Origin of the sequence: Mucilaginibacter sp. PPCGB 2223, assembly GCF_001705515.1 — a bacterium.
Lineage (GTDB): Bacteria > Bacteroidota > Bacteroidia > Sphingobacteriales > Sphingobacteriaceae > Mucilaginibacter.
In genome coordinates this window covers 1,038,086-1,499,458 of the sequence record NZ_MDJS01000001.1, presented here as the reverse complement: position 1 = coordinate 1,499,458, position 461,373 = coordinate 1,038,086, and the positions used below count along the sequence as shown (strand labels likewise).

The following is a 461,373-nucleotide window of genomic DNA, read 5'->3' as shown; positions in this document are numbered from 1 at the left end:
ATTTACCGAATCGTTATTTAAGTACGATAATGGGCACAATAGCATAGCCGAACTCAATAAGGCTATTGCCAGCAAGCAGCACCGTAATTACCATCTTAAAACTCAATTACCGGTGTATGTGACTTATCAGACATGTGAGGTAAAGGAGGGCGTTTTAGAAACTTATGATGATATTTATCACCTCGATGACCGGTTGGTTAAAGCTTTGTTTAAGGGGGCATTTACAGTACCGGCTTATCAATAGGTATATCGGCTTTTTTGACCGCAAGCAGATAGCCGGGTGATGAGGGTCATTTTTTAAAGGGTTATACATGAGGATATTTACTAAACAATCAAAACGCTATCCAAATGAAAAATATCCTTGTAATCAACGATCACAGCCATGAAGCTGAACATGCAGCCCGAATGGGGCTGCTGATCGCTCAAAACATCCAGGCCGATTTACTCGTGGCTAATTGCTTTACCTATACCGGGAAACTGATAGAGAAAACCGTTGCAGGCAGCCTTTACAAGGATACCGGATCTGAGCATTATGAAAATGACCTGCATGACGAATTAGATCGCATTAATCATTCTTTAACGGGCTTTAAACCGAAGATCAGTACCATCGATCTGCCTGGTGCAAGCGAGGGGGTGCTTGCTGGATATGCGATCAGGAACCAGGTTGATATGATCATCCGTGGTGTAATGCCCGGAGGCTCAACCTCGATGAGTAATATCAGCAGCGACAGTTTGTTAAAAAAGATCAATTGTCCATTGTTGCTTGTACCCTACGGCTGGCATATCAAAGACATACAGCGGTTATGCTACATTGCCGAACTTAGGTATTGCCGGCTCGATGTAGTAAGGTACCTGGCCCGTTTTGCGGCGCCCTGGCGGGCCGATGTATCTATTGCGCATTTGTGTGCCAGGGGCCTTGCCGAAATGGAAACGCAGTACGCCGAAAGCGTTTTCGAACGCGAGATACTTCAAAAGGTAAGCTACGCGCGTTTACTGTTTACACCGGTTAGTGAATGCGATGTCCGGCGGGCAGTCGATGTGTTCATCCACGGAATGGGCACGGATATGCTTGTACTGGTTAACCAGTGCTTCCATTTTCAGGATGTTCTGGGCGGTGCCTCTGCCGACAGCTTCCCGGCTCACCTTACGGTGCCGCTGCTTGTTTTTCCATAAACTTCCCGGGCAATGCTGAACGAATTTAAGCCCACACAACGCTTCTGGAATGCTCCGGTTGACGATGCGTTTCATTACCTGTCATCCGGAGCAGCCGGTTTAACCTCAGCCGAAGCAGCCCTAAGGTTAAAACGGTATGGCGCCAATTCGTTAACAGGTAAAAAAATGGCGTCTGGCCTTTTTTTATTTATATCGCAGTTTAAGAGCCCGATAACGCTGTTGTTGATTATAGCCAGTTTGCTTTCGGCTGGTTTGGGCGATATAACTGATGCTGCAATTATTATTGCTATCGTGCTGATCAGCAGTTTACTTGGCTTTTGGCAAGAATACCATGCTGCAAAAGCCGTTGCCGAACTGTTAAAAATGGTTCAATTACATTGCAGTGTTTTACGCGATGGGCAGGTTAAAGCACTTAGTGTAGAACAAGTAGTTCCCGGCGATATGATCTCTTTATCTGCGGGTGATATCATTCCGGCCGACTGTTTACTTGTGGAATCGCAGGAACTTTTTACCGATGAGGCCGTATTTACCGGAGAAACATTCCCGGTCGAAAAAAACGCAGGAATTGTTACTACTGAAGCGCCTCTGTCAAAACGGACCAATACGGTTTTTATGGGCTCGCATGTCATCAGCGGTAAGGCCAAAGCTCTGGCGATACATACGGGTGTCAACACAGAACTGGGGAAAATCTCGGCTGACCTTAAAAGAGCAATACCCGAAACTGATTTTGAAAAAGGAATAAGAAAATTTGGATACCTGCTGATGGAAATAACCCTGGTGCTGGTTATTATTATCTTTTCCATCAATGTATTATTACATAAACCTGTTTTAAATTCGTTGTTATTCTCACTGGCGTTGGCAGTTGGACTTACACCCCAGCTATTGCCTGCTATTATTAGTGTAAACCTTTCAACGGGCGCCAGGCGCATGGCTGCATTAAAAGTCATCGTTAAAAGGCTCTCGTCTATAGAAAACCTTGGCAGCATGAACATCTTGTGCTCTGACAAAACAGGTACGATAACTGAAGGAAAGATCGATCTTAAAGATACTACAGGTATTGCCGGCAACCATAGCGATAAAGTGTTTCAATACGCATGGTTAAATGCATCATTACAAACGGGCTACCGTAACCCAATCGACGATGCGATCTGTTCTGGTTATCAGCGTCGGTTGGTTAACTGCAGGGTATTGGCAGAAGTACCCTATGATTTTGTAAGGAAGCGGTTGTCTGTACTTGTTCAGGATGAGCAGGGGAGGATAGCCATCACCAAGGGCGCGTTGAGAAATGTGCTTTCTGTTTGCGACCGGGCCGAAACCGAAAACGGAAATATAGTTGATATAAAAAGCTACGAATCGCAGATCACAACCAGGTATGAAGCTTTTAGCAATAACGGGTTACGGACGATCGGCCTGGCATATAAGCCAATAACGGCCGCATCAAACTTTACACGCAGCGATGAAACCGGGATGATATTTTTAGGTTTTATAACCTTGTTCGATCCCCCGAAACCAAATATCGCCGAAACTATAGCGAAGCTCAATCAGCTTGGTGTAAAGCTAAAAATAATAACAGGCGACAACGCCCTCGTCGCAAAAAGCCTTGCTATACAGATAGGCTTTGATGAGCCACAAATATTGACAGGCGGGCAGATCAATAAAATGAGCAATGCCGCTCTATTGCATACAGCGCCGGGTATTCATGTTTTTGCCGAAGTTGAGCCCAATCAAAAAGAACGGATCATTAGTATTTTGAAACGCGCGGGCAATGTTGTAGGGTTTATGGGCGATGGCATAAACGATGCTCCAGCTCTGCACATAGCCGAAGTTGGTATTTCAGTAGATACAGCGGTTGATATTGCCAAAGAAGCTGCGGATATTGTTTTATTGAGTAAAGACCTCGAAGTGCTGGTTGATGGAATAGTTGAAGGCCGTAAAACCTTTACCAATACCATGAAATATATTTTTATGGCAACAAGCGCAAACTTTGGCAATATGTTCAGCATGGCCGGCGCATCGCTGTTTTTGCCATTTTTACCCCTGTTGCCTAAACAAATACTGTTAACAAACTTGCTGACCGACCTGCCGGAAATGGCCATAGCTGCCGACCGTGTAGATGCGATCAATATCCAAAGTCCGCAACGCTGGGATCTGCATTTTATCAAACGTTTTATGATGATCTTCGGCCTGTTAAGTTCGGTGTTCGATTACTTAACCTTTGGCGTATTGTTGCTTATACTGCGCGTAGATGAGAAAGAATTTCAAACCGGCTGGTTTATCGAGTCGGTTTTTTCTGCCACGCTTATTGTCTTAATTGTGCGTACACGGATGCCGTTCTACAAAAGCCTGCCCGGTAAATATCTTTTAATTTCAACGATAGGTGTTTTGATCATAGTTACGTTGCTGCCGTTTCTGCCTGTATCGGCCTGGTTTGGTTTTGCTGTTTTGCCACCGATGTATTACCTGTGGATGGGCGCCGTTATCGCTGCATATATGTTGTCAGCCGAAATGGCAAAACAATGGTTCTATCATCGTTTGAGACCTCACAGGTTAGCCGACCCGAAATAGCAATACTGGCACATCCCGTTTAAGTATTACAGCATCTATCCCAAGTTCGGTACGAATCTTTACCCGTAATGCTTCCTGGGCCCCCGGTTCGCCGTGTACCAGGTATACATTTGGCGGCGCGGGTTTAAAATCCTTTAACCATTTTAACAGTTCGGCCTGGTCGGCATGAGCCGAAAGATCGCCTATTTCCTTTACTTTGGCCCTAACCGGGTAGTACTGGCCATGAATCTTGATCTCGAACGCCTGGTTAAGCAAGGCTCTGCCGCGTGTACCCTCGGCCTGGTAGCCAATAATAATGATGGTATTTTTCTGGTCGGTAATGTAATGTTTCAGGTACTCCAATACGCGGCCGCCGGTAAGCATACCGCTCGCAGCCAGTATAATTTTATCGCCCTTCTGCTTGATGATCTTTTTTGTTCTCTCGTAATCCTGGTTAATGGTGATACCGCTAAACATTTGCCTGCATTCCTGTTCGCTGATCGTGGTCCAATCAGGATATTTCAACAAAGCTTTACTTGCAGAAGAAGCCATGGGGCTGTCTAAAAAAACCGGAAGAGGGGCAGGGATGTTCTTTTTTGATTTAAGCTGATAAAGGATGTGAACTACATCCTGGGCGCGGCCCACTGCAAAACACGGAATGAGTATATTACCACCACGGAATATGGTGTCGTTGATCAGATAAGCCATTTCTTGTCCGCTGTCAGTATGATCGTGAAGACGGTCGCCATAGGTCGATTCCATAAACACGATATCCGCTTGCTGCGGGTGCTGCGGCGCAGGCAGCAGCTCCGAATGATACCTGCCGATATCGCCCGAAAATAAAATGGTTTTATGGTAACAGGAAAGCCTGACCGAACATGCACCCAGAATATGACCGGCAGGATAAAATTGAAACGAGATGTTTGAGTTAAGGCTATATTCTTTGCCGATGGTAACGGTCTCGAAAAAATAGAGCGCGCTTTCCACATCGGCTGTAGTATAAAGAGGTTTTGCCGGATGGTGTTTGGAATAGCCGTGACGGTTTGCCCGGTCGGCGTCTTCTTCCTGTAATTTGGCGCTGTCCCGCAGGATGATCTCCGTCAGATCGCGTGTAGGTTCGCTCATGTATATTTTGCCGCGATAACCGTTTTTTACCAGTAGCGGGATATACCCGCAATGATCCAAATGTGCATGCGTCAGGATCAGGGCCCCGATAGTTGCCGGGTCGACAGGAAGGGTTTCCCAGTTTTTTTCGCGTAATGATTTAATCCCCTGGAACAGGCCGCAATCAATCAGGACGTTGAGTTCGGGTGTACACAATAAATGTTTTGACCCGGTAACGGTCTCAGCTCCGCCGAGCGATCGTATGTAAACAGCTTGTTTGTCTTCTATAATTCCCGAAGTTTCCATGTGAATTGATTTACGGCTGATGTTACCATAAAGGTAAATACAAAAAAGTACGATGATACCTGTGGCGAATCATCAATGAATGTGAGTATAGTCACTATTTTAATGTTAAGCCGCTCTTATGGCCTCGTTAAATTGTTGATGAGGGTCATTTATGGAGTTGTCCGTCGTCATGTGCCGATATGCTTTGATTGATCAATTTTACTGATAAATCAAAACGTTTACATGATGTCAACTTTAGTTAAATCAAAAACATCTCCGTCGTTAAGGTCGATGATGGAAGATTTCTGGAGCCCCGACAGGTTCTTTAGCAGGTCGTTCCCTGATACTTTTCTTAATGCTCCGTTTTTTAACCGTGAGTTTTTGCCGGCGGTTAATGTACGTGAAACCAAAAATCATTACGAACTCGAATTTGCGGTGCCGGGCTTTAAAAAGGATGATTTTAAGGTAGAAACCGAAAATGGTGTTTTAACTATTTCGGCCGAAACAAAAGATGAAGAAAACTATAAAAAAGAAGAGTACACCCGTCAGGAGTTTTCTTATGCTTCGTTTACGCGTACATTCAATTTGCCCGATGACGTAATTGAGGATAATATCAAAGCAAATTATCACAATGGTGTCCTCACACTCGAGTTGAAGAAATCGGGGAAACAGTTAACTGCTAAAAAGGCAATAAAGGTGGATTAGGTTACCACTATCAGGTGGTAAAAAGCGCATAGAAACTATGCGCTTTTTTTGTAACCAAACTCAGCCGGATATGTGATTCAAGTCATTTTTATGACATGGGATAACGCGGAACTTTAGTGTAGCAAATAATTATTAGAACGGCTTATCTGCTTATTCAAAAATAACATGGAAAGATTCATCAAAAGATTTAGCGAGATCAGCTTAGGCGATTTAGCTGAGGTTGGTGGTAAGAATGCCTCGTTGGGCGAAATGGTGGCCAGGCTATCATCAAAGGGGGTAAAAGTGCCACAGGGATTTGCTGTTACTGCCTGGGCTTTCCGCTTTTTTCTGTTTTACAATAAACTCGAGGCTCCTTTGCAACAGCTAATGACAAATTTGGATAAAACCGGTTTTTCAAATCTTACAGAAACCGGCCAAAAAGCACGGAAGCTAATAGCAGACGCAGAAATGCCGGCGGAGTTGCGGATGGCTATTACCGATGCTTACGATTATTTTTTTGATGTGGCGGAGCAACCCGTGGCTGTGCGGAGCAGCGCTACAGCCGAAGATCTTCCGGATGCGAGTTTTGCCGGTCAGCACGAATCGTATCTGAACATCTGCGGGCACCAGGCATTGCTCAAAGCAGTTCAGCAATGTTATGCTTCCTTATACACCGACCGGGCTATAAAATACCGCGAAGACAAAGGGTTTGATCATACTAAAGTTTATCTGTCGGTTGGCGTTCAGCAAATGGTACGTGCCGATAAGGGTTGTTCGGGCGTAGGGTTTACGTTAGAACCTGAATCAGGCTTTTGCAATGTGGTACACCTGGCTGGTGTTTGGGGCCTGGGCGAAAATATTGTTCAGGGCACTGTTACACCGGATGAATTTCTGGTTTTCAAACCCAGTTTAACAAAAAACTTAAAAGCCATCATTCAAAAAAATATCGGAACCAAAAGCAAAATGATGGTTTATAATGAGGTGGTCAATAGCGCCGCCGCAGTTGTAAACAAGGATACACCCTGGGAACTGCGCGAAAGATTTGTACTTGCAGATCATGAAATAGAACAGTTGGCAAAATGGGCTATGCTGATAGAAGATCACTATCATAAACCAATGGATTTTGAATGGGCAAAGGATGGCATAAACCATCAATTGTACATTATACAAGCCCGCCCCGAAACTGTACACAGTACAAAGAAAGCGGTTACTTACCGCGCATTTAATATTAAAGAACGAGGTAAACTTATTACTAAAGGAGAAGCTATCGGCAACATGATCACATCTGGTTTGGCCAGGGTGCTTAACTCGCCTGCCGAAGCAAGCAAGTTAAAGCCGGGTGATATATTGGTAACTGATACGACAAGCCCCGACTGGGACCCTATCCTGAAAAACGTAGCGGGGATTGTGACCAACAGGGGCGGCCGTACAAGCCATGCCGCCATTATAGCAAGGGAACTGGGCGCCGTTGCCATCGTCGGAACAGAAAACGGAACGGCCCTGATCAACGATGGCGACGAACTGACGCTAAGCTGTGCCGAAGGTAAAACCGGTTTTGTTTACCGTGGCAAGGTAGCCTGGTCCGAAACCGACATACCTGTTGGGCACATCAAACTGGCAGGGCATCCTAAACTACAGTTAATTGTTGGTGAGCCCGAAAAGGCTTTTCAGCTATCGTTTTTGCCTAACGATGGTGTTGGTTTGATGCGCCTGGAGTTCATCATCAGCAATTATGTGAAGACCCACCCCATGGCGCTTGTTAAATTCAAAGATGTTAAAGACGAACTGGACAGGCAAAAAATCGAAAATCTGACACGGCACTTTCCCAATAAAGAACAATATTTTATCGAAAAACTGTCGCAAGGGGTCGCTACAATTGCTGCGGCTTTTTATCCTAAAGAGGTTATTGTGCGGATGAGTGATTTTAAATCGAACGAATACGCAGATCTTTTGGGCGGGAGATATTTTGAACCGGAAGAAGAAAACCCGATGATCGGCTTCAGAGGTGCTTCTCGTTATTATCACGAACGTTATCGCGAAGGCTTCAGGTTGGAATGTGAGGCTATGAAAGTAGTGAGGGACGAGATGGGCCTGACCAATGTTAAACTGATGATTCCCTTTTGCCGTACCGTGGATGAGGGAAAAAAAGTAGTCGACCTGATGCGCCAATACGGCCTTGAGCAAGGTAAAAACGATCTGGAGATATTTGTTATGGCCGAAATTCCGGCTAACGTTTTATTAGCCGACGAGTTTGCAAAAGTGTTTGATGGCTTCTCTATTGGCTCGAATGATCTCACCCAGCTGACACTGGGTATCGACAGGGACTCGGCGTTGATAGCTGATCTGTTCGATGAGCAAAATGCAGCAAGCAAGCAGTTGATCTTGAGCATGATCAGTTCGGCGCGGCGGCTTCATAAAAAAGTTGGCTTGTGCGGTCAGGCTCCGAGCGATTCGGAAGAGTTTCTTAAGCTGCTTGTTGACGCGGGTATCGACAGCATATCGTTCAACGGGGATGCATTATTAAAGGGCATAGCTCATGTCAACGAATTTTCTAAGCATCATGATTTCGAAAAAGAGTTACCTGCGTTATAGTAAAAACAATCAATATGCACGGCTTTGCTACAAAAACAAGATTTTTTTTGAATGAAACAGGCAGCCTGTCCAGGTTCACGGCGCGCTTTTTTTCTGTCGGAGTTAAGCCGCGCTACGAGGTAAAAGAACTGCTGGCGCAATGTTATATTATAGGTTATAAATCGCTGCCGCTAATTGCCCTTACCGCTTTTATTATGGGTTTGGTACTTACCATGCAATTACGGCCCTCGCTGGTGGTTTATGGCGTAGAGTCGAAGTTGCCGATCATGATCGGTATTGCCATTGTCCGCGAGATCGGGCCCGTTATAACAGCCCTGATCTTTGCCGGAAAGATCGCCAGCAGTATCGGGGCAGAGCTGGGCTCGATGAAGGTAACCGAACAGATCGACGCCATGGAAGTGAGCGGCACCAATCCCTATAAATACCTGGTGGCTACCCGTGTAATGGCAGCAACGCTGATGTTGCCGGTATTAACTGTGCTGGGCGATGCGATATGTTTATTTGGTGCATATATCGGTGTTAACATGCATACGGTTACAAGCTATCGCCTGTTTATTGCACAGGTTTTTCAGGATCTCACATTCGGCGATTTTCTACCTGCTTTTATCAAAACTTTCTTTTTTGGTTTTGCAGTTGGCGCCATTGGCTGCTATAAGGGATATTATTCGAGTAAAGGGACACGGGGCGTAGGTAATTCCGCGAACGCGGCTGTGGTATTGGCATCGGTTATGATCTTTGTGATCGATCTGCTTGCAGTACAGATCACCGATCTGCTCGGATTAAATTAATAATGTGATGAAAGCCGCCGATATCACCGAAGATCAGGAAGATCTTAACCATGGCGAAGCTGATGTGAGGCCGGTTATTGTCATCGAGCATCTGTACAAAAAATTCGGTGACCTGGTGGTGCTCGACGACTTTAACCTGGTGGTGAAACGAGAGGAAAACGTGGTCGTGCTTGGCAAATCAGGTTCGGGTAAATCGGTACTCATCAAATGTATCATTGGTTTACTGAAGCCGGATAAGGGAAATATCCTGGTATTCGATCAAAACATCCCTTTGCTCGGGCATGATGACCTGGACCGGGTACGAACAAAGGTGGGTTTTTTGTTCCAGGGTAATGCACTGTACGATTCGATGACCGTGCGCGAGAACCTGGAGTTCCCGTTACGGCGGCATTGGATCGATTTTTCTCAACAAAAGGTAGATGAATTGGTAATGGAGGCGCTAAACAATGTGGGATTGCCGCACACGGTTGATATGATGCCTGCCGAACTATCGGGAGGTATGCTGAAGCGGGTAGCGCTGGCCCGTACGCTGATCCTCAAACCAGAGATCATCCTTTATGATGAACCTACCACTGGCCTCGACCCGGTTACGGCACGCGAGATAGATAACCTGATCATCAGGCTACAAAAAAAATACCATACCACATCGATTATCATCTCGCACGATATGAATTGTGTAAAAAATACGGCCGATAGGGTGGTGTTGCTTTCGGGAGGCAAATGTTATGCCCAAGGCACCTACCCTGATTTTGAAGCATCGGCAGATGAAAATATTAAACAATTTTTTGAATAATGAACAATGGCAAACGAAACAGGAAATAATACCAGGCTGGGTATATTTGTACTGGCCGGGCTGCTGGCGCTGATTATGGCGTTTTACATGATTGGCAAAAACAATAACCTTTTCGGAAGCAGTTTTGAACTACATACCCGCTTTCCGAATCTTAACGGCCTCATCGTAGGCAACAACGTATTGTTTGCAGGCATACAGGGTGGTACGGTTAAAAGCATCCGCCTCATCAGCGATACTTCGATCGAGGTGACGATGACCATCGATGATAAGGTACGCACATTTATCCATAAAAATGCACTGGCTGCCATCGGGACGGATGGCCTGATGGGCAACAAAGTGGTTAATATCTCGGCTGGGAAAGGGGCCAGCCCGCTCGTGGATAATGGCGATATGCTGGGTACACAAAAAATGGTCAGCACCGACGATATGCTGCAAACATTATCTACAACCAATAATAATATCGCTGTGATTTCTGCCGAGCTTAAAGCAACAGCGCTCCGTATCAATCAGAGTGCTGTATGGGATGTTTTAAACGACAGGAGCATCGGTAAGAGCCTTAAAACATCATTAAAAAACATTGCCAAAGCAACAGCCAACGCCAGCCAGATATCTCTGGCAATAAGCAACATGGTTACCCGGGCCGGGAACGGAAAAGGCGCACTTGGTGTGTTGCTTGCCGATACCGTGGCCGGGGGTGATTTAAAAAGTGCCATTGCCAAAATAAAAACCGCAGGCAATAACGCCGACCAGATGACCGCTAACCTCAACGCACTGGTATTAAAGATAGATAAAGATCTTACAGGTGGTAAAGGATCGCTAAATGCAATGCTTAAAGATTCGGTGATAGCTCAAAACCTCAAAAAAAGCATGGATAATATCCAGAAAGGGACAGATGCCTTTAACCAGGATATGGAAGCCCTGAAGCACAATTTTTTATTCAGTGGCTATTTTAAAAAACTGGAAAAGGAAAAGGCAAAACAACAAAATAAAAAAAATTAATTAACCACTTATAAAAACCGGTATGCCGGTAAGCGATATTCTGTCCGAACAAAATGTTACGTACTAAAAGCAGGCTGCGGATAACTGCAATTGTTATCCTGATCTTTACTGCTGTTCCGGCGCTTTACAGCGGCTGCCAGTTGACAAATTTCCGTACGGGCATAAGATGGGGCTAACATTGGATTAAATCAAGCGCTCGTATTTTCACAACTATTTATTCCTGAAGTTTTCTTATTTATGCTGAACGGGGTTTTGAGTTTGCTCACCTTGTTGGCAACGATCTTCAACGCAAAGCACTATGCCTTCTCATAGCAAGTCAAAGCTTAATGCTGGTACTTTGGATAAGCGTGTAACCATTGATGGTGAGCCTATGCTAACCTGCTTCACTTCGTAACGACTGGCAGAGGATTGGGGCTGATGTATTGCGGATAGGTATTGTCTGGAAAAAAAACTAACCGAACTAACCCGAACGTTTGCGGTAGTTCAGTATAGCCCAGCCATTAAAAAACAGGGCAAAACCAAACATAGCCAGTATCTGGAACTTAATATCGGTAAGACCGCTTCCCTTCAGCATCACCATCCGCATCACCTCGATAAAGTACGATACCGGGTTAAACCTGGTAATCAATTGTGCCCAGCCCGGCATACTTTCAATCGGGGTATACAGGCCGCTCAATAAATTAAATATCATGGTTACGAAAAACGACACCAGCATTGATTGCTGTTGGGTTTGCGCATAGGTTGATAACAAAAGCCCCAGGCCGAGAATTGCAAGTAGATATACAGTTGCAAAAATGTAAATAGTGATATAATGCCCTAAAGGTACTATACCATAAACCAGCCGGGCAATGGTAAGGCCCATGGTTAACACGGTAATAGCCAGCATCCAGAAGGGGATGAGCTTACCCAGGATAAACTCGTGCTTTTTTATCGGACTTACATTAATTTGCTCAATGGTGCCCATTTCTTTTTCGCGTACAATGTTGTTGGATGCAAAAGATGACCCTATCATAGTTACCAGCATAACCAATATGCCGGGCACCATAAACACCTTATAGTTCATATTAGGGTTATACCAATCAGATGAGGTGATCTGTATGACTGGCTGCGGGTTAAATCGTGGATATCCTGCCCACTGCATACGGATTTCCTGATTATAATCGCGGATGATGTTCTGTATATAAGCGCCGCCCAAACCGGCTTTAACCCCGTTGATGGCGTTAACAGCAACAAATAACGGAGCCTCGTTATCTTTTACCAACGCCTGTTCAAATTGCGGGGGTATTTCTAAGATCAGGTCGGCCTTATCCTGTTCTACAGCATGTAAGCCCTGGGTAAAAGAGGAGTTGTTATCCCTTAATCTGAAATAGCCCGATGCAATTATTTTGTTGATCAGCAGGCGCGAATATTGGCTGTGATCGTGGTCTACTACGCCGAGGTTGATATTTTTCACCTCGTAATCAGCTGCTAAGGGTAATACTAACAGTTGTATCATGGGCATAATGAACAATATGCGGATGATGGCCGGATCCCGGATGATCTGGCGTAGTTCTTTCTGCAGTAAAAACTTAAGTGTTCTCATGCCAGCCTGATCTTAAATTGATAAATACTGATACCAAGCAATGCTGCCGTCATCCCTATCAGGATGAGGGTTTCTTTCCAGATAGCAGCAAAGCCCAATCCTTTAATCATTACGGCTTTAATGATAACAAAATACCACTTGGCCGGTACTATGTTGGAGATGATCTGTAAAGGGAAAGGCATGTTTTCGATAGGGAACATAAAGCCGCTGAACAGCAGTGTAGGTAAAAACAAACTTAGCATAGCCATAAACATGGCCGCTTGTTGAGTGGTTGCGCTGTTGGATATGAGTATGCCAATAGATAACGAGGTAATAGTAAACAAAATACTTTCGGCTAACAGCAGCCAGACGCTGCCTGATATAGGTACATCAAGCGCATAAACACTGAGCAACAGTATGGTGATGATGTTAATGAAGGAAACGAACAGATAAGGTACCGTTTTAGCAATAATAATGCGGAAGGGCTTTAACGGCGAAACCAGGATAACCTCCATTGTACCCATTTCTTTTTCTTTTACGATAGCCATCGAGGTCATCATAGCACAAACCAGCATTAATACCAGGGCCATTACACCCGGAACGAAGTTATAAGCACCTTTTAGCTCCGGATTATAAAGCATTCTGACCTGGGTGCTGATAGTATAAGGTAGTTTCTGTTCATGATTTAAAGTTGCCTGGTAATCGGTAACTATCGTTGCAGCATAGTTGGTCAGGGTGTTTGCAGTGTTTGGATCAGATGCATCGGCTATGATTTGTATTTGTGCGCTGTTGGCGTGTAGCAGGTCGTGCCTGAAACCTGATGGAAAAACTATGGCCATCCTGATCTTGCCCTGTTTAAAAGTAGCTTCGATATCGTTGTATGAATACAGGTTTTTTACCAGATTAAAGTATCGGCTTGCTGCTATCTTATTTGCTATAGTGATACTTGCTTCATCATGCGCCTGATCGAGAATAGCGATATTTGAATTTTTAACTTCGTTGGTGAGGGCGAAGCCATAAAGGACGATCTGCACCACAGGCATCCAGATAAGGATAAACAACGTGCGCCTGTCGCGCCAGATGTGCAGCCATTCTTTTTTTACGAAGATTAAAAACTGTTTCACGCCTTTTACTCAATTAGTTATCCGTTCGCACCGCTTTTCGGGCCAGTTGTAAAAAAACTTCATCCATCGATGCCGCATTATGGGCTTTCATCAGGTTAAGGGGCGAATCGAGCGCGTCGATGCGGCCATCCACCATAACAGATACGCGGTTGCAATACTCGGCTTCGTCCATATAATGGGTCGTCACAAAAATGGTAATACCCCTGGCCGACGCTTCATAGATCAGGTTCCAGAATTCGCGACGGGCAACCGGGTCAACACCACCCGTTGGCTCGTCTAAAAAAACAATAGCGGGATCATGTACAATGGCGATCGAAAAAGCCAGCTTCTGTTTCCAGCCTAATGGTAACTCTTTCACCAGTATTTTTTCCTGGTGTTCCATATTGAGCTGATGGAGTAAAAGGTAGCTTTTCTCATCGATCTGCTTGTCGGTCAATCCATATATGCCACCGTAAAACCTGATATTTTCGCCCAGTGTCAGATCTTCGTACAGTGAAAACTTTTGGCTCATATAGCCGATGTTCTTCTTGATCAGTTCATTTTGCTTATAAACATCAAAGCCCGCCACCGTAGCCTGGCCCGATGAGGGCATTAAAAGGCCGCAAAGCATGCGCATGGCCGTAGTTTTACCGGCCCCGTTCGCACCCAGAAAACCAAATATTTCGCCCTTGTTTACGTCGAACGTAATATGATCGACGGCTGCAAAATCGCCGAATTTTTTGGTGAGCCCGTTTGCCGTTATTACCTTTTCCATAGCTATGCCTGCATTAGTTCCATAAAGCAATCTTCAATGCCCGGCTCAATCTGTTTCATCTCAAACTGCGTAAAGTGCCCCCGTACAGCAATGTTTTTAAGCAGTTCGCTATTATTTGCGGCTGGCTTAAAAACCACATGATGGTACTGCCCGAAAGGATAACAGCTCTCAATTGCCTCGCTGTTTTTCAACTCATTCATTAGCCTGAACATTTCGGTGGCCTTTATCGCCCAAATAGTTTTTTTAAATTGCGCTATAATGCCTTGGGTTGTATTAACAGATAATAGCCGACCCTTTTGCATCAGCGCTACCTTATCGCATAAACTTGCCTCATCCATATAGGCTGTGGATACCAGTATGGTAATGCCTTGTATTTTAAGGCGATGCAGCATCTCCCAAAATTCTTTGCGGGACACGGCATCCACACCGGTGGTAGGCTCATCCAAAAATAAAACCGACGGTTTGTGGATCAGCGCGCAGCAGAGTGCAAGTTTTTGCTTCATGCCGCCCGAAAGCTGTCCGGCTTTTCGTGCTTTAAAAGGTTCGATCTGTTGATATATCTCCTTAATCAAATCGTAGTTCTGAGCAATAGTAGTATCAAAAATGGCGGCGAAAAACTCCAGGTTCTCCTGTACCGACAGGTCCTGATATAACGAGAACCTGCCCGGCATATAACCAACCCGGTTGCGTATTTGCTTATAACCCTTAATTACATCAAATCCGTCGATGGTCGCAGTGCCGCTATCTGCCCGCAAAAGTGTCGTCAATACGCGGAACAGAGATGTTTTACCGGCGCCGTCTGGTCCGATAATACCAAAAATCTCGCCCCGGTCTACCGAGAATGAGATATCGTTCAGCGCCTCAACGACACCTTTTTTAATCCTGTATGTTTTAACGATATTTTCAACGGTTATGGCTTTCATATCCATTAAATTTGACTTCGCCATACATGCCTATCTTCAGGTAGCCATCGTTTTTAACGCGGATCTTTACAGCGTACACCAGATTCGCCCTTTCGTCTTTAGTTTGGATGGTTTTTGGTGTGAACTCGGCCTTATCGGATATCCAGGTAATTATACCGGTATAATTTTTATACGCAGATGAGCCATCATCAACCAACACCTTAACCTGCTGGTTGAGCTTAATAGCCGAAAGCTGGGTGCCGGTAATATACGCCCTGAGGGTAATAATGGAAACGTCGGCTATTTTGTACAATGCTTTAGCTGCCGACGTAATTTCGCCCGCCATTGCGTATTTGGTAAGTACAACCCCGCTAACAGGGTTTGTAATACTGGTGCGCTTTAACTGATCATCAATTTGTGCGACTGATTTTTTCAGCGGTTTGTACTCGCTCAAAATGGTGCTGTTTTGTGTTCCTGTTGCTGTTTGTTGCACTTTAATTTGTTGCCGTGCTACCACGATCTGTTTTTGCAATACATCAATCTGTGTATTGATATCATCTAATTGCTTGGTTGTGGCAGCATCTGCTTTCAGCAGCCGCTCAGTGCGTTTTTTTTCATATAATGCCTGGTTTAGCTGTATTTGCAGAACTGCGGCCTGATCCTGCAGCATTTTTATCTGTGGCCTTACATCCAGCGTGCGCTGGTGCAGGGCATCGATGTTGGCTTCAACCTGGGCTTTTTGTAATTGCAGGGGTACCGGGTCAATTATGCCCACTATTTCGTCTTTTTGCAAGGTACTGCCTTCTTCTAAGTTCAGCGATAATATTTTGCCCGGTACCTCTGCCGATACAATCACTTCATCAGCTTCAAAGGTGCCCGATGCATCAGACAGATGGTTGCCCGAATTACAGCCGCTTAACAATAGCGGGGCAATAAACAGGTATAATACTTTACGGATATTCATGACTATAGTTTTAATGATCGGTAGTAATGCCTGACGTGTTTTGATAGCTAAACTGGGCTTGTAACAACTGTATCCGGTGGAGTATAAAGCTTTGCCTTGCCTGGTCATCGGCATTTACCTGTGTAATGTAATCGTGTGCAGTTAGTACGCCGTTCTCCAACTGAGCGGCAGCGGCACCTTTTACCCGTTCGCGTAGCGAGATGATATCCCGGTCTTTTTCAATCAATTCATCATATTTCGAAATAGCCGCGCTTTGTTGTTTTAACTCCAGGGTGGTATTAAACAGAAAGGTTTCTTTTTGCACGTCAAGCCCCTGTATGCTGATAGAGAGCAGTTCCCTCTGATTTTTGTAAGTGTACAAGCTACCGAGATTCCAGCTGAACTTTAAACCACCCAGGTAATACCACGCAAAATTATTGTTCAAAAAATTGAGGCCCGGCCTACCGTAGCCGCCTTGGATAAAGAATCCAAACTTAGGCCGTAGCTGTACTTTGAGCGATTGTGCCTGCAAAGCATAGGTTAGCTTTTGATAATCGAGAGCCAGCAGCTCAGGCCGGTTTATCCCGGTGACCAATGCAGGCTTTCCGGGCTTTTCGATGATGGTATTTTCATCAATATTAATGCCCGTAAACTGCGCAAGCATGAGCAGAAATGCGCCTTTTGTACTTTTGAGTTCTGTCCGTGCCTGCTCAACCTGCAGCAATTGGGCCGAAAGCTCATCAACACTGCTTCGGTAGGCGGTACCATTTTTTACCAATGCAGTTGTTTTGTCAATCCCGTTTTCGATATCCTTTTTTAACAGTTCGTTTTGCCTGAGTTGTTCATTAATCAGTAAGACACCAAAAAACAGCTGGTTAACACGATCGTACAGGTTATAAAGTTCAGCTTCCAGGTTCTGGCACTGTATCATCTGGGTTGCCTGTGCCATTTGTTTTGTATTCTGTATCGCACCGCCGTCATAGATCAACTGATCTGCTTCCGCATATATTTTGTATTGATCTTTATTGTAAGATGGGAGCGAAAAGCCGGGTATGGGGATCGTTAGCGGGAAATTGGTAACTGTTGACTGGTAAGTCGCCTGCCCGCTGAACGACAAGGAGGGTAAGTAGCCTTTGGATGCATTAGCTACAGTGTATGCTGCGGTTTTATCAATCAGCCCATTCTGTTTTATGAGCGGATAGTTTAATCTTGCGCGTTGGTATGCATCCTCTATGCTTAAATGGGTTGGAGATTGCCCATATACTTTTTTGCCGAAGAGGACCATCAAAATCATCATAACCACGACGATAACAATGGTTATCGCCCGTGGAACCCATGGCGTTGTTGATCTTTCCATTTGCTGACGTTGCATGATCGCAGTTTTATACTGCAAAAAAACGAATCAACAAATTGCCTTGTACTGACCGCGGTCATCCCAGGGTGTGAGTTAGGTCACTCTTTATACATGCTGTATTCTGATTTACGCAAGCCTAATTATTTATAAATACCTATCCGCAATTCAGCAGGGGGTTAGGGTAGTTATCGCTTTGATCTTCAGCTACATTATCGAGGCACTGAAAGTCCTTTTCAATCAGTAAAAAAAGGTTGTTATCTATGCCTTCAAAACCAACTTTGTCTGTTGCATGCCATTCATCGGCCATGGTCCATGGTATAAAAAGAGTTATTTTACAACCTTCAAACTTTGCAGATAATCCTTGCACAGTATCTGCGCGCTGCAGCGAATAAATCAATGTTTGGTCGCCAAAGCAGGTGCGTTCTTCAATATAGCCATTTAATGTAAAGTTACTGACATCGGTTTTGGTTAATCTGTAACGTAAAGAATTTCCTTTGATGCGTATTTTCATTGTCTTTTTATCTTAAAAGTTGTTGTACTTCGCTGATTTAGTCCCTTGTTGTTAATATAATTCGAATATTTAGCCATTTTTTCGCTATTTTCAATTTAGACGTTGTTTTTTATGATGTTTTTTAGATTTAAAACATGTGGCGCGGTTTATTTTTAATAAAATGTTAATATTTTATGATTTAAATTATATGAAATAGCAAAAACTTACTGATTTTAACCTAAAAAACATGACTAAATTAATGAAATTATTTGATTTGTATTGATTTTTTATCTATAATTGCTATTGTAAATGGCTTTAGGTCGCAGTTGAGCTATTTTTAATAGAAGTGCTTTAACATTTAAAACTCTTGTATGTCAAAACCTACCGTTATTGTAGTTGGGAATGGCATGGTTGGTTATAAGTTTTGTGAGAAACTGGTCAGCCGTTCAGCCGATTTTAAAATCATCGTTTTTGGTGAGGAGCCCCGCAGAGCCTACGATCGTGTCCATCTGAGCGAATATTTTAGTGGCAGGTCTGCCGAAGATCTGTCTATGTCATCATCCTCCTGGTATGCCGAAAATGGCATTGAACTGCTGCTTGGTGACCCGGTGCAGGAAATAGACCGTGCCCATAAAACAGTACACTCTTCAAAGGGCATTACGCTAAAATATGATTACCTGGTGCTGGCTACGGGTTCGTCGGCTTTTGTACCTGATATTCCGGGAGTGGAGAAGGCAGGGGTATTTGTTTACCGTACTATTGAAGACCTTGAGCTGATTAAAGCTTATGCTGCTAACGCGAAAGTTGGCGCGGTGATGGGTGGCGGTCTGCTTGGGCTGGAAGCGGCAAAAGCAGTGCTCGATCTGGGGATACCAGAGGCGCATGTGATTGAATTTGCCCCGCGGTTGATGCCGCGGCAGATAGATTCGATGGGGAGCGCTATGCTGCAGTCGAAACTCAAATCGCTCGGTTTAAATATCCATTTGAACAAGAGCACCCAGTGTATCACTGGTGATCATCAAATCAGCGGCCTTAAATTTAATGATGAAAGTGTATTGCCGGTAGATATGCTGGTGATATCGGCGGGTATCCGCCCGCGCGACGAACTGGCGAAACTTGCTGGTTTGCAGATAGGTACCCGTGGCGGTATCCTGGTAAACTCAAAGATGCAAACCAGTGATGAAAGTATCTTCGCCATAGGCGAATGTGCTTTATTTGATGGGATGATCTACGGGCTTGTGGCTCCGGGTTATGAAATGGCCGATGTCGTGGTTTCGCATCTTGCTGAGGTTAATAAAGAATTTAACGGCTTCGACATGAGTACCAAGCTCAAGCTGATAGGCGTTGATGTGGCCAGTTTTGGCGATGCGTTTATAACCGAGCCCGATTGCCGCACTATTATTTTCGAAGACACGCACAAGGGTGTTTACAAGCGCATTAATATCAGTACCGACGGTAAATACCTGCTGGGCGGTATCTTAATTGGTGATGCGGAAGCGTATAATATGCTGCTGCAAACGGTGAATAATAAACTGGTGCTGCCGCCAAGTCCGGAGGATTTGTTGTTAGGCGCCCGTGGCGGCGATTCGGCCGATGCCGGTGCCGGAGTAATGGGTTTACCGGATGATGCGTTGATCTGCTCGTGCGAGGCAGTGACCAAAGGTGCCATATGCAATGCAGTTTGTGAACACGATATTACGACTGTAGACGCGATGAAAAAATGCACCAAGGCCGGAACTGGCTGCGGTGGCTGCGTGCCGATGGTTAAAGATCTGATCGTAGGTACGATGAAAGCCAATGGTCAGTACATTAAAAATGTGATTTGTGAGCATTTTGACCATTCGCGGCAGGAGTTGCTTGATCTGATCCGGATCAATAACATTAAACATTACGACGAAGTGCTCGATCATTACGGCCGTGGTGATGGTTGCGAAGTATGTAAACCGGTTGTAGCAAGTATACTTTCGGGTTTGTGGAACGATCTTATCGTAAAACAGGCGCCGATACAGGATAGTAACGACCGTTACCTGGCCAATATCCAAAAGGGTGGTACTTATTCGGTTGTGCCGCGTATACCGGGTGGCGAAATCACGCCCGATAAATTAATAGTGATAGGGCGGGTGGCAAAGAAGTATAACCTGTACACTAAAATCACCGGCGGTCAGCGCATCGATTTATTCGGCGCGCATGTGAGCGACCTGCCGCAGATATGGGAGGAGTTGATCGAGGCTGGTTTTGAAAGCGGGCACGCGTATGGTAAGTCGCTGCGTACGGTAAAAAGCTGTGTAGGTAGTACCTGGTGCAGATTTGGTTTGCACGATAGCGTGACCTTTGCGATAGAGGTTGAGAATAGGTATAAAGGTATCCGGTCGCCGCACAAGCTCAAAGGCGGGGTTAGTGGCTGTATCCGCGAATGCGCCGAAGCTCAGGCTAAAGACTTTGGCATTATAGCCACCGAAAAAGGCTGGAACTTATATGTGTGCGGTAACGGAGGTTCGAAACCGCAGCACGCACAGTTGCTTGCCGCCGATATTGATAAAGAAACCTGTATTAAATATCTCGATAGGTTTTTGATGTTCTATATCAAAACCGCCGACCCGCTAACCCGTACGGCCACCTGGCTCAACAAGATGGACGGGGGGATGAGCTACCTTAAAAATGTGATAATCAATGACAGTTTAGGTATCGGTGAACAACTGGAGGAGGATATCCAGGCTTTGATAGATACTTATCACTGTGAGTGGAAGGAGGTTGTTGAAAATCCTGAATTGCGTAAGCGATTTAACCACTTTGTAAACGCGCCCGACGAAAAAGATCCGCATGTGCAGTTTGAGCCTATGCGCGAACAGGTGCGCGCCCGCGAATGGTAGTTTAGTTTGTAAGTGCCCAAACCTGGTGAGGCCAGGTGATATGCTCCTGGTCTTCAAGGTTGGGTTATAAATTTTAAGAAATATGGAAACACTGATTGATATACAATGGCATATGGCATGTTATGCCGATGATATTCCGGAAAACGGAGGTGCGTGTGTTAAGTTGGGCAATGAGCAGATTGCGGTTTTTAATTTTGCCCGTCGCGGCGAGTGGTATGCCACACAAAATCTTTGCCCGCATAAACAGCAAATGGTGCTTGCCAGGGGTATGATAGGGAGCGCGGGCGATAACTGTGATCCGAAGGTGGCGTGCCCTTTTCATAAAAAAACTTTCTCGCTGTTAACCGGCGAGTGCCTCAGCGGCGACGATTATCAAATTAAAACCTACCCGGTTAAAGTTGAAGGTGGCAGGGTATTTATCGGGATCGCGTAATTCCCTCTTCTTAGGAGTCTTGATACCCTGGCGCCGCCCATCGGCGCCAGGGTATATAAAAAACAATACTTCTTGATCGATTTTCGTCTTTTTTTTTAAGAATTGTAGATTTTATGATCGATAAAATCGTATAATCATTAATTTTCTTTGTGTTTACCGCGTTTTTATCACCTTTTTTTCAAATGATTGACTAAAATTGACTGTTTCACGCGTTTTTAACATCGTTTTTGTAGCTTTTTTGTTATTTATCAATGAAAATAGATATGGTTTTGTGGGTATTTTTTTAATAAAATCATTTTTTACCATCAATTTTTGCTTTTTTAATTAATAAATTGTTAAAAAATCAATTTTAAAATGATTTATATCATATTAATTACTAAAAAATGTAAAAGTAATTGCAATTAAATGTTAATTCAGATATATTTATGGTAATTAATCGAGGTTAAAATTAAAAAAGGACATTATATGGATAAAAAAAGTTCGGGCTTTAACATCTAAACAAAAAAAGCCCCCGCCGGAGGTCGCATTCCGGGCGGGGGAAATAGTTCAAGTGCTTTAACAAACTCTAAAACTTAACTCAAATGTATAAAAATGTACTTAAACATTGCACGCTTTTTGCAATAATTGTATTTCTTGCTTGTTGTAGTTTTGTAACTCAAGCGCAAATTACCTTAACAGGCCAGCTGCGCACCCGCGCCGAAGACCGTAATGGTTATGCCAACCTGGTAGCTAACGACTCAAAAGATGGTGGCTTTATTTCACAACGTACCCGTTTAAATTTTGGTTATAAATGGGATAGGCTAACCTTTGGTGTCAGCGTACAGGATATCAGGGTGTGGGGAGGCGATGCATCTTCCATTTCAACAACTGATAACCGCTTATTTTTACACGAAGGCTGGGCTGAGCTTACCTTATTTAATAAGGCTGATACCACCATCGGCGCCAAGCTTTTTGATTTGATGACTCTGAAGATCGGCAGGCAGGAGTTGATCTATGATGACTCGCGCCTGATAGGAAACCTGGATTGGTTGCAACAGGCCCGTCATCACGACATGGCCTTACTGAAAACTATGCACCACGGCTGGCAGGTCGACCTCGGTTATGCCTTTAATCAAAATACCGATGCAGTTGGTGTAACCAACACCGATTACGTTCCCGGTAATATCCCTTTAACACTTAAAAACTCATTGGGCGTACTGGTTGCCGCTCCTGCCGGTTTGGTACCCCTGGCTGCCGGTGGCAGTGCTGCCAATAATAGCTCGAAGACTGGCACGCCGGTTTACGCTAATGCGCCAAGCACCAATGGTGCAACCCAGGATTATAAATCGTTCACCAGTTTATATATCAGTAAAAAATTCAATCAAACTAAATTCTCAGCGCTGTTTTTTAACGATAATTTCGGCAAATACCGCCTCGATTCGGCAGGCAGTGCAGCTACGGGCTATGTTTACGGGCGCAGGTTTGTACCCAGCGGAACAACCGATACTTACGACTATTCGTCGGTACACCGTTATACCTATGGTTTGATGGTTAACCATACTTTGGGTAATGCTTCCGATTTTGGAAAGTTTGCCTTGCAGGCCGCTTATTATCAGCAATCGGGTGTCGATCGTGATAACATAAGTTTAGACGCTTATCATTATACCGTTGCCTTAACCTATCAAAAAGGCAACTGGAGTTTTACGCCTGGTTATGATGTGTTGTCGGGTAATGATGCTGTTAACCCATCTGGAAAAGATAATCGTTTTGATCCATTATACGGTACACCGCATAAATTCTGGGGATACATGGATTATTTCTATGCAGGCAGCGGCTCGCCGGCCGGAGGTTTAAATAACCCCTATTTCAAGATCAAATATGCTACCAATACACTGTCGGTAGGATTGGATATCCACTCCTTCTCCTTAAATAAGGATATGAAAAAAGCTGATGGTACAGTGATCGATAAAAGCCTGGGCAAAGAGGGCGATCTGGTAATCAATTATACTATGAACAAATTCACCAACATCGAGTTTGGTTATTCGATAATGAAAGCTACCGATAGTATGCCATTTGCCAAAGGCCAGGCTACAACGGATGCTGTTGCGGCAACCTTTAATAAATCGGCTAATTGGGCGTACGTCATGTTCAAGTTTACGCCCGACTTTTTTTATAGCAAACCGGTAGCTATTAAACAATAATCAAACGTATTTAAAAGCAAGATCATGACTCAAAATATCAATCAAAAATCAAAATCCCTTTTAATATGCACGTTGTTGTTGGTGCTGGTTAATTCAATAGCAGGTGCTAACCCGCCAAAGCGTGTTGTAAAACTGGGTTTTATCCCGCTGACAGATTGCGCGCCTTTGGTTATAGCGAAGGAGATGGGCTTTTTTACCAAGTATGGCGTAGATGTGCAACTATCAAAAGAAGCATCGTGGGCAGTTGTTCGCGATAAAATTTTGAACGGTGAACTGGATGGCGCACATTGCCTCTTCTCAATGCCATTTTCGGTATATACGGGTATAGGCGGTAAGGCCGGTTCGGAAATGAGAATAGCTATGACGCTGAATAATAATGGCCAGGCTATCACCTTATCGAAGGATTTTTGCGGAATAGTCGGTTTTAAGGACCTGAAAAAAGTTGCCGGCGCCGTAAAAGAACTTAAGGCGCGTAAGGAAGTAACCTTCGCTATGACATTCCCGGGTGGTACGCACGATATCTGGTTGCGTAACTGGTTAGCCGCGGCCGGCGTTAATGCAAAATCGGTAGGTATCATCACTATTCCGCCCCCGCAGATGGTTGCCAACATGAAAGTTGATAACATGGAGGGTTTTTGCGTTGGCGAACCATGGAATGGTGTTGCCGCGACACAAGGCATTGGCTTTACACATATTGCCAGCCAGGATATCTGGAAAAATCACCCCGAAAAAGCACTGGTTGTAAATAAAGCTTTCTCCGAATCGGATAAGGAAGATCTGAAAAATGTGATGAAAGCGCTTATTGAAGCCTGTAAATGGCTGGATGTAATGAGCAACCGTAAAAAGGCAGCGCTGTTTTTGAGTCGCCCTAATTATGTAAACGCCCCGGTGCAGGTGATTGAAGCCAGGTTAATGGGATCGACAGAGATAGGCTGCGATTTAGGCGTACAGAAATATAAGGACGATTACATGTTGTTCTATAATAATGGTATGGTAAATACGCCAAAAGTATCGTACGGAATATGGTTTATGACGCAATATATGCGCTTTGGGATGCTGAGTACGGCGCCGAATTACCAGCAGATATCGCAGAAACTGATCATGAGTGACCTGTATGCCGAAGTTGCGAAAAGCATGGGCGTGCCTGTTCAGGAAGATATGAAGCCGTTTAAAACTAATCTGGAAACGATAACATTCGACCCGAATAACCCGGCAGCATACCTGGCAGGTGCAAAAAGATAGTTTAGTTAGTAAATGAGGTGATCAGGATATTGCCGGAGTAATTCCGGCAAGTCCTTTTCAAAGTAAAACGAATATTAAATTTTTCGATATGAAGGAATTATTTTCAACTAAATCGCTACTTGGGATACTGTATTTTGTTGCAGGTATGATCATACTTGGGGGTATTTGGGCATTGGTTTCAAAGCTTACCAAAAACGAGATCCCTAACCCACAGGCTACCTGGCTTGTGTTTAAAGAGGTAATGCACCAGCCTTTTCAAAATGATCCTGACTATAAAGGTGTTGGCACTAAATTGTTAAGTTCATTAACCAGGGTTGCCATAGGTTTTGGCCTGGGTAGTTTGGTTGCTATCCCGTTGGGTTTATTAATGGGCAGCAGCAAAATAGCCATGAAGATGGTCAACCCTATCGTGCAAATTTTAAAACCGGTATCGCCATTAGCCTGGTTTCCACTGGGTTTGGCCATATTTCAGGATTCGCCCAAGGCCAGCATCTTCATGATATTTATCTGCTCGGTATGGCCAACATTGATCAATGCGGCGTTCGGGGCATCGCATATCCCGCAGGATCATAAAAACGTGAGCAAAGCTTTTGGTTTCTCCACCTGGAAATATCTCACCAAAATATTACTGCCTTTCAGTTTGCCGCATATTATTACCGGTCTGCGCCTTTCGATAGGTGTTGCATGGATGGTTATTGTAGCCGGCGAAATGCTTTCGGGCGGCCAGGGCCTTGGCTATTTTGTATGGGAAGAGGGTTTTAATGGCGGCAATATCGCCAAGATACTCGTCGCAATTATTATTATCGGTTTAGTGGGGTCTTTATTAGATAAATGTTTTACCTGGTTGCAGCAGCGATTTTCGTACGCGGTTTAACCTATAAATATTTGATTTTATGAGTACAGTAACAATCAACACAGATCAGGACAATATCGGGGTGGTTGCCGACGAGCTTCTGAAACAAGCCGTTGCCGAAACCAGTATCGAAGTGAACAATGTAAGTGTAAGCTTTAAAACGCCCGGGGGCATTTACACCGCCATAAAAGATATTGATCTTACGGTGCAAAAAGGTGAGATCGTTTCGTTGATAGGGCATTCGGGTTGCGGCAAGTCGACATTGATGGGCGTTATCAGCGGGATGGTGAAGCCAACCCAGGGCGAAGTAATCGCCAATGGAAAGAAAGTAAACGCGCCCGGGCCCGACAGGGGTATCGTCTTTCAGAATTATTCCTTATTGCCCTGGCTCAGCGTTTATAAAAACATCTTCGTGGCTGTCGATTCGGCATTGAAAGATAAAACAACAGCCGAGAAAATGGCGCTGGTTGAAACTAACCTGAAAATGGTTAACTTATGGGAGCATAAAGACAAGCTGCCGGGTCAACTATCGGGCGGGATGAAGCAGCGCGTAGCTATTGCCCGTGCTTTTTCAATCAATCCGAAAATATTATTGCTCGATGAGCCTTTTGGCGCATTGGATGCCTTAACCAAAAGTACGATGCATGTAGAACTGTTAAAACTGTGGGTAATGGATAACCGCCAGAAAACCATCGTGATGGTTACCCATGATATTGAAGAAGCCATCTTCCTGTCGGACAGGGTAGTGGTGATGAACAACGGCCCGGCCGCGACCATCAAAGAAATTATAGACGTGCCTTTGGGCCGCCCGAGAAACAAAAAAGACATTGTACACGATCCGGCGTACATGAAGATTCACGATAAGCTGCTGAATTTACTGATCGATAAATTCTCAATTGCCGATATAACTATAGAACAATAAAAGCATATCTATGACTAATACAGCAAAACCATTAGATAAATTAAAGATATTCAGTTTATCGGGTATCCAGATGAAGACATTCCATATTACCTGGCTGATGTTTTTTGTCTGCTTTTTCGGTTGGTTCGGCCTTGCACCGCTGATGCCCACCATCCGCGTCGAATTAGGTTTAACCAAAGGCCAGGTAGGGAATATCATTATCGCTTCGGTGGCATCAACCATCATTGCGCGCCTTGTTATCGGTAAACTATGTGATGTTTGGGGGCCGCGTAAAACTGCGGTAAGGTTACTGATCGTAGGCTCGATACCTGTGTTCTGCGTTGGTTTGGCACATAGTTATACTACTTTTTTATTGTTCAGGTTGGCCATAGGCATCATAGGCGCCTCTTTTGTGATTACACAATACCATACATCACAAATGTTCGGGCCTAAAATAAAAGGTACAGCCAACGCGGTAACAGGTGGCTGGGGCAACCTCGGCGGGGGGGTAACCAACATGGTAATGCCTCTGATATTTGCTGCCATTGTAGGCTTGGGATTCACCAAGGGCGAGGCATGGCGTTATGCCATGATCGTGCCGGGTACGATCATGCTCATTATGGCCCTTATTTATTACAAGTATACTAAAGATACTCCCGCCGGGAACTTTGACGAGATAGGGCATTCAAAGCACGAAGCTAAAAAAACTGATTGGAGTGTATTAGCCGATTGGCGCGTATGGGCGCTTACTTTAGCCTATGCCTGCTGTTTTGGCATGGAACTGACGTTTGATAACGTGGCCTCGCTGCATTTTGTGGATAGTTTCCAATTAACGCAAAGCTCGGCAGGTTTTTGGGCGGGCGTGTTTGGTTTTATGAATATTTTCGCCCGCGCTTTAGGTGGAGTCGTGTCCGACAAAGTGGGCGATAAATTTGGTATGCGTGGCAAGGGTTTGCTTTTGGCGGGTGTGCTGTTGCTCGAAGGCATAGGCCTTATTGTATTTGCGCAGGCCGGTTCGCTTGCATTCGCTATTATATCCATGCTCACCTTTGCATTATTCCTGAAAATGTCAAACGGGGCTACCTATGGCATTGTGCCTTTTATTAATACCAAAAATGTTGGCCTGATAAGCGGCATTGTTGGTGCAGGTGGTAACCTTGGCGGGATGCTTTTTGGTTTCCTGTTTAAATCCAGCAATATTACTTATACACAGGCATTTACTTGTATCGGCTTTGCCGTGATTGCTGTTTCGGCAATTATCCTGTTAACCCGTTTTACCAAGGTTTTTAAGCACGGCGAAGAAATTTCGCAGGAGAGTCTGGCTGTTGCCGAAGTTGTTTAAAATAATTTGCATGTCGGGCAAGAACAAGTTAAATAATCAGTTAACCACAACCTGCTGCTATTGCGGCGTTGGTTGTGGTTTGCTGTTAAATAAAGGCAAGAATAACACGGTTACCCTGCAGGGTAACCCCGATCACCCGGTTAATAAAGGTATGCTGTGCAGCAAAGGTATGAACCTGCACCACACTGTAAACGACAGGAGCGACCGGCTGCTTTACCCGCAGATGCGGTATAATAAAAATATGCCCATGCAGCGCGTAAGCTGGGATGACGCTTTTACACGCACTGTAGCGGTTTTTAAAACATTTATCGATAAATACGGCCCCGACAGCGTAGCTATCTACGCCTCGGGGCAGTGCCTGACGGAGGAATATTACGTGCTTAACAAGCTGATGAAAGGCTTTATAGGCAGTAATAATATCGATACCAACTCGCGGTTGTGCATGAGCAGCGCCGTGGCTGCGTACAAACTGGCTTTGGGAGAAGATAGTGTGCCTATCTGTTACGATGACATTGAATTGGCTGATTGTTTTTATGTTACCGGCGCTAACCCGGCCTGGTGCCATCCCATTTTGTGGCGGCGCGTAGAGGCGCATAAACAAGCCAATCCCAACGCAAAGATCATAGTGGTCGATCCCCGTATGACGGATACCTGCTCCATAGCTGATCTTCATTTGCAGATAAACCCCGGAACGGATATCACCCTGAATCATGCCATTGGCAGGGCTATTATTGAAAATGGGGACATCGACCTCGATTTTATAAATAACCACGCCGAAGGCTTTGAGCAGTATAAAGAACTTGTTTTTAAAACAACTGTTGGGCAGGCATCCATGATTTGTGGTGTTGCCGAAGCTGATATCCGGCTGGCGGCACAGTACATCGGCAATGCCAAAGGTTTTATTTCGATGTGGACGATGGGGCTTAATCAGAGCGCTATCGGGGTGAACAAAAACCTGAGCCTGATCAACCTTAACCTCATAACCGGGCATATTGGTAAACCCGGATCAGGGCCTTTCTCGCTTACCGGCCAGCCCAATGCTATGGGCGGACGCGAGGTTGGAGGTTTAGCGAATCTGCTGCCAGCGCACCGCGAGCTGAAAAACCCAGCACACCGGCTCGAAGTGCAGCAGTTTTGGGGCGGCAAACCTATCGGCGAAAAGCCAGGGCTCACAGCCACCGAAATGTTCGAAGCCCTGAATGATGGCCGCCTAAAAGCTATTTGGATAGTGTGTACCAACCCGATGACGAGCCTGCCGAATGTGCGGCTGGCCGAAGAAGGTTTAAAGAAAGCCAAATTTGTTGTGGTACAGGATATCACCAACAAATCTGAAAGTTTGCAGTATGCCGACGTGATACTGCCCGGTGCAGCCTGGGCTGAGAAGGAGGGTACCATGACCAATTCCGAACGCCGCATCAGCTACCTCAATAAGATTATCGATGCACCCGGCGAGGCGATGCCCGATGCTGAAATCATCTGCCGTTTTGCACAAAAAATGGGTTACACCGGTTTTGATTTCGAAAACGCCGCTGCAATATATGCCGAACACGCCGCGCTTACTGCAGGTACTAATGCTGATGTGAGCGGTTTGAGCCACGATATTTTAAAACAGGTTAAAACCGCACAATGGCCGTATCCTAAACCGCCGGCAACTGAAAAGGCCATCGGTAAAAAGAAGGCGCTTAATAAACCGGTCGAATCACCACTGCCGTTATTTAAAGGTACGTCGCGTTTGTTTACCGATCATCAATTTTATACGCCATCGGCTAAAGCTATTATCCATGCGGTGCCCGACGATAACACCAGCGAACGGCCAACTGCCGATTACCCGTTTATACTCACCACGGGCCGCATCCGCGATCAATGGCATACCATGAGCAAAACCGGCAAGGTAAACAAGCTTAATCAACACATTAAACAAGCATTTTTAGAGATACACCCCGCCGATGCCCGCCGGTTAAATATTAGCGAGAGTGAGGTAACTGTAATCCGCTCAAAAAGGGGCGAAGTACGGGTTAAAGCTAAAATTAACGAGGGCATTAAGCAGGGTGTGGTGTTTATGCCCATGCATTGGGGCAAGATATTAGGTAACGATCTGAACCGCGCCAATAACCTGACCAGCGACCGGGTAGACCCTGTATCAAAAGAGCCCGACTTTAAATTTTGCGCGGTTAATATTCAGAAATACAAAAAGCCTTTTCAGCGTATCATAATTGTAGGAGCCGGGGCGGGAGCACATGGCTTTGTACGCTCGTACAGGGAAATCAATCCCGACGATGAGATCACGATCTTCAGCAAAGAAGACCTGCCGTTCTATAACCGTGTTATGCTGCCCGATTACATCAGCGGCGAGCAACGCTGGGAGCAACTGGTTAAAATGACGGATGAAGAGGAACCAGCCTTCAAAATAAACCTGCTGCGAGGCGTAAGCGTTGAAAAGGTAGATCGCAAAAATAAATTTGTGATCGATTCGCGGGGGATTAAAACCTATTACGATGTTTTGATCATGGCGACCGGCAGCCGTGCGGCAATACCTCGCAATGTACCGGCCTTGCCCGGCATATTCAGTATGCGAAGCCGCGCCGATGCCGACAACTTTAAGGCGCATATTTCGACAAATGCGCATGTAGTGATTGTTGGCGGTGGTTTACTGGGTTTAGAAATGGCGGCTTCATTGCGCGAGATCGGCGTGAGCATAACAGTGATCCAACGGACTTCACGTTTTTTAAACCGCCAACTGGATGCCTTAGGCAGCCAATTGCTGCATGAAGAAATGGTAGACCAGGGCTGCGATGTTTATTACGATGATGAGGTGCAGCTTTACTACGGTCGCAGCAAGCTAACCGGTATCGGTTTAAAAAGCGGTACACGCATCAATTGCGATGCCGTGATACTGGCTATAGGTACCACGCCGAACCTTGAATTGGCCAAAAATTGTGGGTTGGAGTGTAAACGCGGGGTCATTGTAAATAATTACCTCCAAACCAGCGACCCCGATATTTACGCCATTGGAGAGATCGCCGAGTTTGAAGGCACGCTTTACGGCATTACAGCCGCTGCTGAGCAGCAGGCCGAAGTTGTTGCGCGCTACTTAAACGGCGATATTGCCAGCTATTATAAAGGCAGCCTGTTTATGAACATTATTAAGATACACGGTTTTGATCTGTGCAGTATCGGCCTGTCTGAATGCCCCGATGATCAGGAGTACGAGGAGATTACATTTATAGATAAGGCCCAGCGTTATTATAAAAAATGTATTATCCATCGCGACAGGCTGGTGGGTACGATACTGATCGGCGATAAAAGCGAGTTCCAGGAGTTCAGGGAACTTATCGCCAACAAAACCGAACTGAGCGATAAGCGCATGCAACTATTGCGCAGCAACACTAAAGCTGAACCTGTAATTGGTAAGCTGGTTTGCAGCTGCAATAATGTCGGGCAGGGCAATATCGTCAATAAAATAGCCGAAGGCTGTACCGATTTCAAACAGCTGTGCACTTTAACAGGGGCCGGCATGGGTTGCGGTTCGTGCAGACCGGAAGTAAAAAGGTTGCTGGATGAAGCAACTGTGTTAGAAACGATAACTAATTAATACGATGCCGGATGAAGCACACTATCAAGATTAATTTACCGGGGGGTATTGTGCCGGCAGGCGAATTGCTGGATATTTTGATTGCTGTTCAAAACGCAGGTGTTAAAAATGTACGCTTTGGTAACCGGCAACAGTTATTGTTTGAGGTAGAGGCGGCAGAGTTGGAGGATGTAAAGAACGACCTGTTAATATCAGATATCGAGTATGAAACAGATCGCGAAGATCACCCCAATATTGTCAGCTCGTATGTTACCGAAGATATTATTTATAATGCGAGCTGGCTTAAGGAAGGGGTTTATAAGGATATCCTGGATCTGTTTGACTACACACCTCGCTTAAAAATAAACCTGGCCGATAACTCGCAGACCTTTATCCCGTTTTTTACAGGTAACCTGAACTTTATCTCGTCGGATGTAAGCAACTTCTGGTACCTGTATGTACGCTTTCCCAAAACCAATATCTTATACTGCTGGCCATCGCTTATCTATTCGGAAGATATACCTGGTATCAGCAAATTAATAGAAGGTGAGATACTGGGTAATCGCGGTTTGTTTTACGATAAGCCCGAAATCGACGGTGCTTTATTGCACACAAAAATTGGTCATAAGCATGGTTTCCTTCTTCAGGCGCTTGAATCTCCGTTGCTGCTGCCCGAATTTCATTTGCCTTTTTACGAGGGGTTTAACCGTTATGGCAATAGTAAACTGTGGCTCGGCATATATCGCCGCGGCGAATTGTTCCCGGTAGGGTTTTTAAAAGATATATGTAGCCTTTGTATCGAAACAAGGATAGGGCAGCTGTACACTACTCCATGGAAATCTATCGTAATAAAAGGTATCGAGCAGGCGGAGCGTACCGCCTGGGGAGTTATTTTGAACCGGCACCGCATCAATGTAAGGCATGCCGCCAACGAGCTGAACTGGCAGGTAGAAGAACTTTGCGACGAAGGTCTCGGGCTTAAACGCCAACTTGTGAAAGACTTTGAAGAGGCCGACATCCGTACTTACCGTTTATGCTTTGCTGTTAAGACTAAGCCTAAATCGGGTTTGTTTGGTTCGGTAATTATTAATAAACAGCGCACCGGCAAGGCAGGTGAGATTTTTGAAATAATGCACACCCGCGATTTTAACCCCAATTCGAAAGATTTTGTAATTTTTAAACGCGATATCTTAAAACAGGATATCAGTCCGAACTTAATTAAGCTTTGCGACCAATTTTACGAATTGCAAAATACCGAAGGTTCAAAAAGCAAAACTTCGGTAATAGAATCTGAAACCGAGGGCGGGGAGGCTACCGTTTATCAATGCAAAAATTGCCTGACGATATATGACGAAGACTATGGCGATGAATTAAACAATATAGCATCAGGTACAAGATTTGATGCTATCCCGTATTATCGATGTCCAACCTGTGATTCTCCGGGGCACGATTTTATTTTACAGACCAGGCCGTCGGCTTCTGCTTAATGTGACGGGTAAAATACTACCTGCGGCTCAGAATATTGTTTACCCCATAAATTGCCATTTCGAGCGATTTATCAAGGTTGTACGGATCATCAAAAGTAACCAGTATTCCATCTTTCACCATGCATGTTAGGTAGGTTACATATATTGGTACAGGCCTTTTTAATGTGAAATTTGTTTTTTTGTATCTGGATATTGTTTTTCGTAACAAATCTATCTTGTTTGCCGAGCCATCATTTTGTAATAATAGCACAGCAAGGTTTTCAGCATGTTCTACACGTATACAACCGTGGCTAAAGGTCCGTTTATCTGAAGCAAATAGCTGTTGTTCAGGAGTATCGTGCAGGTATATATCGTAAATATTATCAAACCTGAAAACTATGCTGCCGAGGGCATTGTCGCAACCGGCAGATTGCTGGATATGAAACGCTGACGGATGTTTTTTTATTTCGGTAAGATTAGCAACCGTTCCTGGCACATAGCCACCGTTTTTATTGTAAATTGTAAAGTGATTATTGGATAAATAAGCCGTGTCGGCCAGTGCTTTGGGCAACAGTTCTTTTACAAATATCTTTTGTGGCACCCGCCATTCGGGTGAGGTAGTAAAATACCTGATGGCACTTGATAGAGTAGGTGTCGGCGTTGCAGGTTTGCCAACTACAACTTTAAAAAGATAAGAAGTATCAGGTCGGTAATAGGTTAAGGTATACGATGGAATATTGATCTGTATATAAGTACTATCGTCCGGGCTATCCCAGCGCAGCCGTTCCATATCTACAGCCAGTCTGCGTACATCGGCCTCTGGCACCTCATAACAATCGTCGAGATATAAGCTTTTTAACAAATGTAGTTGCTCCTGCATATCTGCATAAAGTTTGTTTTGGGGCTGTACAGCTGCAATATCCGATATAAGGCTCTTATGATCAATAACTGTATTTAGGTATACGTCAGCCTGGAGGTTACCTTTTAGGCCATTGTCAATCTGTATGGTCAGATAATAAGGATTAAGCTTTCCGTAGTGCAGATAGTTCATAAAAGTGATTATTGCGTCGGTAAGCAATATATCGAAATGTGCCTTTTCGCTTACCGGGGTTTGCACTGCATCCATAATATTGTGCAACTTGCTGTAAAGCAATTCGGCCGGATGAAAATCGTTGTGCGATAAGCCGAATTGGAGTACGCAATCTATCATCAGCATAGCCTGCCATGCCCTGCCTGTTTCGTTCTGCGGGCCTATCCAGGCAGCGGCGAAGCCACGTTGTTCATAAAACCGTATTACTGAATGAGGGAAATATAACGACGATTCTGCTTGTCGGCCGGTCAGTTGAATTTGTATCTGACGTGTTAATGCGCTGTCTGTATCGTGGTTCTGCCTGTTTACCGTTGCACCTGCTGTCAGGGCCGTAAGCAAAAAAACTATGCTGATAACTGCTTTCATAATCTTTATACTGGTTAGCATAAAGTTGACAAATACAACGCAGCCAGATAATGACCTGTGTCATCCCGGGCGTTGACAGCGGGTACACTATCCACATTCCTGGTTTGTTGGCTCAAAAGCGGGGTGTGTCGTCGATAACCGCTCCATTTGGTGTACCGGGAAGGACAGGGTAAATGAGGTGCCTTTGTGCTGCATGCTTTCAAAAGTAATGCTGCCGTTCATCAGTTCGGCATAGCGTTTAACAATGTTTAAGCCAAGTCCGGTACCTTGAACCGTGCCCGTATTTTGTGCTCTGAAAAACGCCTCGAACAATTTATCGTGCTCGTCTTCGGGTATACCTATGCCATTATCTTTAACAGTTATATAGTAATTTTGCTGATCAACATCTGTTATAATGTCAATCTGGCCGTTTTCGTCAGAATATTTAATGGCGTTTGATAGAAGGTTGATCAGGCAATGCCGTAACAAGGTATTATCCAGGCAAATATTTGTACTGCCGCGTTTGTGGTGGTAGGATATTTTCTGACCATCTTTGATCTGCAACTGCATTTCCTCGATAACTTCGAGGCAAATCTCGTGCAGGTCAAAATTACTGTACGATGGCTTGAGCTTCCCGGCTTCTATACGTTCGACGGATAAAAAATCGTTTAGTATTGATGTCAGGTCGCCCACCGCAGCCTTGATTTTTTTTAAATGATTCAATATTTTTTGTTTGTCGAGTTTATCGTAGTAATGTTCGATTAGTGATGCAGAGAGCTGTATGCCGCTAAGTGGCGTCCTAAACTCATGCGACGCCATCGAAACAAAACGTGTTTTCAGCTGATTCACCTCCTTTTCCTTTTGAAGTGAGATGCTTACTTCATCTTTTGCCTGTTCGAGTGTTTGCACAATATTTTTCAAAAAAACAGTCCGCTCGTCTACAATGGCTTCCAGTTCGCTGTTATGTTTTTTTAAATCTGCTTCGGCCCGCTTTTCTTTGGTCAGATCGTGCACGAGGCCGGCATATAACGGTTTACCTTTGTATTTTGCCTCGCTTACCGCTAATCTTATCGGAAATATAGTGCCATCTTTTTTTACAGCTGTAACTTCGCGGCCCTTCCCAATAATTGCGGCCTTGCCGGTTATTTGATAGTGCGAAAGATAATGGTCATGCTGGTGCGCATCGGCCTTTTGCATCAGCATATTTATTTTTTGTCCGATGAGTTCATCCTCTGTATATCCAAAAAGGGTTGATACAGCTGGATTTACAAACATGATGATACCATGATGATCGATAACGATAACACTATCGACAACATTTTGTATAATGGCTTTTAACAAGGTAGCCTTGCTCATTGCTTTAAAGTTTAGGTAAGTAAAGCTATTTGTAGCAGGCCAAAAAAAAAATGATAGCGTGTGTTGTAAAATGTGATAATTATCAAACCGGCAAAATCTTCACGCAAAAGGAAAAGCAAAAGACCCATAAAACAGCAGCTTTTTTGGGCTTTATGAAGCGTTTTAAATAAAAAGTGATGTGGATCACTTTTTTACCTGAAAATAATTACTTTTTGAGTGATATACATTTCCAATATTTGTGATAACAATCATCAAACTGCTTATACTTATGGAAAACGCTGCCCTGTTGAAAGCAATTATTGAAAATGCAATAGATGGCATTATTACTATCGATGACAGGGGTAGGATAGAGTCTATTAATCCTGCAGCATGTAAACTTTTTCAATGCGAACCGGGTGAGGTAGTCGGGCAAAATGTGTCGGTTTTAATGCCGTCGCCAGACAGGGAGCAGCACGATCAATATATTGCAAGGTATCAGCACACCGGCGAACCGCATATCATTGGCAAGGGCCGCGAAGTAAAGGGGTTGCGTAAAGACGGAACTGTGTTCCCCTTCCGGCTTGGGGTTAGTGAAGTGCAGTATTCGGGCCGGAAGATATATACCGGTTTTATACACGATCTGACCCGCGAAAAAGAAGCCGAAGAAACATTAAAAGAGTACGCCCTGCATTTAGAAGAATTAGTTGAGCAGCGTACCCGGTCGTTAAAAAAATCGGTGCTGGAACTCGAAATAGCCAAAGAAGAAGTAAGCCTCTCTTTGGAAAAAGAAAAAGAGCTGGGCCAGTTAAAGAGCCGCTTTGTATCTATGGCGTCGCACGAGTTTCGCACACCATTGAGCGCGGTACAATTATCGGCATCGCTTATTGATAAATATGCTGCACCATTTGATAACGCTAACATTACCAAACATGTTATTAAAATAAAAAATGCGGTGAGTAACCTGACCACTATCCTGAATGATTTCCTTTCACTCGAAAAACTGGAAGCTGGTAAGGTTGAGCCAACCTTCGTCAACTTTGACCTGGTCAAACTGGCCGAAGAGATCACCGAAGAAATGCAGATGGTGGCCAAACAAAACCAGAGTATTATTTACCAGCACACCGGCACCCATAGTGTGATCAAGCTCGATCCTAACCTGCTTAAAAACTGTGTTATCAATTTAATAGGGAATGCAATCAAGTATTCGGGCGAAAACACGTTCATCGAATTCAATACCGAGATCAGCTCTTCAGACTGTATCATCACCATTAAAGATAATGGCATCGGCATACCTGAGACTGATCAAAAGCATTTGTTCGAAGCCTTTTTCAGGGCGCACAACACAGGTAACATACCCGGAACAGGGCTGGGCCTGAACATAGTTGCCCGTTATACAAACTTAATGAATGGCCGCATCGGCTTTAAAAGCGACATAAACCAGGGAACATTATTTACCATTTCATTTTCATTATCATGAGTAAAAAAGTACTGATTATTGAAGACAACAACGATATCCGCGAAAACGTGGTTGAGATACTGCAATTGGCAGGCTATGAGGTTTTTGAAGCCGGAGATGGTAAGAATGGCGTCGATATTGCGACAAAAAACCTGCCCGATATTATACTTTGCGATATTATGATGCCCGAACTGGACGGTTACGGCGTATTGTATATGCTCAATAAAAATCCCGAAACAGCAACCATACCGTTCATCTTTTTAACTGCAAAGGCCGAGCGGCTGGATCTGCGTAAAGGAATGGAAATGGGTGCCGATGATTATCTGACGAAGCCCTTCGACGACATGGACCTGTTAAACGCCATCGAAAGCCGTTTGAAAAAGAAAGAGGTTCAGCAGAAATATTACAGCCGCTCGCTGGATAGCCTGGGTACACTTATAGCAAAAAATAATGGCCTTGCCGAGCTTAAAAAAATAATACAGGAGCGTAAAAGCAGACAGTTTAAAAAGAACCAGGTGATTTATTACGAGGGTGATAGAGGTAATGGCCTGCATATAGTTTTAAGCGGCCGGGTAAAAACGGTTAAACTGGCCGAAGACGGACGCGAACTGATGACAGGTATTTATGGAAATGATAACTACCTGGGCATACATGCCATGCTGGCTAACGAGGCCTATAGTGATACGGCTACAGCTTTGGAAGACAGTATGCTGTGCCTTATACCGAAAGATGTGCTCGACCCGCTGCTAAATCATCATCCCGAGGTGGCACGCGAGTTTATCAAATTACTGGCAGCAGATATCCGCGAAAAGGAAGAGCAACTTTTACAATTGGCCTACAACTCGGTACGCAAGCGCATGGCCGAGGCCATTTTGCGCCTGCACAGGCAACAGGCTATCCCTACGGAGAACTTCCGCATAAGCCGGGAGGACCTTGCAGCCATGGCGGGTATGGCTACCGAGACGGTCAGCCGTACCCTGTCGGATTTTAAAGAAGAGGGGTTGATAGAGAAAAAAGGTAGTATCATTACCATACTTGATGAAAAACGCCTTATGCGTATGAAAAATTGACTTAGGTCACTTTTTTGGATGATGCAACTCATTCTGCAAGCCATCGATACGCGGTAATTTTGTTTAATAAATTATTGCGAATGAAAGCGGTAGCCTACAGTGTAAAAGCATACGAAAAAGAATATTTGGCCAGGGCCAATCGGAAAAAACACGATATAACATTAATATCCAACCCCTTAAGTGTAGAAACGGTTGCTTACGCAAAGGGAAAAGATGCTGTGATTGTTTTTACCGATGACGATGTATGGGCCCCTGTTATTGAAAAGCTGGCGTTGATGGGCATTCGGTTCATCGTAACACGTACTGCCGAAACGGATCATATAGACAGGAATGCCGCGTTACGGTTTGGCATTAAAATATCCAATGTGCCGGGCTACGCTGCAGGCGCCAGCCAGTTGCCCGAAGTTTTACAGCAAATAGCCGATCAAACCATTTCGAACCTCGATCTGTGGCAAAACAACAAATGCGTTGGCGACGCATGTGCGTGTGCGCGTAACTGCCGCACCAATGCCCCTAACATCTAATCATTCTAAAAGCATGACCATGTTACCGCATCAGCTGGCAGGCAAATATAACGTCGCTGCTCCGCGTTATACCAGCTATCCAACAATGCCCTACTGGCATGTTGATTCATTTGATATTAGCCAGTGGAAACAATCTGTCAGGCTGTCTTTCGACGAAACCAACACAACCGAAGGGATAAGCCTTTATCTGCATTTACCATTTTGCGAAAACCTTTGCACCTATTGCGGCTGTAACACCCGCATAACAAAAAACCATGGTGTTGAGGTTCCGTATATCAACGCTTTATTAAAAGAATGGCAAATGTATCTCGATGTATTTGAAGCCGTACCGATTATACGCGAGATCCACTTAGGTGGCGGCACGCCTACTTTTTTCAGCCCGGATAATTTAAGAATGCTCATAAACGGCATTCTCCAAAAAGCCAAAGTGCACCCGTCGGCTGCTTTTAGTTTTGAGGGGCATCCAGCTAATACCACTACCGAACATCTGCAAACCTTATACGATCTGGGCTTCAGGCGTGTAAGCATCGGTATACAGGATTTTGATCCCCAAGTCCGCTTTATCATCAACCGCGATCAGAGTTTCGAACAAGTTAGAGATGTAACCATAGCTGCCCGCCAAATAGGCTATACTTCTATAAACTACGATCTGATATATGGCCTTCCCCTGCAAACAACCGAAGGGCTGATCAATACCGTTCAACTGGTGGCACAATTGCGGCCAGATCGGATAGCGTTTTACAGCTATGCGCATGTGCCCTGGATTAAACCCGGGCAGCGGCGGTTTACCGAACAGGATTTGCCCGACGCACCACAAAAAGCTAAGCTATACGAGGTTGGCCGCAGCATGTTTGCAACCTACGGCTACGAAGAAATAGGTATGGATCATTTTGCTTTACCGCAGGATGAATTGAGCATCGCCCAAAAGAATGGCACACTGCACCGCAATTTTATGGGTTATACCACCCAGCAAACCCAATTGCTTATCGGGCTTGGGGTATCGGCCATCAGCGATTCGGGCTATGCCTTCGCACAAAATGTAAAGATGGTTGAAGCCTACCATGCTTATATTGATGATAACCAGCTGCCGGCATTTAAAGGCCACGTTTTAACAAAAGAAGATAGTGTTATCCGCAATCATATTTTTAATATTATGTGTAAAGGAGAAACAAAGTGGAACCTTTTTGCCGAACCCTGTATGGCATTAGTGCAGGCTGTTGAACGCCTTGAGCCTTTGGCAACAGACGGACTCGTCGAATTGCACTCCTCAGGTCTGAAAGTTACTCCACTTGGTAAACGATTCCTTCGGAACATCTGTATGGCGTTTGACGCAAGGCTCTGGAATGACAAACCTGCAACCCAGCAATTCAGCATGGCTATTTAAAGTAATGGAGGATTAGTCTTCTTCGCTTAGTACTAAAATCATTTTAAAACGGTTTCTTTCTGATCTTCCTGGTAGTAACTATCGGGCTTTTTGCATTCACCAGGTACGGTTCAGATGGATAAAAAAAGCTGTTAACGCATTCGCGTTAACAGCAACTAAATCAAACACACTATTTATTGTTAAAATTGGGGAAAGGAATTACAGCAGAAAAATAAGCAGCATAATTAAATGCGCCATAATACTGATAGCAAACAGGGTAAGGGTTGTGCGGATATTTGAACCACCCATACCTGCTATAAAGTTTATAAAAAATAATACCAGTGTAATGCCCAATACAAAAACAGGGGCGTTAAAATAATAGATGAGCAGCGCAGGCATTGGTAAAAATAATACGCCCTGCGATATAAGTGATATCATAAACCATAAGGTTTTGCGTGGCGCCTGGCTATCGGCAAGTGTGAGCCATTTGTTCCATAATGACAGGTGTTGCGCCTCGCTTGCTAAGTCGTTGCTCAATCGAACATTTGTAGTTAAAGTAGTCATGCTTAATACATTTTGATATAGCAAAAATGCGCAACAGATTGAACATAAGGCATGAGAAAGCGCACCGGATAAAATGACTTAAATCACTTTTTGAGAATTTTTCTGCATCCGGGCAGAAAAAGAAACGGTATGCAGCCTGAGCTGGATCACTGCAATAAAAAGAGACTTATAATATAAGTTAAGAAATATATTTACAACTAAACATTGGTTGTCGTTAATGTATTTCTAATTTAAAAAATGACCTATAATTAAAGTTGTGATTTTGTTTGATATTGTATTGTATAATCAAAATAATAATTACATTTAATAATATTAAATCACCGGAGTATAACCGGGTATTGCTCTACTTCATAACTGTTAATATGGCACAACGTAAAAGCCCCGGGGGGCATCGCGAAGAGCCTATGAAAAAACACATTGTCGGTAACGACATTCATTTCCGAAAACTGATTGAAAACAGTTATTCGGGGATAACATTGCTCGATGGGCACCTAAGAACAATTTATCACAGCCCGTCCGCCGAGCGTATCGCTGGTTGGGATAATGCCTCACAAGCCAGTGAAACAATAGATCAGTTGATCCACCGGTCCGATCAGGCGCTGGTAAAACAAGTTCTTCAGGACGTATTGTCGAACCCGGGGCTTCCGCAAACATGCACGTTTCGCTCCAGGCATTATCAGGGACATTATCTATGGCTTGAATGTACCTATACCAACATGCTTGCCGAAGACGGCGTAAACGCCATTGTTTGCAATTTTCACGACATCACCAGGCAAAAGGAAGCAGAGCTGTTATTGCAGCAAACCGTGAATGAGTTGTCGGCATATAAGTACGCCCTTGACGAATCGGCAATAGTAGCTATTACCGATCAAAAAGGTATTATCAATCATGTAAATAATAACTTTTGCAGGATTTCAAAATATGAGAGGCACGAGTTAACCGGGCAGGATCACCGCATCATTAATTCGGGTTACCACGATAAAGCATTCATCCGTAACATGTGGGCAACCATTGCTAACGGTAAAGTATGGAAAGGTGAGTTAAGAAACAAAGCGAAAGATGGAACCTATTATTGGGTAGATACGGCCATAGTGCCATTTCTGGATGAGCGCGGCAAACCATATCAATATGTAGCTATACGATCGGATATAACAGAACGCAAGTTAAACGAAGAAAAAATTGCCGCAAGTGAGCGTTTCTTTAAGGCCATTACCAACAACCTGCCGGCAATGATAACCTATTGGGATACTGATCAGCGATGTTTATTTGCCAATAAAAAGCTATTGGATTGGTTTGGCACATCGGCAGACAATATTCTGGGTATGCACAAAAAACAGCTGATGGATGCTGCAGAATATGAAAATTGCGAACCCCATATTCGCGCTGTTCTGCAAGGTAAGCCGCAAAGCTTTTACCGTTCGTTCCATAAGGGGGATGACGAAACTATTTATACCCATACCCAATATGTGCCCGATGTTCAAAATAACCTTGTGCAAGGCTTTTACTCGCTCATATGTGACTATACCGAAGTAAGGAAGGCTGAGATGAAAATAGCCGAGAAGAACAGGCAGATCGAAAACCTGCTCGAAAACATCACCGATGGTTTTATAGCTTTAGACAATAACCTGTGTTTTACCTATGGTAATAAACATATCGAACAGATATTCGGCGAGCAAGCGCAAAACATGATCGGGAAAAATATATGGCAGCTTTTTCCGGATATGGTAGGAACGCCAACCTGGAATGCCATACATGAGGCTCTTGAAGAAAAAAAATACATTTGTAATGAGGACTACTTTACGCCGCTTAGTTTATGGCACGAAAACAGGATATATCCATCGAACGAAGGTCTGTCTGTTTTTATCAGAGACATTACACAACGCAGAGAGGAAGAAAAACACCTGCGGCTGCTTGAATCGGTAATAACCAATACCACCGACGCGGTGTTGATTACCGAAGTATCGCCGCTTGACGAGCCAGGTCCGGGTATTATCTACGTCAACAATGCATTCACACGGATGACAGGATATACATCCGAAGAGATCCTTGAGAAAACCCCGCGCATCCTCCAGGGCCCTAAAACCGATAAACAGGAGCTAAAGCGTTTACGCAACGCATTGGAAAAGGCCGAGTCGTGCGAGGTAACTACGGTAAATTATAAAAAGAACGGTGAAGAGTTCTGGATCAACTTTTCGGTTAGCCCGGTGAAGGACGCGAGCGGGCAAAACACCCACTTTATAGCCATCGAGAAGGACATAACGCAGGCAAAAAACGAAGAACTGCAAAAGCTAAAATTAGCCGAAGAGATTGCGGAATCGTTAAAGGAAAAGAATACCGTTTTAGAAAGTATTGGCGATGCATTTTTTGCCGTCGACAAAAACTGGGTGGTAACTTACTGGAATAACATGGCCGAGAAAATATTAAAAACACCCAAGGAACAGATCGTAGATAAAAACCTATGGGATGCATTTTCGGCTGCGATAGGTTCAGAATCGTATATCAGATACCACGAAGCAATGCGCACCAATAAAAGCCGGCACTTTGAAGATTATTACCTGCCGCTTGATCAATGGTTCGAAGTAAGTGCCTATCCATCCGAGCATGGCTTATCGGTTTATTTTAAGGATATTACAGAGCGAAAAAAATCCGAATTGCAGTTGCAGATACTTAACAAGAACCTGCAGGATCAGAACGAAAAGCTAAAAGAGATATCGTGGATGCAATCGCACGTAATACGGGCCCCGCTCTCCCGAATTATGGGGCTGTTAACGCTGTTGCAGGATGGTGATGCGCATGAAAAGGATTTAACTCTTACCTTCCTGGTGCAATCGGCAAACGAGCTGGACGATGTGATCAGGAATATCGTTGATAAAATCATCGAATGCGAAATATACCGACGATGATTAACCGCAGGCGTTGGTAAGATGTGTTAACGGCGCACTTAAATATGGAATATTTATGCCTGCTGACCTTAGTATGAACCAGAAGCCGAGCAATACCATAAAGTAGGGTATGGCTTTATTTATCCGCCTGCGAAACACCGGACCAATATAGCCCGAACCTATGGTGGCCGCGAGCATTAACGGAAAGGTACCTGTCCCGAACCATAACATGTACTGCGCCGCGCCGATGGATGAGGCCGTATTAATTGCACCCGCAAGCGCTAAATAAACAAAACCGCAGGGCAGCAAACCATTGAGCATTCCTATGATCAGGTGCCCCGCTTTGTGCTGTAAAGCATGGGATAATAAACGATTGACAGGAGCAAAGAAAAAGGATGAAACACGGCTGCTGCCTATAGTAAGTTTCAACATGCGCGACAGGCCGGCAATGATGATCAACAACCCGCTGATGAAGCCAATAATTTGCTGAAGACCCAATACCCAAAGTTGCTTGCCAACCAGGCCGATCAACAATCCTAAAAATACATAACTTATAATGCGGCCAAGGTTGTATATAATCTTGTCGGCTAACACAAGCCACCAGCGTTCGGTTGAAACAGGGATAGCAAACGCCAGCGGGCCGCACATGCCGACGCAATGTATGCTGCCAAACAAGCCGATAAAAAAAGCGATTTGATTAGCGCTCATTTCAGATAAAATTTTTGCTGATACAGGTAAGCCTTGTTATTGCTTTTCCAATCGATAACTACTTGCCACTCACCATCAGGAATATTCTGCCGCGATAGTAAAAAAACGTCACCATTGGTATTGAACTCATATTCGCGATCCAGGTGTGCGTCGGATGGCCGTACAAATTTTACCACGCCTTTTGCCGGCACCGTAAAAGTGAGGGCCACAGCTTGTCGGTCGGCAGTTATAACCGGTCGGGCATTGTCTATTGTTACCTGCCGTTCTTTGTTAAAGTCGTTATTAAACGACAGACCTTTTTCATAGTATTGATGATCGTAGCCATCTTCGGGTACAGTAAACATGTAAATACCCATCCCGATGATAAAAAGCATGAAAGCGATCATGCCTCCGATAATTCCTTTTCCCCAGTTCATTTTTTTTTAATTTACAGGTCCGATAAATGCGGTGTTAACAGTCTCAATTAAACGATTGTCCATCCAAAGCTGCAGATGGATATCTGTTTTAGCAGTATGGATATTTGTTTGCGGCACCATCATAAAAAAAACAGCTTTCGCCGATAAGCCGCTGCCTATCGTTCCCGGAGCCTGTATATATTTTATTTTGATGGATGGGTCATCCGGTTTAATAGCGATGATATGTTTCCTGTCGGTTTTGTTAATGATATCGGCATTGTAAATATTGCTGATATAACCACCTTTTTGCTCCTGGTATAACAGTCCGGCGCTGCGCATTACGGTCATATCCATATCGGTACGGCTAAATACGAAGTAACTTAACACGCCCAATAAAACCACAATAACCGCAGTATAAGCCTTCATCCTCAAAGTGAAAGATAGTTTTTCGCCAACCCGTATCATATTTTCCGAATAAAAGCCGATCAGGTTGCGGGGCTTATGAATTTTATCCATTACCTGGTCGCAGGCGTCAATGCAAACAGTGCAGTTAATACATTCTATCTGGGTGCCTTTACGTATATCGATCCCGGTTGGGCAAACTGCCACACACAGGCCGCAGTCAACGCAATCGCCCCTGGGGTTTACCGGATCGGGTATGCGTTCAAGTTTGCCGCGGGGTTCGCCTCTCACATCGTTATAAGCAACAACCAGTGTGTGCTCATCTATCAATACGCTTTGTAATCTGCCATACGGGCAGATCACCGTACAAACCAGTTCGCGCACCTGGCTATATACCAGGTAAAACACGGCGGTAAATACCCAGATACTTAAAAAGCCCACCCAATGCATACTCACCGGCTCGGTAATTATCCTGATGAGGCCCTGGCTGCCAATGATATAAGCCAGAAAGGTATTGGCGATTAAAAAGGAAAGTACAATAAAAGCCAGGTGTTTGCCACCTTTTTTTACTATTTTTTCGTTGGTCCACGGGCTTGCATCAAGCTTTTTTCGTTTGTTGGCGTCACCTTCTATCCATATCTCAATCTTGCGGAAAACCATTTCCATAAAGATGGTTTGCGGGCATATCCAGCCGCAGAATATACGGCCAAACGCTATGGTAAATAATACCACGCACACCAAAAAGAACAGTGATGCCAGCATGAAAAGAAAAATGTCCTGGGGCCAGAAAACCTGGCCAAGCAGGACGAACTGGCGGTCCACAAAATTCAGCATCAACAATGGCTGACTATTGATGCGTAAGAACGGACCCGTAAAAAAGAAGATCAAATAAACATAGCTTAACCGGGCACGCCATTTATAATAGGTGCCTTTTTTTACTTGTGGATACATCCAACGCCGTTGGCCACTTTCTTTTGCGTTAAGCAATGCGTTCATGTTCGGGGTTATTTTGCGGCCAGTTTATTTGATTCTTCAGGTTCATTGATACCCTGCGGTTCTTTTGCACCCGCCGGGTGGCTGCCATGTAATGATTTTACGTAGTTGGCAACATCAGCTATGTCTTTCGGCGACAACTGTTTTTCCCAGGTCGGCATCCCTTTGGCCAGCACACCGTATTTGATAGTTTTAAACAGGTCGTTTATTTTATTGCCATGCAGCCAGTAATCGTCGGTAAGGTTAGGGCCAACATTGCCTTGAGCGTGGTCGCCGTGGCAGGGCGCGCATTTGCTTACAAATATGACCTGTCCTGCAGCAAGCACCGCCGGGTCTTTGGTTAGTTTAACTGTGTTTTCATCCACCTGGTTTGCCGCTTTGCTTAAGTATTCTTTTTTAGCGATCTCAGCCTGTGCAACTTCGGTTTTATATTCATCATACTGTAGCTGGCCTATTCCAAAAACGTGGTAAATCAGTAAATAACAGGCGGCAAAGGCAATAGTGGTGTAAAATAAACCCATAAACCAAGATGGGGTAGGGTTGTCCAGCTCTTGTATGCCGTCGTATTCATGTTCCATAATCAAATCTTTTTCCTGCGACAGCGGTTTTAACGAGAGCAGCTTATTCCAAACTTCCTCTTTTGATCGTTTAGCCTTTTTAGGCGGGTGTAGTTCGGCAGCTATTTGCTCTTCGGTATATCCCTGGCTTTTTAACGCAACCCTGGTCATCACCCTTACAGCGCGCAAAAGCACTAATAAAACCACCACGAATAGTAGCAGTGTAAAAAGTATGGCTCCATAGCCTATAACGTTCATTAAATTAGATGGAGCCTCATTGTCGTCGGCGGCCAACACCGGTTGCATAACCAGCAACAAGGGTGTCAGTATCAGTATTTTTTTCAGGTTCATGACGGTAATTATATTAATTGTGTGTTGTACTGCTCAAATTATCCTGCAAGGGCAAATCGCTCATGTGGTCGACATATTTTTTCTGCAAACGCAGCAGCACTATCGTAACTACAATGAAGAATACAAGAAATATGGCCAGCGAGAAAAGAAGGTAAACCTGGTTACCCTGTATATTTTCGGTGAATTGTTTAAACATGGCTTTAATTGTTGTTAGCTGTTTTTGAAGCTTTTATGTCGGTTCCGAGCCTTTGTAAATAAGCTATGATCGCAATGATTTCCTTGTTTTTCATCACTTTCATGTGGTTTTTAGCCAGGTCATCGGCGATGACCCCGGCTTGCTTATCCAAATCGCGATTGGCTGTTTTATCGTAACCAGCGGGGTATGGTACACCCAGTGTGCGCATTGCATTTATTTTAGCGGCGGTTAGCGAAGTATCCAATGTTTGCGAGATGAGCCAGTCGTAATTTGGCATGATACTGCCAGGCGACATTAACCGCGGATCCATCAGGTGGTTATAATGCCAGGCATTGCCGTACTTGCCGCCTTCGCGCGCCAGATCAGGCCCGGTGCGTTTCGAACCCCATAAAAACGGGTGATCGTAAACAAATTCGCCGGCTTTGCTATACTCACCATAGCGCTCCGTTTCAGAACGGAAAGGGCGGATAGTTTGCGAATGACAGTTGGAGCAGCCTTCGCGTATGTAAATGTCGCGCCCTTGTAACTCAAGCGGGGTATAAGGCTTAACGCTGGCAATAGTTGGTACATTTGATGAGATGGTCAGCGTAGGCATCAGCTCTATAAATGTGCCGATGAGTATCACCACCAGTGCTGCCAGCATCATTTTGATAGGCTTGCGCTCGAGCCTGCGGTGCCAGCTTAGTTCGGGCGTTATGGTGTGAACGGGTTCTAACGGCATAGCCTGTGCGGCCTCGTTGGCTACCAGCTTGCCTGCAAGCATAGTTTTTGCCAGGTTATACCCCATTACAATCACACCCAATAGATACAAGCTGCCGCCAACCGAACGCATCACGTGCATTGGGATGATGCGTAAAGTGGTTTCTAAAAAGCTCGAATATTTGAGTATACCTTCGGGTGTGAACTCTTTAAGCATTAAGCCTTGTGTAAAACCAGCCCAGTACATGGGGATGGCGTAAAACAGGATGCCCAGTGTGCCGATCCAGAAATGGAAGGATGCCAGTTTTTTAGAATACAATTCGGTTTTATAGATACGCGGTATCAGCCAGTATAGGATGGCAAAAGTTAAGAAACCGTTCCAGCCAAGAGCGCCAACGTGTACGTGTGCAATGATCCAGTCGGTAAAGTGGGCAATGGCGTTCACTTGTTTAAGCGAAAGCATGGGCCCTTCGAAGGTTGCCATACCGTAAGCGGTGAGGCCCACAACCATAAACTTAAGCACCACATCGTCGCGAACTTTATCCCAGGCACCGCGTAATGTCAGCAGACCGTTGATCATGCCACCCCAGCTTGGTGCAATAAGCATTACCGAAAATGCTACCCCCAGCGATTGTGCCCAGCCCGGCAATGTGGTATACAACAGGTGGTGCGGGCCGGCCCAGATATAGATAAATATCAGCGCCCAAAAGTGGAGTATACTAAGCTTGTACGAATAAATAGGCCTGTTTGCCATTTTAGGCAGGAAATAATACATCATGCCCAGGTATGGCGTGGTTAGAAAGAATGCAACGGCGTTGTGCCCGTACCACCACTGAACGAGGGCATCCTGAACGCCGGCATAAACCATATAGCTTTTAAATGCAGAAACAGGTAATTCGAATGAGTTTACAATATGTAATACCGCGATGGTTACAAACGTGGCAATGTAAAACCAGATGGCTACATACAAATGCCGCTCACGGCGTTTGAAGATCGTACCGAACATATTGATGCCGAATACTACCCATATCAGGGTAATGGCGATATCAATGGGCCATTCAAGCTCGGCATATTCATGAGAAGTAGTTAAACCGAGAGGTAAGGTTATTACCGCCGAAACAATAATGAGCTGCCAGCCCCAGAAGTGGATCTTGCTTAAAATATCGCTGAACATGCGCGCTTTAAGCAAGCGCTGAAGCGAATAATAAACGCCCATAAATATGGCGTTACCCACAAAGGCAAATATCACAGCATTGGTATGCAGCGGCCTGATGCGGCCGAACGTGGTATACTGGTTGCCCATATTGGCCGCAGGATGATATAGCTGAATGGCTACAATCAAGCCAACCAGCATGCCTATTATCCCCCAGATAACTGTGGCTATGCCAAAGTTGCGAACGATCTTGTTATCGTAGTAAAATTTTTCGGGTTGCATATATTGTATTGTTATGGTTGCAAAACTATTTGTGCGCTATCGGGCACGGAATGATATAAATTGGTTTTAAACATGATGGAAGTCACTTTTGAAGCTCATTATCATCCTCTTCGAGCAATATCCTTACGGAGGGAGTGTACAGATCATCGTTCTGCCCGCTGCGTTGTGCCCAGAAAAAAGCTGCTAAAAACACAAGTGCCAGCAAAACGCTGCACCCGATCAAAAAATAAATGATACTCATATTAACCTGCGTTTTTTTGCCATGAAATGTGTGGCGATGCTTGTGAATGAAATGATGGTTGCCGTACTGAGGGGCATTAAAATTGCCGCTATCAATGGCGAAAGATTGCCGGTTACAGCGTAACTTAACCCGATTAAATTGTAGGTAAGCGAAATCAAAAAAGATATGTGGATGATATTTACCGTATCTTTAGAAAACCTCAAAAATGAGGGTAGTTTATCAAATGATCTCCCATCCAGGATGGCATCGCTGCCGGGGGTGAAGTTGTTGACGTTATCGGTTACGGCCACACCCAGGTTGCTTTGTTTTAGTGCGCCCGAATCGTTGAGCCCGTCGCCAAACATCATTACGCAGCCTCCGCCGGTTTGCAGCTTGTCAATAAAGTCGAGCTTATCCTGCGGTGAGCTGTTGAAGAGCATTTTGTCTTCCACGGAGAAAAAGGATTTTAACCTGTTGCGTTCATAATCTTTGTCGCCCGATAAAAGGTAGGTATCGTAATCTTTTCCCAAACCTGGTAAAACATCAAGGCCGGGGCGGTACCGGTGTTCTAAAGCAAAATACCCTAAATACCGTTCGTTAATCATAAGGTGCACTTTGGTAACATCGCCGGCTTCGCCCGGCTGCCCAAAAACCAATTTGGAGTTGCCAATGCGCAGCTCATCACCGTCTATTGTTGCTAATATGCCCTTGCCCGGAATTTCGAGATAGGTTGACGTTTCGAGGCGTTTGGTTCCCTTTAATTCGCGGCACACCATCATGCTTAACGGGTGAGCCGAATTGATGCATGCGCTGTATACCAATTGCCTTTGCCTGTCGGTTAAAGCCAGTTCCTGTTTAATTTCGGTGTCATCGCTGGCGGTAATAGTCCCGGTTTTATCAAATACAAGGGTGTTAATGCCCGCCATCTGCTCAACTACAGCGGTATTTTTGAGATAGAAGAGGTTTTTATCGAAAATGCTTAACGCTGCCGACATGGTAAACGGCGTGCTCAATGCCAGTGCGCAGGGACAGGCCACTATTAATACCGCCGTAAACGCGGCAAAGCCGCGCCGGATATCGGAAGGCAGCCAGTATGACAACGATCCAAACGCAATAATGAGCAAAACAATGGTGAAATATTTGCTGACCTTTTGATTGAAGGTGCGCATCCGGTCATCCTGCTGCCGGGAAAATGCTTCGTTGTTCCACAGTTGTGTAAGATAGCTTTGCGAAACAGGTTTCACTACCTCCATCTCAAGAGCCTCACCGGTCTGACGGCCGCCTGCATATATAATTTCGCCCAAAACCTTGCCGACGGGCAGTGTTTCACCTGTCACGAAACTAAAATCAACCAGTGCGTTACCTTTAAGCAGTATAGCGTCAGCCGGGACTATTTCGTTATTGCGTATAATAATGCGATGCCCGACAGATAATTCGGATAACTTAACGGGCTTTTCGCCGTTTGGCGTGATGGTACTTACAGCAACCGGGAAAAACGAGCGGTAATCACGTTCGAACGACAGGTGGTGATAGGTTTTCTTTTGCACAAACTTACCTACAAGCAAAAAGAAAACAAGCCCGCAAAGTGTGTCGGCAAAGCCGGCGCCGGTATGGCTTGCTACTTCAAACAATGTCCTCAAAAACAAAACCGCGATGCCTAACGCAAGCGGGAAATCGATGTTCAATACCTTGTTACGCAGATTTTGCCATGCCGATTGAAAATATCCCCTGCCACTGTAAAAAACAACCGGCAGGGAAAACAGTACGTTAAGCCATCCAAAAAAGTGTTTGAAATTTTGCTCGTAAACCGACAATCCAAAATACTCGGGGAAGCTTAACAGCATCACGTTGCCAAAACAAAAACCTGCAACCGCTATTTTCTGTACCAGGTTATCTTTATTGGCATTGTTTTGATCCTTGATGATATCGTGTAAACTGATGAGCGGCTCATACCCGATATCGAATAATAACTCAACCAACTGCTGCAGGCTAAGTTTACGATGGTCGAACCGGATGCTCAACTGTTTTTTTAAAAAATCCACGCGGCAATAGTGGACGGCGGGGTTGATTTTATTCAATTGTTCGAGCAGCCAAAGGCACGAACTGCAGTGGATATGTGGAATGTAAAAGGTAACAATGCTTACATGGTCGTCGCTGTAATCGAGCAGTTCGCTAATAATGCCCGGTTCGCTCAGGTAATCAAAACGTTTATCGGTACGATTCCGTGTAGCGCCCGGATGATCGTTGTACTTGTAATAACTGCAAAGCTGGTTCGCAGATAAAACCTGGTAAACGCTTTTGCAACCGTGACAGCAAAACTGCTTGTCGTCAATTACATAATCGGTAGTCGTGCATTCGTCGCCGCAGTGGTAACAACAGGTTTTTTCGATGATTGCGCCTTGCTTCATTTCTTACTTTTTTTTGCGACCAAAAATCAGATTGAGCAGTGTGGAAAAGAATGACCGGAGACTTTTTAAAATGTGACGGTCGTCAATTTTTAAACGCAGACGTCTCGATAGTTTTGGCAAATACTTTTAAAATATGAGCCATACATTTCACATTCCCGTTTTAGGACTTGGTTATTCGGTAGATACGCCGCTAAAGGTGGCACGTTACGGCATCTCATCTGTAATGTCGATAGTCGACGATGAGTTAGTTGAGCGTATGCGCGAATATCATACCCGGGCAAATAATGACGAGTTTGTAGCAATCCCGAAGTCTGCTCCCGATAGCCGCGCCAGGCGCATCACTGCTTATCTTAATATGGTAAACAGGTATGTTAAGCGGCAGTTTGACGAATTGCAAAATCAGCAGTTTGCACCAGGGACAGACCTGTTAAAGTATTTTAACCTGCTGCCCGATGGTTCTCAACTGCGTCTGGGGTACGAATTAATGATGGAATATCCGGATAACGAACGCAAGCGCATTTTTCAAAATATATTGCGCAGCAGGATGACCATCGGCTCAATCGACGTAAATATTATGGCTAAAGTCGACAAGATGAACTTTGACGCTGCAGGCAACTACACCGGTAACGAAAATACCGATGCCTTAGCTGCCTTGCGCGGATTTGCCGAAAGCGAACTTGATTCATCCATCGTATTATCGGCGGGCATGAACCCTAAGCTTTACAGCTATATTGAAAATTTCGCCGATTTTTCCCCCGATACAAACGGCCATATCAAAAAACGGATCATCCTCAAGGTGAGTGATTTCCGGTCGGCATTGATACAGGCCAAATTCCTGGCCAAGAAAGGTTTGTGGGTTTCAGAGTTCCGTATCGAGTCGGGTTTGAACTGCGGCGGCCATGCTTTTGCCACAGAAGGTTATTTGCTTGGGCCGATACTGGAGGAGTTTAAGCAAAAGCGGCAGGAGATGCTTGATGAACTTTTTAACCTGTATCAACCCGTGTTAGCGGCCAGGCAGTTTACAATGGATAAAGCACCGCAGCAGCGCATCAGTGTACAAGGCGGTATAGGTACCGCAGACGAGAACAGCTTTTTAATGCGTAATTACCAGTTGGACGCAACTGGTTGGGGTAGCCCGTTTCTGTTAGTTCCGGAAGCTACCAATGTAGACGAAACTACACTGGTGCAACTTATCAATGCTACCGAAACGGATTACTATCTAAGCAATTCATCGCCCTTAGGCATTTTATTTAACAGCTTTAAACACAGCAGTATTGAGCAGCAACGCTTACAGCGTTTGGCAAAAAACAGGCCGGGTAGCCCATGCACAAAAAAATACCTCTGTACAAACACCGAGTTTACAGAGCAGCCCATTTGTACTGCCTCCAGGGAATATCAAAACTTAAAAATTAAACAATTGAATAACCTGGATCTGCCAAAGGACGAGCATGAGCAGCAATTTAACAGCATAACCGAGAAGATTTGCCTTTGCGAAGGTTTGTGTTCATCGGCTTATTTAAAGTACGAAATAAATAAGCCAAAGGAAAACGTTGCGGTGGCCGTATGTCCCGGCCCCAACCTGGCTTATTTTAGTAAAATCTATACGCTCGAAGAGATGGTAGGGCATATTTACGGAAAGGTTAATCTGCTCAATAACGTAGCCCGGCCGCATATTTTCATTAAAGAGCTGGAATTGTATATCGACTACCTGCAAAGTGATATACGCAGCCACATGAACGACCTGAACGAGAAAAAGAAGAAGTATTTTAACAAGTTTAAGGCCCAACTGCACGAAGGCATTAATTATTACAAGGACCGGTGCGCCGAATGGCTGCCTGCAGAAGCAGCCGGGCTTTTCAGGACATTCAGCGACGAACTCAACCGTATGGAAGGTAAGCTGCACAGTATATTGGCATTTGATTGACTTATTGTATGCTCTCACCGTCAGCAAGCGAATTTTATAATGCGGGGCTCAACACAGCCGAAAAGCTCAAGATGAGCGGACAAGTTTGCCGCCGGGCGGATGAACTGCCACCAATATTGCAACGTTACCTGGCTTTTTGCGGTATAACCGGAGATGAGTGTACACGCGAAGTGCAAATTGAGTGGAAAAATGCTATGCTAAAATTTTCGCCGCGGAGGCATTGGACCCACATCCGTTGTATACAAACCAATGTATTGCCTGAGCCTGTACGCCTGGTGTATATGAAAACGCTTTTGTGGAATTTTATCCCTTTTGATGCTGTTGACGAGTATATTAAAGGTACAGGCATAATGCTCATTAAGCTACTGAATCTATTTACTATTAGTAAAGCCGCAGGGCCCGAAATGGATAAAGCCGAATTGGTTACCATACTCGCAGAAACGATGCTTGTGCCAGCCTACGCATTGCAGTACTACATAAGCTGGGAAGTTGTCGATGATCTCTGCATAAAAGGTACCATCACACATAACCATATTACGGCCTCGGGTCTGTTTCATTTTGACGAAACCGGCTACCCGGTTTGCTTTGAAACAGAAGACCGGTATTATACTGCAAAAAATGGCAGTTACAGGCAGTATAAATGGAAAGCTTATTTAAAGTATTCCGGTAAGAAACATGCGCAGCAGTTTTCGGCAGTTTGGCAAATGCCGGGGGGCGATTACGAGTATTTTAAAGGGGAGATAGCCAAAGTGAGCTATGTGCCTTTTATTACATACGATACAAAAAAGGTCGGCGGTATACAATCGCTGCCCGCCTGAAAACCGCTGTTAACCAGTTATATAAACGTTGTCGGGTCACCAAAAATGGTGACCATGGTCACGGTTTATACTATCATTAATGAAGAGTTTTACGACAGTTAAACTAAACGGTAAAGACTATGAAAACGATAATGATAGCAACCGACTTTTCAGAAAACTCCATCCACGCAGCGCGTTACGGTTACGCGCTTGCACAACAGCTTCGTGCGGATGTGGTTCTTTGTAATGCTATGACCCTCCAGGCCGAACTACCACAAACCGGCTTTGTTGTCTGGCCATCCAATCAGTACGACATCATGATGGATGAAAGCGGGAAAGAACTGGAAAAGCTAAAAAACGAATTATACAAATTGAAAGCTGCCGGAGCATATACACCACATATATCCTGCGTTACACAGGGTGGTATGGCGGCCGAAGTTATAGAAGAAGTGGCTGCCGAATACAATGCAGATTTGATAATTACCGGAGCACATTCGCCAAATTTTGTGACCGAATTTGTGATCGGCGATCACACCAAAAGATTGGCAGATACCATTACAAAGCCTATGCTTACCATACCGGTAAATTTTAGTATTAAAGAGTTTAAACAGATAGCGCTGGCACTTGATCTGAATAATCCTGCCCAGGATCTGGCAATCACGTTGCAGGTGATTGCGCTGGCCAAAGCGTTGGACGCGAGGGTATTGCTTGCTCATATTTATGCTAACGGCGATATGAGCGCGGCTACCCGGCAAGCTTTGTACGATCAGTTAAATAACTTGGCACAAAAGGCCAATTATCATAAAATAGATACGATAGTGATTAAAGCCGAAAAGGTTAATACCGGCCTCGGCTGGCTATGCGAAAACAATAATATTCAGTTGTTGGCGATGAGCCATCACCTGCATGGTTTTTTCGATTCCATCATTCAGGTCAGCTATACCAAAAAAATGATCAGCCATATTTCAATTCCGTTAATGGTATTGCCGGTTGCAAATAAATAGAAATGTTAACCCTTAAAATAAAACGTTATGTTGATTATACCCCCAGACACTGAGCTTGAGTACGAGGTACAGGAGCTTTATATTTTGGCAAAGTACTGGCTAAACGATATTTCATTTGCCGAAGATGAATTGCGCTTTTTTAAAGATTTGCTTGTAAAATTTCATATAAATGCGCCGGAGGCCGGTTTAGGATCGCAATGGCAGCAATTTAACGAAAAAATAGCCGAACAGGAGCAAAACATAGCGAATCTCAAACTGGCTATCCCTAAATTTATAGCCTATTTAACCCCTTATGTCGGCGATCAGAAAAAGACCATGGACCTTAGCCTGCTCCAACGCTACAATGGTCTGGACGACGAGATAAAACAGTTACTTACAAGCGTTAAAATCACTAAAAGCGAATTGTTTGCTTGTGCCGAAAGCATACTTGAGCTGGGCAGGCAAAACGCCAAATAGTTTTAACATTTGAAACGCAATATCGAAATGGAAACGCTGGTTGTATTCACCGATTTTACGCTAAAGGCCGAAAACACAGCATTGTACGCCCTGGCTTTGGCGTCGCACATGAAAGCTGATATTGTACTTTGCCATGTGTTGCAGGCGGTAACGCCACAAAATAAATATGGTGAAGAGAACGAGAATGAGCGAACTGGTGCAGCCGAAGACATGGACGAACTGCTGCAACGATTGAGACGACGAGCTATGACGCTTGGCACCGACCGGTACAAACCCATGATAGCATGCTGCATAAAAACCGGAACTTTATCTTCGGCGTTGCGCAAAATTGCCGATACCGAAAACGTTTTAATGGCAGTATTGAGCGCACGCTGCACTGATAAATTAACTTCGTTATTGCTTGGGAGCAATACGCGCGAATTAATTGATCATGCTCAATATCCTGTTTTACTCATCCCGTACGAGGCCAGGTTTGATGGTTTTAAAAACCTGGTGTTTGCAACCGACTTGAGCGATGGCAGCGTATCCGCTTTGAACAGCTTATGCGACATGGCTAAGTATTTCGATTCCGAAATCATTATAACGCACATTAGCGATCGAGGCTTATTAGCTCATAACAATACCGTGTTGGAGAAATATTTCGACCGCGTTGACGCCGAAATCACCTATCCTAAAAAACGGTTCAAGATTATAAAAGACACCAATATATTACGTGGGCTTAAAACAATCCCTCAAAAACTGAACGCCGATATTTTGGCGATGGTGCACCGTAAACGCAATTACCTGCAACGGCTGTTTAACAAAAGCGTTTCGCACGCGATGGTCAATTACCCGGTCGGGCCGATGATTATCTTTCCGGCTGTGAATATTCGTGAACCGTTATTATTCTTCAGCAGCAATCCAACTCATGTATAATAAAAAGCCCCCGGTGAATTTTTCACCGGGGGCTTTTTATTGAAAATCAATGGATCCGATTCGTCCCGGGCGCTTAATTTAGTCGGGCAGCACCAATAATGGAGTAGCCTGTTTTTCCAGCATTTTAGTACTGTTGTCGGGTAACGGCATCCCATATAACTTGTGCTCGTGGTGTATCATTACGGTTAGGTCAGCTTCTACTTCGATAGCAAATCTTTCGAGTTGCTCGCTGACACTGCCGTTTGGTAACTGCTTGTAAGTCACATTCGGGTATTCAAATATCTGTTGAAAAAGATCGATGCATTGGTTTTGATCGAATTTGGCCGCGGCCCCGATGTGTGCAACTATAATATCGCTGTTATCAATTTTAGCCAGGTCGGTTAAGAATGCTACCGCCTTTGGATAAGCTTTCTTCAGATCGGATGAATAGATCACTGTATTTAACCCCTCGTAGCTTGCTTTATAGGGTACAAATAAAATCGGGCATTTAACTCCGGTTAAAACCGCATTGGTCTCGCCAAATACCAGGTAACTTAGCTCGGCATTGTTTTTTGCACCCATTACGATCAGATCGATCGCACGCTCATTTATCAGGTGATTAACATTAACCGTAAGATCGCCGAACTCGTTAAATATTTCGATCGCAGGTTTAAACTGGCCCGAAGGCTGGTGCTTGCCAAGCCGTGCAGCCAGGTTTGCCAGCTGCGCAAGGCTGTCTTTTTGTAATTCTTCCAGTTCCTCGTTACTTTCTGCATCTGTATGAACTCCGCTATAAACCGGCACATCGAGGGATTGATACAAAATAATGTTGGCGCCCGCCTTTTCGGCGAGTTTAAGGGCATATAAAGCAGCATTTTCGGCTTTATACGAAAGGTTCGTCAGTACAAGTATCTTTTTCATTTTAATATGATTTAATACCTTAAATATCGATACGTAATAAACCGGAACCAGTGATATTTATCACATACATTGCTGATATCCATCATCATACCCATTGACTTTTGTCATTTAACAGCTGCAATAAGCACCCTACTTTTGGGTATCATTAAAAACATAAAAAACAGACGGATATGAAAAATTTAAACAAATGGCGCATTGTTTCGGGCAGCATTCTCGCAGCAATAATCCTGACCGCAACAATCCAGGTTTCAAAAGCTCAAAACATTTATAAAGCCGTAAATGGTAAAGATTGCTTTATAAAAGTATTAGGATCATCCAACATTCACGACTGGACCATGATTTCGGCAACCAGCGATAGCCAGGGTGATTTTAAGTTCGATGGAGACCAATTAAAATCCATCAGTACGTTTACCTTATCGCTCGATGCAAAATCGCTTAAAAGCGAGCACGCATCAATGGACGAACGGACTTACAAATCAATTAAGGCCGAGCAGTTTCCGAAGATAGTTTTTAAGCTGGGTTCGGCAACAATTACCCCATCATCAAAAAACAAGTTTGCCATCAAGGCCAAAGGCGATTTAACCATCGCAGGCGTAACCCAAACCATTAACATGGATGTTACCGCCCTGGTGAATGCCGACAATACCATAACCTGTTCGGGCAGCCAAAAGCTTCAGTTACGCGACTACAAGATCGACCCGCCAAGCTTTATGCTGGGCGCTATGAAAGTAGCTAACGACCTGACCATTCAATTCAATATCAACTATAAAAAACAAAACCTTTTATCCAATAACTAACAACAATTAAAATCATGAAAACTAAAATTTTTACACTGCTTGGCTCTGTTGTAATTGTAGGGCTAAGTATACTGCCAACCGTGCTTAAAGCACAAGACGGGCAAATACAATATTTCCGCCCGAATGATAAACGAGGCATTAACGTATTTGAAACCTCAAAAGCCGATTCTGTAAAATTTACCGGTTTAAAAGTAAAAGTGGGTGGTGGTTTTACCATCAACTTTCAGGGCTTGCGGGCATCAAACACCGCGGTGCCGGTAACAAAAACAGTAGGTACTTCAACTGGTAATGTTAATAGCCTTACCCCGCTGATTGATGGTTTTAACCTGCCTATGGCTAACCTTAATTTTGATGTGCAACTGGCCGATGGCGTACGCTTAAACCTTACCTCATACCTCGCTTCGAGGCACCACGAAGAAACCTGGGTTAAAGGCGGTTACCTGCAAGTTGATAAGCTGCCGTTTTTACACAGCCAGTTTATTGATGGCATCATGAAAAACGTAACTTTTGTGATTGGCGAATACGACCTGGACTATGGCGACCAGCACTACCGCAGATCGGATGGCGGTAACACTATCTACAACCCCTTTGTCGAAAACTATGTGATGGACGAGTTTGCTACCGAACTGGGTATGCAGGCTTATTACAAATGCCCAAAAACCGGCTTGTTTGGCATGGTTGGTATTACCAATGGCGAACTTAACCCAACTACTATCGAGCCAACCAAAACCGACCCTGAAACCGGCGAATTGAATAAATATCCGCCAGCTTACTTAGGTAAACTGGGTTTTGACAAACAATTGACTACAGATCTGCGCTTAAGGATAACCGGCTCATTCTATTCGGTTAACAGTGCTAACAGCAGTACCTTGTTCGGCGGCGACCGTACCGGCTCAAACTATTATAACGTAATGTCGAACCCTGTTACAGCAGCCGGCACAACATTAACCCAGGCTATCGATTATAATGCTTTCTCAGGCAGGTTTAACCCTGGCTTTAGCGAAGAGAACCACAGCTTTATGGGTAACCTGTTTGTGAAATTCAAAGGACTTGAATTTTTCGGAACAGCAGAAACTGCCAAAGGCCGTACTATATCAGAGATCAATAACCGCGGAGCCCATCAATATGCAGGCGATCTGATCTATCGTTTCCCAGCTAAGACCGAAAACTTTTGGATAGGCTACCGTTATGATACCGTAACAGCTACCATTGTTGGTAACAGCACCGATGTTACTGTTAACCGTTCGGTAGGCTCTGCCGGTTGGTTCTTAACCAACAACATTATGCTGAGAGGCGAATATGTAAGCCAGGAATACAAAAACTTCGATTCGACCAATATTTTAAACGGAGGCAAGTTTAATGGTTTTATGATATCAGCAGCTATCGGCTTCTAAGGTCGAACTTTAATAAAGCAAAACCAATTGGTAACGGCCTTCTGAACAGATCATGAGGCCGTTACTTTTAATCCTTCTTTAAACAGAAGCAGCAGTTTAAGCAAATGAAAAAAGTTTTAACATCCGGCATATTTGCAGGCGTAGCACTATTTGTGATCAGTTATGGCAGCCTGTTTTTAGCTGTTAAGTTCTTTCCGTGGCTATTTGTCGAATATAACAGCCCACTATTTAACGCCACCGGCAGCAGGGATGTCCTTTTCTATCTGCACCCTTTTGTGATCAGCATGGCGCTATCGTGGTTTTGGGAGCGGTTTAAGAGCCTTTTTAAAGGGGCAATATTGCTGCGCGGGCTTGAGTTTGGACTGGTATATGCCATTATTGCTTTATTGCCTGTAATGTGGATATCGTTCAGTGCGCTGGATATTACCGTTTCGATAGTGGCAAGCTGGTTTATATATGGCCTGCTGCAGGCACTTATCGCCGGGATAATTTTCGCAAAGCTTAATCCATAAGCAACATGGCCATTATCAATTTACATGTCGTGATGATTTAAACCTCAATTAAGCACCATGTATACCAAACATCTGTTACCGCGATACTTTTTATTTGCATCTGCCATGATCATGTTGTGTGCTTATCTGCCCGGATCGGTAACCACCGAAACAAAAAAATGGGTGATAAACCAAAACAGCAGCCTTTGTGTTAACGGCAGTACAAATATCAACAAATTTGCGTGCGAGATACCCGATTACGACCAAACCGACACACTTACAATAGCCAGGGGCAGAAATGAGAAGGAGATAATACTTTCGGGATGTATTAACTTAAGGATACAAAGTTTTGATTGTCATAACGCTATTATGACGCACGACCTGCGGAGCACGTTAAAAGAAAAGCAGTTCCCCCGCTTGCGGATCAGTTTTTTAACACTTAGCGAGTTGCCTGAATTGTGCCCTAAACCGAAACCGATTACCGGTATGGTCAGCATCGAACTTGCAGGAGCGAGCAAGCGGTTCGAAATAAATTACCAGGCATCGGCTGATGCGCAAAAAAACATTCTGCTCGTAGGTTCGCGCGATGTTAACTTCTCCGATTTTAATCTGACCCCGCCGCGCAAACTGGGCGGTATGATCAGGACGAATGATAAACTCAATGTGCAATTCAGGCTACAGATAAAAGCATTGGACGTGCAATAAACAGAGTGATCAGCATCACTTTTTGTCGTGCATCGTATCATGCTGTACCTCACCGCCTATCAGTTACTTTGTTATACTAAAAACCATAACGATATGGAAACATTGACAAAAGCTCCGGCAGGAAAGGAAACGCTGTCCGGAATGTGCGAAGTTCCGCAAGGTATTTCGCTAAGAACCGATATCCCCCGAACAATGAAAGCGGCGGTAGTACGAGCATTTGGTGAGCCGCTCAAAATCGAGGAGGTACCGGTAAAAATGCCGAATAATAACCAGATACTGGTTAAAGTAATAGCCTGCGGTGTTTGCCACACCGATTTACATGCCGTTAACGGCGACTGGCCGGTTAAACCCGGCCTGCCGCTGATACCGGGGCATGAGGCAATAGGATATGTAGTGGCCAAAGGCTCGCTGGTTACGGGCGTTAGTGAGGGCGATATTGTAGGGGTACCGTGGCTGGCGAGTGCCTGCGGTTGCTGTGAATTTTGCATTACCGGCTGGGAAACACTTTGCGAAACACAGCAAAATGGCGGCTATAGTGTCGACGGCGGTTTTGCTGAATACGTGCTGGCCGATCCGCGGTACGTGGCCCATTTTCCGAAAGGGATAAATTTTACCGAGATGGCGCCTATTATCTGCGCCGGTGTAACGGTATACAAAGGATTAAAAGAAACCGAAGTTAAACCCGGCGAATGGGTTGCTATTTCTGGTATCGGCGGCCTGGGGCACCTGGCCATCCAATATGCTAAGGCTATGGGCATGCACGTGGCAGCAATTGATGTTGCCGATGATAAACTGGAACTGGCAACAAAACTCGGCGCCGAACTGACCGTGAACGCCAAAGAACAGGATCCGGGCGAATACCTGAAAAAGAAAACGGGTGGGATGCACGGCGTGCTGGTAACGGCAGTTTCGCCCATTGCTTTTCAGCAAGGGATTTCGGCACTGCGGCGTAAAGGTGTAATCGCGCTTAACGGGTTGCCAAAAGGCAGCTTCGATCTGCCTATATTTCAAACCGTACTTAACCGGTATACGGTTCGGGGTTCGATTGTAGGTACCCGCAAGGATATGCAGGAAGCCATTGCGTTTGCAGTAGAAGGCAAAGTAAAAGCTACCGTGAAGACTGCAAAGCTCGAAGAGATCAATCATGTATTTGATGAAATGAAAAGTGGCCTGATAGACGGGCGCATCGTGCTGCAAATAGCACAACCTTAATTGATTTGACACACCCGGGAAAGTGAAGATCAGGCCTTCCCGGGTTTATGAAAGATATAAGCCTAAACCAATGAACAGTGCCGAGATACAATTTTTGCAGGGACCACGGTCGCGCTTTAAAGAACTTAAGTTCACGTTGCAAACTACCATTGATTTGATTCGTGGGTTACGCGCGCTTCACTTTATTGGCCCCTGTGTTACTTTTTTTGGCTCGGCCAGGTTTAAAGAAGGTCATCCGTATTATGCGCTCACCCGCGAGGCGGCATCGTCAATAGCCAGGTTGGGATTCACTGTGATGACGGGAGGTGGGCCGGGACTAATGGAGGCAGCCAACCGCGGCGCCCGCGATGTGGGCGGGCGATCGGTTGGCTGTAACATTCAATTGCCCGTTGAGCAGGCGCCCAATCCGTATCTGGATAAGTGGGTCAATATGAATCACTTTTTTCTGCGGAAGGTGTTGCTGGTAAAATACTCGTTTGCGTTTATTGTACTGCCTGGCGGTTTCGGCACTATGGATGAATACTTTGAAGCGTTAACGCTTATCCAAACGCACAAGATAGCCGAGTTTCCGGTCATTATTTTAGGAAAAGAGTATCACCGGGAATTAATACAGCATATTGAGACAATGAAGGCGAACGGGGCTATAAATGCTCCTGATACTTCGCTGTTCCTCGTTACCGACGACATAACCGAGGCTGTGGCGCTTATTCAAGAAAAAAGTATAAAAAAATTCGGGTTAAAACCTCATAAAGCAATCAAACCATCCAAATGGTTATTTGAACACCACTAAAACCAAGCAACAAGATCCCATGATCGAAATCAACTACATATCAGCCGATGAGGCGCTAAAGGTTGTCCGTCCCGGAAACCGTGTTTTTATTCATGGCAGCGCAGCAACGCCTGCCCATCTGGTAAGCGCTTTGCAAAACCGTCATAACGAATTATACAACGTCGAACTGGTGAGTATAACAACATTAGGCGATGTGAATTTTGACAGGCCTGAGCACCGCAAATCGTTCTTCTTTAACTCATTATTTGTTTCGGCAGTAACGCGCAATGTGGCCAATAGTGAGGATGGCGATTATGTACCGATATTTTTAAGCGAGATACCGCAGCTTTTCCGTCGGAACATCCTGCCTATCGATGTTGCGCTTATACAGGTTTCGCCGCCCGATGCGCATGGATATTGCTCATTGGGTACATCGGTAGATATTGCGCGGGCCGCAGTTGATACCGCCAAATACATCATAGCGCAGGTGAACCCCCTGATGCCGCGGACGCATGGCGAAAGTTTTGTTCATATCAGTAAAATAAACGCCATGGTATGGCATAAATCCGAGTTACCCGAGGTTAACTATTCGGGCGAAAGCAATGCCATTATCGAGAAAATAGGCTACCACGTAGCATCGTTGGTTGAAAACGGCGCGACACTTCAATTAGGAATAGGCGGCATACCCGACCAGGTTTTGAAAAACCTCACCACGCACAAAAACCTCGGCTTGCACACCGAGATGTTTTCGGATGGAATTATCCCCCTTATCGAGCGGGGGATCATTGATAACAGCCTGAAGAAGCTCAACCGTGGCCGCTCTGTCACCTCGTTCATTACCGGTACACGTAAATTATACGATTTTGTTAATGACAACCCCGGTATAAGAGTGATGGATATAAGTTATGTGAACGATACCAGCATCATCCGCCAAAATCCCAAAGTTACTGCCATCAATAGCGCAATTGAGATCGACCTTACCGGGCAGGTGTGCTCAGATTCAATCGGCACTTACCAATATTCGGGGATAGGAGGGCAGATGGATTTTATACGCGGGGCATCATTGTCAGAAGGTGGCAAACCTATTATCGCTTTGCCGTCGCAAACAAATAAAGGCGTAAGCCGCATAACGCCGCTGTTAAAACAAGGGGCCGGCGTAGTTACCACCCGTGGCCACGTACACTGGGTAGTAACAGAATATGGCATGGTAGATCTGTTTGGCAAAAACTTAAAGCAACGAGCCCTGGCATTAATAGATCTGGCACACCCGGATCACCGCGAAAATCTGGAGCGCAGTTATTTTGACAGGTTTGAACATGCCTGAGTTACCTGGGCGCGCGAAATCATCGCAGCGTTAAAAAAGTATTGTTACAATAAAACGTTTGAGATTAGTGTAGGTTGAGGATACAGTGCATGTTTAAAAATGGCTGTAAAAAAGAAGGGCCGGCTTAAAGTGCGGCCCTTTCTTTTCAATCAAACTAAACACTACAGAACTATCGCTTTGTTAACCGCCGGAAAAATCAATAGCGGCAACGATGAATAACGTGCCATGCGTTGTACATGGCTATGGTTAAATAACCGGTCGAGCAGGTTATGCCTGCGATGTATCATTACAAACATTTCAAGTTCGCGTTGCTCTAAAAGCAAATTCAGGCCGGTATCAATATCGCCGGCCACTATGCCACGATAATAGATATTAGGATAATTAGCCTGGTTGGTCACAGTCGATAAAAAGTCTGAAACACTGTGCTGATCATCTTCCTGGAACACGTGCAGCAGCAATATTTCGGCATTAAAAGCGCGTGCCAAAGTTGCCAGTGAGCAAATAATATTGATATCGCCCATGCTGAAGTCGGTTGCAAAAGCAATCGTTTTGATGGGTTTAAATTTTGCATGAGGCGGTATCAGTAATAATGGCAGTTCGGCTTTTTCGATCATCTCGTGGCTGGTGCTCCCGGCCAGGAACCTGTTAATTTTGCTGGTATCCCACAAGCCCATAACTACCAGATTGATGTCATGATCTTTAGCTACCCTTTTTACCGTATCGGCAACATTACCCGCCAGGCAACTATAGCTGATTTGTGGTTGAAATACCGTGTCTTTCCGCTCTTCATTTCTAAATAAAAGGCGGTTGGCAAGTATTTTTAATTCCTGGTCTGCATCCCTTTTTAGCGTTGGGTACCCCTCAAGCGGCCAGGTAACCTGGGCAGCCATGTGCGTTTCTGTCGGTACTTTTATAGCATTGAGTAACTTGACCCCGGATTTTGTATACCGGGCGAGTTCTACAGCATACTTTGCGGCGTTTTCTGCTGCAGGTGAGAAATCAGTTGGTACCAGTATCGTTTTCATGGTCTGAATTATTGGTATAACTCAAAATTCCATATTAAAGAACTATGAATAGATGATGCTGGTCACTATTAAGGATGATCTTAGATTAATTTCTATGACTTGCTGTGGCTACCAGGTATGGCGTGGAGTACGGACGTTGTAACGGTTATTTAAAAGTATGCCCAACATAAGCTCGTGTGTCCCTTTGCTTACCGTATTAAAATCAGAAATAGCATAATCGTAAGCATAACCCACCGTAAATAAAGCAGTAATGTTAAGGCCGATACTTGCCGTAACCGCATCGTCCTTACGATAAGAACCACCCAGCCAGAACACGTCCCTGAAGGCGGTTTTTAAGTTAATATCGAGGTTGAGTGGCGTATTGGCAGCAGGGTTCACAACAACCGAGGGTAAAAATGTAATGTCGTCTGATGGATATAGTTTACAACCTGCCGTAACGAAGTACTGCGTTGTGCTTTTTAACTGCCCGTTTGAACTACTGCCACCGAAACTAAGATTTTGTGGAATAAGCTGCTGGGCCGATGCGCCTATAAAAAATCCAGGCCCGTATGCCCAAATACCTACCGCTGCATCGGGATTAAATTTGGTTTGGCCGTTTGGGCCGGCAACCGGGTCGATAGGGTTATTAAATATTAACTGGCCGGAGTTCAGGGTTGCTCCGTTAACGCCGGCTGAAACGCCTACAGCCAGGTTAAAACGATCGCCAAGCAACATGTGATAAGCATAGCCTGCATTAAAATGTGTTTGATTAAAAGCACCCGCTTTATCGCTGATGATGCTGATGCCGATGCCGCCGTGGCTAAGAGAAGCTTCGTAACTCTCCAGGTCGGCACGCCCAACGGGGTTATCTGTATTGCGGATGATCTGTCCGTAATCGCCCTGTGTAAAAAGACTGTTTAACGGAATGCTTGCGGTAACGTAACCTGTAGTTGGAGCACCTTGCAAACCTGTCCACTGGCTGCGATAACCTGTTTTAATATCCAGGTAGGTCTCTATCCCCGCAACGGCGGGGTTTATAAGCAGCTCGTTAAAAGTATACTGGGTGTACTGGGGCAGTTGCTGGGCTAATATTCTAACAGGAAGCAGTAGTAAAATGGTTAGTAAACGTTTATTCATCTACCTCACCAAATTAACTGATCCTGATATCGAGCTTGAGCTGTTTTTCAGATCGATAATATAAAAATATGCTCCTGAGGGTAATTCAGTATTTTTGAAACGGCCGTCCCATGATGATTGATAGCCTGTTGATGCAAAAACAACCTGGCCCGAGCGGTTAAAAATCTTAACAGAACAGTTTGGATATTTGCTTAAGAACGGAATTTCCCATCTGTCATTTATCCCATCATTATTGGGGCTAAAGGCATTAGGTATACTTTTTTCAGACAAGCCGCTGCCTGGTGCTTCGGCAGGTGTGGTAAACTGCAAAGTATTGCCATAAGTTATTCCGGTGCAATAATTAGCGCCAACGATGCGGAAATAATAAGTGGTCGAGGGTTGTAGTTTGTTAACAACGGCGGTAAAAGCGGTGTTGCCTAAAGATCCTGATAACGGTGTTGTACCTGTAGTCGGTTTTATAACTATAGAGTTCGACATATCCGAAAGAGTAGCCAATTCAAACACAACTGATGTAATTAACGCTCCGGCAGCATCAACCATGCCGTGTAAAGTTGCACCATCCGGGCTAATACCTGTTGCGGCATTGGTTACTACTTGTGGCAGCTTACAGGGTACACCATAACCACTTGCGGCTATCCAGGCAATACCCTTACCATTAGAGTGGCCATACCCGCCCATAACCGAATAAATACCATCGGCACTTAACGAAACCGAGTTACCCGCGTACGAGCCATTAGTAGCATCAGCGCCGGTTATTTGTGTAAAGGGTGTCCAGGTTGTATCGCTACGGGTGTAAACCCAACCTGCGCCGGTGGCGCTATTGTTGTTTAACCCGCCAAATAACAATACGGTGCCATCGGCATTAAGGCTAACCGAACAACCTTGTAAGGCTTTACCCACGGTATCGATCGATATCACTTTTTTGCCCATTTGTTTCCAGGTGTTGGCATTGGCCGTGGTATCGCGCTTATATATCCACACAGCTCCTGTTTGGGTATGATCGGTATAACCGCCTATGGCCGCTATGTTACCATCGGCACTTATGGCAACGGCATGGCCCTGGTTGGGGTGATTAACATAACCCGCGCCAACCAGCATGCTATCCTGCCGCAGCCAGGTATTGTTTTTACGCACAAATATCCATGCTGCACCAATGCCTACGCTATCGGTATGGCCGCCCATAATAAAAGTATTACCATCGGCGCTTAAGGAAACAGACTGATCTGCGGCTGTATCGGCTGCCGAACCCTTAGCAGTCAGCCTGGGGCCTTGCTGCGCCCACACGGTATCTTTACGGGTAAATACATAAGCCGCGCCGGCCCTACCGCTATCGGCCGGAGCTTCGGCTACAAGCGTATTGCCATCTGCGCTTAACGATACTGATGAGCCTAATCCTATAGGTGAAGTACCTGTAGCGGTTAATTTCAAACCTTGTTGTTTCCAAACGGTATCGGTACGTGTAAATACCCAAATGGCGCCATGCCCATGGTTATCGGCAGGGCCGCCAACAATTGCCGTGTTACCATCGGCACTGATAGCTACCGAGGTACCCTGGGCCGGCAAGCCGATTGTATCTTTGCCTACCAGTTTAGCTCCCTGCTGCTTACCACTATAAGTATATATCCAGGCAGCGCCGGTGTTGTTATGATCTTTAGGGCCGCCAACAATGGCGGTATAACCGGTTGAACTGAAAGCTACGCTGGTGCCTTGTGCCGCTGCGCCCGAAGTGTCTTTACCGATCAGTTTAGTTCCCTGTATGCCGCCCGGATTAGGAGTAACCACCAACATAAAGTTTGTAGCGCTGACGGCTTTACCGTGCGCGTTTACTATTGTAATATTGCCTGATTCGGCGCCCGGCATAACCATAGCTACCATTTTGAGGCCGGTATTTGATAATACTATAGCCGCTTTACCGCCGATTTTAACAGAGGTGGGGTTGCCCATATCGGTGCCGGTAATGGTTATCAAAGTTCCGGGAACACCAACATTAGGCAGGAACGAGGTAATAGTTATGGCCGAAACTTTTACAGAGAACAGTATAAGGATAGCTAAGCACAGGCTAATCCTGATCGATATGCGGTTCATAGTTAATTGTGATTGGTGAATAGCTGCTTAAATTTATAAAAATAAATAGGAATACTAAAATCTGCCTCAAATTTGGCAGGATGAGCAAAATTTAATACATGATATACGTGCTGTTTTTGCGATTAAAGCAAAATTGTATTTTAGCGTTATATCCTGTCCAAAGTAAATAATGCAATCGGGCGAACAATGAGCTTAATTATTTGTATAAATAGCGTACCTGCTGATCTAAACGGGGCAATAATAGTTATAACATGCCGAAAACCTTACCTCTTGCCAAACAAATAAAAGAATTACAGGAAAAGCTTGCGTGGTATGAGGAGCGTGAACTGGAGTTGAGGGAGCGTGAGGCGCGGCTGCAGATGGCTGTTGATGCCATTAAATTTGGCACCTGGGATTATCACCCCTTAACAGGTGAACTAAGCTGGTCTGACGAGTGTAAGAAAATTTACGGCTTTACCGGTGATACCGAGATCAATATGAAGGTATTCTCAGAGCATATCTATCCTGCAGACTATGATTTTGTAAATAATGAAATACAAAAAGCGATGGACCCGGCTGGAGAAGGTAACTATGATATCGCTTATCGGATTACCCGCTTTGATAATGCTGGTGTGAGATGGATAAGAGCCAAAGGAAAAGTGTATTTTAATGAAAAAAAGCAAGCAGAACGATTTATAGGCACGGTGACCGATATTACTGATACTAAAACCGCAGAAGAAAAGAATGCAAAGCTTGCCGCGATAGTCGATTCGTCGGACGATGCCATTGTGAGTAAGACACTGGAGGGGATAATCACCAGTTGGAACCAATCTGCCGAACGTACATTTGGTTATACCGCCGAAGAGATGATAGGACAGTCAATACTGAAGATCATTCCACCCGACAGGCATCATGAAGAGGTCGAGATATTATCAAAATTAAGAAGGGGTGAGCGGATGGAACATTTCGAAACCAGGCGGATGAAAAAAAATGGCGAACAACTGGACGTATCACTGACCATTTCGCCAATGCGCGATTCGCAGAATAATATTATCGGCCTTTCGAAGATAGCACGCGACATTACCGAAAAAAAACAGGAAGAAGTTCGCAAAAACGACTTTATAGCGATGGTTAGCCATGAGTTGAAAACCCCGCTTACGTCGCTGCGGTCATACATCCAGGTACTGCTTGTCAAGGCCGGAGATGATGAAGAACCTTTTAAGATAAACGCATTAAAACGAGCCGACATCCAGACCAAAAAAATGGCTGCCATGATACAGGATTTTTTGAACCTGGCCAAACTTGAGGAAGGTAAAATATCGCTGAACAAAACCCGGTTCGACTTGGATGAGCTCATAAAAGAGATCACCGACGACGCACAATATTTTACATCGGCGCACACCATTAAAACCGAAACACATCCGGGTGTAATAATCGAAGCTGACAGGGATAAAATAGGGCAGGTGCTTATGAACCTGGTGAGTAATGCTATCAAATATTCACCCAGGGGAGGGGAGATAATCGTCGGTTTTGAGCAGAAAGATAATAATGTTGAGATTTACGTTATCGATAACGGTGTGGGTATTAACCCTGTCGATCAGAAAAATCTCTTCAAACGGTTTTACAGAGTAAAGAACGAGGAGATCAGAACCATATCCGGTTTCGGCATCGGGCTTTACCTCGTTGCCGAAATAATGCGCTATCATAATAGCGAAATTAAGGTTAAAAGTGAGGAAGGGGTAGGTTCCCGATTTAGCTTTCAGCTACCCATAATCTGAGTCAGCTTCCATCAAGCACATTTCATCAAGTATTTCCGGCACTTCATGTAAAATAATTCGCCCATAGCCATAGTCTGTGTTTTTTAGCGGTGCAATTCAAAATTAATCACTTAAAAAAACAAAGCTATGGAAGACCACTTGCAACCTGAAGACCACGCAAAACCGGCAATTAACAATGACGGCATTGATCGTCGCGGATTTTTAGAATGTATGGCCTGGGCAGGTACCGGGGTAATCTGGATGATGTCGGGCGGTATCTTAAAATCATTCGGCATGAGCCAGATGATCGATCAATCGACCGGTGCGCTGAAAAAAGGCCTGGCAATACCCAAGTCTGATTTTACCTTTGCCCAGATAAGCGACAGCCACATCGGTTTTAACAAGGCGGCTAACCCCGATGTAGTGGGCACATTAAACGCCGCAATCTCGAAAATAAATAACATGCCGGTAGCACCATCGTTTGTGTTGCATACCGGCGATTTAACACACCTTGCCCAGGCCGATGAGTTTGATACCCTGGAGCAATCGTTGAAAAGTGTAAAAACCGAAAAGATATTTTATGTACCAGGCGAGCACGACGTTACCGATAACGGTAAACTGTACCTGGAGCGTTTTGGCAAAGGCACACAGGGCGATGGCTGGTACAGCTTCGATTCGCATGGTGTTCATTTTATCGGTTTAAATAACGTTACCAACCATGTTGACGGTGGTTTGGGTTATGTTGGCCCGGCGCAGCTAAAATGGCTCGAAGCCGATTTGAAACCCCTGTCGAACAGTACACCTGTTGTTGTATTCGCGCACATCCCGTTATGGGCCATTTACCCGCAATGGGGCTGGGGGACCGACGATAGCGCACAGGTACTGGCCTTGCTAAAACGTTTCGGTTCGGTATCGGTACTGAACGGCCACATCCACCAAACTATACAAAAAGTTGAAGGCAACATAACCTTCCACACCGCAAATTCGACGGCTTTCCCGCAACCGGCGCCAGGCTCGGCCCCGGCTCCCGGCCCGATGAAAGTGCCCGCCGAAAAACTACGCAGCTATTTAGGTTTAACCAGCGTAAATTATGTAGAACACGATCACACCCTGGCGATTACCGACTCACCATTAATTGAAGGCGATAAATGAGTTTTGTAATGAAAAAGATAATGATGCTGTTGCTGATCATCGGCGCAGCAAACGTGAGCCGGGCACAATACAAGCCGGCAGAGCAGGGCTCGACCCTGAAATTTACCATAAAAAATTTAGGATTTGGCGTGGATGGCAGTTTTACAGGTTTTGAGGGGGCGATTAATTTCAACCCCCAAAACCTCGCTGCCAGCAGTTTCGACGTAACGGTAGCCTCGGCTACCGTTAATACCGACAACAGCCTGCGCGATGAGCATTTAAAAGGCGATAGCTTTTTTGATGTAAAGACTTATCCCCGTATCAAACTGGCATCTACACAGATTACCAACATAAGGAGCGGTACCTACCTGTTTAACGGGCAACTCACTATTAAAGGGAAGGCAAAACCAATCAAGTTCCCGTTCGAGGCAACTCAAAGCGGCGACGGTTTTGTTTTTAAAGGTTCGTTTAAGATGAACCGGAAGGATTTTGGAGTTGGCGGCACAAGTACCGTATCCGATGAACTGGAAGTGTTTATTAATGTAACTGCTAAGAAAGCTTAATACGATTAAGATGAAGCTAAACAGAAAAGTTTGCGTTATTGGTGCTCTTGCTGCTATTGTAAGTATTACAACGGCAGCAACCATCAAGAAAACGGCAGACGATAAAAAGCCCGCCGATAAGCAGCTTTATACCAATTTAAAAGTGTTGCCGAAAGATATCAGCTCGCGCGACCTGCAAAGTATTATGGCCGATGATTTTGAAGACGGGATAGGGGTTAGCTGTGGATTTTGTCATGCTAATAACAAAGATGGGCATGGCCTGGATTTTGCCAGCGATGCGAAGCCAGAAAAGGAAATAGCGCGTACGATGATGCGTATGACACTCGACCTGAACAAAAGATGGCTGAAAAATAAACATCCGAAGCTGGGCGACACTGGCTTGGTGGTACAATGTACAACCTGCCACAAAGGCCAGCCCTTCCCCGATGGGGCCGAACCCAAATGATTATCATTATCTTTAGTGCGGATTTGACAAGTGTTTTTGAGAAGTAACAAATTAATATATCATCTTGGCTTTTGGCTGCTGGCCTATCTTTTCTGGATATTTATTTTCAGGAACGGCACGCTGGTATTTACCCATGCGCTTACGATACAGTTTTGCTACCTGATTTTTATAGCAGGTAATTATTATTACAATTCGCTGTTTACGGTACCCGCGTTACTCAACCGTAAAAAATACCTTGCTTTTGGGCTGTGTTTTTTAGCCGGTATTTTGGCAGGGGCAATGGCTCGGGTACCTGTATCTTTTCTGGTAAATAAATATCTTTTCAGGGTAGACGTCAGTCAGTTTAATTTTGTTAAGGTTTTTTCGGATTCGTTTGTCAATATCCTTTTTTGGGTTGTGCTGATATTAGTAACCAAACTCATCACCGAAAAGATAAGTTCGCAGCGGTATATCGAACAGATTGAGAAAGAAAATTCGGATAACGAACTTAATTTTCTAAGGGCGCAGTTCAACCCACATTTTTTGTTTAATTCTATTAATTCGATTTACGCCCATATCGATAAAACAAATAAACCGGCACGTGAGATGCTGCTCGTGTTTTCGGAAATGCTGCGCTACCAGCTTTACGAATGCAATGTTGAGCAGATAGAACTCGACCGCGAGATTAACTATATGCGTAACTATATTTCGTTACAGAAAGGCCGTATCGATGAAAGGATCAACGTGTCGTTCTGCGCCAATGAGGTAAGCGGCAATATGAAGGTTGCGCCCCTGATATTTATTAATTTTATCGAGAACGCGTTTAAGTACGTTGGCTTTAACGAAAGCCGCGAAAACAGTATCGATATTAGATTAAAGTTTGCCGATGGTAACCTGTATTTCAGGATATTTAATACAAAAGATTCGTTTATCAATCATTCCGAAAAGTCGTCGGGCCTGGGTATTGCCAATACCAGGCGCAGGCTTGAACTGCTTTATCCCGAAAAGCATATCTTAAAGATAACCGAAACTGAAAATGAGTATACGGTCGAATTAACCTTGCTGAAATTATGGTTTTAAACTGCGTAATAGTCGACGATGAGCCCATAGCCCGCAAGCTTTTGCAGGAGTATATTGAGGAAACCGATTTTTTGAATTTGGTCGGGATAGCTGAAAACCCGCTTAAAGCCATCAGCGTAATTAATAGCCAGCCAGTCGACCTGATTTTCCTGGATATCAATATGCCTAAGATGAACGGTATGGAGTTTTTACGTTCGTCGGCCAACCTGCCTATGGTGATTATGACCACTGCCTACGGCCAGTATGCCCTGGAAGGTTTTGAGATGGCCGTGGTAGATTACCTGGTGAAGCCTTTTTCGCTCGAACGTTTCATCAAAGCCGGCCAGAAGGCATTGGAGCTTAAAACACTCAAGCAAAAGAATATCCCGGCGGAGAAAGAAAAGCCTGACGACGAATACTTTTATGTGAAGTGCAATGGTAGAATAGAGCGCATAATGTATAACGAACTGCTATACGTGGAAGCCCTGGCTAATTACATAACACTTTACACCAACAACAATAAACTGGTGGTATACCTCACCATTAAAGGAATTTTAGAAAAACTGCCGCCGGAGAAATTTGTGCAGGTGCACAAAAGCTATATTGTGAACATCGATCGCATCAATACCATCGAAGGTAATGTGCTGCATTTGGGGTATAGCAAAATAACAGTAAGCCCCAACTACACCGATGAGGTAATGAAACGGATACTGAAGGGTAAGTTTATTAAGCGGCAATAATTATTGTTAATCGGCAACCTTTGTACGGTCTGGCTACAACCGGTTTGGCTTTTTGGTTTTATAAGTATATTAGCGCAAAATTAGGCCAATGCTTTTTAATAGTTTCGCTTTTATAATACTTGTATTAGTAACTTTTCTAATTTATTATCTTCCGTTTTTATCGAAATTTCAGATACAGATATTGATCATATCAAGTTTGATCTTTTACGCATACGGCCAGCCATACCTACTTGTATTACTTCTGCTCTCGGCGGCAATAAACATTGTTACAAGTTACCTGGTAGTTAACCAAGATAGAAAATACAGGCGTGTATATGCTACCCTGGGCGTTTGCATCAATGTGCTTATCCTTGTTTTTTTTAAGTATAGTCCGTTATTTGCCAAAACATTTTTTAATACCGCTACCGATCCCGGGAGATACCTTTTATTAATTCCGTTGCCAATAGGTATATCTTTCTATACCTTCGAAGGAATCAGTTTGTTGATCGATGTCTACTCAAATAAACATCACGATGTTTTAACGATAGACAAGTCATTCAAAAAGCATATTTACAAAACGCTGTTTTTTATTTCTTTTTTTCCTCACCTCATAGCAGGCCCCATTTTAAAGGCTTATGAGTTTTATCCTCAGATCGGCCCCAAGAAACTCACGGATATTGACTGGGCATATGTTTTTAAAAAACTCATCACAGGTTATTTTTTGAAAATGACAGTAGCTGATAACCTTTCGAATTTTACATTTTGGATGGAATATCCTTATTTTAAAACCTTATCCTCGGTCGAACTGATCGCTATGGTTTTTGGATACTCGTTTCAAATTTTTGCCGACTTTGCAGGGTACTCACTTATCGCGCTTGGTATTGCTAAAATGTTCGGGTATGACTTGATGGAGAACTTTAATTTTCCGTATATCTCTGCGTCGTTTTCGGATTTCTGGAGACGCTGGCATATTTCATTATCGACGTTTTTAAAGGAATATTTATATATACCTCTTGGCGGTAACAGAAGCGGAAAGGTACGGACCTATATTAATTTAATTATTACCATGACCCTGGGTGGATTATGGCATGGCGCTGCCTGGAGCTATGCCGTATGGGGCCTGTTTCATGGCGGCGCTCTGGCTGTTGAGCGTTTTTTTACAAGGGGCCGGAACGATACCGAACCTGGTATTTGGCAAAGTTTTTTAAAGCGGGTGGTTGTATTTTTGTTTGTAACCTTTGCGTGGATATTATTCAAACTGCCTTTTGCACATGTAATCGAATATTTTAGCTCAATCTTTGCAAACTATAAAGTCTCGATTACATTTAATAATCCTTTCCTGATCATCATTTATTCTTTACCTGTGATATTGTATCACTTATATTATTTAGGCAAATCAAATACAGCTATTGCCGGTTTCTTTACAAAATATCAATTTGTTGTATATGGACTTATGTTATTTATGATTATTGTGAATAGCGGCCCTTCGGGATCATTTATTTATTTTCAATTTTAAGTATATGATCAGGAAAAGCTTATTTGTAGCAGTGTTTTTGTTGGTCTTATATGATTGTTTCTTGATCGCAGAGAAAAAAATATGGAGATCGGAACAGTACCAGTATCAAGGCAATATTATTAAAGCAGACCGGTATATATACAGTCAGGCAATGCCCAGGGCCGTTATTATCGGAACCTCGCTTTCAGACAGAATAGTTCTGGATAGTATACCCGGTATTTATAATCTGGCAATGCCCGGCATGTCGATATTAGATGGGTGTGAGGTGCTCTTAAAAAGAGAAAAACTGCCGGAGGTGGTCTTTATCGAGACAAACCTCTTTTTTAAGAAAGAAAATGAAGGTTTTGTACAGTCTGTTAACTCTCCGGTCAGGCAATTTTTTAAGAAGAATATTTTAGCCATGCGGGATGAGAATCAGCCTGTAGGCCTGATAAGACATCTTATAAAAGGGAACGCGAAAAAAACGATTGTTTATCCCGCTGTACCGCCAAACGTATTTCGTGAATTGCTGCAAAGCCAGGAAAAGCAATTTGAAAACCCGGATAGCGCGTTGATCGACAGATCACTCGTCAGATTGAAACACTACATTCAAATAATGCACGAACACAAAAGCAGAGTGTGTTTTTTTGAAATGCCGGTGAATGAGAACCTCAAGTCATTGCCGCAGGCAGTAATAGTAAGAACCAAAATTAAGGAAAGCTTCCCGGGAGTTGCTTTTATCCCCCCGCCCGACATAAAATTTGAAACCATGGATGGGGTACACCTGGGGAACAGCGAGGCGAGCTTGTATACACATTACCTGAAAACCCATATTGATACCATAATAAACGGTCGCTGATTTTTTTCCGGGAACTGCGCAGAACGTGTTTAAAATCTAACCCGTGTTTGTTTTCACAATACCATTTGGTATATTTGTGTATGAGTAAAGGCTTGTCAAAATCAGAACGTACCCGGCAGTTTATTATCGAAACCACCGCAGATATCTTTAATACCAAGGGATATGTGGGCACTTCGATGTCTGACCTGACCACCGCCACCGGCCTTACAAAAGGCAGCATCTATGGCAATTTTGAAAACAAAGAAGAAGTAGCGATAGCGGCTTTTGATTATAACTTGGAAAAGTTGCGAAAGATCATTTTACAACGAATGACCAGTGCCTCAACCTACCACGACAAGCTAATGGTTTATGCCCAGGTATATCATAGTTTTAAACGCAGCCCGTTCCCGGAAGGCGGCTGCCCGATATTAAACACTGCAGTTGAGGCAGATGATACCAATAATCAGCTAAAAGACAGGGCGGCAAAGGCGGTTATCCGCTGGCAGAAAAGTATCATCAACCTGATACAGGGCGGCATTAATTCGGGCGAGTTCAGCAGTAATGTGGATGCCAATAATGTGGCGCTATCAATGATTGCGCTGATAGAGGGTGGCATCATGATCGCCCGGGTGACCAGCCAGCCAGCCAACCTCGACGAGGTGCTCAAAACCGTAAGCAAACTGATTGAAGGGTTAAAGGCCCACTGATTTTTTTGACATTTAAAATACCATTCGGTATAAATTATATTCTATTATTGTACCGGCAAATCCAGTGAGGTTTTAGAGATGAGATGAAGTAAATATGATTTGTTACAAATTAAAATATACCGATCGGTATAATAAATAACAATGCTATGAACTTTAAACAAAAACTACTCATTATTACGGTGATAAGCGCCGCCATAATGGAACTGATAGATACGTCTATCGTGAATGTGGCCCTGAGTTATATGAGCGGTAACCTGGGTTCGACACTGGAAGATACCGCCTGGGTAATCACCTCGTATGCCATAGCAAATGTCATCATCATACCCATGACAAGCTTTTTGACCAATATGCTGGGTCGCCGAAAGTATTATATCGGCTCGGTGATCCTGTTCATCGTATGTTCGCTGATGTGCGGGCAGGCCGGCTCGATATGGGTTTTGGTATTCTTCAGGTTTTTGCAGGGATTGGGCGGCGGGGCCCTGCTCTCGGTTTCGGCTGCTGTGGTTTACGAGCAGTTTCCGAAAGAGAAAGTAGGCATAGCCAGCGCACTGTTCGGTATCGGGGTATTTATCGGCCCAACCATCGGCCCAACCCTTGGCGGCTTTATCACCGAAAATTACTCCTGGCCGTGGATATTTTACATCAACGTACCTATCGGCATCCTGGCTGCGGTATCGTGCTACTTTTTGCTGCCGGAGTCGGCTACAAAAGTACAGATCAATAAGGTCGACTGGCCGGGTATCATCCTGCTCACTATAGGTATCGGCAGCCTGCAAACTGTGCTCGAGCGCGGCGAGACCGACGATTGGTTCTCGGCAGGCTATATCATCTTTTTAAGTGTGTTGGCCGGGCTTTCGCTGATCATGTTCATCATGTGGGAACTGCATATCCCCAATCCGGTTGTTAACCTGAGGGTATTGAAAAGTAAATCTCTGAGTGTAGCGGCAATATTAACCTTTGTTACCGGCAGCGGGATGTTCACCTCGATATTTTTAACCCCGGTAATCGCTCAGCGACTGCTTAATTTTACGCCTTCGCAAAGCGGCATGCTGCTGATGCCGGGGGCTATTCTGGCATTAGTAGCGCTGGTTATTTCGGGCAGGTTATTGCAAAAAGGCGTATCGCCCGTGCTGATAACGGCCATCGGCTTCTTATTTTTTATCTATTTTAACTTCAGCATGTCGGGTATGAGCTTCGATACCTCGGCAAGGACAATAAGTCTCACCCTGATCTTTCGTGCGGTTGGTATGGCCTTACTTACCGTGCCGCTAAGCACGTTAGCCGTATCGACGCTTCAGCAAAAAGATATGCCACAGGGTACCGCACTGAATAATATGATGCGGCAATTGGGCGGTTCGTTCGGCATATCCATCATCAATACCTATGCGGCAAGGCGTTTTGCTTCGCACCGTACCGATATGGTATCACATATCACAGCTGGTAACCAGCTTGTTACAGAGCGCCTCAATATTTACGCGGCAAACTTTCATCAAAGAGGGATGGAGTGGACGGACGCCCGCGAAAAAGCCATGAAGGTTATTGATGCGATCGTAGTTAAACAATCCACACTGTTGAGTTATCTCGATTCGTACCAGCTGATAGGGGCTTTCTTTGTGATTACGCTGCCTTTGTTGTTATTGGTAATCAAAAAACCGAAAGGGACCGGGCCTACGGTTGTAATTTCAGATCATTAAATAGAACAGTTTTGCAATGCAGCATAAAGTATCTATTTCATCTGGGCGTGCGCGTTGATATCCTGTATCTTGTCGTCGAGCTCTTTAGCTGCAGCCTCCAGCTTTAACAAGGTATCCTTATCGGCATGGTAGTCTTCGGCTTTGATAATGTTGATCAGGCCTAAAATGGAAGCCACGGGTTTACGCAATTCGTGCGACTGGATATAGGCAATATTATCGAGGGCGCTGTTTAGTGCCGCATTTTTGGCCTTAATGATCAGGTTGTGCCGGTGAATAACCCTCGACTGTAAAAGCAAGGCCACACAAAACCCGATAAATATCAACGAACCAATGATAATGTAGAGCATTTCGCGGTTCCTGATCCTGGCCGATTTATCGAGCATGGCAATTTCTTTATCTTTTTTTACAGTTTCGTATTTAATCTGCAGTTCACCAATCTGTTTGGTGTTCGATTGTACTTGTAACGAATCGTGCAAAACGCGCGAACGCGTATTATACGCTACTGCTTTTTTATAATCGCCTGCTGATACGGCACAATCAAACAGGTGCATATAAACCTCCATCTCGCGATAGGGCTCTTTGATTTTTTAGGATATCAGCAAAGCCGAATCCAGGTAGGCTATTCCCCTGGCATGGTTACCTTTATAAAACCAGGCCTGGCCAAGCCAGCTGTAGGCATAGGTTAACGAGCGTGGCTGATTATATTTATAAGCTAATGGCACTGCGCGGTTGCCATATTCGATAGCTTTATCGAAGTCTTTGTTATCTTTATAATACTGGGCAATGTTATCGTAGAATCTGATACGCATCCGCTCGTATTTGGGGTTGGCTTCGGCCATTTTCAGGGCCTGAAGTTGAAAGTCGAGACTTTTGTCGTCCAAATGTTTGTCGCTGGTAAGCCATACACTATGGGTAAACATGGCTTTAAGACCTAACAGTGCAATGATCTCGGAAGTATCTTTATTGCCTGTCGCTGCGTTTAAACCCTTATCGGCGGCAGCGAAGGCCATTTTATAATCAGTATTCTCCTTGTATAGGTTGGCCATCATTCCATAAAGCTCGGGTATAGCGCGGGTAACTTTCCATTTTTCTGCATCTGATAAAGCATCAACAGCGGTTGTCATAGCGGCTTTGTGGTCCGATCGCATCCACAGGTAATGCGCCCTGAACATTTTGGCGTATACCCGGGCCACTTTGTTTGATCCGGTACCCGAAAGTTGCCGGAGTTGTTCAATGACCGTTGGAATGGAATCGATATTGCCGTTTTCAAGATGTTCACCCTTTTCGATCAGCTGATCGATCTGCGCCGTACTAACAGGGGGATTAGTAGCCTGGTCTGATTGCCGGCAGGCGAGCAAGCCGAATAAGAGATATAGGGTGATTAATAAAAGTGACGGTTTTTTAGGGGCCACAGAAACAATGCTAACGGATAAGATAGATTGTTATAAATATACGATCTTTTTTTGGAAAACCGCATCGGTTTGTTTTAAAGCAAATTACGTTAATGTAAACACAAGATTACCATAACATTTTTGATACCCGTTGATCCTGGGTTTAATATGTGGCATTAATTTGGTTTATTTGTGGTTTACCCAATTAATATATGCGCTATATCAAATTTAATTCTCTTTTTCTGTTCCTGGCAGCAATTGTACTCCTTGAACAAAACACCAGGGCACAAACAACTACCGATTCTACCAGATATGATCATAAAGAAACCTTCGGCCCCATAACCTGGCCTCTTACCGGTACTGAAGTACGCTCGGCATCCGGACAACCAGGTCCGAAATATTGGCAAAACCGCGCTGATTACAAGATCAAAGCTACCTTGAACGAAACCACACAGGATACAACAATTACCGGCGAGGTGGTTATCAATTATACCAATAATAGTCCTGACAAGCTTGATTACCTGTGGCTGCAGTTAGATCAGAACCTGTTCAGCCCCGACTCGCGCGGCGCGGCCACCACACCGTTGGATGGCGACCGTTTCGACGTTAAAGGATTTAACCGTGGCGGTTATCATATAAAAACCGTTACCGTAACCTATAATGGCAAAAGCTACACCGTTGCCCCTGTAATTACCGATGCGCGTATGCAGGTGCGCTTAAATGCCCCGCTTGGTGCTAAAGGCGATAAGATAGAGGTTAAAGTAAACTACGATTTTTCGATACCGTTTTACGGTGCCGACCGTATGGGCCGAAAAAAATTCAAAAAAGGTTATGTTTACGAGATAGCCCAATGGTACCCGCGTATGTGCGTGTACGATGATGTAGAAGGCTGGAACACATTGCCATATATGGGCCTGGGTGAGTTTTACTGCGAATATGGCGATTTTGACTACTACATCACTACGCCGGCAGATATGATAGTCGTGGGATCGGGCGATTTGCAAAACCCCGCCGAAGTGTTGACAACAACCCAGGTAGCACGTTTAAAAGAAGCCCGTGAGAGCGATAAAACGGTAATGATCGTCAAGGAAGGCGAAGTGGGAGAAAAAGAAACCCGCCCGGCCGGAGCCGGTAACCTGACCTGGCATTTTAAGATGAGCAATAGCCGCGACGTATCGTGGGCGGCATCGAAGGCTTTTATCTGGGATGCTGCAAGGGTAAACTTCCCCTCGGGCCGTAAAGGCATAGCCATGTCGGCCTATCCCGCCGAAAGCGCGGGTAATGATTCGTGGGGCCGCTCGACCGAGTACCTGAAAAACAGCATGGAGATCTATTCAAAGGCTTACTACGAATATCCGTGGAACTCGGCGGTAAGTGTTGCCGGGGTGGCTCTGGGTATGGAGTACCCGGGTATTATCTTCTGCCTGAATAATTTAAAGAACGGCCGCCTTTGGGGCGATGTTACCCACGAGATAGGGCATAACTGGTTCCCGATGATCGTAGGTTCGAACGAGCGTAAATATATGTGGATGGATGAAGGATTCAACACTTTTATTAACCAGTATGCCACCGAAATGTTCAATAAAGGCGAATACTATAATGCTGCCACCAGGCCTGCAAAGGCTATGTCGCGTGCAATGCAGCGTATGGCCGATCCGCTGATGACACCGCCTGAGGCTATGGGCCTGCGCGATTATGGTTACTATTATAGCAAAACTTCGGTAGCGCTGGATATGCTGCGCAATGTGGTTTTGGGGCACGACAGGTTCGACTATGCCTTCCACAACTACATACAGCAATGGGCCATGAAACACCCAACACCATACGATTTTTTCAGGGCGATGAACAATGCTGCAGGCGAAGACCTGAACTGGCTGTGGAAAGGCTGGTTTTTTACCACCTGGAAGCTCGACCAGGCCATAACCAACGTTAGCTATGTGGATGGTAAACCCGAAAAGGGCGCGTTGATCACTGTGTTAAATAAAGAGAAGCTGGTAATGCCGGTTGATGTAAAAATCACCCAAAGCAACGGTAAAACCGAAATCATCCATTTACCGGTTGAGATATGGCAGCGCGGTGCCAGCTGGACGTTCAAATACCCGTCGACATCAACCATTGATGAGGTGATGCTGGACCCGGATAACCAGTTGCCCGATGTGGATCCGAAAAACAATACGTTTAAACCGGGCAAATAACCTGTTTAAAAGCAAAAAGAGCATTCCGGATATCCGGAATGCTCTTTTTGCATGGTTTAACCTAATAAAAAAATCAAGCCTTTGCGTATTCGAGCGAAGCATAATAACGCAAACTATCACACAGCTCCTCATCGGTGCAGATATTGTCGATAACACATTCGCCTATCCGGGCAAGCAGCGAGCAATTGATTTTGCCGTTTACATTCTTTTTATCCTTTTTCATAATGTTGTTGAGGAAAGGATAGCAGTTTTCGTGTATCTCGTATTTGCCGTAAAGGCTCAGCAAAAAGTCGGTAATAGCGTGCATCTGGTCAAGCGGCAAGCCTGCCTTCTGATGCGATAACCAGGTTTCGCATATCATACCGGCAACAACGGCTTCGCCATGGGTAAGCGGGTTTTCGTCGTTATCCAGTGAGTAGCTCTCGATAGCATGACCAATTGTATGGCCAAAGTTTAATATTTTACGCAAGCCGCGTTCGGTGGGATCGGCTATCACTACTTTATTCTTTATCTCGATCGAATCTTTGATGAGCTCGCTGGTCAGATTATCCAGGTCGCTGTGCTTTAGTTTGTCCCAGTAATCTGCATCGGCAATCAGACCATGTTTCAGCATCTCGGCCAGGCCCGATCTGATCTGCCTTTCGGGCAAGGTGCTTAAAAAGGCGTGCTCAATAAACACCGCCTTTGGCTGGGTAAACGTACCGATGATGTTTTTAAGATTGAAGATATCAATACCGGTTTTACCACCTACCGAAGCGTCGACCTGCGAGAGCAGAGTAGTGGGGATGTGTATAAAATCGATACCGCGTTTATAGGTCGAAGCGGCAAAACCACCCAGATCGGTAACCACGCCACCGCCTAAGTTAATGAGCAGGGCGTTACGGTCGGCTCCAAAATCGATCAGGTTTTTCCAGATACCTACGCAAAAATCTATGCTTTTGCTTTCCTCGCCTGCACTGATCTCAATCAGATCGAAATCAGCATTACGCATCAGGCGTTCCTGCAGATAAGGCAGGCAAAATTTGCCGGTATGCTCGTCGGTCAATACAAAAACACGGGTGTATTTACCCGCGCTGATGAACTCATCGAGTCCGTTGGCGATATAATCAAAATATATAGGGTAGCTAATACTGTCTAACTTATTCATGATGGGGTTACTGCACTGTAATTTTTTGGCCTCGGTATTCTACAACATCTCCTGCACGCACTTTAAGGCGTTTACGGGTATCAATCTCACCGTTGTACTTTACCTCACCTTCCATCACTGCTATCTGCGCCTCGCCGCCGGTGGCAACCAGGTGAGTAGCTTTCAATAACTGGATCAGGTGGATATAGTCTTCGGTTAGTTTGAACTGTATCATAGACTTGGCAAAAATAAACTATTCATCCAATAATGAGTTATAATTATGCGCATTTTATAAATTTGCACCATGCTGACCCATACCGACAATGCCCCCCGTGGGGGTAACGAACTTTCTTTTGAAAATACCGAAATCGCCTTTCGCCATACATCTAACTCAGGATTAAAACGTGCCTGGTGGCTGTTTAAGTTTATTAATATTAATTTTTTTGTCAAGGTTGGCCCGCCCATTACCAATTTTGCATTAAAACTTCATTTGCCTATCCAGGGCATTATCCGCGCAACTATCTTCAAACAGTTTTGCGGCGGCGAAACCATTGCCGAGTGCGGTGCCACGATCAAAAACCTGGCCGAAGGCGGCGTAGGTACGATATTGGATTATTCGGTAGAGGGTGAGGATGAAGAACATATTTTCGACGAGACCCGGGATGAGATCATCCGTACCATCGAACGCGCTAAAGGCGACCCGTCGATACCGCTTACTGTATTTAAAGTGACCGGGGTAGGACGTTTCGCTTTGTTGGAGAAACTTGATGCCAAACAGCAACTGGATACTACCGAGCAGCAAGAATGGGAAAAAGTACAAAACCGTGTATTGGCTATTTGCCAAAAGGCACATTCGCTGGACATACCGGTGATGATAGATGCTGAAGAAAGCTGGATACAGGATACCATCGATATGCTGGCGCTGGATATGATGCGTAACTTTAACCGCAACCGTACCATTGTATATAATACCTATCAGCTTTACCGTCACGATAAACTGGCCTCATTGAAACACGACCACACTTTGGCTAAAGCCGAAGGCTTTTATTTAGGCGCCAAGCTGGTACGCGGCGCTTATATGGAAAAAGAGCGTAAACGTGCTGCCGAACTAAATTACCCTTCGCCTATACAGCCCGACAAGGCTTCTGCCGATAAAGATTACAATAAGGCACTGAAGTTTTGTATCGATAATATCAATGAAATTGCCTTTGTGGCCGGTACGCACAACGAAGACAGCTGCCGGATTTTAACCGAACTTTTAGATGCCGCCAAACTCGATCACAACCACCCGCACGTATATTTTTCGCAGCTTTTGGGTATGAGCGATAACCTGAGCTTTAACCTGGCTAACTCGCGATACAACGTAGCTAAATATGTGCCTTACGGACCGGTAAAAGCGGTGCTGCCATACCTTTTCCGCCGCGCACAGGAAAATACCGCCATTGCCGGGCAAATGGGGCGCGAGTTGAGTTTGATTACCAAGGAGAAAAAGCGCAGAGGAATGTAGCCCCGGGACAGAGTATCTTTACTCGCCCCAAACGGTAATTATCAAATCCCTTTCGCCGCCATGGTCACGGTGCTCGCAGAGGTAAATACCCTGCCAGGTACCTAAGGCCAATCTTCCGTTACGAATGGGTATCATTACCGAACTGCCGAGCATAGCAGCTTTCAGGTGGGCCGGCATATCGTCGGGGCCTTCATCATCGTGGCGATAATCAGGGTCGTTTTCGGGAACCGTTTTATTGAAATACATTTCAAAATCCTGGCGTACGGTAGGGTCGGCATTTTCGTTGATGGCGAGTGATGCCGAGGTGTGCCGAATAAATACCTGGCACATTCCAACCCTGATCTGGCTGATCTGCGGCATGGCATATACCACTTCGGATGTAATGATATGAAAACCACGCCTGCGCTGGTTAAGTGTTAAGGTTTGCTGGTATATTTTCATAAAGCAAACGTAGCAGATTTAATGCCAATTAACGTTAAACAAAAACGTCGTTGCGAGCGGTAGCGATGCAATCTCTACTTAGGACATTCGATGCATTCAATCGGACCTTTATAGCGCAGGGATTACTTCGTTCCTCGCAATGACGCGCGGGATATTTTTCTTTAAAAATTCGAAATTGTAAATCCGAAATTCGAGATCAAACTTACGTTGTGTACCCTAATATCTTCAGCACCTGCTTGCTGTTCTGCTCCTCGCCAAAGACTTCGAAATTAAAAGTCTCATCGCGGTTGCGGCGGATGATGACATGCTTTGGCGATGGCAGTAAGCAGTGGTGAATACCGCCGTAACCGCTCAGTACTTCCTGGTAAGCGCCGGTGTGGAAAAAGGCCAGGTACTGCACTTTACGGGTTTTCGGCATAAATACGCTGTTCATATGCGCTTCCTGGTTATAGTAATCCTGCCCGTCGCAGGTAATGCCGCCAAGGTTTACACGCTCGTACTCGGCATCCCAGTTATTGATAGGCAGCAGGATGTATTTTTGGTTCAGCGCCCAAACATCGGGCAGGTTGGTGATGAACGAACCGTCCAGCATCAGCCAGCGTTCGCGGTCGTTCTGCTGTTTGCGGCCCAGTACTTTGTAGATGATGCCCGAAGCTTCGGCTACAGTATATTTACCAAACTCGGTGATGATATCCGGTTCCATCACCTCGTGCTCCGCGCAGATCTCTTTAATACGGCTCACAATCTCGTTCACCATGTATTCGTAGTCAAAATCAAATACCAGCGAATCCTTAAAAGGCATACCACCGCCGATATCCAAAGTATCCAGGTCGGGGTTGATCTTTTTCAGTTTGCAGTACAGGGTAACGTATTTTTCGAGCTCGTTCCAGTAGTAGGGCGTGTCTGAAATACCCGAATTGATAAAGAAGTGCAGCAGTTTCAGCTTAAAATTCGGGTTCGATTCGATCTTGTTGTAATAAAAATCGATGATGTCTTCCAAACGGATACCCAAACGCGAGGTGTAGAATTGCGAATCGGGCTGCTCTTCGGCCGCTATCCGGATGCCGAGGTTGCATGGTGTATCCATTTCAACTTCGTCATCGTAAATGTTGAACTCTTCCTTGTTGTCCAGCACCGGGATGATATTCTTAAACCCATCGTGCAGCATATCGATGATATACTGTTTGTACTGATAGGTTTTAAAGCCATTGCAGATCACGGTCATATCCTTGCTCAGCACGCCTTTTTTCTCGAGCGCGTCGATCATCGGCATATCAAATGCCGATGATGTTTCGAGGTGGATATCGTTTTTAAGCGCCTCCTCGACAATATGTTTAAAGTGTGAGCTTTTTGTGCAGTAACAGTATTTATAGCTGCCGCGATAGTTGTTTTTGATGATAGCCTGCTGGAACAGGATCTTGGCCTGCTGTATCTTTTTCGAAACGATAGGCAAGTAGGTGAAACGCAGCGGCGTGCCATACGTTTCAATCATTTCCATTAAGTTAAGGTCATGAAAATATAGTTCATCGTCATAAACCTCAAAACCCTCCTGCGGAAAACCCACGCTCAGGTCAATAAATTCCTGGTAACTCTGCATTTATCGATCAAATAAAATTTGCGCAAAAATGTAATTTTTAAATGGAAAAAATCCTAATTGTTGCGATAATTTTAATAGTTGAAATGTAATTTAATTGAGAGGGGTTGTCCATGGTCGATGGTCCATAGTCCATAGCCATTTCACTATGATAAAACTATGGTCTATGGACTGTCGACTATGGTCTGTTCACCATTCACTATTCACCACTCACCGCAAAGGCAGCCTCACCTCCGCAATCATACACCTCGCACTGCCGCCGCCGTTAGTCTCAATAGTATTTAGGTCAGCATAAACAAGTTTGCAATATTTTTCCAGGCGGGTTATTTGCTGCAATGTCAACGAGCGGTATGCACTGCCCGACATTACCAGCAAATGTTCGCCTTTGTCGTTTTCCAGCTCCAGCATATTGCCGGCAAACGCGTTCACCTGCGCCATGCTGATCCCGATAATTTCCTTGCCGGTGATGGTAAACGAATCGGTCAGTAATTCGCGCTCACCATCATCGGTAACCGAATCCAGGCAGATAACAACAAACTCTTCGCCCATGCACATCAAAACGTTGGTATGGTATATGGCTTTGCCCTGGCTGTCTGTAGCATGAAATTCTACGGCGCTATAGCCGCTTTCTTCACAAAACTCGGCTAAAACTTCACGGTCTGTTCGCGGTGAGATACAGGCATAAGCAATTTTATTCTGCCTGTCGAGTACCATGCTGCCGGTACCCTCCAAAAATTTTTGCTCACTTTCAAAGTGGCTGAGGTCTTCAATATTGCTGATAGCGAACTGATCCACCAAATCCCTTACGATATCTTCCCGGCGCTCCAACCTTCGGTTCTCGGCCTGCATGGGGTACAAAAATACCTGCCCGTTTTCGTGGAACGATACCCAGTTGTTCGGAAATATCGAATCGGGCGTATGCGGGGCGGGGGTATCTTCAACAACAATTACTTCAACACCGTTATCACGCAGGGCAGCAACCAGCGCATCAAACTCCTTTAAGGCTTTTTGCTGAACATTTTGCTGATCAAGCCCCTGTTGCTGGAAAGCATTGCTGCCTGCAGTTTGCTCATTAAAGCCAAATGCCACAGGACGAATCATTAAAACGGTCGATCTCATTGGTTTTTATAGGATATAATGATTGAAGTTACAAGATGTTCGGGCAATATAGCGCATGTTGATTTTTTTATTCATTTTTAGATCGTAAACCATTGATCGTATGAAGCGCCTTTTGCCCGATGATTCCTGGAAACCCAGCTGGTGGTACAGCTATCCGTACGACTTGATGGAAATTTACGGCGATACCCGCGAAAACCCGGGTTATGTTTATGCTTATCGTATGCGCCGCGATAGTACCATCAGCCTCATCAAAAGCATCGCCAAACCGGGCGATCATATTCTGGATGTAGCCGCCTCGCAGGGCAATTTTACGCTCACTCTTGCCGAACTGGGCTATAATGTAACCTGGAACGACATCCGCGAAGACCTGGCCGGATATGTTGAGCTAAAACGCGAAACCGGCAATATTACCTACCGCCCCGGTAATGCGTTCGACTTGAAGTTCGACCGGCTTTTTGACGTAGTGCTGGCTACCGAGATCATAGAGCACGTTGCCCACCCCGATGAATTTCTGGCTAAACTGGCAACATTGGTTAAGCCCGGTGGTTATGTGGTGATCTCCACGCCGCTTGGCTCGTACTTTAAGAACGACCTGCCCAAATTCAGCGATGTGGCCGACCCCAGCGTATTTGAATCAAAACAATTCGGCCCGCACTCCGAAGATCATATCTTTTTGCTTCATATGGATGAGATAGCCACACTGGCCAAAAAGGCGGGGCTGGAAGTGATGGGCATGAAATACAACACCAACTTTTTTACCGGCGGTTACAGTAAACTGCGCCCCATGCTCAAATGGATGCCAAAAACACTCATACTCGCCCTCGAACGCTTTACACAAGCATTACCTCAGTCAATCGGCAAACGCATCCACACCAACTTCGCCGTGCTTTTAAAAAAGCAATAATTTGATTTTCCATGGGTTATGGACAATTGACTATCGACTATCGACGTCGTCGCGCAGCACCGGCATGCTCATACAATGAAACCCGCCCCGCGCACGCGATAGTTCCGACGATGGCATCAATATCAGCGTATCCTGCATATCGCGCGGCAGCAATTCATCGCTTTCAAATTTTTCGAGCAAATCGCAAACCTTAACCGTTTTAAAGCCGTTTTGAACAAAAGCGTCGACGGTTTTATCGTTACGATCGTAACCCAAAACAACACCTTCTTTTAATGCCAGCAGGTTACAACTGTCGGTCCATTGCTCGCGCGCGTCGTAAGGGAATTTGTTATTGCCCGAGTAAATAAAGCGTGTAGGTTCGGTACTTTTCAAATCGTTCTGGCTGATATCGTCCAGCAACTCCTCCAAACTGGCAAAAAGCCTCGGTTCGTCAATCCGCCCTTTTTTAAACTGAACTATCTCCGGTTTATCTTTCGTTTTCCGGTCAGCAAAATAAGCTATCGGGTCGCTGTCTTTAATCGGCCTTTCGGCGATTGACAATGAGCCCAGCAGTACCCAAACGTTGCGCTTAACCTGGGTAAAGATGGTATCGATATGCATAAAATCGCGCTTATGCGGAATTTTAACAACCGTAACCTTATCTACCACGTTGTGCTCAAACAGCAACTTAATCGCAGCATTGGCGCCGATCGTCGATGTTCGCTCGCTGCAGCCTATCAGTACGTGATTGGGGCTTACCACCATTACATCACCGCCTTCAAGCGTGGTTTTCTCGCCGCTGTCTTCGCCGGGGCGCAAAAAGCTTTGCATGCTTTCGGGTATCTCCAGTATCCTGTCGCGGTAAGCAGCGAACAGCGGGTGATTAAATAAGATGTAACGCATCAGTAACGTTTCCCGGGCGCGTGCCTGTTTCGCCGGTTTATTGATCAGTATATGGTCGTTAATGGCAATGCCGATATCCCTCGAAAATATAAAGTTGGGGATAGGGGCGAAGATCATCTTATCCTGCCCCGTCATCGATCCTGAAATCAGCACCTTCGCTAATTCGATCGGGTTGGTATCTGTCAATATTTGCTGTAAGCCGTAGGTGCAATTTTCTATAGCACATACGGCAGCGGTCAGCTTTTCGCGGATACCTTGATCCTGTAAAATGTCTGACAGCAGCGACTGTATCTCGATCACTTTCGCGGATCCGTGGAAGTCAGGATTATCAGGCTTAAAAAAAGCACGGTCGTTTTCGTTCGATTCTATCTGCGCCAGTTTCCCCTTGATCTTTTCCGGGTCGAGGAAATACATCAGCACCTTCACATAATGGTCGTACTCGTTTTTGCGGACGGTATCCAGGTGCACGATGTCTTCAAAAAGCCAGTCCTGCGCCTTTGAGGGTACAACTTTACCCAGGCCGCTGTCGGGGCTGTGGATCAGTAAACAGCGCAGGTCGCCAATTTCCGAGCCTACGCCTACTTTAAAATCTTCTCTTGTTAACGTCATAAAAAAGGTAGTACGCAAAGCTATCGTTTATTTCCGAATTCGGATTTGAAATACCCGAAACAGAAAACAGAAGCTTCCGGCTTAGCGCTCAGCAGACATAGGTATTCTTCGGTATTTTAACGTGTTTTTTCGACATAAATGCCCTTTAAAGCCAATAATGCACTTTTTGTGTTTTTAACACCGATGAAACACATCGGTATGACATAGGTATTGCATCGGTGTACTGATGTCTTTTTTTTTGTGGTTAACTTGATGAACTGTTTTGGCCTAAAAACCGGCTGAGTGATATAAATATACAATTTTCTGCCTGGATAAACAAGGAAATGTTAAGTATTTAATGCGATCGGGTACACGATAGCGACGGGTAGTGCGACTCCTCTCTTGAGAGTGCCCGTCCCGGTTATTCGGGAGGTGCAGGGGCGTGTAACGCACGTATTCGGACTGTCCGACTACAAACTTCCCGACTATTTGATTAATTTTGCCCCCATGGATTTTATAGTTGATGCCGCCATCAGGGCCGTTAAAGCCCTATACAATACCGATATTAACGCTACTGATATTACCCTGCAACAAACCCGCAAGGAGTTTGAGGGCCAGGTTACCATTGTTACTTTTCCGTTCGTTAAGCTTTCGCGCAAATCGCCCGAACAAACCGGTACCGAGATAGGAGAGTTTTTATTGAACGAGTTAGCGGATGTATCCGCATTTAACGTCATCAAAGGTTTTTTGAATATCAGCATCAGCGACGAGTACTGGATTGGCCAACTATACAACCAGATAGCCCGGCCTGAATTTGGCGTATATCCTCCCAAAGACGAAAAGGTGATGGTAGAGTATTCTTCGCCAAACACCAATAAACCGCTGCACCTGGGGCATATCCGTAACAACCTGTTAGGTTATTCGGTTGCCGAGATACTAAAGGCTAACGGTTATGAGGTGATCAAAGCTAACCTGGTTAACGATCGTGGTATCCACATCTGCAAATCCATGCTGGCCTGGCAACTGTTTGGCAATGGCGAAACGCCGGAGTCGAGCGGGTTAAAAGGCGATCACCTTGTCGGGAAGTATTACGTGGTTTTTGATAAGGAATACAAAAAACAAATAGACGAACTAAAGGCCCTCGGGCAAACCGAAGAGGAAGCTAAAAAGAATGCGCCCTTAATTATACAGGCACAGCAAATGCTCGAACAATGGGAAGCAGGGGATGTGGCCGTGATCGATCTGTGGAAAACCATGAACAGCTGGGTGTACGCCGGTTTTGCCGAAACCTATAAAAAATTAGGGGTCGATTTTGATCAATATTACTATGAATCCGACACCTATCTGTTAGGTAAGGATATCATAGATGAAGGCCTTGCGAAGAGCGTTTTCTTTAAAAAGGAAGACGGTTCTGTCTGGATCGATCTCACCGCCGAGGGCCTCGATCAAAAACTGGTACTGCGCTCAAATGGTACCTCGGTTTACATTACGCAGGATGTGGGCACAGCCCAATTGAAATACAGCCAATACCACATGGATAAATCGATCTATGTAGTAGGTAATGAGCAGGACTATCATTTTAAGGTGTTGTTCCTCATCCTCAAAAAACTGGGCAAAAGCTGGGCGCCGGGCTTGTTCCATTTATCTTATGGTATGGTCGATCTGCCATCGGGTAAAATGAAGAGCCGCGAAGGTACCGTGGTTGACGCCGACGATTTGATGGAAGAGATGGAGCAAACCGCTAAAACCCATACCGAAGCCTTGGGCAAGGTGAACAGCTTTGGCGAAACCGAAAAGGAGCAGCTATATCATACCATTGGTATGGGCGCTTTAAAATACTTCCTGTTAAAGGTCGAACCTAAAAAACGTTTATTGTTCGATCCTGCCGAGTCGATCGATTTCCAGGGGCATACCGGGCCGTTCATTCAGTATACCCATGCCCGTATCCGATCGGTGCTCAACAAGGCAGGCTATACCAGTGGCGAAGCGTCGACAGATATTAAACAACTCGATGCGCTTGAGCGTGAATTGATCCTGGCTTTGAACCAATTCCCCGAAGCCATTATGCAGGCCGCCCGCGACTATAGCCCGGCGGTGATTGCCAACTATGTTTACGAACTGGCCAAAACCTACAATAAATTCTACCAGGATAAGGCCATCCTGAAAGATGAGGTTCCGGCAGATGTAAGACAATTCCGGCTAACCTTATCCGCGGCAGCCGCTAAAATCATCAAACGCAGTATGAGCCTGTTAGGCATCATGGTTCCCGAAAGGATGTGACTAAAAGTGTTTTCACAAAAAAGCCCCGCAATTTGCAGGGCTTTTTAATTTACCATGTTCAAGCTATCAGTGCTTGAGACTACAGACTAATTTATTGCCAGTGGCCGCGTACCCAAACATAGCCGCCCGGTGTTTCGCGCCAATGGCCCTCAACCCAAACACGGCTTCTTGGGCGTTCCCAGTGGCCGCGCATCCGTTCGTAATGATCGCCGCGCCATACCCATTCGCCTGATATCCATACGGCGCCTGGGTAAGGAGCCACAGGACGTTCGTAAACCGGTTCAACCGGGCGTTCACGAACAATGTATTCGCCGGCGCAACCGGCAAGCATGCTTGCCGAGGCCGCTATAATGATACATAATTTTGATATCGTTTTCATCGGTATATATATTAGTTATACAGATATGACAGATGAAAACCTCAAAAGTTTAAAAATTGCCTGTTGCGCTATTGCCGAAACTTGGAAGCTACCACCAGGTCTTTGCCGCCGGCGCTGTAATCGTAAAATCCGTTCCCGCTTTTAACGCCCTTATTACCGGCAGTTACCATGTTTACCAGCAACGGGCACGGGGCGTATTTAGGGTTGCCAAAACCATCGTATAATACATTCAATATAGCCAGGCAAACATCAAGGCCGATGAAATCTGCCAGTTGCAGCGGCCCCATAGGGTGCGCCATGCCCAACTTCATTACGGTATCTATTTCATGCACGCCGGCTACGTCTTCATACAAGCTGTATATGGCTTCGTTGATCATCGGCATTAAAATACGGTTGGCCACAAAGCCGGGATAATCGTTTACCTCAACGGGTATTTTATCTAATTGTTGTGTTAGCTGCATAATCGTTTGCGTAACCAGGTCGGTTGTAGCGTATCCGCGGATCACCTCTACCAGTTTCATTACCGGCACCGGGTTCATAAAATGCATGCCGATAACTTTATCCGGCCGTGCCGTTACCGAAGCTATTTTAGTAATCGATATAGACGATGTATTGGTAGCCAGAATAGTTTCGGCAGCACACAGCTCATCAAGCTGTTTAAAGATTTTCAATTTAAGGTCGATGTTTTCAGTTGCTGCTTCAACAACCAGATCGGCATGTTTAACAGCTTCTTCAATTTGAGTATAGGTAGTTATATTATTTAAAGTGTTTTGTTTGATTTGTTCGTCGATAACACCTTTTGATAACTGCCTGTCCAGGTTCTTTTCAATGACACTTAAGCCTTTTGCCAAAGCGTCGGGGTTAATGTCGACCATATTAACTTTAAAACCGTGTTGAGCAAAACTATGTGTAATGCCGTTGCCCATTGTGCCCGAGCCTATAACTGTAATGTTTCTCATATACCTACCTTATAATATGCTTCAAATATACATTTTACCTGCAAGCATTAAATATTACGCATTTTTGCAAATGCCGATTACAATTTTGATATTATAGTCTATAACCAAATATTATACTCGTCTTAATATACGGTTTTCGTGTCATAAGTTTGTCATTATCTAAATTTTCTTCAGGTTTGGAGGATGATTTTAAATGAATTTGTAATAAAGCTGCTATATAATTACTAATTTGCAACTAAATTTCTATTTACCCTTAATTCGATAAAACATGAAGAAAAATTTACTCTCTCTTCTGTTTTTAAGCTTATTTGCGCTCAGCGCATTTGCTCAAAGCAGAAAAATCACGGGTACAGTAATAGGCGCCGACGACGGTTTAGCCTTACCTGGCGTATCTGTAAAAGTTCAGGGCACTAATGTTGGCACTCAAACCAACGCTCAAGGCAGTTATACATTGACTGTGCCTCAAGGTGCTAAAGCATTGGTTTTTAGTTATATTGGTTACACAGCTAAAACTGTTGCTATTGGCAATCAGTCGGTAATCAATGTAAAGTTATCAACAGACAGTAAAGCACTGACAGAAGTAGTAGTTATTGGTTATGGTTCGGGCGTTCAACGAAAGGATGCCGTGGGCGATATTGCCAGCGTTGCTTCGAAAGATCTGGAAGATAAGCCTGTTGCAAACGTACTTGATGCGTTACAAGGCAGGGTTGCAGGTTTATCTGTTTTATCATCTTCGGGCGAGCCTTCGTCGACACCATCCATTAACATCCACGGTTTGGGATCAATTAGTTCAAGCAATACTCCGTTAATAGTGATGGACGGCGTACCTATTGATCCGGGAACGCTGATAAGTTTAAATCCGGATGATTTCGAATCGGTAACAGTATTAAAGGATGCGGCCTCAACATCCATATATGGTTCGCGTGCATCAAATGGTGTGTTGTATATAACCACCAAAAAGGGCTCGGTCGATAAACCTGCAAGTATTTCGGTTACAAGCGAGTATGGAATATCCCAGATAGCCAATACCGATTACTTCAATAATTTTATGAACACCGCGCAGTTTGCAGCATTTGAGGTTGCAACCGGTGTTCAAACCCAGGCACAGGTAAACGCTACTTTGGCAACTTATAATGCCGATACAAAATGGTACAAAGTGTATTTTAAAAACAATACCGGTACTTACTCAAATAATTTTTCAGTATCCGGTGGTAGTGGGAAAACCACCTATTTTGTATCGGCTGGTTACTTCAGGCAAGATGGTTTGGCTTATCGTTCGTTATTCAATCGTTATACCTTCCGTGCAAATATTGCTACGGAAGTTAACAAGTGGATGAAATTCGGTGTTAACATGGGTGGTGATTATGATGAAAGACAAACTAACCCATATGGCAGCAATAGCCTTAACCGGGGTTTATCCGTTTTGGCACAGCCATGGTATTCGCCGACAGGGCCGGATGGCAACAATTATAATTTTATCCCAGGTTTAGGTTTATACCACCCGCAATATCTTGCCAATAACATACAGGATAATAATAATAATATTCAATTCGATCCATCTGCTTATTTGCAGATCACCCCAATTAAAGGCTTAACCATTAAAACTCAATTAGGTTATGATGCTTTTGATTTCAGAGAAAGCGCAGTTAGGTTGCCATCGTATATTGGCTCGTTAAATAACGGTTCGGACCAGGAGTTTTTCACCAGGGGGGTATCAAAAACCTTTACTAATACTGCCGAGTATAAATTCAGTGTAAAATCTGATAACCACTTTACAGCCTTATTAGGACAGGAATATACTGACCAGACCAACGGTGCTTTTAACGGTATAACTACCGGACAAACAGACGACCGTTTATTGTTGCTGAGTACAGGTACCTTAAATAAAAACGCAAGTTCGTCTTCGAGTGAGTATTCATACTACTCATTATTCGCAAGAGCCGATTATGATTATAAAAGCCGTTATTTCTTAGAGGCCTCTATACGTAACGATAAATCATCAAAATTCGGGATTAACAATCAATCGGCAACCTTCTATTCGGTTGGCGCGACATGGAAAGCGAAGGAAGAAAACTTCCTGAAAAACGTTTCCTGGTTAAGCGACCTGACCGTTAGAGCCAGCACAGGTACAACAGGTAACTCGCTTTTTGGTAACAATTATTATCAACAATTGGCTACCGTATCAACTACTCCATACAATACCGGAACCGGTTTTGTATTGGCCGCTGCCGGTGATCCTGATTTAACCTGGGAAAAGCAACAAATGACTGATGTTGGGTTTAGTGCCACATTCTTTAACAGGATATATCTGGATGCATCGTTTTACTTAAGAAAAACTACCGCCATGTTGTTGCAGGTTCCTTATGCGTTTACAACAGGTTTTGCAAGTCAAGTACAAAATACAGGTGCTTTACAAAATAAGGGTGTCGATATCGACTTGAGTTTTGACCTGATTAACAGGGCAAATGCGCACAAGGCCTATGTTACACCGCATTTTATTGTAAACATGAATGCTCAAAAAATAACCGCTTTGTTCCAGGGGCGTAACTATTGGATCCCGGCGAATACTGGTACCATGTGGACCATAGGCCAGGCGATAACATACATTGAACCGGTTTGGGCGGGTGTTAACCCTACAACAGGTTTGCCACAGTGGTATCTTCCAGATCCTAATCCGGATAATGTAGTGAACAAAACTACAAATAACGGTGTGACAAACACTTTCAATACTACGCTGCAGCAAAATTTGGGCGTGCCAGTTACTGCATGGGCAAATGGTAGTTTTGGTTTATCTGCTGGTTATGAAGGTTTTAGTTTAGATGTATTGTTTAATTTTGTTAAGGGTAAGTATATCACTAATAACGACCAGTATTTCTCTCAAAACCCTACTCAGTTTACCGGTTATAACCAGGAAGTTACGGTTTTGGATTATTGGAAAAACCCAGGTGATGTTACTACTTTCCCGAAATATGGTCAACAATTTACCCAGTTCGATTCGAGGTTAATACAGGATGCGTCATTTATGAGGCTTAAAAACTTAACAATTGGCTATAGTATTCCAAAATCGGTACTTCAAAGAACAAAAGTTATCAAAGGCTTTACTGTATTTGCTACCGGTCGCGACCTGTTAACCTTTACAAAATACAAAGGCATTGATCCGGAAGTTAACTCTAACATTGGCTTAGGTAATAATCCAAACACCAAAAACTATAGTGTAGGTGTAAAAATCGGCCTGTGAGAAACGGTTAAATCTTAAAAAAATTAGACATGAAAAAAATTAATATATTCATTACTACAAGTTTAACGGCTTTGGCTGTATTGGCCTCGTGTAAAAAGCTTAACTTGTATCCAAGTAATGCCATTGAGATATCTCAATCTTTTAAAACTGTAAAAGATGCTACGACCTGGGATAATGGCGTATATGCTAAATTTAGAGGCGTACAATACGGCAGTTATTCTTTTTACACCGAAGTTCAGGCCGATGAGTTGAATGCTACATTAGACTATGGTAACCGCAACGGTGCTCCTGGAAGATGGGACGGAACCTTTACCGCAGATGATCAAACACTTGGCCCGCAATGGCAAAATTTTTATAATGCAATTGCCAATGTTAATGTTGCTATAAATGGGTATCCAACTATACCGGCAACCGCAGCCTCTGATATTGCCTCGATCAATCAATATCTGGGCGACGCCTACCTTGCCAGAGCATACTATTATCATCGTTTGATATTGCGTTGGGCAAAACCATACGAGCCGGCCACAGCTGCAACCGATTTAGGTGTGCCCCTGGTACTTACTTATGATATCAGCGCGCTACCTGCACGGGCAACCGTTAAAGCTGTTTATGATCAGATCATATCCGATATTACCAAAGCCGAAAACCTGTTGGCAGGTACTGCCGGAGCTCAAGGTTCAAAATACTTTACTATTGATGCGGCCCGTGCTTTAGAAGCGAGAGTTAGATTGAGCATGCAAGACTGGACAGGTGCCTATAATGCCGCTAATACATTGATTACCGGTGGTAAATATCCATTAATTACCAGCCAGGCCGCATTTAGTGCTTATTGGGCTACTGATGGTGTTCAGGAAACAATTATGCAAATGGCTGTTAATAGCTCCGAGTTGCCAAACGTTAACAATATATATTTAGGTTTAAGGGCAGCCGATCTTAAGTACGATCCGGACTTCGTTCCGTCGCAATGGGTAATTAATATGTACGCTTCTGCAGATATACGTAAAGCAGCATATTTTGCTCAATTGCCTGTTATAGTACAAGGCGTTAATTATCCTAATACATGGTTAGTTAACAAATATCCGGGTAACCCAATCTATTTCACTACGGCCATAACCAATTATGTCAATGTGCCAAAAGTGTTTCGTATAGCCGAAATGTACTTAATAGCCGCTGAAGCCGCTAAAAACGCTAATAACGAACCTAATGCCTTAATTGCGTTGAATGCGTTGCGTATTGCGCGCGGTTTAACTCCATCAGTAAGCACCGGAGCTGCACTGACACAAGACATTAGAGATGAAAGATTTCGAGAACTTGCTTTTGAAGGTTTCCGTTTAGACGATTTGAAACGTTGGCATTTGGGTTTCACACGCAATAGCCCGCAAAATGCAAATATGTTGACGCAAGGAAGCCAGTACTATACCTTAAGCGTTGCTGCTGATGCGGATAAATTTGTATGGGGAATTCCGACAAATGATATCGTTATCAACAAAAACCTTGTTCAAAATCCAGGTTGGTAATTATTAACCAGAGTTGTAATATAAACAAGAACGCCCCAGATTTTCCGGGGCGTTCTTGTTTATATTGCATAGGGGCAAATAAGATAAAAGCTATACCTGTATAGTTAACGTTTTTGCATAAATAGCTAAGTTGCTTTTATCTATAACAGCTATCCGAGGTATATTTATAAATTGCGCAACGCTTTGTTTCCTGATCACGTCTTCCGACCACCCGTCGCTATCGCCGTTAAAAATGATTGCTTTAATCGGGATGCCACGTTGTTTTAATGCTTCGGTTGATAATAAGGTGTGGTTAATGCTACCCAGATAATTTTGCGACACCAGTACAACCTCTGCATTTAATTGTTGGATCAGGTCGATCATTAGAAACCGGTCGTTCAACGGTACCATCAAACCACCAGCACCCTCAATTATCAACTGATTATCCGTTTCGGGAATAATGATCTTCTGCGGATCAATTTCAATTCCGTCTAATGCTGCCGATTTATGCGGCGAAAAGGGTTGTGTAAGCCTGTATGCTTCCGGGTGAAATCTTGACACTGGGTTCGATATCAGGCTTTTTACCAGTAAGGTATCGCTGTTGTCCAGGTCGCCCGATTGTACCGGCTTCCAGTAATCAGCCTTTAGTTTTTCGACTAAGATTGCCGATACGATAGTTTTACCAATGCCAGTGCCGATGCCGGTTATAAATATTGGTCGCTTAGCCATCTGTTTTTTGGTTTAATAAATTAGCAAGTGTAATTATTTCGTTATCCGTGTTGAAGGCATGCAGGCATATACGTAGCCTTTCGGAGCCGGCTGCTACTGTTGGACTCAAAATCGGCCTGATGTCAAAGCCCTCATCACGTATTAGTCCTGCTGCACTGGCTGTCTGCTTGTTACCACCGATAATTATACTTTGTATACCGCTCGTACTTTCAATTAAGCCTTGGGTATTAATATGGGTTTTAAACAGGGCGATATTATCTGCTAACTTCTTCCGTTCGGCCATCGATTGCTCAAGAAATGAGTAAGCAATCTTAACGCCGGCTAATTGTGCGAACGATGCGGCGGTAGTATAAATAAACGATCGGGCAAAGTTCACCAGGTAGTTATGCAGCAACTCGCTTCCCAAAACAATTGCCCCGTGGGCTCCTAAGGCTTTGCCGAAAGTGACTATGGTAGCAAATATCCGCTGTTGCAGGTTGAGCTGATGCACCAGGCCACGGTTAAATACCCCAACGGCATGTGCCTCATCGACAATCAGGCAGGCCTCATAACGCTCGGTTAACGCCAGTATCTCGGTCAGCGGCGCGCTATCACCATCCATCGAATAGATGCTTTCTACAGCCACGTAACAATTACCCCTGGCTTGTTTTAATTTGTCCTCGAGGCTGTCAAGATCGTTGTGCTTAAAGGTGTAACGGTTGGCATAACTCAAGCGCACACCATCAATGATACTGGCGTGTATCAGTTCGTCGGTTATCACCGTGTCACCCCGCCGGGGCAGACTCGAAAATAGGCCTAAATTAGCATCGTAACCCGAATTGAATATTAACCCTGCCTGTGCACCGTGAAACTGGGCTATTTGCTGTTCGAGTTTTTCGGCTAAAGCGGTATTGCCACTAAGCAGACGCGAACCGGTTGAACCATTAAAATGGGTATGCTGTTTGAGATATTGCGCTACGGCATTGCTGATTTCGGCAGATCGCGCAAAACCCAGGTAATCGTTCGAACAAAAATCTACCAGGCCGTTCTCTGGTTTCAGGCTGCGATAGGTATCATTCGTTTTCCGTTCGTCAATTTTGCTGCGGATATAAATTTCGGCTCTGGTCAACACAAATAAATTTGCGCTAAAATAATAAAAGCGGCTCAAGGCCGCTTTTATTTAACAATTAAATGTTGTTATTATTCTTGTGATGGAGGAGGGGGGGTGCCACCGCCGCCGCCTTGGCCACCGCCCATGCGGGCACGCATTTCTTCCTGCATTTTTTTGTAAGCAGCCTTTTGATCATCAGTTAACAAAGCCTGAATTTTTTCGTTAGCAGCTTGCATTAACGGACGCATTGCTTGCCTGTCGGCTCCCGCTTTCATTAAGCTATCTCTTTTTGCAGCTTGTTCTACATAAATAGCTGTAACTTTAGCTGTTTGGTCATCTGTCAATTTCAGTTGTGCTTGCAATTGTTTTGCCCTGTCGGCAGGCGCCATTTGCTGACGACCCTGAGCCTTGCTCAGAGATACTATGCTTACTACGAAGCAACATACCATCAATAGTTTTTTCATTGTCTTTAAGTTTTTTATTGTTTAAGATAAAGATAAAGCCATTTGGTTTAATAGTCAAACACGTAACTTAATTGTTGCTTTGCTCCATTTTTGATATCGAGCGCTGCATTTGCATCATCATAGCGGTTAAACTTTCCATGGTGGGTTCGGGTGCGGGTTGTGGTAATTGGGTGGATATATAGGCTTTTGCCTTCCATAGTTCCAATATGTCCTCGCCCGAAACTTCGTATGGTTCGTACACCGGGTTGTCGGATACCAGCTTCAGTTTTTTCTGATCTTTAAATTTATTGCCGATGCGTTTGTAAACCACGCCGTCGTTTTTGCTTACTACAACATAAGTTTCGGCATTTTTTACATCGGCCCAGTTCTCCACATATTCGGCTATGATAATCGAACCCGATGGCAAAGGCAGCATCGAATCGCCTTTGATCTCAAAAGCCCTGTAGGTGCCATTAGTAAACATAGGCAGGTTAAACTTAGGCAGCTTAGCCACGTACTCAGGGTCGGCATAACCGTTCATATAACCTGCGCTGGCCTTAACAGGCACCAGTTCAATATTCTCATTGTCGTCCCTGTCGACCGAAATACTTAATACCCGTAAATTGGCCGGGTTGCCTTTAGGTTTTGGGGCCCATTTTTCGTCAATTACCTCATTTATAAAATCATCAACAGTAACATCAAAAAATAATGCTATCTTTTTTAGCAAGTCGTACTTAGGCTCAGCACGCTCTTCTTCGTATGCACCCACCAGCGATCTTTTTATATCTATCTGATCTGCAAACTGTTGCTGTGTTAATCCCTTCTTTTTTCTAAGGAATTTAATATTTGATGAAATATTTGACATAAAATTTGGATTTACTAAAATTGTTAGTATTTTTATGCCAATAAAATTAGTAATTATTTTTCAATCCACAAATAAAAATTATGAACAGCTTCATTTATATCATTACCGACAGGAATCGTAACTGTTTACATACCGGCATGTGCACTGATTTACTAAAGACCTTAGACTTTTACAGCCAGATGCCGAACCTGTTTTTCGATAGCGCCCAGCAGTTAAACCGCCTGGTGTATTTTGAAGAATTTACTAATGAAGAGATGGCCATGCAACGTTTTAAAAGGGTAAGTACTTTTACCAGGGCCCAGAAAGAAAAAATGATCAGATCCGTTAATCCCGATTGGGTAGACCTGACCATTGGTTTACGTTTTGAAACAAACGCAGCAGCGCAGCAATTACAAAAACGGCGTGCTATCCGTCCGGGTATGATTAAACAGCGTAAGTACGTTATTTCTTAACAAATTTTAATGCACCCGAATTCATACAATACCTTTTACCTCCCCTGTTCGCAGGGCCATCATCAAATACATGGCCCAGGTGTAAGCCTGTGCTTCTCTCAATAACTTCGTCACGTTCGCCGTCGGCATCTTTTCTAATCTCTATCATATTAGGGTTTACCGGCTTAACAAAGCTTGGCCAGCCGGTACCGCTATCATACTTATCTTCCGATGTGAATAGTACGTCGCCAGTAGCTGCACTTACAAAAACGCCCTTTTCGTGCAAGTCGAAATACGCGTTTTTATATGGGGGCTCTGTACCTTGCTCAACCATGATATAGTATTGGTTGGGGGTTAATATTTTTTTCCATTCGGCAGCTGCTTTTGCTTTTGGACGTGATTTGGTTTGTGCATTGGTAAAATAAGTGCCAAAAATTACCAATAACACCAGTGTTGAAATGCTGAATACCTTTTTCATTTTGAATAAATGTTTTAATGATTTTTTAGCCCTAAAACAGAGCTTTTTGTAAACACATACGCAGTAAGCTATGGCCGCGGTTTGCCGGGGAACACACAATTACAAACAGATGATATTATTAATGAACGGCGAATGACAAGGGAGCATTGAGCACATCTACAAAACCGTTGCTTTGCTCAATATCAAACGCACTTACAATAGCCTGGTTACCATTCCCGTCGACCAAAACAATATTCCTGTCGGTATTGATCCTGGCGATGAGCACACTGCCTGATAAGGTAGCAATGCTGGTTTGCCCGTTCGCCTTAATTTGTTTTGCCAAATCTTTCGAGCTTAACCTGCCTTGCACAATATAGCTGTTAACCAGTTTGGTTAGATCGATGCTATGGGCAGGCTTCATCAGCGAATCGATAGCCCCGGCAGGTAGCTTTTTAAAGGCATCATCGGTAGGGGCAAAAACGGTATAGGTGCCGCCTTTTAAAGCTTCGGCTACGCCCGATGCTGTAAGCATTGATACAAATACGGTATAGTCCTTAGATTTTGAAAGGTTTTTAACCACATCGTTCCCGGCGCTCATGAATGTGCTGCCAACCATACGTGTTTTAGGGGCAGGCTGTTTCGCAGTTGTTTTCTTAGCGGTATCTGTCTGGGCAAACAGGTTAGCGGTAACCAGGCTTGCAGCCAATAGCACGATGATCTTTTTCATAATTTATATAACTACCAACCTGGTGTAAAGTTTAAACCAAATACGGGTTTGGCAACATCAGTACGGTTAAACGGATAAGCAAAATAAGGTTCGAGGATAAATGCGCCAAAAACATTAACCCTTAATGACAGACCTACGCTTGTAGCAGGTACACGCTCAAGCTTGCCGTTAATGATAGCCGGATTCGTTTTAAACAGTTCGATCTTATCGCCGCCGTTCCAGGCTAAGCCGGCATCATAAAATAAGTTCAGATCAGAGAAAAAGAATTTCGACTTGATCTGCGCCAGTTTCTCAGGTCCGGTAAAAGGCAGGCGTACTTCAAAATTGAATACAGCTATCCGGTTACCCGATAATTCGTCGATGGTAAAATTGTTGGTAGGCGATGAGGTGTTATTGTTATAAAAACTGTTAGGCTCGTAACCACGGATGTAGAACGGATAGCCCACATACAACGGATAAAGCTCATTGCTGCTGCCGATGCGGCCGTAACCAAAGAACCTTGCCGCAAAAGTTACCGGAGCCACGCGCACATATTTACGCAGATCGATAGTTGGGGCGAAGAACTTGTATGTTCCAAAATCGTACTCCAGGCCTAAACGATACCTGAAACCATTGAGGGGAGAGGTAATACCGAAGTACGAATTATCGCCTACAAAAGCGGTACTTAACTGGTACAGCGCGTACGAATTAAGATTGGTATAATAGCCTTGCGACGCTAATTGCTGGGTTTCCTGATCGTTAGGCACTTTCATGTGGCCGCTGTTCAGGTAATTGCCATTCAAGTCGTAATCGGTATAATAACGGTCGACACGGAAATAATTGTAAACAGCGCCCGTACCGAACTCAATACGGTGAACCCTTGAGAAAGGATATGAGGTGAACAGTTGTATACCATCCTGGAAATTACGGATAATATCCTGCTGCCCTTCAATGGCCTGTATAGTTTGGGTACTGTTTATCGGATAATTCGGGATCAATACTTCATTATAAAACCCGTATTGCTCGGGTATGTGCGATAGCGCCACGCCAAAGTTCCAGCGGCCTTTTTGACGGATGTAGGCCACCTGTGCGCCAAAATCGTAGATCTGCCCATTCACATTAGCTCCGGCAAATATTTGATTTTGACCCAGTATATCGCTGAAAACACCCTGTATACCGCTGGCCAACCCCGCCCCATACTGTGTGCTCGCACCAATACCTACGCCGCTGCTGGCAAGATAATCCAATTTAAACTGCGGGCGGTATTTTTCGCTTTCGATCGAGTCGATCGGGAATTTTTGATACGCCAGGTAGTTGTTCAGGTTCGAGTTGATCAGATCGACGCCAACTGATTTTGCCGGGGGCAATAAAGCTGCGTCAAAATTCAATTCCTGCGGATCAACAACCTTTGGTTTAAAATCGGATGATTTAGCATTATACAACGCATATTTTTGCGCCTTGTAGTAGGAGTAAACTATATCGTTATCATTAGATAAGCTCAATGCAGGCGAGAACTCGGTAATACCGCTGATGCCGGTGAACAGTTCGGTCATCTGCTCTACTTTGCCATCGGCCAGCGTATAGCGATACATGTTCCTGAAACCGTCGCGGTTTGAGAGGAAGTATATTTGTTTATCATCCGCCGAAAATTGCGGATTGAGGTTATTGGCGCCATTAAATACCATAATATCGGTTATTTTTTTGGTCGCCAGGTCCATAACCGCAAGGTTGAACGGAATGGTTTGCGCTAACGATTTATCGTAGGTGGTGCGGTCTGACGAGAATACCAGCGATTTGCCATCGTGCGAGAAACTTGGCTGGTAATCCGAATATTTATCATCGGTTAGTTGCGTTAATTCCCGATCGCTGAAGCTATACATATACAGATCGCTTTGGCCTTCAGACATGCCGCTGAATACAATTTTGTCACCATCAGGCGACCAGGTTACATAGCTAAACTGCTCGGCTTTCCCCATCGGTATTTCTGACAATACTTTACCATTGGCCACATTTACAACAACTAATTTGTTCCGTCCTCCGCTGAAAACGCTGAACGCGAACCGCTTGCTATCAGGCGACCAGGCACCTGCCGACTCGATAAAATTAAATTCGTCGATATGTGTGTTCGATATCTTACTCGTGAGCTTTCGCAGTATACGCCCCGTATGCGCATCCGCCAGGAACAGATCGATGCTGAACAGATCCTTCTCCGAAAGGAAAGCTACGTATTCACCGTCCGGACTGATGGCCGGGGCTACATTCATCTCCCCCGAATTTTTATAATCGATGATCTTATTACCGATAGGCACCTGTGCCGTATCTTTCAGAAAAGGTTTATAGGCTGCCTGGATAGAGTTTTTCCAGAGGCTGGATAGTGTCTTTTCATCATAGCCGAACGTTTTCCGGATACCATAGTCCAATCCAAAGCGGGCCGTGTTTTTAAAGAAAGGCACGATCACCGTATCACCATACGTCGACCCGATGAACGACCAGAACGCTTCGCCGTAGCGGTAAGGGAAGTATTTGTTGCTCTCGGTCAGGTCGCGGATGGTCGGGATATCTTTGGTGAGATAGGCATCGCGCATCCACATGGCCGTATATGCATCCTTTTTACCCAGCGAAAGGTATTCGGCCATACCTTCAATCATCCACAGGGGGATGTTGTTGATCTCGGCAAAGTTGGTGCTGTCGTTATCCAATAATGAGTGATATTGGAAAGCATGCACCATTTCGTGCCCGATAACGTGGCGCGTGGTCTGGTTATTCTCCATAAAAGGCATCACGATCCGGTTTTTTAAACCTTCGGTAACACCGCCCGTACCTACACCGATCTCGCCCTCGATAGCTGTGGTTTGTTGAAAATCGGGGTGATCGGCATAAATGATAATAGGATTTGGGCGCTTAAACGTATCGCGGAAAACCTGTTGGTGCAGGGTATACCATAGCTCTGTTTCCTGCGCGAAGCGTTTGATCAGGCTATCGTTTTTGATGTAGTAGTATATTTCGAAGTGCGGTGTGCGGAATACCTGGAAATCGAGGTTTTTGTAGCGTACTTTATTTTGACCGAAATACTGTGCATCGGCACGGTTAGATACTAAAAGCGCGGCTGCTGTGAAAATGAAAAAAGCCAAAGCAGCAGTATTTAATCGCGAAAGTAGGTATCGTTTACTCATATATAGATAGTTGTGAGCCATAATATGGCGTTAATATAACTAAATTTAACCTTTACATAACGGTTAAAACCTGTATTTATTTGTTTGGCAGAACATTTTCGGTCGGATTTTTCTGCTGCTCCGGCTCAAGTTTCAACAATGCAGTATCGAGCAAGGCACTGTCTGCCGATAAAGTATCTGTTTTAATATGTGGCGACGGGCAGTCATATTGCTTGGTGATCTTGGTCCATGGTTTCGGGAACAATCCCCAGGTGTAGCCTGAGGTAGGGTCGGCATAAACCTTTTCCATAAACCGGGCAAAAATTGGCAACGCCGTATGCGAACCCTCGCCGCTGTCGGTGGTGGTAAAGTGTACAGCGCGGTCATCGGCGCCCACCCAAACACCGGTCACCAGGTCTTTGGTGATCCCCATGTACCAGGCATCCACATATTTGGATGAGGTGCCGGTTTTACCGCCTATCTGGTTATCTTTTTTCCATAGACCAGGGTATTCCCATAAAGCTTGTGAGGTGCCGCCCGGTTCTTCCATACCTCCGCGGAACATATAAAGCATCAGCCAGGCTGTTTCGTCGCTGATCACCTTCTCACTTTTCAAGGTAAATTCCTGTAAGACATTTCCATCCTGGTCGGTTATTTTGGTTACGAGGATAGGATCGATTTTATTGCCTTTGTTGAGGAATGTGCTGTAGGCGCGTACCATCTCAAATACCGAAACGTCGTTAGTTCCTAATGAAACCGATGGGATAGATTTTAACGGACTTTCGATACCGCATTTATGTGCGTAGGCCACAACCTTATCCCAGCCAACCTTTTCGGTCAATTGTGCGGTTATTGAGTTGATAGACTTACCCATAGCCCATCGTAACGACATTTCCTGGTAGGAGAAGCTGAATGAGGCGTTTTTCGGCTCCCAAACCTCATCTTTACCGCCATCTTTAAATTTGATGGATACCGGCTGGTCTGTAAACTTATCGCATGGGCTAAAGCCGTTATCGAGCGCGGTGGCATAAGCAAAAGGCTTAAAGGTTGACCCTGCCTGGCGTTTGGCCTGGTTAACGTGATCGTAATTAAAATATTTATGATCGATGCCGCCAACCCACACTTTTATTTTACCGGTAGCAGGTTCGATGGTCATCATACCCGTATTAAGCATGCGGGCGTAGTACTGTATCGAGTCGAGAGACGAAAAAGTGGTATCCCTGTCGCCATGCCAGGTAAATACTTTCATCTTTTTCTGTTTACTCAAAAACCATCGGATCGAATCGATATTACCGTGGTATTTTTTATCCAAAGCCTTAAACACAGGCAGTTTGGCCGCAACTTTCATCGCATAATCAGGAATTTCGTTGCCATCAGGGTCGCGCCATGGGTTTTTCTTGCCCCATAGGTTGTTGAACCTGCTTTGCAGCATTTTCATCTTTTCGGCTACGGCTTCTTCGGCATATTGCTGCAGGCGAGAGTCGATGGTAGTGTAAATCTTCAAACCATCCTCATACAGGTCGTAACCGTTATCTGTGCACCATTTGGCCAGCCATTTTTCAACCGCCCGGCGGATGTACGAGTCGCCCTGCGATTCATCTTCCACATAGCTCAGGTCGAGGTTAAGCGGTTTAGCAGTGTACAGGTCGAGGTCGGCTTTGCTCAGGTAATTGTATTTATTCATCTGCTTCAAAACCGTGTTGCGCCTGTCTAACGATTTATCAGGATTTTTGATAGGGTTGTAAGTGTGCGTAGCCTTCAGCATGCCCACAAGTGTTGCTGCTTCGGCAGGGTTGAGCCCGAAAGGGTCTTTATTGAAATACTTACGCGATGCCGTTTTGATGCCGAATGAATTATTACCAAACGGAACAGTGTTGAGATATAGCGTGATGATTTCGTTTTTGGAGTAAACATGCTCAATTTTATAAGCGGTTATCCATTCTTTACATTTAAATACCACGGTACGCAGTAAGGGCACGTGGCTCAGCAACCCCTGCGATTTCTTTTTTCGGGTTTCGAACAGGTTTTTGGCCAGCTGCTGGGTGATGGTGCTTCCGCCACGGCGATCACCTTTGGCGGTTGACAGTACACTGGTAAAAAAGGAATAAAAATCGACCCCGTTATGTTTGTAAAACCGCTGATCTTCCGTAGCAACAAGTGCGTTAATAAGGTTTGGCGATATGTTTTTAAACTCGACCGGCGAACGGTTTTCTTTATAAAACTTGCCTAAAAGCTTACCATCCGAGTAGTATATTTCTGACGAAAGCGATAAGCTTGGACTTTTAATATCCTGCATGTCAGGCGAGTAGCCGAAGAGCCATAAAAAGTTAAGTTCTATAGCGCAGAAGAACAGGATCAGGAAATAAACGAATATGACAAAGTAACGTAAGAAACGGTTTTTTATACGTCTGAACATTGGGTAAAGATGTAAAATTACGGCGCTATTTCATAGCCCACAACAAAAATTAACATTATTGGTTTGTTTAACGATTATTAGGTTAATTTGGTACAAAGCTATTTTTTACGATGGAAAGTCTGGTTAAAAAGTTAAAAATTTCTACAGGTGGAAAGTTCGATCTTAAAGATCATCCCACAGATTATACAGGCGATTATAAAAAGGAAGATGCCGATGTTTTACTGAACGAGCTTAAAACCAAGATTGAAGTATTACAGAACGAGCTGTATGCCGAAAACAAACATTCGCTGCTGATCATTTTCCAGGCAATGGACGCGGCGGGCAAAGACAGCGCCATTGATCATACCATGAGCGGTTTAAACCCCCAGGGCTGCCAGGTTTACAGCTTTAAACAGCCCAGCACCGAAGAACTGGACCACGACTTTTTATGGCGGCATTACCTGGCCCTGCCCGAGCGCGGCCGCATCGGCATACACAACCGTTCGCATTACGAAAATGTGTTGGTATGTAAGGTTCATCCCGAGATTGTACTGCAGCAACGCATCCCGGGTATCGACCACATTAAGCAGCTTGATGATGCGTTTTGGGAGCAACGTTACGAAAGTATCCGTAATTTCGAAAAGCACCTGGCGTATAATGGTACGATCATCATTAAATTCTTTTTACATGTATCGAAAGAAGAACAAAAAAAGCGCTTTTTAAAACGTATCGACGACCCGGAAAAGAACTGGAAATTCTCTGCCGCGGATATCGCCGAAAGGCGATATTGGGACGAATATATGGATGCCTACAAAAAAGCCATTAATGCTACGGCTGATGATAAGGCACCCTGGTATATTATCCCGGCGGATAAAAAATGGTTTACCAGGATAGCCATATCCACCATCATGCTCAAAACCCTTGAAGATTTAAAGTTGAATTATCCGGTTTTGTCCAAAGATGAAAAAGCAAAGTTGCTGGATGCGGCAGAGAAGTTGAAAGGAGAGAAGTAGTGGTGCTCCTCTAAGCCTCATTGCGAGGAACGAAGCAATCTTTATGCTATGCAGGTCCGACTTGATGCATCGGTCATCCTATGTAGAGATTGCTTCACTATCGTTCGCAATGACGTTTTACCTAATTCACCGTTATCTCGTCTGCAAAAATGTAACTTGGCTCACCTTTACTTTCGTGCCACTCGGGCAGCGGGCCGTACTGATGCGCCACAACTTTAATGTACCGTGCTTTAGCATTTAGCTCAGCGCTGAAGGTTTGGGTTTTTACTTCCAGATCTTTGATGTCGATCTTGCTATTGACGGTTGCTGTTTTGGTGAAGTTTTTCCCGTCATCCGACGTATAGTAATCTACCGAGCGTGGGAACACGATCCATGCTCCGGTATCCTGAAGCGTTTCGATACTCACCTTTTTTACCGGCTTAACCGCGCCAAGATCTAACACAGCTTCCAGATCGTTACCCTGAAAACCCTGCCAGTGCCCAACGCGCCAGTTGGTAGTGCCGTAAAGGCCGTCGATCAATGCATCGTTACCGCCTGCTGTATAGTTGGGATGCGTTTTGCTTAGCGAGGTCATTTTTACTTCATCGCTCAAGCGGGTCATTTTTGTTTCGACTACAAAGCTTTGTTTATCACCTTTAATGCCGATGAATTTGATAGTTGTGGTTGCTGTTAAGGTAAAAGGTTTGCTGTAAAGCGTGGATAATGCGCCTGGGGTTGAGCCATCGAGCGTGTAATAGATTTTTACATCGCTCTCGTTGCAGCCGAACGATACAGTGGTTTGCCCTTTAAAAGTAGGTGCTTCGTAAATAGCGTAGGGGTTAGGCACGATCAGGTCGTCTTTGATGCGAGATACCGGTTTTTGCAGATCCTGCATAAATAATTTGTTAGGCAGGCGGCCGGTAAATACTTCCCAGTCGCCGCCGTTAGCGATGTCATCAAAAGTTAAATACAATTTATTGTAAGGCTTGCTGTTGAGGCTCATACCTTGCAAATAGAAGCTCGATGAGGAGTATCCCGAACCCGTGATGTTAAACTTTTTACCGTTTTCCAGGTTAATGGTGATCTTATCAAAACCAGGCAGGCCGATCAGGTAATCCGGTCCGCCGGGGGCGATGGTGTAAAAACCAAGTGCGCTCATGACGTACCATGCGCTCATTTGCCCGCAATCCTCGTTACCGGCGAGACCATCGGGTTTGGCGTGATACTGCTCACGCATGATCTTGTTCACATAAAACTGTGTCTTGTACGGATCGTCGGTAAAATCGAACAGGTAAGCCATGTGATGGCTTGGTTCGTTGCCGTGCGCGTACTGACCAATTAAACCCGTAATATCCGACTGTTCACGGCCGGTCAGCTTATCAGTAGTGGTAAATAATTCTTCCAGTTTAGCCTCAAATTTTTCCTTGCCGCCCATATGGTCGATCAAACCATCCACATCCTGCGGCACCAGGAATGAGTATTGCCACGAGTTGCCTTCGGTGTAATGGTTGTTCACATCAGTTGGTAAAAACGGCGCGAACCAGCCTCCGTTAACCCTTGCCCGCATAAAGCCGGTCTGGTTATCGTACAGGTTTTTCCAGTATTGGGCCCGTTTGATGAAATCCGAATAATCAAGCGGCTTGTTCATCATTTTGGCCATTTGGGCAACACACCAGTCGTCGATGGCATATTCCAATGTTTTAGATACCGATTCGTGTTCCTTATCGGCCAAAACTGCTCCATTTGCACGGTATGAATCCAATCCGTATTGATTACGGTTAACAGCGGCTTCCATCGCCGTAAGGGCTTCTTCGGCATTAAAATCGCGGATGCCTTTGGCGTAGGCATCCACAATTACCGGGATGGAGTGATTGCCTACCATACAATAGGTTTCGCTCGAAGCCAGCGGCCATATCGGCAGCAGGCCGCCCTGCTCGTACATGGCTAAAAAACTTTTGATGAAATCGCTGGTGCGTTTGCGGTTGATGATGGTTTGCAGCGGGTTTTCGGCGCGGTAGGTATCCCAAAGCGAGAAAACGGTGTAGTATTCAAAACCTTCGGCTTTGTGCACTTTTTTATCCAGCCCCCGGTATTGCCCGTCGACATCGCTGTAAACATTGGGCGCACAGGCGGCGTGGTACAACGATGTATAAAATATGGTTTGCTTGATGCGGGCGTAATCGATAGCCGGCTGACGGTTAGTACCCCGAGGCTGCCCATAACCGTAAGCGCCATAGTTATAACTCTGATCGTTTGCCGGAGGCTGCGGCAGGGCAGAGGCGCCGCCTTGTACGTCGATTTTCGCCAATTCCTTATTCCAGTCGGCTTTAGCGTTTTTGGCTACTTTCTTAAAGTCGAAGTCGGGCACCTCCTTATCCAGGTTGGCCAGCGCACCCCCGGTGCTTACCGATGATATACCTACTTTGGCAATCACCTCGCCGGGGTTATCAAACTGCAGGTACATCTTCACATTTTTGCCTTCAACCTTGGTTTGCCCGTCCTGCAAGGCATCGCTCAGCGCTATGCCGTAAGTTTTAAAAGGTTTGGAGAATTTGGCATAGAAATACACATACTGATCATCGGCCCATGATTTTGAGCGGCGGAAACCGCGTATCTCGTGGTCGTTCACCATTTCTATCCACGAATCGAGCACCCGGTCGCGGTATTGCAGGTCAATAATAATATTGGCCTGTTTGGCGCTTCCGGGGAAACTGTAACGGTGTACACCTACGCGTTTTGTTGCGGTAAGCTCAACATCCACATTGTATTTGTCCAGATGGGTGCGATAATAACCCGGCGAGGCCTGCTCGTTTTTCTTTTTGAAAGGCGAGCTGTAATCTTCTTTCTTCAGCTCGGGCTCGCCGGTGGTGGGCATAAAGAGCACGTCGCAGTAATCAGCAATGCCGGTGCCACTCAGGTGCGTATGCGAAAAACCATAAACCACAGTATCGGTATAGTGGTAACCCGAACAACCATCCCAACCGGTTAATCGTGTATCCGGACTGAGCTGCACCATCCCGAAAGGAACAACCGCGCCTGGGTAGGTATGGCCGTGCCCGCCTGTACCGATAAACGGATCGACAAGTTTAGTATAATCGCGGTTATTTTGTGCGTGTAAAGCCGTATTGCAGGCCAGTAAGGCAGATAGGATGAACAGAAAAGCCGGGTGTTTATATTTCATGGCATTATAAACGGAAAAATGTTGCCGTGAATATCGCAACAAAAAGTTAATTTATGGCAAGTGCTTCAAACCATACATCAGAAGGCGTGATATTTCGTGCAAAGGCACAAAGACGCAAAGGTTTAAGTAAACTCTTAGCGCCTCAGCGCCTTTGGGTGAGAAACTACTATTGATCTATTGCAAAATCATCCGCATCGGCCAGGAACGGCAATTGCCTGCGCACTTTGATCAGTTCCTCGGGGTTGATGGTGAAAGTGTACACATCTTCTTCATCGCGTTTGTAGTAAACTACGTTGCCGTTCGGATCGATGCACATGGAGTCGCCCGAGTGGTAAACCTCGTTGCCATCGTGACCAACACGGTTAACCGCGATAATGTAACACTGGTTCTCAACCGCCCTTGCCGGGATGAGTGTGCGCCAGTGCAGCGAGCGTTTTTCGGGCCAGTTGGCTACCACCAGCATCAGGTCGTAAGCGGTGTTTTTATTGCGCAGCCATACCGGGAAACGCAGGTCGTAGCAGATGATCGGGCAAATTTTCCAGCCTTTTAGTTCAACGATCAGGCGTTTGGTGCCCGCTGTATACGTTCTGTCTTCTTTTCCCAGGCCGAAAAGGTGGCGCTTGTCGTAGCATTCGTAACTACCGTCGGCACGCATCCAGATAAGCCGGTTGTAATATTTACCCTTTTCGCTGATGATCAGGCTGCCCGTTACTACGCAATCGTACTTTTGTGCCGTTTCGTGCATCCATTGCATGGTTTTACCATTCATTGTTTCGGATAGCGTTTCGGCATTCATGGTAAAACCTGTGTTAAACATTTCGGGTAAAATGATCAGGTCGGTTTTTTCGCGGATAGCTGATAAGCGCAGTGTGATGTTCTGCAGGTTTTTATCGATGTTCTCCCAAAACAGGTAACCCTGAAACACGGTTATTTTTAAGTTTTCCATAGTACGATAGTTAGGTACAACTATTCCATCGGCAAATACAATTATATTCTGAGCAGTTTTTCAACCGCGCGGTCTAATGTTTCCTGCTTTTTGGCGAAGCAGAAACGCAAAACATGATGATCGGTACCACGGGTATAAAACGCCGAAGCAGGTATCGATGCCACACCAAAATCTTTAGTTAATCTCAGGGAAAAGTCGGTATCTTTTTCGTCGCTGATGTTATGATATCTTACCGACTGGAAATAAGTTCCGGCGCAAGGTAGCAATTCAAATTTAGTTTGCGCTAATGCCGCGCGAAAATGATCGCGCTTTTGCTGGAAGAAATTCGGCAGGTCAAGGTACACGCTTTCATCTTTCAGATACTCGGCAATAGCGTATTGCATGGGCGAATTTACGCTGAACACCAAAAACTGGTGCACTTTCCGAAACTCGGCCATTAAAGCGGCAGGAGCCAGGCAATAGCCCATTTTCCAGCCCGTATTGTGAAAAAGCTTGCCGAACGAGGCCGCAATAAAGCTGCGTTCGCGCAGCTCTGCATAACGCGCCATGCTGCGGTGCTCGCCGCCGTCGAAAACCAAATGTTCGTATACTTCGTCGCTTAAAATCAATATATCCGAGCCTTTTACAATACTGCTTAATTCATCAATATCCTGTTGCTGTAAAACAGTGGCGGTTGGGTTGTGCGGCGAATTTAAAATAATCATCCGGGTTTTGTTGGTCACCAGCCTGCGCACCATATCCCAGGGTATACGGTAATCGGGCGGCGAAAGTTCCAGCGATTTGACCATACCGCCCATTACTTTAATGGCCGGAGCGTAGGCATCGTAAGCGGGTTCGAACACAATAACCTCGTCGTTAGGCTGTATAGCGGCACATATTGCAGTAAAAATGGCTTGTGTGCCACCGGCCGTAATAGTGATTTCGGTATCCGGGTTATAGCTTGCACCATACAATTTTTCGGTCTTGTTGCTGATCTGCTCGCGCAGGCTCATTAACCCGGCCATAGGGGCATACTGATTGTGCCCGTTCTTCATCGCTTTGGTTACCAGGTCGATCAGCACCGGCGAGCAATCGTAATCGGGAAAACCCTGCGAGAGGTTTATTGCGCCAACCTCGGCAGCCAGGGCACTCATAACGGTAAATATGCTGGTACCCGTTTGTGGAAGTTTAGAGGTAATACGTGTCATCACCGGCTAAAATAGGGAAATTTGGTATTAATTATTAATTAAGTTACCCACAGGAGGGCATTGGGGTAGTCTTGAGTCTTGAGTCCAGAGCCTTAAGTCTTTTTTTAACTCCAGACTATAGACTCACGACTCAGGACTAAATGAGGGCTTTGCCTCGGCCGGGTGTTCCGCTCATACTGCACATGGCCTTATCCACGGGCCGGTATCCGCTTCACCCCTAACGCAAACAATACATTAATGCCGTCTTGGCGCAAGCGGACGCTTGTGACCATTTTGTAAACTATCCATTCAGTACCACGCGCTATGCCCTTTGCGCCTAATTCCCTAAATTAGTACCCATGAAGATCAAATATTTACTGCTTTACGCCGCAAGCGCCTTAATATTAGCATCCTGCAATTCGAATGAAAAAAACAATGTACCTGTTATAGGTTTTGTTGATGCCTTTGAAGATGCCACCATAGCCCAGGCACGTACCGGTTTTACCGATGCTTTGAAACAGAACGGCTTCAGCGAAGATCAGCATAATGTAAAAATAGAATACCACAACGCGCAAGGTAGTATCCCTACGCTAACATTAATCGTAAACCAGTTCATCGGCGAAAAGGTTGATCTGCTGGCTACCTGTACTACCTTGTCAACCATTACCGCCATCCAGAAAACCAAAACTATCCCGGTATTTGCCATGGTGGCACCTACGCCGGCTTTGATGAAAGTTGCCGATGCGAACGGTAATGGCCCCACAAACTTGTTCGGCACGCAGGAAGACCTCAATTATATTGACACTTCATTTTCCATCATCCCTAAATTATTGAAACCCAAAAACGGTAAGCTGACCATTGGGATGATCTATAACCAGAGTGAGCCACAATCAGTTGACGCGATGAACCGTATTAAAGGGTTGTCGGATAAATTGAATGTTACCCTGGTAGCGCTGCCCGTTAATACCTCGGCCGATGCGCAGTTGGTAACCCAATCGCTGCTCAGCAAAAACATCGATGCTTTTTTCGCTAACCCCGATAATACAGTTTTTGCCTCATTTGAAACTATTGTGAAAAGCTGCAACCAGAAAAATGTACCTATTTTTACCAGCGAAGCGGGCCTGGTGCAGCGTGGCGCTGTAGCTGCCTTTGGGGCCGACATTTACCAGTGGGGTTATCAAACCGGGTTACAAGCAGCACAATATTTAAAAACGCACAAAACCGACGGTATTAAAGCCGAAATGGTGAAAATACGTAAGCGGGTTTATAACCCGGCGGTAGCAAAAAAATATGGTATTGCCATCCCTGCAAACTTTGAAGCGGTTAAGTAATGGATTTTTTGCTGACGGCGATTATACAAGGTTTGTGCTTCTCGGCAATAGCGCTGGGGATCTATATCTCGATGAAGATCTTCAACATCCCCGACATCACTACCGATGGGAGCTATACCCTTGGTGGTGTGGTAACAGCTATTACGCTTGCCCATTCCTTGTCGTTTTACATAGTATTGCCCTTGGTAATAGTTGCCGGTGCAATTGCAGGAGCGCTGACCGGGCTGATCCATACCAAACTCAAAGTCAACGCACTGCTGGCCGGTATCCTGGTGATGACGGCTTTATACTCGGTAAACCTGATCATCCTTGGCCGATCCAACTTGCCGCTCAATAGCGATCATACTTTATTTACCATTGGTTTGGTTAGCGATGCGAATCAGAACACACTGATCGTTCTTGTCATTTTTATTACCCTGTTAACCTTGCTTATCGGTTATCTGCTTAAAACTGATTTTGGACTGGCTATGCGTGCCACAGGCAACAGCGAATCAATGATCAGAGCTTTGGGCGTAAACACTGACCGTATGAAGATCGTCGGTCTTGCTATCGCAAATGCCTTAACTGCTACCGGCGGTTACCTCATCACCCAGTTTCAGGGCTATGCCGATATCAGTATGGGTATCGGTGTAGTGATATTTGGCCTGGGTTCGGTTATCATCGGCGAAACCCTGATCAATTGGTTTAGCATTACCTCTATTTGGGTAAGCCTCGTACTCGTATTATTGGGTGCAGTGCTGTTTCAGCTGGTATTGGCGCTTACATTAAGTTTGGGTGTAGACGCCAACCTGCTTAAACTGGTTACTTCGGTGTTTGTGCTGCTGATCGTTACGTTGCCACGGCTTAATTTATTAAAAGCGTCATGATCGAGCTCATATCTGTATATAAAACTTTTAATAAAGGCAAGCCTAACGAAGTATCGGCTTTAAATGGTGTTGACCTGCACATAACCCGAGGTGAGTTTGCGGTGATCGTAGGTTCTAATGGTTCAGGAAAATCAACACTACTGAATATTATTGCAGGCAGTATACAGCTTACCACTGGTACTGTTAGCCTCGACGGTGGAAATGTTAATAAATTGCCCGATTACCAGCGCAGCCGCTGGATAGCCCGTGTTTTCCAGAACCCTTTAAGCGGTACGGCACCCGATCTGAGCATATTGGATAACTTCCGCCTGGCAGCCCTTCGTACGCAAAAAAAAGGTTTGAGTATTGGTGTTAATAGCGCTTTTATACAGCAGGTTAAAGATAGAATAGCCATTTTGAACCTGGGCCTCGAAAATAAGGTAAATCAACCCATGGGTACGCTCTCGGGCGGCCAAAGGCAGGCGCTGACCTTGCTGATGAGCGTGATGGACGAGTGTAAAATATTACTGCTGGATGAACCTACTGCGGCTTTAGATCCACGTTCGGCAGATATTGTAATGAGGACAGCCGATGAGTTGATCAAAGATTTTAAACTGACTTCCATACTCATTACCCATAACCTTAAAGACGCTTTTACTTATGGTAACCGCATCATCCAAATGAGCGAGGGAAAGATCATCCGCGATGTGGATGCTAAGGCCAAATCGCAACTAAAACAAACTGATTTATTTGAATGGTTTGCCTGATGGCAGGGTTGTTGTATATCCCGGGATATGAAAACAGCAATAAACGATTATATCACCATAAATGATGCCTACCAGTTGGTAGAAGGCGCTAAAATTCGCGCAAAAAAATATCCGGAAGAACTTTTTGTTCTGGATCGTTACGATGCCAATAAACGAGGCTACCTGATCTATCCCTTTGATGAAGGTATGCAGTTTAGCGATTTTGGTGTAGTGGTAAGCGAAAACGAACTGATGTTCGATTACGAAATAGAGGCCAGGGCACTTAAGCAAAAGGCCGCTTAATTAGCGTGAGTTCAAGATAAATATAAAAACTTGTCATCGAAATGACATGAGGTAGTACGGACGTAACTTTAATTCGACACGATTTTAAACTCAGTACGGCGGTTTTGCTGCCGGCCGTCGTCGGTAGTATTAGGTGCAATGGGCTGGGTTTTGCCGTAGCCTTTATAAACCAAACGGGACGCCGCAATGTGTTGGGCGATAAGGTACTGATAGACCGCTTTTGCCCGGTTTTGCGACAAGACCTGGTTCAAGGCATCATTGCCCACATCATCGGTATGGCCGGATATTTCGATCACCACTTTGGGGTTGTCATTCAGGAATAAGATCAGTTTTTGTAGCTCTACCTTTGATTCGTCCCTGATATCGGATTTGTTGGTATCGAAAAATATATTCTTTAAAACTACTTTGTTCCCGGCTTCAATGGTTTGCAGCGGCACATCTATCTGAAACTGTTTTTTCTCGTCCTTGCCCGTCAGCGAAAAATTTTCAGAGTAAAACATATATCCGCCTTTGGAAATATTGAGCGCGTATTTTTTACCCGTAGTTAAGGTAGCCAAAAAGTGTCCGTTATCGCCTAAGGTATTCTGATAGACGGTTTTGTTGGTCTCGAGGTCGATTATCTCAACTATAGCCATAATAGGCTGCCGTGTTTTGGCATCTTTTACGTCGCCCTTAACAAAACTTACCACTTTGGGGCGCATGGCAAAAGGCATCTCGAACGAATAAATATCGTAGCCGCCGTAACCTTTCATATTGTTGGATGAAAAGTAGCCCAGGTCGCCGCGTGCGTTTAAGGTTAACCCACTGTCGTCGGCATAAGTATTTATAGGGTAACCCAGGTTCTCGGGTTTTTGCCATTTGCCGCCCTTATCGCGCCGGCTTACAAAAATATCCATATTGCCCATGCCAGGCCAGCCGTTTGACGAAAAGTACAAAGTATTATCGTCGGGATGGATAAACGGCGACTGTTCATCGTACGGTGTATTGACATTCGGGCCCAGGTTCTCGGGCTCGGTCCAGCCTTTGTCGGTCAGTGTCGATTTCCAGATATCGTAGCCACCAAAACCGCCTTTGCGATTACTTACAAAGTATAATGTCTTCCCATCCGAACTGATCGATGGCTGCGACTCCCATGCCCGCGAGTTTACCGGCGCTCCTAAGTTATAGGGCGGTTCCCAATCGTCGCCCGCCTTTTTGGTCACGTAAATATCGCATTGCCCCATACCTGTAGGACGGTCGCAACCTGTAAAAAATAAGTATTCGCCGTCTTGGGTAATGGTCTGTGCACCTTCGTTATAGTTGGGCGTGTTAATTTGATGGCTCAGGTATTGCGCTTTCGTCCATTTGCCGTTTTGTTTGGCGCTTTTGTAAAAATCTTCGTTATCGTTTATTTTCCGGGTAAAGATCAGCTCACTTTCGTCGGCTGTAACCACCGGCATATATTCGTCATCGGGGCTGTTAATTTCAGGGCCCATGTTATAAGGCTTAAAGTTTACGGGGTGTTGTAAAGCATCAAGCGCGAAAGCACAGTTGCTCAGCAGGTGGTCGACATATCTTTTGCGCTCCTGACTTATGCCTTCGTAATTTTCATACTTTAATAAATGAGTTTGCGCGTTGGTATAGTCGCCGATATTAATCTCTTCGCTGCCTAAGTTTGAATAGATGCCGCGGTTAAACTCGGGGTTAACGGCAATGACGGCCAGGTAATGAACTACAGCTTCTTTATGCTGTTTGGTGATCCGTAAAACGTCAGCTAACTGATTTTGGGCCTCTAAAAATTTCGGGTCGTATTCGACAGCCTTTTTTAATGCTGCTATAGCCTGGAAATAAAGCTGGTAATCGAGGTTTTGGCGGGCGTTCTGGTATTGCCTTATCGCATCTTTATTAGTGGTGGTATATTGCCTGTCCTGCGCCTGTAAAGCAAGCGGTAAGTACAAAATCAAAACGATTAACAGGCGCTTCATAGTTCGTTGTACTTAGGAATACGCCACAAGATACGTTTTATTATGGAATATTGAGGTATTTATGCGTTTGCAGCGATATTTCCCACTTCGGATTGTTCATCACATAGTCAACAATCTGCGGTGTTATTTCTTTCGACCGCGACCATTCGGGCTGTAAATAGAGCTTGCAACCGTTGGGCACCAGTTCTGCATGCTGCTCGGCCCATTCAAAATCCGATTTATTAAAAACGATTACCTTAAGCTCATTGGCAAAGGGCGCAACATCTTTACGCGGTGCCTTGAATTTTTTTGGCGACAGGCACACCCAATCCCACGATCCCGATAAGGGATACGCGCCTGATGTTTCGATAAAGGTTTTGATGCCGCGTTGCTGCAACTGCGCAGTCAGGTAATCCAGATTATAGATCAATGGTTCGCCGCCGGTAACAACTACAGCTTTGCCGGGGTGCCGAATGGCGTTTTCAACGATCTTATCCGTTGCAGTAAGCGGATGAACGGATGCATCCCAGCTTTCCTTTACATCGCACCAGTGGCAGCCCACATCGCAACCGCCCAAACGGATAAAATAGGCAGCTTTACCCGTGTTAAACCCCTCGCCCTGTATCGTATAAAATTCTTCCATTAAAGGAAGTAAAGTACCGTCTTCCGGAATCTGATTGATCATAATTATCCGGCAAAGATAAGCAATGAGCGGAAATCATTAAAAAACACTTAATTTTGTGTGAATAGGATTACAAAGGGTCGGAAAATATTAACCGGGCGCTTATGAAGAAACTTTACACAGTTATTTTCTTACTGCTTGTTTCCGGTCTGACATCCTGTGTCGACCTCGAAGAGAGTTACGTTTTTCATGCGGATGGCTCGTGTAACGTCGCTTTTAATTTCGATATGAGCACTGCTGTATCGGTATTGGCCAACCTGCTGCCCGATTCGGTAAAGCAATCGCCGCAATATGGAGAGGCAAAAGATACAACCGTAAACTTTTATAACGCCTTACCCGATACCACGCAAAAAAAGATGGACTCGGTCCAGGTGGTTATGGCCAAAAACAGCGACCTGGTTTTGATAATGAACCTCAAGCATAACCTGATGAAAGCCAGCATCCGTTATTCGGCCGATAATGCGCACGACCTGGATTATTATCTAAACCACTTATCGAAAATGACATCGCAGGGACATTTAAGCACGTTGATGCCGGTAAGCAAAAGTTTGAAAAAAGCCGATGGCAGTCAGTTTGTGCTGGGGCAGGATTATTATAATTATGAAATTGGCCCACACAGGTTTTATCGCATTATCGATAAAGCCAGGTTTAACAAATACATCAAAACCAACGAATCGGTATTCAATCTTTCGAAGGCTATGCTGATCGATATGCCGTATCGTATCACATTGACTTTTCCCGAACCGGTTACGCATGTAGATAACAGCCGGGCTGTATTATCGGCAGATAAAAAGACTGTTACCTTGCAAACCAACGTCGAAGACGCCTTTAAAAACCCCGAGATGATGAATTTTAAGATCGACTATTAAGTATCCGAATGAAGTGGTATAAGGTTCTTGATAATAACGGTTTGAAATATCCCTTTTTAATGAGGGCTAAAGCGGGCAATACTTCGGTTTGCCTGGTTGGTGCAGATAACGAAGTTTATGCCCTGGCCACCAAATGCCCGCATGCCGGCGCCGATATAAGCCAGGGCTGGTGTAAAGATGGGAAGCTGGTATGCCCGTACCACCGCTACAGTTACGATATCCAGACCGGCCGCGGCAGCCCCGGCCAGGGCGACTATATTAAAACCTATCCGGTTGAAATGCGCGAAGATGGGGTGTATGTGGGTGTGAAATCAATTTGGGACATTTTTGGGTAGCTTCCTCGCAATCACGCTTAGAAAGGGACTTTAATTACGGATACACTTCCTTATTGGCAGATGATAACGTATTTTTTAACAAACCAATAATAGTCATCAAACCAACACCTCCAGGTACCGGGGTTATCCATGATGCTTTAGGCGCCACGTTCTCAAAATCAACATCACCATATAGTTTGTAGCCCGATTTGGTTGTGGTCGAGGTTTCTCGGTTCATGCCTACGTCGACAATTACAGCGCCTTCTTTTACCATATCGGCAGTAATGAAATTCTTTTTACCGATGGCTACGATCAGGATATCGGCATCCAGTGTGAATTTTTTAATATCCGGTGTGCGGCTGTGGCAGATGGTAACCGTGCAATTACCCGGAGTAGTGTTGCGCGCCATCAAAATACTCATCGGCGAACCTACGATGTTACTGCGGCCAACCACCACGCAATGCTTACCTGCTGTTTCGATACCATATTCTTTCAGCATCAAAGTAATACCATAAGGCGTAGCCGGGATGAACGAGGGCAGGTTGCGCTGCATCCTGCCTAAATTTACCGGGTGAAAGCCATCCACATCCTTGCGGTGATCGATACGCTCGGTCACTTTTTCGGGGTCGATATGTTTGGGTAACGGCAGTTGTACAATGATGCCGTCGATATCAGCATCGGCGTTCAGTTCAGCAACTTTATTCAGCAGTTCCTCTTCGGTAACGTTGTCTTCATAACGAACCAGCGTCGATTTAAAACCAACTTTTTCGCAGTTTTTCATCTTGCTGGCCACATAGGTTTCACTGCCGCCGTCGTGGCCAACCAATACGGCTACTAAATGTGGTTTACGCCCCGTCTTAGCTAAATATCCGGCTGCCTGATCGGCTATTTCGCCTTTGAGTTTTTCTGATACGTATTTACCGTCGAGTAATTGCATGGAGCCCCCCAACCCCCTAAAGGGGGAGTTTTTGAAAATCTTATTTTATATTTTGCCTCTCTTGTTCCCCCTTTAGGGGGTTAGGGGGCTAATCCAGTTTCAAAACCGCCATAAACGCGCTTTGAGGTATCTCTACGTTACCTACCTGGCGCATGCGTTTTTTACCGGCTTTTTGTTTTTCCAATAGTTTACGCTTACGCGAGATATCACCGCCATAACATTTGGCCGTTACGTCTTTACGCATGGCTTTTACCGTTTCGCGGGCAATGATCTTGGCGCCGATGGATGCCTGTATAATGATCTCGAACTGCTGGCGCGGCAATAGCTCTTTAAGTTTCTCGCAGATCTTTTTACCAAAATCGTACGAGTTGCTGCGGTGTATTAATGATGATAAAGCATCTACCGGTTCGCTGTTCAGGCGGATGTCCAGTTTCACCAGGTCGCTCTGGCGGTAACCGATCTGATGGTAATCAAACGAAGCATAGCCCTTGGATATGGTTTTCAGCTTATCGTAAAAATCAAAAACGATCTCGCCCATAGGCATTTCGAAGATCAGCTCCACCCGGTCGGACGTTAAGTACGACTGGTTGATGATCATCCCGCGTTTTTGTATACAGAGCGACATTACCGGGCCAACAAACTCAGATTTGGTGATGATGGTTGCCTTGATAAAAGGTTCCTCCACAAAATCCAGCTTACTTGGGTCGGGCAGGTCGCTCGGGTTGTTTACCAGCAACTCTTCGCCTTTGGTAGTGTATGCTATGTACGATACGTTGGGCACGGTGGTGATCACCGTCATGTTAAACTCGCGCTCCAAACGCTCCTGGATGATCTCCATGTGCAGCATACCCAGGAACCCGCAACGGAAACCAAAGCCCAACGCAGCCGATGACTCTGGTTCGAAAACTAATGAAGCATCGTTCAGTTGCAGCTTGGCCATGCTTTCGCGAAGTTCTTCGTAGTCTTCGGTATCAACCGGGTAAATGCCGGCAAACACCATAGGTTTAACCTCTTCAAAACCCTGTATACCCTGGGCGCAAGGGCGGTCGACAGTTGTGATGGTATCGCCCACTTTTACCTCGCGTGCTTCTTTAATGCCAGAAATAATATAGCCCACATCGCCGGTTTTGATCACATCTTTCGGTAACTGGTTCAGTTTCAATGTGCCTACTTCATCGGCAATATATTGGCGTTCGGTGGCTACAAACTTTACTTTATCGCCTTTCCTGATCTCGCCGTTCACTACTTTAAAATATGCGATGATGCCGCGGAACGAGTTAAAAACCGAGTCGAAGATCAAAGCCTGCAGCGGTGCCTGCGGATCGCCGACAGGGGCGGGGACACGCTCTACAATGGCACGCAGAATATCATGCACTCCCAGGCCGGTTTTGCCGGATGCGGCTAAAATATCTTCGCGTTTGCAACCGATCAGGTCGACGATCTGATCCTTCACCTCTTCGGGCATAGCGCCGGGCAGGTCCATTTTGTTGAGTACCGGGATGATCTCCAGGTCGTTTTCCAGAGCCAGGTACAGGTTGGATATGGTTTGTGCCTGTATACCCTGCGATGCATCCACGATCAGCAAAGCACCCTCGCAGGCGGCGATGGAGCGCGAAACCTCGTAGCTAAAATCAACGTGGCCGGGCGTATCGATCAGATTTAATACATATTTCTCGCCATCGAGCACATAATCCATCTGTATGGCATGGCTTTTAATGGTGATACCGCGCTCGCGCTCCAGGTCCATATCGTCGAGCAACTGGGCCTGCGCTTCGCGCTGGGTAATGGTATTGGTATATTCAAGCAACCGGTCGGCAAGGGTACTTTTACCGTGGTCGATGTGTGCTATAATGCAAAAATTACGGATATGCTTCATTCAACCGCAAAAGTAGTTTTTTTAAGGGATAATTTGTAATCGGGATGGCGATTTAGGTAATTTGATATATGTTATTACCCGACAGATTTTTAACCTATCTGAAAGAATATCCGGATGGCGCTGATATTACTCATGTTTCCGCGGTAGGCGGTGGCAGTATCAACCGGGTATATTGTTTGAGTTCGGCTACAAACAAATACTTGCTTAAGCTAAACAGCCGGATTACTTTCCCGGAGATGTTTGCCTGTGAAGTATCTGGTTTGAGAACCATCGGCGATACAAATACGATAGCCGTTCCGGCAATTATAGCCTGTGATGATTTTGAAGATCAAAGTTTTTTACTGCTGGAATGGGTGGAAACCCGTCGTCCGACAAGAAAATCATCTGAAACTCTTGGCAGGCAACTGGCAGCCATGCACTGCTGCAGTTCAACTGATTTTGGCCTGGATGCCGATAATTACATGGGTTCGTTAATCCAATCCAATAAAAAGCATCCAACATGGAGCGAGTTTTTTATTCATGAGCGGTTAATGCCGATGGTGAAAATGGCAGTTGATAAAGGTTTGCTTAACGCGGGCGATCAGCAAAGTTTTGGGATACTTTATTCGCGCTTAAGCGGATTGTTTGATGAGGAACCTGCATCATTAACTCATGGCGACTTGTGGAGCGGTAATTATATCATCGGTGCGGATGAGAAACCACGCCTGATCGACCCGGCAATTGCCTATGGGCACCGGGAGTTTGATATGGCCATGACTACTTTGTTCGGTGGTTTTTCGCAGGAGTTTTACGGGGCTTATAACGAAGCACTTCCACTGGCTGAGGGTTGGGAGCAACGGCTTGATCTGTGGAATTTATACCCATTGCTGGTGCATTTGAATTTATTTGGCGCAGGGTATTTAGGACAGGTGAGGGATTGTTTACAGCAATATCTTTAATACCTCGGCCTCGCCGCGTAATCCAGATCAGTCAGATCCTTTACCGAACCGAAGCCAATAACATCTTTTATGACCTTGCCATCCGTCATCTCCACGGCGCGTACCAGTTTATCCTGCCCGAATTTGTCCTTAATCTGGTGCATGGCCTTGCGTGCCGTATCCTCCTTGCTGATATCTTCAAACAAACTATAGAGCACATTGCTGTTATCCACAAAATTGGTTACCCCTACGCGCATGCTGCTTATTTCGGTATTCATCACCGGGCCGGTTTTGGTCATTTCCTCAAAGCGGGCAATGCGCTTGCGTATCATCCGCATCAGGCTGATGGCGTCCTGCACGGCGGTATTTACTTTAAAGGCATCGTCAAAACGGGTACCATCGGTATATATGGCGGTAAAACCAATGGCTTTGCAATAAAACTTGTGGCGTACCATCCGTTTTTCGAGGGTAAGGCAAAGCGTCATAAAAAGCTGATCGATATAACCCGGGGTGTTGCGTTTCTCGGCAGATATTTGCCGCATGGCCTGCATGCCGCGGTAATCGTGCGATGCGATATTGGTTTCGATAAAATTGAGCCGGTAGTGCCAGTAAATGCCCTCGATGCTTTTAAAGATAGCTTTGAGCCTGTCGGGCGAGGTATGCCGCATATCATACGGCGTCTTTACCCCGCAGCGCTCCAGCCGGTAACACATATTGGCGCCGATGCCCGGCAAATCGCCCAGGCGCAGGGTTTTTAATACGTCATCAATATTGTGCTGATCGATCAGATATAAACCGCCGCGCTTTTTGCCCATCACCGAACCCAGTTTGGCGAGGAAAGCGTTGGGAGCTACCCCGATCGAGCATTCCAAAAAATCGCCCACTTTAGTTAAGATATCCCGTTTTATCTTTTTAGCAACCATCATCGGGTCGGGGTGAATGAGCTTGTAATTGTTGAGATTGATGATCGCCTCGTCAATACTTTTGGGCACCACATCCTCGCAATATTCTTTCAATACATTAATGATCTTGACATGATACTCGCGGTAACGGGTTGGGTTACTTTCGATGGGGATAAAATCGGGGCAGGCAGCCATTACATCGTTCAGCCGCCAGCCGGCTTTCAGGCCGCGCTCTTTAGCCTCTGTCGAAAGTGATATCACACACCCGTATTTACCGGTATACACGCAAACGCCACAAGGCCTGCCGCGCAGCCAGTAATTTACCTGCTGCTCGCAACGCGCAAAAAAGCTGTTCATATCCACAAACAGCACACGGGCTTCGGTACGTACCTCGATGGAGTTTTGATTCACGATTCAAAATTGCTAAAAATATTAGTATTTGCAAATTAAATCAGTGATTTTTTTGAAGGAGAATGACTGTCTGAAATTTAACTCAAACTTAAATATCGATTCCCTGTTGATTGGGATATGAACCGACTGCAGAAAAAGTTAGAGAGAATAGGCCGCGATCCTAAAATAACAGCCAAGGCTGTTGGCCTGCGCTATGTAAGCGATTCGTCGCCCGGATACACCCGTAAACCGGCTAAAAACGGTTTTAACTTTTATGACGCTGATGGTAAGATGGTAAGGAATAAAGAACTGATCGTGCGGTTCAAAAAGCTGGTGGTTCCACCGGCCTACACCGATATCTGGATATCGCCTTATGAAAACGGGCACCTGCAGTTTACAGGCAAGGATGCCGCCGGACGTAAGCAATACCGCTATCACGCTGACTGGAACCAGATACGTAACCAATCCAAATTTCACCATGTGCAGCTTTTTGCCAGTTATTTGCCGGCGATACGGGCGCAAGTAGCTAAAGACCTGCTGCGGCATAACCTGGATTATCAAAAGGTGCTGGCCCTCGTGGTTAAATTAATAGAGCTCACGGGCATCAGGGTGGGGAACGATGCTTATAAAAAATTATATGGCTCGTTCGGCCTCACCACATTGCAAAACCGGCACGTCAGGATCAGCGGATCGGGAATGAGCTTTGAGTTTCGGGGTAAGAAAGGCGTTTATCAAAAAATATCGCTGCAAAGCAAACGCCTTGCCAGGCTGGTTAAGCAATGTCGTGATATCCCCGGCAAGGAGCTTTTTCAGTATTATGATGCTGACGGCCACCGCTGTACCATCGGTTCGGGCGACGTGAATAATTACCTGAAGGAAATAACCGGGCAGGATTTTACCGCGAAAGATTTTCGCACATGGGCTGGTAGCGTAAGCGCTTTATATGCTTTTAAAAATGCGGGCGGCTTTGAAACGGCCGCAGAATGTAAACGAAAAATAATAAGCGTGCTGGATGAAGTTGCCGGCAACCTGGGCAATACCCGTACGGTTTGTAAAAAGTATTACGTGCACCCGGCCGTGATCAAAGCGTACGAAGACGGCATCCTGTTTAAATATATTGATGACCTGGATGCAGAGGACAATGAAAAAACAGTCGAGCTTAATCCCGCCGAAAAGACCTTGCTAAAGTTATTGGAACACCAGGAACTGGCTAAGGCAGGGTAGGATAGCGGATGTTGGACATCCGAAAAATAAAAAAAATAAATGAGATATCTTATTTATTTTTAGCGTGTTACAAGTATAAACTACAAAACAAGTAGACTTTTTTAAAATAAAATTTGCAATGATAATTTGTTGCTCTATATTTGTCGACAATTTCTATAGAGTATGTATAATTATAAAACAATCACAGTAACCAAAGCCCCAATGCAGAGCTTCGCTGCATGTTGTTGCTGCTGATCGCAACGCCGATACCATCCGATAATTATAATTAATCAGCAATCCATTTTACAACAAAACCTTATGAATTTTTTTACTAAAGCATTTAAAACAACCATATTGTTTCTGGCGCTGTTGCCGGCCTTTAGCTACGCCCAGCTAAACGGATCGTACATTTTAAGCGGGCAGGTTAATGATGATGCCGGTCACCCGCTGATAGGGAGTACGGTAAGCATTAAAGGCACTACCAACGGCACCTCGACCGATACCCTGGGCCGCTTTTCGTTAACCACCAACGCCAAATTGCCTTATACCCTAATTTTTACCGCCGTAGGCTTTAAGCCCCAGGAATTTTTGATCAAAAACGTTAATAGCGCGTTAAACATCCAGTTGGTGTCGCAATCGTTACTGATCAACGAGGTTGTGGTTACCGCATCCCGTAAGGAGGAAAAACTGTTACGCTCGCCGGTAGCGATAGAAAAACTGGATATCAAAGCTTTAAAGCAATCGCCCGGAGCAAGCTTTTACGATGCTTTGGAAAACGTAAAAGGTGTACAGATGACTACTACCAGCTTAACGCTGAAAGTGCCTAATACCCGCGGCTTTAACAGCCCGAATAACTTTAGGTTTATGCAGCTGGTTGATGGCGTAGATATGCAGTCGGCAACTTTAGGCGTACCGCTGGGTAACGCGATAGGGCCAACCGAGTTGGATATTGCCAGCGTTGAAATTACGCCCGGTGCCGCCGCCGCCCTTTACGGAACTAACGCTTTGAACGGCCTGGCCAACCTGATCACCAAAGACCCGTTTAAATACCAGGGCTTAAGCTTTTACCACCGTACGGGTGTTAACCATGTTGATGGTATCGGTATCAGACCAAGTGTGATTACTGAAGATGCCTTTAGATATGCCAAGGCATTTAATAACAAATTTGCATTCAAGATCAACGCCAGTTATATGCAAGGCGAAGATTGGCAATCGAACACGCAACTGGATCAAAATCCGGGTAACCTGAAAACTGCTAACCCTGCTTATCCTGAACTGACAGGCGCTGCGAATGCCGCTTACGATGGCTGGAACAAGTACGGGGATGATGCCCTGGCTGGAAGTAATACCGTGGTAATTAAAGGCATCACTGTAAATGGTGTTGCCCGGCCCAACCTGACCGTAGCCCGCACAGGTTATAACGAAGTCGACCTGGTTGACCCCAAAGTATCGAACCTGAAATTTGATGCTGCGCTGGCCTATAATCTTACACCAACCACACAGCTATCTTACAGCTACCGTATCGGCAGGATGGACGGTGTTTTTCAGCGCGGTAACAAAATTGCGTTAAACGGCGCTATCGTACAAAATCACAAGGTTGAACTGAAAGGTAAGGACTTTTTAGTCAGGGGATATGTGTCGCTCGAAAATACCGGCGATTCGTACAACGTAAAACCACTGGCCGATAATCTTGACCTGAACCATGCCAGCAATTCGGCGTGGGGCACATTATACAAAAATGCGCTTACTGCTTATGCCAATGCTAATGGTGGTTTAACATCGGCAAACCTGGTTGCGGCTACCCAGGCCGCGCGTACAGCCGCCGATGCGGGGCGTGTTGAACCCGGTACCCAGGCCTTTAACGATTTGAAAAATACCATTATCGGTATTAATAACTGGGATATTAAATCGAGCCTGATACCAAATGCCCCTGTAACCGGCGGCGCTGCATTGGTACAGCAAAGCCGTATGTATAACGGCGAAGCACAATGGGATTTGACCGATAAGGTTAAAGTGTTCGATCTGTTGGTGGGCGCCGATGCCAGGGTTTACCAGATCATCCCCGACGGTAATAACTTTGTTGACTTTAGCCGCCCGATTACCGAGCGCAACACCCCGTTGTCCGATGGCAGCTTTGGCAGCGATGTCTATTACAAAAAATTCGGCGGATTTGCCCAGATAACCAAAACCTTTTTTGATGAAAAACTAAAGCTGTTTGGCTCGGTACGGTTAGACTATAACCCGTACTTCGACCCCAAATTTACACCACGCCTGGCTGCTGTATACTCGGTTAACGAAGATCATAACTTTAGGTTTACGTTCCAGAACGGGTATCGTTTCCCGGCCTTGTTTGAGGCACTGTCGTATGTAAATAACGGCCGTGTTAAACGTGTGGGCAGTTTAGATTTTATTAACGATGGCCTGGGTTATTTAGGAAACAGTTATACCCAGGCTTCGGTAGCCACCTTTAATGCGGCTGTCAACGCCGCGCCGGGCAGCGCCAGCGGTACAGATGCTACCGCTTTAGCCAACCGTAACCTGTTACAGGTAGCCGATTTGCCAAGGGCCCGCCCTGAACAGATCACATCCTACGAAGTAGGTTACAAAGGTATTTTAGCTGATAATAAAGTATTTGTAGATATTGACGCCTATACCAATACCTATAACGGCTTTTTAGGCCAGATACAGGTTTATGTGCCCAATGGCGTAACAGTAGGCAGCGATGCCGCAGTATTGGCCATGCTGGATATTAACCGCGACCCTACAACAGCTACTGCCAATAATGCCGCCAGCCTGGGCCAGAGCCGTTACCGGGTATATACCAACGCCAAAAATACTTACCACAATTATGGTTCATCGGCAGGCATTAGTTATAATTTTTACAAACGCTATACCATATCAGGTAACGCGAGCTTTAACAAAATGAAAGGCCAGGATGCGGCTGATATTTTCGTGACGGGTTTTAATACCCCGGAATGGTCGGGCAACGTATCCTTCGGCAACCGCGAAGTGGTTAAAAATGTAGGCTTTAACATTGTGTACAAATGGCAACAGGCTTATCTGTGGGAAAGTCCGCTGGTTACCGGTACCGTACCGGCCATCAGTACGGTTGATGCGCAGGTTACATTTAAAGTACCGGTATACAACGCCACCTTTAAAGTTGGTGGTACCAATCTGTTCAATAAGCGCTATATACAATACGCAGGTGGCCCAACTATCGGCGGCCTGTACTATGCATCTGTTACACTCGACGGTTTGTTGAGTAAATAGGATATTTTGTTTAATTCATTTTTTTAATTGTTTAGTTGGGGCGGACGGGTGTGGTTACCCGTCCGCTTTTTTTGTCATTAGCTACATACCGATTGGTATTTGCATTATATTTGTACGGGAGTTAAGCCATTGGAAGCAAATACGGTAAATACGAGCGATTTTATTCTGCAACGGGTTGCCCCGATATTCAATAAGCAGGGATACGTGGGTACCAGCTTGTCTGATTTAACACAGGCTACCGGTTTAACCAAAGGCGCCATCTATTTTTATTTTAAAAACAAGGAAGACCTGGCTGTTAAAGCCTTTAAGTTTAACGTAAAGAAAGTGATAGCACCGCTTGCCGATGAATTGAACCTGGCAGATGGTGCTATTAACAAATTGAAGGTTTTGACGGATTACTATCGGGGGTATTACGATATCATTGCCCAAAGTGGCGGGTGCCCGATATTAAATGTAAGTACCGACGCCAATCATATCAACCCGGCTTTGTTTGATCTGGCAAAAAAGGTATCGAAACGGCTGGAAAATGACCTGATAGCTATTATCCAGACAGGAATAGATAACCGGGAAATTAAAGAGAATATTGATGCCTCAGCTTATGGGAAAAATATTTACGCGATGATAGACGGCAGCATTTTTATGGCGCTAACACATAACGATAGCATGTACATCAGCAATATGATGGACATGATAGATGAATTGATCACAGGTAAATTAATGAATTAAAATTTTTTACAACTCAACATACCGATTGGTATGTCAACTAAAAAACTTATGAAAAAAATATTAACCTCGGTAAGGAAAGTACGTTTCCAGGATTGCGATCCGTTTAACCATTTAAACAATGCAAAGTATATCGATTATTTTATCAATGCCCGCGAGGACCAGTTGCTGGAGAACTACGGTCTCGATATATTCGAAATAGCCAACAAGCAGGGGTTAAGCTGGGTAGTGGCCTCCAACCAGATCTGCTATTTAAAACCTGCGCTTACGATGGAAAGCGTTTTGATCGAGTCGCAGCTGATTGTGCATAGCCCAAAAAGCCTGATGGTTGAGATGCGCATGTGGGACGAGCAACAGACCGCCCTGAAAGCCATACTGTGGACTAATTTTATCCATGTCGACCTGAAGACCCAGCGGCCGGTAAATCATTCGCCGGAGTTTAGCCAGCTTTTTGCAGATATTGTATCGCCGATTGAGCAAAGTTCGTTTGATGAGCGGAAGATGTATTTGTTGAGGCAGAGGAAGGGGGAGAAATAATTATCTTTCGTCAGCCTTCGTGATTATTCTATACTTTTTCACCGAGGTGAATAGGTTTCACCATCTATAACTAAACAGACAAATTAATAATTTGCTCTATACATGCTATTTTCAGCCGAATAATAAGTGACGCCATTAATAATCACAGTATAAGGAGTTACACTATTATATGCGTTTTTAAAAGAGTTGATAATAACAGCTCCTGAATAATTGCTTAATAAAAGACAGGGCAATGGAGAATAGAAACCATATTGGCCCGGATTGTTTATATACATTTTGTTGTCTGTTAAAGTTACGTCACCAGCGATATCGTTGTTATAAACCCATATCTTATTCCCGGTCTTAAGGTCAAATTTTGTTAATCCCGAAGTTCCGGCGTTCACATACACGCCTGTCGTATCACCTATAAGTGGGCCATCATAACTCCCCGTTTGCCATACTAAAGAACCTGTAGTCTTATTGAAAGCAAATAAACTGTTAAGAGGACGATTTCCTGGGTAAATATAAAAATATATTGTATTGCCAATAATAAGCGGTTTACTCCGAGCTGAACCAATTTGCCCGCCAAAAGTATTAAACCATTTTACAGAACCTGTTTTTGAATCGAGAGCATATAAATCTGCGATAGGATCTGCACCAAAATTTTGGGTTGAGTAGTAATCCACGACATAAACTGTGCCATTATCCTCGGTGGACAGCCCAAAAACATGTCCATTACTGTAGCTCCATTTTTTCACACCAGTAAATGCGTCAAATGCAACTAAACTTTTTACACCATTATTATCAGTGGATATACCTAATAATATTCCATCGTTAACAGTATGTACATAAAAACCTGGAGTTATTGTCCATAATTGTGCTCCTGTTTTTGCATTATATACTTTAATATAATCTGGATATGCAGAATATACCATGCCATGATAATACAAGACGCCGGAACCCTGAATACCACCAGGTAATTGTTCCGGAGCTGTCCAAAAAACTGCTCCAGTATTGGTATGCAACGCGTATAAATAGCTCTTGCCATTAAAAGGATCATAGCCTTGTACAAATATTGTATCATTAGAAATAGCGGGGTATGAAGATACACCCATTCCTCTATTCCAAACGAGGGCGCCAGAAGTTGTATAACATGAAAATGTGTATTCATTGCTATTATAATACACCAAGCCGCTATTGCTACTAAGAATAAAATTAACGGTAGTTGTGCCTCCTTTGCTATCGATTGCGATAATTTGCCCTTTATAAGATTTGGTATCAACAATATTAATCACCTTATAAGTGGTATCGGTAAGATTCGACGATCGTATAATACTGTCGATTTTAACGGTATAACTAAGATTACCACCAGTTGCGATTTGCGGCTTAGTCCATTTGATGATAGCATAAGTATCTTCTCGGTCAACAATTGTAACAGTAAATAAACCAGGTGGGACGGGTGTACCGTTTGGCGTGGGAGGAGGTGTTTTTTTACAGGCTGTAAAAATTATACTCGCACAAATTATAAGAATTAAATGTTTGCTCATATTTACTGATGAGCCAATATAACTCTTTTATTTTGAATTATATTACTAATATCCTTTATGTGAAAAAAAGAGTATTCATAATATTAAAATCTCGACCCCAAATCACCCTTTGTCATCTCCTTTGCCGATTCCTCCACTTTCTTTTTCAGTTCTTCTTTGTAGGCGATCAGGTTTTTAACGATAGTTTCATCAGCGGTCGAGATGATCTGCGCGGCCAGGATGCCCGCGTTTTTAGCAGCATTTAAAGCTACGGTTGCCACCGGGATGCCGTTGGGCATTTGCAGGATGGAAAGGATAGAATCCCAGCCATCGATCGAATTGCTTGATTTTACAGGGACACCGATAACCGGTAAATGGGTTAACGAAGCCACCATGCCCGGTAAATGCGCCGCACCACCTGCACCGGCTATAATAACTTTGATGCCACGGCCTGCAGCCTCACGGGCGTAGGTAAACATACGGTCGGGTGTGCGGTGGGCCGAAACTACTGTTAGTTCGTATTCGACACCTAATTGCTTCAATATATCGGCGGCATCCTGCATAACAGGAAGATCCGATTTGCTGCCCATGATGATGGCTACTTTGGTCATTTTTTTATTTTTAGTCCGGAAGTCGGTAAGTCCGATAAGTCCGGAAGTATACTTAATCTATATAGGGAAAATCTTTCCGACTTCCGGTCTTCCGGACTTTCTGACTAACTGATAACCTTCAGCGTTTGCTGTACAAACCGTGCTTTTTCAATAGCCTTTTCCCTGTCTGCATCCACTATTGTCACATGTCCCATTTTTCGGAATGGCTTGGTTAAAGCCTTGCCATATAAATGTACATAAACGCCGCTGCATTTCAATATTTCTTCGAGGCCCTGGTATTGCGCCGGTCCTTCGTAGCCAGGTTCGCCCAGTAAGTTGATCATTACGGCATGGTTCAGTGTGCTGGTATCGCCCAAAGGCTGGTTAAATATCGCACGCAGGTGTTGCTCAAATTGCGAAACTACGTTACCCTCAATGCTTTGATGGCCGCTGTTATGCGGGCGCGGGGCAACTTCGTTCACCAGTATCTTGCCGTCTCTGGTTAAAAACATCTCCACAGCTAATAAGCCGACTATTTTTAAGCTTTCGGCTACCTTTTTAGCGATGTCTTCGGCTTCGTTCTGTATTTCGGCAGGAAGGGTAGAGGGCGATATTAAAAACTCCACCAGGTTTGCATGCGGGTTAAATTCCATCTCTACCACCGGGAAGGTACTTACCTCACCTTTGTCGTTACGGGCAACAATAACCGATATCTCTTTTTCAAAATCGACCATTTCTTCAATGATGCTTGGCTCGGTAAAGGCATTGGCTAATCCGGCTTCATCCTTTACTTTATAAACCCCCCGGCCGTCGTAACCATCGCGGCGCAGCTTTTGGATATATGGATAAGTAAACCCGCTTTCCGGTAATTCTTGTGCAGATGAGATGAGCCTGAAGGGTGCGGTCGGGATATCATTCTCTTTTAAAAACTGCTTTTGCAAACCTTTATCCTGTATCAGGCGGATAACCCTTGGTTGCGGATAAACCAAAACACCCTCGCGTTCCAACTGGTCGAGGGCATCCACATTCACTTTCTCAATCTCAATTGTAAGCAGGTCAACACGCTTACCAAAGTTGTAAACGGTTTCATAATCGCTAAGCGAACCGATTACAAACTCGTTGCACAGTTTGCGGCATGGCGCTTCGCGGTCGGGGTCGAGCACCTTGATGTTAACATTATAATTGATGGCTTGCTGGATGAACATACGGCCAAGCTGGCCGCCGCCTAAAATGCCCAGTTTAAGGTCTCCGTAAAACGCTTTCATTTTATAGTGCAAGTTTACGAAAAGTTTCAGAATGACTAAGCAATTTTGCGAACAGGGTTCGTAATAAGCTATTTAAGCCGTATATTTGCAGCGTTTTAACCGTAATACACACCTTCATGAAGACAAAAATAGCAGTAGCACAGGGCGATGGTATTGGCCCGGAAATTATGGACGCCGTACTTAAAATTTTTAATGCCAACGATGTACAACTGGAATACGAATTTGTTGAAATGGGGAAATCGCTTTTCGATGCAGGTCACTCAACCGGGATGACCGCTGCTGCAAAGGAAGCTATCGAAAAATACGGTATCCTGTTTAAAGGGCCAATGGAGACCCCAAAAGGTAAAGGTGTAAAAAGTATAAACGTAACTGCCCGCAAGGTTTGGAACACTTATGCCAACCAGCGCGATTTCCGCAGCCTGAACGGTGTAAATACCGTTTTCTCGAAAGCGGGTATCCCGATCAATATCACCATCATCCGCGAAAATATCGAAGATACTTACGGAGGCATCGAGCACTTGCTGACTTATGATGTTGCCGTAGGGCGCCGTATCATTACCCGCCCTGGTTCGGCGCAGGTTATCCGTTACGCTTTTGAGATGGCGCAGCGTAAAGGTTTAAAAAAGCTGGCCTGCGCGCACAAAGCCAATATCATGAAGCTGACCGACGGTATGTTTCTGGAAGTTTTCCAGGAGATAGCCAAAGAATACCCGGATATCGAAGCATCAGATATCATTGTTGACGACCTGTGTATGAAACTGGTTTCGAAACCCGAAATGTTCGAAGCCATTGTGCTGACCAACCTGCAGGGCGATATCGTATCCGACCTGTGCGCCGGTTTGGTAGGGGGCTTAGGCTTTGCGCCGTCAGCTAACATCGGTGATAATATCTCCATTTTTGAAGCCGTACACGGTACCGCGCCTGATATTGCAGGCAAGGGTATCGCCAACCCTACTGCTTTGTTGCTTTCGGGTATCGGCATGCTGCGTTTCTTAGGTTTTTCATCAAAAGCTGCACAAATTGAAAATGCCCTGTTGTATACTTTGGAACAAGGCGTACATACCGGCGATTTTGGTGATAAGAGCATCCCTGCATCAAACACCATGCAATTTGCCGACGCTATTATTGCCAACTTAGGTAAAGTACCGGCAAAGGGAGCTATTGAAGCTACCGCTGACGTGGAGATGAAAAGCCACGTGGCTCACTTGTCGAAAAATAAACTGACCATTACCAAAGGTATTGAAGAAGAAATGGTTGGTGTAGATATTTTTGTGGAGACCGGTGATATGCAACCGAACGAATTGGCTGCCATAGCCAAAAAGCAACTCACTTATAACGACAACTTCGACCTGGTGATGATATCCAACCGCGGCACCCAAGTTTGGCCCACCGGCTCGATCTATACCGAACTGGTGAACGAATACCGGGTGCGCTTTGAGAAGAAGGAAGGCAAGACAGTTACCCAAAGGGAGTTATTGCACATCGCTGCCGATTTTTCGCAGGACGCCAAAGTTTGCTCGGTTGAGTTTTTGATGAACTTTGGCGGTAAAAGAGGTTATACCCTGGCACAGGGGCAGTAACCAACATCCGGTTACACACAATGGCGTTTAATTTTAAGTGAAAAATATTTTCGCTTAATATGCTGTATTTGAGACTAAAGAGTTTTTTTATATCTTTAGAACGATGGTTGAGCAGAATCAGATTTTGGAAATACCCGGCTTATTTGGCAATAAAATAAGACGGCGCATTATTTTCGAAACAGAAGGTATTACCATCGAAAAACCCTTCAGCTTTGATTCATCCATTTTTATCCCTGCTGCAAACATAGCTGCAATCAGGCTGGGCGCAAAATGGATACGCGGCCTTTGGTTTGCTGTAGGCAAGAGATTCATCATCGAACTGAAGCTTAACGATAATACCGTTAGCAGGCTTAATTTAACCAGCTATTATAACCTGAAGGCGCAAACTTACGAAGAGGCCTGGACGGATACTATCAGCCACCTATATACCTTTTATTTTTCGGGGCAGTTTAATATGTACCTCGAACTGCTGCACATGCGCCAGCCATTCGAGATGCTGGGCGTAACTTTTCACGAAGACGGTATCAGCTGGGGGAAAAACGGTACTATACCATGGCGGCAGATAGCGCTTAGCAATTACCGCACCTACTTTGTTGTGCATCATAAACAAAACGTAAGGCTCAACAAAAGCTTTAATTTTTTAAACGACTGGAACGCCTACATCCTGCAGGCTATTATGAAATATGTGATCGAAGAGCATAAAAAAATGCTTAGCAGGTAATATTCATATTACAAACTTCTCCGGGTAAAACTTCTGTATATTTTAGCGTTAGCGATATCAAAATCGCATTATTAACGTTGCATCGATCTAAAAAACAAAGAATGAAAAAGTTATTATTTATGCTGTTTATTGTAACAGCCTCGGGAGGTTTATGTGCTCAAAAAAGTTTTGCTCAGGCCCCGGTACTTTTAAGCGGTATTAACGACGAGTCGGATTATTATAAATTTGCAGCGCTGGTGCGTTCGGCCGGTATAGAGGCCGATCTGAAAACCGCTGGTACTTATACTTCGCTCGCCCCGCACAATGTTCTGTTTCGCAACATGGCGCCCGAAAAGCTGGATAGTTTGCAAAACGACAAGGCAAAACTGGCCATGGTTTTAAAAGCGCATATCATCAAAGGGAAATTTACCAAAGCCGATATTATTAAAAAGCTCAGCCTGGGCAAAGGGAAGGCCACGCTCACAAACTTGTTGGGGCAGCCTTTGAAATTATCGCTTGGTGCCGATAAAGCCCTTGTGGTTACCGATATTAAAGGGAACAAAGCTAACTTCCTGAAATTCGACATTACGGATCCGCAGGGTGTTATCCACGGGATTGATAATGTGCTGATGATTGGGAAGTAAGCAAGAATATTTCTAGCTATAAGCCCGGTTTTTGTATAAAGCCGGGCTTTGCTTTTTAAATACTTTCGCCGGTTATTTTTTTTTGCAGTTCCAGGATACCGCCTATCAGCGCTTCCGGCCGGGGAGGGCAACCCTGTACATAAATATCTACAGGGATGATGCGATCGACGCCTTTTACCACATGATAGCCATGCTGCCAGTAGGGGCCGCCGCAGTTGGAACACGATCCCATCGAGATGACATATTTAGGCTCGGGCATTTGCTCATACAGGCGTTTGATGCGCTCGGCCATTTTAAAAGTAACCGTTCCGGCAATGATGATCACATCGGCCTGGCGTGCTGAGGGCCGCGGGAAAACGCCTAACCTGTCCAGGTCGTAAGTGGAAGCCATCGAGCCCATCATCTCTATCGCACAGCAGGCAATACCAAAACTTAAGGGCCACAGCGATGACAAACGCGCCCAGTTGAGCAGGTCGTCGAGTTTGGTAACGATCACGTCGCCACCCTGGTTCATGGTTTCGTTACTCATTGGCTGGTTTTTTAAATGCAGGTTTGAAACGTATAGCAGGTGTAGTAGCAGCGGCACCGGCAGTTTCCGGAGAAGTAGCAGTAACACTGGCAGTAGCAGCTGGGATTGAAGCCGGTTGGGCCGGTTCCAATGTAAAAGTTTTTACCTCGTAGGCTGCTTGCTGCTGGTTTACCTTATCGTACAATGATTTCGGTATAACGGTATCTACAGTAGGGGTTATGGGCCTGGCTTTTATCCAGTCGAGGTCACCTTTTGCCCAAACGTACACCAACCCTAAAATTAATATGCCGATAAAAACAAACATCTCGGCAAGGCTAAACCAGCCCCAAAGCGGTTCGGCTTTGATGATATCATGATTGCCAAATACCGTTGCCCATGGAAAAATAAACACCATTTCGACATCAAACAACAGGAAAATGAGTGCGATAACATAGAATTTAGGATTGAACTGCATCCACGAATTACTTTCCGGTTCTTCGCCGCACTCGTATGAGGTAAGTTTTTCGGGCGTAGGGTTATTGGGCGCAATCAGCTTTGATAAAAAGAAGGTGAACCCAACCAAAATAAAACCGGCAATTAAAAAGATCAATATCTTTCCAAATTCTGATATTTGCTCAACTTCGCCCATGGCTACAAAAATAACAAAACAATCGCAATTTGATGCCATTATTATAGGCGGCGGCGCCTGCGGGCTGATGTGTGCCGTACAAGCCGGCTTTTTAGGTAAACGTACGCTCATCCTCGAAAAAAACGACCGCCCCGGGGCCAAGATACTGATCAGCGGCGGCGGCAGATGTAATTACACCAATATGTACGCCACCGATCAGCAGTTTATCTCACAAAACCCGCATTTCTGCAAGTCGGCTTTTTCGCAGTGGAGCGTTGAGGATACCATCATCTTTTTCGAAACATACGGCATAGAAGGCCAGGAAAAAACGCTCGGCCAGCTCTTTCCGGTTAGCAATAAAGCTAAAGATGTGGTTGAGGTATTCACCAGCCTTTGCCTGGATATGGATCAGCCCATCTGGTGCGATGCCGATGTAAAAGCTGTTGAACAAACCGACGGCGGCTTTACTGTCAGATTTGAACGCTATGGCAGAGAAGAGCGGCTTTTTGCACCAAAAGTGGTGATGGCTGCCGGTGGCCTGCCCATCGCTAAAATGGGCGCCACCGATTTTGCCCTGCGTACAGCCCGTAACCTCGGCTTAAAAGTTACCGAAACGGCACCGGCGCTGGTGCCGCTGACCATTACCGGTAAAAACCAGGATTGGTACGAGGCCTTATCGGGCAACAGTATCTTCTGCCGGGTATCAAACGAAAAAAACAGCTTTGAAGAGAATATCCTGTTTACACACTGGGGCTTAAGCGGGCCGGCCATTTTGCAGATCTCCTCCTATTGGCGGCCAGGCGAAACTATCGAACTGGATATGCTGCCGCATGATAACATCCTCGACATTATTGAAACCGAGCGCCAAACCAATGGTAAACGCCCGTTGGCCGGTTTGCTGGCCAATTTGTACACCCGCAAGTTTGCCGATGCGCTGGCAAAATTTTTACCGATAGAGAAAAACCTGGCGTCACTCACCAAAACCGATATGGATGCGATCAATAATCTCATTCATCATTTTGTGGTTAAACCAGCGGGGGATAAGGGTTACGATAAAGCCGAAGTCATGCGCGGCGGGGTATCAACCGATGAGCTTTCGTCTAAAACCTTAGAATCAAAAAAAATACCCGGTTTGTTTTTCGGCGGCGAGTGTGTCGATGTTACCGGCTGGCTGGGCGGCTACAACTTTCAGTGGGCCTGGGCTTCGGGTTTTGTGATAGCACAAGGAATTTAGTCTGGAGTCAAGAAGAAAGACAAAAGATTGGATATTACAGCCACAGCTTTCCGCCGACTGAAGACTCCTGACCCAGGGCTCAAAACTTTCAGCAATCTCCGCCCGGTCCGCAAACCGGTCCGTCAATAGCAGTAGCGGCAGGCATTACCTCGTTCCAGGTTTGGTTTAAAGCTCCCAAAAACGTTTCGGTAGGTTGCGCGCCCGATACGGCATATTTATCCCCTAAAACAAAAAACGGTACGCCGCGGGCACCTATTTGTTGTGCCTCATAAATATCCTGCCGCACATCATCGGCATACTGGTCGCTTTCAAGCACTTGTTTTACCATGGCAGGATCGAGGCCGATCTGTTCACCCAAACCAATCAGCGTGGCCTGATCGGCGATATCTTTACCCTCTGTAAAATAAGCCCTGAATAATGCTTCTTCGGCAGCATCCTGTAAGCCGTATGTTTTGGCCAGGTGCGAAAAGCGGTGCGCATTGAATGAGTTGGCAATAACCGCCCGATCAAAATTGTATTCGAGGCCAAGCTCGGCAGCATTGGCAGTCATCTGCTCATGCAGCTGGATGGAACGCTCAAGGGAAAATCCTTTCCGCTCGGCTAAATATTCGTGGATATTTTTACCCGGCTCACTTTTCATCGTCGGGTCGAGCTGGAAACTCTTCCAAACCACCTCAATATTGTTTTTATGTTCGAATTGTTGCAAAGCGCCCTCAAAACGCCTTTTTCCGATGTAGCAGAACGGGCACATCACATCCGACCATATCTCAACCTTTAATTTATCTGTTTGCATTTTTTCTTTTTAGTTACAGGCACAACATTTGTAAAACTATCACCGTACAAAGGTAGTCAACGATTAAACACCAACTGATCAGGCTTTTTAAAATGACGCAACTATGAAATTGTTAAAAGGTTTAATCGCTGAAAAAATAAATTTTATAAACTATTAGGAAAATTGCTTTTACGCCTTATCTTTGTAACAGAATTGTTGCCCGATCCCCTGATGTCGGGCGTATTGATTAACTGATGTAATACTTATTTGTATGATTACTGCTCTCATTATTACCCGTATTGTAATTTATATCAAGGCTCAACGCGCAAAAAAACAGCAGGCATTAGCTGTAGCGTAACAATCACCAAGTCCCTTCTCTTAACTGATTTATTATATTGAACAAATAGCTGCACTCGTTGTAGCTTTTTTTATTGGTCGCCATCCTGCACGGTGTACAGCCAGGTTCGCTGATTGCCGATAGGCAGGTTAGCTACGTCGCCACGGTTCATTTGCCACCAGAAACGTAACCTTGGCTTATCGCGGTTACCGATCTCGTTCATCGATTCGGCATCGTACAGGCGGCCGTTAGCCATCACAAACTTTATCTTATCACTATTGTGGATATCTTCCAGCGGGTTCTCATTCAGCACGATCAAATCGGCCAGTTTGCCTACTTCAAGTGAACCAATCTCTTTATCCATTCCTAAATAGCTTGCACCGTTGATGGTTGCGCAGCGTATAGCCTGCATGGGCGACATACCGCCCTGCGTCAGCATCCATAGCTCCCAATGCGCACCTAAACCTTGCAATTGCCCGTGTGCGCCAAGGTTCACTTTAGTGCCGCCATCGGCAATTTGTTTTACCGCTTTTGATACCTCGATGTGGCCATAGTCGCCATATTCGGACGTGGTTCGCCTACGTGAGCGCGCATCAATAATGGATCTTGGCGTAAAGTTAAGCAGGTGCTCATTCTTCCAAACCTCAGTGCGGTCGTACCAGTAATTTTCGCCGAATTGTGTACCATAGCTTACAATCAAAGTAGGAGTATAGCCCGTTTTGCTGGCGTTCCAAAGCGATTTTACATCTTTATAAACCGGCACAACCGGAATGTTATGCTCAATACCGGTGTGCCCGTCCAGTATCATGTTCATGTTGGTGAAAAAGGTCGATCCGCCCTCAGGTACAACCTCCATACCCAGTTCGCGCGCAGCGGCAATAATTTGCTGGCGTTGTTCGCGGCGTGGCTGGTTATAGCTTTTTACCGAAAATGCGCCAACAGCCTTTAACCTGCGCAGGTTGGCGCGTGCATCGTCAAGGCTGTTGATCACCACTTTGAAATCGCCGTCTGCCCCGTACAGGATACTGCCCGTCGAGTAAATACGCGGCCCGGTCATGATGCCGGCCTTTACCATTTCGCTCTGGCTGAAAACCATCTCGGTATTGCTCGACGGATCGTGAGAGGTGGTTACGCCAAAGGCCAGGTTGGCAAAATAGTTCCAGTCCTGCTGCGGCGAAACGCCATCCGGGCTGGTATGCAAATGCGCGTGCACATCCACAATCCCCGGCATAATGGTTTTGCCGGCAGCATCGTAAACCTTCGCATCGGCCGGGATGGTCACCTCGGCGGCTTTACCCACGGCGGTTATTTTATTTTGCTCAATCACAATCGAACCATTCTCAATTACCTCATCGCCCTTCATGGTAATAATGCGGGCGTTCTTAAACGCTATTTTGCCTTGCGGCAGATCGGATTTCAGTTTCAGGCCTATATCAATGCCAACCGTATCAACCGGCGGTGTTTTGTCCGGGCCACCTTCAATAAAAGGGAAAGCGGTATGGATATCGCGGCTGAAGTATTTCGGTCCGAGCGTCCACATCAGGTGCTGGCTGTCTTTGGCCCAGTGCAGGTAAGTACCTGCGTCTCGCGTCAATTTGGTAAGTGGGATAGCTTTGTTCCCCGCCGAAAGATCCTGCGCGCTGCCGGTGCTAACCATCGGTGTCAGGTAACAATTGAACAGCTCGGTAAATGCCATCCATTTACCATCCGGGCTCGGCGCAAACTGTGTGGCGTAGGTCGAGGTATACAGGGTTTTCTGATTGGCGCCGCCCGCATCCATCACTTTAAAGGCTTTTTTATTACCTTCGGTACTTTGGTAATAGATCTTCGAATCGTCTGGCGAAAATTGCGGGTAAATGCCGTCGCTTTGTATAAATTGCGGTTTGCCGCCCGTTACCGGGATGGTATACATGCCCGGCATGTTTCCGAAAAAATAACCCAGCTCATCATTACCCTGGCCTTTTACATAGATCACTTTATCGCCCCTGTTCGAAAACTCAGGCATATAGTAAAAGCCTTTATCGGTAGTGAGGCGGGTAACCAGGTGCGTGCGCAGATCGATGATATTGACCGATCCTTTCAGTTCGTCGCTCCAATCGATATAGGTAAGCGAGTTGCCATCCGGGCTGAACGCAGGTTCGTACTCAAGGTCGGGTGTAGCGGTTATCCGGTGCGGTAAACTATCCGGGTGCAGGTATTTGGTATAAATGTAACCTGCGGCGTTAAATGCTATTCGTTTCCCGTCAGGTGAAGTGGTGAGCTGCCGGATCATCTTGACCGTAAATTCATCCTGGAAAACCTTCTGCGGGAAGTGCAGCGCATCGCTGATGGTTTGCGTGCCCGTCGCTTCAAAAGGCACTTCTTTAACGTTAAGGCTGTCGATCCCTAAGTTCCATATCTTGCCTTTGGCATAGAACACTACGTTTTTACTGTCGGGCGTAAAGGAAAAATTGGGGTACACCCCGAATATGGCCCAGGTTTCCTGCTGATCGTGCGACAGGTTATCATAAACCGGCCATTCTTCCTGCGTGGCCAGGTCTTTCAGGTACAGCACCGATTTCAGCCTTACCCGTTTTACAAAAGCCATCAGCTTGCCATCGGGCGAGAGCTGAGGGCGGCAGGCACCGCCGACTCCGGATGCCACGGTTTCGGTCTCACCGGTTTCGCGGTTAAGCCGGTTAATGGCATAAATTCCGCCGTTGGGATCCTTATTGTATTGAAAGTACGGGCCTGGCGTAACATCCTCGCTCCAGTAAATGTATTTACCGTCGGGCGAAGCCACGGGCTCGCCGGCATCCTGCTGGTCGTTTTTGCGTTTGGTGAGCTGCAGGCCGTCGCCGCCGTTTTTATTATAGAGCCACATTTCACCGGCGCCTAAACTGCGGAAACCGGTAAAATGTTTACGGGCAACCACATATTGCCCGTCGGGTGTCCAGCTGGCATTGTTCAGCAGGCGAAAAGTCTCGTGCGTCAATGCACGTTTGTTATTACCGTCGGCGTTCATCAGCCAGATGTTATCGGCGCCGTCGCGGTCGCTGGTATAGGATATCGTCTTCCCGTCCGGACTGTACCTCGGCTGCACCTCCCAGGCTTTGCCGCCCGCTAATAGCGTAGCTTTGCCGCCGGTAATCGGCATAGTATAAATATCGCCCAGCAGGTCGAATACGATGCTTTTACCGTCCGGACTAACATCCACATCCATCCAGGTACCCTCGTTGGTGGTAATGGTTATTTTTTTTGATGTGCCCGGAGGGTTCTCAACGTTCCATTTGGTTTGGGCATTAGTTGCAGATATGAAAAATAGGAGCAGGGCAATAAAAACTAATGATCTCATTGAGGGCAGTTTGATGCAGGCTAAATTAACGATTTGACAATGGTTATTAAACAACACATAGGTATTCTTCGGTATTTTTAACTTTCTTTTGACTATCTGTTGTCAATTTTATAATGTGCCAAGGGGGGAAATTGTAAGAAATTTTTCATCATTTTATTCAATCTTTCAAAACTCAATCATTAAACAATGGGGGGAAATTGTAAGAGATTTTTCAATGTTTTTGTCTTGGCTTTTCATTCTCGCATCTTGATTTCAATCCATACAATATACTTAAAAAAGCGCAATTTTGCAATAATTAAGGCTTTCATTTGCAGATTAAACTCCCCCTTCAAGGGGCTGGGGCGCCTTCCGCATTTTAATCACCTGCAAAAACTCACCATCGGGCATCGGTACGTTGTGTTGCTCGATAGCTTCATAACCCATCGCCCGGTAAAGCGGTTCGCCGGGCAGTGTCGATCCCAGCTCAAAACTGGTAAAGCCCTCACGTCTGGCAGCTTCCTCACAGATATTGATCATAGTACGACCTAAGCCGCGGCGTGCATACGCCGGGTGTACAAAAAAAGCACGGATGCGCGCCGCGTCTGTAGCCGGGTCGAGCAGCGGGTCGGCCTCTTCCTTAAACTGATCGCCACCGTATAATGTGTTGCGCTTACTCCATCCGCCACAGGCTGCAATGGTGTCGTCGGCAGTTAAAACATAATAAGTACCGTCGGCAATTAACTGGGTATCTACACCAAAAATATATTTGATGGAGCTTTCAACCTGCTGCGGGGTGTAGTAATCCTTACTCAACTCTTTTACTGATAAGGCGATCAGTTGATTAAGATAGGGTATATCGGCTAAGGTGGCGATGCGGCTTACTGGTATCATGGTCAAAGATATCATGAACAGGGATCATTAAAAAATTGCCCTCTGTAAGACATTAATCAAAATACCGCCCATAACGGGGCGGTATTTTGATATAAACTATAGCCTTATGCTTAAAAACAGTAAATAATAGATGTGGAAACACTTGCACGTATTTTTGCCCGTTCGTGCAACTGGGGAACTTACTACACAATCATTTTTTAAAGAAAGAAATGTTCGTGCATGTTCTGCTCAAGCAATTTTGCCCCAACCACGATAATCAATCCTATGATTACCATCACAAATACGGTCGACAATACGCTTTTAACGATTTGCTTGTTCGGGATTAACATTTTGCCCTCCTTTTTTTAAATTAGTATTGCAAATACAAAACCAATTTTCACTTTGTGGTTATCAAAACAACAGATTCTTTTTGCCGAATAAGTTTTTCGGGCCGTTTGGCATGGCTGCTGGTCATCCTGTTGTATATCCCTTTATGTGTCGGGGCGCAGGTAATCAGCGGGAAAGTATACCGTGCGGGTACCGATAGTATTATTGCACATGCCAGCATTTACCTGGGTGGTACGCTAACCGGCACCACCAGCGATAAAACCGGCGCATTCAGGCTGCAGGTGCTCGAAGGTAAGATACCGCTGATTGTAAGTTGTGTAGGTTATCAGTCGGCCGTGATCAATGAGTACAGCGCAGACAAGTTGCTTAAGGTGTATTTGAAACCCAAAGTAAACGAACTTAAAACCATTACCATTAACGTGAGCTCAAAATCGCGCGAGGCCATGGAGCGGATGTTCCTGCGCGAGTTTATAGGCACAACCCGTAATGCGGCATTGTGTACAATTATAAATATGGATGATATCGAGCTGAATTACAGCCGCAAAACGGGTACCTTAACAGCATCCTGCGATAAAGCCATCGAAATAGAAAATAAGCGCCTTGGTTATCATATCAGCTATTACCTGGATTATTTTAAGCAGCACGACGGTACTACCAGTTACGACGGGCACTTTGTTTTTAAAGATCAGGCTACCGACGCTAACCGCAAGATTGTAAAATATAACCGTGAAGATGCATACGCCGGATCTCGGATGCAATTTATCCGGTCACTGTGGAACAACACGCTCGGGGATGATGAGTTTGAAATTTATTTCCAGGACCAGTATCCGGTAAGCGTGGACAGCATTGTACATGCCGATCAGCAAGGTGCCAAATACATCTCCCTGCCTTATAAAATATCCATTATTTACAAAGGGGATAAACGCAGCCCAACCGACTTGTGGCAGACGCAAAAAAAATGCTATATCGATAAAAATGGCTATTGCGAAGACAAATTGCAATGGGTCGGCTTTATGGCTATACAACGGGTGGGCGATTTGCTTCCTTTTGAATATCGCCCGCCGGATGAATAAAAAAGGCAGCGGTTTAGCGCTGCCGGTAACTTATGCCCTGTGATGGTCGGCCCTCCAGTTTTTGATCGCTTTCTTAATTTCTTTGGGCGACAGGTTCTCGCTGGCTGCCCTTTCGGCCAGATCGATATATTCTTCATCAGATGCAAAACGCAGCGATATGATCTGGGCCATCGTCAGTCGTTTATCAATAGCTTTACCTGTTAATATATAATAGCGCAGGCTTTCTTCGGCGCGTATGGCGCGGTCCTGTGCCTTAAGCGGGAAACGGCGCAGGTACCAGTACATCAAACCGCAGCAAACATACAGCAGTACGATCATAGCGGCGCTTACAAAGCCTTTCACGTTCCAGTGGCGGGCCAGGTTGACTGCCGAAATAAGTAAGCCGGCAAATAACAAGAGGCCCAGCAAAAAATGGTAGCCTCTGACATAACGGGCATGATTAGCGTAATTTTGGGGTTCCATGGGATTGTTTTTTTACGCAATATACAATTACCTGTTCGTCAATTCCAATAAGTAATTTAAAGTTTATCAGCAGGTTAACCTTAATTTCACCGGGCGAAAGCAAATGTCACGAGAGTAAACAACAGGCCTGCCGCAATTCGATTTTAATTCGGATATTAAACCCCGCAAAAGCAGCCATCAGGCAATGACGATACAGGAAATACTCGAACATTACTGGAAACATAAGGAGTTCCGTCCTTTACAGGAAGAGATCATCCAGTCTGTTTTGATCGGCCGCGATACCCTGGCGCTGCTGCCGACAGGTGGCGGCAAATCGGTTTGTTTCCAGGTGCCCGCTTTAGCCAAAGAAGGTATTTGCCTGGTGATATCGCCGCTGATAGCCCTGATGAAAGACCAGGTTGAAAACCTGCATGCCAAAGGCATTAACGCTGTGTCTATTGTATCGGGTATGACCAAACGCGAGGTTGATGTAGCGCTCGACAATTGTATTTATAACGATGTGAAGTTTCTGTATCTCTCGCCCGAGCGGCTGTTATCCGAACTGGTTAAAGAACGCATCAGGCACATGCAGGTGAACCTGATAGCGGTCGACGAGGCGCATTGCATCTCGCAGTGGGGATATGACTTCCGCCCGCCGTACCTGCACCTGGCCGATCTGCGCGAGTTGCACCCTAATGTGCCTGTATTGGCTTTAACAGCAACAGCTACTGCCGACGTCGCCGAAGATATTCAGCAAAAGCTTGGCTTTAAGCAAAGTAACGTGTTCAGGCAGAGCTTTGAGCGCAAAAATATCAGTTATGTAGTACAGCACCAGGAAAACAAACTGCAAAAAATGCTCGATGTGATCAAGGGCGTTAAAGGCAGCGGCATAGTATATGTACGCAGCCGTAAAGAAACCGTCGGGATAGCGCAAATGCTTAACCAGCATGGTTACCCGGCCGATTTTTATCATGCCGGTCTTGAAGCGGGAGTGCGCTCGCTGAAGCAGGAGAACTGGAAGAACAATAAAACCCGCATCATTGTCGCCACCAACGCCTTCGGGATGGGTATCGATAAACCTGATGTGCGTTTTGTGATCCACCAGGATATCCCCGAAAGTTTGGAAGCCTATTACCAGGAAGCGGGCCGGGCCGGGCGCGACGGGCAAAAATCATACGCGGTATTGCTGTATAATTATGGCGACCGGTATAAGCTGGAGAAGAAATTCGAAATGAATTTCCCGGCTATCGATGAAATAAAAAAGGTTTATCACAGCCTTGGCAATTACTACCAACTGGCCTACGGAACGGGTGAAGGCGTAAGTTTTGACCTGGACATCGGCGATTTTTGCGCAACTTATAAGCTCGATCCCATCAAAACCCTCAACGCCCTGAAGTTTTTAGAGCGCAACGAATACGTATCTTTTACCGAAAGCGTGTTTTTACCATCGCGGTTCAGGTTTTTGGCCGATCATGAAGAGCTCTACAAATTCCAGATACAATACGCTGCCTGGGACGGCTTTGTCAAAACCATTTTACGCAGCTATGCCGGCGCTTTTGATAATTATGTCAGCATCCGCGAGTTCGACCTGGCCCGGCGCATGAACGCCAGTGTACAACAGGTTATTGAAGGTTTGCAGCAATTGCAAAAAATGGACGTGCTCAACTATATCCCGCAAACGGATAAACCACAAGTTACTTTTTTAAGTCAGCGCCTTGATATTAAAGATGTGGTGATCGACCGCGCGTATATCGAACAACGCAAGCAGGTATTCCGTCAGAAAATGGAAGCTGTGTTTTACTATGCCGAAGCGCCTAATTGCCGCAGCCGCATGCTGCTAAGTTACTTTGATGAGCACAATGCACATAAATGCGGTATATGTGATGTTTGCCTTGAAGAAAAGCGCCTGTTCAACATCAACAGCGTTACCGATAAGATCACCAGCGAAATAGCGCAGGCATTAGCCGGCGAACCACTTTCGTTAGACGAATTGATGCAGGCTGTAGCTACGGGTTCGGATAAAGAACGTATAGCCGTAATCCGCTTGTTGCTGGATGCAGGCAAGATCAAAACTGACGGGGAGAGGTATTATGTGTAGAGAAATAACGATATTTAGTAAACTTAAATTAAAATGGACCCAAACGAAAAAAGTATTATAGAAGTACCTGTGCTAACGTCTAAAATATATAGCGAAAAAGCAGTATGGACCGGTGTTTTTTTAGGCGGCCCATTAGTGGCAGGTTATTTTATTGCTGAAAATTATAAAAGTTTCGGCCAGAAGGATAAGGCAATATGGGCATGGGTAATTTCGGGCTCAATTACAGTGATGCTTTTTGTGGGGCTTTTCTTTGCGCCAGACATTGAAAAAGTTCCGCGGTATGTAATCCCTATAATTCTTAGTGGTATAGCTTATTGGATGACGCAATATTATCAGGGCAATCAAATAAAAGCACATGTAAATGCCGGTGGTGCAGTCTATAGTCGTTGGCGCGCAGCTTTGGTTGGCGTTATAGGTGTTGTAGTTACTCTTGCTATTTTATTTGGCGTGGCATTGTTTTTACCGGATTAATACTCGAATTATTAAGTGTTATTTGTAGGGTGTTGATAATGATGTGTTTATCTTTATACTATGAAAAAAGAATACATGCTGTACATCCGCAATAAAGGCGATGCAAAGAAAGCATTGTCGCCGGCCGATCATTTGGCTTTTGTTAAACAATGTGAGGTATACATTGGCGAATTGAAAGCAAATGATAATTTGATTGCTGCACAACCGATAGTACGCGAGGGAGTTACGATCAATAAAAGTGATAACGACTGGAATATTGCCGCCATCGATCCCGACCAGGAAGTGCAGGTGGGCTATTATCATTTAAAGGCCGATAGCCTGGAAGAAGCTATAGCTATCGCTAAAAGGAACCCCGAATTTGCGTTTGTGCCAAGTGCGAGTATCGAAGTCCGCCCGATAAAAATGAAGGAGGAGCAAACAGGTTTTGTATATCCAAAAGATGATAAATAAAATAGTAAGTGGTGAATTGTGAGTGGTGAGTAGTCAACGGTGAGTAACGAACGATGGCTATTGATCTTAACATCATTCACTACTCACAATTCACCACTCACTAAATCACTTCTTCTTGCCCGTCATCTCCACCTCCCGGTCCATTTCCAATATATCTACCGGCTGGCTGAAATCGCCTAACAGCCATTTGCAGAAATAATCGGCCTTTTGCCAGAAAAAATACTCCGTCATATCGCCGTAGGCATGGCGCTGCCCGGGCAGCAAAACAAAATCAAAACGTTTATTGGCTTTTATTAAAGCGTTAGCCATGCGGATGGTATTTGCCGGGTGCACGTTATTGTCGATATCCCCGGTCGAAAGCAGCAATCTGCCTTTCAGGTTTTTAGCCAGCTCTGGGTTCTTATCTATCGAGTACTGGAATGTCGTATCGCCTTTTGGTGTTACGATCTCTTTCACACCGTTATGTTTCTCGCTCCACCAGCGGTTGTACACAGCGTTATCGTGGTTGCCCGATTCGGAAACTGCAACCTTAAAAAAGTCGGGGTAAACCAGGATAGCTGCAGTGCTCATAAAACCGCCGCCCGAGTGGCCTGTAATGCCCACGCGGGTAATATCCATATAGGGATATTTGTCGCACAACTGCTCAACGGCGGCTTTTTTATCAGCCAGGCCGTAATCGCGCAGGTTACCATAGCCAAAGTTATGATACCATTTGGAGCGTTCGGGGTTACCGCCGCGGTTGCCCACGGTTACCACAATAAAGCCCAGTTGCGCCAGGCGGTCGGTATAATCAAAGCTGCGGGCGGCAAAGGCTTTGTTCACAGCTTCGGTCTGCGGGCCGGGGTATACGTATTCAATAACCGGGTATTTTTTGGCTGGATCAAAATCGTAGGGTTTATAAATAACCCCGTACAAATCGGTTATACCGTCGTCAGCCTTTACCTTAAATGGCTCCGGGAATTTGTAACCGGTAGCTATCAGCGCGGTCAGGTCGGTGGTTTCCAGATCCATCAGCTTGGTGCCGTTGGTGCTGTACAAAACAGATTTAGGCGCAGTATTCACCCGCGAATAGGTCTCCACAAAATATTGTTCGTCGTCGTTCACATTAACCGTATGGTCAAAATCGCCTGGGTCGAGTAATCTCATGCCGCTGCCATCCAGGTTAACGCGATACAAGTGTACGTAATAGGGGTTTTCATTAGCTTCGCGGCCCACGGCAGTAAAGTACAACACACGGTTCTTCTCATCTATTTTCACAATATCATCGCAATGGAATGGGCCGGAAGTGATCTGGTTTTTCAGATTGCCCTTATCATCGTACAAATAAAAGTGCCCCCAGCCGTCTCGTTCGCTCCATTCAACCAGTTCCTTGCCGCCATTTATCAGCCCCGGGCGGGTGATCTCCACGTAAGTGTTCATTCGTTCCTCAACCTGTACGGTTACCTTACCGGTGTTGATATCCACGCTGCATACATCGATCTTTTTCAGGTCGCGGCCGGTACGGTAAAAGAAAAATCTGTCTGCAGTGCCCAGCCACACGGTGGGCACAAACTCGTCGGTACGGTTCTTTTGCAGAATGGGCGCCTGCCAGGTGCTCAGGGTTTGATCTTTAAATAAAGAGGTATTTAAAGTTTTCGAAGTTTTAGCTGCGAAATCGAATAATACCATCTCTACTTTCGGCTGTTCCTTTTCGCCGGGCATTTCATATTTGTAAGTTTCGAGGGTGGGACGAGGCTCGGCAATGCTGTTGATCACCCAGAGTTCCTTAACCTTACGCGAGTCCTGGCGCACAGTCACAAAATGTTTCGAGTCAGGCGACCATAATACGTCCGATGGGTTACGTTTCTTTTTGTTCTTCTCTACATCCGTATTCAGTTCGTTCTCGCGTGCGCCGCCGTACTCGTAATATTTTACGCCGTCTTTAGTTAACTGGTGTTCCACGATGGTGCTATCGTCTTCGTTTTTAAGGGCTTTTTTATAATTTTCTTTATCCATCCAGTACAAATTGTAGTTTTTAGAGAACAGGATGGCCGAGCTATCGGGCGCTATCGAGGCCCAATCGGGTTTGGGCTTTACCTTATCATAGTTTTTTAGCTCGGTAAGGTTATTGTTTTGCAGGTTATAGGTGAAGTAGAAGGTCTTTTTTTCTAAAGAATCTGCAGCCTTTTTATCCTTGCGGTCTTTTTTAACCACGTCGATACTGCTCTTCAGCTCAAACTGGATGCTTTTCTCATCTTTAGTAAATTTAAGGTTCTCGATAGGCAGGTGCTGTGCATCGAACGGGTCCTTAACGATCAGGGTGATCTGTGCGGCCAGTTTGGCGTTATCGAACATTAAGCTCTTTGTTTTTAGCACCGGGTCGACGATGTACCAGTGTTTAATGTCGCTGTTCTCAAACACATACCAAAACTTGTTGGATAGTTTGAGCCAGTGCGGATCGACAGTGGTGCTGAACACGAGCTTCTGTAATTTTTTTGGCGAAAAGCGCGATGCCAGCTGATAATTGCCTTTTGCTGTTGTTGAGGCTGGAGTAGTTTGCGCCCGGCTATATAAAAAGGCAGGCAACAATAATAAGGTCAGGTAAAATTTCTTCATTTTGGAAATAATAGAGCGTTCAAGTTATCAAATTTTGATCATAATTGATTATTTTGTGTTGTAACAAAAATAATAAGATGCAGAACGAGCCTGTTATACCCATCAATGTAGTGCATTTATTGCCTGTGCTGGATGCCAGGCTGATGGAACTGCTCAAGGGTTTAACACCGGAAGAGTGGCAATGCCAAACCGTTGCCCGTTTATGGAAGGTGAAGGATGTTGTGGCGCACCTGCTCGATACTAACATCCGCGTTATCTCGTCGCAGCAAGAGTTTACCGGCGAAGCGCCGCCGGCGATACACTCAACGCAGGACCTGGTCAACTATTTAAACCAGTTGAATGCCGATTGGGTAAAAGCCATGAAAAGGGTTAGCCCCGACCTGCTGATGATGCTGCACGAATTGACCGGCCCCTTATACTGTAAGATATACGCCTCGGCAGATATGTGGGCCAAAGCCCGCTACGCGGTTGATTGGGCTGGGGAGAGCGAAAGCAAAAACTGGATGCATATTGCCCGCGAGTACACCGAAAAGTTTCTGCACCAGCAGCAGATACGCGATGCCGTTAACAAACCCGGCCTGATGACCCGCGAACTATTTTACCCTTTTATAGATACGTTGATGATGGCGTTACCGCATACCTATCGCAATGCAGTGGCTGCCAACGGAACAACTATTCAAATGACCATAACCGGCAATATTGGTGGCAGTTGGAATCTGTTTCGATCGGATGGTAAATGGATATTAGGCAAAGGTGAACTATCAAACCCAACTGCAAGCGTAGCAATCGACCCGGATAGCGCCTGGAAATTATTCTCAAAAAGCCTGCGGCCGGAACATGTGATGGACAAAGTCACCATTTCGGGCAACCAAAAACTTGGCGAAACCTCCCTCCAAATGATATCCTTTATGGCCTGATAGCCGGGTATTACAAAAAATATCAAAAGTTACACAATTGTTACATGGCCCTGAAAATGAGGTTTAAATGTAACAGGCGTATATTTTGTGCTGCTGTGTGAGATTTGTGAAAGCAAAAATCAACTAAGATATAAATTTTTTTGAAAAGCAAGTGTAACCTTTTATTTTTTTTATGGTCTTATGGATGTATTAAAAATTAAAGAAGTTTAAAATCTTGGAAATCAAAAAGTTAAATAAAATGAAAACTATATCTTTATCTATCGCAACTGTGCTGTTATTTATATTATCATTAGGTAACACAGCAAAAGCCGCTGTAAAAAACAGCAATATCGCAACCGTTTTAAGCGAAGTAAACAACTTTACCAACATCGAAGTTAACGGTAACGTTGAGCTTTATGTATCAACCGGCGAGGCTAACAAAGTAAAAGTATACGACAGCTACTACAACCAAAACGCTTTAGTGCAAGAGCAAAACGGCACCCTGCGCATATCATCATACAAAGCCGAAAAACTGGTGGTTTGGGTTACCGTTGCCGATCTGCGCTCAATTTCGGCTACTGATAATGCTGTGATCAAATCGTTTGGCAAGTTGTCATCTATCGATTTTAAATTAAACCTGAAAGACAAAGCCACTGCACAGCTCGACCTGGATGCCAGCAGCGCTTCGGTAGTGCTGAACGGTAATGCCAAAGCTAAATTGAGTGGTTTCGCAGGCGAAAGCGTTATTACTGCCGACCCTTCGGCTCACCTGAACATGGCCAAACTTACATCGGGCAAAAGCACTGTTGAAAAACCGGTCGAGATAGCTGCCGTTGCTCAAACAGACGACCTGATCGTGCTTGAATAAGCCTTCTATTAAAAATCCATCATATACTATGTGGGGCGCCTTTTTGATCAAAGGCGCCCCATTATTTTTTATCGTAACTTAGCTGTAACTTCAACGTTAAAATCGGAGTCAAATACCAATAAAATCAAATCATGAAAAAAATATTTGCCTTTTTGCTTGTCGTAGTTGCCGGTGTTTCTTTAATAAGCCTTTCGTCGTGCAGGTTTAACTGTAAACGCGGCTCGGGTAGCCTGATCACCGAACACCGCGGCGTGGGTAACTTTTCGGGCCTCGAACTCTCCGGCGGGTATAAAGTGGTGGTAAAGCAGGACAGCGTGGATAATGTAACCATCATTGGCGACGACAACCTGATGAAATATGTGAAAACCGAAGTTAACGGCGATAACCTGAAGATCTACAATAGCCACAGCATCTGTCCGTCGGGGCAATACACGGTATATATAAGTCTAAAAGAGCTGAAATATATTGAAACCTCCGGTGCTACAAGCGTTTTTTCGGATGGGAGGATCACCGTAAAAGACCTCGAACTGCATACGTCGGGCGCAACCAAAATTAACCTCAGCCTTAATGCGGATCATGTAAAAACCGAAGCCAGCGGGCTTACGGACATCTTTTTAGAAGGGCAGGCGCAATCGCACCAATTGGAAACAAGCGGCTCCAGCACTTTGAACGCCCTTAATTTTGTAGTGAACAAATACCGCATCGAAAGCAGCGGCCTGAGCCATTGCAAGATCAACGTATTGAGCGAACTCAGCATCAACAGTAGCGGTGCGTCCGACATACAATACCGTGGTAACCCGGCCAATATCCAAAATAACAAATCGGGCATCGCATCGCTTAAACAGATCAACTGATACACTTATGCAAAACGACGACGAGATCATAACTTTCGCCACGTATTACGATCCTATGCTGGCCCATATCATTCGTACACGGCTCGAAGATAGCGGCATTCCCTGCGTCGTCGACGATAGCATGATGAGTGTTTACCCCATTTACAGTAATGCCACCGGCGGTATCAAGGTAAAAATATTTAAACGCGACCTGGAAAAAGCAAAGGAGGTTTTGGCTGATGACGGGGGGCTGCCGGTAGATAAATTTATCGAAGATTCGCAGGCTACATCCGCCGTTTGCCCTTATTGTGGCTCGAATAATGTGCGCCACGCCTTATCCGACCCGAACGATGCCAACTGGCTGGTTCGCACAATTTCAAAAATGACGGATGCCTTACCATTCGGCAAAGATGCCGACTGGCACTGCTTTAACTGCGGGAAGGATTTTGAATAGCCCGCTAAGCCTCCAAAGGGGAAACCGGTGAAATTGTTACTCAAATCAGTGTAATCAACTTATAATAATCAGTGGAATCCAAAAAATGCATATTCAATTGGAGCGGTGGTAAAGATAGCTCCCTTGCGCTTTACCATTGCCTGCAAGACCCGGAGTTGGAGATCAAATACCTCGTCACCACCGTAAACGACGCTATGAACCGCATCAGCATGCACGGCGTTCGCGAAGAGCTGCTGATACGTCAGGCCGAAGAAATTGGTATCCCGCTATACCAGGTGAGGCTGCCCGAAATGCCGGGTATGAAAGAGTACGACGACACCATGCGTACACACCTGGATATACTGAAAGGAGAGGGGATAACCCATTCCATCTTCGGTGATATATTTTTGGAGGACCTGAAAAAGTACCGCGATGAGCGGCTTGCTGAAGCCGGCATGGCCGGCATATACCCCCTGTGGAAGCGGGATACACACGAGCTTATCGAAGAGTTTTTAAGCCTCGGCTTCGGTACGGTTATCGCCTGCACCCAGGAAAGGCTGGGCGAACTTGCAGGCAAAGAGATCACGCGTGAGTTGATCCAAAGCCTTCCTGCCGACGTAGATGTTTGCGGCGAGAACGGCGAGTTTCATACTTACTGTTTCAAAGGGCCGATCTTTAAAAACCCGATAAATTATGTAACCGGCGAGCGGGTTTTTAAAGAGTATGCAGCACCAAAAAATGCCGATGATACCTGCGCTCCCGGCAATGCAAAACCTGCCGTTTCGGGCTTCTGGTATTGCGATCTTTTACCTCAAAAATAGGGCTGTTTTTAGGTGCGATTTTGAGCCTGAAAAAGACCGTAAAATTGACTCCGTTTACCTCCGGTTTAAGAGCTCAAAAATACACATCATGCTGAATTTGTTTTAGCATTCTACAGGCAATGCAAACGCAGGTTTAAGCTTCTCGTTCGATCAAAATTGTGAACCAGCTTTCGCAAGTTAGCGTGTCATGTCGGGCGGGTAGGGGCGTTATGCTGAACCTGTCGAAGCACTGTGCGTCGGACTAACACGCAAAAAATAATTCAACAATCTTAGCGTCTTTGCGCTTCCGTGAGAGTAAAAATCCTTAACACAAATCTCAATCTTTGTATGCGTTTTTTATTTGCATTTGCGGGCGTAAATACATAGCTTGCATCATCAAAAACGCTCTTTTAGGCTCCAAAGCCAATTAAAATATCGGCAAAATAAAATTTTGTAAGTATTTATAAATAATTGTTTTTCAGTATCTTGTATTGATTTATTTAAACCTGTTTGTTAAATAGGTAAAACAAGAAGGACAAAATGCTCAAAAAATGCCAAATAAAATTCTGTTTAGTTGATATTTTGTGTTTAACTTATTGATATTTAGATGATTATATCAATAAATTAAATCAATAATTATAACGGTAGTAACTTTCCTTAAAATCCTTGCGCATTTCGATAAAACGGGCGGCGACTGTTTTCAAAAAAGCCTCGTCGAGCAATTCAAAAACACTGTTCACCCCATCGGTCAGATCCATCTCGGGTATCTTATAAATTTGTTCGAGCGAGCCCTGCTCCAGCTTGATGATGAATTTTCCGTTCATGCTCATGATGGTGATTTTAAACTCGGGATGCGGCAGTTCGGCTACTATTCTCATGGTAAAAAATGGGGTTAACTGAGGTGTTGTTTTAATGGGTTTTTGCTGCCTATGGTACCCCAGGTTTCGAGGGGTTTAAAGCGGGCAAAAAGCTCCTCGCTGTACCAGTTTTCCTGGCGTGTTTTTTTGATCACTTCGGCATGTTTTTTATCGCGGTAAGCAAAGCCTTTTGCAGCTTCCAGATTTTGCCAGACGCTAAAAGTCGCCTGCCGGTAGACCGGTGCTTCGCCGATGCCTACCGAGGTGATATATCCCGGCGATGCAGCCATCACTCCCGCCACTTCATCCACGTGGCTCCAGAAATTTTTCAACCGGCTGAAGCGGATGGTAGCCCGCGTTAGTATGGCAACCGGTCCGTCGTAATTTTGTCCGGTCGGCTTGCCGAAAGGTTCCTTCCCGTCCCAACTCCCGTGGCTTTGTAAGGGTTCGCAAAGTACGGTCCACCTTTCGTGGCCAAGCGCCTTCCACCACCGGGATACGAAGGACGAACGATAAAATCTGTTGAAACTCTCCCGGTCATCCCAAACAGCTAAAAGTCCCCACTGTTGCCAGTCGGGCTGCAAATCGAAAGTACCGTTATGCCCGCAGCCCAACAGCTTCCAAAAAGAACAGCCGTGGGCAAATAGCAGCGGTAAGCGGTGCACCGCCATAGCCAGCAAGGCAAAGGGCACAAGGGCTTTGCGGTAACGTACTATGGTGAGGCTGACGATCATGGCGACGAAGTAAAAGATTATAGGTGAAATTTGGCCAATCTATTTTTCAAGATTACCTGGCGTTGATTATTTTACTTTATCCTGAAAAGGCTTGGCCGTAGCTTTTGTATTTTTGTGTTATGGCAGAAGACTTAACCATCGTCCGCTCCGAAAGCAAAACGGAGCAATATCAATCATTGATCCCACAAATTGAAGCCCTGCTTTCTGGCGAAACCGACCAGGTAGCCAATATGGCTAACATCTGTGCTGCTTTGAAAGAGCAGTTTGGTTGGTTTTGGGTAGGATTTTACCTGGTGAAAGAAGGGCAATTGGTTTTGGGCCCTTTCCAGGGGCCGGTGGCCTGTACCCGTATTGCCAAAGGCAAAGGGGTTTGCGGCACCGCCTGGGCCGAAGCTAAAACCATCGTGGTGCCCGATGTGGATGCCTTTCCGGGTCATATCGCCTGTTCGTCCCTGTCGCGGTCGGAGATCGTGCTGCCTGTTTTTAGCAAAGGCGAAGTTGCCGGCGTGCTGGATGTTGATAGTGCTGAACTGGATCAATTCGACGAAACCGATGCACTGTACCTCGGGCAAATAGTCAAACTCCTGAATTTCTAATGAGAGTCTTCCTGGTAGCCGGGCTTGGCGCCGACGAAAGATTATTTCGTAATCTTGATCTGAGTGGTTTTGAGGTTATTCCGGCGCTTTGGCTCAAACCCGAGAAGGCCGATACTTTAACCACTTACGCTACCAAACTCATTCGGGAATATGGCATCAGGCAGGGCGATGCGGTAATAGGTGTTTCCTTAGGCGGGATGCTCACCGTCGAAATAGCCAAACAGGTAAAGTTGGCACATGCCATCATTATTTCCAGCATTAAATCAAAGGCCGAAGCGCCCTGGTACTTTGGGTTTTTCAGAGCTTTCCCGATATACAGGCTTTTCACGGGTGGTTTTGTAAAGAAACTCGGCCCATTGCTGCGGCCATTGTTCGGTGTTTTTGCGGGGAGTAAGGAAGCTCCGCTTTTTTATTCCATGCTGCAAAACAGCGACCCCGATTTTTTAACCTGGGCGATGTATGCCGCCCTTGGCTGGAACGGCGACCCGGCACCTTATCCGATCCATCAGTTCATCGGTTCGAAAGATCTGATCTTTAATGCAAAAAAGGCAAAGAGCGCTACCGTGATACCCGGCGCCGATCACATGCTTGTTTTTACCCGCGCGGCCGAAATAAGTCCGGCTATCCGTAAAATCCTGAATAATGAAACTACCGCTTGATTTTTACACGCATGGCAATGTGCTGCACATTACCCGCAATTTGTTGGGCAAATACCTCATGAGCTGTATCGATGGTATAGTTACAGGTGGTATCATTGTTGAGGCCGAGGCTTATAACGGCGTGGTCGATAAAGCTTCTCACGCTTTTGGCGGCCGTTTAACCAATCGCACCAAGGTGATGCACCGGCAGGGTGGCATAGCTTACGTTTACCTGTGCTACGGTATTCACGAAATGTTCAATATCGTCACTTCAACGGAAGGTGATCCCCATGCTATATTGGTGCGGGCCATCGAACCGACAGACGGTATCGATGTGATCGAACTGCGCCGCAATATGCCTGCATCCAAACCGGCAATTACATCCGGGCCGGGTTCGGTGGCTAAAGCTTTAGGGATATCCAGGAAGATCAATGGCTTCGACCTGCAGGGGGACGTGATCTGGATAGAGGATAGGGGATTGGGTTTTACAGACGACCAGATCATCGCCGCGCCGCGCGTAGGTGTTGATTATGCCGCCGAAGACGCCTTGCTGCCCTACCGTTTGTACGTAAAGACTAACCGCTATGTAAGCAGGCCATTAAAGCAGCCGAAATAATGTGTTTCTTAAATCAAAATCGCTCCTGGTTGGTTATGATCTTATAAAATAAACCAATGAGCAAGAAAGAAGACCATATCCACTTTTTGAAATCGAAGGTGGATAATATCCGCACAGCCATGCTGACTACTTTTACCAGGTCCCATGGCTTTCATTGCCGGCCGATGGGTACTGCTGAAATTGATGCCAATGGCGATATCTGGTTCTTTACCAATGAATATTCGGCAAAAGCCAAAGAGATATCGGTTGATAATAAAGTGAACGTTACCTACTCCGATAGCGGCACCAATACCTATCTCAGTATCAAAGGCCACGCACATTTAGTTGACGATAAGGAGAAGATGAAACATTTGTGGACGCCCTATATCCAGGCATTTTTTCCGGATGGTTTAGGCGACCCTAAGCTGATACTCCTGAAAGTGGTGACTTCGGATATGGAATACTGGGACAGCAGTTCGAGCAAGATCGTAGTACTGTTCAATATGCTGAAAGCAAACCTGCTGGGTAAGCAATACGACGAAGGTGAGCATGGTAAAATTAAACTATAACTCTATAGCCTTGATGCAATGACTGCCAAATACAAAAGGAAAATATCCTACATTTGGACGTGAATTATCAGAATACCTTAGAATTTGCCTTAGCCGCAGATAAAAACGACCCTTTAGCCCGCTTTCGCGATCAGTTTATCATTCCGCAGCATAACAGGCAGGATATGATATACTTATGTGGCAATTCTCTCGGGTTGCAGCCAAAAGCAACTGCCGAAGTAATTGCACAGCAATTAAGCAACTGGAGCAAATATGCGGTTGAGGGATGGTTCGATGGCGACACTCCATGGATGTTCTATCACAAAACTTTAACCAATTCCTTAGCTACTATTGTTGGCGCTTTACCTGCCGAAGTGGTTGCTATGAATACGCTTACAGTAAACCTTCACTTTTTGCTTGTAAGTTTCTATAAGCCAAATCAAAAACGTTTTAAGATCATCATGGAGGGCGGGGCTTTCCCTTCGGATCAATATGCGGTAGAAAGTCAGGTTCGTTTCCACGGCTACGACCCAATGGACGCCATCATAGAGGTTTTTCCACGCCAGGGAGAAGATACTTTGCGTACCGAAGATATCCTGCAAAGGATACACGAACATGCCGATGAATTGGCCTTAGTGCTTTTCGGCGGGATTAATTATTACACAGGCCAGTTTTACAATCTGCAGGCAATTACCAAAGCCGGCCATGATGCTGGCGCTATTGTAGGTTTCGATTTGGCCCATGCCGCGGGTAACGTTCCTTTACGGTTGCACGATTGGAACGTCGATTTTGCCTGCTGGTGCTCGTACAAGTACATGAATTCCGGTCCGGGCGGGATAAGCGGGGCCTTTGTTCATCAAAAGCATTTCGGCGATGCTACCCTGAACCGTTTTGCCGGTTGGTGGGGATACAGGGAAGATACCCGTTTTGAAATGAAGCCCGGTTTTAAACCCCAGGAGAGCGCCGAAGGATGGATGGTGAGTTGTAGTCCGGTTTTGCTGCTGGCCGCTCATGCAGCGTCTCTAAAAGCATTCGCCGAAGTTGGCAGCATGCAGCCGTTACGGGATAAAAGCAAAATGCTTACCGGGTACCTGGAGTTTTTGATCCGACAGATGAACCGGGAGCGGGGAAATGGCGTGTTTAAGATCATTACGCCGGCAGACCCAGCCCAGCGCGGAGCACAACTATCGGTTATTTGTGATAACGGTAAAGCCATATTCGATTATCTCGTAAAAAAAGGCGTATTGGGCGATTGGCGCGAACCGGATGTGATCCGCTTGAGCCCGGTGCCTTTATATAATTCGTTTGCAGATGTTTATATGGCCGGGAAGATATTGAAGGAGGCGGTAAGCGCCATCCAACCCTTCCCGGAAGGGAGGGCTTTATGATGTTGATGATTTTGAAGGGCGTTTTTAAAGTCTCCCCTTCAGGGGGAGATTTAGAGGGGGCTCTATGCTCAAAATAGCCTACCACCCCTTATACGCGCACCCGTTACCCGAAGGGCACCGCTTCCCGATGCTCAAGTACGAGCTGATACCCCAGCAACTGCTGCATCAGGGTGTTATTGCCGAAGAAAACCTTTTTGCGCCCGATATGGCAGATGAAGCCACCATCCTGTTAACACACAGCGAAGATTACTGGCGCCATCTGCGCGATTTGACTTTACCGGCCGCTATGGAGAGGCGCATAGGTTTACCCTTATCGGCAAGGCTGGTTGAACGTTCCAGGCGAATTTCGGGAGGAACCATTAAAGGCTGTCATTATGCTTTTGAGCATGGCATAGCTTTTAATGCGGCAGGCGGTACACACCATGCGGGTACCAATTGGGGCGAAGGTTTTTGTTTGCTGAACGATCAGGCTGTGGCGGCTAATTACCTGTTGGTAAATAATTTAGTTTCGAATATCTTAATTGTTGATTTAGATGTGCACCAGGGCAACGGCACGGCGCAGATATTTGAGCATGAACCCAGGGTATTCACTTTTTCGATGCATGGCGCCAATAACTTCCCATTTCGTAAAGAGCGGTCAGACCTGGATATCCCTTTGCCTGATCATATCAGTGATGAAGCATACCTTGATATTTTGTACGATACACTGCCTAAACTCATAGCGCAGCAAAGGCCCGGTTTTATATTTTACCTCGCCGGTGTTGATGTTTTGAAAACAGACAGGTTAGGCAAATTTGATTTAAGTAAAGAAGCCTGCAAAGCCCGCGACCGTTTTGTGTTTGAGCAATGTATAGCCAATAACATCCCGGTGCAGGTAAGCATGGGCGGCGGTTATTCGCCCGATATCAAAGATATTGTTGAGGCGCACTGCAATACGTTCAGGGTAGCTGTTGATCTGTACTTTTAAGCTCCCCAGTCCCCTAAAGGGGGAGTTTTGATTTACATATTCACCGTGCGCTATTGCTCCCCCTTTAGGGGGCTGGGGGGCTATGTTTCTTACTGATAAACTGGAACCTCACAAATTGCAGTACGGCCGATACCATTAACCCTAAAACCAATCCGTACCAAACGCCTACGGCACCCAGCTTAAAGTGTATCCCGCAAAGGTAGCCTATGGGCAAGCCAACTATCCAGTAAGCAAAAAACGTAAATGCGGTAGGGAATTTAACGTCGCCCATGCCGCGCAAAATACCCAGGCCAACAACCTGGGTTCCGTCAAACAGCTGGAAAAACGCTGTGAGTATAAGCAGCTGTGCAGCAAAGTATATTACCGCTTTATCTGTAGTAAACAAATAAGGTAAAACCTGGTTGCCCAAAGTAAACATAATTGCCGTTGCCGACATCAGCACCAAAACCAGGTGATAACTTGATATGGCCGATTGCCGCAGCAGCGTAAAGTTTTTAACGCCAAAATTATTACCCGATTTAATGGTCGCCGCTGCGGATATGCCGGTCGCCATCATATAGGTAAACGATGCCAGGGTAATTGCAACCTGGTGGGCAGCCTGCTGCACCGGGCTTATAGTGCCGATAATAAAATTGGCTCCAACAAACGCCCCGGCTTCAAAAGCGTATTGCATGCCAACAGGTGCGCCCATTTTCAACAGCGTCCAGCTGCGGGCGCGGTCAATACTTTTCAGGGCAAAATTGTTCAGGTATTTTTTAAACCTGGCGGCACGCAATACATAAACAGCCATAACGGCTGCCATCAGGCAACGGTCTATCAGTGTGCTGTAGCCAACGCCGCATATGCCTTGCGGGTGTATGCCAAACAGCCCTTTTACAAAGGTTATACCCAGGCAAATGTTTAGTATGTTGCCCCATATTGATATTTTCATGGCTTGTTTGGTAAAACCCAAACCCTCGGCAAACTGCTTGAAAGTTAAAAAAACCATCAGCGGAATGATCGATACACCCAATAGGATCAATAAGGGTTTAGCTTCGTTTACCACTTCGGCCGATTTTTGATCAAGATGATCAAGTAAAAAAGCCGAGCCAAAATAAACAACCGCAAAAAGCAAAATCCCGCAAATGATATTGATAAGCAGGCTATTGATAAGCAGGCGCCCGCACTCGCTGTAGTTTCCTTGCGAATCTTCCTGTGCTGTAAGAGGAGTTATAGCGTACGACACCCCCAGGCCGAAGACCAGTATCAGGATAAAAACACTGCTTGCCAGCGAAACTGCTGCCAATGCGATGGTGCCCACCCAATGCCCCACGATCATGCTGTCGCTCATTTGTACCATCATGTGCCCTGCCTGCGATATGATTACAGGTATGGCCAGCTTCAGGTTATCGCGGTAATGAGGTTTATATTTGGTATAAAGCTGTTTCATGTAAGGGTGTTCTCCCGTCATTAGTCGCATGCAAACAATATCCTTACTACTAATCCGGGTTGCGAAATTACGAATTAGCCCCGTGATATCTGCCCGCAGTACTCAGTGATTGCTGTTGTGATTATTTTATCTATTTTTATTCTGTCAATATAAGCCTGAATGCCATTTTATTATGCGGAGAATACTCATAACTGTTGTTTTGTCGGTCAGTGCAATTATGGCCTATGCAGTTAAACCATCTGTGTTGCAAAAAAAATTCCCGCAGGCAGCATCGGCTTTGCCTTTTATAGAGCGCTTTCCGGCGCTTGCCCGCTTACTCGGGTTAGATCATCCCTGGCAACTGCCGCCCGGTAAACTGGTGGCTTTGCTTTTTCCATCAAATATCAAACTTGCACAGGGATCAAAATCGTACCCCTTAATCTATACCGGCAAACGATCTGAGCAATGGCCGGGTTTACCCGTTTGGGATCAGTTTGCCTACGAAACGGAATATTACGCGTTCGACCCTGCGCGACCCGTGATCAGGTTTCATATCGGCAGGCCGCTGGATGTGCGTATGCAAACGCTTGAGCACGAGCAGCCGGATGAGATCAAAAAGCTTTATCCTTTGCTTGTTGATTCTGTCCGTACAAGCATGGCTGCCAACATAGGCAAACTTATTGTTGCATTAAAGCCTTATGGCGCTCACGAGCTTGATTTTAAGCACCCGCGCATCCATGCTTATTTATTGCCCGGAGGTACAAAACTAACTTTCAGCGATTTTACCGGCACCGGCGTTGGGTCGGTATACATGCAGATCGATCTGCAGCCGGCAGAACCGCTAACTTCCTTATTAAACTCACGGATACCGGCATTTCCCGGAGCCGAAGGCTATGGAGCAAATACTCCCGGCGGCAGGGGCGGCAAAGTCTATATCGTAACCACCCTGCAGGATTATCTATCGCACAAACGCGATGGCCGCGCGGAGGGTAAATTAGGCGAGCACGAAGAAGGGCAGCCGGCGCCCGCCTTACCGGGATACCCGGAACTGCCTGCCGAAAAAGTAATCCACGGCAGTTTACGCGAAGCGGTTGAAGCACATGGGCCGCGGATTATCCTGTTTGCTGTTTCGGGCACTATTGAGCTTAAAGATCAATTGTTAATTAACGACCCGTACGTAACCATAGCTGGTAATACCGCGCCGGGAGAGGGTGTGCAAATACGCAATTGGGGTATCGAAATCCATACGCACGATGTGGTGCTCCGTTACCTGCGGGTACGGGTCGGCGATATTAAGGGGCCGGGCAAAAACCCGCGCGTACTTGGCGATCAAAGTCACGCTGTCGATATCAGCGGCGCCAATATCGTGATCGATCATTGCGAATTCGCTTACGCGAATGATCAGATAGTGAACATTTATGCCCTTAAACCCGAAGAACGCGCAGCAGTTACTTTTCAATGGAACTATGTATACGGCGGGTTAAACCGTTCTACACACGAAAAAGGCCCGCATTCTATGTCGTATTTTTTTAGCGGATGGGGGTATGTTTCGTTTCATCACAACTTAACGGCACACAGCATGCGCCGCAACCCCCGGGCATGGGGCCTGTGGCTCGATTACCGTAATAATACGTTGTATGATTATATTGATGCAGGATACGGCGAAGAGCCCGGAGATTACATTAAGCTCAACTATATTGCAAACCTGCAAAAGCGGGGCAATCAAAAATACGCCTTTATAGCAAACAACCCTTGCGGGCAGTTCTATGCTGATGGCAATATACTGCCTCCAAGCTTTTTCCCGGTTTTGAGGGTTCCGGCAGAAACGATCATGAAAATGCCATTCGATGCATCACCTGTCGGTACACAAAGTGCGCCGGATGCCTATAACGATATTTTACAGTGGGGCGGTGCTGCCTTACCTTTACGGGATTCGCTGACCAGGTTTATAACCCAAAGCACACGTAACGGAACTGGTGAGGTACCTGATAGGCCGGGCGATTGGCCGCTCGGCGGCTACCCGGTCTATAAACCGGCCAAGGCATTGTTAGATAGCGACCACGATGGTATGCCGGATGCATGGGAGATACATTACGGTTTAAACCCGCGCGATCCGGCAGATGCCGCTAAAGATAAGGACGGCGACGGATATACCAATCTGGAAGAATATATTAATGGCACTAATCCCAATCAGTACATCAACTATAAAAAACCGGTAAATAACCGCGACTTACGCAATCCGGTTAAATAGATTGCTTGCTGTCATTGTCTCTTTTCGCTTCTTTTTTGAAACTTCTTGCGGCAAGCACTGCACTAAGTAACATAAATACAGCGCCTAACATAAAGTGCGCTCCCGGAAAATGGAACGGCGCCTGTTTTGAAGTAAAGAACGCGAACACGCTGGTCATGATCCATGGCCCGAAGATCGACGTAAGGCTCATTAAACCGGTTAATGCACCTTGTAATTCACCCTGCTCGTTGGCAGGTACTTCGGATGTGATGATACTCTGCAATGCCGGGCCGGCAATACCGCCAAGGCAATAAGGCACCAGGAAGACGAACATCATCCAGCTTTGTGTGGCGAAGGAGAAAAATAGCAGGCCAACTGTATAAAACAACAAGCCTAATATCACGCTGCGCTGATTACCCAGTTTAGGCACAATAACCCGTGTTAATAAGGCTTGTACAAGGCCGATAAGCAAACCAACAAATGCCAGCGAGGCGCCTACCATTTTTTTACTCCAGTTAAAATTATACTCAGTAAAAAAATTCCAAACACTTTGTACCGAATGTGCCGCAAGATATATCAATATAAAAGATGCTGCCAAACCTAATACTGCCGGATATTTACCCAACTGCTTTAACGAGCCAATGGGGTTTGCGCGTTTGATATCAAAGGGGCGGCGTTTTTCTAAAGGCAACGACTCTGGTAATATAAAAAAGCCATATAAGGCATTGAGTAAAGCTAGTGCTGATGCAGCCAGAAAGGGTAGGCGCAGGCCGATATCGCCCAGTACGCCACCGATAGCAGGGCCGATGATAAAACCTAACCCAAATGCCGCGCCGATCATACCGAAGTTTTTCGCCCGGTCTTCGTTGGTGCTGATGTCGGCAATGTAGGCGCTGGCGGTTGTAAAGCTGGCGCCGGTTATCCCCGCGATCACACGGCCTAAAAACAGCCACCAGATAGTAGGGGCAAAGGCCAGGAACAGGTAATCGATACTGAAACCCAATAGTGAAGCAAGCAAAACCGGCCTGCGCCCGTATTTATCGCTCAGGTTACCAATTACCGGTGCAAAAACAAATTGCATTAGCGAGTAGGCCACTGTAAGATAACCGCCGTAACGGGCAGCTATACTGATATCGCCATGTAGTAATTTCCGGATCAGATCCGGCAATACCGGAATGATGATACCAAAACCGGTGATATCGATAAGCAGTGTAATAAAAATAAACCACAATGCGGCCTGGGCCTTAGGTTTTACGGTTGGTTCCATAGCTTAGCAAAATAGAAAAAATTAATGAGAGTGTATTGGTCAAAAACCAACAAAGGTTGATGGATTTAACTTTTCGGCAATTAAGACCCTGTTCGCCAAATGGCCTTATTAAATTAATCTTTTTGAAACAGGTTGAAATGTATATCCTGGTTAATGTAAAAGCCTGATTTTTTGTAGACACTGATCGCCGCATCGTTATCGGCACGCACATGCAAAAATGGTATGCATTGCAACGTGTTTATCTTTTGCAGTTGGCTTTTAATCAGCCGGCCGGCATAGCCCTTGCCGTGATGGTCGGGGTGTGTGCAAACGGCGCTCACCTCGATATAGGGGCGTGGTTGTGTGCGCTGCCCGGCCATAGCGGCCAGTTCGCCATTCACAAAAATACCTTCGTAATTGCCGAACTCGATGGTGCGTTCGGTAAAGGGGCCGGGGTTGGTTAATTTAGTTAGGGCCAGCATGGCAGGTACGTGTTCGATATCCAAAGGCGTAAGTTGTTCCTTTTCGGCAGGTACCGGTCCGTCGAACACCATCTGCAGGATGACGATATGCCTGATCAACTTCCACGGAGCAGGGATGACAATATCTTTTGCGGTAAGTGTAGCCAGGGTACGGCCTTTCTCAATTAGTTGATAAAGGGTATCAAAATTGGCTTGCGAATACTCCTGAAGACCGATCAAAGGCGATATGGCCTTGTCAAAAAATCTGACCTCATCGGTACCGTTGGCTAAATGGCTGTTGCCGGATGATAGTCCGTTAAAAACCGGGTTATCGAGCAGGTGAGGCATAGGTATTGGATATTTGAAGGGCAAAGGTATTAAAAAGGGTGGAAGCGGGAGGTAAGGCAGTTAGTGAGCCAACCCCGAAACAGCAATCAATAAAGTATAGGTTTGCAGGTAAATAATGAACAGGCTGCGGGCCCGGTATTTTTTGGATAAATTAATCTGCCTGAAAAAGAGCGGGTAAGCGGGTTGAATGCAAAATATTTAAAAAAAGTTGGAATAAACACTTGCGTATAATTCAATTCTGCCTATATTTGCACTCCGTTAGCGAAAAGGCACAAGGCCGGAAGCAAAACGGAAACAAAAAATGCGAAAGTAGCTCAGTTGGTAGAGCACGACCTTGCCAAGGTCGGGGTCGCGAGTTCGAATCTCGTCTTTCGCTCTGAATCCCTCTGATAACCCGGAGGGATTTGTTTTTAAAAGGTAATCACCTGCCTGGGTGGTGGAACTGGTAGACACGCAGGACTTAAAATCCTGTGCCCGTCAAAGGCGTGCGGGTTCGATTCCCGCCCCAGGTACTTAGACAGAAATGCAAGTTTGTAATGGTTTAACTATCAACAACTTGCATTTCTTGTTTTTAATGAGTTTTGCTGATCTCCTCAATAGAACAACTCAAACAAATACTTCAACTTATTAATTATCAACTATTTACAAAACAAAGGTGTTTTCAATCCCATCCTCTCTGTTTTGCTGTTAGTCGAACTCCGAAACTCGTTAATTATCAAATATTTATACCATAAAAGCACTTTACATTCCCAGCAGTCTTAAAATATTGCACCTTTGAACACCTTAACTCGCTATAAACCAACCTCTTTCTTAATTATCTTAACAATTATTTCTACAACTTTATTTAATAATGGTTCCTCGCTACCTGCATAGATATTTGTATTCATAGCTTTCGTTTTAATTGGCCTATCTGATATTCTTTTGGCCTTTCTTTTTCTTGTTTCCATAATAATAATAATTAAGGCTCTTTGGCAAATAAATATTGTGATTTAGTTTAGCCTCTCTTTTTAATTATTAACAATTAATAATATTTTCTAAGTATTGAATTAATTCTTATTTTACGAATAATTTAAAATCCTATATTCTTTCACAAATTTCTCAGTAAATGAAAAAGGCAATTGCGCAGTATGATAAATTATATGCCGCAAAGAACATACTATGGAACCCCACTCCGGGGCGAATGGTTGTCGAAGCATTGTCTCATTTTAAAACCCCTGGGTTATGTTTAGATATGGGTTGTGGAGACGGCAAAAACATGTTTTTTTTGGAAAAAAGAGGGTGGGTAGTAGAGGGTATTGACAAAAGTATCTTAGCGATTGAAGGGGCAAAAAGGAGATTTAAAGAAAATAATTTAATACCGAGAGGAAATCTAATAGTTAAAGACATAACAGATTACGAATATCCTTTGGATCATTTTAATTTAGTAGTTTGTTATGGCCTTTACCACTGCTTAACGAAAAACGAGATTAACCATATTCACTATAAAATGATTGCCTCCTTAAAATCAGGTGGATTAATAGCATTTTGCATGATAAATAATAATCTCCGAATGCCGGCAAACCATGGCACAACCAAGACTTTCTTAAGATCAGAAAATTACGTTATAGAGCTTGTCAACGAGCAGCTTGAAATTCTCAAGGTTTTTACGGGGGAGATTGAAGAAGAACACTTGCCTGTTATCGGCAAACATAAGCATTCGATAACTTGGTGCTTATTTAAAAAGAAATAATATGGATAACATAACTCGACTTGTAATCATAACAGGTTTTACAGGGGTTGGCAAAACTACATTTTGTCAAGTGGTTTCAGAGGTCTCTAAATTTGAGGATATAAATACAGGATATTGTTTAAAAAAATTCATGGAAGCCGAAGGCTTAAAAACCCAACACAAATTTGAAATTGGTCGAAGTTTTTTAAATACCTATGGTGAAGAAACTGTATTCGATGTAATTAATGGTTGGATAAAACCAGGGGGCACATATATATTAGATGGCATACGTCTTTTTTCGACATATACTTTATTTAAGCAGAATTATGAGAAAGTAAAAACTGTCTTCATTGACGCAAATGAATTGAGTAGAACTAAAAGATATTACGAATGGCTGGTTAAAGATGGGCTTGATTCTGACCATGCATTACAAATTGCTATGAAACAAGAAGAGTATTATGATGAATTAATCAAAATTAGAGATTCGTCAGAAATTATAATAAACAACACAGGCAATCTTGAAGAATTGAAGTTTCAAGCATTTGCTTTTGGAAAAAACCTAAGTTATTCCTTTTAAACTATAAATGGAGAGTTACGTATCTTTAAATTAAATAGTAATTGACTTCATGAAGGATAAAAAATTACAAATTTTCGTCTCTTCAACATATTTAGATTTATTACAAGAGAGACAAGCAGCTGTAGAAGCCATATTATCATCAGGGCACATACCTGCTGGAATGGAGTTATTTGCTGCTGGGGATGAGTCTCAAATGATTGTTATAAAGAGGTGGATAGACGAGTCCGATATCTATTTATTAATATTAGGGGGGAGATATGGTAGCATAGATCGAAAAACGGGTAAAAGTTATACCCATTTGGAATTCGAATATGCGATAAAGAAAAGAAAACCATTATTTGCATTAGTAATTTCGGAAGAAGCGTTGGATAATAAGGCCGCCATTTTAGGACGCTCGGGTTTCGAGCAGGAACATCAGAAGGAATTAAAAAAATTCAAATCCATAGTATTAAAGAATTTAGTTAAATTTTGGTCAGATTGCAAGGATATAAAAATTGGAATTCATGAAACAATTTCTGAGTTCAGTTATAGAAAAGAATTGGTTGGATGGATAAGAGGGGACAATGCTGTCAACACTGGTTTTCTTGCCGAAGAAATTGCACGATTAACGAAAGAAAATTCAGAACTAAGGAATAAATTATCAAATCTAACTTATCCTGAATCTCTATATTCTACTTTGAGTTATAGACAGATGGAAGAATTGCTCGGTAAACAAATTATAGTTTTGAATGAAAAAGAAATGACTCTTTTTGATGTTATTATTTCATATGGGGAACAGCTGACTAAAAAACTCTTCATAGACAACATTCAGGAGAGGAGAAATTTTGAGAAATTAAAACTATATAAACTTATAGAGAAAGATCCAACATATTTAGATGAGTTTAGATTTACTGAGGAAGGTCATAATTTTTATCTTAGAGCATTGGCGATGAATCAAAAATAAGATAACATACAAATTCATCAGTTTTATGATCGACTTTAAGACGTGTTCAAGAAATTCCCCATGTCAATTTCTTTGAACACTTCACAAAGGGAAAATTACAGCTACTATTCACTTTTGTTTTCTAAATTTTTCTGATCATATTTTGTCAAAATTCGCTCTACAATTATCAGAAAGCCATAAATGTGTTTAAAAAATTCATCACTCTCAGTACAGACCGGGAAAGTTGCAAAGTATTGCAATCTTTCCCGGTTTTTTTGTTTCTTAACGTCTTGTTTATCAGATATATTAGCTCCGCACCCTCGTTCAATTTTGGGGTTCGATAATTTTCACCGTCAAATTCCAGCTTTTCGCGAAATATACAACCCAACACACTTCTTTTGGTCAAAGCATCGCCGTTTTCGAACAGATCATCCAGTCTGGAAAGTGCTTCTAAGGCGTTTAAAAGCATATTATCGACGCTCTTAGTGCGCATTCGCTTTTTTTATTCCTACTGATCGCCCAGGCTGAAGTTTACCGGGATGGTATATTGTACCCTTACCGGTTTACCGTTCTGGATGCCGGGTTTCCAATGCGGCGACATTTTTAGCACACGGATGGCTTCCTCACCCAAACCGCTGCCGGGGTCGCGTAACGATTTGATGTCGGTTAAGCTGCCATCGCGCTCCACGATAAACTGGATGTAAGCTTTGCCCTGGATGCCATTCTCTTTGGCGATGCTTGGGTAATGAATATTCTTTTGCAGGAATTTTCCAAACGCCGCTTCGCCGCCCGGATATTCAGGGTTGATCTCAACAGCTTTGAATGGCTCGTCGGAGTCGGTTGCCTCCACTACGTTCCGCACCTCCGAATTGCCGTGTTTTTCGTCGAGGTCGATCGGAGCGTCGGCATCGCCTTTCAGGTTTCTTTGACCGGGGTTTGCATCAACCAGCTGCTTTTCGGTCGGCGGGTCCTGTTCGCGCACTTCAGGGTCGGGGCGTACCACCGGCGGCGGGAAACGGATCTCGGTAGTATGTGGCCTTGGCGCCTCGTGAACAGGTGGCGGGATAACTTTTTTCTGTTCCAGTGGCGGCGGCGGTAAAAGATTAACCTCGGTAACCTTCACCGGTACATCGGCCTTGGGCACAAAATGTTTAATCCAGTTGGCAATAGTTGGCGTGGCCAGCAGGAAAATAAAGGCAGCTATTGCAATAACGAGCGCCCTGTTGGTATTGCGCGGGTTTTCGCGGCGAAGTTCATAAGCGCCATAGGCCTGGTTACGGCCTGCGAAAACCACATTCAGCCATTCGGTTCTGAAGATATTGATGTTTGATCCTAACATGATTTCTATGTTTGAGGTTTATTAATTTGTATAAAAGATGCAGCGGCGATACTCATTCCATAAATTCCCGTAAATTAATCCTGATCGCCCATAGTGAAGTTTACCGGTACGGTATATTGCACCCTTACCGCCCTGCCGTTTTGCATGCCTGGCTTCCAGTGCGGCGACATTTTCAGCACCCTTGCCGCCTCTTCGCCGGTGCCGCCGCCCGGGTTTCGGAGGATATGTATGTCGGTCAGGCTGCCGTCGCGTTCAACAATAAACTGGATGTAGGCCCTGCCTTGTATACCATTTTCTTTCGCTACAGCAGGATAATGGATGTTTTTTTGCAGAAACCTGGTGAACGCTGCTTCGCCGCCGGGATATTCGGGGTTAAACTCGGCTACAGGGAAAACCTCGTTGTTATTGCCATCCGGGGCTGTGCCTTGTCCGCCGCCGGTTGTGGTCTCGGTACCGGGCCTTGCGTCAATTACGGGCGGCCCCTCGGTGTGTGTGCCCTGCATGGTAACCGATCCCGATTCTGCAGTTTTTAGCTGTGCCTGGGTAGGTGGCTGATCAGTGGCAGTAGCACTAACAACGGGCGGCAGGTTTTTTATCACATCGTTGATAGGTTTGGCTGTAGCCGGCTTAGCCTGTTGCACCGGTTTTTGCGGAATCACCTTGTAAACCTGGCGCAGATCGACGACGGTTCGGTGTTCGTCAGTATAAACCGGCTGCCGCCCAACCGGCCCATGGATTTTGTTAATAATGACAGGCGCCGCCATCAATAATAAAAAGCTGCTCAAGGCAATTGCCATAGCCATATTGGTTGTCCGGGCGTTATCCTTACGTAACTGGTAAGCGCCGTATGCCTGGTTGCGGTTTGCAAAAACTACATTCAGCCACTCTGGCTTAAAAATGTCGATGTTGTTCGTTGTCATTTCAGTAAGTTTTTTGGTAAATAACCGGGGTTAATTGTGTAATCTGCCTACAGGATGCATTATGGATATGGATTTCCATAAGCCATAAAAAAAAATTATTTTGTTGCCCTTAATGAACTTCTTAAAAAGCTCAAAAAAACCAGACGATAGGGACGACGAAAGGCTGTTGCAGGAATACCGGCAAACAGGCGACCTGGCCTTGCTTGCTGCTTTGTATCAAAAGTATATGCACCTGGTCTTTGGTGTCTGCCTTAAATATTTAAAGGATGATGAGTTGAGTAAAGACGCAGTAATGCAGATATTTGAGGAGCTGATTGTTAAAGTAAATAAACACGATATCAGGCAGTTTAAAAGCTGGCTATATGTTTTGAGCCGTAATTATTGCCTGATGCAGCTACGATCGGGGAAAAAAATGCAGACCGATGCCTTAGACGATATTATGGAATTGGCTGAGGATTTGCATCATGATGATGACCGCGAAGAAGATCTGGCTGCTTTGGAACGTTGTAAAGAAAAACTGCCGCCCGCACAAAAGCTGAGCATACAGTTATTTTATATAGAAGAAAAGTGTTATAAAGAAATAGCAGAAGATACCGGGTATAGCATGAACGAAGTGAAAAGCTATATCCAGAATGGGAAAAGAAATTTGAAAATTTGCCTGGAGAAAAACCGTGAGCGCTGATAAACCCGACATATCGCAGATACGCAAGTACCTTAACGGCGAGCTTGATGCCAAAGCTATGCACCGTTTGGAGCGTGAAGCCCAGGACGATCCGTTTTTAATGGACGCGCTGGAAGGGTATGGGCTTTTGGATAACGATCAGCAGGATAACCTGGCAGAGTTGCAGCAGCGTATTGCCGATAGGGTGGCGCCTAAAAAAGAACGCAGCAGCATTTTGTTTTGGCGTGTACTGCCTGTTGCAGCGGCGTTACTTGTGGCGATAAGCATCGGTTATCTGTTGTTTAAACCGGTAGCCAATAAGCAAGAGGCCACAAATTTTGCCAATATCCAGCCGCCGGCAGCGTCTTACGATAAAGTCCGCGTTCGGGCCGATAGCGGGGCACGTCATCCCGTTGCAGTTGAGAAAACACCGGCACTTGCTCAAAACCGCGTTCGGTTACAAAATCATCCGCAAAAGCCACAAGCGGTTATTACCGCACCTCAGGCCAATGCAGTTATTAAAGCAGACAGTGTGGCCTATACGGCCAGCAACTATGCTTTTTATAAAGGTAAAGCCAATACCGCCGAAGATTTGCTGAAAAAGCTGCCCGGCGTTGATGTTGATGCTAACGGTAACGTGACTGCGCAGGGAAAACAGGTAACGAAGGCACGTATTAACGGGAAAGATTTTACCGGTGGCAATATGGCCGATGCTGTTAAGAACCTCCCTGCCGATATCGTAAAAAACATCCGGATTATTGATGATTATGGCGACCAGGTAGCTAAAAATGGCAAGCCGGATAAAGTACTTAGTATCAAAACCGACACCACCAGTATGCAAAAAATGGATTTGAACAACGCCCTGGCCGGTCGCGTATCAGGTTTAAATACACATACCTTAAACGAGGTAGCGGTGAGAGGGTACGGCAACGAACCGAAAAAAGAAGTATCGGCATCGGTCGCTACCGTAACGGCTAAGCCATTAGATTCGACGACATTAGCACTTAGTAGCAGGTTGTTAAAAGCGAAGACCGAAAATGCCAAAGCCGACAGCACCATGTACCTTGCCGAAGTAGTGGTGCCCGGATATTCGGATAAAACCAAATCGCCTGTTCGGCCCGCGGATGGCTGGAAAAGCTACCTGGCTTATATAAAGCAACAGGCCGTTATGCCCGATAATTCGGTAGGGATGGTGATGCTGGCCTTTAAGGTTGGTAAGGATGGATTGGTCCACGGTATCCGTATTTTGAAAGGCAGCACCATCAGTATCAACCGAAAAGCTATTGAGATACTGAAGAACGGGCCGGCCTGGATTGGTGGTAGCAGCAAAGAGATCAGATTGAAGATTAAATTTCATAAAGATAACTGATGTTCAGGGTAGCGCGTCAGTACAGATTAAAATTTAAAGTCATCGGTATTCTTACCATACTGATCATTATCCTGTCGGTAATAACCTGGTTCCCCGGTTTTATCGAATACTTTTATTCGCAGGGTTTATATTTGTTCATCTGCCATATCCTGCACCCGGTATTTAACATCTTTCCTTTTAGTATTGGTGATGTGTTTTATGTCGGGCTGATCATCTACTGTATATGTGCACTGGTACGGATCATCCGTTACTTGTTTAAAAAACGCTGGCAACAACTTGCCCAGCTATTACTCGGGCTGGTTATAGTAGTACAGGTTATCTATGCAGCGTTTTACCTGTTTTGGGGGCTGAACTACTTTCGTCCATCCGCTGCAGAGCGTTTAAACCTGCAGGATACCAGTTATACCTTAACCGATGTAAAAGCGGTTGCCCAAATGTTGATCGACAGCATGAATGCCAGCAAAGCTGCTTTAAAAAGTGTAGATACCCTGCAATCCAACCGTGAAATTTATAACACCGCGGCCTCTGCCGTAGCTGATATGAGCGGCAGATCGAAAAACTTTCCAGCTATACATCCCGGCGTCAAATCGTCGTTGTTAAGCTGGCTGCTAAACTACCTCGAAACTTCGGGTTATTATGATCCGTTTACATCCGAGGCGCAGATCAACTACCAGATGCCCGTGTTCCTGAAGCCTTTCGTGGCTTGTCATGAAATGTCGCACCAGATGGGTTTCGGAGCCGAAGACGAAGCCGATTTTGCCGGATATGTTACCGGTATCTCCTCGCGCGACAGATTTTTGCGGTATTCGGCTTACTTTGAAGGCACCGCCGAATTTATGCACGCCATATATCGTCGCGACACCGTAATGTTTAAGGAACTGAAAACACATATCAGCAAACCCGTGTTGGCCGATTTTAAAAAAGAACGCCTGTACTGGAAGAGCTTTGAAGGCAAGGCGGGTTCTTTAAGCGGAATATTTTACGATCATTTTTTGAAAGCTAACAACCAGCCACACGGCATTAAAACCTATAACCGTATGATACGGCTGTGTATGGCCTGGTACCGCAAAAAAGATCGGCGATTGTAATTGGAAATGAGCAGCTTGCTACTCCCGGAAAAATTGTAACTTTAATCTTTCAATTTCCCCTGAATGAAAAAAACTGATTCCCCGAAAGCAAACCTGGCCAAAAAGCCCTGGCAGCCCATGCAGCTTCATATCATAAGCATAGCCGGCGGTACTAATCCCAATATCCATGAGTCTATTGTGATAAGTACACACAAAACACCCGGTACAAACGGTGGCTTCCCGGTTACCAGTTATAATTTTCACACCATACATGGCTTGCCCCAGGGATCAACGCGCCCTCATCCTAAAGCCTTTTATTATTCGTGACAACCTGCTCCCGGCGGCTATTATAATTGGTAAACCCTCTTAAAAAAACTGTCGATATACTTTACCGTTTCATCAAACCAGGGGTAATAGAGGCAAAAGGTGTGTGGTGTGCCGGGGATAGCATGCATCTCGCTGTAGGTGTGGTTTTCGTCCAATATCCTGATAAAATCGTTGCGCCCGGCATGCATCCGGTCGATAGCACTGTTAATAAACACATAAGGCGGTGCGGTTTTGCCTGCATGGCTTAGCGGCGAAGCATCCGTCCACAATGCTATATTATCTTTTTTAGAGTAGCCGAACCAATAGGTGGCCGCCGAAATGTTCTTGCTGTCATCGCCCTCGCCCGATTCGGGGTGAACAAATGATAAAGTTCCGTCGATATCAACCACGGCGTTAACCCGGCTGCTGTATTTGGCATTGCCTTCATTGCCTTCAAACTTGGGGTCGCCGTTGGTTGCACCTAAAAATGCAGCCAGCTCGCCGCCTGCCGAAAACCCTAAGGCGCTTACCTGGTTGGCATCGATATGGTATGGTTTGGCATTGGCGCGTATCCAGCGTAAGGCGGCTTTTAAATTATAAACCGCTTCAGGGTAAAGCGCCTCGGTCGACAGGGTATAATCAGCTGTAAAGCAAACATAACCTAACGCGGCCAGATGTTCGGCTAAAGGATAATGCATAGCGCGGTTACCCGATCGCCAGCCGCCGCCGAAGATGATCAGGACAGCAGGTGCCGCTTTTTTTATATTTTTCGGATAAAATACATCCAGTTGCAGATCACGTTTGCCGTTATTGCAATAGGTGATATTTTGCTTTTGAGCAACTGATGCCGGCATGCTATCAGGCACCATCCGGATAAAAGGGTACTTTTTGATGTTCTTTTTATAATCGCTGTTGATGTTGAATGAGGTGTCTGGTTTACCGGTTAAGCCGATGGTTATCTGCGCAAAGCAACCCGCGCAAAGCGTAATAAAAATTACCGACAACAAGGTTTTACGCATTTATTCGGTTTTCTTTTTCTTTTTGGGCGATGCCTTTGCCTGTTTGTTAAATGCCAGGCAAAGGTTGATCCAGTGGTCAAGCTGTTTTTTAGTACGATAGCCTTCTTCGCTCACCATCACAAAATCGCGCATGGGCTTGCCGCGCATCATCATCTGTCGGCAGCCATTTTCTTCAACGCATTTTTCGGCTTCCTGGCGGCCAATGCGGCACATCAGTTCATCGTGGCTTACATTGATGCACATTTTGCCGTTCACTAAAAAGCTTACACCGCTAAACATCACCTTTTCTTCAACCTGTGGCAGGTCGGCTAAAGCTTCGCGTAAACGGTCGGCAAGCTGTTCGTTGTATTGGCGCATGTTAAAACAAACGATAAGCTAAGCTGACATTAAACAGGTTAAGCTTCTGGTCGTAACCGTTATTGGCTAAGTTGGTCAATCCAAGTTCATAACGCAGATCGACAGATAGCTTCATGATATCCAGGCCTGCGCCGAACTGCCAGGCGTAGGCCTGATCTTTAAAGTGCAAGGTTACCGCGTTTGACGCCGCCGTGCCGAAACTTTGATTTTTATCGATAATAAACGAAGCCAGCGGGCCGGTGTTGATGCGCCCGCCAATGCCCAGCGCGCCAAATTTCAATCCCACCAAAACCGGGAAATCGATGCTGTTGATGGTTACTTTACTTGTTTCGTTAGCGGCGCTGTTAAAGGTAGCCTCTTTACTGGTATAGTAAAGCTCGGGCTGCAGGTTGAGGCCCAAAGCGCCTATGCGCGCCCAGAAACCGGCCAGGTAACCGGCGCGGTTATCGCTGTTAAAAGTGCCGCTGGTCGAAAACTGCGACAAATTAACGCCGCCTTTCACCCCAAACTGGAACGACGGTAGCGTTTGCGCCGCGGCGAATACCGCAGTAGTTAATAATATCGCTAAAGTGATGGTCAACTTTTTCATAATAAGCAGGTGTTTAAATTGGGTTTAAAAGTAAATAATCCTTTCAATTATTGTGGTATAACGCTTATAAAAGCTACATGTTTTAACTTCGCGGCAACAACTGTTACTATGCTGGATATAATTTACCACGATAACCACCTGATAGCCATCAATAAACCGCATGGTTTGCTGGTGCACCGGTCACCGATAGCTGCGGATGCCGGCGAGTTTGCCCTGCAGCTATTGCGCGACCAAATAGGGCAAAAGGTATACCCCGTTCACCGGCTCGACCGCAAGACTGCCGGGGTGTTGCTGTTTGCCCTGGATAAGGATACCGAGATTGCCATGCAGCAGGCTTTTATGGACGGCAGGGTCGATAAAAAATACCTGGCCATAGTACGAGGACACTCGCTTGATGCCGGGGAGATTGATTATCCGCTGCGGCGCGATGATGGAGTATTGCAGGATGCTTTCACTGCTTATCGAACTTTAAACCGCGCCGAACTGGATGTGCCTTTGGGCAAGCACCCTACATCGCGTTATTCGCTGGTTGAAGCTAAACCTGCTACCGGGCGTATGCACCAGTTGCGCAAGCATTTTGCACATATATTTCACCCCATTATTGGCGATCGTACCCATGGTTGTAATAAGCAAAACAAACTGTTTAAAGAACGCTGGCAAATAGAAACTATGCTTTTGCATGCTTCTGAGTTAAGCTTTATACATCCGGTTAATGGACTGGCCCTGCACATCAAAGCGCCATTACAAGCGGAGTTTTTACGGGTAATGGAATTGATGGGATTTTTAACGGTATTTGCAAACAACCGTTGAAAGGGTATGGCGTTGCCTAAAAAGTCTTTGTGTAGATTTGAACGCCAGGTAATTAATTTGATGGGTTGAAAATTCGCTATATTTGAGTAAAACCATTATACCTATGAGCGAGATCAGAAAAGAAGACGTTAAACAGGAGGTGTTCGACCTGTACGACGACTACGCGCACAGCCGTATCGACCGCCGTTCCTTTGTGCAAAAGCTGTCCTTATACGCCGTTGGCGGACTTACCGTGCCCGCATTGCTGAGTTTTTTAATGCCCGATTACCAGAATAATGTCCAGATAAAAGCGGATGATACCCGTCTCGAATCCGGTTATATCACTTACCCATCGCCAAAAGGAGGCGGCAATATTAAGGGCTTGCTTTCAAAACCCAAAGATGCCAAGGGCAAATTAGGCAGCATTGTGGTAGTGCATGAGAACCGAGGATTGAACCCCTACATCGAAGACGTCGCCCGCAGGGCAGCTTTGGCTGGTTTTATCACCTTAGCGCCAGATGCGCTTACACCCCTTGGCGGCTATCCTGGTAATGATGATGAAGGCCGCGCCATGCAGGCCAAACGCAGTTCGGCCGAAATGCTGGAAGATTTTATCGCCGCTTTCGACTATCTGAAACAAAATAAAGATTGCAATGGCAGGATAGGGGTAGTGGGCTTCTGTTTCGGTGGTGGTATTGCCAATCAAATGGCGGTGCGCTTGCCCGATCTGGCCGCAGCCGTACCGTTTTACGGTGCACAGCCAACGGCCGACGATGTGCCCAAAATACATGCACCACTGTTACTGCACTATGCCTCGCTAGATACCCGCATAACCGGCGGCTGGCCCGCTTATGAAGCCGCCCTGAAAGCTAACGGCAAAAAGTATGATGCCTATATTTATGAGAACGCCAACCATGGTTTTCACAATGATACCACGCCGCGCTATGATAAAGTTGCCGCCGAACTGGCCTGGAAACGTACCATCGACTTTTTTAACGGATATTTAAAGTAAACAGCTCTAAACACAAGATACAAAGCCTGTCGACCCGTAGTCAGCAGGCTTTCTTGTTTTAATTTACCATATTCAATAACAGGTCGGTCATGTCGTATCGTGGGAAATCGGCGTTATTATTAAGTAGGATGATGCAGGTATCACTGTCTTCCTGCCGCGCAAACATTGCCGAAAAACCCAGGTCGGTACCCGAATAATACGTAATAACGTGTTTCTTTGAAGCATCAAAAGCACTTTTATCAATCATCCAGCCATAGCCGTACCAGGCGCCGTTGTCCTTAAATTCTTCGCGTTGTTTCAGCATTTCGGCCTTTTGTGTTGTGGTCAGCAGCTTATCGGTGCGTAAAGCTTCATGGTATTTGAGCATATCTTCAGCCGAAGATGATATACCGCCGGCACCTGCCTGATTGGCAACATCATCAACACTTTCAGGCTGTTCGTTCACGTAACCTTTAGCCGGGTGGATATTATTGGTTTTCGGAGCGCCAAAATAAGTATCCGTCATTTGCACCGGCGCAAATATTCTTTCTTGTAACAGTGTTGCAAAAGGTTTGCCGCTTACTTCTTCGGCAATGGCGGCGAGTACTATGAAATTCGAATTACTATACTCGAAAGAGGTACCGTTTTTAAAGTTCAATGTATCACTGCAAAAATTGATCACCATTTGTTTTGGCGTGAACGATTGACTGAATACCTGTTGCTTGTAAGTTGCGTTATTCAAATAATCGGGTATGCCCGATTTATTGGTTAACAGTTGTTCGATAGTCTCGTCCCCGTTGGTGTAATATGGGATATATGTTTTGATTGGGGCATTCAAAGCAAGCTTTCCTTCCTTAATCAACTGGCTGATAATGATGGCCGTGAAAGTTTGGCTCACAGGGCCAATCCGGTAAGCTGTGTGGTTGTCGCTGGTGACTTTGGTTTCCTTATCGGCATAGCCATAACTTTTATTGAGCAAGATCCTGCCTTTGCTTTGGATCAGGGCAGCGCCGTTAAATTGCCCGTTATCATGATAAAATTTCAATAGTGCGTCAAGCCTTTGTACCGTATCAGCAGGAAGCTTGTGTAATTTTTCTTCAAACTTGTCTTTCAGTTTGGTTTGGCTGTTTACCGCTTTAATGTATTTAAAAATATCTTCGGTGTTAAAATCGGACAACAGAATGTTATAATCCTTCCAGAACTCTTCGCCTTCGCTGCTGTTATGGTCGTTAATGTTCTCGCGGCGGCCGAGTTTATTGTTAAACGATTCGTTTTGAGCTGTGTCTACCGACGTTACCTGGTAATTGAACCTGATGCTGGCAACCTGGTTGATCTTTAACTCGGGATTGCTGACGTCGAGCACATCACTACCGACTACATCAGATAATACCCACTTTTCGCCGACTTTCTGGTAACCTACGGCAGTGCGATCATGCTTTAAAGTGATCTTTATCCCATCTATGCCGGCAAGTATATGATCTGAAAAATTGCCGAGCTCATCACCAGCCAGCGCTTTCGGACTTAAGCCATAGTCAAAATAAATAAAGGCATAAGTTTTAGTATCCACATAAAATTTGCCGCGGTAAGTTTCGCCGCCGGCATTCTCATTTTCTCGAAAGCTGATCTCATAAGCCGTATAACCTTTAACATCGGTCACGTCGGTCACTTCAAAATGATGTTTGGCCATTCCGCGCTCGCTTAAAAAACCACTGCTCATCAAATGGTTCACCACGTCGTAGTTAAATATGGTGTTTGGCTTTTGGCCAACTTCGAGCGAGCGCAGGTCGCGCTGGTTTTTCTGATCGCGCGCCTTGATCAGCTTAAATGCATCGGCCCGTTTATCAGCGTAGCCAAAGTTGTAAATATCGAATACTGCCTCCGATAGTTCGAGCGGGATACCGCCATTGGCAGTATACATCCGGTAAAAGCCACGGGTAATATGCGGGTGGTTGATGTAATTTTTAGCGATGCGATCCATTGCTTTCTGGATGATCTGTAGCGGATCGTGATAGGCGATATTCACTTCTTTTAACTGGGTATTGTTTGGCTTAAGTGCGATGTTAAGCGGCTGACCGTTCATCAGCCCGGCTATTGGTAAAAACTGGGTTTGGAAACCGATATAGGATATCCTTAACGTATCGTTAAAATTAGCCGGAGGAATGATCAGCAAAAACTGCCCGCTGCTGTTAGTAGCCGTGCCGACACCCTTTTTATTGATGCTGATGCTCACCGCGTGCAAAGGTTGCTGGTTAGCTGCCGAGACTATCTTGCCCGAAATGGTAGCGTTATCGCGCTGGGCAAAAACAGGGTGTATGCTTAGCGCGATGAACAGGAACAAAAAAGTGATAACAGGTTTGATTTGCATTGTAAGGATAAGGGAGTAATCATTAGTTCGCACCAATTTAGCGAACAATGACCTGAATTATTGCCGGATAGCCGATATGTTACAATCGCTGTTGTTTTGACAATAAAGTGGCAGAAGCAGCCTATTACTCTAAATCCTTTAACATATCCGCTACAAGTTCGCTTTCAAAACCACGGTTCAGGGCATATTGCTGCAATTTATAATTGCGCTTATAAGCGTTTTTCTCATTAAGGAGCCGGGCTTTCTTTTCTAAAGTGTGTTTGAGCGCTTGCTCGTAAGCATCAGTATCGATAATTGATAAAGCCTTGCGGATCAATACATCGGGCACTCTTTTTAGCTTCAATCCCTGTTTTATTTTAATGCGGCCCCAGCCTTTCTGGTTAAATTTGCCTTGTACATAGGCTTTGGCAAAACGTTCCTCGCTTAAAAAATTATTTTCGATCAGCGTACTGAGAATCTGCTCCACATCACGAGGGTACAGGCCCCAGTCGTATAGTTTGTTGCGCACTTCCTGCTGCGAACGTTCCTGGTAAGCACAATAGTGCTCAGCCTTGGTTAAACCAACTTTCGGATCGGTAATTTTAGCAGGCACCGGTTTAAACTCCATCAAACCAAAATTCGCTAAAATTCTTGTATTGATATAAATATCTTGAAATTAGAGCCCATGTTGAGCAACCAATATCCTATCACGCAAATACAACAGATTATCGGAGCTAAAGGCATTATTGCGCATGAAACGAGCATCGGCATCCTGCTTACCGATAGTCGTAAGATCGGCAGCCCGGGCATTTCGCTGTTTTTTGCATTAAAAGACAGGAGGGATGGTCATGAGTTTATCCCGGAGGTTTATAAAGCCGGCGTACGCAACTTTGTGGTCAGTACAATACCTGACGGTGACATGGCTGAGGCCAATTTCCTGCTGGTTGACGATGTACTGAAAGCTTTACAAACCCTGGCCGCGTATCAACGTTCGCGTTTTAATTATGATGTGATAGGTGTTACGGGTAGTAATGGTAAAACCATTGTAAAAGAATGGCTATACCAGCTGATGTACCACGATCAGAAAATTGTGCGTAATCCTAAAAGCTTTAACTCGCAGTTGGGGGTGGCTCTTTCGTTATGGCAGATGAATGATATGCATACGCTTGGCATATTTGAGGCGGGTATATCCACCACTGGCGAAATGGAACGGTTGGAAGTGATGATCAAACCCACGATAGGCGTGTTAACCCACATGGGTGCAGCACATAACGAAGGTTTCAGCAGTGCCGAACAAAAGTTGGAGGAAAAACTTAAACTATTTGCTCATTGCGACCTGGTTGTTTATAAATATGATACGCTTGTAGGTTATAAAGGCGATAAACCGGGTAAAAAGCACTTCACCTGGAGCCAGGATAAGGCGGAGGCCGACCTGCACGTTTTCAGCGAAACCATTATCGCCAATAAGTTCTATCTGCGGGCACGCTACCAGGAAAAGGAGATTGAATGCCTGGTACCTTTTGTAGATGAAGCTTCGGTAGAGAATGCCATCACCTGCTGGGCTACGCTGCTGGCATTGGGTTATGAGCCGGAACTGATTGACGACCGGATGGAGCACCTGGCGCCGGTAAGTATGCGTATGGAGCTTAAAGACGGGATTAACAATTGTTCGGTTATCGACGATTCGTATAACTCAGATATCCAATCGCTCGAGATCGCGCTGAATTTTTTAAACCAGCAAAACCAGCACCCGACACGAACGCTGATACTTTCGGATATATTTCAATCGGGCCTGGAGCCGGGTGTACTGTACGGCCAGGTTGCTGCTTTACTTACCGAAAAAAAGATCGACAAGTTTATCGGCGTGGGCAAAGCGATTTCGGAGCGCCAGGATATTTTTAAAGTGCCTGAGAAGCATTTTTTTACCGATACTGAAAGTTTGCTCGTCAAATTACCTGATCTGGAATTGGACGACGAGACCATCCTGATCAAAGGTTCGCGCAGCTTTGAGTTTGAACGGGTAAGCCGGGCGCTGGTTAAGAAAGCGCACGAAACGGTACTGGAGATCAACCTTAACGCGCTGCAGAATAATCTCAGTTATTACCGCTCCAAACTGGCCCCGGGAGTAAAGATCATGGCCATGGTGAAAGCATTTTCATATGGCAGCGGCAGTTTTGAGGTTGCGAACCTGTTGCAGTTTAACAAGGTGGATTATCTTGCAGTAGCTTATGTAGACGAAGGCGTGGCCCTGCGCAACGCAGGCATTACATTGCCTGTAGTGGTACTTAATCCCGAAGTATCGGCTTTTGACAAACTTGTGGAGTTTAAGCTCGAACCGGAGATATACAGTTTTACGCTGTTCGATGAGTTTGTGAAGTTCGCGCAGGCTAAAAAAGTGCTGAACTATCCTATTCATATCAAAATAGATACAGGGATGCACCGTTTAGGTTTTGAGGGTTTTGAGATAGAAACGCTTTGCGATTTAATAGAAGATAACCGATATGTTCATATTCAGTCGGTATTTTCGCACCTGGTAGCGAGCGATGCCGAAATACACGATGCTTTCACCCTAAAACAGCTTAACCGCTTCGAAAAAGCTTACCGGCAGATAGAAGCGGCGGTAGGCTATAAATTCGACAGGCATATTGCCAATACCTCGGCCATCACACGGTGGCCGGTGGCGCAATTGGATATGGTGCGGCTGGGTATCGGCCTTTACGGTATCGACAACGCTATAAAGGACGAAATTAGCCCTTTGCAGCCTGTAGCTACGTTAAAAACCAGCGTATCGCAGGTTAAAAAGGTAGCGGCCGGCGATACCATCGGCTACAACCGTAACGGCAGTTTGACGAAGGATGGTAAAATTGCCACTGTACGTATCGGCTATGCCGATGGCTATCTCCGGGCATTTGGCAACGGTGTTGGCCGAATGCTTGTAAAGGGAGTGCTGGCCCCAACTGTTGGTAATATTTCGATGGATATGACGATGATCGATGTAAGCGAGATTGAAATAAAAGAAGGGGACGAAGTGATCGTATTTAACGAAGAATACAAGATAGAGGAGTTAGCCAGGCAAATCAACACCATACCCTACGAAATACTCACCAATGTTTCACAGCGTGTAAAAAGGGTGTATTTTTACGAATAGAACACATCAAGAGCCATGAATAGAATTTTCCGTGCCCTGTTTAATTATTTTGTTAAAGGTTTGCTCATTGTGGTGCCGTTGGGCGTTGCACTTTTTTTGATCTTTTGGGCGGTATCATCTGTTGATAATGCATTGAATATCAGTAATGAAATTATTGTTGACCCGAAAACAGGCAAGCACACCTACATTCCGGGTTTGGGCATTTTACTGGTGATAGTCGTAGTGTTACTGGCGGGCGTGCTGGTAACCACTATTATTACACAACCGATCAAAAACTGGGTTAACCGCTGGATCAACCGCCTGCCTTTCTTTAATTTTTTATACTCATCTATTAAAGATCTGACAGAGGCCTTTGTGGGCGATGAGAAGAAATTCAACGAAGCCGTGATTGTCGATGTAAATGAGTTCGGCTTAAAAAAGATTGGCTTTCTCACACAAAAGGACCTGGCAAAAATTAACCTGCCGGGCTACGTGGCTGTTTATTTTCCCTACTCGTATTCCTTTGCCGGGCAAGTAGTTATCGTATCTTCAGATAAAGTAAAGCCTATCGACAAAACCGGCGCCGATATGATGAAATTCGTCATATCGGGCGGCGTAAGCGGACTGGATTGAATACCTGCCACTTCCGTTAAACAATCTCTTCGGCTATATTTTTTGCTTTTTTGGAATACTGGTATTTTGCCAGGTTGATCAGGAGCACACTGCCCAAAATGATGATCAGCCCGATAATCTGCAGCAGCGAGATATTCTCGTGCCCGAAAAATACACCCAGCATCACCGCGATAACCGGGTTGACATAGGCATAGGTGCTTACCTGCGTTGCCGGCCTTACCTGCAGCAGCCACACATACGCGCTGAAAGCCGCCAGTGATCCAAACACAATAAGATACCCTATGGCCAACCAGGCTTTAGTTGGGATAATCTGCCAGTTAATGTGCTGTACTTCGCCGTGGATCAAACTGGCTATGCTAAACAATATACCTGCCGCCAGCATCTGCCAGGTAGAATTTACCATACCCGAAACACCCGTAGCCTTGTACTTGGCATACAGCGAGCCGCCCGACCAGGCTGTTGAGCCCAATACCAGTACAACCATGCCCCAAATGTCGGTTTGCACTCCGGGTACGTTAAATGCCTTCAATATCTGTTCACCGAATAGCAGGATTACCCCGGCAAAACCGATCAACAAACCTATAATGGTCGATTTGCTTCTTAAATTATCGCCCCATTTCGGGTAATCAAGCAATACAAACCAAATCGGTGCCGCCGAAACCAGGATGGCGACCATAGCGCTTGGCAGGGTCTGCTCGCTCCATATAACGGTGCCCATAGCCACAAACAGCAATAATGTGCCGCTTACCGAGGCATGAAAGATGTTTTTTAATACAAACGGCTTTTCGCCTTTGGCAATGCACCAGATCAATGATAGCGTGCCGGCGCATATAAAGCGTATGGCGCCTAACAGCATTGGCGGGAAGCCGGTCAGGGCAACGCGTAAAAAGAAATAGGTTGAACCCCAAACAATGTATACAGTAGCAAAAGCGATGATCACCATCAGCGGCGATGCTGTTTTAGAAGATACAGGTTGCATAAAAATTAAGATGTCAATAAGGCGCCCGCCTTACAGGTTAAAACAAAAATATCAGAAAATTAACAGATGTCTATCGCCGAGGAATCAATGCCAAGCGATAAGCGGAAAAGGGATAAACCGGGAAAAAGATCAGGCTTTTTTATAACCGCCTCCGCTATTGTTGCGGTTAAAGCCTCCGGGCTTTCGGGCAGGAGCGGGGCGTTCTTCGGCTTCCTTCACAACAATATTGCGGCCATAGATCTCGGCGGCGTTCAGGTCGTCAATTGCTTTTAATGCCGATTCGCGATCGGGCATTTCGGCAAAGCCAAAACCTTTGCTTTTACCGGTCTCACGGTCGATAATAATTTTCAACGATGTCAATTCACCATAGTCTTCAAAGAGTTCTCTTAACTCCGACTCCTGAATCTTATACGGTAAATTTCCAATAAAAATATTCATACAATAAGGTTGCTTATTTCAAAAATAGCTAATTAAAAGATTATTAGCTCAAATTATTTTCAAATTTTCATAATAATTATTAAATTAATTTTAACGATAGGTAATTTGTTTATTTGCATTATATAAAAATTACATGATCGCAGCCTTTGAAGCCAACCTGAATCAGGTGTCTGTACACCGTGTCGGTAACAAGTTATTGGATGAATTTTATGTCCTTTCTGATGCGCCGCTTCGGTTAAAAGACGAGTTGTTAAATAAATTGCTGATGCAGTATTTTTTAACACCATTCGAAAAAGTGAACGAGGTTTACCGCTTTATGCACTCGAGCGATGACCTTAACCTTAACGAAGTATTTCACTTTTGCGACGAGGTTTTTGCCGACGAAGCCAACTTTCACAACGTAAGTCAGCAACTCACCAGGTACCTGTTTGATAATACCAATCACCCTAAAATAAAGCCGGGCGAACTGTACGTTGCCCTGTTTAAAAACATTCAATTGGAGGGTGAATTGCTGGATGCCGTGGGGATATTTAAATCAGAAACAAAAGAAACCTATCTTAAGGTTTACCCCGATACAGGCGGTTTTAATTTGGAGTACGATCAGGACGGTGTCAATATCCATAAACTGGATAAAGGCTGTTTGATATTCAACACCGAAAAGGAGGAAGGCTATAAGGTTTTGGTGATCGACCAAACCAACCGTAATAACGAAGCGGTTTACTGGAAAGATGATTTTTTAAAAGTAAAGATCCGCAACGACAGCTTTAACCAGACCAGCAACACACTAAGCATTTATAAAAATTTTGTTGCCGAAAAGCTCGATGATGAGTTTGAACTCACCAAGGCCGATAAGATCGACCTGCTCAACCGGTCGATGAAATATTTTAAAGAGAAAGAAACCTTTGACCTCGATGAGTTTGGCGATGAGGTTTTGGGAAATGAAAAGGCCATCGAATCCTTTAAAAGCTATAAATCGCAATACGAACAGGATCACGAAACCGAAATAGCGTCCACATTCGATATCTCGAACGCCGCAGTTAAAAAGCAAAGCCGGGTTTATAAAAGCGTCCTCAAACTCGACAGGAACTTTCATATCTACATCCATGGTAATAAAGAGCTGATCGAAAAAGGTTTCGACGACGACAGGGCAATGAATTACTACAAAGTTTATTTTAAGGAGGAAGCCTGATAAGGCTGAAAGCTCAACTTAGTATTGGTAATTGTTTTAAGCTTAAGAAAGCGTTTTCGGCAGCATAATTACGATCGTGGTACCCTTGCCCGGCTGCGATTTAACATCAATAGCTCCGTGGTGCTTTTCGATAATACCGAATACGATGGACAGGCCGAGCCCGGTGCCCTCGCCCACATCTTTGGTTGTAAAAAACGGGTCGAACATCTTTTGCCGCGTAGTTTCGTCCATACCTATGCCGGTGTCGGTGATCTCGATCGAAATGTTTTCCGGATAATCACGCGTAACGATCAGGATGCTCTCCTTGCCGTGTTCTTTCTTTTCGGTAATGGCCTGTATGCTATTCTGAATCAGGTTCATAAAAACCTGGTTCAGCTTGCCCGGATAGCAATTAATAGGTTCGAGCTTATCAAAAACCGGCGTTATTTCGATATAATAAGGGATAGTATTGCGCAGCAGCACCAGTGTGCTTAAAATACTCTTATTAATATCGGCGAGTTTAAGCTCAACTTCGTCGGTACGGCTAAAGGTGCGCAGGCTCTGTATGATTTCGGCCGTGCGCGATGCTCCTTCCTCGATGCCGTCTAACAGATCGCCTATTTCGGTGCGAATAAAGTCCAGATCGATGCTCTGCCTCAAATCGGTAGCCGGTTTAAATACATCTTTGTTGCCTGGTTCTTTTTCTATCGTTTCGTACAGATCAAGTAATTGAAAAATGTCATTAAAATCAAGTTTCAGCGGCCTTACATTCGATTTTACAAAATTGATCGGGTTATTTATTTCGTGAGCAATGCCCGCGGTTAATTGCCCCAGCGAGGCCATTTTTTCGGTTTCGATCAGCTGTGCCTGGGCATCGCGCAGGTTTTTAACAAGGCTGGTGAGGTTCTTATTACTTTCCAGTAACTCTTTTGTCCTGCCGAGCACTTTGTTTTCGAGCATAATATTTTGTTCGGTAATGAGGCGCTCGTTCTCGCGGGCTATCTTAAGCGCTAAAAACTGCGATTGATTGGTTTGATCGCGGTAAAAATTGATCTTATCTGCCAATGCCAGCGAAAACATCACGATCTCGATAACCGAACTGTATAGTAACAGGTTGCTGGTAAAATCGTTATAGGGTATATAGCCTTTATTTCGGGCTATCGAAAACAGCACAGATATGAGGAACAAACCCCAGCCGAACATAAAAAATTTGGCAGGCCTGTAGCCTTTTGAATAAAGGATAATGCCGATGATCAGCAGCCCAATGCTCGATATGGTAGCGCAGGCCGACAATACAGAATAAGAGAGTGTGAAATTTCCTGTCAGCACCAGGACAAACGGGACTGCGAATAAAATGTAGAGCAGTAAAAAGTACTTGTAAATCCCCTTATTCTGTTCTTTAAGCTGTAAAAATTGGTTTACAAACAGGATGATGGACACCCAAAAAAGAATACGGCATACCGGCGTGAAATAGGTGTTTAAAAAGGTGTGATTAATCAGGCTGTGACCGTAACCGCGAAAAGTAGCCTGGGTAATGCCTAAAAACAAAATGTAGCTTACATAAAACAGGTAGCTTTTATCTTTTACTATAAAATACAGCAATAAGTTATAAACCAGCATAATACCCACTATCCCCATAAAGATCCCAAAAACTATATTTTTAGCTATGAAATTTTGCAGAAATGTATTGGCCCCGTGAAATTCGACAGGCAAAATATCGGGTACTTTGCTTTCAATGCGCAGATAAATAGTACGGGTAGAATCGGGCAGGATGGAACATTGGATCACGTTGATGGCAGGTAACAGATTATCATCTGTTTTAGGCGCTTCGGCGTCGATATGCACAACCTTATTGATATTGGCGTTTACAGAATATAAATCAAAGTCATCGATACCGCTGGAGCTGATACTGACAGGGATAAAAGGCTCATTGGTTTTGTTTTGTAATATCAGCTTTAGCCAGATGACAGAGTTTGAAAGCCTGAGGCGGGGGAGCGATGTTGGGCAATCGGTAAAAATACCCCGGTTTATAACATTGTTGATACTTAGCCTGCCACCCGGATCTTCTAATTGCGTAAAATATTTTTTATTAATTAATTTGGTGTCACTTTCGTGGATGATCAGCGTATCAGCCCCGGCGAATGAAATAATGCTTTTTATCAATAATAAAAACAAAAAGAGGTATTTTTTCATTATTTATGCCAATGGGATTAAGGAAAATAATTTTAGCTATAAATGTGCGCAGAAATTTAAACATTTGGCCTAAGTTTCGTTAAAATTCATTCTAAAAGCTGATACCCCGGATTTTATAGCCGAATACACTAATAGATATTTACATGACGCAGTTTGGAGTATTATATGTTGATGATGAAATTCATAATCTGAATAGTTTTAAAGCTGCGTTCAGGCGCGATTTTAATATTTACGTTGCCCAGTCGGCACGTGAGGGCCGTAAGGTTTTAGATCAGAATGAGATTGCCGTTATCGTCACCGATCAACGTATGCCCGGTATGACAGGAATTGAGTTCCTCGAGTCGATCATCCCCGTTTACCCCGATACCATCCGTATTTTACTTACGGGTTTTTCTGATATCAACGCGGTAATGGATGCCATTAACCGGGGGCAGGTTTATAAGTACCTGGTAAAGCCCTGGGCCGATGAGGAACTGAAAATGTACATCCAAAACGCGATGGAGATCTACAACCTGCGCCGCGAAAACCGCGACCTGGCCCAGAAACTCGAACAGGCTAATAAACAGCTGGAAGCGCTGACCAAGGGGATGACCTGATCGCCGGCAGAAATTTTATAATCTTAGGCTTAATTTATTTTTTATCTGTACTTTAGTCGGATTAAACTATTTACAGTCTTAACAGTCTGACGATAGCATCCTGACTAATTAAACTTGAAACGATTACTTAAGGCTGCGTTCGCGTGTGCCCTTTCTTTATTGTTTGCCATCAGCGTGTTCGCGCAATCCGGTTCGTCAAATATCGGCACCGAGTTCTGGACAGGCTATATGGATCATATTAATGCGGCCGGCCCCAGTGGTTCGCAAATGATCCTTTATATCGCTTCCGACGTGTCCACATCGGGCACGGTTGCCATTACCGATAACAGTTTCTCTGCCATTAATTTTACCGTTACACCAGGCGTAGTTACACAGGTTAGTATACCTGCAGCCGCCTTTTTAGGTAATACTAACGGCACGCAAAGCAAGGGTATCCATATCACCAGTAAAAACCCGATTGCAGTATATGCGCATATTTACGCCAGTTCGGTTTCGGGCGCCACACTTTTGCTGCCGGTAAATACCATGGCCAACGATTATTATTCCATCAACTATACCCAGTTGAGCAACGCTACTCCATCGTATTCGTTATTTATGGTTATTGCTACCGAAGATTATACAACGGTACAGATCACGCCATCGGCTGCGTTAATTAATGGTGCAGTAGCCGGTACGCCATTTACCGTTACTTTAAATAAAGGTCAGGTTTATCAGGGTATTTCCAATACAGATCTTACCGGTACACGCATCCAGTCGATAAGCAATGGCGGCAGTGGCTGTAAAAAAATTGCGGTTTTTTCGGGAAGTAACAAGATATACATAGGTAAACCTAACACCAGTTCGGATAATCTTTTCGACCAGGTTTATCCCACGGCATCATGGGGTAAAAACTATATTACGGTACCGTTAAAATCGCGCAATTACGATGTTTACCGCATTATACTGAGCGACCCTGCGACAACCGTTATGCTCAACGGATCGACCGTGCCCATCAGCAGTTTTACCAACAGTCTTTATTACGAATTTAAGAGCCAGAGTACCAATGTTATAACGGCAAGTAAGCCTGTCCAGGTTGTGCAATATGCGGTAACCCAGGGTAATGGCATCAATAACACCACGATAGCCAATGATATCGGCGACCCGGAGATGATCTACCTCAACCCGCTTGAGCAGAATATTGACCATGTTACCCTTTATAGCACCGATAAGTTTAAAATATTGAACGGTTTTATCAATGTGGTAATACCTACGGCTGCCGTATCTTCATTCACACTCGACGGCTCGCTGCAAGCCAGCTTGTTTACGGCGGTGCCTGGTAATACGGCTTATTCGTATGCGCAGTTAACGGTTTCGGTACCTAATACCCATACCATAGCAGCTAATCAGGGTTTTAATGCCATAGCCTACGGTTTTGGCAGCGCCGAGTCGTACGGTTATGCGGCAGGTACCAATGTGAAGAACCTGAATGAATACATCCAGTACGCCGACCCTAACAGCAGTGCAACCTATACTGCGAGCTGTACAGGTACAGCCTTCGAACCGCAGGTTGTTATTCCGTATGTTACAACCAGCATCACCTGGGATCTGGGTAATGGCACATCACCCGTAACGCAACTTGCGCCTGCCTACAAAAGTACATTTAATAAAAATGGTACACAGTTATATGTATATGGCTACGGGCAAAGTGTGGCCTATAACACTGCAGGAACTTACCCGGTAAAGGTAACTGTTGTCGACCCGATTACTACCGTCTGCGGATCGAACGAAGAGATCGACCTGAATTATGTGGTGAGCGATCCTCCCCAAACTAAATTTGCCTCGCGCGATTCGATCTGCCTTAATGATACCATCGGTTTTAAGGACCAGACCAACGGGCTGGGTAATGTACTAAAAAGCTGGCACTGGGATTTTGGCAACGGCGATACCTCTGCCGTGCAAAGCCCGGTATACAAGTATCTGCAAGCAGGTGATTATACGGTGACGTTAGCGGTAACGAGCTCATCGGGTTGCATAAACGTCGGGACGAAAAAAGTGCATGTACGGGCACTGCCTGCAGCAGCATTTACCTATTCATCGCCCGATTGTGAAACCCAGGCTATTACTTTTACTGATGCGTCGGCGAGTACCGAAGGCAGTATAAACCAATGGATATGGGATTATGGCGATGGTTCGGCCATTGATACAAAAACGACTAACATCCCGTTCCAGCATACGTTTGCTAAGGCCGGGACTTATACCGTCAAGCTCCAGGTATCGACCAACAAAAGTTGTGCAAGCAGCACAATAAGTCATGCGGTAACGGTACATGCCAAACCGGTTATTGATTTTGCTTTGCCCGATGTTTGCCTGGTTAATGCAATCGCACAATTTACCGACAAAACCACCACTACCGATACGAGCAAAATTCCATTGAAATACCTGTGGGATTTCGGTGATGCAAACGCAACAACTGTAAATCCTAATAATTCGTTTCTAAAAAATCCTACGCACCAATTTACCAAGGCAGGCACTTACCACATCAGCCTTACAGTTAAATCGAAGGATACCTGCATCGTTTCGGCAACTAAGGATTTTACGGTTAGCGGGCAGGCTAATTTTACAGCACAAGCCTCGGCCTGCCCCGGCGATACCGTTTTGTTTACCGATAAAACCGATGGCACAAACACTGTGGTATCATCATGGCACTGGGATTTTGGCAATGGCGATACTTCGGCTGTGCAAAGCCCCAAATATGCTTATGCCGTTGCCGGGGATTATACAGTGAAATTGACGGTTACCGGGCATAGTGGCTGCTCGATAACTAATTTTAGCCAGGCTATACACATCAATAAAAAGCCGGTTGCCGATTTTTCTTACTCAACGCCTACATGCGATAGCCAAAGTGTTACGTTCACCGATAAGTCGACTGCTGCCGAAGGTACGATAACATCCTGGCTGTGGGATTTTGGCGATGGCTCCGTAACATCAACGCTTCAAAACCCTGCGCATACTTTCAGCCCGTATAAAACCTATGTGGTCACATTGATCGTTACCACCAACCTGGGTTGCAGCAGTACGTCGGTTAGTAAGCAGGTTATCATAAACCAGCTACCGGTAGCCGATTTTGTAATACCCGATGTTTGTGCCAATGATGGCGTAGCTATTTTTACCGCCATTCCGGACAATAACGGTTTAGTATACACCTGGGATTTTGGCGATGCCAAAGCTACCGCTGCAAACCCTAACACTGCTACGGGGTTAACGGTAACCCATTCGTACCCGGGCATCGGCACTTATAATGCTAAACTGACCGTTACCACTAAAGATGGCTGCTCAAAGGATACGATCAAGCAGTTTAAGGTGAACGGCTCATCGCCCAAAGCTGATTTTACCGTGCTGAACAGCTCGACCCTGTGCAGCAGCCGCGAGGTGTTTTTCGTAGATAATGCTACTGTACCGGGTTTTGGTAATGGCGATGTAACAAGCGTGGATATGTATTACGATTTCGCCAACAACCCCACTGTAAAAACGCATTATGAACGACCGGCTGTAGGTCAGCTTTTCAGGCATACATACCCGGTTAATAATACAACCACCAGTAAGAAATATGTAGTGCATATGGTGGCATACTCAGGCGTATATCCAACCACAACCTGCATAGCTACGCTCGATCAGACAATAACCCTGCTGCCGGTTCCGGTAGTTACTTTTAAGCCCGATTCGCAGGTGTGCATTAACGGTAACCCGATACAGCTTTCGGCGGCGGTGAGTATCCAAAACGGGCCCACAGGTACACCGGTGTTTGCTATAGATGGTGTAACTTCGTCGACAGGTATATTTAACCCGGCTACGGTGGGGCTGGGTAAGCATGTGGTGCAATGTATCTATACCTCGGCAAATACCTGTGCCGATACCCTGAGTCAAAACATAACCGTCGAGCCCGCAGCAACAGTAAGCACCGTTTATGATGTGTTGATCCTGTCGGGCGGGCAGGCTAAACTGCAAGCTACCGCAAGTGGGAGCAATCTAAGTTATTTGTGGACACCGGCAACCGGCTTGAGCAATAACAAGATATTAAACCCGGTAGCTTCACCATCGGTTGATACCAAATATACACTTACTGTAACCTCAACCACTAATGGCACCGCATGCCCGGTAACCGACTCTGTTTTGGTGAAGGTGCTGCTTGCACCGGTTGTGCCCAACGCTTTTACACCCAATGGCGATGGCGTGAACGATACCTGGAATATCCAGTATCTCGACTCGTATCCGGGTTGTACTATTGATGTATTTAACCGTAATGGCGAAAAAGTTTTTTCTTCAACCGGTTATCCAACCCCCTGGGATGGCACCTACAACGGCGTGATGCTGCCAGTCGGTGCTTATTATTACATCATCGACCCTAAACACGGACGCAGTAAAATATCCGGTGTAGTAACAATTATCAGATAACAACGTTCTTATTGCCAGATGCACGCTTATATTAGCAGGCACATTTACCGGAGGTGAAAAATATTTGTAAAACTCTACTTTTTTTTACTGTTACCTGCCTGTTCACTCTGAAAGGATATGCCCAGGTCAATACATCTAACAAAGGCACCGACTTTTGGCTGGGATACATGCAGAATATCCGCGGCGTTATTATTGCTAATAATACCATCGCCCAAATGGATGTTTACATTACATCGGATGTAAGCACTACCGGCACCATCAGTTTTTTTGATGGAACTTCTTCTATAAACTTTACAGTTACAGCAAACCAGGTTACACCCGTGGTTATACCACAGGCAGAATTTTTAAGCAGCGCAGGTACATTCTCCAAAGGTATCCATATTACATCGGTACTGCCTATCGTGGTTTTTGCACATATCCACGCGGCAGCTGTTTCGGGTGCAACGCTGGTATTGCCCATCAATACCCTGGGTAAAGACTACTATTCGTTAAATTACACCCAGGTGTCCAATGAATCACCGTCTTATTCGGCATTCGTTATTGTAGCTACCGAGGATAGTACAGTAGTACAGGTCACTCCCAAGGCAGCTTTGACTACAGGCCAGGCGGCGAATACACCTTTTACACTGAATTTAAAAAAGGGGCAAGTATTCCAGGGTCTCTCGGCCACAGATCTTACAGGTACGCGTATCCAATCTATTAGCAGCAACGGGAACAGTTGTAAAAAAATTGCCGTGTTTTCAGGCAGCACCAAGATCATGATCGGTTGTTTTAGCAATGTTCAGTCTAATAATACCGCCGATAACCTTTTCCAGCAGGTTTATCCTACAGCATCATGGGGTAAAAATTACTACACCTCGCCTTTAAAGAACCGCGATTACGATATCTATCGTATCGCCCTGAGCGATCCCACGACCAATGTTACACTGAACGGCGCTCCAATCTCATCCTCGCAATTTGTAAACGGGTTTTATTATGAGTTTAGCAGCACTACGCCCAATATTATCCAGGCGGATAAACCCATACAGGTTATCCAGTATGCGGTTACCCAGGGCAAGATGCAAAATTCATGTAATTATGATAGCAATGATATTGGCGATCCTGAAATGATCTTCATGACGCCCATCGAGCAGACCATTAAACAGGCTACGCTTTACTCGACACCCAAAGAGAATATCCTGGCGCATTATATCAATGTTATTATCAAAACGGCCGATGCCCCTTCCTTCGTAATCGACGGTGTGAACCAGGGCGCAGGTTTTACGCCCTTTACAGGCGATCCGACATACTCGTACGGGCGGTTTACTGTTAATGCCGGCACGCATAACATATCGGCTTCGGGTGGGTTTAATGCCATTGCCTACGGCTTCGGTCAGTTCGAATCGTACGGATATGCAGCGGGCGCTAATCTGCAGGATCTGAACGAATACGTTCAGTATTCCAATCCAGTTACACACCAGGTGGTAACCAGCGGCTGCACAGCCCAGAACTTTACCGCCAATGTTACCTTACCATTTCAAACAACAAAACTTACCTGGAATCTCAATAACGGCTCACCGGCTTATACCGACCCGGGCCCGGCGCCTGTGCAGATCACCACCAAAGGCACACAGACACTTTATACCTACCAATATCCAACACCGGTGAGTTACCCCATAGCCGGTAGCTACGCTATCAAGGTGGTTGCTTTTAACCCTGTGGCCGATGCCTGTGGATCGGATGAAGAGGTGGATATGAGTTTTGATATTATCGATCCGCCAGGCGCTAAATTTTCATCACGGACAGATATCTGTTTTGCCGATACCATCCAGTTTCACGATCAAACCGATGGTAAGGGTAAAGCCATAGCAGCCTGGCATTGGGATTTTGGCGATGGCGACACATCGGCTGTACAAAACCCGGTACATACTTATTTGTCATCCGGCAATTTTACGGTAACGCTTGTTGCGACAGGAGTTACGGGTTGTATCGGTACGCCGTATCAACAAACCGTACATGTAGAACCAGCGCCTGTAGCAGCTTTCAGCGTATCGCAACCCGATTGCGAAACCCATACGGTTACCTTTACCGATCAGTCCACATCGGCCGAAAGGCCCATCACCCAATGGGTATACGATTTTGGCGATGGCAGCGCGCTGCAAACACAAACCAATAATTCGCCTTTTACCCATATCTACACCCAGGCGGGCAGTTATACAGCCAAATTGTATAACATTACCGACAGGGGCTGCTCAGGTAATACAGCTACCAAAACCATTGTGGTAAACCCGTTGCCTGTTGTTAAGCCGGTTTTGCCCGATATCTGTATTACCGACGGAACCGCCCAGTTTACCGATAGCAGTACTATTGCGGATAACAGCGAGGCTCGGTTTACTTATTTGTGGAACTTTGGCGATGCTAATGCCTCGGCGGGTAATCCTAATACTTCTACAGCAAAAAGCCCTTCGCACCAGTACAGTGCTACCGGTAATTACAATATGAGCCTGACTGTAACATCAAAAGATGGCTGCAGTGTGAAAAAGGATACCGTATTTACCGTTAATGGCGCTAACCCCAGGGCAGTATTAACGGTCGTTAACCCATCGCAACTGTGCAGCGATCACGAAGTATTTTTTATCAATAATTCGACAGTTGATTTTGGTTCGGTAACCAAACTGGAGGTATATTATGATGCCAGCGATCCAACGTCACTGGTCACCTACAGCCGCCCGACTTTCGGACAGATGCTTCGCCACAAATATCCTGCATTTTATACCGGCAGTAAGAGTTATACCGTGCATATGATCGCCTATTCGGGCACGAAATGCTCGAACCCTGTTGATGTAAATATTACATTATTACCTGTACCGTTGTTGTCGTTCCCGGCAATGGCGCCGGTGTGTGTTAACGCATCACCTGTTCAGTTGGTGGCTACCGAAACACAGGGTCCTCCGGGGCCGGCCGGTGTATTCTCGGGTGCGGGTGTTAGCGGTACAACCTTCGATCCGGCAGCAGCAGGTGTAGGTACGCACACTATAACATATATTTTTACACCCAATAACCAGTGTGCCGATACAGTAACCCAAACCATCACGGTAAACCCGATACCGGTGGTAACCGTTGGACCCGATACATCGGTATTGGCCGGGCGCAGCATCCGAATCATCGCAACTGCAGTTGGCGATAGTTTAAGTTACAAGTGGACGCCATCTGCGGGGCTAAACGCCGATAATGTTTTAAACCCGGTAGCAACCCCGGCGGGCACTACCACGTATACGCTGACTGTTACGGGCAAAGGCATATGTAGTGCCTCTGCAAGTATAAAAATACGGGTCTTGCTGCCGCCAATAGTGCCAAATACATTTACGCCCAATAATGATGGGGTGAACGATACATGGAACATCAAAAACCTGAGCGACTACACCAACTGTACCGTACAGGTATATAACCGCAACGGCAGTTTACTATTTTCGTCAATAGGGTATGGCACACCGTGGGATGGTAAATACAATGGCGTGCCATTGCCGATAGGAACGTATTATTATGTGATAGATCCGAAACACGGGCGTGAGGTACTTTCGGGATATATTACTATTTTGCGGTAGGATTTAAGTTTGTTCGCAAAGCAACGATAGAAAATTTATATTCGTAAATAATTACATACTGAAAGTTAACTGAATTCGTTATTGCAGAGTCGGTTTATATAAAACGTTGCTGTTTTAGACAAACATAACTGCCGCCGGGGGGATCGTTATAATTATAAGCTAAATGAAGAGAATTTGTACTATAGTTTTGTTTGTTATTATAGGTTTACAGCTACATGCACAGCAAAGGCCGCAGTATACCCAATATGTGTTTAACCCCATTTTGGTGAACCCGGCTGTTGCGGGTATTGAAAATTATACCGATGTTAAAGCTGGCTACCGCAGCCAGTGGACAGGCTTGCAAGGCGCCCCTGTTACTTCCTTTTTTACGATAAATGCCCCGCTTGGCAGCAATTTCCTTGAAGGGGATGCCACCCAAGCGCCATCAAACGGCGAAAACCCGCTGGGGCGGTCGTTTACCCAAACCTATATGGCTGCCGAACCGCACCACGGTATCGGTTTAACCGTGGTTACCGATAAAGCGGGCCCTATACGCCAAACTAATTTCGATGCGACCTATGCTTACCACATCGGCCTTTCGCCAACCTTAAACCTGGCTGTGGGCGTATCGGCAGGTGTATCCAACTATACATTAAACACGGCAGAGGTTACTACAGAGTTTTCCGATCCGGCAATAAACGGCGGTAATTATAACCAGTTCAAGCCCGATGTTGGCGCAGGTTTATGGGCTTACTCATCAACTTATTTTATCGGCGCATCGGTACAGCAATTACTGCCCCAAACTATCAGCTTCAGTAGCAACTCCCAGTATAACCAGGGTAAAACTGTACCTCACTTTTTTTTGACCGCAGGTGTTAAATTGTTTTTAAATGATGATATTACCCTGTTGCCATCGGTAATGGTTAAAGAGGTTAACCCGGTACCTACATCTTACGATATCAACCTGAAAATGGCTTTCCGCGATCATTTCTGGATAGGAGCTGCTTATCGCCAGCAGGACGCTGTAGCCGCGCTGGTCGGCTTTAATATCGGCTCATTTTTGAGCTTTGGCTATTCGTACGACTATACGACCTCGAACCTCAATACGGTTAGCAACGGTACTCACGAAATTGTGCTGGGTATCTATCTCAACAACCGTTACAAGGTTACCTGTCCGCAGCACACATTTTAATCAGCCAATCCACTTAACTTTTTTATCCAGGGGTATGGTGCGTTCGCCTGTTGACTGGCTGTCGGTATAGCCCAGGTACAAGATACCCATTACTACATCTTCGCCTTTAAGGTTTAAAAACTCTTTCATTTCGGGTTTGTAAGCCATGCCGCCGCTGCCCCAGTAACTGGCTATACCGAGTTCGGTAGCGCCGAGCAAAATATTCTGCATAGCGCAGGCTGTTGCAGCAATTTCTTCCAATACGGGTATTTTAGACAAGGGGCCGCGTTGCATGATGCCGATGATGACATGCGAAGCCTTATCGCCCATATGGAGCAGTTTTTCATAATTAAACTGCATGAAATCCTGGGCCGGTGTTTTGTCACGATACAGTTCGGCATGTTCGGCACAAAAAACTTTTGGATCGGCATAAACCACAAAACGCCAGGGTTCGGTATTGGCGTGCGTAGGCGCCCAGTCGGCCAGTTGCAGTAATTGCCAGATTTGCTCATCGGGTATTTTTTTACCATTCATCATCGGCGGTTTGGTGGTGCGCCGGGTTTTGATGATATAAGATAGGGAAGAGGTATTGTCAGGCATAGTGTAAAAATGTATAAGGTAATTGTATTATTCTGCCAATGCAGTTTTTATCGCAATTTTAAATTCGGGTACTTGGTTCACCAACGAGAATTTAATGATGTGATTCTTATCGGTAACCACAAATGCAGGCAATTGCCTGTTTTGATAGGCGTCGATTATCTTACCGGCGTTATTGATCAGCCGGGTATGCTCCAGCGGTTTGCTCTTCATTTTTGCTGCTACAGTAAGGTCTTTATCCCGGGTCAGGGCTAAAATGATAATTTTGTCGGGGTTGTCTATCTCCTTAAAATAATCGTTTAAAGCGGCGAAGCTTTCGGTGCAGGGCGGGCACTCGACCGACCAGAAGATCAAAACGATCACCTTATTATCCAGTTCCTGTTTGGTGGCAGCGTCGTCCAGCAAGGGCTTAATATCCAATTCTTGATTTTCCTGTAACAGGGGGCTTTTGTTAACATAAAACGATCTCATCCGTTCAAACCGCTGGGCGCGCTCTTCGGCAGTCAGCTTTTTGAGATAGCGTTTCGCATCTGCGTCAGTCGGCATACCATCAATCCGGATGGTATAACTGCCGGTATTTAACAGTTTTTGATATTGGTAATATCTTAGCGGCTTATTGTTTTCGTCGTAAACTACCTGATTTGTATCCAACGGCGTTCGCGAAGTGGTTGTTGTGGTGCGTATATAGGTTTTTTTTGTTTCTGTTTGAGCAGAACAATTAAATACAACACACAATAAAAAACAAGTAAGTAATAATGATAGGTTTCTCATGATGATACTAACATACCTGTTTTGACAAATAAAACAGGTATGTCAGATCGAATTTTTTGATCAATATATCGCCGGGAACTGGTCCGGATTGGTTTCGCCCATCATTGCGTAAACGGCTTCGATCACATCTTCGTGCGATGGCTTGCTAAAATAATCACCATCCGAGCCATAAGGCGGCCGGTGTTGTTTGGCCGTCAGTGTACGCGGCTGCGAATCGAGGTTATAATACCCGTCCTGCGCTTCCAGTATATGCTGTAAAATATAGGCCGAAGCGCCGCCCGGTACATCCTCATCCACAATCAGCAGCTTGTTGGTTTTCTTCAGCGAATCGACACAAATGTGCTCCGTATCAAAAGGGTAGAGGGTTTGCGGATCGATGATTTCGATATCGATGCCGATTTCTTCCAGCTTGGCTGCTGCTTCCTGTACAATGCGTAATGTAGAGCCATAAGATACAACGGTGATATCTTTGCCCTTGCGCACTATCTCGGCTTTGCCCAAAGGCACAGTGAACTCGCCCACATTTTCGGGCAGGCGTTCTTTTAAACGGTACCCGTTAAGGCATTCGATCACCAGGGCAGGTTCGTCGCTGCGCAACAAAGTATTATACATACCGGCAGCCTGTGTCATGTTACGGGGTACACAAATGTGTATGCCCCTCAGAACGTTAAGAATAAAACCCAGCGGCGAGCCCGAGTGCCATATCCCTTCGAGCCTGTGCCCGCGGGTGCGGATGATTACAGGAGCCTTTTGGCCGGCTTTGGTACGATAGCTCAGGCTTGCCAGGTCGTCGCTCAAAACGTTCATGGCATACATCAGGTAATCGAGGTATTGAATTTCGGCGATAGGGCGCAAACCGCGCATAGCCAGGCCCATACCTTGCCCGATAATCGTCGCTTCGCGGATGCCGGTATCTGTAATACGCAGATCGCCGAATTTTTGCTGCAAACCAGCAAAACCCTGGTTTACATCGCCTATGGCGCCAACGTCTTCACCAAAAGCCACAATACTTTTATCCCGGTTGAAATTGGCTTCGAAGCAGGCATTCAGCACCTCGCTGCCATTGATACTCCTGGCATCTTCAGCATAAATAGCTGGTACCACCTGTGCATTCAGCGGTGAATATTTTGATTCGGAAAAAAGCTTGGAATTAAAGCGCTCTTTATTCTTTTCATTCTCAACCTGTACCCATTCTAATAACTGGTTCCGGGCTTCCGAACTTTCTTTAACGGTAAGTAACAAAGCTTTCCGTGCGGCCGATATTACCTCACGGCGGCCGGGATCAATGCTTTCTGTCAATTCGTTGGCGATTTTTGCCAGTTCTTCGTCATATGCCGATGCTTCGGCTATGCGGTTTATAAAGCCAACGGTCTGGTCAAGCTCAACCTTAATGTCGCTGCTCAATTCGCTCCAGGCTTCGCGCTGGTAATTGCGGACAGTCTTTTTAGCGTTTTCTTCCAGTTCATCAAGCTCCTGCGGCGTGGCTATGGCCGATTCGAGCATCCATTTGCGCATTTGCAACAAACAATCGTGCTCATCTTCCCAGGCCAGGCGTTCTTTTGATTTATAACGCTCGTGCGAACCGGAAGTAGAGTGGCCCTGGGGCTGTGTCATTTCGGTTACGTGGATCAGTACCGGGACATGCTCTTCACGGCAAATTTTGATGGCGCGTTCATATGTTTCGCATAAGCCGACATAATCCCAGCCGCGTACTTTAAAAATTTCATATCCGTTGGTGCCGTCTTCGCGTTGAAAACCCTTTAATATTTCGGAGATATCTTCTTTAGTTGTCTGGTATTTTGCCGGCACTGATATACCATAAGCATCATCCCAGATAGAGATAGCCATAGGCACCTGTAAAACACCGGCTGCATTAAATGCTTCAAAAAAAAGGCCTTCTGAGGTTGAAGCGTTACCTATAGTGCCAAAAGCAACTTCGTTACCGTTAACCGAGAATTTTTTAAGATAGGATAGTTCTTTATTCTGCCTGTACAATTTAGAAGCGTACGCCAAACCCAGCAAACGCGGCATGTGTCCACCCGTTGTTGATATATCCGACGCGCAATTCATCATCTGCGTCAAATCATTCCAATCGCCGTTTTCATCAATGGATCGTGTAGCAAAATGGCAGTTCATTTGCCTTCCGGCCGATGACGGATCTTTGGTAATATCGGGGTTAGCATATAACTGGGCAAAAAACTCTTTTAAGGTAGTCATGCCTGTAGCAAACATAAAGGTTTGGTCGCGGTAGTAACCCGCACGCCAGTCGCCCTTGCGGAAAGCCCTTGCCATAGCCAGTTGCGCAACCTCTTTGCCATCGCCGAAAATACCAAACTTGGCCTTACCCGTAAGCACCTCGCGACGGCCTATCAGGCTGGCCTGGCGACTTTCAAAACCAATGCGGTAATCGTTGATAACAAGCTGCTTAAAGTCTTCAAAACTTAATGATGCAGCGTTGGGTTTATTAGTTAGGTTAACTGCTGTTTCGAGCATATATAATTTGGGTTACTTGGCAAAAGTATAAAATTCTATTTTGCTTACACTATACTATACTGTCAAACTAATGTTTTTTTGAATTGTTCTTTTACGATTAAATAATTCAGTATATTTGTGTATCTAACGCAAGAATATGAAAAAATTAATGATTTTATGCGCGGTAATTTTAGGCTTTACAATTACAGCATCGGCACAAACAGATACCAAGCCTGAGTTTAAATTTAATGAGGAAAAACACGATTTTGGTAAAATACCTCAAAATAAACCAGTTACTACCGAATTTGCTTTTACTAATATAGGCGAAGAGCCATTAATTTTAACCAATGTGCAGCCAACCTGTGGTTGTACCATTGCCGATTACACTAAAACGCCTGTTAAAAAAGGCGATAAAGGTATCATCAAAATTACGTACAACGCTGCAAACCCTGCACCCTTCAGCAAAAGCATTGTAGTGACTTCCAACGCCAAAACACCAACCAAAGTGTTGATCATTATGGGCGAAGTTATTCCTGCTACGCCGCCATCAGCACCTACAGGTACGGCTACAACAGGAACGGTTCAATAATTGATAGTATCCATACCGAATTTATATAGGCTCTTTATCAAATACGACAAAGGGCTTTTTTTTGCCTGGTACATAATAAAAGCAACCTATTGTCTGTTTTAACGTATAATACAGAAAAGTATCTTTAATCAATAAGCAAATGAAAAAACTGATGATGATCTGCGCCGTTGTACTGGGCTTCGCCTTTACGGCATCGGCACAAACAGATAACAAACCCGAGTTTAAATTTACTTCGGAAAAATATGATTTTGGCAAAATTCCTCAGGGTAAACCGGTTACAACTAAGTTTGAATTTACCAACATCGGCGAAGAACCCCTGATTTTAACCAATGTACAACCAACCTGCGGCTGTACTATTGCCGATTATACCAAAACACCCGTTAAAAAGGGCGACAAAGGCCTCATCACCATAACTTACAACGCCGTAGCAGTTGCGCCGTTCAGCAAGAGCATCGTGGTAACATCAAATGCTAAAACGCCTACCAAAGTTTTGATCATTGCAGGCGAAGTAGTTGCCCCTGCCACACCTGCGCCAACAGGAGCAGCCACGGGTACAGCACCGTAATTATATTGTAAAAATATCCGAAGCCCTGCTCGTTTTAAGCAGGGCTTTTTGTTTTTAAAGCGGTAATACAAACACAGGCCATTGAAATGGCTATGCAGCCTTGCCGCAAATTTGTAGTTTTGTAAAATGCCAAAAATTTCAAACAAGGGTATCGCCATGCCGGCGTCGCCCATACGTAAACTGACTCCATTTGCCGATAAGGCTAAACGCGACGGAAAAAAAGTATACCATCTCAACATCGGGCAGCCCGATATCGAAACTCCTGAAGGTATGCTTAACGCGATCAAGAACATCCCATTTAAGGTTTGGGCTTATACAGCATCCGAAGGTACCTTATCGTACCGTACCAAACTCGCAGCGTATTATAACAAGTTAAATTATAATATTACACCCGATCAGATCATTGTAACCACCGGCGGATCGGAAGCGATTATCATTACGATGATGACCTGCCTTAACCCCGGCGACGAGGTGATCATCCCCGAACCGTTTTATGCCAATTACAACGGTTTTGCCTGCCAGAGCGATGTGGTAGTGAAGCCTATCCTGTCGCATATCGAAAATGGTTTCGCGTTGCCGCCGATAGCCGAATTTGAGAAAGTGATTACCGATAAAACAAAGGCGGTCATTATTTGCAACCCTAATAATCCGACAGGATATTTGTACTCGGAAGAAGAGCTCCGGGCCCTTAAGGAGTTGTGTTTGAAATATGATCTGTATCTGTTTAGCGACGAAGCATACCGCGAATTTTGCTATGATGGCCGTACCTTTACCTCGCCGATGCACCTGGACGGGCTTGATGACAATGTGGTTGTTTTAGATACGGTAAGCAAGCGTTATAGCGCTTGCGGCGCACGTTTAGGTTGTATGATCACGAAGAACAAAGAAATCCTGTCGGCAGCGTTAAAATTTGCGCAGGCGAGGCTTAGCCCCGGCATGGTTGAGCAGATAGCAGGCGAGGCCGCTGTTGATACGCCCGACGAATATTTTACTGCCGTTAATACCGAGTACACCAACCGCCGCGATATTTTGGTCGAGAGCCTTAATAAAATGGATGGCGTGTTTTGCCCAAACCCGGGCGGTGCATTTTATGTGGTGGCCAAATTACCTATCGATAATGCCGATAAATTTTGCCAGTGGATGCTGGAAGAATTTAGTTATGACAATCAGACAGTGATGATGGCTCCGGCTACAGGTTTTTACAGCACTAAGGGGGCAGGTACCAACGAGGTGAGAATGGCATACGTTTTGAATACAGATGATTTGAAGAAAGCAATGACATGCCTGGAAGAAGCTTTGAAAGTGTACCCGGGAAGAAAGTAGTAGCAGTGGCAGTTTTTAGTGGCAGTAAGGAAGTTTTACTGTAACAAAATGCGTATCTTTGTAAACTTATCGCTACTACTGCAACTCAGTACTGCCACTAATAAGATGGGGTCGACCGGAATTGACAGGATGGAGATAAGTATGTAAGCATGCAGCGCGTTGGGTGAATTAGCGCTTTAATCTGAACGCTCAAACTTTCAAATGGCGAAAATCAATACGCCTTAGCTGCCTAATTTAGAATTAGAATAGCTTTTGTCCCGTCGTTGTTCTGTTTCATTGCAGCGGCACCAGGGGCATCGAAAAATGAAACTGGCTTGTTTGGGGTACGGCAAACAGGTGAGAAACAGTACCTAAGGATGCGGTACAGGTAATCGGTTAACCTTCTTCATCCCGACAATTAAATAACAGATAAGCATGTAGAAAGCGTACCTTATACCATGTTTGGACGAGGGTTCGAATCCCTCCGGCTCCACAAAACAACAAACCCCAGCCAAAAGGCTGGGGTTTGTTGTTTTGTTTCTAATGGTTCTGAAAAGTTTAACCGGAATTGCTGGGGTTAAGTTTATTTGTCATTATTTTCCTCTTTGTTTGTTTTCTCACCGCAATATGGGCAAACTACCCAAAGATTTTCAAGTTGGCTGAAGCATTTGCTGCAAGTGATTACTTTTTCTACGACAGATTTGATCGGCGTACTTGTCTTAACAGTAAATATCTCAGGAATTTCTTTCAAAAAACTTGATTCATTTCCTTTTTCCGTGATTAAGAATAATTTGTCCTTAGCCCTGGTTATTGCAACATAAAACAGCCGCCTTTCCTCTTCTATAAGCAAATCGTGGTTTGCCTTTTTAATCACATGAAAAATTCTGTCTTCTAACCAGATGTCAGGGAATCCACCGTGACCCTCCTTTAACCCAATTATAAAGACAACTTTAGCCTCTAGCCCCTTGGCAGCATGAATTGTTTTTGAAGAAACTTTAATGTGCTCATCTTTAAAACGATAAAAGTAAGGTGCAAACATTTTACTTCTTCGGTATAGAAATAGAATGTCCTCGTTATTTAACCCATCTTTCAACAACTCTTTCACTTTATCAAAACAGAACTGAATATTTTCCTCCTCAGTTGCCCCGGAGTATACAACAATCTTATGTTCAGATCTTTTTGAAGCGTAAACATCTTTATCAACTTTAAACTTATTATGTTTAATAACTTCGTTACTTGCACCGACAATATTTTGGGTGCTGCGATAATTCAAGTTAAGTTTGATAGTTCGGGCATTGGTAAAATGACTTTCAAATTCAACTATGTAACTTACATTAGATCCCCTGAAACCATAAATACTTTGCCAATCGTCGCCAACACAAAAAAGTTGCGTGCTCTCTGTAAGTAAGAGTTTGATTAGCTCAACTTGCAGGTTGTTTACATCTTGAAATTCATCAACCAGGATGTATTGATATTTATTCTTATATCTGTTAGCTATATCAATATGATTTTTAAACAGTGAAGTACTTGTCGAAATTAAGTCGTTAAAATCAAGATAAGATTTATTAGTACAGTAATGATTATATTTTTTTACGATTTGAATTGCCAACTCATAAAAGTTGCGCACTCTTTCGTGTTGGTCTTTTCTTGCTTTTTCTAAGACAGTGTCTATGTCGATGTTCTCAACTTTGATCATGTCGGTTATGCGAATGACCTGTTGAACAAAGTCTTTTACATCTTCCTGATAGCCGTGAAATTCTTCTTTGAAATTTATTGAAACGGTTTTGTGATAATCGGCAGGCAAGCGATTTTTTACAATGTTATCAAGTGTGTGGTTGAACAGAGCAGAATCTTTCGTCATGCTCTCATACGTTTTTACCAATAACAGATTCCCCTTTTTGAATTGTTCCTCCTTGTCTCTCATCGGATAACTTTTATCGCTGATATGCTCAATATAAAGATTAGCATCAGGAATGTAGAAATCTGGGGTAAAAGAGAAATCTTTAACGTTTAATAAAGGTTCATATTCAAATTTGATACTGTGCCGATAAAACCAATCTGCAATGAATTGTTCGGATTTAGAACGGACTTTAGTTCCGTTAAGTGTAGTAAAATACTTTCCATCTTTTGGCAAATATTGAGGGTCGACTTGTTTTAAATGAATTTTATCTATCAAATAATCAAGTATATACCGTTTGAGCTGCAATAAATATTCTGTATTTTCACATTGTTCGATCAGCAATTTGTGCATTACCTCGAAAACTATCTCCGGCGCAGCATATTTTGAAAGCTCCTCTTCCGCATCTTTTTTTTCATCACCGATAATTCGAAACTTGTTATCAAACTCATTGACTCCGTAATTGCGAAGAATTGAAAAACAAAAACCATGAAACGTCTTAATTGTCAATCCTTCAATCCATTTATACTTTTTCTGTTGAGTAAATCTTTCTTGTTGTTTATCAGCAAAACTTCTTCTCTTATCAAATAGTTGCCTTTCGTATCCACCACTTTGGTCTGCCGAAATGATAAGCCGATCGATCATTTCGTTTGTTGCATTTTTGGTGAACGTGATGGCGAGAATATTTGAGGGGCTTACGCCCTTTTCTTCAATAAGGTAAATGAGTTTTTGTAAAAGTGTTTTTGTCTTGCCCGATCCGGCGCCAGCTAAAACTAAAAGCCGCTTGTCTTCACTGATAACCGCTTCGCGTTGGCTTTCGTTGAGTGAGCTTAAATCTGTTTTGATCGCTATTGTCACAGTCAAACTAAATTTTTTGTCAAGATAGAATATTATATTTGTTAATAGGTTATTTTTTACTTATTTCATACCATACAAGTCTGAATTCGGGTCGCGAAATTGTCAGTAACAGAAAAGGCTGGTTGGATGTGAATAAATTACCCGGTTCTGCATATATTTTCTGAGCCTAATTTAAACCTAAAAACAATGATACCAGCAAAACATCTACTGCTATTTATTCTTCCGGCCCTGTTATTTACTTCGTGTTCTGACAATAATAAAACCTCGCCGGGTTCGGGAAACGAGAACCGGCTCCGGGTTTCGGGTGATCAGATTGTCAATCAAAAGGGTGATACCGTTTGTCTGCGTGGTTTTGGATTGGGGGGAATGCTCCACATGGAAAATTTCATTGACGGTTACGCGTCAAACGAAGAAACGATGCGGGAAGGGCTGAGGGCGGTATTGGGCGAAAAGAAATACAATCTTTATTTCGATACGTTTCTTAAAAGCTACTTTACCGAGCCTGACGCAGCTTATATACAGCACCTTGGGTTAAACTTAGTTCGCATCCCCATTAATTATCATCTTTTTGAGGATGATATGAATCCGGGCGTTATTAAGGAAGGCGCATTTGCCTACCTCGACAGCGTAATAGCCAGATGCGCAAGGCACCATATCTACACCATCATCGACCTGCATGCCTTACCCGGGGCGCAGAATCAGCATTGGCACAGCGATAACCCTACCCATGTTGCGTCCTTCTGGATACACAAGGAGTTCCAGGACAGGGCCCTGCACCTGTGGGAGGTGATAGCCCAACGGTATGTAAACGAACCCTGGGTAGCAGGATACGATTTGATAAACGAGCCTGCCGAACCAACCGGCGAAAAGCTCTTCCCGTATTACAAAAGGTTGCGGGATGCCATCCGGAAGATCGATGCCAATCATATCCTCTTCCTGGAAGGAGACAGCTATGCGGCTGATTTTAGCAAGTTTACCGAGGTATGGGATAACGTAGTATACGCTAACCATGATTATGCAAGCCCGGGTTTTGGTGGAGAGTATCCGGGCTACAACAATAACCGGTACTACACGAGGGATACCATTGAAAAAGATTTTCTCGCTAAAAGTCAATTCATGATCTCACATCATGCGCCGATATGGGTAGGGGAGTTTGGCCCGGTTTACACCGGCGACCCGCAAAAAGATGAGGTGCGCTACCAGGTGCTGAAAGACCAGTTAGCCTACTATCATAAATACAAAGTAAGCTGGTGCATCTGGCTCTATAAGGATTTGGGCTTGCAGGCTATCATGTACCAGGATAAAAGTACGCCCTACCGAAAACTGATCTCAAAATTCCTGGCCCGCAAAGATTCATTGGGCGCCGATGCATGGGGCTCTAACGATAAAAACATCAGGCAGGTTATAGATCCGTTGGAACAATTGTTCGCTAAAGAATTTCCGGCATATAACCCTTATCCCAAAGGTCAAAAAAGGGAAATAGCGCTGCTGGTGCGGCATATTCTCATAGCTGATGCGCTCGTGCCCGAATATTGTAATTTGTTCAAAGGCCTGTCAGACGAGCAACTGACCGCACTTGCACAATCATTCGGTTTTAAAAATTATGTGAAAAGAACCAGGCTGGAAAATATTCTGACCGGCCGGGAAAAATGACAGGCATCAGTGCAGGTTTAGGTAAAAGGATTCCGGATACCTCACCCTTTCTGTCTTTCGTTGTTAGCATTTATTTCGGCGGCAAAGGAATTAATCAGGCCAGAAAGGATGGTTTTACCTCGAACTGGAATATAACCGGCACAAAGCAATATTTCGATTGGCAAGCAAAAACCTGTTTTCTTGGTATCATTTTTTTTATCATCAATGTTTTTTGTGGTAAACAAAAAGCAGACGATTTGAAAATCAATCTCTCAAAAGAAACCGTGCTTGTCTCGAAGCTAAAACAGAACGATTCTTTAATAAATGTCAAGGTTTTAAAATTGGAAAACACGGTCGATAGTTTAAAGAAAAAGATTGCAACAGCATATACCGTTAAGCGTCCATGCTCAAATGATATCCATTAAGCGCGAGGGCCATCTCACTTGTAAAATTCTTATCCCTTTATAACACCCTGTAACCGCAAACTACTATTGCATCTACACCAAAAAATGCTTATATTGTACACTTAGTCCAAAGCACAATGCTCAGGGAGAGAGGAAAAAGGCCGTGAAAATTTCTTACAATTTCCCCCCTGTCTAATTTGGATTGAGTTATTGAAGGATTGAATGATCATCATAGCGACATAGGTACACCGATGTAATACCGATGCCGTACCTATGTGTTTGATAGGTACAAAATACGCAAGAAGCCTGTTTGAAGCGAACAGGGGCAATAAAGCGGAAAATATTGCCAAAAATACCGAAGAATACCTATGTGTTTTAAAATGAAATCAAGAGCCGGGATAAATTGCACCATGGCTTTCGGGAGCGCGGACGCGTAAAACGCGCTTCTTCCTCAATTCATATCCGATATCCGAAATTAAGCCATCATTTCATAATCTCTCACAAAGTATTTATTTTATTATTGTATAATGTTAGCACCGGATGCATTGGCAGACATCAAATTAAAGCTGCAGACCTATCAAACAGCTTATTGCGGCTTAAAGCACGAACGGGTTGTTGAGCTTGCTTCTCCGGGCGGAGCGAGTTTTGCTAAACGCTATGGTTTTTGCGACAGGCTGACGAGGAAATACCGGCTGGGTTGCGCGCATACCACGGCCAACGAGGAGTTTTGCCGGCTCGTTTTATCGCTCGGTGAGCAAATGCCCGGCATACAGGCAATCGCCGAAGATCTCGATGAGTTATTCTCCTACGTCTATATTACAGATATTGCCAAAGGCTCGCTAGAAAAACAACTGGCGTTTGCCCTGGCGGCCAATAATGAGCAGTTTATTACAGAGGCCAGAGCGGCAATAGCTCAGGTTATAGCCGCGCATAATCAGCTTATTAAAAATATCGAAGAGTTAAGGTTGCAACTGATGGCTGCTTTGATGCCCGGGTAATGCGGCATGCCGCCTCTTACCTGCCGTTATGTGCGGCTGCGATTGCAAATATTTTATTTATCTTCACTTCAGTGTTCTAAACCACCAATATATGGCTGTTAATGCTGCTAAAATTACCCGGTCGGAGAATGATCAGAATAATTCGCAAGCCGGTAAAGGCGGGCTGTCGATTCCTGCTGTTCCGGTTTTAAAGCAGATTGTGCAACCCGTAAGCCGCGTAGCGCCGGTACAGCGCGCAATAACCCGCGGAACCTGGGATACACTTATAGAACCCAACCTTACAGACTCTGTAGGGGCGAGGCTGACCGGTGGCACAGCAAGCCTGGTAATACGCAATTCAGCAGGAGCGATCAAGCAGCGGATCGGCACGGTGTTTTCAAATATTGCTGATCTGACCGTCTTTCTGGCAGCGCACGACTGGAATAGTAAATTGGTGCACGTTACCGGCACAGCCGAGGATGTGAACCGGAACGAGATAGACTTTTCGGTACCGGGCGCGCTCAACTCGAATATTCCGGGTGGTGGGGGCGCTGTGCCTTTGAATGTGGAAGAAGTTGCAGGCGATCGGCATTCGTTTATTCATCACAGCTATTCGATGTACAGCACGCCGGGGGCAGGCGGCGGGGCACGTGAGCGGCGCGAGGCCGGCCATCACCTAACGGTGGAAAACGCGCACTTGTTAGGCATGCTGGCACTGCAGGGCGATGGTACCCTGGGCCATACGGATAAAACCACGCTCACCAAGCCCGATGTGAATACACAACTGGGTGCAAGGGGCGTTACGGAAGTAGATAATCTTAATTTCTTCCCCCGGGCGACAGCCCAGGCCCCGCGGGCGCTGGGCCTCAGCACGGCGACACTGCCTACCGCCAGATTGCCCGAAGAGGCTGCCGACCAAGGAGCAGAGGCTGTAGACGAACAGCTGTCGCTGGCTGAGTATCTCGCATTCATCCAAAGGAGCCTGGCATCGCTTGATAATGTGCCTGCGGTATATGGAGCCAAGATATTGCACTCGGCGCGGGTAATGCAAACGCGTACCGGGCTCGATCCGGCAGCCCTGTTTCTTAAAGTTGGCAAGGGCGATCAGCGGCAAATGGTCCGCGTGGTGCTCACCATGGCCCATAAAGGGTTGGCCGAAGGCCTGGTACTGCCCGCCGAAATGCTGGCGCTGTTTGAACGCTACATTACCAACACGCCTGCGCTTCCATTTGCTACACCGGTTGCCCCGGATACCGAATGGGTAGCCAAGGGCGCCCTGGCCGCCGATGGAACTACCACTTATAATGCATTGGAGACACGTTATGTGGATGCAAATTATGCTGCCATCGTAACGGCTATGAAAGCCTATGTAGCGCTCCCGTAGCCCGAATATAAACGCCTTTACTTCTCCAGCTTATAATACCGCAGGCCAACGTGATAAATGCCGTTTATGTATTTGCGGGTATAGGTGCCGTAAATATTGCGGTAGGTTGCGCTGCCGCCGGTTATCGGAAAATCGTGGTCAGGCGCTATGGTATCGCCCGGGGTTAAATTAAATACTCCCATGGCGCAAATGGTGCCATCGGCAAAGCGGAAGGTAGTGGTTGTTACGCAATCGTACCGGTTGGTGAACGGGTTAAGGTACATACTCGAAAACACATCCTGCGTAATAGTGTCTTTACGAGGGGTCGAATCGTGGCATATTGCCAGGGCCTGCTCGGTAAAGCCTTTGTATATGCCAGGGCTTGCCTGCTGCTTGCTGTACAAAGTATCAAATTGTTTGCGGATGTCGCTATTTTGATAGCTAAGTGAGATAACGTAAGGCCCCGTACCGTGTTGCTTACAGGCAACAAGCAGCAGCGCTGCACAGATGACGCAAAAAGTTTTCGTAAAGAACCTGTAGTGCATACAACGGTTATTTGGTTGTGAATTTGGCCATTTTGGCATATTCTGCATCGTTAGGTTCCCATAGTTCGATCTTATTACCTTCCGGATCCATCAGGTGTACAAATTTGCCGTAGCTGGCCGTTTCCACCGTATCTGTGGGTAGTATACCGGCTGCTTTCAGGTTCGCCAGTAATTGGTCGAGCTGCTCAACGCGGTAATTGATCATAAACTGTTTTTCGGAAGGGAGGAAGTATTTGGTGGTTTCTCTAAAAGGGGCCCACAGGGTAAAGCCTTTTTGAGTGCTATCCGTGCCCTGGTGCCATTCGAAGCTGGTGCCGCTTTGATCCATGTGCATACTCAGGTTTTTGCTGTACCAGGCTTTCAGCGCCGCCGGGTCTTTCGCTTTAAAAAAGATGCCGCCTATACCCGTTACCCTTGGGCCATGGTTAACAGGGCTTGTTAAACGACTGAAGCCATAGCCCAGCAAAAAGGCAGCGGTCAATAATACGGCCAATGTAAGTTTTTTCATGATCAGTGATTTGAAACTTAAATATAAGTATTTCCTGCCTGAGACGATCAAACCGGTGCAAACTAAAAAAGAGCCGGTCAGTTAACCGGCTCCTCTTTGTATATACGCTTACCCATTAATTAGCAGGGATAATAGCGCGGTATTCGGTATGGCGCTTGTGGGTTGTATCGGTAGTCATGATAACTTCCGGTTTCAGCATTGGCTTCTCCAGCGCAGGCTTGTAAGCCGATGCGTATAAACCGGCCTGGGTAGCTTTCCATTCGTTAAAGTACTGGATAGATGCCGATAGCTGCAAGCTAAAATCCATCGATTTTGAGTCTTTATCGAAAGGCTGACCGCATTTTAAATTAGCAAACCAGCGCATCCATGCAGGCGAGCCCGGCGGGTATTTATCACGTTCGGCCTGTGTGGGGAAGAACAACGGGCTCAGGGGTGAGTTTTCGGGGTATTCGGCAGTCGAGTGGCAGCTGTAGCACGAGCTCATCGGGTTATCTACCGGCCCGTTCAAGCGGCTGTTCCAGCCCAGGTGTGTAGGGGGCAACTCTTTCGTATCAGGATTGATCACCGTCTCGACCAGGGCATGGTTAATAATAGTAACAGTAGGTTTTGGATTAGATGCATTGGTTGTTATGTTAGGATCATCGCCCCAGCTAATGCCAAGCGGAGCCAGGTTTTCCCATTTGTTGGTTTTATTTAATGCCCCGTTGTATTGAAAATTGCCAAATATCCAGCCGTTTGGCGCACGGTCGTCGCGCACCATAATATCCATCTGGATTAAAGCCACCTGAGTTTTAAAGCGATTGTTTGGTTTTTTGAAGTTTGGCGCACAAAAGGCATCCCACCAAACGCCGTTAACCAGGAAAGGCGCTTGCTGTACGGCTACCGACTTTGGTAATGTCACAAATAAAAGCTTGAACAGTACCGAGCCATTTTTAAATGCAACGCTGTGCAGGCTATCCGGGCTGTAGTGGTCCTTCCAAACCTGGCCAATGGTATAAGCCGATACGTCGTTATAAAAACCCACGGCAATAGCACCGGCGGTATCTATGGTTTGTGTCGGGGCTAATTGGAAAGCTTTAACCGGCGCTTCCTGTGTTAAACCATGGAAACCCTCACGGCCTTTCGGGCCGTAATGCTGCCAGGGCATGTGGTACCAGCCACGTACTTTATTGTACTCAACTTTAAAATCTACGCCGGTATTTCCTTCAAAGCAATAGGTCCGTACAGCTTCGAGGTACTTGTGCCAGTCTTTTTTAAAGTCAATTTTAAAAAAGTCGGGCAATGGCTCCGTCGGTACTGCCTCCGGATAGTTCTGGCTTAGTTTGAAAACGGGCCCATGGTAATTGGCCACCATAAAGCCAAAATCCGGGAAAGGGGTTTTGTCGGCCGCTTTAGCCGAATCAACGGCTGGGGCATCTGTTGTTTGCGCCGATTTTTGCGTGCACGAAAAGGCGCCCGCTACCAGCAGGATAAATAAAAGTCTTTTGATCATGATAAGGATTGGATTTAAGTTTAAGCTAATATATAATTATTTATTATAACAAAAAATTATTATATAATAATTGATGTATTTAAATAATCGACAGTTTATCAATAATTTTGTATTTAATAATAGGTATTAATAATTGTTTTATACGAAATATTTGCCAGCTTTTTGGAAACTTAATAATCTTCGGATCGATGGGGTGATCTCCTGTGTATACAGACGAAAGCCGGTCTCTTTTGCTAACCCCGTAGTTTTAAAATAAAAAATGTTTTTTCGACGGTTATTATTACCTTAGCCCTAACCAACTATTAACAGACCATTTCCTTACTGATGTAATAACTACGCCGGTTTTTCGGGGCTTGCCTTACGTTTGAAAACTACAAGGCTAAATGTGGATTATTCATCAGGATAGCATATACCGGATGAAGACTATAAAACTTCTTTTAGTCATCTTTTTCGCCATATCAGGCACTGCAAATCTATCCGCGCAGCCTTTTCAACAAATCAAATACCTGGGTATAGATCAGGGTTTATCCAACAATTCAGTCACCAGCATATGTAAAGATGCCTATGGTTATATCTGGATAGGTACTTACGATGGCCTTAACCGCTACGATGGCACATCAGTTAAAATATTCAGGAATATCTGGAACGACTCGCTTTCGCTGAACAGCAATCACATCAATAAATTATTAGCCGTTGATAAGCGGATTTTTGTGGGGACGCAAAAAGGGGTGATGTATTTTGATTACAATACGGCCCGGTTTTATCCTGTTCATTTCGATCTTAAATCTGAGGGGCCTAAAGCGGTAAAAAATATTTCAACGCTTGCTGGCAGTACAGACAGTAATGTTTATATCGGCACCGAGAATAACGGTTTTTTTGTTTATGATATCAGTAAAAACAAAGCGAGGCAAATTCCGCTTGACCATGCGGGCAACGAATTCTCGGTTCAAGCGGTAACCGTTTCTCCATCAAAAGATATCTGGGTTTTTGTAAAAAACATAGGCCTGTGCTGCTACAACAAACAGCAACAAAAGTTACAGGTAGTTAATGCAGGCATTCGATCGGCCTACCGGATACTGCCCGTAAGCGAAGGGCGGCTGTGGATTGGCGGCGAACATGGTCTTTTTGAGCTTCACGCGGGTTTCAAAAATATAACTCCTTTACAGATAAAAGGAGAATTAACCTGCAAAAACATTACCGACCTTGCTTTTGTAAAAGGGCAACTATGGATCGCTACTGATGGCGGCGGAATCAATGTAATGGATACCGCATCGCGCAAGCTCGAAACAGTGCTGAACGAGAAAAACGTACCTATGTCCCTAAAAAGTAATTCGGTAAGCGTTTTATTTCCAGATGAGCATCAGCGCGTATTTGTTTCAACCCTGCGTGGCGGTGTAAACATCTTTGATGATATCAGGAACCAGTTTAAGCTGATCGCTAAAGATCCGTTCAACGCAAACAGCCTGATCAGTAATTTTATTATTTCTTTTTGCGAAGATGAGAAAGGAAACCTCTGGGTAGGCACCGATGGAGGAGGCCTGAGTTTCTGGAACCGGAAAAACAACACCTATACTAATTATGTTCATTCGGACCGGCCTGGTGCGCTGTCGAGCAATTTTGTTGTGAGCATGGTGCGCGACCCAAAGAATAGCATCTGGGTGGGCATGTATAACGGCGGTATCGACAGATTTGATAGTCAAACCGGCCTTTTTACGCATTATACCTGTAATAACCCCGTAACCAACGCCGAAGATAATAACCTCTGGAAGCTTTACATTGACCGGGAAAAGCGCTTATGGGCCGGCACAACCAGCGGCGGGCTGCTGTACGTTTTTGATGAAAAGGAGAATCGGTTTAAGCCTTTTGATGGTAAACTGAACAATATCCACGCAATAATCGAAGATCACCAGGGCTTCATTTGGGTGGGAGATTATTCTCATCTGATAAAAATTAATCCTGTAACAAAAAAATATCATTATATAAGCGTTCAGGGCGCAGTACGGACAATTGTTGAAGGCCAGAACCATCGTTTGTGGGTGGGCACCGAGGGGGGCGGATTGATTAACATTGATCCGGAAAATGAAAAAATGATAAGATATACCGGGAAAGACGGGCTTCCGAGCAATTCCATCCTCAACCTGGTTGTAGATCACCGGGGCCGGATATGGGGCAGTACTTATAACGGCGTTACGGTTTATGATCCGCAAAAAGGTAAATTCAGCAATTATACGGCTGCCGATGGTCTTCAAAGTAACCAGTTCAACTTTAATGCCGGGTTATTGCTTAAATCCGGAGAAATAGCATTTGGCGGTATCAAGGGTTTCAATATCTTTTTTCCCGACAGCATTAAAGCTGCGAACCACCGCCCCAGGTTATTGTTGAACGGCTTGCGCGTTAACAATAAAAACATCGAAGATAACCAGGATTTTACGGCACACACTGCTTTGCCCGAGATCAGAACGCTGACGATACCATACGATCAGGCAACGCTGGCTATCGATTATACGGCTATCGATTATTCCTTTCCCGAAAAAATACAATTTGCCTATTACCTGGAAGGCTGGGATCATGGCTGGAATGATGTGGGGCGTGTAAAAACGGCCTATTATACCCGGTTAAACGAAGGCACTTACTACTTTAAAGTAAAAGTAAGCAACAATAATGGCGTGTGGGATGATCAACAGCTCTCGTTAAAAATCATCGTTTTGCCCCCATGGTATCGTACCTGGTATGCCTACCTTATCTATATCACGCTCATATCCGGTATTATTTACATTTTCTGGCAATACCGCATCAGGCAAACTAAACTGAAATACGAAATACAGATTGCTAACCTGACGGTTGAGCGCGAAAAAGAACTTAATGAAAAGAAACTGGCTTTTTTCACCAATGTGAGCCACGAGTTCAGATCGCCGTTAACACTCATCATCAACCCGATCAAGGATATGCTGAACAGGATGGAAAACCGCAATAATAGCGAATTGAATATTGCGTACCGGAATGCCAGGCGGTTGCTTGGACTGGTCGATCATTTGTTGCTGTTCCGAAAAGCAGAGACTGAAAACGATCAGCTCAACCTGTCGAAACTGGATTTTCCGGCCATGTGCCACGATGTTTTTTTGTGTTTTAGCTACCAGGCAAAAACCAAACATATCAATTATGAGTTTTCGGGGACTTCGGCGCCGGTTTACATCAACGCCGACCGGGAAAAATTGGAAATAGCCTTGTTTAACCTGATCTCTAACGCTATTAAATTTACCCCGGCCGAAGGCAGGGTTAATGTAACGGTCGGCGCGGCCGACGAGGCGGTTTACGTTGAAGTGGCCGATACAGGTAAAGGTATCCCCGAAGAGACCGCCGGTCATATATTTGATAAATTCTACCAGGTTAAAGATCATTCGTCGGTAAAAACAGGCTTTGGTATCGGCCTGTACCTGGTAAAAAGTTTTGTTTTGCTTCATCATGGCGAGGTAGTGTACGAACGTAACCGCGATGGCGGGGCAACTTTTAAACTCTGGCTGCCAAAGCCAGAAGAACTGATTGCCGAAAGCATCGACGAATCGGACAAATTGCTTGACGAGCTGCAAATGGATGATGCGACACCCGGTTATCAAAGTGAGGAACAGCCGGGCAATCTGGAGTTGCTGATATCCGATCGTCAGTCTATCCTGGTAATTGACGATAATGCCGAACTGCGCACTTATATCAAAAGTATTTTTAAAGATGATTTCAGGATATACGAGGCGCCTGATGCTGAAGAGGGGCTGGAACTGATCAGAGCATACCTGCCCGATCTGGTGATCAGCGACATTGTAATGAACGAGGTTTCGGGCATTGAGCTTTGTAAAATTATTAAGCAGGACCTGTCGCTAAACCATATCCCGGTTGTGCTGTTGAGCGGGGATTCGGATCCTGAAACGAAACTGGAAGGCATTGTCGTAGGCGCAGTTGATTTCGTTACCAAACCCTTCGAAAAGGACCTGCTCATCGCCCGGGTGACAGGGATATTGAAAGACAGGAAGCAATTGCAAAACTATTTCTACAACGAGGTTACACTTAAGTCGAACGTTAAACGGATATCGGATGTGCATAAAGAGTTTCTGTACAAATGTATCAGCGTCATCGAAAATTACCTGGCCGATCCTGATTTTGATGTGGAGACCATCGCAAACGAACTCGGCATGAGCTATTCGGGCCTCTTTAAAAAAGTAAAGCTGGCCAGCGGTCAGTCGGTTAACTCGCTGGTTCGTTTTGTGAGACTACGAAAAGCTGCCGAGATTATGATCCATACCAATTGCAACGTTAATGAAGCTGCTCTCAAGACCGGTTTCGGCGATATGAAATATTTCAGGGAACATTTTAAACGCCAGTTTGGTTTAAACCCTTCCGAATTTATCCGCAAACACCGTACAGCTTTCAACAGCTGGTACAGGGTCGACATTCCGGCATAAGGCCCTACATTAGCCTCTAAAGCCCTGAAAGGCATTTTTACCCCCTATAATATACAAATTTACCCCCGTTTCATGAATGCGAAATCGTGTTATTTCGCTATACCAATTCCAATTATAACCCGAAGAAATATGAACGGAAAACACTGACTCCTCAAGCGAGGCCGTCGCGCCTGGCGGTGCGCTTTCAGAAAAAAGAAAACCATTATTAACCAAACCAATTTTTTTATGAGAAAGAAATTTACTTATTCGTCAGGTATAATGTCAGCCTTGCTGATCTTCGTCCTGACGACGGCGTTTCAGCTTGCCCTTGCGCAAACCAATTATAGTGTTAAAGGAAAAGTTCTTGACGAAAACAGCCAGCCTTTACCTGGTGCATCAATTAAGGCATCGGGTACTACAAAAGGCACAACTACCGATGCGAACGGCTTATTCAGTATTACACTGAATGCTCCTGCTATCTTGACTGTAAGCTTTATCGGTATGGAAAAACAAACCGTTAGCGTTAGCCCGGCCAGTTCTAATGTTACTATTGTTTTAAAAGGGGCAGGAAAGAACCTTAACGAGGTTGTAGTTATTGGGTACGGAACGCAAAAACGATCGGATATTACCGGTTCGGTTACTACCGTTCCGAAGGATCGCCTCGAAAACCTTCCCGTAACCCAGGTAATGCAGGCAGTTGAAGGCTCTGTGGCCGGGGTTACGGTAAATACAACCTCGATGGTACCGGGCCGCCAGCCAGGCGTTACTGTTCGCGGTCAAAACTCGATCACCGCATCTTCGGGCCCGTTTATTGTTGTCGACGGTATCCCGCTTACCAAAAGCGGCGGTTCGCTCAATGATATCAATCCGCAGGATATTGCTTCGATGGAAATACTGAAAGACGCATCGGCAACAGCTATTTATGGCGCCAATGGCTCACAGGGGGTTATTCTCATCACTACTAAACGGGGCGGATCGGGTAAAGCGGTTATCCGCTACAATGGTTATGCCGGATACGAAAATATTTCGCACTTACTCGATCCGCGCGACCCTGCATCTTTCACACAGAAATTTCTCGACTATGAAGCTCAAAACCACCTTACGCAGCAGTTTCCGGAGCCGGTTTATAACAATGGCGAGCGTGCTAATTATGTTGCCGGCCGCACGGTAGATTGGGTTAAGGAAAGCACGCAGCAGGGTTTTCAGCAGGATCATAACCTGAGCGTATCCGGTGGCAGCCCAGATGTTAAATACTTTGTTTCAGGCGATTACCTGAAACAGAAAGGTGTCGTAAAAGGGTATCAGTATCAAAGGGTGAGTTTTCGCTCTAACCTCGACATCAACGTAACCAATTTTTTAACTATGGGCGCAAACGTCTATTTCGCAAATAATAATTATGACGGAGGTCGCGCAAACCTGCTTTTTGCTACCGCATTAAGCCCCTATGGTACCGAATATAACCCCGATGGTACTTATATGATCTATCCGCAACTGCCGGAACAATTGTATACCAACCCCTTGCTTGGGCTCACTACCGATCAGGTTAACCGTAGTACCAATATCAGCGGTAACGGTTATGCACAGATCAAATTTGGCGGCGTATTAAAAGGGCTAAGTTATCGCCTAAATGCCGGTTATACTTATCTGCCAACACGCGTTGATAGCTATAGCGGCCGTCTGGCTAATACACCGCTCGGACAGGCTGCAGCAACAGCTTCCGAAACCAACAGCTATACCCTCGATAACCTGCTTTATTACGACCGTGAGTTTGGTAAGCACCATATCTTTTTTACCGGGCTTTATACCGCTACCCAGCGCCGCTATTTTATTTCGGGCTTCCAGGGAACAGGTTATATCAATGACGAATTATCGTTCAACGATCTTGGCGTAGGCGCAACAGTAGTAGGCCTGGGCGAAGTTACCGGTAATGGTACTTACTCCGACCGTTATGCACTTAACAGCCAGATGGCGCGCTTAAACTACACTTACAACAGTAAATACCTGTTAACTCTTACGGTACGTCGCGACGGTTCATCCGTGTTTGGCGGCAATACCGATAAATACGGATGGTTCCCATCGGCAGCTGTAGGCTGGAACATCAGCAACGAAGATTTTATGAAGAATGTAAAATCGGTAAGCTCGCTAAAATTAAGGGCCTCACTGGGCCGTGTAGGTAACGAGGCGGTAGGTGTTTATAATACGATTACCAGCGATGCCACGGTACGTTTCCCTTTTGGCGGCGTGAGCACAGTGGGTGTACAGGCGTCCAATCTTGGTAACGGTAACCTGCACTGGGAAACTACCACGCAGGCTAATATAGCGGCAGACTTTGGCCTGCTTAACGACCGCATCAGCGGTACCATAGAGTATTATGATTCGCGTACCTCGGGCTTGTTGCTTGCCCGTAGCTTACCCGCTATCACAGGTTATGGCAGAATAACCGATAATATCGGTAAAGTTGCCAATCATGGTGTCGAGCTTACCCTCAATACCAAAAACATCAATAGTGACGATTTTAAATGGGAAAGCACCATCGTGTTTTCGGCAAACAAAAACAAGATTGTAGACCTGTATGGCGATGGTAAGGATGATATCGGCAACGTCTGGTTCATCGGTCAGCCTATCAGGGTAATTTACGATTATCAAAAGCAAGGTGTTTGGCAAACCGGCGAAGACCCGTCAAAACAAGACCCGGGCGCTAAACCGGGCGACCTGAAATTTGCCGATACCAATGGCGATGGCAAGATCACAGCCGACGATAAAGTGATACAAGGCCAGCGCGACCCGAAATGGACCGGAGGCTTTACGAATACTTTCCATTACAAAAACCTTAGCCTTAACATATTTATTCAAACTGCACAGGGCATACTGAAAAATGATGCCGATTTTAATTACGCCGATGAATCGGGTAGGAGGAATACGCCTGCGGCCATCGGCTATTGGACGCCAACAAACGGCAGCCAGGAGTTTCAGGCGCTTTCGTACACTAATCCTCGTGGTTATGGCTATCCGCGCGATGCCAGCTACACCCGGATAAAAGACGTAACATTAAGCTACGTTTTTCCTCAACGAATATTGGATAAAGCCAAAATTTCGGGGTTAACTATTTACTTAAGCGGCCGCAACCTGCACACCTTTACCAAATGGATAGGTTGGGATCCCGAAGACAACTATGATACCCGCGGGTCTGGCGATTATGTGAACAACTATCCGCAAACACGTACCATTGTTTTGGGCGCCAATATATCTTTAAAATAATAAGACATGAAAAAGTATTCGACAATCATAATTTCGGCGGGGGTGTTACTGGCAACGCTATCCACGTCCTGCAAAAAAAGTTTCCTGAACGAAAAACCTTATTCGGCTTATACACCAGTAACATTGACGGATTCGCTGGGCTTTGAAGCCTCTGCCATTGGTCTCTACCAGTATACTACAGGTATTTTAACCTATTCGGGCAACCAGGGCTGGCCGGCGGTCTGGGCAGTCGGCACCGATGTGGCCAACTCTACTGCGCAGCAGGAAGGCATCGAGATACCGTATTACAATTACGGCCAGTTAACCTCGAGCGATAACGCAGCCAAATACATCTGGGGGAAATATTATGCACTTATTAATAATGCCAATATCATCATTGCATCAGCCGAAGATCCGGCAACGACCAAAATAGGTATTACAGGTAAGAGGCAGGTGGAAGCCGAGGCGAAATTTTTCAGGGCCTATGCCTATAATCACCTGGCTACCTTGTTCGGTGCGGTGCCGCTGGTAACCACCCCGGTAACCACCCCCCGTACCGATTTTGTGCGGGCACCCCTTACTGATGTAAACGCACTAATTGTAAGCGATCTTACTTACGCCAGTACCTACCTTGCTGATTTGAACGCAGTTGGCAATAAAGTTAACCTGCAAGGAAAGCCAACAAGCCGGGCCAATAAATATATGGCCATGCAGCTATTGGCCGAGGCTTACCTGCGTATGGGTAAGAACGACCTGGCCGAACAGCAGGCACAAGCTGTGATCAGCAGCGGTAAATTCAGCCTCATTAAGGCACGTTATGGCGTAAGGGCCGGTGGTGCAGGCGATTATTACTCCGATATGTTTGTATATGGCAACCAGCGTCGCTGGCAAAATAACAGCGAGTCCATCTGGGTGCTTGAGCAGGAAAACCCAAGCACAGTAGCAGGTGGTAATGTTGATAACGCGCAGCAACGCCGTGTTTGGGGCGCCGCCTATTATCAGGTACCCGGTATGGCCATTTGCGACTCGCTTGGCGGGCGCAGTATTGCCCGTTTGCGCCTCAGCAACTGGGTGATCTACGGTTTGTATCAGGCTGGTGATATGCGTAACTCGCAGTATACTTTTAAAAGAAGGTTTTATTATAACGATCCCGCCTATCCTGCCCTGTTAGGCAAGCAGGTACCATACAACAATTCGGATACGCTGTTCAGGATCTGTCCGGCCATTCTGAAATGGGGTGCTTTTGATCCGAATGACACCTTCGGTTACGCCATGATCAAGGATTTTATTATGATGCGCCTTGGCGAAACCTACCTGTTACTGGCCGAGGCACAGGTAAAACAAGGCAAAACTACCGAAGCGGCTGCCAGCATTAACGCGCTACGTACCCGCGCAAATGCGCCGTTGGTTACGGCCGCTCAAATGACGCTTGATTTTGTACTCGATGAGCGTGCCCGCGAGTTGATAGGCGAAGAAAACCGCCGGGAAACACTGATGCGCACGGGTACCCTGGTAACGAGGGCTTTAAGTCTTAATAGCAACGATGCCGTGCACCCGATCACCGGTTTAACAGCTACCAATTTGCTTTTGCCTATCCCGCTATCAGAAATTCAGCTGAACAAGGATGGCAAGCTTGATCAAAACCCGGGTTATAACCCTTGATCGGGTACCAGGGCATATACGCAATGACATAGCAATGGCTACGGGTTTAGCCTGTGGCCATTTGTTCGCCTTGTTGCGATAAAAATGCCCGATAATTGGTGCGCAATCAAATAAAAGCATACATTAATATCGATGATCAAACACGTTAACCATTACTTTGCAAGCATTACAGTCGCCACATTGCTGATAGGCCATACTTTAAGCTGCAGCGCACAGGAAAACGCCTTCCACCCCGGGCAGCTCTGGCCCGATGATAATGGCGTACACATCAATGCGCATGGCGGCGGAATATTATATCAAAAAGGTAAGTACTACTGGTTTGGCGAACATAAGATAGAAGGCGGGGCGGGTAACCGGGCAATGGTAGGCGTGCACTGTTACTCATCCAAAGATTTGTATAACTGGAAAGACGAAGGGATTGCCCTGGCAGTTTCGCCCGATACAACCAACGATATCGCCAAAGGCTGTATCCTGGAAAGGCCCAAAGTGATCTATAACAAAAAAACCAAAAAGTACGTGATGTGGTTTCACCTGGAATTGCGCGGAAAAAGTTATAGTGCTGCCCGTGCCGGTTTGGCTACAGCCGACAAGGTCAACGGGCCGTATACATTCATCCGCAGTTACCGGCCCGATGCCGGGTTTATGCCTGTTTACCCGGCAGGAACACCCGACAGCGACAAGGTAAACTGCAATCATCCCAAAAATAAAAGCGAAGGTTTTTTTTGTCGCGATCTGCCTGGCGGGCAAATGTCGCGTGATATGAACCTGTTTGTAGACGATGATGGTAAAGCCTATCATATCTTCTCTGCCGAAGAAAATTTCACCCTGGATATTGCCGAATTGAATGCCGATTACACCGGGCATACGGGCAAGTTTACACGGGTATATGCCGGCCACCAAACCGAAGCCCCTGCCATTTTTAAACGTAACGGTATTTATTACCTCGTCGGATCAGGCACTACGGGCTGGGCGCCAAACCCCGCACGCTGGTTTTCGGCGCCGTCTATCTGGGGGCCGTGGACGTATCACTGTAACCCATGCCAGGGAGATGGAGCACAGATCACCTTCGGCGGGCAAAGTACTTATGTGTTGCCCGTGGCCGGTAAAAAGGACGCCTTTATTTTTATGGCTGATAAATGGATGCCTAAAAACGCGATTGATGGACGTTATCTTTGGTTACCGATCGAGTTTAAAGGTGATGATATCGTGATCCGTTGGAAAGACAGCTGGACCTTAAATGATTTTAAAAACTGATATGCGAAAACCGAACCGTCTGATCTTATCCCTGGTCTTATTCTTAGCCTTTCGTGCAAATGCGCAGGATAGCCTCATTACCAACATACCTGCCCGCAAAGCATTCAGTTTGAACGGGCAATGGCAATATATTGTCGATCCGTACGAAACAGGTTTCTATGATTACCGCTACAAGGAGTTAAAAGCCAGTAATGGAGATGCTTATTGGAATACCGGTATCCCGGCTAATAAAAGCGAAAAGAAGGAGCATGGTTACATTGATAAATACTCACTGATGGTGCCTGGTGATTGGAACCATCAGAAACCGGAGTTTTTGTTTTATGAAGGGACGATATGGTACAAAAAATCCTTCGATTATCATAAATCCTCGTCGAATGCACGGTTCTTCATCTGGTTCGGAGCGGTTAACTATCGCGCCGATGTTTACCTTAACGGTAAAAAGTTAGGTATGCACAAAGGTGGTTTCACACCGTTCAATTTTGAAATACCGGCCAGTCTGCTGAAAGAAAAAGATAACTTCCTGGTTGTAAAGGTGGATAATAAGCGTTATGCTGACGAGGTCCCGACCCTAAATACCGATTGGTGGAACTACGGCGGTATCACCCGCGATGTAAAACTGCTGGAGCTTCCGCAGAATTTTATCCGGGATTTTGTGATCCAGCTAAAAAAACCTGAGCCGGGCAAAGCTCCATCGATTACGCCGGATGTAGAAGGGTGGGTCAGGCTTGATACAACACCGCAGGTTGGCGAGCAACTCACCATTGAAATACCGGAGCTGAAATTCAAAAAACAAATATCGGTTACAGGTGCTGTTACCCCCGTACAGTTTAGATTACCGAAAACACAACTTTGGTCGCCCGATAACCCTAAATGTTACCGGGTGATCATCTCATCATCTGCAGATAAAACCGAAGATAAGATAGGTTTCCGCACCATCGAAGCTTTTGGCAAGCAGGTGCTGCTCAATGGTAAGCCTATTTTTATGCGCGGCATCTGCATTCATGGCGAGGTAGCCCAAGATGTTCGCCGTGCCGTTGGTTATGATGATGCACGAAACCTGTTGAACAAAGCCAAAGCCCTGGGCTGTAATATGGTACGCCTGGCCCACTACCCGCACGATGAGGCCATGACCCGCACGGCCGATTCGCTGGGCGTATTGGTATGGTCGGAAATACCCGTTTACTGGACGATTGATTTCGGAAACCCGGCCGTGCTGACCAAGGCCAAAGCTCAGCTGCACGAGATGATCAACCGCGATCACAACCGCGCCAGCATCATTATTTGGTCGGTAGGGAATGAGACCCCTATCAGTCAAACCCGTACAGATTTTATGCATGGCTTAATAACCGAAGCCAAATCGCTCGATCAAACCCGTATGGTCTCGGCTGCACTGGAAGTGAATTACAATTCGGGCAAAAACCTGAACCTTGTAGACGATCCGTTGGGCGAGTTTGTAGACCTCGTTGCATTTAACGAGTACCTGGGCTGGTACGGCGGCATGCCCGATCAGTGCCGCACAACCAATTGGGCTACGCCCTATAACAAACCGCTCTTCATCAGCGAAACGGGCGCCGAAGCCAAAGCCGGTTTCCATGCCGATTCGCTCACCCGTTTCAGCGAAGAATACCAGGAGTGGTATTTTAAGGAACAGGTGGCTATGCTTAAACGCATGCCTGATAACTACGTAGGCATATCGCCCTGGGTAATGGTGGATTTTCGCTCCCCCAAACGCAATAACCCCATATATCAGGAAGGCTGGAACCGCAAGGGCCTTTATGGCGAAAAAGGCGAAAAGAAGAAGGCATTTTATACCCTTCAGCAATATTATAATAATATAAAACAAGATACTGATAACAAGATCGTTAAATAAAATCCCATCAAACATATGAAACTAAAGCTGCTGGCCCTTATTACTGGCGCCCTTATCCTTGTTCATGCTTCATCTTCTGCACAAAGTAAGCACACTTTTGCGTTGGGCGACAGCACCTTCCTGCTGGATGGCAAGCCTTTCCAGATCATTTCAGGCGAAATGCATTATCCGCGTGTGCCCCGCGAAGCCTGGCGGGCCAGGATGAAAATGGCCAGGGCCATGGGACTTAATACCATCGGTACCTACGTTTTCTGGAACCTGCACGAACCGCAAAAAGGCCAGTTTGACTTTGAAGGTAATAACGACATTGTTGAGTTTGTAAAAATAGCCCGCGAAGAGGGTCTTTGGGTCATCCTTCGACCAAGCCCATATGTATGCGCTGAGTGGGAATTCGGAGGCTATCCGTATTGGTTGCAGAACGAGAAAGGGCTGATTGTACGCAGCCGCGAGCCGCAATATCTTAAGGAATATGAGGCTTACATTAAGGAAATTGGCAAACGTTTGGCGCCATACCAGATTAACCATGGCGGCAATATCCTGATGGTACAGGTTGAGAACGAGTATGGCTTTTACAGCAACGACCTGGAATACATGAAAATCAACAAAAAGATGTTTGAGGATGCCGGCTTTGATGGTTTGCTGTACACCTGCGATCCTATGAATACGATGAAGGACGGCCATATCCCCGGTTTGTTGCCCGGTATTAACGGTCAGGATAACCCGGCGAAAGTTAAGCGCACGGTTAATGCAAACCACGATGGTAAAGGTCCTTATTTTATCTCCGAATGGTATCCCGCCTGGTTTGATTGGTGGGGGACACCACACCATACTGTACCTGCGGTAAAATACACCGGCAAACTTGATTCCGTACTTGCTAATGGCATATCCATCAATATGTATATGTTTCATGGAGGCACCAGCCGTGGTTTTATGAATGGTGCCAATTTTAAGGATAACACCCCATACGAACCACAGGTAAGCAGCTATGATTATGATGCCCCGCTGGATGAAGCCGGCAATCCTACCGAAAAGTTCATGGCATTCAGGGGTGTTATAGAAAAGCATTTGCCCAAAGGCGCGCAGCTGCCGCCGGTGCCCGCAGCCCGGCCCACTATCAGCATATCAGCCATTAAATTAAACCGGTACGCCTCGCTGGAAGATATATTACCAGTACCCCAAGCAAACCCCGTACCATTAACGTTCGAGGATATTCACCAGGATTATGGTTTTGTACTTTATCGTACAACCCTCAACGGCGCCAAAAACGGAGTGCTCAAGCTGAAAGACCTGCGCGATTATGCGGTGGTGATGGTTAATGGTAAAGAAGTGGGTACGCTCGACAGGCGTATGAAGCAGGATAGTATGCAGGTTATTTTACCCGCCGGTAAGGTAACTCTGGACATATTGGTTGAGAATCTTGGCCGGATTAACTTTGGTAAGTACCTGTTGCAAAACAAAAAAGGTATTACCGGGAAAGTTTTGTTCGATGGTGCCGAATTAAAAGGATGGAACATGTATAGCCTGCCATTTAAAACACTTACAGGGATCAAATACCAATCTGGAACTTACCAGGGCGATTCGCCGGTTCTTAAGAAAGGCACTTTCAGTTTACAAACTGTGGCCGATACCTATCTGGATATGAGCAATTGGGGTAAGGGCGTTGTTTGGGTAAACGGTCATAACCTGGGCAGATACTGGCGTATCGGCCCGCAACAAACGGTTTACCTGCCTGCGGAGTGGTTGAAAAAGGGACAAAACGAGATCGAGATATTTGAACAATTATCGCCGCGTAAAGATGAGGTAAAAGCTGTTGAAAAACCGATCCTTGATAAGCTGCAAAACTAACAAAACGGTATTTCGCCAGTATAGGTCAACATACTTATGGAATTAATAAAGCCCCGGAACGGGGCTTTATTAATTCTACTCTCAACTAAGTATTTGATTGGTTTCCGTGATTAAGGCCTGCATCAATCCGGCAGCTTTGGTATGTTTGAGATTGCCCGCGTTTTGCCCCGACCAAAAATTGGTCAGATCGTTTTTACCCTGTGCTATTGCAGCAGCTTTTAAAGGTGCTAAAAACTTGTTGTGCAACGGGAAAGGCAGGACGTCGGTTTCGTTGCCCACTTCCGCTGCGATGCGATTGCTGATCATGCGGCCGAAACGACCTGTTAACGATTTGGAGAGCACTGTATGGTTTACCTTGCCGGATAAGAGCATGGCACGATGGGCTGGCGCAACGTTAGCCTCGTCGCAGGCTAAAAATGCCGTACCGATTTGAACGGCATCAGCACCTAATGTAAGCGCCGCGGCAACGCCTTTGCCATCGGTAATGCCTCCGGCGGCTATAACAGGTATTTTAATTTGCGATTTTAACTGCTGTAGCAAAGCAAATGTTCCGGTGAGCGATTCTAAGGCAGGCCTTAAAAACGACGGTCGGTGTCCGCCCGCCTCAAAACCGGCAGCTACAATGGCGTCAACACCGGCTTCTTCTAATGCTAAGGCCTCATCTAATGTGGTGGCGGCGCCCATAGTTTTGATGTTCAGCCTGCGGCATTCGTTAAAAATTTCTTTTGACGGAATGCCGAAAATAAAACTAAAAACCGCCGGTTTTGCCTCAAAGATCACTTCTGCCTGGTCTTCAAATTTTGATGGTATATTGATATCCAGGTCGGGCATTGCAATACTAAGTTCATCAAAGTATGGTTTAAAAAGCGCCTTCACTTTGATGAGTTTTTCAGAGGGGTAATTTTTTAGACCCGCATCCACATCAGATACCCATAGATTGATATTGTAAGGTTTACTGGTTTTTCCGGCGATCTCTTTACAGGTGTCTCTGATCTGCTCCGGCGAAAAAGTGTAGGCGCCCAAACTGCCAAGTCCACCTTCGTTAGATACTGCAGCCGCCAGGTCCGGGGTTGAAAAACCCGCCCCCATTGGCCCCAGTAATATAGGATAATCAATGCCGAACAGTTCGGTTATTTGGGTTTTATTCCACATAATGTAAGTTAAACATCAGTTGTGCAGGCAAGTACACAGATTTATCCGTATGGAAAACATCTGAAATCATTTAATGGACGATTCGAAGCGATCAAGTGGCTATGCCCAATCGGAGGAAATGATCGCATTCATGCTAAGGCCTTAGGATATTATAGGGACTATGTTTCCCAATAAATAAATTATTTATCTGCGGCACGCTTCAGTGTAGTATGCGTCGATCTGGTACCTACCCGCAGGCTTATCGAATCGCCATCAGCATAGTATCTGCCTTTGTTTTTAATCTTCATGGTATTAATGTTAGCGGTAAACCATAAGCTATCGCCTTTCATCATGCCATCCGAAATATCAAAGCTGCCTATCGATGAGGTCACGGTACCTGTAAGCGTTGCGCCATCTGTTTTAAAAGTATAGGTTATCGGGAATTCATTACCATCGGGCCCTTTTAGCATGGCGGTCCATTTGCCATCTATGCCGGCAAAATATGCAAATGCCGCTCCGGCTGAAAGGAGCAAAGTCAGCGCCGTCAGTATCTTTCTTTTCATAATACAGGAGGTTTAATGATTTATTAAAAGTAAACAATAATTTGAAACTACCAGATGCTTTATAGATAAGAGCAGCCCCGAAAACAAAAAGCCTTTCAGTAAAACCCAAAGGCTTTTTGACGTGCTTTAAAAAATCTTTCATATAGCACACGATGAATGCCATGCAACTAAAGCCCTCAAACAGCCTCCGTTAACAATGCTTGTTCTGCTGCGGGCTCTACATGTTCAGAGGCCGATCTGGAAAGTGTGGTTACAATTTGGTTATAGTTTTCTCTCAATTGATAAAGCATCAATCCATACATAAAAGCCAGAGAGAGATGTCTTCGTTTGTTTTTATATGTCCATAGCAACAGATCCCGGTAATACTTACCATCTTTATCAAATACAGCCAGTTTTATAATAGCCTTTATGATATGATATAATTCCGACATACTATATTTTTCTTTCACCTTTACACCTCCATTTTTAGGAAATTCGTGGGTCTCGAAAAATGTTTTAACCCTTTTGTAGGAGTGTTCGGGAGGATAAATGCTCGAAATTACTTCTAAAAAACCGTCTTTTAAGCGCTCGGCCCCCATCGTCGGGATAATGTTTGTTTCCCCTTCCGAAAAGGTAAAATGCCGCGAAAGCCTGTTCTCGCGTTTCATTCTGTCAAACAAAGCAGTACCCGGCGGTGCTTTTAATACATTCACAATAGGGATAGGGATCCCGCTTTCCTGTATAAAGTTAATGAGGTTTTTAAAGCTATCTTCCTTATCGGTATCAAAGCCGACTATAAACCCGCCCAAAACGGTAAAGCCTGCCTGATGCAGCTTATGAATGTTACTTACTAAGTCCCGCTTCAGGTTTTGATTTTTAAGCGAAAATTTCAGGCTGTCTTCCTGCGGGGTTTCAATACCAATAAATACGTTCCTGAATTTCGCCTCAAGCATCAGCCGCATCATTTCCTCGTCATCCGCTAAGTTGATGGTCAGCTGTGTCATAAAATATAAACCCGGGTTAGTTTTGTTGTGCCATTCGATCAATGCCGGAAGCAGCTCTGATTTTAATACCTTTTTGTTTCCAATCAGATTATCGTCAGCAAACAGCACTAACTGAGTTCCGCCGGCTTTACGGATCAACTCCAGCTCCGCGATGATCCGTTCGGCAGACTTGGTACGGGGTTTACGCCCGTACAGGGTTGTCACATCGCAAAAATCGCACAGGTAAGGGCAGCCGCGCGAAAATTGTATAATAGCATACAGGTAGTCCTTCGTATTGATCAGGTCCATTTGCGGAAGGGGAGTCAGGCTTACATCGGCAAACTCATTTGATTTATAGATCGGCTTAGCCTGGCCCTCCCTCAGATCGGCAAGAAACAGAGGAAGCGTAATTTCAGCTTCATTCAAAACAAAATGATCGATGCCGTCAAAACGTTCGTGCTCGTGTGTAAACAAGGGGCCGCCGGCGACAATAGTGGCATTTTTTCTTTTACATTGCGCGATAATTTTGCGTACCGACTCTTCCTGCACATTCATAGCCGAAAGAAAAACCAGATCGGCCCATTCAATATCCGAATCAGACAGCGGCTTTACATTTAAATCGATCAGCTTTCGTTCCCAGTTTTGAGGCAACATGGCAGCTACTGTTAACAAGCCCAGCGGAGGAAAAGCTGCCTTCTTACCTATTAAAGAAGCAAGATGCCTGAAAGCATAAAACGAATCATACATTTCGGGATATACCAACAGTATTTTCATAAAATCTATACGTCTTGAAATTTATCTTCAATGCATTAAATAACGACACCAAGTATGGAGACCAGAAATTTTAGTTTCTAAGTTACCATTTTGTTATGATAAGTCATAGTTATACGGCAGGCTCTAAACTAAAAAACGCCTTAGCAATATATTAGGCCCTTTGTTCACGTGATCGGGCCAATACGATACCCTTGTAAGAAACTTATTATCAATTGTTTAAAATCAAAAATATACAAAATTTACACCGCCGGGGCCCTTGCCGGTATCTCCTTGTCAGGCCGGAAAAACGGCTGGCCGCAGAAAGCACATCCGGCCAAGAGTTTGATCACGCGCCCTGTCAGTACTATTTCGACAAAACCGTGATACGAATACTAATTAAGGTTATTTACCTTTGCATATGAAGAAAATAGGATTTCTTTCCTTCGGGCATTGGTCCGATCACCCGGCTTACAGAACCCGCAACGCAAGCGACACCTTATTGCAGTCCATTGACCTGGCCGTGGCAGCTGAGCAGTTGGGCTTGGACGGCGCTTATTTCCGGGTGCATCATTTTGCCCGCCAACTGGCCTCGCCTTTTCCCTTGCTTTCTGCGATCGGCGCCAAGACCAGCAAGATCGAGATCGGTACCGGCGTGATCGATATGCGTTACGAGAACCCGCTGTATATGGTAGAAGATGCCGGCGCGGCGGATCTTATTTCGGGTGGCCGCTTACAATTGGGCATCAGCCGCGGTTCGCCGGAACAAGTGATCGAAGGCTGGCGTTATTTCGGTTACGAGCCGCTGGAAGGAGAGACCGATGCTGAGATGGGCCGCCGCCATGCGCTGCAATTCCTGCAGCGGCTGAACGGGATCGGCTTTGCCACGCCCAACCCGAACCCCATGTTCCCAAACCCGCCGGGCCTGTTACGTTTAGAACCGTATTCGGAAGGTTTGCGCGAACGCATCTGGTGGGGCGCTGCTTCCAATGCTACGGCCGTTTGGGCAGCCGAGAACGGGATGCACCTGCAAAGTTCTACGCTGAAATTTGATGAAAGCGGTGAACCGCTACATATACAGCAGGCCAAACAGATCCGCCTATACAAAGAAGCGTGGAAAAAAGCAGGGCACCAACGCGAAGCGCGGGTTTCGGTCAGCCGTTCCATTTTTGCGTTAGTCAACGACCAGGACCGGTATTACTTCGGGCAGCAAGGCAAATCAGCCGACAGTTTTGGTTATATCGAGCCTACACAACGGGCGGTATTCGGCAGGAGTTATGCTGCCGAACCGGATCAGTTGATCAAAGAGCTGGCGCAGGACGAAGCGATACAGGAAGCAGACACCCTATTGTTGACCATACCGAATACCCTGGGCGTAGATCATAATATCCATATATTATCGGCTATTCTGGAGTATGTAGCTCCGGCATTAGGCTGGCGCTAAGGTTAAATTTTTTATGTTTGCATAGTTGACGGCATAATATCATGGAATATACTGAGTTAACACACTTGGAAGGTAAGGAGCCAATTGTCGCGGAGATCTACGAAAAACTGATCAGCGGCTTACACAAATTTGGACCAGTCAGGATAGAACCCAAGAAAACAAGCATCCATTTGGGTAACCGTTTGGCTTTGCCGGTGTGTACATCCGGAAAAAAACGATCAATCTCGAAGTCCACCTCAACTATCAATTGACGAACCCGAGAGTGCAGAAAGTAGAGCAAGCCTCGGCCAGCCGCTTTCATCATACTATCAAATTGACCAGTCCGGCCGATGTAGATGACGAATTGATGCAATGGCTTCGTGAAGCATACGACCTGAAAAAATAATACTGCAGGCCATATTTCAAAAAGGGTGGTCTTCTCCGGCGCTGATGGCATTGGCCCGGAAGAGCTCACGGGTGATGTGCTGGCAGTTGGCGCAAAGTTCACTGAGCCTGCAACCGATGGTTTTTACCTTTACAGGCAGTTCGTCCCTGGTTTCCACCAGGTCCAGGTGCAGCACGGCGTTATCGCTGATGTCGTCCTTGCCCGACAAACCGGCGAACACCGTTTCGGCCAGTTCAGGATCCCGGCCGAGGAAATATTGCGCGCAGACCTTAAACCCGGAAGGCGTGCGAAAACTGATCAGGATATCAAAATTGCTGTTCATGGCTATTCAAAAAAAGCCCCTTGGGTAAGGGGCTTTGATTTGTTTTGTAAACTTTGAATTATTTGATGTCGATCTGGCGGCGTATAACTTTCGCCTCTTCTCGTTTGGCAATATCGATCTTCAGCACACCATCGGTATAGGCAGCTTCGATCTGCTCGGCATCGGCGCTTTCGGGCAGGGTGAACGAACGCACCCAGGAGCTGTAGCTGTATTCGCGTTTGCTGTAATTCTTTTGGGTGTTGCTGTTTTCGTTTTGCTGTTCCACCGAAATGTTGAGCACGTTGCGTTCCAGGTTAAGTTTAAAGTCCTCCTTTTTCAGGCCGGGCGCGGCCAGTTCCACATGGTAATGGTCTTCGCTTTCGCTGACGTTGGCTGCGGGTACGCGGCTGGTCATACGGTCATTGAAAAAGGTGTCGTTGAAGATGGAATCGAAAACGTCGTTAAAGCCTGGCAATAATGAACTGTTGTTTTGTTTTGCGGGATTAAATTTAACCAATGTCATAGGTCTTTCCTCCTTAAATAAATTTAATGATTGTTACGAATGGTATTAATTAAAAACTAAGAACGCATGTTCAAAAAACTTTTTTCAAGCTGCGTGCCAACCAGGAAAATCTGAAAAATTTTCAGTTTTGGCTGTCAGGATTTCAGCAAAATCCGACTTTTAAACAAAGCACATTGCGCCTTTTAAACAAAATAGCGGGCTGAGTTTCAACCGAACTTTGTGTCATCAAATATTTAAAAGATGAACACGAATTCAAATAATGAGCAATTAGTATTGGTAACGGGTGGCGGCGGCTTTATTGCCGCGCATTGCATCCTGCAATTGTTAAATGCCGGCTACCGGGTGAGGACAACTTTACGCGACCTCAGCCGTGAAACAGCGGTCCGGTCGATGCTGCATGAAGGCGGCGTGGAAGCCAGGGAGCGCCTCGGCTTTATCCAGGCTGACCTGTCGAACGATACGAACTGGGACGAAGCAGTAAAAGGCTGCGCCTACGTGATGCATGTGGCCTCACCGACACCGAAATTGGATTTTAAGCATGAGGACGAAATGATCATACCGGCACGGGAAGGCGTATTGCGGGTATTGCGCGCCTCGCGGGATGCGGGCGTATCGCGCATGGTCCTCACCTCGGCGATCGGTGCTATTGTCTACGGCCACCCGAGGCAAACCAAGCCTTACGATGAGACGGTCTGGACGGATACCACCCATGCCCCGGCTTATCAGAAATCCAAAACACTGGCGGAGCAAGCGGCCTGGGAATTTATGGCGCGCGAAGGCGGCAGCCTGGAATTGTCAGTGGTCAACCCTGCAGCCGTGATGGGGCCGGTACTGGGTCCTGACTACTCGCATTCCATTTATCTGATCAAAAACCTGCTCACTGGTAAAATGGCCGGCTGTCCGAAGATCAACGCCTGTTTTGTGGATGTACGCGATGTAGCCGACCTGCACCTGCGGGCCATGCTGGATCCAAAAGCGAAAGGCGAACGTTTTATCGCCACCGGAGGCGAAAGCATCTGGCTGATGGAAGTGGCGAATATCTTGAAAGCCAACCTGGGTAAAGCTGCTCATAAAGTAAAAGCTAAACAATTGCCCAATATCCTGTTGCGTATAGCCGCATTGAAAGACCCGATGGTGAAAAGCATGATTCCCTTATTGGGTATTCCAATGAACCTGACCAGCGCCAAAGCGATCAACACATTGGGCTGGAAACCGCGTTCCGCAGAGGAGGCCATTGTCGCCGCTGCCGAAAGCCTGATTCGTTTGAATTTGTTGTAAATTGCGGGCTGATGGAAGTTGCTGAAGTTTTTGTTTCCTGTAAGAAGGAAGTGCATTACAGCCGGGAGCTGATACTGTCGCAGCCTGCGCTGGTGCGGGTCATTTCGGGCGAAATGCGGATCATGGCAGCGGACCGCAGCTTTCGCTTCTTCGCGGGTGATACAGCACTGCTCCCGCGCGACCAGTTGGCGCGGATGAGCAAGCTGCCGCTGAACGATGAGCCGTGTGTGGCAATCTCTATCGTCTTCTGCAAAGACCGGTTGGCACCTTACTACCAAAACATCCAACCGCTGGCTCCGCGCAGCCAGGAGCCGGTGATTTTTGCTGACCATCCCTTACTAAAAAGCCTGTTCAATTCTTTGGACCCTTACTTTGAACTGGCAGATTCGCTGCCTGCGGATATCGCGGCATTTAAAGTGGAAGAAGCGATCCGGGTGCTGCGTGCGGTGAATCCGGCTGCCGACGGGCTGCTGGGTTATTTCGAGAAACCTGGAAAACTTGACCTGGCTAACTTTATGGAACATAACTTCCGGTTCAACCTCCCTCTGGAAAAATTCGGCTATCTGACAGGCAGAAGCCTGACTACTTTCAAAAAAGATTTTAGGATGGCTTTCAATAGTTCACCCGGACGCTGGCTGACCCGGAAGCGGCTGGAACTGGCGCATTACCAGTTGTCGGAACAGCACCGCAAACCCTCGGAGGTTTATCTCGATACCGGCTTTGAGGATCTTTCCCATTTTTCGTTTGCGTTCAAAAAGCAATACGGTTATTCGCCTGGTCAAATTTCATCGATGCCTCATGATTAAATTAGATAAGGTATCGAACAGGTATTGGCCGTTAGCTAATTAATTGCTGAACGAAGACCTAACTTCCGGTATACCGCTGCATGTAAAAATAAGATCGTTGCCGGGGCAAATGCCGGGAACCAGACGTAGGGAAATACAGCCATCTCCCGCAGGTTGCCGTCTGCGCCGGTCAGAACTGCAACGGTAAGCAGGTCGACAATATCCATGATCCCGAACAGGTTCCAGACACGCAGAGCTATCTTCCAGCCGTGTTGCTGCGTCCGGACCATCCGGGCAACAGGAAAAGCAAAAACGGCGGTGATCATGTCGCCCAGTCCGGCAAAAAAGGCAAAGCGGGCCGGCAAGGTGTGATAAGCATACATCAAAATAAAAAAAGCGCCAGCCAGCCGGAAGATATGCAAACGAACCAGCGCCTCCAGGCTGATGGCTTGCAACAACTTTTTATATAATTTCCTGCTACCGACAAAAGCAAACAGGAAGATAGCTAAAGGGATGCCGGCATAGAGCATAGCTCTTGGCGGCAGGGCATTAAGATCCATCGCGCCCAGTAAGGCGAGGGTCGAAGCATAGGCCAGGTACAGGAAATAGAACAGGACGATCCCGGTCTGTATATTTTGTGCTTTTTGAGGCGTGAGGCCGGCGTCGAGCGCCGCCTGTTTGACCGGCCGGCTCAGGTAATAAATGCAGTACAGGAAGACGGGAATAAATAGGACGATCGTCCATACGGGCATGTGGGAATAATGTAAGTTCATACTGATCGGGATTAAATACGGATCAAAGGAACCTGAATTCCGGCCAATTCCACTTGACAAAAGGCAAGAAATGCGTTGCTGTTATTTTTTGACTGAAGCCTTACGCAGGCGGCTGAGCGTGGAATCGGTAATACCAAGGTAGGAAGCAATATATTTTAGGGGTACCTGCCGGAACAGTCCGGGGCTGTTTTTCAACAGGCCGGCATATCGTTCCTCGGCGGTTTCCTGAAGCATGGACAACATTCGCCCTTTCAACTGACCATAACTGGCAACGATCTTCAGACGGCCGAACTCGCGGAACTCCGGCAGGCTGTGAAAGTTTTCCTGCATATCATCATAACTGAGCGCCCAGGTCCGGCAATCGCTGAGCGCCTGGATGTATTCGCGCGAGGGTTCCCGCTGAAAAAAAGAAAGCAGGTCGCTGGCGAAAGAGTTTTCAGAGAAAAAGGCAGTCGTGACCTCGTTGCCTTCCAGATCATAGGCATACGCCCGCAAGATGCCGGTTTCGATAAAATAGTAGGTGTTACAGATTTGCCCGGCCTGCAGGAGATAACTGTTCTTTTCGAAGACCACCGGTTTGAACCGGGCCACCAGCGCTGTCGCCTTCGCCGGGCTCAGCGGCAAAACCTGTTGTACGTAGCGGATCAGTTGCTCCATCGCCCAAAGATATTGAACAAAATCAAGGGAACAGTGTTACCTAAGAAAAAGAACTTATGCCTTGATACAACGGAGATTACCCGCCATCTTATAAGAACCAACCCAAATTGCGGGATAAAGCGACCGAGATCGCCAAAGAGGTATTGAAAACGACCGGCAACAAGGGGGAGCCCATCGCTACGAGCTTAGTTTTATTTAAATAATTTAAATAAATAACCCGAGATCAGCTTCCCTTTAGCAGTTTTGTCACCATCGCTTTGTAACTATCGCCAATCGGCAGTTCGATCTTACCAATCTCTACATCATTTGCAGTAAAGGCCGAAATATATTTCAGGTTAACGATAAACGAGCGGTGAATACGCAAAAAGCCTTTGTTCGAAAGCTCGGCTTCCATATCGCTGATCCTGTATTTTGCGGTGATTGTTTCACTCGTTGTAACGATCTTTACATAATCCTTCAGGCTTTCGAGGTACAGCATATCACTGGTGTTGATCCGGACGGTCCGGTGGCCCGACTTAACGTAAATGGCTGATGGTTCGTCCGGGGCAGGCAGGATGGCAACATTGGCGTTCCGCAGGTAACGTTCGATGGCTTTAAAAAACCGCTCGAAGGTGATCGGCTTCAGCAGATAATCAATAATATCCAGGTCATAACCATCCAAAGCATATTCGCGGTAGGCGGTTGTGATGATCACCTTAGGTGGGTTCCGGAGCATTCTTAAAAAATCCATTCCGTTAATGGCCGGCATCCTGATATCGAGGAACATCAGGTCAACCTCGGCTTTCTTCAAGGTCTCCAGCGCCTTCAACGCGTTGGGGCAGGTGCCCGCCACCTCCATAAAATCAAGCTGCTCAATATGCTTTTGCAGCAGTGCAATAGCCAGCGGTTCATCGTCAACCAATATGCATCGGATCTTTTTCATTTTTAACAGTTCCGGATAATTAGTTCCACTGTAAAATACCCATCTATACGTGTCACACCAAGCGTATAATCCTTTCCGTAGATCAGGTCCAGTTGCCGCCGCAGGTTATTCAGGCCTATTCTTTCGCCGGGCTGCCCGGTAGCAGGACCGTTTTGATGAGTTACCGTATTGGATATTTTAAAGATAAATCTTTCCTCGCAGGTCGTCAGACAGATATCGATAACCGGCGCACCGGTATCATCGCTCGCCCCATGCTTGAACGCATTTTCTACCAGTGAAAGCAGGATCAGCGGGGCAATAGCCATCGGCTTACCGATGTTTGTTTTGAATTTGACGGTAAGGCGCTCATCATAGCGCAACTTTTCCAGCTCGATATAGTTTTTAATAAGGTCGATTTCGGCAGATAAGGATACATAAGGCGTATTGCAGCGGTATAGCATATGATCCAATATATCGGCCAGGCGGGCGATGGATTCGGAAGTGACCGGCGACGAGGTAAAGGAAAGCGAATAGATGTTATTCAGCGTATTGAACAGGAAATGCGGATTGAGCTGGGTCTTCAATAGTTTTAATTCGGTCTCGGCCTTTTCTTTTTCCAGCGTCAGTGCCCGCTTTTGCACGATGAGCTGATCTTTTAGTATTTTAAAGAATACGAAGATGGCCGCGGTAGCCATCATGTCAAAAAAATAGTTGTACAGCAATTTTGGGAAATCCGTCATTATTTCCCGGTAGGTTTCAAAAGCCTTCGGGGCAATCCCGGCAAGGGGTTCGCATATTTTGACGATAAAAATGCGCCCGGCTACACAGGATGCGTAACCCGACACCAGGAATCCGGCTACGGAGAGCAGGTACCTTTTATGGTCAATAAACTGAGGAACAACAAAATAAGCTAATGCATAGGCAAAAATCATCTCTGCCGACATGTATAAGGCGTCGCTGGTAAACTCAAAGCCGTAGGTGCCCTGTTTGCCGTCGCGGTATTTGCTGGAACTGACGCCAATAAGCAGGTAGACCAGCCAGAAGATCAGGTGGCTCAGCCAGCGGTACCGCTGATGAAAATGTAACAACCTGTCGGGTAAACTCATCAAACAAGTATAATCAATTGTTCGTTTCCGTCCGCATTCGTCGACGGAAAGGCAAAATCGCCCCCTGAATCGTGCAGCTTGGTCCACTGAGCGTATTGGTCTGTCAAAACTACCTGTATACAGGCGTATTGCGCTTGTATAAAGGCCCCGAACTTTTCCTATCGTTTTGCCGGCTATTATCGAACCATGAAAGTACCATTATTGCTATTTGCTGCTATCCTTTACCCGGTTTTATCCAGTGCACAGGGTGTAATTAAAGGCAGGGTGACCGATGAAATGCGATCGCCCTTGCCATCCGTTGTTATCAGGCTAAAAAAATTGCCTGACACGGTTGTCTACAAAATTGAATTGACCAATCCGTCGGGGAATTTCAGTTTCAACAACTTGCCCCGTGGTCATTATGTGCTCCGTGCTGATCTGTTGGGCTACCAGCCGGTTGTTAAAGCCGGCCTCGTCATCGGCCCGGCAGATTCTGTTACGGACGTGGGGGTATTGCTCCTGAACCTCTCATCAACCCTGCTTAACGAAGTTTCGGTAAAAGCGCAGGCGCCTCTTATCGAAAAGCAGATCGACAAAACGGTGGTGCATGTGGAACAAAACATCGCTAATACCGGAACGAATGCGCTGGAGTTGTTGAAGAAGCTGCCAGGTGTGCAGGTTAGCTCCGACGGGCAGATCACCCTGAACGGGAAATCGGGCGTCAATATCACTATCGACGGTAAAACCACCTGGTTATCTGCAGACGACCTGGCTAACCTCCTGACCAATATGCCATCCTCCGACATTCGGCAGATCGAGATTATGACTAACCCATCGGCAAAGTATGATGCCGAAGGTACCGGCGGTATTATTAACCTGATCAGGAAAAAGAATAATAAGAGCGGCTTGAATGGTAGCGTTACCGGCACTTTCGGTCAGGGGTATTTCAGTTGGTATAAAAGCGGACTGGTGCTCAATTACAAAACCAACCGGTACAACCTTTATTTGAATAACAGCTATGGCTGCAATAAAGGGCTCAACGTTAGTAACGTCACCAGCGATATCCTGAACGGTAGCATATTAACCGCCGAACAGGTCTCCACCAACACAGGCATAACGGTTAATAAAGCCTATAACTCTTCTGGCGGGCTTGACCTGTACCTTTCTAAAAACACCACATTAACATTATCGGGAAGCATATCCGACCGAAGATATAGTAATCATTTAACTTCGGTGATGACCGTCGCAGATGGTCATTTGAATCCAACAGGAAGCGAAAACTTCTCGGCCCTGAACGCCGATAAACCATTAAATTTCACCACAGGGTTACAGTTACTGCATAAACCGGACACGGCTGGCAGGCAATGGTCAGCAGATGCTGATTACTCCGGCTATCTGTACGAGCCCGGTCAGCACAATACAGCACTGAATTATGATCCGTCAGGGAGTTTTACAGGTCAAGACAAGGTATTTATCGACGAGTCGAGAACATTGCACATTTTTGGCGCCAGGGTTGATTATGCTCAACCTTTACCAGGTAATGGCAAACTGGAAACAGGGCTAAAATCCAGCTATGTGAAAGCTTTTAACAACAGCACTTATTATCACCAGTTGGGAATACAAAGTGTGGTTGATCCGGCATTGGGCGATAATAACATCAGCAGCGAAAACATCAATGCCGGGTATGTCAATTTTAACAGACAATTCCAAAAGCTGACCGTGCAGGCAGGCCTGCGTACCGAGCAAACAGTAATGAAAGGCCAGCAATTGTATACGAACGCCTCGGTAGATCAGCATTATTTCGAATTGTTTCCGACGGTATTTCTGAATTACAAATTGAATGACCATAACACAGTAAATTTCCAATTCGGAAGGCGGGTTGACCGGCCCGATTATCACGAGCTGGTACCCTTCAGGCGCCCCTTATCGTCAACGATCTATTTTGAGGGAAACCCCAATCTGAAACCCGACCTGAACTGGCATTCGGAACTCACCTGGTCGTGGCGAAATCGTTTTTTTGTTACCGCAGCTTATGACATCGACCGCAATTACCTGCGCACGCTGTATTATCTCGATTCGAACAAAACGACAATTACGCGCAGGCCCACCAACGTACAGGGGGCGCACTCCTGGAATGTAGACTTCAGTTACAACCACGAACCGTTCAAATGGCTGACTACCAATACCACGATCACCATCTATCAAAACCTGTTTAATGGCAGCGCAGATGGTTTCAGCCTGGACGACCCTGGCTTCGCCACCATCGACCTGGTCAGCAATAACAGCTTCCGCTGCAGCGATAACCTATCTGCGGAAGCCGATTTTGAATATGAGTCCAGACGCCAGTTCGTCGGTTCTGTGTTTGGCGCCTATGCCACATTAAACCTGGCGCTCAAGCAAAAGCTGATTCACGACCAGGGTTCGGTCACCATCAATGCGAATAATGTGCTGAATAGTGAAAGCCGAGGTGCCACTGATCATTACCAAAACCTAAACCAGTATGGTTACTCCTATTTTTACACCAGATCGGTTAGTATAACTTTCAGTTATCGGTTCGGCAGCGGCAAACTAACTAAAACGCAAAACAGGTCGGGGTCTGCGGAGGAGCAAAACAGGGCCGGTAATTGAAAAATACCGGTCGTAATTGGCAACTTTTATGAAGGCATTCCGGAATGTCCAATGTAATAGTAAAGTTTATGTGAGCTCGTGTAACGCTGTATGAACCGGAATAGATATTACACTCGCCTCAGGCCAGCTATAACTAAATCAGCCAATGCCAATGGCCCGGAGAAAAGCTGCCCGGTGCGTGGATGCAATCGGGATCTCAAAACTACCGATATATACACAGCCGCCAGCGATATGGCTGATACGGTTGCGATTAACCACAAAAGAGCGGTGTACACGCAAAAAAGCTTGGCCAGGCAAATCGCGGATAAGCGCGGAGAATGTTGTTTTAGTTATGTACTGCTGTTGCACAGTTACAACCTTGGTATAATTGCCCTGCGCTTCAAAAAAAAGGCAATCGTCATAAACTAACTGGTATATCCTGTTCTCGCAGCGGATAAAAAATGTATCCCTGGTGCTTTCAACAGTCATAGCCGTTTTCATTTCAGAGCTTCGGCCCAATTTCTCACGCACTTTATCCACAGCTATGATAAACCGTTCCAGCGAAAAAGGCTTAAGCAGGTAGTCTATGGCATCGAGATCGAAAGCCTTAACTGCGTATTCTTCATAGGCTGTAGTAAAGATCACTAACGGAACTTTTTTTAAGGTTTGCATAAAACCGATGCCATTCAATACGGGCATATTGATGTCCAGAAAGATCAGGTCGACCGCTTGCGTCGTTAAATGAGCTTTAACATCCAGTGCGTTTCCAAACTCAGCCATCACGTTTAAAAAAGGCAAATGGCTGCAGTAGTTCCGGATAATGGAACGTGCCACCGGTTCATCATCGACAATAATGCATTTGATAGGTTCAGCCATAGATTACCGGGATTTGCAGTTTAACATAGTAACGATCATCCTGGCTGTACTGTGTTAACCGGTGATCATCACCGTACAACAGGTTCAGCCGCCTGGTGGTATTGGTCAGCCCTAAACCCGAATCTTCATCTTCCAGTTCGTTTGGCGGGACCTGGTGCTGAAAGCTATTGGAAACTTCAAGGATGATTAGCCTATCAGTCAGTTTCAGGGATATGGTTATGTATATTTGCCGTTCGGTAGTGCCTTTTGCGTGCTTAAAAGCATTCTCAACGAAAATGATCAATACCATCGGGGCTATTTGAATGTTGGGATCGCTGACTACAGGCAGTTCTTTTTGCAGTGTCAGCCGGTCGCTTATCCGTATCTGTTCGAAAGTGATAAAATTTTCCAGGTACTCCAATTCATCCTTTAGCGGTACCCATATTTTTTTTGCGCCATAAACCGAGTAGCGCAGCAAAGCCGACAGTTTGAGCAGCAATGGTGGCACCCGCTCATGCTCTGCTATGGAGATACCGTACAGGTTATTGAGCACGTTGAACAGAAAATGAGGACTCAGTTGCGCCTGCAAAAGCCCAAGCTCGCTTTCTTTTTGCTCGGCTTTAGCCCGGGCTTCGCTTAACTCTTTTTGCATAGAGAAACTGATCAGCTTCAGCAAAATGCCAGCGATCATTCCGCATGCGAAAAAGGTTAGATAACCATACATCATTTCCAGGAAGTCTGCATTAGGGAAGCCCAGCATATACCTGGTGAGCAGAAGATCGGCGAATAACAGGCCAAATAATGTGGTAACACAGTACAATGAAAAGGCTGTTAAACGCCCCCGGATGTAATAACGGGTGCAGAGCCACCGACCGGCATAGACATACAGGACAAAGAAGCAGCAATTGTTAAACACACGGCTTGACATGGTTAATGGAAACCTGCCTGCGTGCAGCAAAAAAACACCAAGGCCAAAAATGACCACAATTGCCAGGCAAAATAAGAGATGCCGTTTCCATTTATTGCTGATGAACTCCTGTATTGTAACCACGATCTAAATTTCGGCAAATGCGGCCAATAATCAAGCAAGGTGTTTGGAAAGACTATTTTGGGTGACCAAACCGGTAAAAAAGGTGACTAAGCGATCCGTCAGCCATAAAAAGGATTTCGCCATCACATTCATCCTGTCTGTCCCTCAGATTTTGATCTCCGTTGTCTGCCATGCAGCTTCAGGATAAATTTTAATTTCAATGAAAACCAGATTGCCATTGCTTGTATTGTTTATGATGCTGTTTAACCGGCCTGTTCTGGCCCAGCTGGGGAATGGCCATATCAACGGAACAGTTGTTGACCCCAAGCATACACCACTTGCAGGGGCAACGGTCATCCTTTGTGCACAAACAGATACCACCATACGTCAAACCCGGATAGCCGGGCAGAGCGGCGCCTTTATTTTTGAACGGTTGGCCGAAGGTAACTACGTTCTGCGGGTTACCTGCGTGGGTTATTACACTTTTGATCTCAGGCAACTGATGATCAGTAAAACACAACCATCCCTGGCATTGCCTGCAATAATTTTACAACCGAATCAGCGGCAATCACTTAAAGAGATCACCATTTCGGCTAAAAAGCCATTGATTGAACAACGCATCGATCGCACGATAGTTAATGTAGATGCCATGCTGAGCGCCTCGGGGGGCAATGCTTTGGAAGCCCTGTCGAAAAGCCCCGGCGTAATGGTCGACCTGAACGACGACATCAGCCTGAACGGCAAACGTAATGTATTGGTGCTGATAGACGGGCGGCCTACTTATATGAGCGGTGCCGACCTGGCGGCTTATCTTCGCTCGCTGCCGGCCGGGATGCTTGACCAATTTGAACTCATCACTAATCCGCCGGCCCAATATGATGCTACAGGCGGTGCGGTGATCAATATCATCCTGAAAAAGAATCGTGCCCAAGGTTTTAACGGCGGCATTTCATTGGCCTATAACCAGGGCAAATATGCGCGAAGCAACAATGCGCTTAATCTGAACTATCATAATAGTAATTTTAACCTGTTCGGTAATTTGAGCTACAGCCTTGACCAAAATTACAGTGCCGAGAGTTACTCACGCTTTTTTGATAACCCGGATGGTTCGCTAAACAACCATACCACGCAAAATAGCTTTTACCACCAGTCCAGTAATGGCTTTAACGGCCGGGTGGGCCTGGATTTTTCAAGGCCAAATACAACATTTGGGCTGATGCTAACTGGTAATACCCGCCCCAAAAACGACCGGCTAAGTTATACGAACCAGATGCACGGCAATAACCAGTTGCCCGACTCATCGGCGACGGGGAATACCGACGGGCAATATACTTCGCAAAATATCAATCTGAACCTGAACCTGCTGCACAAGTTCGACAAGCAGGGCACCCAGGTAACAGCCGATCTGGATGCAGTGTACCTGGATGCAGATGGCAATCAGCAGTCAGACTTAACCAGTTACCAGGCAGGCGGCGTCCTTTCCGGCATACAGCAGCGTATATTTCTCACGCCGGGTAATACACGCATTTATGCCGCCAAATCGGATTTTACACATCCTTTATCAGGTAAAGCCGAATTTACTGCGGGTATAAAGTCGAGTATGGTGATCAACGATAACGCGCTTAACTGGTTCAATCAAAGCAGTTCGGTTAATCAACCTGATTATAGCAAAAGCAATCGTTTTCGATATGCCGAAAATATCAATGCTGTTTACCTCAATTTGAAGAAGAGTTGGAAACAGCTGGGCTTTCAGGCCGGGTTGCGGTTGGAAAACACCAATGCTTCCGGGCACCAGTTTGGCAATATCCTGACAGCAGACTCTGTCTTTACACGGCATTATACCAATGTGTTCCCCTCTGTGTATCTTTCTTATAAACTGGATAGCGCCGGACATAGTCGACTGACGCTGAGTTATTCTCAAAAGATCAGACGCCCCGGTTATCAGCAACTTAACCCTTTCTTATTTTACCGCGACCAGTATTCGTATACTACCGGTAACCTGGCACTTGTACCCACACCAACTAATGGTTTCGGCCTGCAATATAATTTCCGGCAGTATGTCAGCATCAGCGCCGGCTATGGTTGGGGCAATAACCAGGCACAGTTGCTTACACAAGCCTTGGGCAATGTTTTGATTACCCGTCCTTATAATTTCATCAACAATCAAAATTTCGCTTTCGTTCCGTATGTTTCGTTCGACCCGCTGAAATGGTGGACACTTCATGCTAATGCAGTGCTTATCTATATCATCAATAAAGGGAGCGCGCAAGGCGTCCGGGTCGACCAGCGGACCAATATCCACGAGATCGAAACATCCAACGAGTTCAGGATCGGGCCGGATTGGAGCGCCGAACTGGATGGCTTTTTCCCAGGTAAGCAAAGTTTCGGGCAACAGGCTGCCAACAGTAGTGTCTACAACATCAGTGCTGCTTTACGGAAGAATATGTTAAAAGGTCAGGGTTCGTTCACGCTTACCATAAACGATCTGCTCAATACATTCAACCGGTCTCAATCGCAAACGATCGGCATTGATCGGGTAGCGGCATTTTCCACTAAGGAAACAGATATCCGCCGTATCGGCCTGGCTTTTTCTTACCGTTTTGGTAAACAGGCCAACGCCCGCAAGCGAGATCACAACAACGGCGGTGCGGAAGACGAAAAGGGCAGGACGAATTGAAAATGGTATAATACTGCTCTAAAAATCTAATGAGGTAGCGTTGGGGTGACATAGTAATTTTGGGCGTACTCCATTTTTAGCGCACCGGGGTAAAAAAATGAAAAAACCCTCAAAATAAGCTATTTTGAGGGTTTGTGATTCTTGATAAATCACTTTCAGTGCGCCCACCTGGGCTCGAACCAGGGACCAAAAGATTATGAGTCTTCTACTCTAACCGACTGAGCTATAGGCGCGGTTATTCATCGTTTTTTTAACGAGGCTGCAATTTTACGCAAAAACAGACGAATTTCAAAAACTCATTTTAATTTATTTCAAAAACATTAAGGTGCGATCAATTAGACGGTAAAGAACAACTCAGGAATGGAAGCAGCATGTGCTTTATTCTTTAAAACGGTTCAGATAACTGATATACGCAGTAAAAAGCTCTTTATTTACCTTGTAACTGCTATTTCGTCCCTGCTTTTGCGCAAGCAATAAACCAGTATCCGTTAGTTGCCTGATGTGGTGCGATATGGTCGATTGTGCCAGGTTAAGCATACCAAGCACTGTAGTGTACGGAAACCAATCGCCCTTACTTTGTACTGCTTCTATAATACGTAAGCGATAGGGGTCGGCTAAAGCTTTTGATATACGTTCGGCTTGTTTCAAATCCATAACTCTGCTGCAGACAAATATATCTATTTGCATTGGAAAAAATAACTGTCAAATAATCAGTTAGTTAAGTGTAATATTGATTTTTTTCTTAATAAAATATATAATGTCTATAGATTTTATAGAAATTATTTTACATTTGCTTTATCAAAACAAAAGCAATGAGTATTGTGGAATCAAAAAAACAGATTTTTAAAAACCTTTTAAGTTGTGCTTGTGGCGGGATTGACCGAATGTGTTGTTGCATTTAAAGCAAACCCCCAAAATACACACATTCATTAATCTAAAAATTTAAATAAAATGTCTTTTCTGAATTATCAATATCCCGACTTCGACCTTGTTGAAATACAACCCGAGCTTTTGTTGCAACTTAAAAAATACCGTCAGCTCAGTCCGGTCAGGGCAGGAGCCACCATATCACAATTTACTTTCGCTAATAATTTTAATGCCTGGCAGCAGTTTTTTAATGGTGCCGAAACTCACAATCACCTGGCCATACGCCAATTGGTGAATAAACCATTGGTTTTAAGTTTTTACTCGCACCATTGGGGCCAGGAGGGGCTGGAGTTTGTTAAAGAGATGAACAGGATCAATACCGAAGTGAGAGCAAATGGCGGCAATCTGGTCATAATTACTGATGACAGGAGTGCTGAACTGCAAAAGCTTGCCTGGGAAAATAACCTGACACTCAATTTCTATTTCGATGCCGCACACAATCTCGCCGAAAAGTTTGGTATTTATCACAAAAATAGTCCGGTTTGGGAGCGATTTTCAGGCGTTGATGCCGATGTGCCGCTTTTGGCAACATTTGTTTTGAATCCTTACAGACAGGTATTATTTAGTTACAGCAACTGGAACACCGACGCCAAACTAAACACAGATAAGCTTTTGGACGAAGTTTACCAATCGGGCTTGTTTTTAAACACCCGCCGGTCTGCCTGACAAACAGGAAAATAAATCGACTGACCTCATTTAGTAACAGTTTGTAAAGCAGGATATCCGGGCGCTGATGCGCCCGGATATTATTAGGGCCAGATGGTCGAGTGGTAAGGCAGAGGTCTGCAAAACCTTTTACAGCGGTTCAAATCCGCTTCTGGCCTCAGTTTTTGGTTATGAATAATAATAATAATAATAATATAGCTTGCCCGGTTGATGGCGTAACGGTCGATGAAAATAAAGTGCGTGTAACTGCATTTTGTGTTGTGGTCCTCTCGGCCTGTTTCTTGCTGACGAATAGTTGGCCAATACTCGTCTTTTTATTGATCGATTTTTTAGCCCGGGTATTAAATCTGAATAATTACAGTTTGCTGGCCATTGCAAGCGGTTCGGTAGTTAAACAGGCAGGTGCAAAACCCAAACCTGTAGCCCGTGCGCCCAAGAAGTTTGCAGCTTTGGTTGGTTTGCTGTTTTTATCACTTACGCTGATTGCATTTCTCATCACGTTTATTTTAGTGGCAAAGCTATTAGCATCGGTAGTTTTGGTATTTGCTTCTCTGGAGGCATTCGCCGGTTTCTGTGCCGGGTGCTACGTTTACAACTGGCTAAAGCGCATCAAGGTAAGTAAGTAATCAGATTTTGGCATACCCTATAATCGCGATAGAGTAACCGTTTTTTATCCATGTTAGTGCTTTTGGCAGGCTTTTGGCAGGAAAATTCCTGTTGTTTTGTCATGTATTTAAAGTGTGTCATGTTTGGTGACAAATTGTCAAAAATATTTTTTCGACGACAATTATTTGTATGACAGTCTTGAATTTCTTCAAATCTTCTCATAAAATGGTCGGTAATGGTGTTTTGATTCGCTGAAAAAGACGAATTCGTCTTTTTTTTATGATTTTATGATCAGAATTTTCAGTTTTAACTGATTTTTTGATTTTCAGACACTGTTTTTTAGCTATTTTTTATTTAGTTCTTTTTATTTCTCTCTTGGGAGGATTTTTCACGACAAAAAAGAGGAATCGCAAATAAATTACAGATGCTGATAAAATTTGCCAGTGATTGTTGGATATCTGCAAATTTCAAAAGCTGACTTTTTTTTGACAAAGGGGATGGCTTTTGCAATGGCACATTATTAGCGGCTACCGGGTCAGAAGAGTAATATCTTATTCTACCATATCAGGTTACCCCTCCTATGACAGAATGAGGGTTATTCCGGAAAAAATTAAATAATTAAAACTCAAAAAAATTAAAGACATGATCACTGTATTAGAAGTTGCTGCTGTTATTGCTTGTATTTTGTTACCATTGGTTCCTGCAAAAAAAGTAGCAAACCACTAAATAGCAATTAACCCAAAAAAAGAAGTTTAAGGGAAGGCAATATGCCTTCCCTTTTTTGTTTTATGAGATATCGCCGCAGAGATGGACAGAGATTCCCAGTTCATCAAACGCAGCGGCTTTGATGCGGCAGGCTTTAACAGCCGTGGCAGCATCATCGCAATATACTACGTGGATATGGTTCGATTGGTGACGTGCCATCAGCTGATCGCGTGAAACGCCTTTGAGCATGCCGTGCATGATGGGCCATGGCGGTGTGGTTTCATTCCAGCGGCGCTGAGTTTCGGCAGCAGGCAATTGGGCAACTTCGCCCACACCTAAATCGCAATGCAGCGCATTGTTCATCACATAAACCCGGCTCCAAACAATATTACCAGGTTTGCTGACACCTTTTAAAGTACCGCCGCCTTTAGGGAAGAACATAGGCGGCTGGCGTTCGCTGGAAGCGCCGGCATAACCGCCGATAAGGTGTGAAGCGGGGACCGCACCCGAGATCAGGAACACCCATACAAAATCGTCGATACCATCGCCTTTGTAATGCTCACCCCAGCGGATATCGTGCAGCGTATTTTCGCCGCTCATACCTAATTCCTGCCACAGCTTATAAGTCAGTACCGCGTCAATACCGGCGCATTCGTCAACCTCGTTAAAGTGGGGGATAGCATGCCCTTCGAAGACTTCTTTACCCGTCTCATCAAAAATCGGAGGGCGCTCAATATTATTGAACAAGCCCTCGGCCAGGTCACTGGTGGCGGTTATATCTTTCATACCCTGCTGGTATTGTATGCCGATGGTATCGCAGCCAAAATAATCGGCCATGCGGCCGGCGGCGATATACATTTTGCATTGCTCGAGCGTTTGGCTGCGGGTAAGCTCATTCTTTTCGTCGGTACCCCAGTTAAAGTGCATACCTTTATCGAGCATCCATTGCAAGGCGGCTTCGGCTTCTTCATCTTTCACCAGTTGCATAGCTGCATACAGCGCCGACTGGCTCAATCGCTCTTTAAAAATACCGGTTGGATGTAATAAATGGTCAGGCACGATGGCATTGTACATCCCCATGCAGCCTTCGTCGAACACGCCCATAATAGCTTTGTTAGCACGGAATTTTTTGGCGAATGAACGCCCGGTTTGTTCTTCGTCGAGCGGTATTTTTACCAGGTCGTAATCCTTTACGTGCGAGGTATCGTGTTTTATCTTACCGGTGGTGAGCCATTCGTTTAAGGCATCCAGAAAGAATTTGTCGTCAAACTTTTCGCTCCAGATGGTGCTGTATAACACACCGGCTTTGGTTAACGAGCCGTTTAAGTTGAGCATCCCAACCAAACCCGGCCACATGCCGCTCCAATTGGCAACGGTGATGATAGGGCCTTTGTGCGTGGTTAAACCTGCTAAAACATGGTGACTGTATTGCCAGACACTTTCGGCAACGATGAGCGGCGCATCAGGATCGATGGTCTTAAAAACTTCGATACCCATTTTTTGCGAATCGATAAAGCCATGTTTCTTCTCCGCATTATAGGCGTGGGCGCGTTTAACCGAATAACCGGCATTTTCAATTGCTTTGGTAAGCAACTGCTCCATTTCGGCCTGCGCCTGCCAGCAATTTTGGTTTGCGGCAATACGCGAATCGCCGCTGGCAACGAGCGTTATCTCTTTAGGTTTGTTGTTATTGATCACGGTAGAATAGTATTAAAATTGAAAGCTGAATAATGCCTCCTAATTTCAATCACAATACTCTACGTTTTTTGTGCGTATTTATCAGGATATTGTACTTTTCTATCATGAAAAAAATTCAGGGTTCCATCAGTTCGCCTTTATCTGCAAGGGCGTTAACTGCACGTTTCAGGGCCATAATGTAGCCAAAATGCAAACCCTCGTGAAAAGGTAAAAAGCCAATGGCTTCATCGAGGTTATTGATAGTTACTCCGTAGCGGGTCGTCCATGGGGCGTGCGGGCCAAAAATATTGTTCTGATAATCGGTTTCCAACTGCTCAAGAGTTGAGAACATCAGTTTGGCGATCTCATCCACTTCCTGCCGGGTGATAAACCGCTCGGGTTTACTGCCGGGCTTAAACATGGTAAAAAACTCATCGGTAATATGCATCGGCGTATCGCCGGAGCGTTTGTAGCAAACGCCCTGCTGGGCAGCTACCATGTGCCCAAGGTTCCAGGCTATGTTATTGATGAACCCATCCGGAATATAGTTCAGCTGATCGATAGTTAAATCTTTCACGCATTCAAGCGCGCTTTTCCTGGTTTGGGTAACGGTTTCGATGACTTTTTTCATGACCAAATGTACAATGGCCGAAACGATATTTACAATACCATATTGTGATAGTTTTGCTGAGAATTATAGAGCCCTGTATACATAGCCAAAATTTTCGGCTATTGGCAACCATAACACTAAATCGGCCATGATGCTATCCGTACTTTCGCCCGATGACCGGGCGGCATCCTCAACCGCCTTGCGATAACTACCAGTGCTCTGCAGGCCCTTCAAGAAAAACCACTGCCAGGGTAGCAGCGTATGTGTATAAACAATATAATTTTTACGGCTTACTACTACATAACTTTCGGCTGGGGGCGGCGCGTCGGGTTGTTCATCATGTTGAACAGCTCTTACGAAATCGATCAGCGGGTATTGCAGGTACAACAACAGCATGCAAGGCGAAGGATGTATGCCCGCATCACCGAAAAGATGGAAAATATCCGGTTCGGATGATGTATCCGGAATTTGCGATTCAAGGCCGGGAATACGTGCTGCCTCGGCTATCGCGCGTTCGAGTGTGGCTAAATCTACGGGCAAATCGAAAGTTTGATTGCCTACAACTTTGTTTTTTGGTTGCGATGCTTTTAAAAAAGCCGGGAAGTGCTTGCCCAGGTCGTACAGATCGGGAGAGGTCGAAGGTGCCCGTATCAGGTATGCCTTGGCAAATGTTTCGAACAGATCTTCGCCCATCAGGTATTTAACGGCAGGGAACTCGGCCGACATGCATTCCAGTAACCGTGCGATGTACCCCCGTGCATAGATACCGATTTTTTGCTGTGGCGACATCCGGTCGGTGCCCCGTATTACAGCGCTATGATCCAGGTGATAATGCTGATCGGCACGCTGAACCTTTTCGGCTAAACTGCCGGGTTTAACCATAATGGATGTGAGCCAGCGTTGTATGTTAACCAATTCAGCCATTTGTAATTTGTAACTGGTGATCAACGGGGTTTGAAACAGCATTAAGGTAAGGAGAACGATAAACAGGTACATCAGGGTAATCTCCTAACAAAACCTGGCGCGCCTTGCCCACCTCGGCTACCAGCTCATCATATTCTGGTATGTTGGCATCCCATTCCAACAGGGTAGATACGCCTCCGGTAAGCTCCTGGGCCAGACGATACAATTTCCATACAGGGGTAGGCACCGACTGATCGTGGGTATCTAAAATATAATCTTCACAATCGGTAGGGCCGGCGATATGGATCTGTACCACGGCATGATGCGGGATGTTGCGGATATAAAACTCAGGGTCGAAACCATGATTGCTTCCCGAAACGAAAACGTTGTTTACATCAAGCAATAAACCACAGCCTGTTTTGTTTACCAACTCGGTCATAAATTCCCATTCGTGCAAAACGGAGCTGTGAAACTCCATATAAGTCGACGGGTTTTCGAGAATAAGGGGGCGCTGTAAAACATCCTGTACGCGGTTGACGCGTTCAGTTACATGTTCCAGGCTTTCCAGGGTAAGCGGCATCGGTAGCAGGTCGTGCGTGTTAACGTGCGCTACGCCCGTCCAGCACAAATGATCGGATATCCAGACCGGGTTGACAAAGTTGGCCAGGTCTTTTAATTGTTGCAGATAAGTCAGATTAAGCGGATCGGTACTGCCGATAGACATGGATACGCCATGCATCACTATGGGGCGCATGCCCGCAACATGCTCCAATACCCGGCGCGAGTAGCCGAAGTTATTGATATAGTTTTCGCTGATGATCTCGAACCAGTCGATAACCGGGTCGTTGTGCATCAGGTGCGAATAGTGTTTGCTGCGTAAACCAACGCCCAGGCCCAGATTTGGCAGGCCCAGGCGTTGTGTTTTGGTTTTATCCATATTGGTTTAGGTTGAAGGCGGAAAAGCTAACCTGATGTCGCTCGGCTTGGGTTTTACCGGGGGAGCAACCGGTGTACTATCACTTTTATTACGGCTCTCAATTACTTTGGTATAAGCGTCCCAGGCGATATCGTATACAAAATCGCCGATGGCGAATGGTACATCACCATCTAATTTCTTGATCTTGAAATCAGGCGCCGGGAAGTCGTTTAGCTCCATGGTGCTGTGAGTTAGCGGGTTACCGTTCGCGTCAGAAAACGCCGGGTAGATCTGCGATGCCGAAATAGGCACAGCGCAACCGCCAAAACTTCCGCACAGGTTATCGCCGGGAGCGCTGAATGGCGCTGCCGGCGGTTTGGGAGTGCTGCAGTTTGAAGGCGCTCCACAGCTTGACGGCGCAGGTTTTGGCGTACCGCAAAGGTGTGCACCGCTTTTTGAAGCCGCCATGCTCGGGCCGCAGGAACTTGAACCGCCGCATGATTTTGACTGACCTACTAATTGTACGAACCCGCAGCCACCTTCGGCTTTACACGAGTTAGAGCCGCGGCAGTTATGGTAAACTTCGGGCGAAGCACATACGTTCGGATCATCCGGATTCTCGGTGTTCAGGTCGAGGCCCTGGCAGGCATGGTACAGTTTATCTTTCTGACGTGGCTGGATAGGTGTGGCCAGATCAGGCAGTTCGCCAAATACGGCCCAGCACATCATCAAACGGTCGCCCGAGCCACCCATTGACGGGAATGGGAAGGCAACGGAGCTATCGATCCAGTATTGATCCAGTACAGTAGTAATACCGGCAATGGCGCCGGTGGCTATCTCACAAAACTGTTTGTAATTGGCAGCGCGTTTTTTTTCATCAGGGCTATTGAGCCTGTTTAACGCGCCTGCAATTTCGGCTGCGGTAGGCAATTTGGGGTTAGCTTCATTATAACCCTGGCCCATCAGGTCCTCAGGTTTCCAGGCGTTCGGGCCGCGCTGCTCGTGCCATTTTGGCCATGTTACAAGTTTGCCCGATTCAATATCTCTACGGATTTTTTCAAAACGCTCATAATGGTCGTGGGTACCGTTGTCAAACCCCGGGCGCCCGCTTTGTTCCACAGGCTTTTCACCGCCGGCGCGGGCGTAGGCGTGCGCCGAGGGGGCTGGTTTACCTTCCTGGGTATAAGATGGGTAATCTTTTTCGAGCGCCTCGTAATTGGCCTGGTTTTGTACCTGCACACGTTGCAATAAACTGTTTTTCGGCCTGATGTTACGGGTTATACCAGCGCCCTCGCCCTGATCGGTAATGGCGCATATCAGTTTGTAGATAATGTCTTTAGCGAAGCCTGGCGTAAACCCCTCGATTGTGGTTTCCAGTTGTTGAAACTCCTTATACGGGTGGCCGGAAGATACTGTATTAAATAGATCCTGCTGGATAGATGTAGGCGAATACATTTTACCCATCAGCGTTGTACCATCACTGTACTCCACGTCGAGGTAATCCCACAAACACTGGTACATGTGGCCGATGCTGCCGAACCATGGCAGGGCATCACCCTTTTGCCATTTTTTAAAAGGCACAGTAGGGAAGTAGTCATCAATTTTATCTTTCCTGATGCGCATTTTGCACTCTTTCTCGGGCGCCTCTATAGCCAGGAACAAATCGTTCTGACGGTAATTTAATTCGTCGAGCTCGACCCTAAGGCCTTTGTAATGCACTCCGCCCGACCATGGCTCACAATCCTGAAAATCAACAATACCAGGGATGGCGGTGCTGTTGTAACATTGCCAGGCGTAGTTTTTATCTTTTGGCGATAACTCGGTGAATTTCGGCTTCACCTTCAAAGCTGTCGCGATATTGGATGCCAGCTGCAGGTGAAACATCTCTTCGATAAATACGCTGAACACGGTATTAAAAGCTTCCTGGTTTTCAGGGATATTACCAAGCTGGCTTGTACCGGGCCTGAAAGTAGGCGCCAGGCCGGGCCAGATTTTCCCTACATACATGGCCGTATCTTTACTGTTGATCTGGTGCATTCCCTGGATGGAGTATAAACTCGTCATGTACAGCGGGATGGTAAACAGCTCTACATTAACGCATTGCTGTATAATGGCTTCAACACAGGCCTTGTCGGTCTCGAAATACTTAGGATCGCGATCGAAAAGGTCTTTTGGCTTTTCTGCGATCGCGTCGAAAATATCTGCCTTTTCGCCCTCTAATTCTACAAGGGCTTGTTTTTGTTCGTCGCTGGGTTCGGGCGGAACGATGTTCTTGTCTGCTTTAGGTTTCATTTTTTTGTGTGATAGGATTGGGTTTATAGTACAATTAAGTCATATCATCAATTGACAAACACATTCAGATCAGCAAACAATTACGGTGGGGGAATCATACCAAACCTACATAAATATTTATAAAAACAGCAAGTATTTAATAAAAAGATTGTGCTAAAAAATATTGAAGAATCAGCCATGTTTTAGCAATGGCTGATCCCTTTTTTATGTTTGTCAGGGGTTTTGTAGACAGTGCCTGCCTTCATCGCAAAACGGACGTTCAGTCAGTAAAAAACAGAGATAGTTATTCAAGTTGCTGATATTTAATGAGAAAAATATAAGAAATATTTCTTATGCGGTAATATTTACCGTCGATAAAAGAAAAGGAGTGGATCACATTGCTAAAACCTCGTTCTCTTTACGGATGCGGATGCTGAGCATAATGGCATTGAGTATGCTAAAGATAAGCGCAGTGAAATACAGGTGAAAGGCCAGGGGTATAATAGCTATCTCGCAAATCACAACAATATAATTGGGATGCTTTACATATTTATAAATGCCCGAGGCTACCGGCCGGCTGCCGGGTATTTTATAAATGCGGGTGTTCCAGTAATAACCCAAAGTTGATATAATGATAATTTTAATACCGATCAGTATAAAAAATAGGATTAACAGGTAATAGTTCACTTCACTGCTATTATGCCAGATATACTCCGCAATAAGTGAAAGAATAAATAGCGTATGCATGGCCACAATATAAGGGTAATGCTCGCGGCCATACTCCACAGCGCCATTTGCTACCAGCCATTTGGCGTTTCGTTTAGCGATGTACAGCTCGAACAGGCGCTGCAAAACTAAAAAGCACATGAAGAGGGTAAATATCATAGCTTAATTTTTCATATCCAGCAAAACCATTTCGCTCGAAAAGCCGGGACCCATGGCCAGCATCAGGCCATAACCGTCGGTAAAACCTTCGCGCATAAATTTTTCCAATACGTACAAAACCGTAACGCTCGACATATTGCCATAATTGTTCATGGTTTCGCGGGTATTTTTCAGGAAGTCGCCCTCAACCTTCAAAGCATCACAGTAGGCATCCAGAACTTTTTTACCGCCCGGATGGAAAATGAAGTTTTTGATATCGCTTAACTGCAGATTTTGTTTGGCTAAGAACGCCGTGATATCGTGCAGGATATTTTGATGGATGAAAGTAGGGATATCTTTCGAGAACACCACTTTAAAACCTTTATCCTGAAATTCCCAACCCATTACCTCGAGCGAGTCATAATATAATTTGCTGCTCGCGGCGACATATTTTACCCCGGTGCTGTTTTGCTGATGATTATCACCTTTAACGATACAGGCTGCAATGCCATCAGAAAATAAGCTCGACCCGATAAAATTGCTTTTACTGTAATCGGTTTTGATAAGGGTGAGGGAGCATAACTCCACCGCTACAAGCAGTACGGTTGCATCGGGGTTTGCTTTGGCCAGCGTATTGGCTTTGGCCATGCCCGATACGCCGCCTGCGCAACCTAATCCCCAAACGGGGATACGGTTGATGTGCTCGTCTAATCGTAATTGGTTAATGATCAGGGCATCCAGACTGGGCGTCGAGAGACCGGTAGTCGAAACAAAAATAATGTCGGTAATTTCGCTTTTATCTATTGCCGCCTTTCGGATCACCGCTTCAATAGCTTCCACGGAGTAATGCAGTGCGGCGCTTATGTACTCGTTATTCCGCTCTTCAAAGGTAGTAGGCTGCGTATACCATTCGAGCGGTTCCACAAAATTCCGGTCGATGATCTCGGTATTGTCAAAAGCATGGATCAACCGGTCGACCTGCGGGAAATCTTTTGAAAATAATTCGCGTGCCTGTTGTTTAACATCGAGTTGTCTGGCTCTATAAGGTAGGTCGGTTTTTGATACTGCTGCAATAAAGGGCATAAAGGGGCGATTAGAAGTTAATTAATATAACAATTAAATCCGGCTATGTTTTTATACATATACGGTTAATCGCGATACAGAGGTTTAGGCAGCGTATAATAATTACGGGCATGGCCCAAATACGTTGCCTCGTGTTATTAATTATAAAGAAAGATTTTGGGCGTTCGCCGAATGCGTCGGGTCGCGCTTTCCCGGCAAGTTTCTCGTCAGTGCCTTTTGGTAAGTACTCCGGTTTTTAGTTCAACCGCCAAGATTTATTTTCTCGTAATCATCCATCGTGTCAATATCAACTGCTCCCAACGGAAAACTTACGGTCGTTAAATCATTGGGGTGGGCAACCAATATCTTTTTAGCGCCTTCCTGCCCGGTTAGCAAAAGTAATTCGGGGAAATATTGCTGATCGAACAGAACTGGCACGCCCGTGGTATTATTATAGGAGCAGGCCACGATGCCTTTGCCGCTTTGTTTTTTCTTTTGTGCGATATCAGTAAGCAATTTTGAACTAATATGCGGCTGATCGCAAAGCATGAACATAGCGCTGTCAACACCCGAGTCTTTCAGTAAAAAATCTATACCGGCGCGGATGGAGGATGCCATACCTTCTTCCCATTGAGTGTTGATGACCACGTCAATAGGTTTAGGTGGGATAGTAGCTATAATATCATCAGCGAAAGCGCCTAAAACAACAATTACGGGGCGGTAAGGTGATTGCAGCGCAACATTGATACTGTGTTGTAAAAGGTTACTGCCCTGATATGGCAGTTGCTGTTTGGGCCTGCCCATGCGGGCCGATCGGCCCGCGGCAAGGATGATGATACCTGTCATGAAACGGCTTTAATCCCGGCATGGATAGACACCGGCTTGTATTTCAACGAATACCCTTCGCGGCCCGAGAGTACGGCTTTGATTTCGGCGATGACAGCTAAAGCGATTTCTTCCGATCCTTCCGATCCAATATCCAGGCCTACCGGCCCGTACAGTTTTTGCAGCCATTGTCCGGGAATTTTTAAACCAGTGTCTTCCAGTTCGCCTAACATGCGCTCGAGTTTCTTTTTTGGACCAAGCATACCGATATAAGGGATATCCAGCGGCAAAATTTCGCGAAGCAACGATATTTCGTAATTATAATTATGCGTCATCAGCACCAATACGCTGCGTTCATCTAAATTGAGGTGAGATAATACCTGCTCCGGTTTGGCGCAAATAACCTGCCTGGCGCCGGGGAACCTGTCGGCTTTAGCGTAATTGGTGCGTCCGTCAATTACAGTTATATCCCAGCCCAAAACAGCAGCTATCTGCGTAAGCGGAACAGCATCGTTGCCGGCGCCGATGACAACAACAGATACAACGGGTTTAATGTGCTCCACAAAGCCGGTATATTCTGTATCGTTCCAATAAGTTTTGGTTAAAGATGTGCCGGTCCGCAAAACATCCAATGCATCGTTGACCAAACTATCTTTAAACGCGTGGTTTGTTAAAGAACTTTTAACAAAGCCGTCGCCGGTTATCATTAAGCAGGTTCCGGGCTGCCCGGCTTTTCTATCCTGCAAAGAAAATAAAGTAACCAGTACGGCATTTTGGCGCTTGCCACTGATACTCTTTAATAGCTGGATGGGATTATTGTTGTTTTCGGGATAGATCGGTTCGATCAGGATATGGATAATGCCATTGCAGCCAAGGCCAACACCTAATTTGGCGTCATCGTCGTCGGTGGTATCGTAAGTAACCAGCATGGGCTGTTGCTGCGTCATAGCCAAACGGGCTTTACGCAAGGCATCGCCTTCAAGGCAGCCGCCGCTGATAGCGCCGGTCAGTTCGCCATCTTCGGTTACCAGCATACGTGCGCCTGCGCGGCGGTAAGCAGAGCCTTCCACCAGCACCACTGTCGCCAAAGCGGTTTGCTTGCCCTGCCTGGCGGCAACATCGTATGCTTTGATGATATCGTTGATCTCTTTCATCAGATCAGTTTATCGGGCGTAATCGGCATTTCGCGTACGCGTTTGCCGGTGGCGTTATACACCGCGTTTGCGATGGCGGGAGCGAAGCCGATGATCGATATTTCACCGATGCCCTTGGTACCCATAGGGTTCAAAACCGGGTCGGGCTTATCAATAAACACTGCTTCGATATCCGGCACATCGGCGTGTACGGGCACGTGATAATCAGCAAAATTACCGTTGATATAACGGCCGTAACGGTCGTCAAACAGGGCTTCTTCTGTCAGCGCCATACCTATACCGCCAACCACACCGCCGATCATCTGGCTACCGGCTGTTTTATGATTGATGATGGTGCCGGCATCCACAACGGCCACGGCTTTCACCACTTTTACCTGTCCGGTAACTGAGTGAACATGAACTTTACAAAAGTGTGCCGAGAAAGAGTACATCGAATATTTTGAACCTTCATCACCACCTTGCGAACCTTGTGTAATCTCGAGGTAAGGAAGGTTTTGCTGTTTGATGATATCGGTATAATTGCCCGGCGACAGATCGCTCTCGGTTTTGCCGGATAGCTCCATCAGTTTCTTTTTAAGCGCCAGGCTTGCATCGTGCACGGCCGAGCCTACTGACGAAACGGTAGATGATCCGCCTTGTTGTCCGGCTTGTGGAAAGGCGGAGTTACCGAGTTCGAAAGTGATCTTATCGGTAGGCATACCCAAAGCGTCAGACGCGATCAATACCATTGAGGTAGCTGTTCCGGGCCCGATATCAGCAGTAGCACACTGAATGTTCACGTTGCCGTCGGCGTTGATGCGGATCTTGGCGGTTGCCCGTCCGCGGTGGGCACCGAAAACGCCGCAGCCAATGCCGTAGCCCACCAGCCAGTCGCCCTCTTTAACAGCACCCGGAGTTTGGCTGCGGTTGCTCCAGCCGATCTTTTCGGCGCCGATGCTGTAGCATTCCTTTAAATATTTGCTGGAGTAGGGCAGGTTCCTTTCGGGATCGTTCTCCGCATAGTTTTTTAAACGCAACGCTATCGGGTCTATATTGAGTTTGTACGATAGCTCATCCAATGCCGATTCGATAGCATAAGCGCCGGTAGCTTCGCCCGGCCCGCGCATAGGGGCCGGAGCGCCAACGTTTAACGGGATGATCTTATAACGGGTAGTTACGTTCGGACTGGCGTATAAAAAGCGCGAAACGTTGTTGGATCCTTCAGTAAACTCTTCAAACACCGACGATTGCGAATATGATTCGTGGGTGATACCCACCAGTTGGCCATCGGCTGTGGCGCCCAAACCTATCTTTTGAATGGTTTTTGGCCGGTAGCCCACCATGGTGAACTGTTGCTCGCGGGTAAGCAGCAACTTTACGGGTCGACCAACCTTTTTGGCTGCCATTACGGTAGCGATCTCGTGCGGCCAGGTACGCAGCGCCGAACCGAAAGCACCGCCCACAAAACGCGAATTGACCTGCACTTTGTCGTCGGTGAGCTTAAAGGTGTTCATGATGCTTTGCTGTGTGGCCTTAACGCCCTGTGATTTAGTGTACACGGTAACTTTATCACCATCCCACATTGCCGTGGTATTGTGCAGTTCCATCGGGCTGTGCACCTCCGTTGGCAGCATATAAGTTTGTTCAACCTGCACCGGGGCGGTTTTGTAAGCGTCTATTGCTCCACGCTGATAATCCTTGCCGCGGCTTGGCGATATCGCGTTGGCCAGGTTATCTTCAAGACTGGTTTTGTGCTCGTCTTTTTGATAGGTTGCTTTTACAAGTGATGCCGCGTACGTAGCCCGTTCAAAGGTGTCGGCAACAACCATAGCCACAGGCTGCCCGTTAAAAAATATTTTATCGCCGCCAAAAACGCGGTAATTGGGTTTACCATTTGCCGCGATGGCGCTGGCCTGGTAGCCGGCCAATTGCGGGGCATTTAAGTGTGTGATAATGGTTAACACGCCGGGTGCACGCTCCGCTGCTCTGGTATCAATGGCAGTGATGGTCCCGCTGGCGATTGTGCCCGATACCAGCACCGCGTATGTAAGATTGGGTATGTTAAACTCGGCAGAGTAGGTAGCGGCGCCGGTAACTTTTAAACGGCCGTCAACGCGGTCCATAGGTTCGCCGATGACAGATTTTTTCAATTCCTTTTCCATATTATGCTACGCTTGCTGCTGTTTTTAATGCCTGGACAATGGTATTGTGCCCAAGCTTTACCTTAAACTCGTTGTATTTGTAGGTTTTGGCTCCCTGCATGGCAATCTGTGCCGCTTGCTTAAAGTTGTCGATAGTAGCTTGTTTGCCGATGAGCGAAGCTTCGGCAGCATGCAGGCGCCATGGTTTGTGTGCCACGCCACCCATAGCCAGTTTGGCATTTTTAATTATTCCACCTTCGATATTTAAAACGGCAGCTACCGAGACCAACGCGAAGGCATACGATGTACGGTCGCGCACTTTTAAATAGGCTACGTTTTTAGTTTGTCTGGCATCCGGGATATCTACACCCAAGATCAGTTCGCCTTTTTGCAGGGTATTGTCGTGCTCAGGGTGATCTCCCGGTAAACGGTGAAAATCAGCAAAAGGCATACGGCGTTCGCCTTTGGGGCCGAGCACGGTCACGGTAGCATCCAGTGCCGCCAGGGCCACACACATATCGCTGGGATGCACGGCTATACAGCTTTCGCTTGCGCCGAAAATGGCATGCATACGGTTAATGCCCCCGATAGCGCCACAGCCGCTGCCAGGCTCGCGTTTGTTACAAGGCATATTGACATCGAAAAAATAGCCGCAGCGTGTACGCTGCAGCATATTGCCGCCTACTGTAGCCATGTTGCGCAATTGCTGCGTGGCTCCCGAATTTAGTGCGAGGGCCAGCACCGGGTGATGTTGCAGGATCAAACTGTTTTCGGCAACCTGGCTGTTCAATGCCAATGCGCCGATATGTATACCGGTTGGTGTTTTTTTGATGTCTTTCAGCGGCAAACGAGTGATGTCGACAAGCTTATCCGGCTTTGCCACGCCCATTTTCATCAGGTCGATCAGATTGGTGCCGCCGGCGATGAACTGCGTATTGGCATCTTTAACAAGAGCTTTAACAGCTGCAGCCTGCTCTGTGGCGCGTATGTATTCAAACTGGTTCATACTTTTTGCCCTCCTTTGCTTACCTCGTAAATAGCTTTTACAATATTGGGGTAAGCACCGCACCGGCAGATGTTACCGCTCATATATTCACGGATATTACTTTCGGTATTGGCATGCCCCTCACGTATACAGGCCACGCCCGACATGATCTGCCCCGGCGTGCAGTAGCCACACTGAAAACCGTCGTGCTTAATAAAAGCTTCCTGTAGTGGGTGCAACTCGTCGCCATTAGCCAAACCCTCGATGGTGGTGATGTGGTGCCCGTCGTGCATCACGGCTAAACTCAAACACGAGTTGACACGTTTACCGTCGACATGTACGGTACAGGCGCCGCACTGGCCGCGGTCGCAGCCTTTTTTGGTGCCGGTAAGATGCAGTTGCTCGCGCAGTAGGTCGAGCAAAGTAACGCGCGGTTCAACGGATACATCATGTTTTACGCCATTAACAGTAAGGCTAACCGGTATTTTTTCAAAAACTGCGGCAATTTTTTCGTCCAGGCCGCTTTCGGCGGCTTTAACCAAACCGGTAGGCGCCAGGGTAATGGCAGTTAAAACGGATGATTGTTTCAGGAAATCTCTTCGCGTACCGTTCAGCAGTTCATCGCTTACGGTCGCATTATCGGGCTTTTTTGAGGCCATAATATCAGTTTATAGTCGTGAACTAAATTACAAAATTATCTGGCAACAAATTGTTGAGTAACTATAAAGTTATACAAGGCTGTTGGCTATTTGTTTAGGAATATTGGCAGTCGAAATCAGAATCAGGATGCAAAAGTCAGGATGCAGGAAGTAGTGGCATTTGCAGTAGCGGTAAGTACACATCTCATGAATAAGGAAAATTGCTGCTGTCACTGCCACTTTAAATTGGGTTGGCTGTAGTTATCTGATCTCAAATTTTAACCTTTGTCCCATTTCCTTATCAATCAGCTTACCATCGGCGTAAGCCAAATTGCCTGATACGATGGTGTGTGTAATGGCTGATTGAAACGTTTGACCCTCGAAGGGGCTCCAACCGCATTTGTATAAAATGTTTTGTCTGGCGACAGCCCATGGAGCGTTGAGGTTAACCAATACTAAGTCGGCCCAGTAGCCTTCGCGGATAAAGCCGCGTTTTTCAATATTAAAACAAACGGCCGGTGCATGCGCAGCTTTATCGGCGATCTGCTCTAAAGTAAGTTTGCCCTGGTGGTGCATTTCTAATAAAGCCGGCAAAGCATGTTGCACCAGTGGGCCGCCAGAGGGTGCCTGGAGATAAGCTTTGGCTTTTTCTTCAATGGTATGCGGGGCATGGTCAGTAGCTATGATGTCGATATGGTTATCCAACACCGCTTTTAAAATACCATCACGGTCGGTTGCGGTTTTAACGGCCGGGTTCCACTTGATGAGGTTGCCTTTGGTTTCGTAATCGGCATCGCTGAACCAGAGGTGATGTACGCAGGCTTCGGCAGTAATTTTTTTATCTTTTAGCGGGATGGTATTATCAAATAAATGCGTTTCACGCTCGGTAGAAATATGCAGAATATGCAAACGGGTATCGTGTTTTTTTGCCAGTTCAATCGCCATTGACGACGATAGATAACAAGCTTCAGCACTGCGTATTTTCGGGTGCAGCTTTACAGGAATGTTCTCGCCGAGTAATTGTTTAAAATGTTCGAGGTTATCTTTAATGGTTTGCTCATCTTCGCAATGTGTGGCAATGAGCATTGGGCATTCGGCAAAAAGTTTCTCTAAAGTAGTAGGGTTATCAACCAGCATATTACCGGTAGATGAACCCATAAAAACTTTAATGCCGCAAACATTGGCTGCATCTGTGCGCAAAACCTCATCTAAATTATCATTGCTGGCCCCCATGAAGAATGAGTAGTTGGCCAGTGAGGTACGCGCCGCGATATCGTACTTATCCTGTAATAGTTGCTGTGTGAGGGTATTGGGTACTGTATTGGGCATCTCCATAAAGCTGGTAATGCCACCGGCTACTGCGGCCCGCGACTCGCTGCGGATATCTGCCTTGTAAGTCAATCCAGGCTCGCGGAAATGTACCTGATCGTCTATCATCCCTGGTAACAGGTATAAACCTTCGGCGTTAATAGTCTGGTCGATATATTGATCAATATGGCTATCAATGCGTTCGATGATGCCATTTTTGATGAGTACGTCGGCAATAAATTGGCGGCCTTCGTTAACTATGGTTGCTTGTTTGATGAGGATGGTGGACATAGGATACTATATTTAGTCCGAAAGTCGGAAAAGTCCGCAAGTCCGCAAAAGTAAAATGGTAAAATACTTTCGGTCTTGCCGTCTTTCGGACTTCCCGACTTAAAACCTTACCTTTGCCGCCATGTCTGTAACTTTCGAAGATTTTGGCTTTAACCGGCAAATACTGAACGCAATTGCCGATGCCGGCTATACCGAAGCTACGCCGATACAGCAAAAAGCCATCCCTCCGATAATGAACGGGCAGGATGTGATGGGTATCGCCCAAACCGGAACGGGCAAAACCGCTGCCTACATGCTGCCCATCATTATGAAGCTGAAATACCCGCAGGGTAATGATGTGCGTGCTTTAATTGTGGCGCCAACCCGCGAACTGGCCATACAGATAGAAGAGAACGCCAAACAGTTTGCCACTTATACCGGTTTGCGCATTGTTTGCCTGTACGGCGGGCTTGGCCCCAAAACCCAAAAAGAGCTGATAGATAAAGGCGTGGATATCATCGTAGCTACGCCGGGGAGGTTTATGGATGTTTACCTGGCAGGCCATATCGTAACCAAAACCTTGCAGGTATTGGTTTTGGATGAAGCGGATAAGATGATGGATATGGGCTTTATGCCACAGATAAACCGCATACTGGAAGTTGTTCCGCGGAAGCGGCAGAACCTGTTGTTTTCGGCTACCATGTCCGACAAGGTGAACCAGCTTTCGGCGAATTTCCTGGAGTTTCCGACGATGATCGAGGTAACGCCCCAGGCTACGCCGGCCCAAACTGTGGCGCAATGTTTATACCAGGTACCCAATATCAAAACCAAGATCAATCTGCTTAAATACCTTCTCGATCAGCCTGAAGATATTAAAAAACTCATTATATTCTGCAAAACGCGCTATGCTGCCGAGGATGTGTACAAGTTTTTACTGCGCAAGTTCGGCGAAAAGGAGGTAAGGGTTTTACATGCCAATAAAGGGCAGAATACCCGCATTAACTCCATCAACGCGTTTAAGAATGATGAGGTGAAGATTTTGGTAGCTACTGATGTAGCCGCACGAGGCATTGATGTAAGTGATGTGAGCCATGTGATCAATTTTGATGTGCCGATTATTTACGAAGATTATGTACACCGTATCGGTCGTACAGGCCGGGCCTTTCAACATGGCGAGGCCATTACTTTTTGCACTCCGGCCGAAGAATATTACATAAAAAAGATAGAAAAGCTCATCCGCCAACAAATTACTGTGATACCTTTGCCGCCTGAAGTTTTTGTTGAGGAAACGCCTTACCAGGAGCGGCAGGACCAGGCGATGGAGATAGACGTGCAGAAACGCCGTGAAGACCCCGGGTTTAAAGGTGCCTTTCATGAAAAGAAGACCGCTAACCAACGCAAAAAGTTTGATGTTGCGCATGCCAAAGCAGGCAAACCTGCCGCCCGAAACAACAGGCCGGGTAAAAAAGCCGCGGCACAAAAAGAAAACAGGAAAAGACGATAACCAATATTTATGAAGCTGAGAATTACACCGCTTAATTTTGCTACCGCGTTCTTTTTTGTAGTGGCTGCGCTTATATTCTTTAAAGGTGCCCATGTGCTGAATATTGCTTATTCGATGCCGCAACAGCATTTGCGCGTGACACTGAGCGTTATATTTTTCTTTTTCGGACTGGTAGTCGCATTTTTAGATGTGATATTGCGCAATTTCTTCCCTGAGATGAAAAAACTCTGGCTGGTTGAGTCGTGCTTTATTGTTTTAACCGCTGTTATATTTCTACTGATCAAATAACCTACTCTCCATATTTACATGAAAAAAGCTGAGATTAAACTAACTATCGAACTGGATGATAACAACGTTCCGGAAAAAATAACTTGGGAATCCACCGATTCGAAAAATAAAGAAGCATTACCCGTTAACTCATTTATGCTCTCGCTGTGGGATCATAACTTTAAAAACACCCTGCGTATTGACTTGTGGACGAAAGAAATGCCTGTTGACGAAATGAAACGCTTTTTTTACGAAAGCCTGCAAACCATGGGCGACAGCTTTTTACGCGCTACCGGCGAGAAGAATATTATTGAAGATTTGAGAGATTATTGTGCACATTTTGCAGATAAAATGGAATTAAAACAATAATTGTATATTTAAGCCATGCGTATTAGTTCGTTAATCTCGTTTATCGGTTTTGTACTGATTATTGCCGGTTGCTATTGCCGGCTGCTGGTTTTTAAAGTATTGGTTAATTGGGCGCATTACGATATTTTCGGCTTGAGTAAGCCTTACGGTATTGTAGTGTTGCTGATGGCTGTTATCGGCATTTTGGCCATTGCGCTCGACAGGCGCGCACTAATCAAACTATCAGCCTATGTGAGCCTCGCTTTAATAACACTGCTTTTTGCGGGTGTAGTCTTCCAGGTAAAAAACACGCTCAGCTCACTGCCCTTTAATTTTTTGGCTCAATTATTATCAAAAGCTATCAGGTTTAAATGGGGTTGGTATGTGTTATTTGCCGGAGGCATATTGGCTGTGGCCGGTACATTCGCATCTAAACCGAAACCTATTAAACATACTTCATAATTAAATAGCTTTTTTACTAATTTATTTTTTTTCTTAATACCTGCATGCGAAATGAAAAACATCTTTTTATTTCGCATTTTCGTATTTATATTGTGGCTTATATTTAAACCATCCGTAAAAATAACAGTATAAACATAATTATGCTAAAACTTTCTTTCAGGCAGCAGGTATTAACCGGCTTTGGGGTATCGATTATACTGGTGTTTATTGTTGCCATCCTGTCATACAGAAGTATACAACAACTTGAAGAAGATAACAAATGGGTAAACCATACGCAACAGGTTATTGATCATTCAACCGATCTGCTGCAATACCTTATAGATGCCGAAACGGCCATGCGTGGTTATTGTGCCACTGGTAAGCCTGCTTTTCTGGAACCGTATAATTCCTCAGTACCACTTGTTACAGTAGGCATCGACTCGTTGAAAAAATTAATCAGTGATAACCCGTTAGAGATTAAAAGAGTTGATTCGTTGCACCGATTGATAAATAATCAGCTAAATATCCTAAAGACAAACATCGAATTGCGACCTATCAGGGGCCTTGATTTCATGGTTCAGAATGATATGCTTTTGCGGGGGAAATCCAATATGGATTCTATCCGTATGATAACCGGCAACATTGTAAAAGAAGAAGATCACTTACTCGGTATCCGGCAAGACAAATCATATTCTGCTTCAGCCAGAACTGTTTTTATCATTGTTTCGGGTTCGCTTATCTTTCTCGTCATCGTTATAGTTTTGTTCTTCTACATACAGCGCAGCTTTGACGAACAAAAACGCATAGAGGCGGAGGTGCGGCGTGCAAATGATGCTCTTGAGGTTGTGCTGAAAGAAAACGAGGCTAAAAACTGGTTGCTGACTGGTACCGGCAAACTAAGCGAACTGGTACAGGGAGAGCAGAGTGAATTGGAAATAGCCCAAAAAGTCATTACCGAAATATGTGCTTACGCCAGGGCTCAAACGGGCACCTTTTATTTATTCAACCCGAAAGATAACAGGCTCGACTTTACTGCCGCTTACGCATTTCACAACCTGGATATGATTAAAAAACAGGTTAAAATGGGCGAAGGCTGGCTTGGCCAGGCAGCCGAAAACGGACGGGCACAGGTTATTAAAGGCAAGCTGAATGATAAACTGAACCTGGAATCGTCGCTTTTAAAACAGGAGGTTTATAACGCTATTATATTGCCGTTCTTTTTCGATAAAAAATTGAAAGGGGCAGTCGAGCTCGCCTTTGCAAATGACCTTAGCCCGGGCGAAGAAGATTATTTAAAGCTTAGCGCTGATATTATCGGCATAGCCATTAATACGGCACAGGCCCGTACTACGATGCAGGATCTGTTTGAGGAAGTACAGCAACAGGCCGAGGAACTGGAAGCGCAACAGGAAGAGTTGCGCACAACCAACGAAGAGCTGGTGAAAAAAACCGAGATGCTGCAGTCATCCGAGGAAGAATTGCGTGTGCAGCAGGAAGAATTGCGAACTACCAATGCCGAACTGGAAGAAAAAGCCAGTTTGCTTGAAGAGAAAAACCAGGCTATTGAAGAGGCCCGCCGTTCCATAACCCAGCAAATGCACCAGTTGGAAACAACCGGTAAATACAAATCAGAGTTTTTGGCCAACATGAGCCACGAACTGCGCACGCCTTTGAACAGTATTTTAGTACTTGCGCGGATATTGAAAGATAATAAAACGGCTAACCTTACCGAAGACCAGATCAAATACTCGAGTGTGATATTTAATGCCGGTAACGATTTGCTTACCCTGATCAACGATATACTCGACCTGTCGAAGATCGAATCGGGCAAACTGGAGATGGTGAACGAAAAAGTAAAAGTAAGCGATATATTAAAAGATATCGAAATGCTTTTTACCGAAGTTGCGGCCAGCAAAAAAATAACCTTTACAACGCATAAGGATGTAAATACGCCCGAGTATGTACTGACAGACAATACCCGTGCACAGCAGGTGATCAAAAACCTGCTATCGAACGCGTTTAAATTTACACCGGAGAACGGATCGGTAAATGTTAACGCCGGTGTTGATAAAACAGGTAAAAACCTGCTGCTGACTATCAAAGATACAGGCATTGGCATACCGTACGATAAACAAAAACTCATATTTGAAGCTTTTCAGCAAGCTGATGGTTCAACCAGCCGTAAATATGGTGGTACAGGGTTAGGCTTGTCCATCAGCCGTGAGCTGGCGCATTTGCTTGGCGGCTCGATTACCCTGAAGAGTGCTCCTGGCGAAGGCAGTGAGTTTACCCTGGTGCTGCCTGTTGAAGGTACGGTGTTTAAAACCGCAGAAGGCGAACCGCCCGAAGTTGGAAAGCTGATAGCGCAAGCCGATGAATTGCCATCGTTTCAATTACAAAGTCCACTAAAAATTGAAAATATCAGGAAGGGCCGTACCGAACCATTGGTGGTCATTGTGGAGGATGATAAAAACTTCGCCAATATATTGCAGGATTACTCCAAACAGCATGGCTATAAATCAATCCTGGTGCACGACGGAGACGAGGCATTTGCAACCATTAAACAAAACCTGCCCGATGCCGTGATATTGGATATTATGTTACCAGGCAAGGATGGCTGGGAGATTTTGAAAGAGGTGAAGGCGGACGGTGAGACGGCAGCTATCCCGGTGCACTTAATGTCGGCAGGTGATGCCGCTGCAAATAAGGTACGTAAATCGGGAGCGATAAGCTTCCTTAAAAAACCGATCAATGCCGATGTGCTGGACAACCTGTTTAAAGATATGGTTGCAAAAACAGGCAGGGCATTTAAACAGATATTGCTGATAGAGGATCATCAAATGCAGAGCCAAGCCTTAAAAGAGTTGATGGAGAAGCAGAATATAGCTGTAGACCAGGCTTTTGATGGCGAAACGGCATTTGGCATGATACTCGAAAACGAGTATCAATGCGTAATACTCGATCTTAACCTGCCCGACATTTCGGGGCTCGACCTGTTGGATAAGATTAAGGAGATCGACAGGTTTGCCGAACTGCCGGTTATCATCAACACAGCCATGGAACTGGATAAAACCTCTGTTAACAGGTTAATGCAATATGCAAATGCAATGGTTGTTAAAAACAACAAATCGAGCGAACGGTTAATAGACGAGGTAAATCTGTTTTTAAATAAAATTAACAGCATGGCCGATCATCCTTACCAGGGTAAGGCCGCTGCTAAGGTTAAATCATACTCGGGCGACAGGCAAATGTTAAAAAATAAAAAAATACTGGTGGTTGATGATGATATGCGTAATATCTTCGCGCTAAGCAGCGCTTTGGAAAGCTATGATATGAAAGTTGAGATAGCTAACGATGGCCAGGAGGCATTGACCAAACTTGATGAGATTGAAGATATCGACCTGGTGCTGATGGATATCATGATGCCGGTAATGGATGGTTATGAGGCTATGCGGCAGATACGCAAACAGGTTAAATACACCAAACTGCCGGTTATTGCACTTACCGCAAAAGCAATGAAGGAAGACAGGGAAAAATGTATTGATGCCGGTGCAAACGATTATATAACCAAGCCTGTTGATATTGACAGATTGCTTGCACTGATGCAGGTTTGGCTCGAACAATAAAAATGCGTGGCTCTACTGACGAATTAGATTCGATACAATTAACCGAGTTAATAAGCCTTGTAAAAAATCTTTACGGGTTTGACTTTATGCATTACTCCAAAGCTTCGCTAAAACGAAGGATTATGCGGATAATGCAGTTAAAGAAGTATGATTTTTGGGAACTGAAGCATGCGCTCATCAATAACACGGCTTTTTTCCAGGAGTTTTTAGAAGAAATTACGGTAAACGTTACCGAGATGTTTCGCGACCCGTCCTTTTACCGGGCGTTGAAAACCCAGGTGATGCCGTATCTTGCCACTTTTCAAAGGATCAAAATATGGAGCGCCGGGTGCTCATCCGGTGAAGAACCGTATTCGCTGGCGATATTGATGCAGGAGCTCGGGTATAAAAACAAATCGTTTATTTATGCCACCGATATTAACACTGAAGTACTGCAGCACGCAAAAAAAGGCATCTATAGTTTGCGCAATATTAAAGGCTATGCCGAAAACTACAACCAGGTGGGTTTGCCCGGAACGTTGACAGATCATTTTACTATTATGTATGATGCTGCAACCGTGCATTCCGAATTAAAAAAGAATACTTTGTTCTCTGTACACAACCTTATTTCGGATGGTGCGTTTAATGAGTTTCAGATGATATGCTGCCGGAATGTGTTTATTTATTTCGAGAGTGAACTGCAGGAGAGGGTACTCGATGTATTTTATAATAGTTTATGCAACCTGGGTTTTTTATGCCTGGGCTCGAAAGAAACCATACGGTCTGACTATTACAAGAAACGGTTAAAGGTTGTAAATTCGAGGGAGAATATCTATCAAAAAGTTGGATAACGACTTGGATGCTATATTGCGGCGTTTAAATAAGGCTGAAGTTATTTTTATTGGTGGTTCTGCCGGTTCGTTTTCGCCTGTTTTTAATATCGTCAGATCACTGCCGCATGATTTCAAACAAACGCTGGTTATTATAATCCACCGGGGCAAAAATAATTTTAGCGATATTGAAAATCTGTTCGGCAATAATTGTCGTATATCCGTGAGCGAAATTACGGATAAGGATAAAATAGCCGCGGGCAAAGTATACATAGCCCCCGCAAATTACCATACCCTGATTGAAAAAAATAAGACTTTTGCCTTGGACGTGTCGGAGCCGGTATGGTTTTCAAAACCATCAATTGATGTAACTTTTGATAGCGCCGCAAGGACTTACGGTGCAAAATGCGCTGCGATATTATTTTCGGGAGCAAACCAGGATGGAGCCGAAGGCTTGCTTAAATTGCGCGGTTCGGGTGCTTTAACCATTGTACAAAGTCCCGACGACGCCGAAATAACAACAATGCCCCAGGCGGCAATTGATATCAACGCAGGCGAGTTTGTTTTAAAAGCTAACCAGATATTAAACTTAATGACGGGGAATAGTCAAACCTAAAACTACTTTATCAAATTAACACATGATCCCAGTCAATATATTGATCGTTGACGACAGAAAAGAAAATATAATTGCGCTTGAGGCGTTGATAGCGCAGAAAGGCGTTAACTTATTGTCGACGACGTCAGCTAACGACGCCCTGAAAATTGCCTGGGAAAATGAAATAAGTATCGCCCTGGTAGATGTTCAGATGCCCGAAATGGACGGCTTTGAATTTGCCAGCATGCTCAAATCAAACCCGAGGACTAAAGACATCCTGATCATATTTGTTACCGCAATTTCAAAAGAGCCAAAGTATGCAGTACAGGGTTTTGGAGCGGGAGGGATAGACTACCTGTATAAGCCGCTCGATCCGTATATCACCTCGGCCAAGGTTAATTCGTTCATCAGTATGTCGCGCAACCAGCTCGAGATCAAAAAAAAGAACGAAGAACTCGAAAATTATGCACTGGTAGTAAGTAACTCGGCCGATATTATCTGTTCGGTCGATGCGCATACCTTGCGTATCAAAAGCATTAACCCTGCTGTCGAAAAAATAATGCAATACAAGCCCGAAGAGGTTAAAGGCAAAAGCATTATCGACCTGGCCGCCGAAACAGACAGGCCGGCCTTTCGAAAAAAGCTTGAAGAAATCATCAAAGATAACCTGGCTTTCGCAGTGTTCGAGTTTAAGTTTGAAACCTTTGATAAACGGATAATATGGGTTGAGTGCCGCGCATCGTATCGTAATAAGGTTATTTTTATTAACATCAGCGATATTTCTCCGCAAAAGAGCTACCTCGAACAGCTCATCAAATCGAAAGAACTCGCCGAATACGGCCGTAAGGTTAAGGAAACATTCCTGGCCAACATGAGCCACGAACTGCGTACACCGGTTAATGGCATCATAGGCCTTACCGTTTTGCTGAAAAATACCCAGTTGGACACCCAGCAACTTGGTATGGTCGATTTACTTAACGTGTCGTCGCAGTCGTTGTTAGGCGTAATTAACGATGTACTTGATATATCGAAGATTGAGGCGGGTAAATTTAGTATTGTTCGAACGTCGTGCAACATCCGCGAAATAGTTGGTTCGGTAATGGACCTGCTTAAATTTAAGGCCGATGAAAAGAATATCGAGCTGATACTGGATGTTGCACACGATGTGCCCGAGTGTATTATGGTCGACTCGCTGCGTCTGAACCAGATACTCATGAACCTTATCGGTAACGCTATTAAGTTTACCGATAAAGGTTATGTTAAGCTTTCGGTAATTGCGGATAAAAAGCATGATAACAAGGTAAAACTTAAATTCGGTGTCGAAGATACCGGTATCGGTATACCTACAGGCAGGCTGAATAAGATATTCGATTCGTTTGAGCAGGCAGAGGATGATACCACAAGCAAATATGGCGGCACAGGTTTGGGGCTCACCATTGTTAAAAAGCTGATTGAGCTTAAAGGTGGCGACCTGACCGTTAGCAGCCAGGTAGGGAAGGGGAGTGTATTTACATTCGCCAACTGGTACAGTGTGGCCGAGGCCCCAAAACCACAGGTAACTAAAAATGTCAATATTAAAGATCTGCCTCCGTTTAACGATGTAAGGGTATTACTGGCCGAAGATAACGTGGTAAACCAGTTTATGATGAATAAAATGCTCAAGGGCTGGAACATCGAGGTGATAATGGTTGACAATGGCCGGAAGGCGATAGAAACGCTTACCCGGGAAGATTTCGACCTCGTACTGTTAGATACCCACATGCCCGAAATGAACGGCTACCAAACTGCCAAAACCATCAGGGTTGATTTTGAGGAGCCTAAGCGAAATATACCGATTATTTCGCTGTCAGCAGCTACGTTCGATCACGAGCAGCAGCAAGCCCTGGCATCGGGCATGAACGATGTGCTGGGCAAGCCTTTTCAGCCATATGAGCTGCATCTAAAAATAAGCAAACTCCTTGATATCAATAAGTTGTCAAAAATCTAAGCTGGTTTGGCCTACACCCGCTACCCTGGCTTCGTGGGCCAGCAGCCACTTTTTACGCCACAAACCGCCGCCATAGCCTGTAAGGCTGCCATCGGCGCCAATAACACGGTGGCAGGGCACTATCAGCCACCATGGGTTTTTACCGTTTGTTGAAGCAATAGCGCGGATAGCCAACGGATTGTTCATCATTTCTGATTGTTGCCGGTACGATATGGTTTTTCCATAATCTATCTTTTGTAAAGTATCCCAAACCTGCTGCTGAAACGCAGAGCCCTCATGTTTTAAGGGAAGGTCGAAAACTCTGCGCTTGCCTGCAAAATATTCATCGAGTTGCTGTATGGCCCGTTCGATCAATGGTGAACTCGCTTCTTCCATCTCGGGAATGGTATCCAAAATGCTCACACTGCTGATGAAGCCATCAGTTTCGGTAATGCGGGCAACACCGACGGGCGTTTGGTAGTAAACTTGAGGCATAAACAAATATATGCGCAAATGAGGAGATATGCAGATGATTTCTATCGTCCCGTTTTGATTTTTTGTATTAAAGGCGAGATAACCGTCAGATCAGGCTGAACACTCGCTATAAATTAACGCAAGCCGGTGATTGCAAGTGATCTTAATTCCTGATTATTTACTAACTGATTTGTTTTTTAATTGAGTAAATGATCCCGCGGTTGCTCGGTTCTTGCGTCTTGATTCTATTTCAACAGGCATTGGCCAGCACCTCACGAATCTGATCTTCAATTTCCAGGTCGATTTTGGATTTGAGCAAGCTGCCGCACTTTGAACACCTTACGTTTGTGGTTAACGCTTTTTCGAGCGAAAGGTAGGTAATAGCTGTAGATTTATATTTATATATCGAGTTTGTACATTGCGGATTAAAGCAGTAACAAGCTATGGTTTCGTCGGTATTCATATCCCTTGCTGTTTATATTTAACTTGCTGCAACAACTATACCACTATCTGTATAATGATTAACGCTTACAATCAAATTACATTATTGCAGCCCGGCTCTTTTTGTGCTTTATCCGCTTTTTTAAAATGTATATTTGCGACCAATGAATTTGTTCGATCAAACCATACATCTGCTTAAAAAAGAAATACTGTTGGAGTGGAGATCAAAATACGCCTTTAATGGTGTATTATTATACGTGGTGTCGACCGTGTTTGTTTGCTATATGGCGTTTAATTTAAACCAGGGGTTTGTTGATAGTCAGGGCTACCCGCTGGTGTGGAATGTGCTGTTCTGGGTCATCATCCTGTTTGCGTCGGTAAACGCCATAGCCAAGAGCTTTTTACAGGAAAGTAAGGGGCGTTTGCTTTACTATTACGCTATTGCCGGTCCGCACGCCATCATCCTGTCAAAAATAATTTATAATATATTATTGATGACCCTGTTGAGCATACTGGCTTTAATAATATACAGTGTGTTCTTTAAAAACCCTACAGTTGATAACCTTTACTATTGCATAACTGTGCTGTTAGGCAGTATCAGTTTCTCTACCGTATTTACGATGATATCGGCTATAGCCTCAAAAGCAGGCAACAACGGCACACTGATGGCTATTTTGAGCTTTCCGGTTATCATCCCGGTAATATTGTTGCTTATACGCTTAAGTAAAAGAGCGATGGACGGGCTGGATCGCGGCCTGAGCACACAGGATATTGTTACCTTGCTTGCAATAAATGTCATCGTTGTTGCAACATCGCTCATCCTGTTCCCGTTCTTATGGCGCGATTGATCGCCTATTTAAATTGTTACACCTGTTTTTATTTTTTTGCAAGTATTTTTAGCCATGCGTTTTGTGTTTTATTTGATGCTGGGCATGCTGCTGCCTGTATATGTGTTTGCCCAGGATGGTACCATAACCGGCAAAGTAACCAGTGCCGACCTGCAAATGCCCCTGGCCAAAGCCAGCGTGTTTTTAAGCAATGCTACTTACGGCACTTCAACCGAAAGCGACGGCAGTTTTGCTTTACGCGGATTAAAGCCCGGCCAGTACGAGCTGGTGGTGAGTTATGTGGGCTACGATAGTTATCATAAAACCATATTGGTTGGCCCAGCGCCGATTAACCTTACTATCGAGCTGCATTTGAAAAGCATCGGGCTTACGGAAGTTTCAGTATCGGCGCATAAGTTTTCGAAAGAGAATTATGTCATGTTTCTGAAATATTTTTTAGGGACGTCGGCCAACGCGAAGCAATGCAAAATATTAAACCCCAAGGTTATCGATCTGAATTACCGCCGCAACGATAAAATATTGGAAGGCCATAGCGATGATTTTATCATCATTGAGAACCGCGCGCTGGGATACAGGTTAAAATACCTGCTCGAAGAGTTTAAGTTTGATGGGGTGGAGAACTTGGTGTCGATAGGAGGGCAGCCCCTGTACGAGGACTTGCCGGGCAGCAAATCGCAACTGGCAAAATGGAAAGCTAAGCGTGAGGATACCTATTATGGCTCCGCCATGCATTTTTACCGTTCGCTGATTAAGAACGACCTGGATGCGCAGGGCTTTGTGATGTACCGGCTTATCCGCCGCCCTAACCCCGATCGCCCGCCGCAGGCGGTTATCGTTAACCGGTTAGACCACTTTGAAGCCATCCGCAATTACGACTCCCTGCGGCGCTGGCAGCAACTGTATAACATGAAACGCTTTGACGAGAACCTGATTGAACACCCCATACCTTTGAACGAAATATTACATACTACCGATAGCGCCGGTATCTATGCCGTAGCCCTGAGTACCAACCTGTACGTGGTTTACAAGCGCAAGCACGATACGGTTATCGATACACAGTTATACCGCCCGCTCGACATGGACGACTCGATGGTGAGCATAGTTACGCTTTATAAAGGATACGCTTTCTTCGACAGGAATGGTATAATATTGAGCGGCCATGATGTTTTGAACGAGGGTGCGTGGGCACGCGATAAGATGCCTGAATTGTTGCCGGTTAATTACGAGCCGGGCGACTAGCCCGGAGCCTTGAGTCTGCAGTCTCGAGTCGTTATGCTGAGTTAAAGAAATTTTTAAAAAGACTCATGACTAAAGGCTCCGGACTCCGGACTGAATTATTTACCTTTGCCCATTGTTATTGACGCCCGAATGAAGTTTATTTATCAAACCTGGTGGAAGATACTGGCCGTTGTATTGGTGTTTTATACACTGATTGCCGGTTTATTGTTCCATGTGCCAACTTTACCAATCTTACACGAAACCATCCGAAACCTTTATTTTCATGTACCGATGTGGATGGCTATGTTCTCGGTGTTTTTTATATCGGTAGTGTTCAGCATTATGTATTTAAATACCGGGAAGGAAGAGTACGACCTGGCTTCTGTTGAGTGTGTGAATACCGGTATGATGTTTTTTGTACTGGGGCTGGTAACCGGCATGATGTGGGCCAAATATACCTGGGGCGAATACTGGAGCAACGACCCGAAACAAAACAGCGCAGCTATTGCCTTTTTGCTGTATTGCGCCTATGTGGTGCTGCGCAACTCGATAGATGAAGAACAGAAACGTGGCAAGATTTCATCGATATACAACATTTTTGCCTTTCCGATTATGGTGGTGCTGATTATGGTGCTGCCAAGGATGACCGACTCGCTGCACCCGGGCAACGGGGGTAACCCGGCTTTCGGCAAAATGGACCTGGATAACCGCATGCGGGTAGTACTTTATCCGGCATTTATAGGCTGGGCCCTGATAGGTGTTTGGATAGCTTCCATCCGCTACCGTATCCGTTTAATTGAACACAAAAAGAACACGATAAATTAATGAAGAAGTTATCCTCTATAATCCTATTCCTGCTTATATTTACTACCGTTTTCGCCCAGCAAAGTGCTGGTGTCGAAATGGCTGATACCCTGCGCAGTTCGGGCAAGATATATGTGGTAATTACCACTATTGCTATCGTGTTTATAGGTATTATTATCTACCTGTTCTCCATCGATAGACGCCTGAAGAAGCTCGAAAAGTAGAGTTCTATTGCGACATTTGTAATTTTTAGGCCATTTTTCGGTCTTATTTTACGAATGTTGAAAAAAATACGTTTTTTCAAATCGGTTCAAAAAATACCCCTATCTTAACTAAACATTGATTTTGTTCTGCTGTTAATGTTTTTGAGTTTTTGCCGGTAAGTTTTCACTTGCACAATTGATAAATTTTGCTGCACATTTGTCAACTTTTTAAAGAAACCAATTAGTTAAACAATTCTGAATTTATGTCGAACAGTATTATTATTGCTGACCAGGACACGCATTTTTTTAGTGACGTATGCCAAAATTTTGACCATGCCGCGCAATTTACCAAACACGATGCCGGCTTGCTCGACCAGATAAAATCATGCAACAGTGTATACCGTTTCCGCTTCCCGATAAGGAAAGGTAACGGGTTTGAAGTAATAGACGCCTGGCGTGTTGAGCACTCGCAGCACCAATCGCCAACCAAAGGCGGTATCCGCTACAGCGAAATGGTTAATGAAGATGAAGTGATGGCTCTTGCCGCGCTCATGACTTATAAATGCGCCATTGTTAACGTACCTTTTGGCGGAGCAAAGGGTGGTATAAAAATCAACCCCAAAAATTACACCGTAACAGAGCTCGAAAACATTACCCGCCGTTATACGGTCGAGCTGGCCAAGAAAAACTTTATAGGTCCGAGCATCGATGTGCCTGCGCCCGATTATGGATCGGGCGAGCGCGAAATGAGCTGGATTGCCGATACCTATGCCACCATGAACCCCGGCCAGCTGGATGCAATGGGCTGCGTTACCGGTAAGCCAATTGCCCTGCATGGTATTGCCGGCCGCCGCGAAGCCACCGGCCGCGGCGTGGCTATTGCCGCCCGCGAATGTGTTAGTGTTGGCGAGGATATGCAGAAAATAGGGTTGACACCGGGCTTATCTGGTAAAAAAGTGATAGTACAGGGTCTGGGTAACGTGGGTTACCACTCGGCTAAATTCCTGTCGGAGTTTGGCGCGCTTATCGTAGGCATCTGCGAGTACGAAGGCGCTATTTACAATGCCGATGGTTTAGATGTTGAAACCGTGTTTTTGCACCGCAAAACAACCGGATCGATATTAGGCTACCCGGGCGCGAAAAAAGAGTTTAAAAACCCGATGGAGGGTTTGGAGCAACCTTGCGATATCCTGGTACCGGCAGCTTTAGAGAACCAGATCACACTGGCCAATATTGGCCGTATACAGGCTAAAATTATTGTGGAAGGAGCTAATGGCCCAACCTCGCCCGAGGCTGAGGCTATATTCTATAAAAACGGCGGTATCATCATACCCGATATGTATGCCAATGCAGGCGGTGTTACGGTTTCGTACTTCGAATGGTTGAAAAATCTGTCGCACGTGGCATTTGGACGTATGAACCGCAGGTTTGAAGAAAACTCGAACCTTAACCTGGTGAACATGGTTGAGGGTATCACCGGTGTCGCTTTGTCGCCGGTGCAGCGGGCCAGTATCATCAAAGGCGCTTCGGAGCTTGAACTGGTAAACTCAGGTTTAGAGGACACCATGATCCGTTCGTACCACGAGATCCGCGAAACTTTATTGAATAATCCCAAGATTGGTAACCAACGGACCGCCGCATTTGTTGGCGCAATTAACAAGATTGCGGTATCGTACCAAAACTTAGGTGTTTGGCCGTAAAGAATGGTTAATTGGTTCATTAGTTGATCGATTCTATTTCGCATCAACACTTAAAAATATAACGTCATTACGTAAGCACAGTAAATGATCTGGAAAGAGGCATTTAGCTTATGTAATGGCGTTTACCATTTGTTTGAATACGGTCAAGAATCAAGAGTCAGGAATCAAGACAAACTTCTTTCGGTACGTCATTGCGAGGTACGAAGCAATCTTTACACACGCAGGTGCGATTCAATGCAACGATTGTCCTATGTAGGGATTGCTTCACTATCGTTCACAATGACGTTTTGGAAAAGGTCTTGATTCTTTCTCTCAAGAATAATTCTAAATAAGATATATCGCTTGTAATAAACATTATTAACTACACGTTTTGTATTTTTGCATTTCCCGGACTGGAGATTTATTACAAGCATGAAAAAAGGTTCTATTTTAGGCATCGTGGTTATCGCTATCGCTATAGCAGTAATTATCAGTACATATTCGAAAACAAGTAGTTATGGTTCGTTTAAAGAAGCCATGACCAGTGCTGCCCCTTTGCAGATCGTCGGTCACCTGGATAAGAGCAAAGAACTGTATTACGATGCGACAAAGGATGCCAACTACTTTTCGTTTTACATGACGGATAACAAAGGGCAGGAGTGCAAGGTTGTTTTCACCGGCACCAAGCCCCAGGATTTTGAACGCTCTGAGCAGGTGGTTTTAACCGGGCAGATGAGCGGAAACGAGTTTCACGCTTCGAAGATACTGATGAAGTGCCCATCAAAATATACCCAGGATAAGGTTGAAGTTACCGAATACAAGGCTAAATCGGCCACTATTTAATTTTAATGAATATAGCTTTTAAAGGCGAACACCTGCTCCCGGGCCAATTGGGCCAGTTCTTTATCGTATTGGCATTTGGTTCGGCGTTGTTGTCGACAATCGCTTATTACTTCGCTACCGTTAATAAAAATCCGTTAGATAAATCGTGGAACAAGCTCGGCCGCATTGGTTTCCGTATCAACACCGCATCAGTGGTGGGTATAGGTTGCTGCCTGTTTTATATCATTTACAACCACTTTTTCGAATATCATTATGCCTGGGCGCACTCGTCGCGTAACCTGCCTGTTTATTATATTATTTCGAGCTATTGGGAAGGGCAGGAAGGTAGTTTCTGGCTATGGGCATTCTGGCAGGGAATATTGGGTAATGTGCTGATATGGAAAGCCAAATCGTGGGAAAACCCGGTAATGACTATCGTGGCTTTATCGCAAACACTACTGTCGTCGATGTTGTTAGGCGTTGTGATATTTACACGTGTAGGCAGTTCACCTTTTATTTTGCTTCGCGAGGCTATACAGGCACCGATATTCAGTAGTCCCGAATACTTAGGATTTATTAAAGATGGTAACGGCCTTAACCCGCTGTTGCAAAACTACTGGATGGTGATCCACCCGCCAACCCTCTTCCTGGGGTTTGCATCGATGGTGGTGCCTTTTGCTTACGCGATAGCCGGCTTATGGCAAAAGAGATATAAGGAGTGGATACAGCCAGCTATTTCGTATGCGCTGTTCTCGGTAATGATACTGGGTACAGGTATTATTATGGGTTCGTTCTGGGCATACGAGTCGTTGAATTTTAACGGTTTCTGGGCCTGGGACCCGGTAGAGAACGCTTCCATGATCCCATGGCTGACATTGATTGCCGCTGTGCACGTACTCATCGTATATAAAAATACCGGGCAGTCCTATTTTACGGCTACTTTCCTGGTACTGATCAGTTTTGTATTGGTTTTATATGCGTCTTTCCTCACCCGCAGCGGTATCCTGGGCGAAACTTCGGTACATGCCTTTACCGATCTGGGCATGTTCTGGCACCTGGTTATTGATGTGCTTATCTTCCTGGCTATTGCCGCCGCTGCAGTGGCAGCACGCTGGAAAGAGCTGCCTTTCAGCAAAAAGGAGGAAGAGACCTATTCGCGCGAGTTCTGGATGTTTGTGGGCGCCTGCTTTTTAGGATTATCCTGTTTACAACTGGTGGCCGTAACATCTATCCCGGTTTTCAATGCCATCTTCGGTACGCATGCCGCGCCGCCTAACGAGCCGGTTAACTTTTACAATGTGTTTCAAAGCGGCTTTGCCGTGGTGGTTACCCTGCTGGCAGGTTTTACCCAGTTTTTGAAATATAAAAACACCGACGCGACAAAGTTTTATATCACTACCGTGATATACTTTGTTTTTTCGCTGCTGATAGGAGGTGTGATCATTTATTATACCGGCATCTATCACAACCATTGGATATATAGCGTATTAATGATAGGCGCGGTATACTCGGTAATGGCCAACGCCAAAATACTGGCCGATGTGTTTAAAGGCAAGATAAAACTTGCAGGTTCGGCGGTAGCGCATATCGGTTTTGGCTTGCTGTTGATCGGCGCGGTGATATCGGCCAGCACCAGTTCGGTAATTTCCATCAATAACACCGGCACTTCGTATGGTTCTGAATTTGCCAGGCAAGGTAATAACCCACGCGAGAACATTATGCTTTACCGTAACGAGCCGGTACAGATGGGCCCGTACCTGGTAACTTATCTTACCGATTCGGTTGCCTTGCCAAATCATTTTTTTAAAGTTGATTATAAGCGCATGGGAAGCGATGGCAAGGTGAAAGAAGAATTTGTATTAAAACCTAACGTACAGGCTAACCGGAAAATGGGCTTAGTCCCTTCTCCTGATACAAGGCATTATCTCTTCCACGATGTTTACACACACGTGAGCATGGCCAATATTAAGTTCGATGATGAAATGACCGGCGAAGGTAACGGCGGCCATGATGAAGCCAGCGACGATAAAAACTACGACCCGCCGATATTGCACGAGGTTGCCGTTGGCGATAGCATTCCGTACCGTGATGGAGTGATCTACCTGAAAGGTATCAACAAAAATGCCACCGTACAGGATATCAAACTAAAAGATAACGACGTTTCGGTAGGAGCTGAGCTGGAGATACATACCCACGGTAATGTTTATAAAAGCGAGCCGGTATACATGATCAAGGATGGCAGCAGTTTCGATTTTGCCCGCCGTGTGCCCGACGCGGGTTTGAAGCTGCGCTTCAGCAAAATTATCCCCGGTAAAACGCCGGCTGATTTTAAATTCGAGATATCAGTTTACCAGCAACCCGAAAGTAAAAAGCCATACATTGTGATGAAAGCCATCGAGTTTCAGGATATTAACTTTTTCTGGAGCGGGACCATTATTATGGTGATCGGATTTTTATTGTCGATCTTCCGCCGCAATAAAGAGCTGAAAACCGCATAACAATGTTAAATTTTTTTTAAAACAAACAACCAATATCATTACTTTTGTTTCAGCAATCAAACTATAAAAAATAAATGAAGCCTTTTATTTCAACAACAACTTACGGTATCATCAATTACATCGTAGCTGCTTTGTTATTGTCTTCGCGTTTACCTGAGACATTTAACCTTACTTACTACGGCGGCGCTGCCTTGTTCATCCCTATTTTAATGGGTGCTTTTTTAAGCTATATTGCTATCTTCAGCGATAACAAAGTAGGTTTTATCAAAGTATTCCCAATGCAGATGAGCCTGGTGCTGGGTATGTTCGCAGGTTTTTTACTGTTGGTTAGTCCGTGGCTATATGATTTTGCCGGTAAAAACTCCAATAACGACGGCGTATTCTGGCCTCATGTAATTTTCGGCGCCGTACTGTTGTTCTGCGCATTGTTTACCAAAAAATCGCCGTTTACAACCAGGCCACATCAGCAATTGTCGGAAGGTGGCTTAGATTCGATCGACTCGATTGAAGGCCGCTTGACACACTAACCGGATGTTGAAAATATTCGAAAAGGCTTCCTGAAAAATCCGGAGGCCTTTTTTGTTCAAGTTACATTGATGTATACGGAAGCCATATCAATGCTTATAAAATGATCTCTTACAAAATTCATCGGAATAATATCGACAGTAAGGGCTATAGCATTATTAACAACATTTTTGATCAAACCCAACTGGATGCAATAGTCGATATCATTGAGAAAACTGATACCGGAAGGCCTAGTTTTCGTAAAACCAACGACTTGTTTGCCATAAGGCAATTTCTCAAAGAGATACCGGAGATCAGGTCGCTGATATTTACCGCCAAATTGAACGAGTTGATCAGTAGGATATTTGGTGACGATTATTTTGCAGTTAAATCAATTTATTTTGATAAACCTGACGATAGTAACTGGTTTGTTGCTTATCACCAGGACCTTACTATTTCGGTAGATCGTAAGATACAACTATCGGATTTTGGTCCGTGGACGGTAAAGTACCAACAGTTTGCAGTGCAGCCGCCAATCAATATTCTTCAAAATAACTTTACTATACGCATTCATCTGGACGATACGGATGAGCAGAACGGCGCTTTGAAGGTTATTCCCGGTTCACAGTTAAAAGGGGTTTATCGCCCTGAAACGGTTAATTGGGGTGAAGAGCGGGAACATATTTGTGCTGTAGAGAAAGGCGGCGTAATGATTATGCGGCCTTTGCTGCTTCATGCTTCAGATCGTACGGTAAACAATAAAAAGCGCCGCGTGATACATATCGAGTTCAGCAACATACAGTTACCAGCAGGATTAAATTGGTCCGAAAAAGAGTAACTATAACAGCAAACTATCCACGCGGTGCGCGTGTACCATACCCTCGCAAGGCGACCAGGAAAAGATCGTAAAGCGGCCGTCCTGTGATGCTACCATCGCTATGGCGTCGCGCTGGTCGAACACAAACTGCGCTGCCGACAGGTGCCTGGTGCCGCCTTCGGCTCCGGGATGAATAATACGCGGCTCGACACCCAGCACTGGCTCGGTAACCATCATCCGCTCGACACGCTGGCTTTTTGCCGAGCGGGTTATCTTTGCGCCGAAGGCCAACAACTCGTGCCGGTCGTTAATCAGGGTGGCTCCGTCAACGGCAGTCAAACCGGCAACACTTTCAATAGCTTTGTTTAATTCTTCCTGCCAAAGGCTCATATCATTTTGGGCGACTTCCTGCTTTAACAGGTCGGCCAGGCCGCAAAACAGAGGTGTGAGCTGGTAATTGATAGGATGGATGATCGATTCGGCCCACCGTTCGTGTGCCGATGGGACAACCAGTAAAATGCCGCCGCGGCCATGCGCCCGCATGGATACCGCGAGTTGTACGTGGATATTGATAGAATGGCTCCACGATGCAGGGTTGTTAAAACCCAGTAACGAAGAGATCATTTCGGGGCAATCGGGTATTTCGTCGCTGCGTTCGTCGATGATCTTGATCTGATCGCCTTTCAGCACGGCCACATTCACAAACTTGCCAAAACCGCTGATGCGGCGGTGTTTAATAACGAGCAAACTTGGTTCGCTTACATCCAATACAAAACAAAAGGCCGGTATAACACGTGTCGTGCCCCAGATGTATAGTGTGTCGCTATCGTTCCACACACCTAAGTAAATACCCGCGCCTTCAATTGCCGGGGCAAGTTTAATAATCGTATCGGGAGTAAATTTTAACCTTTTGGCAAATACCATCGGCTGGCCTGCTTCGCCGGGTGGGAGGTAGGCGATAGATACTTTGGGCGAGTGCCCTTCTTCCTTGCGGAGGCTGGTCCAGAACGCCACATCAATTATAGCCTCGATCAGATAAGCCGGCGGCTGCGGAGCAAGTTGCTTTTCCAATCGGCCGTCGGCTGCCTTTAATTGCCGCGCAAAATGCGATTCGATAGACTCGGCAACAATACGTGCAGCGCTATAGGTAGGTTCGGATAACATTATGCTAAAATAAGCCTAATTAAATTAACGCCAATGCCCGGATAAAAATATGGCTGTACGATGTTATTCGGGAAACGGCAACAAGACGAGACTTATTGATTTGGCGCCTGTGATTTAAGGCTTGTTTTTTTTACGGGCGGATTGTCGGGCGCAGGTGTCGTTTCGCTTAATGCGTATACAAAAATGCTTTTTTTGTAAGCCGTTACTTTATCCTCGATGCGGGCGGCTTCTTTAGTTTGGGCATCGGCCGTAGCCTCATAATCCTTTATGCGGTTACCTTGCGGGTTCGATTCCTGGACAATGGTCGAATTAAAGCGGCGCTGCAGAAACACATCGTCGAGCGTTAAACCTATTTTATGGTTGGGGTTGTCGGCGTCTATTGTAACCAAAACCTTGCGGCAATCTTTAAACCTTATCCAGCATAATGGCTGCGTACCCAGGCTGTCGCCGCTGCTTAGGGTGAGTTTTTGTAACGGAGCAATACCTATAATGCGCGTTACGACTTTTCCCCTTTGTTTATCGTAGTAAACATCTTCCTTAATGCGGTAGCCTGATATTTTATCAGGAGTAAAAGGATTGGGCTTTTGTATACTGCCCGTCTTGTTACCGTCTTTATCAAACTGGTCGACAGTTGCCGTATCACTGAGGTGCGACATTAACTGGTCGTAGGTCATGGCGGTGATAAAAGCGTCGCCGGCCGGGCTTTCGGGTGTGCCGCCCATAGGGTCGTACGCAGTGATCTTACCATCTTTTATACCTTTAACAATGCCTTCTATTAGCGTACCGCCGGGCTTGGCCAGTATTTTATTTTTTGGATCAGAAAGGTCGATATCGCGCCAGTAGCGGTGGTAAAATTTAATCTCTTTCGGGTTTGGTTCGGGCAGGGGGTAAGGTCGCGCATTGAGCAGGTATTCACTCTTTTTAATGCTATCGGCCTGTATGGCTTCCTTTGTTTGAGGCTTTGTTAACAGAGAGCTATCCGGGTCAAAAATGTTTTTGTTCTGAGCCAAGCCTGTTAAATAAGTAAACGACATCAGCATAATCACAAGTAAACGCTTCTTCATATCTCAAAAGCTATCTGCAGCGGTTTTTAGTGTTAAACAACTTGTTTAATTAGCTAATTATCAGGGATTATAGTTATCCTAATACAACAACAGGTGTTTTCTGCCTATAGTTTATTAATCAGGGTAACTAATTTGGTAAATATATAAAAAAATTATTCAATTAATACCAAATCGAATGTTTGGGTGTAAATAATTTAACATAAAATGGCTTACCCGCGTGTTTTTTGTAATTTTTCACAAACAATTCACGTACTTTTTATGTAGTCATTAAAATGGTAGAGCATTCCCCCCTGAATAATTAATAAATACACATTATAATTGTTTAATTGTTAGATATTTACTATATTTAACTGAAAGTTATGATTGCCATTTTATTTATCGGTAAAATTAATTTTTAACCCCTTATTATTGATCGAATCTCATGAAAAGAAGATTGCTTTGTGCATGTTTGCTTTTTGCATCCTGTTCAGTACCCAAAAAGGCTGCTGTAGATAACGATCAGGTTTTAAACTCCTACACAAAGCCATTCAAGATATTTAGTGTTGGCTATTGGCCCGGCGGGTATATGGTGCTTACGCTTATCGATGTACATAACCAGTATTTTACTATAAAAACACTTGCGGATACCTCGCTAAAGGCAGGTTTGGTGTACAATCACTAAATATCAGCTGCAATTAATTGCAAATGTTATTTTTTCCATACTTTTAAAGCATAGTATGGAACTTAAAAACAACAAAAAAATCATTCGTGCCTGGGCCATGTTCGATTGGGCCAACTCGGCATACAACCTGGTCATTACTTCTACCATCTTTCCGGTATATTACGTTGCCGTTACAAGGAACGCTCAAAATGGTAACCGGGTAAACTTTTTCGGCAAAAGTTTTGTGAATACGGCATTAAGCGATTATGCCCTGGCAGCAGCTTATCTGTTGATGGCTATACTGTTGCCTATCCTCTCGTCGATAGCCGACTACAGGGGGAATAAGAAGATATTTATGATCTTTTTTACTGCGCTGGGTTCGATAGCCTGTTGCGGATTGTTTTTCTTTACAGTAAAAACGCTCGAATTGAGCATCATACTTTTTGCGCTTGCAGCTGTAGGCTATGCAGGCGGTTTTGTTTTTTACAATAGCTACCTGCCCGAAATTGCCACGGTTGATATGCAGGACAATGTCAGCGCCAAGGGTTTTACTTATGGCTATATCGGCAGTGTACTTTTACAACTGATTTGTTTGGCATTTGTGCTGTTTCCTAAAACATTCCATCTGACAGATCAATCGGCTGCACAGCTGTCGTTTTTACTGGTTGGCTTATGGTGGATGGGTTTTGCCTGTATACCTTTTACCGTTCTGCCGAAGGGTAGCCCTAACGCGGTAAGCCATTCAAAAAACATTATTAAAGGCGGCTTCATAGAGTTAGCCAATGTATGGCGGCAGGTTAAACAAATGCCTTTATTAAAACGTTTTTTGCCTGCTTTCTTTTTCTACTCCATGGGCGTACAAACCATTATGCTGGTAGCTACCGGGTTTGCGGCCAAAGAGCTACACATTGAAACATCGGGTTTGATCGCTATAATCCTGATCATTCAACTCGTAGCCATTGCCGGTGCGACGCTAATGTCGAAACTTTCAGATAAAATAGGCAACGTTAAAGTGTTACTCATAACTGTGGCCATCTGGATTATAGTATGCATAGCCGCGTATTTCACCACTACGGCCGTACAGTTTTATATTATTGCTGTGGTGGTTGGCCTGGTAATGGGTGGTATACAGTCCATGTCGCGCTCAACCTATTCGAAATACCTGCCGCAGGACATACCCGATACGGCATCGTTCTTTAGCTTTTACGATGTTACCGAAAAACTGGCTATTGTAGGAGGGATGTTCAGTTTTGGCTTTTTTGAAGATATAACCGGAAGTCCGCGAAATTCGATCATCGTATTGTGCGTATTTTTTATAGCCGGGCTCTTTTTATTATTTTCTTTACTGTCGGCTCAGAAAAAAAGCAGTAATTTTTCTGAATTTAGCGCCGAGTAATTTTTGTGTTGATGAAGGTTGAATTGTTTATCCCCTGTTTTGTTGATCAGTTGTTCCCCGATACCGCTTTTAATACCGTTAAAGTGTTGGAGAAAGCGGGATGCACAGTTGCCTATAACCCCGGCCAAACCTGCTGCGGGCAACCTGCTTTTAATGCGGGTTTTTGGGACGAAGCCAAAACCATTGGCAGTAAGTTTCTGAACGATTTTAGCGAAGAGAGTGTTATTGTGGCACCATCCGCATCGTGCACCGGTATGGTGAAGAATTATTATAACGATCTGTTTACCAATACCGCCGTGCACAATAAATGCAGGGCTATACAGGGTAATATCTTCGAGCTTTCGGATTTTTTGGTGAATGTGATCGAATTTGATTATTTCGGCGCCGAGCTCGATGGGCGGGCCGTATATCATGACAGTTGCGCCGCCCTGCGCGAATGTAAGATCAAAGCAGAACCACGCCAGTTGCTATCGAAAGTATTGGGCCTCGAACTGGTTGACATGGCCCAGGGCGAAACCTGCTGTGGTTTTGGCGGTACATTCGCCGTTAAGTTTGATGCCATAAGCAGCGCTATGGCCCAGCAAAAGGTTGAGAATGCCATGGCCGCTGAAGCCGACTACATTATCAGCACCGATGCCTCGTGCCTGATGCACCTGCAAAGCTACATCGATAAAAATGGTATTCCTATCAAAACCATGCACCTGGCCGATGTATTGGCGCATGGCTGGGGAAACGTTTAGAGAGATTCGAATTTCGAATTTTCAATTTCGGATTTGATTATTTCATTTTAGCCTCTTAAGCCTCCACATTATTCACCAATTGAAATATAGTGAACAGGTGGTGAGCTTCGTGCAAAACAAAAAACTCTGCCCATTTTAAGACAGTCAGGTTGCCATATTTGGGGTGGATGCCTACGCGGGATAGTTCAGCTTCAGAAAGGCTTGTCATCAATTTGATGATCTCCTGGCGGCCGGTTGCTATTTGAGCGAGCAGGATATCTATCGAGAGTTTTCGCCAGGTTTCAAATTCGGGATCGTTATCGGAGTTGTAACGCCCGAATGAAGGACTATCTGCAGAAAGTATCTCGTTGATCCGTTTGATAAATACAGGTTGATATAAGGCCAGGTGGGCAATATTGTCATGCACGTTCCATTTAGCTGGCGCCGGGCTCTTTAATAAACGTTCCTCATCAACCCCCGAAATAAGGAAGGCAATGGTTTCGTGCTGTGAAAGTAATTGTGCCGAAAGAGAATTGTATAACTGCATAGGCGTATCTAAAAGATCTGTTTATTTTTCTGTTAATTTAAGACAAAGCTACAGGATTTGTTTGTTTACTTATTTCGGATGTAAGACAGAAAAGGTTGCCACAGCTTTTGTTATTCTCCGAAATTTTAAGTATATTGTATGGTTTAGTATTTGAAATTTTGAGCAGATATGGGTATACCCATGAATACCCATGAATACCCATGAATACCCATGAATACCCATGTGATACCCATGTGCCTGATGGGTACGAAATACTTAAAAAGCCCGTTTGGAGCGAATAGGCGAGGTTAAGGAGAAAAATATTGTAAAAATACCCATAAATACCCATGTCTTCTGGTTCATTAGGTCATTGGTCATTAGTTGATTGGTGCTTGTTATTTGCGGATGATCCGGGCCGCTGCACTAACCCGGCTAAACCCGGCAGCAGCGGTACCGCGTACAAGCGAATGACGGGGCTACCGGCCGCCAAAAGCTGAAACCGTTCGTTTTCAGGAAAAAATATTTAAGAATTATTGCTAAAATAATTAGTAATTAATTAGCTTTGTATAAAGCGTATGACACCCAACCAGGCACTTCAAAAATATTTTGGCTACAGTAGTTTCCGGCACAGGCAGGAAGAGATCGTAACTCGCATACTGAACGGTAAGGATGTGCTGGTGCTGATGCCTACCGGCGGCGGTAAATCGTTGTGTTACCAATTACCTGCGGTGTTGCTTAGTGGCCTTACCATTGTTATATCGCCGTTGATCGCGCTGATGAAAGACCAGGTTGACAGCCTGAATGTGAACGGTATACCGGCGGCTTTTTTAAATTCGGCGCAAAGTCCGGATGAGCAGCGGGAACTCATTAATAAGCTGCGTAATAACCGGATCAAGTTGCTGTACCTGGCGCCCGAACGTTTGTTCGGTACAGAAAATAAACTGGTAGAATTTTTAAAATCATTGCCGATTGTGCAGATAGCCATTGACGAGGCGCATTGCATATCGCACTGGGGGCACGATTTTCGCCCCGAATACCTGATGCTGGCCGGGTTAAAAGAGCATTTTCCGACAGTACCGGTTATCGCACTTACAGCAACGGCAGATCAAATCACGCAAAAGGATATCCTGGAGAAGCTCAATCTAAAGAATCCGGAGGTGTTTATATCGTCGTTTAACCGGGAGAATATTGTTTATAATGTTGCCCCTAAACGCAATAGTTTTAACCAGTTGCTGGCTTTTTTGGACAAGCGAAAGGATGACTCAGGGATTATTTATTGCCTGTCGCGTAAATCGACCGAAGCGCTGGCAGCCAATCTGAAAGACGAAGGTTTTTCGGCAGAAGCATACCATGCGGGTTTGGATAATGCTACCAAGGCCCGTAACCAGGAGGCGTTTTTGCGTGATGATGTGAAGATCGTTGTAGCTACCATTGCCTTTGGCATGGGCATCAATAAATCGAACGTGCGCTATGTGGTGCATATGGACCTGCCTAAAAATATTGAGGGCTACTACCAGGAAACAGGCCGGGCCGGGCGCGACGGGTTGCCGTCGGAAGCGATGCTGTATTACTCGCCCGGGGATGTGCAGAAGCTAAAAGAGTTTGCACGGGTGGAGGATAACCCCGAGCAAAGCCGCATTATGCTGAAAAAGCTTGATGATATGGCGCGGTATGGCGAACTGCAAACCTGCAGGCGGCAGTTTCTGCTCAATTATTTTGATGAAGAAGCGCCGGAAAGCTGCGGTGCCTGCGATGTATGTTTAACCGAAGTGGAGCGTTTTGATGGCACGGTGATAGCCCAAAAGGCGCTGTCGGCTGTATCCAGGTTAAACGAAAGGTTTGGCGCGGGCTATGTGGTGGAGTTTTTAAGAGGATCAAAAAGCGAAAAGATACGCGAAGAACACAAACAGCTTAAAACGTATGGCATAGGCGCCGACATCAGCAAGCCCGACTGGCAGCGTTATATGCGCGAGTTAGTGGCAATGGGTTATTTGAAAACATCCGAAGGGGAATACCCCGTGTTGCAGCTCACGGCAAAAAGCGATGCGGTGTTAAAAGGATTGCAGAAGGTAGAGCTGATAGCTTCGCAAACAGTTGAGGAGCGGACTGATGTTGCAGAATTACCTTTTGAAGCCGAACTGCTGAACGAACTCAAAACCGTTAGGCGCGAAATTGCCACGAATGAGAATGTACCGGCATATGTGATATTATCTGACAGTACTTTGATGGAAATTGCCACTTACCTGCCGCAAAGTATGGATGAGCTGAGGCTTATTTCGGGTTTTGGCGATATCAAACTTGCGCGTTACGGCCGGGAGTTTTTAGTCCCGGTGAAAAGCCATTGTGCGGCAAAGGGCCTGTCGTCGAAAATAGGTGAAAAGAAACCTAAACGTGAGCGCAGGCAGAGCGGTGAGCGAAAAACCAGTACTGAGCGCAGCGGAAAGCCAAACGCTACACAGCAGGAGAGCTTTAATTTGTATAAATCGGGCAAAAATATTGCCGAAATTGCTGCCATACGTAACTTTTCGCCAATTACTATTGAAGGGCATTTGTGCCGTTTTATAGAGTTAGGTGAGATAGATGTGACAGATATTGTGAACCCTGAAAAGATACCGGTTATACAGGAAGCAGTTGAAAAATATGGTGCGGATAAACTGGGGCCTTTGAAAGAGATTTTGGGTGAAAATTATGGTTACGGCGAAATAAAAGCGGTAATTAGCTGGATGAAGGCGGGGCGGGGAGAGGTGACGCTGTAGTGAGGGCCGGCCGGAGGCCGCGATGATATTCGTCACTCGCCGGAGGCGAGCGACTGCGGTTGGGTGCAGAGGGAAAACAAATGTTTAAAATCCCCACTTTGACTACCTGACACGCATGCCGGGCAATCGGTGAAATCAATCAATAATCAGTGAAATCCTAAAAAAATAATCGTAAATTTACACCCGAAAGATCACCCTTGTACGTGATCGTATTAACGTAATATTTAAAACCTTTAAATCATACTCGTAGATGATCAACATTACCCTTCCTGACGGAACTATTCGTCAGTACGACAGCGGCGTTACTGCTATGCAGATTGCGCTATCCATTTCAGAAGGCCTGGCCCGCAACGTTTTAGCCGCCGACGTAAACGGCGAAGTTTGGGACGCAAGCCGCGCGATAGAGAAAGATTCGACCGTTAAATTATTGACCTGGAACGATGTTCAGGGTAAAGCTACATATTGGCATTCTTCGGCCCACTTAATGGCTGAGGCTTTGGAAGCCTTATATCCTGGTACAAAATTCGGCATCGGCCCGGCTATCGAAACCGGTTTTTATTACGATGTTGATTTTGGCGACCGTGAATTTTCTTCAGACGAGTTTAAGAAGATCGAAGATAAAATGATCGAGCTGGCTAAAACCAAAGAAGAGTTTGTGCGCAAACCTGTTAGTAAAGCCGATGCGATAGCTTATTTTACCGAAAAGGGAGATGAATATAAACTCGATCTGATCAAAGATCTGCCCGATGGCGCAATTACTTTTTATACTCAGGGTAATTTTACCGATCTGTGCCGTGGCCCGCATATACCAAACACTGGTTTTATCAAAGCAGTTAAGCTGATGAGCGTTGCCGGTGCTTACTGGCGGGGCGACGAGAGCCGCAAACAGTTAACCCGTATTTATGCAGTTACTTTCCCTAAAGCCAGCGAACTGACCGAATACCTGCACGTGCTCGAAGAAGCTAAAAAGCGCGATCACCGTAAATTGGGTAAAGAGCTGGAGTTATTTGCTTTTAGCGAAAAGGTAGGCATGGGCTTGCCATTGTGGTTGCCAAAAGGTACCGCTTTGCGCGAGCGCCTGGTTAACTTTTTGCAGAAGGCACAGGTAAAAGCCGGTTACGAGCAGGTAATCACACCGCATATCGGGCATAAAAACCTGTATGTTACGTCGGGCCACTACGAAAAATACGGTGCCGATTCGTTCCAGCCCATCAAAACTCCGCAGGAAGGAGAGGAGTTCTTCCTGAAACCGATGAACTGCCCGCACCACTGCGAGATATACAAAACCAAACCGCGCAGCTATAAAGACCTGCCGGTACGCTTTGCCGAATTCGGTACCGTTTACCGTTACGAGCAAAGCGGCGAGTTGCATGGTTTAACCCGTGTGCGCGGCTTTACTCAGGATGATGCGCACTTGTTTTGCCGGCCTGATCAGGTAAAGGATGAATTTAAAAAAGTAATCGACCTGGTTTTGTATGTGTTTGGAGCACTTGGTTTTACCGATTATATTGCACAGGTATCGCTGCGCGACCCGAACAACAAGGCCAAATACATCGGCTCGGATGAAAACTGGGCCATATCCGAAGCTGCGATCATCGAAGCAGCTGCCGAAAAAGGCTTGCCAACCGTACAGGTTGAGGGTGAAGCAGCCTTTTATGGCCCGAAGCTGGACTTTATGGTGAAAGATGCCCTGGGCCGTAAATGGCAGCTGGGTACCATACAGGTTGATTATAACCTGCCCGAGCGTTTTGAACTGGAGTACACCGGCAGCGATAACATGAAGCACCGGCCCGTGATGATACACCGCGCACCGTTTGGTTCGATGGAACGCTTTGTTGCTGTGTTGATTGAGCATTGCGCGGGTAATTTCCCGCTGTGGCTATCGCCGGAGCAGTTCATCGTTTTGCCTATTTCGGAGAAATATGAAGAATATGCAAAAAAACTTTCAGATTCGCTAAAAGATCACGATATTTGCGGGCTTATTGATTTCAGGGACGAGAAGATCGGGCGTAAGATACGTGATGCTGAAGTTAAAAAGATACCATACATGCTTATTGTGGGCGAAAAAGAAGCGGCAGAGGGCCTCGTGTCGGTAAGGAAACATGGTGAAGGTGATCTGGGCAGTATGACAATTGAAGAATTTACACAAAAAATAAAAAAAGAAATAACCGTATAACTTGGCATTAAATAAACCCAATTTTAACAGAGGTCCAAGGCCACCTTTCAAAAAGAAAGAAGCCGAACATAATATCAATCAGTTTATCAGAGCGCAGGAAGTGCGTTTGGTAGGCGATAACGTTGAGCAAGGTGTTTACTCTTTACGCGATGCTTTGGCTATTGCCGAAGAGCAGGAACTCGACCTGGTTGAAATATCTCCGAACGCCGTACCGCCGGTTTGCCGTGTGATAGACTATAACAAGTTTATCTATGAGCAAAAAAAGAAGCTGAAAGAGATCAAGAATAATGCTAAGCAAACCGTTATCAAAGAGATCCGTTTCGGACCGAATACCGATGATCATGACTTTGATTTCAAATTGAAACATGCCATCAAGTTTTTGGAGGCGGGCGAAAAAGTAAGGGCTTACGTGCACTTTAAAGGCCGTGCGATAGTTTACAAAGAGCAGGGCGAAATATTGCTGCTGCGTTTTGCCCAGGCTTTGGAAGAAGTAGGAAAAGTTGAGCAATTACCAAAACTGGAAGGTAAACGGATGTTTTTAACCGTTACACCTAAGGGTTCTAAAAAGTAATAGCTTACAACATAAAGACATTTGCAGGTTAGCAAATAAACAAAACAAATAAAACAGAGTTATGCCAAAAATGAAAACCAATTCCAGCGCTAAAAAACGCTTTAGCATCACTGGAACCGGTAAAATTACCAGGAAAAACGCATACAAAAGCCACATCTTAACCAAGATGTCGACCAAACGTAAGCGTAACCTAACCCACACCAGCCTTGTTGCTGATGCGGATATGGGTAACGTAAAACGTATGCTTTGTATCGGAAAGTAATTAATTAATTTTTTAACCAGGTATTCGAGTACACAAGTCCCTCTGAAAAAACGAAGGCACTCACTACCAAAAAGCACAAAAAATGCCACGTTCAGTTAACGCAGTAGCGTCGAGAAGACGCCGGAAAAAGATCATGAACCTTGCAAAAGGTTACTGGGGATCTCGCAGCAAGGTTTACACCATTGCCAAAAACACAGTTGAAAAAGGTTTGCAATATGCTTACCGCGACCGTAAAACCAAAAAACGCGAGTTCCGCGGTCTGTGGATCCAACGTATCAATGCTGGCGCACGCCAGTACGGTATCTCTTACTCACAATTAATGGGTAAATTAAATGCAAAAGAAGTAGGTTTAAACCGTAAGGTATTAGCCGATTTAGCAATGAATCACCCGGATGCTTTTAAAGCGATCGTTGATTCGGTAAAATAAAGATACTTTGAATTGTATAAAAGCCTTACCCTAATCGGTTAGGCTTTTTTGTTTTAACAGTCCCGCCCTGAAATAAGTTGACATCCAAGTTGACTTATTTCAGGACGGGACACGTTGTAACAAAAAGCCTTCTCTCTTAGAGAAGGCTTTTTGTAGTTTGTTGATATAATAATTATCAGTAGATAAAGCTACCATCGCCGCGGCGCTGCATAGGCCTGCCATTGCGCATCGGCGAGCCGCTCCATCTTTGCAGGTTAAGGCGGAAACCCACCAGGAAATAACGGCTCAACGAGTTCGACTGCGTATAAGTGATGTTGCTGCCGGTTTGAGTTTGCTGGATAAAATTATTCTGATGCAGTAAGTCGAAAGCGTTAAATGTTAAGATGAAATTCTTTTTGTCGAAGAACTCTTTTTCGAAACCTGCATTGATTACCGTTGGATTCGTAGAAAGGCTTCCAAAACCGGTTACATAGCTCTTGGTAACGCTGTAATTGATCTGCCAGGTTTTCAGGAAATACATCCTTCCATCTATTGCCAGGGAAGTTGTTTTTACAATACTGGCAGTAGCATTAAGGGTATTTACAAACGTACGCGATACATCGTAACCTACATAAGGGTTTATTTCGATGTTATCGTTCGGGTTGATCCGGGGCCCGAAACGCTCGTCAAAGCGCCAGTTGGTGCTGTGGTAAGGTGTGTTTACAATATTGCCGGCCAAGTCCTGGTGACCTGTCATACCGACTCCGTAGCTATAGGTAATATTCCCGTTAAGCGACAGGTTATATTTGCGATCGTCCAATTGTTTTGCAAAGTTGTAACGACCCACATAGGCATGAGCACCGTCCATATTGATGTAGTAGGTGTCGGTACGCGTTGTCCTAACCGATTCGCCTTTTGAATTGATAGTCGGAGGCAAATCTACTGTTACATCGTTCTCATCTATTTCGTGGCTGGTAAATGAACCATTCACATTAAACGAAATGTTCAATTTAGAGTTGGCGATATAGTTATTGTATTGCGCAGTTATAGAGTGTGTGAATTGCGGGTCGAGGTCGGGGTTACCGATAATGTGGTGTTGTTTGTTGGAAATATCGGTAAACGGCTGGATCTCGGTAAAGGTAGGTTCGGTATTACTGCCCGAATAACCTATCGAGAAGCGTTGCGTGCGCGACCACGAGTACGAGAAGCGGAAAACGGGAATAATCCGGAAGTCGGTTCGCTGAGTGGCCACATTCTGTCCGTTCGCATTATTTACCTTGGTACCTGCCAGTACTGATGGTACCGCAGTAGCACCTACGGCCAGGTTGTATTTTACGCCGTTAAAGTGATAGTTTAATGTAGCTCTGGTTTCGGTGAACGAATAATCTGATATGTTATCCCGGGCCAGCAGTTCGTAACTTTGTCCGTTAGCCAGCACGGTATCTGTTATCGATTTATTATCATAGTCCGACTTTCTGAATTGCGTTGTAAACTCTAATTGCGACGAAAGGCTGAATGGCTCAACATAAGTAAAACCGGCACGGTAAGTAGTGTTAATACTGGTTCGGTTGGTTTGATAGTGCGATACCGAGTCGGCAATCAAGCTGTCGAGGGTTGCAGTTTTATAATAGTGTATGGTATTGTTCCTGTCGCTGTTGGCTTCGGTATTGGTGCGACTTATGGTTGCGGTGAACGATACGTTGCGGTGCGGCTTGTGAAACAAATGCTGATAAAATACAGTATTCGAGAAGTTTGGCGCACTATTGGTGCTTGATGTAAAACCTGTATTTACGTTATGCTGAAAGCCTGTTGTATAATTGTTGATATTATCCTGATCGGACGTGCTGGAGCTGAGCGAACTTGTGTACCCGAAGGTTGGCGTTATCTGTATAAAATCGGCACTATCAGGTGTTATCTCCATCTGAAAGTTTATGTTATGGCCTTTTGAGTCGTTCTCAGCGGTGTTATTGTTTTTGAAATTATTCGGCCCGAGTACCGTACCGTTTTGCCCATAGCTCGTATTAAATGAATTATTATCCCTGAAATTATAGGCATAACTGGCTATCACCTGGATCTTTTTGCCCCATTGATCGCGGTAGTTAAAAGATGGCATGCCCGATTTGGTAGTGCCGCTGCCGCCACCCCTGGCGCCGCTTCCAACACCTGTTCCACCGCCCCCGCCATTGGTTGCGCCGCCTGCAACGCCTGTCGAGGCCACACCATTTACCGTATTGCGTAAATTGCCAATCAAACCTAATTGCTGGTTAGCATTAATGCGTTGTACAAATAAGTTTGCATTGTACCGGTCATCGCTGCCGTATTGCCCGGTTAAGCGTCCGGTAGTGCCTACAGACCTGTCGGCCCTGGTAGTAATATTCAAAACCTTTTGTGGGTCGCCGTCTTTGATGCCTGTACGTGCTGCCGCATCGCCATAGTCATCTACGACTTGTATTTTTTCAACAATATCGGCAGGCAGGTTCTGGATGGCTTGTGCTACGTTACCACCGGCATAGTCCTTGCCATTCAGTCTCGCTTTTACTACCTGTTGCCCCTGGTGCGTCAACGATCCGTCTGAGCCAACCTCCATACCTTCCATTTTCTTTAAAAGTTCGTCAACGGTAGCGTTGGGATGCACTTTATAGTCGCTGGCGCGGTATTCAACAGTATCGGTCTTATAAGTTATACTCGGCACACCGTTGATCTTTACTTCGTTCATCAGGTGTGATGATGAATGCATGATGATCGGTTCCAGAACAATTCTTTTTATAGCATCGTTGTTAAGGTATTTACGTATAATGGGCCGGTAACCCAACTCCTTAACATCCAGTGTAAATACCGCCTGTTTAACGTTTTTGATTACAAAAACACCGTCGGAGTTGGTTACGGCACGCAGGGTATCGCTTTTGGATGTTAAAGTGATGCTGGCGCCAATGATGGTATTGTCGGCTGTGTCCTTAACCACACCACTTACTTCTCTGAACGGCAGGGCAAGTATCTGCGGTTGCGTACGGTTGCGCCCCCCGTTATTGCCACCCTGCGCAAATACTTCGCCCGAAAGTACAGTGATGAAAAGGACAAGTAATAATTTCTTCATTATGATAAGTTGTTTTTGGTCTGTGATTTAAAAAATAGTATTCCCATGTTATCGCCAAAAAGCGGTAATTAATTAATAAGGGGATATTGGTGTTAGTTTCGGCCAGTTAACTAAAAAAGCTCGTGTATTATTTATTTGCAGGTTTAGCGAGCGTGTATTTTCCCCAAAAATCGGTCGCCGTGGTCAGCTCTTCCATCATAGAGATCATGTTGTTAGCGCCACCGCCGCCGTTTCGGCCGCCACCGCCACCATTTCGGCCGCCACCGCCAAAGCCGCCTGCTCCGCCGCCGCCGAAGCCACCTCCACCGCCGCCATTGCGGCCGCCGCCAAAGCCGCCGCCGTTAAATCCGCCGTCGCCGCCGTTGTCACCTTCGCCTCGGTTACGGTTATTGCCCGAGTTGATACCGTTTGCTTTAATGTTGTACGCAAACTCCTTTGGGTCGTCGGCGTTAAGTGCAAGTAACTTCAGGGGGATAGACAACTCGGATACAAAAGCATCTTCGTCGTCAAAGCCGGCTGCTGCCTTAATCCCGTATTCGTTGTAAATAGATATGGTGCTATCGGTAATGTCCTTAAAGCCAAGGATGCCAATCTCCCTGATCAGGCCCAAAGCAGTTTTATGTGTTGCCCGGCTTGCCGAATCGATCTGTGCCTGGGTTTGCGATTGGTTGGCACCAAAGCCACCAAAGCCGCCACGCATGCCGCGCATAGCATTACGGCCGCCCGAAGCTCTCGGCGGCGGCATAGGGAAGGTGATCACAAAGGCGTCCTTATCTTTCTTTTTATCGGCGGTATTGATGGTCAGGCTAATGCCGCCACCTAAGGTTTTGGTTATATCTATCTTGTCTTTAACTTTTACTACCAGGTACAGATTCTTATCGTCGTTGGCCATGGTATAATAAATCTTGGTAGTTTTATTATATGCTTGCAGGTCATAACCCCATTCGGCAAGTTTACCATCTATCTTTATCCCTTCAGGTGCCCGCAGGTTGGCAGGCTGTACGTCTTTTTTTTGGGCGGTCGCTTGCAGGCACAAAGCCGCGAGTAAAACAGGCAGTATTAATTTAAGTGAAGATTTAACCTTCGTTTTCATTTTTGTAATAGTTTATATTATTGGTGTATCTATTTCGCCGAAAGCATATTTATATGTTCGGCTTATATTGACTGTGAAGTTACGACGAAGTTTAATAGTAATTTCAATGTCATATAATTGTTGCGTTATTGTCATACAAATGTTGCACAGACACTTAAAACAGCTCAAAATTGACAAAAAAGGCGTGCTTTTTTTAATTGTGAGTTTAAAAAAGTATTTTTAGTATTGAGGTAGTGCTTTAAGCACAGTAATTCAATATAAGTTATAGATAATATAAGTAACATGACGCATCAATTAACGGCGCTAACACCCATGCTCGAAACCCCCGATATGGCTGCTACTATTGATTTTTATACCGGGGTACTGGGTTTTGTTACTGAGAATTACCAACCCGATATGGGCTGGGCATCATTAAAATACGGCGATGTTAATATTATGTTTACGTTACCTAATCAACATCGCAACATTCCCAAACCGGTTATGAGCGGATCGTTGTATTTTAATACGGATAATGTAGATAATGTTTGGGAGAGCGTAAAAGAAAAGAGCCTGATATGCTATCCTATCGAAGACTTTGATTACGGAATGCGCGAATTCGGGATATTTGATAATAATGGGTATCTGCTGCAGTTTGGGCAGGAAATAGGTTGATGACAACTTTACAATTTTAAATAGATACATGGCAGAACCCTTACCTTCACACGATACAGATAATCAATTAGCTTATAAACCGGTGCGTTTGTCTGAAGCTACCATTACCGAGCTGATGATTCCTTCGTACTCTAACTTTGGCGGAAAGATACACGGTGGTATTTTGTTATCGCTGATGGACAAAGTTGCTTACGTATGCGCATCAAAGCATGCGGGTAACTATTGCGTAACGGCATCAATTGATACGGTGGATTTCCTGGCTCCGATTGAGGTCGGCGAACTGGTATCGCTGATGGCATCGGTAAATTATGTAGGTAAAACATCGTTGGTTGTGGGTATACGTGTTGTTTCCGAAAATGTGAAAACCAATTCGGTTAAACATACCAATACCAGTTATTTTACAATGGTTGCCAAGGACGAACAAAACAGGCCAACCCCGGTACCCGGGCTGATCCTGGAGAATCAGCACGAGGTAAGGCGTTTTGTAGAAGCCATTCGCCGAAAAGAGCTAAGACAAAATTATAAGCTGGAAGTAGAACAGATAAAAGCACCCCTTAATTATGAAAAATGCGAAGAATTACTGATGGGGGAACGCTGTATGCTGGTTGCAAAAGTATAACTTTAAGTTATACAGAATCGTATAAATCATCTTTAACGGTACGTCGCGTATACTTGTATAACTAATTAATTTAACGCATGAGGTTTTGGTGGCTGTTGCTTGTTGTTTTTATTTCTCAAAAAACATTTTCTGCCATATTGCCCGTGGGCGACCTTAATGCCGAAGCCGGCAACATCGACAGTATTGCCAAGATCGATAAACTGAATGCCAAAGCTTATGCCATCTTTCTGGCAAACCCTGCAGCGGCACGTAAACTCTCCGAAAATGCGCTTATCCTGGCAAAAATAAATAACTATAAAAAAGGGATAGGCGAAAGTTTCCTGAATATAGGCGTTACTTACTGGGCGCAATCATATTACCAGGTTAGTTTGTTGTATATCGATACAGCTGTGCATTATTTTGGCAAGCATAACCATTTGCGCCTATCCGAATGCTACCGTAATATGGGGCGCGATTATGCCGACCTGAAAGATTACAAAACAGCTTTTGCATTTCTGCAAAAAGCCGAAGATGAAGCCGATACAAATAAATACCTGCTTGAAGAAGTTGTTACTGAGCGATCGCTTATTTACGCCAGGTCGCACCAGTTTGATAAGGCCGTTGCTGCAGTATACAGGGCCATGAAATTATGTCGCGAGATTAATAACAAGCGCACCGAAGCAATTTTGTATGGCCGTTTAACAAGCATTTACAGCGAATACGAAACCAATAATAATTACAAGCTGGCAAACGGTTATGCTGATACGGCTATCAGCATGAGCTTTTTAGATAACAATAAAAGGCTAAGGGCCAGTTGTTTTGTATCGAAAGCCGAAATTTTGCTCAACCTGGGCCAAACCGATAAAGCCTTGCAATATGCTCAAAGGGCAAGCGCTATGGCCGATAGTTTAGGTGTGATAGATTTTATTTCGGCGTCGTACCAGGTACTGATCGATATCTATCAAAAACAAGGTAACACAAAGCAGGTGCTTTACTATCAGGATAAGTTCAACGACTTTTTGTTTCGGATGACTATGATAGACAGGCGAAACAGTTCGCAGTTAATGCAGGACTATTTCAGCCTCAATAGCCGCCTGCAAAAAATAGATAGTGTACAACGCACCAGCAGGATCAACAAATTGCTGGTCAAATCGCAGCAAAAAATTATAACTATATTATTTATTTCGTTGCTGCTTTTAATCGCAGGCCTTTATACCGTGTATAAACTCTATCGCGAAAAAAACAACCTGGCGGTAAAACTAACAGAGCAAAATTCGGCGATAAAAATCCAGTCCGAACTGATCGAATCGCAGGCCAAGCACCTCAACGGGTTAAACAACTTAAAAAACAAGCTTTTGATGGTTATCGGTCACGATCTCAGGGGGCCTATCGGCAATCTGCGTAATGTAACCGACCTTTTTGAGCAGGGAGCATTAAGCGACGATGAGATACAACAGGTAATGAAAAATATGAATCCCGTTGTAAAAGGCGCCGAACTAACATTGACCAACCTGCTGCAATGGGCAAACAATCAAATACAGGGAAGCAATGTTACTGCTACCGAGGTTAAGTTAACCCTGGTCATCGATGAAATGGCAGAAACTTTTGCTTATCTGTTAGCACAAAAACGCATCACCTTACACAATGACGTTACTGCCAAGGTTTTTTTGTTTGTCGATGAAAACCATCTGAAGGTGATCTTCAGGAACATGATCAGCAACGCCATAAAGTTTACCCAATATGGAGGCGCTATAGCGGTTGCTGCGCTACCCGAGGGAGATAAGATACTCATCAGTATATCCGATACCGGTATAGGTATTAAATCCGAAGATATTGATAACCTGTGGTCGCAAAACCTGCCGCTATCAAAAGTGGGTACACTCGGAGAAATAGGCACAGGTATAGGCTTACAATTATGCCGCGAATTGATCGCACTGAACCATGGTGAGATCTCGGTTACATCAACAGTAGGCAAGGGTACTACCTTTTATATCAAACTGCCCGGAAGCATCCGTTCATAGATAACTGAGCCACCATTGCCGGTGCGCCTGTTTATATTGCATAAACCATTTGCTCGGAAAATACAGTATAAACACAGCTAAGAGCCATACGGCATAAACTATCGGCAGGCCAAAACCATAAGCAATATGTTCGGTTTCGGTTATTTTAAACGCGATGTAGGCCAACAGCTGCAAAAGATAAATATGGCACAGGTAGTAAAATAACGGAACCCGTCCGAAGACCAGGAAGATATCAGTTACCCGGTTTTTTACACCTTCAAGATAGGCCAGCAAAATGAGTACAGGGCCGAGGGTTATCAATAAATAATCGAGCGAAGGCGGATACTTTTGGGCGTTGATAAATGAGAGCACAGTGCGGTACCAAACCTGCTGGTGTGTCCAGTGGTCCGGGTCGCCGTAAAAGTTGCCGCTTCTGATGAGGATAAACAACGCTATCGCCGAAAGGCCTGTCGCAACTAATAACTTTTGCCGCTTAGCCTGTTCCATTTTAAACAGCGTGCCGAAACTATAGCCTGCCGCCATTACGCCAACCCAGGGTATAAGCGGATAAAACACAAATACGTGCCTTGTATTATGTGCATAATTAACGATGCCTTGTACGTGCAAAAACTGCCAGAGCGCTCCACCTGTTTCGCCAAGCGATTTTGGAGCAACAACATCAAAAGCATTATGCCCGAAGATTAATATTAACCCTATAATGCCAATAGCCTCAACGGGTAGATAGATCAACCCGGCTAAAATGATCATGCTTACACCGATTACCCAAATCACCTGTAAAAATACAAAACTATAATCCATGCTAAATTGCCAGGTACCGTGATTCATCGAAAACCCCCAGTTAATTAACGTAACCTCAAGAATGACGAGCCAAATACCCCTGCTGATCAGGAAACGGGCTGCTTCGGCTTTGGTTTTTCCGCGGGTAAGCGATAAGTAGGCGCCCGTGCCTGCCAAAAAAACAAAGGTGGCCGCACAGTAATGTGTTATAAAGCGGGTGATAAATAAAGCTGTTGATGCCTGGGTCAAATCGGTAGGGTTAAATCGGATGGTCGTGAAAAAATCACGGGTATGATCGAGCGCCATAATCACCATCACTATTCCGCGCATCACGTCGATCGACTCGATACGTTTTTTAGGCTGGGTAAGTGTATCAGTCATTGTAACTAAGGTTTGCCGTACAACTTACAAAACAAATACAATAAATGCAAACTGGTTTATTACATAAGCTCAATTAGCTTTTTGATACATCTTTTTTGCATTTGGCTTCCTCGATCTCGGCAATTTCGGCTTCCGACCGCGTCTTTTTCAGGTCAATCCTGATCAGGGCAAACAAACTCATATACACATTGGCCACAAATACCAGGGCAAAACCACCGATGAGGTATCCCCGCCAATCGTCGAATAACAACTTATAACTGGTAATAAAAAGCATAACAAGCGTTACATAATGGCTAAAGCAGTACTCGCATGTAAACAGGTAGAAAAACTTTCGCTTAACTATGGTTTTCGCTGTTTTAGAATACTTTATACAAACTTCCCTCGGCTCACGAAAAACCTCCTCGTGGGTAACCGTCCACGCTATGCAGGCAATGGGTATAGCCAATACAAACAGCCATATAATTTGTGTGCTTAAAGCCATACGTTACAAATAATTAAAATGTGCAAATTGTTTGGCACGGTTGCAATACAAAATTTTAGCGTTAAAAGTGTTATGCAGACGGTTTTTATGTTTGGGTGTTGCTTTTAGCTATTAAAGTTTATTTTTGTTGCATCAGTTTTACACCTCGCCCGTTACGGGCGTTAATTAACGTATTATCTATGACAGTCGGACTGTTCATCCCATGCTATGTCGATCAGTTTTATCCAGGTGCCGCAATAGCTTGTCTTGAATTACTGGAGAAATTAGGCGTTAATGTCGTATATCCGAAAAACCAAACCTGCTGCGGTCAGCCTATGGCTAACTCGGGCTTTGAGCATTTAACACACGGCTGCAACGAACTGTTTATTAAAAACTTTGCCGAATTTGATTATATCGTAGCACCTTCGGGAAGTTGCGTTTTACACGTCCGCGATCATTTGCATGACGATGCCCAGCCCGAGAAAGCCCGTCATATCAGCGAACGCATTTATGAGTTTACCTCTTTTTTAACCGATGTTTTAAAAGTGACCAGCCTGCCGGCGAAGTTCCCGCATAAAGTTGGTATGCACCAAAGCTGCCATGGGCAAAGGGGATTGCACCTGTCGTCGATGACGGAACTGGTTGCCCCCGATTTTTCGAAACCGGGCAGTTTACTCAATATGGTTGAAGGCCTCGAACTGGTTGAACTAAGCCGTAAAGACGAGTGCTGCGGCTTTGGCGGTACGTTTTGCGTTGCCGAAGAAGCGGTATCGGTAAAGATGGGTAAAGACCGGGTGGCCGATCACCTGGAGCACGGCGCCGAATACATAACCGGGGTTGATATGAGCTGCCTGATGCACATGGAAGGGATATTAAACCGCCAGGGCAGTAAGGTTAAAGTGCTGCACATCGCACAGATATTAAACGGGGAGTAGAATTAGAGGCAAGAAGCAAGAATCAAGACCCTGATAACGATTAGTGATGACTAATGACACAATGATCAATGACTAACGAAACAAAAGATCACTCGGCTTTAGCTGATATTTTTAATAAAGACGAGGCCCGCGTTAACTGGCACGACGAAACACTGTGGTGGATCCGCGCCAAGCGTGATAAAGCCGTGCACCAGTTACCTGAGTGGGAAGATTTACGTGAAACGGCATCTCGGATAAAACACAATGTGCTCTCGAACATGAGCTCATACCTGCAACAGTTTGAAGCTAATGCCATTGCAAATGGTATTACCGTACATTGGGCCGCCGATGCTAAAGAACATAACCAGATCGTATTGAGCCTGCTGCAAAAGCATAGCGTTACCCGGATGGTGAAAAGCAAATCGATGCTGACAGAGGAATGCCATTTGAATGAATATTTGGGTGAGAACGGCGTAGATGTGATAGATTCGGACTTAGGCGAGCGTATTGTTCAGCTGGCACACGAGCCGCCGAGCCACATTGTTTTGCCCTGTATCCATAAAAAGAAAGAGGAGATAGGAGAGCTTTTTCACCAATACTTAGGTACACCGGCCGGCAACGCCGACCCGCAGTTCTTGACCGAAACGGCTCGTCATCATTTACGCGAAACCTTTTTAACTCGCCGCGCTGCTTTAACCGGTGTGAATTTCGCCATAGCCGAAACCGGCGAATTTGTAGTTTGCACTAATGAAGGTAATGCCGATATGGGTGCGCATTTGGCTGACGTCCACATTGCCAGCATGGGTTTTGAAAAGATCATCCCCGAAAGGAAACACCTGAGCGTGTTTTTGCGCCTGCTCACGCGAAGTGCTACAGGGCAGCCCATTACCACTTATTCGAGCCATTTCGGTAAGCCTCGCCCTGGTCAGGAAATGCATATTGTGATTGTAGACAACGGGCGCAGTGTACAGCTGGGCCGCGAGGAATTCCGCAATTCGTTAAAATGTATCCGTTGCGGGGCCTGTATGAACACCTGCCCGGTTTATCGCCGCAGTGGCGGGCATAGCTACCATAATGCTATATCCGGACCGATAGGAGCAATCCTGGCCCCAAACCTTGATATGGAAAAATATGCCGACCTGCCGTTTGCGTCGACACTCTGCGGATCGTGCTCAAACGTTTGCCCGGTTAAGATCGATATCCACGATCAGTTATACAAATGGCGCCAGGTAATTGTGAAGAACGGTTATGCCACCAAAACCAAAAAAGCAGGTATGCAGGTAATGACCTTAACGCTGTCATCGCCAACCATTTATCATGTCGGGGGCAAAGCCGGCCGTTGGTTTATGAAACATGTGCCTTTTGCAGTTAACAACAAGCTGAATCCCTGGTACAAGCAACGCGATATGCCCGAACCGCCGAAGGAATCGTTTGGGGAGTGGTATAGTAAAAATAGAAAAAAGTCTTGAGCCCTGAGTCGGGAAGTCAGGAGTAAAAATATTAACATGTTCATCAGTAAAGGACCAATGAACTAATGACCAATGAACCAATGAACGCGTCCAGAGATAAAATATTAGCTGCCATCACCCAAAACCAGCCAGCATCGGTACCGGTGCCGGACATTAGTTTTTTGAAAGGCGGCCCCGAAGACCCTGAAGAAAAGTTTACCACGGTATTAACTACCATTGGCGGGAAGGTACTAAAGGTGAAAGGTTTTGATGAAATAAAAAAGCTATTGCCTGAACATTTTGATACCGGTAAACGCGTGGTTACCACTTTGGCAGAACTGAGCGATGCCGGCCAGCTTTATGCCGGCGAACCTATCGACCCCCATACGATGGAAGATATCGAACTCACTATTACCAGCGCGCACTTCGCGGTTGCTGAAAACGGAGCGGTTTGGGTTACCGAAGAATTGATCAAACAGCGGGTATTGCCATTTATATGCCAGCACCTGGCTGTAGTGGTAAATGCCGGTAGCATCGTGCCTACCATGCACGAGGCTTATCAAAAAATTGGGAATACTACTTACGGATTTGGTACCTTTATCGCCGGTCCGTCAAAAACTGCCGATATAGAGCAGTCGCTTGTACTGGGTGCGCATGGCCCCCGCAGCATGACGGTATTTATACTCGGATAAACCAATGGAACCAGCTAAAGGCTACGTTAATGTCAATACCGATGAAAAGGGGATCACTACTATCGCCTTCTTTCATCCGGCGCAAAACTCGTTACCCGCGGCCTTGCTCGATGAGCTGGCATTGGCAATACAAACCGCAGGCGCTGATGCATTAACCCATGTCATCATCCTGAAAAGTGATGGCGACCGTACCTTTTGCGCGGGAGCCAATTTTGATGAGTTATTACAGATCACCAATCTCGAACAAGGTATGATGTTCTTTTCGGGTTTTGCCAAGGTAATTAATGCCTGCCGTACTTCGCAAAAAATGATCATTGGGCGCGTACACGGCAAAGCTATCGGTGGCGGTATTGGTATTGCCTCGGCATGCGATCATTGTTTTGCTACCGAAAATGCTTCCATTAAACTAAGCGAATTGAGTATAGGTATCGGTCCGTTTGTAATTGAGCCCGCAGTTACCCGCAAAATGGGCTTGAGCGCTTTTTCGCAACTGGCTTTAAATGCGGGCGAATTTTATACCGCGCAATGGGCAAAAGAGAGGGGCCTCTTTGCTGAAGTTTTTGAAACTACCGGAGAAATGGACAAAGCCATCGCAGCATCCGCATCTAAAATGGCTGTGTGGAACCCTGAAGCGTTATCTGCATTACGAAAAACCCTCTGGCATGGTACCGATACATGGGATACTTTATTAACCGGGCGTGCTGCCATCAGCGGCGAACTGGTGTTATCCGAGGCGGCCCAAACTGCCATAGGCGCACTGAAAAAGCATAAATAATATTATAATCCTTCTACACAACCTTTCATAAATCCGTCCGTATAAAATTCGTGTATATAAATACATGGATATGAATTACCTGATTTATGTGAGCGCGTCATCGCGGATGCTGAGTGCCGATGATTTGAAAAAACTGCTGGAAGATACCCGTTATCAATACATCAGTAGCGGTATTACCGGTATGATGCTGTACAGTAAGGGTACCTTTTTTCAGGCGCTGGAGGGAGAGGAAGAGCAATTGGAGCGGGTGTTTGAAGACCTGCAATCTGATGACATCCAGAAATGTGTGATCAAATTAAAAAGCGGTAAGGAAGACTGCCGGACATTTCATGATTGGTCGATGGGGTTTAAACCGGCATCCGAAGAGTTTTCGCATATCAACGGTTTTGTTGATCCATTCCGCTGGGATTTTTTAACAGATCACGATCAGAAGCACCCGGCTGTTAACCTGTTAAAAACCTTCGCGCAGCACAACCTGCAATATTAACCCTTGTTAAATTTAAGGATACATTGATAAACTGCTAAGCATTTAAAAATTAAAATGCTACTTTCGGTTATGCGATCTGATATGACCGATCCTAATCCAACATCCTCCGAAAAATCTGCCCACAGGCTCAAATCCATATTTGGCGGCTCGATAGGTAACCTGGTCGAGTGGTACGATTGGTATATCTATTCGGCGTTTTCACTCTATTTTGCAGGCGCTTTCTTCCCCGAGAAAAACGAAACGGCGCAACTGCTGAACACCGCGGGCATATTTGCCATCGGTTTTTTAATGCGGCCTGTAGGCGGCTGGTTGATGGGCACTTATGCCGACCGTAAAGGGCGAAAAGCAGCATTGACCTTTTCTGTATTGCTCATGAGCGCAGGCTCGTTACTGATCGCGGTTATACCCTCGTATAATCAGATAGGGATTTTAGCGCCGCTGGTACTGGTACTTGCCCGTATATTGCAGGGTATAAGCGTGGGCGGCGAATATGGTACCAGCGCCACTTATCTTAGCGAAATGGCTACCAAAAAGCATAGAGGTTATTATTCGAGTTTTCAGTATGTTACCTTAATTATGGGCCAATTATTGGCGCTTGGCGTATTGGTGCTTTTACAACGATGCTTTTTAACCCAGGCACAATTGCACGCCTGGGGATGGCGCATACCGTTTGCCATTGGTGCCGTGCTGGCAGTATCGGCCATGTATTTAAGGCGTAGCTTAACAGAGACGGAATCTTTTACCAGAGAAACAACACCCGGTAAAACCCGTGGCACTATCGAAGCATTATTTGAACATCCCAAAGCTGTGCTGTTGGTTATCGGTTTAACCATGGGAGGTACGGTTGCGTTTTACACATTCAGCACTTACATGCAAAAGTTCCTCGTTAATACATCCAAATTTAGTAAGGATGAAGCAACCTTGATATCAGCCTTAACTTTGTTTGTGTTTATGCTGGCGCAGCCTCTTTTTGGATTACTGTCGGATAAAGTAGGGCGTAAGCCCCTGCTGATAGCTTTTGGCGTATTAGGTACGATTACAACTTATCCCATCATGACCACTTTAGGTAAAACGCACGATTTTTGGATGGCCCTTGCGCTTATTCTGATAGCATTGCTCATTACCACATTGTATACAGCCATCAACGCGGTAGTTAAAGCCGAGCTCTTCCCGGTAAATGTTCGGGCGCTAGGCGTAGGCTTTCCCTACGCCATCGCGGTATCATTATTTGGCGGCAGCGCCGAGTATATCGCTTTATCGTTTAAAGAACACGGCCATGCCGACTGGTTTTACTGGTATGTTACCGGCTGTATCTTTGCATCGTTATTTGTATATGCTTTTATGGGCGATACGAAGAAATACTCAAAGATGGAAGAATAGATCTGAGATATTAGACGTGAGTATTGAGACAGAATAATCAGTCGTTATCTCAAATGTAATATCTCACATCGCAAATCTAACTAAATAAAATACTATGGAATTTGGACGTGTTACACCCGAAGAGCTGGCAATGGTTGATTTTACCTTGCCTGCCGACCCTGAACTGACTACCGGCACGTTAAAAGCCGCCGGGCATAAAAAGCAGCTCGAAGTGCACGTGGGCTGTGCAAAGTGGGGGCGTAAGGAGTGGCTGGGCAAAATTTACCCCGAAAAAACCAAAGAGGCCAACTTTTTAGATGAATACGTAAAGCATTTTGATAGTATCGAATTGAACGCGACCTTTTATAATATTTATCCCGAATCGACCATCGGGAAGTGGAAAGAAAAGGCTTTACCCAATCCACATTTCAAGTTTTGTCCCAAATTCTCACAAAGTATTACGCATATCAAAAGGTTAAAAGGCGCTCACGAGGTCACCACGCAATTCTACAAAGGCATTATGGCCTTTGGCGATCTGCTTGGCCCTTTATTTTTACAGTTGAGCGATAATTATACGCCCAAAAGCTTACCCGAGTTAAAAGTATACCTGGCCGACCTGCCAAAGGATGTGCCCGTTTTCGTTGAGGTGCGCCATAAAGAGTGGTTTGCGAATACAGCTTTCCGCGATGAGCTTTTCGGTATGCTGAAAGAGCTGGGCATAGGCGCTGTAATTACCGATGCATCGGGCAGGCGCGATTGCGTGCACATGGAATTGCCCACACCCCATGCCTTTATCCGTTTTGTGGGCAACAGCTTGCACCCGACTGATTATTCGCGTTGCGACGAGTGGGTACAGCGCATCAAACAGTGGCATTTAAAGGGTTTACAATCCGTTTGGTTTTTTATGCACCAGCACGATGAGCGCTACTCGCCCGAGTTAGCGGATTATGTGGTTAAAGAATTGAATAAAGAGCTGGGCTTGAATATCATGCGCCCGCATTTTATTGAGAAGGACAAAGGGTTATTTGATTAAGAATTACTTGCTGATTTCTTTAGACAAATCTTTGAGATCGCCTGATTTTAAGTTGTAAGAAATAGATGTGCCTTTGTAATAAACGGTTTCGCCCGTTTGCGAATTGATGACGCACACCAGTTTGTTTGTGCTATCTTTTATAAATAGAAGGTAAAAAAAAGGTTTGTCGCTTTCAATAATTTTTTTGTCCAATTCGTCCTGTAGCAGTACCTTATAATTGTAGGCATACTTTTCAAATATGCTGCCGGCGTCATTTTCTTCCTTGTCTTCGTTGCTCTTTCCGGGGAAAAAGATCCTGAACTTGATGAGCGCCGTGTTGGGTACAAAAAGCGTTTCAGTAGATAGTTTTGCGAGTTCGGCAGGGTTGGTTATGTTATCACCAAGGCTCATTTTTTTACCGGCTAATAACAGCCTCGTCATTTGCTGTAGGTAGTTTTTAACCATGCCAGGCCCCCAATTAAACAGCAGGTTGTTGCCATCAAAGTCCATGCTACCGAGGATTTGTTTTACGCTATTGGCATTGCGGCGGAAATCTGGCACATCAACTATCGCTTTAGGATCGACGGATATGGCGATCTTTGCGATCATTTCCTCATCCGATAGTTTGAGCTCCCTGTCCTTCTTAAAGTAAGCAGGGTCACAGGTCCAAAATGCCAGGTAATAATTAAGGCTTTCTGAGTAGGTTGCGCCCACAGGCATCCGTATCAATGTCGCTTGTAAACTTAAAAAGCTATCATCGGGCGACAGATTCTTACTAAAATCGTCAACCGCCATGAAACGCAGCTCCTTTGTTAGTGTCCAGCTCTTCTTAAGAACCTCCATATATTTTTTTGCACCATAGAAATCCAACCTGTTTACCAGTACATAAGTAACACCATTTTTAATGCGATCGATTTTTTTGGTATCTAAAATGGTAACCTGAGCTTGTGTTTTTATGTGGATGAAGAACAATAACAGCAGGAGAAGGGCGTAGCGTTTAATCATAGCGTCAAATAAATTTAATTAGTATAATATAACTAACGACAATTATAATTAAAATCACCGGTTATAGAAGATAAATTATCCAATCAACCCCGAAATCACATTAATACTCAAAGCAACGATAGCGGTATTAAATGCAAAGGATATCAACGCATGCAGCAACGCCAGCCGGCGGATAGCGCGGGATGATATTTCCACGTCGGATACCTGGAAAGTCATGCCGATTACAAACGAGAAATACACAAAATCGAGATAATCCGGATTCTTCTCTTCCGGAAACTGGAGGCCGCCGATAACGGCATCTTTAGGATCGTCAGCTTCGGGCGTCAGGGTATAGTACATATGGGCGTAGCTCATTGTAAATACGGTGTGCAGCATCAACCACGATACCACTACCGAGCCGATAGACATGAGGACATGTTTGGTAACGTGAGCGTGCTGGGCGTCCTTGCCGTGGTTAAGCAATAAAAATAAAACCGCGAACAGGCTGACGCATGAAGCCACGATCACGAAAAGCAGAACAATAAAGCGGTTCGAATCGCGCAAGCGGGCTATCTGCCGCATTTCGCGCGGATGTGCTGTCAAAATGATAGCCCAGCAAAGTATAATGATCATTAAAGCGCAACTTCCCCATGATAACATGATCAATGCCGGAACAGATACTTTATTCCACAGTAGCGCTACCACAATGGCAGTAACGCCTAACGATATCATCAGGCGGTGATGCGCATCCAAACGCATTAACAGGCCGGGGCCCCTGGTTTCCTTTGTTTTGGTCATTTAATCTTCGCCGATAATTTCGATAACACGGCCTACCTGCCCGTCTTCCAGTCGTACCTTTATCCCGCGCGAGTGGAAAGAAGCGCTCGTAAGCAGATCTTTTACAAACCCGCGGGTACGCTTGCCGCTGCGCTGATCTTTCTTTAAAATGATATCAACTTCCAGGCCGGGATAAATATCGTTGCGGTTTTGTCCGTTCATAGGTTTATTTATTTCGTGATTGCGAGGCACTAAGCGATCTCTATGCTATGCAGAGCGGCTCTGTAAGTCGGGGATTGCTTCGTGCCTCGCACAATGACGCTTGGTCTTTATTTTATCGTACTAATTCATTAACAGCCTGTTCAACCTTCTCAAAATTAAATTGCCCTACTATTTGCTGCATGGCTTTCGATATCTGCTCGTTACCTAAATTCCCGATGCTGCCCTCGTGGGTATGGTTAATGTGGTGATCAGGTTTAAATTCGCCCTTTTCAATAGCCAGGCCAACCTGCTTGTACGCATCGCGGAAAGGCGTACCGTTCAATACCAGGCGGTTAACCTCTTCAACACTGAACAGGTATGCATATTTCGGGTCGTCTAAGATGTTGTTTTTTACTTCAATGTGCTCCAGCATAAACGTTGCCATGTGCAGGCAGTTTTTGATATCGGCGAAAGCCGGGAAAAGCAACTCCTTTAACAATTGCAGTTCGCGATGGTAACCCGATGGCAGGTTGGTGGTCATCATGGCCACATCGGTGGGCAATGCCTGCAGGCGGTTGCAACGGCCGCGCATAATTTCCCAAACATCGGGGTTTTTTTTGTGCGGCATAATGCTCGAACCGGTGGTGAGGTTTTCGGGATAGCTCACAAAGGCGAAGTTCTGACTTAGATATAAGCACTGGTCCATAGCCATTTTACCAAGCGTTGCAGCGATGGACGACAAAGCCTGCGCAATAATGCGCTCGGTTTTGCCACGGCCCATTTGTGCGTAAACTACATTATAGTTAAGGCTCTCAAAGCCTAATAGTTTTGTTGTTAAAGCACGATCGAGCGGGAAAGAAGAACCATACCCTGCTGCCGATCCCAACGGATTTTTATTGGTGATATGATAAGCCGCCAGCACCATCTCCAGGTCGTCGACCAAACTTTCGGCGTAAGCGCCAAACCATAAACCGAATGATGACGGCATGGCGATCTGCAAATGCGTATAGCCAGGCAGTAAAACGTTTTTATGCTTTTCGCTTAAGCTGATGAGCAGATCGAACAAGGTTTGTACGGATGTCACAACTTCCTGTAACTCGTGGCGGAAGAATAGTTTCAGATCAACCAGAACCTGATCGTTGCGTGAGCGGCCGCTATGAATCTTTTTACCTGCTTCGCCGATGCGGCGCGTAAGCAACAGCTCAACCTGCGAGTGGATATCCTCAACTTCCGGCTCAATCTTAAAATCGCCTTTGGCTATATCGGCATAAATGTTTTTTAGTTCTTTTTGTACAATATCCAGGTCCTGCTTATCCAGTAAGCCAACCTTTTGCAGCATTTGCGTATGTGCCAGCGAGCCCAGTACATCAAATGCGGCCATTTGCTCGTCAAACTCACGGTCGCGGCCAACGGTAAAGCTTTCCACCAGTTGATCTACACTGGTAGTTTTTTGCCATAATTTGCTCATGTTGCAAAGATGCTATAAATAATTTATTTGGGTAAGCGGCGCGACAGGAATATATTTAAATACTGTAAGGTAAACCTTCCTCAAATCGTCATAAATATTCCGAACTTGCAACTATGATTTTAGTATTCAATTCTATTTAATATATTAGAACTCTTAACTCCTCATTATGAAAATTAAATACTTATTCGCAGCAGTATTATTGAGCCTGAGCGTTACCGTCATGGCCCAAAAAACAGGCTTCGTATGGAAGACTGCCACATCAGGAGGGTACACTTACAAGTATGTAAGCGGCGACCCGACACACTCCAGGTTTTATGTTTTAAAAAATGGTTTAACGGTGATGTTGAGCCCTACAGCCAAAGAGCCGCGCATACAATGCTATGTGGCGGTTAAAGCCGGGAGTAAAACCGACCCGTCGGATCATACAGGTTTAGCGCACTACCTGGAGCACATGATGTTCAAGGGGACGGATAAATATGGATCGCTCGACTGGGCTAAAGAAAAACCCCTGCTCGACCAGATAGATGCCCTGTACGAGCAATATAACTCAACTACCGATACCGCTAAAAGGCGTGCCATTTATGCACAAATTGACGAGGTTTCGGGCAAGGCAGCAAAATTTGCCATCGCAAACGAGTATGATAAGATGATGGCTTCGATGGGCGGCCAGGGAACCAATGCTTTTACATCGCTTGAGGAAACCGTTTATACCGACGATATACCCTCATCAGCAGTAGATAAGTATTTAACCCTGCAGGCCGAACGTTTCAGGAAGCCTGTTTTAAGGCTCTTTCATACCGAGCTCGAAGCAGTATACGAAGAAAAGAACCGCGGTTTGGATAACGACGGCGAAAAGGTGTTTGAAAGCCTGTATGCTGCCATATTCCCTAACAATAACTATGGTAAGCAAACTACCATCGGTACAGTTGAGCATTTAAAAAATCCATCATTGAATCATATCCGCAATTACTATTATACCTATTATGTTCCGAACAATATGGGCGTGATCATGTCGGGCGATTTTAACCCGGATGTGATGATCAAAAAGATCGATCAGAAATTTGCGTATATGAAAGCAAAGCCTGTCCCGCCTTATACCTTTACACCGGAGAAACCGATAACCTCGCCTATACAACGCGATGTTTATGGCCCGAATCCGGAGAACCTGACTATAGGCTTCCGTTTTGGCGGTGCGCCCACTCATGATGCGGATATGCTAACTTTAGTTAGCCAGATCCTGTCGAACGGGAAAGCCGGTCTGATCGACTTGGATCTTACTAAAAAACAAAAATTGTTGAGCGCGAGGGCAGGAGCGGATATCAACAAAGATTATAGCGTATTAACCCTTACCGGTCAGCCAATAAAGGGGCAATCTCTTGATGATGTAAAGGCCTTGCTGCTTGCCGAACTCGACAAATTGCGAAAAGGCGAGTTCTCTGACGATCTGCTGGCTTCGATCATCAATAATTTTAAGAAGAGCGTGATACAGCAAAACGAAAGCTATACATCGCGTGCAAACAACCTGATGAATGATTTTGTTACCGGGGTGGATTGGCGGCGGGACGTAGCTAATGTAAGCGACCTTTCGAAAGTAACCAAGGCGCAGATTGTAGCCTATGCCAATAAAACGCTGAATGATAACAACTACGTTATTGTTTACAAGCACCAGGGCGAAGACAAAAACATTGTTAAAGTTGATAAACCGCATATTACACCTGTTGAGGTGAACCGCGAAGCACAATCGCCGTTTTTGAAAATGGTGAACGATATACCGGCTAACAATGTAAAACCTGTTTGGCTCGATTATGATAAGGATATTCAAAAGGCAAAAATAGGTAGTGTTGATCTGTTATCTGTTCAAAATAAAGATAACAGTATTTTCAGATTGTATTACCGTTATAATATGGGTAGTTGGAACAACAAACTGTTCTCGCTTGCTGCGCAATATCTGCAGTATTTAGGTACTGATAAAATGACTTCGGAAGATGTAAGCAAGCAGTTCTATAAATTGGCATCAGGTTTCAACACCTCGACAACCGGCGAAGTTACGACCATCAGCATGAATGGTCTGCAGGAGAATTTTGCAAAAACCGTTGCTTTATATGAAGACCTGATTGCCAACTGTAAACCAGATGAAGCAGTATTGGCAAGCTTAAAAGTTCGGTTAAAAAAATCGCGCGAAAACGCGAAACTGAACAAAGGCTCTATTATGCAAGGTTTGGTAAGCTATGCCATGTATGGCGAGAAAAACCCGTTCAATAACGTATTGTCGGATGCAGAGCTCGACGCTGTCAAAGCCGATGACCTGGTCGCTATCCTGCACGATCTGGTTAACTATAATCACACGGTGTTGTATTACGGCCCGTTAACCGCTCAGCAGGCTGCTGTTGCTCTAAAACCGCTGCACAAAATACCGGCAAGCTTTAAACCTTACCCGCAGGCACAGGTTTTTACAAAAGTTAACCAGGAAAAACCGCAGGTACTTTTTGCCAATTATGATATGGTACAGGCCGAGATCGACTGGATCAGGAATTCTGACAGTTATACTTCCGACATGACGCCATCGGTTGAGCTGTTTAACAACTACTATGGGGGAGGGATGAACGCTGTTGTTTTCCAAACCATCCGCGAGTCAAAAGCGCTGGCTTACTCGACCTATGCATTTTATAGTCAACCGGTAAAAAAGGATGATCGTTACGTTATACAGGCTTACGTAGGTACACAGGCCGATAAGTTTAATGAGGCGATTAAGAGCATGAACGAGTTATTGACCGATCTGCCCGAATCGCAAAAGATTGTTACTTCGGCTAAAGATAATATCCGTAAATCGTTAGAGACCGAACGCATAACGCAGGACGGCATATTGTTTAACTATTTAGCTGCAAAGCGCCTTGGCGTTAATTACGATATCCGGAAAAACACCTTTGATGCAATAGATAAAATGGGCTTTGAGGATATCAAAAAGTTCCATGATAAAGAATTAAAGGACAAGCCCTACACCTATTGCGTTGTTGCTTCCGAAAAACGCGTAAGTGACGATGATCTGAAAAAGTACGGCGAGTTGAAAAAATTGAGTCTGAAAGAGATATTTGGGTATTAAACTTCGAAAAAAGCGTAAAAACAGAAAAACCCCGACAGAAATCGGGGTTTTTTATTGTATATATCATAAAAAATCAAACAAACGCCCTATATTAGCCTATTAATTAGATAGGATAACAAGAAAATCAGGAAGATTCCACGGGTGTTTGGTAAAAATCCAAGATATTTTTCGGCTTTTTGGTATTAAATAATAGCTTTGAAGTGGTTAACAACTGAATTCGATCGAGATAAAATTTCGAAAGATATTCTCTGCAACCGATTGCATTATTAAAATTAAAGCGCTAATTTTAGGCCCTGCTTTAAATACGGTATAACCCGAAACATAAGACGGGCGGGATTGTAATTAATAAACGTTTGGAGCCCATAGCGCAGCGGCAAATAAAAATCTATGAAAGAATCATCTTCGGGCGATAAAATACTCTCCGTTGACATTGGCGGATCGCATGTAAAGGCAACGATCCTTGATCATGAAGGCGCTTTACTGATGGATTATGAAAAAATCGCTACGCCGCCGTCTCCAAAACCAAAGCAGTTGGTCGAGGTTATTCAACAACTGATCAAGGTATTTCCGGCTTACGATAAGGTTTCGGTCGGCTTTCCGGGTTATGTTAAAAACGGCGTGATTTTTACAGCGCCCAACCTGGGTACCGATGCTTTTAAAGGATTCGATCTGGCCGGTGCGCTCGAAAAAGCATTAGGTAAACCCACGCGCGTGGTTAACGATGCCGATATGCAAGGCCTTGGAGTAGTAGACGGTAAGGGTTTTGAAATGGTGGTAACACTGGGTACCGGCTTTGGTACGGCGTTGCTGTCCGACGGTTTTTTGCTGCCACATCTCGAGTTATCACAGCTTCCCATTCGCAAAGGCAAAAATTATGATGACTACATAGGCGAAAAGGCTTTGGAGAAAGAAGGCGACGTAAAATGGAATAAGCGGGTTAAAACAGTTATCGGGATTTTAAAAACTGTTTTTAATTACGATACCTTATATATTGGCGGTGGAAACGCCCGGAAAATAAACTTCAAACTGGAGGGCAATATTAAACTTACGTCAAACCGCGACGGCATAAAAGGAGGGGCGCGGCTTTGGAAAGAAGACACCCGCGAACATTTAATCACATCAGTAAAAAAGAAATAATCAACTATAACATTAAGCAATGAGTACAACAACAAAAAGCATCGAAGAACAAGGTATAGATACTATCAGGGTATTATCGGCAGATGCGGTTCAAAAAGCAAACTCCGGTCACCCGGGTACCGCAATGGCTTTGGCGCCAATGGCACACGTGCTTTGGACACAGTTTTTAAACTATAACCCCAAAAACACCCACTGGGCAAACCGCGACAGGTTTATCCTGTCGGCAGGGCATGCCTGTATGCTGCAATACAGTATCCTGTATTTAACCGGGTACGATGTTAGTTTGGATGATATCAAGAACTTTCGCCAGATGAACAGCAAAACCGCCGGCCACCCCGAGTATGGTCTGTGTCCGGGTGTTGATGTCACTACCGGCCCGCTGGGCGCAGGTGTATCAAATGGTGTTGGTTTTGCTATCGCTCAAAAATACCTTGCTGCAACTTATAACAAACCAGGTTTCGATCTTTTTGATTACCATGTTTATGCTATTTGCAGCGATGGTGACATGATGGAGGGTGTAGCATCGGAAGCCGCCTCGTTAGCCGGGCATTTGGAGCTGGGTAACCTGATTTATTTGTACGATGACAACAAGATATCGATTGAAGGCAGTACCGACCTTGCATTTAATGAAGATGTTGAAAAACGTTTTGAAGCTTATGGCTGGCACGTACAGCATGTTGACGATGTTAACGATGTACACGCGTTACAGCAAGCCATAACCAATGCCAAAGCCGAAAAACAAAAACCATCATTTATCCGTGTTCGGTCGTTGATCGCTTACGGTAGTCCGAACAAATCGGGTACTGCGGGCTCACACGGTTCGCCACTGGGCGCTGATGAAATTAAGCTGGTTAAAAAATTCTTTGGATTCGATCCTGAAAAATCGTTCGATGTAGATCCGGAAGTTTTAAAATATTACCACGAAATCGGCGCGAAAGGTATCGAAAAAGAAGAAAAATGGAACAAGCTTTTTGCCGATTATAAGACTAAGTTCCCTGAACTGGCCGCTCAGTACGAATTAGCCGCCAGCGGCGACCTGCCAAAAGGCTGGGAAGCTTCTTTACCGGAGTTTAAAGCCGACGCAGGTAAAATGGCCACGCGCCAGGCTTCGGGTAAGGTGCTGAATGCTATCGCATCCAAGATTCCGGGTTTAATAGGTGGAGCGGCCGATTTAGCGCCATCAACCGAAACCCATTTAAAAGAGTTTGATTCGTTTACCTTCGAGAACCGTGCGGGCCGCAATTTCCACTTCGGTATCCGCGAACATGCTATGGGCGGTGCTGTAAACGGTATGGCTTTAACACCGGGTATTATTCCGTTTGGCGCTACGTTCCTCATGTTCTCCGAATATATGCGCCCGCCCATCCGTTTGGCAGCGATTATGAAAATCCGCCCGATATTTGTGTACACACACGATAGTATCGGTTTAGGCGAGGACGGAACTACCCACCAGCCGGTTGAACAACTGATATCATTACGTTCTATCCCGAATAACCTGGTTATTCGCCCAGCCGATGCCAATGAAACCGTACAGGCGTGGAAAGTTGCGTTAGAGCATGTAGGGGGCCCGGTTTGTTTGGTGCTTACCCGCCAGGGCTTACCAATTTTAGATCAGGATAAATACGGAAAAGCTACCGAACTGGTTAAAGGCGCTTATGTGTTATCCGACGATAAGGACGCCCAATTGATTTTAATTGCCACAGGTTCGGAAGTTGACCTGGCTCTGAAAGCACAGGCCAAACTGAAAGAAGAGGGCATTGCGTCGCGTGTAGTAAGCATGCCATCTTGGGAATTATTCGAGCAACAAAGTGCCGCTTATAAAGAAAGCGTACTGCCTAAAAAACTCAAAAAACGTTTGGCTATTGAGGCAGGTTCGGCGTTAGGCTGGCATAAATACATTACCGACGAAGGCGATACCGTAACCATGCCGGGTTTTGGCGAATCGGCACCGGCTGAGGAGTTGTATAAGCACTTTGGCTTTACGGTTGATAACGTGGTAAGTAAAGCGAAGACTCTGTTGTAGGAACAAGGATTTAAGGATCAAGGAATAAGGATTAAAAGATCTTTGCTCCTTGTTCCTTTCATCTTTTATCTAAACAAAATGCATTGGCAAAACAGTTTAATCAGTAACCTCGAGTGGTCATCCGAGATCATCAACATCAGCGGCAAGCAAAAAGTTGCTGCACAGATAGTTGATAAGGTAAAAGATGGCGATGTAATTGGTATTGGTTCGGGTTCGACGGTTTATGTAGCACTGTTAGCTATAGCCGATAAGATAAAGAGGGAAAAGCTGAACGTAAAAGGCATACCTACATCATTAGAAATATCGATGTTTTGCAGTAAACTGGGCATCCCATTAACAACCCTGTTTGAGCATAAACCCGATTGGCTGTTCGATGGTGCCGATGAAGTTGACCCGGACAACAGTCTGATCAAAGGCAGGGGCGGGGCGATGTTCAAGGAAAAGCTGCTGATCAGTTCGAGCGCTAAAAATTACATCATAGTCGACGAATCGAAGGTGGTGAAAAAGCTGAATACCAACTTCCCCGTGCCGATAGAGGTTTTTCCTCAGGCTTTACTGCATGTTGAGCACGAACTGAAACAATTAGGCGCCAACAGCATTGTATTAAGGCCGGCAAAGGGAAAAGACGGAGCGATCATCACCGAAAACAACAACCTGATACTCGATTGTTATTTTGATGAGGTTGGCAAAACCCTCGAGAAGGATATAAAATCGATAACAGGCGTTATTGAAAGCGGGCTTTTTATCGGGTACGAACTGGAGATTATTCTGGCGGCAAATAATTAAATTACCTTAGCCTAACACAACAATTAAATACCAATTACAAAAAACTAAATATTAATCAGGAACTTTAACAAACCGATCGGGTTGTAGCGCAAAATAACCTGATCAAACTAAAAACAATAAAACCAATAGAAATGGCAACTAACAATGTAAAGCTGATACACAGCTTCGGACAGAGCATCTGGCTCGATTTTATTGACCGTCAGATCATGACATCAGGAAAATTGAAAAGCTTAATTGATGATGACGGCGTACGTGGTGTAACCTCGAACCCGGCAATTTTTGAGAAAGCAATAACCAGCAGTTCTGATTATGATGCCGATATCAGGGCCTTGGCCGATAGCGGTAAGACCAACGAAGAGCTGTTTTTTAGCCTGGCTATTAAAGATATTCAAAAAGCTACCGACCTTTTTAAAGGCGTGTATGATGAATCGAAAGGCGAAGACGGTTACGTGAGCCTTGAGGTTTCGCCGTTTTTGGCTTTAGATACTGACGGAACTACCAAGCAGGCTTTAGAGTTATGGAAAGCCGTTGGCCGCGATAACGTGATGATCAAAATACCGGGTACTAAACCAGGGTTGGCCGCCATCCGCAAAACCATCAGCGAAGGTCTAAATATCAACGTTACCTTGTTATTCGGTCTGCCACGTTACGAAGAAGTTGCAGAGGCTTACATCAGCGGTTTAGAGGATCGCGTGTCAGCGGGTAAATCTGTTGAAGGTATATCATCAGTTGCCAGCTTCTTTTTAAGCCGTATTGATGTGTTGGTCGACCCGATGCTCGACGAAAAAGGCCTGGGCGACCTGAAAGGAGAAATTGCAATCGCGTCAGCAAAAAAAGCTTACGAAATTTATAAACGCGTATTTAACAGCGAACGCTGGAAAGCATTGGCTGCTAAAGGCGCTAAACCACAACGCTTGCTTTGGGCAAGTACCAGCAGCAAAAACCCTGCATTTAAAGATACCAAATATGTTGAGGCGTTGATCGGTCCGGATACGGTGGATACCGTTCCGCTGGAAACTATCGAGGCTTTCCGCGATCATGGTATAGCTGCCAATGTTTTGGAAGACGGTTTGGATAAAGCAACCGAAGCTTTAGACAGGTTGAAAAAAGCAGGTATCGACATTGACAAGATCACACAACAGTTAGAAGATGAGGGTATTGACAAATTCAACAAACCATTCGAAAAACTTTTGCAATCAATTGAAGATCAAAAAGCTAAAGTATAATTGCTGTGAGCGATACGCCGGTTAAATTCCTGTTTTTTGATGTGGGCGGCGTGCTGCTTACCAATGGCTGGGGGCACGAGTCGCGCCATAAAGCGGCAGAGCGCTTCGGTATCGACTATGAAGAGATGTCGGGCCTGCACACGTTTATTTTTAATGTGTATGAGGCCGGCACGATCACACTCGACGAATACCTGGATACGGTGGTGTTTAACCATCCGCGGGATTTTACGCGCGAAGACTTTAAGGCCTTTATGTACGAACAGTCGCTCGAACTGAAAGACACACTTGCCTGGTTAAAAGAATGGAAGAAAACCTGCGGTCTGCGCATTTTCTCCATCAACAACGAAGGGAAAGAGCTAAACGATTATCGCATCAAAAAATTTAAGCTGCACGAAGCTTTTGATGGTTTTATATCATCGTGCGAGGTGGGCATGCGCAAACCCGATCCTAATATATTTAAACTGGCTTTGGGTATAGCACAGGCATCGCCCGAAGAAAGCGTGTATTTTGATGATCGCATTATGTTTGTAAACGCCGCCAAAAGGTTAGGATTTACGGCCTATCAACATACCGGTTTTGAATCGACCAGGGCGACACTTGAAAAAATAAGAAAAGAAAATAAATGATACGTCTGCATGGCGTGGAAACAAAAAATCTGTAAAAAATGAAATACGATTTTGGTATGATAGGCTTGGGTACCATGGGCCGGAACCTGTTGCTCAATATGGCCGATCATGGGGTTAATGGCGCCGGTTTTGATAAGGACGCATCTAAAGGTGTGCAATTAGAGCAGGAGGCCAAACAAGGTAACGTAAAGGGTTTCAGCGAAGTAAAGCCGTTTATTGAAAGCTTAAACACACCAAGGGCGGTAATGATGCTGGTACCTGCGGGTAAAATTGTAGACGAAGTTATTGAAGAGTTGATACCATTCTTGGATAAAGGAGATATATTGATCGATGGCGGTAACTCGCACTTTACCGATACTAACCGCAGGGTTGATTACCTGGAAAGCAAAGGTTTCCACTTTTTTGGTATGGGCGTTTCGGGTGGCGAAGAAGGCGCGCGCAAAGGCCCGAGCATGATGCCGGGCGGTGATAAGGAGGCGTATAATGTGATGAAGCCTATCCTGGAGTCGATAGCGGCAAAGGTTGAAGGTGCGCCTTGCGTAACTTACATCGGTCCGGGAGCTTCAGGGCACTTTGTAAAAATGGTGCATAATGGTATCGAATACGCTTTGATGCAGCTGATAGCTGAAACTTATGAGATACTACGTAACGGTTTGAGCTTAAGTGATACCGAAATCCACGGTGTCTTTGAAAAATGGAATGCAGGCCGTTTGTCGTCTTTTCTGATCGAGATAACCCGCGATATTTTTACTTACAAAGAACCAGGCGCCGATCATTTACTGGTTAATGATATAAAGGATGAGGCCCGCGCCAAAGGTACCGGTAAATGGACTTCGCAGGAAGCCATGAACCTGGAAACACCGATCCCGTCTATCGATTCGGCTGTATCTATGCGCGATCTGTCGAAATATAAAGCCATGCGTACTAAAGCGTCTGAAATATATGGTAGTGCGCATTCTTTAAGAGGCTATAAACATGGCAACTGGATGGGTAAAGAAGACGGTCTGAAATTTTTAGAAGAAGCATACTTCTTTAGCATGATCATTACTTATGCGCAGGGTATGCATATGCTATCACGTGCTTCGGTTGAATATAAATACGATCTGCATTTGGATGAAATAGCCAAGATCTGGCGTGGGGGCTGTATCATACGTTCTACATTTTTAGAAAATATTTACAGTGCATATAGCAAAGATAAAAACTTGGAGCATTTGTTGTTGGACGCCGACGTAGCCAATTTGGTTAAACGTGCTTCGGCAGGCATGCGAAATTTAGTAGCCGCAGCTACAAGTGTTGGTATAGCTATTCCGGCGTACGCAGCATCGTTAAGCTACTTTGATAACTTCCGTACCGAGAACATGCCATCGAACCTGACACAGGCACAGCGCGATTATTTTGGCGCGCACACCTATGCCTTGATCGGTAAAGAGGGCGTGTTCCATACACAATGGATGCCAAAATAATTTAGTGAGTGGTGAATAGTTGAACAGTGGGTGGTTTACATTCGCTATAAACAGAGACCATCAACCTTTTAATTTGTTAAAATGAAATCGACCATCAAATCACAACCTACCATATTTGTTATTTTTGGAGGTACCGGCGACCTGAGCCAGCGCAAAATTGGCCCGGCGTTGTATAACTTATTTTTAGATGGCTGGATGCCAGATCAATTTTCCATTATTGGCACAGGCCGGACTAAGCTTACAGATGAAGACTTTAGCGGCCGTGTATTAGAGGGGATTAACCAGTTTTCGCGAAGCGGTAAAGTTAAAAAAGACAAATGGGACTCTTTTTCGAAGCACCTGGCTTACCAGGTATCGGATATTAACGATTTTGAAACCTATAAAGAATTCGGAAAACGTATTGAAGAGTATAAAACCACCTGGGGACAAGAGCCTTATGTGATTTACTACCTTGCGGTATCGCCTAACTTTTTCCCGATTATAGCTTCTAATATTTCAAAAGCGCACCTGGCCGATAATCCGGAGAAGACACGCATCGTGATAGAAAAACCTTTTGGTCACGATTTGGAGACTGCTAAAGAACTGAATAAATTGTTAGGCAACATCTATGACGAAAAGCAGATATACCGTATAGATCATTACCTGGGTAAAGAAACGGTGCAAAACATTATGGCTTTCCGGTTTGCCAACTCTATACTGGAGCCGATATGGAACCGTGATAATATTGAGCACGTGCAGATATCGGTAACCGAGCAATTGGGAATGGGCGAGCGGGGCGATTATTACGATGGGGCAGGAGCTTTGCGCGATATGGTGCAGAACCATATTTTGCAATTGCTGTGCTTAGTTGCGATGGAGCCGCCGATCAATTTTAATTCGGACGAACTCCGTAACCGCAAGGTGGAGGTTTTACGTGCTATGCGCCGTTTTTCGGCCGAGGATGTGCGTATGAGTACGGTGCGCGGTCAATATGGCCGTGGGTGGATTGAAGGTAAGGAAGTGCCCGGCTACCGCGAAGAATCGAAAGTAAACCCCGATTCGAATACCGAAACCTTTGCCGCCATTAAGTTTTTTGTCGACAACTGGCGTTGGCAGGGTGTACCTTTTTACCTGCGTACCGGTAAAAGACTGCACCAGTCATCATCAGTTATCAGTATCCAGTTTAAGGATGTACCACACCGGGTGTTCCCGGCCGAGGCTACTGAAAGCTGGCAGCAAAACAGGCTTATTATTAGCATTCAGCCCGAAATGAGCATCAGGTTACAGGTACAGGCTAAACGACCCGGATTGGATATGATATTGAATACCGTGGATATGGTGTTCGACTACAGCGGTACTTATACCAGTGATGCACCCGAGGCTTACGAAACACTATTGCTGGATACCATGCTCGGCGACCAAACCCTGTTTATGCGCGGCGACCAGGTAGAAGAGGCCTGGGAACTGATTATGCCGATACTGAAAACATGGGAATCGCGCAAGAGTATCAACTTTCCTAATTACTCAGCCGACTCGTGGGGCCCGGAAACAGCTGAGGCATTAATTGCCCGCGATGGCTTCCATTGGTTTACATTGCCGCTCAATAACGGTAAAAAGAAGAAATAGCATGTTGCATATATTTGATACGACAGACGAAGTTTTGAAAGGCCTCGCCGATTATTTTGTTAGGGCTGCTGATGAAGCAATTGCTGCCAACGGCAGGTTTAGCGTAGCTTTGTCGGGCGGAAGTTCGCCGAAAAAATTGTACGAGCTTTTAGCTTCGTCAACTTATAATACTAAGGTTGACTGGCCAAGGGTGTTTTTCTTTTTTGGCGACGAGCGTAATGTGCCTGATACCGATAAAGATAGTAATGCTTTGATGGCAAAGATCGCTTTGTTTGATCCGTTAAAGATCCATCAGACACAAATATTTAAGGTAAATACAGATCTGCCCCCGGCGGATGCCGCCAAAGCATACACTGATGGCATTAATCAGTTTTTTAACCATCAACAAGTGGTTTTTGATCTGGTATTGCTGGGTTTGGGCGATAATTCACATACAGCATCTTTATTTCCACATACGCCGATATTGCACGATGATTCTGCAGGAGTAAAAGATGTTTGGCTGGAAGATCAGCAGGTGTACCGCATCAGTTTTACAGCACCATTAATAAATCAGGCATATAAAATAGCTTTCCTTGTTTACGGTGACGGTAAAGCAGAAGCCGTACGCCATGTATTGAAAGATGCAACAGATATAGACGAATACCCGGCTCAACTGATCCGTAAAGATGTGGATTGGTTTTTAGATAAGGCCGCTGCAGCAAAAGTCGTATAAAAATTTCTTGTACATATTTAAAACCTTGTACATTAGGGCTTTGATATTTGTATGAATAACAAGGCCCTTTTTGTTTTTGCTATTCTTTGGTTTTGCTTTGTGATTAAGTCGGATGCCCAGTTCGGTGTTTTGCCAAACCCGGTATTTGGCCGTAAATACACAATTGGCGAAACTTATCGTTATAAACTCATCTTAAAAGAATATCACGACGATAAACTGGCCATCGTTAGTACTTCCGTTTGTGAAATGAAGGTTGTAGCTGATGAAAAAGGTGTACCTTATGATGAGATACACTGGTTATCGAACAAGATCAGTTACGATGGTCAAAAAGTAAAAGACCGGTCGGATAAAGCCTTACAGGTAAAACCTTATCGAATTTCATTGGATACCCGCGGTTTAATAAATCTGCCTAAAATCGATGTGTGGGAAATGACGGAGGCCATACAGGATTTTAACACCTTTTTTGTAGCTGTAGGCCCACAATTCCCGGGTATGGATGATATGACCAAAAAGGGTGACAGCCTTGCGGTTGGATTCCCGGTAATTGGCAATTTTTCGAACGGAACTACGATCCTGAAAGGGCAGGACGCACTGGCTATGGGCTTTAAAATAAAAGATGTAAATGAGCGCTATGTTATACTGAGTACTTCGTTTATGCCTTTAAATAAACCGGTTTTGGCATATATTGTGTCCGAAATGGATAAACCCGTGGTGCCCGGAACGGTCAATAATTTTCAGATGGTTGCCCCGGCGGATAATGGCCTGTTTACTATTCAATACGGCCGGGAATATTTTACTATAACAAATACCATCCGGAAATCGGATGGTAAAATAGTAAAAGGAGAAATGTTCAATTGTATTAATACTATACTGATGAGCAATTGCGATGCGAATTATCAAAATCCAGCATCGGTAAAACCATATTCCGAGCGCCGGCTTTTAACTATCGAGCTTTTATAGCGGATATATAACTATTCGGTTAGTCTCTTTTCGGCCATGCTTTTTATTCTCGGCATAATAAACTTCCACCAGTTTACGGCTGATAAATAGCGTTGCTCACCATGAGCCACCGGTGTAAAATCCTTTTGTATAATGGTTAACATAGTACTGTCGTTAACGGGGCAAACGATGTATTGCGTGGTCAGGTAGTTTTCCGGAACGTCGTCTATCTTCCACAGGTTTGAGAATACTTTTTGCTCCAGGTAATAAGGAGCAACTGCTTCAGTAACCTTACCCTTCCAAATTCTCAACCTGCTTTGGTTAACGTTCAGATAATAGTCGTTGGCGCTGCCACGGCTCCAGTCGGATATGGATGTAAGGTCTTCATCTACAAGAACACTGTCGCGTGTTATCGCATCCCATATCACACTGGGTGCCGCTTTGATCATGATACTATTGGATATCTGCTGGTTCATATAGTTTCTTATTAAAATTAAACTTATAACAAATAAAATAACTATGTGTTTACAGTTGCTATTGCATTTAACAAAACCATTTTGTTTACAGGCTTAACCAGATAGGCTAAAGGTCCTGTTTTTAAAGCTTCATTAATAACCTCGGGATCGCTCACCGACGATTGATATATAAAAGGTATATGTAAATGCTCGTTGATGTATTTTGCCAGATCGATACCGGTTTCGGTACCTTCGAGCATAATATCGGTAACAACAAGGTGCACCTTATTAGCTTGCAGATCATGAACTGCCTGTACATAGGAAGCTGCAATACCGATAATTTTATGACCGGCACCTAAGATAATATGTTTCAATGAAGCTGAAATTAGGGGTTCATCTTCAACAATGTAAATGTTAAGACTCGGCATCTTTTATGTTATGGATCATGTGTTATTTAAGTAAACCAGGGGAATGTTTACTAATAACCAACTTAGTTTTTTCGTAGATGTAAATATTGTTTCTAAATTATTATTATTATGCTGTATGGACTAATTTTGGGGGTGGACAAAAGGGGGACAAATATTTAACTAAAAAGTATAAATATAATGATTCTTGTAATTAATTGATATTTAACGATATAAAATAAACACCAAAAGAAAGTCCCGGTTTTTAAAAATCCAGTATTACTGTTTCAATATCCTGATTGGGCTTAAGGCCCATTTTTTTCCGTAGTCTTTGCTTGGCTTTTTTAATCCCTTCCACCGTAATACCCAGCATATTTGCCATTTCGCGATTGTTGAGCCCCATTTTTATAAGCGCCAACAACCGGATGTCGGCAGTCGATATATGGGGATAGTTATTGGTCAGATTTGAGAAGAATGAAGTATGCACTTTGCCGAATAGTTTTTTAAACTCATTCCATGTTTCATCGGTCATGATGTGTGTCTGCACCAGGTTGCTTAACTTTTCGATCTCCATCTCATCATAAGTTTGCGATTGCATTTCTTCAATCCTTTTACGGAATTGCTCAATTACGTCGTTCTTGTTTTTTAAGCTCTTGGTATAGATCGCCAATGCTGCGGTTGCATTTCTGAGGTCTTCATCCACATTTGATTTTTGAGTAATTAAAACATCCTTATCCTTTTTCACCTGTATTATGCGGCGGCTGTACGTTATTATAAAAGCCACAAGTATCAGGAACAATAAAGCAATAATAAATGTCATCCTGATTGTAGCAATGCGCGAATTACTTTTAAGCTCGTCGATTTGTATAAGGTGCTTATCCTTTTCCCATTGCAGGCCCACCCGGTCGACAGCCGCAACGTTGTCCTGATCTATTAAACTATCTTTGGCAGCCTCATATTTCTGACGGAACATAAGGGCCTGCCTCAGATTACCTATATGTTCATCATATTCGGCCTCCAGCCTGTAAAGTTCGGTTTGATATTTTAGTACATTTGTTTTTTCCATTCGCAGCATAGTTCCTATTTGAGTAAGTTGCTGCCGCGCTTCGCTGGTTTTACCGGTTTCAACGCTTATTCTGGCCAATCTCAATAAAGCAATAGCCGCATTTAGATTCTCATGATATTTTAACGACAGGCGATAATCACTCTCAATATAAGGTAACGCTATTGCATATTGCTTTTGCATAAAATATACCGAGCCAATATTGCCATTGGCTATACCTATCCAGGCTGTATCTTTACCCGCTGTGGCAATATTGAGTACTTTTTTAAAGGTTGTAAGTGCAGGTTGATATTGCCCGTAATTGCGGTAAATCAGGCCTATGGTATTGGTGATGTTTATCCGGTTGCGTAACCTTGGAATGTCATACCTGAGGGCCTGTGTCAAATAAACTTTGCAATCTTCGTAAGCGCCGATATTGTAATAAAACGCAGCAAAATCCCATAGATATATGGTTATATCGGGCACTCGGTTTACTCCCAGCGTATTGAAAATGTCCTGCGCATCCAAAAAATACTGGCAGGCTGCGGTATTATGCTTAAACAGGGCATAGTATTGTGCTTTTTTATGGATATATATTCCTTCTTCGAGTTTTAGCTGGCGCTGCCTGGCATAGTTCACAGCCTGGTCGTAATAATACACTCCCATACTGCTAAAGCCGTAATTTACCGAGTAGTAATCGGCCCGCATTTCGTAAACAGAGCATTCTAAAGGTTGATCGCCGATATTACGGGCAATATCTGTCAAGCCGTTTAGTGCAGCCATGGCATTAGGTAACGACATCTTACGGCAGTTTGCCTTATAGATTGCGCGCGCTGTATCTACTCTTTGCTGGGCCGGTAATGCCGTGATTTTTTTAAAAAGATCCGGAAGATTTTTTTGAGACAGAGGTGGCTGTGCCTTAACAAATGCTGCTGAAAAGAGCGTAATGAGCAGGAAAATTTTATATAGTGGCAAGCGACTTGGTTTAACAGGAAACCAATCCGTATCACAATTACCTGGAGCAAATAGGGGGTGATCGGGCATCATTAAAAAATTCAGATCCGGAGCAGCTTTTCTGCGCCAAAAAAAATATTATCCTTGTACGAAAAATACAAGGGATAGTTCTATGAAAATCTTAGGCAGATCAGAATTTTTGTAATGTATACGGTGTTAATTTGTTACAGTAAAAATAAGCAATTAATAGATGATATATCCTAATTGTTGCTTTTTATTGCTTCATCCAACTCGTTAGAGCTTAGTTGCAGGAAACTGATCAGTTGCGACAGGTCGGCATCCGGATGTTCTTTGAGATATGCATGTATCAATCTGGTAATTCCCAGTATGTTAGCCAGCGGACGGCGTACGGTATGGCTTTGATGATATGATATTTTTTTAAGTGCTGCTTCTTTTTCGGCCAGTTCTCTTTTAAGATGCTCAATTTCGAAGGTTTTAAGCTGCAACTCCTTAATCAGCATAAACTGCTCCTTTTTTTGGAGATAATCCTTGTCAGCAAACAGATCGGCAAAAAAATCCTTGATAGATTTTAAGATGCCTGTTTGGTTGGTTTCCCATTTGGTCCAGGTAAACTGTGATCCGGCTGATGGTGGAGTTAAGTCCATGTTTTGTTTTTTTAAGTCTGCTATAATCGTGCGTTGATCCGGCTGGCCAGGCACCGGTTGGCTACTCGACGAGTTTAAAAACGTTAATCTTGGGTGGACGAACCTGATGTTGTTTTTGTTTGACAAAGACATTTTTTTCTTCCCTTTTCTGCCCCTGTGTGCACCAGGCAAATCAAGATTCGCCATGGTGCCCAGGTAACAGATCCCCTTTAATTAACTGATGTAAAGGTACGGCGGATATCGATGCCGGCACACCGTGAAAACACCGTATTTACATCGTGATTTAACCGGAAGATCGGGCCACACTGTACAGTGTTGTACGAAGTTAATTCACCTAAAACCTTTAAAACGGCGTATATCGGCTATATCCGGGTATATCGCAACCTGGTGCGGAGAGGCTTAAGAAAATGAAAGAATAAATAAGAAAAGCCTTTAACGGCCAATTATTGCTGCACGTAATAAAGTTCGGTACCACCGGAAGCAACCGGGGTTTCTGTATAAAAAGTTAGCGTGCCGTTAACAATTTTATAAAAGATCTTGGGCGCATTTGTATTACCATCGTATATAATACGCGTTACGGGTTGATGGTTGTATGATAAGGTATCGGTAACCACGGCATAGGTTCCGGCCTGCGTTACCTCATGGTTAACATAGTTATAATACGATTTGGGCGTGAAGTATAATACGGTATTGCTCCCCGAAGCGGGTACGGGTGCAGGGCTTTCGGCAGTACAGTTGCACGAGTTACCGGTATAAGCCCATTTGCCAACCAGCGCCGAGTTAACAGGCAGTTCAACTTGTTTCTCGCAAGCAAACATCAATATGGCCGTGAACAGCAGGAAAAGATAGGATATGGTTTTGTTCATCACGCTGCTTTTATGATAGTAATACGCGAGGTGCCGGCTGAGTGTTTCGGCACAGTGTTAATTTATTCGGTTTATTTAATTATAAATACACAAACAGAAGCTCCCGAATTTATTAATGGCTAAAGAAAAGGAATGCAGAGGTATTGATCAGGATATACTGGATGCTTACGACAGGTTGATAGCTGGTATGCCGGATATCGAGCGTAAAGGTGCTGCAGTACCGTATACATCCCTCAACGGGCACATGACATCATATATGAATAAAACCGGCTCGCTGGCCTTACGTTTACCGGCAACTATGATTGATGATTTTTTGCGAACCTACAATACCACGCTGTGTGCTGCTTACGGTGTTGTACAAAAAGAGTATGCAGTGGTGCCGGCAGATCTGTTGAAGAATACCACAGAGCTGAAACCTTATTTTGAACAGAGTATAGCTTACGTACGATCGTTAAAACCGAAGAATGCCAAAAGGTGAAACAGACCTGCAGAAGCAGGTAATCCACAAATCGCCAACTTTTCAACATCGTGGGCAAAGCCGTGGCATTAATTTAACTTTACGGATTAAATAAATCACAGGATCTGCTTTGGCTAAAGAAGCTGTTAAAGAAACACCATTAATGCAGCAGTATAATGCCATCAAGGTTAAATACCCTGGTGCTTTGTTGCTTTTTCGCGTAGGAGATTTTTACGAAACTTTTGGCGAGGACGCTGTAAAGGCTGCCGGTATTTTAGGTATCGTGCTTACCAGGAGGGCAAACGGAGCGGCAACACATATCGAACTGGCTGGTTTTCCGCATCACTCGCTCGATACTTACCTGCCTAAACTGGTACGCGCCGGCCAGCGGGTAGCCATTTGCGACCAGTTGGAAGACCCAAAAGCAACTAAAAGCATTGTAAGGCGTGGTGTTACCGAACTGGTAACCCCGGGTGTTGCCTACAGTGATAATATCGTTCAGCAAAAATCAAATAATTACCTGGCATCGCTTCATTTCGAGAAAAACAGTGTGGGCATTGCCTTACTGGATATTTCAACCGGCGAATTTTTAACCGCACAGGGCAGCAGCGACTATATTGATAAATTACTGCAAAGTTTTAGCCCCAGCGAGGTAATTATGCCCAAAGCCCGCAGTGCCGAGTTTAAAGAGGTTTTTGGCGACAAGTTCTATACCTATTATTTAGATGAATGGCCGTATAGTGGTGATTACGCTACCGAAACGCTGCTGAAGCATTTTGAGGTACGATCGTTAAAAGGTTTTGGGATCGAAAAGCTCAGCCTGGGTATCACAGCGGCAGGTGTTGCGCTGCACTATTTGAATGAAACCGAACACCGCAACCTGCAGCATATATCGGCCATAAGCCGTATTGAAGAGGATAAGTATTTATGGCTCGACAGGTACAGCATCCGTAACCTCGAACTGGTTGGTTCGGCGAATGAGAATGCAGTTACGCTCGTCGACGTGCTTGATCATACCTGTTCGCCCATGGGGGCACGAATGCTGCGCCGCTGGATTGTGATGCCGCTGAAAGAACGCAAACCTATTGAAGACAGGCTGAACGTAGTGGAATACCTGGTTGGCCATGAAGAGCTGCGTGAAGAACTGAAGCAACAGATCCGCCAGATAGGCGACCTGGAAAGATTGATATCAAAGATCGGGCTGCAAAAAGCTAACCCGCGCGAGGTGTGGCAGTTAAGAAAAGCATTGAGCTGTATTGAGCAGATCAAAAGTATCTGCAGCGCTGCCGAAAGCAAGGCATTGCAAACTATAGCGGAGCAGCTGAATCCATGTTCATTAATCAGGCAGCGGATTGAAAGTGAGATACAACCCGACCCGCCGGTAATGGTGCTGAAAGGTAGTGTGATAGCCGAGGGGATTGATGAAGAGCTCGACCGTTTGCGCAAAATAGCTTTTGGCGGCAAAGGGTATTTGCTCGAAATACAAAAGCGTGAGGCCGAACTGACTAAAATACCATCGTTAAAAGTGGCTTTTAACAATGTGTTCGGCTATTACCTGGAGGTAAGCAATGCGCATAAGGATAAAGTACCTTCGGAATGGATACGCAAGCAAACGCTGGTTAATGCCGAACGTTATATCACACCTGAATTAAAAGAATACGAGGAACAGATATTGGGTGCGGAGGAAAAAATTCTCGCACTCGAAACAAGGCTGTACAACGAGTTGCTTTATGCGCTTACCGAATACATTAAACCTATACAGCTTAACGCACACCTGATAGCTCAACTGGATGTGCTGCTCAATTTTGCTACCATCGCACTCAAATACTATTACGTTAAGCCACAGATAGACGATAGTAAGGTGATAGATATTAAAGGTGGTCGGCACCCGGTTATAGAACAGCGCCTGCCGATAGGTGAGGAGTATATCACGAATGATGTTTTCCTCGATTCGGAAACACAGCAAATCATTATTATTACTGGCCCGAATATGGCGGGTAAGTCGGCCCTGCTGCGTCAAACCGGCCTGATTGTGCTGATGGCTCAGATGGGCAGCTTTGTGCCTGCCAAACAGGCTAACATTGGTTTGGTAGATAAGATATTTACCCGTGTTGGCGCATCGGATAACCTGTCGTCGGGCGAATCGACCTTTATGGTAGAGATGAACGAAACGGCAAGCATCCTGAACAACCTGAGCGACAGGAGTTTGATCCTGCTCGATGAGATCGGCCGGGGTACATCCACTTACGATGGTATATCTATAGCCTGGGCCATTGCCGAATATTTGCATAACCATCCATCGGCGAAAGCCAAAACCTTATTTGCGACGCACTACCACGAGTTGAATGAATTAAGCAATTCATTCAACCGGATCAAAAACTATAATGTTACTGTTAAAGAAATAGGGCATAAGATTATCTTTTTACGCAAGCTGGTTCCGGGCGGCAGCGAGCACAGCTTTGGTATTCACGTGGCCAAGCTGGCTGGGATGCCGCCAAAAGTACTGGCACGCGCCAACGAAATACTGAAAAAACTGGAGGCCGAACGTACCGGCGGAGAAAGCATTAAAGAGAGCATGAAAAAGGTACAAAAACAGGCTGTACAGATGCAGATGTTCAGTATCGACGACCCGGTACTGGTAAAAATACGCGATATGCTCAACAACCTGGATGTGAATACCCTGACACCGGTTGAGGCGATGATGAAGCTGGACGAGATACAGAGGATGATCAAGAGTTAGCCCCCCGACCCCCTAAAGGGGGAGCAATTAAACCAAAATTGACATTGCTGATCAAAAACTCACCCTTTAGGGTGGCGGGTGGCTGTTGATATGTTAATAACATCCGTTACTCCCCGTCGTTATTACCATCTATTTTTATTGCATGAAATTTAACCGTTTGCACCTTATTGCAGTTATCGGGCTTATGGTGGTGTTATCATCGTGCCACTCGCGTAAAGCAGCCATGAAAGGCAAGCCCGGCGAAATAGTAAAAGCGCCGGCATCGATAGCAGATAAGTACGCCGACATGATGGGCGTAAGCAAAAGCGATATTACCAATGGCCGCCTGTATACCTTTATCGACGATTGGTACGGCACGCCTTACCATTTTGGCGGGCAGGATAAAAGCGGTATCGACTGCTCCGGCTTTGTGCAGTTGCTGCAGCAGCAGGTTTATGGAGTTACCTTGCCACGCGTTACCAGCCAGCAGGTTACGGTTATTAAACGTAAATATGAAGAAGAGTTGAAAGAGGGTGACCTGGTGTTTTGGGATTACGACGGAAAAAAATTCAGCCATGTGGGTGTTTACCTGCAAAATGGTTATGTTGTACACGCAAGTACCAGTAAAGGCGTTATCGTGGTGAGGCTGCACGACCCTTATACCTACAAATACTTTTCGCGCTGTGGCTCTGTTATCGCAACGGCGACAGAGGGGGCGTCGTTATAACCGCATTTTTTTGTATTTTTGCGCCGCTATGGCCGACAAGAAAACCGACTATTCCTTCTGGACCAAATACAAAAAGTTCGCCGGGAACGAGATATTGCTATACGTGATCATGGTGATCGGTATTATCCTCGGCATCATTATCTTTAGCTGATAAACCGCTATTTCTTTTCCATTGTCAGGGTATAATTATCACCGTCATAAACCGTCTGGTAAAAATCAACCAGGTCGGCGTACATATCTTTATCATAAGTGCCATCATTAATCTGTAACGAGCGTTTATAGATCAGCTTATTACCTACAATGCTCATACTTACCGCGTACTTGCCGAAAGGTTTATCCAGGTTTATTTTAATAGGTTTAGAAGTAATGCTGTATCCATCGGGCAGGCTATAGGTAATCTGGTCTTCATCCAGGTAGCCGCGGTTGATATAAACAGGGTTAACGCGGTTCGTCACATTCTTAGGTACGTGATTTGAGCGGTTTGCCGTATTGGGATAAAAGAAAAAACGCCCGCCGTTCTGAGCTACGTAATCGCGCGCGCTTATTTTGATATCTTCGGTTGTAACCGGCTTCAGGCTCTTATCCTGCTTTAATTGCAGGCTTTGTATCTCCAGGTTTTCAACCGGGTAAAGCTCCTTCAATTTTTTAACCTGTTCGGTAAACGTTTCGTTGATCATATAGTAACGGTTATCATATTGTGCTCCCCTGAATTCGGTATGCATATCGCCTCGCAGCTCACCGGTACTCGTCAGGGTGAATGTGCCCTTGCGTAACTGGGTGTTATCGGCAGTTGTATATTTAGGTGTACGCAGCAATATCCCACCTTCAGGTGTACAGGCTACAACCAGCCGGTCGTCGGTAAAATCGCCGAGATACCCAAAAGGATTTTCTTTACTGGTGCAGTCGACCCAGGTGGTATCATTTTTAAAAGGCATGCAAAGTATCACATGGTCGAATTGGTTCATACTGGCAAAATCGGGCAGGGCACTAACTTTTTCGCTTCCCGCCATATTTAAAACATAGTACGATTGGATGCCGGCCACGTTCAGGAGGCTTTGCGTATAATTTACCAGGGCCTTACAATCGCCATAGCTTAGCTGGTCTACTTCACTCGCTAAAAACGGACGATAACCACCAACGCCTATCTGCACGCTGACATAACGTGTTTTTTGCTGAACATATTCATAAATCCTTTTTGCCTTCAGCTTAGGGTCGCTGATGTCTTTTACCAAGTCCTTTATAGCAGCCTCGGTTTCGGGCGATAGTTTTTGCCGGTCTTTCACCAGTTTATTGTAAATAAAACTGCCGTACTCTTTCCAGTTGGTAAACGAGCCGCTGATGTTTTCATACTCAAATTTTTCGGGCGCTATTCTAACCGATGTCAGCAGCAAATCCTGATCGGGGCTGTACGGCTCGCTGCGCAGTGCCTTTAAGTTACTGATTGACCATTCGTAGGTTTTTAGGTCCTTAGCTTCGTTTGTAGCTACATTTCCTGAAAAATTGATCTGTTTGTAGCGTATGTTAAAGTCGGGTTTACACAGCAGTTTATACGAACTATGTTCGACCGAAGTGCCAACTCCCTGGCCGGGATGCCAGTCGGCAAAGAACAGGGTTTGTTTTTCGTTGGTGTCATAATCATACTCAACTGTATAAGGATAGGTTGTGATAGCCGGTTTGAATGTTTTTACGCGGTCGTCATTGAAAAGCGAAAAACCATCAACCACATTACGGTCCTGCAGGTCGCGTTCGGCTATCTTTCCAACAGGTTTTCCAAACTCGTTATAGGCAATGCCCCTGAATGATTTTAGCTGGCTGGTTTTATTATAGTAGATTGCTATTTCAGCATCGTCATCGCCATTTTTGTTTAATACAGTAACGATCAACCTGGTATGGTAAATTACATCGTTCAAACTTTTTACTTCAACGGTTACATCGTTGGCCCTGATCACCGAACTGGCATGCGGAAGGAGTTCTTTAGGTATTGATGCTGCATCGTAAGCCTGCTGGGCAAGCGTTACATGGCTTACAGCTATGGTTAACAGAAATATATACAGGTATCGCATGAATTAACGGGGCATTAGTTAGCTTTTTTGTGGAATACAACGTTGGCTTTTTGATTTTGGATCATTTTATTGAAAAACTCCTTTAAATAAGGGTATTCTTCGGGCGAGTATATTGCTTTATTAAACTGCTCAATCTGCGAGTAGCTCAAAGTATTGTCGGCAATATTAATGTCGGTTAAAAAGCGGCCGCCTTTTATCGGTAAAGCTATCGCTACTGCTGCGGGTTGAGCCGTAATTTCAAAATTGGCGGGGTAATGTAAGGTGACTACCATTTTATCTTCGGAGGCCGAACCCAGGTCCACCGGGTAACTGCGCTCATTAAGCTTGAAAGGGTTTACCGAAGTATGATCCCAAAAAGCCGGGTTAAACGAAATGTTTTCGTGGTTGAGGTTGTTGTAGGCATCGATCTCTACTTCGTATTTTTCGGTTACGGGTTTGTCAAGGCTGTCGAGGTCGGTAATCTCAGATTTTAGTATCTTAAATTTACTGTCCTTTTCGCCAAGGTTTTCCACATATTCATCAACCGAGTTGAATTTTTTAATCGCCCTGCGTTTTTCGTAAGCGGCGTAACCCAGCGAATATGTTGTTATGGTACCTTTGATCTTACCATTGTCCTGCAGGGTAAGATCGAGGTTCATCGTTGTACTTCGTTTTTGCGGGGATACCATATCTATCCAGTACGAAGGCTTGTTAAGGCTCATTACCCTTCCCTGGTCGTTTATACAACGGAGGGGCAGCATGCCAAAACCCAATAACGGATCGGTAGCATCTAACAAGTAACTTTTATTATCAATGTTTACTTTGGCAATTACATAATCAAAATTGCTGACACCCGGGTACAGCTTATTTACAAAGCCGTTATCGCGCGATGAAAGTATAACCGCCTCGGTATTAATACCGGCAGCACTCAGCGCAGCAATCAGGCTCAGGTTGATGTCGGCCGAGCTCCCGGTATGGCTTTCAAGCGCTTTCCTGATGCCATCATCGCTGAAAGCATTGTACATCCTATTCCATTTAAACGAGTTTTGAATATACCTGTACACCGCTTTGGCTTTATCGAGGCTGTCGGTAAGGTTAGCTAAAACAGGTATAAGCCGCTCCTTAAAAAGGCCCTTGCGTTTGTATTGATCGCCAAAGTCTTCATTTTGTTTTAGCTCGCGATCAATGTCCGACCACTCTTTTGTTATTTTCTCTTTCACACCACGACTGTTGGTCATCTGGGCGAGTTCGAAATAAATGGCCGATATATAATTATCAGGAGAGGTCATATCGTCCTCTTCAATAAAAGCCGGTATATCTTTAATTCCATAAGTAAGTTTGGAGCAGTCGCACTTGGTGCCGTAATAGCTGAAACATTCACTTTCCAGCTCAGCCTTATTGGTTGTTAAAGCCAAAACGCCACGCTTTGACACGTTATACTCGTAAATGGCGGGGATGTGGGCTTCATATTCCGAATAGATTTTAGGGATATCCCACTGAAATACCCATTTATGAAAATTAAAATGATAAGGCGATTCGGTTTTATACCTGTACTCTATTATGCAGCCCGGGCGCAGGTTAGGCAAGGCAAATTTTAACCGCTCGTAGTGATTGCTGATCTTCTCGTGGTATATCTTGTTCTTATCAAGATCGATGCGTTGTGTGGCGCCGTTATCATCGGTATAAAAGGTAACGCCCTCTATATCATACGCTTTTTCAAAATGATCGTTATCGCCTATATAAAGCGGGATGCTCACATCACCATGTCTGAAGGCTTTGCTATCAAACAGTTTAATTTTAATGTGATATTCATATATTAAGGGTACACCATCGTTAGTGCTAACCCATGCTTTACCAAATTCGCGTAAAACAACAGCATGTGCGCTAGTATCTTTATCATACTTTTTCATGGCTACGTCGGCAGCATCACATTTGCCATAATCAAAGTCTTGGGCTACAATACGTTGGCAGAATGAAAGAATGGAAATCAGGAGTAAAAGTTTACGCATAGCCAGCAGTTAAATTTATTTGGAAACATACTCTATTTTTCTAAAATATTAAAATACCCGCTCAAATTTAGTTAGGATACTTTTTTAAAATTTTGAATAATTTTTTGTAGATTTTACCACCTTTGCACTTTGAAAAACATACAAATGAAATTAAACCTTAAACGGCCGCTTGCTTTTTTTGACCTGGAAACAACGGGTACCAATATCGGAGTCGACCGCATAGTAGAAATATCCGTTATTAAAATGAACCCGGATGGAGGCGAAGAGGTTAAAACCTGGAAAATCAATCCTGAAATCCCGATCGCACTCGAATCGTCGCTGATACACGGCATTTACGAAGAGCACATCGTAAATGCACCTACCTTTAAAAACGCTGCTAAGGAAATAGCCGATTTTATAGGCGACAGCGACCTGGCCGGTTATAATTCCAACAGGTTTGACATACCGATGCTGATGGAGGAGTTTTTGCGTGTTGAGCATCCGTTTGATATCGAATCACGTCATTTTATCGATGTGCAGAATATATTTCACCAGATGGAGCAACGCACCCTGCGTGCTGCGTACCAGTTTTATTGCGGTAAGGATATTGTAAATGCTCATAGCGCCGAAGCTGATACACGTGCAACAATGGAAGTTTTGCTCGCCCAGATTGAACGCTATGCCGATACCGAATTTGAGGATAAAAAAGGCGTGAAAACCAAGCCCGTAGTAAACGATGTGGAGGGCTTACATAAATTTACCAACATGAGTAACCCGGTTGATTTTGCGGGCCGTATGGTGTATGACGAAACAGGCGCCGAAGTATTCAATTTTGGTAAACACAAAGGAAAAAAGGTTGAAGACGTGTTTAAGATAGAGCCAAGCTACTATGCCTGGATGATGCAGGGCGATTTTCCGCTGTATACCAAGCGCAAACTGGAGCAGATATACAAACGCTATAATGCGAAGAAGGACCAGGTTAAACCAGAGCAAAAGACCGCCGAACCTAAACAACAACCTAATCCGCAACCGGAAAATAAGAAGATCGATACACAAGTTGCAAAGAAACCATTTACGCCAAGGCCCAATAACCCGGCGTTTGTACCACGTAAAGAAAGAAAAGAAGAGCCGGCCAAACCTATCGATAACGATATGCTGAAACAACTGGCCGATAAATTTAAAAAAGGCTGATCAGTTTACGTGGGTAGGGTAAAAGGGTTTTTTGATCGGCCCTTCGTCGCTTAATAAAACATTAAGGTGCTCTGAACGGAGCACCTTTTTTATGCTCGTTTTTTTACCGTTAACCCATACCGTGCGTTGTATTAAACGAATACCGTGGCTGTAATCGGCCCAGGAGCTGAGGTGCCGTGCATACAGGGGTTGTATAGCTTTACCACTTTTTTTATGCCAGCCGTAAATTACGACATGAAAGGCCGAAGTGTCATTATATATCCGGTTGGAGATGATCACATCCTTTTTATCGCCTGCAACTAAAGCGCCGTGCATCAATTGATTACCTAAACTGTCCAGCTGCCGCCTCACGATTTCATTATGATGGACGAACACCGGCACCGTTGTCATAGCCGGACCCGGAAGTAGAGGCATTGGTGACAGTTTGATAGACGCGGTTGCATAGATGGCGTTTACCATTTTGCGTGTAGGCAAGCTGCATTTAAGCTTGTTAGCCACACGCTGTGCCAAAGCCGGCGTCATGGGGCAGTAAAAGTAATCGGTGTCGGTGCCTATGGCGATATAGTCGGGAATGGTGTAATAACTGATCTTAGCAGGTTTATTGTCAATCATTGCGCTGTCGGTAACCAATACGAGTTTGCGGTAAAACTCAGGTACGTTCCCCTTTTTGATGGCTTTAAAAATGATTTTTTCGCGTTTTGCAAGATTGATCCCGGTATCACTGATCGATGCCGCAAATTGACTGCCATTTAGTGCAGCGGGTTTTCTACCCCTTATTTTTAAGGTCTGAGCCTGTGCGTTTAATGCGATAAGGAGTATGCTCGCCAATAAAACTTTCAGCATGGCTTAATGAATTGGATATTTCGTTTGAGACCGCTGTATTTGGTGCGTTTAACAGCCGAACCCTTGAACACTTTTTTAAAGGTGTCTTCGGTAATTTCTTCCCAATCCTGTTTGGTCATGCCAAGCAGATCCGGATGCGGCTTGAAAGCAGGCTCCTGGTTCGTTACCGAAAAGCGGTTCCATGGACAAACATCCTGGCAAACATCGCAGCCAAACATCCAACCATCCATTTTATCCTTAAAAGCCGTGGGGATTTCGTTTTTAAGTTCGATGGTGAGGTATGAGATGCACTTGCTGCCATCCACCAAATAGGGGCCAACAATAGCCTCGGTAGGGCAGGCATCTATACAGCGGGTACAGGTGCCGCAATGATCGGCTGTAGGTAGAACGTCGTACTCCAACTCCAGATCGACGATCAGCTCGGCCAAAAAGAAAAACGATCCGGCGTTTTTATTAATGAGATTGGCGTTTTTACCAATCCAGCCCAAGCCGGCTTTTTTTGCCCAGGCCTTGTCTAATACCGGTGCCGAATCGACAAACACCCGGCCATTAACTTCACCGATGCTATCGGTAATCAGCTGAAGTAATTGCTTTAATTTGTCTTTAATTACATGGTGATAATCAGCACCATAAGCGTATTTTGAAATACGCGGTGCACCTTCGTCAGCTTGCTGATCGGATGTATAATAATTAAGGCTTAAACTGATGACCGATTTTGCCCCATCAACTAATAAACGCGGATCGAGGCGTTTATCAAAGTGGTTTTCCATGTACTGCATCTCGCCATGGAAACCATTGTTGAGCCAGGCTTCGAGCCTGGGAGCTTCCTCTTCCAGGAAACCGGCCTGTACTATGCCGCAATCCATAAAGCCAAGCTCGCGGGCCCAGTTTTTGATCAGTTTGGTATAGTTGGCTTTATTTTGCAGCATTTATGCAAAGATAGGCATAATGTAAATTCGTACCGAAACGGGCTTAATCATTTCTGGTTAAAGAAATCCATTTGCCGTAAAAATGATACCTGGTCGAAATAGGTAGCCTCATCAACAATTTTACCTGCCTTGATATGCATTACCGTACAGTTATTGAGGGTATACCGTTTACCCTGCATATAAGCCGGCGAACCGCCCTCGAGATTGATCATGGTACCTGTTGACGTATAGCTGATCACCGCCGAAGTATCGCTATAAATTACGTCGGTTATGGTGTATTTTAAATCGGGCGAGGTATGAAAGTAACGGGCATAAGCTTCGGTAACAGCTTCGGGGCCGATGTGGTTGCCATCCCAGCTGGCCGATCGTACTTTAGCATTCCCGGCGTAGTCTTTAGCTAACTCAACCAGGTCGTGTTTGTTTAGCGCTTCGAAATGATGCCTGATGATTAACTGCGAAGCAAGCGGTTGCGGTTTAAAGGCAAACAATAGCATGACAGTTGTCACTACTGCCGCAGGCAGGAAAGGTATTTTCATGGTAAGGGATTTACTAAAAAACTGATAAGTAAAGTTAGTAAAACCCTTGTATATTAGTTACTTGTTGCCGTGTTCTTCGCGCAATTGATTGTAGTATTTAAGCAGGGCCTCCATATCGCCAAGTTTATATTTTTTGTCGACTACCTTTTTCACGGCTTCGGGTTCGGCTGCTAAAACCTCGGTCATTGCGGCAACAAAGTTTTGTTTGGTTATTTCGACCATATCGCCCACTCCCGATCCGTAGTAGTAAACGGCGTGGGTACTGCCACCACCACCGCCAAATAAGCCGCTGCCCAGCGAAAGCCCCATGCCAATGCCGCCACCGTAGCCGCCGCCAATGCCTAAACCTGTTGATACAGAAGGTCGTACACCGCCGCCACGGCCTTCTTTACCGCGCTCGCTGCCATTAATGGTAAACAATTTCGTAGTATCGTTGATCACCACACGTAAAAAGTCCATATCGTATTTTGACCATGCGCCCACGCGCGGCGCCCGTGCCACAATAAAGCTGTCAACACCAACCACGAAGCCATGTATCATACTGGCGCTCAGTTTTTGCTTTTCGGCTTTATCGTTCTCTTTGAAGATAATATAGCCCTCATTAGGTACAGGGCCTTTGCCCGAAGTGTTTTCGTTGATCAGCCCTTCAACCTTTTGCCCGTTGATATCATAGTAGTAACCTTGCTTAAAATTACCGCCAAACATTTGCGCGTTAGCATTAACGGCCAGCAATAAGGTACATGCGAATGAAAGTATCCAAATTTTCATCGTAATAATCAATTGTTATATGCAGTGATAAACACCAAAACTGCTTAAATATTGTTTGGGTAACGGCCAAATTACAATTAGGTGGCAGGTATCAGCCCGTGGCGCAGCATAATCTCACCGATTATTTTCGGGTCGGGAGGCGTACCCGGAACAATTACTGCTTTTAACTCCCTGAAATAAGCGGGGCCGATCGATGCCGGGGTAAGTATGCAAAGTACTTTTGTTTCTTTGTCGGTAAAATTATCGTGGTAATGGGTCTGCCCGCGGGTAATAAACAAACGATCGCCGGGGCCGGTCTCGACAGTTTGCCCGTCAACAATCGAGGTCATGGTGCCTTCCAGTCCGTAAATGGCTTCGTCGACGTCGACGTGGTAATGAGCCACGGGTACTTTTGAGCCAGGCTTGATGCTGAATTCGAACATCACCATCTGGTTGTCGGTATCATCGCCATCTAACAGAAAATTCAACTGTAAACCACCAAGGGTGATCATTTCTTTAGGAGCTTTCATTGTAACAGGTTTGAGATAAAGGTTGGGTAAAATTATAAAAACGGCTGCAAATACAAATTAAATACCTAAAATTGGGCGACAGACACCAAGTTATTACTACAATGATTGTTGATTTAAGGAGCGATACCGTTACCAAGCCTACTCCGGCTATGCTGGAAGCCATGATGAATGCCAAAGTTGGCGACGATGTTTTCGGAGAAGACGAAACCATAAACGCTCTCGAAACCAAACTCGCGGCTATGTTTAACATGGAAGCCGGCCTGTTCTGCCCGTCGGGGACGATGACCAACCAGATAGCCATCAAATGTTTTACCCAACCGCTTGACGAACTGATAGCCGATCAAACAGCGCACGTGTACCGTTACGAAGGCGGAGGCATCGCTTTTAATTCAGGCGTTTCGACAAGGCTGTTATACGGCGATCGTGGCATACTGACCGCAGAAATGATAGAACCGGAGATCAATGCCGAGAATATCCACTTTCCGCATACCAGTTTGGTTGTTCTGGAGAATACCGTAAACAAAGGCGGCGGCAGCTGTTATACGCTTTCGCAGATAGCGCCCATTGCTCAATTATGTAAAGAACGCGGTTTAAAGCTGCATCTTGATGGTGCACGGATTTTTAATGCCCTGGTGCACACGGGCGATAAGGCTGCCGATTACGGGCAATACTTTGATGGTATTTCGGTATGCCTGTCCAAAGGATTAGGTGCGCCTGTCGGCTCGGTACTGTTGGCCAGCAAAGAAACCATTAAATATGCGCGCCGTATCCGTAAGGTAATGGGCGGCGGGATGCGCCAGGCAGGCTTCTTGGCTGCGGCCGGAATTTATGCGCTCGATCATCATGTGGAGCGTTTGAAGATCGACCATGCACATGCCGCGTTACTGGGTGCAGAACTTGCCAAACTGCCCTGGATAAGTAACGTAATACCTGCCGATACCAATATCTTGTTATTTGATACTGTAGAACCTGCGGAACCCGTGCTTAAAAAACTCGCAGAAAAAGGTATCAAAGCCAATGCTACCGACAAGCACCGAATCCGCTTTGTGCTGCATCTGGATGTGCACCCCGAGCAGGTGGAGTATGCTGTTTCCAGTCTAAAGTCCTTAGTATAGAGTCTTGAGTCAAAAAACTAAAATACTTTTGGCTCAAGACTTCAGGCTCCGGGCTCACGACTCCCTGTCCGCCGATTGCCTTTCGACCATCCAACCGGGGTATTCTTTTGATAATGCGCTTACTTCGTCGATGCGTTTCAGTTCGTCTGCGCTAAGCGTAATCTCAATGGATTTGATGTTATCCTGCAATTGGTCTGCCGTCTTCGCACCTATAATGGTACTGGTAATGCCCGGTTGCTGGCGTACCCAGGCCAAAGCTATCTGCGCTGCCGAAACATTGTGGCTTTTGCCGGTTTCGACGATGACATCAATGATATCGTAGGCTTTTTCCTTATTTACCGGCGGAAAATCAAAGTTATCCCGGCGGTTAGCACCACTTTTTGTGGAATTACGGGTGTATTTTCCCGAAAGGAAACCGCCTGCCAGCGGGCTCCATGGCATTACGGCCAGTTTTTGATCGGCTGCCATGGGTAATACTTCGCGCTCGATATCGCGCCCGGCCAGGCTGTAATAGTATTGCAGGCCTTCAAACTTGTTCCACCCGTGTAAAGCGGCAATACCTTGTGCCTTCATTACCATCCATGCCGGCCAGTTACATACAGAAATATAGCGTACTTTTCCTGTCAGTACAATATCGTTTAAAGCACGCATGGTTTCTTCAACAGGTGTTTTCGGATCGACGCCGTGGACATACAAAATGTCGATATGATCCAACTGTAACCGTTTCAGGCTTTCGTCAACCGACTGGAAAATATGGTAGCGCGACAAGCCCATATTGTTTTTGCTTTCGCTCATTTTTCCGCGAACTTTGGTTGCTATGACCAGGTCGTGCCGGTTAATGCCATTATCGATGATGGATTGTCCCAGCAAAGTTTCCGATTCGCCGTAAGAGTAAACGTTGGCCGTATCGATAAAGTTGATACCGGAATCGATCACGGTCTTCATCAGATCGTTCACTTCGGCCTGTTGAATTTTGCCTATGGCTTCCCACATGCCCTTACCGCCGAAAGTCATGGTACCGAAACAGAGTTCGGATACCAATAAGCCTGTATTACCGAAAAAGTTGTATTTCATAGTTGCAGATGTTTGGTTCGTGATGCTAATTTATGGCCTTTTAAGCATTTATAAAGCAGGATATCTGAAAATGAGAAAAGTATGATGCACTTGTTGAGTAAAAGCATTCAATCGTTGAATAGTACCACTAAAGCTTAGATAAATACCATAATTATGGATATAATAGTACCTAAATTTGTTTCGATGTTACAAAGCTATCCCATATACGATATTTGTTCGTTAGCACCTGGTAAACAGGATGATGTGCTCGTAAGCCGGTTTGCGCCATATCTCGAAGAGCATAAGAGCATGGTCTTCCCGCACAGGCACTCTTTCTATCACCTGGTACTTTTTACCAAAGGCGCAGGCACGCACACCATTGATTTTGAAACGTTTACAGTAAAACCTTTCCAGGTATACTTTATGATACCCGGGCAGGTGCATAGCTGGGATTTTGAAGGTTTCGCCGATGGCTATATTATCAATTTCTCCACCTCGTTTTTCCAGTCGTTTTTATTGCGGCCCGAATACCTGGATAGCTTTCTTTTTTTTTCCGGCGATTTGAAATCTGCGGTGATCGACCTGCCTGAAGATGTTCACCAGCAGGTAACTGATGTTTTTGAACTGATCATCAAAGAGGCGGCTTTGACCCAGGCAATGGCAACAGATATGCTGCGCACACTGATGCTGCAATTGTTTATCAACATCAGCAGGGTGCAAGGCGTTATCGAAATTAAGGGAGCCGCATCGTATAATTATACTTTGCTCAAAAGCTTCCAAAAACTGATAGAACAGCATTATACCGAGCTTAAGCATCCAAAGGATTATGCGCAACTGCTTTACATCACGCCCAACCACCTCAATGCCTTGTGTAAAGATCTGCTGGGTATGCAGGCAGGGGAGGTGATCCGTAACCGGGTGCTGCTGGAAGCCAAGCGGATGCTTACCAATCCGCAATTGAGCATTGCCGATGTAGCGCTCCAATTGAACTTTAGCGATAACTCTTATTTCACCAAGTTTTTCAAGAAATTAACCGGCACCACTCCCGAAGAATTCAGAAAGAACACTTTAAAATCAACATGATGAATACTACAGATAAACCACAGATCAAATTAGCCGCCTGGCCGGCCATCGTACACGCCAGATGCCCGCGCTGCCGCCAGGGTAATCTATTCGCCAATAGCATGTACGGCTTCCATTCACAAAAAATGAACAAAACCTGCAGCCATTGCGGCCTGACATACGAACGCGAACCGGGCTATTTTTATGTGGCCATGTTTGTGAGCTATGCCCTGAACGTTGCCGAAATGGTGACTGTTTGTGTGGCTACGTCGGTACTGACGGGCAGTATGAACCCCTGGTTATACGTGGGACTGGCACTGTCGGCTTCGGTTATCTTATCACCGTTCAATTTCAGGTACTCCCGCGTGGCTTTGCTGCACTGGTTAACCCCGGGCTTGCATTACCATCGGGAAAGAAGCCCCCTCTAAATCTCCCCCAGAAGGGGAGACTTTAACACCATTTTTAAGCCCTCCCTACCGGGGAGGGTTTGGGAGGGGCCATTATTCCCCCCGCTTTAAAGCGTACTTCTCGATCTTGCTGTACAGGTGGCTGCGCTGTATATCGATATCATCGGCAGTTTTTGATACGTTCCAGTTATTTTTTTCGAGTTTGAATTTGATATACTCACGCTCGGCAAAATCCTTATACTCCTGGAAGTTTTTAAACTGATCAAAATCGGGCTGGGCAATTGTATTGGTATTGGCAGTAACAGGCGCCGAAGGATTGGCGAACGACCGCACCTCAGCATCGGTAATTACTTTATCGCTCAGGATGATCAAACGTTCGATCATGTTGCGCAGCTCACGGATGTTACCCGTCCAGGGTAAGGCTTTCAGTGCTTCCAGCCCGGCTTCTGATATTTTCTTTACCGGGATGCCATACTCGCTGCAAATTTCCTCTAAAAAACTTTGCGACAGGATGCCGATATCGTCCCGGCGTTCGGTCAGCGGCGGCACATGGATCAGGATCACGCTCAGGCGGTGGTACAGGTCCATACGGAAGTTACCGGCTTCGATCTCTTTAAGCAGGTCTTTGTTGGTTGCAGCTATCACGCGAACGTCAACATCTATTTCTTTTTCGCCTCCTACGCGGGTTATCTTGTTCTCCTGTAGGGCGCGCAGTACTTTAGCTTGGGCCGACTGGCTCATATCGCCGATCTCATCCAAAAACAAAGTACCTCCGCTGGCCGACTCGAATTTGCCTATACGTTGCTTGATAGCCGAAGTAAACGAACCTTTTTCGTGGCCGAACAGTTCGCTCTCGATCAGTTCAGACGGGATAGCCGCACAGTTTACCTCGATCAGCGGTGCGTTGTTGCGGTGCGATTTTTCGTGCAGCCAGCGGGCTACCAGCTCTTTTCCGCTGCCGTTTGCACCAGTGATCAATACCCGGGCATCAGTAGGGGCAACCCGGTCGATAGTTTCCTTGATCTTAGATATTGCCTGCGATTCGCCTAAAATCTCCCTTGTTTTTGATACTTTGCGTTTTAAAACCTTGGTTTCGGTAACCAGCGACCCGCGATCGAGCGCGTTGCGTACCGTAATGAGTAAACGGTTCAGATCGGGTGGTTTCGAAATAAAATCGAACGCGCCTTTTTTGCTGGCCTCAACGGCGGTCTCGACCGTACCGTGGCCCGATATCATGATAAACGGCAGATCGGGCCTTAGCGCCAACCCTTCCGACAGTACTTCCATACCATCCATCCGGTTCATTTTGATATCGCATAAAACCAGATCGTAGTCGGTTTTCTGCATCATCTCCAAACCATCAATACCGTTATCTATGTCATCAACCTGGTAATCTTCGTATTCTAAAATTTCACGGAGTGTATTACGGATAGCGCGTTCATCATCAATTATCAGGATTTTAGCCATAAGGTCGTCGTTGTATTAACTGCTAAGTTAAAATAAAATGTATAGTAAATTAAACACTTTTGGTGATTTAACCTTTTAACAACATTTACAGGCTTATGTTTTGAGAAGTATAGAAAAATAAGACCTCTTTTCCGTTTTTTGGAAAAAGAGGTCTTTAATTCCAGTAGCAAACCTGTAAGCCGGGTTCTGTTTCCCGGTTAAACCGGGACCTCTATCATTTATCTGGGCCGGGCATTGCTGTCAGGCTCTAACAACCTACCCATTACAAATACCGGTGCAGGGCACCGGAAGGGAGCGGGCAGCTCCGCTTTTGTAACCTATTTGGTTTTTCAACTCCTGGGGTTTACCGCAATGCATGTTACCATACAAGGCCGTGAGCTCTTACCTCGCGTTTTCAACCTTACCCCGGCATAATACCGCGGCGGTATATTTTCTGTGGCACTTTCCGTCGCCAACTGGCGGCGCCTTCCCGTTAGGAAGCAGGATGCCCTGTGTTGCCCGGACTTTCCTCCGCCCCGAAAGGCAGCGATAGAGCGGTTTGCTTTGCTGCAAAGATACTCTTTTTAGATTACACCGATGATAAAAACGATTGCGCCGATTATTTAGGCGTTTCCCTACGCGGGCCGCGCTTTTCCTGCCCGTCCGGCAGGCGGGCGCTCATACGCCTTCAGGCTTTAGCCACAGGCCCACCCTGAGCCCGTCGAATGGGCCGGTATCCCTGCCCGTCCGGCAGGCGGGCGCTTCAATCGCTAACGCGGGTTCTCGTGCTGAACCATCTTCTCCACCTCTGCATTAAAGTTGACCTTTGTAACCCCTGCTTCTTTTTCCAGCGCCTTAAAGAAACCGGCGTTGTCGGGCTCTTTTTTTCCGCTGCATATCAGCGCCATAACCGCCTCGAACCCCTTTTCTTTTTCTACTTTCTCGGCTATCAGCGCGTCTATCACGTAATCGGTATACAGCGGCGCCCTGGCATCGCCAAACCGGCTATGCGCGGTAAAAATGGATAACCAGTCGTGATTCGTGCCCGCAAATGCCTTAAACTTTTTAAAGATATCCGGCCAGCTGATATCCCAGCTGCCACCGTGCAAATAGGCAGTGGCTTCGTCCATCGGGCGGTTGATGACATCGGTTGATGCCACGTGATGCAAACGGTTATGCCACAGGTCGTGCAGGTCATAGGCTGCGTACTCCGTTGGCTGTGCGCCGATGACGTGCAGATTGTTACCGCCCTCAAATGTCGAAAGGTGTGCGAAAGGCAGGCTGTTATATTCCTTTTTATAGTCGATGCCTAATAGTTCAAGGGCATCCACCGTGTTATCGCAATAGTAAACTTCGGTAGTATAATTTTGCGCGTGCAACTGCTTATCAAACGCCATGGCTTTGGTTACATAAGTATCGAGCTTGCTAACCTTGTTGTTAGTGTTGCGGTAGACGATGAAACTCCCGGTTTTTTTAACCTGCCAGCCACGCGTATTCCGCTTTAGCGGACTGTCAAAGTAATACTGCTCATCCCGCCTTTGCGCGATCAGCTTAAAACCCGCCCTTAAAACCGGAGCGCCGGCATCAACACCCATGTACGCAAGCTGTATAACGTAACTATTGCTATCCAGCGGTACTATATTGGTCAAATAACATTTATAAACGCCTTTTTTATCCGCGCCTGCATCTGTCATACCTTTCATTTCATCCATCAAAGCAGCGGCGGTGAGCAGGTTTTCTTTCAGCACCATGCTGTTATCTTTGTCGGGTTTAGGCAGCTGGATCAAAAAATTATTCAGGTTGTCGATCAACCGCACCGAATCCGCAGGGAGCTTTAAGTTTTTCGGCAAATACACTGCCTGGCTGCAGCAAATAACATAAAGCAATAACCCCGGTAGGGTACAGATAGATTTTTTTAGCATAATGTGATAAAATAAGGCAAGCTAACTTACAGAATATCCGCTGTTTTACAATAGTTTAACAGCAAGTATATTATAAATGCTTTACCTTTAAATACCTTTTCAAGTTGCTTCAACTAAATAATAATGCACTATGAGAATCGTCAAAGTAACCTACACCGCCAAAGCCGGTTTTGTGGCCCAGAATCAAATCAATATCCAGGCCGTAATGGCCGACCTGCGGAAGCTGAACTCGCCGGGTATTATGTACCATTGCTGTTTAAGTCCCGACGGGCAAACGTTTATCCATACCGCTTTCCAGGAAAACGAAGCAGCGCAAAAACTGCTGAACGAACTACCGTCTTTTATCCACTTTCAGCAACAGCTTAAAGCCCACGGTTTAGAAGAGCCACCCAAACAGGAGTTGCTCACTTTGGTAGGCTCGTCGAAAGAGTTGTTTTGAGATGGAAAGTGCAAGTATCTCCGCGCGTAATTCCAAACGGCACTGAAGCAATCTCCACAAAGGACATTCGGATAGTTCATCCCCGAACTTAACAGAATGCAAGTTTCACTAAACCAATGACCAATGAACCAGTGAACAAATCAAACAAACGGACATAGGTATTCTTCGGTATTTTCACGTATTTTTTATTGAAAACTTCGTTTAAAGCCCAAATTCGGGCTTTTTGTGTTTTTAGCACCGATGAAACACATCGGTATGACATAGGTATCACATCGGTATGCCGATGTCTTGCGTATCTTACGCTCGTTTGTAACGAGTGCTTCACATGTCAGGCTTCAAAACATCATAAAAACACATGCTTTGCATACCGTAGCTTCAGAAAAGGCATGGGTATTTATGGGTATTTTAAACGAATTTTACCTAAAATATGCCTTGAAACGCCATAAAGGCACTTTTGTATAATTTAACACCCATCAAATACATGGGTATCGCATGGGTATTAATGGGTATACCCCTGTATGCGATCGGATCAAAGAACTTTAGCCGAAACCGGCTGAATTGCATAAATATACGGTTTTTTGGTGGGACAAGCAAGAAAACAGTAACTACTGGTCAAAGTTTAACGCAGCGTAACTCAGACCTATAATGTGTTAAGCTTCCAACTCAACCAAGCAGAATGCTTGCACAATGTTAAGTCGAAATTTTTAAACTTCGACCAGTAGTGAGAAATTCACTATAATAGTATAACGAAGGAAACTCTAAAATTTTATAACAAATGCAAAAAGTTGTTTTTACAAATAAAATTTATTACATTTTATTGATAGCATATATTCTTATATTGTTGGTTTACAACGTATTCGTGTCTGTGATGGGCAAAAATGTTTTAGGCCTTATACCTATTTGTATCCAGTCTTTGGTATTGATCTTTATAATGACAAAAAACAAATATGCCAAACAAGTTATTTTAATTTGGGTAATCGTGTTTTTGGTAATAGGTAGTCTATTACAAATTTTAGGTACTGTGCTTGATGAAGATAAGCACATATTCGGTGATGCCAATTTCTATCAATTTTTAAATCAGCTTGTAACGCTCATTATAGGTGTCTTAATTATCACTTTTTCTACGACAATTAAACGGGTCGGATTCGAATAATCAAATTGAGTTTTTTTCTTCCTGCCATAACGCAAGTCTTGTGCGGTAGCTGCGGAGCTGCTGACTTGTGATTTTAACAAGCTCCTATAACTCCACAAACACCCTGCTATTCGAAGTCTCTAAGTTTAACGTAATGTAACTTCCGCTGTTTCGAAGTCGTAGACTTCGGATAGCTAGCGAAAGGCCTTTATTCTTCGGTAAATACCCTAAAAATCTTCTTCTTATAATCCCATACTATGATAGCGGGATCCGAAGCTCCAATGCCATTCCGGGAAGGAATAAATAAACTAAATGAGTCATTTTTCATCATTTCGATCTTATAACCGAAAAAATTTTCTTTCGCAGCACTCATATCAAATCCTTTGGTGTTTCGCCAAACAGTATTGTTTATAAAGTACAGCGTGTCTATTTTTCCTCTATCTTGTTTGACGATGGTTAATTTATAGAATATATCGGTTCTGTAAGGGCCCTCATCATGATAGTCAGAAATGTACACCTTGCCTAATATATTTCCGCGATCATCTTTAAGTATATGAACCAGCTTTGAATTGTTAAAGTGATTTTTCTGTGCTTTAGATGGAATAACTCCAATTAACACAAGAGTTAGTACCAGTAATACTCCAATGTAAAATTTCATAAGGTATAGATATCAATATTTTCAAATATACCTTTTTACTATCTTATAAGATATTTTCTGATAATGCACGTTTTGTGCATCTGTTTTTGATCACCTGTGATTTAACAGCCCCTACAACTCCACAAACACACTCTTCAACCCCGTACTCGCCACGCCCACCACACTTTTACCCTTACGGGTATCAACCGATATCTGCGCGCGGCCGTTATAAGCCTGCACCTTGCGCGAGCCGGTCGAGGTGCCCAGGTCATCCAGTAAAATACCGTCCCCGGCAAGGGAGAAATTGATCCAGTTAGCGGCGTCGAGGCATTGGATGTTGCTGGCGTCGTACAGTTTTACCTGTACGGTAGCTATGCCGTCCTTTTCGCCTATCTTTTCCATCACCAGTTTGGCGGGTTTGCCCCATTTATCGGTTTGGTATTGTTGATCAAGTTCATCAGTTATTACAACCTTACCTTTTTTGGCGATTACCTTGATATGGTTATCGCCCTTATTAAATACTACATTCCAGCGCAAGCCGGCAGCCGGGAAATCCTGGCTGTTGCGTTTTTTAGTGCCGTAGCTTTTGCCGTTCACCCACAGTTCGGCTTCGTCGCAGTTCGAAAATACTTTCACCATTTTTTCTTCACCGGCATCGCCCCAGCGCACGGGCCAGGTATGCCCGTAAATATGCGCCATCGGTTTATTGCTCCAGTACGATTGTACTACGTAATATTCTTCTTTCGGTGTTTGGTCGTGCGCTACAACGCCTTTCTGGTTAATGAACGGCACCGGGTTATCGGGGCGCAGCGGCGTAGCAAAATCTTTAAATGTCCAAAAGGCGGTTCCGGTTAGCCAGGGCATGTTTTCCTGCTCCTTTAGCGTCCAGTCGAACAGGTTGCAGATATAGCTTTCGCTCCAGTCGCCGTCTTTCGAGTAGCTTACCTCAACTTTAGTGGTATCGCCCGGTTTTTTATTTTTAGGTTTTACATATTCCGGGTTTTCCGAAAAGCGGAACTGGTGGCTGTCGCCGCCCCATTCCACATGTAAAAAATGCTTGACCGATTTATAGCCTTTTTCTTCCAGGTCTTTATAGTTGGTATATAAACCTTTACCGTACCAGCCGGCCCAAATGGTAGGCGAGTATACATCCACAATATCCTTGCAAAAATCGCAGCGGCGGATGGCCGTTTTGCGCGATGGGTCGAGGCGGTGCGCCAGGTCGTTCTGTTCGCTCATAAAGGTGCGGATCTTTTGCTTGTCGAACTCCTCAAAATCGCCTGGCCAGTCGTTCTCGTTACCCAGGCTCCAGATGATGATGGCCGGATGGTTATAATGCTGCTCGATCATATTGGTGAGCATACTGCGTGCCTGGTTTTTATACACATCGCCGCCAAGGCCGCCGCGGCACCAGGGCGTTTCTTCCCAAACTAAAAGGCCCAGGCTGTCGCACAGGTCGAGCACCAGTTTTGATTGCTGGTAATGCCCCAAACGGATAAAATTGGCGCCCATATCTTTGATCATCTGCAGGTCGATGCGCGTCATATCCTCGGTCATGGCCGCGGCCACACCGGCCTGGTCGGCATGCAGGTGTGTGCCCTGCAGCAATAACCGTTTGCCGTTCAGCATAAACGGGCCGTTATCCACAAACTCAAAATTGCGGAAACCCACTTTTTCGGTTTGTTTCACAGTTCCCGCATCGCTTGTTACGGTCACATCAACCGTATATAATTGTGGGCTGGCGGGCGACCAGATCACCGGGTTTTTTATGGCAAACAAGCCCACCGGTTCATCGGCGCTCAGGCTGGCAAGCTTGCTGCTGTTCTGATTGATCACTTTGCCATGCGGGTCGGTGATCACCACCTGCACATTGGCCAAGGCAACCTTCTCCGGATTGTAAAAACGGGCTTTAATATTTAGTTTGCCCATTTTGCCATCTTTATCTACTTCCGCAGCAGCGAAAACTTTATCTAACGAAAGGGCAGGAGCATAAACTAAACTCAGGTAGCGGTACAAACCCCCATACACGCAAAAATCCGACATGCGCGAAGGGATGCTCTCCACATCGCGAGAGTTGTCGCAGCGTATCTCTACAGGTACTTTGCCGTTAAATCGCTTGGTAAATGCCTCCGTCTTTTTAAAAGCAGCCACGGCATCGGTAATATCAACCGTCCACTCATCGTAACCGCCCAAATGCGAGCCTACTTTGGTGGTGTATATATACACATCCGTTTTCTGCCCGGCGCCTTCAAAGTGTAACAAAGTTCGGCCGTTGGTATACGGGTTCTGGATATCGAGTTTGGTGCGATACCATCCCGGGCCCTGGTAATAATTCCCCGCAGGGTCAACAGCATCGCGGCTGTTAAAGCAATGCGGCAGGGTAACCTTTTCCCAGACAGGTACACCTTCGGGGTTATCGGGTGCGGGTATCGGGCGAACAGCTTCCCAAACACTGCCAAGGTCTTGTTTTATAAATTCCCAATTGTTGGTGAGATGTATCCTTTGCTGAGCTAATGCAGGATAAAATCCGGCAAAGAAAGATAATAGTACTAAAAGGCTTTTTTTTGCAGACGACATTTGATGCGGAAATCGGTTTATAGCCGCAAACTAAACATTTTTAAAGCAGCAATAAAAGTAAGTGTGATTAGTACACTAAAACTGCCAAAATAGTTTACTGATAAGCTAATTTCGCATAATATTGAAGCTGGTTGATTGCCGTGGCAGTTGCGGAAAGGCCGATATAGAAGGTACGATCAAAAAATGTATTTTTGCCGCAACATCACAGCGTAAATTAACCCTTATGACGAACCTAAATCCTCTTAAAAAAGCATGGGCCGAGCCTGTCATCATCATCATATCTTCGGCAAGTATCGAGGCCGTTAAAGCACACCCATCGGTACACGAAAATACCGGTCATGTTAACGCCAGTTTTCCAAGCTATTTTAATTCGGCTCTTAACGGCAACGGTTTTAAAGGGACCAGGTCGAGTGCTGCCTCGTAAAAGCTTTAGCGATTGGCAGGTTTTATATAATGTGCCGGATCGAAAATAGCCGGGTCAAGGCCGGCAACCGCCTTCACATCGTAATAGCTTTCAACCTGTACCAGTTTATCGTTGATGTAAAAATGTACCTTAGTTTCTGTCCAGGCGTTATCCAGTTTTAAATGATCATCGAATAAGGCTTCTTCCTTTGTGCCCTTATTAAACTCAATCATCCGCACCAGGTAAAAGTTCTCCTTGTCTATCCATAACTGGCTTACTTTCAGGTCGCCTTTCGCGGCACCTATCACGTACACAGGCTTATCTTTCCAAATATCTTCGTGTGCCTGGTTAACATCGTAGCCAAGGTTTTTAAGTTTATCCATAGTTTGGGCTAAAGGATAAGAATATAAGCCGCCCAATAAAAATATCAGATCGTTGCCTTGTGCTGCAGCTGTTTTGAGTTGGCCGGCAGTGATACGGTAAGTAGAATCACCACGGAAGATAATGGAATTATTATCAGCCGGCGGCTCAATGTCGATGCGCAATTTATCAGGATACAGCATTGATTCGCGCCAGGTTTGTTTTGACCGCAGGGTATCGTTACGGTAGCGTTCGGTAGTTTGCTTAAACGTTAATGCCCGGTGCCATTTGCCGGCATATTTGGCATACATCATCTTCAAAACATCGGTACCGGTAAGCACCGGTTTCGCCGAGGAAGAGAGCAGGATTATTACCGATCCGATCAAAAATTGCCTGATTTTCATTATTGGTGATATTGCTGATTAAATATAGCTGTTTAAAATTAAATGTTGCTTGCAAGCCTCAGTTAACCTAAATTATAATTTACTTTGCGCCGTTGAGTTTTCTATCCTCAATTTATGATCTGTTATGACTTATTGCTTAGGCATCAAAGTAAAAAAGGGCCTGGTGGCCATTGCCGATACCCGCATTACCAGTGGTACCGATGTGACCATTAAAAAGAAACTATCGGTGTTTCAAAAAGAGAACTGTTCCCTGTTTATCATGACGAGCGGTTTGCGCTCGGTACGCGATAAGGCCATTGTTTATTTTGACGAGTTATTGGAGAAAGAATCCGACAGTTACGATAAGCTCTATAAAGTGGTTAATGCCTTTGGCGAACAGGTGAAACGCGTAGCTATCGAAGATAAGGACTCGCTCGAGAAATCGGGTTTTAAGTTTAACCTGAACACCATTATCGGCGGGCAGATGAGGGATGACGAGGAGCATAAATTGTTCTTACTCTATCCCGAAGGCAACTGGGTTGAACTGGGCGAGGGCGCGCCTTACGTGATCATCGGTAACGCGGCCCAGGGCAAGGCTATACTTAACCGGAGCCTTACTACCAACTCGAGCCTCAAGCTGGCTTTAAAAGCAGGCTTCCTGTCGTTCGATTCAACGCGCATCAGCGCTGCCGATGTGGATTTCCCGATTGATATCGCCCTTTACGAGAACGGCAGCTTTAACATGATTGAGCAGCATTACGAAAAGGAAGATCTCGAAAGGGTTTCGGCCCAATGGGATAAGCAATTAAAATCGGCCCTGAAAAAAGTATCAAACCAATGGATGGACACTGCGTTTAATAAACTCGGCAAAGCCAACAGAAAACGCAAAAAAAAGAATGAAATTTAAAGTAGCAGGTCAGTTAGGGTACGACGTAAAAGGCCCGTCAACGTTCATATTAAATATCCATGCCCTGCGTACATCGGCACAAACCGTGCTCGAAGAATCTTTCCATATCGAGCCATATTTTAAGATTGAAGAACTAAACCCTTTACAGGGCGAGAACCGCTATGTGCGGATAGAGGTACCCGAGCCCTGCTTCGTTAATATTAATTACACTGCCCTTGTCGATACGTCCTATAAAAAAATGGATGGTAAAGTGCTCGACAGCGTACCTGTAATGCAGCTCGATCCATCGGTTTTGCCTTACCTGTACCCAAGCCGCTACTGCCAGTCGGATAAGCTGCACCGCTTTGCCAACAGCCGTTTTGGCAAGATCAATAATGCTTTCGAAAAAGTACTGGCGCTCACCAAGTGGATACACGATAATGTGGAATACCTGAGCGGATCGACCAACTCGCAAACATCGGCTTACGATACGGCTACCGAGCAGGCCGGCGTTTGCCGCGATTTTGCACACCTGGGCATAGCGCTTTGCCGTACGCTGGATATCCCGGCAAGGTATTTTACCGGCTATTGCCACCAGCTAAAACCACAAGACTTCCATGCCTGTTTCGAAGCCTTTTTAGGTGGCGAGTGGGTGATATTTGATGCCACGCACCTGGCCCCGTTAAATGGTTTGGTTAAGATTGCCACCGGCCGCGATGCTGCCGATACCGCCATTGCTACCATATTCGGCAATGTGGTATGCAGTTCAATATCCGCAGGTTGCGAGTTAGCCGATGAAGCCGTATTTGAGCCCGTTTATTACGATGGTAAAAAACATTTCGGTTTGACCTATATGTGATCAGGTGAGTGGTGAGTAGTCAATGATGAGAGGCTTGGTTAAAACCGTTTGTTTTTTGGTGGGTAGGTGTCGCCTGATAGGTTTTTAATTCAAAACAAACTTCACAACAGGTAAAGTTTACTAACCATTCACCACTCACTATTAAGCTATCTGCACATCCTCCAATACCTTTCCGTTTTCGCATTTGATGATGCGCGAGGGGAAAGCCCGGATGATCTGGTAATCGTGCGTAGCCACCAGCACAGCAGTACCAGCCTGGCTGATCTGTTTCAGGAGCATCACCAGGTCCTCGGATGTTTCGGGGTCAAGGTTACCTGTCGGTTCGTCGGCCAAAATGATTTCAGGGTCGTTCAGCAACGCACGGGCAACTACTACACGTTGCTGCTCGCCACCCGATAGCTCATGCGGCATTTTATTGATCTTGGAGCGCAGGCCCACTTTTTCGAGCACGTCTTTGGTGCGTTCGGTAATCAGGTTCTTATCTTTCCAGCCGGTAGCTTTCATTACAAACTCCAGGTTCTGGGCCACGGTACGGTCTGTCAGTAACTGAAAATCCTGGAAAACTATCCCCAGCTTGCGGCGCAAAAAAGGCACTTCTTTATCGGTAAGTTTTTTCAGATCGTACCCGCAGGCATGGCCCTCGCCGCTGTTAATATGCAGATCGCCGTAAATAACTTTCAGCAAACTGCTCTTGCCCGAGCCGGTTTGCCCTATCAGCCACACAAAATCGCCTTTATCCACATGCAGGTCAACGGCCGAAAGTACCAGGTGTTTTTGCTGAAAAACATCAACATCTTTGAGTTTGATAACAGAATTACCGATCATATCACAGTTCCAGTTTTAGTATCTGCCCAAAAGGCAGCTCTTTTACAACATTCATTATATACTCGGCCTTGTCAGCCAGGCCAACTTTGTCGAGCGATTTATCCGGCCTGTCGATCCTGAAATAAGCCAGCAGGGTAAACTTCTCATCGCGCAGCTGTACATAATCGGGTATTTTGGCAACGCCTTTTACTTTGATGATATACATTTTGTAAGCTTAAAGCTAAAAGCACAAAGCTTAAAGCTATAATTCAAAGGTAGCAATCCGTTTAATAAGTAGGGAGTGAAATTATAAACATTGGGTTTTACCTGATTTCGAATTTATTAAAAGCGTACATCCTGTAACGAATAGTTCCGTTAAAGCAATCCCCGGTTGGCACAGCAGCTTTGCCGGTTATTTTTACTTTTGAATTTTTACTTTTTTGCTTTTAATCGGGCGTTGCCTGCGGCCCGCGCTATCCCTGCCCGTCCGGCAGGCAGGCACTCATACTGCACAAGGCATTAGCCACAGGGCGGGTATCCGTTTCTATCGCTAACGCAGGAAAACCCGGCCGATAATTATCATTACCGGGTTTTCTTTGCTTTTTATGTCTGTCAGTACTCAAGCGCCCGCTGCAAACGGCGATTTTCTAATATATCGTTTATCATCAATCTGACTGATCAGAAAGTCAGCCAGATCACTGGTATTGATGCTTTCGCCCGGGCAATCTTGCAAACTGTTGGTTACCCCGTTTTTTTCGTCACTTTGTACAATCATTGGTACCCGCACCATAGTCCAGTCCACAACACTTGCGGCCACTATCTCATAAGCTCGTTGCTTATCTGCAACCACGGCCGGAAAATTGTTCCGCATCCAATCAGATTTGGCAATGTTCGCCGCGTTCTTATTGTCGCCCGGCACATCAATGTTCATCCCGCAAACAAAAATGTAGCGTTTAATGCCGTATTCTTTCATTACCGCAAGAATATTTGTGGCCGCTAAAGCCGATATCAGCGGTTCGCCCTGAGTTTGCCCCAGGGTACTGAGTACAGCATTGCAACCTTTTAGTATCTTTTGGATAGCTGCTATGTTTTGGATATCGCCCTTTACAATACTAAGTGCAGGGTGGGAGGGCGCGAAATTTTCGGGTGTGCGCACAAGCGCATTAACGGTGTAGCCGTTTTTTAAAAGTTGCTGAACGAGGTATTTACCGGCTTTGCCGGTACCGCCGATAACGGCGATGGTTTTATGTTGGTTCATGAGTTTTGTCGTTAAAAAAATAATTGAAATAGCCTGTATCGGCAAGCAATACAAGGCCAGCGGGACAGAGATTCCCGTGTTAATAGCTTTTCAATATTTTATTTAAGACAGTAAGATGCTGCTAAGATACAAATAGTATGGCGATCTAAAGCGTATTCAAAAACGCCATCGTATCCACACCATCGGCATAGTCCCACAATTTAGGTTTCTGGCTTTCGCCAAAGCCGACTACTTGGTTATCAAGGTGCAGCTCCGTTTCACTTACAATACATTGTATCTGCTCACTTAATCCGGCAAGGCGTATTTGTGCGTCGTCAAGGTCGTTATAATATTCAAAATATAATACTGCCAGGGGCGAGGCCAGGCGCTCGTCTTCCTTCACGAGTAAAAAACCATTGTCCAGGTGCTTGTCGCCGTTTACCAGGTAGATAGATTTGTTGTAATCGTAATTATTGCGGTATTTATGATGGTTGATAATATCCGCATGTGGCTCTATCGCTTCAAAGAAGGGGACAAAATCGTAGGCTTTAGGTACCCACAGCTTCGATACATTGCGGCATCCCAGGCCAAAAAAATCGAAGATATCATGTCCCAGTAAGAACAGTTGTTCTGTGCTTTCTATACCGGTAAGTACGGTCACACTGTTGCGGTTTTTGCGGATAATGTGCGGCACTTTGCCGAAATAGTACTCAAAATATCGCGAAGTATTGTTACTGCCGGTAGCTATCACCGCGTCAAAATTGGCCAGCCGTTCCACAAAGCTAAAGCTCCCCGCGAACTCAGGCGCAATCTCCACCAGCATGTTCAAAAGATGTTTAATCAACCTTGCATCCTGGGTCGAAGCCTTGATCATAGCGTGGTGCCTCGATACTAAAACGCACAACACATCGTGAAAACCCACTAATGGAATATTACCGGCGAGTATCAGTCCTACGTTTTTTGAGCCCTGAGCCTGGAGTCCTGAGTCTTGAGCCGGTTTTTCTGACTCCGGGCTCCGGGCTCCAGGCTCAGGGCTTAACCACACGGCAAGATCCTCCCGGTTCAGCATACCGCCAATGGCTTTCACAGCGTTCATCGTATTCAGCGGGGTGAACCATGCGTTATAATGTTGTTCGGTCTCAATCAGGGCCCTGAGGGCTTCGTCGGGGTTGTTTAATTTGTCGCCCAGTTGCGAAAGTCTATCAATTAAGTATATTTTTTTTGCTTGTGACATATTAATGGCATTGGATGAAACTCCAAAACAGATTTTTTGTTATATTTGCGGCTTAAAGCCCGAGGGCAAAGTTAATTTAGTTAGATATATATTTTAAGAACATGGCTATAAAAATCACTGACGAATGCATCAACTGCGGAGCTTGTGAGCCTGAATGCCCAAACAACGCTATTTATGATGCAGGCGCAGCGTGGCGTTTCTCTGATGGTACCGATTTGAAAGGTATTATTGACTTTGGCGATGGTAACACTTTAAATGCCGAAGAAACTCAGGCAGCTTTGAGCGACGATGTTTATTATATAGTACCCGATAAATGTACCGAGTGCGTTGGTTTTCACGATGAACCGCAATGCGCCGCCGTTTGCCCGGTTGATTGCTGTGTGGATGATGAAGATGTGCGCGAAACCAAAGAAGAACTGCTGGCCAAAAAAGAATGGCTGCACATACAGGGATAAGTTTTTTATTTTGATAAATAGTAAAGGGAGTGCATCAGGTATGTGTTCCCTTTTTTTATTTTAGCGATATGGAATATGGAATAGCAAATTTGGCGATAGCGCCTTTGCGTGCACAACCCAAACATGCCGCCGAGCAGGTTTCGCAGCTGTTATTTGGCGAAACTTTCGAGATCATGGAGCGTTTTGAGAACTGGCTGCGCGTTATCAATGCGTTTGACGGTTACGAAGGCTGGCTCAACGAGCTGCAATATGCGTCCATCGATGCCGAAACTTATCAAAAGCTATCGCAAAATAAACCGGTTACCACGCGCACTTTTGCTACCGCCGCCTTAAAGGAGGGGGATAGCTCTATCATCTACCTGCCGTTTGGCAGTACCCTGCCGTTTTTAAATAACGGCAAGATCACCGCAGGCAATGAAACCTTTACGGTAGATACACAGGGTAATGTAGATACGTTACTTGAGATTGCCTATTCTTTTATCAACAGCCCATATCTTTGGGGCGGCCGTACCCATTTTGGTATCGATTGTTCGGGCTTTGCGCAGGCTGTAATGCGCACGCAGGGCGTTAGCCTGCGCCGCGACGCCTGGCAACAGGCCGAGCAGGGCGAGGTGGTCGACTTTTTGCAGAACGCCACCCTGGGCGATCTTGCCTTCTTCGATAACGACGAAGGCCGTATCACCCACGTGGGCATCATGCTCAACAACGAAATGATCATCCATGCCTCCGGTAAAGTAAAGATTAACCAGATCGACGGCCAGGGCATTTACGCACCCGAGCAGAAAAAATATACCCATAAGCTGCGGATCATTAAGAGATATTTGTGATTGCACCGATTGAAAAATGATTACACCGATTCGAAAAACATCAGTGAATCAGTGCAACCCAAACAAAAAATACCAGCCTGCCCAAAATGACAAACTGGTATTCAATCAAACTATAGTAAAACAATCTTATTATTGATTTCACCGATTGCGTATGGATTCCACTGATTTTTATCGGTGGAATCATTTTTTACAATCGGTGTAATCCTAAAATCACATCGCTTCCGATACCACCTCGGTGACCTCAGGCACCATGCGTTTCAGCAGGTTCTCGATGCCCGATTTTAAGGTGATGGTTGATGACGGGCAGCCGCTGCACGAGCCACGGAGTTCTACAGTTACCACACCATCGTTAAACGATTTATAACTTATCGCGCCGCCGTCCTGTTCAACAGCCGGCCGCACGTAATCCTGTAATATCTGCTGTATTTTAATTTCGGCCTCGGTACCTTCAAAAACAACATCCTCCTGCTCTTTTAATTGTACCAGTAATTCCGACTCAACGGCGCCTTTTACAAACTCTTTCACAATCGGTTCCAGGTCGCTCCAGTCGCTGCCTTCGGTTTTGGTAACCGTAACAAAGTTGCTGGCGAAGAACACACCGTTCACAAACGAGAATTTAAACAGCTCTTTAGCGAATGGCGATTTTTCGGCGCTCTCTTTAGTAGGATAGTCAACACTGCCGTTGATCAGCAACTTGTTCACGATGAACTTCATGGTTGCGGGGTTCGGTGTCGATTCGGTATATACGTTGATATTCATGACTTTTCTTAAATAAGGATAAACAAAATTACTCAGCTTTTTTCAGTTTCAAACACTCCGCCGGTAGTATGACCTGTAAATGACCGAGCCCCGTCTAAATCTCCCCCTGCAGGGGGAGATTTTTTAAGCCCGCTCTTCCGAAGAGGGTTTGGGTGGGGACTATATCCCCGTATACGTCGCCGGGCTAATCATCCTGATCTCCGCCTTAACCTCTTCGCCAACCTGTAATGTCTCCACAAAATCGGCAATCGTAGCGGCGTTGATCTCCTGGTTGGTACGGGTCAATTCTTTTAGCGCTTCGTATGGGTTTGGGTAGCCCTCGCGGCGAAGGATGGTTTGTATCGCTTCGGCAACTACGGCCCAGTTTGCTTCGAGGTGCGCGTTTAACGCAGGTTGGTTCAGCAGCAATTTTCCCAGGCCTTTCATGGTCGATTTCATCGCGATCAGTGTGTGAGCCACCGGCACGCCGATGTTACGTAACACGGTCGAGTCGGTCAGGTCACGCTGCAGGCGAGATATCGGTAGTTTTGCCGCCAAATGCTCAAACAAGGCGTTAGCAATACCCAGGTTGCCTTCGGAGTTCTCAAAATCAATCGGGTTAACCTTATGCGGCATGGCCGATGAGCCGATCTCGCCCGCTTTGATCTTCTGCTTAAAATAATTCATGGATATGTAGGTCCACATATCCCGGTCGAGATCTATCAAAATGTTATTGATACGTTTCAGCGCGTCGCAATGTGCGGCAAAATTGTCGTAATGCTCAATCTGTGTGGTATGCTGCGAGCGTTTTAGCCCCAGAATATCGTTTACAAAATGATTGCCGAAAGCTTTCCAGTCGTGCTCCGGGTATCCCACAAAATGCGCATTAAAATTCCCGGTAGCACCACCAAATTTTGCGGAGTAAGGTATTTGCGCGAGCAAGTCGAGTTGAGCTTCGAGTCGTTCCACAAAAACCATAATTTCCTTGCCGAGCCGTGTGGGTGATGCCGGTTGCCCGTGCGTGTGTGCCAGCATAGGCACATCTTTCCATTCGCCGGCATAGCTTCTTAACTGATCGGTCACCGCTTTGATGTTCGGCAGGTAAACTTCGTCGATAGCCAGTTTAAATGAGTAAGGTATAGCCGTGTTATTAATATCCTGCGATGTTAAACCAAAGTGTATAAACTCTTTGTACTCCGAAAGGCCAAACTCATCGAACTTGTTTTTGATGAAATATTCTACGGCTTTTACATCGTGATTGGTTATTTTTTCGGTGTCTTTGATAGCCTGGGCATCACTCTCCGAAAAATTTTGGTAGATATCCCGTAACTTTTTAAAAAGTGGTCTGTCAAAATGCTGCAGTTGAGGCAGCGGTATTTCGCACAACGCTATAAAATATTCTATCTCAACAAAAACCCGGTATTTGATCAGCGCGGCTTCTGAAAAATAAGGCGAAAGTTCTTTGGTAGTGTTATGATAACGGCCATCCACAGGTGATACCGCCGAAAGTGGTGAAAGCATTTTGATCGGTGATTTTTTCGCAAATATAGCAAATTAGCCAGCCTCTTCTAAGCTCATAAACAGTAAACTTTAGCTTTTCCGAATTGTCAGCTTAACGTAATGATAATATTTGGAAACTTTGAAATCGAAAAATGTTTCCATAGTTTTGTTTCGTTAAAATAAAATTATGCAGCCTGCTGTCCAATTTCAGATGATAGGATAGTTATAGGAGCGGATTGGCGAAAGCTTTTAAAAAACCATGATTCAAAAAGAGAGAATATTAGCAGGAGCGGAGGAGCTTTTTTTTAAAGCGGGGATACGTAGTGTAACCATGGATGATATTGCCAAACATCTGGGCATCTCCAAAAAAACCATTTATGTGTTTTTTAAAGATAAAGATGAAGTGGTAACGGCCCTGGTACATCAAAAACTGCAGGAGGATAAAGACAGGATGTGCGGTATCGTCGAATCGTCGGACAATGTGATGGAAGAACTCATTTTTATGATGAAATGTGCCGAGGAGTTTTTTTCAAAGATCAACCCCATCCTAATACACGATATGCAAAAGTATCATCCCGAGTCGTGGCAACTCTTGCAAAAATTTAAAGCCGAAGTAGTGGTTGATAACCTGACGGATATCTTAACCCGGGGCATTTCTCAGGGCTATATCCGCGAAGGCATAAACCCGCGCATTATGGCGAAAATGCATATGCTGCAAACTGAGGCCGGTTTTAATGCAATCCTGTTCCCGCCCAGCGAGTACAATACCTGGACGGTGCAGATGCAGTTTCTGGAACATTTTTTATACGGGATATGCACCGCCGAAGGATGTGCCATATTAGACGATTACCGGAATATTTATACAACAACAATAAACAAACCTTAATATATTCTACATGAAACATTTATATCTGATAACCGCATGCCTGATATTATATGCAAATATTAGCTTTGCCCAATCAAAACAAACAAGCGGTCCGTACAATTTTAGCCTTGCCGATTGTATTAATTATGCCTATGAACATCAGGATTCTGTTAAAAACGCTACCCTCGATGTAAAGAGCGCTGATTATAAGATCAAGGAAACCATCGGCACTGGTTTGCCCCAGGTAAACGGTACGATTTCTTTCCAGGATTTTCTAAAACCACCGGCATCGGTTGGCCCCGATTTTACCAAATTGGCAACCACGGGAGCCATCGATCAAAATGCACCGTTAGTACAGTTCCCCTTCGGCGCGGTAAAATACAATAATACTTATTCGCTTACGGCGTCGCAATTGCTGTTCAGCGGAACGTTTATTGTTGGATTACAGGCTGTTAAAACGTTCAAAGAACTTTATCAGAGAAGCTTGGTTCGTTCTAAAATTGAAACCAATGTCAACGTTACCAAAGCCTATTACCAGGTATTGGTTAGCGGCGAACAGGTGAAGCTGCTCGACGCCAATATTGCACAGTTAAAACAACAACTCGATCAAACTACAGCATCCAACAAACAAGGTTTTGTTGAGAAGATAGATGTGGACCGTTTGACTGTACAATACGATAACCTGGTTACCAACCGCGAAAACGTGGCCCGGGCTATTACATTGTACATCCAGATGCTTAAATTCCAGATGGGTATGCCTATCGATCAGGAGCTGACGCTGACCGATAAGTTAGAAAACATTAAGCTGGATCAGGATATTGCGCAAAACAGTATCGATACCGGTTTTTACCACAGGCGCATCGAGTACAGCCTGCTCGAAACCAACCTGAAGCTGAATATGCTCGATGTGAAGGATAAAAAAGCTGCCTTTTTACCAAGCGCTTCTTTAAACGGCGGTTATGGCGGAGTTTTCCAGGAAAATCACTTCCGTTACCTGTACGATCATATGTATATGAACAGCTACATCGGTTTGGGTATCAACATCCCTATCTTTAGTGGTTTTCAGCGCAGCTACCAGTTAAAGCAAAGCCAGGTAAACGTACAAAAAGCACAAAACGATCTGGAGAATGCCAAAAACGGCATCGCGTTGCAAGCTGCCGCTGCCCGCATTACATTTTATAACAGTGTCCAGTCGTTAAACAATCAAAAGCGCAGCCGCGAACTTGCCGAAGAGGTTTTGCGGGTATCTAAAATTAAATATCAGCAGGGTGTAGGCTCGAGCATCGAGGTTACACAGGCGCAAACCGGGTTGGAAACTGCCGATACCGATTATATCCAGGCGCTGTACAGTGCGCTGAACAGCAAGGTAGATATGGATAAGGCATATGGTAAAATCAACTAATCATCAATCAAACATAGCTTATATAAACACAATGAAAACAAAAATATTATTGATAAGCGCCGTTGCATTACTGGCCGCTTGCACAAATAAACCCAAAGACCCTAAAGCCGAACTGGCCGATCTGAAAAAACAACAGGCAGATATAACACAGAAAATATCTGACCTTGAGGCCAAGATCGGAACAAAGGACTCAGTCAAATCGACCGATGTTTCGGTAACCGAAATCACCAAAGGCACTTTTACCAATTACGTTCAGCTGCAAGGCCGGATTGATGCCCAGGACAACGTTACAGCCTATGCCCAGGCACCCGGAATGATCACTAATTTATATGTAAAAGCCGGCGATCATGTAACCAAAGGCCAGTTGCTGGCACAATTGGATAACAGCGTTTTAAAACAAAGCATGGCTCAGGCAATGGTAAATATCGGCCTGTTAAAAACAGTTTATGAGCGTCAGAAAAACCTGTGGGATCAGAAAATTGGTACGGAGATCCAGTTTTTGCAAGCACAAAGCAATTTACAAAGCGCCGAAAAGCAATTGGCCGTTTTAAAAGAACAGTCTGATCAGTACCGCATCATTTCGCCGATAAGCGGGACCGTCGATCAAATGGATCTTAAAGTGGGCCAATCAGCATTAATGGGCATCCGTATTGTTAATACCGATAACCTGAAAGTTAAAGCTGATGTTCCGGAGTCGTACTCAAATAGTGTAAATCAGGGTCAGACAGTAAAAGTCATGTTTCCGGATGCTAACGATTCATTGGTAACCAAAGTAACCTTTGCTACCAAAGTCATTGATCCCGGATCGCGCAGTTTTGGGATCGAAATCAAATTACCCGGTAATAAAAAACTCCGTCCGAACATGACTGCCATTATTAAAATTGCCGACTACAGCCACGCCAACGCCGTTGTTATACCTTTAAAAGCAATTCAAAAATCAGAGCAGGGCGATTATGTATTTGTGGAAGTTAATGGTATTGCTAAGCGTAAGCCTGTTAAAGTAGGCACAACGTATGGCAGCCAGTCCGAAATTTTATCTGGTTTAGAACCCGGCGATAAGCTGATCACCGAAGGCGCGTCCGATATCGAGGATGGCGATAAGGTAAAAGTTTCCAAATAAAGTACTCACTTAAACTAAACGATCTGATATGAAAGATCTCGCAAAAGAATTTAAGCCCTCAAGTTGGGCCATCGATAATAAAACGGCGGTATATGTGCTTATTTTCCTGATCACGGTATTGGGTTTGATCAGCTACAATAACCTGCCGAAAGAAAACTTTCCGGATATAGCCCAGTCGAAAGTTTTTATTACGACCATTTACCAGGGGCAATCGCCGCAGAACATCGAGTTGCTGGTAACCCGTCAGATCGAAAAGCAGCTAAAATCGCTTAAAGGTTTGAAAAAAGTTACTTCCAACTCTTCGCAGAACGTATCGTTAATCACGGCTGAATTTAACGCCAATATTGCGATAAAGGATGCCAAGCAGGATGTTAAGGATGCAGTTGATAAAGCCAAGGCCGATCTTCCGCAAAATGACGCTAACCTGAAAGACCCTACCATATCCGATATCAACGTAGCCGATTTACCTATCCTCTATATTAACATTTCGGGCAATTACGATCTGAAAAAGTTAAAGGAGTATGCCGATAACTTAAAAGATGATATTGAAAGCTATAAAGAAATCTCGAAGGTTGAAGAGGTAGGGGCGCTTACGCCCAATATCCAGGTTAACGTCGATCTGAATAAAATGTCGGCTGCGCAGCTGGGGTATGGAGATATCATCCAGGCTATCGGTACCGAAAACATCATCAGTACCGCCGGTAATGTAATTATTGATGGCATGCAGCGCCCGATCGATATCAAACAGGATTTTAAGAGTGCCGATGAAGTAGGAGCTATGATCATTCGCAATCCTGCCGGGAAAGCGGTGTACTTACGCGATATCGCCGAAATCAGGGATGGTTTTAAAGACCAGGAAAGTTATGCCCGTTTAAAAACAAACGATAACCCTGACTTTAAAAATGTAATTACCCTGAACGTAAGTAAACGTGCGGGCGAAAACCTGATCCAGGCTTCTGATAAGATCAATAACCTTATCGTTCAAAAGCAAAAAACTGTTTTCCCCAAAGGGTTGAATATCACCGTAACCGGCGATCAGAGCGATAAAACACGCTCGACACTGAACGACCTGATCAATACTATCGTTATCGGTTTCATACTGGTTACGGTTATCCTCATGTTCTTTATGGGGACGACCAATGCGGTGTTTGTAGCCCTTTCGGTTCCGTTGTCGTGCTTTGTTGCTTTCCTGGTAATGCCGGCCATAGGCTTTACCCTGAACATGATCGTGTTGTTCTCGTTCCTGCTGGCTTTGGGTATCGTGGTTGACGATGCCATTGTAGTTATCGAAAACACGCACCGTATCTTTGCCAATGGCAGGGTACCGATAAAAGAAGCTGCGAAAATAGCTGCCGGCGAGGTATTCCTGCCGGTATTCTCGGGCACCATGACTACTTTGGCGCCATTCATTCCGCTGGCTTTCTGGAACAGCTTGATCGGCCATTTCATGTTCTTCCTGCCTATCACGCTCATCATTACCTTGCTTGCTTCGTTATTGGTTGCCTACATCATGAACCCTGTTTTTGCAGTCGATTTCATGAAACCGCATCACGAGGGCGAACACGACAATCCTAAATTCGATAAAAAGGTTGTCAGGTCGCTCATCGTTTTTGCAGTGGTAGCACTTTTGGGTTACGCTATGAATAAGGGTATCGGTAATTTTGTGGTGTTTGCGGCTTTCCTTTACCTGCTTAACCACTTTTTGTTGCTGCGTATCATTGATGCTTTCCAGAATAATGCCTGGCCAAAATTCCAGTCGTGGTATGCGCGCCGCCTCGAGTGGGCCGTACACAGGCCTATTACCATATTGATCAGCACAATTGTATTATTCATTTTCACTTTTGTGTTTATGGCTATCCGTTCGCCTAAAGTAGAGTTCTTCCCCAACGGCGACCCTAACTTTGTGTATGTATATGTTACTTTGCCTATCGGTACCGACCAGGCCTACACCAACCAGGTTACAGCACAATTGGAAAAACGTGTAGCTAAAGTAGTCGAGCCGGATAAAGACATTGTATCGTCAATTATATCTAACGTAACGGTAAGCGTTACCGACCCGCAGGATGAAGATCAGGGAAAATACCCAAACAAGGGTAAAATAACGGTAGCGTTTGTTGAGTTTGGCAAACGTAACGGTAAGGACACCAAAAAGATACTGGCCAATATCCGCCGCGAGGTACAGGGTGTGCCAGGTGTAAAGATTGCTGTTGCACAAGAGCACGGTGGCCCGCCAACGCAAAAAGATATCAGCCTCGAGATCATCGGAGATAACCTCGACTCGTTGGTGAAAACAGCCGACAGGCTTAAAAAATACATTAATAGCCAGAATATTGCCGGTATCGAAGAACTCACGCCAGATGTGCAGAGCGATAAACCGGAGATCATATTTGATGTCGACCGTGAGCGCGCTAACCGCGAAGGCGTGAATACCAATACGATAACGCAGGCTTTGGGCGCCACGGTTTACGGGGCAAAAGCAGGCGACTTTAAGAATACCAAAGAGGATAACTACGAGATAACCGTTCGCGCCAACGAACAGCAGCGCAACAACATCGATGCTATCCGTAATCTTAAAATGACGTACCGCGATATGGCAATGGGCGGGGCAATACGCCAAGTGCCTATATCAGCTTTTACTGATGTCCGGTTTACCAATACCTATAGCAATATCAAGCGTAAGCAACAAAGGCGCGTAATAACGCTCGGCTCAAATGTGGTACAGCCATATAACGCCAACGATGTTAACGCCAATATATTAAGAGCTATTAAAAGCTTCAAACATGCCGATGATATTACCATCCGTCAGGGTGGCGGGCAGGAAGATCAGGCTGAGGCAGCAACGTTCCTGTTAACCGCGCTGGGCGTATCATTCGGGCTGATCCTGATCATCCTGATGATCCAGTTCAACTCGGTAGGTAAAACGTTTATCATCATCAGCGAAATATTCTTTAGCATTATCGGTGTATTCCTGGGAGTAAGCGTGTGGGGTATGACGATCTCGATCGTAATGACCGGCGTAGGTATCATAGCGCTTGCCGGTGTGGTAGTGCGTAACGGCATACTGCTGGTTGAGTTTACCGATATGCTGATGGAGCAGGGTAACAATTTGCACGATGCGGTTGTTGAAGCAGCCCGTACAAGGATGACGCCGGTATTGTTAACCGCAACTGCTGCCATCTGTGGTTTGATACCCCTGGCTGTTGGTTTCAATATCGATTTTGTGGGCTTATTTACAGAATTTAAACCACATATCTATTTCGGTGGTGATAACGTTGCATTCTGGGGGCCACTTTCGTGGACCATGATATTCGGCTTAGGCTTTGCAACCATCATTACACTTATCCTGGTGCCATGTATGTACATCATCCGTGTACACATGAAAAACTGGTTTAAAAAATTATTTGGTGGCCATACTCCCGAAGTCAAAAAAGAAGAGCTGAAACCAGAGATGGCATAAGCTTGTTCTGAGCATAAGGGTAAAAATCCCTGCAAATTACCTTTGCAGGGATTTTTTTTGCAATCAATAAGTTGTGACACAAAAAAACCGCTGCGAATTTCACAGCGGTTTTTGATTTCTTTCCAGAAAAAGGTCGATTACATTTTTTTCTTGGTAGTGTCAGCCATTTTCATTTTGGCAGTGTCTTTTTTGGTAGTGTCTTTCTTAGTGCTGTCAGCAGCCATTTTAGCAGCAGAGTCAGCTTTAGCAGTTGAGTCGGCAGCCGAAGTTGATTTTTTGCCCGAGCAAGAAGCGAAAGAAACAGCTAAAGCCAAAGCTAAAGCACCTAATTTGATTGAATTTTTCATTTTTTTTGTTTTAAAGTGATTAATAGTTACCGCTTAATACCCAAAATAAAAAAAGGTAACCCAATCATTTGAAAAAAAATGAAAAGATTACCTTTTTACTGTTAATACTTTAAAAATTACATTTTCTTTTTAGCAGTATCGACCGGTTTTTTTGAAGTATCTGGCGGAGGAAGGGTTGTAGTGCCACTGTCTTTTGCAGCTTTAACAGTAGTGTCACCTGTAGCAGAAGATTTTTTGCCCTCGCAAGAAGCAAAAGAAACGGCTAAAGCCAGAGCCAAAGCGCCTAATTTGATCGATTTTTTCATTTTTTAAGTTTTTAATTGTGATTAATTATTATTTAATACACATTGATGTTAAAAGGTAACCCAATTATATCGCTTGATAATACAGCCAATAAAAAAGGGTAAACAAAAATTTGTCTACCCTTTTTTAATTCTGTAAGATCAGAATTACATTTTTTTCTTAGTAGTATCAGCCATTTTCATTTTGCTGGTGTCGTGTTTTGCGGTATCCGGGTGTGGTTTGGTAGCGGTGTCCGGGCTGGTTTTAGCTGTCGAATCGGTAGCTGAAGTTGATTTTGAACCCGAGCAAGAAGCAAAAGAAACAGCTAAAGCCAAAGCTAAAGCGCCTAATTTTAGTGTGTTTTTCATTTTTTTTTAATTGTGATTAGTTTAAACTTTAATGCTTAAATATAGGAGTTTAGTATCAAAAAGAAAAAAAACGCTGTAAATTTTAAAAATAATACATAAAAAAAGGCTGAACAGATATATCTGTTCAGCCTTTTAATTAATCACTTAAAAAAATGAATTACATTTTTTTAGTAGTGTCTTTTTTAGTAGTGTCGGCTTTTACGCTGTCAACTTTAACAGTCGAATCTTTTTTAACAACGGTTGAATCAACAGTCGAAGCTGATTTATTACCACCGCAAGCTGCAAAAGCTACAGCTACTACTAAAGCTACTGCGCCTAATTTGATTGAGTTTTTCATTGGATTGCTCGTTATTTAATTAATAATTTAACCTTAATACCCAATTCTTAAAAAGGTAACCTTGTATTTAACTACTTTTTTTAATTTTTTTACTTATGAAGAGAATCAATTGAAAATGACGGCTTTATATTCATACCAGGCAGCATTGCACCTGATGTTGACAAAATATACTGGCATTAACGTTCGTTTTTTGTTTTTTTTGAACCTGGCGACTCTTCATTATTTAAAAATTATTGGGTTACCATTTGGTATAAAGCGTATTAAGAGTGAATAAGAATACAAATATTTTAGCACCAACCGACAACGAAGCTATTTTAGGCATACTTAACAATTCGGAAAGTATGCTCAAACGCATATATATAGCCTACTTTCCGATGGTGCTCCAATTAATTATCAGTAATAACGGTAACGAAGACGAGGCTAAGGATATTTATCAGGAAGCTATTATCGTTCTTTATAATAAGGTTAAATCGGGTAACTTTGAGTTAAGTAGCAAGTTAAAAACTTATATTTACTCAATCTGCCGAAGGCTTTGGTTAAAACGTTTGAACCAGATGAGCAAATACGGAGGTGATATCCACGATTTTCAGGAATACCTGCCCGTTGATGAAGACCTGGTATCGCACGAAGAGAGGGATATTCAATTTGATAAAATGGAAGGCGCCCTGCGCGAGCTGGGCGAACCTTGTAAAACCATTATTGAAGATTTTTATATCAAGAACAGATCTATGCAGGAGATCTGCGAAAAATTTGGCTATACCAATGCTGATAATGCCAAAACCCAGAAGTATAAATGCCTGCAAAGGCTGAAAAAATTGTTTTTTCAGCAAAAGTAAACAGGAGAGATTGAAATGAGCGACATTGAATTATTATCGGTTATCGAACGGTATTTGAACGGCGAAATGAACGCCGACGAACGCGCCCGCTTCGAAATGCTGCGCCATGATAACCCGGCCGTAGACAGTCGTGTTATTGAACACCAGCAATTTACCGAGAGGCTGAAACAATATGGCGAGCGGGTTGAGTTTGAAGGCATGCTGAACGCCATCCATAACGAAATTGATGTGCAGGCGCTTAAAGATGAGTTCGTGCATCATCCTTCGCTTATCGTACGCATCTGGCGCAATCATCATTCAAAAATATCGCTGGCGGCTTCAGTTGCCATATTTGCGGTTTTAAGCGCCTTGTTTGTAACAGGTTACTTTAAATCGCTTAAACAGGATGATGCTTATATCAACTTAAAGAAGGATGTTGAAAGGATAAAACAAACCAATAAAAGTTTTGCAACTTCTATCAGCCATATTAATAACCATAACCAGGGTGCACCAAGCAACTATGCCGGCGTGGGTACCGGTTTTGCTTTGTCGCCCGATGGCTATATCGCAACTAACTTTCACGTTGTACAAGGTGCGGATTCTGTTTACGTTCAAAATGCAAACGGCGAGGGTTACCATGCTAAAATTGTTTCTGTCGATCCTGCTTCTGATCTTGCTGTGCTTAAAATCACCGATGGCTCGTTTAAATCATTAGGCACTTTGCCTTATGGCTTTAAGAAAGGTAAATCAAGCTTAGGAGAAGATTTGTTTACTATCGGTTATTCGAAAAATGATGCCGACGAACCTGTTTACAATAAAGGCTATTTGAGCTCCGCAAACGGACTAAAAGGCGACACCTTAAAATATCAGTTAGCCTCGATGGATGTTAACTTTGGGAATAGTGGCGGACCGCTGCTTGACAGTAAAGGTAATGTGGTAGGGGTGATCAGTAATAAAATTGAAGGAGCTTCTTATGCTGTTAAATCAAAATATTTATTAAAAGCGGTTCAGTCCGATTCGCTGATCAATAAATTGTCTTTAAATACAAAAAGCCGTATAGCTAACTTAAGCCGTACCCAACAGATAGATAAGGTGCAGAACTATATTTTTATGGTTAAGGTGTATAACCGGTAAACACTTTCAAAAATACGGTATTAATAAAAAGCCTTAGCTGTTTATCAGCTAAGGCTTTTTTGTTTTAGAACGTGTTTTTATCTTGCTTCTTAACTCTTGCTTCTTGATTCTATTCTCACCGGTCCACTTCTCCCAAAACAAAATCTATCGAACCAACGATGGCAATCAGATCAGCTATCATTACACCTTGCGCCATGGCGGGGAGTACCGAAAGGTTGTTAAAACTCGGCCCGCGCGATTTTACGCGGAATGGTATCTCGCTTTTACCATCGGCAACAAAATAAAAACCCAGTTCGCCTTTAGGGTTTTCAGCGCGCACATAAAAATCCTGTGCTTTTGGTGTGATTTTGCGCGGTAGCCTGGCACGCGGGTCAAAATCCGGTGTGCGTTTTAGTTCTTTTGTGAGACGGTCAAGACATTGTTCTATAATTTTTACAGATTGCTCTATCTCATCAACCCTTACCTTATACCTGTCCCAGCAATCGCCAACGCTGCCCATCAACCCGGTGCCCACAGGTACGTCAAACTCCAGTTCCGGGTAAACCGAGTAACCGTCGATGCGTCTCAGATCGTACTTTAGTCCCGATCCGCGAAGCATCGGGCCACTGCAACCATAGTTAATAGCTACATCAAGCGGGAGCACGCCCACGTTAGCAGTGCGGTTTATAAATACTTGATTATCAGTAAGTAATTTGTTTAGTTCAATCATCTTGGGCTTAAAATAGGTGATGAACTCAGCGCAACGTTCTTCAAAACCTACGGGCAAATCGTAAAATAAACCGCCCACCCAAATATAATTATACAGCATACGCGAACCCGAGGCCCATTCCAGCATCCCCATAATGTGCTCACGATCGCGGAAGCACCACAAAAATGGCGTAAAAGCGCCGATGTCGATCCCATAAGTGCCAATAGCGATCAGGTGCGATGCAATACGGTTCAATTCGCAAACTAAAACCCGGATGTATTCAATCCTTTTTGGGATGTCGTGGTCAATGCCCATCATCCGTTCAACACCCATTACAAACGCGTGGCTGTTATTCATCGATGCCAGGTAGTCCATCCGGTCGGTAAAAGGGATGGTTTGCTGGTATGTGAGCGACTCGGCATGCTTTTCAAAACAGCGGTGCAGGTAGCCGATGTGTGGGATAACCTCGCGTACTATCTCGCCGTCGGTAATCAGCTCCAGGCGTAAAACCCCGTGGGTAGACGGGTGCTGCGGCCCCATGTTGAGTACCATTTCGCCGGCATTTACGCTGGCAATCTTTTCGCGATAATTATCTAAGGCCCGGGTGTATTTCATGCTATGGATGTGGCTGCTAAAATCGGTATAAAAACTTTTAAATAAAATTAAAAATAGCTGTAAGGATACCACTTCGTTACCGACTAACTATCTTTATATAACTATCACCTTTAAATCTGTATTAATGACCGATGATGTTGTAGCGACTGATCCGCGCCGATGGGTGGGTACGTATGCTGATTATTTATACGCTTTTGCACGTAAACGGATTGATGATGACGAACTGGTTCGAGACCTGGTGCAGGAAACTTTTTTGGCCGCCTTGCAGCGGGCGCACACTTTTGAGGGCAAAAGCTCCGAGCGCACCTGGCTTACGGCCATCCTGAAAAACAAAATTATAGATGTGTACCGCAAAAAATCATCGGTAGTTGTATCGTCTGACGTAGTGAACGCCGAACGTGAGCAAAGCGATTTTTTTGGCGAGGATGGCCACTGGAATAAAGAGCACCGCCCGGTGGCTTTTGGCATTGAAGGCCACCAGGCCTTAGAAAATAAAGAGCTGAACCATATTTTAAAGCAGTGTATGGAAAAGTTGCCCGCCCTGTGGCTGGCTGTTTTTACAATGAAGCATATCGACGATGAATCGTCCGAGACGATATGCACGCAACTAAAGGTCAGCGCTTCAAATTTTTGGGTAATTATTCACCGTACCAAGTTAAACCTGCGGGCCTGCCTGCAAAAAAACTGGCTTTAAGAAAGGAATGTGAAATGAATACTTTAAAAAAAATAGTTTACAACTGCCGCCAGGCAACCTTGCTGATGGAGAAGCGCGAATTTGTAAAGCTTAGCTTCCGCGAGGTCATCGAGTTGCGGATACATCTGTACCGTTGTAACGTGTGCAAGCTGTATGGCCAGCAAACACGCATCATCAATAGCATGGTGCAGCATATCTTTAAAAACCAGCAATACAGGCTCGACGATAGTTTTAAACGCGAACTGCAAAACCGGATTGATGAAGAGCTAAATAAAAAATAAATGTTGTAAGGTTGTTAAATCGGGTCCGACTAAGTTGAAAATAAACTAATCACTTAAAAAAGGATCAAGATGAAAATCAACAACAGTATCAAATCTATTTTTTCGGCAGCAGTTATTGCACTTGCAGTTACAACAGTAAATGTAAATGCTGCATCAATCAGTCATACAGCAACGTCCGACACTTCAAAAATGGCAAAAGACAAAATGAAGATGGATAAAATGAAAATGGACAAGATGAAGAAAGGAAAAATGGACAAGATGAAGATGGACAAAATGAAAAAAGACAGCACGTCGAAGATGTCATCAAAAATGTCATCGAAGATGTAAAACTTTTTTTGCAGAAAGAAAAGGGCAATGCCCCACTGAGGCCGGAAGTATATACTTCCGGCTTTTTTTTTTGCTAAAAGTTAATGTTGAAAGTGTTTTTATTCTCGCACATGACAAAGGTACTGTGGGTGCTGCCTATACTGGTCACCGATCCAAGTTTGTTAAAAACAAAATCCTGGTAATGCTTCATGTCTTTCGCATAAACTTTGAGCAAAAAGTCGAAATCTCCCGAAATGTTGTAGCATTCCACAACCTCCTGCAACCTGAGAATATCACTAACAAATTCATTTCCGATAAATTTATCGTGTTGTTTCAATTTAATATTAACAAACACGATCAGGCCATAGTTGAGTTTTTCCGCATCGATCAGGGCAATGTATTTTTTGATATAACCATTGCTTTTCAGTTTTTTAACCCGTTCGAAAACCGGGGTATGTGAAAGATTCACTCTCGTTGCAAGTTCTTTAATGGTAATCTCAGAATCTTCGCCAAGCAACCTTAGTAATTGCTTGTCAGTGTCATCAAGTTCGTCCATAGGATAATTGTCTTTTAAACCACAGATTAATATCTCTTTTAAGTGTATTAGTCTATAATAACGTGTAAATGTAGATTAATTTATTGATATTTTGATGTTAAATAAGTTATTAAATCTATATATATAGCTTTGCTCAGTATTCAGTCACTTAGTGGGCTGGGGCAAAGAAAGTTCTTACTATACTTTATCAACCGGAAAAGGTTCTCTCATAAGTACAATACTTTGGGAGATTAAAAGGGAACCATGTGTAAATCATGGGCTGTCGCGCAACTGTGAGTAGGGTAAAAGTTTCGGCCATTAATGTCCACTGGGTGCTAAGTGCACCTGGAAAGGAGGGCCGGAATACTATAAGCCAGGATACCAGCCTGTTTCCGGAAGGACAATGCTTTCGCGAAAAAAGCAAATGGTCTGCGCTGATAAAATGCAGCAGAAGGTATATTCTGTCTGACTATCAGCATCTGCCTTTTTCTTCTGACACGGTCGTATTGCGAAGTTTAGCCAAAGCGCTTTTAACAGATTTATTCATTTAATCACTAAAAGAAAATGCTAACGCAAAACCTGGGGTACCCACGGATAGGTACCCACCGCGAACTTAAAAAAGCCTGCGAACAGTACTGGGCAGAAAAAATGAGCCGTATTGACCTTTTCGCAGTTGCGCGCAGTATCCGCGCTGCAAACTGGAAAACTCAGCAGGATGCGGGTATCGATCTGATCCCGTGTAACGATTTCAGCTTTTACGACCAGGTGCTCGATACATCGCTGATGCTTGGTGCTGTCCCGAAAAGGTATTCACCTGTTTTGAGCCGGGATAACGGGAAGCACGAGATCGACCTGTACTTTGCCATGGCGCGGGGTTATCAGAGGGATGGCCTCGACATCACCGCCATGGAAATGACCAAATGGTTTGATACCAACTATCACTACATCGTACCCGAATTTACTGCCGACCAGCAGTTTAAGATTTTCTCCGAAAAGGTTTTTGAAGAGTTTAACTTCGGCCGGCAGGTATTAGGCGTTGTACCCAAGCCTGTGCTGTTGGGGCCGGTATCGTACCTGTTACTGGGCAAAGAAAAAGAAGCGGGCTTTGATAAGATCGATCTGATCAAAAGATTGGTGCCGGTTTATGTCGATATACTTAAACGCCTGAAAGTGCAGGGGGCAGTTTGGGTACAATTAGACGAACCGTTTTTAGCGCTCGACCTGTCGCCCAAAGAAAAAGAGGCCTACAAACAGGCTTATGCCGAGATCAGGAAACAATGCCCGCAATTGAATATCCTGTTGGCTACCTATTTCGAAAGCTTGCATGAGAACACTGAACTGGCAGTGCAATTGCCGGTTGACGCCCTGCATATCGACCTGGTACGAGCGCCTGATCAGCTAGATAATGTGCTTCGTCTGGCTCCACCGACACTCAGCATTTCATTAGGTGTAGTAGACGGCCGCAACATCTGGAAAAATGATTACATCCGCTCGATTGCGCATATCAAAAAGGCTATAGCAGTTATCGGCAGGGACAGGGTAATCATAAGCCCGAGCTGTTCATTGCTGCACACACCGGTTGATCTTGCGTTGGAAACAGGTATAGAACCCGAAATTAAAAACTGGATGGCCTTTGCCAGGCAAAAGCTCAACGAGGTTAACGAACTGAACGAGATACTCGCACATAATAACAACGGCCTTTTACAGGATAACCTGAAAGCGGTATCCGGCCGTAATTTATCCAAACTGATACATAAACCGGCAGTTAAACAACGTGTAGATGCAATTACCGATGCCGATGCCAATCGCACAAGTGTTTTCGTGAACCGCCAGCAGATACAGCGCGGGAGGTTTAAATTGCCCTTGTTCCCGACTACAACTATCGGCTCATTTCCGCAAACGGATGATATACGCCAGTTGCGTGCCAGGCTTAAAAAAGGCGAGATCACACAGCAGCAGTACGATGATCAGATAGCTGAGGCAACTATCAGCGCTATCCGCTGGCAGGAGCAGATCGGAATCGATGTATTGGTGCATGGCGAGTTTGAGCGTAACGATATGGTGGAATACTTTGGCGAACGTCTCGACGGCTTTTTGTTTACTAAAAACGGATGGGTGCAAAGCTATGGCAGCCGTTGTGTAAAGCCACCGGTTATCTACGGCGATGTCAACCGTCCGGCGGATATGACGGTTTATTGGAGCAAATTTGCGCAGGCCAATACCAAAAAGTTAATGAAAGGCATGCTCACCGGCCCGGTGACGATCTTACAATGGTCGTTTGTGCGCGATGACCAGCCACGGTCGGAAACTACCTATCAGCTAGCTTTAGCTATCCGGGATGAGGTTGTTGCGCTCGAAGAAGCGGGCATCAAAGTTATCCAGATCGATGAACCTGCCATCCGCGAGGGCTTGCCTTTACGCAAAGCCGATTGGGCGAAATACCTCGATTGGGCGGTTAAAGCTTTCCGCATCTCGGCAGGCGGAGTGAAAGACGAAACCCAGATACATACCCACATGTGCTACAGCGAGTTTAATGATATTATCGAGCATATAGCAGCTATGGACGCCGATGTAATCACCATCGAAACATCCCGTTCGCAAATGGAGTTGCTGGAAGCTTTCGCCGGTTTTAAATACCCGGCCGAGATCGGCCCTGGGGTGTATGATATCCATTCGCCCCGCGTGCCTACTGTGCACGAGATGGTTAGCCTGCTTAAAAAGGCAGCCGACCTGTTGCCTGCAGGCAATATCTGGGTTAACCCCGATTGCGGTTTAAAAACCCGCAAATGGCCCGAAACCCAAACTGCTCTGATCAATATGGTGCAGGCCGCGAAAGATGCACGGGAGATATTTGCCGAACAACCAGTTTAATTATCCCGATACCTGGGCCGTGCGGTGTTGCTGTACGGCCTTTTTTTGTTAACATTGTCGCCATTGTCGGTGTCCTCACCGACAATGATTACCACCCGTAAACAATTCTAAAACCAACCAGCCTCATCGCGGTTAATACTCTTAAAATCAAAGAAATGGAAAAGCACGTGGTAAAGGTGTTACAAACTAATTTTGTAACACATAACGTAAAACATTTTGTTGTCGAAAAGCCTCAAGGTTATACTTTCATATCCGGGCAGGCGACTGATGTATCGATCAACAAGCCAGATTGGGATAACGAACTTCGGCCATTCACTTTTACGTCGTTAAACGACTGGGAAAACCTTGAGTTTACCATCAAAATATATACCGACCATAATGGTGTTACTCATCAGTTGCTGAATGTGAACGCCGGCGATGAACTGTTGCTGCACGAGGTTTTTGGTACGATCCATTATCAGCAATCCGGTTTGTTCATTGCAGGCGGGGCAGGCATAACACCTTTTATTTCTATTTTGCGACAGTTAAAAGTTCAAAACAAGCTCCCCGGCAATACTTTGCTGTTTGCCAACCATAGCGAAGCCGATATTATTTTACGCGATGAACTGAAGGCCATGCTGGGCGATAGGCTGATCAACGTCATCAACCATCCCACAACTCCGGGAGCTACGCCTCAAACCATCAATAAAGAGTTGCTATCCAAATATGTGAGCAAGGAAAACCATAACTACTATGTTTGCGGCCCTGATAAATTTACCGGGCAGGTAATCAGCGACCTGAAAGAGTTAGGCGTTAAGGAAGATCAGATTATTTACGAGCACTAACAAGCTGTGTAATACTCTTCTTTTTCGCTTGTATGTATCCGGATAACACCTGAAAGTGCGAGGTTTACAATGATACGCTGCGCTCCCCTGCGGGTCATTTTAATTAGCTTACAATACTCCTGGATGTTGATTCGTTCATTCGTATCCAGATATTCCAGCAGTGCTTTTTCCTTGTTTGAGTATTCGATTAATACACCTTCTTCCTGCGTCGAGCGTTTCAAAACGTCGACCACTATTTTACTGGCCAGCACGCTTTTATCTTTAACCCTGATGTATACCCACCATTTGCCGTCTTCGGCAAGAGCATAATGAGGTTTTTCATCGCTGGGCTTAATGTCTACCACCAGTACCAGCTTATCGTCAACATAAATCTCTTCAAAGGTAGGCTCAAGAGCCGGACGGGCGAATAAATGTGCCGCCCGCGTGATCATGTAGCGCTCCTCGTCTTCTGATTTGACGCCCTTGATCGTGCCGTCATCATAAACACCGATCAGCAGCCGCCCGCCTTTGTTATTGGCGAACGACACCATGGTACGGGCTATCTTTTCACAGCTCGTAATGGTTTTTTTGAAATCCAGAGATACACTTTCGCCTTCCGATATCAGTTTTTTGATGTTCATTTTGCACCTCCATTTATGATTGATTAACGGTTGTTTGATAAGGTTGATAGATTTGCATCCAAATCTCCGGCTTATCTACCGGGGTAAAGCCAAACTGAGCGTACAGGCTGTGGGCATCACGTGTTGCCAAGCTCCATCTGCGCAACCCTTCCAGTTCGGGATGTTGGGTGATGGTTTGCACCAGCCATTTTGATAAACCCTGCCTGCGGTATTCTTCAAGGATAAACACATCGGCCAAATAACCAAACGTGGCTTTGTCGGTGATCATCCTTGCAAAGCCGATCTGTTTTTTATTGTGGTAAACGCCAAAACACATCGAATTGGCTATTGCCCTGCGCAAGCGTTCTGCAGGTACCCCTTTGGCCCAATACGATTCCTGGTCGAGGTAGTTATAAATAACGTCAAAGTCGAGGAGATTCTTATCGGTGGATATCAGGAAGCCTTTCGCGAAAAAATGGCTATCGTTAATTACAGTAGACATTGCGGGTAGTATTACTATGCTAAGTTAACGATAAGCATCAACTTTACGGTATCATCGCACTTAACAACTTATTAACAAATGGCATTTAACCAACACTTAGTACGCAATTGTGCTCTTTTCGTCGGTATACAGGTTTCTAACGTATACTTCATTTATTAGTGATACACAGTGCAGGCCGTTCTTATCGTACATTTCAACAGGGAAGGCTTTTACATATTTACCCACTGTTTTTAAGATATGCTCAGCCTCGGCAATTTCTTCTTCGCTGATGCTTATCCTGAAATACAGGTTGGTACGGCCGGGTTTTAAATATTGTATCTGTGCCGATTTCAACCACACACGAACCTTAAACCCGCGGCGTTGTAAAATCTGATCGAACAACAAAGCATAAAACGGATCTGCAGCAGCAAAAATCGTCCCGCCAAATATGGAGTGATTGTAGTTTTTATTCAGAAAGCTCTTGCTTACTTTAACCTCAACACTGGTAAAACCCTTACCGAATTTTTGTACCCAGATGCGCTGCGACAGCAGGGGCGGATATAGGCGCATGGCCCATTTTAAAACTCGTTCGGATACTACCATTGATCAGATGTGTGGATTAATTAATGTGCAAATATAGAGATGTGCAGATGAGTAAATGTGCAGATGTGCAAATTATGATACTAATGCGATGAAGCGGAAATCATTTGCACATTAAAAGGCCACGCTCCACACCTGTACCAGTTTATCATCGCTAACCGAAACCAGCTTTGTCCCCTCATCAAACCAGGCCAGTTTATTGACAGACAGGCGATGAATAGGGTAGCCTTTTTCCCGGCTGATATTTTTATAGAGCTTAAAATCGTCCGATCCCCAGATCTTGATGCTTTTATCCATACTGGCGGTCGCAAAATAAGGCTCGACAGGGTGGAAGGCAATGTGATTTACAGCGAAAAGGTGCGCGGGAATGTTTTTGATCTCCTCGTATGTTGCGCTGTCCCAAATCTTAACCTGGGCATCACGCGCGCCTGATGCAAGGTAACTTCCGTCGGGCGAATAAGCTAATGCAAATACAGCCATGCTGTGCCCGGGAACAACTTTGATCAGGCTATAATCCTCAGCATCATATATCCGGATCATGTTATCGCGGCAGGCAAAGGCTATTTGCTTTTCATCCGGTGTGATAGCGATCGCCCTGATCGTGTCGTGCGATACCTTAATGCTGTGCAAAAAGCTCAGATCGTTCAGGTTCCATATCGAAACCGTACCGTCCTCTGATGCGATGAGTAATTCTTTTTTGCCCTTCAGCGATTTGATATCGAATACCGGCTTTAAATGAAGTTTTAAAGAGGGCAGGAGCTGCTGCTTAATAAAATCGAACACCAATACCTCGCCGCTGCGCAAACCGGCAAATAACAAAGGAAAATCGGCAGTGCCATGCACCGCATAGATCGATGCCCTTACCGGGAACATCACCTTGATAAACGAATTGGTATTCAAACTCCATTCTACCAGGCCTTTATCATTACCGCCGGTAAACAGAATACCCGGCTTCTGCGAAAGCTCCAAAGTAAATATAGGGTTGCTATGACCGGATAGCTCGGCTATTTTTTCGATGTGCATAGATCAGTCCATAGTTGATAGTCCATGGTCCATAGATCGACTATCAATTTTGTAAATATAAGTTCTTTTTTCCATGGTCTATGGACTATTGACCATGGACTGCCAAAGAGTAATCCCAGGCTGCTTTGGTTATCCGTGCCATTACGTCTTCCCGGGTTGGTAAATCCACAGTAGAGTTGCTCACAAATATAGCGATCACCAGGTGTTTGCCATTAGGTAAGGTAATAATGCCTACATCATTTGTAGCTGCAGTAATACCCTGGTCGTTAGTGCCTGAGCGACCGGTTTTATGTGCGACGATGGTACCTGCAGGCAGCAACCCTTTAATTTGTTTTGGCCCGGTGCTGGTCTCCTGCATGATCTTCCACAGGTAAGCATGGCTCTCTTTCGATAAGAAATTAGGCTTGTTGGCGATGTCGAGCAGGCGGGCCATTTCAAAAGCGGTCGTCCAGTTGGTGTACTGTACATCCCAACCTTGCGCCATCTGGAATTCGGTAGCCTTTACGGCGATGTTTTTTACGCCGAAGCTGTGCATAAAATTCTCAACATGTGCAGTTCCGCCAATCTCTTTTAGCAAGATATCGCAGGCGTTATTGTCGCTTAGCGAAACCATATAGCTCAGTAACTCTCGTATACTGATATCGATATTTCCCTGCGGGAATTTATCGCGCAGCGGGCTATAAGTATCCGGTTTAAGATCGTCTTTTTCAATGTGTACTTTCTCATCCAACGTAAAACGGCCTTCGTCGATGTCATTCAAAACGGTTATCGCTATCGGGAACTTCATTACGCTTTGCATCGGCATGTGCAGGCGACCGTTGTAAGATAAGGTATCACGCGTCTCCACATTCATCATACAAAACCCTACCGTACCTTTGGCATCCTGAGCTATGGTAGCGATGATATTTCGTAGCGAATCAGCCTGTTGAGCAAAACTTGCAGACGCACATATCAACAAAAAGAATAGGATAGAAGCGATCTTGGTTCTCATAATAAAAACTATGGACTATCGACCAATGGCTATGGACTATTTATGTCTCGATTCCAGGTTTTTGGCAATTGTTTCGAGGCTTAAATTCTTTTCGCGCAATAAAACCAACAGGTGAAACACCAGGTCGCTGGCTTCATTGATCAGGTCGGTTTCGCTTTCGGCAAGCGCGGCTATTACCGTTTCAACTCCCTCTTCTCCAACTTTTTGCGCTATCTTATTTAAACCTTTACTGCGCATTTTGTTAACGTAGCTGCCTTCCTGCGGGTTGGTGTAGCGGTCTTCAATAATGTTTTGCAGCTCGAATATAAAGTTGTGATTATACCCGGTATTGAAACAACTGCGCGACCCGGTGTGGCAGGTTGGCCCGTCGGCTTTAACTTTGATCAGCAGCGTATCGTTATCGCAATCCAAAGCGATGTTTTTTACATGCAAAAAGTTGTTGCTGGTTTCGCCTTTGGTCCACAAGCGGTTTTTCGAACGCGAAAAAAAGGTAACTATTTTATCCTGAACAGTTTTGTCATAGGCTTCCTGGTTCATATAACCCAGCATCAGCACCTCTAAAGTCTGCTCATCCTGGATGATTACAGGCACTAAACCATCGGTTTTACTAAAGTCGATGCCCCCCGACCCCCTAAAGGGGGAGTTAGCAGGCGTATCGGTTATGGTCATAATATTTTAAGTTAAATTTATGCAAATCAAAAACTCCCCCTTTAGGGGGCTGGGGGGCTAATTCTTACTTCAATTCCCTTGTCTTTCAACACATTTTTCAAATCCGGTATCAATATCTCACCGTAGTGAAACACCGAAGCAGCCAAAGCAGCATCAACATTTGCCTGCTCAAACACATCCACAAAATGCTGTACATTACCTGCGCCGCCTGACGCTATTACCGGGACGTGCACTGCATTATTTATAGTTTTGAGGAAACTGCAATCGAAGCCCGCTTTGGTACCGTCGTGATCCATCGAGGTTAGCAGTATTTCACCGGCGCCACGGCTTTCGGCTTCCAATATCCAGTCAAAAGTTTCTTTTTCTGTCGGGATACGGCCGCCGTTTAAATGAACAATGTTCTTTCCTTCGTTATGGCGGGTATCCACAGCCACAACCACAAATTGTACCCCGAACGCATTAGCCAGTTCGTCGATCAAAGCAGGGTTACGCACCGCAGCCGAATTGATGGATATTTTATCTGCGCCGGCATTTAAAAGCGCGTCTGCATCGGAAATTTCATTAATACCGCCGCCAATAGTGAAGGGGATATTGATATTACGCGCAACAGCTTTTACCAGCTCTACCATTGTTTTACGGCGTTCGTGTGTGGCTGTTATATCCAAAAAAACCAATTCATCTGCGCCTTGTTGCGAGTATTGCCAGGCCAGTTCAACCGGGTCGCCGGCATCACGCAGGTCGACGAAGTTTACACCTTTTACCGTGCGGCCATCTTTAACATCAAGGCAGGGGATGATTCGCTTGGCTAACCCCCCCCGCCCCCTAAAGGGGAGGCCTATATTTTCTTTAATTGTATTCAATACGTTTTCAATTTGATTAAGTACCTCATAGTTTGTAAAGCGAATGACCTTTATACCCTTACTTTCTAAAAAATTTTGTCTTACAGCATCATTAGCTAAAACATCGGGTTCAAGATGAATGCTGCCATCAATCTCAACTATTAATTTATGCGCATGGCAATAAAAATCTGCAATGTAATCATTAATTGGATGTTGCCTCCTGAATTTTGCACCTAATTGCCCACCGCTTAAATATCCCCAGAGAATTAATTCAGTATGTGTTAAATTGTCTCTTAATTGCTTAGCATTCCCAAATATCAGGTTGTTTGCACCAAGAAACATATCCTTTTTCATTTAAGTATGCTAGTCAAAAGTCTCGCCTTTAGGGGGCGGAGGGGGTTATATGGATATTAATGATTGCAGATTCCAGTTCTTGATCTCTTCGATGCTGATCTTGCCTTCATAAATAGCTTTGCCTACCACGCACGATTCTACCTTGATCTTCGACAGTTCCTCCACATCTTTCATCGAGCTTACACCGCCCGAGGCGATCAGTTTGATAAAAGGAGAGTGGTCGAGCAGCTTTTCGTATAATTCGATACCTGCACCGCCTAATTTTCCGTCTTTATTGATATCGGTACATAAAAAGCGGAAGAAGCCCAGGTTTAAACATTTATCAACGTAATCCATCAGTTTGATCGGCGAACTTTCCATCCAGCCCGAGTATTTGATCACTTCATCGAGCACATCAATAGCCACAACAACCCTGTCAGAGCATTTTGAGCTTCCACAGATAGCTTTGCTCAATTGCGGTAAAAAATCGGGGTTGGTAATGGCCTGCGTACCGACAATAACGCGGTGAATACCGGCGTCTATCAGTTCCTGCACCTTTTCGATGCTGCGCACACCACCGCCATATTGCACTTTCATATCTGTTTTGCGGATGATGTTGAACAGGTACTCCTGATTGGTAAAGTCGCTTTTGGCACCATTCAGGTCAATAACGTGGATATACTGCGTGCCTTGCGACTGGTATTTCTCGATCATTTCTTCGAGCGTAACCTCGTATTGGGTTACCTGCTCATAATCACCCTCACGTAGCCTTACTACTTTTTTGTCGAGGATGTCGATTGCGGGAATTATGTACATGACAGTTATTTAAAGGTTTGCAAAGTTAGTTAAAAGTTGTTCTCCAAAAGTGCCCGATTTTTCAGGATGGAATTGTACGCCGTAAAAATTGTCTTTGTGGATAGATGCCGAAAACTTCAGGCTGTAATCCGTCACTCCCAGGCTATATAACGGGTTGTATTCGATGTAATAAGAGTGTACAAAATAAAAGTGCGCTCCATCGGGTATGTTTTTAAACAAGGGGTTTTCCTTATCGGGATGAACACGGTTCCAACCGGTGTGCGGTACTTTGTATTCGGCGCTGTCGGCAAAACGCAGGGTTTTAACCGGGATGATATCCAGCAGGTCAGAATCGCCTTCTTCTGAATATTCGGTGAGTAATTGCATACCTACACAAATACCCAGGGTTGGTTTTTTTAAAGCTTTGATGGCTGGTACCAAACCGGTATTGGTCAGTTTATCCATAGCAGCACCTGCATGGCCCACGCCTGGAATAATGTAACGGTCGTATTGCTCAAAATCGGCTTCGTTGTGTATCATACCGTATTTGATCCCCAGCCTGTCCAAAGCCGAAGTGAGCGAAAATATATTGCCTGCACCGTAGTAAACTATACCTATCATTTTGTTTTGGATGAAAGATTAAGGAACAAGGAATAAAGATGAAAATCCAGTCGGGGTCTTTTATCTTTGTTCCTTGTTCTTTGTTCGGTTTTACAACACACCCTTCGTACTTGGTAAAACCATGTTATTTACATCGCGCCTCACGGCCATTTTTATGGCTTTGGCAAAGGCCTTAAATATAGCTTCTATTTTGTGATGTTCGTTTTGCCCTTCGGCTTTAATGTTCAGGTTGCATTTAGCCGCATCGCTGAAGGATTTAAAGAAATGGTAGAACATCTCCGTCGGCATTTCACCGATTTTTTCTCGTTTAAATTCGGCATCCCAAACCAGCCAGTTTCTGCCGCCAAAATCGAGTGCCACCTGTGCCAGGCAATCGTCCATCGGCAGGCAAAAGCCATAACGCTCAATACCGCGTTTGTTGCCTAATGCGGTTAAAAATGCTTCGCCTAAAGCAATGCCGGTATCTTCAATAGTATGATGCTCGTCGATATGCAGGTCGCCTTTTGCCGTAATTTCTATATCAATGTTGCCGTGGCGTGCTATCTGATCCAACATATGATCGAAGAAATGCAAACCTGTGCTCACTTTCGCATCGCCTTTGCCATCCAGATTCAATTTAATAAAAATATCGGTCTCTTTTGTTTCGCGACGGTGTTCGGTAACACGTTCGCCCAGCTTTAAAAACTCGTATATCTTTTTCCAGTCGGGTGTCTCTAAAGCAACTACCGGGGTTAGTTCGGCTTTTTGCTGATCTGTAAATTCGTGCGTACCCAAATCAGGATTGTTGTTCAGCCAGATCGCTTTTCCGCCTAAATTCTTCGCCAGCAGTACATCGTTCATCCGGTCGCCAATTACAAACGAACCGGCCAGATCGTAAATTGTAGCGTCAAAATACTTTGTGAGCAAAGCAGTGCCCGGCTTGCGGGTAGGGGCATTGTCTTTAGCGAAAGTGCGGTCGATAACCATATCACTAAACTCAACGCCTTCGTTTTTTAGCGTTTGCAGGATAAAGTTCTGCACCGGCCAAAAAGTATCTTCGGGGTACGACGATGTGCCCAGCCCATCCTGGTTGCTCACCATCACCAGTTCAAAATCGAGTTCTTTGGCAATCTTAGGCAGATATTGTAATGCTTCGGGATAAAAAACCAGTTTAGCGAACGAGTCGATCTGCTCGTCTTCCGGTTCTTTGATCAGAGTGCCGTCGCGATCTATAAAAAGTATACGTTTGAGTTTGTTCATGCTTAGGATACTAAAATATTAAATTTATTGGTTGTCAATAAATTATGCAGGTAAATGAAGCGCTTTTAACCGCTCTGTTAAAGCAATGTTCTCTTCGGGAGTGCCGACAGTTATACGCAGGCAGCCTTCGCATAGTTCAACTTTCGAGCGGTCGCGCACAATAATACCCCGATCGACCAGATGATTGTAAATACCCCTGGCATCGGTAGTTTTAACTAAAATAAAATTCGCGTCGGATGGGTAGATATCCAGTACAAAATCAAAATCTTTTAAAGCTAAGACCAGTTTATCGCGCTCAATCAATGTTTGTTTTATCCACTCATTTACCTGGTCCACATTTTGCAAGGCTCTTAATACCAGTTGCTGTGTAGCTTCATTAATGTTGTAGGGCGGTTTTACACGGTTCATCACCTCAATGATCTCTTCGCTGGCGAATGCCATGCCTAAACGTAAACCGGCTAAACCCCATGCCTTTGAAAGGGTTTGTAGTACTACCAGGTTGCCATACTCGGTCAATTCCTGTATAAAGGTTTTTTGGCGGCTGTAATTAATATAAGCTTCGTCGACCACTACAATGCCATTAAAATTAGCCAATAATGTTTCTACATCTTCGCGGTTAATTGAATTACCGGTCGGGTTATTCGGCGAGCAGACGAAAATCATCTTGGTGCGATCGTCTATTGCTTCGGCTATGCCATCCAGGTTAAGTTGGTAATCGGCAGTAAGATGTACTTTACGGGCTTCTACATCGTTAATATTGGCCGAAACCTGGTACATACCATAAGTTGGGGGCACAATAATCACGTTATCTACGCCCGGATTACAAAAGCTCCGGAACAGGATATCGATAGCCTCATCGCTACCGTTACCTAAAAAAATATTGCAGACAGGTACACCTTTAATTTCGCTTAAACGCTTTTTAACATTGTACTGCAGTGGGTCGGGGTAGCGATTATATTGTTCATCCAACGGCGAACCGAACGCATTTTCGTTGGCATCCAGGTATACGCTTGCCTCGCCCTGAAACTCATCTCGTGCAGATGAATAGGGGGTAAGGTTCTTTATATTTTCTCGTAGTATATTGTTTAAATCGAACATGTCGTATTTTTATTACATCATTGCGAGCGGTAGCGAAGCAATCTCTACATAGAACATTCGATGCATCTCACCGGCCTGAATAGCTCAAAGATTACTTCATCCCTCGTAATGACGGTTTTGTTTTATTCTATTTATTCTTTTCTAATCTCACACTAACCGCGTTTTTATGGGCGTGTAAACCCTCTAACTCGGCTAAAATTTCTACGCTTGGCCCGATGTTTTTGATGCCATCAGGCGTGATATGCTGAAAAGTGATCTTTTTTACAAACGAATCGACAGATACGCCCGAATATGCCCTGGCGTACGCGCTTGTTGGCAGCGTATGGTTGGTTCCCGAAGCATAGTCGCCCACGCTTTCAGGTGTCAGATTTCCTAAAAATATCGAACCCGCATTTACGATATCGCCGGTTATCTGCTGCCAGTTTTCTGTAGCCAATATCAAATGCTCGGGGGCGTAAAGGTTGCTGAAAGCCATGGCTTGTTTCAGATCATTTACCAAAACGGCATACGAGTTTTCGATAGCCTTGCCGGCGATCTCCGCCCGCGGTAATACTGGTAATTGTCTCTCCATGGCATCAATAGCACTATCTATAATAACCCGTGATGTTGCTACTAAAATCGATTGGCTGTCTGCTCCATGTTCGGCCTGAGCCAGCAAATCGGCTGCAATAAATTCCGGGTTTGATGTTTCATCCGCAATAATCAATACTTCCGACGGGCCGGCGGGCATATCAATGGCGCAGGTGGTTGTTGACTGAATAATGGTTTTGGCCTTGGTTACAAACTGGTTTCCCGGGCCGAATATTTTATCAACCGCCGGGATGGTTTTGGTACCATAGGCCATCGCCGCAACCGCCTGCGCGCCACCTGCCAGGTATATCTTTTCAACACCAAGCAGTTGGGCAACGTAAGCAATAAAGGCATTTACTTTGCCGCTTTTTTGCGGTGGCGAGCAAACCACAATTTCTTTACAGCCTGCTATTTGGGCGGGTATGCCTAACATCAATAAAGTGCTTGGCAATACCGCGCTGCCGCCGGGAATATATAAACCCACGCGTTCGATGGCGCGAGCCTCACGCCAGCAGGTAACGCCGGGCATGGTTTCAATTTTATCTTCAGCCTTTAACTGCGCCGAGTGGAATTTTCTGATGTTATTATAAGCGGTTTCTAAGGCCGCTTTCTGCTCGGTTTGCAATGTGGAAGCCAATTCAGCTAACTCATCTTTATCCAGATACAGCTTTTGTAATTCAACTTTATCAAACTTATAAGCATATTCAAGCAAGGCATTATCGCCATGTTTGCGCACATTGGCAATAATTTCTTCTACAATAGTGCGTATCTCATTCGCCGGGTCAACATTGCGTTGAACCAGTTCGCGGAGTTCGCTTTCCGAAAGTTCGCTGTATTTATATGTTTTCATATAAGTTGCCTGTTTTCCGTTGTCTGTTATCAGTTTTAATTATCAGGGAACTGACAACTAATTACCGACAACTGACAACTGTTTCAAACTATTATCTTCTCAATCGGCATTACCACAATGCCCTGGGCACCGGCCTGTTTCAGCTTGCTGATCTTATCCCAAAAATCACGTTCGGGGATAACGGTATGCACCGCCACCCAATCTTCCTCGGCCAACGGCACTACCGACGGGCTTTTTACACCCGGCAGCAGCTCAATAACCTGCGGCAGGTTGGCTTTAGCTACGTTCAATACCACATATTTTGTTTCTTTAGCGCGCAGTACCGATTGGATACGTGCGATCAGCTCTTCGATCAGATCCTGGTTTTCGATGTTCTTGTTGCCGATCAGTATCGCTTCCGACGACATTACATCGGCAAAAGGTTTTAAACCATTGCTCTTTAGCGTGCCGCCGGTTGATACGATATCAAATATCGCATCGCTCAATCCCAAACCCGGCGAAATCTCCACCGAACCGGATATCATGCGGATATCCGACTGAATGTTGTTCTCCTTTAAAAATTTACCTAAAATAGCAGGGTAGGATGTGGCGATGGATTTACCTTGCAGGTCGGTTAAGGTTTGAAAATTGCTGTTGTTGGGTACGGCAATCTTTAAAGTGCATTTACCAAAGCCCAGGCGCTGCAGGTAATTTACATCCACTTCGGTTTCCTGTATCATATTTTCGCCTACTATGCCCAGGTCGGCAATACCATCCTGTACATATTCAGGTATATCATCATCCCGCAGGAACAATATTTCGAGCGGGAAATTCGACACCGGCGATATCAATGAGCTTTTATAGTTATCAAAGCTTAAGCCGCAATTTTTTAATAATTCAACAGATTTTTCGTTCAAACGGCCCGATTTCTGGATCGCTATTTTAAGTGTTTTCACAAAGTTTGTATTAAGGATGTTGTTAGATTAAACGGTTCTGATCTCTCAAAAATTAACATACGGGTATGCCATCGTTACTTGGTACGATGATGCAGATGGAGATGATGTATGTTAAAACCGTTCATTAAATTCAACCTTTGTCGAGGTAAGTTGCGGCAAATATAGGCAGATATTTAGAAAAACAAAATCAATACAACTGTTAATCTACGTTCAGATAGTCTATCTGCTCATTTACAAAGCGAATAATGTCGTTCCTGGTCAATTCTACTACCTCAAACGGGCTTGAGGTTATTACGTCGAGAGTAACGTCTTTAAAAGTGACTGTGTAGTGCTTTCTGTCTTTATATAAACTATCCTCATGGCGGTGATGAACTCTGTTAGCTACTTTTAGTTCTTCTATCCAAGGCGAGTTCTCTACTTCAAAAAAGCTGTACCACTTTAATCCAAACTTAGCCAATGGGTGGGCTCCTAACGCTTCATCATTGGGATAACCATACTTATAAATACTGAAGTTAAACTTTAATGCATCGATAATGCCATTACTTTCTTCGAGTAAAAGATATAATTCATGCTGAGAAGAGATGATGAAATTCTCATACATAAACTTGTATTCTTTCTTCAGTTCTATTTCTTTAACCAAAGGTGTCCTTGAAAAAATACCCATAAAACTCTTGATTATGAATCGCTTCCTTAAGGGTGTAGCGGGCTTTACAGTTGATCTCTCACCTCCAGCAAAAAGCTCTTTAGATTCTCCAGCGCGTTAATTACACTCTGGTTATCCTTGCTCTCGTTCAGGTTTTGTTTCAGGTGATCTTTGGCGCCTTGCAGGGTATAGCCTTTATCGTTGATCAGATGGAAGATGATCTTCAGGTTCTCTATATCCTCAGGCGTAAAATAGCGGTTGCCTTTTTTATTCTTTTTAGGCTGCAGAATATCAAATTCCTTTTCGTAAAAGCGCAGTAACGATTGGTTAACATCAAACATCACCGATACTTCGCCCATGGTATAGTACATCTTGGTTATGTCGCGTTCTTTGTAAGGCATACGCAAAGATAGTTATTTGTTTTAATGTTAAAATGTTGGAAGGTTTTAAGGTTATAAAAGTAATATTTTGGGCGTTTCCCTTCGCCTGCCATAGCATTTGGCCAAGGCTCGCTTCGGGCCAGGCTTTCCGCTTATACTGCACAGGCATTAGCCACAGGGCCGGTATCCCTGCCTGCCGGCAGGCGGGCGCTTCAATCCTTAACGCAAACTTCTTCATAGCGATGGGTCTAAAACCCATTGCTATATGAGATTGGGCGACTTTCCCTCTTTCGGCCTTTCCGACTTTCGGACTATCTGCTATCTTTGCAGCTCTATTTGTATAACTCCATGACCGCATCCCAGATACGCCAGGCCTTTTTAGATTTCTTTGTTTCTAAAGGACATACCATCGTGCCTTCGGCACCTATAGTTGTTAAAAACGACCCTACACTGATGTTCACTAACGCCGGTATGAACCAGTTTAAGGCCATTTTTTTAGGCGAAGAAGCACCTAAGGCCCCACGTGTTGCCGATACACAGCGCTGCCTGCGGGTATCGGGCAAGCATAACGACCTGGAAGAAGTAGGTATCGATACCTATCACCACACCATGTTCGAGATGCTGGGCAACTGGAGCTTTGGCGATTACTTTAAAAAGGAAGCCATAGCCTGGAGCTGGGAACTGCTTACCGAGGTTTATAAACTGGATAAGAGCCGTTTGTACGTAACCTATTTTGAAGGCGACGAAAAAGAAGGCCTGGCTAAGGACCAGGAAGCTTACGACCTTTGGGCGCAATTTGTAGCGCCGAACCATATTTTACCCGGCAATAAAAAGGATAATTTTTGGGAAATGGGCGAGACCGGACCCTGCGGCCCGTGCTCGGAGATACACTACGATAGCCGTCCGGATGCCGATAGAAAAGAAAAAGATGGCGCTGAGTTGGTAAACGGCGATCACGATCAGGTAATCGAAATATGGAACAACGTGTTTATGCAGTTTAATCGTTTAAGAGACGGTAGCCTGCAACCTTTGCCTGCCAAACACGTGGATACCGGTATGGGCTTTGAGCGCTTGGTACGTGTACTGCAAGGCAAGACATCAAATTATGATACCGATGTTTTTCAACCGCTGATACAGTTTATTGCCGAAAAAAGCGGCATTGCTTACGGTAAGGATATTAAAACAGACATCGCCATGCGCGTAATGGCCGATCATATCCGTGCCATCAGCTTCGCCATTGCCGACGGGCAGTTGCCAAGCAATAACAAGGCCGGCTATGTTATCCGCCGCATTTTGCGCCGTGCCGTCCGTTATGCCTATCAATACCTCAACTTCAAGGAGCCTTTTATGAACCAGTTGGTGCCTTTGCTGGCACAGCAGTTCGATGGCGTATTCCCGGAAATAGTGGATCAAAAGGATTTTGTGCAGAAGGTTATTTTGGAAGAAGAAACTTCGTTTTTGCGAACTCTGGATCAGGGGATTAAGAAGTTTAATGAAATTAGTACAAGTGATGTTATTTCGGGCGATGCGGCATTTGAACTTTCAGACACGTTTGGTTTCCCTTTAGATTTAACCGAGTTGATGGCCCGTGAGAAAGGCTTAACGGTTGACATTGCTGGTTATGAAGCTGCTTTGGCTCAACAAAAAAATCGCTCTAAAGTGGCAGCTACAGTTAATGCGGGCGACTGGGTTGTTCTGCGCCCGGGCGATAATACGCGTTTCATCGGTTATGATGAATATCAATCGTACTCCCAAATATTGAAATACCGCAAGGTGGTTGCCCAGGGTAAGGAGCAATATCACCTGGTATTGGATATTACCCCTTTTTACGCCGAAGGCGGCGGCCAGGTAGGCGATACCGGGCAGATCGTAACCGAATGGGCCGACGAGCGCACCGGCCCGATAGTTTTTGATGTGAAAGACGTTAAAAAAGAAAATGGCCTTACCCTGCATATCTGCGATCTGCAGCCTACCTGGACGGAAGCCGGTGAAAAGCCTACCGTATTGCCCCAAAACATGCCTAACCGGGTTAATGCTTATATTAATACCGGCCTGCGTATGCTTACCAATGCCAACCATTCGGCTACGCATTTAATGCACGCGGCATTGAAAGAAGTATTGGGCACGCATGTAGCGCAAAAAGGCTCGCTGGTTAACCCCGAGTACCTGCGCTTCGATTTTTCGCATTTTGCCAAAGTATCCGAGGACGACCTGGTAGTTATCGAGCGTATCGTGAACCAGAAGATTATGGAAGACATCCCGCTGGAAGAAAACCGCGACATGCTGTACAACGACGCCATTAATGCCGGCGCTACGGCCTTATTCGGCGAAAAATACGGGAGCACGGTTAGGATGATCACCTTCGACGCTAATTTTAGCAGTGAGCTATGCGGCGGTACGCATGTGAAAGCCACCGGGCAGATCGGGTTCTTCAAGATCACCTCCGAGAGTGCTGTCGCAGCCGGTGTACGTCGTATTGAAGCGATCACCAACGCCGTGTCGCTCAATTTTATCCAGGATCAAAGCAAAATGGTTGACGACATCAAAGGTTTGCTTAAAAATCCGAAAGATATGACCAAAGCCATCGCTGAGTTGCTCGAAGAAAATAGTAAGCTTAAGAAGGATCAGGGTAAAGCATTACTGCAAAAGGCCTCGGGCTTAAAGCAAGGCCTTGCTGATAAGGCTCAGAATATCAACGGAATCAATTTCATTGCCGAAATGGTAGACCTGCCTACTGCCGATGCAGTTAAAACCCTGGCTTACGGTATTAAAGATATCGTGGCGGACATGTTTTTGGTGCTGGCTGCCGATATTGAAGGCAAGCCCAACCTTACGGTAATGTTAAGCGAAAACCTTGTGAAAGAAAAAGGACTGGATGCCGGAAAAATTGTACGCGAGTTAGCTAAAGAAATACAGGGTGGCGGCGGCGGTCAGCCATTCTTCGCTACAGCAGGCGGTAAGGATGCAAGCGGTTTGCAGCGTGCTTTGGATAAGGCGAAAGAGTTTTTACCAAAGTAATCGCTTAACCGTGTTTGAGATGTATTAATGCTTCGTACTCCGGATATACTTCGGGTTGTGCGAGTCCCTTATCGGTACCTGGCGCCCCCGGTAATCGCGGTAGCTTAAATATATGGTCCTGTCTTCGTTAAAGTTTAAATAGGGCCGAGGCTTATTGATAATTACCTTATATCCTGAATACAGGTCATATCTGGCATATTTTGGCGGCAGATTATTGGTAAAAACCCAGCGGCCTCCGCTCAGGTAAATAAACTGGTGCGTTGCCACGCAATAATAAGTCTCAATATTGGGCAGGTAGTAATAATCCACCCGATCGTAGCCTTCAGGGCCCCAAATTGGCTGCGAACTGATATTAACATGCTGACCGGTCTGCGCCATACTTTCATTTTTATTTCCAAAACAAAGTATATAACCCAGGATGCCGATCATCAAAAGCTTATTCATCGTCGTGTTTTATGGTACATGGCCCTGCTAATTCAATTATGATGCCGTTTTTGATGTCAAAAGGTGTTTGAGGGGCTTGCACGCAATAATTTAAAAAAGAAATTTTATGTAAGTTTGGCAGCGTTAATCCGTCTGATGGGTTAACCAGGATTTAGAATGACAAATACAACCCTTATTAACACTGATAAATATGAGTTAGTTGTCGGATTAGAGGTGCACGCGCAGCTTTCTACCGAGAGTAAAGCCTTCTCGTCTGATTCAGCTGCTTTTGGCTCAGGTCCGAATACCCACATTAGCCCGATATCTTTAGGTCATCCTGGCACGTTGCCGCGTTTAAACAGCAAAGTTGTGGAGTATGCCATTAAGATGGGACTGGCTGTAGAGAGCCGTATCAACCTCAATAACCACTTTGCCCGAAAAAACTACTTTTATGCCGACCTGCCCAAGGGCTACCAGATTAGCCAGGATACCGAACCTGTTTGCATCGGGGGAAAAGTTGAAGTAAAGCTCAAAAGCGGTGAAATTAAGGATATAGCCATTCATCATATCCACATGGAAGAGGATGCAGGCAAAAGCATGCACGATCAGCACGATACCGAATCGCTCATCGACCTTAACCGGGCAGGTGTGCCTTTGCTCGAGATCGTATCAGAGCCTGACATGCACAGCGCCGAAGAAGCCTACCAATACCTTACCGAGATACGCCGCCTGCTGCGTTATCTCGATATTTGCGATGGCAATATGGAAGAGGGTAGTATGCGCTGCGATGCCAATATTTCGGTACGGCTAAAAGGCTCAGAAAAGTTGGGTAACCGTTGCGAGGTAAAAAACCTCAACTCTATCCGTAATGTGCAGCGCGCCATCGAACATGAGTTTTTGAGGCAGGTGTCGGTAATTGAAGCTGGCGGTACCATAGATCAGAATACTTTGAATTTTGACGCTGATACCGGCGAAACTTCGGTATTACGCTCGAAGGAAATGGCTAACGATTATCGTTATTTCCCTGATCCGGATCTGCCGCCGGTGATTATTTCGGAAGAGCAGGTACAAAACATCCGTAAGGCTATGCCGGCTTTACCGAAAGAGTTGTACCATAAATATACCAGCCAACTGGGTCTTCCCGCGTACGATGCTTCGGTGATCACCGCCGATAAAGAGATGGCGATGTATTTTGAAGAGCTGATCAATCATACGAGCCATTACAAAGCTGCTTCGAACTGGATGATGGGCCCGGTAAAATCTTACCTCAACGATAACGGTATTTCGATCAGTGCGTTTGCATTAAAACCTGCCCGGATTGCCGACATTATTGGACTGGTTGAAAGTGGCAAGGTGAGCAATTCGGTAGCTGCCCAAAAAATATTTCCTGAGTTAATTAAGAGTCCGGCCAAAACAGCCCGGCAAATAGCAGAAGAGCAGAACCTGGTCATCGATCAAAGCTCGTCGGATGTGGCTTCATTCATTAAACAGGCATTAGATAAGCATCCCGACAAGGTAATTGAGTATCACAAGGGTAAAAAGGGGGTTTTAGGTTTATTTATGGGCGAGATCATGAAAATATCAAAAGGAAAGATCGATCCTAAAAAAACCAACCAGTTATTAATTGAAGTATTAGAGTCGTCAAAATGAGAGTAAAATCATTAGCTTGTTTAGCAGTTGTTTTTTGTGCCGTTACATCGATCACCTCATGTAAGGATAACGACAATTTTATATTGAAAGGGCTGGTAGATAACCCCGGCAAGATCAAAACGGCTTATTTATTGGCGCCGGATACCGCATTGAGCTATTCGATGACGACTGTCGACTCGGCGGCGTTGAGCGACGGTCGTTTTTCGTTTAAGCGCCAGGCATTCTTTCCAACATTTTATAAAGTGTTGTTAGGCAGCCATACTTATGATATCATCGCTAAAAACGGCGATGAGATATCATTTAAATTAAACGGCAAGGATACTACTTATACGTATGAAATTTCCGGATCAGATGATTCGGAGAATATGTATAAGCTCAATAAAATGAGCAATTACTTTGCGGCTATTACCACAAAGCTTACAAACGAGTACGGAGCAAAGGCTAAACAGGCAAAGAACAAAGCCGATTCAGATGCGCTTTATAAACTGTATTATCCAAAGTTTATCCAGAACATGGATGATTATGGAGCAAAAACTTTGGCGTTTATCGATTCGAACAAAAACTCATTAGCTGCTTTTTATGCCTCAAAAACATTGGATAAATATAAATACGAGCAAAAATTAGTTGCCTACGCCGATGTGGTCAAAGATAAATTCGCCGGAAATAAGGATGTGCAGAACTTTGTAAAAGAGATGGAGGCTGTAAAACCTTTATCTGTGGGCCATGCAGCCCCCGAATTTACGCTGCTCGATTTTGACGGCAAGCCTGTTAAGCTGTCCGATTATAAAGGCAAATACCTGATGGTGGATTTCTGGGCCTCGTGGTGCATGCCATGCCGCCAGGAAAACCCCAACGTAGTAAAACAATATGCCCGGTTTAAAGATAAAGGGCTGAACATTTTAGGTGTTTCGCTCGATAATAACAAAAAAGACTGGGCGAAAGCCGTGGCGGCCGATAAGATAACCTGGCGCCAGGCGGGCGATCTGAAACGCTTTGACGGCGCTACCGAAAAATTGTACAAAATAGAAGCCATACCGTCAAATTTTATCATCGATCCCAATGGCATTATCGTAGCCAAAAATATCACAGGAACTGACCTTGAAGTTTTTTTGAACAAAACGTTTAATAAGCCTCAATAGAAAGTTAAGTTAATGTAATCATTAACAATTTGTTAATATCTATTTAACCTTTTGCTTTAATTAAGCTTATACATTTACACAAAAAATACAAATGAGCAATTCAAAACAAAAGATTCTGATTGTTGACGATGAACCGGATATTTTGGAGTTGATAGAGTATAACTTAAAGAAAGAAGGTTACCAGGTATTTACTGCACGCAATGGTCAGGAAGCTGTTTCTGAAGCTAAAAAAGTACTTCCCGACCTGATCATACTGGATATCATGATGCCTAAAATGGACGGTATAGAGGCCTGCCGCATTATGCGCACCATGCCCGAATTCAAAAACACGTTCATGGTATTTTTAACCGCCCGCAGCGAAGAATATTCAGAAATAGCCGGGTTTAACGTAGGCGCCGACGATTATATAGCCAAGCCGATCAAACCGCGCGCCCTGGTGAGCCGTATTAACGCTATACTAAGGCGCAATTCGCCAACTGAAGAAATATCTGATAATAAACTCGAAATAGGCGATCTGGTTATTGACCGTGAAGCTTACCTGGTTTTTCAAAATGGCGAGAAAGTAGTTTTAGCTAAGAAAGAGTTTGAATTGTTGTACCTGTTGGCATCGAAGCCAGGCAAGGTCTACACCCGCGAGATCATCCTGAAAAACATCTGGGAAGATTCGGTTGTAGTTACCAATCGCACCATCGATGTACACATCCGCAAGCTGCGCGAAAAGCTCGGCGAAAACTATGTTTCGACGGTTAAAGGCGTAGGCTATAAGTTCGAACTGCATTAATATTAATTTCGGATTTCGGATGTCGAATTTCGAATTTATTTTTCTCAATGATTTTATTAATTGCTGTCTATAGACTGTAAAGTTTGGGTGTTTTGAAGATTTCGTTATCTATTAAATTCGAAATTCGACATCCGAAATTCGAAATATTGCGATATTTGCAGCCAAATGAAAATACCCAAGCTGCAGGACCTGATATTGTTTGAGAATGATGACGTTATTGTTGTAAATAAACCACCATTCATTAGCTCGCTTGATGAGCGTGAAGGCGGAGAGATCAATATGCTGCGCCTGGCTAAAAACTACTGGGATGATGCACAGATATGTCACCGTTTGGATAAGGAGACTTCAGGAGCGCTAATCATCGCCAAAACTCCCGAAGCTTATCGTTACGTATCTATCCAGTTTGAGAAGCGCCAGGTAAAAAAGGTTTACCATGCAGTTATCGAAGGCACGCATGTATTTGAAGATTTGCAGATCGATCTGCCGATATTAAACTCTGGCAAAGGCAACGTAACTATCAGCCGGCAGGAGGGTAAGAGGGCAGAAACCCATTTTCAGTCTATCAAATACTTTAAACATTATACTTTGGTCGATTGCCGCCCGGTTACCGGGCGTATGCACCAGATCCGCATTCACCTTGCAACACAGCGTGCATCGATAGCCGGCGACGAAATGTATAAAGGGAAACCTGTGTTTTTATCCGAAATTAAACCTGGTTACCGCATCGGTAAGGATCAGGAAGAATTACCGATCATGAAGCGTTTTGCGCTGCATGCTTACGAGGTAAGTTTTAAAACCAACGAAAATACACCTATAACCGTCCACGCGCCCTACCCAAAAGATTTTGAAACGCTGTTGAAATTGCTGGATAAATTTGATAGCTGATATCAAACCAGTAAAAGCTGGTTGATCTCTACTCTTTCGTGTGCGCTTATTTTACTCAGGTCGAGTACGATCTGCCCCTCACCGTCGCGCTCGAAAACCGGGCTGAATTTAGCGCCCCAAACTATCTCGTCGGATTGGTAGGAGGTGCGCGAATGTACTGTCTGCGCAAAGGTATCGTCAAAGGCTTTCAGCAATACGGTGAAATTTACCTGTGCTTTGATCATGTCTTCGTAGGTAACTCCTTTTAACGGGCTGTGTTCATCCAATGGGTGTACCACCGTCCAGTTCAGGCTCAGCAAACTAACGCGTTTGCGTTCCAGTTCGAGTTGAACAAATCGCCTTACGGGTTTACCGTCAACCTCCTCTACGTATGACAGGTTGAGCTCAACCTGCAGGTCGATAAGCGAGCTACGGCGTTGATTCGCCAATCGGAACATCAATCCCAAACCATTCTCGCCATAAGGCGCCACAATCAGGTGTTTGCTGTAAATAATTTTTGCTGTGGGCCTCGAAAAACGTCCGTATAATAAACCCGTAGCCAATGCGAATGTGAGCAAGCCCATCATCGACTCAAAAGCCGCAACAGCGTTGGTGGCAATACCTGATGGGCTCATGTGGCCGTAACCGACCGTAGATATGGTTTGCGCTGAGAAAAAGAAAGCGTCAAAAAAATGCTCGACAGGCGTGCGCCCTTCCGATCCTGCGAGATGTTCGGCTCCCAAAAGCAGGTATACAACTGTAAACAGGAGATTAATGATAATGTATCCGCTTAATACCAGCAGCCAGAATTTGGTCCAGCGCATGGTAATTAAAGTATGATAGTTATTTGATGTATCGAAAAACGACAGGCCTTTGCGCTTTACATTTACCGACCCATCCTGGTTGATCAATCGTTGGTTTTTAACAACTGCCTGCGTGCCAAAGCCGAGGTCGTTTTCGGGGTTGAATTTTACTTTTTTAAATCCCATGCTGTAAATATGAGGCTAATACCTGTAAATTTATTATAATGCTTGTTTTTAGAAAAAACAATTTCCATATTTGTTGCAACAAATGAAAAAAGCGGGTTTAAATAACAACTGGTGGTGGCTTAACGAGTAATCGTAAGGCATCCCTGTGTTTAAACTATAGTAAATATATTTGAAAGGGTTGCCCAAAATGGCAGCCCTTTTTTATTGTGATAAATTAATGAAACAGATACTAAATCATCTTTTTGAGCACAAAACCTTCAGCAAGCAGGAGTCGAAAGCCATCTTGACCGATATTGCGCAGGGCAAGTACAACAGCTCGCAAATGGCAGCTTTTATGACGGCGTATTGCATGCGCAATATTACCGTAGACGAGTTGGAAGGATTCCGGGATGCTATGCTGGAGCTTTGTCTTCCGGTTGATCTGGGCACCGACAACATGATCGACCTTTGCGGTACCGGTGGTGACGGAAAAGACACTTTCAACATTTCGACCCTGGCGTCATTCGTGGTGGCAGGTGCAGGTTATAAAGTTGCCAAGCACGGCAACTACGGTGTTTCTTCGGGCTGCGGCTCATCCAATGTGATGGAGTATTTAGGCTACCAGTTCACCAACGATAACGATAAATTAAAAAGAAGTATCGACGAAGCAAATATCTGCTTTCTGCACGCCCCGTTGTTTCATCCCGCAATGAAAACCGTTGCGCCCATTCGCCGCGAACTGGGTGTAAAAACTTTCTTTAATATGCTCGGCCCGATGGTTAACCCGGCTAAACCAAAAAATCAGATAGTTGGTGTATTTAGCTTAGAATTGGCTCGTTTATATGCTTACCTGTACCAGAAATCAGATAAAAATTATACCATCCTGCACACTCTCGAAGGTTATGATGAAGTGTCGCTAACCTGCGATTTTAAAACTTTCAGTAAAACAGGCGAGAAGATAAACAGTATTGTTGACCTTGGTTTTGATAAGTTGCTGCCTGCAGACATAGCGGGCGGTAGTACTGTGCCCGAATCGGCAGATATTTTTATCAGTGTTTTAGTTGGCGAGGCAACCGCGGCACAAACCAATGTTGTACTGTGCAATGCAGCCCTGGCCATACAAACGCTTAGCCCTGGTAAAAGCTTTGGGGATTGTTACTATGAAGCCGAAGAGTCGCTGTTAAGCAAAAAAGCATTGATCAGTTTTAAAAATCTTACAAACAACTGAGGATGAAAATCAAGGTTTGCGGTTTGAAATATCCTGATAATATCAATGCAGTTGCAGCGTTGGAGCCTGATTATGTGGGTTTTATCTGTTATGATCAATCGCCGAGATTTATTGATGATCTACCTGCCGATGCCTTAACCGGTTTAAAGCCGCTTAAAACCGGGGTTTTTGTAAGCCATGGTATTGACAAGATAATAGAAAAGGTGAGTGAATACGACCTTGACGTTCTTCAGTTACATGGCCAGGAAAGTCCTGTAATATGCGATGCTTTAAAAAACAAAAAGCCCATGATTGTAACGCACATTGTTGACGTGGTAAAAAATGGCAGAAAAGTGATGAAACTGAGCGGCGAAACCCGTAAAACCGTTCAGTTGGAAAAAGATGTTGTTGTGATCAAAGCTTTCGGATTGGATGATGGGTTTGATTTTAGTCAGCTGGATGCCTACGTTGGGGTGGTGGATTATTTTTTATTCGATACCAAAACATCGCAGCATGGCGGTTCGGGTAAAAAGTTCAATTGGGATATCCTTGAACAATATACTTTGGATGTGCCTTTTTTTTTAAGCGGTGGGTTAAGTTTGGATAACCTGGCCGAAGTGAAAAAAATTAAACACCCGGCTTTTTACGGCGTTGATTTGAATAGCCGTTTTGAAACCGAACCCGGGTTAAAAGATATCGGGCTTTTACAAAAAGCATTTAATTTACTACGATCAACAGATACAGAATGAAATACGGAGTTAACGATTTAGGCTATTACGGCGATTTTGGCGGGGCGTATATCCCCGAAATGTTATACCCCAACATTGAAGAATTGCGCCAGCAATATATGGCTATCACTACCGATAAGAGCTTTACCGATGAGTTCGACCGGCTTTTGAAAGATTATGTAGGCAGGCCATCGCCTCTATACCTGGCTAAACGTTTCTCGGAGCGTTATGGCGCCAACATATTCTTCAAGCGTGAAGATCTGAACCATACCGGTTCGCATAAGATAAACAATGCCATCGGCCAGATACTGCTTGCCGGGCGTTTGGGCAAAAAGCGTATTATTGCTGAAACCGGAGCTGGTCAGCACGGCGTAGCTACAGCAACTGTATGTGCCTTAAAAGGTATCGAATGCGTGGTTTATATGGGCGAGATCGACATTGAGCGCCAGGCGCCGAACGTTGCCCGCATGAAGATGTTAGGCGCAACCGTAGTTCCGGCACTATCGGGTAGTAAAACCCTGAAAGACGCCACCAACGAAGCCATGCGCGACTGGATCAATAACCCTGTCGACACGCATTACATTATCGGTTCGGTAGTAGGGCCGTATCCTTATCCGGATATGGTAGCGCGTTTCCAGTCCATCATATCTGCGGAAGCAAAAAAACAATTGTTTGAGCATACCGGCAAACACCTGCCCGAATATGTAATGGCTTGTGTTGGCGGCGGCAGCAATGCGATGGGCATGTTCTATCATTTCCTGGATGACGAAAGCGTAAAGCTCGTAGCCGTTGAAGCGGCAGGCAAAGGCATCGATAGCGGCCATTCGGCTGCCACTTCGGTACTGGGCCGTGAAGGCATTTTACACGGTAGCCGTACCATTTTGATGCAGACCGACGATGGTCAGGTGGTTGAACCTTACTCTATTTCAGCCGGTTTGGATTACCCTGGTATCGGCCCGCAGCATGCACACCTGCACAAAGTAAAACGCGCGCAATACGTAAGCATTACCGATGACGAGGCATTGCAGGCGGGTTTGTTGTGCTCGCAACTGGAAGGCATCATCCCGGCTATCGAAACCGCGCATGCCCTGGCGCAACTCGAAAAAATGAAGTTTAAGCCGGAAGATAACGTGATCATCTGCCTTTCGGGAAGGGGAGACAAAGATTTGGCGACGTATATTAAACATTTTAATTTTTAAGATTGGTTCATTGGCCATTGGTTCATTAGTCATTGGTCTTAGCATAAACAGATATACCAGATAGAATAATAGTGACTAATGACACTAATGAACTAATGACGAGTGAACTAATGAACAGATTACAAAGACTCTTCGCCTCGGGTAAAAAAGGCCTTTTATCCATTTACTATACAGCGGGTTATCCTACGTTAAACAGCACGATCGATATTGCTGAAGCTTTGGAAAAGGCCGGTGCCGATTTTTTAGAGATCGGTTTCCCATATTCCGATCCGATGGCAGACGGGCCGACTATTCAACAAAGTTCACAAACGGCCCTGGATAACGGCATGAACCTCAATGTGCTGTTTGATCAGTTGGGTGCCTTGCGTAAGCGTGTAAGTATACCTGTAATACTGATGGGATACGCCAACCCTATGATACAATACGGCGTAGAGCGTTTCTGTAAAAAAGCAGCAGAGGTTGGCGTGGATGGCATTATTGTGCCCGACTTGCCGATGCATGAGTACGAGCAATTGTACAGCAAGTACTTTAATGAAAATAACCTGAGCAACATTATCCTTGTAACCCCGCAAACATCGGCTGATCGTATCCACAAGATTGATGAATTAAGCGATTGTTTTATTTATTTGTTATCGTCATCAAGTATCACCGGCAAAAGTTTGGATGTTAATGATATAGTTGATACCTATTTTAGGCGTATTGAGGACATGCACCTGAAAAACCCAACCATTGTGGGTTTTGGCATTGCCAATAAAACTTCTTACCAAAAAGCATGCGCACATCATCATGGTGCGATAGTAGGGAGCGCTTTTGTAAAGTATCTGGGCGCAACGGAAAATTATCTTGACGGGATAAGTGATTTTATCAGGCAGTTTAAAGAATAATTTATTAATTTAACTGCGGGTGCATGATTATATTAATTGCATCTTAAAACAATGAAAATAAGTGTCCTCACGCCATCATACAATACCGGTAAATATCTCGAACGGGCCATTCAAAGCGTAATAGCTCAAAATTATGATAAGTACGAGCACATTATTGTCGACGGCGGTTCGACAGATAATTCGATCGACCTGTTTAAAAAATATGATGAACATTTGCAGTGGGTATCAGAGCCCGATCTTGGCCAGTCGGACGCAATGAACAAGGCTTTCAACATGTCGACAGGCGATATTATCGTTTATCTGAATGCCGACGATGAGTTCGCCCCGGGTGCTTTTAAAGAAGTAATCAAAGTTTTCAGGAGTAAGCCCGGTACTGATATGGTTGTTGGCAACCTGGTATTTATCAACCCGGAGGGTAGCTCGATCAGGGTGCCGTCGCATAGGTACCAGGATATCCTGCAATATTGGTTAAACCTGTTTCCGAATAACCCGGTGAGTTATTTTTACACCCGCAACCTGCAAACCATATTGGGCGAGTTCCCTGTCGACGACCATTATGCCATGGATATCTGGTTTTTATTGAGGGCTTATAAAGAGTTCAATATCGTAAAGATCGATAGGGTTTTGGGTACATTTCACTCAGACGGCACCAACAAAACCGCGGTGAAAATTGCGGAAGTCGGGTCTAATCTTCACCGTGTTGTGAAAACTCACCTGAAAACCGAAAATAAAGTGATGATCCCTTATTTTTATTTCAAGTTTTTGATGGGAAGGGTAAAAAGGAAAAATCAGCTTCAGTAGCAGATTTTATGCTAAACCGGTTGTTCGGTAAACTAAAAGAAGCCAACTTTGCTGTATAACTGCGATCGCTTGAAAAACAGCCGGAAAAACTGCTTCAAATTTTTGCCCTACCGATGGAATAAACCGGTTATTGTTTTGGTTGTATTGGGTTTTAGTGTGCTAATATCAGCCTGGACCTATTACCGTGAAGCGATACCAACAGGTACTTATCAATTTATTTACCCCGCCAATTTTGGTAACCGTATAAACGTGCCCGATGATAACCCTACAACCAAACAGGGCGTGTACCTGGGAAGGATGTTGTTTTATGAGCCACGCCTGTCGGCCAATAATACTATAAGCTGTGGTAATTGTCATCAACAACAATTTGCTTTTACCGATAACCGGCCTTTTAGTGCAGGGGCAGACGGGGTAGAAACTACGCGCAACTCCATGTCGCTGGCTAACCTGCTTTGGGCGAGGAAGTTTTTTTGGGACGGGCGCGCAGCAAGCCTGGAAGAGCAGGCGGCAATTCCACTCACCAATCCGCACGAAATGGGGCAATCGCTGGCAACATCGGCAAAAAAGTTAAGTACCGAACCCCAATATCCGCCGTTATTTAAAGCGGTTTATGGCGATGATACCATTACAGGCGAACGCATTTGTAAAGCCATAGCACAATTTGAGCGTACATTGATCTCGGCAAATTCGCGCTACGACCAATACCTCCGCAAAGCATACCAACCCACCGCCGGGGAGCTAAAAGGCATGGAACTCTTTAACACCGGCCCACAACCCGAAAAAGGTATCCGAGGCGCGAATTGTGCTCATTGCCACGGCGGTGTTAAAACTTACCTGGAGCTTTTTCATAACAATGGTTTGGATAGTATCCCAAAAGACAATGGGATCGGAGCTCTTACCGGTTTGCCCGGCGATCGCGGCCGTTTTAAAGTGCCTACTTTGCGCAATATCGCCTTAACCGCGCCATATATGCACGATGGGCGCTTTAAGACTTTAGATGAGGTGCTCGATCATTACAGCGACCATGTTGTGCAATCAGAATCTTTGAGCACTGTTTTTAGGGGCGAAAGCAATGAGGTTGGTGGCAAAACACTAAAACTATCGCCACAGGAAAAGAAAGAGATCATTGCTTTTCTAAATATGCTCACAGATAAGGACTTCATTACCAACCCCGGGTTCTCCGATCCGAACATACGCGCGTCAAAAAAATAGAAACATTCTGCCATGAAAAAACAATTGATCATAGCTTTTATCGCCTTTACTGGTCTTGCAACATCGTTAATAGCGCAGGCCCAGACAGCGGCTACCGTTAAGGTATCCGGAGAAGTTACAACGCCACTAAGTCTTTCGCTTTCCGATCTGCATCAGTACACCCAAACTACAGTTGTGCGTAAAGATAAAGACGGGAAGGACCATACCTATTCGGGTGTAATATTGGCCGATATCCTGCAAAAAGCAGGTGTGATAATGAACCGGGAAAGTTTGACCAAATATCTTCTGGTTAACGCGAGCGACGGTTATGAGATTATTTTCGCCCTGGCCGAACTGGACAAAAGTTTTACAGACAGGGCTATTATATTAGCTGATACCGTCGACGGTAAGCCTCTGCCACAGGGCGATGGGCCCTTCAGGATCATCGTACAGGATGAGAAAAAACCTGCCCGCTGCATCAAGCAGGTTACTTCACTGAAAGTCTTGTTTGCAAAATAAAAAGCGTTTATATTACTACACCCATACAAAAAAGCTCCCCAAATCTGACCGGGGAGTTTTGATTATAATGTATTTAAAACGGGGGCACATTTTTGTTGCTGCTTTCTGACATTGACTTTATCGTCGATAAAATAAAGCTTTTCGCCTTTGCTGTTCCGCACAATTTGATCTTTTGATATATACCCTAACGGAGTTCCCTGAACAAGTAACTTAAATTTTTCATGATCTTTGTTTTTTCCCAAAGATGACTAATACTTATTGCCCTGGAATGATGCTGAACAATATAAAAAAAGTGACAGATAGAGCGTTATAACAAAGTAATTTGAGCGTTATAACAAAGTTTTCGGGTGCTGAACTACCCATCTTTGTTCAAGTTTAATAGTTAAGCAAATGGAAAAGATATGGTTCATAACAGGTAGTTCCCGCGGTTTGGGAAAAAGCCTTACAAAAGCAGTGCTGGCTAAGGGAGATAAGGTAGCCGCGACAGCACGTAACACCGAACAATTAAAACAATTTACAGATGAATATCCAGGCCAGGTATTGCCCCTGCAACTGGATGTAACCAGCCAGCAGCAGATAAATATGGCGGTGGCAGCGACTATTGCCCACTTTGGCAGGATAGATGTATTGGTTAATAATGCGGGCTTCGGCATCACAGGAGCTGCCGAAGCCTATACTGATGAACAAGTTCGGAGCCAACTCGAAACTAATTTGTATGCGCCTATAGCTATAACGCGTGCTGTATTGCCCTACATGCGCAAGCAACGATCGGGGCATATATTGCAGATCAGCTCGGTAGGCGGCCGTGCCGGTAGCGCAGGTGTTACGGTTTACCAGGCTGCCAAGTTTGGTTTGGGAGGGTTTAGTGAAGGTTTATCAAAAGAGGTAGCGCCAATTGGTATAAAAGTTACATGTATTGAACCAGGCGGTTTCCGTACCGATTGGGCAGGAGATTCGATGACGTATGCCAAATCGATTGAAGGATATGAATCTACTGTAGATGTACGTGCCGACTTTTTTAAAGGGGGTGGTTTTGTGCCGATGGGCGATCCGGATAAAGCCGCTAAAGTAATGGTTGATATTGCAAGTTACCCCGAGCCACCGTTGCACCTGATATTGGGAAGCGAAGCAATAGCTATTGTAAGGGGCTCGGAAACTGCCAAATTAGCCGAATTGGAAAAATGGGCGCAGGTAAGTATTTCAACAGATCATGATAACGCAGTTAATTTTTTATATACGAAAGAGGGGCAATCATATCTTGGCTTAAAGGGTTATAAACAGGAATAACTAAATTTGAAGCTATGCCCGGTAAGGAAGTAAATAGTAAGCCATCACCCATCTTGTATTCATGCTACGTGACACGAAACCGCGAAGGGGAGCAATTTGTAGCAGAACATGTGCTTAGTTACCAGATATCAGGCACGCTTACACTGAGCGATGGTGTGCAGAATTATATTTTTAACGAGGGCGATTTCAGGTTCATCAGGAAAAATCAATTGCTGAAGTTTATCAAGCAGCCACCGGATGGTGGGGAGTTTAAAACTTTATCGGTTTATTTCGATCAGCAAACCTTGCTGAATTTCAGTGCCGAATATGGGTATAAGACGGAAAGAAATATTAACAGTACACCGGCGGTTATCCAACTCAAAACAAATAATCTTTTAACAGGGTTTGTTAACTCAATGATGCCTTATTATGGCACCGAAGTGATGCAAGAGAATGCTCAGCTAATGGCTTTAAAACTCAGGGAAGCAATATTGATATTGTTACAAACCCATCCCGATCTGAAAAATGTGCTGTTTGATTTTAGCGAACCAGGAAAGATCGATCTGGAAAGTTTTATGAATAGAAACTTTCACTTTAATGTTCAGCTCAAACGCTTTGCCTATTTAACCGGCCGCAGCCTGGCTACCTTTAAACGTGATTTTGAAAAGATATTTCATACATCTCCAAGCCGCTGGCTGCAAAAACGGCGGTTACAGGAAGCTTATTACCTGATCAAAGAAAAAGGCAAATCCCCGTCGGCAATTTATCTCGATCTGGGCTTTGAAGACTTATCGCATTTTTCGTTTGCATTTAAAAAAACGTACGGTGTAGCGCCAACAAAAATTTAAGTAATACGGGTTAGCAGCCCGCATTACTTATTTTGCCGGAACAAACTTTAACGCATACGAATCGAGACAATAACGTTTACCCGTAGGAGCAGGGCCGTCGTCAAAAATATGGCCGAGGTGTAAGCCGGTGCTGCGTTCCAAAACCTCCTGCCGCACTTCGCCGTAAGAATCGTCTTCTACGATCATGATATCTTTTTCATCAATCGGCTTAAAAAAACTTGGCCAGCCGGTACCCGAATCAAATTTAGCATCCGAGCTAAACAGTGGTTTGCCGGTAGCTGCGCTCAGATAAATGCCTCTTTGATGATTATCCCAGTACGGGTTCCTGAACGGTGGCTCTGTGCCTTTGTTCACCATAATATCGTAAGTATCTGATGACAGGACGCTTTTCCAATAACTATTCGGCCTGGCACCGGGGAATGTTTTTACATCTTCGGAAGTGCCGGGCTTTATCGTGTGATTTTGACTGCACGCCTGTACTGCCAGCAGCAACAAAGCAGATATTGCTATATTTATCTTTTTCATAATAACTTAGTAGAAGTTTTACAAGAAACCTTACAACAGTTAACTGCTTTTTCTGCACAAGATTCTTAAACAAATATACTAACACCCTAATATTAATACCATGATGAAAAGTAGTTGTTTACTCATTTTTGCATTGTTTGCTTTGTTGCAATGTTATGCGCAAACCTCTAAAGTTAATCTGCAATACGACGCCGCCCTTGCAAAAAAGTTAGGCGCGGATGAATATGGTATGAAAAAATATGTGATGGCTTTTTTGAAAGAAGGGCCGAATCGTGAAAAAGATCCGATAAAAGCCGCTGCCTTGCAAAAAGCACACCTGCAAAATATAATCAGGCTGGCTAACGAAGGAAAACTATTGATTGCCGGCCCTTTTCTGGATGATCAGCCGGTTGAAGGGATATTTATTTTTAATGTAAGCACGATAGAGGAGGCAAGGGCTCTAACAGCAACCGACCCAGCCATAAAGGCAGGATCGCTCACGATGGAATTAAGACCCTGGTACGCTTCGGCCGCATTAATGGAGGTTTATGCAACCCATAAAAAACTTGAAAAGAAAAGTGTTGCCGATTAATTTTCGGTTTTAAACCTGAAATAAGTTCTATAAAAAAAGCTCCTTGCTTATTGCAGGGAGCTTTTTTCTTTTATGATCAGAAACCTTAAAAATTAGGTTTCAACACATACTTGTCGTAGAAACGGAAAATATGCTCAACAGCTTCTTCGGCGGTATCAACCAAACGGTAAAGGTTCAGGTCGTCAGGGCTGATATTATGTTCCTGCGCCAACATTTTCTCTTCTACCCATTTAAATAAACCGCCCCAATAGTCGGTGCCAACAAAAACGATAGGGAACCGGGCAATTTTTCCGGTTTGTATTAAGGTGATCGCTTCGAAAGATTCATCCATGGTGCCAAACCCGCCCGGTAAAATGATAAAGCCCTGCGAATACTTCATGAACATTACTTTTCGCACAAAAAAGTAATCAAATTGCATGATCTTGTCCCTGTCGATGTATTTGTTGTGAAATTGTTCGAAGGGTAATTCAATATTTAAGCCTACCGATTTACCACCGGCTTCGTAAGCGCCTTTGTTGGCAGCCTCCATAATACCCGGGCCGCCGCCCGATATTACACCATAACCACGCTCGGTTAATAAGCGGGCACATGTTTCTGATAATTTGTAGTAAGGGTTGTCGTTCTTAGTTCTTGCCGAACCAAATATGGATACACAAGGCCCGATTTTAGCCATTTTTTCAAAGCCGTCGACAAATTCGGCCATAATTTTAAAGATCTGCCAGCTATCGGTTACCTTAATTTCCTGCCAGTTCTTGTTCTCAAACGCCTGTCTGATTTTTTCTTCACTTGTCATAAATGTTCTCCAGGCTCCGCCCTTTGCGGAGCATTTTAATTTTCGAAATAAGGGGCTAAGGTAAGTATTTGTACGGGTTTTGCATTAAAATTTTGTTAAGCTTTTATGCTTTTACCGTTACTACCTCAGTACGTGGCGATGAGGTGAGCCATAGCCCGACGAAGGTGATGAAGCCGTTCACAATAATCAATTCGTTATCAAACACATAGCCGCCAAGCCATTCTTTTGAGTATGAGCTTAGGAAAAAGCATACCGTTGGCGATATCACACAAATAAAAGGTACCAGCTTATCCGCAACCTGGCGGCTTTTTACAAACAGCCCAAAGGAGTAAAGGCCCAACAATGGCCCGTAGGTATATGATGCAACTTTGAATATGGCACCTACCACCGCATCGTTATTGATGCTGTTGAAAATAACGATGGTTAAAAACATAAGTCCCGAAAAGGCGATATGCACATAATGCCTTGCCTTAACATTTTTTTTGCTGTTTACATCGTTGCGTTTATTGAAATTCAAAAAGTCGACACAAAAAGAAGTAGTTAAGGCCGTAAGCGCCGAATCGGTTGTGGCAAACGTGGCAGCGGTTAACCCCAGCATAAAAACAATGGCGGGTACTAAACCTAAATATTGTAAAGCGATAGTTGGATAGAGATAATCTGTTTTGGACACCGTGATGCCATTTTTTTGTGCGTACATATACAATAAGGCACCAACACTCAAAAAGAAGATGTTGATCACTACAAAGACGCCGGTAAAGCTGAACATGTTTTTTTGTGCTTCGCCGATGTTTTTGCAACTCAGATTTTTCTGCATCAGGTCCTGGTCGAGGCCCGTCATCGCTACAGTAATGAATAAGCCGCCCAAAAACTGTTTGCCGAAATTGAACTTGCTGGCCAGGAAATCGGTAAAGAAAAAGATTTTCGAGTAGCTGCTGTTCTTGATCGCATCGGCTGCCTGGAACAGATTATAGTCTAAGCTTTTGCAGATAAAATAAATTGATAGAAATACTGACGATACCAGGAACAGCGTCTGCAAACTATCGGTAATAATGATGGTTTTTAAGCCGCCGCGATAAGTGTAAAGCCAGATAAGCAACAAACAGATCAAAACCGTTACCGCAAAGGGCACATGGTAGCTATCGAAGATGAATTTTTGTAAGACAATAACTACTAAATACAGCCTGAAAGCCGACCCGATTGTGCGGCTGATCAGAAATATCCCCGCCGCTGTTTTGTAGCTCCATGTACCGAGGGCGTTCTCGATATAACTGTAGATAGATGTCAGCTTTAACCGGTAATATAACGGAAGCAACACTGTGGCGATGATGATAAAACCAGCTGCGTTACCCAAAATAAACTGAAAATAAGCAAACTGATCGCCGGTTGGCGCACCAACTTTGCCTGGTACCGATATAAAAGTCACCCCGCTTAATGCTGTTCCTATCATCCCGAAAGCTACCAGGTACCATTTAGAGTTACGGTTGGCTACAAAAAAGGTATCGTTATCCGACGATTTACTCGAAGTTAAAAACGAAATAACGATCAATACTAAAAAATAGCCGATGATAAAGGAGAGCAGTACGAGTGGGGACATAGGTGTTTTTTAGCCGGAAAGTCCGAAAAAGTCGGAAAGTCCGGAAGATTTACAGGTTCAAATTAATCATTGACACAAATCATCTGTGTTTAGTGATGATAGCGCCATTTTTTTCTTTCGGACTTCCGGTCTTCCGGACTTTCCGACTTTCTTACTAAACACGTGAAAAAATATTAATTTAGCAACATGAACTTTTCGTCGAAGTTGCTGGAGGGGGCGGTAGCCGAATTTGCTAAATTACCGGGGGTGGGACAAAAAACAGCCTTAAGATTAGTGCTGCATTTATTGAACCAGGATAAGGATGACGTGGAGCGTTTTAGTACGGCGATCAATAAACTGCGCAACGAAATTCAGTTTTGCAGTGTTTGCCATAACATAGCCGATCAGCCTGTTTGCGAAATATGCTCGGCACCAAAGCGCGACCGTAGCCTGGTTTGTGTGGTAGAGGATACGCGTGATGTAATGGCTATCGAAAATACCAGCCAGTACAATGGGTTATATCATGTGTTGGGCGCCCTGATATCACCGATGGATGGCGTAGGGCCGGCCGACCTGGAAGTAGACTCTTTAATCGAACGGCTTCGCACAGATGAGGTTAAGGAAGTAATATTTGCCCTGAGCGCTACCATGGAGGGAGATACCACAATATTCTACTTACATAAGCGGTTAAAAGATTTTGATATCAGTATATCAACTATTGCCCGTGGCATTGCTTTTGGCGGCGAACTGGAATATGTTGACGAAATAACCCTGGGCCGCTCCATCACCACACGCGTACCTTACGAGAGCGCTATCACGCGATAAACCACTACTGCATTAATATGAGTTTAAGAGGAAAAATTATTGTTATAACCGGCGCTTCATCGGGTATCGGTAAAGCTATGGCCGAAGAGTTTGCCAAACGCGGAGCTAATTTGGTTTTGGGAGCACGCCAGTATGTTGCTTTATGCGAATTGGGTCAAAACCTTGAAAAACAATATGGTATACAAGCCGTAGCTGTGCAGTGCGATGTTACTGTAGAGAATGATTGCAAATTCCTGATCAGCCAGGGATTGATAACTTTTAAACGAATTGATATATTGATTAACAATGCCGGTATATCTATGCGTTCGCTGTTTAAGGACGCCGACCTCGAGGTATTAAAACGGTTGATGGACGTTAACTTTTGGGGTACGGTTTATTGTACCAAATACGCATTGCCGGCTATTACTCAAAACCAGGGAAGCGTTGTGGGGGTATCCTCGATAGCGGGTTATAAAGGCTTACCTGGCCGCACCGGTTATTCCGCATCCAAATTTGCCATGAATGGCTTTCTTGATTCGTTGCGTGTTGAAAATTTAAAAACCGGCGTACATGTCATGACGGCATGCCCGGGCTTTACGGCATCAAACATCCGCAACACAGCTTTGACCGCCAATGGCAGCCAGCAAAGCGAAAGCAGCATGGATGAAAACAAAATGATGAGCGCTGAAGCTGTTGCAAAGCTGATTGCTGATGGGGTGGAAGCACGCAAACGAACTATTGTCATGACGACGCAAGGTAAACTGACCGTGCTGCTGAGCAAGTTCTTCCCTGCGTTATTAGATAAGATGGTGTATAATGTTTTTACGAAGGAGAAAGATCCGTTGTTGAAATAGTTACAGATCACAAGTACATTTCCAAGTCGCCCTTACCTTCACGGATAATCTCAAAGTCGCCGGTGGTGCAATCTACCACTGTTGAAGGCACATTGTCTCCGTAACCGCCATCGATCACGATATCGACCGTGTTTTCATACTTCTCATGGATCAGTTCGGGGTCGGTAGAGTATTCGATGATTTCATCATCGTCGTGTATAGATGTAGACAGAATAGGGTTCCCAAGTGCAATCACGATATCGCGCGCGATGTTATTATCGGGCACACGGATACCCACTGTTTTTTTATTGTTGCTCAATAATTTGGGTACGTTGCCGTTGGCGTTAAAAATGAAAGTAAATGGCCCCGGTAAAGCTTTTTTCAATACTCTGAAGGTGGTATTGTCGATAGGTTTGATATAGTCGGATATATGCCGAAGATCCGAACAGATAAACGAGAAATTGGCCTTTTCGGGTTTGATCTTCCTGATCTTACAGATGGCCTCGATGGCTTTATGATTGGTAATATCGCAACCCAAACCATAAACCGTATCAGTAGGGTAGATGATCAGTCCGCCTTTACGCAATACTTCAACTACCTGTTCAATAGCTTTTGGATTAGGGTTTTCGGGATATATTTTGATGAGCATATTGCTGTATAAACAAATCACCGGGGTGATTGTGTTTTACAAATATAGCTAAATAAAAAAGCCACCGTCACCAGGTGGCTTTTTAAAGGAGTATATATTATAAATTAAGCCTGTTTAGCAAACTGCACGTTGATGATCAGCTTTACGTCTTCGCCTACAACAACGGCGCCGGCCTCGGTAACACCGTTCCAGGTTAAACCAAAATCTTTACGGTTTATTTTACCGCTAACTTCAAAACCAGCTTTCAAATTGCCATAAAAATCGGTAGCCGAACCGCCGTGCTCCACATCAAGGGTAACCGTTTTGGTCACATCTTTAATGGTCAGGTCGCCGGTTAATTTATCGTCTGTTAACGAAGTTGATTTAAAAGTGATTTTCGGATATTTTTCTGCGTCAAAAAATTCAGGCCCTTTCAGGTGATTATCGCGCATTTCCTGGTTGGTATCGATGCTGTTCACATCTAAGCTAAACTCAACTTCAGCGCCTTCAAAAGTATCGCCTTGAGTTGTTACCGTACCTTCAAATGTTTTGAAAGAACCTGTTACAGTTGATATTACTAAGTGCTTTACTTTAAACTGAACTTCTGAGTGCATAGGGTCCAAAACCCATTTTGTTGCTGTTGCCATGACTAATTTCTTTTTAATGTTATGATTGATGATACAAAGGTAAGTAATTAAATGTTTAAACATGTAATTTTAGTGTAAACAAATAGTTATCAATAAACAGTAAGGGCATAGCTTAGTTTTGAATATTTGTAAATAACTGAAGGTGAGGAGAAAACCATCATCCCGCACCTAAGATCTTACGGGATGACGGCTGATAATGGACTTAGTCGGCTATGGCTCTGAACATTAAAGCGCCAACTGTTAAGTTAGTACGGCTGTCGATAATGATGGCGCCGCCATTAGGTTTGTTTTCCTGGTAAGCATCGAATGCCAAAGGGTCGGCGGTCTTAAGTATAACCCGGCCAATGTCATTCAGGTTAAAGCTTTCGGCGTTAACCTGCTCCAGTGTGTTAATGTTTACTTTATATAATATATCCTGAATTTTGCAGCGGGTAGTTTTACTGTTATGCTGCACCAGGTACATCAGCGAAGTATCCATAGGCTTGGTATCCATCCAGCAAAGGTCAGCCTCGATCAGTTGCGATATTTTAGGATGAGATTGCGCATTCACCAGGATATCGCCACGGCTGATGTCTATTTCATCTTCAAGGTGTAATGTTACCGACATGCCGGCCGATGCTTCGGCAGGCTCACGATCAAAAAACTCGATCTTGCTGATCGTCGAATTAAAACCCGAAGGTAAAACAGTTATCTTGTCATTCACCTTGAACGATCCGCTCAGAACGCGACCTGCGTAACCACGGTAGTCGTGCAGTTCGTCGGTTTGCGGGCGGATGATCCATTGTACCGGCATACGTGCGTGGTCGGTACTGTCGTCAATATCAACAGGTACGGTTTCCAGGTGATCTAACAGGCTTTTGCCTTTGTACCAATGTATCCTGTCGCTTTTGTATACGATGTTATCGCCTTTGAGTGCGCTTACCGGGATGTAGGTAACCTCGTTCAGGTTAAGCTTGCCAGCCATGCGTTGATAATCTTTAACAATCTTGTTAAAAACTTCTTCGTCATAATCAACCATATCCATTTTGTTAACAGCAACCACCACATGCTGTAATGCCAGTAACGATACCAGGTAGGAGTGACGGATAGTTTGCTCGATAACACCTTTACGCGCATCGATCAGGATAATGGCCAAATCAGCATTCGAGGCCCCGGTAACCATGTTACGGGTATATTGAATATGACCAGGGGTATCGGCTATGATAAACTTACGCTTTTCGGTCTGGAAGTATTTGTAAGCCACATCGATGGTGATGCCCTGCTCACGTTCGGCTTTCAAACCGTCGGTTAAAATAGCCAGGTCGATGGTGCCATCGTCGTTCTTACGGTTGCTTTTCTGTAAAGCTTCCAGTTGATCAACCAATATCGAATCGCTATCGTATAGTAACCGGCCAATCAGGGTGCTTTTACCGTCATCAACGCTTCCGGCAGTTAAAAATTTAAGGATATCCATTAAAAATATCCTCCTTTCTTGCGGTCTTCCATGGCGGCTTCGCTCACTTTATCGTCCATACGTGCTCCGCGCTCGCTTATTTTCGATGCGCTTATCTCGTTAATAATATCGTCAATCTCAAACGCGTCCGATTCTACAGCGGCTGTACAAGTCATATCGCCTACGGTACGGAAGCGAACATTCCTACGCGTAATGATATCTTCTTCGTCCATATTTAATGCCTCGGCTGCAGCCATTAATTGCCCGTTGCGGGTAATTACATCGCGTTCGTGGGCAAAATAAATAGTTGGCAATGGTATGTTTTCGCGGCGGATGTAGTTCCACACGTCCAACTCCGTCCAGTTGCTTATCGGGAACACCCTTACGTTTTCGCCTTTGTGTATCTTACCGTTGTAGAGGTTCCAAAGCTCAGGACGCTGGCGTTTGGGGTCCCACTGGCCAAACTCATCGCGTACCGAAAATATACGCTCTTTAGCACGTGCTTTTTCTTCATCGCGGCGCGCACCGCCTATACAAGCGTCGAACTGATGTTGTGCTATTGTATCCAGCAGGGTAACAGTTTGTAATGCGTTACGGCTGGCATTTTTGCCTTTTTGCTCAACCACTTTGCCCTGGTCTATCGAATCCTGCACATAACCTACGATCAGCTTTTCGCCTATACGTTTGATCATCTCATCGCGGTAAGCAATAGTTTCGGGAAAGTTGTGGCCTGTATCGATATGTACCAGCGGAAACGGAAATTTACCCGGGCGGAAAGCCTTTTCGGCCAGGCGCACCAGGGTAATAGAATCCTTGCCACCCGAAAATAACAGGGCGGGCTTTTCAAACTGCCCGGCAACCTCGCGCAATATGTGTATTGCTTCAGCCTCCAGGTCGTCTAAATAATTCAGTTTGTTTTTACTCATTGTTTAGTTCTGCTCGTTACCTTCAAAAAACACTTCTTCATTGTCATGCGCTTCGGTAACATGTAAGCCGCATTCCTTTTTGCTCTGGTCTTCCCACCACCAGCGCCCGGCACGGAAATCTTCTCCTTCGCGTACGGCGCGTGTACATGGTGCGCAGCCAATGCTTGGGAAGCCTTTATCGTGTAAAGGATTGTAGGGGATATTGTATTGTCTAATATGTTGCTTTACGTTATCTAACGACCAATCAAATATCGGATGAAATTTGATAATCTGGTTATTTTCGTCCCACTCAATATTTTCCATGTGCTCGCGGTTGGCCGATTGATCGGCACGGATGCCTGTTATCCAAACCTCGTTGCCGGCAAGTGCACGTTTTAAAGGTTCGATTTTGCGGATGGCGCAGCACTCTTTACGGTTCTCGACCGATTCATAGAAACTACTCGGGCCCTTGGTGCTTACCATCTGCTCAACAGCTGCTGCCTGCGGGTAATAGGCGTGAATCGGCTGCCCATAAATTTCCAGTGTACGGTTCCAGGTATAATAGGTTTCAGGGAAAAGGCGACCAGTTTCTAAAGTAAATACCTTTATCGGGAGCTTATTTGCAAATATCATGTGGGTAATTACCTGGTCTTCCCAGCCAAAACTGGTCGAAAAAATAATCTTACCCGGATAGGTCTCCGATAAGAGCCTCAATGCCTCAACGGGCTCTAAACCTGCTATCTTTTGTTTTATAATGTCCTTAATCATGGCTTATAGCACTTTAACTATAAATTTCTGGATGCTGTAAATGCTTATTGCGATGACAATGATACCGACAGATATCATGATCGTCTTGACCGATATCTTGTTACTTACCCTTGCAGCGATAGGCGATGCCAGTGCACTGCCGATAACCAAACCCGCTACCGACTCCCAGTGATGGCTGTTCAGCATGGTAATGAAGGTTAACGAGCTCATCAAAGCAATAAAGAAACGCGAAAGCTTTACCGTACCCAACGATGTACGCGGGTTACGGCCGCCCGCAATTAACGAAGATAGCACGATCGATCCCCAGCCACCGCCGCCGACAGCATCAGTAAAACCACCGCCAAAACCTAATAAGCCAATGCGTTTGATCTTTTTGTCACCTTTTTTTGCCTTGCCTTTAAATGCCTTGCGGAGAATAATTACGCCTAATATTAATGTGTAAACAGAGATAACAGGCTTGGTGTATAAACTGTAATGCTCAAGCGATGAAAGAATATAAGCGCCCAGAACCGCGCCAATGGCACCCGGGATCAATAATAACCAGAACATCTTCCAGTTGATATTACCCATACGGTAGTGCATCCAGCCGGCAATACCATTGCTTAGTATTTCTGATAAATGCACACCCAGGCTTGCCGAAGCAGGAGGGATACCCATGGTTAACGAGAACGAAGTTGATGTTACACCGTACGACATGCCGATAGCTCCATCGATCATGGCCAACACAAAGCCTGCTATAAAGAAATAATAAAATATAGGTTGTATACCCTGTACAAAGCTTTGAAAATCTGGGTTTTTGAACCAGAATGCCGTAAATGTAATGGCTAATGATGCGATAATAGAGCACCAGATGAGCCATTCAAAGTTTTTCTTTACCGAAACAGGTGTTTTAGGTTCGACGAGTACCGATGTGATGGCATTTAGTTTTTTAACCTTTTCGTTAAAATCGCCACTGAGCGTGTCGCGCAATTGGCTCATTTGCTGTAGTGTGGTATCCAGTTCGTCGGGCAGGTTATCGTTTAAAACCTCTTTAAGGCGTTTCGCTACGGTTGGCGATTTACCATTGGTTGAGATGGCGATCTTCAGGTCGCCTTTCTGTACGATCGACCCTAAATAAAAATCGCACAAACCCGGCTTATCAGCAACATTCAACAATAAATTATGCTGTTTGGCTATCTCGCGGATGTAGGTATTCAACGCCGAATTGTTGGTAGCCACAATCACCAGTTCGGCATTACTCAAATCGTCTTCAGTAAACGATTTTTTGCGGATGATGACCTGCGGAAAGTTGGCAGACAACTGGTAAACAGCTTCCGATACCTGCTCGGCAATCACTGTTACCTTAGCCAGCGGGCTGTTATTCAATACCGCGTTTAGCTTTTCGAGCCCTACATTACCAGCACCTATCAATACCGTATTCAGCTCATTCAGCTTCAAAAAAACCGGGAATAGTTGGTTCCCTTCAGAAGCAATATTCTGAACCTCGGGTTGTGTTTTATTTTTTGGTAATGATCCCATTCACTTATTCAGTCTGTATTATAATTGAACCAGCGGCTCGCGTTTTGTTTTTACTGTTTGGATAAAGCTTTCAACCTGCTCAAGGTATTGCTGCGCAAATTGCTGCGACGGCTCATTCTTGTTGATTTGCAACACCAGGTCCGAGAAGGTTGATCCATTCAGGTCAACTTCGCCTGTAACTACATAATTGGTGTCAAAATCCTTGATAATACCGGCTTGCGTGCTGTTGTTAATGCCTTTATCTAACAGCATAGCTTTGGCAGCACTTACAAATGTTGCATAAGTGTGGTAGATGGCATCTGCATAAGCCTCACCTTCAAACGATTGTTTTGCCCAGCCCAATTTTTCTTCAGCCTCGAATAACAAGGTAGCTACCAGGTCGATCACCACGCCGGCACACTCGCCAACACCGATTGCGGTAGCAAAAGTTTCCTCGTGGCCCCAGTCAACAAATTCTTCATCTTTTAAAGTGGTCAGGTCGGCCAAAGGCTTCAGCAGGTGATAGAAATAGTCTTTAGTTTTCCTGTCGTAATAATCGTTGAACAATTCGTTATCAGTAGCATTAGCCTGATAATCGTTCAGCACTATTCTAAGTACATCGGTAGCTCGTTTGGCAGGCACCTTGGTTACTTTATCAGCAGCGCGGCCGATGCCATCACCTACGATACCACCACCCAATAGCACCTGTACAGATGGTAAAACTTTACCTTGGGCTTTTAACGAGCTGCCGTGGAAACCGATGTGTGCCAGGCCATGCTGGCCGCAACTGTTCATGCATCCGCTGATTTTGATCTTGATATCGCGGTTGTAGATCAGGTCTTCGTATTCATTGTAAATAACATCTTCCAATACTTTCGAAAGTGTCATACTGTTTGATATACCTAAGTTGCAAGTGTCAGTGCCGGGGCAGGTAGTTACATCGGCAACACTGTCAAAGCCCGGAGCAGCCAGGCCCAATTCGCTTAATCCGTTAAAAAGGTGAGGAAGCCCGTCCTCTGTAGCGAATTTTAGTAACAGGCCCTGGTTTGGCGTGATGCGTATCTCGTCGGCCACGTATGGGCTGATTGCAGCCACCAGTTTGCGTGCCTGGTCGGTCGGGATATCTCCAACCTCAACCTTGATATATACGCCAAAATAACCCTTTTGCTTTTGTTCAAAAACATTGGTTGCGCGCCAGTGCCTGTATTTTAATGCATTAACGGGTTCAGTTTTCGGATAGCCGCTATTGGCAGGTGCCAAAGGTTGCGGAACTGTATTGCGATCGATAACAAAGCTTTTCGATTTATTGGCCGTATGCTCTTCCTTAACCAGTTTCAGAACCTCTTCGATACCCAGTTTCTGGATCAAAAACTTCATGCGGGCCTTGTTACGGTTATTACGTTCGCCATAACGGTCGAAAACACGGATCACCGATTCGCTGAAAGGTATCAGTTGATCTTCGGGTAAAAATTCGTGTACTACATGTGCCAGTGCTGGTTGTGCACCAAGGCCGCCGCCCATCATCACTTTAAAGCCCCGGATTTCCTGTCCATTTTCGGTTTTTATTTTCGGGATAAAACCCAGATCGTGAATAAAGGAAAAAGCGGTATCAGCTTCGGTTGCCGAAAAGGCTATTTTGAATTTACGTCCCATTTCCTGGCAAATAGGGTTACGAAGGAAATAAGCGAAAACAGCCTGTGCATAAGGTGATACGTCAAAAAGCTCTGCCGGATCGATGCCTGCGGTAGGCGAGGCGGTAACGTTACGTACGGTGTTGCCGCAGGCTTCGCGCAGGGTAACATCGTCCTGCTCCAGTTTTGCCCATAGCTCGGGTGTGCGATCGAGGCTGACGTAGTGTATCTGGATATCCTGACGGGTAGTTAAGTGCAGGTTGCGGCTTGCATACTCGTCGGATATATCAGCTATCTTTAATAATTGCTTAAAAGTTACTTTACCGAAAGGCAATTTGATGCGCACCATCTGCACACCCGGCTGGCGTTGGCCATAAACACCGCGCGCTAAACGCAGGCTCCTGAATTTTTCATCGTGTATTTTGCCTTCGCGAAACGCACGGATCTTTTTCTCCAGGTCAATTATATCTTTTTCAACAACCGGATTTTCTAACTCGGTCCTAAAGCTTTGCATATCTTTTATTTAGTAGTGTTATTAATAAAAAATCCCCTTCGGCAATCGCAGAAGAGGGAATTTATTATCTTTTAGTGATCGTAAAACCTCTCAGCGCTTCAACACAGTATGATACATACAACAAGTTACGTTAAGCATTTCCATAATCAGATCGTTGTATTTCACTTTGCAAATATAGATAAAGTATATAGAAAAGATAGACTTAATTTAATTATTTCAATTTTGTGACGATTAAGAAGAGGAGAAGGGTTCAGACTTCCGCAATGAGATTGTTTTCGCGTTCGATGATGTTGGCAATGCTGGTTTCGGTCAGGATTTGTAGCGTAGCATCACGTACATCAACAAAAACACTACGGATACCACAGGTAGTTTCCGACTTACATTCCTCGCATTTATGATAGAAGTTAAGGCTGGCGCAAGGTACCATGGCTATCGGGCCATCAGTTATACGCATAATTTGCACCAAAAATATCTCTTTCGGATCCTTATTCAGGCTGTATCCGCCGCCTGCGCCTTTCTTACTATATAAAAAACCCGCATTTCTCAGATCCAAAAGGATTTGTTCGAGGAATTTTTTAGGGATTTTTTCTTCCTCGGCTATTTTAGAGATCTGAATAGGAGGGTTTCCCATGTTTTTCCCCAAACTTACCAAAGCTTTAATTGCGTATTTCGTCTTTTTAGAAAGCATATATTGAAAAACGTATAAAATTTGATATAAAGAACGGCATTTTATTGCAGTTTGCAAAATTTGGACAAATAATCTACTAAAATGGTGTTTTTTATAGTTAAAGTGGGTTTTTAGTGCAAAAAAAGAAGCGTTTTAGGCTATAAGGAAGCTCTTAAAGTTAAGTAAAACGGCGTTTCGATGTGCTCTGTCAACCCATTGAGGATGAGATGAGCTGTTTTTTCGCCCATCGCCTGGAAGTCTGACGAGATGGTGGTCAGGCCGTTTAGTATGATCTTTTTTAAAGGTGTTTCGTTATAGGATATCACACCTACATCGCTTCCAACTTTCAAATCAGTCGAAATGATTCGCTCGATCAGGGTTACCAGATCGCTTTCCATCAGGTTGATATAAGCTTCGCCTTTGGCGATCTGCTCTATCTCTATATTGTGTACCACTTTGCAGTTAAAAGCATACTGGTGACAGAAATTGAAATAGCCTTTTAATATCTCATCAGGGTAATAAGAGTTTTCGGGGAAAATAATCTTGATGGTATGGTATTTACTTAACTGCTCAAGAGCCAGTTCGAGTGCGTGATAGATGTCGTTTTCAAAGTTCTCATATACTGCTGCAAAACTGCCATCAACCCCCGGTATGATCTTATCCAACAGAATCAGCTTCTCCTTTGGGATTGTGTTGATGATCTCATGCGCTTTTTCGCCGCCCTCTAAAAAATGTGGAATGATGACATAATGCGTATAATCATCGTTTTTGTTTTGCAGCAGCTTTTTAAAGAGCGAAAAGTCGTTGTTGTAGATATACAGGTCTACCGCTGCCATTTCGCCCAGCGATTCAACGATCGAATCGTAAATGATCTTTTTGTGATAGCTTAATTTGTTGAACAGTAAAAACACCTTGAGCTTATGGCTCAGATCGGTACTTTTTACGTAATATCCCTTACCAGGTACCGAGCCCAGCAGGCCGATCTTTTTCAGATATTTGTACGCTTTTTCTGCTGTATCGCGCGATATCTCAAAGTTATAGCTTAACTCGTTGATCGACGGCAAAATATCATTTTTGCTTATTTTTCCATCGCTGATACAGTTGATGATTGAATTGGCCAGTTGAAGGTATTTCGGCGTAGAGGAATAATAATCGATAAAAATACATTCAAAAATTGGCGGTTGTTTCATGTTAATTAAAGGGCTTGTTGCTTAACAACTCAATTGATTATAAAAAGATACCCGGTGCATGGTATTGCTTTTCAACACAAGATTACACAGTTAAGCTTATTATTGCAACAAACTACGCAACTTTTTTACCCGATACGATATTATCATAATAAAGCACATTTTTAATTCTATAATTATGTATAATTGACACTTAAAAGTAATATACTGTCAATCAGCATAAACTTTTGCTTTAAATAATTGCGCCCTGATTTAAATTGATTAAAAATTGCCGTAAACCATGACAGTCCATGACGGCAGTGCAATACAGCTTTTCTACTTTTATTCTCTCTAAATAAACCAGTATAGATCTAAATTAAATGGAAGTAATTTTTGGTGTTTTTTTTCATTTCGTCGGTGGTTTCGCTTCCGGCAGTTTTTATATCCCGTATAAAAAAGTTAAAGGCTGGGCCTGGGAAAGCTTTTGGATTGTTGGCGGCCTGTTCTCATGGCTCATCGTTCCACCTTTGGCAGCATGGCTAACCATACCAGGCTTCTTTGATATTATCAAGGCAACCGATGGCGACATATTATTGTGGACATATTTCTTTGGCTTATTGTGGGGCATAGGTGGCTTGACTTATGGTCTCGGTGTTCGCTATCTGGGGGTATCGTTAGGTAGTACCATTATATTAGGTTTATGCTCGGTTTTTGGCGCTTTGGTGCCGGCAGTATACTATAATTTTGTACCAACAAAGGGTAAGGACAGCATTACAACATTGGCTACCACGCATTGGGGGCAGCTGGTTTTAATAGGTATTGTGATATGTGTTATTGGTATTATTATATGCGGCAGGGCAGGTACGCTTAAAGAGCGCGACCTTAAAGCAGGCACAGCCGATGTGGAAGATAACAAGGATTACAAGTTCGGTTTAGGTATTGTTGTGGCAATTATATCGGGTGTATTGAGCGCTTGCTTTGCTTTCGGCATTGATGCGGGCAGCCACATGGCTACTGTAGCCGATGATGCATGGCGTGCAGCAAATAACATTGTCGACCCGACAAGGCACTTCTTATATAAAAACAATGTAACATACATTGTGATTTTATGGGGTGGTTTAACCACCAACTTTATCTGGTGCATGATATTGAACGCCCGTAACAAAACATTCGGCAACTACACAGATAAGAAAACACCGTTATTCAAAAACTACCTTTTCTCGGCAATAGCCGGTACTACCTGGTTTTTGCAATTCTTTTTTTACGGTATGGGCGAAAGTAAGCTGGGCAACGGCGCCAGCTCATGGATACTGCACATGGCGTTTATTATCCTGATTGCAAACATGTGGGGCCTGGTACTGAAAGAGTGGAAGGGCGTAAGCAAAAAAGCTTTAACAACCCTGATCATCGGTATTACCACCATATTGCTATCGGTGATTTTAGTAGGATATGGTAACAACGTAAAAGACAAAGAAACTCCAAAAACAACAGCACAAATACAAGCAAATAAATAAAACAGAACAACAAACAAAAACATCATAAAATGTCTATCAACACAACACAGTTTAAGCACGTGAGCTACTTATGGGATGAAGCAAAAGCTGCGGAATTGGCCGGCGACGAAGTTGCCTTATTAATATATCGTTCAAATTTATTAGGAGCCGATTTAAGGCTGACTAACTACGGTGGCGGCAATACATCTTGTAAAGTAATGTCAAAAGATCCGTTAACCGGTCAGGAGACCGAGGTAATGTGGGTAAAAGGTTCGGGTGGCGATCTGGGAACATTGAAAAAAAACGGCCTGGCGGCATTATATGTTGATCGTCTGCGCAGCTTGAAAAATATTTACCGTGGCGTAGAGTTCGAAGACGAAATGGTTGAACTGTTTAACCATTGTATTTTCGATCTGTCATCAAAAGCACCGTCTATCGATACTCCTCTTCACGGTTTCTTACCGTTTGCGCATATCGATCACCTGCACCCCGATGCTGCAATTGCCATCGCAGCAGCTAAAGACGGTAAAAAGATCACCGAAGAATTATTCAACGGTCAGATAGGCTGGGTTGAATGGAAAAAACCGGGTTTTGAACTGGGCCTGCAATTGAAAGCCTGTCTGGACGCTAATCCTGGTATCCGTGGCATTATGTTAGGCTCACACGGCTTATTTACCTGGGGTAACACCGCTTATGAAAGCTATATCAACACTTTGGAAGTGATCGAGAAATGCGCCGAATACCTGGAACAGAACTATGGTAAAAAAGGCCCTGTTTTTGGCGGTCAGAAAATACAAAGCCTTGATGAAGCCGGTCGTAAAAAACAAGCGGCTGCTATCGCGCCTATATTACGTGGCTTTACTTCGAGCGAGCGCAATATGATCGGTCACTTTACCGATGATCCGCGCGTATTAGAGTTTATTAATTCTAACGATCTGGAGCGTTTGGCGCCGCTTGGTACCAGCTGTCCGGATCACTTTCTGCGCACTAAGATCAGTCCGCTGGTTTTAGATTTGACACCAGGCGAGGACCTGAGCGATGTAGCTGCGATTAAAGAGCGCTTAGCTCCGGCGTTCGAAGCTTACCGTAAAATGTATACAGAGTATTATGAGACTTGTAAGCATCCGAATAGCCCGGCTATCCGCGATACTAACCCGGTAATTATTTTGTACCCCGGCGTTGGCTTGTTCTCGTTCTCTAAGGACAAACAAACCGCACGCGTTGCAGCCGAGTTTTATACGAACGCCATCAACGTAATGAAAGGCGCCGAGGCGATCTCTGAATATACTTCGCTGCCGCGCCAGGAAGCCTTCAACATCGAATACTGGTTGTTAGAAGAAGCCAAATTACAGCGTATGCCTAAGCCAAAAGCTTTGTCGGGCCGCATTGCGCTGATCACCGGCAGCGCCGGTGGTATCGGTAAGGCTATCGCCAAAAAATTTGTTGAAGAAGGTGCGGTAGTTATCCTGAACGACATGAACGCCGAACGTTTAACCGGCGCAGGCGAAGAGTTTAAAAAGCAATTCGGCCGCGACTCTTACGCTACCGCCGTAATGGACGTAACCAAAGAGGATGAAATATTAGGTGCGATGGAAGTTGCTGCACTGGCCTTCGGTGGTGTGGATATTATCGTAAACAACGCTGGTTTATCGATCTCTAAATCAATTGCCGACCATACCGAAAAGGATTGGGATTTGTTATATGATGTACTGGTAAAGGGCCAGTTCTTTGTAACCCAGGCTGCTGTTGCCATCATGAAAAAACAAGCTATCGGCGGTGATATCATCAACATTGTAAGTAAAAATGCCCTGGTGAGCGGCCCAAATAACGCTGGTTACGGATCGGCGAAAGCTGCACAATTGCATTTGAGCCGCCTGAACGCTGCTGAGCTTGGCGCTGATAAGATCCGTGTGAACGTGGTTAACCCTGATGCGGTGATCAGCGATAGCAATATCTGGGCCGGTGGCTGGGCCGAAGGCCGCGCCAAAGCTTATGGTATCACCGTTGCCGAATTGCCTGCTTATTATGCCAAACGTACCCTGCTGAACGAGATTATTTTACCCGATGATATTGCTAATGCCTGCTTTGCCTTCACAGGCGGTTTGCTGAGCAAATCAACCGGTAACGTGCTGAACGTTGACGGTGGTGTAGCGATGGGATTTGTACGATAATTTATTTAGTATTGAGTATTGCGACATGCGTATTGCGATACTCAATAAACTATTGTCTCAATACGCAATACGCACATCTCAATACTAATGAACAGAGTTGCCTTTAAAATGAAGCTTTTTCCGGGCTTTAAAGACGAATATAAAAAGCGTCACGACGAAATATGGCCCGAACTGGTAGCATTGTTGAAACAAACAGGAATCAGCGAGTATTCGATATTTTTGGATGAGGAAACCGATGCGCTGTTTGGCGTTTTGAATGCCGAAGACCCTAAATTACTGGATACCCTGCCGCAGCACGAGGTAATGCAAAAATGGTGGAAATACATGGGCGATATTATGGAAAGCAACCCGGACAATTCGCCGGTAAGCGTACCGCTGCTGGATGTGTTTTATATGCCCTGAGTTAAGATTAAAGAGCAAGGAACAAAGAGCAAAGATTAATAGAAGAAATAACCATATTATAAACCGGGCATAGATAGAAGAATAAGTAAACTAAAATCCTTATTCCTTGTTCTTTGCTCCTTTATCAAAAAACAATGCAAATAGAGAAGTATAAAATAGATGGCCTTAACAATGAGTTACTGGCCGATCATAAACGCAAATTCGAGTTTGTTGCCACTGATGTAACAAACGTTGAGGATGTATTGAAAAAATTACAGGCTTTCCAGATAGCGATACCAAGCTGGGCATTAGGTACCGGCGGTACCCGCTTTGGCCGTTTTAGCGGTAAAGGCGAGCCGGGCAGCCTGGAAGAAAAAATTGAAGATGTAGGTGTGCTGCACTCGTTGAACAAATCGAGCGGCGCTATTTCGTTGCACATTCCATGGGATATCCCGAAAAATGCTGCCGCGATAAAGGCTTTGGCTGCGCAGCATGGCTTGCGTTTTGATGCTATGAACTCAAATACTTTCCAGGATCAGCCCGGCTCTTCCGAAAGCTACAAATTTGGTTCGCTGCAGCACGTCGATAAAGCAGTTCGCGACCAGGCAATCGCCCACAATATCGAAGTAATTAAACACGGTATTGAGTTAGGTTCGAAGTCGTTAACCGTTTGGTTGGCCGATGGTTCGAGCTTTCCGGGCCAATTAAACTTTCGTGGTGCCTTTGAACGTACTTTGGATAGCTTAAAGCAAATTTACGCTGCTTTACCGGCCGATTGGAAGCTGTATTTAGAATACAAATGCTACGAGCCGAACTTCTATTCGACTACAGTTGCCGATTGGGGGCAATCATTGTTATACGTATCGAAATTAGGCCCGAAAGCTTATACTTTGGTTGACCTGGGTCACCATTTACCGAACGCGAACATCGAGCAAATTGTATCGTTGCTGCTGATGGAAGGCCGTTTAGCCGGTTTCCACTTTAACGATTCGAAATATGGCGACGATGACCTGACCGTGGGCAGCATCAACCCGTACCAATTGTTCCTCATCTTTAACGAACTGGTTGAAGGTATGGACGTACGTGGCATGGACCATGCAAATGACCTGGGCTGGATGATCGATGCTTCACACAACCTGAAAGACCCTATCGAAGATTTATTACAGTCGGTACAGGCTATCCAGATCGCTTATGCACAAGCTTTATTGGTAGATAAACCTGCTTTGCAGGCTGCACAAAAAGCTAACGATGTTGCTTTGGCACAAGAGATATTGCAAAAAGCTTATCGTACAGATGTGCGCGCCCTGGTATCTGAAGCAAGCCTGCGTGCAGGCGGGGCTATCGATCCGATTGGCGCGTACCGCAAGTTACAGGTACGCGAAAACTTGATTAAGGAACGTGGGGAGAAAACAGTAGCAACAGGATTATAAGATGAAAGCCGTTCAGGTAATTGCGATATTTGATATAGGTAAAACCAATAAAAAGTTTTTTCTGATCGACGAGTACTATAAAATTGTGCTGGAACGTACAGCCAATTTTAAAGAAACTGTTGATGATGACGGCGATCCCTGCGAAGATGTCGACTTGTTGACAACGTGGGTCAAACAATCGCTGGCTGATATTTTGGCTTTGAAAAAGTTTGATATCAAAGCACTTAACTTTTCTACATACGGCGCAAGTTTCGTACACATTGACCACGGCGGAAAAGTTGCCGCGCCATTATGCAATTACCTTAAGGCATTTCCGGATGATTTGAAGGACGAGTTTTACGCCCAATACGGCGGCGAATCCGTTATATCGCGCGAGACTGCTTCACCTGTTCTGGGTAATCTTAACTCGGGCATGCAGTTATACCGCATCAAACACCGCAAGCCCGAACTGTTCAAAAAAATCAAATATTCGCTGCATTTGCCACAATACCTGGCTTACCTGGTTACCGGTAAATATTACTCGGATATCACCAGTATTGGTTGCCATACGCAATTGTGGGATTTTGTTAAAAACGATTATCATAGCTGGGTCTACAATGAAGGCATCGACAAGATACTGGCGCCTGTATTCCCTTCGGATGATTCGATGACGGTTGAGAGAGAGGGGCATGAGTTTCAGGTGGGCAGTGGTTTGCACGATAGCTCATCGGCATTAATACCCTATCTGGCCAGCTTTTCGGAACCATTTATCCTGATCTCGACCGGTACCTGGTGCATCAGCTTAAATCCTTTTAATAACAACCCGTTAACTATTGATGAATTGCATCAAGATTGCCTTTGCTATATGGAATATCACGGGCGCCCGGTTAAAGCTTCGCGTTTATTTGCCGGTAACGAACACGAGCAGCAAACTAAACGCATTGCACAGCATTTTGGTAAACCGGCTGATCAGTATAAAAAGGTAAAGTATAACCCGGAGTACGTTACATCACAAGTTAATATAATCGTTGATGATCGCGATTCGCTCATGCAGCAGTCGGTATTTGGCAGCCGTGATCTGAACTCGTTCGCTTCGTATGATGAAGCTTATCATTGTTTGATCCAGGATATTATGCGCCAGCAACGGGCGTCGACACAATTAGTGATACAGGACACCGGGGTGAAACGCATATTTGTTGACGGCGGTTTTGGAAAGAACGTAGTGTACATGAACTTGCTGGCAGCGGCTTTCCCTCATTTAGAGGTATTCGCAGCCTCTGTGGCTCAGGCTACCGCGATTGGCGCGGCCCTATCCATACATAAACATTGGAATACCAAAACTATCCCCGGCGATATGATCGAACTAAAATATTATGCCCTGGCGCAAAAAATGGAGGTTCAATAAATAGTTATCATCTGCAATATGAATAAAAACTTTAGCAAGAGGAGTATATACATTATATATCTCCTCTTTTTTTTCGTCGGTTTAACTGCCACAGCACAGCAAAGCAGGAAAGCTTTCAATAAGAAGCGTCCCAACATTATCATTATCCTTGCTGATGATATGGGCTATTCGGATATTGGCTGTTTTGGCTCAGAGACGCTGACACCCAACCTGGATGCTTTAGGTAAAGGTGGTATCAAACTGACACAATTTTACAATGCTTCCCGTTGCTGCCCAACGCGTGCATCGCTGATGACAGGTTTGTACCAGCACCAGGCCGGCGTAGGCGATATGGTAAACACCCGTAAGGAACCTGCTTATGAAGGCTATCTGAACCAAAACTGTGTTACAATTGCAGAAGCACTAAAAGCAGGCGGCTACAATACACTGATGGCCGGTAAATGGCACATTGGCCAGGCACCGGAGCATTGGCCTGTTAAACGGGGCTTCGATCATTACTTTGGTTTGATTGACGGTGCAAGCAGTTATTTTAACCCGACGATGCCTTACCGCCCTAATCAGAAGCTCACTATTGCTCTGGATGATAAAGAGTTTACACCGGGACCAAACTGGTACTCGACGAATGCTTATGCCGATTACGCCGTAAAGTTTATCGATGGCAATAAAAATACAGGCAAGCCATTCTTTTTGTATATGGCATTTACGAGTCCACATTGGCCGATACAGGCCCTGCCCGAAGATATTGCGAAATACAAAGGCAAATACCTGATGGGGTGGGATAAGCTGCGTGAGGCCCGTTTGGCACGCCAGAAAGCAATGGGCATCTTGCCGCAGGATGCAAAACTCTCGCCGCGCGACCTTAATGTGCCCGACTGGGACAGCCTGTCGCCTGAAGAAAAGGACAGATGGGACACCAAGATGGCCGTTTATGCTGCGATGGTAGACAGGATGGACCAGAATATAGGCCGTATCCGCGCCAAGCTGAAACAACTGCACCAGGATAAGAATACGGTCATTATGTTTCTGTCGGATAATGGAGCAAGCAGCGAAAGCATCAAAGGCAATGGTTTTACGCCCGAAGTACTTGCCGCCAACAACAAGCCTGCAAGCGACCCGACCTCGTTTACTGCTTATGAGTACTGGGGCGCTAATGTGAGCAATACGCCATTCCGCTTATTTAAGCATTGGGAATATGAGGGTGGCACGGCAACACCATTTATTGCCAGTTATCCGGGTGTGATCAAACCTGGCGCGATAAGCGATCGTCCGGCACATATTATCGATTTGATGGCTACATGCCTTGATATAGCTAAAGTGCCTTATCCTAAAACATATCATGGCAATACCATTATCCCTACAGAAGGCATCAGCTTGCTGCCTTTGCTGAAAGGGCAGCAATGGGCTGGCCACGACGTTTTGTTCTTTGAGCATGAAGGCAACCGTGCAGTGCGGCAGGGCGAGTGGAAACTGGTATCGCAAAAACCCCTGAACAAATGGGAATTGTATAATATTAAAGAAGACCGTTCTGAACTGAACGACCTGAGCGCTAAATATCCCGACAGAGTAGCTGAAATGAGTGCTATGTATGATAAATGGGCCGAACACGCAGGGGTTATACCGTTCTCCAAGCTTGAAAAAAGGGCGGGAGAAGAACAGTAATAGTAATACGGGTTCGTAAATATTTATTACATTTGTAATACCAACGAGCGTCGCAATTACAAGCTGTGATGTTACAAACTGTTACGATGTCGGATACTCAATTATTAAAGCGCTTGCGCATTGTTATAAAAGCCTGTGGCGGCCAAAGTAAATTTGCCAAAATATGCGGTGTGTCGCAGTCGCTGGTAAGTCTCATGCTCTCTGGCGATCGGGATGTTAACTTTACTGTGATCCGTTCGGCTTGCCACGAATTAGGTTATTCGCCCGAATGGCTGATATTAGGTACCGGCGAAAAGAAGCTCGACGGCAAAGACGCTACCAAGCTGGTTACCGAGATACAGATATTACGCACCGAAGTAGAGCTGTTGCACGTTAGGATGCGGAGCTACGAGAAGGAGTTTGAGAATATTTTGGCTAAGCTAAAAGCCGAAGGCAAGTAAAAGAAAAAAAGGATAATGAGAATCATTACCCTTTTTTAGGATATCCTGCTCGGGAGCTTAAAACTTCAGGTGTTTTACCGTCAGTCCGTTATTAATCAGTTGTTTTAACGAATCAATACCAACACGCAGGTGTGTTTCCACATACTGTTCAGTTACTTTTGAATCGCTTTCAGCTGTCTTTACACCTTCGGGGATCATCGGCTGATCGGATACCAGCAGCAAGGCGCCGGTCGGTATTTTGTTGGCAAAACCGGTGGTGAATATAGTAGCGGTTTCCATGTCGATTGCCATGGCGCGCAGAGTTTTCAGGTACTTTTTAAACGCACGGTCGTGCTCCCAAACGCGGCGGTTGGTAGTATAGCAGGTACCGGTCCAATAATCGCGCGAATGATCGCGGATGGTAGTTGAGATAGCTTTCTGAAGGGCAAAGGCCGGTAGCGCAGGCACTTCTGCAGGCATATAATCGTTTGAGGTACCTTCGCCGCGGATAGCTGCGATAGGTAAGATCAGGTCGCCTACATTGTTCTTCTTTTTCAACCCGCCGCATTTGCCCAAAAATATAACGGCTTTGGGATGTATGGCAGTAAGCAAATCCATCACGGTTGCGGCAAGCGCGCTGCCCATACCGAAATTGATGATAGTGATGCCATTCGCAGTAACACTTTGCATAGGTTTATCGAGGCCGATGATCGGTGCATTATCGTTCCATTCCGAAAACATCTGCAGGTACTTCGAAAAATTGGTGAGGATGATGTAATCGCTGAAATCATCGAGCGGGCGGCCTGTATAGCGCGGCAGCCAGTTGGCGACTATAGCATCTTTTGTTTTTAAACCTGCTTTGACAGGGGATTGTATCTCTCTTACTTTTTTGGATTGTTCAAGCAATCCTTCATCTTTTTTTATATCTTTTTCTTCGTTCATATGCGTAATTATATAATGAAGTTATAAATAAATCGAACATGTACCATGGCTGAATATATTGTTAATATTCAGATCACATGCCTTTTATATTACAAAAGCCCCGGAAGTACCGAGGCTTTTGAGTATTATTTCAAATTTTAAGCAGGTTTTAGGCCACTTTTAATTTTTTCAGATCAGATTTTTCGAATTTCTCCAAAGCGTAATCCAGGGTAACGTTTAACTGTTTTACATCTTTCTTGGATGGGAACTCAAACATCGCGTCGATCATGATAGCTTCGCAGATAGAGCGTAAACCACGTGCACCAAGTTTAAATTCCATTGCTTTGTCTACGATAAATTCTAAGGTTTCGTTTTCAAACTCCAGGTTGATGCCTTCGTATTCGAACAGCTTTTTATATTGCTTTAACAGCGAGTTTTTAGGTTCGGTTAAAATATTACTCAGAGCATCGCGGTCAAGCGGATTTAAATAGGTGAGTACAGGCAAACGGCCTATCAGCTCAGGTATTAAACCAAACGCTTTCAAATCCTGTGGGGTAATGTATTTGTACAGGTTTTTCAGGTCGATGTCGTGATCTTCATTTTTAAACTTATAACCAACAGTTTGTGTGCGTAAGCGGTTAGCTATTTTTTTCTCGATACCATCAAACGCGCCACCGCAGATAAACAGGATATTGCTGGTGTTCACGGTGATCATTTTCTGGTCGGGGTGCTTACGGCCGCCTTGTGGCGGTACGTTAACCATGGTGCCTTCCAGTATTTTCAGTAAAGCCTGCTGCACGCCTTCGCCTGACACATCGCGGGTGATGGACGGGTTATCACTTTTGCGGGCAATTTTATCCACTTCGTCGATATATACGATACCCCGTTCGGCTGTAGCCACATCATAATCGGCCGCCTGTAAAAGGCGGGTCAAAATACTTTCAACGTCTTCGCCCACGTAACCGGCTTCGGTTAACACAGTGGCATCACAGATGCAAAACGGAACGTTTAATATTTTGGCGATGGTTTTAGCCAGCAAAGTTTTACCTGTGCCGGTTTCGCCAACCATAATGATGTTTGATTTTTCGATCTCAACTTCATCCTTTTCAACCTTTTGGTTTAAACGTTTGTAGTGGTTATACACCGCAACCGACAATACTTTTTTAGCATCGTCCTGGCCGATAACATATTGATCGAGGTGGGTTTTGATTTCGTATGGTTTGAGTATGGTAGCCGCCTGGTTAGGGTTTTTTACCTTACGGACTTTTAACTCCTCCGCTAATATTTCGTTGGCCTGATTAACGCACTTATCGCAAATATGCGCGTCCAATCCGGCAATCAGCATTAAAGAATCCTGCTTTCCTGCTCCACAAAACGAGCACCTGATTTCTTTGCTGTTTTTTGTCATTGATAATTAGTTTGTGCAAAAATACGTTAAAAAGTTTAAACCTGACTATAAAAGTAATAATACTTGTTATTTATAACCAGATAGTTAACCTTAAAATGTATGATAGCCAGTGGTTTATCTATACAGGTAAACCACTGGCGGCTTCATCGGTTTTAATTATTTTTAGAAGCGCCTTTCAGTACTTCGTCAACCATGCCAAATTCTTTGGCTTCTTCGGCAATCATCCAGTAATCACGGTCTGATGCTTCCCAAACTTTTTCGTAAGTGGCGCCGCTATGGTCGGCAATGATCTGGTACAATTCCTTTTTCAGTTTGGTGATCTCGTGGTAAGTGATCTCGATATCAGATTGCTGACCCTGCGCACCGCCCGATGGCTGGTGGATCATCACACGCGAGTGGGGTAGTGCGGCACGTTTACCTGCAGTACCGGCACAAAGCAATACCGCACCCATCGAAGCGGCCATACCTGTACAGATAGTAGCCACATCATTGCTGATGAACTGCATGGTATCGTAAATGCCTAAACCGGCGTAAACCGAACCACCAGGCGAGTTGATATAGATCTGGATATCGCGTTTGGCATCGGCCGATTGTAAGAATAGCAATTGTGCCTGGATGATGTTGGCGTTGGTATCATAAATAGCATCTCCTAAGAAGATGATACGATCCATCATCAAACGCGAGAATACGTCCATCTGGGCAACGTTTAATTGGCGTTCTTCGATGATATATGGCGTCATGCTGGATGGTATACGGCTGTTTTCGACACGCGAAATAAAACCATCTACAGCCAGGCTGTTTATGCGGTGATGCTTTACAGCATATTTGCGGAATTCGTTTTTGTCTATGTTCATGGTTCTTGATTGTTATGGTCGGCGCTAATATAACCGACCCTGGTAAATTATGGTAGTAAATTAAAATTTTTTAGTTGATAGAATTGTGGCCGGCAGGTAAAAATGTTTATAATAAAAAATGCCGGAAACTAAGCCCGGCATTTCAATTTTATGATCCTTTAAAAGTTTAGTTCAGTTACTCCTGAGGCAATTTGCTGAAATCGGCGTGACTGATCTCTTTTTTGTTCAGGGTAACGATGCTTTTCAAATGCTCTAAGGTTTTGATGGCCTTAACTTCTTCAAAAATTTTATTTCCGTTCTCTTTGTTTTGCAGGTATTGCACGGTGTACTGACCCAATTGCTCTTCGCTGAGCGGGGTAGGGCTGTACATGCGGAATTGTGCATCCAAACGTTTTTTTGCCAGTTCAAAAACTTCCTCGTATTTAATTTCGAGTTTGTTATCCTTAATGATCTTGTTTTCGATCAAGGTCCATTTCAGGTTTTTGGCAAAGTTGTCGTAGTCTTTTTCCAACTCTTCGTCTGTCAGATTCTCGTTGGTGGCTTTTAACCAGCGTTTCAGAAAATCATCGGGCAACTCGAATTTGATCTTCTCTAAAGTATAGTTGTACAGGTCGTTTTGCAGTTTACGCTCAGCATCCTGCGCGCCCATTGCTTCAACTTCTTCCTGTATTTTGGCTTTAAATTCCTCTTCGGTAGTTACCGTACCTGCACCAAATAATTTGTCAAAGAACTCCTGGTTCAAATCGCTTTCTTCCAGGCGGTTGATGTTCTTTACTGTCAGCTGAAATTTCGATTTCAGTTCGGCAGCATCTTCTTCTTCAATTTTCAACAATCCGGCAACTTTAGCCGCATCGTTTTCAAATGCTTTCTGAACATCAAATTCAAGCACATCGCCCTTTTTTAAACCGATCAATGATTTTTTGATCTTGGCATCTTTAACCTGGTCTAACCGAACCGATGTGGTATTGCTGATCCCACCTTCAAAAACAGAACCATTTGGCGCTAATTGTACTAATTCGCTGTAAAGCACATCATCGTCTGCCGATACGTCAGGATTTGTCATTTTGCCATAGCTGCGACGGATGTTTTTGATACGTGCGGCAAGCGTTTCGTCATCAACTTTGATCACGTATTGGGTTAAGGCATCTTTCGAAGAAAAATTAACCTCGAATGGAGGAGCAACCCCTAATTCGTAGTTGAATTCGAAATCTTCGCTGAAATCCCAGGCAAATTCCTTGTGCGGATCAACCTTCGGAAGCGGCTGACCTAAAACATCGATACTGTTATCGGTGATATATTTATTCAGCGAGTCGGATAACAGGTTGTTGATCTCATCAACCAAAATGCTTTTACCGTACATTTTTTTAATGTGTGCAGGAGGTACCATGCCTGGACGGAAACCAGGGATTTTTGCTTTTTTAGCTTGCTCCCTGATAGCTTTTTCAACGCGGGCCTGGTAATCGGCCGCTTGAATTTTAACAGTAAGTATTGAATTTAGGTTGTCGATTTTTTCCTGAGTAATATCCATTATGCGGTACTAAAATTAATGATACAATTTGTTTACTGACCGAAACCTGATTGAAGGTACGATCAGTATCGTTTGATTTTGGAGCGCAAAGGTATTAATTTTTTTAATTTGATTATAAACTAATTGGCCGATAGATAAAGAAAACAACTCGTCGCAATTGCAGTTATTGAAATATGGCTTTATTACCGAATTTGTGTATGTTTAGCGAAACCAATTTTAAACTAACCGGTATGCCGATGCCGTCCGCGGGTACTTATGCATAAATATTTACTATTGATCTTCTTACTATCCTGTTGTTTTAAGCTGAAAGCACAAAGTGACAGCGCGCATAAAACAAATAATATCGACCCGGCAAAGCATGCTTTTATAGATTCGTCAGGGCAGCGCGATTTGGTCGATGTGCTGCACAAACTAATGAAAAGTAAAAATGCCGGTAAAAACGAACAGGCAAAAAAATTTAACTTTTCGGTGGTGCCTTCGGCGGGTTACTCACTGTCCACAGGTTTTGGCGCTAATCTCAATAGCAATGTCGAGTTTTATAATGATAAGGATAAGAGCAAAACCAATGTGTCAGTGATCAGCGCAAGTGGTTTTATCGATACCAAAAACCAGCGTTCGCTTACTTCAATTGCCAACATCTGGACAAAAAACAATGCGTATGATCTGGTAGTGAATTTCCGCTGGCTGAAATATCCCACCAACACTTTTGGCTTCGGTAGTTTTACTACGCCCGATAAAACCGACCCGATAGATTTTAACTACGTAAAGCTCTATGCCACGCTTTCGCGGAAAGTGATACCTAATTATTATATTGGCCTGGGGTATAACCTGGATTACCATACCAATTTTGTTGAACAAGGTAACCTGGATGGTACTGTGAGCGACCTTGCCAAATACGGCAAGCCTTATACCACGCGCTCATCAGGCTTGAACCTGAATTTGCTTTACGACAGGAGGGGCAACCCGGTAAACCCACTTAGCGGCGGCTACGCGAATATTATATTGAGGCAAAACTTTAAGTTTTTAGGCAGCGACGAAAACTGGCAGTCGCTCATTATCGATCTGCGCAAATACGTACCCATGTCGAAGCATAACAATAATGTACTGGCATTCTGGACCTATCTGTGGTTTACTTATGACGATAAGGTACCTTATCTCGACCTGCCGAGTACGGGCTGGGATGTGAATACCACATCAGGCAGGGGATATGTGATAGGCCGTTTTACGGGAAAGGATATGTTGTACGCTGAAGCCGAATACCGTTTCACCCTGACCAAAAGCGGCCTGCTCGGCGGGGTATTATTTACCAATGCGCAAAGTTTTCCCGAATATCCGGCCGGTGGCTTTAAAAAGATCATCCCGGCAGCAGGTACTGGGCTGCGCCTTAAACTAAACAAGCACTCCAATACTAACATTTGTGTAGATTATGGCGTGGGCATTGACGGTTCGCGCGGCTTTTTTGTTAACCTGGGCGAAGGTTTTTAATTATTTTTACGACGTAATAAACTCTTTACAAAACCAATAGTCTTATGCACTAATAACGATCGGTTTTGATCGTTTACCCTGATTATAAACCTTGACCTGAACCCATGCGCTTTTGTACGCTGTTATTATTTTGCTGCTGCACCATGGCGCAATATGCCTTTGGCTGTCAAATCCCGGATACACTGGTAAATAAATTCAAGGCTCCTTCAACCGCTTTCGTGGCCGATTCATCCAAACAACGGGATGTGATCGATATCATCCATAATATCTTTAAGAAAAAGAAAAAAGACAGCACTGTTAAAGCCGATCCCAAATTGAATCTATCATTTGTCCCCACTATTGGCTATACCTTATCTACAGGCCTGGTGGTTGGTGCAAGCGGGCTGGGTACGTTCTATACGCAAAAAGATCATAGTTTAAATGTATCCGTCATCAACTCGCAGATACTATATGATTCGAAAGGGCAGAGCATCCTTTTCATACAATCAAACCTTTGGGCCAACCAGGATAACTATAAGTTTGTCTCCGATTTCCGCATCGAAAAATATCCGGATATAACTTATGGCTTAGGCGATACAACTACCACGCACCGCCCTGATCCTATTACCTATAACTACCTGCGTATATACCAAACCGTGCTGCGTAAGGTAGTACCGCACTTTTACGTCGGTGTCGGCTATAACCTGGATATACACTATAATATAGTGGAAGACATCGTTCAGGCTAAAAAGAAAAAGAAGCCTATATTGACCGAATACGAAATTTACACCGGTGTTAAAACCACCACGTCGCCCACAACCAAATCATCGGGCTATACTTTTAACTTTTTGTATGATACCCGAACTAACCCCGAAAACCCACTAAAGGGAACTTTTATTAATACCGTTTTCAGAAATAATTATATGTTTTTGGGTAGCAATGTCGACTATACGTCGGTCATATTTGATATCCGTAAATACATTAAACTTTCAAAAAACTCCAACAACGTTTTAGCCATCTGGAACTACAACTGGCTGATCCTCGACGGTAAACCTCCGTATCTCGATCTGCCCAGCGTAGGCGCGGATATGTATAATAATACTGGCCGTGGTTATCCCATTAACCGTTTCAGGGGCAGGCACATGCTGTACCTGGAAACCGAGTACCGGTTCGGTATAACACGTAACGGACTATTAGGAGGCGTTGTATTTGGTAATGCCGCTAACTATTCTACCAACCTGGTGCCACCAACATCTGCAACCGAAGCCGACGATCTTCAGCATATTATTCCGGCGGGCGGTGCGGGTATCCGCATCAAGGTCAATAAACATTCTAATACAAACCTATGTATCGACTACGGCATAGGCACGCAGGGCTCGCGCGGCTTCTTTGTCAATTTAGGCGAGGTTTTTTAAGGGCAGGGGGGAAATAGTAGGCATTTTTTCGGTTGAAAGATTTCAATGTGGTGATGTTTAAAAGTTGATTTTCAATTTACAACACATAGGTATTTATCGGTATTTTAGTCTTAATTATTTACTCATTGATTTGTTTTTTAATTGAGTAAATGAATTCGCTATGCTCGGTTCTTACCTCTTGATTCTTAGTTCTTAGTTTTGTCCGGCAAAACACATGGGTATTTATGGGTATTTCAGGTCTTGGTTCCAGGCCTTTTGGTTCGTGTTTCTATTTCTCTAAATATACCCAATTTTGGCTGAAAAAGCAAGTGTGAAAAGTTTTTTTAACAACTTCAACTTTTAACTAAAACCCCTTTTATAGCCATACAACTCATAAAATAACCAGTCGTTTTGTGGATAACAAGGGGCAATGTTTATAAGTAATGCTAACAGCGGGACACCTTAATAATTAACTTTGTTTTAAGGGTATCGGACAGGTTTAGGCGTCATTCAATCATCCCTAAATGATTGAACAATAAGCAAGTTAACTGCGTGACCCGACTGTAAAAATTCATAAAAATTATCGAGTTGTTAGTTTAATAGGTTGTTGCATACAACAGCCCGGTTAACTTGTCGACTCTAAAATATACGACGAACACACAAAAGATAACAAAATATATGAGCCAGGAAAATGAACTATTGCTGCGGGAGAACAAGGATCGTTTTGTGATTCTGCCGATAAACTATCCCAAAATATGGGAGATGTACAAAAAGCACGAGGCCAGCTTCTGGACCGCCGAAGAGATCGATCTGGGCGATGACATGAAAGACTGGAACGCGATGAACGACGGCGAGCGCCATTTCATTTCACACATCCTGGCTTTTTTCGCGGCAAGCGATGGTATCGTTAACGAAAACCTGGCCGTTAACTTTATGAGCGAGGTGCAATTGCCCGAAGCGCGTTGTTTCTATGGCTTCCAGATCATGATGGAAAACATCCACTCCGAAACCTACGCACTGCTGATAGATACCTATATTAAAGACGCTGCCGAAAAACACCGCCTGTTCCATGCCATCGAAACCGTGCCCTGCGTTAAAAAGAAAGGCGAGTGGGCATTGCGCTGGATTGAGAACGGAACATTTGCCGAACGTTTGGTGGCTTTTGCCGCGGTTGAAGGCATCTTCTTCTCCGGAAGTTTTTGCTCGATATTCTGGCTTAAAAAACGTGGCCTGATGCCGGGCCTGACCTTCAGTAACGAACTGATCAGCCGCGACGAAGGTATGCACTGCGAATTTGCATGCTTATTGTACAGTATGTTGAGTAACAAGTTGCCTAAAGAACAGGTGACCAGGATCATTGCTGATGCGGTGGAGATTGAAAAGGAATTTATTACCGATGCTTTACCCGTTGCCCTGATCGGTATGAACGCCAAACTGATGAGCCAGTACATTGAGTTTGTAGCCGACAGATGGCTGGTTGAATTAGGTTACGAAAAGCTTTACAATGCAGCCAATCCGTTTGATTTTATGGAAATGATATCGCTGCAGGGTAAAACCAATTTTTTTGAGAAAAGGGTGGGCGATTATCAGAAAAGCGGCGTATTGACCAACGACGCTAAATCGCAGGCGTTTTCATTAGACGAGGATTTTTAATAGTGAACGGTGAGTGGTCAGTAGTGAGTAAATGACGATAAAATAATTATTGACTGATGTTTTTACAACTGGGCCACACCAAATTAGAAATATATACTATCGCCAGGAAATTTTTAAAAGAATCATATAAGGTAACGGCAAAATTTCCAATTGAGGAGAAATATATTTTATCACAATAAATAAAAAGAGCTGCATTATCGGTTCAGCTGAATATAGCGGAAGGAAGTTCACGAAAATCAGAAGCAGAACGAAAAAGATATTATGAAATAGCAAGGGGATCCGTAATCGAAATTGACGCAGCATTAGATGCGGCATGTGATCTTGGATACTGCAAACCAGAAGAGATACCTGAATTTGGATTAACCCTGGTTAAATGTTTTAAATACTTAAGCGGGCTTATTAGTTCGACTACCACTTAAATAAAGAAGTTAAATATAAACATATAGAATAAGTAGAGACTCACCACTCACTACTGACAACTCACAATAATACTCACACCATTAACACTTCACTGATATGTATGTAATTAAGCGCGACGGAAAAAAAGAAACAGTAAAATTTGATAAAATTACAGCCAGGATTGAGAAGCTATGTTATAGCTTAAATCCCGATCTGGTCGACCCGATCGATGTCGCCCAAAAGGTGATCGAAGGTTTGTATGATGGCGTAACCACGTCTGAGCTGGATAACCTTGCAGCCGAAACAGCGGCCTCGTTAACCACCAAACACCCCGACTATGCTTTGCTGGCATCGCGTATCGCTGTATCAAACTTACACAAGAACACGATCAAATCGTTTTCTGAAACCATGCGCTTATTGTATAATTACGTAGATAAGAAAACCGGCAAATCGGCTTCGCTGCTGGCCGACGACGTTTGGCAGGTAATCGAAGAGAATGCCGAATTGTTGGATAGCACTATTATTTACGACCGCGATTTCGGTTTTGACTACTTCGGTTTCAAAACACTCGAAAAATCGTACCTGTTAAAAATCGACGGTAAAATAGCCGAGCGCCCTCAGCACCTGTTTATGCGCGTGTCGGTTGGTATCCATAAAAACGATATCGAAAGCGTTATTAAAACCTATAACCTGATGAGCGAGCGCTGGTTTACCCACGCTACGCCAACTTTGTTCAATGCAGGTACACCGAAACCGCAAATGTCGTCGTGTTTCCTGCTCACCATGCAGGATGACAGCATCGACGGTATTTATGATACTTTAAAACAAACTGCCAAGATATCGCAAAGCGCGGGCGGTATCGGTTTAAGCGTACACAATGTACGTGCAACCGGTTCGTACATCAGTGGTACCAACGGCACCAGCAACGGTATCATCCCGATGTTGAAGGTATTTAACGACACCGCCCGTTACGTTGATCAGGGTGGCGGTAAACGTAAAGGAGCCTTTGCTATCTATCTGGAGCCATGGCATGCCGATATCTTTGAATTTTTAGACTTGCGTAAAAACCATGGTAAAGAAGAAATGCGCGCCCGCGATTTGTTCTACGCTTTATGGGTATGCGACTTATTTATGAAACGCGTGGAAGAAGATGGGCAATGGAGCCTGTTCTGCCCGCACGAAGCGCCAGGATTGCACGAAGCCTGGGGCGAGGATTTTGAATTGCTGTACACACGCTACGAACATGAGGGCCGTGCGCGTAAAACCATCAAGGCCCAGGAGCTTTGGTTTGCAATACTGGATGCACAGGTTGAAACCGGTACGCCATACCTGTTATATAAAGATGCAGCCAACAGCAAATCCAACCAGCAAAACTTAGGTACCATCAAAAGCTCTAACCTGTGTACCGAGATCATCGAGTACACTTCGGCCGATGAGGTAGCGGTTTGTAACCTGGCATCGTTAGCATTGCCGCGTTATATCAATAACGAAGGTAAGTTCGATCACGAAAAGTTATACGAAGTAACCTACCAGGTAACGCTGAACCTGAACCGTATTATCGATCATAACTATTACCCGGTTGTTGAAGCCAGTAACTCGAACTTTCGCCATCGCCCGATAGGTTTGGGTGTACAAGGTTTGGCCGATACGTTCATTAAACTGCGTTTACCGTTTGAAAGTCCGGAGGCACAGCAGTTGAACAAAGAGATATTCGAGACCATCTATTTCGCGGCCATGACCGCTTCGAAAGACCTGGCCATCAAAGAAGGTCCGTACGAAACCTTTAAAGGTTCGCCGCTATCCAAAGGTAAGTTCCAGTTCGATCTGTGGGGCGTTAAACCGGCCAGCACCCGTTGGGATTGGGACGGCCTGCGCGATGAAGTTGTGAAGAACGGTGTACGCAACTCTTTATTGGTTGCACCTATGCCTACTGCTTCTACATCACAGATATTGGGCAATAACGAATGCTTTGAGCCATATACATCTAACATCTACACCCGCCGAGTGTTAAGCGGCGAGTTTGTGATCGTTAACAAATACCTGCTGCGCGACCTGGTGAACATGGGCTTGTGGAACAACGATATGAAGAACCAGATCATCAGTGCAAATGGTTCGATACAGGATATCCCTGAAATACCACAGGAAATGAAAGACCTGTACAAAACCGTATGGGAGATAAAGATGCGTACCATCATCGATATGGCTGCCGACCGCGGCGCTTATATCTGCCAGTCGCAATCGCTCAACCTGTTTGTAAGCTCGCCGAATGCTTCAAAGCTGACTTCGATGCATTTTTACGCCTGGAAAAAAGGTTTGAAAACCGGTATGTACTACCTGCGCACACAAGCGGCATCGCAAGCGGTTAAGTTTACGGTTGAGAACCAGGGTGGTAAAAACATGGAGCCTGTTATCCCTGATCATGTAACCGAAATAGCCGACGAAATCCCAGCCGGGCCAACCTGCTCGATGGAGGAAGGCTGCGTAACCTGTTCTGCCTAAGTAACAAAGAATAGTTAATTGAGTTGCCGTTATTAACCACTAACGGCAACTTTTTTATTTTACACCGGGCTGTTTTTTGTGTAGATGGTTTATTTTACTTTCGCAATATGGATAATCATGCAAAGCACGAGACCATCAGATGCGAGCGTTGCAACACCTCTTTTGAATGTAAGGCCAACAAATTCGGCCAGTGCCAGTGTACAACCGTGCCCTTAACACTGAATGAGACACAATACATCGGCGAAATGTACGACAATTGTTTGTGCGCTAACTGCTTAAGGCAGCTTAAAGAGGAATATATCGAAACTCTGAAATAGTTTGCCTCGCCTGCAATACGTCAATAACAATTTATGACTAAAAAAGAATATTTTTTCCGGATACTTATACTGGGTTTCCTGACGGCGCTGGTGCCGTTTTCTATCGATATGTACCTGCCCGGGTTCGACGATATTGCCAAAGATCTCCATACTACTACAAACCAGGTTTCGTTTTCGCTGGCAAGTTTTTTTATTGGCGTAGCTTTCGGACAGGTACTGTACGGGCCGTTGCTTGATCGTTTTGGCCGGAAGAGGCCGTTGTATATCGGCCTCATATTGTATATCCTGTCGTCAATAGGCTGTCTCGCTGTGGCGTCGGTTAACGGGCTGATCATCTTACGGGTTGTCGAGGCAATAGGTGGCTGCGCGGCATCGGTAGCTGCGGTAGCTATGGTTCGTGATCTTTTTCCGGTAAAAGATAACGCCAAGGTGTTTTCGCTGCTGATGCTTGTTGTAGGCGCATCACCTATGCTGGCGCCTTATGTAGGCGGTCATGTTGCCAGCGCGTTTGGCTGGCAGTGGATATTTGTGACATTAGCGTTTATCGCTTTCCTGATCCTGATCGCAGTCATATTCAGGTTGCCTGAAAGCTATCAGCCCGATAAATCTATCTCCTTAAAGCCGTTGCCTATTATCAGCAACTTTATTATGGTGCTCAGGGTGCCGCAGTTTTACACCTACTCGTTTGCCGGTTCGTTGGCTTTCTCGGGCTTATTTGCGTATGTAGCAGGTGCACCATTGGTTTTTATGGATATTTACCATCTCAGTAAAACCCAATTTGGCGAAATATTTGCCGCGCTTTCGGTGGCTTTTATCGGCTGCAGCCAGCTAAATACCCTGGCTATGCGTTTTTATAAAAGCGAGCAATTAATTAAGGCTGCATTAATTACCCAGGTACTAACCGGTGTGGCATTTGTAACTTTTGCTGTTAATGGCTGGGTGGGTTTAGGTACTACTATCGCCTTTGTGGCTCTGTTTTTATGCTGTCTGGGATTTATCAGCTCTAATGCGTCGGCATTGGCTATTGCACCTTTTGCAAAAAATGCCGGTAGCGCCTCCTCGTTAATGGGCGCGGTGCAGCTTGGTCTCGGCGCTCTGACTTCATCCGGCATAGGCTGGTTTAAAAGCTACACCACCATACCGCTGGCAGGATTAATGGCCGGTACATCATTTTTAGCATTAATGGTTTTACTAACAGGCAGGCGTTATATACGGCACAAAATCGAAGTTAGTGCGGATGCCCCTGCAATTGTACATTAATCAATGGTTCGGGACGGTAAATTGATTAATATCCGCTATTTTTAAGCAGCGATTTATAAACTATTTTTCATGCGATATCTCAAAATGCCTCTCGCAATAATTATTGCACTTTTGCTTTCGCCGGCAAAGTTATCCGCGCAAAGCAAAAAAGACCTGTTAGCGCCAAAGCCTGTTTTCAGCGACCCGGTTTACGATGGCGCTGCCGACCCGGCCATCATCTACAATAAAAAAGATAAACAGTACTGGATGTTTTATACTAACCGCCGCGCTAACGATAAAAATGCGATAGGGGTGACCTGGGTACACGGCACCCGTATAGGCATAGCCACATCGCCGGATGGTGCCAAATGGACATATAAAGATACTGCCAATATCAATTATCGCCCGGTTTCCGAATATACCCATTGGGCGCCATGTATTATCGAGGAAAAAGGTTTGTACCACATGTTCCTCACTTATGTACCGGGTGTTTTTGCCGATTGGAACCATCCCCGCAACATCATTCATCTAACCAGTACCGACCTGCTGAACTGGAAGTATATTTCTACGCCAGCATTGGCTAACGATAAGGTGATCGACCCGGATGTGATGAAATTGCCTGATGGTACGTTCAGGATGTGGTATAACAACGAAAAAGATCATAAATCAATTTATTACGCAGATAGCCCCGATCTAAACACCTGGACCGATAAAGGTAAAGCCATCCGCGATATGCCTGGCGAGGGACCGGTTGCGTTTAGTTGGAAAGGACATTACTGGATGATTGTTGATAACTGGAAAGGTATGGGCGTTTACCAAAGCGACGACCTGTCGAACTGGAAGCGCCAGGAAGAGCGTTTGGTAGAAAAACCCGGAAAAGGTAAAGACGACCAGGCCATTGGCGGTCATGCCGATGTGGTTGTAAATGGCGACCGGGCCTATTTATTCTATTTTACACACCCGGGCCGTGGGCCGAAGGACGCCATGCCTGCCGGTGCCGATCGCGATATGCGCCGCAGCGTCATACAGGTTGTTGAGTTGAAATATAAAGAAGATGGGACGATCACCTGCGACCGGGATGAGCCGACCTATATCAATCTGAAGAAATAGTATCTTCTTTGAAATTATCAATTGTTTCTAAAACACTGTAAAAAGCACTGTAAAGTTTTCTTAATTCTGCCGGTTCGGTAATGCCATCCTCAATGTTCAGTTCGAGAAATGCATGCTTATGATCACTATGTTCGACAGAGTGCAGGTGAATACCGAAATCGAAGTCCTCGAGTTTATCGAATACCTCCCGTACATGTTTGTGGCTAAATAATGCTTTTACCTTGGTCTCATCATTAGTTTTGATTACCAGGTGTTTATCGAGGTCGGTATAACCAACTTCAACATCTTGCATGCCTAAAAATTTGCCGATGTCGTCAATAAAACCATCGCGGTGTACGGCAAATTTAAATCCTTTTGGGTCTGCTATTACTGCGCTGAAAGCAGTGTTCTCGTACCCGCCTTCAAACCCGCCACCCAGGTCGATCTCGATAATTAAATCCACTTTTTTGCCATCCTGCTCAATAATGGCGCTGTAGTCATAAATGTCCTGATCGCTGTTTAAATCCGCTTCAATTTGTTTCCAAACTTCGGCTTCGGTTTTACCGGCAAATACTTTTTGCTTTTCCATCGTACAAGGTTTTAGCTATAACCCGCAAAGGTGAGGAGATGTTTTATAAGATGACTTTGAACGGGATTTATTTACTTCCGTTTAAGGTTTCGGTTACCTTACCGCATTCGCTCATGCTTTTGCCGTAATATGGGTTCTTTATGGTTTGCGATTCGCTCAACCAAGATTCCTTTTTCATGGGGCAATATTCCATATACACAGGCTTTTCGTTGGCCTTAAGTGCTTTTACCACGGCATACATGTTTTTTGAAAGGCTGGCAAAATGTTCGCGTTGGTGTGCTATCGCGGCCGATTCGCCGATATGATCGCCGTCGAACCTTAATTTTTCGCTGTATTTTATCCAGGTTGTTTTTTGTTTTGCGTCAAGATCCGCAACATCAACTTCCTTTAAGGCAGCGGTAAATGCCAGGGCTTTCTGATTGGCGAGTTTATTGTCATCGT

Annotated in this window: 410 protein-coding genes, 4 tRNA genes, 2 other RNA genes, 1 pseudogene and 1 riboswitch (2 of these 418 only partly in view); of the genes and pseudogenes, 228 read left to right on the top strand and 189 right to left on the bottom strand. The window is 44.9% G+C overall.

From position 1 onward, the window contains the following. The 3 genes from BEL04_RS06440 to mgtA form a co-directional block, all read left to right on the top strand. On the top strand, positions 1–244 hold the 3' end of the coding sequence (locus tag BEL04_RS06440) for a hypothetical protein (RefSeq protein WP_139112934.1). The gene continues 1,169 nt to the left of window position 1, outside the view; only the last 244 of its 1,413 coding nucleotides appear in the window; its start codon lies beyond the left edge, outside the window; its stop codon occupies positions 242–244. Positions 245–348: 104 nt separating this feature from the next. Beyond that, complete coding sequence (locus tag BEL04_RS06435; protein ID WP_066001440.1) at positions 349–1,173, top strand: universal stress protein; 825 nt, start codon at positions 349–351, stop codon at positions 1,171–1,173. 12 nt (positions 1,174–1,185) lie between these two features. Then, on the top strand, positions 1,186–3,738 hold the full coding sequence (mgtA, locus tag BEL04_RS06430) for a magnesium-translocating P-type ATPase (protein WP_066001439.1): 2,553 nt from the start codon (positions 1,186–1,188) through the stop codon (positions 3,736–3,738). Here the strand turns inward: mgtA and BEL04_RS06425 are convergent. Beyond that, positions 3,721–5,127, bottom strand: coding sequence for an MBL fold metallo-hydrolase RNA specificity domain-containing protein (locus BEL04_RS06425; RefSeq protein WP_066001437.1), 1,407 nt, complete (start codon positions 5,125–5,127; stop codon positions 3,721–3,723). The genes mgtA and BEL04_RS06425 overlap by 18 nt on opposite strands. Positions 5,128–5,349: 222 nt before the next feature. Between BEL04_RS06425 and BEL04_RS06420 the strand changes: the two genes are divergently transcribed. The 6 genes from BEL04_RS06420 (at position 5,350) to BEL04_RS24675 (ending at position 11,138) form a co-directional block, all read left to right on the top strand. Then, the gene (locus tag BEL04_RS06420; protein WP_083227785.1) at positions 5,350–5,811 is read left to right on the top strand and encodes an Hsp20/alpha crystallin family protein; all 462 of its coding nucleotides are present in this window, start codon (positions 5,350–5,352) and stop codon (positions 5,809–5,811) included. Positions 5,812–5,976: 165 nt separating this feature from the next. Beyond that, on the top strand, positions 5,977–8,382 hold the full coding sequence (gene ppsA, locus BEL04_RS06415; RefSeq protein WP_066001434.1) for a phosphoenolpyruvate synthase: 2,406 nt from the start codon (positions 5,977–5,979) through the stop codon (positions 8,380–8,382). A 47-nt stretch (positions 8,383–8,429) separates the two neighbouring features. Further along, the gene (locus BEL04_RS06410; protein WP_254659533.1) at positions 8,430–9,170 is read left to right on the top strand and encodes an ABC transporter permease; all 741 of its coding nucleotides are present in this window, start codon (positions 8,430–8,432) and stop codon (positions 9,168–9,170) included. Between the two features lie 7 nt (positions 9,171–9,177). Then, complete coding sequence (locus tag BEL04_RS06405; protein ID WP_083227784.1) at positions 9,178–9,963, top strand: ABC transporter ATP-binding protein; 786 nt, start codon at positions 9,178–9,180, stop codon at positions 9,961–9,963. Positions 9,964–9,969: 6 nt separating this feature from the next. Next, positions 9,970–10,962, top strand: coding sequence for an MlaD family protein (locus tag BEL04_RS06400; RefSeq protein WP_066001425.1), 993 nt, complete (start codon positions 9,970–9,972; stop codon positions 10,960–10,962). Between the two features lie 53 nt (positions 10,963–11,015). Next, positions 11,016–11,138, top strand: coding sequence for a hypothetical protein (locus BEL04_RS24675; RefSeq protein ID WP_256389278.1), 123 nt, complete (start codon positions 11,016–11,018; stop codon positions 11,136–11,138). Positions 11,139–11,422: 284 nt separating this feature from the next. On the opposite strand, the gene BEL04_RS06395 is transcribed toward BEL04_RS24675, so the two are convergent. The 7 genes from BEL04_RS06395 to BEL04_RS06365 form a co-directional block, all read right to left on the bottom strand. Continuing rightward, a complete protein-coding gene (locus tag BEL04_RS06395; protein ID WP_066001422.1) occupies positions 11,423–12,544 on the bottom strand; it encodes an ABC transporter permease in 1,122 nt (373 codons plus the stop codon). Next, positions 12,541–13,647 (bottom strand): ABC transporter permease, encoded by a 1,107-nt coding sequence (locus BEL04_RS06390; protein WP_066001420.1) that lies wholly within the window; start codon positions 13,645–13,647, stop codon positions 12,541–12,543. Before BEL04_RS06390 ends, BEL04_RS06395 begins: the two co-directional genes overlap by 4 nt. 13 nt (positions 13,648–13,660) lie before the next feature. Further along, positions 13,661–14,401: an ABC transporter ATP-binding protein gene (locus BEL04_RS06385; protein WP_083227783.1), complete on the bottom strand. Its 741-nt coding sequence runs from the start codon at positions 14,399–14,401 to the stop codon at positions 13,661–13,663. 2 nt (positions 14,402–14,403) lie between these two features. After that, on the bottom strand, positions 14,404–15,324 hold the full coding sequence (locus BEL04_RS06380; RefSeq protein WP_066001418.1) for an ABC transporter ATP-binding protein: 921 nt from the start codon (positions 15,322–15,324) through the stop codon (positions 14,404–14,406). Next, positions 15,305–16,267, bottom strand: a complete 963-nt coding sequence (locus BEL04_RS06375; RefSeq protein ID WP_066001417.1) for an HlyD family secretion protein — start codon at positions 16,265–16,267, stop codon at positions 15,305–15,307. The genes BEL04_RS06380 and BEL04_RS06375 overlap by 20 nt, the downstream gene beginning before the upstream one ends. 10 nt (positions 16,268–16,277) lie before the next feature. Then, positions 16,278–17,618 (bottom strand): TolC family protein, encoded by a 1,341-nt coding sequence (locus BEL04_RS06370; protein ID WP_083227782.1) that lies wholly within the window; start codon positions 17,616–17,618, stop codon positions 16,278–16,280. A 136-nt stretch (positions 17,619–17,754) separates the two neighbouring features. Further along, positions 17,755–18,111, bottom strand: coding sequence for a hypothetical protein (locus tag BEL04_RS06365; RefSeq protein WP_066001416.1), 357 nt, complete (start codon positions 18,109–18,111; stop codon positions 17,755–17,757). A gap of 350 nt (positions 18,112–18,461) precedes the next feature. On the opposite strand from BEL04_RS06365, the gene nirB reads away from it, so the two are divergent. The 9 genes from nirB to BEL04_RS24740 all read left to right on the top strand — a co-directional run bounded on the left by nirB (position 18,462) and on the right by BEL04_RS24740 (position 32,969). Further along, complete coding sequence (nirB, locus tag BEL04_RS06360; RefSeq protein WP_066001415.1) at positions 18,462–20,960, top strand: nitrite reductase large subunit NirB; 2,499 nt, start codon at positions 18,462–18,464, stop codon at positions 20,958–20,960. A gap of 82 nt (positions 20,961–21,042) precedes the next feature. Beyond that, on the top strand, positions 21,043–21,393 hold the full coding sequence (nirD, locus tag BEL04_RS06355) for a nitrite reductase small subunit NirD (RefSeq protein WP_066001414.1): 351 nt from the start codon (positions 21,043–21,045) through the stop codon (positions 21,391–21,393). 581 nt (positions 21,394–21,974) lie between these two features. Beyond that, entirely contained in the window at positions 21,975–23,573 is a 1,599-nt protein-coding gene (locus tag BEL04_RS06350) for an alginate export family protein (RefSeq protein WP_139112933.1), read from the top strand. Between the two features lie 24 nt (positions 23,574–23,597). Continuing rightward, positions 23,598–24,815, top strand: a complete 1,218-nt coding sequence (locus tag BEL04_RS06345; RefSeq protein ID WP_066001411.1) for a CmpA/NrtA family ABC transporter substrate-binding protein — start codon at positions 23,598–23,600, stop codon at positions 24,813–24,815. Positions 24,816–24,903: 88 nt separating this feature from the next. Beyond that, a complete protein-coding gene (gene ntrB / locus BEL04_RS06340) occupies positions 24,904–25,689 on the top strand; it encodes a nitrate ABC transporter permease (protein ID WP_083227781.1) in 786 nt (261 codons plus the stop codon). 19 nt (positions 25,690–25,708) lie between these two features. Further along, positions 25,709–26,590 carry an ABC transporter ATP-binding protein gene (locus BEL04_RS06335; protein WP_083227780.1) on the top strand — a complete coding sequence of 294 codons (882 nt, stop codon included), beginning with the start codon at positions 25,709–25,711 and terminating at the stop codon, positions 26,588–26,590. 10 nt (positions 26,591–26,600) lie between these two features. Next, the gene (locus BEL04_RS06330) at positions 26,601–27,911 is read left to right on the top strand and encodes a NarK family nitrate/nitrite MFS transporter (protein WP_066001410.1); all 1,311 of its coding nucleotides are present in this window, start codon (positions 26,601–26,603) and stop codon (positions 27,909–27,911) included. Between the two features lie 10 nt (positions 27,912–27,921). Next, the gene (locus BEL04_RS06325) at positions 27,922–31,503 is read left to right on the top strand and encodes a nitrate reductase (RefSeq protein WP_066001409.1); all 3,582 of its coding nucleotides are present in this window, start codon (positions 27,922–27,924) and stop codon (positions 31,501–31,503) included. An 11-nt stretch (positions 31,504–31,514) separates the two neighbouring features. Next, entirely contained in the window at positions 31,515–32,969 is a 1,455-nt protein-coding gene (locus tag BEL04_RS24740) for a rubredoxin (RefSeq protein ID WP_066001408.1), read from the top strand. 16 nt (positions 32,970–32,985) lie between these two features. On the opposite strand, the gene BEL04_RS06315 is transcribed toward BEL04_RS24740, so the two are convergent. Next, positions 32,986–34,404 carry a L,D-transpeptidase family protein gene (locus BEL04_RS06315; protein WP_066001405.1) on the bottom strand — a complete coding sequence of 473 codons (1,419 nt, stop codon included), beginning with the start codon at positions 34,402–34,404 and terminating at the stop codon, positions 32,986–32,988. A gap of 87 nt (positions 34,405–34,491) precedes the next feature. Next, complete coding sequence (locus BEL04_RS06310; protein WP_066001403.1) at positions 34,492–35,739, bottom strand: PAS domain-containing sensor histidine kinase; 1,248 nt, start codon at positions 35,737–35,739, stop codon at positions 34,492–34,494. Positions 35,740–36,007: 268 nt separating this feature from the next. Here BEL04_RS06310 and BEL04_RS06305 point away from each other — a divergent pair, with 268 nt between their 5' ends. From BEL04_RS06305 to hemN, 4 genes are all read left to right on the top strand, one after another. Continuing rightward, the gene (locus BEL04_RS06305) at positions 36,008–37,195 is read left to right on the top strand and encodes a PAS domain-containing sensor histidine kinase (protein ID WP_066001402.1); all 1,188 of its coding nucleotides are present in this window, start codon (positions 36,008–36,010) and stop codon (positions 37,193–37,195) included. Next, positions 37,192–38,244, top strand: coding sequence for a response regulator (locus BEL04_RS06300; protein WP_066001401.1), 1,053 nt, complete (start codon positions 37,192–37,194; stop codon positions 38,242–38,244). The genes BEL04_RS06305 and BEL04_RS06300 overlap by 4 nt, the downstream gene beginning before the upstream one ends. An 80-nt stretch (positions 38,245–38,324) precedes the next feature. Then, positions 38,325–38,768: a hypothetical protein gene (locus BEL04_RS06295; protein ID WP_066001399.1), complete on the top strand. Its 444-nt coding sequence runs from the start codon at positions 38,325–38,327 to the stop codon at positions 38,766–38,768. A 19-nt stretch (positions 38,769–38,787) separates the two neighbouring features. Continuing rightward, positions 38,788–40,152: an oxygen-independent coproporphyrinogen III oxidase gene (hemN, locus tag BEL04_RS06290; protein ID WP_066003500.1), complete on the top strand. Its 1,365-nt coding sequence runs from the start codon at positions 38,788–38,790 to the stop codon at positions 40,150–40,152. A gap of 198 nt (positions 40,153–40,350) precedes the next feature. Here the strand turns inward: hemN and BEL04_RS06285 are convergent, their stop codons facing one another. Continuing rightward, entirely contained in the window at positions 40,351–40,695 is a 345-nt protein-coding gene (locus tag BEL04_RS06285; protein ID WP_066001397.1) for a hypothetical protein, read from the bottom strand. A 362-nt stretch (positions 40,696–41,057) separates the two neighbouring features. On the opposite strand from BEL04_RS06285, the gene BEL04_RS06280 reads away from it, so the two are divergent. Beyond that, the gene (locus tag BEL04_RS06280; RefSeq protein ID WP_139112932.1) at positions 41,058–43,598 is read left to right on the top strand and encodes a PAS domain S-box protein; all 2,541 of its coding nucleotides are present in this window, start codon (positions 41,058–41,060) and stop codon (positions 43,596–43,598) included. Here the strand turns inward: BEL04_RS06280 and BEL04_RS06275 are convergent, their stop codons facing one another. The 8 genes from BEL04_RS06275 to BEL04_RS06240 form a co-directional block, all read right to left on the bottom strand. Next, entirely contained in the window at positions 43,599–44,285 is a 687-nt protein-coding gene (locus BEL04_RS06275) for a sulfite exporter TauE/SafE family protein (protein WP_066001394.1), read from the bottom strand. After that, complete coding sequence (locus BEL04_RS06270; RefSeq protein WP_066001392.1) at positions 44,282–44,701, bottom strand: FixH family protein; 420 nt, start codon at positions 44,699–44,701, stop codon at positions 44,282–44,284. Before BEL04_RS06270 ends, BEL04_RS06275 begins: the two co-directional genes overlap by 4 nt. Positions 44,702–44,707: 6 nt before the next feature. Next, entirely contained in the window at positions 44,708–46,078 is a 1,371-nt protein-coding gene (gene ccoG, locus BEL04_RS06265; RefSeq protein ID WP_066001389.1) for a cytochrome c oxidase accessory protein CcoG, read from the bottom strand. Between the two features lie 8 nt (positions 46,079–46,086). After that, positions 46,087–46,983: a cbb3-type cytochrome c oxidase N-terminal domain-containing protein gene (locus BEL04_RS06260; protein WP_066001387.1), complete on the bottom strand. Its 897-nt coding sequence runs from the start codon at positions 46,981–46,983 to the stop codon at positions 46,087–46,089. Positions 46,984–46,996: 13 nt separating this feature from the next. Then, complete coding sequence (locus BEL04_RS06255; protein WP_066001384.1) at positions 46,997–47,179, bottom strand: hypothetical protein; 183 nt, start codon at positions 47,177–47,179, stop codon at positions 46,997–46,999. Between the two features lie 4 nt (positions 47,180–47,183). Further along, positions 47,184–49,313, bottom strand: coding sequence for a cytochrome-c oxidase, cbb3-type subunit I (ccoN, locus tag BEL04_RS06250; RefSeq protein ID WP_066001382.1), 2,130 nt, complete (start codon positions 49,311–49,313; stop codon positions 47,184–47,186). Between the two features lie 82 nt (positions 49,314–49,395). After that, positions 49,396–49,554, bottom strand: a complete 159-nt coding sequence (gene ccoS, locus BEL04_RS06245; RefSeq protein ID WP_066001380.1) for a cbb3-type cytochrome oxidase assembly protein CcoS — start codon at positions 49,552–49,554, stop codon at positions 49,396–49,398. Next, positions 49,551–51,941, bottom strand: a complete 2,391-nt coding sequence (locus tag BEL04_RS06240; protein ID WP_066001379.1) for a heavy metal translocating P-type ATPase metal-binding domain-containing protein — start codon at positions 51,939–51,941, stop codon at positions 49,551–49,553. The genes ccoS and BEL04_RS06240 overlap by 4 nt, the downstream gene beginning before the upstream one ends. Positions 51,942–52,074: 133 nt before the next feature. Here BEL04_RS06240 and BEL04_RS06235 point away from each other — a divergent pair, with 133 nt between their 5' ends. From BEL04_RS06235 to BEL04_RS06215, 5 genes are all read left to right on the top strand, one after another. Beyond that, the gene (locus tag BEL04_RS06235) at positions 52,075–53,865 is read left to right on the top strand and encodes a hypothetical protein (RefSeq protein WP_066001378.1); all 1,791 of its coding nucleotides are present in this window, start codon (positions 52,075–52,077) and stop codon (positions 53,863–53,865) included. 8 nt (positions 53,866–53,873) lie between these two features. After that, entirely contained in the window at positions 53,874–54,683 is an 810-nt protein-coding gene (locus BEL04_RS06230; protein WP_066001376.1) for a DUF6544 family protein, read from the top strand. Positions 54,684–54,802: 119 nt separating this feature from the next. Next, positions 54,803–55,666 (top strand): universal stress protein, encoded by an 864-nt coding sequence (locus BEL04_RS06225; RefSeq protein ID WP_066001373.1) that lies wholly within the window; start codon positions 54,803–54,805, stop codon positions 55,664–55,666. A 27-nt stretch (positions 55,667–55,693) separates the two neighbouring features. Then, entirely contained in the window at positions 55,694–56,122 is a 429-nt protein-coding gene (locus BEL04_RS06220; protein WP_066001371.1) for a hypothetical protein, read from the top strand. Between the two features lie 9 nt (positions 56,123–56,131). Continuing rightward, positions 56,132–57,037, top strand: a complete 906-nt coding sequence (locus tag BEL04_RS06215) for a universal stress protein (RefSeq protein ID WP_139112931.1) — start codon at positions 56,132–56,134, stop codon at positions 57,035–57,037. A gap of 78 nt (positions 57,038–57,115) precedes the next feature. On the opposite strand, the gene BEL04_RS06210 is transcribed toward BEL04_RS06215, so the two are convergent. Further along, positions 57,116–57,937: a universal stress protein gene (locus BEL04_RS06210; RefSeq protein WP_066001366.1), complete on the bottom strand. Its 822-nt coding sequence runs from the start codon at positions 57,935–57,937 to the stop codon at positions 57,116–57,118. Between the two features lie 170 nt (positions 57,938–58,107). Here BEL04_RS06210 and BEL04_RS06205 point away from each other — a divergent pair, with 170 nt between their 5' ends. The 7 genes from BEL04_RS06205 (at position 58,108) to BEL04_RS06175 (ending at position 64,629) form a co-directional block, all read left to right on the top strand. Beyond that, positions 58,108–58,734: a YceI family protein gene (locus tag BEL04_RS06205; RefSeq protein ID WP_066001363.1), complete on the top strand. Its 627-nt coding sequence runs from the start codon at positions 58,108–58,110 to the stop codon at positions 58,732–58,734. A 14-nt stretch (positions 58,735–58,748) separates the two neighbouring features. Continuing rightward, positions 58,749–60,128: a hypothetical protein gene (locus BEL04_RS06200; RefSeq protein ID WP_066001361.1), complete on the top strand. Its 1,380-nt coding sequence runs from the start codon at positions 58,749–58,751 to the stop codon at positions 60,126–60,128. 104 nt (positions 60,129–60,232) lie between these two features. Further along, positions 60,233–60,640 carry a hypothetical protein gene (locus BEL04_RS06195; RefSeq protein ID WP_066001358.1) on the top strand — a complete coding sequence of 136 codons (408 nt, stop codon included), beginning with the start codon at positions 60,233–60,235 and terminating at the stop codon, positions 60,638–60,640. Positions 60,641–60,697: 57 nt separating this feature from the next. Beyond that, on the top strand, positions 60,698–61,324 hold the full coding sequence (locus tag BEL04_RS06190) for a hypothetical protein (RefSeq protein WP_066001356.1): 627 nt from the start codon (positions 60,698–60,700) through the stop codon (positions 61,322–61,324). Between the two features lie 93 nt (positions 61,325–61,417). After that, positions 61,418–62,536, top strand: coding sequence for an alcohol dehydrogenase AdhP (gene adhP, locus BEL04_RS06185; RefSeq protein WP_254659532.1), 1,119 nt, complete (start codon positions 61,418–61,420; stop codon positions 62,534–62,536). Between the two features lie 70 nt (positions 62,537–62,606). Then, positions 62,607–63,326: a TIGR00730 family Rossman fold protein gene (locus BEL04_RS06180; RefSeq protein ID WP_066001350.1), complete on the top strand. Its 720-nt coding sequence runs from the start codon at positions 62,607–62,609 to the stop codon at positions 63,324–63,326. A gap of 19 nt (positions 63,327–63,345) precedes the next feature. Further along, on the top strand, positions 63,346–64,629 hold the full coding sequence (locus BEL04_RS06175) for an acetyl-CoA hydrolase/transferase family protein (protein ID WP_066001347.1): 1,284 nt from the start codon (positions 63,346–63,348) through the stop codon (positions 64,627–64,629). 161 nt (positions 64,630–64,790) lie between these two features. On the opposite strand, the gene BEL04_RS06170 is transcribed toward BEL04_RS06175, so the two are convergent. From BEL04_RS06170 to BEL04_RS06160, 3 genes are all read right to left on the bottom strand, one after another. Then, the gene (locus tag BEL04_RS06170; RefSeq protein ID WP_066001345.1) at positions 64,791–65,654 is read right to left on the bottom strand and encodes a universal stress protein; all 864 of its coding nucleotides are present in this window, start codon (positions 65,652–65,654) and stop codon (positions 64,791–64,793) included. Between the two features lie 108 nt (positions 65,655–65,762). Next, the gene (locus BEL04_RS06165) at positions 65,763–66,770 is read right to left on the bottom strand and encodes a type IX secretion system membrane protein PorP/SprF (RefSeq protein ID WP_066001343.1); all 1,008 of its coding nucleotides are present in this window, start codon (positions 66,768–66,770) and stop codon (positions 65,763–65,765) included. Beyond that, positions 66,771–68,855 (bottom strand): gliding motility-associated C-terminal domain-containing protein, encoded by a 2,085-nt coding sequence (locus BEL04_RS06160; RefSeq protein ID WP_066001340.1) that lies wholly within the window; start codon positions 68,853–68,855, stop codon positions 66,771–66,773. A gap of 251 nt (positions 68,856–69,106) precedes the next feature. Between BEL04_RS06160 and BEL04_RS06155 the strand changes: the two genes are divergently transcribed. The 10 genes from BEL04_RS06155 to BEL04_RS06110 all read left to right on the top strand — a co-directional run bounded on the left by BEL04_RS06155 (position 69,107) and on the right by BEL04_RS06110 (position 79,221). Next, the gene (locus BEL04_RS06155) at positions 69,107–70,612 is read left to right on the top strand and encodes a PAS domain-containing sensor histidine kinase (protein WP_066001338.1); all 1,506 of its coding nucleotides are present in this window, start codon (positions 69,107–69,109) and stop codon (positions 70,610–70,612) included. A 126-nt stretch (positions 70,613–70,738) separates the two neighbouring features. Beyond that, positions 70,739–71,743, top strand: coding sequence for a metallophosphoesterase (locus BEL04_RS06150; RefSeq protein WP_066001333.1), 1,005 nt, complete (start codon positions 70,739–70,741; stop codon positions 71,741–71,743). An 8-nt stretch (positions 71,744–71,751) separates the two neighbouring features. Beyond that, positions 71,752–72,285: a YceI family protein gene (locus BEL04_RS06145; RefSeq protein ID WP_066001332.1), complete on the top strand. Its 534-nt coding sequence runs from the start codon at positions 71,752–71,754 to the stop codon at positions 72,283–72,285. Between the two features lie 10 nt (positions 72,286–72,295). Next, complete coding sequence (locus BEL04_RS06140; protein ID WP_066001331.1) at positions 72,296–72,730, top strand: c-type cytochrome; 435 nt, start codon at positions 72,296–72,298, stop codon at positions 72,728–72,730. A gap of 36 nt (positions 72,731–72,766) precedes the next feature. Continuing rightward, on the top strand, positions 72,767–73,789 hold the full coding sequence (locus BEL04_RS06135) for a sensor histidine kinase (RefSeq protein WP_139112930.1): 1,023 nt from the start codon (positions 72,767–72,769) through the stop codon (positions 73,787–73,789). Then, positions 73,780–74,508: a LytTR family DNA-binding domain-containing protein gene (locus BEL04_RS06130; protein WP_066001329.1), complete on the top strand. Its 729-nt coding sequence runs from the start codon at positions 73,780–73,782 to the stop codon at positions 74,506–74,508. The genes BEL04_RS06135 and BEL04_RS06130 overlap by 10 nt, the downstream gene beginning before the upstream one ends. A gap of 88 nt (positions 74,509–74,596) precedes the next feature. Further along, positions 74,597–76,003: an MBOAT family protein gene (locus tag BEL04_RS06125; RefSeq protein ID WP_066001328.1), complete on the top strand. Its 1,407-nt coding sequence runs from the start codon at positions 74,597–74,599 to the stop codon at positions 76,001–76,003. Between the two features lie 4 nt (positions 76,004–76,007). Further along, positions 76,008–76,841 carry a hypothetical protein gene (locus BEL04_RS06120; protein ID WP_066001325.1) on the top strand — a complete coding sequence of 278 codons (834 nt, stop codon included), beginning with the start codon at positions 76,008–76,010 and terminating at the stop codon, positions 76,839–76,841. An 80-nt stretch (positions 76,842–76,921) separates the two neighbouring features. Then, on the top strand, positions 76,922–77,527 hold the full coding sequence (locus BEL04_RS06115; RefSeq protein ID WP_066001322.1) for a TetR/AcrR family transcriptional regulator: 606 nt from the start codon (positions 76,922–76,924) through the stop codon (positions 77,525–77,527). Positions 77,528–77,673: 146 nt separating this feature from the next. Continuing rightward, positions 77,674–79,221, top strand: a complete 1,548-nt coding sequence (locus tag BEL04_RS06110; protein ID WP_066001320.1) for a DHA2 family efflux MFS transporter permease subunit — start codon at positions 77,674–77,676, stop codon at positions 79,219–79,221. 32 nt (positions 79,222–79,253) lie between these two features. Here the strand turns inward: BEL04_RS06110 and BEL04_RS06105 are convergent, their stop codons facing one another. Both BEL04_RS06105 and BEL04_RS06100 read right to left on the bottom strand, forming a co-directional pair. After that, the gene (locus BEL04_RS06105) at positions 79,254–79,784 is read right to left on the bottom strand and encodes a HAMP domain-containing histidine kinase (protein WP_066001319.1); all 531 of its coding nucleotides are present in this window, start codon (positions 79,782–79,784) and stop codon (positions 79,254–79,256) included. 24 nt (positions 79,785–79,808) lie between these two features. Then, positions 79,809–80,633, bottom strand: a complete 825-nt coding sequence (locus BEL04_RS06100) for a hypothetical protein (protein ID WP_139112929.1) — start codon at positions 80,631–80,633, stop codon at positions 79,809–79,811. A gap of 191 nt (positions 80,634–80,824) precedes the next feature. Between BEL04_RS06100 and BEL04_RS06095 the strand changes: the two genes are divergently transcribed. After that, complete coding sequence (locus tag BEL04_RS06095; protein WP_066001309.1) at positions 80,825–82,807, top strand: M1 family metallopeptidase; 1,983 nt, start codon at positions 80,825–80,827, stop codon at positions 82,805–82,807. 73 nt (positions 82,808–82,880) lie between these two features. Here BEL04_RS06095 and aroB read toward each other — a convergent pair whose 3' ends face one another. Next, positions 82,881–83,954: a 3-dehydroquinate synthase gene (gene aroB, locus BEL04_RS06090; protein ID WP_066001307.1), complete on the bottom strand. Its 1,074-nt coding sequence runs from the start codon at positions 83,952–83,954 to the stop codon at positions 82,881–82,883. Between the two features lie 7 nt (positions 83,955–83,961). Next, positions 83,962–84,168, bottom strand: coding sequence for an RNA-binding S4 domain-containing protein (locus BEL04_RS06085; protein WP_066001305.1), 207 nt, complete (start codon positions 84,166–84,168; stop codon positions 83,962–83,964). A 69-nt stretch (positions 84,169–84,237) separates the two neighbouring features. Between BEL04_RS06085 and BEL04_RS06080 the strand changes: the two genes are divergently transcribed. Continuing rightward, the gene (locus tag BEL04_RS06080) at positions 84,238–85,440 is read left to right on the top strand and encodes a proline dehydrogenase family protein (protein WP_066001304.1); all 1,203 of its coding nucleotides are present in this window, start codon (positions 84,238–84,240) and stop codon (positions 85,438–85,440) included. Between the two features lie 18 nt (positions 85,441–85,458). On the opposite strand, the gene BEL04_RS06075 is transcribed toward BEL04_RS06080, so the two are convergent. The 3 genes from BEL04_RS06075 to ctlX all read right to left on the bottom strand — a co-directional run bounded on the left by BEL04_RS06075 (position 85,459) and on the right by ctlX (position 88,594). Next, on the bottom strand, positions 85,459–85,881 hold the full coding sequence (locus tag BEL04_RS06075; protein ID WP_066001298.1) for a secondary thiamine-phosphate synthase enzyme YjbQ: 423 nt from the start codon (positions 85,879–85,881) through the stop codon (positions 85,459–85,461). A 202-nt stretch (positions 85,882–86,083) separates the two neighbouring features. After that, entirely contained in the window at positions 86,084–87,478 is a 1,395-nt protein-coding gene (locus tag BEL04_RS06070) for an arginine decarboxylase (protein ID WP_066001295.1), read from the bottom strand. Positions 87,479–87,685: 207 nt separating this feature from the next. After that, entirely contained in the window at positions 87,686–88,594 is a 909-nt protein-coding gene (gene ctlX, locus BEL04_RS06065; RefSeq protein WP_217493602.1) for a citrulline utilization hydrolase CtlX, read from the bottom strand. 100 nt (positions 88,595–88,694) lie between these two features. On the opposite strand from ctlX, the gene BEL04_RS06060 reads away from it, so the two are divergent. Next, a complete protein-coding gene (locus tag BEL04_RS06060) occupies positions 88,695–89,498 on the top strand; it encodes a bifunctional 2-polyprenyl-6-hydroxyphenol methylase/3-demethylubiquinol 3-O-methyltransferase UbiG (protein ID WP_066001290.1) in 804 nt (267 codons plus the stop codon). 30 nt (positions 89,499–89,528) lie between these two features. Here the strand turns inward: BEL04_RS06060 and BEL04_RS06055 are convergent, their stop codons facing one another. After that, positions 89,529–90,989: an arginine deiminase family protein gene (locus tag BEL04_RS06055; protein ID WP_066001288.1), complete on the bottom strand. Its 1,461-nt coding sequence runs from the start codon at positions 90,987–90,989 to the stop codon at positions 89,529–89,531. A 486-nt stretch (positions 90,990–91,475) separates the two neighbouring features. On the opposite strand from BEL04_RS06055, the gene argS reads away from it, so the two are divergent. Then, positions 91,476–93,248: an arginine--tRNA ligase gene (gene argS, locus BEL04_RS06045; RefSeq protein ID WP_066001283.1), complete on the top strand. Its 1,773-nt coding sequence runs from the start codon at positions 91,476–91,478 to the stop codon at positions 93,246–93,248. Between the two features lie 91 nt (positions 93,249–93,339). Here argS and BEL04_RS06040 read toward each other — a convergent pair whose 3' ends face one another. Further along, on the bottom strand, positions 93,340–93,627 hold the full coding sequence (locus BEL04_RS06040; protein ID WP_066001281.1) for a YXWGXW repeat-containing protein: 288 nt from the start codon (positions 93,625–93,627) through the stop codon (positions 93,340–93,342). 68 nt (positions 93,628–93,695) lie between these two features. Beyond that, positions 93,696–94,586 (bottom strand): 3-hydroxybutyryl-CoA dehydrogenase, encoded by an 891-nt coding sequence (locus BEL04_RS06035; RefSeq protein WP_066001279.1) that lies wholly within the window; start codon positions 94,584–94,586, stop codon positions 93,696–93,698. Between the two features lie 268 nt (positions 94,587–94,854). Here BEL04_RS06035 and BEL04_RS06030 point away from each other — a divergent pair, with 268 nt between their 5' ends. Then, positions 94,855–97,824: a SusC/RagA family TonB-linked outer membrane protein gene (locus BEL04_RS06030; protein ID WP_066001277.1), complete on the top strand. Its 2,970-nt coding sequence runs from the start codon at positions 94,855–94,857 to the stop codon at positions 97,822–97,824. Between the two features lie 29 nt (positions 97,825–97,853). Next, positions 97,854–99,341 carry a RagB/SusD family nutrient uptake outer membrane protein gene (locus tag BEL04_RS06025; protein WP_066001274.1) on the top strand — a complete coding sequence of 496 codons (1,488 nt, stop codon included), beginning with the start codon at positions 97,854–97,856 and terminating at the stop codon, positions 99,339–99,341. A gap of 90 nt (positions 99,342–99,431) precedes the next feature. On the opposite strand, the gene bioD is transcribed toward BEL04_RS06025, so the two are convergent. The 4 genes from bioD to BEL04_RS06005 all read right to left on the bottom strand — a co-directional run bounded on the left by bioD (position 99,432) and on the right by BEL04_RS06005 (position 102,447). Continuing rightward, the gene (bioD, locus tag BEL04_RS06020) at positions 99,432–100,049 is read right to left on the bottom strand and encodes a dethiobiotin synthase (protein WP_066001272.1); all 618 of its coding nucleotides are present in this window, start codon (positions 100,047–100,049) and stop codon (positions 99,432–99,434) included. After that, positions 100,042–101,157 (bottom strand): 8-amino-7-oxononanoate synthase, encoded by a 1,116-nt coding sequence (locus BEL04_RS06015; RefSeq protein WP_066003495.1) that lies wholly within the window; start codon positions 101,155–101,157, stop codon positions 100,042–100,044. The genes bioD and BEL04_RS06015 overlap by 8 nt, the downstream gene beginning before the upstream one ends. A 71-nt stretch (positions 101,158–101,228) precedes the next feature. Further along, positions 101,229–101,603, bottom strand: coding sequence for a hypothetical protein (locus tag BEL04_RS06010; protein WP_066001271.1), 375 nt, complete (start codon positions 101,601–101,603; stop codon positions 101,229–101,231). Between the two features lie 67 nt (positions 101,604–101,670). Continuing rightward, a complete protein-coding gene (locus BEL04_RS06005; RefSeq protein ID WP_066001270.1) occupies positions 101,671–102,447 on the bottom strand; it encodes a LexA family transcriptional regulator in 777 nt (258 codons plus the stop codon). 80 nt (positions 102,448–102,527) lie between these two features. Here BEL04_RS06005 and BEL04_RS06000 point away from each other — a divergent pair, with 80 nt between their 5' ends. Next, positions 102,528–102,899 carry a nuclease gene (locus tag BEL04_RS06000; RefSeq protein ID WP_066001268.1) on the top strand — a complete coding sequence of 124 codons (372 nt, stop codon included), beginning with the start codon at positions 102,528–102,530 and terminating at the stop codon, positions 102,897–102,899. Here the strand turns inward: BEL04_RS06000 and msrB (BEL04_RS05995) are convergent. The 4 genes from msrB (BEL04_RS05995) to BEL04_RS05980 form a co-directional block, all read right to left on the bottom strand. Further along, positions 102,889–103,356, bottom strand: a complete 468-nt coding sequence (msrB, locus tag BEL04_RS05995; RefSeq protein WP_083227777.1) for a peptide-methionine (R)-S-oxide reductase MsrB — start codon at positions 103,354–103,356, stop codon at positions 102,889–102,891. The genes BEL04_RS06000 and msrB (BEL04_RS05995) overlap by 11 nt on opposite strands. A gap of 118 nt (positions 103,357–103,474) precedes the next feature. Then, positions 103,475–104,062, bottom strand: a complete 588-nt coding sequence (locus BEL04_RS05990) for a fasciclin domain-containing protein (protein ID WP_066001266.1) — start codon at positions 104,060–104,062, stop codon at positions 103,475–103,477. A gap of 11 nt (positions 104,063–104,073) precedes the next feature. Next, positions 104,074–107,214, bottom strand: a complete 3,141-nt coding sequence (locus BEL04_RS05985) for a DPP IV N-terminal domain-containing protein (protein WP_066001264.1) — start codon at positions 107,212–107,214, stop codon at positions 104,074–104,076. 76 nt (positions 107,215–107,290) lie between these two features. After that, complete coding sequence (locus tag BEL04_RS05980) at positions 107,291–109,609, bottom strand: transglycosylase domain-containing protein (protein WP_066001262.1); 2,319 nt, start codon at positions 109,607–109,609, stop codon at positions 107,291–107,293. A 110-nt stretch (positions 109,610–109,719) separates the two neighbouring features. Between BEL04_RS05980 and BEL04_RS05975 the strand changes: the two genes are divergently transcribed. After that, complete coding sequence (locus BEL04_RS05975) at positions 109,720–110,601, top strand: polyphosphate kinase 2 family protein (RefSeq protein WP_066001261.1); 882 nt, start codon at positions 109,720–109,722, stop codon at positions 110,599–110,601. Between the two features lie 121 nt (positions 110,602–110,722). On the opposite strand, the gene BEL04_RS05970 is transcribed toward BEL04_RS05975, so the two are convergent. The 3 genes from BEL04_RS05970 to BEL04_RS05960 form a co-directional block, all read right to left on the bottom strand. After that, positions 110,723–113,761 (bottom strand): GH92 family glycosyl hydrolase, encoded by a 3,039-nt coding sequence (locus BEL04_RS05970; protein WP_066001254.1) that lies wholly within the window; start codon positions 113,759–113,761, stop codon positions 110,723–110,725. A gap of 166 nt (positions 113,762–113,927) precedes the next feature. Continuing rightward, complete coding sequence (locus BEL04_RS05965; protein ID WP_066001252.1) at positions 113,928–114,707, bottom strand: amidohydrolase; 780 nt, start codon at positions 114,705–114,707, stop codon at positions 113,928–113,930. A gap of 41 nt (positions 114,708–114,748) precedes the next feature. Further along, positions 114,749–115,894 (bottom strand): methionine aminotransferase, encoded by a 1,146-nt coding sequence (locus BEL04_RS05960; RefSeq protein WP_066001249.1) that lies wholly within the window; start codon positions 115,892–115,894, stop codon positions 114,749–114,751. Between the two features lie 338 nt (positions 115,895–116,232). Between BEL04_RS05960 and BEL04_RS05955 the strand changes: the two genes are divergently transcribed. From BEL04_RS05955 to BEL04_RS05940, 4 genes are read left to right on the top strand one after another with little or no spacing between them, the layout of a single operon-like run. After that, positions 116,233–117,204 carry an ABC transporter substrate-binding protein gene (locus BEL04_RS05955; RefSeq protein ID WP_066001246.1) on the top strand — a complete coding sequence of 324 codons (972 nt, stop codon included), beginning with the start codon at positions 116,233–116,235 and terminating at the stop codon, positions 117,202–117,204. Further along, positions 117,204–118,070 carry an ABC transporter permease gene (locus BEL04_RS05950; protein ID WP_066001244.1) on the top strand — a complete coding sequence of 289 codons (867 nt, stop codon included), beginning with the start codon at positions 117,204–117,206 and terminating at the stop codon, positions 118,068–118,070. The genes BEL04_RS05955 and BEL04_RS05950 overlap by 1 nt, the downstream gene beginning before the upstream one ends. After that, the gene (locus BEL04_RS05945) at positions 118,067–118,816 is read left to right on the top strand and encodes an ABC transporter ATP-binding protein (protein WP_066001242.1); all 750 of its coding nucleotides are present in this window, start codon (positions 118,067–118,069) and stop codon (positions 118,814–118,816) included. Before BEL04_RS05950 ends, BEL04_RS05945 begins: the two co-directional genes overlap by 4 nt. A gap of 27 nt (positions 118,817–118,843) precedes the next feature. After that, positions 118,844–119,098: a hypothetical protein gene (locus BEL04_RS05940; protein WP_066001241.1), complete on the top strand. Its 255-nt coding sequence runs from the start codon at positions 118,844–118,846 to the stop codon at positions 119,096–119,098. Between the two features lie 68 nt (positions 119,099–119,166). Here the strand turns inward: BEL04_RS05940 and BEL04_RS05935 are convergent, their stop codons facing one another. After that, positions 119,167–121,062: an OmpA family protein gene (locus tag BEL04_RS05935; RefSeq protein ID WP_066001240.1), complete on the bottom strand. Its 1,896-nt coding sequence runs from the start codon at positions 121,060–121,062 to the stop codon at positions 119,167–119,169. Between the two features lie 40 nt (positions 121,063–121,102). Next, positions 121,103–121,726, bottom strand: a complete 624-nt coding sequence (locus BEL04_RS05930) for a 7-carboxy-7-deazaguanine synthase QueE (RefSeq protein WP_066001237.1) — start codon at positions 121,724–121,726, stop codon at positions 121,103–121,105. Positions 121,727–121,827: 101 nt separating this feature from the next. Here BEL04_RS05930 and BEL04_RS05925 point away from each other — a divergent pair, with 101 nt between their 5' ends. Both BEL04_RS05925 and BEL04_RS05920 read left to right on the top strand, forming a co-directional pair. Then, positions 121,828–122,592: a hypothetical protein gene (locus BEL04_RS05925; RefSeq protein ID WP_139112928.1), complete on the top strand. Its 765-nt coding sequence runs from the start codon at positions 121,828–121,830 to the stop codon at positions 122,590–122,592. 8 nt (positions 122,593–122,600) lie between these two features. Further along, entirely contained in the window at positions 122,601–122,927 is a 327-nt protein-coding gene (locus BEL04_RS05920) for a Rieske 2Fe-2S domain-containing protein (RefSeq protein WP_066001235.1), read from the top strand. A gap of 34 nt (positions 122,928–122,961) precedes the next feature. Here the strand turns inward: BEL04_RS05920 and BEL04_RS05915 are convergent, their stop codons facing one another. Continuing rightward, a complete protein-coding gene (locus BEL04_RS05915) occupies positions 122,962–123,843 on the bottom strand; it encodes a bifunctional 5,10-methylenetetrahydrofolate dehydrogenase/5,10-methenyltetrahydrofolate cyclohydrolase (RefSeq protein ID WP_066001233.1) in 882 nt (293 codons plus the stop codon). An 88-nt stretch (positions 123,844–123,931) separates the two neighbouring features. After that, positions 123,932–125,719 (bottom strand): translation elongation factor 4, encoded by a 1,788-nt coding sequence (gene lepA, locus BEL04_RS05910; protein WP_066001230.1) that lies wholly within the window; start codon positions 125,717–125,719, stop codon positions 123,932–123,934. A gap of 68 nt (positions 125,720–125,787) precedes the next feature. Between lepA and BEL04_RS05905 the strand changes: the two genes are divergently transcribed. Then, positions 125,788–126,657, top strand: coding sequence for a fructosamine kinase family protein (locus tag BEL04_RS05905; protein WP_066001228.1), 870 nt, complete (start codon positions 125,788–125,790; stop codon positions 126,655–126,657). Here the strand turns inward: BEL04_RS05905 and BEL04_RS05900 are convergent. After that, on the bottom strand, positions 126,654–127,949 hold the full coding sequence (locus tag BEL04_RS05900; RefSeq protein WP_066001226.1) for a hypothetical protein: 1,296 nt from the start codon (positions 127,947–127,949) through the stop codon (positions 126,654–126,656). The genes BEL04_RS05905 and BEL04_RS05900 overlap by 4 nt on opposite strands. Before the next feature lie 117 nt (positions 127,950–128,066). On the opposite strand from BEL04_RS05900, the gene BEL04_RS05895 reads away from it, so the two are divergent. From BEL04_RS05895 to BEL04_RS05880, 4 genes are all read left to right on the top strand, one after another. Then, positions 128,067–129,152, top strand: a complete 1,086-nt coding sequence (locus BEL04_RS05895; protein ID WP_066001224.1) for a DNA topoisomerase IB — start codon at positions 128,067–128,069, stop codon at positions 129,150–129,152. Between the two features lie 297 nt (positions 129,153–129,449). Then, positions 129,450–132,401 (top strand): TonB-dependent receptor domain-containing protein, encoded by a 2,952-nt coding sequence (locus BEL04_RS05890; RefSeq protein WP_066001223.1) that lies wholly within the window; start codon positions 129,450–129,452, stop codon positions 132,399–132,401. Positions 132,402–132,530: 129 nt separating this feature from the next. Continuing rightward, positions 132,531–133,127, top strand: coding sequence for a TetR/AcrR family transcriptional regulator (locus tag BEL04_RS05885; protein ID WP_066001222.1), 597 nt, complete (start codon positions 132,531–132,533; stop codon positions 133,125–133,127). Positions 133,128–133,175: 48 nt separating this feature from the next. Continuing rightward, positions 133,176–133,661 (top strand): thioesterase family protein, encoded by a 486-nt coding sequence (locus tag BEL04_RS05880; RefSeq protein WP_066003492.1) that lies wholly within the window; start codon positions 133,176–133,178, stop codon positions 133,659–133,661. A gap of 83 nt (positions 133,662–133,744) precedes the next feature. Here BEL04_RS05880 and BEL04_RS05875 read toward each other — a convergent pair whose 3' ends face one another. From BEL04_RS05875 to BEL04_RS05865, 3 genes are all read right to left on the bottom strand, one after another. Continuing rightward, the gene (locus BEL04_RS05875) at positions 133,745–135,187 is read right to left on the bottom strand and encodes a PQQ-binding-like beta-propeller repeat protein (RefSeq protein WP_066001221.1); all 1,443 of its coding nucleotides are present in this window, start codon (positions 135,185–135,187) and stop codon (positions 133,745–133,747) included. A gap of 83 nt (positions 135,188–135,270) precedes the next feature. Next, complete coding sequence (gene purE, locus BEL04_RS05870; RefSeq protein ID WP_066001219.1) at positions 135,271–135,777, bottom strand: 5-(carboxyamino)imidazole ribonucleotide mutase; 507 nt, start codon at positions 135,775–135,777, stop codon at positions 135,271–135,273. 104 nt (positions 135,778–135,881) lie between these two features. Beyond that, on the bottom strand, positions 135,882–137,021 hold the full coding sequence (locus BEL04_RS05865; RefSeq protein ID WP_066001217.1) for a 5-(carboxyamino)imidazole ribonucleotide synthase: 1,140 nt from the start codon (positions 137,019–137,021) through the stop codon (positions 135,882–135,884). Between the two features lie 116 nt (positions 137,022–137,137). Between BEL04_RS05865 and BEL04_RS05860 the strand changes: the two genes are divergently transcribed. The 3 genes from BEL04_RS05860 (at position 137,138) to BEL04_RS05850 (ending at position 139,945) form a co-directional block, all read left to right on the top strand. Continuing rightward, positions 137,138–138,601: an NADP-dependent isocitrate dehydrogenase gene (locus BEL04_RS05860; RefSeq protein ID WP_066001215.1), complete on the top strand. Its 1,464-nt coding sequence runs from the start codon at positions 137,138–137,140 to the stop codon at positions 138,599–138,601. Between the two features lie 103 nt (positions 138,602–138,704). Beyond that, on the top strand, positions 138,705–139,322 hold the full coding sequence (locus tag BEL04_RS05855) for a hypothetical protein (RefSeq protein WP_066001213.1): 618 nt from the start codon (positions 138,705–138,707) through the stop codon (positions 139,320–139,322). A 101-nt stretch (positions 139,323–139,423) separates the two neighbouring features. After that, positions 139,424–139,945: a fasciclin domain-containing protein gene (locus BEL04_RS05850; protein ID WP_066001210.1), complete on the top strand. Its 522-nt coding sequence runs from the start codon at positions 139,424–139,426 to the stop codon at positions 139,943–139,945. 55 nt (positions 139,946–140,000) lie between these two features. Here BEL04_RS05850 and BEL04_RS05845 read toward each other — a convergent pair whose 3' ends face one another. Together BEL04_RS05845 and BEL04_RS05840 are read right to left on the bottom strand one after the other, a co-directional pair. Beyond that, positions 140,001–140,474, bottom strand: a complete 474-nt coding sequence (locus BEL04_RS05845) for an NADH-quinone oxidoreductase subunit B (RefSeq protein WP_066001208.1) — start codon at positions 140,472–140,474, stop codon at positions 140,001–140,003. Continuing rightward, positions 140,467–141,102 (bottom strand): NADH-quinone oxidoreductase subunit A, encoded by a 636-nt coding sequence (locus BEL04_RS05840; RefSeq protein WP_066001205.1) that lies wholly within the window; start codon positions 141,100–141,102, stop codon positions 140,467–140,469. The genes BEL04_RS05845 and BEL04_RS05840 overlap by 8 nt, the downstream gene beginning before the upstream one ends. Between BEL04_RS05840 and BEL04_RS05835 the strand changes: the two genes are divergently transcribed. Then, positions 141,101–142,315 carry an NAD(P)/FAD-dependent oxidoreductase gene (locus BEL04_RS05835; RefSeq protein WP_066001204.1) on the top strand — a complete coding sequence of 405 codons (1,215 nt, stop codon included), beginning with the start codon at positions 141,101–141,103 and terminating at the stop codon, positions 142,313–142,315. The genes BEL04_RS05840 and BEL04_RS05835 overlap by 2 nt on opposite strands. 88 nt (positions 142,316–142,403) lie before the next feature. On the opposite strand, the gene BEL04_RS05830 is transcribed toward BEL04_RS05835, so the two are convergent. The 3 genes from BEL04_RS05830 to BEL04_RS05820 form a co-directional block, all read right to left on the bottom strand. After that, a complete protein-coding gene (locus BEL04_RS05830) occupies positions 142,404–143,108 on the bottom strand; it encodes a DsbA family oxidoreductase (protein WP_066001200.1) in 705 nt (234 codons plus the stop codon). Positions 143,109–143,515: 407 nt separating this feature from the next. Further along, the gene (locus BEL04_RS05825) at positions 143,516–146,758 is read right to left on the bottom strand and encodes an amidohydrolase family protein (RefSeq protein ID WP_066001198.1); all 3,243 of its coding nucleotides are present in this window, start codon (positions 146,756–146,758) and stop codon (positions 143,516–143,518) included. Positions 146,759–147,073: 315 nt separating this feature from the next. Continuing rightward, the gene (locus BEL04_RS05820) at positions 147,074–147,628 is read right to left on the bottom strand and encodes a GNAT family N-acetyltransferase (protein ID WP_066003490.1); all 555 of its coding nucleotides are present in this window, start codon (positions 147,626–147,628) and stop codon (positions 147,074–147,076) included. A 383-nt stretch (positions 147,629–148,011) separates the two neighbouring features. Between BEL04_RS05820 and BEL04_RS05815 the strand changes: the two genes are divergently transcribed. Then, complete coding sequence (locus BEL04_RS05815) at positions 148,012–149,028, top strand: carboxypeptidase-like regulatory domain-containing protein (protein ID WP_083227776.1); 1,017 nt, start codon at positions 148,012–148,014, stop codon at positions 149,026–149,028. 30 nt (positions 149,029–149,058) lie between these two features. Here the strand turns inward: BEL04_RS05815 and BEL04_RS05810 are convergent, their stop codons facing one another. Continuing rightward, the gene (locus BEL04_RS05810) at positions 149,059–149,490 is read right to left on the bottom strand and encodes a DUF6526 family protein (protein ID WP_066001196.1); all 432 of its coding nucleotides are present in this window, start codon (positions 149,488–149,490) and stop codon (positions 149,059–149,061) included. Positions 149,491–149,674: 184 nt separating this feature from the next. Here BEL04_RS05810 and BEL04_RS05805 point away from each other — a divergent pair, with 184 nt between their 5' ends. The 3 genes from BEL04_RS05805 to BEL04_RS05795 are packed head-to-tail and all read left to right on the top strand — an operon-like array spanning position 149,675 to position 152,488. Next, positions 149,675–151,567 (top strand): ATP-dependent DNA helicase RecQ, encoded by a 1,893-nt coding sequence (locus BEL04_RS05805; protein WP_066001194.1) that lies wholly within the window; start codon positions 149,675–149,677, stop codon positions 151,565–151,567. A gap of 33 nt (positions 151,568–151,600) precedes the next feature. After that, positions 151,601–152,038, top strand: coding sequence for a hypothetical protein (locus tag BEL04_RS05800; RefSeq protein ID WP_066001192.1), 438 nt, complete (start codon positions 151,601–151,603; stop codon positions 152,036–152,038). A 60-nt stretch (positions 152,039–152,098) separates the two neighbouring features. After that, positions 152,099–152,488 (top strand): YciI family protein, encoded by a 390-nt coding sequence (locus BEL04_RS05795; RefSeq protein ID WP_066001188.1) that lies wholly within the window; start codon positions 152,099–152,101, stop codon positions 152,486–152,488. 105 nt (positions 152,489–152,593) lie between these two features. On the opposite strand, the gene BEL04_RS05790 is transcribed toward BEL04_RS05795, so the two are convergent. After that, positions 152,594–155,083 (bottom strand): DPP IV N-terminal domain-containing protein, encoded by a 2,490-nt coding sequence (locus tag BEL04_RS05790; protein ID WP_066001184.1) that lies wholly within the window; start codon positions 155,081–155,083, stop codon positions 152,594–152,596. A gap of 77 nt (positions 155,084–155,160) precedes the next feature. Between BEL04_RS05790 and BEL04_RS05785 the strand changes: the two genes are divergently transcribed. The 5 genes from BEL04_RS05785 to BEL04_RS05765 all read left to right on the top strand — a co-directional run bounded on the left by BEL04_RS05785 (position 155,161) and on the right by BEL04_RS05765 (position 158,934). Then, positions 155,161–156,000 (top strand): maleylpyruvate isomerase N-terminal domain-containing protein, encoded by an 840-nt coding sequence (locus BEL04_RS05785; RefSeq protein WP_066001181.1) that lies wholly within the window; start codon positions 155,161–155,163, stop codon positions 155,998–156,000. Between the two features lie 238 nt (positions 156,001–156,238). Continuing rightward, positions 156,239–156,847: a GIN domain-containing protein gene (locus BEL04_RS05780; protein ID WP_139112927.1), complete on the top strand. Its 609-nt coding sequence runs from the start codon at positions 156,239–156,241 to the stop codon at positions 156,845–156,847. 131 nt (positions 156,848–156,978) lie between these two features. Further along, positions 156,979–157,701 (top strand): head GIN domain-containing protein, encoded by a 723-nt coding sequence (locus BEL04_RS05775; protein ID WP_066001174.1) that lies wholly within the window; start codon positions 156,979–156,981, stop codon positions 157,699–157,701. Positions 157,702–157,708: 7 nt separating this feature from the next. Then, positions 157,709–158,134, top strand: coding sequence for a DUF2007 domain-containing protein (locus tag BEL04_RS05770; RefSeq protein ID WP_066001172.1), 426 nt, complete (start codon positions 157,709–157,711; stop codon positions 158,132–158,134). Between the two features lie 71 nt (positions 158,135–158,205). Then, on the top strand, positions 158,206–158,934 hold the full coding sequence (locus tag BEL04_RS05765) for a diphthine--ammonia ligase (RefSeq protein WP_066001165.1): 729 nt from the start codon (positions 158,206–158,208) through the stop codon (positions 158,932–158,934). Between the two features lie 608 nt (positions 158,935–159,542). On the opposite strand, the gene BEL04_RS05760 is transcribed toward BEL04_RS05765, so the two are convergent. Next, the gene (locus BEL04_RS05760) at positions 159,543–159,791 is read right to left on the bottom strand and encodes a hypothetical protein (RefSeq protein ID WP_066001162.1); all 249 of its coding nucleotides are present in this window, start codon (positions 159,789–159,791) and stop codon (positions 159,543–159,545) included. A gap of 14 nt (positions 159,792–159,805) precedes the next feature. Next, positions 159,806–160,504 (bottom strand): DUF3291 domain-containing protein, encoded by a 699-nt coding sequence (locus BEL04_RS05755; protein ID WP_066001160.1) that lies wholly within the window; start codon positions 160,502–160,504, stop codon positions 159,806–159,808. Positions 160,505–160,623: 119 nt separating this feature from the next. Between BEL04_RS05755 and BEL04_RS05750 the strand changes: the two genes are divergently transcribed. The 6 genes from BEL04_RS05750 (at position 160,624) to BEL04_RS05725 (ending at position 165,236) form a co-directional block, all read left to right on the top strand. Beyond that, a complete protein-coding gene (locus BEL04_RS05750; protein WP_066001158.1) occupies positions 160,624–161,100 on the top strand; it encodes a GAF domain-containing protein in 477 nt (158 codons plus the stop codon). Continuing rightward, on the top strand, positions 161,100–161,759 hold the full coding sequence (locus tag BEL04_RS05745; protein ID WP_066001157.1) for an alpha/beta hydrolase: 660 nt from the start codon (positions 161,100–161,102) through the stop codon (positions 161,757–161,759). The genes BEL04_RS05750 and BEL04_RS05745 overlap by 1 nt, the downstream gene beginning before the upstream one ends. Further along, positions 161,743–162,354, top strand: coding sequence for a DNA-3-methyladenine glycosylase (locus BEL04_RS05740; RefSeq protein WP_066001156.1), 612 nt, complete (start codon positions 161,743–161,745; stop codon positions 162,352–162,354). Before BEL04_RS05745 ends, BEL04_RS05740 begins: the two co-directional genes overlap by 17 nt. Before the next feature lie 56 nt (positions 162,355–162,410). Continuing rightward, a complete protein-coding gene (locus BEL04_RS05735; RefSeq protein WP_066001154.1) occupies positions 162,411–162,902 on the top strand; it encodes a pyridoxamine 5'-phosphate oxidase family protein in 492 nt (163 codons plus the stop codon). A 59-nt stretch (positions 162,903–162,961) separates the two neighbouring features. Next, positions 162,962–164,269 carry a kynureninase gene (gene kynU, locus BEL04_RS05730; protein ID WP_066001151.1) on the top strand — a complete coding sequence of 436 codons (1,308 nt, stop codon included), beginning with the start codon at positions 162,962–162,964 and terminating at the stop codon, positions 164,267–164,269. 64 nt (positions 164,270–164,333) lie between these two features. Continuing rightward, positions 164,334–165,236 carry a histone deacetylase gene (locus tag BEL04_RS05725; RefSeq protein ID WP_066001148.1) on the top strand — a complete coding sequence of 301 codons (903 nt, stop codon included), beginning with the start codon at positions 164,334–164,336 and terminating at the stop codon, positions 165,234–165,236. Positions 165,237–165,300: 64 nt separating this feature from the next. On the opposite strand, the gene BEL04_RS05720 is transcribed toward BEL04_RS05725, so the two are convergent. Further along, the gene (locus tag BEL04_RS05720) at positions 165,301–166,665 is read right to left on the bottom strand and encodes an MATE family efflux transporter (protein ID WP_066001147.1); all 1,365 of its coding nucleotides are present in this window, start codon (positions 166,663–166,665) and stop codon (positions 165,301–165,303) included. A gap of 244 nt (positions 166,666–166,909) precedes the next feature. On the opposite strand from BEL04_RS05720, the gene BEL04_RS05715 reads away from it, so the two are divergent. Further along, a complete protein-coding gene (locus BEL04_RS05715) occupies positions 166,910–168,895 on the top strand; it encodes a hypothetical protein (protein ID WP_139112926.1) in 1,986 nt (661 codons plus the stop codon). Here BEL04_RS05715 and BEL04_RS05710 read toward each other — a convergent pair. Together BEL04_RS05710 and BEL04_RS05705 are read right to left on the bottom strand one after the other, a co-directional pair. Beyond that, the gene (locus tag BEL04_RS05710) at positions 168,888–170,141 is read right to left on the bottom strand and encodes a TCR/Tet family MFS transporter (RefSeq protein WP_066001144.1); all 1,254 of its coding nucleotides are present in this window, start codon (positions 170,139–170,141) and stop codon (positions 168,888–168,890) included. The genes BEL04_RS05715 and BEL04_RS05710 overlap by 8 nt on opposite strands. Positions 170,142–170,254: 113 nt before the next feature. Continuing rightward, the gene (locus BEL04_RS05705) at positions 170,255–170,929 is read right to left on the bottom strand and encodes a GNAT family N-acetyltransferase (RefSeq protein WP_066001142.1); all 675 of its coding nucleotides are present in this window, start codon (positions 170,927–170,929) and stop codon (positions 170,255–170,257) included. Positions 170,930–171,232: 303 nt separating this feature from the next. Between BEL04_RS05705 and BEL04_RS05700 the strand changes: the two genes are divergently transcribed. Then, a tRNA-Gly gene (locus tag BEL04_RS05700) sits at positions 171,233–171,305 on the top strand. A 51-nt stretch (positions 171,306–171,356) separates the two neighbouring features. After that, positions 171,357–171,441, top strand: a tRNA-Leu gene (locus tag BEL04_RS05695). A 279-nt stretch (positions 171,442–171,720) separates the two neighbouring features. Here BEL04_RS05695 and BEL04_RS24175 read toward each other — a convergent pair. Then, positions 171,721–171,876 carry a hypothetical protein gene (locus tag BEL04_RS24175; RefSeq protein ID WP_175404003.1) on the bottom strand — a complete coding sequence of 52 codons (156 nt, stop codon included), beginning with the start codon at positions 171,874–171,876 and terminating at the stop codon, positions 171,721–171,723. A 158-nt stretch (positions 171,877–172,034) separates the two neighbouring features. On the opposite strand from BEL04_RS24175, the gene BEL04_RS05690 reads away from it, so the two are divergent. From BEL04_RS05690 to BEL04_RS05680, 3 genes are read left to right on the top strand one after another with little or no spacing between them, the layout of a single operon-like run. Then, the gene (locus BEL04_RS05690; protein WP_066001140.1) at positions 172,035–172,658 is read left to right on the top strand and encodes a class I SAM-dependent methyltransferase; all 624 of its coding nucleotides are present in this window, start codon (positions 172,035–172,037) and stop codon (positions 172,656–172,658) included. A gap of 1 nt (position 172,659) precedes the next feature. Further along, complete coding sequence (locus BEL04_RS05685; protein ID WP_066001137.1) at positions 172,660–173,214, top strand: hypothetical protein; 555 nt, start codon at positions 172,660–172,662, stop codon at positions 173,212–173,214. Between the two features lie 49 nt (positions 173,215–173,263). Further along, positions 173,264–174,157 (top strand): DUF4062 domain-containing protein, encoded by an 894-nt coding sequence (locus tag BEL04_RS05680; protein ID WP_066001135.1) that lies wholly within the window; start codon positions 173,264–173,266, stop codon positions 174,155–174,157. Between the two features lie 166 nt (positions 174,158–174,323). On the opposite strand, the gene BEL04_RS05675 is transcribed toward BEL04_RS05680, so the two are convergent. From BEL04_RS05675 to BEL04_RS05665, 3 genes are all read right to left on the bottom strand, one after another. After that, positions 174,324–174,629 carry a hypothetical protein gene (locus BEL04_RS05675; RefSeq protein WP_066001132.1) on the bottom strand — a complete coding sequence of 102 codons (306 nt, stop codon included), beginning with the start codon at positions 174,627–174,629 and terminating at the stop codon, positions 174,324–174,326. 15 nt (positions 174,630–174,644) lie between these two features. Beyond that, positions 174,645–175,475, bottom strand: a complete 831-nt coding sequence (locus tag BEL04_RS05670; RefSeq protein WP_066001130.1) for an energy transducer TonB — start codon at positions 175,473–175,475, stop codon at positions 174,645–174,647. Positions 175,476–175,549: 74 nt separating this feature from the next. Further along, positions 175,550–176,395, bottom strand: a complete 846-nt coding sequence (locus BEL04_RS05665; RefSeq protein WP_066001123.1) for an energy transducer TonB — start codon at positions 176,393–176,395, stop codon at positions 175,550–175,552. A gap of 112 nt (positions 176,396–176,507) precedes the next feature. On the opposite strand from BEL04_RS05665, the gene BEL04_RS05660 reads away from it, so the two are divergent. The 4 genes from BEL04_RS05660 (at position 176,508) to BEL04_RS05645 (ending at position 179,819) form a co-directional block, all read left to right on the top strand. After that, positions 176,508–177,077: an RNA polymerase sigma factor gene (locus tag BEL04_RS05660; protein WP_066001121.1), complete on the top strand. Its 570-nt coding sequence runs from the start codon at positions 176,508–176,510 to the stop codon at positions 177,075–177,077. Further along, complete coding sequence (locus BEL04_RS05655; RefSeq protein ID WP_066001119.1) at positions 177,067–178,425, top strand: hypothetical protein; 1,359 nt, start codon at positions 177,067–177,069, stop codon at positions 178,423–178,425. Before BEL04_RS05660 ends, BEL04_RS05655 begins: the two co-directional genes overlap by 11 nt. Further along, complete coding sequence (locus BEL04_RS05650; RefSeq protein WP_066001117.1) at positions 178,425–179,513, top strand: DUF3810 domain-containing protein; 1,089 nt, start codon at positions 178,425–178,427, stop codon at positions 179,511–179,513. Before BEL04_RS05655 ends, BEL04_RS05650 begins: the two co-directional genes overlap by 1 nt. A 63-nt stretch (positions 179,514–179,576) precedes the next feature. Then, the gene (locus tag BEL04_RS05645; RefSeq protein ID WP_066001111.1) at positions 179,577–179,819 is read left to right on the top strand and encodes a hypothetical protein; all 243 of its coding nucleotides are present in this window, start codon (positions 179,577–179,579) and stop codon (positions 179,817–179,819) included. Positions 179,820–179,839: 20 nt separating this feature from the next. Here the strand turns inward: BEL04_RS05645 and BEL04_RS05640 are convergent, their stop codons facing one another. From BEL04_RS05640 to BEL04_RS05630, 3 genes are read right to left on the bottom strand one after another with little or no spacing between them, the layout of a single operon-like run. Then, positions 179,840–180,817 carry an alpha/beta hydrolase gene (locus tag BEL04_RS05640; RefSeq protein ID WP_066001109.1) on the bottom strand — a complete coding sequence of 326 codons (978 nt, stop codon included), beginning with the start codon at positions 180,815–180,817 and terminating at the stop codon, positions 179,840–179,842. After that, positions 180,818–181,174 (bottom strand): TfoX/Sxy family protein, encoded by a 357-nt coding sequence (locus BEL04_RS05635; protein WP_066001106.1) that lies wholly within the window; start codon positions 181,172–181,174, stop codon positions 180,818–180,820. It abuts the gene before it with no gap. A 1-nt stretch (position 181,175) separates the two neighbouring features. After that, a complete protein-coding gene (locus BEL04_RS05630) occupies positions 181,176–181,763 on the bottom strand; it encodes a porin family protein (protein ID WP_066001103.1) in 588 nt (195 codons plus the stop codon). A 108-nt stretch (positions 181,764–181,871) separates the two neighbouring features. Here BEL04_RS05630 and BEL04_RS05625 point away from each other — a divergent pair, with 108 nt between their 5' ends. Beyond that, positions 181,872–182,573 carry a pseudouridine synthase gene (locus BEL04_RS05625; RefSeq protein ID WP_066001099.1) on the top strand — a complete coding sequence of 234 codons (702 nt, stop codon included), beginning with the start codon at positions 181,872–181,874 and terminating at the stop codon, positions 182,571–182,573. A 103-nt stretch (positions 182,574–182,676) separates the two neighbouring features. Beyond that, a complete protein-coding gene (locus BEL04_RS05620; RefSeq protein WP_066001098.1) occupies positions 182,677–183,564 on the top strand; it encodes a dienelactone hydrolase family protein in 888 nt (295 codons plus the stop codon). A gap of 58 nt (positions 183,565–183,622) precedes the next feature. On the opposite strand, the gene BEL04_RS05615 is transcribed toward BEL04_RS05620, so the two are convergent. After that, positions 183,623–185,908 (bottom strand): serine hydrolase, encoded by a 2,286-nt coding sequence (locus BEL04_RS05615; RefSeq protein ID WP_066001094.1) that lies wholly within the window; start codon positions 185,906–185,908, stop codon positions 183,623–183,625. Between the two features lie 124 nt (positions 185,909–186,032). Beyond that, positions 186,033–186,515 carry a regulatory protein RecX gene (locus BEL04_RS05610; protein WP_066001093.1) on the bottom strand — a complete coding sequence of 161 codons (483 nt, stop codon included), beginning with the start codon at positions 186,513–186,515 and terminating at the stop codon, positions 186,033–186,035. A gap of 42 nt (positions 186,516–186,557) precedes the next feature. Here BEL04_RS05610 and BEL04_RS05605 point away from each other — a divergent pair, with 42 nt between their 5' ends. Both BEL04_RS05605 and BEL04_RS05600 read left to right on the top strand, forming a co-directional pair. Further along, positions 186,558–189,035, top strand: coding sequence for a bifunctional UDP-N-acetylmuramoyl-tripeptide:D-alanyl-D-alanine ligase/alanine racemase (locus BEL04_RS05605; protein WP_254659530.1), 2,478 nt, complete (start codon positions 186,558–186,560; stop codon positions 189,033–189,035). Between the two features lie 15 nt (positions 189,036–189,050). Then, complete coding sequence (locus tag BEL04_RS05600) at positions 189,051–189,647, top strand: DUF502 domain-containing protein (RefSeq protein ID WP_066001091.1); 597 nt, start codon at positions 189,051–189,053, stop codon at positions 189,645–189,647. A 16-nt stretch (positions 189,648–189,663) separates the two neighbouring features. Here the strand turns inward: BEL04_RS05600 and BEL04_RS05595 are convergent, their stop codons facing one another. After that, entirely contained in the window at positions 189,664–190,626 is a 963-nt protein-coding gene (locus BEL04_RS05595; RefSeq protein WP_066001090.1) for an EamA family transporter, read from the bottom strand. Between the two features lie 129 nt (positions 190,627–190,755). Next, entirely contained in the window at positions 190,756–191,064 is a 309-nt protein-coding gene (locus BEL04_RS05590) for an RNA-binding protein (RefSeq protein ID WP_066001089.1), read from the bottom strand. 133 nt (positions 191,065–191,197) lie between these two features. Between BEL04_RS05590 and BEL04_RS05585 the strand changes: the two genes are divergently transcribed. Then, complete coding sequence (locus tag BEL04_RS05585) at positions 191,198–192,253, top strand: nucleoid-associated protein (protein WP_066001088.1); 1,056 nt, start codon at positions 191,198–191,200, stop codon at positions 192,251–192,253. A gap of 42 nt (positions 192,254–192,295) precedes the next feature. On the opposite strand, the gene BEL04_RS05580 is transcribed toward BEL04_RS05585, so the two are convergent. Continuing rightward, positions 192,296–194,425 carry a 7TM diverse intracellular signaling domain-containing protein gene (locus BEL04_RS05580; protein ID WP_066001087.1) on the bottom strand — a complete coding sequence of 710 codons (2,130 nt, stop codon included), beginning with the start codon at positions 194,423–194,425 and terminating at the stop codon, positions 192,296–192,298. A gap of 143 nt (positions 194,426–194,568) precedes the next feature. On the opposite strand from BEL04_RS05580, the gene BEL04_RS05575 reads away from it, so the two are divergent. The 4 genes from BEL04_RS05575 to BEL04_RS05560 all read left to right on the top strand — a co-directional run bounded on the left by BEL04_RS05575 (position 194,569) and on the right by BEL04_RS05560 (position 204,207). Beyond that, positions 194,569–195,021, top strand: a complete 453-nt coding sequence (locus tag BEL04_RS05575) for a response regulator (RefSeq protein ID WP_066001084.1) — start codon at positions 194,569–194,571, stop codon at positions 195,019–195,021. A gap of 114 nt (positions 195,022–195,135) precedes the next feature. Next, positions 195,136–199,452, top strand: a complete 4,317-nt coding sequence (locus BEL04_RS05570; protein ID WP_139112925.1) for a PKD domain-containing protein — start codon at positions 195,136–195,138, stop codon at positions 199,450–199,452. A 53-nt stretch (positions 199,453–199,505) separates the two neighbouring features. Then, positions 199,506–203,036 carry a PKD domain-containing protein gene (locus BEL04_RS05565; RefSeq protein WP_066001079.1) on the top strand — a complete coding sequence of 1,177 codons (3,531 nt, stop codon included), beginning with the start codon at positions 199,506–199,508 and terminating at the stop codon, positions 203,034–203,036. A gap of 163 nt (positions 203,037–203,199) precedes the next feature. Next, complete coding sequence (locus BEL04_RS05560; protein ID WP_066001077.1) at positions 203,200–204,207, top strand: type IX secretion system membrane protein PorP/SprF; 1,008 nt, start codon at positions 203,200–203,202, stop codon at positions 204,205–204,207. Here BEL04_RS05560 and BEL04_RS05555 read toward each other — a convergent pair whose 3' ends face one another. The 3 genes from BEL04_RS05555 to BEL04_RS05545 all read right to left on the bottom strand — a co-directional run bounded on the left by BEL04_RS05555 (position 204,208) and on the right by BEL04_RS05545 (position 208,047). Beyond that, positions 204,208–204,786 carry a nitroreductase gene (locus BEL04_RS05555; RefSeq protein ID WP_066001071.1) on the bottom strand — a complete coding sequence of 193 codons (579 nt, stop codon included), beginning with the start codon at positions 204,784–204,786 and terminating at the stop codon, positions 204,208–204,210. It abuts the gene before it with no gap. 27 nt (positions 204,787–204,813) lie between these two features. Further along, positions 204,814–205,434, bottom strand: a complete 621-nt coding sequence (locus BEL04_RS05550; protein ID WP_175404002.1) for a TlpA disulfide reductase family protein — start codon at positions 205,432–205,434, stop codon at positions 204,814–204,816. 180 nt (positions 205,435–205,614) lie between these two features. Next, entirely contained in the window at positions 205,615–208,047 is a 2,433-nt protein-coding gene (locus BEL04_RS05545; protein ID WP_066001066.1) for a thiamine pyrophosphate-dependent enzyme, read from the bottom strand. A gap of 136 nt (positions 208,048–208,183) precedes the next feature. Here BEL04_RS05545 and BEL04_RS05540 point away from each other — a divergent pair, with 136 nt between their 5' ends. The 4 genes from BEL04_RS05540 (at position 208,184) to ssrA (ending at position 210,978) form a co-directional block, all read left to right on the top strand. Beyond that, positions 208,184–208,615, top strand: a complete 432-nt coding sequence (locus tag BEL04_RS05540) for a DUF1573 domain-containing protein (protein ID WP_066001061.1) — start codon at positions 208,184–208,186, stop codon at positions 208,613–208,615. Positions 208,616–208,754: 139 nt separating this feature from the next. Further along, positions 208,755–209,180: a DUF1573 domain-containing protein gene (locus tag BEL04_RS05535; RefSeq protein ID WP_066001059.1), complete on the top strand. Its 426-nt coding sequence runs from the start codon at positions 208,755–208,757 to the stop codon at positions 209,178–209,180. Between the two features lie 126 nt (positions 209,181–209,306). Beyond that, positions 209,307–210,503, top strand: coding sequence for a pyridoxal phosphate-dependent aminotransferase (locus BEL04_RS05530; RefSeq protein ID WP_066001057.1), 1,197 nt, complete (start codon positions 209,307–209,309; stop codon positions 210,501–210,503). Positions 210,504–210,610: 107 nt separating this feature from the next. Continuing rightward, positions 210,611–210,978, top strand: a transfer-messenger RNA (tmRNA) gene (gene ssrA, locus BEL04_RS05525). An 87-nt stretch (positions 210,979–211,065) separates the two neighbouring features. Here the strand turns inward: ssrA and BEL04_RS05520 are convergent. Then, the gene (locus tag BEL04_RS05520; RefSeq protein ID WP_217493601.1) at positions 211,066–213,237 is read right to left on the bottom strand and encodes a UvrD-helicase domain-containing protein; all 2,172 of its coding nucleotides are present in this window, start codon (positions 213,235–213,237) and stop codon (positions 211,066–211,068) included. A gap of 186 nt (positions 213,238–213,423) precedes the next feature. Here BEL04_RS05520 and BEL04_RS05515 point away from each other — a divergent pair, with 186 nt between their 5' ends. The 4 genes from BEL04_RS05515 to BEL04_RS05500 all read left to right on the top strand — a co-directional run bounded on the left by BEL04_RS05515 (position 213,424) and on the right by BEL04_RS05500 (position 217,634). Next, positions 213,424–214,890, top strand: coding sequence for a glycoside hydrolase family 5 protein (locus tag BEL04_RS05515; RefSeq protein WP_083227775.1), 1,467 nt, complete (start codon positions 213,424–213,426; stop codon positions 214,888–214,890). Further along, entirely contained in the window at positions 214,887–215,294 is a 408-nt protein-coding gene (locus tag BEL04_RS05510) for a hypothetical protein (RefSeq protein ID WP_066001055.1), read from the top strand. The genes BEL04_RS05515 and BEL04_RS05510 overlap by 4 nt, the downstream gene beginning before the upstream one ends. A gap of 506 nt (positions 215,295–215,800) precedes the next feature. Continuing rightward, on the top strand, positions 215,801–216,271 hold the full coding sequence (locus tag BEL04_RS05505; protein WP_066001052.1) for a hypothetical protein: 471 nt from the start codon (positions 215,801–215,803) through the stop codon (positions 216,269–216,271). 91 nt (positions 216,272–216,362) lie between these two features. Further along, positions 216,363–217,634, top strand: a complete 1,272-nt coding sequence (locus BEL04_RS05500) for a hypothetical protein (RefSeq protein WP_066001050.1) — start codon at positions 216,363–216,365, stop codon at positions 217,632–217,634. Positions 217,635–217,651: 17 nt separating this feature from the next. On the opposite strand, the gene BEL04_RS05495 is transcribed toward BEL04_RS05500, so the two are convergent. From BEL04_RS05495 to BEL04_RS05485, 3 genes are all read right to left on the bottom strand, one after another. Continuing rightward, positions 217,652–218,158 (bottom strand): hypothetical protein, encoded by a 507-nt coding sequence (locus BEL04_RS05495; RefSeq protein ID WP_066001047.1) that lies wholly within the window; start codon positions 218,156–218,158, stop codon positions 217,652–217,654. Between the two features lie 7 nt (positions 218,159–218,165). Further along, complete coding sequence (locus tag BEL04_RS05490) at positions 218,166–218,666, bottom strand: VOC family protein (RefSeq protein ID WP_083227774.1); 501 nt, start codon at positions 218,664–218,666, stop codon at positions 218,166–218,168. A gap of 115 nt (positions 218,667–218,781) precedes the next feature. Next, complete coding sequence (locus BEL04_RS05485) at positions 218,782–220,158, bottom strand: hypothetical protein (RefSeq protein WP_066001043.1); 1,377 nt, start codon at positions 220,156–220,158, stop codon at positions 218,782–218,784. Positions 220,159–220,574: 416 nt separating this feature from the next. On the opposite strand from BEL04_RS05485, the gene BEL04_RS05480 reads away from it, so the two are divergent. The 6 genes from BEL04_RS05480 to BEL04_RS05455 all read left to right on the top strand — a co-directional run bounded on the left by BEL04_RS05480 (position 220,575) and on the right by BEL04_RS05455 (position 234,456). Further along, positions 220,575–224,609 carry a hybrid sensor histidine kinase/response regulator transcription factor gene (locus BEL04_RS05480; protein ID WP_175404001.1) on the top strand — a complete coding sequence of 1,345 codons (4,035 nt, stop codon included), beginning with the start codon at positions 220,575–220,577 and terminating at the stop codon, positions 224,607–224,609. A 225-nt stretch (positions 224,610–224,834) separates the two neighbouring features. Continuing rightward, complete coding sequence (locus BEL04_RS05475; protein WP_083227772.1) at positions 224,835–227,846, top strand: TonB-dependent receptor; 3,012 nt, start codon at positions 224,835–224,837, stop codon at positions 227,844–227,846. Between the two features lie 6 nt (positions 227,847–227,852). Further along, a complete protein-coding gene (locus BEL04_RS05470) occupies positions 227,853–229,487 on the top strand; it encodes a RagB/SusD family nutrient uptake outer membrane protein (RefSeq protein ID WP_066001038.1) in 1,635 nt (544 codons plus the stop codon). Positions 229,488–229,619: 132 nt separating this feature from the next. After that, positions 229,620–230,741 carry a glycoside hydrolase family 43 protein gene (locus BEL04_RS05465; RefSeq protein ID WP_083227771.1) on the top strand — a complete coding sequence of 374 codons (1,122 nt, stop codon included), beginning with the start codon at positions 229,620–229,622 and terminating at the stop codon, positions 230,739–230,741. 1 nt (position 230,742) lies between these two features. Next, positions 230,743–232,611, top strand: coding sequence for a glycoside hydrolase family 2 protein (locus BEL04_RS05460; RefSeq protein WP_066001037.1), 1,869 nt, complete (start codon positions 230,743–230,745; stop codon positions 232,609–232,611). Positions 232,612–232,626: 15 nt separating this feature from the next. Further along, positions 232,627–234,456: a beta-galactosidase family protein gene (locus tag BEL04_RS05455; protein WP_066001036.1), complete on the top strand. Its 1,830-nt coding sequence runs from the start codon at positions 232,627–232,629 to the stop codon at positions 234,454–234,456. Positions 234,457–234,537: 81 nt separating this feature from the next. Here the strand turns inward: BEL04_RS05455 and BEL04_RS05450 are convergent, their stop codons facing one another. From BEL04_RS05450 to BEL04_RS05440, 3 genes are all read right to left on the bottom strand, one after another. Then, positions 234,538–235,608 (bottom strand): nitronate monooxygenase family protein, encoded by a 1,071-nt coding sequence (locus BEL04_RS05450; RefSeq protein WP_066001035.1) that lies wholly within the window; start codon positions 235,606–235,608, stop codon positions 234,538–234,540. 179 nt (positions 235,609–235,787) lie between these two features. After that, positions 235,788–236,150, bottom strand: a complete 363-nt coding sequence (locus BEL04_RS05445) for a hypothetical protein (protein ID WP_066001032.1) — start codon at positions 236,148–236,150, stop codon at positions 235,788–235,790. A gap of 176 nt (positions 236,151–236,326) precedes the next feature. Next, positions 236,327–237,886, bottom strand: a complete 1,560-nt coding sequence (locus tag BEL04_RS05440) for a B12-binding domain-containing radical SAM protein (protein ID WP_066001030.1) — start codon at positions 237,884–237,886, stop codon at positions 236,327–236,329. A 397-nt stretch (positions 237,887–238,283) separates the two neighbouring features. Here BEL04_RS05440 and BEL04_RS05435 point away from each other — a divergent pair, with 397 nt between their 5' ends. Together BEL04_RS05435 and BEL04_RS05430 are read left to right on the top strand one after the other, a co-directional pair. Beyond that, positions 238,284–239,306, top strand: coding sequence for an LLM class flavin-dependent oxidoreductase (locus tag BEL04_RS05435; protein ID WP_066001028.1), 1,023 nt, complete (start codon positions 238,284–238,286; stop codon positions 239,304–239,306). 196 nt (positions 239,307–239,502) lie between these two features. Then, positions 239,503–239,691, top strand: coding sequence for a DUF5655 domain-containing protein (locus tag BEL04_RS05430; protein WP_066001026.1), 189 nt, complete (start codon positions 239,503–239,505; stop codon positions 239,689–239,691). 16 nt (positions 239,692–239,707) lie between these two features. Here BEL04_RS05430 and BEL04_RS05425 read toward each other — a convergent pair whose 3' ends face one another. Together BEL04_RS05425 and BEL04_RS05420 are read right to left on the bottom strand one after the other, a co-directional pair. Beyond that, a complete protein-coding gene (locus BEL04_RS05425; RefSeq protein ID WP_066001023.1) occupies positions 239,708–240,013 on the bottom strand; it encodes a hypothetical protein in 306 nt (101 codons plus the stop codon). A gap of 58 nt (positions 240,014–240,071) precedes the next feature. Next, entirely contained in the window at positions 240,072–240,515 is a 444-nt protein-coding gene (locus tag BEL04_RS05420) for an Hsp20/alpha crystallin family protein (protein WP_066001021.1), read from the bottom strand. Positions 240,516–240,755: 240 nt separating this feature from the next. Between BEL04_RS05420 and BEL04_RS05415 the strand changes: the two genes are divergently transcribed. Then, positions 240,756–241,793 (top strand): aldehyde reductase, encoded by a 1,038-nt coding sequence (locus tag BEL04_RS05415; protein ID WP_066001015.1) that lies wholly within the window; start codon positions 240,756–240,758, stop codon positions 241,791–241,793. Between the two features lie 11 nt (positions 241,794–241,804). Further along, positions 241,805–242,599 (top strand): AraC family transcriptional regulator, encoded by a 795-nt coding sequence (locus BEL04_RS05410; RefSeq protein WP_066001012.1) that lies wholly within the window; start codon positions 241,805–241,807, stop codon positions 242,597–242,599. 35 nt (positions 242,600–242,634) lie between these two features. Here BEL04_RS05410 and BEL04_RS05405 read toward each other — a convergent pair whose 3' ends face one another. From BEL04_RS05405 to BEL04_RS05390, 4 genes are all read right to left on the bottom strand, one after another. Continuing rightward, a complete protein-coding gene (locus BEL04_RS05405; RefSeq protein WP_139112924.1) occupies positions 242,635–243,351 on the bottom strand; it encodes a hypothetical protein in 717 nt (238 codons plus the stop codon). 81 nt (positions 243,352–243,432) lie between these two features. After that, entirely contained in the window at positions 243,433–244,008 is a 576-nt protein-coding gene (locus BEL04_RS05400) for a Crp/Fnr family transcriptional regulator (protein ID WP_066001007.1), read from the bottom strand. Positions 244,009–244,231: 223 nt separating this feature from the next. Then, complete coding sequence (locus tag BEL04_RS05395) at positions 244,232–244,930, bottom strand: LytTR family DNA-binding domain-containing protein (protein WP_066001005.1); 699 nt, start codon at positions 244,928–244,930, stop codon at positions 244,232–244,234. A 2-nt stretch (positions 244,931–244,932) separates the two neighbouring features. Beyond that, positions 244,933–246,015: a sensor histidine kinase gene (locus BEL04_RS05390; RefSeq protein ID WP_083227769.1), complete on the bottom strand. Its 1,083-nt coding sequence runs from the start codon at positions 246,013–246,015 to the stop codon at positions 244,933–244,935. Between the two features lie 186 nt (positions 246,016–246,201). Here BEL04_RS05390 and BEL04_RS05385 point away from each other — a divergent pair, with 186 nt between their 5' ends. After that, a complete protein-coding gene (locus tag BEL04_RS05385; protein WP_066001002.1) occupies positions 246,202–248,622 on the top strand; it encodes an outer membrane beta-barrel protein in 2,421 nt (806 codons plus the stop codon). Between the two features lie 138 nt (positions 248,623–248,760). Here the strand turns inward: BEL04_RS05385 and BEL04_RS05380 are convergent, their stop codons facing one another. Both BEL04_RS05380 and BEL04_RS05375 read right to left on the bottom strand, forming a co-directional pair. Beyond that, positions 248,761–249,477 carry a LytTR family DNA-binding domain-containing protein gene (locus BEL04_RS05380; protein ID WP_066001000.1) on the bottom strand — a complete coding sequence of 239 codons (717 nt, stop codon included), beginning with the start codon at positions 249,475–249,477 and terminating at the stop codon, positions 248,761–248,763. Next, positions 249,470–250,507: a sensor histidine kinase gene (locus tag BEL04_RS05375; RefSeq protein ID WP_066000998.1), complete on the bottom strand. Its 1,038-nt coding sequence runs from the start codon at positions 250,505–250,507 to the stop codon at positions 249,470–249,472. The genes BEL04_RS05380 and BEL04_RS05375 overlap by 8 nt, the downstream gene beginning before the upstream one ends. Positions 250,508–250,706: 199 nt before the next feature. On the opposite strand from BEL04_RS05375, the gene BEL04_RS05370 reads away from it, so the two are divergent. Beyond that, complete coding sequence (locus BEL04_RS05370; protein ID WP_066000995.1) at positions 250,707–253,163, top strand: TonB-dependent receptor domain-containing protein; 2,457 nt, start codon at positions 250,707–250,709, stop codon at positions 253,161–253,163. Positions 253,164–253,322: 159 nt separating this feature from the next. On the opposite strand, the gene BEL04_RS05365 is transcribed toward BEL04_RS05370, so the two are convergent. After that, positions 253,323–253,396: transfer RNA gene (locus BEL04_RS05365), tRNA-Ile, on the bottom strand. Positions 253,397–253,541: 145 nt separating this feature from the next. After that, positions 253,542–253,817 (bottom strand): helix-turn-helix transcriptional regulator, encoded by a 276-nt coding sequence (locus tag BEL04_RS05360; RefSeq protein ID WP_066000993.1) that lies wholly within the window; start codon positions 253,815–253,817, stop codon positions 253,542–253,544. A gap of 297 nt (positions 253,818–254,114) precedes the next feature. Between BEL04_RS05360 and BEL04_RS05355 the strand changes: the two genes are divergently transcribed. The 3 genes from BEL04_RS05355 to BEL04_RS05345 all read left to right on the top strand — a co-directional run bounded on the left by BEL04_RS05355 (position 254,115) and on the right by BEL04_RS05345 (position 255,382). After that, entirely contained in the window at positions 254,115–254,756 is a 642-nt protein-coding gene (locus BEL04_RS05355; protein WP_066000991.1) for a redoxin domain-containing protein, read from the top strand. An 87-nt stretch (positions 254,757–254,843) separates the two neighbouring features. Further along, positions 254,844–254,914, top strand: a tRNA-Cys gene (locus BEL04_RS05350). A gap of 12 nt (positions 254,915–254,926) precedes the next feature. Beyond that, entirely contained in the window at positions 254,927–255,382 is a 456-nt protein-coding gene (locus BEL04_RS05345) for a DUF4395 domain-containing protein (protein ID WP_066000989.1), read from the top strand. Between the two features lie 766 nt (positions 255,383–256,148). Here BEL04_RS05345 and BEL04_RS05340 read toward each other — a convergent pair. The 13 genes from BEL04_RS05340 to BEL04_RS05280 form a co-directional block, all read right to left on the bottom strand. After that, entirely contained in the window at positions 256,149–257,765 is a 1,617-nt protein-coding gene (locus BEL04_RS05340; protein WP_254659529.1) for a fucose isomerase, read from the bottom strand. A 115-nt stretch (positions 257,766–257,880) separates the two neighbouring features. Next, positions 257,881–258,375, bottom strand: a complete 495-nt coding sequence (locus BEL04_RS05335) for a DinB family protein (protein ID WP_066000988.1) — start codon at positions 258,373–258,375, stop codon at positions 257,881–257,883. Positions 258,376–258,438: 63 nt separating this feature from the next. Next, positions 258,439–259,278: a DNA-binding domain-containing protein gene (locus BEL04_RS05330; RefSeq protein WP_066000986.1), complete on the bottom strand. Its 840-nt coding sequence runs from the start codon at positions 259,276–259,278 to the stop codon at positions 258,439–258,441. Beyond that, positions 259,271–260,194 (bottom strand): DUF692 domain-containing protein, encoded by a 924-nt coding sequence (locus BEL04_RS05325; RefSeq protein ID WP_066000984.1) that lies wholly within the window; start codon positions 260,192–260,194, stop codon positions 259,271–259,273. Before BEL04_RS05325 ends, BEL04_RS05330 begins: the two co-directional genes overlap by 8 nt. 6 nt (positions 260,195–260,200) lie before the next feature. Then, positions 260,201–262,465, bottom strand: coding sequence for a ferritin-like domain-containing protein (locus BEL04_RS05320; protein WP_083227766.1), 2,265 nt, complete (start codon positions 262,463–262,465; stop codon positions 260,201–260,203). Positions 262,466–262,837: 372 nt separating this feature from the next. Further along, complete coding sequence (locus BEL04_RS05315) at positions 262,838–263,329, bottom strand: isoprenylcysteine carboxyl methyltransferase family protein (RefSeq protein ID WP_066000981.1); 492 nt, start codon at positions 263,327–263,329, stop codon at positions 262,838–262,840. A 3-nt stretch (positions 263,330–263,332) separates the two neighbouring features. Then, on the bottom strand, positions 263,333–264,391 hold the full coding sequence (locus BEL04_RS05310; protein WP_066000978.1) for a type III polyketide synthase: 1,059 nt from the start codon (positions 264,389–264,391) through the stop codon (positions 263,333–263,335). Between the two features lie 240 nt (positions 264,392–264,631). After that, positions 264,632–265,216 (bottom strand): NTP transferase domain-containing protein, encoded by a 585-nt coding sequence (locus BEL04_RS05305; RefSeq protein WP_066000977.1) that lies wholly within the window; start codon positions 265,214–265,216, stop codon positions 264,632–264,634. Next, on the bottom strand, positions 265,213–266,349 hold the full coding sequence (locus tag BEL04_RS05300) for an XdhC family protein (protein WP_066000976.1): 1,137 nt from the start codon (positions 266,347–266,349) through the stop codon (positions 265,213–265,215). The genes BEL04_RS05305 and BEL04_RS05300 overlap by 4 nt, the downstream gene beginning before the upstream one ends. Beyond that, positions 266,349–268,490 (bottom strand): xanthine dehydrogenase family protein molybdopterin-binding subunit, encoded by a 2,142-nt coding sequence (locus BEL04_RS05295; RefSeq protein WP_066000975.1) that lies wholly within the window; start codon positions 268,488–268,490, stop codon positions 266,349–266,351. The genes BEL04_RS05300 and BEL04_RS05295 overlap by 1 nt, the downstream gene beginning before the upstream one ends. Position 268,491: 1 nt before the next feature. Then, complete coding sequence (locus BEL04_RS05290) at positions 268,492–269,475, bottom strand: xanthine dehydrogenase family protein subunit M (protein WP_066000973.1); 984 nt, start codon at positions 269,473–269,475, stop codon at positions 268,492–268,494. Then, positions 269,472–270,113: a (2Fe-2S)-binding protein gene (locus tag BEL04_RS05285; protein ID WP_066000971.1), complete on the bottom strand. Its 642-nt coding sequence runs from the start codon at positions 270,111–270,113 to the stop codon at positions 269,472–269,474. Before BEL04_RS05285 ends, BEL04_RS05290 begins: the two co-directional genes overlap by 4 nt. Positions 270,114–270,353: 240 nt before the next feature. Then, on the bottom strand, positions 270,354–271,691 hold the full coding sequence (locus BEL04_RS05280; RefSeq protein ID WP_066000970.1) for a dihydroorotase: 1,338 nt from the start codon (positions 271,689–271,691) through the stop codon (positions 270,354–270,356). 121 nt (positions 271,692–271,812) lie between these two features. Between BEL04_RS05280 and BEL04_RS05275 the strand changes: the two genes are divergently transcribed. The 8 genes from BEL04_RS05275 to BEL04_RS05240 all read left to right on the top strand — a co-directional run bounded on the left by BEL04_RS05275 (position 271,813) and on the right by BEL04_RS05240 (position 281,247). Beyond that, a complete protein-coding gene (locus tag BEL04_RS05275; RefSeq protein ID WP_066000968.1) occupies positions 271,813–273,174 on the top strand; it encodes a DEAD/DEAH box helicase in 1,362 nt (453 codons plus the stop codon). Between the two features lie 9 nt (positions 273,175–273,183). Continuing rightward, positions 273,184–273,462, top strand: a complete 279-nt coding sequence (locus BEL04_RS05270; RefSeq protein WP_139112923.1) for a hypothetical protein — start codon at positions 273,184–273,186, stop codon at positions 273,460–273,462. Between the two features lie 18 nt (positions 273,463–273,480). After that, the gene (gene gldC / locus BEL04_RS05265; RefSeq protein ID WP_066000964.1) at positions 273,481–273,810 is read left to right on the top strand and encodes a gliding motility protein GldC; all 330 of its coding nucleotides are present in this window, start codon (positions 273,481–273,483) and stop codon (positions 273,808–273,810) included. Positions 273,811–273,825: 15 nt separating this feature from the next. Next, positions 273,826–274,251 carry a hypothetical protein gene (locus BEL04_RS05260; protein WP_066000961.1) on the top strand — a complete coding sequence of 142 codons (426 nt, stop codon included), beginning with the start codon at positions 273,826–273,828 and terminating at the stop codon, positions 274,249–274,251. A gap of 140 nt (positions 274,252–274,391) precedes the next feature. Continuing rightward, positions 274,392–277,856 carry a response regulator gene (locus tag BEL04_RS05255; RefSeq protein WP_066000959.1) on the top strand — a complete coding sequence of 1,155 codons (3,465 nt, stop codon included), beginning with the start codon at positions 274,392–274,394 and terminating at the stop codon, positions 277,854–277,856. A 2-nt stretch (positions 277,857–277,858) separates the two neighbouring features. Then, positions 277,859–278,686 carry a protein-glutamate O-methyltransferase CheR gene (locus BEL04_RS05250; RefSeq protein ID WP_066000956.1) on the top strand — a complete coding sequence of 276 codons (828 nt, stop codon included), beginning with the start codon at positions 277,859–277,861 and terminating at the stop codon, positions 278,684–278,686. Continuing rightward, complete coding sequence (locus BEL04_RS05245; protein WP_175404000.1) at positions 278,679–279,281, top strand: chemotaxis protein CheB; 603 nt, start codon at positions 278,679–278,681, stop codon at positions 279,279–279,281. The genes BEL04_RS05250 and BEL04_RS05245 overlap by 8 nt, the downstream gene beginning before the upstream one ends. 22 nt (positions 279,282–279,303) lie before the next feature. Beyond that, a complete protein-coding gene (locus BEL04_RS05240) occupies positions 279,304–281,247 on the top strand; it encodes a response regulator (RefSeq protein WP_066000951.1) in 1,944 nt (647 codons plus the stop codon). On the opposite strand, the gene BEL04_RS05235 is transcribed toward BEL04_RS05240, so the two are convergent. Continuing rightward, positions 281,236–281,721, bottom strand: a complete 486-nt coding sequence (locus BEL04_RS05235; protein ID WP_066000950.1) for a methylated-DNA--[protein]-cysteine S-methyltransferase — start codon at positions 281,719–281,721, stop codon at positions 281,236–281,238. The two genes, BEL04_RS05240 and BEL04_RS05235, sit on opposite strands and share 12 nt — an antisense overlap. Positions 281,722–281,950: 229 nt before the next feature. Next, positions 281,951–282,163, bottom strand: a complete 213-nt coding sequence (locus BEL04_RS05230; RefSeq protein ID WP_066000945.1) for a hypothetical protein — start codon at positions 282,161–282,163, stop codon at positions 281,951–281,953. A 142-nt stretch (positions 282,164–282,305) separates the two neighbouring features. On the opposite strand from BEL04_RS05230, the gene BEL04_RS05225 reads away from it, so the two are divergent. From BEL04_RS05225 to BEL04_RS05185, 9 genes are all read left to right on the top strand, one after another. Beyond that, positions 282,306–282,989, top strand: a complete 684-nt coding sequence (locus tag BEL04_RS05225; protein ID WP_066000943.1) for a heme exporter protein CcmB — start codon at positions 282,306–282,308, stop codon at positions 282,987–282,989. 36 nt (positions 282,990–283,025) lie between these two features. Beyond that, positions 283,026–284,228: a carboxypeptidase-like regulatory domain-containing protein gene (locus BEL04_RS05220; RefSeq protein WP_139112922.1), complete on the top strand. Its 1,203-nt coding sequence runs from the start codon at positions 283,026–283,028 to the stop codon at positions 284,226–284,228. A 129-nt stretch (positions 284,229–284,357) separates the two neighbouring features. After that, entirely contained in the window at positions 284,358–285,032 is a 675-nt protein-coding gene (locus BEL04_RS05215) for a cytochrome c biogenesis protein (protein WP_371327579.1), read from the top strand. Further along, positions 285,032–285,235 (top strand): CcmD family protein, encoded by a 204-nt coding sequence (locus tag BEL04_RS05210; RefSeq protein ID WP_066000939.1) that lies wholly within the window; start codon positions 285,032–285,034, stop codon positions 285,233–285,235. Before BEL04_RS05215 ends, BEL04_RS05210 begins: the two co-directional genes overlap by 1 nt. A 242-nt stretch (positions 285,236–285,477) precedes the next feature. Continuing rightward, positions 285,478–286,914 (top strand): Glu/Leu/Phe/Val dehydrogenase, encoded by a 1,437-nt coding sequence (locus BEL04_RS05205; RefSeq protein WP_066000937.1) that lies wholly within the window; start codon positions 285,478–285,480, stop codon positions 286,912–286,914. Positions 286,915–287,325: 411 nt separating this feature from the next. Next, a complete protein-coding gene (locus BEL04_RS05200) occupies positions 287,326–287,736 on the top strand; it encodes a cytochrome c maturation protein CcmE (protein ID WP_066000935.1) in 411 nt (136 codons plus the stop codon). 5 nt (positions 287,737–287,741) lie between these two features. After that, positions 287,742–290,213: a cytochrome c biogenesis protein CcsA gene (gene ccsA, locus BEL04_RS05195; RefSeq protein ID WP_066000933.1), complete on the top strand. Its 2,472-nt coding sequence runs from the start codon at positions 287,742–287,744 to the stop codon at positions 290,211–290,213. 74 nt (positions 290,214–290,287) lie between these two features. Further along, positions 290,288–290,740 carry an SPW repeat protein gene (locus tag BEL04_RS05190; protein WP_066000931.1) on the top strand — a complete coding sequence of 151 codons (453 nt, stop codon included), beginning with the start codon at positions 290,288–290,290 and terminating at the stop codon, positions 290,738–290,740. 101 nt (positions 290,741–290,841) lie between these two features. Then, positions 290,842–291,555, top strand: a complete 714-nt coding sequence (locus BEL04_RS05185) for a phytanoyl-CoA dioxygenase family protein (RefSeq protein WP_066000925.1) — start codon at positions 290,842–290,844, stop codon at positions 291,553–291,555. Here the strand turns inward: BEL04_RS05185 and BEL04_RS05180 are convergent, their stop codons facing one another. After that, positions 291,556–292,698, bottom strand: coding sequence for a putative sensor domain DACNV-containing protein (locus tag BEL04_RS05180; RefSeq protein ID WP_066000919.1), 1,143 nt, complete (start codon positions 292,696–292,698; stop codon positions 291,556–291,558). A gap of 92 nt (positions 292,699–292,790) precedes the next feature. After that, positions 292,791–293,762, bottom strand: coding sequence for a gliding motility protein GldN (gene gldN / locus BEL04_RS05175; RefSeq protein ID WP_066000917.1), 972 nt, complete (start codon positions 293,760–293,762; stop codon positions 292,791–292,793). Positions 293,763–294,183: 421 nt separating this feature from the next. Here gldN and BEL04_RS05170 point away from each other — a divergent pair, with 421 nt between their 5' ends. From BEL04_RS05170 to BEL04_RS05160, 3 genes are read left to right on the top strand one after another with little or no spacing between them, the layout of a single operon-like run. Further along, positions 294,184–294,423, top strand: coding sequence for a hypothetical protein (locus tag BEL04_RS05170; RefSeq protein ID WP_139112921.1), 240 nt, complete (start codon positions 294,184–294,186; stop codon positions 294,421–294,423). Between the two features lie 55 nt (positions 294,424–294,478). Further along, on the top strand, positions 294,479–295,798 hold the full coding sequence (locus BEL04_RS05165) for an MFS transporter (protein ID WP_066000914.1): 1,320 nt from the start codon (positions 294,479–294,481) through the stop codon (positions 295,796–295,798). Between the two features lie 11 nt (positions 295,799–295,809). Further along, complete coding sequence (locus BEL04_RS05160) at positions 295,810–296,538, top strand: (Fe-S)-binding protein (protein ID WP_066000913.1); 729 nt, start codon at positions 295,810–295,812, stop codon at positions 296,536–296,538. Positions 296,539–296,593: 55 nt separating this feature from the next. On the opposite strand, the gene BEL04_RS05155 is transcribed toward BEL04_RS05160, so the two are convergent. After that, complete coding sequence (locus BEL04_RS05155) at positions 296,594–297,064, bottom strand: DinB family protein (RefSeq protein ID WP_066000912.1); 471 nt, start codon at positions 297,062–297,064, stop codon at positions 296,594–296,596. A gap of 554 nt (positions 297,065–297,618) precedes the next feature. On the opposite strand from BEL04_RS05155, the gene recQ reads away from it, so the two are divergent. From recQ to rplT, 5 genes are all read left to right on the top strand, one after another. Then, entirely contained in the window at positions 297,619–299,799 is a 2,181-nt protein-coding gene (recQ, locus tag BEL04_RS05150; protein ID WP_066000911.1) for a DNA helicase RecQ, read from the top strand. Positions 299,800–300,049: 250 nt separating this feature from the next. Beyond that, a complete protein-coding gene (gene thrS / locus BEL04_RS05145) occupies positions 300,050–301,975 on the top strand; it encodes a threonine--tRNA ligase (RefSeq protein WP_066000909.1) in 1,926 nt (641 codons plus the stop codon). A 1-nt stretch (position 301,976) separates the two neighbouring features. Next, positions 301,977–302,546 carry a translation initiation factor IF-3 gene (gene infC / locus BEL04_RS05140; RefSeq protein ID WP_066000907.1) on the top strand — a complete coding sequence of 190 codons (570 nt, stop codon included), beginning with the start codon at positions 301,977–301,979 and terminating at the stop codon, positions 302,544–302,546. Positions 302,547–302,607: 61 nt separating this feature from the next. Continuing rightward, complete coding sequence (gene rpmI / locus BEL04_RS05135) at positions 302,608–302,808, top strand: 50S ribosomal protein L35 (protein WP_066000904.1); 201 nt, start codon at positions 302,608–302,610, stop codon at positions 302,806–302,808. A gap of 82 nt (positions 302,809–302,890) precedes the next feature. Then, the gene (rplT, locus tag BEL04_RS05130; RefSeq protein ID WP_066000902.1) at positions 302,891–303,235 is read left to right on the top strand and encodes a 50S ribosomal protein L20; all 345 of its coding nucleotides are present in this window, start codon (positions 302,891–302,893) and stop codon (positions 303,233–303,235) included. A gap of 175 nt (positions 303,236–303,410) precedes the next feature. Here rplT and BEL04_RS05125 read toward each other — a convergent pair whose 3' ends face one another. Beyond that, a complete protein-coding gene (locus tag BEL04_RS05125; protein WP_066000900.1) occupies positions 303,411–306,308 on the bottom strand; it encodes an outer membrane beta-barrel protein in 2,898 nt (965 codons plus the stop codon). Positions 306,309–306,435: 127 nt separating this feature from the next. Further along, entirely contained in the window at positions 306,436–307,401 is a 966-nt protein-coding gene (locus tag BEL04_RS24170; RefSeq protein WP_066000897.1) for a hypothetical protein, read from the bottom strand. Positions 307,402–307,683: 282 nt separating this feature from the next. Between BEL04_RS24170 and BEL04_RS05115 the strand changes: the two genes are divergently transcribed. From BEL04_RS05115 to BEL04_RS05105, 3 genes are all read left to right on the top strand, one after another. Then, positions 307,684–308,052, top strand: a complete 369-nt coding sequence (locus BEL04_RS05115) for a VOC family protein (protein WP_066000895.1) — start codon at positions 307,684–307,686, stop codon at positions 308,050–308,052. A 28-nt stretch (positions 308,053–308,080) separates the two neighbouring features. After that, on the top strand, positions 308,081–308,671 hold the full coding sequence (locus BEL04_RS05110) for an acyl-CoA thioesterase (RefSeq protein ID WP_066000894.1): 591 nt from the start codon (positions 308,081–308,083) through the stop codon (positions 308,669–308,671). A gap of 77 nt (positions 308,672–308,748) precedes the next feature. Further along, positions 308,749–310,671 (top strand): HAMP domain-containing sensor histidine kinase, encoded by a 1,923-nt coding sequence (locus BEL04_RS05105; RefSeq protein ID WP_066000893.1) that lies wholly within the window; start codon positions 308,749–308,751, stop codon positions 310,669–310,671. Here the strand turns inward: BEL04_RS05105 and BEL04_RS05100 are convergent. Together BEL04_RS05100 and BEL04_RS05095 are read right to left on the bottom strand one after the other, a co-directional pair. Next, entirely contained in the window at positions 310,666–311,829 is a 1,164-nt protein-coding gene (locus BEL04_RS05100) for a DUF1624 domain-containing protein (RefSeq protein WP_066000891.1), read from the bottom strand. The genes BEL04_RS05105 and BEL04_RS05100 overlap by 6 nt on opposite strands. Before the next feature lie 73 nt (positions 311,830–311,902). Then, positions 311,903–312,310 carry a hypothetical protein gene (locus tag BEL04_RS05095; RefSeq protein ID WP_066000889.1) on the bottom strand — a complete coding sequence of 136 codons (408 nt, stop codon included), beginning with the start codon at positions 312,308–312,310 and terminating at the stop codon, positions 311,903–311,905. Positions 312,311–312,489: 179 nt separating this feature from the next. Between BEL04_RS05095 and BEL04_RS05090 the strand changes: the two genes are divergently transcribed. The 7 genes from BEL04_RS05090 to BEL04_RS05060 all read left to right on the top strand — a co-directional run bounded on the left by BEL04_RS05090 (position 312,490) and on the right by BEL04_RS05060 (position 318,997). Next, entirely contained in the window at positions 312,490–313,224 is a 735-nt protein-coding gene (locus tag BEL04_RS05090) for a (Fe-S)-binding protein (RefSeq protein WP_066000885.1), read from the top strand. 68 nt (positions 313,225–313,292) lie between these two features. Then, positions 313,293–314,672, top strand: a complete 1,380-nt coding sequence (locus BEL04_RS05085; protein WP_066000882.1) for a lactate utilization protein B — start codon at positions 313,293–313,295, stop codon at positions 314,670–314,672. Between the two features lie 65 nt (positions 314,673–314,737). After that, complete coding sequence (locus BEL04_RS05080; protein WP_254659528.1) at positions 314,738–315,343, top strand: LUD domain-containing protein; 606 nt, start codon at positions 314,738–314,740, stop codon at positions 315,341–315,343. 4 nt (positions 315,344–315,347) lie between these two features. Beyond that, positions 315,348–316,118 (top strand): enoyl-CoA hydratase-related protein, encoded by a 771-nt coding sequence (locus tag BEL04_RS05075; RefSeq protein WP_066000880.1) that lies wholly within the window; start codon positions 315,348–315,350, stop codon positions 316,116–316,118. A gap of 70 nt (positions 316,119–316,188) precedes the next feature. After that, the gene (locus tag BEL04_RS05070) at positions 316,189–316,605 is read left to right on the top strand and encodes a BLUF domain-containing protein (protein ID WP_175403999.1); all 417 of its coding nucleotides are present in this window, start codon (positions 316,189–316,191) and stop codon (positions 316,603–316,605) included. 81 nt (positions 316,606–316,686) lie between these two features. Next, positions 316,687–317,985, top strand: coding sequence for an MFS transporter (locus BEL04_RS05065; protein WP_139112996.1), 1,299 nt, complete (start codon positions 316,687–316,689; stop codon positions 317,983–317,985). 94 nt (positions 317,986–318,079) lie between these two features. Next, the gene (locus BEL04_RS05060; RefSeq protein WP_066000875.1) at positions 318,080–318,997 is read left to right on the top strand and encodes a DUF72 domain-containing protein; all 918 of its coding nucleotides are present in this window, start codon (positions 318,080–318,082) and stop codon (positions 318,995–318,997) included. Between the two features lie 3 nt (positions 318,998–319,000). On the opposite strand, the gene BEL04_RS05055 is transcribed toward BEL04_RS05060, so the two are convergent. The 4 genes from BEL04_RS05055 to argH form a co-directional block, all read right to left on the bottom strand. Then, positions 319,001–319,981, bottom strand: a complete 981-nt coding sequence (locus BEL04_RS05055; RefSeq protein WP_066000873.1) for a hypothetical protein — start codon at positions 319,979–319,981, stop codon at positions 319,001–319,003. Between the two features lie 75 nt (positions 319,982–320,056). Next, complete coding sequence (locus BEL04_RS05050) at positions 320,057–320,758, bottom strand: DUF1345 domain-containing protein (RefSeq protein WP_066000871.1); 702 nt, start codon at positions 320,756–320,758, stop codon at positions 320,057–320,059. After that, complete coding sequence (locus BEL04_RS05045) at positions 320,759–320,959, bottom strand: YwbE family protein (RefSeq protein WP_066000870.1); 201 nt, start codon at positions 320,957–320,959, stop codon at positions 320,759–320,761. A gap of 112 nt (positions 320,960–321,071) precedes the next feature. Further along, positions 321,072–322,406 (bottom strand): argininosuccinate lyase, encoded by a 1,335-nt coding sequence (gene argH / locus BEL04_RS05040; protein ID WP_066000869.1) that lies wholly within the window; start codon positions 322,404–322,406, stop codon positions 321,072–321,074. A gap of 166 nt (positions 322,407–322,572) precedes the next feature. Here argH and BEL04_RS05035 point away from each other — a divergent pair, with 166 nt between their 5' ends. From BEL04_RS05035 to BEL04_RS04990, 10 genes are all read left to right on the top strand, one after another. Continuing rightward, a complete protein-coding gene (locus BEL04_RS05035) occupies positions 322,573–325,506 on the top strand; it encodes a pitrilysin family protein (protein ID WP_066000868.1) in 2,934 nt (977 codons plus the stop codon). Between the two features lie 387 nt (positions 325,507–325,893). After that, positions 325,894–326,643: an ROK family protein gene (locus BEL04_RS05030; protein ID WP_066000865.1), complete on the top strand. Its 750-nt coding sequence runs from the start codon at positions 325,894–325,896 to the stop codon at positions 326,641–326,643. 19 nt (positions 326,644–326,662) lie between these two features. Further along, on the top strand, positions 326,663–328,666 hold the full coding sequence (gene tkt, locus BEL04_RS05025; protein WP_066000863.1) for a transketolase: 2,004 nt from the start codon (positions 326,663–326,665) through the stop codon (positions 328,664–328,666). Between the two features lie 78 nt (positions 328,667–328,744). Then, positions 328,745–329,452: a ribose 5-phosphate isomerase A gene (gene rpiA, locus BEL04_RS05020; protein WP_066000856.1), complete on the top strand. Its 708-nt coding sequence runs from the start codon at positions 328,745–328,747 to the stop codon at positions 329,450–329,452. Between the two features lie 131 nt (positions 329,453–329,583). After that, positions 329,584–330,678, top strand: coding sequence for a transaldolase (gene tal, locus BEL04_RS05015; protein ID WP_066000855.1), 1,095 nt, complete (start codon positions 329,584–329,586; stop codon positions 330,676–330,678). Between the two features lie 5 nt (positions 330,679–330,683). Beyond that, positions 330,684–331,304: an HAD family hydrolase gene (locus tag BEL04_RS05010; RefSeq protein ID WP_217493600.1), complete on the top strand. Its 621-nt coding sequence runs from the start codon at positions 330,684–330,686 to the stop codon at positions 331,302–331,304. A gap of 38 nt (positions 331,305–331,342) precedes the next feature. After that, positions 331,343–332,767 (top strand): NADP-dependent phosphogluconate dehydrogenase, encoded by a 1,425-nt coding sequence (gndA, locus tag BEL04_RS05005; protein WP_066000852.1) that lies wholly within the window; start codon positions 331,343–331,345, stop codon positions 332,765–332,767. An 81-nt stretch (positions 332,768–332,848) separates the two neighbouring features. Then, the gene (gene zwf / locus BEL04_RS05000; RefSeq protein ID WP_066000850.1) at positions 332,849–334,372 is read left to right on the top strand and encodes a glucose-6-phosphate dehydrogenase; all 1,524 of its coding nucleotides are present in this window, start codon (positions 332,849–332,851) and stop codon (positions 334,370–334,372) included. Position 334,373: 1 nt separating this feature from the next. Then, positions 334,374–335,084, top strand: a complete 711-nt coding sequence (pgl, locus tag BEL04_RS04995; protein WP_066000848.1) for a 6-phosphogluconolactonase — start codon at positions 334,374–334,376, stop codon at positions 335,082–335,084. 51 nt (positions 335,085–335,135) lie between these two features. Continuing rightward, complete coding sequence (locus tag BEL04_RS04990; RefSeq protein ID WP_066000847.1) at positions 335,136–336,044, top strand: hypothetical protein; 909 nt, start codon at positions 335,136–335,138, stop codon at positions 336,042–336,044. A gap of 11 nt (positions 336,045–336,055) precedes the next feature. Here BEL04_RS04990 and BEL04_RS04985 read toward each other — a convergent pair whose 3' ends face one another. From BEL04_RS04985 to BEL04_RS04965, 5 genes are all read right to left on the bottom strand, one after another. Further along, positions 336,056–336,499, bottom strand: coding sequence for a hypothetical protein (locus BEL04_RS04985; protein WP_066000845.1), 444 nt, complete (start codon positions 336,497–336,499; stop codon positions 336,056–336,058). A 41-nt stretch (positions 336,500–336,540) separates the two neighbouring features. After that, a complete protein-coding gene (locus BEL04_RS04980; protein ID WP_083227763.1) occupies positions 336,541–336,906 on the bottom strand; it encodes a response regulator in 366 nt (121 codons plus the stop codon). Between the two features lie 241 nt (positions 336,907–337,147). After that, a complete protein-coding gene (locus BEL04_RS04975) occupies positions 337,148–338,725 on the bottom strand; it encodes a hypothetical protein (RefSeq protein WP_139112920.1) in 1,578 nt (525 codons plus the stop codon). A gap of 413 nt (positions 338,726–339,138) precedes the next feature. Then, complete coding sequence (locus tag BEL04_RS04970; RefSeq protein WP_139112919.1) at positions 339,139–339,543, bottom strand: hypothetical protein; 405 nt, start codon at positions 339,541–339,543, stop codon at positions 339,139–339,141. A gap of 443 nt (positions 339,544–339,986) precedes the next feature. After that, positions 339,987–340,409, bottom strand: coding sequence for a hypothetical protein (locus BEL04_RS04965; RefSeq protein ID WP_066000836.1), 423 nt, complete (start codon positions 340,407–340,409; stop codon positions 339,987–339,989). A gap of 115 nt (positions 340,410–340,524) precedes the next feature. On the opposite strand from BEL04_RS04965, the gene BEL04_RS04960 reads away from it, so the two are divergent. From BEL04_RS04960 to BEL04_RS24670, 4 genes are all read left to right on the top strand, one after another. Then, positions 340,525–340,887 (top strand): hypothetical protein, encoded by a 363-nt coding sequence (locus BEL04_RS04960; RefSeq protein ID WP_066000832.1) that lies wholly within the window; start codon positions 340,525–340,527, stop codon positions 340,885–340,887. A 109-nt stretch (positions 340,888–340,996) separates the two neighbouring features. Further along, positions 340,997–343,606, top strand: coding sequence for a DNA mismatch repair protein MutS (mutS, locus tag BEL04_RS04955; protein ID WP_066000830.1), 2,610 nt, complete (start codon positions 340,997–340,999; stop codon positions 343,604–343,606). Between the two features lie 142 nt (positions 343,607–343,748). Further along, on the top strand, positions 343,749–344,312 hold the full coding sequence (locus BEL04_RS04950; RefSeq protein ID WP_066000828.1) for a C40 family peptidase: 564 nt from the start codon (positions 343,749–343,751) through the stop codon (positions 344,310–344,312). A 28-nt stretch (positions 344,313–344,340) separates the two neighbouring features. Then, positions 344,341–344,463, top strand: a complete 123-nt coding sequence (locus tag BEL04_RS24670) for a hypothetical protein (protein WP_256389277.1) — start codon at positions 344,341–344,343, stop codon at positions 344,461–344,463. Positions 344,464–344,470: 7 nt separating this feature from the next. Here BEL04_RS24670 and BEL04_RS04945 read toward each other — a convergent pair whose 3' ends face one another. Further along, positions 344,471–346,375, bottom strand: coding sequence for a DUF3857 domain-containing protein (locus BEL04_RS04945; RefSeq protein WP_066000826.1), 1,905 nt, complete (start codon positions 346,373–346,375; stop codon positions 344,471–344,473). Positions 346,376–346,389: 14 nt separating this feature from the next. After that, positions 346,390–348,363 carry a DUF3857 domain-containing protein gene (locus BEL04_RS04940; protein WP_066000825.1) on the bottom strand — a complete coding sequence of 658 codons (1,974 nt, stop codon included), beginning with the start codon at positions 348,361–348,363 and terminating at the stop codon, positions 346,390–346,392. A 144-nt stretch (positions 348,364–348,507) separates the two neighbouring features. On the opposite strand from BEL04_RS04940, the gene BEL04_RS04935 reads away from it, so the two are divergent. Continuing rightward, positions 348,508–349,533 (top strand): 3'-5' exonuclease, encoded by a 1,026-nt coding sequence (locus BEL04_RS04935; RefSeq protein WP_066000824.1) that lies wholly within the window; start codon positions 348,508–348,510, stop codon positions 349,531–349,533. Here the strand turns inward: BEL04_RS04935 and BEL04_RS04930 are convergent, their stop codons facing one another. The 5 genes from BEL04_RS04930 to BEL04_RS04910 form a co-directional block, all read right to left on the bottom strand. Continuing rightward, positions 349,534–350,376: a hypothetical protein gene (locus BEL04_RS04930; protein WP_066000823.1), complete on the bottom strand. Its 843-nt coding sequence runs from the start codon at positions 350,374–350,376 to the stop codon at positions 349,534–349,536. It lies immediately after the preceding gene. Beyond that, positions 350,370–351,305 carry a tRNA epoxyqueuosine(34) reductase QueG gene (gene queG, locus BEL04_RS04925; protein WP_066000821.1) on the bottom strand — a complete coding sequence of 312 codons (936 nt, stop codon included), beginning with the start codon at positions 351,303–351,305 and terminating at the stop codon, positions 350,370–350,372. Before queG ends, BEL04_RS04930 begins: the two co-directional genes overlap by 7 nt. 47 nt (positions 351,306–351,352) lie before the next feature. After that, entirely contained in the window at positions 351,353–351,841 is a 489-nt protein-coding gene (locus BEL04_RS04920) for an ester cyclase (protein ID WP_066000820.1), read from the bottom strand. 57 nt (positions 351,842–351,898) lie between these two features. Next, positions 351,899–352,609, bottom strand: coding sequence for a hypothetical protein (locus tag BEL04_RS04915; protein ID WP_066000819.1), 711 nt, complete (start codon positions 352,607–352,609; stop codon positions 351,899–351,901). A 77-nt stretch (positions 352,610–352,686) separates the two neighbouring features. After that, a complete protein-coding gene (locus tag BEL04_RS04910; protein WP_066000818.1) occupies positions 352,687–353,118 on the bottom strand; it encodes a cupin domain-containing protein in 432 nt (143 codons plus the stop codon). A 101-nt stretch (positions 353,119–353,219) separates the two neighbouring features. Between BEL04_RS04910 and BEL04_RS04905 the strand changes: the two genes are divergently transcribed. Then, a complete protein-coding gene (locus BEL04_RS04905) occupies positions 353,220–354,233 on the top strand; it encodes a low specificity L-threonine aldolase (RefSeq protein WP_066000815.1) in 1,014 nt (337 codons plus the stop codon). Between the two features lie 54 nt (positions 354,234–354,287). Here the strand turns inward: BEL04_RS04905 and BEL04_RS04900 are convergent, their stop codons facing one another. Then, a complete protein-coding gene (locus BEL04_RS04900; protein ID WP_066000812.1) occupies positions 354,288–355,307 on the bottom strand; it encodes an aldo/keto reductase in 1,020 nt (339 codons plus the stop codon). A gap of 153 nt (positions 355,308–355,460) precedes the next feature. Here BEL04_RS04900 and BEL04_RS04895 point away from each other — a divergent pair, with 153 nt between their 5' ends. Together BEL04_RS04895 and BEL04_RS04890 are read left to right on the top strand one after the other, a co-directional pair. Next, a complete protein-coding gene (locus tag BEL04_RS04895) occupies positions 355,461–356,369 on the top strand; it encodes an AraC family transcriptional regulator (protein WP_254659527.1) in 909 nt (302 codons plus the stop codon). Next, complete coding sequence (locus tag BEL04_RS04890) at positions 356,366–356,776, top strand: DUF983 domain-containing protein (RefSeq protein ID WP_371327578.1); 411 nt, start codon at positions 356,366–356,368, stop codon at positions 356,774–356,776. The genes BEL04_RS04895 and BEL04_RS04890 overlap by 4 nt, the downstream gene beginning before the upstream one ends. Positions 356,777–356,848: 72 nt before the next feature. Here BEL04_RS04890 and BEL04_RS04885 read toward each other — a convergent pair whose 3' ends face one another. From BEL04_RS04885 to BEL04_RS04875, 3 genes are all read right to left on the bottom strand, one after another. Then, complete coding sequence (locus BEL04_RS04885) at positions 356,849–358,222, bottom strand: sigma-54 dependent transcriptional regulator (RefSeq protein ID WP_066000806.1); 1,374 nt, start codon at positions 358,220–358,222, stop codon at positions 356,849–356,851. A gap of 159 nt (positions 358,223–358,381) precedes the next feature. Continuing rightward, positions 358,382–358,767: RNase P RNA component class A (rnpB, locus tag BEL04_RS04880), an RNA gene on the bottom strand. Between the two features lie 204 nt (positions 358,768–358,971). Beyond that, a complete protein-coding gene (locus BEL04_RS04875) occupies positions 358,972–360,123 on the bottom strand; it encodes a hypothetical protein (protein WP_066000804.1) in 1,152 nt (383 codons plus the stop codon). Positions 360,124–360,253: 130 nt separating this feature from the next. On the opposite strand from BEL04_RS04875, the gene BEL04_RS04870 reads away from it, so the two are divergent. Together BEL04_RS04870 and BEL04_RS24165 are read left to right on the top strand one after the other, a co-directional pair. Further along, positions 360,254–360,562, top strand: a complete 309-nt coding sequence (locus BEL04_RS04870) for a hypothetical protein (RefSeq protein ID WP_066000803.1) — start codon at positions 360,254–360,256, stop codon at positions 360,560–360,562. Positions 360,563–361,337: 775 nt separating this feature from the next. Continuing rightward, positions 361,338–361,715 carry a hypothetical protein gene (locus tag BEL04_RS24165; protein ID WP_066000801.1) on the top strand — a complete coding sequence of 126 codons (378 nt, stop codon included), beginning with the start codon at positions 361,338–361,340 and terminating at the stop codon, positions 361,713–361,715. Positions 361,716–361,902: 187 nt separating this feature from the next. Here the strand turns inward: BEL04_RS24165 and BEL04_RS04860 are convergent, their stop codons facing one another. Further along, positions 361,903–362,352, bottom strand: a complete 450-nt coding sequence (locus BEL04_RS04860; RefSeq protein ID WP_066000799.1) for a hypothetical protein — start codon at positions 362,350–362,352, stop codon at positions 361,903–361,905. A 111-nt stretch (positions 362,353–362,463) separates the two neighbouring features. Then, positions 362,464–364,908, bottom strand: coding sequence for a glycoside hydrolase family 2 TIM barrel-domain containing protein (locus BEL04_RS04855; protein ID WP_066000797.1), 2,445 nt, complete (start codon positions 364,906–364,908; stop codon positions 362,464–362,466). Positions 364,909–365,131: 223 nt separating this feature from the next. Here BEL04_RS04855 and BEL04_RS04850 point away from each other — a divergent pair, with 223 nt between their 5' ends. Further along, positions 365,132–365,332, top strand: a complete 201-nt coding sequence (locus tag BEL04_RS04850) for a hypothetical protein (RefSeq protein ID WP_139112918.1) — start codon at positions 365,132–365,134, stop codon at positions 365,330–365,332. Between the two features lie 5 nt (positions 365,333–365,337). Here the strand turns inward: BEL04_RS04850 and BEL04_RS04845 are convergent, their stop codons facing one another. Further along, positions 365,338–366,075 (bottom strand): hypothetical protein, encoded by a 738-nt coding sequence (locus BEL04_RS04845; RefSeq protein WP_066000792.1) that lies wholly within the window; start codon positions 366,073–366,075, stop codon positions 365,338–365,340. Between the two features lie 124 nt (positions 366,076–366,199). Here BEL04_RS04845 and BEL04_RS04840 point away from each other — a divergent pair, with 124 nt between their 5' ends. Both BEL04_RS04840 and BEL04_RS04835 read left to right on the top strand, forming a co-directional pair. Further along, on the top strand, positions 366,200–366,961 hold the full coding sequence (locus BEL04_RS04840) for a peptidase (protein ID WP_066000790.1): 762 nt from the start codon (positions 366,200–366,202) through the stop codon (positions 366,959–366,961). Then, positions 366,951–367,799, top strand: a complete 849-nt coding sequence (locus tag BEL04_RS04835) for a transglutaminase family protein (RefSeq protein WP_066000788.1) — start codon at positions 366,951–366,953, stop codon at positions 367,797–367,799. Before BEL04_RS04840 ends, BEL04_RS04835 begins: the two co-directional genes overlap by 11 nt. A gap of 141 nt (positions 367,800–367,940) precedes the next feature. Here BEL04_RS04835 and BEL04_RS04830 read toward each other — a convergent pair whose 3' ends face one another. The 4 genes from BEL04_RS04830 to BEL04_RS04815 form a co-directional block, all read right to left on the bottom strand. Next, positions 367,941–368,624: a cell division ATP-binding protein FtsE gene (locus BEL04_RS04830; protein ID WP_066000786.1), complete on the bottom strand. Its 684-nt coding sequence runs from the start codon at positions 368,622–368,624 to the stop codon at positions 367,941–367,943. Between the two features lies 1 nt (position 368,625). Then, positions 368,626–368,829, bottom strand: a complete 204-nt coding sequence (locus BEL04_RS04825; RefSeq protein WP_066000783.1) for a fructose-6-phosphate aldolase — start codon at positions 368,827–368,829, stop codon at positions 368,626–368,628. Positions 368,830–369,222: 393 nt separating this feature from the next. Continuing rightward, positions 369,223–369,861 carry an NAD(P)-dependent oxidoreductase gene (locus tag BEL04_RS04820; protein ID WP_066000781.1) on the bottom strand — a complete coding sequence of 213 codons (639 nt, stop codon included), beginning with the start codon at positions 369,859–369,861 and terminating at the stop codon, positions 369,223–369,225. A 145-nt stretch (positions 369,862–370,006) separates the two neighbouring features. Continuing rightward, positions 370,007–371,074, bottom strand: a complete 1,068-nt coding sequence (locus tag BEL04_RS04815; protein ID WP_066000780.1) for an acyl-CoA reductase — start codon at positions 371,072–371,074, stop codon at positions 370,007–370,009. Positions 371,075–371,175: 101 nt separating this feature from the next. On the opposite strand from BEL04_RS04815, the gene BEL04_RS04810 reads away from it, so the two are divergent. Together BEL04_RS04810 and BEL04_RS04805 are read left to right on the top strand one after the other, a co-directional pair. Then, positions 371,176–371,529 (top strand): 4Fe-4S dicluster domain-containing protein, encoded by a 354-nt coding sequence (locus BEL04_RS04810; protein WP_066000774.1) that lies wholly within the window; start codon positions 371,176–371,178, stop codon positions 371,527–371,529. 68 nt (positions 371,530–371,597) lie between these two features. Further along, a complete protein-coding gene (locus BEL04_RS04805; RefSeq protein ID WP_066000773.1) occupies positions 371,598–372,356 on the top strand; it encodes a C40 family peptidase in 759 nt (252 codons plus the stop codon). 210 nt (positions 372,357–372,566) lie between these two features. Here BEL04_RS04805 and BEL04_RS04800 read toward each other — a convergent pair whose 3' ends face one another. Continuing rightward, complete coding sequence (locus tag BEL04_RS04800) at positions 372,567–373,115, bottom strand: NifU family protein (protein WP_066000771.1); 549 nt, start codon at positions 373,113–373,115, stop codon at positions 372,567–372,569. Positions 373,116–373,274: 159 nt separating this feature from the next. Further along, complete coding sequence (gene purB, locus BEL04_RS04795; protein WP_066000769.1) at positions 373,275–374,615, bottom strand: adenylosuccinate lyase; 1,341 nt, start codon at positions 374,613–374,615, stop codon at positions 373,275–373,277. Positions 374,616–374,853: 238 nt separating this feature from the next. Between purB and BEL04_RS04790 the strand changes: the two genes are divergently transcribed. From BEL04_RS04790 to BEL04_RS04775, 4 genes are read left to right on the top strand one after another with little or no spacing between them, the layout of a single operon-like run. Next, positions 374,854–375,480: a TetR/AcrR family transcriptional regulator gene (locus BEL04_RS04790; RefSeq protein ID WP_066000766.1), complete on the top strand. Its 627-nt coding sequence runs from the start codon at positions 374,854–374,856 to the stop codon at positions 375,478–375,480. Between the two features lie 10 nt (positions 375,481–375,490). Then, positions 375,491–376,861: a TolC family protein gene (locus BEL04_RS04785; RefSeq protein ID WP_066000764.1), complete on the top strand. Its 1,371-nt coding sequence runs from the start codon at positions 375,491–375,493 to the stop codon at positions 376,859–376,861. Between the two features lie 31 nt (positions 376,862–376,892). Further along, positions 376,893–377,981: an efflux RND transporter periplasmic adaptor subunit gene (locus BEL04_RS04780; protein ID WP_066000761.1), complete on the top strand. Its 1,089-nt coding sequence runs from the start codon at positions 376,893–376,895 to the stop codon at positions 377,979–377,981. Between the two features lie 28 nt (positions 377,982–378,009). Further along, entirely contained in the window at positions 378,010–381,438 is a 3,429-nt protein-coding gene (locus tag BEL04_RS04775; RefSeq protein ID WP_066000759.1) for an efflux RND transporter permease subunit, read from the top strand. A gap of 137 nt (positions 381,439–381,575) precedes the next feature. Here the strand turns inward: BEL04_RS04775 and BEL04_RS23820 are convergent, their stop codons facing one another. The 4 genes from BEL04_RS23820 to BEL04_RS04755 all read right to left on the bottom strand — a co-directional run bounded on the left by BEL04_RS23820 (position 381,576) and on the right by BEL04_RS04755 (position 382,772). Further along, positions 381,576–381,785 carry a hypothetical protein gene (locus BEL04_RS23820; RefSeq protein WP_083227762.1) on the bottom strand — a complete coding sequence of 70 codons (210 nt, stop codon included), beginning with the start codon at positions 381,783–381,785 and terminating at the stop codon, positions 381,576–381,578. Between the two features lie 116 nt (positions 381,786–381,901). Then, positions 381,902–382,090 carry a hypothetical protein gene (locus BEL04_RS04765; RefSeq protein ID WP_066000755.1) on the bottom strand — a complete coding sequence of 63 codons (189 nt, stop codon included), beginning with the start codon at positions 382,088–382,090 and terminating at the stop codon, positions 381,902–381,904. 144 nt (positions 382,091–382,234) lie between these two features. After that, positions 382,235–382,435 carry a hypothetical protein gene (locus BEL04_RS04760; RefSeq protein WP_066000752.1) on the bottom strand — a complete coding sequence of 67 codons (201 nt, stop codon included), beginning with the start codon at positions 382,433–382,435 and terminating at the stop codon, positions 382,235–382,237. A 157-nt stretch (positions 382,436–382,592) separates the two neighbouring features. After that, positions 382,593–382,772, bottom strand: coding sequence for a hypothetical protein (locus BEL04_RS04755; RefSeq protein ID WP_066000749.1), 180 nt, complete (start codon positions 382,770–382,772; stop codon positions 382,593–382,595). A gap of 266 nt (positions 382,773–383,038) precedes the next feature. On the opposite strand from BEL04_RS04755, the gene BEL04_RS04745 reads away from it, so the two are divergent. Further along, positions 383,039–383,608 carry an RNA polymerase sigma factor gene (locus tag BEL04_RS04745; RefSeq protein ID WP_066000745.1) on the top strand — a complete coding sequence of 190 codons (570 nt, stop codon included), beginning with the start codon at positions 383,039–383,041 and terminating at the stop codon, positions 383,606–383,608. A 15-nt stretch (positions 383,609–383,623) separates the two neighbouring features. Beyond that, the gene (locus BEL04_RS04740) at positions 383,624–384,721 is read left to right on the top strand and encodes a S1C family serine protease (RefSeq protein WP_066000743.1); all 1,098 of its coding nucleotides are present in this window, start codon (positions 383,624–383,626) and stop codon (positions 384,719–384,721) included. Between the two features lie 115 nt (positions 384,722–384,836). On the opposite strand, the gene BEL04_RS04735 is transcribed toward BEL04_RS04740, so the two are convergent. Further along, complete coding sequence (locus BEL04_RS04735) at positions 384,837–386,024, bottom strand: NADH-quinone oxidoreductase subunit D (protein ID WP_139112917.1); 1,188 nt, start codon at positions 386,022–386,024, stop codon at positions 384,837–384,839. A 124-nt stretch (positions 386,025–386,148) separates the two neighbouring features. Between BEL04_RS04735 and BEL04_RS04730 the strand changes: the two genes are divergently transcribed. The 3 genes from BEL04_RS04730 (at position 386,149) to BEL04_RS04720 (ending at position 387,326) form a co-directional block, all read left to right on the top strand. Beyond that, entirely contained in the window at positions 386,149–386,718 is a 570-nt protein-coding gene (locus BEL04_RS04730) for a sigma-70 family RNA polymerase sigma factor (RefSeq protein ID WP_066000741.1), read from the top strand. A 14-nt stretch (positions 386,719–386,732) separates the two neighbouring features. Next, entirely contained in the window at positions 386,733–386,999 is a 267-nt protein-coding gene (locus BEL04_RS04725; protein ID WP_066000738.1) for a hypothetical protein, read from the top strand. A gap of 69 nt (positions 387,000–387,068) precedes the next feature. After that, on the top strand, positions 387,069–387,326 hold the full coding sequence (locus BEL04_RS04720; protein WP_066000736.1) for a hypothetical protein: 258 nt from the start codon (positions 387,069–387,071) through the stop codon (positions 387,324–387,326). 73 nt (positions 387,327–387,399) lie between these two features. Here BEL04_RS04720 and BEL04_RS04715 read toward each other — a convergent pair whose 3' ends face one another. Continuing rightward, on the bottom strand, positions 387,400–387,861 hold the full coding sequence (locus BEL04_RS04715; RefSeq protein WP_066000733.1) for an Lrp/AsnC family transcriptional regulator: 462 nt from the start codon (positions 387,859–387,861) through the stop codon (positions 387,400–387,402). A 181-nt stretch (positions 387,862–388,042) separates the two neighbouring features. Beyond that, a riboswitch (cobalamin riboswitch) is annotated at positions 388,043–388,245 on the top strand. A 159-nt stretch (positions 388,246–388,404) separates the two neighbouring features. On the opposite strand from BEL04_RS04715, the gene metE reads away from it, so the two are divergent. Both metE and BEL04_RS04705 read left to right on the top strand, forming a co-directional pair. Next, a complete protein-coding gene (gene metE, locus BEL04_RS04710) occupies positions 388,405–390,711 on the top strand; it encodes a 5-methyltetrahydropteroyltriglutamate--homocysteine S-methyltransferase (protein WP_066000731.1) in 2,307 nt (768 codons plus the stop codon). A 155-nt stretch (positions 390,712–390,866) separates the two neighbouring features. Next, the gene (locus BEL04_RS04705; RefSeq protein WP_066000729.1) at positions 390,867–391,535 is read left to right on the top strand and encodes a hypothetical protein; all 669 of its coding nucleotides are present in this window, start codon (positions 390,867–390,869) and stop codon (positions 391,533–391,535) included. On the opposite strand, the gene BEL04_RS04700 is transcribed toward BEL04_RS04705, so the two are convergent. The 16 genes and pseudogenes from BEL04_RS04700 to BEL04_RS04630 all read right to left on the bottom strand — a co-directional run bounded on the left by BEL04_RS04700 (position 391,532) and on the right by BEL04_RS04630 (position 404,222). Next, positions 391,532–392,155, bottom strand: a complete 624-nt coding sequence (locus BEL04_RS04700; protein ID WP_066000727.1) for a helix-turn-helix domain-containing protein — start codon at positions 392,153–392,155, stop codon at positions 391,532–391,534. The genes BEL04_RS04705 and BEL04_RS04700 overlap by 4 nt on opposite strands. A 13-nt stretch (positions 392,156–392,168) precedes the next feature. Then, positions 392,169–392,636 (bottom strand): GNAT family N-acetyltransferase, encoded by a 468-nt coding sequence (locus BEL04_RS04695; RefSeq protein ID WP_066000725.1) that lies wholly within the window; start codon positions 392,634–392,636, stop codon positions 392,169–392,171. Positions 392,637–392,732: 96 nt separating this feature from the next. Beyond that, positions 392,733–393,218 carry a DUF4442 domain-containing protein gene (locus BEL04_RS04690; RefSeq protein ID WP_066000723.1) on the bottom strand — a complete coding sequence of 162 codons (486 nt, stop codon included), beginning with the start codon at positions 393,216–393,218 and terminating at the stop codon, positions 392,733–392,735. A 111-nt stretch (positions 393,219–393,329) separates the two neighbouring features. Beyond that, complete coding sequence (locus tag BEL04_RS04685; RefSeq protein ID WP_066000721.1) at positions 393,330–394,238, bottom strand: WD40 repeat domain-containing protein; 909 nt, start codon at positions 394,236–394,238, stop codon at positions 393,330–393,332. Positions 394,239–394,323: 85 nt separating this feature from the next. Further along, positions 394,324–395,229, bottom strand: a complete 906-nt coding sequence (gene bla / locus BEL04_RS04680) for a class A beta-lactamase, subclass A2 (RefSeq protein ID WP_066000718.1) — start codon at positions 395,227–395,229, stop codon at positions 394,324–394,326. 36 nt (positions 395,230–395,265) lie between these two features. Further along, on the bottom strand, positions 395,266–395,898 hold the full coding sequence (gene hisIE / locus BEL04_RS04675; protein WP_066000716.1) for a bifunctional phosphoribosyl-AMP cyclohydrolase/phosphoribosyl-ATP diphosphatase HisIE: 633 nt from the start codon (positions 395,896–395,898) through the stop codon (positions 395,266–395,268). Positions 395,899–395,939: 41 nt separating this feature from the next. Further along, the gene (hisF, locus tag BEL04_RS04670; RefSeq protein WP_066003464.1) at positions 395,940–396,737 is read right to left on the bottom strand and encodes an imidazole glycerol phosphate synthase subunit HisF; all 798 of its coding nucleotides are present in this window, start codon (positions 396,735–396,737) and stop codon (positions 395,940–395,942) included. Positions 396,738–396,749: 12 nt separating this feature from the next. After that, positions 396,750–397,079 (bottom strand): annotated as a pseudogene (locus BEL04_RS24565) (endonuclease domain-containing protein); the annotation flags it as partial. Between the two features lie 57 nt (positions 397,080–397,136). After that, positions 397,137–397,886, bottom strand: a complete 750-nt coding sequence (gene hisA, locus BEL04_RS04665) for a 1-(5-phosphoribosyl)-5-[(5-phosphoribosylamino)methylideneamino]imidazole-4-carboxamide isomerase (RefSeq protein ID WP_066000714.1) — start codon at positions 397,884–397,886, stop codon at positions 397,137–397,139. Between the two features lie 9 nt (positions 397,887–397,895). After that, on the bottom strand, positions 397,896–398,486 hold the full coding sequence (gene hisH / locus BEL04_RS04660; protein ID WP_066000712.1) for an imidazole glycerol phosphate synthase subunit HisH: 591 nt from the start codon (positions 398,484–398,486) through the stop codon (positions 397,896–397,898). 90 nt (positions 398,487–398,576) lie between these two features. Then, entirely contained in the window at positions 398,577–399,725 is a 1,149-nt protein-coding gene (hisB, locus tag BEL04_RS04655; protein WP_066000711.1) for a bifunctional histidinol-phosphatase/imidazoleglycerol-phosphate dehydratase HisB, read from the bottom strand. A gap of 42 nt (positions 399,726–399,767) precedes the next feature. Then, on the bottom strand, positions 399,768–400,823 hold the full coding sequence (gene hisC / locus BEL04_RS04650; protein WP_066000710.1) for a histidinol-phosphate transaminase: 1,056 nt from the start codon (positions 400,821–400,823) through the stop codon (positions 399,768–399,770). Between the two features lie 127 nt (positions 400,824–400,950). Then, entirely contained in the window at positions 400,951–402,243 is a 1,293-nt protein-coding gene (hisD, locus tag BEL04_RS04645; protein WP_066000708.1) for a histidinol dehydrogenase, read from the bottom strand. A gap of 83 nt (positions 402,244–402,326) precedes the next feature. Further along, positions 402,327–403,178 carry an ATP phosphoribosyltransferase gene (hisG, locus tag BEL04_RS04640; RefSeq protein WP_066000706.1) on the bottom strand — a complete coding sequence of 284 codons (852 nt, stop codon included), beginning with the start codon at positions 403,176–403,178 and terminating at the stop codon, positions 402,327–402,329. 199 nt (positions 403,179–403,377) lie between these two features. Further along, a complete protein-coding gene (locus BEL04_RS04635; protein WP_139112916.1) occupies positions 403,378–403,842 on the bottom strand; it encodes a hypothetical protein in 465 nt (154 codons plus the stop codon). Between the two features lie 44 nt (positions 403,843–403,886). Further along, positions 403,887–404,222, bottom strand: a complete 336-nt coding sequence (locus tag BEL04_RS04630) for a MerR family transcriptional regulator (RefSeq protein WP_066000702.1) — start codon at positions 404,220–404,222, stop codon at positions 403,887–403,889. Positions 404,223–404,549: 327 nt separating this feature from the next. On the opposite strand from BEL04_RS04630, the gene alaS reads away from it, so the two are divergent. After that, the gene (gene alaS, locus BEL04_RS04620) at positions 404,550–407,219 is read left to right on the top strand and encodes an alanine--tRNA ligase (RefSeq protein ID WP_066000699.1); all 2,670 of its coding nucleotides are present in this window, start codon (positions 404,550–404,552) and stop codon (positions 407,217–407,219) included. Positions 407,220–407,243: 24 nt separating this feature from the next. Here alaS and BEL04_RS04615 read toward each other — a convergent pair whose 3' ends face one another. Next, positions 407,244–407,663 carry a hypothetical protein gene (locus tag BEL04_RS04615; protein WP_066000696.1) on the bottom strand — a complete coding sequence of 140 codons (420 nt, stop codon included), beginning with the start codon at positions 407,661–407,663 and terminating at the stop codon, positions 407,244–407,246. Between the two features lie 156 nt (positions 407,664–407,819). Between BEL04_RS04615 and gatB the strand changes: the two genes are divergently transcribed. The 4 genes from gatB (at position 407,820) to BEL04_RS04595 (ending at position 412,097) form a co-directional block, all read left to right on the top strand. Continuing rightward, positions 407,820–409,292, top strand: coding sequence for an Asp-tRNA(Asn)/Glu-tRNA(Gln) amidotransferase subunit GatB (gene gatB / locus BEL04_RS04610; RefSeq protein ID WP_066000694.1), 1,473 nt, complete (start codon positions 407,820–407,822; stop codon positions 409,290–409,292). Then, the gene (locus tag BEL04_RS04605; RefSeq protein WP_066000693.1) at positions 409,289–410,431 is read left to right on the top strand and encodes a TlpA disulfide reductase family protein; all 1,143 of its coding nucleotides are present in this window, start codon (positions 409,289–409,291) and stop codon (positions 410,429–410,431) included. Before gatB ends, BEL04_RS04605 begins: the two co-directional genes overlap by 4 nt. A gap of 91 nt (positions 410,432–410,522) precedes the next feature. Beyond that, positions 410,523–411,212, top strand: a complete 690-nt coding sequence (locus BEL04_RS04600) for a response regulator transcription factor (protein ID WP_066000692.1) — start codon at positions 410,523–410,525, stop codon at positions 411,210–411,212. A gap of 165 nt (positions 411,213–411,377) precedes the next feature. Continuing rightward, entirely contained in the window at positions 411,378–412,097 is a 720-nt protein-coding gene (locus tag BEL04_RS04595) for an RluA family pseudouridine synthase (RefSeq protein WP_066000691.1), read from the top strand. A gap of 2 nt (positions 412,098–412,099) precedes the next feature. Here BEL04_RS04595 and BEL04_RS04590 read toward each other — a convergent pair whose 3' ends face one another. Further along, on the bottom strand, positions 412,100–413,065 hold the full coding sequence (locus BEL04_RS04590; RefSeq protein ID WP_066000689.1) for an ion channel: 966 nt from the start codon (positions 413,063–413,065) through the stop codon (positions 412,100–412,102). Positions 413,066–413,282: 217 nt separating this feature from the next. On the opposite strand from BEL04_RS04590, the gene trpD reads away from it, so the two are divergent. The 9 genes from trpD (at position 413,283) to BEL04_RS04540 (ending at position 421,687) form a co-directional block, all read left to right on the top strand. Then, positions 413,283–414,272 (top strand): anthranilate phosphoribosyltransferase, encoded by a 990-nt coding sequence (gene trpD, locus BEL04_RS04585; RefSeq protein ID WP_066000687.1) that lies wholly within the window; start codon positions 413,283–413,285, stop codon positions 414,270–414,272. A gap of 2 nt (positions 414,273–414,274) precedes the next feature. Further along, positions 414,275–415,000, top strand: coding sequence for a phosphoribosylanthranilate isomerase (locus BEL04_RS04580; RefSeq protein ID WP_066000685.1), 726 nt, complete (start codon positions 414,275–414,277; stop codon positions 414,998–415,000). Continuing rightward, a complete protein-coding gene (gene trpB / locus BEL04_RS04575) occupies positions 414,997–416,178 on the top strand; it encodes a tryptophan synthase subunit beta (protein ID WP_066000683.1) in 1,182 nt (393 codons plus the stop codon). The genes BEL04_RS04580 and trpB overlap by 4 nt, the downstream gene beginning before the upstream one ends. Positions 416,179–416,288: 110 nt before the next feature. Continuing rightward, the gene (gene trpA, locus BEL04_RS04570) at positions 416,289–417,062 is read left to right on the top strand and encodes a tryptophan synthase subunit alpha (protein ID WP_066000681.1); all 774 of its coding nucleotides are present in this window, start codon (positions 416,289–416,291) and stop codon (positions 417,060–417,062) included. Between the two features lie 51 nt (positions 417,063–417,113). After that, entirely contained in the window at positions 417,114–417,863 is a 750-nt protein-coding gene (locus BEL04_RS04565; protein ID WP_066000679.1) for a glycosyltransferase family 2 protein, read from the top strand. 69 nt (positions 417,864–417,932) lie between these two features. Further along, positions 417,933–419,075: a cytochrome-c peroxidase gene (locus BEL04_RS04560; RefSeq protein ID WP_083227761.1), complete on the top strand. Its 1,143-nt coding sequence runs from the start codon at positions 417,933–417,935 to the stop codon at positions 419,073–419,075. Between the two features lie 12 nt (positions 419,076–419,087). Then, positions 419,088–419,573, top strand: a complete 486-nt coding sequence (locus tag BEL04_RS04555; protein WP_066000677.1) for a molybdopterin-dependent oxidoreductase — start codon at positions 419,088–419,090, stop codon at positions 419,571–419,573. 390 nt (positions 419,574–419,963) lie between these two features. Then, positions 419,964–420,860, top strand: a complete 897-nt coding sequence (locus BEL04_RS04545) for an oxidoreductase (RefSeq protein ID WP_066000674.1) — start codon at positions 419,964–419,966, stop codon at positions 420,858–420,860. 68 nt (positions 420,861–420,928) lie between these two features. Further along, positions 420,929–421,687 (top strand): AraC family transcriptional regulator, encoded by a 759-nt coding sequence (locus BEL04_RS04540; protein ID WP_254659526.1) that lies wholly within the window; start codon positions 420,929–420,931, stop codon positions 421,685–421,687. 27 nt (positions 421,688–421,714) lie between these two features. On the opposite strand, the gene msrB (BEL04_RS04535) is transcribed toward BEL04_RS04540, so the two are convergent. Beyond that, the gene (gene msrB, locus BEL04_RS04535) at positions 421,715–422,212 is read right to left on the bottom strand and encodes a peptide-methionine (R)-S-oxide reductase MsrB (RefSeq protein ID WP_083227760.1); all 498 of its coding nucleotides are present in this window, start codon (positions 422,210–422,212) and stop codon (positions 421,715–421,717) included. Positions 422,213–422,312: 100 nt separating this feature from the next. Here msrB (BEL04_RS04535) and BEL04_RS04530 point away from each other — a divergent pair, with 100 nt between their 5' ends. Further along, positions 422,313–422,783 (top strand): YciI family protein, encoded by a 471-nt coding sequence (locus BEL04_RS04530; RefSeq protein WP_217493599.1) that lies wholly within the window; start codon positions 422,313–422,315, stop codon positions 422,781–422,783. An 85-nt stretch (positions 422,784–422,868) separates the two neighbouring features. On the opposite strand, the gene BEL04_RS04525 is transcribed toward BEL04_RS04530, so the two are convergent. Further along, the gene (locus BEL04_RS04525; protein ID WP_066000667.1) at positions 422,869–423,576 is read right to left on the bottom strand and encodes a TIGR00730 family Rossman fold protein; all 708 of its coding nucleotides are present in this window, start codon (positions 423,574–423,576) and stop codon (positions 422,869–422,871) included. A gap of 103 nt (positions 423,577–423,679) precedes the next feature. Continuing rightward, entirely contained in the window at positions 423,680–425,170 is a 1,491-nt protein-coding gene (locus BEL04_RS04520) for a sodium:solute symporter (protein ID WP_066000665.1), read from the bottom strand. 186 nt (positions 425,171–425,356) lie between these two features. Here BEL04_RS04520 and recR point away from each other — a divergent pair, with 186 nt between their 5' ends. Together recR and BEL04_RS04510 are read left to right on the top strand one after the other, a co-directional pair. Further along, the gene (recR, locus tag BEL04_RS04515; RefSeq protein WP_066000663.1) at positions 425,357–425,974 is read left to right on the top strand and encodes a recombination mediator RecR; all 618 of its coding nucleotides are present in this window, start codon (positions 425,357–425,359) and stop codon (positions 425,972–425,974) included. A 17-nt stretch (positions 425,975–425,991) separates the two neighbouring features. Then, a complete protein-coding gene (locus BEL04_RS04510) occupies positions 425,992–426,807 on the top strand; it encodes an SDR family oxidoreductase (protein WP_066000661.1) in 816 nt (271 codons plus the stop codon). 7 nt (positions 426,808–426,814) lie between these two features. Here BEL04_RS04510 and BEL04_RS04505 read toward each other — a convergent pair whose 3' ends face one another. From BEL04_RS04505 to BEL04_RS04465, 9 genes are all read right to left on the bottom strand, one after another. Continuing rightward, positions 426,815–427,435, bottom strand: a complete 621-nt coding sequence (locus BEL04_RS04505; protein WP_066000660.1) for an L-threonylcarbamoyladenylate synthase — start codon at positions 427,433–427,435, stop codon at positions 426,815–426,817. A 104-nt stretch (positions 427,436–427,539) separates the two neighbouring features. Continuing rightward, a complete protein-coding gene (locus BEL04_RS04500; RefSeq protein ID WP_066003457.1) occupies positions 427,540–428,061 on the bottom strand; it encodes a YceI family protein in 522 nt (173 codons plus the stop codon). Positions 428,062–428,263: 202 nt separating this feature from the next. Beyond that, a complete protein-coding gene (locus BEL04_RS04495; RefSeq protein ID WP_066000659.1) occupies positions 428,264–429,514 on the bottom strand; it encodes a sulfate adenylyltransferase subunit 1 in 1,251 nt (416 codons plus the stop codon). Further along, positions 429,514–430,419 carry a sulfate adenylyltransferase subunit CysD gene (gene cysD, locus BEL04_RS04490; RefSeq protein ID WP_175403998.1) on the bottom strand — a complete coding sequence of 302 codons (906 nt, stop codon included), beginning with the start codon at positions 430,417–430,419 and terminating at the stop codon, positions 429,514–429,516. The genes BEL04_RS04495 and cysD overlap by 1 nt, the downstream gene beginning before the upstream one ends. A gap of 3 nt (positions 430,420–430,422) precedes the next feature. Continuing rightward, positions 430,423–431,166 carry a phosphoadenylyl-sulfate reductase gene (locus BEL04_RS04485; protein WP_066000656.1) on the bottom strand — a complete coding sequence of 248 codons (744 nt, stop codon included), beginning with the start codon at positions 431,164–431,166 and terminating at the stop codon, positions 430,423–430,425. A gap of 3 nt (positions 431,167–431,169) precedes the next feature. After that, on the bottom strand, positions 431,170–432,684 hold the full coding sequence (locus BEL04_RS04480; RefSeq protein ID WP_066000654.1) for a TSUP family transporter: 1,515 nt from the start codon (positions 432,682–432,684) through the stop codon (positions 431,170–431,172). Between the two features lie 18 nt (positions 432,685–432,702). Beyond that, positions 432,703–434,808, bottom strand: a complete 2,106-nt coding sequence (locus BEL04_RS04475) for a HEPN domain-containing protein (RefSeq protein WP_066000653.1) — start codon at positions 434,806–434,808, stop codon at positions 432,703–432,705. A 250-nt stretch (positions 434,809–435,058) separates the two neighbouring features. Continuing rightward, positions 435,059–435,496, bottom strand: a complete 438-nt coding sequence (locus BEL04_RS04470; protein WP_066000651.1) for an Rrf2 family transcriptional regulator — start codon at positions 435,494–435,496, stop codon at positions 435,059–435,061. Between the two features lie 137 nt (positions 435,497–435,633). Further along, on the bottom strand, positions 435,634–436,665 hold the full coding sequence (locus BEL04_RS04465; RefSeq protein ID WP_066000649.1) for a GntR family transcriptional regulator: 1,032 nt from the start codon (positions 436,663–436,665) through the stop codon (positions 435,634–435,636). 356 nt (positions 436,666–437,021) lie between these two features. On the opposite strand from BEL04_RS04465, the gene rhaT reads away from it, so the two are divergent. The 7 genes from rhaT to BEL04_RS04430 all read left to right on the top strand — a co-directional run bounded on the left by rhaT (position 437,022) and on the right by BEL04_RS04430 (position 445,599). Beyond that, entirely contained in the window at positions 437,022–438,155 is a 1,134-nt protein-coding gene (gene rhaT, locus BEL04_RS04460) for an L-rhamnose/proton symporter RhaT (RefSeq protein ID WP_066000646.1), read from the top strand. 29 nt (positions 438,156–438,184) lie between these two features. Then, positions 438,185–440,305: a bifunctional aldolase/short-chain dehydrogenase gene (locus BEL04_RS04455; RefSeq protein ID WP_066000644.1), complete on the top strand. Its 2,121-nt coding sequence runs from the start codon at positions 438,185–438,187 to the stop codon at positions 440,303–440,305. 87 nt (positions 440,306–440,392) lie between these two features. Then, a complete protein-coding gene (rhaM, locus tag BEL04_RS04450) occupies positions 440,393–440,707 on the top strand; it encodes an L-rhamnose mutarotase (RefSeq protein WP_066000642.1) in 315 nt (104 codons plus the stop codon). Between the two features lie 134 nt (positions 440,708–440,841). Then, complete coding sequence (locus BEL04_RS04445; RefSeq protein WP_066000640.1) at positions 440,842–442,116, top strand: TIM barrel protein; 1,275 nt, start codon at positions 440,842–440,844, stop codon at positions 442,114–442,116. Between the two features lies 1 nt (position 442,117). After that, positions 442,118–443,500 carry an FGGY-family carbohydrate kinase gene (locus BEL04_RS04440; RefSeq protein WP_066000639.1) on the top strand — a complete coding sequence of 461 codons (1,383 nt, stop codon included), beginning with the start codon at positions 442,118–442,120 and terminating at the stop codon, positions 443,498–443,500. Between the two features lie 18 nt (positions 443,501–443,518). Further along, positions 443,519–445,159 carry an arylsulfatase gene (locus BEL04_RS04435; RefSeq protein WP_066000638.1) on the top strand — a complete coding sequence of 547 codons (1,641 nt, stop codon included), beginning with the start codon at positions 443,519–443,521 and terminating at the stop codon, positions 445,157–445,159. An 86-nt stretch (positions 445,160–445,245) separates the two neighbouring features. Beyond that, positions 445,246–445,599, top strand: coding sequence for a helix-turn-helix domain-containing protein (locus BEL04_RS04430; RefSeq protein ID WP_175403997.1), 354 nt, complete (start codon positions 445,246–445,248; stop codon positions 445,597–445,599). A 57-nt stretch (positions 445,600–445,656) separates the two neighbouring features. Here BEL04_RS04430 and BEL04_RS04425 read toward each other — a convergent pair whose 3' ends face one another. The 4 genes from BEL04_RS04425 to tig all read right to left on the bottom strand — a co-directional run bounded on the left by BEL04_RS04425 (position 445,657) and on the right by tig (position 450,289). Then, a complete protein-coding gene (locus BEL04_RS04425; RefSeq protein WP_066000635.1) occupies positions 445,657–446,520 on the bottom strand; it encodes an AMP nucleosidase in 864 nt (287 codons plus the stop codon). A gap of 148 nt (positions 446,521–446,668) precedes the next feature. Continuing rightward, positions 446,669–447,907 (bottom strand): ATP-dependent Clp protease ATP-binding subunit ClpX, encoded by a 1,239-nt coding sequence (gene clpX / locus BEL04_RS04420; RefSeq protein ID WP_066000634.1) that lies wholly within the window; start codon positions 447,905–447,907, stop codon positions 446,669–446,671. 152 nt (positions 447,908–448,059) lie between these two features. Next, positions 448,060–448,761 (bottom strand): ATP-dependent Clp endopeptidase proteolytic subunit ClpP, encoded by a 702-nt coding sequence (gene clpP, locus BEL04_RS04415; protein ID WP_066000632.1) that lies wholly within the window; start codon positions 448,759–448,761, stop codon positions 448,060–448,062. Positions 448,762–448,936: 175 nt separating this feature from the next. Next, entirely contained in the window at positions 448,937–450,289 is a 1,353-nt protein-coding gene (tig, locus tag BEL04_RS04410; RefSeq protein WP_066000630.1) for a trigger factor, read from the bottom strand. Between the two features lie 255 nt (positions 450,290–450,544). On the opposite strand from tig, the gene BEL04_RS04405 reads away from it, so the two are divergent. The 8 genes from BEL04_RS04405 (at position 450,545) to BEL04_RS04375 (ending at position 460,364) form a co-directional block, all read left to right on the top strand. Further along, positions 450,545–451,774 (top strand): BamA/TamA family outer membrane protein, encoded by a 1,230-nt coding sequence (locus tag BEL04_RS04405; RefSeq protein ID WP_083227759.1) that lies wholly within the window; start codon positions 450,545–450,547, stop codon positions 451,772–451,774. Positions 451,775–451,917: 143 nt separating this feature from the next. Then, entirely contained in the window at positions 451,918–453,168 is a 1,251-nt protein-coding gene (locus BEL04_RS04400; RefSeq protein ID WP_066000626.1) for a BamA/TamA family outer membrane protein, read from the top strand. A 657-nt stretch (positions 453,169–453,825) separates the two neighbouring features. Then, positions 453,826–454,800: a ribonucleoside-diphosphate reductase small subunit gene (locus BEL04_RS04395; RefSeq protein ID WP_083227757.1), complete on the top strand. Its 975-nt coding sequence runs from the start codon at positions 453,826–453,828 to the stop codon at positions 454,798–454,800. 179 nt (positions 454,801–454,979) lie between these two features. Further along, entirely contained in the window at positions 454,980–455,219 is a 240-nt protein-coding gene (locus tag BEL04_RS24735; RefSeq protein ID WP_217493622.1) for a four helix bundle protein, read from the top strand. A gap of 97 nt (positions 455,220–455,316) precedes the next feature. After that, positions 455,317–457,698 (top strand): ribonucleoside-diphosphate reductase subunit alpha, encoded by a 2,382-nt coding sequence (locus BEL04_RS04390; RefSeq protein WP_066000621.1) that lies wholly within the window; start codon positions 455,317–455,319, stop codon positions 457,696–457,698. Positions 457,699–457,805: 107 nt separating this feature from the next. Continuing rightward, a complete protein-coding gene (locus BEL04_RS04385; protein ID WP_066003454.1) occupies positions 457,806–458,015 on the top strand; it encodes a cysteine-rich CWC family protein in 210 nt (69 codons plus the stop codon). A 33-nt stretch (positions 458,016–458,048) separates the two neighbouring features. Further along, positions 458,049–459,275 (top strand): multidrug effflux MFS transporter, encoded by a 1,227-nt coding sequence (locus BEL04_RS04380; protein ID WP_066000619.1) that lies wholly within the window; start codon positions 458,049–458,051, stop codon positions 459,273–459,275. Positions 459,276–459,344: 69 nt separating this feature from the next. Next, the gene (locus BEL04_RS04375; RefSeq protein WP_083227756.1) at positions 459,345–460,364 is read left to right on the top strand and encodes a family 43 glycosylhydrolase; all 1,020 of its coding nucleotides are present in this window, start codon (positions 459,345–459,347) and stop codon (positions 460,362–460,364) included. Here the strand turns inward: BEL04_RS04375 and BEL04_RS04370 are convergent. Both BEL04_RS04370 and BEL04_RS04365 read right to left on the bottom strand, forming a co-directional pair. Continuing rightward, the gene (locus BEL04_RS04370; protein ID WP_066000617.1) at positions 460,348–460,932 is read right to left on the bottom strand and encodes a hypothetical protein; all 585 of its coding nucleotides are present in this window, start codon (positions 460,930–460,932) and stop codon (positions 460,348–460,350) included. The genes BEL04_RS04375 and BEL04_RS04370 overlap by 17 nt on opposite strands. A 67-nt stretch (positions 460,933–460,999) precedes the next feature. Continuing rightward, positions 461,000–461,373, bottom strand: partial view of a DUF3347 domain-containing protein gene (locus tag BEL04_RS04365; protein ID WP_066000612.1) — the 3' portion only. 127 nt of this gene lie beyond the right edge of the window; the window shows 374 of its 501 coding nt (coding positions 128–501); its start codon lies off the right edge, out of view — the gene reads right to left on this strand; it ends in the stop codon at positions 461,000–461,002.

Excerpts from the sequence above, each read along its gene's own strand:
- BEL04_RS06435 (WP_066001440.1), top strand. The coding sequence starts at position 349 with ATGAAAAATATCCTTGTAATCAACGATCACAGCCATGAAGCTGAACAT.
- mgtA (WP_066001439.1), top strand. The coding sequence starts at position 1,186 with ATGCTGAACGAATTTAAGCCCACACAACGCTTCTGGAATGCTCCGGTT.
- BEL04_RS06425 (WP_066001437.1), bottom strand. The coding sequence starts at position 5,127 with ATGGAAACTTCGGGAATTATAGAAGACAAACAAGCTGTTTACATACGA.
- BEL04_RS06420 (WP_083227785.1), top strand. The coding sequence starts at position 5,350 with ATGATGTCAACTTTAGTTAAATCAAAAACATCTCCGTCGTTAAGGTCG.
- ppsA (WP_066001434.1), top strand. The coding sequence starts at position 5,977 with ATGGAAAGATTCATCAAAAGATTTAGCGAGATCAGCTTAGGCGATTTA.
- BEL04_RS06405 (WP_083227784.1), top strand. The coding sequence starts at position 9,178 with ATGAAAGCCGCCGATATCACCGAAGATCAGGAAGATCTTAACCATGGC.
- BEL04_RS06400 (WP_066001425.1), top strand. The coding sequence starts at position 9,970 with ATGGCAAACGAAACAGGAAATAATACCAGGCTGGGTATATTTGTACTG.
- BEL04_RS24675 (WP_256389278.1), top strand. The coding sequence starts at position 11,016 with ATGTTACGTACTAAAAGCAGGCTGCGGATAACTGCAATTGTTATCCTG.
- BEL04_RS06395 (WP_066001422.1), bottom strand. The coding sequence starts at position 12,544 with ATGAGAACACTTAAGTTTTTACTGCAGAAAGAACTACGCCAGATCATC.
- BEL04_RS06385 (WP_083227783.1), bottom strand. The coding sequence starts at position 14,401 with ATGGAAAAGGTAATAACGGCAAACGGGCTCACCAAAAAATTCGGCGAT.
- BEL04_RS06380 (WP_066001418.1), bottom strand. The coding sequence starts at position 15,324 with ATGAAAGCCATAACCGTTGAAAATATCGTTAAAACATACAGGATTAAA.
- BEL04_RS06375 (WP_066001417.1), bottom strand. The coding sequence starts at position 16,267 with ATGAATATCCGTAAAGTATTATACCTGTTTATTGCCCCGCTATTGTTA.
- BEL04_RS06370 (WP_083227782.1), bottom strand. The coding sequence starts at position 17,618 with ATGCAACGTCAGCAAATGGAAAGATCAACAACGCCATGGGTTCCACGG.
- BEL04_RS06365 (WP_066001416.1), bottom strand. The coding sequence starts at position 18,111 with ATGAAAATACGCATCAAAGGAAATTCTTTACGTTACAGATTAACCAAA.
- nirB (WP_066001415.1), top strand. The coding sequence starts at position 18,462 with ATGTCAAAACCTACCGTTATTGTAGTTGGGAATGGCATGGTTGGTTAT.
- nirD (WP_066001414.1), top strand. The coding sequence starts at position 21,043 with ATGGAAACACTGATTGATATACAATGGCATATGGCATGTTATGCCGAT.
- BEL04_RS06350 (WP_139112933.1), top strand. The coding sequence starts at position 21,975 with ATGTATAAAAATGTACTTAAACATTGCACGCTTTTTGCAATAATTGTA.
- BEL04_RS06345 (WP_066001411.1), top strand. The coding sequence starts at position 23,598 with ATGACTCAAAATATCAATCAAAAATCAAAATCCCTTTTAATATGCACG.
- ntrB (WP_083227781.1), top strand. The coding sequence starts at position 24,904 with ATGAAGGAATTATTTTCAACTAAATCGCTACTTGGGATACTGTATTTT.
- BEL04_RS06335 (WP_083227780.1), top strand. The coding sequence starts at position 25,709 with ATGAGTACAGTAACAATCAACACAGATCAGGACAATATCGGGGTGGTT.
- BEL04_RS06330 (WP_066001410.1), top strand. The coding sequence starts at position 26,601 with ATGACTAATACAGCAAAACCATTAGATAAATTAAAGATATTCAGTTTA.
- BEL04_RS06325 (WP_066001409.1), top strand. The coding sequence starts at position 27,922 with ATGTCGGGCAAGAACAAGTTAAATAATCAGTTAACCACAACCTGCTGC.
- BEL04_RS24740 (WP_066001408.1), top strand. The coding sequence starts at position 31,515 with ATGAAGCACACTATCAAGATTAATTTACCGGGGGGTATTGTGCCGGCA.
- BEL04_RS06315 (WP_066001405.1), bottom strand. The coding sequence starts at position 34,404 with ATGAAAGCAGTTATCAGCATAGTTTTTTTGCTTACGGCCCTGACAGCA.
- BEL04_RS06310 (WP_066001403.1), bottom strand. The coding sequence starts at position 35,739 with ATGAGCAAGGCTACCTTGTTAAAAGCCATTATACAAAATGTTGTCGAT.
- BEL04_RS06305 (WP_066001402.1), top strand. The coding sequence starts at position 36,008 with ATGGAAAACGCTGCCCTGTTGAAAGCAATTATTGAAAATGCAATAGAT.
- BEL04_RS06300 (WP_066001401.1), top strand. The coding sequence starts at position 37,192 with ATGAGTAAAAAAGTACTGATTATTGAAGACAACAACGATATCCGCGAA.
- BEL04_RS06295 (WP_066001399.1), top strand. The coding sequence starts at position 38,325 with ATGAAAGCGGTAGCCTACAGTGTAAAAGCATACGAAAAAGAATATTTG.
- hemN (WP_066003500.1), top strand. The coding sequence starts at position 38,788 with ATGTTACCGCATCAGCTGGCAGGCAAATATAACGTCGCTGCTCCGCGT.
- BEL04_RS06285 (WP_066001397.1), bottom strand. The coding sequence starts at position 40,695 with ATGACTACTTTAACTACAAATGTTCGATTGAGCAACGACTTAGCAAGC.
- BEL04_RS06280 (WP_139112932.1), top strand. The coding sequence starts at position 41,058 with ATGGCACAACGTAAAAGCCCCGGGGGGCATCGCGAAGAGCCTATGAAA.
- BEL04_RS06275 (WP_066001394.1), bottom strand. The coding sequence starts at position 44,285 with ATGAGCGCTAATCAAATCGCTTTTTTTATCGGCTTGTTTGGCAGCATA.
- BEL04_RS06270 (WP_066001392.1), bottom strand. The coding sequence starts at position 44,701 with ATGAACTGGGGAAAAGGAATTATCGGAGGCATGATCGCTTTCATGCTT.
- ccoG (WP_066001389.1), bottom strand. The coding sequence starts at position 46,078 with ATGAACGCATTGCTTAACGCAAAAGAAAGTGGCCAACGGCGTTGGATG.
- BEL04_RS06260 (WP_066001387.1), bottom strand. The coding sequence starts at position 46,983 with ATGAACCTGAAAAAAATACTGATACTGACACCCTTGTTGCTGGTTATG.
- BEL04_RS06255 (WP_066001384.1), bottom strand. The coding sequence starts at position 47,179 with ATGTTTAAACAATTCACCGAAAATATACAGGGTAACCAGGTTTACCTT.
- ccoN (WP_066001382.1), bottom strand. The coding sequence starts at position 49,313 with ATGCAACCCGAAAAATTTTACTACGATAACAAGATCGTTCGCAACTTT.
- ccoS (WP_066001380.1), bottom strand. The coding sequence starts at position 49,554 with ATGAGTATCATTTATTTTTTGATCGGGTGCAGCGTTTTGCTGGCACTT.
- BEL04_RS06240 (WP_066001379.1), bottom strand. The coding sequence starts at position 51,941 with ATGAAGCAAGGCGCAATCATCGAAAAAACCTGTTGTTACCACTGCGGC.
- BEL04_RS06235 (WP_066001378.1), top strand. The coding sequence starts at position 52,075 with ATGAGCCATACATTTCACATTCCCGTTTTAGGACTTGGTTATTCGGTA.
- BEL04_RS06230 (WP_066001376.1), top strand. The coding sequence starts at position 53,874 with ATGCTCTCACCGTCAGCAAGCGAATTTTATAATGCGGGGCTCAACACA.
- BEL04_RS06225 (WP_066001373.1), top strand. The coding sequence starts at position 54,803 with ATGAAAACGATAATGATAGCAACCGACTTTTCAGAAAACTCCATCCAC.
- BEL04_RS06220 (WP_066001371.1), top strand. The coding sequence starts at position 55,694 with ATGTTGATTATACCCCCAGACACTGAGCTTGAGTACGAGGTACAGGAG.
- BEL04_RS06210 (WP_066001366.1), bottom strand. The coding sequence starts at position 57,937 with ATGAAAAAGATACTTGTACTGACGAACCTTTCGTATAAAGCCGAAAAT.
- BEL04_RS06205 (WP_066001363.1), top strand. The coding sequence starts at position 58,108 with ATGAAAAATTTAAACAAATGGCGCATTGTTTCGGGCAGCATTCTCGCA.
- BEL04_RS06200 (WP_066001361.1), top strand. The coding sequence starts at position 58,749 with ATGAAAACTAAAATTTTTACACTGCTTGGCTCTGTTGTAATTGTAGGG.
- BEL04_RS06195 (WP_066001358.1), top strand. The coding sequence starts at position 60,233 with ATGAAAAAAGTTTTAACATCCGGCATATTTGCAGGCGTAGCACTATTT.
- BEL04_RS06190 (WP_066001356.1), top strand. The coding sequence starts at position 60,698 with ATGTATACCAAACATCTGTTACCGCGATACTTTTTATTTGCATCTGCC.
- adhP (WP_254659532.1), top strand. The coding sequence starts at position 61,418 with ATGGAAACATTGACAAAAGCTCCGGCAGGAAAGGAAACGCTGTCCGGA.
- BEL04_RS06180 (WP_066001350.1), top strand. The coding sequence starts at position 62,607 with ATGAACAGTGCCGAGATACAATTTTTGCAGGGACCACGGTCGCGCTTT.
- BEL04_RS06175 (WP_066001347.1), top strand. The coding sequence starts at position 63,346 with ATGATCGAAATCAACTACATATCAGCCGATGAGGCGCTAAAGGTTGTC.
- BEL04_RS06170 (WP_066001345.1), bottom strand. The coding sequence starts at position 65,654 with ATGAAAACGATACTGGTACCAACTGATTTCTCACCTGCAGCAGAAAAC.
- BEL04_RS06165 (WP_066001343.1), bottom strand. The coding sequence starts at position 66,770 with ATGAATAAACGTTTACTAACCATTTTACTACTGCTTCCTGTTAGAATA.
- BEL04_RS06160 (WP_066001340.1), bottom strand. The coding sequence starts at position 68,855 with ATGAACCGCATATCGATCAGGATTAGCCTGTGCTTAGCTATCCTTATA.
- BEL04_RS06155 (WP_066001338.1), top strand. The coding sequence starts at position 69,107 with ATGCCGAAAACCTTACCTCTTGCCAAACAAATAAAAGAATTACAGGAA.
- BEL04_RS06150 (WP_066001333.1), top strand. The coding sequence starts at position 70,739 with ATGGAAGACCACTTGCAACCTGAAGACCACGCAAAACCGGCAATTAAC.
- BEL04_RS06145 (WP_066001332.1), top strand. The coding sequence starts at position 71,752 with ATGAAAAAGATAATGATGCTGTTGCTGATCATCGGCGCAGCAAACGTG.
- BEL04_RS06140 (WP_066001331.1), top strand. The coding sequence starts at position 72,296 with ATGAAGCTAAACAGAAAAGTTTGCGTTATTGGTGCTCTTGCTGCTATT.
- BEL04_RS06130 (WP_066001329.1), top strand. The coding sequence starts at position 73,780 with ATGGTTTTAAACTGCGTAATAGTCGACGATGAGCCCATAGCCCGCAAG.
- BEL04_RS06125 (WP_066001328.1), top strand. The coding sequence starts at position 74,597 with ATGCTTTTTAATAGTTTCGCTTTTATAATACTTGTATTAGTAACTTTT.
- BEL04_RS06120 (WP_066001325.1), top strand. The coding sequence starts at position 76,008 with ATGATCAGGAAAAGCTTATTTGTAGCAGTGTTTTTGTTGGTCTTATAT.
- BEL04_RS06115 (WP_066001322.1), top strand. The coding sequence starts at position 76,922 with ATGAGTAAAGGCTTGTCAAAATCAGAACGTACCCGGCAGTTTATTATC.
- BEL04_RS06110 (WP_066001320.1), top strand. The coding sequence starts at position 77,674 with ATGAACTTTAAACAAAAACTACTCATTATTACGGTGATAAGCGCCGCC.
- BEL04_RS06105 (WP_066001319.1), bottom strand. The coding sequence starts at position 79,784 with ATGGAGGTTTATATGCACCTGTTTGATTGTGCCGTATCAGCAGGCGAT.
- BEL04_RS06095 (WP_066001309.1), top strand. The coding sequence starts at position 80,825 with ATGCGCTATATCAAATTTAATTCTCTTTTTCTGTTCCTGGCAGCAATT.
- aroB (WP_066001307.1), bottom strand. The coding sequence starts at position 83,954 with ATGAATAAGTTAGACAGTATTAGCTACCCTATATATTTTGATTATATC.
- BEL04_RS06085 (WP_066001305.1), bottom strand. The coding sequence starts at position 84,168 with ATGATACAGTTCAAACTAACCGAAGACTATATCCACCTGATCCAGTTA.
- BEL04_RS06080 (WP_066001304.1), top strand. The coding sequence starts at position 84,238 with ATGCTGACCCATACCGACAATGCCCCCCGTGGGGGTAACGAACTTTCT.
- BEL04_RS06075 (WP_066001298.1), bottom strand. The coding sequence starts at position 85,881 with ATGAAAATATACCAGCAAACCTTAACACTTAACCAGCGCAGGCGTGGT.
- BEL04_RS06070 (WP_066001295.1), bottom strand. The coding sequence starts at position 87,478 with ATGCAGAGTTACCAGGAATTTATTGACCTGAGCGTGGGTTTTCCGCAG.
- ctlX (WP_217493602.1), bottom strand. The coding sequence starts at position 88,594 with ATGAGATCGACCGTTTTAATGATTCGTCCTGTGGCATTTGGCTTTAAT.
- BEL04_RS06060 (WP_066001290.1), top strand. The coding sequence starts at position 88,695 with ATGAAGCGCCTTTTGCCCGATGATTCCTGGAAACCCAGCTGGTGGTAC.
- BEL04_RS06055 (WP_066001288.1), bottom strand. The coding sequence starts at position 90,989 with ATGACGTTAACAAGAGAAGATTTTAAAGTAGGCGTAGGCTCGGAAATT.
- argS (WP_066001283.1), top strand. The coding sequence starts at position 91,476 with ATGGATTTTATAGTTGATGCCGCCATCAGGGCCGTTAAAGCCCTATAC.
- BEL04_RS06040 (WP_066001281.1), bottom strand. The coding sequence starts at position 93,627 with ATGAAAACGATATCAAAATTATGTATCATTATAGCGGCCTCGGCAAGC.
- BEL04_RS06035 (WP_066001279.1), bottom strand. The coding sequence starts at position 94,586 with ATGAGAAACATTACAGTTATAGGCTCGGGCACAATGGGCAACGGCATT.
- BEL04_RS06030 (WP_066001277.1), top strand. The coding sequence starts at position 94,855 with ATGAAGAAAAATTTACTCTCTCTTCTGTTTTTAAGCTTATTTGCGCTC.
- BEL04_RS06025 (WP_066001274.1), top strand. The coding sequence starts at position 97,854 with ATGAAAAAAATTAATATATTCATTACTACAAGTTTAACGGCTTTGGCT.
- bioD (WP_066001272.1), bottom strand. The coding sequence starts at position 100,049 with ATGGCTAAGCGACCAATATTTATAACCGGCATCGGCACTGGCATTGGT.
- BEL04_RS06010 (WP_066001271.1), bottom strand. The coding sequence starts at position 101,603 with ATGAAAAAACTATTGATGGTATGTTGCTTCGTAGTAAGCATAGTATCT.
- BEL04_RS06005 (WP_066001270.1), bottom strand. The coding sequence starts at position 102,447 with ATGTCAAATATTTCATCAAATATTAAATTCCTTAGAAAAAAGAAGGGA.
- BEL04_RS06000 (WP_066001268.1), top strand. The coding sequence starts at position 102,528 with ATGAACAGCTTCATTTATATCATTACCGACAGGAATCGTAACTGTTTA.
- msrB (WP_083227777.1), bottom strand. The coding sequence starts at position 103,356 with ATGAAAAAGGTATTCAGCATTTCAACACTGGTGTTATTGGTAATTTTT.
- BEL04_RS05990 (WP_066001266.1), bottom strand. The coding sequence starts at position 104,062 with ATGAAAAAGATCATCGTGCTATTGGCTGCAAGCCTGGTTACCGCTAAC.
- BEL04_RS05985 (WP_066001264.1), bottom strand. The coding sequence starts at position 107,214 with ATGAGTAAACGATACCTACTTTCGCGATTAAATACTGCTGCTTTGGCT.
- BEL04_RS05980 (WP_066001262.1), bottom strand. The coding sequence starts at position 109,609 with ATGTTCAGACGTATAAAAAACCGTTTCTTACGTTACTTTGTCATATTC.
- BEL04_RS05975 (WP_066001261.1), top strand. The coding sequence starts at position 109,720 with ATGGAAAGTCTGGTTAAAAAGTTAAAAATTTCTACAGGTGGAAAGTTC.
- BEL04_RS05970 (WP_066001254.1), bottom strand. The coding sequence starts at position 113,761 with ATGAAATATAAACACCCGGCTTTTCTGTTCATCCTATCTGCCTTACTG.
- BEL04_RS05965 (WP_066001252.1), bottom strand. The coding sequence starts at position 114,707 with ATGGAAAACTTAAAAATAACCGTGTTTCAGGGTTACCTGTTTTGGGAG.
- BEL04_RS05960 (WP_066001249.1), bottom strand. The coding sequence starts at position 115,894 with ATGACACGTATTACCTCTAAACTTCCACAAACGGGTACCAGCATATTT.
- BEL04_RS05955 (WP_066001246.1), top strand. The coding sequence starts at position 116,233 with ATGAAGATCAAATATTTACTGCTTTACGCCGCAAGCGCCTTAATATTA.
- BEL04_RS05950 (WP_066001244.1), top strand. The coding sequence starts at position 117,204 with ATGGATTTTTTGCTGACGGCGATTATACAAGGTTTGTGCTTCTCGGCA.
- BEL04_RS05945 (WP_066001242.1), top strand. The coding sequence starts at position 118,067 with ATGATCGAGCTCATATCTGTATATAAAACTTTTAATAAAGGCAAGCCT.
- BEL04_RS05940 (WP_066001241.1), top strand. The coding sequence starts at position 118,844 with ATGAAAACAGCAATAAACGATTATATCACCATAAATGATGCCTACCAG.
- BEL04_RS05935 (WP_066001240.1), bottom strand. The coding sequence starts at position 121,062 with ATGAAGCGCCTGTTAATCGTTTTGATTTTGTACTTACCGCTTGCTTTA.
- BEL04_RS05930 (WP_066001237.1), bottom strand. The coding sequence starts at position 121,726 with ATGATCAATCAGATTCCGGAAGACGGTACTTTACTTCCTTTAATGGAA.
- BEL04_RS05925 (WP_139112928.1), top strand. The coding sequence starts at position 121,828 with ATGAAGAAACTTTACACAGTTATTTTCTTACTGCTTGTTTCCGGTCTG.
- BEL04_RS05920 (WP_066001235.1), top strand. The coding sequence starts at position 122,601 with ATGAAGTGGTATAAGGTTCTTGATAATAACGGTTTGAAATATCCCTTT.
- BEL04_RS05915 (WP_066001233.1), bottom strand. The coding sequence starts at position 123,843 with ATGCAATTACTCGACGGTAAATACGTATCAGAAAAACTCAAAGGCGAA.
- lepA (WP_066001230.1), bottom strand. The coding sequence starts at position 125,719 with ATGAAGCATATCCGTAATTTTTGCATTATAGCACACATCGACCACGGT.
- BEL04_RS05905 (WP_066001228.1), top strand. The coding sequence starts at position 125,788 with ATGTTATTACCCGACAGATTTTTAACCTATCTGAAAGAATATCCGGAT.
- BEL04_RS05895 (WP_066001224.1), top strand. The coding sequence starts at position 128,067 with ATGAACCGACTGCAGAAAAAGTTAGAGAGAATAGGCCGCGATCCTAAA.
- BEL04_RS05890 (WP_066001223.1), top strand. The coding sequence starts at position 129,450 with ATGAATTTTTTTACTAAAGCATTTAAAACAACCATATTGTTTCTGGCG.
- BEL04_RS05880 (WP_066003492.1), top strand. The coding sequence starts at position 133,176 with ATGAAAAAAATATTAACCTCGGTAAGGAAAGTACGTTTCCAGGATTGC.
- BEL04_RS05875 (WP_066001221.1), bottom strand. The coding sequence starts at position 135,187 with ATGAGCAAACATTTAATTCTTATAATTTGTGCGAGTATAATTTTTACA.
- purE (WP_066001219.1), bottom strand. The coding sequence starts at position 135,777 with ATGACCAAAGTAGCCATCATCATGGGCAGCAAATCGGATCTTCCTGTT.
- BEL04_RS05865 (WP_066001217.1), bottom strand. The coding sequence starts at position 137,021 with ATGAAAGCGTTTTACGGAGACCTTAAACTGGGCATTTTAGGCGGCGGC.
- BEL04_RS05860 (WP_066001215.1), top strand. The coding sequence starts at position 137,138 with ATGAAGACAAAAATAGCAGTAGCACAGGGCGATGGTATTGGCCCGGAA.
- BEL04_RS05855 (WP_066001213.1), top strand. The coding sequence starts at position 138,705 with ATGGTTGAGCAGAATCAGATTTTGGAAATACCCGGCTTATTTGGCAAT.
- BEL04_RS05850 (WP_066001210.1), top strand. The coding sequence starts at position 139,424 with ATGAAAAAGTTATTATTTATGCTGTTTATTGTAACAGCCTCGGGAGGT.
- BEL04_RS05845 (WP_066001208.1), bottom strand. The coding sequence starts at position 140,474 with ATGAGTAACGAAACCATGAACCAGGGTGGCGACGTGATCGTTACCAAA.
- BEL04_RS05835 (WP_066001204.1), top strand. The coding sequence starts at position 141,101 with ATGGCTACAAAAATAACAAAACAATCGCAATTTGATGCCATTATTATA.
- BEL04_RS05840 (WP_066001205.1), bottom strand. The coding sequence starts at position 141,102 with ATGGGCGAAGTTGAGCAAATATCAGAATTTGGAAAGATATTGATCTTT.
- BEL04_RS05830 (WP_066001200.1), bottom strand. The coding sequence starts at position 143,108 with ATGCAAACAGATAAATTAAAGGTTGAGATATGGTCGGATGTGATGTGC.
- BEL04_RS05825 (WP_066001198.1), bottom strand. The coding sequence starts at position 146,758 with ATGAGATCATTAGTTTTTATTGCCCTGCTCCTATTTTTCATATCTGCA.
- BEL04_RS05820 (WP_066003490.1), bottom strand. The coding sequence starts at position 147,628 with ATGATACCAGTAAGCCGCATCGCCACCTTAGCCGATATACCCTATCTT.
- BEL04_RS05810 (WP_066001196.1), bottom strand. The coding sequence starts at position 149,490 with ATGGAACCCCAAAATTACGCTAATCATGCCCGTTATGTCAGAGGCTAC.
- BEL04_RS05805 (WP_066001194.1), top strand. The coding sequence starts at position 149,675 with ATGACGATACAGGAAATACTCGAACATTACTGGAAACATAAGGAGTTC.
- BEL04_RS05800 (WP_066001192.1), top strand. The coding sequence starts at position 151,601 with ATGGACCCAAACGAAAAAAGTATTATAGAAGTACCTGTGCTAACGTCT.
- BEL04_RS05795 (WP_066001188.1), top strand. The coding sequence starts at position 152,099 with ATGAAAAAAGAATACATGCTGTACATCCGCAATAAAGGCGATGCAAAG.
- BEL04_RS05790 (WP_066001184.1), bottom strand. The coding sequence starts at position 155,083 with ATGAAGAAATTTTACCTGACCTTATTATTGTTGCCTGCCTTTTTATAT.
- BEL04_RS05785 (WP_066001181.1), top strand. The coding sequence starts at position 155,161 with ATGCAGAACGAGCCTGTTATACCCATCAATGTAGTGCATTTATTGCCT.
- BEL04_RS05780 (WP_139112927.1), top strand. The coding sequence starts at position 156,239 with ATGAAAACTATATCTTTATCTATCGCAACTGTGCTGTTATTTATATTA.
- BEL04_RS05775 (WP_066001174.1), top strand. The coding sequence starts at position 156,979 with ATGAAAAAAATATTTGCCTTTTTGCTTGTCGTAGTTGCCGGTGTTTCT.
- BEL04_RS05770 (WP_066001172.1), top strand. The coding sequence starts at position 157,709 with ATGCAAAACGACGACGAGATCATAACTTTCGCCACGTATTACGATCCT.
- BEL04_RS05760 (WP_066001162.1), bottom strand. The coding sequence starts at position 159,791 with ATGAGAATAGTAGCCGAACTGCCGCATCCCGAGTTTAAAATCACCATC.
- BEL04_RS05755 (WP_066001160.1), bottom strand. The coding sequence starts at position 160,504 with ATGATCGTCAGCCTCACCATAGTACGTTACCGCAAAGCCCTTGTGCCC.
- BEL04_RS05750 (WP_066001158.1), top strand. The coding sequence starts at position 160,624 with ATGGCAGAAGACTTAACCATCGTCCGCTCCGAAAGCAAAACGGAGCAA.
- BEL04_RS05745 (WP_066001157.1), top strand. The coding sequence starts at position 161,100 with ATGAGAGTCTTCCTGGTAGCCGGGCTTGGCGCCGACGAAAGATTATTT.
- BEL04_RS05740 (WP_066001156.1), top strand. The coding sequence starts at position 161,743 with ATGAAACTACCGCTTGATTTTTACACGCATGGCAATGTGCTGCACATT.
- BEL04_RS05735 (WP_066001154.1), top strand. The coding sequence starts at position 162,411 with ATGAGCAAGAAAGAAGACCATATCCACTTTTTGAAATCGAAGGTGGAT.
- BEL04_RS05725 (WP_066001148.1), top strand. The coding sequence starts at position 164,334 with ATGCTCAAAATAGCCTACCACCCCTTATACGCGCACCCGTTACCCGAA.
- BEL04_RS05720 (WP_066001147.1), bottom strand. The coding sequence starts at position 166,665 with ATGAAACAGCTTTATACCAAATATAAACCTCATTACCGCGATAACCTG.
- BEL04_RS05710 (WP_066001144.1), bottom strand. The coding sequence starts at position 170,141 with ATGGAACCAACCGTAAAACCTAAGGCCCAGGCCGCATTGTGGTTTATT.
- BEL04_RS05705 (WP_066001142.1), bottom strand. The coding sequence starts at position 170,929 with ATGCCTCACCTGCTCGATAACCCGGTTTTTAACGGACTATCATCCGGC.
- BEL04_RS24175 (WP_175404003.1), bottom strand. The coding sequence starts at position 171,876 with ATGGAAACAAGAAAAAGAAAGGCCAAAAGAATATCAGATAGGCCAATT.
- BEL04_RS05690 (WP_066001140.1), top strand. The coding sequence starts at position 172,035 with ATGAAAAAGGCAATTGCGCAGTATGATAAATTATATGCCGCAAAGAAC.
- BEL04_RS05685 (WP_066001137.1), top strand. The coding sequence starts at position 172,660 with ATGGATAACATAACTCGACTTGTAATCATAACAGGTTTTACAGGGGTT.
- BEL04_RS05680 (WP_066001135.1), top strand. The coding sequence starts at position 173,264 with ATGAAGGATAAAAAATTACAAATTTTCGTCTCTTCAACATATTTAGAT.
- BEL04_RS05675 (WP_066001132.1), bottom strand. The coding sequence starts at position 174,629 with ATGCGCACTAAGAGCGTCGATAATATGCTTTTAAACGCCTTAGAAGCA.
- BEL04_RS05670 (WP_066001130.1), bottom strand. The coding sequence starts at position 175,475 with ATGTTAGGATCAAACATCAATATCTTCAGAACCGAATGGCTGAATGTG.
- BEL04_RS05665 (WP_066001123.1), bottom strand. The coding sequence starts at position 176,395 with ATGACAACGAACAACATCGACATTTTTAAGCCAGAGTGGCTGAATGTA.
- BEL04_RS05660 (WP_066001121.1), top strand. The coding sequence starts at position 176,508 with ATGAACTTCTTAAAAAGCTCAAAAAAACCAGACGATAGGGACGACGAA.
- BEL04_RS05650 (WP_066001117.1), top strand. The coding sequence starts at position 178,425 with ATGTTCAGGGTAGCGCGTCAGTACAGATTAAAATTTAAAGTCATCGGT.
- BEL04_RS05645 (WP_066001111.1), top strand. The coding sequence starts at position 179,577 with ATGAAAAAAACTGATTCCCCGAAAGCAAACCTGGCCAAAAAGCCCTGG.
- BEL04_RS05640 (WP_066001109.1), bottom strand. The coding sequence starts at position 180,817 with ATGCGTAAAACCTTGTTGTCGGTAATTTTTATTACGCTTTGCGCGGGT.
- BEL04_RS05635 (WP_066001106.1), bottom strand. The coding sequence starts at position 181,174 with ATGCGCCAATACAACGAACAGCTTGCCGACCGTTTACGCGAAGCTTTA.
- BEL04_RS05630 (WP_066001103.1), bottom strand. The coding sequence starts at position 181,763 with ATGAAAAAGTTGACCATCACTTTAGCGATATTATTAACTACTGCGGTA.
- BEL04_RS05625 (WP_066001099.1), top strand. The coding sequence starts at position 181,872 with ATGCTGGATATAATTTACCACGATAACCACCTGATAGCCATCAATAAA.
- BEL04_RS05620 (WP_066001098.1), top strand. The coding sequence starts at position 182,677 with ATGAGCGAGATCAGAAAAGAAGACGTTAAACAGGAGGTGTTCGACCTG.
- BEL04_RS05615 (WP_066001094.1), bottom strand. The coding sequence starts at position 185,908 with ATGCAAATCAAACCTGTTATCACTTTTTTGTTCCTGTTCATCGCGCTA.
- BEL04_RS05610 (WP_066001093.1), bottom strand. The coding sequence starts at position 186,515 with ATGGAGTTTAAACCGGTGCCTGCTAAAATTACCGATCCGAAAGTTGGT.
- BEL04_RS05600 (WP_066001091.1), top strand. The coding sequence starts at position 189,051 with ATGAATAGAATTTTCCGTGCCCTGTTTAATTATTTTGTTAAAGGTTTG.
- BEL04_RS05595 (WP_066001090.1), bottom strand. The coding sequence starts at position 190,626 with ATGCAACCTGTATCTTCTAAAACAGCATCGCCGCTGATGGTGATCATC.
- BEL04_RS05590 (WP_066001089.1), bottom strand. The coding sequence starts at position 191,064 with ATGAATATTTTTATTGGAAATTTACCGTATAAGATTCAGGAGTCGGAG.
- BEL04_RS05585 (WP_066001088.1), top strand. The coding sequence starts at position 191,198 with ATGATCGCAGCCTTTGAAGCCAACCTGAATCAGGTGTCTGTACACCGT.
- BEL04_RS05580 (WP_066001087.1), bottom strand. The coding sequence starts at position 194,425 with ATGAAAAAATACCTCTTTTTGTTTTTATTATTGATAAAAAGCATTATT.
- BEL04_RS05575 (WP_066001084.1), top strand. The coding sequence starts at position 194,569 with ATGACGCAGTTTGGAGTATTATATGTTGATGATGAAATTCATAATCTG.
- BEL04_RS05560 (WP_066001077.1), top strand. The coding sequence starts at position 203,200 with ATGAAGAGAATTTGTACTATAGTTTTGTTTGTTATTATAGGTTTACAG.
- BEL04_RS05555 (WP_066001071.1), bottom strand. The coding sequence starts at position 204,786 with ATGCCTGACAATACCTCTTCCCTATCTTATATCATCAAAACCCGGCGC.
- BEL04_RS05545 (WP_066001066.1), bottom strand. The coding sequence starts at position 208,047 with ATGCTCGAAACAGCAGTTAACCTAACTAATAAACCCAACGCTGCATCA.
- BEL04_RS05540 (WP_066001061.1), top strand. The coding sequence starts at position 208,184 with ATGAAAAAATTAATGATTTTATGCGCGGTAATTTTAGGCTTTACAATT.
- BEL04_RS05535 (WP_066001059.1), top strand. The coding sequence starts at position 208,755 with ATGAAAAAACTGATGATGATCTGCGCCGTTGTACTGGGCTTCGCCTTT.
- BEL04_RS05530 (WP_066001057.1), top strand. The coding sequence starts at position 209,307 with ATGCCAAAAATTTCAAACAAGGGTATCGCCATGCCGGCGTCGCCCATA.
- BEL04_RS05515 (WP_083227775.1), top strand. The coding sequence starts at position 213,424 with ATGATACCAGCAAAACATCTACTGCTATTTATTCTTCCGGCCCTGTTA.
- BEL04_RS05510 (WP_066001055.1), top strand. The coding sequence starts at position 214,887 with ATGACAGGCATCAGTGCAGGTTTAGGTAAAAGGATTCCGGATACCTCA.
- BEL04_RS05505 (WP_066001052.1), top strand. The coding sequence starts at position 215,801 with ATGTTAGCACCGGATGCATTGGCAGACATCAAATTAAAGCTGCAGACC.
- BEL04_RS05500 (WP_066001050.1), top strand. The coding sequence starts at position 216,363 with ATGGCTGTTAATGCTGCTAAAATTACCCGGTCGGAGAATGATCAGAAT.
- BEL04_RS05495 (WP_066001047.1), bottom strand. The coding sequence starts at position 218,158 with ATGCACTACAGGTTCTTTACGAAAACTTTTTGCGTCATCTGTGCAGCG.
- BEL04_RS05490 (WP_083227774.1), bottom strand. The coding sequence starts at position 218,666 with ATGAAAAAACTTACATTGGCCGTATTATTGACCGCTGCCTTTTTGCTG.
- BEL04_RS05485 (WP_066001043.1), bottom strand. The coding sequence starts at position 220,158 with ATGATCAAAAGACTTTTATTTATCCTGCTGGTAGCGGGCGCCTTTTCG.
- BEL04_RS05480 (WP_175404001.1), top strand. The coding sequence starts at position 220,575 with ATGAAGACTATAAAACTTCTTTTAGTCATCTTTTTCGCCATATCAGGC.
- BEL04_RS05475 (WP_083227772.1), top strand. The coding sequence starts at position 224,835 with ATGAGAAAGAAATTTACTTATTCGTCAGGTATAATGTCAGCCTTGCTG.
- BEL04_RS05470 (WP_066001038.1), top strand. The coding sequence starts at position 227,853 with ATGAAAAAGTATTCGACAATCATAATTTCGGCGGGGGTGTTACTGGCA.
- BEL04_RS05465 (WP_083227771.1), top strand. The coding sequence starts at position 229,620 with ATGATCAAACACGTTAACCATTACTTTGCAAGCATTACAGTCGCCACA.
- BEL04_RS05460 (WP_066001037.1), top strand. The coding sequence starts at position 230,743 with ATGCGAAAACCGAACCGTCTGATCTTATCCCTGGTCTTATTCTTAGCC.
- BEL04_RS05455 (WP_066001036.1), top strand. The coding sequence starts at position 232,627 with ATGAAACTAAAGCTGCTGGCCCTTATTACTGGCGCCCTTATCCTTGTT.
- BEL04_RS05450 (WP_066001035.1), bottom strand. The coding sequence starts at position 235,608 with ATGTGGAATAAAACCCAAATAACCGAACTGTTCGGCATTGATTATCCT.
- BEL04_RS05445 (WP_066001032.1), bottom strand. The coding sequence starts at position 236,150 with ATGAAAAGAAAGATACTGACGGCGCTGACTTTGCTCCTTTCAGCCGGA.
- BEL04_RS05440 (WP_066001030.1), bottom strand. The coding sequence starts at position 237,886 with ATGAAAATACTGTTGGTATATCCCGAAATGTATGATTCGTTTTATGCT.
- BEL04_RS05435 (WP_066001028.1), top strand. The coding sequence starts at position 238,284 with ATGAAGAAAATAGGATTTCTTTCCTTCGGGCATTGGTCCGATCACCCG.
- BEL04_RS05425 (WP_066001023.1), bottom strand. The coding sequence starts at position 240,013 with ATGAACAGCAATTTTGATATCCTGATCAGTTTTCGCACGCCTTCCGGG.
- BEL04_RS05420 (WP_066001021.1), bottom strand. The coding sequence starts at position 240,515 with ATGACATTGGTTAAATTTAATCCCGCAAAACAAAACAACAGTTCATTA.
- BEL04_RS05415 (WP_066001015.1), top strand. The coding sequence starts at position 240,756 with ATGAACACGAATTCAAATAATGAGCAATTAGTATTGGTAACGGGTGGC.
- BEL04_RS05410 (WP_066001012.1), top strand. The coding sequence starts at position 241,805 with ATGGAAGTTGCTGAAGTTTTTGTTTCCTGTAAGAAGGAAGTGCATTAC.
- BEL04_RS05405 (WP_139112924.1), bottom strand. The coding sequence starts at position 243,351 with ATGAACTTACATTATTCCCACATGCCCGTATGGACGATCGTCCTATTT.
- BEL04_RS05400 (WP_066001007.1), bottom strand. The coding sequence starts at position 244,008 with ATGGAGCAACTGATCCGCTACGTACAACAGGTTTTGCCGCTGAGCCCG.
- BEL04_RS05395 (WP_066001005.1), bottom strand. The coding sequence starts at position 244,930 with ATGAAAAAGATCCGATGCATATTGGTTGACGATGAACCGCTGGCTATT.
- BEL04_RS05390 (WP_083227769.1), bottom strand. The coding sequence starts at position 246,015 with ATGAGTTTACCCGACAGGTTGTTACATTTTCATCAGCGGTACCGCTGG.
- BEL04_RS05385 (WP_066001002.1), top strand. The coding sequence starts at position 246,202 with ATGAAAGTACCATTATTGCTATTTGCTGCTATCCTTTACCCGGTTTTA.
- BEL04_RS05380 (WP_066001000.1), bottom strand. The coding sequence starts at position 249,477 with ATGGCTGAACCTATCAAATGCATTATTGTCGATGATGAACCGGTGGCA.
- BEL04_RS05370 (WP_066000995.1), top strand. The coding sequence starts at position 250,707 with ATGAAAACCAGATTGCCATTGCTTGTATTGTTTATGATGCTGTTTAAC.
- BEL04_RS05360 (WP_066000993.1), bottom strand. The coding sequence starts at position 253,817 with ATGGATTTGAAACAAGCCGAACGTATATCAAAAGCTTTAGCCGACCCC.
- BEL04_RS05355 (WP_066000991.1), top strand. The coding sequence starts at position 254,115 with ATGTCTTTTCTGAATTATCAATATCCCGACTTCGACCTTGTTGAAATA.
- BEL04_RS05345 (WP_066000989.1), top strand. The coding sequence starts at position 254,927 with ATGAATAATAATAATAATAATAATATAGCTTGCCCGGTTGATGGCGTA.
- BEL04_RS05335 (WP_066000988.1), bottom strand. The coding sequence starts at position 258,375 with ATGAAAAAAGTCATCGAAACCGTTACCCAAACCAGGAAAAGCGCGCTT.
- BEL04_RS05330 (WP_066000986.1), bottom strand. The coding sequence starts at position 259,278 with ATGGCTGAATTGGTTAACATACAACGCTGGCTCACATCCATTATGGTT.
- BEL04_RS05325 (WP_066000984.1), bottom strand. The coding sequence starts at position 260,194 with ATGGATAAAACCAAAACACAACGCCTGGGCCTGCCAAATCTGGGCCTG.
- BEL04_RS05320 (WP_083227766.1), bottom strand. The coding sequence starts at position 262,465 with ATGAAACCTAAAGCAGACAAGAACATCGTTCCGCCCGAACCCAGCGAC.
- BEL04_RS05315 (WP_066000981.1), bottom strand. The coding sequence starts at position 263,329 with ATGATATTTACCCTCTTCATGTGCTTTTTAGTTTTGCAGCGCCTGTTC.
- BEL04_RS05310 (WP_066000978.1), bottom strand. The coding sequence starts at position 264,391 with ATGCCCTTTATTGCAGCAGTATCAAAAACCGACCTACCTTATAGAGCC.
- BEL04_RS05305 (WP_066000977.1), bottom strand. The coding sequence starts at position 265,216 with ATGACAGGTATCATCATCCTTGCCGCGGGCCGATCGGCCCGCATGGGC.
- BEL04_RS05300 (WP_066000976.1), bottom strand. The coding sequence starts at position 266,349 with ATGAAAGAGATCAACGATATCATCAAAGCATACGATGTTGCCGCCAGG.
- BEL04_RS05295 (WP_066000975.1), bottom strand. The coding sequence starts at position 268,490 with ATGGAAAAGGAATTGAAAAAATCTGTCATCGGCGAACCTATGGACCGC.
- BEL04_RS05290 (WP_066000973.1), bottom strand. The coding sequence starts at position 269,475 with ATGAACCAGTTTGAATACATACGCGCCACAGAGCAGGCTGCAGCTGTT.
- BEL04_RS05285 (WP_066000971.1), bottom strand. The coding sequence starts at position 270,113 with ATGGCCTCAAAAAAGCCCGATAATGCGACCGTAAGCGATGAACTGCTG.
- BEL04_RS05280 (WP_066000970.1), bottom strand. The coding sequence starts at position 271,691 with ATGTCCACCATCCTCATCAAACAAGCAACCATAGTTAACGAAGGCCGC.
- BEL04_RS05275 (WP_066000968.1), top strand. The coding sequence starts at position 271,813 with ATGTCTGTAACTTTCGAAGATTTTGGCTTTAACCGGCAAATACTGAAC.
- BEL04_RS05270 (WP_139112923.1), top strand. The coding sequence starts at position 273,184 with ATGAAGCTGAGAATTACACCGCTTAATTTTGCTACCGCGTTCTTTTTT.
- gldC (WP_066000964.1), top strand. The coding sequence starts at position 273,481 with ATGAAAAAAGCTGAGATTAAACTAACTATCGAACTGGATGATAACAAC.
- BEL04_RS05260 (WP_066000961.1), top strand. The coding sequence starts at position 273,826 with ATGCGTATTAGTTCGTTAATCTCGTTTATCGGTTTTGTACTGATTATT.
- BEL04_RS05255 (WP_066000959.1), top strand. The coding sequence starts at position 274,392 with ATGCTAAAACTTTCTTTCAGGCAGCAGGTATTAACCGGCTTTGGGGTA.
- BEL04_RS05250 (WP_066000956.1), top strand. The coding sequence starts at position 277,859 with ATGCGTGGCTCTACTGACGAATTAGATTCGATACAATTAACCGAGTTA.
- BEL04_RS05240 (WP_066000951.1), top strand. The coding sequence starts at position 279,304 with ATGATCCCAGTCAATATATTGATCGTTGACGACAGAAAAGAAAATATA.
- BEL04_RS05235 (WP_066000950.1), bottom strand. The coding sequence starts at position 281,721 with ATGCCTCAAGTTTACTACCAAACGCCCGTCGGTGTTGCCCGCATTACC.
- BEL04_RS05230 (WP_066000945.1), bottom strand. The coding sequence starts at position 282,163 with ATGAATACCGACGAAACCATAGCTTGTTACTGCTTTAATCCGCAATGT.
- BEL04_RS05225 (WP_066000943.1), top strand. The coding sequence starts at position 282,306 with ATGAATTTGTTCGATCAAACCATACATCTGCTTAAAAAAGAAATACTG.
- BEL04_RS05215 (WP_371327579.1), top strand. The coding sequence starts at position 284,358 with ATGAAGTTTATTTATCAAACCTGGTGGAAGATACTGGCCGTTGTATTG.
- BEL04_RS05210 (WP_066000939.1), top strand. The coding sequence starts at position 285,032 with ATGAAGAAGTTATCCTCTATAATCCTATTCCTGCTTATATTTACTACC.
- BEL04_RS05205 (WP_066000937.1), top strand. The coding sequence starts at position 285,478 with ATGTCGAACAGTATTATTATTGCTGACCAGGACACGCATTTTTTTAGT.
- BEL04_RS05200 (WP_066000935.1), top strand. The coding sequence starts at position 287,326 with ATGAAAAAAGGTTCTATTTTAGGCATCGTGGTTATCGCTATCGCTATA.
- ccsA (WP_066000933.1), top strand. The coding sequence starts at position 287,742 with ATGAATATAGCTTTTAAAGGCGAACACCTGCTCCCGGGCCAATTGGGC.
- BEL04_RS05190 (WP_066000931.1), top strand. The coding sequence starts at position 290,288 with ATGAAGCCTTTTATTTCAACAACAACTTACGGTATCATCAATTACATC.
- BEL04_RS05185 (WP_066000925.1), top strand. The coding sequence starts at position 290,842 with ATGATCTCTTACAAAATTCATCGGAATAATATCGACAGTAAGGGCTAT.
- BEL04_RS05180 (WP_066000919.1), bottom strand. The coding sequence starts at position 292,698 with ATGTTATCCGAACCTACCTATAGCGCTGCACGTATTGTTGCCGAGTCT.
- gldN (WP_066000917.1), bottom strand. The coding sequence starts at position 293,762 with ATGAAGAAGCGTTTACTTGTGATTATGCTGATGTCGTTTACTTATTTA.
- BEL04_RS05170 (WP_139112921.1), top strand. The coding sequence starts at position 294,184 with ATGAAAAGAAGATTGCTTTGTGCATGTTTGCTTTTTGCATCCTGTTCA.
- BEL04_RS05165 (WP_066000914.1), top strand. The coding sequence starts at position 294,479 with ATGGAACTTAAAAACAACAAAAAAATCATTCGTGCCTGGGCCATGTTC.
- BEL04_RS05160 (WP_066000913.1), top strand. The coding sequence starts at position 295,810 with ATGAAGGTTGAATTGTTTATCCCCTGTTTTGTTGATCAGTTGTTCCCC.
- BEL04_RS05155 (WP_066000912.1), bottom strand. The coding sequence starts at position 297,064 with ATGCAGTTATACAATTCTCTTTCGGCACAATTACTTTCACAGCACGAA.
- recQ (WP_066000911.1), top strand. The coding sequence starts at position 297,619 with ATGACACCCAACCAGGCACTTCAAAAATATTTTGGCTACAGTAGTTTC.
- thrS (WP_066000909.1), top strand. The coding sequence starts at position 300,050 with ATGATCAACATTACCCTTCCTGACGGAACTATTCGTCAGTACGACAGC.
- rpmI (WP_066000904.1), top strand. The coding sequence starts at position 302,608 with ATGCCAAAAATGAAAACCAATTCCAGCGCTAAAAAACGCTTTAGCATC.
- rplT (WP_066000902.1), top strand. The coding sequence starts at position 302,891 with ATGCCACGTTCAGTTAACGCAGTAGCGTCGAGAAGACGCCGGAAAAAG.
- BEL04_RS05125 (WP_066000900.1), bottom strand. The coding sequence starts at position 306,308 with ATGAAGAAATTATTACTTGTCCTTTTCATCACTGTACTTTCGGGCGAA.
- BEL04_RS24170 (WP_066000897.1), bottom strand. The coding sequence starts at position 307,401 with ATGAAAACGAAGGTTAAATCTTCACTTAAATTAATACTGCCTGTTTTA.
- BEL04_RS05115 (WP_066000895.1), top strand. The coding sequence starts at position 307,684 with ATGACGCATCAATTAACGGCGCTAACACCCATGCTCGAAACCCCCGAT.
- BEL04_RS05110 (WP_066000894.1), top strand. The coding sequence starts at position 308,081 with ATGGCAGAACCCTTACCTTCACACGATACAGATAATCAATTAGCTTAT.
- BEL04_RS05105 (WP_066000893.1), top strand. The coding sequence starts at position 308,749 with ATGAGGTTTTGGTGGCTGTTGCTTGTTGTTTTTATTTCTCAAAAAACA.
- BEL04_RS05100 (WP_066000891.1), bottom strand. The coding sequence starts at position 311,829 with ATGACTGATACACTTACCCAGCCTAAAAAACGTATCGAGTCGATCGAC.
- BEL04_RS05095 (WP_066000889.1), bottom strand. The coding sequence starts at position 312,310 with ATGGCTTTAAGCACACAAATTATATGGCTGTTTGTATTGGCTATACCC.
- BEL04_RS05090 (WP_066000885.1), top strand. The coding sequence starts at position 312,490 with ATGACAGTCGGACTGTTCATCCCATGCTATGTCGATCAGTTTTATCCA.
- BEL04_RS05085 (WP_066000882.1), top strand. The coding sequence starts at position 313,293 with ATGACTAACGAAACAAAAGATCACTCGGCTTTAGCTGATATTTTTAAT.
- BEL04_RS05080 (WP_254659528.1), top strand. The coding sequence starts at position 314,738 with ATGACCAATGAACCAATGAACGCGTCCAGAGATAAAATATTAGCTGCC.
- BEL04_RS05075 (WP_066000880.1), top strand. The coding sequence starts at position 315,348 with ATGGAACCAGCTAAAGGCTACGTTAATGTCAATACCGATGAAAAGGGG.
- BEL04_RS05070 (WP_175403999.1), top strand. The coding sequence starts at position 316,189 with ATGAATTACCTGATTTATGTGAGCGCGTCATCGCGGATGCTGAGTGCC.
- BEL04_RS05065 (WP_139112996.1), top strand. The coding sequence starts at position 316,687 with ATGACCGATCCTAATCCAACATCCTCCGAAAAATCTGCCCACAGGCTC.
- BEL04_RS05060 (WP_066000875.1), top strand. The coding sequence starts at position 318,080 with ATGGAATTTGGACGTGTTACACCCGAAGAGCTGGCAATGGTTGATTTT.
- BEL04_RS05055 (WP_066000873.1), bottom strand. The coding sequence starts at position 319,981 with ATGATTAAACGCTACGCCCTTCTCCTGCTGTTATTGTTCTTCATCCAC.
- BEL04_RS05050 (WP_066000871.1), bottom strand. The coding sequence starts at position 320,758 with ATGACCAAAACAAAGGAAACCAGGGGCCCCGGCCTGTTAATGCGTTTG.
- BEL04_RS05045 (WP_066000870.1), bottom strand. The coding sequence starts at position 320,959 with ATGAACGGACAAAACCGCAACGATATTTATCCCGGCCTGGAAGTTGAT.
- argH (WP_066000869.1), bottom strand. The coding sequence starts at position 322,406 with ATGAGCAAATTATGGCAAAAAACTACCAGTGTAGATCAACTGGTGGAA.
- BEL04_RS05035 (WP_066000868.1), top strand. The coding sequence starts at position 322,573 with ATGAAAATTAAATACTTATTCGCAGCAGTATTATTGAGCCTGAGCGTT.
- BEL04_RS05030 (WP_066000865.1), top strand. The coding sequence starts at position 325,894 with ATGAAAGAATCATCTTCGGGCGATAAAATACTCTCCGTTGACATTGGC.
- tkt (WP_066000863.1), top strand. The coding sequence starts at position 326,663 with ATGAGTACAACAACAAAAAGCATCGAAGAACAAGGTATAGATACTATC.
- rpiA (WP_066000856.1), top strand. The coding sequence starts at position 328,745 with ATGCATTGGCAAAACAGTTTAATCAGTAACCTCGAGTGGTCATCCGAG.
- tal (WP_066000855.1), top strand. The coding sequence starts at position 329,584 with ATGGCAACTAACAATGTAAAGCTGATACACAGCTTCGGACAGAGCATC.
- gndA (WP_066000852.1), top strand. The coding sequence starts at position 331,343 with ATGAAATACGATTTTGGTATGATAGGCTTGGGTACCATGGGCCGGAAC.
- zwf (WP_066000850.1), top strand. The coding sequence starts at position 332,849 with ATGAAATCGACCATCAAATCACAACCTACCATATTTGTTATTTTTGGA.
- pgl (WP_066000848.1), top strand. The coding sequence starts at position 334,374 with ATGTTGCATATATTTGATACGACAGACGAAGTTTTGAAAGGCCTCGCC.
- BEL04_RS04990 (WP_066000847.1), top strand. The coding sequence starts at position 335,136 with ATGAATAACAAGGCCCTTTTTGTTTTTGCTATTCTTTGGTTTTGCTTT.
- BEL04_RS04985 (WP_066000845.1), bottom strand. The coding sequence starts at position 336,499 with ATGAACCAGCAGATATCCAATAGTATCATGATCAAAGCGGCACCCAGT.
- BEL04_RS04980 (WP_083227763.1), bottom strand. The coding sequence starts at position 336,906 with ATGCCGAGTCTTAACATTTACATTGTTGAAGATGAACCCCTAATTTCA.
- BEL04_RS04975 (WP_139112920.1), bottom strand. The coding sequence starts at position 338,725 with ATGTCGTTACCTAATGCCATGGCTGCACTAAACGGCTTGACAGATATT.
- BEL04_RS04970 (WP_139112919.1), bottom strand. The coding sequence starts at position 339,543 with ATGGACTTAACTCCACCATCAGCCGGATCACAGTTTACCTGGACCAAA.
- BEL04_RS04965 (WP_066000836.1), bottom strand. The coding sequence starts at position 340,409 with ATGAACAAAACCATATCCTATCTTTTCCTGCTGTTCACGGCCATATTG.
- BEL04_RS04960 (WP_066000832.1), top strand. The coding sequence starts at position 340,525 with ATGGCTAAAGAAAAGGAATGCAGAGGTATTGATCAGGATATACTGGAT.
- BEL04_RS04950 (WP_066000828.1), top strand. The coding sequence starts at position 343,749 with ATGAAATTTAACCGTTTGCACCTTATTGCAGTTATCGGGCTTATGGTG.
- BEL04_RS24670 (WP_256389277.1), top strand. The coding sequence starts at position 344,341 with ATGGCCGACAAGAAAACCGACTATTCCTTCTGGACCAAATACAAAAAG.
- BEL04_RS04945 (WP_066000826.1), bottom strand. The coding sequence starts at position 346,375 with ATGCGATACCTGTATATATTTCTGTTAACCATAGCTGTAAGCCATGTA.
- BEL04_RS04940 (WP_066000825.1), bottom strand. The coding sequence starts at position 348,363 with ATGCGTAAACTTTTACTCCTGATTTCCATTCTTTCATTCTGCCAACGT.
- BEL04_RS04935 (WP_066000824.1), top strand. The coding sequence starts at position 348,508 with ATGAAATTAAACCTTAAACGGCCGCTTGCTTTTTTTGACCTGGAAACA.
- BEL04_RS04930 (WP_066000823.1), bottom strand. The coding sequence starts at position 350,376 with ATGCTGAAAGTTTTATTGGCGAGCATACTCCTTATCGCATTAAACGCA.
- queG (WP_066000821.1), bottom strand. The coding sequence starts at position 351,305 with ATGCTGCAAAATAAAGCCAACTATACCAAACTGATCAAAAACTGGGCC.
- BEL04_RS04920 (WP_066000820.1), bottom strand. The coding sequence starts at position 351,841 with ATGAAAATACCTTTCCTGCCTGCGGCAGTAGTGACAACTGTCATGCTA.
- BEL04_RS04915 (WP_066000819.1), bottom strand. The coding sequence starts at position 352,609 with ATGAAAATTTGGATACTTTCATTCGCATGTACCTTATTGCTGGCCGTT.
- BEL04_RS04910 (WP_066000818.1), bottom strand. The coding sequence starts at position 353,118 with ATGAAAGCTCCTAAAGAAATGATCACCCTTGGTGGTTTACAGTTGAAT.
- BEL04_RS04905 (WP_066000815.1), top strand. The coding sequence starts at position 353,220 with ATGATTGTTGATTTAAGGAGCGATACCGTTACCAAGCCTACTCCGGCT.
- BEL04_RS04900 (WP_066000812.1), bottom strand. The coding sequence starts at position 355,307 with ATGAAATACAACTTTTTCGGTAATACAGGCTTATTGGTATCCGAACTC.
- BEL04_RS04895 (WP_254659527.1), top strand. The coding sequence starts at position 355,461 with ATGGATATAATAGTACCTAAATTTGTTTCGATGTTACAAAGCTATCCC.
- BEL04_RS04890 (WP_371327578.1), top strand. The coding sequence starts at position 356,366 with ATGATGAATACTACAGATAAACCACAGATCAAATTAGCCGCCTGGCCG.
- BEL04_RS04885 (WP_066000806.1), bottom strand. The coding sequence starts at position 358,222 with ATGGCTAAAATCCTGATAATTGATGATGAACGCGCTATCCGTAATACA.
- BEL04_RS04875 (WP_066000804.1), bottom strand. The coding sequence starts at position 360,123 with ATGCTAAAAAAATCTATCTGTACCCTACCGGGGTTATTGCTTTATGTT.
- BEL04_RS04870 (WP_066000803.1), top strand. The coding sequence starts at position 360,254 with ATGAGAATCGTCAAAGTAACCTACACCGCCAAAGCCGGTTTTGTGGCC.
- BEL04_RS24165 (WP_066000801.1), top strand. The coding sequence starts at position 361,338 with ATGCAAAAAGTTGTTTTTACAAATAAAATTTATTACATTTTATTGATA.
- BEL04_RS04860 (WP_066000799.1), bottom strand. The coding sequence starts at position 362,352 with ATGAAATTTTACATTGGAGTATTACTGGTACTAACTCTTGTGTTAATT.
- BEL04_RS04855 (WP_066000797.1), bottom strand. The coding sequence starts at position 364,908 with ATGTCGTCTGCAAAAAAAAGCCTTTTAGTACTATTATCTTTCTTTGCC.
- BEL04_RS04850 (WP_139112918.1), top strand. The coding sequence starts at position 365,132 with ATGACGAACCTAAATCCTCTTAAAAAAGCATGGGCCGAGCCTGTCATC.
- BEL04_RS04845 (WP_066000792.1), bottom strand. The coding sequence starts at position 366,075 with ATGAAAATCAGGCAATTTTTGATCGGATCGGTAATAATCCTGCTCTCT.
- BEL04_RS04840 (WP_066000790.1), top strand. The coding sequence starts at position 366,200 with ATGACTTATTGCTTAGGCATCAAAGTAAAAAAGGGCCTGGTGGCCATT.
- BEL04_RS04835 (WP_066000788.1), top strand. The coding sequence starts at position 366,951 with ATGAAATTTAAAGTAGCAGGTCAGTTAGGGTACGACGTAAAAGGCCCG.
- BEL04_RS04830 (WP_066000786.1), bottom strand. The coding sequence starts at position 368,624 with ATGATCGGTAATTCTGTTATCAAACTCAAAGATGTTGATGTTTTTCAG.
- BEL04_RS04825 (WP_066000783.1), bottom strand. The coding sequence starts at position 368,829 with ATGTATATCATCAAAGTAAAAGGCGTTGCCAAAATACCCGATTATGTA.
- BEL04_RS04820 (WP_066000781.1), bottom strand. The coding sequence starts at position 369,861 with ATGAACCAACATAAAACCATCGCCGTTATCGGCGGTACCGGCAAAGCC.
- BEL04_RS04815 (WP_066000780.1), bottom strand. The coding sequence starts at position 371,074 with ATGTCACAAGCAAAAAAAATATACTTAATTGATAGACTTTCGCAACTG.
- BEL04_RS04810 (WP_066000774.1), top strand. The coding sequence starts at position 371,176 with ATGGCTATAAAAATCACTGACGAATGCATCAACTGCGGAGCTTGTGAG.
- BEL04_RS04805 (WP_066000773.1), top strand. The coding sequence starts at position 371,598 with ATGGAATATGGAATAGCAAATTTGGCGATAGCGCCTTTGCGTGCACAA.
- BEL04_RS04800 (WP_066000771.1), bottom strand. The coding sequence starts at position 373,115 with ATGAATATCAACGTATATACCGAATCGACACCGAACCCCGCAACCATG.
- purB (WP_066000769.1), bottom strand. The coding sequence starts at position 374,615 with ATGCTTTCACCACTTTCGGCGGTATCACCTGTGGATGGCCGTTATCAT.
- BEL04_RS04790 (WP_066000766.1), top strand. The coding sequence starts at position 374,854 with ATGATTCAAAAAGAGAGAATATTAGCAGGAGCGGAGGAGCTTTTTTTT.
- BEL04_RS04785 (WP_066000764.1), top strand. The coding sequence starts at position 375,491 with ATGAAACATTTATATCTGATAACCGCATGCCTGATATTATATGCAAAT.
- BEL04_RS04780 (WP_066000761.1), top strand. The coding sequence starts at position 376,893 with ATGAAAACAAAAATATTATTGATAAGCGCCGTTGCATTACTGGCCGCT.
- BEL04_RS04775 (WP_066000759.1), top strand. The coding sequence starts at position 378,010 with ATGAAAGATCTCGCAAAAGAATTTAAGCCCTCAAGTTGGGCCATCGAT.
- BEL04_RS23820 (WP_083227762.1), bottom strand. The coding sequence starts at position 381,785 with ATGAAAAATTCAATCAAATTAGGTGCTTTAGCTTTGGCTTTAGCTGTT.
- BEL04_RS04765 (WP_066000755.1), bottom strand. The coding sequence starts at position 382,090 with ATGAAAAAATCGATCAAATTAGGCGCTTTGGCTCTGGCTTTAGCCGTT.
- BEL04_RS04760 (WP_066000752.1), bottom strand. The coding sequence starts at position 382,435 with ATGAAAAACACACTAAAATTAGGCGCTTTAGCTTTGGCTTTAGCTGTT.
- BEL04_RS04755 (WP_066000749.1), bottom strand. The coding sequence starts at position 382,772 with ATGAAAAACTCAATCAAATTAGGCGCAGTAGCTTTAGTAGTAGCTGTA.
- BEL04_RS04740 (WP_066000743.1), top strand. The coding sequence starts at position 383,624 with ATGAGCGACATTGAATTATTATCGGTTATCGAACGGTATTTGAACGGC.
- BEL04_RS04735 (WP_139112917.1), bottom strand. The coding sequence starts at position 386,024 with ATGAAATACACCCGGGCCTTAGATAATTATCGCGAAAAGATTGCCAGC.
- BEL04_RS04730 (WP_066000741.1), top strand. The coding sequence starts at position 386,149 with ATGACCGATGATGTTGTAGCGACTGATCCGCGCCGATGGGTGGGTACG.
- BEL04_RS04725 (WP_066000738.1), top strand. The coding sequence starts at position 386,733 with ATGAATACTTTAAAAAAAATAGTTTACAACTGCCGCCAGGCAACCTTG.
- BEL04_RS04720 (WP_066000736.1), top strand. The coding sequence starts at position 387,069 with ATGAAAATCAACAACAGTATCAAATCTATTTTTTCGGCAGCAGTTATT.
- BEL04_RS04715 (WP_066000733.1), bottom strand. The coding sequence starts at position 387,861 with ATGGACGAACTTGATGACACTGACAAGCAATTACTAAGGTTGCTTGGC.
- metE (WP_066000731.1), top strand. The coding sequence starts at position 388,405 with ATGCTAACGCAAAACCTGGGGTACCCACGGATAGGTACCCACCGCGAA.
- BEL04_RS04705 (WP_066000729.1), top strand. The coding sequence starts at position 390,867 with ATGGAAAAGCACGTGGTAAAGGTGTTACAAACTAATTTTGTAACACAT.
- BEL04_RS04700 (WP_066000727.1), bottom strand. The coding sequence starts at position 392,155 with ATGAACATCAAAAAACTGATATCGGAAGGCGAAAGTGTATCTCTGGAT.
- BEL04_RS04695 (WP_066000725.1), bottom strand. The coding sequence starts at position 392,636 with ATGTCTACTGTAATTAACGATAGCCATTTTTTCGCGAAAGGCTTCCTG.
- BEL04_RS04690 (WP_066000723.1), bottom strand. The coding sequence starts at position 393,218 with ATGGTAGTATCCGAACGAGTTTTAAAATGGGCCATGCGCCTATATCCG.
- BEL04_RS04685 (WP_066000721.1), bottom strand. The coding sequence starts at position 394,238 with ATGCACATCGAAAAAATAGCCGAGCTATCCGGTCATAGCAACCCTATA.
- bla (WP_066000718.1), bottom strand. The coding sequence starts at position 395,229 with ATGAGAACCAAGATCGCTTCTATCCTATTCTTTTTGTTGATATGTGCG.
- hisIE (WP_066000716.1), bottom strand. The coding sequence starts at position 395,898 with ATGACCATAACCGATACGCCTGCTAACTCCCCCTTTAGGGGGTCGGGG.
- hisA (WP_066000714.1), bottom strand. The coding sequence starts at position 397,886 with ATGTACATAATTCCCGCAATCGACATCCTCGACAAAAAAGTAGTAAGG.
- hisH (WP_066000712.1), bottom strand. The coding sequence starts at position 398,486 with ATGATAGGTATAGTTTACTACGGTGCAGGCAATATATTTTCGCTCACT.
- hisB (WP_066000711.1), bottom strand. The coding sequence starts at position 399,725 with ATGAACAAACTCAAACGTATACTTTTTATAGATCGCGACGGCACTCTG.
- hisC (WP_066000710.1), bottom strand. The coding sequence starts at position 400,823 with ATGTTCGATTTAAACAATATACTACGAGAAAATATAAAGAACCTTACC.
- hisD (WP_066000708.1), bottom strand. The coding sequence starts at position 402,243 with ATGAAAACATATAAATACAGCGAACTTTCGGAAAGCGAACTCCGCGAA.
- BEL04_RS04635 (WP_139112916.1), bottom strand. The coding sequence starts at position 403,842 with ATGGGTATTTTTTCAAGGACACCTTTGGTTAAAGAAATAGAACTGAAG.
- BEL04_RS04630 (WP_066000702.1), bottom strand. The coding sequence starts at position 404,222 with ATGCCTTACAAAGAACGCGACATAACCAAGATGTACTATACCATGGGC.
- alaS (WP_066000699.1), top strand. The coding sequence starts at position 404,550 with ATGACCGCATCCCAGATACGCCAGGCCTTTTTAGATTTCTTTGTTTCT.
- BEL04_RS04615 (WP_066000696.1), bottom strand. The coding sequence starts at position 407,663 with ATGAATAAGCTTTTGATGATCGGCATCCTGGGTTATATACTTTGTTTT.
- gatB (WP_066000694.1), top strand. The coding sequence starts at position 407,820 with ATGACAAATACAACCCTTATTAACACTGATAAATATGAGTTAGTTGTC.
- BEL04_RS04605 (WP_066000693.1), top strand. The coding sequence starts at position 409,289 with ATGAGAGTAAAATCATTAGCTTGTTTAGCAGTTGTTTTTTGTGCCGTT.
- BEL04_RS04600 (WP_066000692.1), top strand. The coding sequence starts at position 410,523 with ATGAGCAATTCAAAACAAAAGATTCTGATTGTTGACGATGAACCGGAT.
- BEL04_RS04595 (WP_066000691.1), top strand. The coding sequence starts at position 411,378 with ATGAAAATACCCAAGCTGCAGGACCTGATATTGTTTGAGAATGATGAC.
- BEL04_RS04590 (WP_066000689.1), bottom strand. The coding sequence starts at position 413,065 with ATGGGATTTAAAAAAGTAAAATTCAACCCCGAAAACGACCTCGGCTTT.
- trpD (WP_066000687.1), top strand. The coding sequence starts at position 413,283 with ATGAAACAGATACTAAATCATCTTTTTGAGCACAAAACCTTCAGCAAG.
- BEL04_RS04580 (WP_066000685.1), top strand. The coding sequence starts at position 414,275 with ATGAAAATCAAGGTTTGCGGTTTGAAATATCCTGATAATATCAATGCA.
- trpB (WP_066000683.1), top strand. The coding sequence starts at position 414,997 with ATGAAATACGGAGTTAACGATTTAGGCTATTACGGCGATTTTGGCGGG.
- trpA (WP_066000681.1), top strand. The coding sequence starts at position 416,289 with ATGAACAGATTACAAAGACTCTTCGCCTCGGGTAAAAAAGGCCTTTTA.
- BEL04_RS04565 (WP_066000679.1), top strand. The coding sequence starts at position 417,114 with ATGAAAATAAGTGTCCTCACGCCATCATACAATACCGGTAAATATCTC.
- BEL04_RS04555 (WP_066000677.1), top strand. The coding sequence starts at position 419,088 with ATGAAAAAACAATTGATCATAGCTTTTATCGCCTTTACTGGTCTTGCA.
- BEL04_RS04545 (WP_066000674.1), top strand. The coding sequence starts at position 419,964 with ATGGAAAAGATATGGTTCATAACAGGTAGTTCCCGCGGTTTGGGAAAA.
- msrB (WP_083227760.1), bottom strand. The coding sequence starts at position 422,212 with ATGAAAAAGATAAATATAGCAATATCTGCTTTGTTGCTGCTGGCAGTA.
- BEL04_RS04530 (WP_217493599.1), top strand. The coding sequence starts at position 422,313 with ATGATGAAAAGTAGTTGTTTACTCATTTTTGCATTGTTTGCTTTGTTG.
- BEL04_RS04525 (WP_066000667.1), bottom strand. The coding sequence starts at position 423,576 with ATGACAAGTGAAGAAAAAATCAGACAGGCGTTTGAGAACAAGAACTGG.
- BEL04_RS04520 (WP_066000665.1), bottom strand. The coding sequence starts at position 425,170 with ATGTCCCCACTCGTACTGCTCTCCTTTATCATCGGCTATTTTTTAGTA.
- recR (WP_066000663.1), top strand. The coding sequence starts at position 425,357 with ATGAACTTTTCGTCGAAGTTGCTGGAGGGGGCGGTAGCCGAATTTGCT.
- BEL04_RS04510 (WP_066000661.1), top strand. The coding sequence starts at position 425,992 with ATGAGTTTAAGAGGAAAAATTATTGTTATAACCGGCGCTTCATCGGGT.
- BEL04_RS04505 (WP_066000660.1), bottom strand. The coding sequence starts at position 427,435 with ATGCTCATCAAAATATATCCCGAAAACCCTAATCCAAAAGCTATTGAA.
- BEL04_RS04500 (WP_066003457.1), bottom strand. The coding sequence starts at position 428,061 with ATGGCAACAGCAACAAAATGGGTTTTGGACCCTATGCACTCAGAAGTT.
- BEL04_RS04495 (WP_066000659.1), bottom strand. The coding sequence starts at position 429,514 with ATGGATATCCTTAAATTTTTAACTGCCGGAAGCGTTGATGACGGTAAA.
- cysD (WP_175403998.1), bottom strand. The coding sequence starts at position 430,419 with ATGAGTAAAAACAAACTGAATTATTTAGACGACCTGGAGGCTGAAGCA.
- BEL04_RS04485 (WP_066000656.1), bottom strand. The coding sequence starts at position 431,166 with ATGATTAAGGACATTATAAAACAAAAGATAGCAGGTTTAGAGCCCGTT.
- BEL04_RS04480 (WP_066000654.1), bottom strand. The coding sequence starts at position 432,684 with ATGGGATCATTACCAAAAAATAAAACACAACCCGAGGTTCAGAATATT.
- BEL04_RS04475 (WP_066000653.1), bottom strand. The coding sequence starts at position 434,808 with ATGCAAAGCTTTAGGACCGAGTTAGAAAATCCGGTTGTTGAAAAAGAT.
- BEL04_RS04470 (WP_066000651.1), bottom strand. The coding sequence starts at position 435,496 with ATGCTTTCTAAAAAGACGAAATACGCAATTAAAGCTTTGGTAAGTTTG.
- BEL04_RS04465 (WP_066000649.1), bottom strand. The coding sequence starts at position 436,665 with ATGAAACAACCGCCAATTTTTGAATGTATTTTTATCGATTATTATTCC.
- rhaT (WP_066000646.1), top strand. The coding sequence starts at position 437,022 with ATGGAAGTAATTTTTGGTGTTTTTTTTCATTTCGTCGGTGGTTTCGCT.
- BEL04_RS04455 (WP_066000644.1), top strand. The coding sequence starts at position 438,185 with ATGTCTATCAACACAACACAGTTTAAGCACGTGAGCTACTTATGGGAT.
- rhaM (WP_066000642.1), top strand. The coding sequence starts at position 440,393 with ATGAACAGAGTTGCCTTTAAAATGAAGCTTTTTCCGGGCTTTAAAGAC.
- BEL04_RS04445 (WP_066000640.1), top strand. The coding sequence starts at position 440,842 with ATGCAAATAGAGAAGTATAAAATAGATGGCCTTAACAATGAGTTACTG.
- BEL04_RS04440 (WP_066000639.1), top strand. The coding sequence starts at position 442,118 with ATGAAAGCCGTTCAGGTAATTGCGATATTTGATATAGGTAAAACCAAT.
- BEL04_RS04435 (WP_066000638.1), top strand. The coding sequence starts at position 443,519 with ATGAATAAAAACTTTAGCAAGAGGAGTATATACATTATATATCTCCTC.
- BEL04_RS04430 (WP_175403997.1), top strand. The coding sequence starts at position 445,246 with ATGTCGGATACTCAATTATTAAAGCGCTTGCGCATTGTTATAAAAGCC.
- BEL04_RS04425 (WP_066000635.1), bottom strand. The coding sequence starts at position 446,520 with ATGAACGAAGAAAAAGATATAAAAAAAGATGAAGGATTGCTTGAACAA.
- clpX (WP_066000634.1), bottom strand. The coding sequence starts at position 447,907 with ATGACAAAAAACAGCAAAGAAATCAGGTGCTCGTTTTGTGGAGCAGGA.
- clpP (WP_066000632.1), bottom strand. The coding sequence starts at position 448,761 with ATGAACATAGACAAAAACGAATTCCGCAAATATGCTGTAAAGCATCAC.
- tig (WP_066000630.1), bottom strand. The coding sequence starts at position 450,289 with ATGGATATTACTCAGGAAAAAATCGACAACCTAAATTCAATACTTACT.
- BEL04_RS04405 (WP_083227759.1), top strand. The coding sequence starts at position 450,545 with ATGCATAAATATTTACTATTGATCTTCTTACTATCCTGTTGTTTTAAG.
- BEL04_RS04400 (WP_066000626.1), top strand. The coding sequence starts at position 451,918 with ATGGCGCAATATGCCTTTGGCTGTCAAATCCCGGATACACTGGTAAAT.
- BEL04_RS04395 (WP_083227757.1), top strand. The coding sequence starts at position 453,826 with ATGAGCCAGGAAAATGAACTATTGCTGCGGGAGAACAAGGATCGTTTT.
- BEL04_RS04390 (WP_066000621.1), top strand. The coding sequence starts at position 455,317 with ATGTATGTAATTAAGCGCGACGGAAAAAAAGAAACAGTAAAATTTGAT.
- BEL04_RS04385 (WP_066003454.1), top strand. The coding sequence starts at position 457,806 with ATGGATAATCATGCAAAGCACGAGACCATCAGATGCGAGCGTTGCAAC.
- BEL04_RS04380 (WP_066000619.1), top strand. The coding sequence starts at position 458,049 with ATGACTAAAAAAGAATATTTTTTCCGGATACTTATACTGGGTTTCCTG.
- BEL04_RS04375 (WP_083227756.1), top strand. The coding sequence starts at position 459,345 with ATGCGATATCTCAAAATGCCTCTCGCAATAATTATTGCACTTTTGCTT.
- BEL04_RS04370 (WP_066000617.1), bottom strand. The coding sequence starts at position 460,932 with ATGGAAAAGCAAAAAGTATTTGCCGGTAAAACCGAAGCCGAAGTTTGG.